The sequence below is a fragment of the Kribbella sp. NPDC104218 genome (assembly GCF_055584105.1).
On the sequence record NZ_JBVJMQ010000001.1, the window covers coordinates 1,734,120 to 2,057,535 of the forward strand.

The 323,416-nt window shown below is 69.1% G+C and carries 308 protein-coding genes, 5 tRNA genes, 2 pseudogenes and 1 riboswitch; of the genes and pseudogenes, 181 read left to right on the forward strand and 134 right to left on the reverse strand.

Annotation, left to right across the window (positions count from 1 at the left end; translation table 11 throughout):
- Positions 1-167 precede the first annotated feature (167 nt).
- From ACZ6ZD_RS08295 to ACZ6ZD_RS08305, 3 genes are read right to left on the reverse strand one after another with little or no spacing between them, the layout of a single operon-like run.
- Positions 168-863 carry an ABC transporter ATP-binding protein gene (locus tag ACZ6ZD_RS08295; RefSeq protein WP_465669676.1) on the reverse strand — a complete coding sequence of 232 codons (696 nt, stop codon included), beginning with the start codon at positions 861-863 and terminating at the stop codon, positions 168-170.
- Positions 860-2,155 carry a peptidoglycan-binding protein gene (locus ACZ6ZD_RS08300; RefSeq protein WP_465669678.1) on the reverse strand — a complete coding sequence of 432 codons (1,296 nt, stop codon included), beginning with the start codon at positions 2,153-2,155 and terminating at the stop codon, positions 860-862. The genes ACZ6ZD_RS08295 and ACZ6ZD_RS08300 overlap by 4 nt, the downstream gene beginning before the upstream one ends.
- Positions 2,152-3,222, reverse strand: coding sequence for a hypothetical protein (locus ACZ6ZD_RS08305; RefSeq protein ID WP_465669680.1), 1,071 nt, complete (start codon positions 3,220-3,222; stop codon positions 2,152-2,154). Before ACZ6ZD_RS08305 ends, ACZ6ZD_RS08300 begins: the two co-directional genes overlap by 4 nt.
- Positions 3,223-3,334: 112 nt before the next feature.
- Here ACZ6ZD_RS08305 and ACZ6ZD_RS08310 point away from each other — a divergent pair, with 112 nt between their 5' ends.
- The 3 genes from ACZ6ZD_RS08310 (at position 3,335) to ACZ6ZD_RS08320 (ending at position 6,778) form a co-directional block, all read left to right on the forward strand.
- Positions 3,335-4,033, forward strand: a complete 699-nt coding sequence (locus tag ACZ6ZD_RS08310; RefSeq protein ID WP_465669682.1) for a response regulator transcription factor — start codon at positions 3,335-3,337, stop codon at positions 4,031-4,033.
- Positions 4,023-6,005: a sensor histidine kinase gene (locus tag ACZ6ZD_RS08315; RefSeq protein WP_465669684.1), complete on the forward strand. Its 1,983-nt coding sequence runs from the start codon at positions 4,023-4,025 to the stop codon at positions 6,003-6,005. The genes ACZ6ZD_RS08310 and ACZ6ZD_RS08315 overlap by 11 nt, the downstream gene beginning before the upstream one ends.
- 161 nt (positions 6,006-6,166) lie before the next feature.
- Positions 6,167-6,778, forward strand: coding sequence for a hypothetical protein (locus ACZ6ZD_RS08320; protein ID WP_465669686.1), 612 nt, complete (start codon positions 6,167-6,169; stop codon positions 6,776-6,778).
- Positions 6,779-6,955: 177 nt separating this feature from the next.
- On the opposite strand, the gene ACZ6ZD_RS08325 is transcribed toward ACZ6ZD_RS08320, so the two are convergent.
- The gene (locus tag ACZ6ZD_RS08325; RefSeq protein WP_465669688.1) at positions 6,956-7,453 is read right to left on the reverse strand and encodes a hypothetical protein; all 498 of its coding nucleotides are present in this window, start codon (positions 7,451-7,453) and stop codon (positions 6,956-6,958) included.
- Positions 7,454-7,799: 346 nt separating this feature from the next.
- Here ACZ6ZD_RS08325 and ACZ6ZD_RS08330 point away from each other — a divergent pair, with 346 nt between their 5' ends.
- Positions 7,800-8,054: a hypothetical protein gene (locus tag ACZ6ZD_RS08330; RefSeq protein WP_465669690.1), complete on the forward strand. Its 255-nt coding sequence runs from the start codon at positions 7,800-7,802 to the stop codon at positions 8,052-8,054.
- A 166-nt stretch (positions 8,055-8,220) separates the two neighbouring features.
- On the opposite strand, the gene ACZ6ZD_RS08335 is transcribed toward ACZ6ZD_RS08330, so the two are convergent.
- The 6 genes from ACZ6ZD_RS08335 to ACZ6ZD_RS08360 are packed head-to-tail and all read right to left on the reverse strand — an operon-like array spanning position 8,221 to position 13,691.
- The gene (locus ACZ6ZD_RS08335) at positions 8,221-9,168 is read right to left on the reverse strand and encodes an LLM class F420-dependent oxidoreductase (protein WP_465669692.1); all 948 of its coding nucleotides are present in this window, start codon (positions 9,166-9,168) and stop codon (positions 8,221-8,223) included.
- On the reverse strand, positions 9,168-9,914 hold the full coding sequence (locus tag ACZ6ZD_RS08340; protein WP_465669694.1) for an SDR family oxidoreductase: 747 nt from the start codon (positions 9,912-9,914) through the stop codon (positions 9,168-9,170). The genes ACZ6ZD_RS08335 and ACZ6ZD_RS08340 overlap by 1 nt, the downstream gene beginning before the upstream one ends.
- Positions 9,911-10,573, reverse strand: coding sequence for a histidine phosphatase family protein (locus ACZ6ZD_RS08345; RefSeq protein WP_465669696.1), 663 nt, complete (start codon positions 10,571-10,573; stop codon positions 9,911-9,913). The genes ACZ6ZD_RS08340 and ACZ6ZD_RS08345 overlap by 4 nt, the downstream gene beginning before the upstream one ends.
- Before the next feature lies 1 nt (position 10,574).
- On the reverse strand, positions 10,575-11,624 hold the full coding sequence (locus tag ACZ6ZD_RS08350; RefSeq protein ID WP_465669698.1) for a phosphotransferase family protein: 1,050 nt from the start codon (positions 11,622-11,624) through the stop codon (positions 10,575-10,577).
- Positions 11,617-12,447 (reverse strand): SDR family NAD(P)-dependent oxidoreductase, encoded by an 831-nt coding sequence (locus tag ACZ6ZD_RS08355; protein ID WP_465669700.1) that lies wholly within the window; start codon positions 12,445-12,447, stop codon positions 11,617-11,619. The genes ACZ6ZD_RS08350 and ACZ6ZD_RS08355 overlap by 8 nt, the downstream gene beginning before the upstream one ends.
- The gene (locus tag ACZ6ZD_RS08360; RefSeq protein WP_465669702.1) at positions 12,444-13,691 is read right to left on the reverse strand and encodes an acyl-CoA dehydrogenase family protein; all 1,248 of its coding nucleotides are present in this window, start codon (positions 13,689-13,691) and stop codon (positions 12,444-12,446) included. Before ACZ6ZD_RS08360 ends, ACZ6ZD_RS08355 begins: the two co-directional genes overlap by 4 nt.
- Positions 13,692-13,760: 69 nt before the next feature.
- Here ACZ6ZD_RS08360 and ACZ6ZD_RS08365 point away from each other — a divergent pair, with 69 nt between their 5' ends.
- The gene (locus ACZ6ZD_RS08365; protein ID WP_465669704.1) at positions 13,761-14,360 is read left to right on the forward strand and encodes a TetR/AcrR family transcriptional regulator; all 600 of its coding nucleotides are present in this window, start codon (positions 13,761-13,763) and stop codon (positions 14,358-14,360) included.
- A gap of 102 nt (positions 14,361-14,462) precedes the next feature.
- On the opposite strand, the gene ACZ6ZD_RS08370 is transcribed toward ACZ6ZD_RS08365, so the two are convergent.
- On the reverse strand, positions 14,463-15,908 hold the full coding sequence (locus ACZ6ZD_RS08370; protein WP_465669706.1) for a M81 family metallopeptidase: 1,446 nt from the start codon (positions 15,906-15,908) through the stop codon (positions 14,463-14,465).
- 5 nt (positions 15,909-15,913) lie between these two features.
- Complete coding sequence (locus tag ACZ6ZD_RS08375; protein WP_465669708.1) at positions 15,914-16,936, reverse strand: LacI family DNA-binding transcriptional regulator; 1,023 nt, start codon at positions 16,934-16,936, stop codon at positions 15,914-15,916.
- A gap of 125 nt (positions 16,937-17,061) precedes the next feature.
- Between ACZ6ZD_RS08375 and ACZ6ZD_RS08380 the strand changes: the two genes are divergently transcribed.
- The gene (locus ACZ6ZD_RS08380) at positions 17,062-18,969 is read left to right on the forward strand and encodes a glycoside hydrolase family 30 beta sandwich domain-containing protein (protein ID WP_465669710.1); all 1,908 of its coding nucleotides are present in this window, start codon (positions 17,062-17,064) and stop codon (positions 18,967-18,969) included.
- Here the strand turns inward: ACZ6ZD_RS08380 and ACZ6ZD_RS08385 are convergent.
- On the reverse strand, positions 18,966-20,489 hold the full coding sequence (locus tag ACZ6ZD_RS08385; RefSeq protein ID WP_465669712.1) for an alkaline phosphatase D family protein: 1,524 nt from the start codon (positions 20,487-20,489) through the stop codon (positions 18,966-18,968). The two genes, ACZ6ZD_RS08380 and ACZ6ZD_RS08385, sit on opposite strands and share 4 nt — an antisense overlap.
- A 145-nt stretch (positions 20,490-20,634) precedes the next feature.
- On the opposite strand from ACZ6ZD_RS08385, the gene ACZ6ZD_RS08390 reads away from it, so the two are divergent.
- Complete coding sequence (locus tag ACZ6ZD_RS08390) at positions 20,635-21,162, forward strand: GNAT family N-acetyltransferase (RefSeq protein ID WP_465669714.1); 528 nt, start codon at positions 20,635-20,637, stop codon at positions 21,160-21,162.
- On the opposite strand, the gene ACZ6ZD_RS08395 is transcribed toward ACZ6ZD_RS08390, so the two are convergent.
- Positions 21,076-21,690: a hypothetical protein gene (locus ACZ6ZD_RS08395; RefSeq protein WP_465669716.1), complete on the reverse strand. Its 615-nt coding sequence runs from the start codon at positions 21,688-21,690 to the stop codon at positions 21,076-21,078. The two genes, ACZ6ZD_RS08390 and ACZ6ZD_RS08395, sit on opposite strands and share 87 nt — an antisense overlap.
- Positions 21,691-21,743: 53 nt before the next feature.
- Here ACZ6ZD_RS08395 and ACZ6ZD_RS08400 point away from each other — a divergent pair, with 53 nt between their 5' ends.
- Complete coding sequence (locus tag ACZ6ZD_RS08400; protein ID WP_465669718.1) at positions 21,744-22,493, forward strand: aminotransferase class IV; 750 nt, start codon at positions 21,744-21,746, stop codon at positions 22,491-22,493.
- Here ACZ6ZD_RS08400 and ACZ6ZD_RS08405 read toward each other — a convergent pair.
- Positions 22,490-23,908, reverse strand: a complete 1,419-nt coding sequence (locus tag ACZ6ZD_RS08405) for a CCA tRNA nucleotidyltransferase (RefSeq protein ID WP_465669720.1) — start codon at positions 23,906-23,908, stop codon at positions 22,490-22,492. The two genes, ACZ6ZD_RS08400 and ACZ6ZD_RS08405, sit on opposite strands and share 4 nt — an antisense overlap.
- A 75-nt stretch (positions 23,909-23,983) precedes the next feature.
- On the opposite strand from ACZ6ZD_RS08405, the gene ACZ6ZD_RS08410 reads away from it, so the two are divergent.
- The 9 genes from ACZ6ZD_RS08410 to ACZ6ZD_RS08450 all read left to right on the forward strand — a co-directional run bounded on the left by ACZ6ZD_RS08410 (position 23,984) and on the right by ACZ6ZD_RS08450 (position 34,229).
- Positions 23,984-26,251 (forward strand): DUF6049 family protein, encoded by a 2,268-nt coding sequence (locus tag ACZ6ZD_RS08410; RefSeq protein ID WP_465669722.1) that lies wholly within the window; start codon positions 23,984-23,986, stop codon positions 26,249-26,251.
- Positions 26,244-27,890, forward strand: a complete 1,647-nt coding sequence (murJ, locus tag ACZ6ZD_RS08415) for a murein biosynthesis integral membrane protein MurJ (protein WP_465669724.1) — start codon at positions 26,244-26,246, stop codon at positions 27,888-27,890. The genes ACZ6ZD_RS08410 and murJ overlap by 8 nt, the downstream gene beginning before the upstream one ends.
- 102 nt (positions 27,891-27,992) lie before the next feature.
- Positions 27,993-29,654, forward strand: coding sequence for a protein kinase family protein (locus ACZ6ZD_RS08420; protein WP_465669726.1), 1,662 nt, complete (start codon positions 27,993-27,995; stop codon positions 29,652-29,654).
- Positions 29,651-30,349 (forward strand): RNA polymerase sigma factor SigM, encoded by a 699-nt coding sequence (gene sigM, locus ACZ6ZD_RS08425; RefSeq protein ID WP_465669728.1) that lies wholly within the window; start codon positions 29,651-29,653, stop codon positions 30,347-30,349. The genes ACZ6ZD_RS08420 and sigM overlap by 4 nt, the downstream gene beginning before the upstream one ends.
- A 142-nt stretch (positions 30,350-30,491) precedes the next feature.
- Positions 30,492-31,256 carry an anti-sigma factor gene (locus ACZ6ZD_RS08430; RefSeq protein ID WP_465669730.1) on the forward strand — a complete coding sequence of 255 codons (765 nt, stop codon included), beginning with the start codon at positions 30,492-30,494 and terminating at the stop codon, positions 31,254-31,256.
- A gap of 117 nt (positions 31,257-31,373) precedes the next feature.
- Positions 31,374-32,360 carry a thioredoxin-disulfide reductase gene (gene trxB, locus ACZ6ZD_RS08435; protein ID WP_465669732.1) on the forward strand — a complete coding sequence of 329 codons (987 nt, stop codon included), beginning with the start codon at positions 31,374-31,376 and terminating at the stop codon, positions 32,358-32,360.
- Between the two features lie 42 nt (positions 32,361-32,402).
- Complete coding sequence (trxA, locus tag ACZ6ZD_RS08440; protein WP_202886097.1) at positions 32,403-32,720, forward strand: thioredoxin; 318 nt, start codon at positions 32,403-32,405, stop codon at positions 32,718-32,720.
- Positions 32,721-32,760: 40 nt separating this feature from the next.
- Positions 32,761-33,882 (forward strand): N-acetylmuramoyl-L-alanine amidase, encoded by a 1,122-nt coding sequence (locus ACZ6ZD_RS08445; protein ID WP_465669734.1) that lies wholly within the window; start codon positions 32,761-32,763, stop codon positions 33,880-33,882.
- A gap of 20 nt (positions 33,883-33,902) precedes the next feature.
- Entirely contained in the window at positions 33,903-34,229 is a 327-nt protein-coding gene (locus ACZ6ZD_RS08450; RefSeq protein ID WP_465669736.1) for a PadR family transcriptional regulator, read from the forward strand.
- Here the strand turns inward: ACZ6ZD_RS08450 and ACZ6ZD_RS08455 are convergent.
- Genes ACZ6ZD_RS08455 through ACZ6ZD_RS08470 form a run of 4 tightly spaced genes read right to left on the reverse strand, consistent with a single transcriptional unit; the run spans position 34,209 to position 36,150 of the window.
- Positions 34,209-34,853, reverse strand: coding sequence for a permease prefix domain 1-containing protein (locus tag ACZ6ZD_RS08455; protein ID WP_465669738.1), 645 nt, complete (start codon positions 34,851-34,853; stop codon positions 34,209-34,211). The genes ACZ6ZD_RS08450 and ACZ6ZD_RS08455 overlap by 21 nt on opposite strands.
- Positions 34,854-34,883: 30 nt before the next feature.
- Positions 34,884-35,270 carry a DUF2784 domain-containing protein gene (locus ACZ6ZD_RS08460; protein WP_465669740.1) on the reverse strand — a complete coding sequence of 129 codons (387 nt, stop codon included), beginning with the start codon at positions 35,268-35,270 and terminating at the stop codon, positions 34,884-34,886.
- Position 35,271: 1 nt separating this feature from the next.
- Positions 35,272-35,919, reverse strand: coding sequence for a GNAT family N-acetyltransferase (locus tag ACZ6ZD_RS08465; RefSeq protein WP_465669741.1), 648 nt, complete (start codon positions 35,917-35,919; stop codon positions 35,272-35,274).
- 42 nt (positions 35,920-35,961) lie between these two features.
- Positions 35,962-36,150: a hypothetical protein gene (locus ACZ6ZD_RS08470; RefSeq protein WP_465669742.1), complete on the reverse strand. Its 189-nt coding sequence runs from the start codon at positions 36,148-36,150 to the stop codon at positions 35,962-35,964.
- A gap of 138 nt (positions 36,151-36,288) precedes the next feature.
- Between ACZ6ZD_RS08470 and ACZ6ZD_RS08475 the strand changes: the two genes are divergently transcribed.
- The 5 genes from ACZ6ZD_RS08475 (at position 36,289) to ACZ6ZD_RS08495 (ending at position 40,161) form a co-directional block, all read left to right on the forward strand.
- Entirely contained in the window at positions 36,289-37,599 is a 1,311-nt protein-coding gene (locus tag ACZ6ZD_RS08475) for an aminotransferase-like domain-containing protein (RefSeq protein WP_465669743.1), read from the forward strand.
- Positions 37,600-37,708: 109 nt separating this feature from the next.
- Entirely contained in the window at positions 37,709-38,656 is a 948-nt protein-coding gene (locus tag ACZ6ZD_RS08480) for a D-alanine--D-alanine ligase family protein (RefSeq protein ID WP_465669745.1), read from the forward strand.
- Positions 38,657-38,680: 24 nt separating this feature from the next.
- On the forward strand, positions 38,681-39,505 hold the full coding sequence (locus ACZ6ZD_RS08485; protein WP_465669747.1) for an SURF1 family protein: 825 nt from the start codon (positions 38,681-38,683) through the stop codon (positions 39,503-39,505).
- A complete protein-coding gene (locus ACZ6ZD_RS08490) occupies positions 39,502-39,843 on the forward strand; it encodes a DUF3817 domain-containing protein (protein WP_465669749.1) in 342 nt (113 codons plus the stop codon). Before ACZ6ZD_RS08485 ends, ACZ6ZD_RS08490 begins: the two co-directional genes overlap by 4 nt.
- A 42-nt stretch (positions 39,844-39,885) precedes the next feature.
- On the forward strand, positions 39,886-40,161 hold the full coding sequence (locus ACZ6ZD_RS08495) for a hypothetical protein (RefSeq protein WP_465669751.1): 276 nt from the start codon (positions 39,886-39,888) through the stop codon (positions 40,159-40,161).
- 363 nt (positions 40,162-40,524) lie between these two features.
- Here ACZ6ZD_RS08495 and ACZ6ZD_RS08500 read toward each other — a convergent pair whose 3' ends face one another.
- The 8 genes and pseudogenes from ACZ6ZD_RS08500 to rpmH all read right to left on the reverse strand — a co-directional run bounded on the left by ACZ6ZD_RS08500 (position 40,525) and on the right by rpmH (position 46,327).
- Positions 40,525-41,484: a ParB/RepB/Spo0J family partition protein gene (locus ACZ6ZD_RS08500; RefSeq protein ID WP_465669753.1), complete on the reverse strand. Its 960-nt coding sequence runs from the start codon at positions 41,482-41,484 to the stop codon at positions 40,525-40,527.
- Between the two features lie 99 nt (positions 41,485-41,583).
- On the reverse strand, positions 41,584-42,519 hold the full coding sequence (locus ACZ6ZD_RS08505; RefSeq protein WP_465669758.1) for a ParA family protein: 936 nt from the start codon (positions 42,517-42,519) through the stop codon (positions 41,584-41,586).
- Positions 42,520-43,019: 500 nt separating this feature from the next.
- Positions 43,020-43,691 carry a 16S rRNA (guanine(527)-N(7))-methyltransferase RsmG gene (rsmG, locus tag ACZ6ZD_RS08510; RefSeq protein WP_465669760.1) on the reverse strand — a complete coding sequence of 224 codons (672 nt, stop codon included), beginning with the start codon at positions 43,689-43,691 and terminating at the stop codon, positions 43,020-43,022.
- Between the two features lie 10 nt (positions 43,692-43,701).
- Positions 43,702-44,208, reverse strand: a complete 507-nt coding sequence (locus tag ACZ6ZD_RS08515; RefSeq protein ID WP_465669762.1) for a Jag family protein — start codon at positions 44,206-44,208, stop codon at positions 43,702-43,704.
- A 279-nt stretch (positions 44,209-44,487) separates the two neighbouring features.
- Positions 44,488-45,408: pseudogene (yidC, locus tag ACZ6ZD_RS08520) on the reverse strand (membrane protein insertase YidC); the annotation flags it as partial.
- A gap of 69 nt (positions 45,409-45,477) precedes the next feature.
- Positions 45,478-45,819 (reverse strand): membrane protein insertion efficiency factor YidD, encoded by a 342-nt coding sequence (gene yidD / locus ACZ6ZD_RS08525; protein WP_465669764.1) that lies wholly within the window; start codon positions 45,817-45,819, stop codon positions 45,478-45,480.
- Complete coding sequence (rnpA, locus tag ACZ6ZD_RS08530) at positions 45,816-46,166, reverse strand: ribonuclease P protein component (protein ID WP_465669766.1); 351 nt, start codon at positions 46,164-46,166, stop codon at positions 45,816-45,818. Before rnpA ends, yidD begins: the two co-directional genes overlap by 4 nt.
- A 23-nt stretch (positions 46,167-46,189) precedes the next feature.
- Positions 46,190-46,327: a 50S ribosomal protein L34 gene (gene rpmH / locus ACZ6ZD_RS08535; protein WP_132165595.1), complete on the reverse strand. Its 138-nt coding sequence runs from the start codon at positions 46,325-46,327 to the stop codon at positions 46,190-46,192.
- Between the two features lie 1,629 nt (positions 46,328-47,956).
- Between rpmH and dnaA the strand changes: the two genes are divergently transcribed.
- The 6 genes from dnaA to ACZ6ZD_RS08565 all read left to right on the forward strand — a co-directional run bounded on the left by dnaA (position 47,957) and on the right by ACZ6ZD_RS08565 (position 55,182).
- The gene (gene dnaA, locus ACZ6ZD_RS08540; protein WP_465672644.1) at positions 47,957-49,483 is read left to right on the forward strand and encodes a chromosomal replication initiator protein DnaA; all 1,527 of its coding nucleotides are present in this window, start codon (positions 47,957-47,959) and stop codon (positions 49,481-49,483) included.
- 439 nt (positions 49,484-49,922) lie between these two features.
- Positions 49,923-51,068 (forward strand): DNA polymerase III subunit beta, encoded by a 1,146-nt coding sequence (dnaN, locus tag ACZ6ZD_RS08545; protein ID WP_465669768.1) that lies wholly within the window; start codon positions 49,923-49,925, stop codon positions 51,066-51,068.
- Positions 51,069-51,094: 26 nt separating this feature from the next.
- Positions 51,095-52,018 (forward strand): phosphogluconate dehydrogenase (NAD(+)-dependent, decarboxylating), encoded by a 924-nt coding sequence (gene gnd / locus ACZ6ZD_RS08550; RefSeq protein WP_465669770.1) that lies wholly within the window; start codon positions 51,095-51,097, stop codon positions 52,016-52,018.
- A 1-nt stretch (position 52,019) separates the two neighbouring features.
- Positions 52,020-53,159, forward strand: a complete 1,140-nt coding sequence (recF, locus tag ACZ6ZD_RS08555) for a DNA replication/repair protein RecF (protein WP_465669772.1) — start codon at positions 52,020-52,022, stop codon at positions 53,157-53,159.
- Positions 53,152-53,724, forward strand: coding sequence for a DciA family protein (locus ACZ6ZD_RS08560; RefSeq protein WP_465669774.1), 573 nt, complete (start codon positions 53,152-53,154; stop codon positions 53,722-53,724). The genes recF and ACZ6ZD_RS08560 overlap by 8 nt, the downstream gene beginning before the upstream one ends.
- 141 nt (positions 53,725-53,865) lie before the next feature.
- On the forward strand, positions 53,866-55,182 hold the full coding sequence (locus ACZ6ZD_RS08565; protein WP_465669776.1) for a hypothetical protein: 1,317 nt from the start codon (positions 53,866-53,868) through the stop codon (positions 55,180-55,182).
- Here the strand turns inward: ACZ6ZD_RS08565 and ACZ6ZD_RS08570 are convergent.
- From ACZ6ZD_RS08570 to ACZ6ZD_RS08580, 3 genes are read right to left on the reverse strand one after another with little or no spacing between them, the layout of a single operon-like run.
- Positions 55,172-55,726 (reverse strand): hypothetical protein, encoded by a 555-nt coding sequence (locus tag ACZ6ZD_RS08570; protein WP_465669778.1) that lies wholly within the window; start codon positions 55,724-55,726, stop codon positions 55,172-55,174. The genes ACZ6ZD_RS08565 and ACZ6ZD_RS08570 overlap by 11 nt on opposite strands.
- A complete protein-coding gene (locus ACZ6ZD_RS08575; protein WP_465669780.1) occupies positions 55,723-56,322 on the reverse strand; it encodes a hypothetical protein in 600 nt (199 codons plus the stop codon). The genes ACZ6ZD_RS08570 and ACZ6ZD_RS08575 overlap by 4 nt, the downstream gene beginning before the upstream one ends.
- Complete coding sequence (locus ACZ6ZD_RS08580) at positions 56,319-56,966, reverse strand: hypothetical protein (RefSeq protein ID WP_465669782.1); 648 nt, start codon at positions 56,964-56,966, stop codon at positions 56,319-56,321. The genes ACZ6ZD_RS08575 and ACZ6ZD_RS08580 overlap by 4 nt, the downstream gene beginning before the upstream one ends.
- Positions 56,967-57,220: 254 nt before the next feature.
- Here ACZ6ZD_RS08580 and gyrB point away from each other — a divergent pair, with 254 nt between their 5' ends.
- The 7 genes from gyrB (at position 57,221) to ACZ6ZD_RS08615 (ending at position 64,494) form a co-directional block, all read left to right on the forward strand.
- Entirely contained in the window at positions 57,221-59,311 is a 2,091-nt protein-coding gene (gene gyrB, locus ACZ6ZD_RS08585; protein WP_465669784.1) for a DNA topoisomerase (ATP-hydrolyzing) subunit B, read from the forward strand.
- A gap of 102 nt (positions 59,312-59,413) precedes the next feature.
- On the forward strand, positions 59,414-62,017 hold the full coding sequence (gene gyrA, locus ACZ6ZD_RS08590) for a DNA gyrase subunit A (protein WP_465672646.1): 2,604 nt from the start codon (positions 59,414-59,416) through the stop codon (positions 62,015-62,017).
- Positions 62,017-62,973 carry a DUF3566 domain-containing protein gene (locus ACZ6ZD_RS08595; RefSeq protein WP_465669786.1) on the forward strand — a complete coding sequence of 319 codons (957 nt, stop codon included), beginning with the start codon at positions 62,017-62,019 and terminating at the stop codon, positions 62,971-62,973. The genes gyrA and ACZ6ZD_RS08595 overlap by 1 nt, the downstream gene beginning before the upstream one ends.
- Before the next feature lie 105 nt (positions 62,974-63,078).
- A tRNA-Ile gene (locus ACZ6ZD_RS08600) sits at positions 63,079-63,155 on the forward strand.
- Between the two features lie 36 nt (positions 63,156-63,191).
- Positions 63,192-63,323: a DLW-39 family protein gene (locus tag ACZ6ZD_RS08605; protein WP_465669788.1), complete on the forward strand. Its 132-nt coding sequence runs from the start codon at positions 63,192-63,194 to the stop codon at positions 63,321-63,323.
- Positions 63,324-63,336: 13 nt separating this feature from the next.
- Positions 63,337-63,409: transfer RNA gene (locus tag ACZ6ZD_RS08610), tRNA-Ala, on the forward strand.
- 560 nt (positions 63,410-63,969) lie between these two features.
- Positions 63,970-64,494: a hypothetical protein gene (locus ACZ6ZD_RS08615; protein ID WP_465669790.1), complete on the forward strand. Its 525-nt coding sequence runs from the start codon at positions 63,970-63,972 to the stop codon at positions 64,492-64,494.
- 267 nt (positions 64,495-64,761) lie between these two features.
- Here ACZ6ZD_RS08615 and ACZ6ZD_RS08620 read toward each other — a convergent pair whose 3' ends face one another.
- The gene (locus tag ACZ6ZD_RS08620) at positions 64,762-65,205 is read right to left on the reverse strand and encodes an NUDIX domain-containing protein (RefSeq protein ID WP_465669792.1); all 444 of its coding nucleotides are present in this window, start codon (positions 65,203-65,205) and stop codon (positions 64,762-64,764) included.
- Between the two features lie 107 nt (positions 65,206-65,312).
- Here ACZ6ZD_RS08620 and ACZ6ZD_RS08625 point away from each other — a divergent pair, with 107 nt between their 5' ends.
- The 3 genes from ACZ6ZD_RS08625 (at position 65,313) to ACZ6ZD_RS08635 (ending at position 67,333) form a co-directional block, all read left to right on the forward strand.
- Complete coding sequence (locus ACZ6ZD_RS08625) at positions 65,313-65,873, forward strand: RNA polymerase sigma factor (protein ID WP_465669794.1); 561 nt, start codon at positions 65,313-65,315, stop codon at positions 65,871-65,873.
- On the forward strand, positions 65,870-66,517 hold the full coding sequence (locus ACZ6ZD_RS08630) for a hypothetical protein (RefSeq protein ID WP_465669796.1): 648 nt from the start codon (positions 65,870-65,872) through the stop codon (positions 66,515-66,517). The genes ACZ6ZD_RS08625 and ACZ6ZD_RS08630 overlap by 4 nt, the downstream gene beginning before the upstream one ends.
- Positions 66,518-66,685: 168 nt before the next feature.
- Positions 66,686-67,333 (forward strand): VanZ family protein, encoded by a 648-nt coding sequence (locus ACZ6ZD_RS08635; protein ID WP_465669798.1) that lies wholly within the window; start codon positions 66,686-66,688, stop codon positions 67,331-67,333.
- Positions 67,334-67,430: 97 nt separating this feature from the next.
- Here ACZ6ZD_RS08635 and ACZ6ZD_RS08640 read toward each other — a convergent pair whose 3' ends face one another.
- Positions 67,431-68,033, reverse strand: a complete 603-nt coding sequence (locus ACZ6ZD_RS08640) for a pentapeptide repeat-containing protein (RefSeq protein WP_465669800.1) — start codon at positions 68,031-68,033, stop codon at positions 67,431-67,433.
- Between the two features lie 66 nt (positions 68,034-68,099).
- Here ACZ6ZD_RS08640 and ACZ6ZD_RS08645 point away from each other — a divergent pair, with 66 nt between their 5' ends.
- Positions 68,100-69,065 carry an NAD-dependent epimerase/dehydratase family protein gene (locus ACZ6ZD_RS08645; protein ID WP_465669801.1) on the forward strand — a complete coding sequence of 322 codons (966 nt, stop codon included), beginning with the start codon at positions 68,100-68,102 and terminating at the stop codon, positions 69,063-69,065.
- A 126-nt stretch (positions 69,066-69,191) separates the two neighbouring features.
- Entirely contained in the window at positions 69,192-69,884 is a 693-nt protein-coding gene (locus ACZ6ZD_RS08650; protein WP_465669803.1) for a protein phosphatase 2C domain-containing protein, read from the forward strand.
- On the opposite strand, the gene ACZ6ZD_RS08655 is transcribed toward ACZ6ZD_RS08650, so the two are convergent.
- From ACZ6ZD_RS08655 to ACZ6ZD_RS08665, 3 genes are read right to left on the reverse strand one after another with little or no spacing between them, the layout of a single operon-like run.
- A complete protein-coding gene (locus ACZ6ZD_RS08655) occupies positions 69,866-70,726 on the reverse strand; it encodes a DUF4328 domain-containing protein (RefSeq protein ID WP_465669805.1) in 861 nt (286 codons plus the stop codon). The genes ACZ6ZD_RS08650 and ACZ6ZD_RS08655 overlap by 19 nt on opposite strands.
- A 43-nt stretch (positions 70,727-70,769) precedes the next feature.
- The gene (locus ACZ6ZD_RS08660; protein ID WP_465669807.1) at positions 70,770-72,305 is read right to left on the reverse strand and encodes a glycerol-3-phosphate dehydrogenase/oxidase; all 1,536 of its coding nucleotides are present in this window, start codon (positions 72,303-72,305) and stop codon (positions 70,770-70,772) included.
- Entirely contained in the window at positions 72,302-72,922 is a 621-nt protein-coding gene (locus tag ACZ6ZD_RS08665) for a TetR/AcrR family transcriptional regulator (protein WP_465672648.1), read from the reverse strand. Before ACZ6ZD_RS08665 ends, ACZ6ZD_RS08660 begins: the two co-directional genes overlap by 4 nt.
- Before the next feature lie 136 nt (positions 72,923-73,058).
- On the opposite strand from ACZ6ZD_RS08665, the gene ACZ6ZD_RS08670 reads away from it, so the two are divergent.
- Genes ACZ6ZD_RS08670 through ACZ6ZD_RS08680 form a run of 3 tightly spaced genes read left to right on the forward strand, consistent with a single transcriptional unit; the run spans position 73,059 to position 76,383 of the window.
- The gene (locus tag ACZ6ZD_RS08670) at positions 73,059-74,594 is read left to right on the forward strand and encodes an FAD-binding oxidoreductase (protein ID WP_465669809.1); all 1,536 of its coding nucleotides are present in this window, start codon (positions 73,059-73,061) and stop codon (positions 74,592-74,594) included.
- 41 nt (positions 74,595-74,635) lie between these two features.
- Positions 74,636-75,355 carry an SDR family NAD(P)-dependent oxidoreductase gene (locus ACZ6ZD_RS08675; RefSeq protein ID WP_465669811.1) on the forward strand — a complete coding sequence of 240 codons (720 nt, stop codon included), beginning with the start codon at positions 74,636-74,638 and terminating at the stop codon, positions 75,353-75,355.
- Entirely contained in the window at positions 75,352-76,383 is a 1,032-nt protein-coding gene (locus tag ACZ6ZD_RS08680) for an S-adenosylmethionine:tRNA ribosyltransferase-isomerase (RefSeq protein ID WP_465669812.1), read from the forward strand. Before ACZ6ZD_RS08675 ends, ACZ6ZD_RS08680 begins: the two co-directional genes overlap by 4 nt.
- A gap of 155 nt (positions 76,384-76,538) precedes the next feature.
- Here ACZ6ZD_RS08680 and ACZ6ZD_RS08685 read toward each other — a convergent pair whose 3' ends face one another.
- Positions 76,539-77,276 carry a rhomboid family intramembrane serine protease gene (locus tag ACZ6ZD_RS08685; RefSeq protein WP_465669814.1) on the reverse strand — a complete coding sequence of 246 codons (738 nt, stop codon included), beginning with the start codon at positions 77,274-77,276 and terminating at the stop codon, positions 76,539-76,541.
- A 63-nt stretch (positions 77,277-77,339) separates the two neighbouring features.
- On the reverse strand, positions 77,340-77,882 hold the full coding sequence (locus ACZ6ZD_RS08690; RefSeq protein WP_465669816.1) for a peptidylprolyl isomerase: 543 nt from the start codon (positions 77,880-77,882) through the stop codon (positions 77,340-77,342).
- A 178-nt stretch (positions 77,883-78,060) separates the two neighbouring features.
- Between ACZ6ZD_RS08690 and ACZ6ZD_RS08695 the strand changes: the two genes are divergently transcribed.
- Positions 78,061-78,879, forward strand: a complete 819-nt coding sequence (locus tag ACZ6ZD_RS08695; RefSeq protein WP_465669818.1) for a hypothetical protein — start codon at positions 78,061-78,063, stop codon at positions 78,877-78,879.
- A gap of 74 nt (positions 78,880-78,953) precedes the next feature.
- Here ACZ6ZD_RS08695 and ACZ6ZD_RS08700 read toward each other — a convergent pair whose 3' ends face one another.
- A complete protein-coding gene (locus tag ACZ6ZD_RS08700; RefSeq protein WP_465669820.1) occupies positions 78,954-79,274 on the reverse strand; it encodes a hypothetical protein in 321 nt (106 codons plus the stop codon).
- Positions 79,275-79,456: 182 nt separating this feature from the next.
- Positions 79,457-79,930 carry a methylated-DNA--[protein]-cysteine S-methyltransferase gene (locus ACZ6ZD_RS08705; RefSeq protein WP_465669822.1) on the reverse strand — a complete coding sequence of 158 codons (474 nt, stop codon included), beginning with the start codon at positions 79,928-79,930 and terminating at the stop codon, positions 79,457-79,459.
- A gap of 88 nt (positions 79,931-80,018) precedes the next feature.
- On the opposite strand from ACZ6ZD_RS08705, the gene ACZ6ZD_RS08710 reads away from it, so the two are divergent.
- From ACZ6ZD_RS08710 to ACZ6ZD_RS08725, 4 genes are all read left to right on the forward strand, one after another.
- Entirely contained in the window at positions 80,019-80,744 is a 726-nt protein-coding gene (locus ACZ6ZD_RS08710) for a DUF4328 domain-containing protein (RefSeq protein ID WP_465669824.1), read from the forward strand.
- Between the two features lie 205 nt (positions 80,745-80,949).
- A complete protein-coding gene (locus ACZ6ZD_RS08715) occupies positions 80,950-82,953 on the forward strand; it encodes a DUF4328 domain-containing protein (RefSeq protein WP_465669826.1) in 2,004 nt (667 codons plus the stop codon).
- A gap of 169 nt (positions 82,954-83,122) precedes the next feature.
- On the forward strand, positions 83,123-83,893 hold the full coding sequence (locus tag ACZ6ZD_RS08720) for a sugar phosphate isomerase/epimerase family protein (RefSeq protein WP_465669828.1): 771 nt from the start codon (positions 83,123-83,125) through the stop codon (positions 83,891-83,893).
- 163 nt (positions 83,894-84,056) lie between these two features.
- Positions 84,057-85,676, forward strand: coding sequence for a M14 family metallopeptidase (locus ACZ6ZD_RS08725; RefSeq protein WP_465669830.1), 1,620 nt, complete (start codon positions 84,057-84,059; stop codon positions 85,674-85,676).
- Here the strand turns inward: ACZ6ZD_RS08725 and ACZ6ZD_RS08730 are convergent.
- Positions 85,673-86,680: a LacI family DNA-binding transcriptional regulator gene (locus ACZ6ZD_RS08730; protein ID WP_465669832.1), complete on the reverse strand. Its 1,008-nt coding sequence runs from the start codon at positions 86,678-86,680 to the stop codon at positions 85,673-85,675. The genes ACZ6ZD_RS08725 and ACZ6ZD_RS08730 overlap by 4 nt on opposite strands.
- Before the next feature lie 130 nt (positions 86,681-86,810).
- Between ACZ6ZD_RS08730 and arfA the strand changes: the two genes are divergently transcribed.
- The 3 genes from arfA to ACZ6ZD_RS08745 are packed head-to-tail and all read left to right on the forward strand — an operon-like array spanning position 86,811 to position 91,410.
- Positions 86,811-88,298, forward strand: a complete 1,488-nt coding sequence (arfA, locus tag ACZ6ZD_RS08735) for an arabinosylfuranosidase ArfA (RefSeq protein WP_465669834.1) — start codon at positions 86,811-86,813, stop codon at positions 88,296-88,298.
- 15 nt (positions 88,299-88,313) lie between these two features.
- Positions 88,314-90,533 carry a family 43 glycosylhydrolase gene (locus ACZ6ZD_RS08740; protein ID WP_465669836.1) on the forward strand — a complete coding sequence of 740 codons (2,220 nt, stop codon included), beginning with the start codon at positions 88,314-88,316 and terminating at the stop codon, positions 90,531-90,533.
- Between the two features lies 1 nt (position 90,534).
- Positions 90,535-91,410, forward strand: a complete 876-nt coding sequence (locus ACZ6ZD_RS08745) for a glycoside hydrolase family 43 protein (RefSeq protein ID WP_465669838.1) — start codon at positions 90,535-90,537, stop codon at positions 91,408-91,410.
- Here the strand turns inward: ACZ6ZD_RS08745 and pdxR are convergent.
- On the reverse strand, positions 91,382-92,752 hold the full coding sequence (gene pdxR, locus ACZ6ZD_RS08750; RefSeq protein WP_465669840.1) for a MocR-like pyridoxine biosynthesis transcription factor PdxR: 1,371 nt from the start codon (positions 92,750-92,752) through the stop codon (positions 91,382-91,384). The two genes, ACZ6ZD_RS08745 and pdxR, sit on opposite strands and share 29 nt — an antisense overlap.
- 69 nt (positions 92,753-92,821) lie before the next feature.
- Between pdxR and ACZ6ZD_RS08755 the strand changes: the two genes are divergently transcribed.
- On the forward strand, positions 92,822-93,499 hold the full coding sequence (locus ACZ6ZD_RS08755) for a pyridoxamine 5'-phosphate oxidase family protein (RefSeq protein WP_465669842.1): 678 nt from the start codon (positions 92,822-92,824) through the stop codon (positions 93,497-93,499).
- Here ACZ6ZD_RS08755 and ACZ6ZD_RS08760 read toward each other — a convergent pair.
- From ACZ6ZD_RS08760 to ACZ6ZD_RS08770, 3 genes are all read right to left on the reverse strand, one after another.
- Complete coding sequence (locus ACZ6ZD_RS08760) at positions 93,496-94,290, reverse strand: ABC transporter permease (protein WP_465669844.1); 795 nt, start codon at positions 94,288-94,290, stop codon at positions 93,496-93,498. The genes ACZ6ZD_RS08755 and ACZ6ZD_RS08760 overlap by 4 nt on opposite strands.
- Positions 94,287-95,234 carry an ATP-binding cassette domain-containing protein gene (locus tag ACZ6ZD_RS08765; RefSeq protein WP_465669846.1) on the reverse strand — a complete coding sequence of 316 codons (948 nt, stop codon included), beginning with the start codon at positions 95,232-95,234 and terminating at the stop codon, positions 94,287-94,289. Before ACZ6ZD_RS08765 ends, ACZ6ZD_RS08760 begins: the two co-directional genes overlap by 4 nt.
- A gap of 85 nt (positions 95,235-95,319) precedes the next feature.
- A complete protein-coding gene (locus ACZ6ZD_RS08770; protein WP_465669848.1) occupies positions 95,320-95,844 on the reverse strand; it encodes an EXLDI protein in 525 nt (174 codons plus the stop codon).
- Positions 95,845-96,112: 268 nt separating this feature from the next.
- On the opposite strand from ACZ6ZD_RS08770, the gene ACZ6ZD_RS08775 reads away from it, so the two are divergent.
- Entirely contained in the window at positions 96,113-97,102 is a 990-nt protein-coding gene (locus ACZ6ZD_RS08775; RefSeq protein WP_465669850.1) for an ABC transporter substrate-binding protein, read from the forward strand.
- 29 nt (positions 97,103-97,131) lie between these two features.
- Here the strand turns inward: ACZ6ZD_RS08775 and ACZ6ZD_RS08780 are convergent, their stop codons facing one another.
- Positions 97,132-97,392 carry a cell division protein CrgA gene (locus ACZ6ZD_RS08780; RefSeq protein WP_171674340.1) on the reverse strand — a complete coding sequence of 87 codons (261 nt, stop codon included), beginning with the start codon at positions 97,390-97,392 and terminating at the stop codon, positions 97,132-97,134.
- Between the two features lie 123 nt (positions 97,393-97,515).
- Between ACZ6ZD_RS08780 and ACZ6ZD_RS08785 the strand changes: the two genes are divergently transcribed.
- Both ACZ6ZD_RS08785 and ACZ6ZD_RS08790 read left to right on the forward strand, forming a co-directional pair.
- Positions 97,516-98,289 carry a DUF881 domain-containing protein gene (locus ACZ6ZD_RS08785; RefSeq protein ID WP_465669852.1) on the forward strand — a complete coding sequence of 258 codons (774 nt, stop codon included), beginning with the start codon at positions 97,516-97,518 and terminating at the stop codon, positions 98,287-98,289.
- 23 nt (positions 98,290-98,312) lie between these two features.
- The gene (locus ACZ6ZD_RS08790; RefSeq protein WP_465669854.1) at positions 98,313-98,930 is read left to right on the forward strand and encodes an aminodeoxychorismate/anthranilate synthase component II; all 618 of its coding nucleotides are present in this window, start codon (positions 98,313-98,315) and stop codon (positions 98,928-98,930) included.
- Positions 98,931-98,985: 55 nt separating this feature from the next.
- Here the strand turns inward: ACZ6ZD_RS08790 and pknB are convergent, their stop codons facing one another.
- The 6 genes from pknB to ACZ6ZD_RS08820 all read right to left on the reverse strand — a co-directional run bounded on the left by pknB (position 98,986) and on the right by ACZ6ZD_RS08820 (position 106,464).
- Positions 98,986-100,815 carry a Stk1 family PASTA domain-containing Ser/Thr kinase gene (pknB, locus tag ACZ6ZD_RS08795; protein WP_465669856.1) on the reverse strand — a complete coding sequence of 610 codons (1,830 nt, stop codon included), beginning with the start codon at positions 100,813-100,815 and terminating at the stop codon, positions 98,986-98,988.
- 114 nt (positions 100,816-100,929) lie between these two features.
- Positions 100,930-102,381 (reverse strand): peptidoglycan D,D-transpeptidase FtsI family protein, encoded by a 1,452-nt coding sequence (locus tag ACZ6ZD_RS08800; RefSeq protein ID WP_465669858.1) that lies wholly within the window; start codon positions 102,379-102,381, stop codon positions 100,930-100,932.
- Positions 102,378-103,763, reverse strand: a complete 1,386-nt coding sequence (locus ACZ6ZD_RS08805) for an FtsW/RodA/SpoVE family cell cycle protein (protein WP_465669860.1) — start codon at positions 103,761-103,763, stop codon at positions 102,378-102,380. Before ACZ6ZD_RS08805 ends, ACZ6ZD_RS08800 begins: the two co-directional genes overlap by 4 nt.
- Entirely contained in the window at positions 103,760-105,127 is a 1,368-nt protein-coding gene (locus ACZ6ZD_RS08810; protein WP_465669862.1) for a PP2C family protein-serine/threonine phosphatase, read from the reverse strand. The genes ACZ6ZD_RS08805 and ACZ6ZD_RS08810 overlap by 4 nt, the downstream gene beginning before the upstream one ends.
- Positions 105,128-105,137: 10 nt before the next feature.
- Positions 105,138-105,620 (reverse strand): FHA domain-containing protein FhaB/FipA, encoded by a 483-nt coding sequence (locus ACZ6ZD_RS08815; protein ID WP_465669864.1) that lies wholly within the window; start codon positions 105,618-105,620, stop codon positions 105,138-105,140.
- 10 nt (positions 105,621-105,630) lie between these two features.
- The gene (locus ACZ6ZD_RS08820; RefSeq protein ID WP_465669866.1) at positions 105,631-106,464 is read right to left on the reverse strand and encodes an FhaA domain-containing protein; all 834 of its coding nucleotides are present in this window, start codon (positions 106,462-106,464) and stop codon (positions 105,631-105,633) included.
- 169 nt (positions 106,465-106,633) lie between these two features.
- Here ACZ6ZD_RS08820 and ACZ6ZD_RS08825 point away from each other — a divergent pair.
- Positions 106,634-106,717, forward strand: a tRNA-Leu gene (locus ACZ6ZD_RS08825).
- A 56-nt stretch (positions 106,718-106,773) separates the two neighbouring features.
- Here ACZ6ZD_RS08825 and ACZ6ZD_RS08830 read toward each other — a convergent pair.
- Entirely contained in the window at positions 106,774-107,604 is an 831-nt protein-coding gene (locus ACZ6ZD_RS08830; protein WP_465669868.1) for a carbon-nitrogen hydrolase family protein, read from the reverse strand.
- Between the two features lie 75 nt (positions 107,605-107,679).
- Positions 107,680-107,808, reverse strand: a complete 129-nt coding sequence (locus tag ACZ6ZD_RS08835; protein ID WP_465669870.1) for a hypothetical protein — start codon at positions 107,806-107,808, stop codon at positions 107,680-107,682.
- A gap of 184 nt (positions 107,809-107,992) precedes the next feature.
- Between ACZ6ZD_RS08835 and ACZ6ZD_RS08840 the strand changes: the two genes are divergently transcribed.
- The gene (locus tag ACZ6ZD_RS08840) at positions 107,993-108,970 is read left to right on the forward strand and encodes a helix-turn-helix domain-containing protein (RefSeq protein WP_465669872.1); all 978 of its coding nucleotides are present in this window, start codon (positions 107,993-107,995) and stop codon (positions 108,968-108,970) included.
- Between the two features lie 19 nt (positions 108,971-108,989).
- Here the strand turns inward: ACZ6ZD_RS08840 and ACZ6ZD_RS08845 are convergent, their stop codons facing one another.
- Complete coding sequence (locus ACZ6ZD_RS08845; protein WP_465669874.1) at positions 108,990-112,598, reverse strand: S8 family serine peptidase; 3,609 nt, start codon at positions 112,596-112,598, stop codon at positions 108,990-108,992.
- A 141-nt stretch (positions 112,599-112,739) separates the two neighbouring features.
- On the opposite strand from ACZ6ZD_RS08845, the gene ACZ6ZD_RS08850 reads away from it, so the two are divergent.
- The 4 genes from ACZ6ZD_RS08850 (at position 112,740) to ACZ6ZD_RS08865 (ending at position 116,796) form a co-directional block, all read left to right on the forward strand.
- Positions 112,740-113,540 carry a PrsW family intramembrane metalloprotease gene (locus ACZ6ZD_RS08850; RefSeq protein ID WP_465669876.1) on the forward strand — a complete coding sequence of 267 codons (801 nt, stop codon included), beginning with the start codon at positions 112,740-112,742 and terminating at the stop codon, positions 113,538-113,540.
- Between the two features lie 210 nt (positions 113,541-113,750).
- Complete coding sequence (locus tag ACZ6ZD_RS08855) at positions 113,751-115,016, forward strand: extracellular solute-binding protein (protein ID WP_465669878.1); 1,266 nt, start codon at positions 113,751-113,753, stop codon at positions 115,014-115,016.
- A gap of 2 nt (positions 115,017-115,018) precedes the next feature.
- Complete coding sequence (locus ACZ6ZD_RS08860; RefSeq protein ID WP_465669880.1) at positions 115,019-115,975, forward strand: carbohydrate ABC transporter permease; 957 nt, start codon at positions 115,019-115,021, stop codon at positions 115,973-115,975.
- Positions 115,972-116,796: a carbohydrate ABC transporter permease gene (locus tag ACZ6ZD_RS08865; protein ID WP_465669882.1), complete on the forward strand. Its 825-nt coding sequence runs from the start codon at positions 115,972-115,974 to the stop codon at positions 116,794-116,796. Before ACZ6ZD_RS08860 ends, ACZ6ZD_RS08865 begins: the two co-directional genes overlap by 4 nt.
- Here ACZ6ZD_RS08865 and ACZ6ZD_RS08870 read toward each other — a convergent pair whose 3' ends face one another.
- Positions 116,797-117,492: a GntR family transcriptional regulator gene (locus ACZ6ZD_RS08870; RefSeq protein ID WP_465669884.1), complete on the reverse strand. Its 696-nt coding sequence runs from the start codon at positions 117,490-117,492 to the stop codon at positions 116,797-116,799.
- A 132-nt stretch (positions 117,493-117,624) separates the two neighbouring features.
- Between ACZ6ZD_RS08870 and ACZ6ZD_RS08875 the strand changes: the two genes are divergently transcribed.
- The 6 genes from ACZ6ZD_RS08875 to ACZ6ZD_RS08900 all read left to right on the forward strand — a co-directional run bounded on the left by ACZ6ZD_RS08875 (position 117,625) and on the right by ACZ6ZD_RS08900 (position 121,914).
- Positions 117,625-118,545 carry a glycoside hydrolase family 16 protein gene (locus ACZ6ZD_RS08875; protein ID WP_465669886.1) on the forward strand — a complete coding sequence of 307 codons (921 nt, stop codon included), beginning with the start codon at positions 117,625-117,627 and terminating at the stop codon, positions 118,543-118,545.
- Positions 118,546-118,885: 340 nt separating this feature from the next.
- Positions 118,886-119,383, forward strand: a complete 498-nt coding sequence (locus ACZ6ZD_RS08880) for an RNA polymerase sigma factor (RefSeq protein WP_465669888.1) — start codon at positions 118,886-118,888, stop codon at positions 119,381-119,383.
- Positions 119,380-120,051, forward strand: coding sequence for a hypothetical protein (locus ACZ6ZD_RS08885; protein WP_465669890.1), 672 nt, complete (start codon positions 119,380-119,382; stop codon positions 120,049-120,051). The genes ACZ6ZD_RS08880 and ACZ6ZD_RS08885 overlap by 4 nt, the downstream gene beginning before the upstream one ends.
- 67 nt (positions 120,052-120,118) lie before the next feature.
- Positions 120,119-121,237, forward strand: coding sequence for an endonuclease (locus tag ACZ6ZD_RS08890; RefSeq protein ID WP_465669892.1), 1,119 nt, complete (start codon positions 120,119-120,121; stop codon positions 121,235-121,237).
- Positions 121,238-121,315: 78 nt separating this feature from the next.
- Complete coding sequence (locus tag ACZ6ZD_RS08895; protein ID WP_465669894.1) at positions 121,316-121,570, forward strand: type II toxin-antitoxin system Phd/YefM family antitoxin; 255 nt, start codon at positions 121,316-121,318, stop codon at positions 121,568-121,570.
- Positions 121,567-121,914: a type II toxin-antitoxin system VapC family toxin gene (locus tag ACZ6ZD_RS08900; RefSeq protein WP_465669895.1), complete on the forward strand. Its 348-nt coding sequence runs from the start codon at positions 121,567-121,569 to the stop codon at positions 121,912-121,914. The genes ACZ6ZD_RS08895 and ACZ6ZD_RS08900 overlap by 4 nt, the downstream gene beginning before the upstream one ends.
- Here ACZ6ZD_RS08900 and ACZ6ZD_RS08905 read toward each other — a convergent pair.
- Positions 121,850-124,348, reverse strand: a complete 2,499-nt coding sequence (locus tag ACZ6ZD_RS08905; protein ID WP_465669897.1) for an AAA family ATPase — start codon at positions 124,346-124,348, stop codon at positions 121,850-121,852. The genes ACZ6ZD_RS08900 and ACZ6ZD_RS08905 overlap by 65 nt on opposite strands.
- Positions 124,349-124,453: 105 nt before the next feature.
- Between ACZ6ZD_RS08905 and ACZ6ZD_RS08910 the strand changes: the two genes are divergently transcribed.
- The 7 genes from ACZ6ZD_RS08910 (at position 124,454) to ACZ6ZD_RS08940 (ending at position 131,739) form a co-directional block, all read left to right on the forward strand.
- Complete coding sequence (locus ACZ6ZD_RS08910) at positions 124,454-125,503, forward strand: hypothetical protein (protein ID WP_465669899.1); 1,050 nt, start codon at positions 124,454-124,456, stop codon at positions 125,501-125,503.
- Position 125,504: 1 nt separating this feature from the next.
- Positions 125,505-126,548, forward strand: a complete 1,044-nt coding sequence (locus ACZ6ZD_RS08915; protein ID WP_465669901.1) for a hypothetical protein — start codon at positions 125,505-125,507, stop codon at positions 126,546-126,548.
- Positions 126,545-127,588: a hypothetical protein gene (locus tag ACZ6ZD_RS08920; RefSeq protein WP_465669903.1), complete on the forward strand. Its 1,044-nt coding sequence runs from the start codon at positions 126,545-126,547 to the stop codon at positions 127,586-127,588. Before ACZ6ZD_RS08915 ends, ACZ6ZD_RS08920 begins: the two co-directional genes overlap by 4 nt.
- An 86-nt stretch (positions 127,589-127,674) precedes the next feature.
- Positions 127,675-128,742: a hypothetical protein gene (locus ACZ6ZD_RS08925; protein WP_465669905.1), complete on the forward strand. Its 1,068-nt coding sequence runs from the start codon at positions 127,675-127,677 to the stop codon at positions 128,740-128,742.
- A gap of 42 nt (positions 128,743-128,784) precedes the next feature.
- Entirely contained in the window at positions 128,785-129,795 is a 1,011-nt protein-coding gene (locus ACZ6ZD_RS08930) for a hypothetical protein (RefSeq protein ID WP_465669907.1), read from the forward strand.
- A complete protein-coding gene (locus tag ACZ6ZD_RS08935; protein WP_465669909.1) occupies positions 129,796-130,827 on the forward strand; it encodes a hypothetical protein in 1,032 nt (343 codons plus the stop codon).
- 120 nt (positions 130,828-130,947) lie between these two features.
- Complete coding sequence (locus ACZ6ZD_RS08940) at positions 130,948-131,739, forward strand: siderophore-interacting protein (protein ID WP_465669911.1); 792 nt, start codon at positions 130,948-130,950, stop codon at positions 131,737-131,739.
- Here the strand turns inward: ACZ6ZD_RS08940 and ACZ6ZD_RS08945 are convergent.
- Positions 131,736-132,449, reverse strand: a complete 714-nt coding sequence (locus ACZ6ZD_RS08945) for a hypothetical protein (protein WP_465669913.1) — start codon at positions 132,447-132,449, stop codon at positions 131,736-131,738. The genes ACZ6ZD_RS08940 and ACZ6ZD_RS08945 overlap by 4 nt on opposite strands.
- Positions 132,450-132,495: 46 nt before the next feature.
- Here ACZ6ZD_RS08945 and ACZ6ZD_RS08950 point away from each other — a divergent pair, with 46 nt between their 5' ends.
- The 4 genes from ACZ6ZD_RS08950 (at position 132,496) to ACZ6ZD_RS08965 (ending at position 137,536) form a co-directional block, all read left to right on the forward strand.
- On the forward strand, positions 132,496-133,389 hold the full coding sequence (locus ACZ6ZD_RS08950) for an aminoglycoside phosphotransferase family protein (RefSeq protein WP_465669915.1): 894 nt from the start codon (positions 132,496-132,498) through the stop codon (positions 133,387-133,389).
- 132 nt (positions 133,390-133,521) lie between these two features.
- Entirely contained in the window at positions 133,522-134,622 is a 1,101-nt protein-coding gene (locus ACZ6ZD_RS08955) for a quaternary amine ABC transporter ATP-binding protein (RefSeq protein ID WP_465669917.1), read from the forward strand.
- Complete coding sequence (locus ACZ6ZD_RS08960; RefSeq protein ID WP_465669919.1) at positions 134,622-136,580, forward strand: ABC transporter permease subunit; 1,959 nt, start codon at positions 134,622-134,624, stop codon at positions 136,578-136,580. The genes ACZ6ZD_RS08955 and ACZ6ZD_RS08960 overlap by 1 nt, the downstream gene beginning before the upstream one ends.
- On the forward strand, positions 136,577-137,536 hold the full coding sequence (locus ACZ6ZD_RS08965) for an ABC transporter substrate-binding protein (RefSeq protein WP_465669921.1): 960 nt from the start codon (positions 136,577-136,579) through the stop codon (positions 137,534-137,536). The genes ACZ6ZD_RS08960 and ACZ6ZD_RS08965 overlap by 4 nt, the downstream gene beginning before the upstream one ends.
- A 3-nt stretch (positions 137,537-137,539) precedes the next feature.
- On the opposite strand, the gene ACZ6ZD_RS08970 is transcribed toward ACZ6ZD_RS08965, so the two are convergent.
- Positions 137,540-138,991 carry an FAD-binding protein gene (locus ACZ6ZD_RS08970; protein WP_465669923.1) on the reverse strand — a complete coding sequence of 484 codons (1,452 nt, stop codon included), beginning with the start codon at positions 138,989-138,991 and terminating at the stop codon, positions 137,540-137,542.
- A gap of 128 nt (positions 138,992-139,119) precedes the next feature.
- Here ACZ6ZD_RS08970 and ACZ6ZD_RS08975 point away from each other — a divergent pair, with 128 nt between their 5' ends.
- The gene (locus ACZ6ZD_RS08975) at positions 139,120-139,716 is read left to right on the forward strand and encodes a ParA family protein (protein ID WP_465669925.1); all 597 of its coding nucleotides are present in this window, start codon (positions 139,120-139,122) and stop codon (positions 139,714-139,716) included.
- A 34-nt stretch (positions 139,717-139,750) separates the two neighbouring features.
- Here ACZ6ZD_RS08975 and ACZ6ZD_RS08980 read toward each other — a convergent pair whose 3' ends face one another.
- The 5 genes from ACZ6ZD_RS08980 to ACZ6ZD_RS09000 are packed head-to-tail and all read right to left on the reverse strand — an operon-like array spanning position 139,751 to position 145,437.
- Positions 139,751-140,938 (reverse strand): ROK family transcriptional regulator, encoded by a 1,188-nt coding sequence (locus tag ACZ6ZD_RS08980; RefSeq protein WP_465669927.1) that lies wholly within the window; start codon positions 140,936-140,938, stop codon positions 139,751-139,753.
- Between the two features lie 19 nt (positions 140,939-140,957).
- Positions 140,958-141,815 carry an oxygenase MpaB family protein gene (locus tag ACZ6ZD_RS08985; protein WP_465669929.1) on the reverse strand — a complete coding sequence of 286 codons (858 nt, stop codon included), beginning with the start codon at positions 141,813-141,815 and terminating at the stop codon, positions 140,958-140,960.
- A gap of 39 nt (positions 141,816-141,854) precedes the next feature.
- Positions 141,855-143,501 carry a PHP domain-containing protein gene (locus tag ACZ6ZD_RS08990; protein ID WP_465669931.1) on the reverse strand — a complete coding sequence of 549 codons (1,647 nt, stop codon included), beginning with the start codon at positions 143,499-143,501 and terminating at the stop codon, positions 141,855-141,857.
- Positions 143,502-143,534: 33 nt separating this feature from the next.
- A complete protein-coding gene (locus tag ACZ6ZD_RS08995) occupies positions 143,535-144,095 on the reverse strand; it encodes a GNAT family N-acetyltransferase (protein ID WP_465669933.1) in 561 nt (186 codons plus the stop codon).
- Between the two features lie 25 nt (positions 144,096-144,120).
- A complete protein-coding gene (locus ACZ6ZD_RS09000) occupies positions 144,121-145,437 on the reverse strand; it encodes an XRE family transcriptional regulator (protein ID WP_465669935.1) in 1,317 nt (438 codons plus the stop codon).
- A gap of 214 nt (positions 145,438-145,651) precedes the next feature.
- Between ACZ6ZD_RS09000 and ACZ6ZD_RS09005 the strand changes: the two genes are divergently transcribed.
- Positions 145,652-145,840 (forward strand): hypothetical protein, encoded by a 189-nt coding sequence (locus ACZ6ZD_RS09005; protein WP_465672708.1) that lies wholly within the window; start codon positions 145,652-145,654, stop codon positions 145,838-145,840.
- Positions 145,841-146,226: 386 nt separating this feature from the next.
- Here ACZ6ZD_RS09005 and ACZ6ZD_RS09010 read toward each other — a convergent pair whose 3' ends face one another.
- Positions 146,227-147,234, reverse strand: coding sequence for a GNAT family N-acetyltransferase (locus ACZ6ZD_RS09010; RefSeq protein ID WP_465669937.1), 1,008 nt, complete (start codon positions 147,232-147,234; stop codon positions 146,227-146,229).
- Positions 147,235-147,273: 39 nt separating this feature from the next.
- Here ACZ6ZD_RS09010 and ACZ6ZD_RS09015 point away from each other — a divergent pair, with 39 nt between their 5' ends.
- Complete coding sequence (locus ACZ6ZD_RS09015) at positions 147,274-147,861, forward strand: hypothetical protein (protein WP_465669939.1); 588 nt, start codon at positions 147,274-147,276, stop codon at positions 147,859-147,861.
- Here ACZ6ZD_RS09015 and ACZ6ZD_RS09020 read toward each other — a convergent pair.
- Positions 147,858-149,300: an MDR family MFS transporter gene (locus ACZ6ZD_RS09020; RefSeq protein WP_465669941.1), complete on the reverse strand. Its 1,443-nt coding sequence runs from the start codon at positions 149,298-149,300 to the stop codon at positions 147,858-147,860. The genes ACZ6ZD_RS09015 and ACZ6ZD_RS09020 overlap by 4 nt on opposite strands.
- A gap of 87 nt (positions 149,301-149,387) precedes the next feature.
- Here ACZ6ZD_RS09020 and ACZ6ZD_RS09025 point away from each other — a divergent pair, with 87 nt between their 5' ends.
- Complete coding sequence (locus ACZ6ZD_RS09025) at positions 149,388-151,451, forward strand: NACHT domain-containing protein (protein WP_465669943.1); 2,064 nt, start codon at positions 149,388-149,390, stop codon at positions 151,449-151,451.
- Here the strand turns inward: ACZ6ZD_RS09025 and ACZ6ZD_RS09030 are convergent.
- The 8 genes from ACZ6ZD_RS09030 to ACZ6ZD_RS09065 all read right to left on the reverse strand — a co-directional run bounded on the left by ACZ6ZD_RS09030 (position 151,429) and on the right by ACZ6ZD_RS09065 (position 161,987).
- A complete protein-coding gene (locus tag ACZ6ZD_RS09030) occupies positions 151,429-152,049 on the reverse strand; it encodes a TetR/AcrR family transcriptional regulator (protein ID WP_465669945.1) in 621 nt (206 codons plus the stop codon). The genes ACZ6ZD_RS09025 and ACZ6ZD_RS09030 overlap by 23 nt on opposite strands.
- Positions 152,042-153,607 (reverse strand): 4-coumarate--CoA ligase family protein, encoded by a 1,566-nt coding sequence (locus tag ACZ6ZD_RS09035; protein WP_465669946.1) that lies wholly within the window; start codon positions 153,605-153,607, stop codon positions 152,042-152,044. Before ACZ6ZD_RS09035 ends, ACZ6ZD_RS09030 begins: the two co-directional genes overlap by 8 nt.
- A 13-nt stretch (positions 153,608-153,620) precedes the next feature.
- Positions 153,621-154,778 carry an acyl-CoA dehydrogenase family protein gene (locus ACZ6ZD_RS09040; protein WP_465669947.1) on the reverse strand — a complete coding sequence of 386 codons (1,158 nt, stop codon included), beginning with the start codon at positions 154,776-154,778 and terminating at the stop codon, positions 153,621-153,623.
- A complete protein-coding gene (locus tag ACZ6ZD_RS09045) occupies positions 154,775-156,697 on the reverse strand; it encodes an acetyl/propionyl/methylcrotonyl-CoA carboxylase subunit alpha (RefSeq protein WP_465669949.1) in 1,923 nt (640 codons plus the stop codon). The genes ACZ6ZD_RS09040 and ACZ6ZD_RS09045 overlap by 4 nt, the downstream gene beginning before the upstream one ends.
- A gap of 5 nt (positions 156,698-156,702) precedes the next feature.
- Positions 156,703-158,238, reverse strand: a complete 1,536-nt coding sequence (locus tag ACZ6ZD_RS09050; protein WP_465672650.1) for an acyl-CoA carboxylase subunit beta — start codon at positions 158,236-158,238, stop codon at positions 156,703-156,705.
- 133 nt (positions 158,239-158,371) lie between these two features.
- On the reverse strand, positions 158,372-159,493 hold the full coding sequence (locus tag ACZ6ZD_RS09055; protein ID WP_465669951.1) for an acyl-CoA dehydrogenase family protein: 1,122 nt from the start codon (positions 159,491-159,493) through the stop codon (positions 158,372-158,374).
- Positions 159,490-161,202 carry an acyclic terpene utilization AtuA family protein gene (locus ACZ6ZD_RS09060; RefSeq protein WP_465669953.1) on the reverse strand — a complete coding sequence of 571 codons (1,713 nt, stop codon included), beginning with the start codon at positions 161,200-161,202 and terminating at the stop codon, positions 159,490-159,492. The genes ACZ6ZD_RS09055 and ACZ6ZD_RS09060 overlap by 4 nt, the downstream gene beginning before the upstream one ends.
- Positions 161,199-161,987, reverse strand: coding sequence for a TIGR03084 family metal-binding protein (locus ACZ6ZD_RS09065; RefSeq protein ID WP_465669954.1), 789 nt, complete (start codon positions 161,985-161,987; stop codon positions 161,199-161,201). The genes ACZ6ZD_RS09060 and ACZ6ZD_RS09065 overlap by 4 nt, the downstream gene beginning before the upstream one ends.
- Positions 161,988-162,143: 156 nt before the next feature.
- Between ACZ6ZD_RS09065 and ACZ6ZD_RS09070 the strand changes: the two genes are divergently transcribed.
- Complete coding sequence (locus ACZ6ZD_RS09070) at positions 162,144-162,884, forward strand: GntR family transcriptional regulator (RefSeq protein ID WP_465669956.1); 741 nt, start codon at positions 162,144-162,146, stop codon at positions 162,882-162,884.
- 1 nt (position 162,885) lies between these two features.
- On the opposite strand, the gene ACZ6ZD_RS09075 is transcribed toward ACZ6ZD_RS09070, so the two are convergent.
- Positions 162,886-164,037 (reverse strand): ROK family protein, encoded by a 1,152-nt coding sequence (locus ACZ6ZD_RS09075; protein WP_465669958.1) that lies wholly within the window; start codon positions 164,035-164,037, stop codon positions 162,886-162,888.
- Positions 164,038-164,136: 99 nt separating this feature from the next.
- Here ACZ6ZD_RS09075 and ACZ6ZD_RS09080 point away from each other — a divergent pair, with 99 nt between their 5' ends.
- From ACZ6ZD_RS09080 to ACZ6ZD_RS09095, 4 genes are read left to right on the forward strand one after another with little or no spacing between them, the layout of a single operon-like run.
- Complete coding sequence (locus ACZ6ZD_RS09080; RefSeq protein WP_465669960.1) at positions 164,137-165,426, forward strand: extracellular solute-binding protein; 1,290 nt, start codon at positions 164,137-164,139, stop codon at positions 165,424-165,426.
- Positions 165,423-166,304, forward strand: a complete 882-nt coding sequence (locus tag ACZ6ZD_RS09085; RefSeq protein WP_465669962.1) for a carbohydrate ABC transporter permease — start codon at positions 165,423-165,425, stop codon at positions 166,302-166,304. The genes ACZ6ZD_RS09080 and ACZ6ZD_RS09085 overlap by 4 nt, the downstream gene beginning before the upstream one ends.
- Positions 166,304-167,128: a carbohydrate ABC transporter permease gene (locus ACZ6ZD_RS09090; protein WP_465669964.1), complete on the forward strand. Its 825-nt coding sequence runs from the start codon at positions 166,304-166,306 to the stop codon at positions 167,126-167,128. The genes ACZ6ZD_RS09085 and ACZ6ZD_RS09090 overlap by 1 nt, the downstream gene beginning before the upstream one ends.
- Before the next feature lie 50 nt (positions 167,129-167,178).
- A complete protein-coding gene (locus ACZ6ZD_RS09095; protein ID WP_465669966.1) occupies positions 167,179-167,802 on the forward strand; it encodes a hypothetical protein in 624 nt (207 codons plus the stop codon).
- Here the strand turns inward: ACZ6ZD_RS09095 and ACZ6ZD_RS09100 are convergent.
- The gene (locus tag ACZ6ZD_RS09100; protein ID WP_465669968.1) at positions 167,788-169,068 is read right to left on the reverse strand and encodes an NAD(P)/FAD-dependent oxidoreductase; all 1,281 of its coding nucleotides are present in this window, start codon (positions 169,066-169,068) and stop codon (positions 167,788-167,790) included. The genes ACZ6ZD_RS09095 and ACZ6ZD_RS09100 overlap by 15 nt on opposite strands.
- A 62-nt stretch (positions 169,069-169,130) precedes the next feature.
- On the reverse strand, positions 169,131-169,613 hold the full coding sequence (locus ACZ6ZD_RS09105) for an Lrp/AsnC ligand binding domain-containing protein (RefSeq protein WP_171674397.1): 483 nt from the start codon (positions 169,611-169,613) through the stop codon (positions 169,131-169,133).
- A 144-nt stretch (positions 169,614-169,757) separates the two neighbouring features.
- Here ACZ6ZD_RS09105 and ACZ6ZD_RS09110 point away from each other — a divergent pair, with 144 nt between their 5' ends.
- The 5 genes from ACZ6ZD_RS09110 to ACZ6ZD_RS09130 are packed head-to-tail and all read left to right on the forward strand — an operon-like array spanning position 169,758 to position 175,169.
- The gene (locus tag ACZ6ZD_RS09110; RefSeq protein WP_465669970.1) at positions 169,758-170,936 is read left to right on the forward strand and encodes a polyamine ABC transporter substrate-binding protein; all 1,179 of its coding nucleotides are present in this window, start codon (positions 169,758-169,760) and stop codon (positions 170,934-170,936) included.
- Between the two features lie 3 nt (positions 170,937-170,939).
- Positions 170,940-172,055 (forward strand): ABC transporter ATP-binding protein, encoded by a 1,116-nt coding sequence (locus ACZ6ZD_RS09115; protein ID WP_465669972.1) that lies wholly within the window; start codon positions 170,940-170,942, stop codon positions 172,053-172,055.
- The gene (locus ACZ6ZD_RS09120) at positions 172,055-172,960 is read left to right on the forward strand and encodes an ABC transporter permease (protein ID WP_465669974.1); all 906 of its coding nucleotides are present in this window, start codon (positions 172,055-172,057) and stop codon (positions 172,958-172,960) included. The genes ACZ6ZD_RS09115 and ACZ6ZD_RS09120 overlap by 1 nt, the downstream gene beginning before the upstream one ends.
- Positions 172,957-173,766: an ABC transporter permease gene (locus ACZ6ZD_RS09125; RefSeq protein ID WP_465669976.1), complete on the forward strand. Its 810-nt coding sequence runs from the start codon at positions 172,957-172,959 to the stop codon at positions 173,764-173,766. The genes ACZ6ZD_RS09120 and ACZ6ZD_RS09125 overlap by 4 nt, the downstream gene beginning before the upstream one ends.
- A 5-nt stretch (positions 173,767-173,771) precedes the next feature.
- Positions 173,772-175,169, forward strand: coding sequence for an NAD(P)/FAD-dependent oxidoreductase (locus tag ACZ6ZD_RS09130; protein ID WP_465669978.1), 1,398 nt, complete (start codon positions 173,772-173,774; stop codon positions 175,167-175,169).
- Between the two features lie 93 nt (positions 175,170-175,262).
- Here the strand turns inward: ACZ6ZD_RS09130 and ACZ6ZD_RS09135 are convergent, their stop codons facing one another.
- On the reverse strand, positions 175,263-175,991 hold the full coding sequence (locus ACZ6ZD_RS09135) for a thaumatin family protein (RefSeq protein WP_465669980.1): 729 nt from the start codon (positions 175,989-175,991) through the stop codon (positions 175,263-175,265).
- Between the two features lie 170 nt (positions 175,992-176,161).
- On the opposite strand from ACZ6ZD_RS09135, the gene ACZ6ZD_RS09140 reads away from it, so the two are divergent.
- A complete protein-coding gene (locus ACZ6ZD_RS09140; protein WP_465669982.1) occupies positions 176,162-177,265 on the forward strand; it encodes a serine hydrolase domain-containing protein in 1,104 nt (367 codons plus the stop codon).
- On the opposite strand, the gene ACZ6ZD_RS09145 is transcribed toward ACZ6ZD_RS09140, so the two are convergent.
- Positions 177,266-178,654, reverse strand: coding sequence for an aspartate aminotransferase family protein (locus ACZ6ZD_RS09145; RefSeq protein ID WP_465669984.1), 1,389 nt, complete (start codon positions 178,652-178,654; stop codon positions 177,266-177,268).
- A gap of 156 nt (positions 178,655-178,810) precedes the next feature.
- On the opposite strand from ACZ6ZD_RS09145, the gene ACZ6ZD_RS09150 reads away from it, so the two are divergent.
- From ACZ6ZD_RS09150 to ACZ6ZD_RS09190, 9 genes are all read left to right on the forward strand, one after another.
- On the forward strand, positions 178,811-180,424 hold the full coding sequence (locus ACZ6ZD_RS09150) for an amidohydrolase (protein ID WP_465669986.1): 1,614 nt from the start codon (positions 178,811-178,813) through the stop codon (positions 180,422-180,424).
- 7 nt (positions 180,425-180,431) lie between these two features.
- Positions 180,432-181,853, forward strand: a complete 1,422-nt coding sequence (locus ACZ6ZD_RS09155; protein WP_465669988.1) for a gamma-aminobutyraldehyde dehydrogenase — start codon at positions 180,432-180,434, stop codon at positions 181,851-181,853.
- Positions 181,854-181,922: 69 nt separating this feature from the next.
- The gene (locus tag ACZ6ZD_RS09160) at positions 181,923-184,583 is read left to right on the forward strand and encodes a PLL family lectin (protein ID WP_465669990.1); all 2,661 of its coding nucleotides are present in this window, start codon (positions 181,923-181,925) and stop codon (positions 184,581-184,583) included.
- The gene (locus tag ACZ6ZD_RS09165) at positions 184,580-185,479 is read left to right on the forward strand and encodes an N-acetylglucosamine kinase (protein WP_465669992.1); all 900 of its coding nucleotides are present in this window, start codon (positions 184,580-184,582) and stop codon (positions 185,477-185,479) included. The genes ACZ6ZD_RS09160 and ACZ6ZD_RS09165 overlap by 4 nt, the downstream gene beginning before the upstream one ends.
- A 22-nt stretch (positions 185,480-185,501) precedes the next feature.
- The gene (locus ACZ6ZD_RS09170; RefSeq protein WP_465669994.1) at positions 185,502-186,170 is read left to right on the forward strand and encodes an N-acetylmannosamine-6-phosphate 2-epimerase; all 669 of its coding nucleotides are present in this window, start codon (positions 185,502-185,504) and stop codon (positions 186,168-186,170) included.
- 111 nt (positions 186,171-186,281) lie between these two features.
- Positions 186,282-187,661: an N-acetylglucosamine/diacetylchitobiose ABC transporter substrate-binding protein gene (ngcE, locus tag ACZ6ZD_RS09175; RefSeq protein ID WP_465669996.1), complete on the forward strand. Its 1,380-nt coding sequence runs from the start codon at positions 186,282-186,284 to the stop codon at positions 187,659-187,661.
- Between the two features lies 1 nt (position 187,662).
- Positions 187,663-188,553, forward strand: a complete 891-nt coding sequence (locus ACZ6ZD_RS09180) for a carbohydrate ABC transporter permease (protein WP_465669998.1) — start codon at positions 187,663-187,665, stop codon at positions 188,551-188,553.
- Between the two features lie 17 nt (positions 188,554-188,570).
- The gene (locus tag ACZ6ZD_RS09185; RefSeq protein WP_465670000.1) at positions 188,571-189,404 is read left to right on the forward strand and encodes a carbohydrate ABC transporter permease; all 834 of its coding nucleotides are present in this window, start codon (positions 188,571-188,573) and stop codon (positions 189,402-189,404) included.
- On the forward strand, positions 189,401-190,645 hold the full coding sequence (locus tag ACZ6ZD_RS09190; protein ID WP_465670002.1) for a hypothetical protein: 1,245 nt from the start codon (positions 189,401-189,403) through the stop codon (positions 190,643-190,645). The genes ACZ6ZD_RS09185 and ACZ6ZD_RS09190 overlap by 4 nt, the downstream gene beginning before the upstream one ends.
- Here ACZ6ZD_RS09190 and ACZ6ZD_RS09195 read toward each other — a convergent pair.
- Positions 190,642-192,705: a YhgE/Pip family protein gene (locus ACZ6ZD_RS09195; RefSeq protein ID WP_465670004.1), complete on the reverse strand. Its 2,064-nt coding sequence runs from the start codon at positions 192,703-192,705 to the stop codon at positions 190,642-190,644. The two genes, ACZ6ZD_RS09190 and ACZ6ZD_RS09195, sit on opposite strands and share 4 nt — an antisense overlap.
- Positions 192,702-193,322 (reverse strand): hypothetical protein, encoded by a 621-nt coding sequence (locus ACZ6ZD_RS09200; RefSeq protein ID WP_465670006.1) that lies wholly within the window; start codon positions 193,320-193,322, stop codon positions 192,702-192,704. Before ACZ6ZD_RS09200 ends, ACZ6ZD_RS09195 begins: the two co-directional genes overlap by 4 nt.
- Positions 193,323-193,376: 54 nt before the next feature.
- Between ACZ6ZD_RS09200 and ACZ6ZD_RS09205 the strand changes: the two genes are divergently transcribed.
- Entirely contained in the window at positions 193,377-193,988 is a 612-nt protein-coding gene (locus tag ACZ6ZD_RS09205) for a TetR/AcrR family transcriptional regulator (protein ID WP_465670008.1), read from the forward strand.
- Here ACZ6ZD_RS09205 and ACZ6ZD_RS09210 read toward each other — a convergent pair.
- Both ACZ6ZD_RS09210 and ACZ6ZD_RS09215 read right to left on the reverse strand, forming a co-directional pair.
- Positions 193,969-195,528: a molybdopterin-dependent oxidoreductase gene (locus tag ACZ6ZD_RS09210; RefSeq protein WP_465670010.1), complete on the reverse strand. Its 1,560-nt coding sequence runs from the start codon at positions 195,526-195,528 to the stop codon at positions 193,969-193,971. The two genes, ACZ6ZD_RS09205 and ACZ6ZD_RS09210, sit on opposite strands and share 20 nt — an antisense overlap.
- Positions 195,529-195,630: 102 nt before the next feature.
- Positions 195,631-196,158: a MarR family winged helix-turn-helix transcriptional regulator gene (locus tag ACZ6ZD_RS09215; RefSeq protein ID WP_171674417.1), complete on the reverse strand. Its 528-nt coding sequence runs from the start codon at positions 196,156-196,158 to the stop codon at positions 195,631-195,633.
- Positions 196,159-196,332: 174 nt separating this feature from the next.
- Between ACZ6ZD_RS09215 and ACZ6ZD_RS09220 the strand changes: the two genes are divergently transcribed.
- Genes ACZ6ZD_RS09220 through ACZ6ZD_RS09230 form a run of 3 tightly spaced genes read left to right on the forward strand, consistent with a single transcriptional unit; the run spans position 196,333 to position 199,335 of the window.
- Positions 196,333-197,115 carry a DUF8175 domain-containg protein gene (locus ACZ6ZD_RS09220; RefSeq protein ID WP_465670012.1) on the forward strand — a complete coding sequence of 261 codons (783 nt, stop codon included), beginning with the start codon at positions 196,333-196,335 and terminating at the stop codon, positions 197,113-197,115.
- A gap of 11 nt (positions 197,116-197,126) precedes the next feature.
- Positions 197,127-198,521 carry a hypothetical protein gene (locus ACZ6ZD_RS09225; RefSeq protein ID WP_465670014.1) on the forward strand — a complete coding sequence of 465 codons (1,395 nt, stop codon included), beginning with the start codon at positions 197,127-197,129 and terminating at the stop codon, positions 198,519-198,521.
- Between the two features lie 43 nt (positions 198,522-198,564).
- Positions 198,565-199,335 carry a metallophosphoesterase family protein gene (locus ACZ6ZD_RS09230; RefSeq protein WP_465670016.1) on the forward strand — a complete coding sequence of 257 codons (771 nt, stop codon included), beginning with the start codon at positions 198,565-198,567 and terminating at the stop codon, positions 199,333-199,335.
- 13 nt (positions 199,336-199,348) lie between these two features.
- Here ACZ6ZD_RS09230 and ACZ6ZD_RS09235 read toward each other — a convergent pair whose 3' ends face one another.
- Positions 199,349-199,978, reverse strand: a complete 630-nt coding sequence (locus tag ACZ6ZD_RS09235) for an N-acetyltransferase (RefSeq protein ID WP_465670018.1) — start codon at positions 199,976-199,978, stop codon at positions 199,349-199,351.
- Between the two features lie 41 nt (positions 199,979-200,019).
- On the opposite strand from ACZ6ZD_RS09235, the gene ACZ6ZD_RS09240 reads away from it, so the two are divergent.
- Positions 200,020-200,946 (forward strand): hydroxymethylglutaryl-CoA lyase, encoded by a 927-nt coding sequence (locus tag ACZ6ZD_RS09240; protein ID WP_465670020.1) that lies wholly within the window; start codon positions 200,020-200,022, stop codon positions 200,944-200,946.
- Between the two features lie 8 nt (positions 200,947-200,954).
- On the opposite strand, the gene ACZ6ZD_RS09245 is transcribed toward ACZ6ZD_RS09240, so the two are convergent.
- Positions 200,955-201,650 (reverse strand): EcsC family protein, encoded by a 696-nt coding sequence (locus tag ACZ6ZD_RS09245; RefSeq protein WP_465670022.1) that lies wholly within the window; start codon positions 201,648-201,650, stop codon positions 200,955-200,957.
- Between the two features lie 252 nt (positions 201,651-201,902).
- On the opposite strand from ACZ6ZD_RS09245, the gene aat reads away from it, so the two are divergent.
- Positions 201,903-202,526 carry a leucyl/phenylalanyl-tRNA--protein transferase gene (gene aat, locus ACZ6ZD_RS09250; RefSeq protein WP_465670024.1) on the forward strand — a complete coding sequence of 208 codons (624 nt, stop codon included), beginning with the start codon at positions 201,903-201,905 and terminating at the stop codon, positions 202,524-202,526.
- Here aat and ACZ6ZD_RS09255 read toward each other — a convergent pair.
- Positions 202,519-203,208, reverse strand: a complete 690-nt coding sequence (locus ACZ6ZD_RS09255; RefSeq protein WP_465670026.1) for a TetR/AcrR family transcriptional regulator — start codon at positions 203,206-203,208, stop codon at positions 202,519-202,521. The genes aat and ACZ6ZD_RS09255 overlap by 8 nt on opposite strands.
- Positions 203,209-203,321: 113 nt before the next feature.
- Between ACZ6ZD_RS09255 and ACZ6ZD_RS09260 the strand changes: the two genes are divergently transcribed.
- The gene (locus ACZ6ZD_RS09260) at positions 203,322-203,795 is read left to right on the forward strand and encodes a nitroreductase family deazaflavin-dependent oxidoreductase (protein WP_465670028.1); all 474 of its coding nucleotides are present in this window, start codon (positions 203,322-203,324) and stop codon (positions 203,793-203,795) included.
- A gap of 49 nt (positions 203,796-203,844) precedes the next feature.
- Here ACZ6ZD_RS09260 and ACZ6ZD_RS09265 read toward each other — a convergent pair whose 3' ends face one another.
- Entirely contained in the window at positions 203,845-204,912 is a 1,068-nt protein-coding gene (locus ACZ6ZD_RS09265; protein ID WP_465670030.1) for a PDDEXK nuclease domain-containing protein, read from the reverse strand.
- Between the two features lie 101 nt (positions 204,913-205,013).
- On the opposite strand from ACZ6ZD_RS09265, the gene ACZ6ZD_RS09270 reads away from it, so the two are divergent.
- Positions 205,014-206,090 (forward strand): adenosine deaminase, encoded by a 1,077-nt coding sequence (locus tag ACZ6ZD_RS09270; protein ID WP_465670032.1) that lies wholly within the window; start codon positions 205,014-205,016, stop codon positions 206,088-206,090.
- On the opposite strand, the gene ACZ6ZD_RS09275 is transcribed toward ACZ6ZD_RS09270, so the two are convergent.
- From ACZ6ZD_RS09275 to ACZ6ZD_RS09285, 3 genes are all read right to left on the reverse strand, one after another.
- Positions 206,076-207,083, reverse strand: a complete 1,008-nt coding sequence (locus ACZ6ZD_RS09275; protein ID WP_465670034.1) for an alcohol dehydrogenase catalytic domain-containing protein — start codon at positions 207,081-207,083, stop codon at positions 206,076-206,078. The genes ACZ6ZD_RS09270 and ACZ6ZD_RS09275 overlap by 15 nt on opposite strands.
- A gap of 18 nt (positions 207,084-207,101) precedes the next feature.
- Complete coding sequence (locus tag ACZ6ZD_RS09280; protein ID WP_465670036.1) at positions 207,102-207,773, reverse strand: SDR family NAD(P)-dependent oxidoreductase; 672 nt, start codon at positions 207,771-207,773, stop codon at positions 207,102-207,104.
- An 83-nt stretch (positions 207,774-207,856) separates the two neighbouring features.
- The gene (locus ACZ6ZD_RS09285; RefSeq protein WP_465670038.1) at positions 207,857-208,489 is read right to left on the reverse strand and encodes a TetR/AcrR family transcriptional regulator; all 633 of its coding nucleotides are present in this window, start codon (positions 208,487-208,489) and stop codon (positions 207,857-207,859) included.
- 64 nt (positions 208,490-208,553) lie between these two features.
- Here ACZ6ZD_RS09285 and ACZ6ZD_RS09290 point away from each other — a divergent pair, with 64 nt between their 5' ends.
- On the forward strand, positions 208,554-209,048 hold the full coding sequence (locus tag ACZ6ZD_RS09290; RefSeq protein ID WP_465670040.1) for an SDR family NAD(P)-dependent oxidoreductase: 495 nt from the start codon (positions 208,554-208,556) through the stop codon (positions 209,046-209,048).
- On the opposite strand, the gene ACZ6ZD_RS09295 is transcribed toward ACZ6ZD_RS09290, so the two are convergent.
- A complete protein-coding gene (locus tag ACZ6ZD_RS09295) occupies positions 209,045-210,142 on the reverse strand; it encodes an acyltransferase family protein (RefSeq protein ID WP_465670041.1) in 1,098 nt (365 codons plus the stop codon). The two genes, ACZ6ZD_RS09290 and ACZ6ZD_RS09295, sit on opposite strands and share 4 nt — an antisense overlap.
- A 150-nt stretch (positions 210,143-210,292) precedes the next feature.
- On the reverse strand, positions 210,293-211,246 hold the full coding sequence (locus ACZ6ZD_RS09300; protein WP_465670043.1) for a GlxA family transcriptional regulator: 954 nt from the start codon (positions 211,244-211,246) through the stop codon (positions 210,293-210,295).
- Positions 211,247-211,317: 71 nt separating this feature from the next.
- Here ACZ6ZD_RS09300 and ACZ6ZD_RS09305 point away from each other — a divergent pair, with 71 nt between their 5' ends.
- Entirely contained in the window at positions 211,318-211,563 is a 246-nt protein-coding gene (locus ACZ6ZD_RS09305; protein WP_465670045.1) for a hypothetical protein, read from the forward strand.
- 24 nt (positions 211,564-211,587) lie between these two features.
- Here the strand turns inward: ACZ6ZD_RS09305 and ACZ6ZD_RS09310 are convergent, their stop codons facing one another.
- Complete coding sequence (locus ACZ6ZD_RS09310; protein WP_171674436.1) at positions 211,588-211,734, reverse strand: hypothetical protein; 147 nt, start codon at positions 211,732-211,734, stop codon at positions 211,588-211,590.
- Between the two features lie 103 nt (positions 211,735-211,837).
- Here ACZ6ZD_RS09310 and ACZ6ZD_RS09315 point away from each other — a divergent pair, with 103 nt between their 5' ends.
- Positions 211,838-212,695: an Fpg/Nei family DNA glycosylase gene (locus ACZ6ZD_RS09315; RefSeq protein ID WP_465670047.1), complete on the forward strand. Its 858-nt coding sequence runs from the start codon at positions 211,838-211,840 to the stop codon at positions 212,693-212,695.
- A 69-nt stretch (positions 212,696-212,764) separates the two neighbouring features.
- On the opposite strand, the gene ACZ6ZD_RS09320 is transcribed toward ACZ6ZD_RS09315, so the two are convergent.
- The 3 genes from ACZ6ZD_RS09320 to ACZ6ZD_RS09330 form a co-directional block, all read right to left on the reverse strand.
- The gene (locus ACZ6ZD_RS09320) at positions 212,765-214,201 is read right to left on the reverse strand and encodes a hypothetical protein (RefSeq protein WP_465670049.1); all 1,437 of its coding nucleotides are present in this window, start codon (positions 214,199-214,201) and stop codon (positions 212,765-212,767) included.
- A 104-nt stretch (positions 214,202-214,305) separates the two neighbouring features.
- Complete coding sequence (locus ACZ6ZD_RS09325) at positions 214,306-215,163, reverse strand: hypothetical protein (protein WP_465670051.1); 858 nt, start codon at positions 215,161-215,163, stop codon at positions 214,306-214,308.
- An 88-nt stretch (positions 215,164-215,251) separates the two neighbouring features.
- Positions 215,252-216,223 carry a trypsin-like serine peptidase gene (locus ACZ6ZD_RS09330; protein WP_465670053.1) on the reverse strand — a complete coding sequence of 324 codons (972 nt, stop codon included), beginning with the start codon at positions 216,221-216,223 and terminating at the stop codon, positions 215,252-215,254.
- Between the two features lie 143 nt (positions 216,224-216,366).
- On the opposite strand from ACZ6ZD_RS09330, the gene ACZ6ZD_RS09335 reads away from it, so the two are divergent.
- From ACZ6ZD_RS09335 to ACZ6ZD_RS09350, 4 genes are all read left to right on the forward strand, one after another.
- Positions 216,367-216,690: a rhodanese-like domain-containing protein gene (locus ACZ6ZD_RS09335; RefSeq protein ID WP_465670055.1), complete on the forward strand. Its 324-nt coding sequence runs from the start codon at positions 216,367-216,369 to the stop codon at positions 216,688-216,690.
- A gap of 85 nt (positions 216,691-216,775) precedes the next feature.
- Entirely contained in the window at positions 216,776-220,072 is a 3,297-nt protein-coding gene (locus ACZ6ZD_RS09340; RefSeq protein ID WP_465670057.1) for a phosphodiester glycosidase family protein, read from the forward strand.
- Positions 220,073-220,561 (forward strand): hypothetical protein, encoded by a 489-nt coding sequence (locus ACZ6ZD_RS09345; RefSeq protein WP_465670059.1) that lies wholly within the window; start codon positions 220,073-220,075, stop codon positions 220,559-220,561.
- Positions 220,558-221,484 carry a S66 peptidase family protein gene (locus ACZ6ZD_RS09350; protein WP_465670061.1) on the forward strand — a complete coding sequence of 309 codons (927 nt, stop codon included), beginning with the start codon at positions 220,558-220,560 and terminating at the stop codon, positions 221,482-221,484. Before ACZ6ZD_RS09345 ends, ACZ6ZD_RS09350 begins: the two co-directional genes overlap by 4 nt.
- Here ACZ6ZD_RS09350 and ACZ6ZD_RS09355 read toward each other — a convergent pair.
- The 3 genes from ACZ6ZD_RS09355 to ACZ6ZD_RS09365 all read right to left on the reverse strand — a co-directional run bounded on the left by ACZ6ZD_RS09355 (position 221,447) and on the right by ACZ6ZD_RS09365 (position 226,842).
- On the reverse strand, positions 221,447-223,240 hold the full coding sequence (locus ACZ6ZD_RS09355) for a S9 family peptidase (RefSeq protein WP_465670063.1): 1,794 nt from the start codon (positions 223,238-223,240) through the stop codon (positions 221,447-221,449). The two genes, ACZ6ZD_RS09350 and ACZ6ZD_RS09355, sit on opposite strands and share 38 nt — an antisense overlap.
- A 63-nt stretch (positions 223,241-223,303) precedes the next feature.
- Positions 223,304-225,082: an ABC transporter ATP-binding protein gene (locus tag ACZ6ZD_RS09360; RefSeq protein ID WP_465670065.1), complete on the reverse strand. Its 1,779-nt coding sequence runs from the start codon at positions 225,080-225,082 to the stop codon at positions 223,304-223,306.
- Positions 225,079-226,842, reverse strand: coding sequence for an ABC transporter transmembrane domain-containing protein (locus ACZ6ZD_RS09365; RefSeq protein ID WP_465670067.1), 1,764 nt, complete (start codon positions 226,840-226,842; stop codon positions 225,079-225,081). Before ACZ6ZD_RS09365 ends, ACZ6ZD_RS09360 begins: the two co-directional genes overlap by 4 nt.
- Before the next feature lie 139 nt (positions 226,843-226,981).
- On the opposite strand from ACZ6ZD_RS09365, the gene ACZ6ZD_RS09370 reads away from it, so the two are divergent.
- Positions 226,982-228,403: an MFS transporter gene (locus ACZ6ZD_RS09370; protein ID WP_465670069.1), complete on the forward strand. Its 1,422-nt coding sequence runs from the start codon at positions 226,982-226,984 to the stop codon at positions 228,401-228,403.
- Here the strand turns inward: ACZ6ZD_RS09370 and ACZ6ZD_RS09375 are convergent.
- Positions 228,374-229,357 (reverse strand): GTP pyrophosphokinase, encoded by a 984-nt coding sequence (locus ACZ6ZD_RS09375; protein WP_465670071.1) that lies wholly within the window; start codon positions 229,355-229,357, stop codon positions 228,374-228,376. The genes ACZ6ZD_RS09370 and ACZ6ZD_RS09375 overlap by 30 nt on opposite strands.
- A 149-nt stretch (positions 229,358-229,506) precedes the next feature.
- On the opposite strand from ACZ6ZD_RS09375, the gene ACZ6ZD_RS09380 reads away from it, so the two are divergent.
- From ACZ6ZD_RS09380 to ACZ6ZD_RS09405, 6 genes are all read left to right on the forward strand, one after another.
- A complete protein-coding gene (locus tag ACZ6ZD_RS09380) occupies positions 229,507-230,700 on the forward strand; it encodes an ATP-binding protein (RefSeq protein WP_465670073.1) in 1,194 nt (397 codons plus the stop codon).
- Positions 230,701-230,752: 52 nt separating this feature from the next.
- A complete protein-coding gene (locus ACZ6ZD_RS09385; protein ID WP_465670075.1) occupies positions 230,753-231,553 on the forward strand; it encodes a DUF3152 domain-containing protein in 801 nt (266 codons plus the stop codon).
- A 43-nt stretch (positions 231,554-231,596) separates the two neighbouring features.
- Positions 231,597-232,340 (forward strand): hypothetical protein, encoded by a 744-nt coding sequence (locus ACZ6ZD_RS09390; RefSeq protein ID WP_465670077.1) that lies wholly within the window; start codon positions 231,597-231,599, stop codon positions 232,338-232,340.
- Positions 232,337-232,999, forward strand: a complete 663-nt coding sequence (locus ACZ6ZD_RS09395; protein WP_465670079.1) for an alpha/beta fold hydrolase — start codon at positions 232,337-232,339, stop codon at positions 232,997-232,999. Before ACZ6ZD_RS09390 ends, ACZ6ZD_RS09395 begins: the two co-directional genes overlap by 4 nt.
- A gap of 22 nt (positions 233,000-233,021) precedes the next feature.
- A riboswitch (TPP riboswitch) is annotated at positions 233,022-233,152 on the forward strand.
- Entirely contained in the window at positions 233,146-234,486 is a 1,341-nt protein-coding gene (locus ACZ6ZD_RS09400) for a purine-cytosine permease family protein (protein WP_465670081.1), read from the forward strand. Its footprint overlaps the riboswitch before it by 7 nt.
- 27 nt (positions 234,487-234,513) lie before the next feature.
- Positions 234,514-235,191, forward strand: a complete 678-nt coding sequence (locus ACZ6ZD_RS09405; protein ID WP_465670083.1) for a class I SAM-dependent methyltransferase — start codon at positions 234,514-234,516, stop codon at positions 235,189-235,191.
- Between the two features lie 64 nt (positions 235,192-235,255).
- Here the strand turns inward: ACZ6ZD_RS09405 and ACZ6ZD_RS09410 are convergent, their stop codons facing one another.
- Positions 235,256-235,840 (reverse strand): methylated-DNA--[protein]-cysteine S-methyltransferase, encoded by a 585-nt coding sequence (locus ACZ6ZD_RS09410; RefSeq protein WP_465670085.1) that lies wholly within the window; start codon positions 235,838-235,840, stop codon positions 235,256-235,258.
- On the reverse strand, positions 235,840-236,319 hold the full coding sequence (locus ACZ6ZD_RS09415; protein WP_465670087.1) for an RNA polymerase sigma factor: 480 nt from the start codon (positions 236,317-236,319) through the stop codon (positions 235,840-235,842). The genes ACZ6ZD_RS09410 and ACZ6ZD_RS09415 overlap by 1 nt, the downstream gene beginning before the upstream one ends.
- A 269-nt stretch (positions 236,320-236,588) precedes the next feature.
- On the opposite strand from ACZ6ZD_RS09415, the gene ACZ6ZD_RS09420 reads away from it, so the two are divergent.
- The 8 genes from ACZ6ZD_RS09420 to ACZ6ZD_RS09455 all read left to right on the forward strand — a co-directional run bounded on the left by ACZ6ZD_RS09420 (position 236,589) and on the right by ACZ6ZD_RS09455 (position 243,535).
- The gene (locus ACZ6ZD_RS09420) at positions 236,589-237,143 is read left to right on the forward strand and encodes a flavin reductase family protein (protein ID WP_465670089.1); all 555 of its coding nucleotides are present in this window, start codon (positions 236,589-236,591) and stop codon (positions 237,141-237,143) included.
- Complete coding sequence (locus ACZ6ZD_RS09425) at positions 237,136-238,179, forward strand: ABC transporter substrate-binding protein (protein ID WP_465670091.1); 1,044 nt, start codon at positions 237,136-237,138, stop codon at positions 238,177-238,179. Before ACZ6ZD_RS09420 ends, ACZ6ZD_RS09425 begins: the two co-directional genes overlap by 8 nt.
- A complete protein-coding gene (locus tag ACZ6ZD_RS09430; RefSeq protein WP_465670093.1) occupies positions 238,176-239,012 on the forward strand; it encodes an ABC transporter permease in 837 nt (278 codons plus the stop codon). Before ACZ6ZD_RS09425 ends, ACZ6ZD_RS09430 begins: the two co-directional genes overlap by 4 nt.
- Entirely contained in the window at positions 238,988-239,698 is a 711-nt protein-coding gene (locus ACZ6ZD_RS09435; protein WP_465670095.1) for an ABC transporter ATP-binding protein, read from the forward strand. Before ACZ6ZD_RS09430 ends, ACZ6ZD_RS09435 begins: the two co-directional genes overlap by 25 nt.
- Positions 239,695-241,032 carry an LLM class flavin-dependent oxidoreductase gene (locus ACZ6ZD_RS09440; RefSeq protein WP_465670097.1) on the forward strand — a complete coding sequence of 446 codons (1,338 nt, stop codon included), beginning with the start codon at positions 239,695-239,697 and terminating at the stop codon, positions 241,030-241,032. Before ACZ6ZD_RS09435 ends, ACZ6ZD_RS09440 begins: the two co-directional genes overlap by 4 nt.
- Positions 241,033-241,100: 68 nt before the next feature.
- Entirely contained in the window at positions 241,101-241,928 is an 828-nt protein-coding gene (locus ACZ6ZD_RS09445) for a glycerophosphodiester phosphodiesterase (protein WP_465670099.1), read from the forward strand.
- 175 nt (positions 241,929-242,103) lie between these two features.
- A complete protein-coding gene (locus ACZ6ZD_RS09450; protein ID WP_465670101.1) occupies positions 242,104-242,520 on the forward strand; it encodes an ATP-binding protein in 417 nt (138 codons plus the stop codon).
- Between the two features lie 52 nt (positions 242,521-242,572).
- Entirely contained in the window at positions 242,573-243,535 is a 963-nt protein-coding gene (locus ACZ6ZD_RS09455) for a DUF5926 family protein (RefSeq protein ID WP_465670103.1), read from the forward strand.
- Positions 243,536-243,834: 299 nt separating this feature from the next.
- Here the strand turns inward: ACZ6ZD_RS09455 and ACZ6ZD_RS09460 are convergent, their stop codons facing one another.
- Positions 243,835-245,025 (reverse strand): arginine deiminase, encoded by a 1,191-nt coding sequence (locus tag ACZ6ZD_RS09460; protein WP_465670104.1) that lies wholly within the window; start codon positions 245,023-245,025, stop codon positions 243,835-243,837.
- Between the two features lie 138 nt (positions 245,026-245,163).
- Here ACZ6ZD_RS09460 and ACZ6ZD_RS09465 point away from each other — a divergent pair, with 138 nt between their 5' ends.
- The 4 genes from ACZ6ZD_RS09465 to ACZ6ZD_RS09480 all read left to right on the forward strand — a co-directional run bounded on the left by ACZ6ZD_RS09465 (position 245,164) and on the right by ACZ6ZD_RS09480 (position 249,906).
- The gene (locus ACZ6ZD_RS09465; protein ID WP_465670106.1) at positions 245,164-247,170 is read left to right on the forward strand and encodes a serine/threonine-protein kinase; all 2,007 of its coding nucleotides are present in this window, start codon (positions 245,164-245,166) and stop codon (positions 247,168-247,170) included.
- A gap of 83 nt (positions 247,171-247,253) precedes the next feature.
- A complete protein-coding gene (locus ACZ6ZD_RS09470; protein ID WP_465670108.1) occupies positions 247,254-248,042 on the forward strand; it encodes a glycosyltransferase family 2 protein in 789 nt (262 codons plus the stop codon).
- Complete coding sequence (locus tag ACZ6ZD_RS09475) at positions 248,039-249,592, forward strand: MptA/MptB family glycosyltransferase (RefSeq protein ID WP_465670110.1); 1,554 nt, start codon at positions 248,039-248,041, stop codon at positions 249,590-249,592. The genes ACZ6ZD_RS09470 and ACZ6ZD_RS09475 overlap by 4 nt, the downstream gene beginning before the upstream one ends.
- Positions 249,589-249,906, forward strand: coding sequence for a cupin domain-containing protein (locus tag ACZ6ZD_RS09480; protein WP_465670112.1), 318 nt, complete (start codon positions 249,589-249,591; stop codon positions 249,904-249,906). The genes ACZ6ZD_RS09475 and ACZ6ZD_RS09480 overlap by 4 nt, the downstream gene beginning before the upstream one ends.
- On the opposite strand, the gene larC is transcribed toward ACZ6ZD_RS09480, so the two are convergent.
- Both larC and larB read right to left on the reverse strand, forming a co-directional pair.
- On the reverse strand, positions 249,903-251,264 hold the full coding sequence (gene larC, locus ACZ6ZD_RS09485) for a nickel pincer cofactor biosynthesis protein LarC (RefSeq protein WP_465670114.1): 1,362 nt from the start codon (positions 251,262-251,264) through the stop codon (positions 249,903-249,905). The genes ACZ6ZD_RS09480 and larC overlap by 4 nt on opposite strands.
- Complete coding sequence (gene larB, locus ACZ6ZD_RS09490; RefSeq protein ID WP_465670116.1) at positions 251,261-251,980, reverse strand: nickel pincer cofactor biosynthesis protein LarB; 720 nt, start codon at positions 251,978-251,980, stop codon at positions 251,261-251,263. The genes larC and larB overlap by 4 nt, the downstream gene beginning before the upstream one ends.
- A 110-nt stretch (positions 251,981-252,090) precedes the next feature.
- On the opposite strand from larB, the gene ACZ6ZD_RS09495 reads away from it, so the two are divergent.
- Positions 252,091-252,579: a DUF4446 family protein gene (locus tag ACZ6ZD_RS09495; RefSeq protein ID WP_465670118.1), complete on the forward strand. Its 489-nt coding sequence runs from the start codon at positions 252,091-252,093 to the stop codon at positions 252,577-252,579.
- A gap of 463 nt (positions 252,580-253,042) precedes the next feature.
- Here ACZ6ZD_RS09495 and ACZ6ZD_RS09500 read toward each other — a convergent pair whose 3' ends face one another.
- Positions 253,043-254,674 carry a bifunctional phosphatase PAP2/diacylglycerol kinase family protein gene (locus ACZ6ZD_RS09500; RefSeq protein ID WP_465670120.1) on the reverse strand — a complete coding sequence of 544 codons (1,632 nt, stop codon included), beginning with the start codon at positions 254,672-254,674 and terminating at the stop codon, positions 253,043-253,045.
- Positions 254,675-254,729: 55 nt separating this feature from the next.
- On the opposite strand from ACZ6ZD_RS09500, the gene serS reads away from it, so the two are divergent.
- Complete coding sequence (gene serS / locus ACZ6ZD_RS09505; RefSeq protein WP_465670122.1) at positions 254,730-256,004, forward strand: serine--tRNA ligase; 1,275 nt, start codon at positions 254,730-254,732, stop codon at positions 256,002-256,004.
- Positions 256,001-256,810, forward strand: a complete 810-nt coding sequence (locus tag ACZ6ZD_RS09510) for an HAD-IIB family hydrolase (RefSeq protein WP_465670124.1) — start codon at positions 256,001-256,003, stop codon at positions 256,808-256,810. The genes serS and ACZ6ZD_RS09510 overlap by 4 nt, the downstream gene beginning before the upstream one ends.
- A 179-nt stretch (positions 256,811-256,989) precedes the next feature.
- Here the strand turns inward: ACZ6ZD_RS09510 and ACZ6ZD_RS09515 are convergent, their stop codons facing one another.
- Positions 256,990-257,619: a WhiB family transcriptional regulator gene (locus tag ACZ6ZD_RS09515; protein ID WP_171674468.1), complete on the reverse strand. Its 630-nt coding sequence runs from the start codon at positions 257,617-257,619 to the stop codon at positions 256,990-256,992.
- 442 nt (positions 257,620-258,061) lie between these two features.
- Here ACZ6ZD_RS09515 and ACZ6ZD_RS09520 point away from each other — a divergent pair, with 442 nt between their 5' ends.
- A complete protein-coding gene (locus ACZ6ZD_RS09520; protein ID WP_465670127.1) occupies positions 258,062-258,868 on the forward strand; it encodes an HAD family hydrolase in 807 nt (268 codons plus the stop codon).
- On the opposite strand, the gene ACZ6ZD_RS09525 is transcribed toward ACZ6ZD_RS09520, so the two are convergent.
- Both ACZ6ZD_RS09525 and ACZ6ZD_RS09530 read right to left on the reverse strand, forming a co-directional pair.
- The gene (locus ACZ6ZD_RS09525; protein ID WP_465670129.1) at positions 258,869-259,477 is read right to left on the reverse strand and encodes a bacterial proteasome activator family protein; all 609 of its coding nucleotides are present in this window, start codon (positions 259,475-259,477) and stop codon (positions 258,869-258,871) included. It abuts the gene before it with no gap.
- A 31-nt stretch (positions 259,478-259,508) separates the two neighbouring features.
- Complete coding sequence (locus ACZ6ZD_RS09530; protein ID WP_465670131.1) at positions 259,509-260,039, reverse strand: CGNR zinc finger domain-containing protein; 531 nt, start codon at positions 260,037-260,039, stop codon at positions 259,509-259,511.
- 25 nt (positions 260,040-260,064) lie between these two features.
- On the opposite strand from ACZ6ZD_RS09530, the gene ACZ6ZD_RS09535 reads away from it, so the two are divergent.
- Positions 260,065-260,232 carry a hypothetical protein gene (locus ACZ6ZD_RS09535; RefSeq protein ID WP_171674472.1) on the forward strand — a complete coding sequence of 56 codons (168 nt, stop codon included), beginning with the start codon at positions 260,065-260,067 and terminating at the stop codon, positions 260,230-260,232.
- A gap of 161 nt (positions 260,233-260,393) precedes the next feature.
- Here ACZ6ZD_RS09535 and ACZ6ZD_RS09540 read toward each other — a convergent pair whose 3' ends face one another.
- Genes ACZ6ZD_RS09540 through ACZ6ZD_RS09555 form a run of 4 tightly spaced genes read right to left on the reverse strand, consistent with a single transcriptional unit; the run spans position 260,394 to position 264,934 of the window.
- Positions 260,394-263,021 carry an ABC transporter permease gene (locus ACZ6ZD_RS09540; RefSeq protein WP_465670133.1) on the reverse strand — a complete coding sequence of 876 codons (2,628 nt, stop codon included), beginning with the start codon at positions 263,019-263,021 and terminating at the stop codon, positions 260,394-260,396.
- On the reverse strand, positions 263,021-263,743 hold the full coding sequence (locus tag ACZ6ZD_RS09545; protein ID WP_465670135.1) for an ABC transporter ATP-binding protein: 723 nt from the start codon (positions 263,741-263,743) through the stop codon (positions 263,021-263,023). Before ACZ6ZD_RS09545 ends, ACZ6ZD_RS09540 begins: the two co-directional genes overlap by 1 nt.
- Positions 263,740-264,324 (reverse strand): PadR family transcriptional regulator, encoded by a 585-nt coding sequence (locus ACZ6ZD_RS09550; protein ID WP_465670137.1) that lies wholly within the window; start codon positions 264,322-264,324, stop codon positions 263,740-263,742. Before ACZ6ZD_RS09550 ends, ACZ6ZD_RS09545 begins: the two co-directional genes overlap by 4 nt.
- 37 nt (positions 264,325-264,361) lie before the next feature.
- Positions 264,362-264,934 carry a TetR/AcrR family transcriptional regulator gene (locus ACZ6ZD_RS09555; protein WP_465670139.1) on the reverse strand — a complete coding sequence of 191 codons (573 nt, stop codon included), beginning with the start codon at positions 264,932-264,934 and terminating at the stop codon, positions 264,362-264,364.
- Between the two features lie 65 nt (positions 264,935-264,999).
- On the opposite strand from ACZ6ZD_RS09555, the gene ACZ6ZD_RS09560 reads away from it, so the two are divergent.
- A complete protein-coding gene (locus ACZ6ZD_RS09560) occupies positions 265,000-265,416 on the forward strand; it encodes a VOC family protein (protein ID WP_465670141.1) in 417 nt (138 codons plus the stop codon).
- Here the strand turns inward: ACZ6ZD_RS09560 and ACZ6ZD_RS09565 are convergent.
- Genes ACZ6ZD_RS09565 through mobA form a run of 3 tightly spaced genes read right to left on the reverse strand, consistent with a single transcriptional unit; the run spans position 265,406 to position 267,824 of the window.
- The gene (locus ACZ6ZD_RS09565) at positions 265,406-266,383 is read right to left on the reverse strand and encodes an NAD(P)H-quinone oxidoreductase (protein WP_465670143.1); all 978 of its coding nucleotides are present in this window, start codon (positions 266,381-266,383) and stop codon (positions 265,406-265,408) included. The genes ACZ6ZD_RS09560 and ACZ6ZD_RS09565 overlap by 11 nt on opposite strands.
- Positions 266,384-266,386: 3 nt before the next feature.
- A complete protein-coding gene (locus ACZ6ZD_RS09570) occupies positions 266,387-267,253 on the reverse strand; it encodes a phosphotransferase family protein (RefSeq protein WP_465670145.1) in 867 nt (288 codons plus the stop codon).
- A 31-nt stretch (positions 267,254-267,284) separates the two neighbouring features.
- Positions 267,285-267,824, reverse strand: coding sequence for a molybdenum cofactor guanylyltransferase (mobA, locus tag ACZ6ZD_RS09575; protein ID WP_465670147.1), 540 nt, complete (start codon positions 267,822-267,824; stop codon positions 267,285-267,287).
- A 37-nt stretch (positions 267,825-267,861) separates the two neighbouring features.
- On the opposite strand from mobA, the gene ACZ6ZD_RS09580 reads away from it, so the two are divergent.
- The 4 genes from ACZ6ZD_RS09580 to ACZ6ZD_RS09595 all read left to right on the forward strand — a co-directional run bounded on the left by ACZ6ZD_RS09580 (position 267,862) and on the right by ACZ6ZD_RS09595 (position 271,627).
- A complete protein-coding gene (locus ACZ6ZD_RS09580; RefSeq protein ID WP_465670149.1) occupies positions 267,862-268,656 on the forward strand; it encodes a carbon-nitrogen hydrolase family protein in 795 nt (264 codons plus the stop codon).
- Between the two features lie 20 nt (positions 268,657-268,676).
- Positions 268,677-269,699 (forward strand): Rv2231c family pyridoxal phosphate-dependent protein CobC, encoded by a 1,023-nt coding sequence (gene cobC / locus ACZ6ZD_RS09585; RefSeq protein ID WP_465670151.1) that lies wholly within the window; start codon positions 268,677-268,679, stop codon positions 269,697-269,699.
- A 96-nt stretch (positions 269,700-269,795) separates the two neighbouring features.
- A complete protein-coding gene (locus ACZ6ZD_RS09590; RefSeq protein WP_465670153.1) occupies positions 269,796-270,371 on the forward strand; it encodes a BatC protein in 576 nt (191 codons plus the stop codon).
- A complete protein-coding gene (locus ACZ6ZD_RS09595; RefSeq protein ID WP_465670155.1) occupies positions 270,368-271,627 on the forward strand; it encodes a cupin domain-containing protein in 1,260 nt (419 codons plus the stop codon). Before ACZ6ZD_RS09590 ends, ACZ6ZD_RS09595 begins: the two co-directional genes overlap by 4 nt.
- Positions 271,628-271,802: 175 nt before the next feature.
- Here the strand turns inward: ACZ6ZD_RS09595 and ACZ6ZD_RS09600 are convergent, their stop codons facing one another.
- Both ACZ6ZD_RS09600 and ACZ6ZD_RS09605 read right to left on the reverse strand, forming a co-directional pair.
- On the reverse strand, positions 271,803-273,020 hold the full coding sequence (locus tag ACZ6ZD_RS09600; RefSeq protein WP_465670157.1) for an MFS transporter: 1,218 nt from the start codon (positions 273,018-273,020) through the stop codon (positions 271,803-271,805).
- A gap of 8 nt (positions 273,021-273,028) precedes the next feature.
- Positions 273,029-274,234 (reverse strand): MFS transporter, encoded by a 1,206-nt coding sequence (locus ACZ6ZD_RS09605; protein ID WP_465670159.1) that lies wholly within the window; start codon positions 274,232-274,234, stop codon positions 273,029-273,031.
- A 236-nt stretch (positions 274,235-274,470) separates the two neighbouring features.
- On the opposite strand from ACZ6ZD_RS09605, the gene ACZ6ZD_RS09610 reads away from it, so the two are divergent.
- Positions 274,471-274,559, forward strand: a tRNA-Ser gene (locus ACZ6ZD_RS09610).
- Position 274,560: 1 nt separating this feature from the next.
- Here the strand turns inward: ACZ6ZD_RS09610 and ACZ6ZD_RS09615 are convergent.
- Both ACZ6ZD_RS09615 and ACZ6ZD_RS09620 read right to left on the reverse strand, forming a co-directional pair.
- Positions 274,561-274,725, reverse strand: a complete 165-nt coding sequence (locus ACZ6ZD_RS09615; protein WP_465670161.1) for a hypothetical protein — start codon at positions 274,723-274,725, stop codon at positions 274,561-274,563.
- Positions 274,726-274,750: 25 nt separating this feature from the next.
- A pseudogene (locus tag ACZ6ZD_RS09620) lies at positions 274,751-275,149 on the reverse strand (cysteine hydrolase family protein); the annotation flags it as partial.
- Between the two features lie 309 nt (positions 275,150-275,458).
- Between ACZ6ZD_RS09620 and ACZ6ZD_RS09625 the strand changes: the two are divergent.
- Positions 275,459-276,079: a DUF4111 domain-containing protein gene (locus tag ACZ6ZD_RS09625; RefSeq protein WP_465670163.1), complete on the forward strand. Its 621-nt coding sequence runs from the start codon at positions 275,459-275,461 to the stop codon at positions 276,077-276,079.
- Here ACZ6ZD_RS09625 and ACZ6ZD_RS09630 read toward each other — a convergent pair.
- Positions 276,033-276,554 carry a GNAT family N-acetyltransferase gene (locus ACZ6ZD_RS09630; RefSeq protein WP_465670165.1) on the reverse strand — a complete coding sequence of 174 codons (522 nt, stop codon included), beginning with the start codon at positions 276,552-276,554 and terminating at the stop codon, positions 276,033-276,035. The two genes, ACZ6ZD_RS09625 and ACZ6ZD_RS09630, sit on opposite strands and share 47 nt — an antisense overlap.
- A 121-nt stretch (positions 276,555-276,675) precedes the next feature.
- Between ACZ6ZD_RS09630 and sigJ the strand changes: the two genes are divergently transcribed.
- Positions 276,676-277,554, forward strand: a complete 879-nt coding sequence (gene sigJ, locus ACZ6ZD_RS09635; protein WP_465670167.1) for an RNA polymerase sigma factor SigJ — start codon at positions 276,676-276,678, stop codon at positions 277,552-277,554.
- Here the strand turns inward: sigJ and ACZ6ZD_RS09640 are convergent.
- The gene (locus ACZ6ZD_RS09640; RefSeq protein ID WP_465670169.1) at positions 277,538-278,257 is read right to left on the reverse strand and encodes a phosphotransferase; all 720 of its coding nucleotides are present in this window, start codon (positions 278,255-278,257) and stop codon (positions 277,538-277,540) included. The genes sigJ and ACZ6ZD_RS09640 overlap by 17 nt on opposite strands.
- Positions 278,258-278,330: 73 nt before the next feature.
- Here ACZ6ZD_RS09640 and ACZ6ZD_RS09645 point away from each other — a divergent pair, with 73 nt between their 5' ends.
- Positions 278,331-279,608 carry an FAD-binding oxidoreductase gene (locus ACZ6ZD_RS09645; RefSeq protein ID WP_465670171.1) on the forward strand — a complete coding sequence of 426 codons (1,278 nt, stop codon included), beginning with the start codon at positions 278,331-278,333 and terminating at the stop codon, positions 279,606-279,608.
- Positions 279,609-279,668: 60 nt separating this feature from the next.
- On the opposite strand, the gene ACZ6ZD_RS09650 is transcribed toward ACZ6ZD_RS09645, so the two are convergent.
- Complete coding sequence (locus tag ACZ6ZD_RS09650; RefSeq protein WP_465670173.1) at positions 279,669-280,520, reverse strand: VldE C-terminal domain-containing protein; 852 nt, start codon at positions 280,518-280,520, stop codon at positions 279,669-279,671.
- Positions 280,521-280,923: 403 nt separating this feature from the next.
- Here ACZ6ZD_RS09650 and ACZ6ZD_RS09655 point away from each other — a divergent pair, with 403 nt between their 5' ends.
- A complete protein-coding gene (locus ACZ6ZD_RS09655; RefSeq protein WP_465670175.1) occupies positions 280,924-281,700 on the forward strand; it encodes an enoyl-CoA hydratase/isomerase family protein in 777 nt (258 codons plus the stop codon).
- Between the two features lie 54 nt (positions 281,701-281,754).
- Here the strand turns inward: ACZ6ZD_RS09655 and ACZ6ZD_RS09660 are convergent, their stop codons facing one another.
- Entirely contained in the window at positions 281,755-281,910 is a 156-nt protein-coding gene (locus tag ACZ6ZD_RS09660; RefSeq protein ID WP_171674508.1) for a DUF6131 family protein, read from the reverse strand.
- A 182-nt stretch (positions 281,911-282,092) separates the two neighbouring features.
- Between ACZ6ZD_RS09660 and ACZ6ZD_RS09665 the strand changes: the two genes are divergently transcribed.
- The 4 genes from ACZ6ZD_RS09665 to ACZ6ZD_RS09680 are packed head-to-tail and all read left to right on the forward strand — an operon-like array spanning position 282,093 to position 284,810.
- Positions 282,093-282,446: a YciI family protein gene (locus tag ACZ6ZD_RS09665; protein WP_465672652.1), complete on the forward strand. Its 354-nt coding sequence runs from the start codon at positions 282,093-282,095 to the stop codon at positions 282,444-282,446.
- Positions 282,443-283,648: an RNA polymerase sigma factor gene (locus ACZ6ZD_RS09670; RefSeq protein WP_465670177.1), complete on the forward strand. Its 1,206-nt coding sequence runs from the start codon at positions 282,443-282,445 to the stop codon at positions 283,646-283,648. Before ACZ6ZD_RS09665 ends, ACZ6ZD_RS09670 begins: the two co-directional genes overlap by 4 nt.
- A 36-nt stretch (positions 283,649-283,684) precedes the next feature.
- Positions 283,685-284,368, forward strand: coding sequence for a hypothetical protein (locus ACZ6ZD_RS09675; protein ID WP_465670179.1), 684 nt, complete (start codon positions 283,685-283,687; stop codon positions 284,366-284,368).
- A gap of 52 nt (positions 284,369-284,420) precedes the next feature.
- Positions 284,421-284,810 carry a RidA family protein gene (locus tag ACZ6ZD_RS09680; RefSeq protein WP_465670181.1) on the forward strand — a complete coding sequence of 130 codons (390 nt, stop codon included), beginning with the start codon at positions 284,421-284,423 and terminating at the stop codon, positions 284,808-284,810.
- Here ACZ6ZD_RS09680 and ACZ6ZD_RS09685 read toward each other — a convergent pair.
- The 3 genes from ACZ6ZD_RS09685 to ACZ6ZD_RS09695 all read right to left on the reverse strand — a co-directional run bounded on the left by ACZ6ZD_RS09685 (position 284,807) and on the right by ACZ6ZD_RS09695 (position 287,816).
- Positions 284,807-285,355, reverse strand: a complete 549-nt coding sequence (locus tag ACZ6ZD_RS09685) for a DUF4240 domain-containing protein (RefSeq protein ID WP_465670183.1) — start codon at positions 285,353-285,355, stop codon at positions 284,807-284,809. The genes ACZ6ZD_RS09680 and ACZ6ZD_RS09685 overlap by 4 nt on opposite strands.
- A 54-nt stretch (positions 285,356-285,409) precedes the next feature.
- On the reverse strand, positions 285,410-286,864 hold the full coding sequence (locus tag ACZ6ZD_RS09690; protein WP_465670185.1) for a hypothetical protein: 1,455 nt from the start codon (positions 286,862-286,864) through the stop codon (positions 285,410-285,412).
- 91 nt (positions 286,865-286,955) lie between these two features.
- Positions 286,956-287,816, reverse strand: coding sequence for an alpha/beta fold hydrolase (locus ACZ6ZD_RS09695; protein ID WP_465670187.1), 861 nt, complete (start codon positions 287,814-287,816; stop codon positions 286,956-286,958).
- A gap of 77 nt (positions 287,817-287,893) precedes the next feature.
- Between ACZ6ZD_RS09695 and ACZ6ZD_RS09700 the strand changes: the two genes are divergently transcribed.
- Positions 287,894-288,523 carry a TetR/AcrR family transcriptional regulator gene (locus ACZ6ZD_RS09700; RefSeq protein WP_465670189.1) on the forward strand — a complete coding sequence of 210 codons (630 nt, stop codon included), beginning with the start codon at positions 287,894-287,896 and terminating at the stop codon, positions 288,521-288,523.
- Here ACZ6ZD_RS09700 and ACZ6ZD_RS09705 read toward each other — a convergent pair.
- A complete protein-coding gene (locus ACZ6ZD_RS09705) occupies positions 288,520-289,554 on the reverse strand; it encodes a LacI family DNA-binding transcriptional regulator (protein WP_465670191.1) in 1,035 nt (344 codons plus the stop codon). The two genes, ACZ6ZD_RS09700 and ACZ6ZD_RS09705, sit on opposite strands and share 4 nt — an antisense overlap.
- A 184-nt stretch (positions 289,555-289,738) precedes the next feature.
- Here ACZ6ZD_RS09705 and ACZ6ZD_RS09710 point away from each other — a divergent pair, with 184 nt between their 5' ends.
- Genes ACZ6ZD_RS09710 through ACZ6ZD_RS09765 form a run of 12 tightly spaced genes read left to right on the forward strand, consistent with a single transcriptional unit; the run spans position 289,739 to position 304,447 of the window.
- Positions 289,739-291,235: a sugar ABC transporter ATP-binding protein gene (locus ACZ6ZD_RS09710; RefSeq protein ID WP_465670193.1), complete on the forward strand. Its 1,497-nt coding sequence runs from the start codon at positions 289,739-289,741 to the stop codon at positions 291,233-291,235.
- Positions 291,232-292,242 carry an ABC transporter permease gene (locus tag ACZ6ZD_RS09715; protein ID WP_465670194.1) on the forward strand — a complete coding sequence of 337 codons (1,011 nt, stop codon included), beginning with the start codon at positions 291,232-291,234 and terminating at the stop codon, positions 292,240-292,242. Before ACZ6ZD_RS09710 ends, ACZ6ZD_RS09715 begins: the two co-directional genes overlap by 4 nt.
- Complete coding sequence (locus ACZ6ZD_RS09720; protein WP_465670196.1) at positions 292,232-293,197, forward strand: ABC transporter permease; 966 nt, start codon at positions 292,232-292,234, stop codon at positions 293,195-293,197. The genes ACZ6ZD_RS09715 and ACZ6ZD_RS09720 overlap by 11 nt, the downstream gene beginning before the upstream one ends.
- 11 nt (positions 293,198-293,208) lie before the next feature.
- Positions 293,209-294,267 (forward strand): rhamnose ABC transporter substrate-binding protein, encoded by a 1,059-nt coding sequence (gene rhaS / locus ACZ6ZD_RS09725; protein WP_465670198.1) that lies wholly within the window; start codon positions 293,209-293,211, stop codon positions 294,265-294,267.
- On the forward strand, positions 294,267-294,584 hold the full coding sequence (locus ACZ6ZD_RS09730; RefSeq protein WP_465670200.1) for an L-rhamnose mutarotase: 318 nt from the start codon (positions 294,267-294,269) through the stop codon (positions 294,582-294,584). The genes rhaS and ACZ6ZD_RS09730 overlap by 1 nt, the downstream gene beginning before the upstream one ends.
- 4 nt (positions 294,585-294,588) lie before the next feature.
- A complete protein-coding gene (rhaI, locus tag ACZ6ZD_RS09735; RefSeq protein ID WP_465670202.1) occupies positions 294,589-295,746 on the forward strand; it encodes an L-rhamnose isomerase in 1,158 nt (385 codons plus the stop codon).
- Complete coding sequence (locus ACZ6ZD_RS09740; protein WP_465670204.1) at positions 295,746-297,764, forward strand: bifunctional aldolase/short-chain dehydrogenase; 2,019 nt, start codon at positions 295,746-295,748, stop codon at positions 297,762-297,764. The genes rhaI and ACZ6ZD_RS09740 overlap by 1 nt, the downstream gene beginning before the upstream one ends.
- Positions 297,761-299,152 carry an arabinose isomerase gene (locus ACZ6ZD_RS09745; RefSeq protein ID WP_465670206.1) on the forward strand — a complete coding sequence of 464 codons (1,392 nt, stop codon included), beginning with the start codon at positions 297,761-297,763 and terminating at the stop codon, positions 299,150-299,152. Before ACZ6ZD_RS09740 ends, ACZ6ZD_RS09745 begins: the two co-directional genes overlap by 4 nt.
- Entirely contained in the window at positions 299,149-300,543 is a 1,395-nt protein-coding gene (locus tag ACZ6ZD_RS09750; protein WP_465670208.1) for a rhamnulokinase, read from the forward strand. Before ACZ6ZD_RS09745 ends, ACZ6ZD_RS09750 begins: the two co-directional genes overlap by 4 nt.
- Positions 300,540-300,776: a helix-turn-helix domain-containing protein gene (locus tag ACZ6ZD_RS09755; protein WP_465670209.1), complete on the forward strand. Its 237-nt coding sequence runs from the start codon at positions 300,540-300,542 to the stop codon at positions 300,774-300,776. The genes ACZ6ZD_RS09750 and ACZ6ZD_RS09755 overlap by 4 nt, the downstream gene beginning before the upstream one ends.
- Before the next feature lie 51 nt (positions 300,777-300,827).
- The gene (locus ACZ6ZD_RS09760; protein WP_465670211.1) at positions 300,828-304,004 is read left to right on the forward strand and encodes a family 78 glycoside hydrolase catalytic domain; all 3,177 of its coding nucleotides are present in this window, start codon (positions 300,828-300,830) and stop codon (positions 304,002-304,004) included.
- A gap of 50 nt (positions 304,005-304,054) precedes the next feature.
- Positions 304,055-304,447: a hypothetical protein gene (locus ACZ6ZD_RS09765; protein WP_465670213.1), complete on the forward strand. Its 393-nt coding sequence runs from the start codon at positions 304,055-304,057 to the stop codon at positions 304,445-304,447.
- Positions 304,448-304,484: 37 nt separating this feature from the next.
- On the opposite strand, the gene ilvA is transcribed toward ACZ6ZD_RS09765, so the two are convergent.
- Positions 304,485-305,789, reverse strand: a complete 1,305-nt coding sequence (gene ilvA / locus ACZ6ZD_RS09770) for a threonine ammonia-lyase IlvA (protein ID WP_465670215.1) — start codon at positions 305,787-305,789, stop codon at positions 304,485-304,487.
- A gap of 230 nt (positions 305,790-306,019) precedes the next feature.
- Here ilvA and ACZ6ZD_RS09775 point away from each other — a divergent pair, with 230 nt between their 5' ends.
- The 3 genes from ACZ6ZD_RS09775 to ACZ6ZD_RS09785 all read left to right on the forward strand — a co-directional run bounded on the left by ACZ6ZD_RS09775 (position 306,020) and on the right by ACZ6ZD_RS09785 (position 307,883).
- Positions 306,020-306,886, forward strand: coding sequence for an HIRAN domain-containing protein (locus ACZ6ZD_RS09775; protein WP_465670217.1), 867 nt, complete (start codon positions 306,020-306,022; stop codon positions 306,884-306,886).
- A gap of 87 nt (positions 306,887-306,973) precedes the next feature.
- Positions 306,974-307,636, forward strand: a complete 663-nt coding sequence (locus ACZ6ZD_RS09780) for an SGNH/GDSL hydrolase family protein (RefSeq protein ID WP_465670219.1) — start codon at positions 306,974-306,976, stop codon at positions 307,634-307,636.
- Between the two features lie 13 nt (positions 307,637-307,649).
- Positions 307,650-307,883 (forward strand): hypothetical protein, encoded by a 234-nt coding sequence (locus tag ACZ6ZD_RS09785; protein ID WP_465670221.1) that lies wholly within the window; start codon positions 307,650-307,652, stop codon positions 307,881-307,883.
- 2 nt (positions 307,884-307,885) lie between these two features.
- Here the strand turns inward: ACZ6ZD_RS09785 and ACZ6ZD_RS09790 are convergent, their stop codons facing one another.
- Positions 307,886-308,776: an RNA polymerase sigma-70 factor gene (locus ACZ6ZD_RS09790; protein WP_465670223.1), complete on the reverse strand. Its 891-nt coding sequence runs from the start codon at positions 308,774-308,776 to the stop codon at positions 307,886-307,888.
- A gap of 149 nt (positions 308,777-308,925) precedes the next feature.
- On the opposite strand from ACZ6ZD_RS09790, the gene ACZ6ZD_RS09795 reads away from it, so the two are divergent.
- Complete coding sequence (locus tag ACZ6ZD_RS09795; RefSeq protein WP_465670225.1) at positions 308,926-309,408, forward strand: carboxymuconolactone decarboxylase family protein; 483 nt, start codon at positions 308,926-308,928, stop codon at positions 309,406-309,408.
- Positions 309,409-309,432: 24 nt separating this feature from the next.
- On the opposite strand, the gene ACZ6ZD_RS09800 is transcribed toward ACZ6ZD_RS09795, so the two are convergent.
- Positions 309,433-309,642, reverse strand: coding sequence for a hypothetical protein (locus tag ACZ6ZD_RS09800; protein ID WP_465670227.1), 210 nt, complete (start codon positions 309,640-309,642; stop codon positions 309,433-309,435).
- A 42-nt stretch (positions 309,643-309,684) separates the two neighbouring features.
- Complete coding sequence (locus tag ACZ6ZD_RS09805) at positions 309,685-310,410, reverse strand: DinB family protein (protein ID WP_465670229.1); 726 nt, start codon at positions 310,408-310,410, stop codon at positions 309,685-309,687.
- A 118-nt stretch (positions 310,411-310,528) separates the two neighbouring features.
- On the opposite strand from ACZ6ZD_RS09805, the gene ACZ6ZD_RS09810 reads away from it, so the two are divergent.
- Positions 310,529-311,653 carry an erythromycin esterase family protein gene (locus ACZ6ZD_RS09810; RefSeq protein WP_465670230.1) on the forward strand — a complete coding sequence of 375 codons (1,125 nt, stop codon included), beginning with the start codon at positions 310,529-310,531 and terminating at the stop codon, positions 311,651-311,653.
- A gap of 107 nt (positions 311,654-311,760) precedes the next feature.
- Positions 311,761-314,934, forward strand: coding sequence for a S8 family serine peptidase (locus tag ACZ6ZD_RS09815; RefSeq protein ID WP_465670232.1), 3,174 nt, complete (start codon positions 311,761-311,763; stop codon positions 314,932-314,934).
- A gap of 87 nt (positions 314,935-315,021) precedes the next feature.
- Here ACZ6ZD_RS09815 and ACZ6ZD_RS09820 read toward each other — a convergent pair whose 3' ends face one another.
- Positions 315,022-315,609 (reverse strand): TetR/AcrR family transcriptional regulator, encoded by a 588-nt coding sequence (locus ACZ6ZD_RS09820; protein ID WP_465670234.1) that lies wholly within the window; start codon positions 315,607-315,609, stop codon positions 315,022-315,024.
- 91 nt (positions 315,610-315,700) lie between these two features.
- Here ACZ6ZD_RS09820 and ACZ6ZD_RS09825 point away from each other — a divergent pair, with 91 nt between their 5' ends.
- Positions 315,701-316,141, forward strand: coding sequence for an OsmC family peroxiredoxin (locus ACZ6ZD_RS09825; protein WP_465670236.1), 441 nt, complete (start codon positions 315,701-315,703; stop codon positions 316,139-316,141).
- 46 nt (positions 316,142-316,187) lie between these two features.
- Here the strand turns inward: ACZ6ZD_RS09825 and ACZ6ZD_RS09830 are convergent, their stop codons facing one another.
- Complete coding sequence (locus ACZ6ZD_RS09830; protein WP_465670238.1) at positions 316,188-316,628, reverse strand: VOC family protein; 441 nt, start codon at positions 316,626-316,628, stop codon at positions 316,188-316,190.
- A 112-nt stretch (positions 316,629-316,740) separates the two neighbouring features.
- On the opposite strand from ACZ6ZD_RS09830, the gene ACZ6ZD_RS09835 reads away from it, so the two are divergent.
- The gene (locus ACZ6ZD_RS09835) at positions 316,741-317,106 is read left to right on the forward strand and encodes a hypothetical protein (RefSeq protein WP_465670240.1); all 366 of its coding nucleotides are present in this window, start codon (positions 316,741-316,743) and stop codon (positions 317,104-317,106) included.
- Between the two features lie 105 nt (positions 317,107-317,211).
- Here the strand turns inward: ACZ6ZD_RS09835 and ACZ6ZD_RS09840 are convergent.
- Positions 317,212-317,287 (reverse strand) — tRNA-Arg (locus tag ACZ6ZD_RS09840).
- 81 nt (positions 317,288-317,368) lie between these two features.
- On the opposite strand from ACZ6ZD_RS09840, the gene ACZ6ZD_RS09845 reads away from it, so the two are divergent.
- The 5 genes from ACZ6ZD_RS09845 (at position 317,369) to ACZ6ZD_RS09865 (ending at position 323,038) form a co-directional block, all read left to right on the forward strand.
- Positions 317,369-317,923: a hypothetical protein gene (locus tag ACZ6ZD_RS09845; protein ID WP_465670241.1), complete on the forward strand. Its 555-nt coding sequence runs from the start codon at positions 317,369-317,371 to the stop codon at positions 317,921-317,923.
- A gap of 80 nt (positions 317,924-318,003) precedes the next feature.
- A complete protein-coding gene (locus tag ACZ6ZD_RS09850; protein WP_465670242.1) occupies positions 318,004-318,591 on the forward strand; it encodes a hypothetical protein in 588 nt (195 codons plus the stop codon).
- The gene (locus ACZ6ZD_RS09855; protein WP_465670243.1) at positions 318,588-319,736 is read left to right on the forward strand and encodes a hypothetical protein; all 1,149 of its coding nucleotides are present in this window, start codon (positions 318,588-318,590) and stop codon (positions 319,734-319,736) included. The genes ACZ6ZD_RS09850 and ACZ6ZD_RS09855 overlap by 4 nt, the downstream gene beginning before the upstream one ends.
- Positions 319,737-320,062: 326 nt before the next feature.
- Entirely contained in the window at positions 320,063-321,958 is a 1,896-nt protein-coding gene (locus ACZ6ZD_RS09860; protein WP_465670244.1) for a phosphoenolpyruvate carboxykinase (GTP), read from the forward strand.
- A 198-nt stretch (positions 321,959-322,156) separates the two neighbouring features.
- A complete protein-coding gene (locus ACZ6ZD_RS09865) occupies positions 322,157-323,038 on the forward strand; it encodes an LLM class flavin-dependent oxidoreductase (protein WP_465670246.1) in 882 nt (293 codons plus the stop codon).
- Positions 323,039-323,416 lie beyond the last annotated feature (378 nt).

Below are 323,416 nucleotides of genomic sequence, written 5' to 3' on the forward strand. Positions count from 1 at the left end.
CCTCCGCCCCCCCCAACACACCGCTCCCCCCACGGGTCTCCCCCCCCCCCCCCCCCCCCCCCTTTTTTTGGCTTTCTTTTTTTGGGGAACCCCCCCCCCCCCCCCCCCCCCCCCCCCCGGGGTGGACGGCCCGCCGGTGGGAGAGTCCGGGGGGCCTGCTGTGGGGGTCACCATTGGAGGGTTCCGTCTACTATGCGAACTCGGCGTTGGGCGCGGGCGGAGACGTGGTCGTCATGGGTGATGACGGCCAGGGTCATGCCGCCGGCGTGCAGCTCGTCGAAGAGTTCGAGGATGGCTTCGGCGTTGGCGCTGTCGAGATTGCCGGTGGGTTCGTCGGCCAGCAAAAGGCTGGGCTCGGCGACCAGGGCGCGGGCGATGGCGACGCGCTGGCGTTCACCGCCGGAGAGGGTGGTGGGGCCGAAGTCCATCCGGTGCGCGAGGCCGACGCGTTCGAGGGCCACCCGGGCGCGTGCCATCCGCTCCCGGCGCGGGACGCCGACGTACACCATCGAGAGCGCGACGTTCTCGAGCACGGTCCGGTGCGCGAGCAGGTGGAACGACTGGAAGACGAAGCCGATCCGCTCACCCCGTAGGACCGCGCGCCGGCGCTCCTTCAGGCTCATCGTGTCCACGCCGTCCAGGCGGTAGACGCCGTCGCTGGGGTTGTCGAGCAGGCCCAGCAGGTGGAGCAGCGTCGACTTACCCGAGCCGGACGGCCCGACGATCGACAGGTACTCGCCCTGCCGGATCGTCAGATCGACGTCCTTGATCGCCTCCACCTCCGGTGGTCCGGGGAAGAACCGGCGGACGCCGATCATCTCCACCACCGGAGCCGGCAGCGCGATACCCACGGGGACGGTCATCGCCCGACCACCACCTGGTCGCCCTCACCGAGCTTGGCGTCGCCGACCGGCGTCACCGCGGCGAACCCGTCGGCCGACAGCCCGACCTTCACCGGGACCAGCTCGGTCTTGCCGTCCCGCAGCACCTCGACCCGCGAACCGCCGTCCGACCCGGCGGACAGCGCCGCGAGCGGCACGGTCAGCACCTTGCCGTTGGTGCTCTTGACCGGGATCGTCACCCGGACGTTCGCGTCCCGCAGCTGCTCGAGCTGCTTGGGGATCAGCTTGTTCGGCGCGACGACGACGTCGTACGACTCGCCCTTACGGCTCGACCGCTTGACCTTCGCGTTGACCGTCGACCCGTCGCCGAGCGTCAGGATCGCCGCCATCCCGGGCTTGAGGTGTTCACCGGACGCCGCGTCGACCTTGAGCGTGACGACCAGGGCCGCCCCACTGGCCGACATCACCGCACCGCTCGCCGTGCCCCCGCGCTCGACGTTCACCTTGTCGACCCGCCGCGGCAGCGACTTCACGTAGACGATCTCGGCGACCGGCAACGGCGTCGCGGCCTTGAGCTCGGCGTCGTCCTGCGCCTCGCGCGCGTCGGCCAGCGCCTCCTTGGCGTCGTCGACCGCGCCCTTCTGAACGGTCAGGTCCGGCGCCTTGGCGTCCTTGGCCTGCTTGAGCTGCGACTGCGCCTGGCGGAGCGCCTTCTTCGCGGCGTCGACGTTCTTCTTGGCCGCGTCCGCCGCGTCCTTGAGCTGCTGCTCGGCCTCGGGCGCGTCGTACCCGGCCTGCTCGTACAGCTCACGGACCGCCCGCGCCGTCCCGCTGTCGTACTTACCGTCCACGCTGCCCGGGTCGAAGCCGAGCCGATCGAGCGTCCGCTCCAGCTGCAGGACGTCGGGGCCCTTGCTCCCCGGCGCCAGCGACCGGTACATCGGCAGGACGCCGGCCAGCGCGATCACCGGCCGCCCGACGATCTCGAGCAGCGCCTTGCCCTCGGCGATCGTCGAGCCGACCGCCGGGACCTTCCCGGTCACGATCGCCGGCGTCGTCAGCCCGCTGGTCTCGACCCGGATGTTCACCGCGCCGTCGAACGACGCGTCCCCGCGGCCGACCACTTTGCTGGCCAGCGCCTTCTTCTCGACCGGGACCGTGATCTGGGACGCCTTCGGCGGCGCCGTCTTCGCGGCGGCGTCCTCGGGCGAGGTGATCCGGGCGCCGGCCACGACGCCGACCCCGAGCGAGGCGGCGGCGAGTGTCGCCACCCCGACCAGGATCTGGCGCCGCGACTTGGGTGATGAGCTCACCGGTTCGCCATTCCGTCGCGGTACGACTCGAGCTCGGCCTTGTGCTGCTCGACGAACTCCTTCTCCATCGCGTACTGGACCTTCTTGTACGCCTCGTCGTACTTCGACGCCTTGCACTTCTGGTCGGCGACCGCGAGCTCGGTCTCGGCCTTGCGCAGCTCGGCCAGCTTGGTCGCGTCCACCTTGTCGAACGACGGCGGGCCGACGACCGTGACGCTGCCGCCCTTACCGCCGTCCGGGACGCCCGTCGACGACTTGTTCCCGGTCAGCTCGTCGAGCTGCTTCTGGATCTTCTCGCGCGGCTCGTCGAGTTTGGCGAACCCGCTGTGCCCGGCGTCGGCCAGGCAGTCCGACCAGCTCTTCAGCGCGTCGACGACGCCCTGGTCGCTCTCGATCCGCTTGTTCAGCGCCTGCAGGTCCTTGAACAGCGCGTCGAACTTCTTGAAGTCGTCCTGGTTGGCCTGCGGGTCGCCGTACGCCTCGGTGAACGCCTTGCCGCGGCAGCCGATGTCCTCGGGTTTCGGCTTCGTGCCGTCCATCGGGATGGCGACCGCCATCCCGTCGCCGGCGCCCTTGCCGTTCAGCGCGGTGTCGTAGGCCTTCTGCGCGGACGGCGACAGCCCGTCCCGGATCTTCTTGTTCGGGTCGGACGCCGCCTCGTCGGCGTTGGCCTTGGTCCAGTCGATGGTGCTGACGCCGTAGCCGTACTGCTCGGCGAACTTGTCCGGCGGCAGGTCGAACGCCTCGGCGAACTTGCTCTTCTTCCGCGACTCCGGCGGAATCGCGACGTACTCGAACCCGGCCGTCTTCATACAGGCCACGGTCGAGTCCTCGACCTTGCGCTGTTTGGCCAGGTCCTCCGCGGACGACTCGGTGGTCCCACCGGCCCGGACGGCGCGGACCGAGCCGCCGCCGCTACCGCCGATGAAACCCTCGCCCATGTACTCGGCGAGCGGGCTCTTGTCGCTCTTGCCGTCGCCCGCGACGGGCGACTTGTCCTGGTTGTTCCCGCAGCCTGCCAGGGCCAGGACGGCAACCAGGGCGAGCGCGGTAGATGTGGTCTTCATGGCAGCGAGCGTGCCGCCCGGGTCGTGAAGAACCTGTGAAGGACCGGTTTGCACCCGATGCTCTCAGTCGATCTTCATCGGATTCTCATGAAGTTCGGGGACATTAAGGAGCATGCCTGCCCGGATCCTGGTTGCCGAAGACGATGTCAAACAGGCCGAACTGATCCGGCGGTACCTCGAGCGGGAGGGGCACCTGACGGTCGTCGTCCACGACGGGCGCGCCGCGATCGACGAGGCCCGCCGGCGCAGTCCGGACCTGCTGGTCCTCGACGTGATGATGCCCAAGGTGGACGGTTTGGACGTCTGCCGGGTGCTCCGCGCGGACGGCGACGTCCCGATCATCATGCTGACCGCCCGCTCGACCGAGGACGACCTGCTGCTCGGGCTGGATCTGGGCGCGGACGACTACCTGACCAAGCCGTACAACCCGCGCGAGCTGGTGGCCCGGGTCCGGACGGTGCTGCGCCGGACGCGGAGCCGCGCGGAGGGCCAGGTGTACCGGGTCGGCGAGCTGGAGATCGACCCGGGGCGGCACGAGGTGCGGCTGGCCGGCGAGCTGGTCGACGTGACGCCGGCGGAGTTCAAGATCCTGGCTTGCCTGGCCGCGGCGCCCGGGCGGGCGTTCTCCCGGCAGCAGCTGCTGGAGCACGCGTTCGGGTTCGACCACTACGTCTTCGATCGGACGGTCGACGTCCACGTGATGAACCTGCGCAAGAAGATCGAACCGCCGGGCGAGGCGCCGGCGTACCTGAAGACCGTGTACGGCGTCGGCTACAAGCTGGCGGACAAGGTGGTTTCCGATGCGTCGTAGTCTGCTGGTCCGGTTCCTGGGGTTGTCGCTGGCGGTCGCGCTCGGCGCGGTGGTCGCGACGGCCGTGATCGCGTCGTACAGCACCACCGAGTCGCTGCAGGGCGAGTTCGACCAGAACGCCGGCCAGCTGCAGAACGACACCCGCATCTTCACCACGCTGAACGACTACGCCATCAACCACAACGGCTGGTCCGGTGTCGACAAAGAGCTCCGTCGACTCGCCGACGAGACCGGACGCCGGATCGCGGTCACCGAGCCGGACGGCACCGTGATCGCGGACTCGGCCCGGATGCTCGGCGCCGCGCCCGAGCTGCCCTCGGTGCCGGCGGCAACCATTGACGCGAGCAACCAGGCCGGCCTCGCGTCAGCGGTACCGCTGATGTCGTACAAGGCGGTCGGCCGGACGGTGTCGGTCGGCTCGGCGGTGCAGTTCACCTCGGCCCGGGCGTGGGCGCCGATCGGCGACCCGAGCTGGGGTCTGACCGACAAGGAGCGGGAGGAGCGGGCGAAGCTCGCGCAGCAGGCCGCCGACTGTCTGGACGCCCGCGGCTTTCCCGCCTACGTCGCGACCAGTGACGGGACGTCGACGGTGACGATCCAGGCCGGTCAGACCGATGACGGTACCGGCCTGGAGATCGTCCAGCCGGCGAACGGCTACTTGATGACCGGCGTCGAGGCGCAGCTCGCCGACAGCGTGCCGCCGACCGCCGGTAAGCCGATCACCAAGGCCGACAAGGAGCGCGCCGCGGAGGCCACGGCCCGGTCCAAGGCAGCGGCCGCCTGTACGCCGAAGGGCCTGTACGCCCCGAGCGCCAAGGCGAAGCTGGTCAACGACGACGAGGTCCGGCGGGCCAAGGAGTGCCTGGACGCGGCGCGGATCAAGTTCACCCTGACCCGCACCGAGGACGGCTTGCAGCAGGTGACGGTCCCGAAGGGGACCGAGGCCACCACCCCCGCCCAGTTCTTCGAATGCGCGCAGCAGGCGAGCTCACAGGCCCTGGCGCCGTACGTCGCACCGCCCGCCAAGCTCTTCCTCGGATCGAAGAGCACCTTCAACCTGTTCTCCGCCGAGGGCATGCTGCGGACGGCGGCGACCGCGCTCGGCGTGATGCTGATCGCGGCCCTGGTGATGCTGCTGACCGGACGGCGCCTGGTCCGGCCGATCGTCGCGCTGACCGGCGCCGCCCAGCGGATGCGCAACGGCGATCACGCGGCCCGCGTCCCGGTCACCGGCAAGGACGAGGTCGCCCGGCTCGGCCACGCGTTCAACGCGATGGCCGAATCCATCCAGCGCGCGGACTTCCAGCGGAAGGCGATGGTCAGCGATGTGGCCCACGAGCTGCGAACCCCCTTGGCCAACATCAAGGGCTACCTGGTCGCGTCGGAGGACGGCGTCGTCCCGCTCGATGCCGAGCTCGTCACCTCACTGCTCGAGGAGACCGGCCTGCTCGAACACCTCGTCGCCGACCTGCAGGACCTGGCGCTGGCCGATGCCGGCATGCTCCGGATGCATCCCGCCGAGCGCGACCTGACCGAGCTCGCCCAGCAGGTCGTCCTCGCCCACCGCCCGGCCGCCGAGGCCGCCGGCGTCACGCTCACCGCCGACGTCCCGGCCCAGGCGATGGCCGCCGTCGACAACGCCCGGATGCGCCAAGCCCTCGGCAACCTGGTCTCCAACGCCATCCGCTTCACCCCGACCGGCGGCACCGTCGTCGTCGGCGTCCGCGCGGTCGACGACGGCTACAACCTGACCGTCACCGACAACGGTGCCGGCATCGCCGAGGAGCACCTCCCACACCTCTTCGACCGCTTCTACCGCGCCGAACAGTCCCGCTCCCGCACCACCGGCGGCAGCGGCCTCGGCCTCGCCATCACCAAACACCTCGTCGAAGCCCACCACGGCACCATCACCGTCACCAGCCGCCTCGACTCCGGCTCCGTCTTCACCGCCTGGATCCCCCGCGAGCACTAACCACAGGAGGTACCACCCGAACCACCCCAGCCGAGCCCGCCGCCCAGCGGCGAACCGGGTCTACGTAGGCATCTACGTCCTGTCGTTCGTGCCGCTGTATCAAACCCGGCCCGACTACGCTCTCTTCGACGGACGCTTGCCCGGCTGAAGGACTGTCACTCGTGAGCTATTACCCCGGCGGGATCGCCGCCCCGGACTACAACCAGCGGCCGCCGCGGAAGAACCGGGCGGGGCTGGTGATCGTGTTGATGCTGGTGTTGCTGGTCGGCGTGGTCGGGACGGGGATCGCGGTGGCGGTGAAGCTGGTGAACGGCCGGGAGACGGCCGATCCAGCCCCGGCTCCGGTGACGTCGGTTGCACCGACCAAGAAGCCGACGCAGCCGGCGAAGACGACCGCGCCGGTGAAGCCAGCGACCAAGCCATCAGTGACGCCGGTGCGGCCGGTGCAGATCACGCCGGAGGGTCCGCGTGGCGGGCCGGATGCGGTGGCGAAGCAGTTGGTAGCGCGGCTCAATTCGAATGACGCGCGGGGTGTCGGTGCGCTGGCCTGCCCGGGAACGAGTGCCTTGTTGCAGACGCTGATGCGGACGCAAGTGGAACCGCCCGCCGGCCTCACGAGCGGCCGGACGATCGGCCGAGGGCCCGTATTTGCGATCGAGCTGTCCGGAACGATGAACGGTAAAGGCGTGAGCGGCGTGATCGCCATCCGCGACGCCGAGCAGGGCCTGTGTGTACAGGCCTTCTCAGTCACTCCGGAGAGTTTGGCTCGTTAACTCCAGGTGACGTTCTGACACCGGGATCCCCACGGTGTGATGTAAGCCGTATTCAGTGGACGGCTACGGCGGTAAATTTGTTTCGGGGTGCAAACAAGCCGAAGGGCCCGCCATTACAGGTGGCGGGCCCTTCGCTGTTCGGGCGGCATGCGAGCCTACACTGCAGGCACCCGAAACTTAGTTCTTCCTGACAAAGTAGAATGTTGCCAGGGCTCCGACCGTTACCGGCGTCAGGACTGAGCCCAGGTTCTTGAGCTCCGTGACGTTCTCAGTCGGCGGGAGCCGGAACGTTGCGATGACCGTTCCGAGCAGGACCATTCCCAGCAGACCGACCACGATGATGGCCAGCCTGCCGCGGGTCTCTTCCCGCTTCAGCTCGAGTTGCAGGACGTCGCCGTGAACGAGCACCGGGTTCTCGGCGATCGGACGGGACACCTCGTCTTCGCGCTCGTACTCGCCGTTCAGGCGGGCCGGCACGTGCGGTGCTGACGCGATCGGCTGGTCGCCGCGTTCCTTCAACAGTTTGACCAGACTGCTCATCAGCTCGTCGACCTGCGCCTGATGCACCCGGTCGGCAGCCGCGTCGGATTTCCCCGCACCCTGGATCGGGTCCCACCCACCGCTACCGGGCCGCGGCGGCGGGTCGGACCCTTCGTACTGGACTTCATTGGCCATCGGGCCAGCCTCCTTTTCAGCGACCGATGTTGGGGAGCCCGCAGCGCGGGACAACCGATCGGCTGTAGCCAGCATGCCACATGTGTGACGTACTTCGGCCACATGGATTACCCATCTGGCCTGTTCAATATGCAATAACAGGTGTATATCGTGCGTAGTGAATGTAGACCATGTGCGGTACCGTTGCACAGAAGGATCCGTAGGACACACCGGAGAGGAGAAGGACTGTGCTTCCAGGAAGGGAGCTGGAGCGAGAGAGGAAGCCCGTTCCAGTCTTCATATCCGCAGTGAGGAAGCGTGACCGCCGACAGCTTGTCGGCACCATCTGCTGAGAGGTCAACCCACCATGACGAAAACTGAGGAGAAGAGGCAGGTCGGCGCGTCGATCGTGCGGTTGTCCGTCAACCTGGCTGCCGATGCCATGGAGGTTCTGCGCTGGCTGGCGGACCGCCGAGGATTGTCACTGACCGAGACGATCCGACGGGCGATCACGGTTCTGAAGTTCATCGAGGACGAAGTCGATAAGGGCAACAAACTCGCCATCGTCGAGACCGACGCCGACGGCCACCAACGCGTCCGGGAGATTCTCCTGGTCGGCTGAGCCTGTGGTACCCGGGTTCCGGTTCTGTTGCGCGGGGTCCGACCAGCCTCGCTGTCAATCACCCCCCTGATCATGTCTCAGGCGAGCTCGCAAATTCCGTCTCTGAGGCCGTACAGACACTCCGAAGGGCCCATGCTGCGCACAGACGCCGTGGGCCTTTCGTGATCTAACCCGTAGCCAGGGAGCGGGCGGTGTCGAGGAGGTTGGCGCCGGTGGGGAGGGTGGCGATGATCGGGGTGTCGAGGCCGTTGGCTACGTAGCGGTTGATGTGGGCTCGGCAGGCGGCCGGTGAGCCGTGGACGATCAGGTCGTCGATCACCTCGACCGGGATGGCGGCCATCGCGGCGTTGCGGTCGCCGGCGGCCCAGGCTTCGCGGAGGGGTTGCATGGCGGGGCCGCGGCCGAGCCAGTCGTGGAAGGCGGCGTAGCCGGGGACGGTCAGGTAGGTCGCGATCAGGTAGCGGCCGATGTTGCGGGCCATCTCGGCGTCCTCGGTGACGCAGACGAAGATCCGCGCGGCCAGCTCCTTGTCCGGGCCGAGCTCGGCGCGAACCTGACGGACGTCGTCCGCGGACAGCCAGTTCGTGATCGCGCCGTCCGCCTCGCGCGCGGCCAGCTTGAGCATCTGCGGCCGGAGCGCGGCGAGCATGATCGCGGGCGGCACGTCGGGCGCCTTCTCCAGGCGGAAGCGGTTGATCGTGAAGCTGTCGAACGTCCCGTCGACCTTCTCCCCCGCGAAGGCCTGCCGCAGGAAGCGCAGGACGTCGCGGGTCCGGGCCAGCGGTGGGTCGTAGGCGATCCCGTTCCACCCGGTGACGATCGTCTCCGACGACGCGCCGATCCCGAGCACGAAGCGCCCCGGCGCGAGATCGGCCAGCGCGGCCGCGCTCATCGCCAGCGCCGCCGGACCACGGGTGTGCACCGGGACGACGGCCGTCCCCAACCGAAGCTGGTCGTTCCACTCCGACGCCAGAACCAACGGGGTGAACGCATCCGCCCCGGCCACCTCGGCCGACCACAGATCCGTGTAGCCCAACGCGGCCAGCTCGGCGATCAGCGGCCGGTGGTCCCGCAGCGGGACGCCGGTCAGCGGCACGGTCAGCCCCCAGCGCATCAGATCAGCTTCCGCAGGATCGGCAGCGGGACCGCCTTCATGAACCGCGCGAGCGGCACCCACGGCCAGGCGGGCACGTACGCGTTCGCCTTCTCCGCCTCGATCGCCTTCACCATCGACCGGACGCCGGGCACGGTGTCGACGATCAGCGGTGTGCTCTGCACATGCTCGTTCAGCGCGGACCTGATGTAACCGGGGTAGATCGTGCTGATCTCGATCGGCTTGTTCAGCATCTCCATCCGCAGGCCCTCGGCCAGCGATGCGACCCCGGCCTTCGCGGCGGCGTACGCCGTGATCGTCTTCGGCAGCCCGCGCAGCGCGGCGGCCGACGCGATGAAGACCAGATGACCCGCGTTCCGGGCGCGGAAGAGCTCCATCGCGGCTTCGGCCTGGGTGAACGCGGCCATGAAGTTCGTGTGCAGGGTCTCCCGGTTCACCTCCGGCCGGCCGGTGCCGACGGGTACGCCTTTGCCGATCCCGGCGTTCACGATGATCCGGTCGAGCCCGCCGTGCGCGGCGTCCGCCGCACGGAAGACCGTGAACACCTGCTCGTCGTCGGTGACGTCGAGCTTGTGGACGGTGATCGTCAGCTCGGGATGCCGGCCGAGGAACTCGTCGCGGAGCGCGGCCAGCCGGTCCTCGCGGCGGGCGGTCAGCGCGAGGTTGTGCCCCTTGGCGGCGAACTGCCGGGCCATCTCCTCGCCCAGTCCCGCGCTCGCACCCGTGATCAAGATGTTCCGTCTCATCGGTAAGTGAGCCTTTCGCTGCCGTCGACGTGTCCGTGCTCGTTGTAGCTGACCAGCGTCAATCCGCTGCGCCCCGACACGACCTTGGTGATCGCGGTGTTGATCGTCACCGGGTTCAGCCGCGCCCAGAGTCCGTCGCCGCCGGAGAGCAACCGGCTGACGACCGCGGCGATCGGCCCGCCCGAGGTGAACACGAGCGCGGTCTCCCCCTTGCCGAGTCGCGCGGCGGTTCGGCGTACGGCGTCCTCGGATCGATCGCAGAAGGCCTGGAAGGTCTCGTCGTACCCGGCGCCGCCGTCGATCCAGCGCTGCGTCGCCGCGGTGAACATCTCCTGGAAGGCGCGCTTCGGGTTCCCCGTCCGGGCCAGGTCGGCGATCATCAGCGCACGGACCTTGTACGCCGGTTTGTGCGCGACGATCACCTGGTCGTGGTCGAACTCGTCGTACCCGTGAACGACCTCGGCGGTGAAACCGGCCAGCGTCGCGGTCTGCTCGTGCCGGCGCATCGACCCGGCGACGACCAGATCGGGGCGGATCCCGCGGGCGGACAGATCAGTGCCCAGGGCAACGGCCTGCTGCTCGCCGAGGGTGGACAGTTTGTCGTAGTCGCGGGCGCCGAACGACGCCTGCGCATGCCGGACCAGGTAGATCGTCGGCATCTCAGCCCTGCCGGATGATCCGTCGGCAGCGGCGTTCGAGCAGGTTGACCGGGAGCCAGAAACTCTTGAACTTCGGGTTCCGGGTCTGCTTGTGGTGGTAGCGGTAGTAGATCTGCTGCGCGATCGCCGCCAGCCGGAACAGCCCGAAAACCTCGTAGAACGCCCAGCTGTCCGGTTTCAGACCGGACTGCTCGGTGTAGTAGGCAACGATCTCCGCGCGGGTCAGCATCCCCGGCGCGTCCGAGGGCTGCAAACGGAACCGGCGGAACGCCCAGTCGTCGTCCCCCTGCACCCAGTACGCCAGCGCGCTGCCGAGATCCATCAACGGATCGCCGAGCGTGGCGAGCTCCCAGTCAAGGATGCCGGCCACCCGCTGCGGATCGTCGGGATCGAGGACGACGTTGTCGAGCCGGAAGTCGTTGTGGATCACGCAGATCCGGGCGTCGGCCGGCTGGTTCGCGACGAGCCAGGCCATCACCTTCTCGAAACTCGGCACGTTCCACGTCTTCGCCTTGCGGTACCGGTCCGACCAGCCGCTGACCTGGCGTCCGACGTACCCCTCACCGCGGCCGAGATCGGACAGACCGGCGGCGGCCGGGTCAACCGCGTGCAACTCGACGAGGGTGTCGATCAGGGTGAATCCGAGCTGCCGGGTCTGCGCGGTGGTCAGGTCGACGCCGAGGGCGGACCGGCGCGGGATCGTGCCCTGGATTCGTTCCATCACGTAGAAGTCGGAGCCGATCACCGACTCATCGGAGCAGTGGGCAACCATCGTCGGGACGTACCGGAAGACGGGCTTCAGCCCGGCCTGGATCCGGAACTCGCGGCCCATGTCGTGGGCGCTCTTCGCCTTCGTGCCCGCGGGCGGACGGCGCAGGATCAGCTCCTGGCCCGGATAACTCAGCAGGTAGGTCAGGTTCGACGCTCCGCCGGAGAACTGCTTGACCTCCGGAACACCCGGCGGCAGCTCGGTCTGCTGCCGTAGCCAGGTGTCCATCGCGGCGACGTCGAACGCGTCCTCGTCCCGGACGGCGCGGGCGCCGTCACCCATGGGTGGTGCCGCCGCCGGGCGTTTCCGCGACAGAGGTGGCGTCGCGGTCGGCCCGAGCGGCGCGTGTGTGTGCCTTCGCGGCGATCTTGTTCATCTGGCGGTCGTAGAGCGGCCGGGCCCAGCGCTTGGTGAGGTAGGCCAGGCGGGCCGGGCGATCGGGGACGATCAGGAAGCGCCGCTTGGCGATCCCGGCCAGCACCACGGTCGCAATGTCGTCGGCCGAGCGCGGCGACTTCTCGATCAGCTGCCGCGCCGACATCCGCATCGCCCGGTCCGCGCCCTGGAACGAGTCGGCCAGATTGGTGCGGAAGAACGACGGACAGACCACCGACACCGCCACGCCGAACGGCTTCAGCTCGTGGGACAGCGTCTCGGACAGCGCGACCACACCGGCCTTGACGGTGTTGTACGAGCTCATCATCGGCGGATGAACCAGCCCGGCGACCGAGGCCGTGTTGACGATGTGACCGGATCGCTGCCGCTTGAAGAGCGGCGTGAACGCCCGGCAGCCGCGGACGACGCCCATCAGGTTGATGTCGACGACGCGATCCCACTCGTCCAGGGTCTCGACTTCGATCCGGCCGCCGGTGGCGATCCCGGCGTTGTTGACCAGGATGTCGAGGCCGCCCCACTGCTCATCGCACCAGGCGACCGCGGCCGTCCAGTCCTCGGGGCTGCGGACGTCCAGGCGGAGATACGGGCCGTCGCCGACGTACGTCGTACCGATGTCGGTCCGGAGGACTTGGTGGCCGGCGGCAACGAACTTCTCGACCAGGGCGGCGCCGAGACCACTCGCGCCGCCGGTCACCAGGATCCGGCTCACTTGGCGGCCTCTTCCTTGCGCTCGGCGAGATAGCGGGCCAGCTCGATCCGGGCGACGACGCCGCGGTGGACCTCGTCCGGGCCGTCGGCGAGGCGAAGCGCGCGGGCGCTCGTCCAGGCCGCGGCGAGCGGGTAGTCGTCGGACAGACCGCCGCCACCGTGCAGCTGGATCGCCATGTCGATCACGTCCTGCGCCATCCGCGGCGCGACGACCTTGATCTGGCTGACCTCGCTGAGCGCGCCCTGCAGGCCGACGGTGTCGAGCAGGTACGCCGTCTGGAGCACCAGCAGGCGGGCCTGGTTGATCGCGATCCGGGCGTCGGCGACGCGCTCCCGGTTCCCGCCGAGGTTGACCAGGGGCTTGCCGAACGCCTCGCGGCTCGTGCCGCGCTGCAGCGCCAGCTCGAGCGAACGCTCGGCCAGACCGATCAGCCGCATGCAGTGATGGACCCGGCCCGGACCCAACCGGCCCTGCGCGATCTCGACCGCGCGGCCCGGCCCGACCAGGATGTTGCTCGCCGGCACCCGGACGTCGGTGAACGACACCTCGCCGTGGCCGAACGGCTCGTCGTACCGGCCCATGGCCGGCAGCAACCGCTCGACCTTCACCCCCGGGGTGTCCCGCGGGACGAGCACCATCGTGTGCCGGTTGTAGCGATGCGCGTCCGGGTCGGTGAGACCCATGAAGATCAGCAGCTCGCAGTCGGGGTGGCCGACTCCGGTGCTCCACCACTTGCGGCCGTTGATGACGACCTCGTCGCCGTCCACGATCGCGGTCGCGGCCATGTTGGTCGCGTCCGAGGAGGCGACGCCCGGCTCCGTCATACAGAAGGCGGACCGGATCGTGCTGTCCAGCAGCGGTTTCAGCCACTGCTCCTTCTGGGCCCCGCTGCCGTACCGCAGCAGGACCTCCATGTTGCCGGTGTCGGGGGCGTTGCAGTTGAAGATGTACGGCGCGATGAACGAGCGACCGGTCAGCTCGGCGATCGGGGCGTAGTCGACATTCGACAGGCCCTCGCCGTACTGCTCGTTACCGGGCTCGGCCGGTGGGAGGAACAGGTTCCACAGACCCTGGGCGCGGGCCTTGCGCTGCAGCTCCTTGAGCAGGGGCTGCGGTTGCCACGGATCGGCGGCGGCCAGGGTCGCGGCGTGCAGTTGCGCCTCGACCGGCTCGATCTCGGTCCGGATGAACTCCTCGACCCGCCCGATCAGATCCTGAGCACGGGCGGACGGTTCGAACCCCATCGCACTCCTTCCGGGTTCCCTGGCGGGGTACCGCCGGGTACGGGTTGACCGTAGCGCACCATTTGAGCAATGCTCAACAGCGTGGACAACAGATTGACCGCGGAGGAGCGGAAGAAGCAGCTCGTCAAGATCGGCTTGATGATGTTGCGCGATCAACCGATCCACGAGCTGTCGATCGACGCGATCGCCGGCCAGGCCGGGATCTCCCGCAGCCTGCTGTTCCACTACTTCCCGAGTAAGCGCGACTACTACGTCGCGGTCATCTCCGCGGCCGGGCGCCGCCTGCTCCGGGTGACCAAACCGGATCCCGAGCTGTCCCCCGAGGAGGGGCTGCGGGAGATGCTGGTCCAGTTCGTCGCGTTCATCTCGCGGCGGCGGACGGCGTACATCTCGTTCGTCCGCGGCGCGGCCGGCGGTGACGACTACGCCGTCGAGGTGTACGACGACACCCGGGTCGGGCTCTGCCGCCGGATCCTCGGCTTCCTCGGCACCCCGGAGGTCGCCGACAACCGCGGCTCCGCGGAGTACCTCCGCATCCACGCGTGGCTCGGCTACACCGAGGACCTGGCGATCGAGTGGTCCGGCCTGGCCGAGGACGCCCGTCCGATGACCGCCGACGAGCTCATCGACCACGCCATCGACGCGCTCCACACCCTCCGCAAGCTCTGACGGCACGAGCGACAGGAGGTACCGGCCCGCGCGGGCCGGCTGCCGGTGGGCCGAGCGTGCGCGGGGAGGTACGTAGGTGACTACCTCCTGTCCTTGGTGCTGCTAGATCAGCTCTGGGGTGAGGTCGGGATCGGGCATGTCGGGGTTGAAGGGGTAGAGCGGGCGGATCACGTTGTGGTGGCCGAGGCGGAGGAGGTCCTGGTCGACGCCGCCGGGGGTGAGGGCGAGCAGCCAGTCGGCGGCCAGGTCGTAGAGCTCGGGCTCGAGGTAGCCGATCTTGACCAGGACCAGGTCGGTCTTGGCGGGGTCGAGGCCGAGCAGCGTGAAGTCGGCCAGGTGGTGGTAGGGCTTGCGGCGGGTGGTGAGGATCGCGTGCAGGCCGCCGACCTGGACGACGGCGACCGTCCCGCCGACCGGGTCGTCGGAGAGCGAGAACACGGTGCCGGTGAGCTCGACCGGGCCCGCGGGGCCGGAGTCGACCTTGCCGCCCGCGGCGACGCTGACCGGGTTGCCGACACCGGCCGCGACGCAGGCGGCGACGGCGTCCGGGTCGGTGATGCTCGCGTGGATCGCGGTCGCTCGGCCGGAGGTCAGCTCTTCGATCGTGAGTAGCTCGCGCAGCGTCCAGGAGACATCGCCCGCGCCGCCGGCGGTCGGGTTGTCGCCGGAGTCGCTGATCAGGAACGGGCGCGCCGTACTCTCCAGGCCGGCCGCGACGCACTCGTGCAGCGTGCCGGTCGGGGCGACGAACTCGAAGTCCGCGCGGGCGTCCCAGTAGGCGCGGGCGAGCTCGTTCGCGCGGTCGGTGATCAGCTGCTCGTCGTCGCCCATCACGACGACGGCGGCCTGACAGCGCGGCTCGTCGGCCCACGCGTACCCGACCCACATCGCGGCGTCCAGGACGCCGGGCTCGTCCGCGATCTCCGCCACGCGCTGGTAGATGGACGCCGCCGGCTCGATCCGCGTCGAGGTCTTCTCCCCCGGCAGCAACACCGGCACCTGAACCCAAGCCTTCTTCGGCTTCCCCAGCCCGGACCGCAGGCGCTCCACCAGATTGCGCGCCGTCCGCTCGCGGCTCTCCATCGCGTCCTCGTGCGGCGCCATCCGGTAACACGTGATCAGATCGACCGCTTCGCCGAGCTCACGCGACACGTTCCCGTGCAGATCCATCGACGTCGACACCAGCACGCCGTCCCCCAGCGCGGCCCGCACCCGCGTCGCCAGATCCGCCTCGGCGTCCTCCCGGCCCACCACGCTCATCGCGCCGTGAATGTCGAAGAACAACCCGTCGAGCTCACCGGCCGCCCCGATCCGCTCCACGATCTCCGCCGACAGAGCGTCGTACACCTCCCCCACCACAGCCCCACCCGGCAGCGACCGAGCATGTACCAACGGCACCCACTCAACCCCCGCCGCCCACTCCTTCCCGAGGAAGTCGTACCGCGCCAGCAGTTCGTCCCCCCGCCGCACATCGAAGTCGTCCAACCCCGCCCGATGCGGCGAGAACGTACTCGACTCAATAGCGATCCCCGCGATCCCGATCCTCATACTTCTCAACCTTTCACATTCATCCGACCTGTGGAGGAACGGATGACGAGCTCGGTGGCCAGTTCCAGGTGGAGGGGTTCGGTGGGGTGGTGGTTGAGGAGGCGGGTCAGTTGGGTGGCGGCCAGGCGGCCCATTTCGGCCAGGGGTTGGCGGACTGTGGTGAGGGGTGGGGTGGTGGCTTGGGCCAGGTCGAGGTCGTCGAAGCCGGCGATGGAGAGGTCGGTGGGGACGCGGAGGTTGTGGGCGGCAGCGGCTTGGAGGGCGCCGATGGCGGCTTTGTCGTTGAAGGCGATGAGGGCGGTGGGGCGGGGGGTGCGGGCGAGGAGGTCTTGGGCTGCTTGGCGGCCGTCGGCGGTGGTGGGGTGGGTGTGGCGGGTGAGGGTCGGGGTGGGGAGGATGCCGGCGTCGGCGAGGGCGGCATGGTGGCCGGAGAGGCGGGCGTCGGCGGCGAGCCATTCGCGCGGGCCGGCGATGACGCCGATGCGGGTGTGGCCGAGGGAGAGCAGGTGGGTGGTCAGTTGGCGGGCGCCGGAGTGATGAGCGGCGGAGATGGAGGGGATTTCGCGCGGTAGCGGCGTGCGCGGGTCGACGACGACGAAGGGGAAACGCCGGGAGGTCAGGCGGATCAGGTCTTCGGGGGGCTCCGGCGGGAGGATGAGGATGGCGCCGGCCAAGCCGCGCTGGGTGGGGAGACCGGCCAGGACGGGGTCGGCGGCGGCTGCCTCGCCGGCGTTGAGGACCACCTGACGACCGTGCCGATCGAGGGTCTCCGCGATCGACGAGACGATCAGGCCGAAGTAGTCGGTGAGAACGTACGGGCAGCGGACGAAGACGGCGCCGTCCACGGGCTTCGGCGTACCCCCGCGCGGGCTGGGCGCGCGCAACCCGAGCTCTTCGACCGCACGCTCGACCAGGGCCCGGGTTTCCGGCGCCACCCGGCCCTGCTGGTTCAACACTCGGGACACGGTCGCGATGGACACTCCGGTCGCCGCCGCCACCTCGCGCACGGTGACGCGTCGCTCAGGCATTTGTTACATCGCTTTGTTTCACGCTCAGCACTCTAGACGCAGGCGGCAGAGCATTGACAGAGCTGGATTCACATCGTTTCCTGAGGCCGTTTGTTGCACTTTGTTTCACACCCCTGAGGAGTGCGATGAGAACACCGATGATCGCCACTGCCCTGGCGCTCACCAGCGGTCTGCTGACCGTCCCGGCCGCCCAGGCCCACCATCCGAAGCCGCCCCAAGCGCGCGTCTGGGTGACCACCCCCGACCGCGCTGAGTTGCTCCACGAACGCCCGCCGGTCGCCTTCGACCGGACGTCGAGCGATCTGACGACGATCACGGTCGACCCGCGGACGACGTACCAGACGATGGACGGCTTCGGCGCCTCGATCACCGACTCGGCCGCCGCCGTGCTCTACCGGCTCAGCCCGGCCGATCGGGAGCAGACGCTGCGCAAGCTGTTCGACCCGAAGCAGGGCATCGGAGTCAGCTTCCTGCGGCAGCCGGTCGGCTCGTCCGACTTCACCGCCGCCGCCGAGCACTACACGTTCGACGACATGCCGCCCGGCCAGACCGACTTCAAGCTCAAGCACTTCAGCATCAAGCACGACGAGCGGCAGATCCTCCCGCTGCTCCGCCGCGCCAAACAGCTCAACCCGCAGCTCAAGGTGATGGCGTCCCCCTGGAGCCCGCCCGCCTGGATGAAGGACGGCGACTCCCTGGTCGGCGGCCGGCTCAAGGACGACCCCAAGGTGTACGACGCGTACGCGCGCTACCTGGTGAAGTTCGTCGAGGCGTACACGCGGGCCGGCGTCCCGGTCGACTTCCTGACCATCCAGAACGAGCCGCAGAACCGCAAGCCCGACCGCTACCCCGGCTCCGACGTCCCGGTCCGCCAGGAGGCCGCGGTCATCAACGCGCTCGGCCCACTGCTCCGCAAGGCCAGCCCGCGGACGAAGATCATCGGCTACGACCACAACTGGTCGACGCACCCCGGTGACATCGGGACGACGCCGCCCGGTGAGGACCCGGAGACCGACTACCCCTACAAGCTGCTGCAGTCGTCGGCGGCCAAGTGGATCGCCGGGACGGCGTACCACTGCTACTCCGGCAACGCGGCGGCTCAGACCGCGTTGCACAAGGCCTTCCCGACCAAGGGCATCTGGTTCACCGAGTGCTCCGGCTCGCACGGCCCGAACGACACCCCGCCGCAGATCTTCCGCGGCACCCTCACCTGGCACGCCCGCAACCTGATGCTCGGGACGACGCGTAACTGGGCCAAGTCCGTCGTGAACTGGAACATCGCCCTCGACTCCACCGGCGGCCCGCACCTCGGCGGCTGCGGTACCTGCACCGGCCTCGTCACACTGCAAGCCGACGGCACGGTCACCACGGACGCGGAGTACTTCACCATCGGCCACCTGTCGAAGTTCGTGAAAGCCGGCGCGGTCCGCATCGGCAGCACCTCCTACGGGACGACGGGCTGGAACGGGCAGCTGATGTCGGCCGCGTTCCGGAACACCGATGGATCGACGGCGCTCGTCGTCCACAACGAGAACGACGCACCGCGGAAGTTCGCGGTCGCGCTCGGCGACCGGTCGTTCGAGTACGAGCTGCCGGGTGGCTCGATCGCGACGTACACCTGGGGGCCGACCCGCCTCGGTACGCCGACGCCCGTGTCCCTCGACGGCGCGACGGCGACCGCCTCGGTGAACGGCGCCGAGGCCGGCCTGGCGATCGACGCCGATGGATCGACCGTGTGGGCGAGCAAGGAAGCGCGGACGACCGGGCAGTCGCTGCAGATCGACCTGGGGTCGCGTAAGCACTTCGACCAGGTCGCACTGGACAGCGGCGGCCAGGTCGGCGACTTCGCCGCTCGCTGGTCTGTTGCCGTAAGCAACGATGGCGTGCGTTGGTCGAAACCGGTCGTGGGCGCCTCGACCGGACAACTCACCACTGTCGAGCTGAAGCGGACGTCTGCGAGGTACCTCCGCATCACCTCGAACAGCACCGGTGCGCAGTGGTGGAGCCTGGCCGACGTCCGGCTCTACCGCTAGACGGTCTCGATCCGGGCGCTGCCCCGGCCGGTTCGGACCTGGTAACTGGTGCTGACGCCCGCGTCGGGGCGGAGCTTGTCGACCGCTCGGTACGACAGCTTCGCCTCGTCGCGGGTCACTTCCAGGACGCCGTACCCGTGTTGCCGCATGTCGATCAGCTGCAGATGCGGGTTGTACTGCAAGCGCTTCTGCTCCTCCGTCTTCGCCCCGGCCGCGCCCTTGAGGTCACCGGTGTTCGTCGACGACACCGACGGTACGACGAACTCGACGCCGGCCCGTTTCGTCCCGGCCGGGTTGCCGGGAGTGCCCGGCGCGAACCCGGTGTTCCACAGCTCTCCGGCGAACGTGTCGTGATCGTCGCCGGTGACGACGACCAGGTCGGAGACCCGATCGGCCGCGAGTGACATCAGCTCGGTGCGTTCGGCGCCGTACCCGTCCCAGGTGTCCATGAACGCACGCTCGCCGTTCGCCCCGGTGACCATCCCCATCATCATGTTCGGGTTCGCGAGCACCTTCCACCGCGCGCCCGACGTCCGCAGTCCGTCCTTCAGCCAGGCCTTCTGCGGCGCGCCGAGCATCGTCCGGCCGGCGGCGTCCGCGGCCTCGCAGATGATGCTGCCGCCGTCGTCACAGGGCTGATCTTCCTTGTACTGCCGGTTGTCGATGGCAAACAGCTCGGCGGTCTTGCCGAGCCGCAGCGACCGGTAGGTGCGAGTCATGTCGTCGGCGTACCGCGGCACCGGCATCCGCTCGAACCAGGTGTGCCAGGCGGCGGACCGCTTCTCCTTGAAGAACAGTTCGGGCAGCGACCAGTTGTCCACGCTGTAGTTGTTGCGGAACTCGTGGTCGTCCCACAACGGCAGGAACGCGTGCTGCGCATGCATCGCCCGCAGGTTCTCGTCGCTGCGATAGAAGGTGTACTTCGCCCGCATCGACGGCAGGATCTGCGGGTAGAGGTTCAGGTCGATCCCGCGGACGCCGGGCACGGTCGCCTCGTAGACGTAGTCGCCGAGGCAGACGACCAGGTCGAGCTCTTCCTCGGCGAGGTGTTTGTGGACGGCGTAGTACCCCTCGGTGAAGCCCTGACAGGTGAAGAAGCCGATCCGCACCGGCTGGTTGGAGTCCGCCGGGCGCAGAGTCTGGAATCGGCCGACCGGGGAGGCCTTGTCCTTCCCGCGGAACTGGTAGAAGTACTCCTCCCCCGGCTGCAGCCCGGTCGCCTGGAAGTGCACACAACCGTCCCACTGCTTCTCCGCGATCACGGTTCGCACGATGACCGGCCGGGACAGGTCCCGCTGCCGGGACACGACGATCGCCAGCTCGGCGTCCCCGTCGAGCAGCCCACGCGGGACGCGGGTCCACAGCGTCGCGCCGTCCGTCCGCGGGACGCCTGCCATGACGCCCTCGGGAAATGTCGCTCCGACGACGAGATTCGGCGATGCATCGGCCGCTCTCCGCAGCACCGGCGTACCGGCGAGCAGGGACACACCACCCAGCAGCGTTCTCCGGCGCAGTCTCATGGCGAAAATAATGAAAGATTTTCATGAACAGCGGAAGAGCTGAGAGCGACCAATCAGTAGCTTTGCGTGTCCTCACAACGTCCCAACCCCCCGGGAGAGGAATCCGAAACAGTCGCGTCACGCCGGCTTGCTACCGTCCGAGCGCATGATCGACGACCTCGAACTGCGTGCCGTCCCCAGCTCCGACCCGATTGTGCTGACGCTCGCGACCGCGCAGCAGGCCGAGCTCGCCACGCTCTACGGCGAAGACCAGCCGCAGGTCGGTCTGCATCCCGACATCGCCTTCACCCTGCTCCTGGTGGCCGGCAACCCGGTCGGTTGCGTCGGCCTGCAGCCGGTCGAGCCCGGTCTCGGCGAGATCAAGCGGATGTACGTCGAACCGTCGTCCCGGGGCTGGGGACTGTCCCGGATCCTGTTGCGCGCGGTCGAGGACCAGGCGCGTGCCGCCGGCCTGAGCCGGCTCCGGCTCGAGACCGGCACCCGCCAGCGGGAGGCGGTCGCGCTCTACACGAACCACGGCTACCTGCCGACGCCGCCGTACCCGCCGTTCGAGAACGAGCCGGAGTCGCTCTGCTACGCGAAGGACCTAGGAGAGGTCGAGGACGAGCGCGTTGCCGTCGCGATGGAAGCCGAGCCGGTTGAGGTACGGCGAGGAGTCGCGCATCCGGGGTGAGGCGAGGACCTGCTGGAAACCCTGGTCGGTGAACACGTCGCTGCGCCGGTAGACGAATTCGCCGGGTGTGAAATCGCGGTACGCCGGGAGCACGTAGTCCAGATCGATCTGGGCCCGGCCGTGGCCGGCATCGTGCGCAAGCACAACGCCGACGGTGGTCTCGCCGCGCTGGACCAGGAACGCGTATGGGCTCCGGCCCAAGGTGAACCCCGGGTTGAACTTGCTGATGTCCCGGCCGTGCGCGGCCAGCACGTGGCTCAGGTACGCGTCGTCGGAGTTGACCCGGAGGACCTCGTACTCGGCCTCGTCGTGCCGGTGCCGGAGCAGCCGCCACAGGTGGACCAGGTTGATGACCGCGAGGACGGCGTTCATCCCGACCATCGGCCAGACGCCGATCACCAGGTTGAAGCCGACCAGAACGACGCAGCCGACCAGGTTCAGCACGCGCAACCGCAGGATCCGCGTCTGCAGCAGTGACACCACCACCAGCGCGGATCCACCCCACCCGATGATGCTCCACACGTCCACACCGTGAGCGTAGACCAGCAACCGCACTGGTTTGCTCAGGCGAGACTGGGACTGTGACCGAAACGCTGCTCCTGAACGGCCGTCCGCTCCGGACCGTGACGCCTGAGTTGCTCCGGGCAACCAGCTACGCCCATTTCACCTCGATGCAGGTCCGCGCCGGCCGCGTCGACGGCCTGGAGCTGCACTTCGAACGCCTCGACCGGAGTACGCGCGAAGTGTTCGGTCAGCCACTCCACGCCGACCGGGTCCGCTCGGTACTGCGCGCGGGCCTCGAGCACACCAACGGCGATGCGACCTTCCGGCTGACCGTCCTGGGCGACGACCTGCTGCTCCGCATCGAGCCGCCGATCGCGCCCGGCGCCGAGCCGCTGCGCCTCAAGCCGTTCGAGCACCAGCGCGCCCTCCCACATCTCAAGCACACCGGCTCGTTCGACCTGATCTACTTCGGCCGCCAGGCCACCGCCGCCGGGTACGACGACGCCGTCTTCCACACCCCCGCCGGTGAGATCTCCGAAGCCGCGATCTGGAACATCTGCTTCACCCGCGGGACGACGATCGTGTTTCCGGCCGCGCGGGTGCTGAACGGGATCCGGCAGCAGGTGTTGCAGCGCGGCCTCACGTCGTACGAGGTGCTGCCGGTGCGGATCGACGAGCTCAGGAGCTACGACGCGGCGTACCTGACGAACTCGATCGACCCCGCGCTACCGGTCGCGGCGATCGGTGCGGTCAGCTACGAACCGCACGCGGAGTCGGCCGCGACGATCGCGGCGGCGTACGCGTCCCAGCAGGCTCAGGCGATCTAGCGCTCGGACCACCAGCGGAGGAGTTCCTCGCGGGCTCGGTCCTCGCCGAGGGGGCCCTGGTCGAGGCGGAGCTCCATCAGGAACTTGTAGGCCTGGCCGACCGCACGGCCCTCGGCGATGCCGAGGATCTGCATGATCTGGTTGCCGTCGAGGTCAGGACGGAGCGAGTCGAGCTCCTCCTGCTCTTGGAGGCGGGCGATGCGAGCTTCCAGATCGTCGTACGCCGTGCGCAGGGCCTCGGCGCGGCGCTTGTTGCGGGTCGTGCAGTCGGCCCGGGTCAGCACGTGCAGGCGTTCGAGCTGGTCGCCGGCGTCGCGGACGTAGCGGCGGACGGCGGAGTCGGTCCACTCGCCGTCGCCGTAGCCGTGGAAGCGCAGGTGCAGCTCGATCAACTTGCTGACCTGGTCGATCTGCTCGTTGCTGAACCGGAGTGCCTTCATCCGTTTCCGGGCCAGTTTCGCGCCGACCACGTCGTGGTGGTGGAACGTCACCTTCCGGTCACCCTCGAACTTGCGCGTCTTCGGTTTGCCGATGTCGTGGATCAGCGATGCGAACCGAACGACGAAGTCGGGCGTCGGTACAGAGAGACGCGCTTCGAGCGCGATCGCCTGATCGAGGACGGTGAGCGAGTGCTGGTAGACATCCTTGTGCCGCTGGTGCTCGTCCTCGGCGTCCCGCAGCGCGGGCAGCTCCGGCAGCACGTGTTTCGCGATCCCGGTCGAGACCAGCAGGTCGAGGCCGATCCGCGGGTGTGCGGCGAGAATCAGCTTCTCCAGCTCGTCGCGGACGCGTTCGGCCGAGACGATCGTGATCCGCTCGGCCATCGCGGTCATCGCCGCGACCACGGCCGGATCCGGCGTGAAACCCAGCTGGGCGGCGAAGCGGGCGGCCCGCATCATCCGCAGCGGGTCGTCGGAGAACGAGTCCTCCGGGCTGCCCGGCGTCCGGATCACCTGGCGGGCGACGTCCTCGATCCCGCCGAACGGGTCGACGAACTGGTGCGACGGCAGCAGGACGGCCATCGCGTTCATCGCGAAGTCGCGCCGGGCCAGGTCACCCTCGAGGCTGTCGCCGTAGGCGACCTCCGGTTTGCGCGAGGTGGGATCGTAGGACTCCGACCGATACGTGGTGATCTCCAGGACCCACTCGCCCTTGCGACAACCGATGGTGCCGAACGCCTTGCCGATATCCCAGATGTGGTCCGCCCAGCCGGCCAGCCGCCGCTCCACCTCGTCGGGGTGGGCTGAGGTGGCGAAGTCCAGGTCCTTGCTCCCGCGACCGAGCAGAATGTCCCGGACCGGACCGCCGACCAGGGCGATCTCGTGGCCGGCGGCAGCGAACCGGGCGCCGAGCTCGTCGACGACAGGAGCGATCGCCAGCAGTGACTGGACGCCTTGGCGCTGGACGGCTGACAACGATCCGGCAGAGCTTCCCGTTGGGCCTGACTGGTCGGCAAATGGTGACACGGAGAACTAGGTTACGGTGACGGCGTGTTCAGACGGCGACTGAGGCTCTCCGCGGCAGTGACCGCGAGCCTGCTGATCGTTGCCCCGGCAGCGATTTCCGCGGTTCCGGCGGTGGCTGTGGACGACGATCCGACGGTCGACGTCGCGATCGACTCGTTCTCGCCGGCCGCGCCGAAACCCGGTGACACCGTCACGATCAAGGGTTCCGTCACCAACACCAGTACGGCGACCTTCGAGAACCCGCAGGCGATCACCTGTATCGACCGCGACCGGCTGGCCGCCGCCGCCGATCTCGCCGCTGTCCCGGACGAGCAGAACGTCCCGATGCGCGAGCGCAGTACCTGTACCCGGATCACCGCCGAGCAGGCCTTCCAGGAGTTCGACGGCAAGCTGGCCCCGAAGGCCAAGGTCCCGTTCACGCTGACCATCCCGTGGAGCGAATGGGAGATCAGCAACAAGACGGGCGCCTACACCGTCGGCGTCACCTTCCGCGGCGATCCCGACGGGCAGGCGCGCCGGACGGCGGGCCGCGCACGCACGTTCCTGCCGGTGGTCGGCACCGAGCCGCCGGCCCGCAAGGTGAACACCGCCCTGATCATCCCGCTGCGGCACCGGCCGACCCAGCTCGGCGGTCAGCGCTTCGCCAACGAGTCGCTGGCCCAGGCGATGGGCCCCGGCGGTGAGCTCCGCCGGCTGCTCGACCTCGGCAAGACCCGCCGGGTGACGTGGCTGCTCGACCCGTCGCTGATCGACGAGGCCGAGCAGATGGCCAAGGGCTACGTCGTCGGCGAGGGCAAGTCGGCCCCGGCCGGCACCGGCGGCAAGGTCGCCCGGGCCTGGCTCGACGCGCTCAACGACAGCCAGATCAAGCTGCACAACCAGATCGTCCTGCTCCCGTACGGCGATCCGGACGTGGCCGGCCTGGTCGACTCGGGGGCGCCGCTGCGCGAGATCCTCCGGGAGGCGCGCACGATCTCCGAGCAGTTCCCGGTCGCCAAGGGCGGCACCAACGGCCTGTGGCTCGAGGGCGGCGCCGCGGCCAGTCGCTACCTCGCCTTCGCGACGAGCGGTTTCCGCGGCTCCCGGCCGAACGAAGAGCTGAACCTGATCAACAGCGCCGCCTGGGCGCCCGATGCTCGCGCGACGCTCGTCCCCGGCACGTCGGTCTACCAAGTCCTGACGCCGGAGGGTCCGGCCCGCCAGGCGCGGGCCGTCGTCGCGGATTCCGCGCTCACCGCCGCCGGTCCGGACGTCGGCACGGCGAACAATCCGGTCCAGGTCCGCCAGCGGCTGATCGCGGAGACCGCGTTGCTGGCCGCGACCGGCAAGGGCACGGCCAACACGGTCCTGCTACCGGCCCGCGCCTGGGACGCGACCCCGCAGGCGATCAGCGCGCTGCTCGCCGGGCTGACGCAACCGTGGATCACCCCCGTCACCGTCGACCAGGTCGTGAAGTCCACGGCGAAGACGCCCGTGCTCAAGGCCCCGACCGCGCCGCGCCGCAACGCGCTGCTCCCGGAGGCCCAGCTGGACGCGGCCGCCGCGGTGGACAAGACGCTGACGACCTTCGAGGGTCTGCTGGACGAGCCCGAGGCCGTCCAGGAGCCGCTGCAGAAAAGCCTGTTGCGGGTCGCCTCGCTGAGCTGGCTCGGGTACCCGGACGAGGCCAAGCGGTTCGGCCAGATCGAGTTCGGCTCGGTGCGTAAGCAGGTCGACGCCGTCCATCTGGTCAACACCGCGGTGGACAGCGGCCGCGCGAAAGAGATCAAGGTCAACCTGGCCGGCAGTAACGGCACCTTCCCGCTGACCATCGCCAACGATCTGGACCACCCGGTCTGGGTCGGCGTCCAGGTCACCTCGGCGAACCGGTCCGACCTGCGGATCAACGCGGTCAAGCCGGTGCTGCTCGGCGCCGGGAAGAAGTGGACGCCGCGGATCACCGCGAGCGCCGACCAGAACGGCGTCATCAAGGCCTACGCCCAGGTCGTCACCCGCGACCAGCAGCCGGTCGGCAAGCGGCAGGAGCTGCTGATCCAGGCCACCCAGTACGGCAGCGTCGGCTGGGTCCTGGTCGGCGCCGCCTGCGCGCTGCTGTTCGGGACGTCGTTCGTCCGGATCTACCGGCGGATCCGCGCCGAGCGCAAGAACCCGCCGTCCGTCGAGGCCGAGCCGCCGACCGACGACCCGCTGCACCCGGCTCCGTTGCCGGCCGCCCCCGCAACCCCCGACGCGGACGCTGGTACGCCGGTCGACGCCTCGCTGAAAGAAGGAGTCGGCTCGAAGGATGGCTGACCGCACCCTGCGCTCCGCGGCGGTGATGGCAGTCGGGACCGTGCTGTCCCGCCTGCTCGGATTCGTCCGGATCGCCCTGCTCGCGGCCGCCATCGGCACCGCGCTCCGCGGCGACATCTTCACCGCTGCCAACACGATCCCGAACAGCCTGTACATCCTGCTGGCCGGCGGCGTCTTCAACACCGTGCTGGTCCCGCAGCTGGTGCGCGCGATCAAGAACCACGACGACGGCGGTCAGGACTTCACCAACCGGCTGCTGACGTTCGGTTTCGTCGTCCTGGCGATCGTCACCACGGCGTGCGTGGTGCTGGCGCCGGCGATCGCGCAGCTGTACATGCCAGACGAGCTGCAGGACCCGTCCCGCGCGGCCGAGAAGGACGCGCTGGTGATGTTCGTCCGGCTCTGCCTGCCGCAGATCTTCTTCTACGGCGCGTTCGTGCTGGTCGGGCAGGTGCTGAACGCGCGCCGCCGGTTCGGCCCGATGATGTGGGCGCCGATCGCGAACAACATCGTCGCCTGCGCCTCGATCGTGGTCTTCCTGCTGATCTACCGGACCGGTGACAACCCGGCGACGTACACCAGCGGCGAGGAGCTGCTGCTCGGTCTGGGTCACACGGCCGGTATCGCCGTCCAGCTGCTCGTGCTGCTGCCGTACCTGAAGGCGAGCGGGCACACCTACCGGCCGAAGTTCGGTCTGCGTGGGACGGGCCTCAGCCAGACCGCCAAGCTCGGTATCTGGACGATGCTGTTCGTCGCGGTGAACCAGGTGACGCTCGTCGTCGTGACCCAGCTCGCGCTGGCCGGTAGCGCCTCCGGCGACCCGGGCGCGAAGGCCGGTCTGTTCGCCTACCAGACGGCGATGCTGATCATCCTGGTCCCGCACGGCATCATCACGGTCTCGCTGGCGACCGCGGCGCTACCGCAGATGTCCGCGCTGGCCGCGGACGGCGACGTGGCCGAGGTGGCCCAGCTGTCGGCGCGCTCGATCCGGCAGACGCTGGCCATCGTCGTCCCGGCGGCGGCCGCGATGATCGCGTTCTCCTACCCGATCGTGACGATCATCGCCGGCTACGGCTCCGGTAAGAACAACCTGCAACTGATGTCGTACACGTTGATGACATTGGCGCTCGGCGTCGTCCCGTACACCGTGCAGTACTTCCAGCTGCGCACGTTCTACGCCTTCGAGGACACCCGGACGCCGTTCTTCCTGCAGTGCGCGATCGCCGCGACGAACATCACGGCCGCGCTGGTCGGCGTCCGGGTTCTGCTCGACGAGGAGCACCTGCGGTTCAGCGGTGTGATGCTGGGCGCGGCCTTCGCGCTGTCCTACCTGGTCGCCGCGCTGATCTCCCGGCCGGTGCTTCGCCGCCGGGTGCCGCGGGTACCGGGCGCCGGGATCGGGCTGCCGCTGCTCGCGATGGTGATCGCCGCCGCGATCGGCGTCGGCGCCGGCCGGCTCGCGCTCTGGGCGCTCGGCCTGGCCGTCGACCTCGACGGGCCGATCGGCGCCGTCGTCCAGCTCGGCGTCGCGGCGCTGGTGATGTTGCCGGTGTACGCCGCCGTGGCCCGGGTACTACGCATTCACGAGGTCAACGACGTGGTGTCGATGGTCACATCGAAGCTGCCCGGACGCCGCTGATCGCGCCGCTTGTGCACTCGTGCACCGGTACAGCATCACGATGCCACTACGATGGTGGCTGCGTTAGGGCCGACCAGTGCATCTAGGAGGGCGAGAGACACCGTGTCGAACCAGACCGTCAGTCCGGGTGCTCTGCTCGCCGGCCGCTACCGGATCGCCGAGTTACTCGCGGAGATCGACGGTGCGCGGGTGTGGCGGGCAGTCGACGAGGTGCTCAGCCGAGCGGTCGTCGTGGATGTCCTGCCGGTCGGCGACCCGCGCACGAACCTGCTGTTCGACGCCGCCCGGCGCGCCGCGGCCGCGGCCGACCCGCGATTCCTGCGGGTCCTCGACTGCGACATGTACGAAGGCGTCACCTACTGCGTGCGTGAGTGGGCCGGCGGCCGTCCGCTGGAGCGGATGCTCAGCAGCGGCCCACTGACCGGTCAGCAGGCCGGCTGGCTGGCCCGCGAGGTCTCCGAAGCCCTCGAGAACCTGCACCGCACCGGTCACTCGCACGGCTCGATCAGCCCGTCGACCGTCGTCGTCACCGACGCCGGCGCGATCAAGGTGGTCGGTCTGGCCACCGAGGCCGCGCTGCGATCGGCCGGTCCGGGCTCCCCCGAGCAGGATGTCCGCGCGCTCGGCGAGCTGCTGTACGCCTCGCTGACCGGGCGCTGGCCGGGCGCGGTCCCGGCCTGGGGTCTGCACCCGGCCCCGGTCGAGCACGGCCGGCTGATGAGCCCGCGCCAGGTGCGCGCCGGCGTCCCGCGCTCGCTCGACGACATCAGCGACCGGCTGCTCAGCGACCCGCCGCGGCACCACGCGCCGCCGATCACGAGTGCGGCCGGCCTGTCCGCGGCGCTCTCCGGCGTTGTCGGCAGCTCGCACGAGCCGCCGAACCAGATGGACGAGACCGTTCAGGTCGCCCAGCAGAACGGCAGCATCGACGACGCCACCCAGGCGATGCCGCAGGCCGCGCCGCCGCCCGCGCTCGACCCGACGCCGGCGTACCAGCCGACCAACGGTCACCGCGAGGAGACGGCGTACGCCGCTGCGGAGACCCGACCGCAGCGTCGCCAGCCGGCGCCCGCGACCAGTGGCGGCGGCGGTCGGCGCCGGGTCGAGGAGCCCAAGAAGAAGCAAAAGGGCGGCTGGGGCGGGCGGATCCTGATCCTGCTCGCCGTCCTGGCGCTGCTCTCGGTGGTCGCGATGGCGCAGTTCCTGCTCAAGGGCGCGATGAACAACGACCAGGGCGGAGACGACGACACCAGCGGCGGGAAGCCGCCCGCGGCCAGCACGCCGCCGCCGTCCGCGTCCGGTGAGCCGGCCAAGATCGTCGCCGCCAAGGACTTCGACCCGAAGCCGGAAGGTAACGGCGAGGAGCACCCCGACGAGGTGGAGAACACCTACGACGGGAAGACCAGCACGACGTGGACGACGATGAACTACAAGAGCAACCCGGAGTTCGGCGGCCAGAAGCCCGGCGTCGGGATCGTCTACGACCTCGGCGCGCCGACCCCGATCTCCAAGGTCGTCGTCACCCTCGAGGGTGACGAGACCAGCCTGCAGCTGATGATCCCGAAGGACGACATCAGCAAGTCGCCGGCCAAGGTCAACGGCTGGACGCCGGTCGCGACCAAGGAGGACCAGCCCGAGGGCCCGGTCACGCTGACTCCGGACGCGCCGGCCGAGAGCCGCTACGTCCTGGTCTGGCTGACCAAGGTCCCGAAGGCCGACGGCGGCTATCGAGGCACGATCGCGGAGGTCTCGATCCAGAAATGACGGCTCACCTGGATTCGGGGTCTGCGCACCCGCCCCGGATCGGCGTCGACCACCCGGTCGCGCAACCTGTGCACGCGGCGAGTTACGACCAGCTGGACGACCACGAGCTGCTCCGGCTGCACGTCGCCGGGAACCCGGACACGTTCGGATTCCTGGTCAAGCGGCACCGGGACCGGATGTGGGCGGTCGCGATCCGCACCCTCGGCGAGCCCGAGGAGGCGGCCGACGCGCTGCAGGAGGCGTTCATCTCGGCGTTCCGCCGGGCCGACTCGTTCCGCGGCGACGCCAAGGTGACCACCTGGCTGCACCGGATCGTCGTGAACGCCTGTCTGGACCGGATCCGCCGCCGGCAGGTCCGCCAGGCCGACCCGTTGCCCGAGGACGAGGACCGCGCGGCCGAGCTGGCCGGCCCGGCCGAGGACGATCCGGCCGAGGTCCGCGAGCGCCGCATCGACGTCCTGAACGCGCTCAAGCAGATCAATCCCGACCAGCGCAGCGCCCTCGTCCTGGTGGACATGGAGGGGTACTCGATCGAGGAGGCCGCGGCCATCCTCGGGTGCGCGCCCGGCACGGTGAAGTCGCGCTGCGCCCGCGGGCGGGCCCGGCTGCTACCGCTGCTGCGGCACTGGCAGACCACGCGCGGCGGCTCCGATCTGCCCGAGAAGACCGCCGCCGAAACAGTGGGAACCGAATGATCGGCGGGACCGTCGTAGCGAAGTCGCCTGGGGTTCGCCCCGACTCTGGCGGCCCGACTGCCGACGTCTTCGACCGGAGTACTCCACCGATGACCACACCGCGCGCCTCTTGGGGCACGTCCCGTTGGGGGGCGAGTTCGCTATGACCGATTCCGGTCTGCCGACCAGTGAGCACCTCGAGCACCTGGACACGGACACCATCGCCGACCTGATCGAGAACCTGCTGCCCGCCGCCGAGGCGCACAGCGCTCGTGAACATGTGAAAGCGTGTCCGGACTGCCAGCTCACCTACGACGCCCTGCTGGAGCTGTCGGAGGATCTCGCCGAGGAGGGCCGGAGCGATATCGCGATGCCGGCCGACGTCGCCGAGCACCTGGATGCCGTGATCAGCTCCGAGGCCGTCATGCGCGCGTCCACGGTCGGCGTCCACTCGCTGGTCCAGATCCGCGAGGAGCCGCACCGGCACGTCCCGAAGCTGCTCGGCGCGGCGGCGGCCGTCGTCCTGGTGGCAGCTGTCGGCGTCGGCGTCGTGGTCGCGACCAAGGACCGGGCCGGCGAGAACGCCGCGAACACCAACCCGACCGCGATCCTGCCGACCGGGACGCCGTCCCTGCCGCTGTCCCAGATCGCTCCCGAGGCTCAGCACTGGCTGGAGAAGAGCGACGGCGCGCCGCTACTGAACGGCTCGGCCACCGAGATCGCCTGTGCCAAGGTCTTCGCCTCCGGCCGGCCGAACCCGCAGCTCCAGCTCGTCCAGCCGACGAAGATCGACGGTAAGCGCGCGACCGTGATCGGGTTGCAGGGCGGTTCGCCGCGGGACATCCAGTTGTTCGTCGTGACCGGATGTAACGACGGCGGAGCGGCCGCGCCGTACTACGACACCACGGTGACGCTCCGAAACCGCTGATCACGCCTGGTGGGCCGCCGGGACGTAAGGCTCTCGTAGTCGGTACCGTGGGAATGGTCGGCCTCAAGGATCCGTTGAGTACGACGTACCCGTCTCAACGATTCGAGGAACGCCTGCATGACTGACTCTGTGGTTCGCAACGTCATCATCGTCGGTTCCGGCCCGGCCGGTTACACGGCCGCGGTGTACGCCGCGCGCGCCCAGCTGGAGCCGCTGGTCTTCGAGGGCTCCGTCACCGCCGGCGGCGCGTTGATGAACACCACCGAGGTGGAGAACTTCCCCGGTTTCGCGCAGGGCATCATGGGCCCGGCGCTGATGGACGAGATGCGCCAGCAGGCCGAGCGGTTCGGCGCCGAGCTGGTCGCCGACGACATCGTCGCGATGGATCTGACCGGCGAGATCAAGTCGGTCACCGACTCGGCCGGCACCGTGCACCAGTCGCGGGCGGTGATCCTGGCGATGGGCTCGGGTTACCGCAAGCTCGGCGTCGAGCACGAGGACCGGTTGTCCGGTCACGGCGTCTCCTGGTGTGCGACCTGTGACGGGTTCTTCTTCCGCCAGCAGGAGATCGCGGTCGTCGGCGGCGGTGACTCCGCAATCGAGGAGGCGACCTTCCTGACCCGGTTCGCGTCGAAGGTGACGCTGGTGCACCGCCGCGGCGAGCTGCGCGCGTCCAAGATCATGGCCGACCGGGCCTTCGCGAACGACAAGATCGAGTTCGCCTGGAACTCCGAGGTCGCCGAGATCCAGGGCGATTCCAAGCTGACCGGCGTCGTCCTGCGCGACACCGAGACCGGCGAGACCCGCGAACTGCCGCTCACCGGCCTGTTCATCGCGATCGGGCACGACCCGCGCTCGGAGCTGATCCACGGCCAGATCCGGCTCGACGAGGAGGGGTACGTGTTGACCCGCGAGGGCAGCACGGAGACCAACCAGCCGGGCGTTTTCGCGGCCGGCGACCTGGTCGACCACACCTACCGCCAGGCGATCACCGCGGCCGGTAGCGGCTGTGCCGCCGCGCTGGACGCCGAGCGCTGGCTCGCGACGCTCGAGTTCGAGCACACCGTCGCGGCCGCGGACGCCACCGAGCCCGTCACCGTCTGAACCTCACAACCACCCGAAGGAGATACGCCCGTGGGCGAGAAGATGAACGCCGTCACCGACGCCGAGTTCGACCAGACCGTGCTGAAGAGCGACAAGCCGGTCCTGGTCGATTTCTGGGCCGAGTGGTGCGGTCCGTGCCGCCAGGTCTCGCCGATCCTGGAGGAGCTGAACGCCGACCACGGTGACAAGATCACGTTCCTGAAGATGAACGTGGACGAGAACCCGGTCACCCCGAGCAACTACCGTGTCACCGGTATCCCTACCATCAACGTCTACGTGAACGGTGAGCTCGCGAAGTCCATCGTCGGCGCGAAGCCGAAGGCGGCGTTGCTGAAGGAGCTCGCCGACTTCACGGCGTGACCCTCTAGGACACCGTCCGCCACGGCAAGGAGCAGTTTTGATGGAAGGCCCGCACGGCGTGTACCGAATCGGCGACAGCGGTGAGGCGGTCGCCGAGATCATCGGCAAACTGCAGCGGCTCGGCCTGCTGCACGGCGGTCACGACCGGTACGACGAGGCGACCGCGCACGCCGTCCGGGGCTTCCAGCAGCAACGCGGGCTGATGATCGACGGCATCGTCGGCCCGCAGACCTACCGCGCGATCGACGACGCGCGCTGGCGGCTGGGCGACCGGCTGCTGACGTACGTCGTCTCGCACCCGCTGACCGGGGACGACGTCCTCGCCCTGCAGGCCAAACTGCAGGAGCTCGGGTTCGCCGTCGCCCGGATCGACGGCATCTTCGGGCCGGACACCCAGCGCGCGGTGACCGAGTTCCAGCGGAACATGGGCCTGCCCGCCGACGGGACCTGCGGGCCCTCGACGTTCAAGGCCCTGCAGCGGATCAAGCCGATGGCGACCGGCGGCCGTCCGGACGCCCTGCGCGCCTCCGAGGCCGTCCGCGCCGCCGGGCCGCGGCTGTCCGGCAAGACTGTGGTGATCGACCCCGGGCACGGCGGCTTCGACTACGGCTGGGAGGGCTACGGGCTGCGCGAGTCCGACGTCGCCTACGACCTGGCTTCCCGGATCGAGGGCCGTCTGGGTGCGACCGGCGTCCGGGCATACCTGTCGCGCGGTCGCGACCAGGGGCCGGACGAGCTGGCCCGCGCCGCCTTCGCCAACGAGACCGACGCGAACCTGTGCGTCTCGCTGCACACCGACGGCTCGACCAACCCGGCCGCCCAGGGCGTCGCGACGTACTTCTACGGCAACGACCTGCACGGCGCCTCGTCGAGTGTCGGCGAGCAGTTCGCCGGGCTGGTCCAGCGCGAGATCGTCGCTCGCACCGACCTGCTGAACTGCCGCACCCACGCCAAGACGTGGGATCTGCTGCGCCGGACGAAGATGCCCGCCGTCCGGCTGGAGATCGGCTACATCACCAACCCGCACGACTCGGCCCGCCTGGCCGACCCGGCCTTCCGCGACGTGATCGCCGAGGCCATCGTGGTCGCCATCCAGCGCGTCTACCTCCCGCCGGAGCAGGACGCCGCCACCGGCATGCTGCGCTTCGGCCAACTCATCTGAGCTTTGAGTAGACTGCCTACATGAAGGCGGATGTGTTGCGGGGCCACCTCGACCCGATGATCCTCGCGGTCGTCGAGCACGAGCCGCTGCACGGGTACGCGATCATGGAGGCCCTGCTGGAGCGCAGTAACGGCGCCCTCGACCTGCCGACCGGCACGCTCTACCCGGCCCTGCGCCGGCTGGAGCGCGCCGGTTACCTGGAGAGCGAGTGGAACGCGGACGGCGGACGCCGGCGGCGGACCTACCAGCTGACCCCGGCCGGCCGGAAGATGCTTGCCTCCGGCAAGGAAGAGTGGCTGAGCTTCCGGACCGTCGTCGAAGGCGTCCTACGCCCGAACGAGGCGTAACCCGCGACCGGCCTGCAGGCCGACCAGCAGCAGCGGTACGACGACGAACGCGCTGACCGGCAGGACGTCGAGCTGCCCGGACGCGCTGCTCGACTCCCACGTCATCGCGATCCCACCGAGGCTGACCACGATCGCGCTGCCGATCGCGAGCAGCGCGGTCAGCCGGCCGCCGTGCCGCCGGACCACCGCGAAGCGCTGGCCGAAGCCGGTGGCCAGCACCGCGATCACGGCGCCGACGATCGACAAGCTCCCGATCAGCCGGACGACGACCTCGAGGAAGACGCTCAACTCGGTCGGACCACCGGCGTCCTGGTTCCAGCTCCAGACGCCGGGCTGCCAGACGAGCGGCTGCACGATCATCACTCCGAAGAGCAGCGCGGCCGTGTGCCGGCTGTGCGCGATCGACAGCTCCTCGCGGTACGCCGGGACGACGTCGGACAGGGCGCCGAAGTCAGCGACCGCAGCCCGCTCGGCCTCGTCGCGATCCATTCCGTCGGCCTCGAAGGCCTCGGTGGCGTCGATCAGGTGGTCACGCGCCTCCGCGAGCAGGTCGGCCTTCTTCCGCCGCGGCCCGGGCAGCGCCCTGCTCAGCCCGTGCAGGTACTCGTCGACAGCCGTGGACATGGTTCCGATTGTCCGGCACCGGCGGGTTTTTCACGTCGGGGATCCCACTGACGCGACCCTCGACCGGCGCCGCCGGCGGAGCACGAAGAAGCCGACGTACGAGATCACGATCAGCGCGAAGCCGACCTTCTCGGCGGTCGGGGTCGCGCCCTCGGGCCAGATCGTCCCGTCGAGGTAGTGGTTGATGTAGCCGGTCGCGTAGACCTCCTCGCCGCCGCGGCGCAGGAAGTACTTCTCCCCGCCGGTCAGCGGGCAGTCGTAGTCGATCACCACGATCGCCAGACTCCAGACGGCGACCGCGAGATGCGCCCAGATCACCTTCGGCCACTTCCAGGCCAGGAAGCCGCCGAGGACGAAGAACAGCAGGAAAGCCGCGTGCAGCACCATCATCACGTCGGCCAGCAGTCGCCACCCCATGTCAGTGCGTCCGGCTGGGCTCGGCGTCCCGGACGGTGACCGGCGGCGCGTGCTCGGGGCGGATGGCGCCCATCAGCCGCTCCACGGCAGCCTCCATCTCACTGCGCCAGGTGATCGCCGAGCGGAGGTCGAGGCGCAGCCGGGGGTGGCGCGGGTGCTCGCGGACGACGGCGAAGCCGACAGCCTGCAGGAAGTCGGTCGGCCAGACGCAGCCCGGCCCGTCCCACCGGGAGTCGCCGAAGGCCTCGATGGCCCGGAAGCCGCGTTTCAGGATGTCCCTGGCGACGGCGTGCACGATCACCTTGCCCAGGCCGAGCCCGAGGTAGCGCGGCAGGATGCGCCCGGTAGCCAGGACGACGGCGTCCGCGCTGACCGGCGCCGTCGGGAACGCCTGCACCCGCGGGAGGTAGGTCGCCGGCGCGTAGACGGCGTACCCGGCGATCTCTTCGTCGACCCGGAGGACGACGCCTGCCGGACCCCAGTCGAGCAGCAGCTGGGACAGCCACGCCTCCTTCTCCAGCGCGGTGTCGCCGTTGCGATCGGCCTGCCGCGCGGCCACCGGGTCGAGCTCCCAGAAGACGCAGTCACGGCAGGGCGCGGGCAGCTCGCCGAGCGTGGCGAGGGTCAGCGGTTCCAGCCGGCGGGCCATCGGCTCAGCCTGTTAGCTTCGTCACGATGAGCAGCTCTCGGCTCATCGGACCGCCGGTTCGGCCGCCGGCGCCGGGGGCCGAACGTCCGTCGTCTCGGCCGCGCGTGGCGCGACGTACCGCTGCTGTACCTTCGCCGCCGGCTGCCGCCGGAACAGCTCAGCCGCGAACCCCGCAAGGATTCCCAGTAACAGCCCGCCGAGCGTCCAGCCGGCTGTCTTGCCCACGCTCATCCCGAAACCTGCCTTCCGCCGCCTGCCCCTATAAGGCATGGTAGTGAGAGGTCGCGCCGTTCCACAGCCCACGCGCGCACGGGCTGTAGCGCGTAGCCTGGTTGCTTCCCCTCATCACCCCCGTCCAGGAGTGGCTCTGTGAGTGCTGACGTGCCTGATGTCCGGCAGACCCGACTCGACAACTACGTCGACCGGTACGCGGCACGGACCAAGGGCATGACCGCATCGGAGATCCGGGCGCTGTTCTCGGTGGCGAGCCGGCCCGAGGTGGTCTCGCTGGCCGGCGGGATGCCGAATATCGGCGGCCTGCCGCTGGATGTGGTCGGCAGCGCCGTCCGGGACCTGGTGATCGACCACGGCGCGACCGCGATGCAGTACGGCTCCGGCCAGGGCGACCCCGGCCTGCGGGACCAGATCTGCGACATCATGCGGCTGGAGGGGATCGAGGCCCACCCGGACGACGTCGTCGTCACGGTCGGCAGCCAGCAGGCGGTCGATCTGGTGACGCGGGTGTTCTGCGATCCGGGTGACGTGGTGATCTGCGAGGCGCCGTCGTACGTCGGCGCGCTCGGCGTCTTCCGGGCGTACCAGTGCGAGGTCGTGCACGTCGCGATGGACGACGACGGCGTCGTACCGGAAGCGCTGGAGCAGGCGATCGCGACCGTCCGCGCCGCGGGGAAGCGGATCAAGTTCTTCTACACGATCCCGAACTTCCACAACCCGGCCGGGGTTTCACTGTCGGACGAGCGGCGCCGGCGGGTGCTGGAGATCTGCCAGCGCGCCGATCTGCTGATCCTCGAGGACAACCCGTACGGCCTGCTGGGCTTCGACGGCGAGCCGCAGCGCGCGCTGCGCGCGGAGGACCGCGAGGGCGTCATCTACCTCGGGTCGTTCTCGAAGACGTTCGCGCCGGGGTTCCGGGTCGGCTGGGTGGCCGCGCCGCACGCCGTCCGCGAGAAGCTCGTGCTGGCGCAGGAGTCGGCGACGTTGTGTCCGCCGGTGTTCAGTCAGCTGGCCATCTCGTCGTACCTGAGTAGACACGACTGGCTCGGCCAGGTGAAGCAGTTCCGGGAGATGTACCGCGAACGCCGGGACGCGATGCTCGCCGCGCTGACCGAGAAGATGCCCGCGGCAACGACCTGGACGCGGCCGGGTGGCGGCTTCTACGTCTGGCTGACGCTGCCCGAAGGGCTGGACGCGAAGGCGATGCTGCCCCGCGCCGTCACCGCCCGGGTCGCCTACGTGCCCGGAACGGCCTTCTTCGCCGACGGTTTCGGCGCGCAGTGCATGCGCCTGTCGTACTGTCACCCGACGCCGGAGCGGATCACCGAAGGGGTGTCCCGGCTGGCCGCGGTGATCAATGAGGAGCTGGAACTCCGCCAGACGTTCGGTCCGTTGCCACCTGGCGCGGCCCACGGCTACGAGGCCCCGGGGCCAGAGCTCAGTTAAGTCTGTCGCGGGCGGGCAGAGGTTGCTGACTCGCTAGCGGTACCGTTCCAGTGGGCCTCGGGACCGGCGACCACGCCGGAGTCGCCTTCGAGTGATCGGGAATTTAGTGATGAGTGATCTGGGTCGAGTGCTGGTACTGGCCGGTGGGCTGTCGCACGAACGGGACGTCTCGCTGCGCTCCGGCCGCCGCGTCGCCGACGCGTTGCGCAGTGTCGGGGTCGAGGTCGAGCAGCGCGATGTCGACGCGAGCCTGGTCGAGCACCTGCGCACGGACCGGCCGGATGCGATCTTCCCGGTCCTGCACGGCGTCACCGGCGAGGACGGCGCGCTTCGCCAGGTCCTCGACCTGTACGGCGTCGCGTACGTCGGCGCCGAGCCGGCCGCGTGCCGGACGGCCTTCGACAAGCCGGTCGCGTCGACGATGGTCGGCAAGGCCGGTCTGTTCACGCCGCCGTCCGTCGTCCTCGGGCACGACACCTTCCGGGAGCTGGGCGCGACCGCGCTGATGGAGGCGGTCGTCGCGCAGGTCGGGATGCCGCTGGTGGTGAAGCCCGCTCGCGGCGGGTCGGCGTTGGGCGCCTCGATCGTGCGCTCGGTCGACGAGCTGCCGGCCGCGATGGTGAACTGCTACGCCTACGGGCCGGTCGCGCTGATCGAGAAGTACATCGACGGGATCGAGGTCGCGGTGACGGTCGTCGACACCGGCGACGGGCCGCGCGCGCTGCCCGCGGTGGAGATCGTCCCGGACTCCGGGTTCTACGACTACGAGGCGCGGTACACGGCCGGAGCGACCGAGTTCGTCGTACCGGCTCGGCTCTCACCGGAGGTGGCCGGCGCCTGCGCGGCGGCCGCGGTGACGGCGCATGTGGCGCTGGGCCTGCGGGATCTGTCGCGCTCGGATCTGGTCGTCGACGCGGACGGCGTGCCGTGGTTCCTCGAGGTGAATGTGGCGCCGGGGATGACCGAGACCTCGCTGGTGCCGCTCGCGGCCGAGGCGGCCGGGATCGAGCTCGGCGTCCTGTGCCGCGATCTGCTGGCTGCCGCCGCGGCCCGCTGAGTCCGTGGTTGCTAGATTCTTGAGGTGACCGTGTCGACCGAGCGCCCGCTGTGGCGGACGATCCTGACCCCGCGGTGGATCGCTCTGCTCGCGCTCGCGCTGGCGATCGCCGGGGTGATGACGGTGATGGGCGTCTGGCAGCTCGACGTCTACCAGTCGAAGACCGCGGCCGCCACGGCCAAGCGGGCCACCGAGCCGCCGGTCCCCCTGCAGTCGCTGTTCTCGGTCGACGAGGGCCTGCCTTCCAAGGCCGTCGGACGCCGCGTCACGGTCTCCGGCACCTGGGGCCCGACAGCAGATCAGGTCTTCATCGCCGACCGCCTGAACGGCGACCAGAAGGGCTTCTGGGTGGTCACCCCGCTGATGGTCGCCGCCACTGATGGCGCTCCGGCCGGCTCCGCGGGTGCCGTGATGGTTGTTCGCGGGTGGGTCGCTTCTGTCGACTCTCCGACCGCGCAGGCGCCGACCGGCGTCGTCCAGCTCGACGGCTCGGTGATCGCCTCCGAAGCCGCCGACTCCTCGGGTGAGGCGGCCAAGGGCCGGGTCCTCTCCTCGCTGCGGATCCCGACGATCGTCCACCTCGTCGACTACCGCTTGTACGACGGCTTCGTCGTCCAGACCTCGGCGGTCGGCCCCGGCCTGGCCGCCGTCCAACCGCCGGCGCCGCCGACCGACCACGCCGGTCTGCGGAACGTCGCCTACGCCTTCCAGTGGTGGATTTTCGCGGCCTTCACCCTCTGGATGTGGGCCCGGATGGTCCTCGACGCGCACCGCAGCCGTGACGACGAAGACCCCGCTGACGACCAGCCCGCTCCCGCCCTGGAGCCGACCGGTACCGTTTCAGCGTGACCTCTCCAGCAGACCCCGCCACCACGCAGCTCGCCCCCACCACCCGTAGCGCCCTCACCCGCTACCGGGTGATCGCCTACATCGTCGGCGTGATGCTGCTCCTGCTGCTCTTCGTCGCCATGCCGCTCAAGTACCTGGGCGACAACTCGGCCGCCATGAACATCATCGGCCCGGCCCACGGCTGGCTCTACGTCGTCTACCTGCTCGCCACCTTCGACCTCTTCCGCCGCGTCCAGTGGACCCTCCCCCGCCTGGCCCTGATGGCCGTCGCCGGCACCATCCCCTTCCTCTCGTTCTACGCCGAGCGCAAAACCACCCACGAACTCCTCAACCGCTAACCCCCTCGGGCCCCGGCCCTGGCGCCCCTCAGCGTCACCGGTGTGCACACTCCCACCGACGCTCAACGCACCCCCGCCGCCGTACCTCTGCACGACATCACCGCCGCCAACCGGGTGAGCTGGAACGCCATCCACTCCACCCACCCCGGTCACCCACCCGCGTTCTTCACCGCGGGTAGCACCGCCCTCGAACCCTCCGAGCTCGCCGCGGCCGGCAACATCACCGGCCGCCGCATCCTCCAGCTCGCCTGCTCCTGCGGCGACGAAGCCCTCTCCTGGGCCACCCTGGGTGCCACCGTCACCGCATCTCCGAAGTAGCCATCACCCAAGCCCGCGCCAAGTCCGAAGCGACACGTATCCATGTCGACTTCCACCGCGCCGACATCGTCGACCTGGTCGACTTCGAGTGGCAACCGGCGACTAATTTGGTGCGGGCGGAGCGCGATGTTTCACGTGGAACATCGCCGCGAGTATCTAAGTAGTTTTGTCGACATATCGAGCCTGTTGGTGAGGCACTGATATTCCTCTGTGAGCGCGATTCTGCGGGAGGTGGGGAATCGGCGTCGGGACTGGGATCGCGGAGAATCCGTTCTGGAGAGGAATATCGGCGGGCCGGAAATGGCGAGCGGCCCGCGCGAGAGGCGCGGGCCGCTGGGAGTGCTGGGCTGGTGAGGGCGGGGACTACTCGGCCTTGTTCGGGTCCATCAGGGTGACGATGCGCTCGAGGTCGTCGATGGAGGCGAACTCGACGGTGATGCGGCCCTTGGTCTTGCCGAGGTCGACCTTGACGCGCGTCTCGAAGCGGTCAGACAGCCGGTCGGCGAGATCGACAAGGCGCGGCGCGACCGGCTTGTTGCGGCGGCGCTGCGGGGTCGGGTCCTCGGCGTTCATATCGCCGAGTGCCACGATCTCCTCGACCGTGCGGACCGACAGGCCCTCGGCGACGATGCGCTGGGCGAGCCGCTCGATGGCGTCGCCGCTGGGTAGACCCAGCAGCGCGCGAGCGTGACCCGCGGAGAGTACGCCGGCCGCGACGCGACGCTGGACGGACGCCGGGAGCTTCAGCAGCCGGAGCGTGTTGGAGATCTGCGGCCGGGAACGCCCGATGCGGGTGGCGAGTACCTCCTGCGTGCAGCCGAAGTCGTCGAGCATCTGCTGGTACGCCGCCGCCTCTTCGAGCGGGTTCAGCTGACTGCGGTGCAGGTTCTCCAGGAGAGCGTCCCGGAGCATGACGTCGTCCTGCGTGTCCCGGACGATCGCCGGGATCGTCGTCAGACCGGCCGCCTGGGTCGCGCGCCAGCGCCGCTCCCCCATCACCAGCTCGTACTTGTCGTCCTCGAGCCGCCGGACGACGATCGGCTGCAGTAGACCGATCTCCTTGACCGAGTGCACGAGCTCGTCCATCGCGTCTTCGTCGAAGACAGAGCGCGGCTGTTTCGGGTTCGGCGTGATCTTGCCGACCTCGATCTCCGCGAACTCCGCACCCGGCACCGCCGCGAGCTCGGTCTCCGGCTGCCGCACCGCGCCGGCGACCGGCGGAGCGCCCGGGATCGAACTGGACTTGCTGCCGAGGGTCGTCGTGCCAGGAGCGGGGTTGCTGGGGATCAACGCCCCCAGTCCGCGTCCGAGTCGGGTGTTCATCGCGCTCCCTAGTTCGACAACATGCTGAGGGACAGCCTACGCACTCCGTTTCACGTGAAACGGAGTGCGGGTGAGTTCATCACCGCGTCGTCCGACGCGTCAGGCGTTGTTCCGCATCGCGATCTCGCGCGATGCCTCCAGGTACGACAGCGCCCCGGCCGAGGCCGGGTCGTAGGCAAGGACGGTCTGCCCGTGGCTGGGCGCCTCCGAGATCCGCACCGACCGCGGCACGGCGGTCCGGAGGACAGCGTCCCGGAAGTGCCCCCGGACCTCGGCCGCGACCTCGCCGGCCAGCTTGGTCCGCGCGTCGTACATGGTGAGCAGGATCGTGGAGACGTCGAGCCCGGGGTTCAGGTGCGACTTCACCATGTCGATGTGCCGCAGCAGCTGAGAGAGGCCCTCCAGCGCGTAGTACTCGCTCTGGATCGGGACCAGCACCTCACGGGCGGCCGTCAGCGCGTTCACCGTCAGCAGGCCGAGGGACGGCGGGCAGTCGATGAAGACGTAGTCGTACTTCTCCCCCGCGGCCTCGGTCTCGGCCAGGTGCGCGTCCAGGGCCCGCTTCAGCCGGCTCTCCCGGGCCACGATGCTGACCAGCTCGATCTCGGCGCCGGCCAGGTCGATGGTGGCCGGGACGACCTGGATTCCCGGGTGCTCGGCACACGGCTGCAGGAGCTTGCCCAGCGACTCACCCTCGATGACAGCCTCGTAGACACCAGGGGTGCCTTCCGAGTGGTCGATCCCGAGGGCGGTCGACGCGTTGCCCTGCGGGTCCAGATCGATGACCAGGATCTTCGCGCCGTAGAGCGCGAGACCGGCGGCGACGTTCACGGTCGTCGTGGTCTTGCCGACGCCACCCTTCTGGTTGGCGACCACGAAGACCCGGGTTTCGGCGGGCAGCGGGAACTCCCGGCCCATCGTGCGTCCTTCATTCACCAGCAGGGTCCGTTCGGTGGCGGCGGCGATCGGTGTCTCGAGAAGTCGTCGCTGAAGCTCGTCCGACGTGGCCCGCGCGGCGATCTGTGCGGCAGTCATAGCGCCCATTCCAATAGGTGCGGGACTTGGCCCGAAGAGGATGTCGGTAGGGGTTGGAGCTCGTCTGCTCACAGCTTCATCCACAGGCCTCTGTGGATGAATCCCCGTCTGCGGAGGCAGTTTGGTGCGGTCGTCATCCACAGGCGGTGGAGACTCGGAGTCATCGGTGTCGGCATCAACCAGGGACGCCGTTTCACGTGAAACACCATCATCTCCCGAAGTCTCCGTTTCACGTGAAACGGACTCCGGCGTGGACGGCGGAATGAGATCGAGACCACTGACGGCGGCCGCTCGCAGCGCCGCGCCGTCAGCAGGCGGGTGGTACTCGGTACTGCTGTCCGGGCTGCTCTCGGCCTGCACGGCCGGAGCCGGCGCCGGAGCGGTGTCGCTGGTCGGTGAGTCGGCGGGAGCAGGGTCGGCCGGCCAGCCGATGGCCTGCGACGTCCCCGGTTGCCCGGTGCTCTTCTCGGGCCACCCGAGGGCACGACTCACCAACCCGCTCACCTCCCAGATCTTCCGCGCCGGGATCCCCCTGCAGCACGTCCGGCCACAATACTCACGACAGTCGTCGGGTGGGCCAGTTCCTCCGTGCCGAGTTGATGAATGTGCCACAGCTCGGCGCCCAGCTTCGTCAGTTCACGCTCGGAGGCGTCCAGCTCCTCCTCCGCGGACTCACCTTTCATCGCCAGCATCAGCCCACCCTCGACACACAGCGGCAGACACCACGCCGCCAGTTTGCCCAACGGCGCAACCGCCCTCGAGGTCACTACGTCGTACGACGCGCGCGGCAAATCCTCGGCCCGGGCGCGGACAACCTTGGCGTTCTCCAGCCCGAGGGCCTCGACGGCCTCCTCGAGAAAGGTCGTCCGGCGCAGCAGCGGCTCGACGAGCGCCACCTGGAGATCCGGGCGAACCAGCGCCAGCACCAGCCCCGGCAGCCCGGCCCCGGTCCCTACGTCGGCAACCGACGCCTCCTCCGGGATCAGGCGCTCCAGGACGGCGCAGTTCAGCAGGTGCCGGTCCCACAGCCGCGGAACCTCCCGCGGGCCGATCAGGCCGCGCAGTGTGCCCTCGGTGGCCAGTAGTTCGGCATACGCCGTAAGCGGCACCGCCGCCCGTGGATAAAGCTTCTCCACGAGCGGCGGTGTTTCACGTGAAACGGATTCGGTCACTTGCCCACAATCATGCTGGTTGGACGACGACGCGACGCCGGGGCTCTTCGCCCTCGGACTCGCTCGTCAGGCCGGCGGCCGCCACGACGTCGTGGACGACCTTGCGCTCGAACGGCGTCATCGGGTCCAGCCGGACCGGGGCGCCGGAGGCCTTGACCTCGTCAATCGCCTTCCGGCCGACCTCTTCCAGCTCGGCCTTCCGGTTCGCCCGGTAGTTCGAGACGTCGAGCATCAGCCGCGACCGCTCACCGGTCTCCCGGTAGACGGCCAGCCGGGTCAGCTCCTGGAGCGCCTCCAGGACCTTGCCGTTCTCACCGACCAGGTTGTTCAACTCGGCGCCGACGATCGACACCGCGGCGCGGTCGCCGTCGATGTCCATGTCGATATCGCCGTCCAGGTCGGCGATGTCGAGCAGCTCCTCCAGGTAGTCGGCGGCGATATCGCTCTCCGCCTCGAGGGCCTTCAGCCGGTCGGCCGAGCCGGACTTCGTCTCGGTGTTGTCAATGCCGTCGGTCACGGCAACTCCTTCGCAGTGTTGAGGCCCGCCCCACGGGGACCAAGGACGTACGCGAGCAAGTCGGGAAAGGTCAGCCGATCAGCGCGAGCCGCCGGGCTTCTTCTGGGCGGCCTTGCGCTGCGCGGCGGTCTTCCCCGCGGGCTGACGCTTGGCGCCCGTTCCCTTCTTGCCGGCCGGCTGCTTCTTGGCAGCACCGGCCTGAGTCTTGTTGGTCGGCGCGTCCTGCTTGGGCGCGCTCTGCCCGTTGGCCGCGCTCGCGTCGGCGCCCGGAGCGCCCGTCCGGCGGTCGTTACGGGACTGCCGCTTCGGCTGCTGGCGCTGCGCCGGACGACGGTCGGTCACGGTGTCGGTGTCGCCGTCGGCAGCGCCGGCCAGGCCCTCGTCGGCCGGGCGGCCCGCACGCTTGTTGTGCTCGCGCTTGCGGGCTTCCATCGCGTCGAAGGCCGGGGTGCCCGGGGCCGGGTTGCGGCGGATCACGTAGAACTGCTGCCCCATCGTCCACACGTTGGAGACGAACCAGTAGATCAGGACACCGATCGGGAAGTTGAAGCCGCCGATCAAGAAGAAGATCGGGAAGACGTAGAGCATGATCTTCTGCATCTGCGCCGCCTGGCCCTCGAGGGCCTCCTTCGGCATGTTCTTCCGCATCAGCTGCAGCTGCGTGATGAACATCGTGGCGGTCATCAGGATGATCAGCACGATCGCGACGGCCTTGACGTTGGTCGAGCCGTCGCCGTTGGCGCGCAGGAAGGTCTGGGAGATCTCCGCACCGAAGATCTTCGCGTGCCGCAGCGACTCGACGTGCGGCGCGATCACACTGCTGTGCGCCTCACCCTTCGACGCCCCGTCGAGCACCCGGAACAGCGCCAGGAAGACCGGCGACTGGAGCAGCAGCGGCAGGCACGAGGAGAACGGGTTCGTCCCGGTCTCCTTGTACAGCTTCATCATTTCCTGACCGAGCTTCTCCCGGTCGTGGCCGTACTTCTTCTGCAGCTCCTTCATCTTCGGCTGCAGCAGCTGCATGTTCCGGCTGGACCGGATCTGCCGGACGAACAGCGGGATCAGCAGCGTCCGGATGACGATCGTCAGGCCGGCGATCGAGAGCGCCCAGGCCCAGCCGCCGTTCGGGTCGAGCACCTGGCCGAGCAGCCAGTGCCAGCCGACGAGCAGCGCGGAGACCGCCCAGTACAGCGGCGTCATGACCGCGTTGAACACGTCCACGATCCCGTCCCACAAGGCGAGTCCGGGGATGGCCAGAAGAGTTGTCACTCAAGCACCTCGCTGCACAGGCCCGGCGTCGGCGGACGGCCCGGGCTGGTTGGCGGAGACGAGCTCTCCGCGCTGGTCGACATCTGTGGGTGGAACGGGGTCGTAGCCGCCGGGGTTCCACGGGTGGCAGCGGGCGAGTCTCCGCGCCGCCAGCCAGCTACCGCGCACCGCACCGTGGCGTTCGACCGCCTGGAGGGCGTACGCCGAACAACTCGGGTAGAACCTGCAGACCTGCCCGTACAGCGGGCTGATCAGCAAGCGGTACAGCTTCAGGAAACCGATGATCCCGGCCTTCAGCGGATTCCGCAGGACCGGGGTCAGTCGCGCCAACGCCGGTCTCATCGCGGTTCCAGCAGTCGGCGCAGCACGCCGTCGACATCCGCGACCAGCTCGTCGTACGACGCCGAGGCGGACGACGGGAGGGCCCGGACGACGGTCAGGCTGCCGGCCGGCAGATCTGGGAGCCGCGTGGCCAGGACGGCACGCAGGCGGCGGTGGACCCGGTTCCGGAGAACCGCGTTGCCCACCGCCTTGTTCACCACGAAGCCGACGCGGGCCGGTTCGCGGGTGCTGCCCACAGCCGCGGGCAGCAAATGGACCACCACCGCGCGCCGACCGGCTCGCCGCCCACTACGGACGGCGCGTCGGAAATCGTCGGACCGGCGTAACCGGTGCGACGCGGGCAACACGGGGTGGTCACCGTCGAGATCGCTCAGGCCGCGAGGCGCTGGCGACCCTTGTTACGGCGGGCGGCGATGATCGCGCGCCCCGCACGGGTACGCATCCGAAGACGGAAGCCGTGCTTCTTGTGCCGGCGACGGTTGTTCGGCTGGAACGTCCGCTTGCTCACTGGAATGACTCCGGTTACTCGAGATCACATGGTCGACAGATCCGGAAGCGGACCTGCTGCTGGTGCAGTCCTGCACACCAATCGAGAACCGAAAGGTGGTCCCGCAGGGAGCGCAGCACGAAAGGGCCGGTTCAACACCGACCGATCCACGGTACGTGGCCGCCTGTGGACAGGTCAAACCAGCCGTCCCCAAAGTTGTCCACAAGCCTGTGGACAACACGGTGGATAGTCGACCGGTGAACACAGGGTCACAGCACCCGGCGGTCGACCGCAAACCGTGACGGGTCCACCACGACTACGCTCCGCCGTCCACCCGACACGCCGCAAGTTGCCCCCAATTTGCTGTTCATAGCCTGTGGATGACGGCTTGTTCCAGCGTGGCCCGACTTGTTAGCGTCAGCCCCTCACACCAGAGGTCCCGTACCGCGCAATCGGTAACCAACCTGATCCACCCGTCGTTCACAACTGTGGACAACCGTGTGGACAGTGCGGGTGTCGGGTCTAAGGTCGCGCCGCCCGGAGCAGCTTCCGGAACGCGCCGGCCACCGCAGCGATGGATTCGGGGAGCAACGCGTGGTCGAGGACCATTCCGTCGGTACTGAGTACCCGACGGCGGATTACACCGGGGTGCCGGAACACACAGCGGTGGACAGGCCTGGGGACAAGTTCGCCCCGGACGCCGAACCCCAGCTGAACCGGTACACCCTCAGCTCCACCGAGCAGCCGGCCGCCGCCGGCCAGGACCTGCGCCCGGAGCCGGCCACCGACTTCCGCTCGGAGCTCCCGATGCACCAGCCGGAGCTTCCGGTCGCCCCGCCCGAGCCGCAGCCCGAGGCCCAGCTGGAGCTCCCCGTCTCGCAGCCGGCCGACCACCTGAGCCCGTCGCTGCCGATTCCGGAGCCGCCGGCCGTCCACGGCTACCGCCCGTACCAGTACCGGTCCGCGCTGGAGCGCGCAGCGACCGAGCTGCCCGCCGCGTTCACCTCGGCTCCGCCGCCGATCGCCCCGCCGATCGGTACGGCGTACTTCGGCGCCGCACCGTCGATCAGCGCCCCGCGCTACGAGCAGAAGCCGCGCTGGACCAGCGGCCGCCCGCTGACCGCACCCCCGGCTGTACCGCAGGCCGCACCGCAGGCGGGCAACTCGTGGGAGTCCAGCGAGCAGCAGAACCCGGCGCCGGCACCGCAGTCCCCCGCAGCACAGCAGCCGGTCGCCCAGCCACCTGCCCAGCAGACTCCGACCCAGCAGCCGCCCGCACCGGCGCCGCAAGCTCCGCAGCCCCCGGCCGAGCCGTTCGCTCCCCAGCACGTTCCAGTCGAGCAGTTCGCACCGCAGCAAGAGCCGGTCGAGCAGTTCGCCGCGCAACAGCAGCCCGCTGAGCAGGCTCCGTCGCAGCAGCCGACCGAACAGTTCACTGCGCCCCAGCCGGCGGCGGAGCAGTTCCCCCAGCAGCAGGCGCCCGCCGAACAGTTCCAGCAGCAGCCGATCCACCACACGCCGGTGCAGAACACGCCCGTGCAGCACACCCCCGTCCAGCACACTCCGGTCCAGCAGGTGCCGCAGCCCCCGGCGCCTCAGACCCCAGCTCCGCAGCCGGCTGCGACCGACCTCGGTGAGGCGTGGGCTCGGGTGCTTGCCGGCCTCCCGCCGAACCAGCGCGCCTGGCTGACCAACTCGCGGCCCGTCACGCTGCACGAGAGCACCGCGATCGTCGCCGTCCCGGACGACTTCACCCGCGGTCAGCTGGAGACGCGGCTGCGTCCGGACCTGGAGCGGATCCTCTCGGAGAGCTTCGGCCGTGACATCCGCATCGCCGTCACCGTCGACCCGTCACTCGACCCCGAGCTCCAGGCGCCCCCGGCGCCGCCCGCGCCCGTCGTCCGCGAACCGCTGCGCACCGAGGGCTCGTACCAGCCGACGATCCAGTCCGCGCTGACCGACCCGAGGGACCAGGCTCCCCAGCCGCAGTACGCACCGCCGCCGCAGGAGCAGCCCGCTCCGCCGACGTACGAGCAGCCGGCCCCGGCGTACGAGCCGCAGCAGCCGCCCGCGCAGCCCTTCGGCCAGCCGCCCGCGCAGGCGCCGGCCGCCGCGCAGCAGGCCACCGAGGGTCAGGGCGAAGCCCGGCTGAACCCGAAGTACACCTTCGAGACCTTCGTCATCGGCAGCTCGAACCGCTTCGCCCACGCGGCCGCGGTCGCCGTGGCCGAGGCGCCGGGCAAGGCGTACAACCCGCAGCTGATCTACGGCGACTCCGGGCTGGGCAAGACCCACCTGCTGCACGCGATCGGCCACTACGTGCGGAGCCTCTACACCGGCGCCCGCGTCCGGTACGTCTCCAGCGAAGAGTTCACCAACGACTTCATCAACGCGATCCGCGACGACAAGGCCGCGCAGTTCCAGCGCCGGTACCGCGACGTCGACGTACTGCTGATCGACGACATCCAGTTCCTGGAAGGCAAGATCCAGACCCAGGAAGAGTTCTTCCACACCTTCAACACGCTGCACAACGCGAACAAGCAGATCGTGATCAGCTCCGACCGGGCGCCGAAACGCCTGGAGGCGCTGGAGGACCGGCTGCGGAACCGGTTCGAGTGGGGGCTCATCACCGACATCCAGCCGCCCGACCTGGAGACCCGGATCGCGATCCTGCGGAAGAAGGCGGCCACCGAGCGGCTGACCGCGCCGCCGGAGGTCCTGGAGTTCATCGCGTCCAAGGTGCAGACCAACATCCGCGAGCTCGAGGGCGCGCTGATCCGGGTGACGGCGTTCGCCAGCCTGAACCGGCAGCCGGTCGACCTGAGCCTGGCCGAGATCGTCCTCAAGGACCTGATCCCCGAGGGCAGCAAACCCGAGGTGACGGCCAGCATGATCATGGGCCAGACCGCGTCGTACTTCGGGTTGTCGATCGACGACCTGTGCGGATCGAGCCGCAGCCGGGTGCTGGTGACCGCGCGGCAGATCGCGATGTACCTGTGCCGGGAGCTGACGGATCTGTCGCTGCCGAAGATCGGTCAGCAGTTCGGCGGCCGCGACCACACCACCGTGATGCACGCCGAGCGGAAGATCCGCCAGCTGATGTCGGAGCGGCGTTCGGTCTTCAATCAGGTGACCGAACTGACCAACCGAATCAAGCATCAGGCCAAGCAGCAGTAACCACACAGCCTGGGGACACAGCTGTGGAAAAGTGTGGGTATCCCGGTGGATGACTCGCTCTGTCGTGTGGACGGCCTGTGGGGACAGAAATCTTCGTCCACGGCCGTCCCCAACCGAAGCGGGGACTGTCCACACGGAGTTCACAGGCCAATGTGGGCTCTGACCTGCGAACTCGTCGGTTTTCCACATTATCCACCGGTGCTAAGAACACTATGGAATCTGTAGAGGAATCCGAGTCCACAAAACGAACGAGCGGCCCAACCTGGGGAAAACCCGCTCTCGCGCCGCTTGCCGGGACCTGTCAGGCTGTCCCCGAAGGCCACTTATCCGACGCCGACGCGACCCGCCCGAAGCGCCACGTCATCCCCGATTGGCACAGACCACAGGTGTACGTGGCAGGATCTGCCTGGCACCCAGCCGAATCAGGAGGCACCCCGCGGTGAAGTTTCGCGTCGAGCGCGACGTACTGGCCGAGTCGGTGGCCTGGGCCGCGCGCAGCTTGCCCAGTCGCCCGAGCGTTCCGATCCTTGCCGGACTTCTCGTCGAGGCCGAGGACGGGCAGATCACTCTGTCCGGCTTCGACTACGAGACCTCCGTCCGCGTCACCGTGCCCGCACAGGTGGCCGACGTCGGTAAGTGCCTGATCTCCGGCCGGCTCGTCGCCGACATCTCCAAGAGCCTGCCGAACCAGCCGGTGGACATCGCCGTCGACGGAGCCAAGGCGCAGGTCACCTGCGGCAGCTCCCGGTTCACGCTGCAGACGCTGCCCACCGAGGAGTACCCGTCGCTGCCGGAGCTCCCGGCCGCCAGCGGCACGGTCAAGGCGGACGTCTTCGCCCAGGCCGTCTCCCAGGTGGTCACGGCGGCCGGTCGCGAGGACACCCTGCCGGTGCTGACCGGCGTCCGGGTCGAGATCGAGGGTTCGACGATCTCCCTGCTGGCCACCGACCGCTACCGGCTCGCCATTCGCGAGCTGGAGTGGACGCCGGAGTCCCCGGATGCCTCGGCGGCCGCGCTGATCCCGGCGCGGGTGCTGTCCGAGACCGCGAAGGCGATGACCGGCTCGGACGTGATCGTCTCGCTGGCCGCCTCCGGTACCGGTGATGGCATCGTCGGCTTCGAGGGTCAGGTCTCCGGCGGCAGCCGCCGGGCGACCACCCGGTTGCTGGACGGCGAGTTCCCGAAGGTCCGCGGCATCATCCCGACCGACGCGTCGATCGCGACCCGGGTCCGGATCGAGACCGCGACCTTGGTCGAGGCCGTGAAGCGCGTAGCTTTGGTGGCGGAGCGGAACGCACCGGTTCGGCTCACGTTCGCGGAGGACAGCGTGACCCTGGATGCCGGCAGTGGCGACGAGGCGCAGGCCTCGGAGTCCCTGGAGGCGCGAGTGGTCGGCGACCCGGTGACCGTGGGCTTCAACCCGACGTACCTGCTCGACGGCCTCGGCGCCATCGGGACGTCGGTCGCGCACCTCGCGTTCACGCAGGCGACCAAGCCGGCCGAGCTGACCGGGGTGGCCGATTTCGAGGCCGACCCGATCAGCCAGTTCCGGTACGTGCTGATGCCGGTCCGTCTGAACAGCTGAAAGCCAACAGAACAAGGGGATTCACGATGGAGCTCGGCCTTGTCGGTCTCGGCAAGATGGGCGGCAACATGCGCCAGCGGATCCGCAACGCCGGCCACACGGTGATCGGGTTCGACCACAACCAGGAGATCTCCGACGCCACCGACCTGGCCGACCTGGTCGGCAAGCTGACCGCGACCGACCAGCCCAAGGTGGTCTGGATCATGGTCCCGGTGCAGGCGATCGACCCGGTCGTCACCGAGCTCGCCGAGCTGCTGTCGCCCGGCGACATCGTGATCGACGGCGGGAACAGCCGCTGGACCGATGACACCCGGCGCGCGGCGCAGCTGGCCGAGAAGCAGATCAAGTTCGTCGACTGCGGCGTCTCGGGCGGCGTCTGGGGCCTGGAGAACGGCTACGCGCTGATGTGCGGCGGCGACGCCGACACCGTCGCGACCGTGATGCCGATCTTCGAGGCGCTCAAGCCTGAGGGCGAGTTCGGTTTCGTGCACGCCGGCAAGGTCGGCGCGGGCCACTTCTCGAAGATGGTCCACAACGGCATCGAGTACGGGATCATGCAGGCCTACGCCGAGGGCTACGAGCTGCTCGAGGCCGCGGACGTCGTCGAGAACGTGCCGGAGGCCTTCGAGTCCTGGCGCGAGGGCACCGTGATCCGGTCCTGGCTGCTCGACCTGCTGGTGAACGCGCTCAAGGACGACACCCACCTGGAGAAGATCGCCGGGTACGCCGACGACTCCGGCGAGGGCCGCTGGACGGTCGAGGCCGCGATCGACCACGCCGTCCCGGTGCCGGCCATCGCGGCCGCGCTGTTCGCGCGGTTCGCCTCCCGGCAGGACGACTCCCCCGCGATGAAGGCGATCGCCGCGATGCGCAACCAGTTCGGCGGGCACGCGGTCAAGGACGCCGACTCCGCGGACCCGTCGTACGCGACACCGCCGGTCAAGCACTGAGGTGTACGTCACCGCCCTGGGTCTGATCGACTTCCGGTCCTACCACCAGGCGGAGGTCGAGCTCGCCCCGGGCGTGACGGCCTTCGTCGGCCCGAACGGCCACGGCAAGACCAACCTGGTCGAGGCGATCCACTACTCCGCGACACTCGGCTCGCACCGGGTGGCGAACGACGCACCGCTGGTGCGGGCCGGAGCCACCCGCGCGATCGTGCGGACCGAGGTCCGCAGCCAGTACGACCGCGATGTCGTGATCGAGCTGGAGATCAACCCCGGGAAGGCGAACCGGGCCCGGATCAACCGCTCGCCGGTCCCGCGGCCGCGGGAGGTGCTCGGGCACCTTCGCACGGTGCTGTTCGCGCCGGAGGATCTCGCGCTGGTGAAGGGCGACCCGTCGGAGCGGCGGCGGTTCCTCGACGAGTTGCTGACGCTGCGGGCGCCGCGAATGGCCGGCGTCCGATCGGACTACGACCGCGTGCTCAAGCAGCGGAACTCCTTGCTGCGCAGCGCTTCGCAGGCTCGCCGGCAGAACCGGTCGAGTGCGGCCGAGGGTCAGCTGCGGACGCTGGAGGTCTGGGATTCGAACCTCGCGCGGACGGGCGCCGACCTGCTCGCGACGCGGTTGGAGCTGCTGGAGGCGCTGCGTCCATTGGTCGCCGAGGCGTACGACGCCGTTGCTCGGGGCAAGGGTGACGCGCGGCTGGAGTACAAGTCGTCGGTGCCGCTCGAGCCCGGCGTGACGTCGCGTGAGCAGCTGAACGATGTCATCCTCGCGGCGGTCCAGGACAAGCGGCAGGACGAGCTCGACCGCGGGGTCTCGCTGGTCGGGCCACACCGGGACGACGTCCTGCTCGGCCTCGGGGACTTGCCTGCGAAGGGATACGCGAGTCACGGCGAGTCCTGGTCGTACGCACTCGCGCTGCGGCTGGCGTCGTACGAGCTGCTGCGCGCGGACGGCGGGGAGCCGGTGCTGATCCTGGACGACGTCTTCGCCGAGCTCGACTCGCAGCGGCGGGACCGGCTGGCCGAGCTGGTGGCGCCCGCCGAGCAGGTGCTGGTGACGGCCGCCGTCGGCGCGGACGTGCCCGGTGAGCTCAGCGGCGCCCGCTTCGACGTCGGCGACGGGACCGTCCGACGTGCCTGAACCCGGAAATTCCTCTGAGAGCGGCTCCGAGAGCGAGGTCGCTCCGGAGCTTCCGGAGGAGGTCGAGCACGACAAGCAGGGCCTGGACCTGGCGAAGTCCCTCGCGGGCCGGCTCAAGCAGCAGGCCGCGGCCGGCGGCTTCAAACCGGTCAAGCGCCGGCGCCGTCCGCGCATCGACGGCGCCCAGATCAGCAGCGCCCGCCCCGACGACCGCGACCCCCAGAAACTCACCAACACCCTCGGCCGCCTGATGCGCGACCAGGGCTGGGAGGTGGACGTCGCCGTCCACGGCGTGATGGCCCGCTGGCCCACCATCGTCGGCCGCGAGATGGCCGAACACTGCAAACCGGAGTCCTACGAGAACACCGTCCTCACCGTCCGCACCTCCTCCACCGCCTGGGCCACCCAACTCAAACTCCTCGCCCCCGACCTCGTCCGCCGCCTCAACGCCGAACTGGGCGAAGGCACCGTCACCGTCGTCAACGTCCAAGGCCCCCACGCCCCCAGCTGGCGCCGCGGCCCCCGAACCGTCAAAGGCCGAGGCCCCCGAGACACCTACGGCTGATCTATCACAATCTGTAACTTGACCGTCATCCTCAGTAATCTAAATTGCTCACCACGCGACGACTTGTGGCGTGCCGATCCGGTCCGGCCGGGTGACTAGTCCTGGACGTCGTCGCCCTGACATGACCTAGGATCGGGCGCGATGCGCACGCTCGTTGACGGCTTCCGCGAGATGGTCCAGCTGATCGGGGACACGTTCCGGCTCTGGTGGCGGAACCTGCTGCCTTTGACCCTGTGGTGGCTGGCTGGGTATGTGGGGTTCAAGGCTTGTACGCGGGCGGCTATCTGGCTGGACGAGCATGCGCACGGGAGTTTGGGGACCGGGGTGTTCGCGGTCGGCGTGCTGGTGCAGCTGATCGCCTCGATCGGGATGATCCGGACGTGCGCGAACTCGCTGTACCGGTGGCGGGACGCGGCGCAGAACAAGGCCGAGGAGACCGAGGACCCGACGCAGCGTGGGTTCATGGAGCTGATCGCGGTCACGTTGCTGCCGCTGGTGGCGGTGTGGTCGGCGTGGGGCTTCCTCGAGGACCAGGTGCAGCAGCTGTCGGCGAGCAACAGCGTCGAGCGCGGGTTGCAGGCCGGGTCCGGGTTCTTCGAGGTGACCGGGACGCAGTGGCACAAGTACCTGCCGGCGATCGGGATCCTGCTGGTGATCCGGCGGGTGCTGCAGGCGATCGACGACCGGTGGCCGAGCCGGCCGGTGAAGTTCGCCCAGGTCTGGGCCGAGTCGTTCTTCCTGCTGCTCACCGTGATCTGCACGCCGTACGCGATCATCGAGGCGAAGAACTGGTTCAAGGATCGGAGCTTCTGGTACTGGTCGGTGGACTGGTGGGACGGGCTGAAGGGGTTCTTCGAGAGCATCCACATCCCGATCCCGGCGGGGATCGAGTTTCTCTGGGGGTTCACCTGGGAGACGCTCTGGCCGTTGTTCAAGCTGGGTGTGGCGGAGCCGTTGACGTGGCTCGCGATCACGACGGTGGTGTTCGGGCACCGGGTGTTGTCGAGCCAGGGGGTGTTCACCGGGACCGGTCTGGAGCGTCGGCTCGGTGGGCGGGTTGGTGCCGAGGCGCCGCAGCCGAATCGGTTCGTCACGTTGACCAACAAGGCGCCGGATCTGGTGCTGGGCGGTTTCCGGGAGAAGTTCTACCCGACGCTGAACGCGTTCCGGCTGCTGGTGCGGGTCGGTCCGGTGTTCCTCGGCGTGGTCTGCATGCTCTACACGTTCTGGCTGCTCGGCGAGGACTGGTTGTTCATCCTCATCCAGCGCCTGATCGGCGTGCACGGCGTCCGCTGGGGGCTGATGAACCACGAGCTCGCCGACCTGATCCGCAGCCTGATCTTCGAGCCGATCCGGATCGCCCTGCTGGCGGCGGCGTTCGACCTGTGTATCTCGGTCGGCAGCCAGCGGCGCGCCGAGGCGGCGGCCGCGGCTGCCCCGCAGCCGGTCAAGGCTTGATGACGTACCGGCGGTAGTTGTCCCGGTCGGTGAGCTCCAGGCCGCTCAGGTGCGGCACGGCCTCCTGCGGGACGATGAAGATCTGGGCCACCTTGTTCGCCTTGTTCCGGATCATCGGGTGGTCGCCGTCCGAGCAGCGGGTCGGCACCGGGTACTTGGAGGCGTCCGCGGCCTGCCAGCTGTTGCCGCGGTCGTCGCGGAGCTGGGTGGCGCAGCTGAAGCCGCCCTCCTTCAGGCGCAGGCCGTCGAGCGGGGTGACGCTCAGATCCGCGACGACGATGACGGCGCCGGCCGGGCGGCCGATCCGGATCTCCTCACCCTCGGTGTCGACGAGCCGGGTGTAGACGTCCAGCGAGTTCAGCTGCCAGGTCGCCTTGCCGATCGTGACCGGGCCCTTGTCGACGACCTCGTGGATCGCGCCGTCGTTGTAGTTCTGCTCCGGGTCGCCGAGATAGGTCCGGAGCGTCAGGAAACAGGCCGTGGCCAGCAGGACCAGCAGCAACGAGATCTGGGCGGCCAGCCGGGCGGCCCGGGCGCCGGTCATGACGCCACCCGGGTTTCCGACCGGGGCAGGATGTACTGTTCGGCGGCGTTGTCGATCAACTTCTGCGCGCTCTCCTCACTCGGGATGCCGAGGTCGACCGACACCTTGCGGTTCAGCACGTTCCAGAACTGCTGCGGCCGGACGTCGAGGGTCAGACCCTTCAGCTCGGTCGGATCGACCTCGAAGACGATCGCTCCGGAGACCGTGAAACCGGCCGGCCCGAACTCGATCCCGGAGTAGATCATCGAGATCGGCGAGTAGACGGCGTCCCCGTCGGAGGTCAGCGTCGCGATCGGGGTCTCGGGTTTCTGCGGGCCGCGGTCGCTCTCCCACTCCACCGCGACGAAGATGCCGTCGGTCTCGATCGGCTTCTCCGAGCTCGCCGCGGTCGGCTCCAGGACGCCCTTGACCAGCTTCATCCGGACGACGGTGAGCGACGCCTCCTGGCCGAACCGCAGCGGCTCGCCGATGGTGCCCTCGCTGATCATGATGTTCTGCTCGTCGAAGACGTGTTCCGGAGTCGCGAGCCGGGTCAGGCCGCCGATCAGCACGAACAGGATGCCGACCAGGATCGTCGCGGGGCGGTAGAGCTTCACCGGTTCTTGTCCTCCTTGACGACGACGGTCGGCCGCAGCCGGACGACGGCGGTCGCCTCGGGGTTGTGCCAGTACGGCGTCTCGTCGGCGCCGAGCAGGCCGTCGTCCGACTCGTACTTCTCCCCGAGGATGCCGACCTCGATCTCGTCGGCGGTGAAGTCCGGCGGGATCTCGAACTTGGTGTAACAGCTCTGCGGCGGCAGCCCGTACACGATTGACCAGCCCGGCTTGCCGCGGCAGTAGGCGCCGCTGGACTCGACCAGGTCGGCGCCGTCCCCCGGCACCCAGCGCAGCAGGTTCTGCCGCGGGGTGCCGCTCTGGTACTCCTCGGTGTCGATGTTGCGGATGTCGAAGTAGACCAGCAGCTCGGCCTTGGCGCTGGAGTAGTCCGTCTTCGGCTCGCGGACGATCTCGGACCGGGTGAAACCGAACTCCCACCGGCCGGCCTCGACGGTGGCCGGTTCGTCGGCGGTCACGGTCAGCGTCGGGACCGCGCGGCCCTGCCGCTCCTTCCACCCGCCGGTCGCCAGCACGATCAGCGCGAGCACGACCACGACGCCGAGCAGGATCAGCCAGGTCCGCCGGTGCCGGCGGATCACCCGATCCGCGATCAGGTCGTCGATGACGTCGTCGAGACTCTCCACGGCCTCGATCCTAGAGGGAACCGGGTGCTTGACGGGTGGTCAGTGGTCAAACGCTCGGAGGCCACTGAGCGCCCGTGAGCGCTTTCCGGCCCCCCTCCCGCGAGAGGGGACATGGCGAGGAGGGCGAAAAGACGCCCTGAGGTGAGTTTCGGGCGGCTGATGGCAGGTTCTGCTTCGGTCGACGGGTAGGATGGACCACGTACGACGAGCCGCGCCTCCAATAACACTGTAGGGGCGGCTCCCACTGTGCCGCGATGCCTCGCGAACGCGGGGTCCGAGGAGGACAACAGCCGGTGACCGACGAGCCGACCGAGATCGACGCCAACCTGTCCGCCGACCCCGGGCCCGACACCGGTAGTTATCCCGAGACGACCGACGTGATCCCGTCGAGCATCGTCGAGCGGGAGTACGACGCGAGCGCGATCCAGGTCCTGGAGGGGCTGGACGCCGTCCGCAAGCGGCCCGGTATGTACATCGGGTCGACCGGTGAGCGCGGCCTGCACCACCTCGTCACCGAGGTGGTCGACAACGCGGTCGACGAGGCGATGGCCGGTTTCTGCGACCGCATCGTCGTCACGCTGCTCGCCGACGGCGGCGTCAGCGTCAAGGACAACGGCCGCGGTATCCCGGTCGACATCGTCGAGTCCGAGGGCAAGCCGGCCGTCACGGTCGTGCTGACCGTGCTGCACGCCGGCGGCAAGTTCGGCGGCGGCGGCTACAAGGTCTCCGGCGGTCTGCACGGCGTCGGCGTCTCGGTGGTGAACGCGCTGTCCTCGACCCTGCGGGTCGACGTGAACAAGAACGAGAAGATCTACACCCAGTCCTTCACGATGGGCGTCCCGGACGCCGACCTGGCCGAGGTCGGGACGTCGGACACCAACGGGACCACGGTCACCTTCTGGGCGAACCCGGACGTGTTCGAGACCACGACGTACTCGTACGAGACGCTGGCCACCCGCTTCCGCGAGTACGCGTTCCTGAACAAGGGCCTCGAGCTGGTCATCCGCGACGAGCGCCCGGACCACGTCGACGACGACGGCAACCCGATGGAGCAGTCCTTCAAGTACGACGAAGGCCTGGTCGACTACGTGAAGTACCTGACCGGGATCCGCGAGACCGTGCACCGCGACGTGATCTCGTTCGAGGCCGCGACGGTCGAGAACACGATGAGCCTCGAGGTCGCGCTGCAGTGGAGCGGCTCCTTCCAGGAGTCCGTGCACACGTTCGCGAACGCGATCAACACCCACGAGGGCGGTACCCACGAAGAGGGGTTCCGGGCCGCGCTGACCTCGCTGGTCAACTCGTTCGGCGAGGACCAGGGCATCATCAAGAAGAAGGAGGACCGGCTCACCGGTGACGACATCCGGGAGGGCCTGACCGCGATCATCTCGGTCAAGCTCGGCGAGCCGCAGTTCGAGGGCCAGACCAAGACCAAACTCGGCAACACCGAGGTCAAGGGGTTCGTCCAGCGCGTCGTCAACGACAAGCTCGGCGCCTGGTTCGAGCAGAACCCGCAGGAGGGTAAGGAGATCGTCCGCAAGGCGACCGCCGCGGCGAGTGCCCGGATCGCGGCCCGCAAGGCGCGCGACCTGGCCCGGAACCGCAAGGGTCTGCTCGGCGGCGGCGGTCTCCCGGGCAAGCTGGCCGACTGCCAGTCGACCAACCCGGAGGAGTGCGAGGTCTACATCGTCGAGGGTGACTCGGCCGGCGGCTCCGCCAAGGGCGGCCGGGACCCGAAGTTCCAGGCCATCCTGCCGATCCGCGGCAAGATCCTGAACGTCGAGAAGGCCCGGATCGACAAGGTCCTGCAGAACAACGAGGTCCAGGCGATCATCTCCGCGCTCGGCACCGGGATCCACGAGGACTTCGACGAGGAGAAGCTCCGGTACCACAAGATCGTGATCATGGCCGACGCCGACGTCGACGGCCAGCACATCCGGACGCTGCTGCTGACCCTGCTGTTCCGCTTCATGCGGCCGCTGATCGAGCAGGGCCGGGTCTACGCCGCGCAGCCGCCGCTGTACAAGATCCGCTGGAGCAACCAGCCGCCGGAGCTTGCCTACACCGAGCGGGAGAAGGACGGCCTGCTCGAGGCCGGCCACGAGGCCGGGAAGAAGCTCCCCAAGGAGAACCCGATCCAGCGCTACAAGGGTCTGGGCGAGATGAACGCGCAGGAGCTGTGGGACACCACGATGGACCCGGCCAACCGGGTGCTGCTGCAGATCACGCTGGACGACGCCGTCCGCGCGGACGAGACCTTCCAGACGCTGATGGGCGACGACATCGAGGCACGGCGCAACTTCATCCAGCGCAACGCCCGCGATGTCCGCTTCCTCGACATCTGATCCGCGTCTTCCACCTGAACTGAACGGGACGAGCTTTCCATGACCGAAACTCCCACCTCGCCGCAGCACGACCGGGTCGAGCCCCTCGACCTGCAGACCGAGATGCAGCAGTCGTACCTCGACTACGCGATGGCCGTCATCGTCGGCCGCGCGCTGCCGGAGGTCCGCGACGGCCTCAAGCCGGTGCACCGCCGGATCCTCTACGCGATGTACGACGGCGGCTACCGGCCGGACCGCGGTTTCAACAAGTGCTCCCGCGTCGTCGGTGACGTCATGGGTCAGTACCACCCGCACGGCGACTCGGCGATCTACGACACCCTGGTCCGGCTCGCGCAGCCGTGGGTGATGCGGGCGCCGCTGATCCAGGGCCAGGGCAACTTCGGTTCGCCGGGTAACGACCCCGCCGCCGCCATGCGGTACACCGAGTGCCGGATGGCGCCGCTGGCGATGGAGATGGTCCGCGACATCGACCAGGAGACGGTCGACTTCCGCCCGAACTACGACGGTAAGTCGCAGGAGCCGGTGATCCTGCCGGCCCGCTTCCCGAACCTGCTGGTGAACGGCTCGTCCGGGATCGCGGTCGGGATGGCGACCCAGATCCCGCCGCACAACCTGCGCGAGGTCGCGGCCGCCGTCGACTGGGCGCTGGCCAACCCCGAGGCCACCCGCGAGGAGCTGCTCGCGGCCTGCCTGCAGCACATCAAGGGCCCGGACTTCCCGAACGGCGCCCTGATCGTCGGCTACAAGGGCATCGACGACGCCTACCGCACCGGCCGCGGCTCGGTCACGATGCGCGCCGTCGTCGACATCGAGGAGGACGCCAAGGGCCGCACCAGCCTGGTCGTCACTCAGCTGCCCTACATGGTCAACCCGGACAACCTCGCGCAGAAGATCGCCGAGCTGGTCAACACCGGCAAGATGACCGGGATCGCCGACATCCGCGACGACTCCTCGTCGCGGACCGGCCAGCGTCTGGTGATCGTGCTCAAGCGCGACGCCCAGCCGCGGATCGTGCTGAACAACCTCTACAAGCACACCCAGCTGCAGGACACCTTCGGCTGCAACATGCTCGCGCTGGTGGACGGCGTCCCGCGCACGCTCGGCGTCGACCTGTTCATCACGCACTGGATCAGCCACCAGATCGAGGTCATCCAGCGGCGGACCCGCTTCCGCCTCCGCGAGGCCGAGAAGAACGCGCACATCTACCGCGGGTACGTGAAGGCGCTGGACGCGCTCGACGACGTGATCGCGCTGATCCGGCGCAGCCCCGACGTCGAGCAGGCCCGGACCGGCCTGATCGAGCTGCTCGAGATCGACGAGATCCAGGCGCAGGCGATCCTGGACATGCAGCTGCGCCGGCTGGCCGCCCTGGAGCGGCAGAAGATCATCGAGCGTCTGCAGGAGCTCGAGGCGATCATCGCCGACCTGCAGGACATCCTGGACAGCCCGGAGCGGCAGCGCACGATCGTCAAGGACGAGCTCACCGAGATCGTCGAGCGGTACGGCGACGAGCGGCGGACCGAGATCATCGCGGCCGACGGCGACCTGTCCGTCCAGGACCTGGTCCCCGACGAGGACGTCGTCGTCACGATCACTCGCGGCGGTTACGCGAAGCGGACCAAGGCCGACCTCTACCGGACGCAGAACCGCGGCGGTAAGGGCGTCCGCGGCGCCGCGCTGCGCGCCGAGGACGAGATCAACCACTTCTTCGCCACCACGAACCACCACTGGATGCTGTTCTTCACCACCAAGGGCCGGGTCTACCGGGCCAAGGTGTGGCAGCTGCCGGAGTCCGCGCGCGATGCCAAGGGTTCGCACGTGGCCGGCCTGCTGTCCTTCCAGCCGGACGAGGAGATCGCGCAGGTGCTGACGCTGCGCGACTACGAGGCGGCCGACTACCTGGTGCTCGCGACCAAGAAGGGCCTGGTCAAGAAGACGGCGCTGACCGACTACGACTCGGCCCGGCAGAGCGGCATCATCGCGGTGAACTTCCGCGAGGACGACGACGAGCTGATCGGCGCCGACGTCGCCACGGCGTCCGACGACCTGCTGCTGGTGTCGCGCAAGGGTCAGTCGATCCGCTTCACCGCGAACGACGAGCAGCTCCGTCCGATGGGCCGGGCCACCTCCGGCGTCACCGGGATGAAGTTCCGCTCCGGTGACGAGCTGCTGTCGATGTCGGTCATCCGGGCCGGCGAGGACGAGGAGGCGCAGTTCGTCTTCACCGTCACCGACGCCGGGTACGCGAAGCGGTCGAAGGTTTCGGAGTACCGCCAGCAGGGTCGCGGCGGGCTCGGCATCAAGGCGGTCAAGCTGAACGACGAGCGCGGCTCGCTGGTCGGCGCGATCACCGTGTACGACGGCGACCAGGTGCTCGCGATCAAGGCCAGCGGCCAGGTCGTCCGGAGCCGGGTCGACAGCGTGCCGGTCAAGGGCCGGGACACGATGGGCGTCCGGTTCGCCGGGGTCGGCGAGTCCGACGCGGTCGTCGCGATCGCGCGGAACACCGATCTGACCGTCGAGGCCGAGGAGCTGGAGGCCGCGGAGGGCGTCGAGGGCGTCGAGGGTGCGGAAGTTGCCCAGGATGTGGACGGTTCGACAACCGAATCCACCTCTGCGAGCGTCAGTACTGACGACGAGCGTTCGACTGATTCCGATGGCGCGGCTACCGTCGAAGACGACGAAGCCGGCCAGGAGGGTAACTGATGACCAACCGCGCGAGGCCGACCTGGCCCGAGGGCGCGGACAGCTCCAAGACCCCGCGCCCCGCGCAGGGCGGGAAGCAGTCCGGCCCGGCCACCCCGGCCTCCAACGGTCGTTCCACCGCCGCTTCCAGCGGCAACGGCCGGCCAGCCACCCCGGCGAACGGGCAGCGTCCCGCCGCCGAGCTCCGGCAACCGCAGCAGCGGCCCGGCGCCCCCGCCCAGCAGCCCCCGGTCCGCCCGGCCAACCAGCCGGGCCAGTCGGGTCAGCCGGGTCAGCCGGGTCAGTCCGGGCAGTCGGGTGCGAAGACGCGTCCGGCGTCCGCGCCGAGTACGCCGAGCCGGCCGGAGCCGTGGCAGGGCGGTTCGGGTGCGAACCCGGCCGCGCGCTCCGGCGCGACGACGGGTGGTGCCGCGGCGGGAGCGTCGTCGTACGGGCTGACGGGGAAGAGCACCGACAAGGGCGAGTCCTTCAGCGACAAGGTGAGCGCGGCGCGGCAGGCCGTGCTGGATAAGGCGTCCGCCGTCACGGCCAAGAAGGACGACGGCGAGAGCGTCGATCTCGGCGCCAAGGGCCTCGGCCGGCCGCAGACCCGTAAGGCCCGGCTGCGGATGTCGCGGATCGAGCCGTGGTCGGTGATGAAGACGGCGTTCCTGCTGTCGATCGCCTTCGGCATCGTCGTCTGGGTCGCGGTCTTCATCGTCTGGACGGCGATCGAGACGGCCGGCGTCTTCGACAACATCAACAGCACCGTCACCGAGGTCCTGGGCAACCCGAACTCGGAGCCGTTCCGCGTCGAGACCTACATCAACCGCGGCAAGGTGATGGGTTTCACCACCCTGCTCGCCTGTGCCGATGTGCTGATCATCACGGCTCTGGCCACCCTCGGCGCCTTCCTCTACAACATCGCCGCCACGCTTCTCGGCGGTCTCGAAGTCACGCTCGCGTCGGAAGACTGAGCCCTCCGCACCCCCGGAGCCACCTGCTCCGGGGGTCACCCGGAACCGTTTTGTGAGACAGGCACCTGGTGGGGTAATCTCTCCCAGGTTCCACCCCGTAGATACGGGCCTATAGCTCAGTTGGTTAGAGCGCTGCCCTGATAAGGCAGAGGTCACTGGTTCAAATCCAGTTAGGCCCACCACCCGATCGCGAACCCCCGGATCCGAGGAGTCCTCCCGTGCTCAGAAAGCTCCTGCTGGTGCTCCTGGCCGGCATCGGTGGATACTTCGCTTACAAGAAGACCCAGCAGTCCCGCGCCGAAAAGGACCTCTGGGCCGAGGCCGTCGACCCGGTAACCCCGGGCCGCTGACCACTCCCCACCCGGGGGCGTAGCTCAACTGGCAGAGCACTGCCTTTGCAAGGCAGGGGTTAGGGGTTCAAGTCCCCTCGTCTCCACTCGGCGACAGGCGACCCATGCCCGCGGACTGCGCGGGCCGGGGTCGCCTCGTCATTTTGTGCGGCTGCGCTCCGCTTGCCGCCGGCGGGGGCTCCGCCACCCGCACCCCCCACGACCTCGCTTCGCTCGTCTCCCCCCTCGCCTGAGCTGGTTCGCTCACCGGCGGTGGTTGCCTGGGCTGTTCGCTCACCCGCGGTGGTTGCGTGGGCTGTTCACTCGCCTGCGGTGGTTGCCTGGGCTGTTCGCTCACCCGCGGTGGTTGCGTGGGCTGTTCACTCGCCTGCGGTGGTCGCCTGGGCTGTTCGCTCACCCGCGGTGGTTGCGTGGGCTGTTCACTCGCCTGCGGTGGTCGCCTGGGCTGTTCGCTCAGCGGTGGTGGTTGTGTGGGCTGTTCGCTCGCTGGTGGTGGGTTGGCTCGGCTGTTGGTGCGTCGGTTTGGTTGCGTCGGGTTGTGGGTGGGGTTTCACGTGGAACGGCGACCTGGTGGGTGCGTAACGTTTTGGGGGGTGGCTGAGTGGTTTCGAGTGGTTGGAGGACGGCTTGAGTCGAGGAGAGGCTGTTGAGTGAGATGCGGGCGGTTGGTGCGGGGGCGGGTGAGGTTCGCCGGGGGCGGCGGAAGTGGGTGGTGATTGCGGGGGCTGTGTGTTTGGCGGTGGTGGGTGGTGCGGTGGTGGCGGTGTTGGTTGGCAGGGAGCAGGGGACCTCGGGGTACACGGTGACCACGGAGGCCGACGGCATGGTCAAGGTGCGGCTGTATCGGCTTGATCGCCTTGAGGGGCTCGAAGAGCGGATTCGGGCGGCTGGGATCCCGGCCGAGGTGGCTCACGTGCCTTCGGGGACGATCTGCCGGCGGACGCCACCTGCTGTCGAGCAGTTCGAGCGCGGCGCCGTTGACTATGAGAGGGCCACGGAGTCCGAGAGCAGGCCGTTCATCAGCAGCATGATTCTCGACCCGAAGCGGTTCCGCGGGATGACGATGCTGCTGGAGATCGCGGGCGGGAAGTACGCGAAGACCGGGGTGCTCGGGCAGCGGGTGCGAACCGGGAGCTACGGGCCGTGCGAGGTAGTCGACCCGAGCAAGTGATCGTTGCCTGGAGCACCTTGTCGACGTGACAGCTTGTGCAGGGATTTGGGGCTCAAGCCCTTCGTCATTTGTGCGGCTGCGCTCCGCTTGCCGCCAGCGGACCCGCCCCCCACGACCTCGCTTCGCTCGCCTGGGCTGTTCAGTCGCCGGCCGTGGTCGCCTTTCCCCGCTTGCCCGCTTGCCCGCTTGCCCGCTTGCCCGCTTGCCTGGGTTGTTCGCTTGGCGGTGGTGGTTGCGTTGGTTCTTGGGTGGCTTGGTGGGCTTGCCTTAGTTGGGTGACTCGCCTGGTGGGTGGATTAGGTGGGGGAAGTGGTGGAGGGCTTGGTGGACTAGGGGGGAGAAGGTGGGGAGGTCGGCGGGGGTTGCTAGGTGGGTGCCTTGGGTGTCGGGGGAGGTGAGGGTTTGGGTGACGGGGGTTGTTACTTGGATGTGGGCTACGACGGCTGTGTGGGTCAGGGCTAGGGGGTGGCCGGCGGAGTCTTGGTGGACCTGGAAGGTGAAGCGGACGGTTTGGAGGATGCGGGCTGGGGTGACGCCGCACTCTTCTTGGAGTTCGCGGTGGAGGGTGGCGGTTTCTGATTCGCCGGGTTCGGGGGTGCCGCCGGGTAGGTCGAGGAGGCCCGTGTAGGGGCCTCGGGTTTTGCGGACCAGGACGAGGTGGTTGTGCTGGTGCCAGAGGGCGTAGATGCCGTGGTGGTGGGTGGGGCGCATGGAGTCAGTGGAGCATCTCGGGGGCTTGCGTGGGGCGGTGGGCTGGTGGGTGCGTAACGTCTTTTGGGGGGTTGGCTAAGTACTTGCGACTGTGAGGAGGGACGGGCGTGAGTGGTGTAGCTGAGATTGGGTGGGATCCGGATGCTTTTGAGGGGTTTTATCGGGAGCATGTGGAGCGGGTGCAGCGGTTTGTGGCTAGGAGGGTCGAGGATCCGTATTTGGCTGCGGATTTGACGGCTGATGTGTTCTTGGCGGCGGTGGATGCTTCGGCGGGGTATCGGGAGCAGTTGGGGACGCCGGTGGGGTGGTTGTACGGGATCGCGCGGAATGTGGTGGCGGGTGAGCAGCGGCGGAAGGCTCGGGAGTTGCGGGCCAATCAGCGGGTCTCGGGGCGGCGGTTGTTGACGGCGGATGACGTCGGGCGGCTCGAGGAGCGGATTGATGCCGAGGCCGAGGCTCGGGGGTTGCTGGTGGCGATGGGCGAGTTGCCGGCTGGGGAGCGGGCCGCGTTGGAGCTGGTGGTGATTGACGGGTTGTCGCCACAGGAGGCCGCGCAGGTGTTGGGGATTCGGTTCACGGCGTTTCGGGTGCGGTTGCATCGGGCTCGCGGGCGGCTCAGGTCGCAGTCACTCCAGTTGGTGTCGGTTCCTGAGGAGGCCGTTTCATGAATACGTTCGAGGACAAGTTGTTGAGTGAGCTGCGGGCGGTGGTCGCGGAGCGGCCGGTGCCGATCGAGGTACGGCGGAAGCGGCCGAAGCGGGTGTTGATCGCGGTGGCGGCGTGTCTGACGCTGGCGGCTGGGACGGCGGTCGCGGTCCCGCTGGTCGGCGGTGAGCAGGCGACGTCGACGGCGTACGCGGTGACGAAGCAGGCGGACGGCAAGGTGGTCGTGAAGATCTATCTGATCAAGGACGATAAGGGGCTGGAGAAGAAGATCCGGGCGGCCGGCATCACGACTGACGTGACGTTCCTGCCGGTGGGAAAGTACTGCTGGCGGAAGCCGCAGCCGGTCGAGATCCCGGTAACCGGTGCGGTCGAGCTGCGGTCGCCGCGGATCAAGGGCAAGCGCACCGAGGACTTGCCCCCTAATGCCGCCGTGCCTCTCCAGCCGGTCGACCGCAAGGAGGCGTTCATCGAGATGGCGCTCGATCCGGCGAAGCTGCGTGGCCGGACACTGCTGATCGAAACGTCCGGTGACGGGAGCCCTGGCAAGCCCGGGCACAACGGCGGGATCTGGGTGCGGCAAGTGCAGGGCAAGAGCTACGGGCCGTGTGTGGAGGTGTCGAAGCCGGGGGCGCCGCCGAGCAAATGATCGTTGCCTGGAGCACCTTGTTGACGTGACAGTTTGTGCTCGGATTGTCACGGTCTGTTTGCGGATGCGTGCAGATGTCCGGACAAGGGTGGCGGGTGTGGGACGGCGCGACGGATCGTCTTGTGGAGAGAGATCGAGTCAGGCGGTCGACCACGGGAGGTCCGGCGAGTGCTCGAGACTTATCGCGGCATTCCACATCTGTTGGACACCTGGCTCGTGCTGACCGGTATGGCACTGCCGGTCGCGCTCTCGTCGCTGCGGCGTCCGGGGAGCCTGCTCCCCCGCGTCGCGGCGTTCGGCATGCCGGCGGCGTTCGCGCTGGTACTGGCGGCGACGCTCAGCCCGACGCCGCACCGGATGGGGGTGGTCGGCCAGTGCGGGACGCATCTCGCGACGACCGGCGGGCTGACCTCGGTCCAGGGTTTGCTCAATGTGCTCTTGTTCGTGCCGGCGGCGGCGTTGCTGGCGCTGGCGAGTAACCGGCCGGGTGACGGGATCGCCGCCGGGATCGGGCTCTCGGCCTCGGTCGAGGCGATCCAGGCGCTGCTCCCGACGCTCGGCCGCTCCTGTCAGCTGCACGATCTGATCGCGAATACGGCCGGCGCCTTCGCCGGGGTCGCGCTCGCGGTCGGGCTGAAGAGCCTGACCCGCGGACGCCGGTTGGTGACGAGCCCGTACGTCGTCGAGCACGGCGCGATGGTCGTCATCCGGCCCCGGCCCCCGGCGCGGCACCGCCGGGATCAGCTCGCGCCGCGGCCCGTCCCGATCGTGGCGAAATCCGGTAACGGCCTGCGTCCGGTGGCGAGGGCACGCTGACCCATCACTGAGCGAGCAGGGAGTTATCCGGAAGGTTATCCACAACTCGTGGATAACCCAGGGGATGACGCCTGCGCCGCCTCAAGTTATCCACAGGCTACGGTCGGACGTCGAGCCCGAGCGCGGTCGCGATCACCATCGCCTGGGTCAGATCGATCCGCGCGTCCCGCAGCCCGACGGTCAGCGGATCGACTGTGGACAACTCCGAGCCGCGGAGATCCGCGCCGGTGAAATCGGCCCGGTGCAGCGCGGCGCCGGACAGATCGACGTCCCGGAAGACCGCCTTGGCGGCCCGGACGCCGGTCAGCTCGGCCTCGCGTAACCGTACCCCGGTGAATGACGTCCCGCGCAGATCCGCGCCGGGGAGGCCGGCGAACGACCAATCGCCGCCGGAGACCTCGAGCAGGTTGTAGGTGCAGTCGTCGAAGAAGCTGCCGACCAGCTTGCAGCCGGTGAACTTGGCGTCGAACAGCGAGCAGCGGACGAACGTGCAGTTCACGAAGGCGGCATCGGTATGCGTCGAGGCGTTGAACCGGACGCCGCGGAACGTGCACTCCTCGAAGACGCCGCCGCGGTTGGTCACCTCGGTCAGGTCGCTGTCGATGAACAGCACTCGCCGATACGTCTGACCGGACGGATCCGCGTCGTCCCACTCCCGGATCGTCGACTCGGTCGGCGCCGCGCCGCGGGTTCCCGCCATCGAACTCCTCCTGACCGCCGGTGTCGAGGCCACCTTGTCACGTCGTTCCGACAGTCAGTTGTGATGGTGACGAGTCAGGTTGTGATGGTGCCGCCGGAGAACGTTCAGCCGACCGACAACTACGGGCCGCACGATGGAGGAGTGAGCGGAACCGAGCGGGTGATGGTGTTCGGCGCGAGTGGCTTCCTCGGCGCCCGGATCTGCGCGCTGCTCGCCGAGCGTGGGGTCGAGTACCGCGGGCTGAGCCGCAGCCGGGGTGAGCCGCATCTGCGCTGCGACCTGGCGACCATGCACTCCTACGCCCTGGAAACCCAGATCGGGATGTACAAACCGACCGTGGTCATCAACGCGGTCGGCGCGACTGTCGGTCAGCCGGCCGACCTGGTCGCCGCCAACGTGACCGCGGTCGAGGCGCTGCTGACCGCGACCCGCGACAACGCCGGGCACGCGCGGTTCGTCCAACTCGGGTCTGCGGCCGAGTACGGCGGGGGCACGCACGGCGCCAGCCAGTCGGAGGGGTCCACCCGCCGCCCGGTCGGGCCGTACGGGCTGAGCAAACTCGCCGGCTCCGAGCTCGCCGTCCGGGCCCAGCGCAACGGCGGGGACGTCGTCGTCCTGCGGATCTTCGACGTGATCGGGCCGGGGGCGCCGGCCACCACAGTCACCGGCCGGGTGATCGAGGACCTCCGTGATCGGCAGCAGATCGAGGTCGGTTCGCTCGACGTCTGGCGGGACTTCGTCGACGTCCGGGACGTCGCCGAGGCGGTCGTCGCGGTCGCGCTCACCGACGCCAAACTGCCCGCCGTCCTGAACGTCGGCACCGGCCGCGCCACCCTGGCCCGGGACGTCGCCGGCCAGCTCTTCGAACTCAGCGGTCAACCGGCCCGCATCGTCGACGACCCCACCCACGACGGCGCCCTCGGCGACCCGTGGCAACAAGCCGACATCAGCCTCATCGCCCACCACCTCGGCTGGTCCCCCAAGATCGCCCTCGAGCAATCCCTCGCCGACGCCTGGGCCGAACCCCGCTAACCGCTGCGCGGGCCGGAGAAAGGACGGCAGCGGTGTGAGCTGGGGGGCGGGGAGACTGGGTGGGTGGAGATTCGGTTCAGTTGTCAGGGGGCGCCGGGGCGGGTGGGGGGTAATGAGGATTTGGTGGTGGCCGGGGCGGGGTTTGCGGTGGTGCTGGATGGGGCTACGCCGTATGCGGGGGTGGAGTCGGGGTGTCAGCACTCGGTGGCTTGGTTGGTGGGGCAACTTGGGCGGTTTCTGGCGCCTGGGTTGGTGACTGGGTCGGTGGCGCCGCTGGCTGATTTGCTGGCTGAGGCTATTGGCGCCGTTGGGCGGGAGCACAGTGGCACGTGCGATCTGGAGAACCCGGACAGTCCGTCGTCGACGGCGGCGATTGTGCGTGTGCAGCCGGATCGGGTGGAGCACTTGGTGTTGTGTGACTCGCCTGTCGTGGTCAGGAGCCCTGGGGGTGGAGTGGTTGTGCATGCGGATGAGCGGCTCGAGCTGTTGCGGGAGCGGACCGCTGCAGGGGTCCGGCGGCTTCGTAACGTGGCTGGGGGTTTCTGGGTCGCCAGTACGAAGCCGGAGGCGGCGTACGAGGCGGTGACGGGGACGACGGACCGGTCCGAGGTTGAGGCGATCGGCGTCTTGAGTGACGGCGCCTCCCGGTTCAGCGAGCGTTACGGGCACTCGTGGGCGGAGCTGATGACCGTGCTCACCACGGAAGGGCCGTCCAGTCTGATCGCCCGGGTCCGCGCGTACGACGAAGCCGCCACACCCACGGGGTCGAAGCGGTACGACGACGCGACGGCTGTACTGCTCTACGAGCCCGGTCGGTAGGAGGGGAAGTCCTGCCGCTGGCTGTACTGCGGTAGCTGTGCGGGCGCCGCGGGAACGGTCGACCGCTCCTCCTGCCAGCGGCCCAGCTGCACCATCAGCAGCCCGCCGGCGACGGTGGCGACGACGAGCAGGAGTGCGGCGACGCTGAACGCGATGTCGACGCCGAGCGCCACACCGACCATGAAGTCCTGCAGGCCGTAGAAGTCACGCGACCCCGCCGCCGCATCTGACTCCTGGATCGAGGAGACCAACCGGACGAAGTAGTAGACGAAGCCGACAACAGCTGTCCCGGTGGCAAGGACCAGAACGGTCCAGTAGCCGGCCCACGCCACCCACCAGCCGTACAGCAGCGCACGGACGCGTGGGGTGCGCGCCTCCTCCGGCGACGGCGCACTGGCCACAACGACGTCCTCGACGATCTGCAGTGGGTACCAGTACTGAACGATCGGGCAGAACCAGCTGCCGATCGCCCAGCCCGACTCGCGCCGGTGCAGCGACCGGCCGGGGTTGAGGAAGTCGCTGTTCTCACGCGCCGTCCACAACCAGGCCAGGAACGCCACGCAGGTCGCGATCTGCAGGTAGAAGACGATGTTCAGCACGGCGCTCGCCCCGAACATCGACCGGACGCCGCGGTCGATCTCCTCCTCCGACAGCATCAGGTAGATGAACCGCTTGACCTCGTCGTACGAGGTCCACATCAGGACCGACTGGACGACGGTGCTCAGCGCGGTGAGCCCCATCAGCACGACGGCGATCAGAGTCGGCCAGCGCAGCGCCTTGTAGCGCGGCTGTACCTGGTACGGCGCCGGCGGATAAGGCGGCGGCGGATACGGCTGGCTCACTGGTTACCTCCCCGGCCCAACGGTATCCCGGGGTTGGGAGCGATCAGACGGTCGCGAACGCTTCCCGGACGGCGGGCAGCGCCAGCTCGCGGTCCGCGGCCGACAGCCCGAGCCGGGTCCGCCGGTCCAGGACGTCGTCCGCGTCGAGCGCGCCCTCGTGCCGGACGGCGAACAGCAGCTCGGCGAACGTCGTCCGCAAGCCAGGCGCGATCGGGGCGAGCCAGGACGCCGGTCCGTCGATCACCTGTGGCGCCTCGACGCCGTACCGCCGGACGAACCGCGCGGGCGCCGCAACGGCCGCCAGCCGGACCCGGTCGGCCGCACCGACCAGCGGGATCCGATGCGTCAGACATGGTCGCCGCGTGCTGAGCGTGGACTGCGCCAGCGCCTTGTCCAGCGCGTCCTGAGCCATCCGCCGGTACGTCGTGAGCTTGCCACCGACGATCGTGACCAGACCGTCCGGACTGGTGATGACCGCGTGCCGACGGGAGATGTCAGCCGTCTTGCCCTTGTGGTGCCCGGTGTCGAGCAGCGGTCGCAGACCGGCGTAGGTGCCGAGCAGATCGGCCCGGGTGAGCGGGACCTGTACCGCGTGGTTGATGGTGTCGAGCAGGAAGTCGATCTCGCCATCCGTCGCCCGGGGTACGTCGCTGACCGGGCCTGGCGCGTCTTCGTCGGTCAGACCGACGTACACCCGATCGTCCGGTGCTGGGATCGCCATCACCACCCGGCGCAGGTGGCCAGGCACCGGCACGGTCAGGACGGCCGACAACCCGCCGAACGCTGACTGCGGGAAGACCAGGTGCGTTCCACGGCTCGGCCGCAGTTTGATGCCCTCCGCGACCTGACCGGCCCAGATGCCCGCTGCGTTGATCACCACCGACGCATCTACCTGCAGCCGCTGGCCGGTCAGCTGGTCGACCAGTACGGCGCCCTGGCCGGTCACCTCGGTCGCTGCGACCCGAGTGAGGACGCGAGCGCCGTACTGCGCCGCCGTCCGGGCAATCGCGATCACCAGCCGGGCGTCGTCGTACAGCTGACCGTCCCAGGTCAGGAAGCCGCCGCGCAGGCCCTCCGGCCGCAGCGTCGGCGCGTAGCGCAGAATCTCGGCCGCGCCGACGCGACGGGAGTGCGGGAGGTAGTCGTCGCTGGTCCGCGCGAAGGTCCGCAGGACGTCGCCGCCGAGGAAGGCACCACGCAAGAGCGCCGCCTGGGAGGCCTTGGCCTGCGGCAGCCAGGGCGCGAGCTGCGGGACCGGATGGACCAGATGTGGCGCGGTCGTCTTCATCAGGATGCCGCGCTCGACAGCACTCTCGTACGCGATTCCAACGTGCCCAGAGGCCAGATACCGCAGACCGCCGTGCACGAGCTTCGAACTCCACCGACTCGTGCCGAACGCCAGATCGTGCTTCTCGACCAACACGACGGTCAGCCCACGCGCGGCAGCGTCGAGCGCGACACCGGCACCGGTCACTCCCCCACCGATCACCAGCACGTCGACCTTGCCTGCAGTACTCAGCCAGTCCAGTTCGCGGGCGCGGCGAGCCGCATTCAGCCCCGCGTTGCCCACGGTGATCATGGGACCAAGTACCGCGTGAGCATCTCGCGGAGCTCACCGTCTAGGTGGACGTACTCGTCCTGGTCGGCCATCACCGGACCGGAGACGGCTGAGGCGAGCGAGATCAGAATGATCTGCCGGGCCAGCCAGACGTGGTCGCCGGCGCGGATCGAGCCGTCGCGCTGGCCGGCCTTGATGCCCTCCTCGACGAGCGCGAGGTGGGCGACCGTGCTGCTCCCGCGGCGCTCGAGCAGGTACGGCGTGAGGAACTCGGGGTCGAGCTCGATGATCTTGCGCATCAGCGGGTGCACCCGCGTCCGCCCGACGACCTGGACGACGCCCTCGACCAGCCGGCTGCGACCGTCGACGGCGTCCGGCTGGAAGGCCGAGACCAGCGCCGTCGTCCACTCCCGCGTCATCAGCGCGGCGACGACGGCCTGCACATTCGGCCAGCGCCGGTAGAGGGTCGCCCGGGAGACCTCGGCATGCCGGGCGATATCGGCCATCGTCATCCGGCGCATCCCGATCGCGAGTAACAGCTCGTACGCCGCGTCCAGGATCCGCTCCTCGCCGATCGCATTCGCGGGGGTCGGACGGGAGCTGGTCTCGGAACCCGATTCGCTGCTACGCTGAGACATCACACGTCAGAGTGTATCAGCGACTCTGCCTTCTGAGAACAATTCAGGGGGGTCCGGAGCCGTCCTGGGCAGGTGGCATCAGGGGTGTCATCTGTCCAGGACGCTACCCCGGCGAACAAGTCATGGGGAGTCTGCGATGACCGAGTCCGACCTTGCGGTGGTGCAACTCACGCCCGGGCGCTGGGGCGACCCGGCTCATCGGGCCGAGATCCCGCCGGCGGCCCTGGCCGCTCTGCAGCAGCTCGGCGTCCACCGGCCACCGCCGTCGGCCGAGCCCGTCGACCGCCCCGGGCCGACCGAGGCGCAGCTGTCGTTCCTGACCGCGGTCGTCGGCGCCGATCACGTCGCGACCGACCTTGCCGCGCGCTGGGCGCACACTCGCGGCTATTCGACCCCCGATCTGCTCCGGCATCGCGCCGGCGACACCGCCGGGATGCCCGACGCGGTCGTCTTCCCCGGTACGCACGACGAGGTCCTCGCGCTGCTCGCCGGCTGCGCGGAGCACGACCTCGCCGTCGTCCCCTACTCCGGCGGTACGTCGGTCGTCGGCGGGCTCGCCGCCGCGCGACGCTTCGTCACCGCGGATCTGGGCCGCCTCGACCAGCTGGTCGAGCTCGACGAGATCTCGCGGACGGCGACCGTCCAGGCCGGCGTGCGCGGGCCCGCCGCGGAGGCGTTGCTCGCCGAGCGCGGTTACACCCTCGGCCACTTCCCGCAGTCCTACGAAGGCGCGAGTATCGGCGGGTACGCGGCTGCCCGGTCGAGCGGTCAGGCATCGGCGGGCTACGGCCGCTTCGATCAGATGGTCGTCGGCCTGACCCTGGCCACTCCGCGCGGGACGGTCCAGCTCGGGATGGCGCCGATGTCGGCAGCCGGTCCGGATCTGCGCCAGCTCGTGCTCGGCTCCGAGGGTGCGTTCGGGATCATCACCTCGGTCGTCGTCCGGGTCCGCCCGCGCCCGACCGAGCGGCACTTCGAGGGCTGGCGATTCGAGTCGTTCGACGCCGCGCTGACCGCGATCCGCCGGCTCGCGCAGGACGGGCCGCTGCCGACCGTGCTCCGGTTGTCCGATGAGGCCGAGACCGCGGTGAACCACTCGGCGTACGCCGGGAGCGCGCTGGTGATCATCGGCTTCGACGGCCCATACCAACCGGCAACCGCCGCCGTCCTGACCGAAGCCGGCGGCGAGAACCTCGGCGCCGGGGTCGGCGACGCCTGGCGAACCGGTCGCTACCAAGCGCCCTATCTCCGCGATCCGTTACTGGACGAAGGTGCGCTGGTCGAGACGCTCGAGACGGCCACCTTCTGGTCGCGCATCCCGGCGTTGAAGGCCGAGGTCACCGATGCGTTGGTGAAATCCCTCAGCGACCAAGGCACGCCGCCGTTGGTGATGTGCCACGTCTCGCATGTCTACGAGACCGGTGCGTCGCTCTACTTCACTGTCGTCTGCGCGCAGAACGACCGACCGGTCGAGCAGTGGCAGACCGCGAAACAGCAAGCCAACCAGGCGATCGCGGCCGCCGGTGGCACGATCTCGCACCACCACGGCGTCGGCGCCGATCATCGGGCCGCGTACGCCGCGGAGATCGGGCCGCTCGGCGTCGAGGCGTTGCGGGCGGTCAAGGGCGTCCTCGATCCGGCCGGCGTCCTCAATCCGGGTATTCTGATCTGACCCTTGACCTCAAGTTCGCTTGAGGTATGACGGTAGGGCGCATGACTTCCGAACCTGCCAACCGTCCTGTCGCTCTGATCACCGGCGCCTCCGCCGGTCTCGGCCTCGCACTGGCCCACGGACTCGCGGATCGCGGGTGGGCGCTGGTGATCGACGCCCGCGGCGCCGACGCGCTGAAGGAAGCCGCCGACGCGCTCGCCGACCGGACCGACGTCGTCCCGCTGGCCGGTGACGTCACCGACCCGGAGCATCGCGCCGACCTGGCCGACGCGCTCCTTGAGCTCGGCCGCGTCGACCTGCTGATCAACAACGCCAGCTACCTCGGCCCGAGCCCGCTGCAGAACCTCGCGGACGCCGACCTCGACGAACTGCGCCGCGTCCATGAAGTCAATGTGGTCGCGCCGATCGCGCTCACCCAAGCTGTGCTGCCTCAGCTCGCCGCCTCCGCCGGCGTGGTCATCAACATCAGCTCGGACGCCGCAGTCGAGGCCTACGAGGGGTGGGGCGGCTACGGCGCGACCAAGGCCGCTCTCGACCACGCATCGCGAGTGCTGGCCGAAGAGCATCCCGCACTGGCCGTGTACGCCGTCGACCCGGGCGATCTGCGGACGGCGATGCACCAGGCCGCCTTCCCGGGCGAAGACATCTCGGACCGACCCGAGCCGGCGACCGTCGTACCGGCGTTTCTGCGGCTACTGGATCAGCGGCCGGCCAGCGGGCGTTACCGGGCCGCGGAGTTCGCTCCGGCGGTGACGTCATGACAGTCCATCCCCAGACTCGTTTCGAGCTACCTGAGGCTCTCAACGCGACCGAACCGCCGGAAGCCCGCGGACTGGCGCGGGACCAGGTGAAACTGCTGGTCGCGGAGGGGTCGACCGTCACGCACACCAGGTTCGACAAGATCGGTCAGCACCTGCGGCCGGGCGACCTCCTGCTGGTGAACACGTCCGGCACTCTGCCCGCCGCAGTGGACGGCACGTGGATCACCGGCGCCGGAGTAGCCCCAGTAGTCGTGCACTTCGCGACTGCACTGGACGACGGCAACTGGGTCGTCGAACTGCGCAACGGCGGTACGCCGATGTTCGGTGCGACGCCGGGCGATCAGGTGGAGCTGCCGCGCGGGCTCCTCACCCTGCTGGCGCCGTACCAGCGGGACTCCGCGCGACTGTGGATAGCAAAGCCGCCGGTACGCGACGTGGTCGGCTACCTGCATCGCCACGGCCGACCGATCACCTACAGCTATGTGAATCGCCAGTGGCCGCTGGCGTCGTACCAGACCGTCTTCTCCAGAGATCCGGGCAGTGTGGAGATGCCGAGTGCCGGTAGGCCGTTCAGCTTCGAGCTGGTCAGTCAGCTCGCCGCACAGGGCGTACTGATCGCACCGATCACTCTGCACTGCGGTGTGTCCTCGCTGGAGAGCCACGAACCGCCACTGCCCGAACGGTACGACGTCCCGGCGCACACGGCCCGGTTGGTGAACTGGGTCCGGGCGATCGGCGGCCGCGTGGTCGCCGTCGGGACCACAGCGGTCCGGGCGATCGAGTCAGCCGTGACGGACGACGGCTCAGTCGTCGCCGCGCGCGGCTGGACCGATCTCGTCCTCGGACCCGACCACCAGGTCCGGGTCGTCGACGGCCTCGTCACCGGGATGCACGCGCCCGAGGCCTCGCACCTGCTCCTGCTCGAGTCGGTCGTCGGCGGGGAGACGGTGCAGCGTGCCTACGACGCGGCCCTGGAGCAGGGATACCTCTGGCACGAATTCGGCGACACCAGCCTGCTGCTGCGGTGACGCCGCCGGTTGGTACTGCTCATTACCGGGCCGTGCGCGTTTGTCCACATGGCGTGGGCTCATGGCTCTATTGGAGGGCGCGCACGGGTGCCTGTCACCCGGTTTGATCCAACCGAGCGGAAAATGTGGCCTAGGCCGTATTAGTTACCCGCGGGTCAGCGGAAGGCCTTGTTCCGGCGGCGGTTGGTGTCCTGGAGGAAGAGCCAGCCGAGCCCGGCGCCGGTCAGGAAGCCGCCGAGGTGGCCCTGCCAGGAGATGAACGGCAGCAGGAAGGTGAGCAGGGCGGTGATACCGACGTACCCGACGATCCAGCTGACGTCGAGGTTGCGGGAGCGCTCGATCACCAGCAGCGCGCCGACCAGCCCCAGGACGGCGCCGGATGCGCCGACCGTCGGCATACCCGGGGTACTGAACAGCCAGACCACGACGCTGCCGCCGAGCGCTGCGCCGAGATAGAGCAGCGTGAAGCGGAGCCGGCCGAGCATCCGCTCCAGGACCAGGCCGAACTGATACAGCGCGAGCATGTTGGCCAGGATGTGCCAGAGCTGAAAGTGGCTGAAGTCGCCGGTGATGAGCCGCCACGGCTCGGCCGCCACGTACATCGGAGTCATCGGGAGGTAGAACCGCGCCTGCGGACTGACCTGGATGGCGATGAACACGAAGATGTTGATCGCGATCAGCACGAACGTGACGAGCTGCCCGTTCGCGCGCTGGATGCCGCCCAGCGACGTCCGGGTGCGGGGGATCGACTTCACGCCGTCCGAGAAGCACTGCGGGCATTGGAAACCGACGGCGGCGCTGTTCATACAGGCGGGGCAGATCGGCTTGTCACAGCGCTGGCAGCGGACTCCGGCGGGCCGGTCCGGGTGCCGGTAGCAGACGGTCGCGGTCACGCGGCGGGGTCCTTTCAGGTGAAACCAGGTGCGGGGCCGGGAAGGCCGGCCCCGCAGGTGGGATCAGGCGTTCTTGCGCTCGATGACCACGTTGTTGATCACGATCGGCTCGATCGGCCGGTCGCCGGGGGCGGTCGGCGCGGTGGCGATCGCGTCGACGATCTTCTGCGACTCGGCGTCCACGACCTCGCCGAAGATGGTGTGCTTGCGGTTCAGGTGCGGGGTCGGGACCACGGTCACGAAGAACTGCGAGCCGTTGGTGCCCTGGCCGAACTGGATGCCGGCGTTCGCCATCGCGAGCAGGTACGGGCGGTCGAACTGGAGCTCCGGGTGGATCTCGTCGTCGAACTGGTAGCCCGGCGTCCCGGTGCCGGTCCCGAGCGGGCAGCCGCCCTGGATCATGAACCCGTCGATGACGCGGTGGAAGCCCAGGCCGTCGTAGAACTTCTCGTGGCTCGGCTGCCCGGTCTGCGGGTCCGTCCACTCCTTGGTGCCCTCGGCGAGCCCGACGAAGTTCTCCACGGTCTTCGGCGCGTGGTTCGGGAACAGCCGGATGACGACGTCGCCCTTCGTCGTCTGCAGGGTCGCGTACAGCTCTTCGGCCACGGGTGTCACTCCTAGTCGGTTTACCTACTGACAGCGTCGATCCTGTCATGCGACCCCAAAAATCTCCGCACCTGACCCACGGGGTTTGACAACTGGGTACGCGTACGATGCAGACAAGACCGGATTTGTCCAGAGCTGTATCCGTGGCGAGGGCCGCGCACGGCATGAGGAGGGAACCGTGGGTTTGAGGAAGTCCAAGGGCAGAGTCGAGACCGCGAAGGACCGGGTTCGGCCGTTCGCCGAGTCGGCGTCGGATCGGATCGGACCGGCCGTTGGTCAGGTCCGTGACCACCTCGGCCCGGCCGTGGGCACCGCACGGGAGAAGGTGTCGCCGTACGCCGAGAAGGCTGTCGAGCGGGGCGCGCACCTGGCCCACGTCGCGGTCGAGAAGGCCGGCCCGGTGATCGACGACGCGCTGGCCAAGGTCGGCCCGGCCACCGAGCAGGCCGCCGGGAAGGCACGCGAGCGGTTCAACGACGACGTGCTGCCGAAGGTGACCGCCGCGCTGGCGTCACTGGCCGCGGCCGCCGAGCCCGTCGTCGAGGAGACGACGCGCCGGAGCAAGGCCACCAAGGCCGCGCTCCGCGGTGAGATCGACGCGCCGAAGAAGAGCCACAAGCTGCGGACGGCGGTGCTGGTCCTCGGGCTCGGCGCGCTCGCCGCGGCCGCGCTCAAGAAGCTGCTCACCCCGCCGGAGCCGGCCTGGCAGTCGACCCCGACCAGCGGGCGTGACTACAGCTCCGCGCCGGCGCCGCGGCCCGACACCGCGACGTCCAACGGGCACGCCAAGACCGACGCCCCGAAGCCGGAGGCGCCGAAGACCGACGCTCCGAAGGCCGACGCGCCGAAGGCGGAGCCGAAGACCGAGGCCAAGGCGGACGCCAAGCCGGCGGCCGCGGCCAAGGACGAGGCCGAGGTGAAGGCGGCGGCCAACGGCGCGGCCAAGAAGACCACCACCGCCAGGAAGTCCACGGACCCCAAGCCCTCGGACTCCTGACACATCAGGTACCGCAACGACGAAGGCCGCGACCTCCACCTGGGGGTCGCGGCCTTCGTGCGTCGTCCGGCGGATCAGTTCGGCTGGGGTTCGTCGGCGTCGTGGTCGGGCCGGGCGATCGAGTAGCGGCCGGCCGAGAGCAGCTGGGCCGCGTAGCGGTGGGTGATACACGGATAGGTGCCGCCGCAGTCGGTGCAGACGGCGTGGTTGCGGTGCAGCCAGGGCAGGACGCCGAACCGGCGCGTCCAGGTGAGGGGCTCACGGTCCGGTGCGTGCGCGTGCAGAGCTGACCGGGCGGCGTCCTGGATTTCGGGCGCCGTCCAGTCCTCGGCGCTCTTGTCCATCAGCGCGCTCAGGTCGGGGTGGAGGTGGTCGGTCGAGCGGGTCTTCGTCATGTGGGCGTCTTCCGAGGCAGGAGGTGGTGCGGCTGAAACGATGGCTTGAAACGTGACGAATCAGTCGCAGTTAGCAACGGTAGTCCTGTCGTGTCCAACGAGGCGCGCCGAAAGAGGCTATGTCGGTGTCAGATCTTCGTCAGGTTTCGGAGCGTGTACATCAGGTGCACACTCAGCCCCGGTCAGCTCCACTGCGCTTCGAAGCTGATCCGGGCCTCCAGCTCGAGCAGATGCCGCTTGGTCGGGATGCCGCCGCCGAAGCCGACCATCTTGCCGCCGGCGCCGACCACCCGGTGACAGGGCACCACGACCGGTAGCGGGTTGCGGTTGCAGGCGGTGCCGACGGCGCGCGCGGCCCCGGCGTCGCCGACGATCCGCGCGACCTCGCCGTACGTCTGCATCTCGCCGTAGGGGATCCGGCTCAGCTGCCCCCAGACCGCCCGCTCGAACTCCGAGCCGCTGCGCACCGACAGCGGTAGATCGAACTCCTGCAGCTCACCCGCGAAGTACGCCGCGAGCTGCTCGGCGGCTCTCGACAGCAGCGGATCGGACGCCGCCGGCCGGTCGAGCCGCTGGAACGTGACCCGGCACAACCCGGTGTCGTCCACCGCGAGCGACAGCTCGCCGATGGGTGAGTCGACCACTGACCAGCGCATGGTCACCATCTTCCCCGCCGGCACGGACACTTTCGCCGACGACCTGATGTCCTCGCCCGGTCACAGGGTGTTGTGCTATCTCTGATCCATGGCGACCCGGCCGCAGCAACCGCCGCTGGACCGATGGTTCTCTTCCGAGCGCACGCTCGGGCTGGCCGCGTCCGCGCTCGTCGTCGCCGTCACGCTGACCACCTGGGCGACCGCGTGGTCCGACTGGTACTCCTACCAAACCGTCGTTCGGTACGGCGACGACCACGACCGGCTGGCCGAGGCGGCGATCGTCTCCGGGCTGCTCGGGATCGTCGCGGGCGTCGTGCTGTTCGCCGCGGCCGCCGTCTTCATCGTCTGGCTCTGGCGGGTGCGCTGGAACGCCGAGATGTTCTGCCGGGGCGAGCACCGGTTCACCCGCGGCTGGGTACTCGGCAGCTGGATCTGCCCGGTGGTGAACCTCTGGTATCCCAAACAGGTCGTCGACGACATCGTCGCGGCCAGCGATCCGCGGACGCCGCCGCGGACCGAGTCGCTGCGCGACGTCCCCGGCACCCAGCTGGTCTGGGTCTGGTGGATCACCTGGGTGGTCGGCCTGGTGACCGGCAACATCGTCCAGCGCGGCGTGCTCGGCGGCGCGACCGAGGCCCACGACCTGCGGACGAACGTGATCCTGTCCACGATCTCGGCGATCTTCACGACCGCGGCCGCCGTCCTCGCGGTGCAGCTGATCGCGCGGATCGACGAGCTGCAGACGAACCGGCCGTGGGTGCCGTGGTGGGCGGCCGGTGAGCGGGAGTCCGGCTTCCAACCTCCTGCGCGGTAAACCAAACCGTTACACGCCGTCGGATGCCTCGTTACAAGAGGTGATGGCCGTACGAAAAGAACACGTTAAGTCGATACCCTCCGTGCTGGGACCGACTCCTCAGGCGTACCTACTTCGTGGTATCAATGTGGCTCGGTCATGCGGGGGCAGGATTTGGCCGAAACGCCGAACAGACGGAGTTCCAGCAACGCGAGGGACGCACGACGTGAGCCACCCGCAACCAGCAGTTCTGTCTGCTGTACAGAACCAAGAAGAAGAGTGGCAGCCGCACGCAGCTGAAGAGTTCCAGCAGATCGGGACGGTCGGCAAGATCGCCATCGGCCTGCTGGGGGCGTCGACGGTCACCCACCTGCTCTCCACCTGGTCCGACTGGAACACGTATTCCGTCGTCCACCGCTACCTCGGCGGGATGCCGAACGTCGACGACGCGGATCTGAACCGCGCCGACGCCATCGCCAAGGTCACCGCGGTGCCCAACGTCATCATCTCGGTCGCCGCCGCCGTGGTCTTCGTGATCTGGCTGTGGCGCGCGCGGGTCAACTCCGAGGTCTTCTGCCAGGCCGACCATCGGCGCAGCCACGGCTGGGTGCTGGCCAGCTGGTTCTGCCCGGGGCCGAATCTCTGGTACCCGAAGCAGATCGTGGACGACGTCTGGCTCGCCTCCGATCCGAAGACCCCGGTCTACACCGACGACCTGCGCCGATTCAGGACGCCGACCCTCACCTCTGTCTGGTGGGTCGCCTGGATCGGCGCTCTCGCGTTCGACGTCGTCGTCCGCCGGTTCCTGATGTGGATGGAGGCGACCGTCGGGTCGCTGCGCGGGATCGCCCTGGCCGGTACGGCGTCGCTGCTGCTGACCGCGGTCTCCGCGGTCGCCGCGACGATGGTGATCCGCAAGATCACCGCGATGCAGACCGAGCGCGAGTGGGTCCCGTGGTGGGACCAGCGCGAGCCGAAGCTGACCGCCGTCCCCACCTACGCCAACGACGACACCGATGAGCAGCCCGCGATCGCCGAGCCGATCGCGTCCGCGGCGCAGGTGCTGCCGTCGTCCCCGACCCGTCGGCTGGAGCGGCAGCCCGAGCTGCAGCTCGCCGGCGGTGGCGCGGCGACCCCGCCACCCGCGGCCAGCCCGTTCGCGCCGGCCGCCGAGTCCTTCCCGGGTGACGGCGCCGCCGCCGAGGAGGCGCCGAAGTGGAGCCCGTTCGCGCCGGTGGCGCAGAGCTGGCAGGACGACGACCAGGACGCCGGCCCGTCGACCGAGCAGTTCGACGCCGTGTCGACCTGGCAGGACGACACCGCCGGCAGCACGGCCGAGCAGACGGCGTACCAGCCGCTCAAGCCGTCCTGGAACGAGTACCTCAGCGGTGAGCCCGAGGCGGACCCGCTGACCGCGTCGACGACGAGCCGCTGGCTCGACGAGACGCCCGCCGTCCAGCCGGTCGCTGACCCGTACGCGTACCAGCCGCAGCAGCAGGCCGACCCCGAGCCGTCCTGGGCGAGCAGGTACTCCGAGCCCTACACCTCGTACGAGACCACCTCGGACTACCTGACCTCGACGTCCTCCCCCGCGGAGGCCGAAGCCGCACCCGAGCCTGAGCCCGCGCCCGTTGCGCGCGCTGGCCGCCGGGCCGCTCGGGTCGCGGTGGACAGCCCCTCGACGGTGCAGCAGCCGGCTGCGGAGTACTACGAGCCCGCGCCGGTCCTGCCGACCCACGGCGAGGACTACCTGACCCCCTCGAAGCCGCTGCCGCAGGTCCCGTCGTACGGGCCTGAGCCGTCGTACTCCGCGGAGAGCCCGTCGAGCTACGAGTACGGCGCCGCCGCGTCGTACGAGCCGACCAGCTACCAGTCGTCGTACCAGGAGCCGGCTGCGCCGTCGACGGAGTACACGTCGTCGTACACCTCGGAGTACTCGAGCGGCTACGACTCCGGTCAGTACGGCTACAACTCCGACTACACGAGCACCAGCTACGAGGGCGGCTCGTACGAGTCGTACACCCCGACCAGCTACAGCGGCTCGGAGTACACGACCTCGTCGGAGACGTCGTACGACAGCTACACCCCGAGCTCCTACTCCAGCGACTCGTACACCTCGCAGTACTCCGAGCCGGCCACGGACTACTCGTCCTACAGCCAGCCGCAGCAGCCGACCGAGGAGCCGGACCCGAACGCCCCGCGGACCCACCCGCGCCGGCGCTGGACTTAGGGCGGGTCATGCGATCCAGCGCCTACTGCGGGGCACTCGGCACGGCATCTCGCCGCACGGGTGCAAAGGTGACGATGCTCCGCATCGACCCCTTCGCCCCCGCACACCGAGCTACCGCACCGAGCACCTCCTCGCTACGGCGCCGGATCACATGACCCACCCTGACCCAATGGCCTTCGCGTTCTCCACGCTCGGCTGCCCGGGCGCACCGCTCGACCATGTGCTGGAGCTTGCCAAAGGCAACGACATCAGCGGGCTGGAGCTGCGGGCCGCGCCGGACGAGTTCACCAACACCGCGCTGTCCGCCGCCGAACGGCGGACGCTACGCGGCCGGATCGAGGACGCCGGGCTGGAGATCTTCGCGGTCAGCAGCTACGTGAAGCTCTGCGCCGTCGAGGAGCAGCCGCTCGACGCCTATCTCGAGCTGGCGGCCGACCTGGGTGCCCGCGGCGTCCGCGTCTTCCCCGGTGACGACCCCGCCGGGACGTCGGAGTCCCCCACGGCAGGTGAGATCCGGGCGCTCGACCGGGTCAGCCAGGCCGCGAAGGTCTCCCGCATCCTGCTCGAGACCCACGACTCGCATTCGGCCGGCGCGCGCATGGCCGCGCTGCTGAGCCTGATCGACAACTCGGTCGCCGACCACAACGTGCGGGTGATCTGGGACAGCGCCCACACCTGGTCGCACGGCGAGACCCCGGCTGAGGCCTTCGCACTGCTCCGCCCCTGGCTCGAGTTCGTCCAGATCAAACAGTCCGACTCGACCCAGGCCTACAAGCCGGTCGCGGTCAAGGCCGGCGACTACCCGATCCAGCAGCTCCTCGAAGCCCTCGCCGGCACCAGCTACCCACTCTCCCTGGAGTGGGAGACCAAGTGGCACCCTCACCTGCCGCCGCTCGAAGAGACCCTCCCAGCCGTCAGCCGCTGGCTCGCCGCGCGCTGACGCGAAGGTTGTCCCTCGCCACCTGGACAATCGCTTCCGCCTACCGGGTGTGACCTCTACTCTCCAGTTACCGCATGCAATGCCTCAACTACTGGAGGTCATCGTGTTCCGTCCCGCCCGATGGACTCGACTTGTTCCCCTTGCGCTGGCGGCGGTTCTCGCCGTGGGCGCCGGGAGCCAACTGCCTGCCACCGTGCAGGCCTCGGCGCCGCCGGATCGGAAGCTGGAGGCCGCCGAGGCCGGCGAGCTGATCCAGTTGCTTCGGGTGAACACCCCGACGCAGGCCGATCGGAAGCGGCTGACAAGTCTGGATCTCGACCTGGCCGAGTCGGCCGGTCCCGGTTTCGTCGACGTGGTCGCCTACGGCAGCAGCGACCAGCGGCTGCTGCGCTTGGCCGGTTTCACCTGGAAGACGCTCGAGGACGATCTCGAAGGCGCCGACCGGGACCGCGAGAAGGCCGACGCGGAGTACGCGCAGGCCGTGAAGAGCCGGAAGATCCTCGCCACCTTGCCCAGTGGACGGACGTCGTACCGGCAGCTCTCCGACTTCACCGGCAACCTGGCGAGCCTGGCCCAGCAGTACCCGACCAAGGCCCGGCTGATCACGCTCAAGGAGAAGTCGCTCGAGGGCCGGACGGTCCAGGGGCTGGAGATCTCGCACGATGTCGCGACCAGCAGCGGCAAGCCGGTGTTCCTGATGATGGGTCTGCACCACGCGCGGGAGTGGCCGTCGGGTGAGCTGACCATCGAGTTCGCCTACGACCTGTTGCAGAACGACGGGACCAACGCGCGGATCACGAACATCCTGGCCAAGTCCAAGGTGATCATCGTGCCGGTGGTGAACCCGGACGGCTTCAACCTGAGCCGCACGCTCGGCTACGAGATGAAGCGGAAGAACTGCCGGATCACCAACGGGCAGCTGCCGACGGCCGGCCAGTGCGCGCAGTCGTCGAACCAGTCCCGGGGCGTCGACCCGAACCGGAACTACTCCGGCTTCTGGGGTGGCCCGGGCGCCTCGACCAGCCTGACCTCGGAGACCTACCGCGGTCCGAGCGCGTTCAGTGAGCCGGAGACGCGCAACATCCAGTCGCTGGTGTCCGCGCATCAGGTGACCACGCTGATCACCAACCACACCTACTCGAACCTGGTGCTGCGCCCGCCGGGCTACGCCAGCGCCGCGAACACCCCGGACGAGACGGTCTACAAGTCGCTCGGCGACCAGATGGCCGCGCAGAACGCCTACACCAGCCAGAAGTCCTACCAGCTGTACGACACCACCGGTACGACCGAGGACTGGTCGTACTACGCGACCGGCGGGCTCGGCTTCACCTTCGAGCACGGCGCCAGCAGTTTCCACCCGGCGTTCTCGAACGTGGTCAACTACTACTTCGGCTCCGGCAGCACGGCCGGTAAGGGCAACCGGGAGGCGTACCTGATCGCGGCCGAGTCGACGATCAACCCGGCGCGGCACTCGGTCATCACCGGCAGCGGCCCGGCCGGCGCCGTCCTGCGGTTGAAGAAGTCGTTCACCACCAAGACGTGGAACGGCACGCTGCTGCCCGACGTCCTGGAGACCACGATGACCGTGCCGGCGGGTGGTACGTACACGTACCACGCCAACCCGTCGACCCGCCCGATCACCATCCAGAACGGCGGCGGTACGGAGTCCTGGACGTTGACCTGTGAGCGCCCGACCGGTCAGGTCCTGGAGACCCGCTCGATCACTGTCGCCCGCGGCGCGAGCGTGACCGCCAACCTGACCGCCTGCTCCTCGGCGTTCTAACCGGCGCTCGACTCCCGGATCTCCAACGTGTACGGGACGGTGAGGCTGCGTCGCTCGGCCTCACCGCTCCCGGCGATCCGCTCGAGCAGCAGCGCGACGGTCTGCTCGGCGAGCCACTCCTTGTCCGGGGAGATGGTGGTCAGGGACGGCGAGTGGTAGCGGCCGTCCTCGATGTCGTCGAAGCCGACGACCGCGACGTCGTCCGGTACTGACAGGCCGGCGTCGGCCAGGGTGCGGAGCGCGCCGAGCGCGAGCAGGTCGTTGAAGCAGAACACCGCATCCGGCGGCTCGGGGAGTGCGAGGAGCTCGCGCATCGAGGCCGCGCCGTCCAGCCGGTGGTAGCCGGTGCCGGCCAGCTCGAGGGCCGGGTCGTGCGGGATGCCGGCCGCCTTGAGCGCTTTGCGATAGCCCTTCCGCCGGACGGCGCCCGTCCCCGAAGCGCCCCCGCCGCCGACCCCGATCGCGGCGATCCGCCGGCGGCCGAGGGAGATCAGGTGCGTGGTCGCGTCGAACGCCGCCTGGACCGAGTCGACCGCGACATGGTCGAACGTGCCGCCCGTCGTCCGCTCGCCGAGCAGGATCAGCGGCTTACCGCTCGCGGCCGCGCCGATCTTGGCCGGGGTGCTGGTGATCGGTGAGAACACGATGCCGTCGATCAGCTGACCGCGCATCCCGTCCAGCACCAGCTGCTCGGCGGCCGACTCGCCCTCGGTCTGCTCGATCAGCACGGTGATCCCGCGCTTCTTCGCCGCCCGGCTGAAGGCGGCGCCGAGCTCGGCGAAGTAGGCCGAGGCCATCTCCGGGATCGCCAGCGCGATGAAATCCGACCGGCCCTTGCGCAGCGAGCGGGCGCTCACATTCGGCCGGTAGTCGAGCGCGGCGATCGCGGCCTCGACCTTCGCCCGGGTATGCGCGGTGATGTGCGGGTAGTCGTTGATGACGTTGGACACCGTCTTCACCGACACCCCGGCCCGCGCCGCCACGTCACTCAGCCTGGTCGCCATCGACACCTCCTGTCACAGCCTGTTGCCCGAGTCTGCCACGCTCGGAAAGCGCGAGCCGTTTACAGTCGATGTCAATCGTTGTAAGAATCCTCGGTAATCGTTGTAATGCTCCATTCCCCAGGAGGTTCGTGTGGCGCGGCTGGTAGTGGATCCGGCGTTCGTCGTCGGTGCGGTGGACCGGCGGTTGTTCGGTTCGTTCGTCGAGCACATGGGGCGCTGCGTGTACACCGGCATCTACGAGCCGGAGCATGTGACGGCCGATGCCGACGGCTTCCGGCAGGACGTGCTGGAGCTGGTCCGCGAGCTCGGCGTCACCGCCGTCCGCTATCCCGGCGGCAACTTCGTCTCGAACTACGACTGGGAGGACGGCGTCGGTCCGAAGGACCAGCGGCCGCGCCGGCTCGACCTCGCCTGGCGGGCGATCGAGCCGAACCAGTTCGGCACCGACGAGTTCGTCGCCTGGTCGGCGAAGGCCGGCGTCGAGCCGGTCTGGGCGGTCAACCTCGGCACCCGCGGGATCAAGGAGGCCGTCGAGCTGCTCTCGTACACCAACCTGCCGGCCGGGACCGAGCTCCCCGACCGCCGGGTCGCGAACGGCCACGAAACGCCGTACGGGATCAAGGTGTGGTGCCTGGGCAACGAGATGGACGGCCCGTGGCAGATCGGGCACAAGACCGCCGAGGAGTACGCCCGGCTGGCCGAGGAGACCGCGAACGCGATGCGGCGCGTCGATCCGGACCTCGAGCTGGTCGCCTGCGGGTCGAGCAACTCCGGGATGCCGACATTCGGCGAGTGGGAACGCGTCGTCCTCGAGCGCACCTACGACCTGGTCGAGCACATCAGCCTGCACGCGTACTACGAGCCCCGCGACGGCGACCAGGCGAGCTTCCTGGCTTCGGCCGAGAACATGGACCGGATGATCTCGTCGGTGATCGCGACCGCCGATCACGTCAAGGCACTGAAGCGCAGCGACAAGGAGATCACCTTGTCGTTCGACGAGTGGAACGTCTGGCGGCAGCAGGACTTCCCCGGTGAGCTCGGCCTCGGCATCCGCGAGGTCGGCCCGCTGATCGAGGACACCTACACGGTGGACGACGCGGTGGTGGTCGGCAGCCTGCTGATCACGCTGCTCCGGCACGCCGACCGGGTGAAGATCGCTTGCCTCGCGCAACTGGTCAACGTGATCGCGCCGATCCGCACCGAGCCGGGCGGCGCCGCCTGGCGGCAGACGATCTTCCACCCGTTCGCGCTGACCGCGAAGTACGCCGGCCCGACCGTCCTGCGGACCGCGGTCGACGGGCCGGAGGTGGAGACCGCGAAGTTCGGCAAGGTGCCGGCGCTGTGGAGTACGGCGACGTACGACGAGAGCACCGGCGAGATCGCGATCTTCGTGGTGAACCGCAGTGAGACCGACAAGATCGACCTGGAGATCCCGCTCGCCGCCGGCCTGACGGTGACCGAGCATCTCGCCCTGTACGACGACGACCGGGGGGCCGTGAACTCGGCCGCCGATCCGGACCGGGTGACGCCCCGGCGGATCGACGGCACCGAGCTCGTCGACGGCATCTGCACCGCCACGCTGCCACCGGCTTCGTGGCACCTGATCCGCCTGACCTGAGAGGGGAACCCGCCCGTGCCTCCGAAGAGACTCCTGGCCGCCGCCGTGGCGGTCGCGACCGTCGCCGCCGGTACGTCGGCCGCCACCGCGGCGCCTGATCCCGGCGTCAAGACCACCAACGCGATCTCGTCGAGTTTCGCCGACACGTTCGCCGACCCGGCGATCATCCAGGGCCGCGACGGCTACTGGTACGCCTACGCCACCTCCGACCCGCTCGTCTCGAACGGCCCGTTCGGCCTGATGCACATGGCCCGGACCAAGGACTTCGGCTCCTGGGAGTACCTCGGGACGGTCTTCAACGAGCAGACCAAACCGGCTTGGGCAGCGCCCGGCTCGTTCTTCTGGGCGCCGGACATCCGGTACTTCGGCGGCCGGTACGTCATGTACTTCACCGTCACCGATACCGCGGCCAACCCAGGCGGCGATCCGGCGATCGGGGTCGCGACCGCGCCCACGCCGTCCGGGCCCTGGACGGCGACCGACGGGCCGGTGGTGACGCCGAAGCCGGACGGGAACGGTGGCTACTTCGGGACGATCGACCCCGCGATGCTGACGGCCGCTGACGGTAAGCGGTACATGTACTACGGCGGTTTCTACGGCGGCATCTCGGTCACCGAGCTGACTCCGGACGGCTTGCACGCCGTCGGGGAGCCGACCCAGGTGACGATCGGCGACCGCTACGAAGGCTCGTACGTCGTCTACCGCGACGGCTGGTACTACCTGACGGCGTCCGCGATGAACTGCTGCGCCGGACCGACCACCGGCTACTCGGTCTTCGCCGGTCGTTCGCGCTCACCGAAGGGTCCGTTCGTGGACGCCGACGGCGCGGCGATGACGGACTCGCGCGTCGGCGGGACGACGGTTCTCACGCAGAACGGGAACAAGTGGATCGGGCCCGGCCACCACGCGTTCATCACCGACGCGGCCGGTCAGGACCACATCGTCTACCACGCGATCGACCGCGAGAACGCCTGGCTGACCGACCCGTTCGGCATCAACCGGCGGCCGATGCTGATCGATCGGATCGACTGGATCGACGGCTGGCCGCGGACGCGAGCCGGTGCCGGTCCGTCCGAGGGGCCGGTGCCCGCGCCGACGACGGGGTCCGGGCTCGGGATCAACTCGGCCGACCCGGCCGGTGGGCTGCAGCTGGCGGCTCGGCGTCCTGGTGATGCGCTGGGTGGGCCGACGGCGGCGATCTCCGGAGCGGCGCAGACGCGGCGGTCCGCGCCGGGTGGTTCGCTGCGGGTCGAGGCGGATGTGAAGCTGGGCTCGTCGTTCAGCACGGTGCTCGGTGGTAGCCAGGTTGTCGCATCGGTTGCCCATGGCAAGATCACGATCGTGGCGGGACGGCGGACGGCGTCCGCCAAGCTGCCGGCCGATTTCGACCGCACGCAGTGGAACAAGCTGAGCGTCCAGGTCTCCGGCTCGACGGTGAGTGCGCGGCTGGACGACGCGGGGCTGGCCGAGGTGTACGCCGAAGCGCGCCTCGACGTCCCGGGATTGAAGCTGAAGCCGGCGCCGGTGCGCTGGATCGGGTCGGCGGAGGTGGACAACCTGACTGTGCGTCCGGTTGCGGCGCCGGTTCGCCGACTGGCCGCCGTCCCGCAGACCGGGAAGCTGCTCGCCGGGGACGACTTCAACGGCGCGCTCGGCGCGAACTGGTCCTGGATACGGCCGGACGCCGCGGCAGTCGTTGCTAATGGCAAGCTTTCCTGGCCGCTGCAGAATGCGGACCTGGTCGGCGGCGGGAACAACGCCGGCCTGCTGTTCCACACGCCGCCCGCGGGCGACAAGTGGATCGCGGAGACCAAGCTGCACCTCGACACCGGCGCGGACGACGTCCGCAACTACCAGCAGGCCGGGATGATCGCCTACCTGAACGACAGCGACTTCGCGCGGCTGGGCAACGTGTCGATCTGGAAGACGCGGCAGACGGAGTACGGGCGTGAGCTCGTCGTCCGCCCGTCGGACGGCGCCACCAACTACGGCGCGGCCGCGATCGGCCGCTCGGCGCCGACCCAGTGGATGCGGCTGGCGTACCACAAGAACGCGGCCGGCGAGCACGTCTACCAGGCGGGGACGAGCGTCGACGGCAAGCGCTGGACCTGGGGCGCCGCCTGGGTGCTGTCGGCCCCGGCGAAACTCGGGCTCTACGCGCACGGCGAGTTCACCGGTGCGAACCCGGCGCCGGTCGCGACCTTCGACTACCTGAAGTTCTACGAGAGTCGGTGAGATGACCAACCCGGTCTACGGCGACAACTTCGCCGACCCGTTCGTGCTCGCGGTGGGCGACGCGTTCCTGGCGTTCGCCACGAACGGGCCGCTGGGTAACGTGCAGACACTCCGGTCCATCGACCTGGTGTCCTGGGAGCGCGTCGGCGACGCGCTCCCCGCGTTACCCGGCTGGACCGCGCCCGGTCGGGTGTGGGCCCCCGAAGTCATTGCCCACGACAACAACTACCTGCTCTACTACACCTCCGCCGACCCGGCCACCGGCCACCAGGCCGTTGGCGTCGCGACCGCGGTCACCGCCGAAGGTCCATATGTCGACAAATCCCCATCTCCACTTCTCAGCCAGGCCGCCGAGGGCGGCTCCATCGACGCCTCCCCCTTCCGCGACCCCACCGGCGCCCTCTGGCTCTACTGGAAGAACGACGGCAACGCGATCGGCGTCGACACCTGGATCTACGCCCAGCGCCTGTCCTCCGACGGCCTCGCCCTCGAAGGCCCGTCGTACCGCCTCTTCAAACAGGACCTTCCCTGGGAAGGCGCCCTGGTCGAGGCCCCCTACGTCGTCGAACGCCACGGCCTCTTCCACCTCTTCTACTCCGCCAACGCCTTCGACAAACCCGACTACGCCGTCGGCCACGCAGTAGGCCCCTCCCCCACCGGCCCCTTCACCAAATCCGGCGACCCCATCCTCACCTCTCCCGCCGGCCCCGGCCACAACATGGTCCTCACCGCCCTCAACCGCGACTGGTTCATCTACCACGCCTGGGACCCCACCCAAGTAGGCACCGACCCCCGCGGCCGCACCATGCACATCACCGAACTCACCTGGCACGGCGACCAACCGATTGTCAGCTCGACCGCGCCAACACCTCGGTGAGGATGTCGAGGGCCTTCTCCAGGTCTTGGGTGGTGGGGGTGGCGTAGCCGATGACGAGGCCGGGTGGGCCGGGGGTGGTGCGGCGGTAGTCGGAGAGGGGGGAGATGGTCAGGCCGGCTTGGCGGGCTTGGGTGGTCAGGGCGCGGTCGTTGAGGTGGGTGGGGAGTAAGAGGGTGATGTGGAGGCCGGCTTCTTGGCCTACTACGCGGCCGTAGGGGGCCAGGGCGGCGCAGGTTCGGGTGCGGCGGTCGGCGTAGCGGCGGCGGTGTTTGCGGATGACCTGGTCGAGGTAGCCGTCGCGGAGCATGGCGAGGAGGGCGGCTTGCATGGGCCAGGCGGGCCAGTCGCCGGAGGTGGCGCGGACGGCGGCTAGACGGTCGATGGTGGGTGCGGCGGCGACCAGCCAGCCGAGGCGGAGGGCCGGGCTGAGGGTTTTGGAGAGGGTGCCGAGGTGGACGACGCGGTCGAGGTCGAGTTGGGCGAGGGCGGGGAGCGGGGCGACGTCGAAGCGGAACTCGCTGTCGTAGTCGTCCTCGATCAGCAGTGCGTTCGTCCGCCGGGCCCAGCGGATCAGTTCGTTGCGGCGGGCAACGGGTAGCCGGCCGCCGAGCGGGTACTGATGGGACGGCGTCATGTACGCCGCCGTGACGTCGTCGGGGAGTTCGCCGACGCGCAGGCCGTCGCGATCGACCGGGACGTCGACGATCTCCAGGCCGTGGTCGCGGGCGGCGGCGACCGCGTTCAGGTAGCCCGGGTCCTCGATCGCGATCCGGTCGCCCGGGCGCTGGGTGGCGGTGAGCAGCAGCCGGAGGCCGTGCACGGTGCCGTTGGTGATCAGGATGTTCTCCGGCCCGCAGGCGATCCCGCGGACGCGGCCGACGTGCTCGGCGAGCGCCGTCCGCAAGGCGGGGAGCCCGGCGGCGTCGTCGTACCCGCGCGGTGGGGACTGCGCCGACACCTCGCGCCAGGCGCGTCGCCAGCCCGGGTCCGGGGTCGGGTCGATGAACGGGATGCCTGGGCGCAGCGTCAGCAGTTCGCGCTCGGGCGCCGGGGCGGACGCCGTACGCCGGGGAACGGCCGGGCGCAGCGGCGCGACGTCCGTGACGAACGTGCCCGCGCCGGTGCGGCCCTCGATCCAGCCTTCCGCGTGCAGCTGGTCGTACGCCGCCTGCGCCACCGCTCGTGACACCGAGACCTGCTTGGCCAGGTCGCGGGTGGACGGCAGCCGATGCCCAGCCTGCAGCCGACCGTCCAGAACAGCCGCCCGGAACTGCTCGGCCAGCTGCAGATGCAGCGGCAGTACGCCGGCGCGATCGACGATGAGCGGGAGTGAGGTCTGCACGGAATGGACTACCGATTTCCTCGATGAATGGACCGTGTCAGCATGCCACTCGTCCCCGACTCTGGAGACATGACGACCAGATTGCAGCCGACCGACCGGACCACTCTGCGCCGTTCCAAGGAGCGCGCCGCCACCGAACGGGCGGCCTTGGCCGATGTGCTGGCCGGCGGGATGTTCTGTCATCTCGGCGTCGTGGTCGACGGCGATCCGCTGGTGCTGCCGACGGCGTACGGCGTGGACTTCGACCGCGGGCCGGACGGGACGCTGTACCTGCACGGGTCAGTCGCGTCCCGGAGTGTGGTGGCCGCGCCGCGGCAGACAATGTGTGTGACGGTGACGCACGCGGACGGGCTGGTGCTCGCGCGATCGGCGTTCCATCACTCGGTCAACTACCGGTCCGCGGTGATCTTCGGCGTCCCGCGGTTGGTGGCCGACCCGGAGGAGAAGCTGCACGGGCTGAATCGGATCGTCGACCACCTCGTCCCGGGGCGGTCCGCCGCGACCCGGCCGCCGAACCGCAAGGAACTGGCCAAGACGTCGGTGCTCGCGCTGTCGCTCACCGAGGCGTCGGTGAAGACGCGCTCCGGGCCGGCCAACGACGAGGAGCAGGACCTCGACCTGCCCTACTGGACAGGCGTGATCCCGCTCCACGTGACCGCCGGCGAGCCCGAGAACAACCCGGACTGCGACCTGCTCGTCCCGGCCCACGTCCGCTCCCGCGCGAACCGCTTGGGCGCGCCTTCCTAGGCCGCGGTGCCCTTGTTGTAGCTCTTCTGCGCCCAGAAGTAGCCGACGACGGTGATCGCGACACACCAGGCGATCGCCTGCAGACCCGAGCCGTCCTTGATCGGCGTCCCGATCAGCAGGTGCCGCAGGGTGTCGATGATCGGCGTGAACGGCTGGTACTCGGCGAACCAGCGGATACCGCTCGGCATCGCGTCGAGCGGGAGGAAGGTGTTGCTCAGGAAGGGCAGCACGAAGCTGATCGGCAGCACGATGTTGCTCGCGCCCTCGGCGGTCTTGCTGATCAGGCCGAGCGCGATCGCGAACCAGGTCAGCGCGATCGTGACCGCGATCAGCAGACCGGCCGCGAGCAGCCAGTCCACGACCGAGGCGTTCGGCCGGAACCCGATCAGGACGGCGAAGCCGACCACGAAGGCCAGACTGACCGTGGTCAGGACGACGTTGCCGAGCACATGCCCGGTCAGCACGGCCGGCCGGAAGATCGCCATCGTCCGGAACCGGGCCACGATGCCCTCGGTCATGTCCATCGCGGCGCCGATCGCGGGTGACATCGTGCCGGAGGCGATCGCCATCAGCAGCAGCCCCGGCGTCAGGAAGTCGAGGTAGTCGAACCCGCCGGCGCCGCCGCCGAGCCCGGCCGAGAACGTGTCGCCGAAGATCAGGCCGAACAGCAGCAACATGATGACCGGCATCCCGACCGCGCCCAGCGAGAGCGCCGGGTAGCGCAGGGCGTGCCGCAGGTTGCGGCGCAACATCGTGGCGGTGTCGGCTACGGGGTACGAAACAGTGCTCATGCGCTCATCGCTTTCTCGGACGAAGTGGGCTGACCGGTGACGGCGAAGAACACGTCGTCCAGGTCGGGGGTGTGGACCGTCAGCTCGCTGACCTCCAGCGCGGAGTCGTCGATCCGGGTCAGCAGGTCGCGCAGCGCGAGGACGCTGCCGTCGTTCGGCACCTGCAGGGTCAGGGCTTCGGGGTTCGGTACGCCGGTTGCCAGCGCCTGGCCCGCGAGCGCGAACTGCTCCGGCGAGTTGAAGCGCAGCAGCACGTGTCCACCGGGGACGAGCCGCTTGAGCTGCTCCGGCGTCCCCTCGGCGACCAGGCGGCCGCCGTCCAGGACGGCGATCTGGTCGGCGAGCTGATCGGCCTCCTCGAGGTACTGCGTGGTGAGGAAGACCGTGACGCCGGTGGCGACCAGCGCCCGGATCGTCGTCCACATGTTGTGCCGGCTGCGCGGGTCGAGGCCGGTGGTCGGCTCGTCCAGGAAGATGATCCGCGGGCTGCCGACCAGCGTCATCGCGAGATCGAGCCGGCGCTTCATCCCGCCGGAGTACGTCATCGCGAGTTTGCCGCCGGCCTCGACCAGGTCGAACTGCGCGAGCAGCTCGTCGGCCCGGGCCCGCGCCGTCCGCCGGTCGAGGTGGGCCAGGTCGGCCATCATGATCAGGTTCTCCCGGCCGGTCAGCAGCCCGTCGACCGCGGAGAACTGACCGGTGACGCCGATCGCCGCGCGGACGGCGTCCGGCTCGGCGGCCAGGTCGTGACCGGCCACCCGGATCGTGCCGGCGTCCGCGGTGATCAGCGTGGTCAGGATCTGGACGGCGGTGGTCTTGCCGGCGCCGTTCGGGCCGAGCAGGGCGAAGATGGAGCCTTCGGCAACGGACAGGTCGATCCCGCCGAGCACGACTTTGTCGCCGTAGGACTTGTGCAGTCCGCGGGCCTCGATCGCTGGGGACATGGTGCCTTCTTTCACAGGAATCTGGGCAGGGTGAACCGCCCGGCCGACCGCGCGCGGGTCGCCAGGTGGGAGGTGGTGCGGAGAACTAGATGTCGAGGTCCTCGACCGCGGGCTGGTCGGCGGCCTCTTCGACCAGGGCGTACAGGTCCGCGGGGATCAGGGCGCGCAGCTCGTCGACCGTCTCGACGACCGTGAGGGTCGCCTCGCCCGGCGCCATGCTCCAGGACTGATCGGTGCTCCAGTTGCCGACCCAGGACCGCCACCCGGTCAGGTAGCGGTCGTCATCGGCGTTCTGGGTGAACTGCTGGCGGCGATCGGCGTGCAGCACGAACTTTCCACTCCGGCTGCGGTACACCTTGAACGCCTCGTAGCCGGTCGCGCTGGACCGGCCGCCCTCGGCGAGCAGCACACCGGAGAACCGCTGCTTGCGACCGGCGCCCCGGCCGACCCGCACGGTGATCTCGTCGTACCCCTCGAGGCGACCCTCCGCCAGCTCGACGTACTTGCGCAGTGCGATCGAGATGGCCGAGGACAGGTTGCCGGCGAGCTCCTGAGCGCGTTTGTAGACCGGGAGGTCGTCGTCCGACACGTAGATCGTCTTGTTCGGCATGAGTACAACTATACATACACATCTACGTAGAGGAAGAGCAGGAGATGAACGATGTGGAAACTGCCTGCTTCAAACCAGACTTATCCACAGATATCCACCGGTTTTCGGTGGATACCGTGGATAACTTGGCCGCAAGCTGGGGATAAGTCGGCCGAAACGGTGTGCACAGCTGGGGATACGGGTGTGGATAACTTCGGCGGTCGCCGGATCCGAAGTCCAGGTTTAAGGTAAGCCTTGCCTTAATTTCTGACGATGAAGGAGTCCGACGGTGCTGACCCGGCGCAGTCTGTTGCTCGGAGCGGGAGCCGCGATCGCGCTCGCCGCCTGTTCGAAGTCGGAGCAGCTGACCGGCGGCGCGAGTGGCGGGCCGTGGGAGTTCACCGACGACCGCGGGGTGCGGGTCACTCGGCCGGCCCGCCCGACCGCGGTGGTCGCGCAGATCCAGTCCGCGGCGGCGCTGTGGGATCTCGGGCTGCGCCCGGTCGGCGCCTTCGGCAAGGCGACCAAGGCCGACGGCAGCCCGGACATCCTGGCCGGGAACGTCGACCTGACCAAGCTGACGCTGTTCTCGGAGACCTGGGGCGAGTTCGCGGTGGAGAAGTTCGCCGCGCTGAAACCCGACCTGCTGGTCGCGCCGATCCAGGTGCCCAAGGAGCTTTGGTACGTGCCGAAGGAGTCGGTCGGAGCGATCGAGGCGATCGCGCCGACACTCGGCATCGACTACGTCGGCGTACCGGTCGACAAGGTGATCGATCGGTACGCCGAGTTGGCGGGCGCGCTGGGCGCCGACCTGGACGCCGAGCCGGTGCTGAAGGCCAAGGCGGAGTTCGCGGCCGCGTCGAAGGCCGTCACCGACCAGGCGGCCCGGCAGCGGGGGCTGAAGGTCCTGTTCGTCTCCGGCGCTCCGGACAACCTGTACTTCGGCAACCCGGACGCGTTCTCGGATATCGCGCTGCTGAAGCGGCTCGGGGTCGGGTTCGTCGTCCCGAAGGTCGACCCGAAGGAGCCGCACTGGGAGGCGGTCTCCTGGGAGCTCGCCGACAAGTACCCGGCGGACGTGATCCTGTACGACGTGCGCAATCCGGCGCCGTTCACCACCGAGCTGGCCAAGTACCCGACCCTCGGTCGGCTACCCGCCGCCAAGGCAGGCCAGGTCTACGCGTGGAACCCGGAGACGCCGACCAGCTGGGCGCAGTTTGCGCCCGCGTTGCGGCAGCTGACCGCGGACCTCGCCAAGGTGCGCCCGATCACCGGCTGAGGCCCGCGGTTACGGCGGTCAGAAAGAGGTCAGACCCACTGGGTCGAGACAACGAAGCCCAGCGCGATCAGACCCATCCCGACCAGCAGGTTCCAGTTGCCGAGGTCGCGCATACCCGGGATGTCCTGGCCGGCCACGTAGAAGACGACCAGCCAGGCCAGCCCGAGCAGCCAGGAAGCCAGCATCAGCGGCGCGACCCACACGCGGCTGGTGGTACGCGGCTGCTTCGGCGTCTTCTCGGCCTTGACCTTCTCGGTCTTCTTCGTTTTGCGGCTACTCGACTCGGGCACGGCTGAACTCCTTGTAAGGACGCATAAGCTGACCTCTGTCGGTCAGGCAGGCCCAGACCTGTCGGGTCCGGTCCCGGGTTAGCGTAGTGCAACGTAGTCCAGACAGCAGGTCGGAGAGCTTCCGTGCGGAGATTGAAGCGGATTTCGCTGTGGCGCGCAGGCGTGCCACTGGCGCTGCTGTGCGCCGGGCTGCTGTTCGCGACCAGCGCGACCAGCGCGCGGGGCACCGACCTGCGCCCCAGCCGGAACACGACGCTGGCCGGTCTCGTCGAGGAGCAGAGCCGCCGCAGCGCGACGCTCGTCCGCCAGCATGCCGCCCTCACCCAGGACATCGAGCGCCTGCAGACTCAGCAGGGTTCGATCGACCCCAAGCTGTCCAAACGGCTCAAGGAGCTGTCGCTCGCGGTCGGGACGACGCCGGTCACCGGCTCCGGGCTGACCGTCACGCTCAAGGACGCTCCGCGGGAGGTCGTGAAGGACAACCCGGATGTGGACGCCGACTGGCTGGTCATCCACCAGCAGGACATCCAGGCCGTGGTGAACGCGCTCTGGGCCGGCGGCGCCGACGCGCTCTCGATCCAGAACCACCGGGTGATCTCGACGACCGGCATCAAATGCGTGGGCAACTCGGTCGTCCTGCACGGCGTCCCGTACCTGCCGCCGTACAAGATCACCGCGATCGGCGACCGGCGGAAGCTGCAGAAGGCGCTCGACGACTCGAAGTACATCAAGAACCTGCAGGACTACGTGGTGAAGTTCCAGCTCGGGTACGACGTGAAGAACGAGTCCCAGATCGCGATGCCCGCCTACGAGGGCACGCTGGATCTGCAGAGCGCGACCGTCCCCGGTTTCGAGCGGACGCCGTCGGTCAGCCCGTCCGCCACCGGCGGCCGCTAGTCCGCTCTGCCAGAATGGGCCGCATGCCGCGGATCCTCGTCGTCGACAACTACGACTCGTTCGTCTACAACCTGGTCCAGTACCTGCAGCAGTTGCAGGCCGAGACCATCGTGCTGCGCAACGACGAGGTCACTCCTGACCAGGTCACGGCGTACGACGGCGTCCTGCTCTCGCCTGGTCCGGGGACACCCGAAGAAGCCGGCGCGTGTGTGGACATCGTCAAGGAGGCCGGCGGCCAGGTGCCGATCTTCGGTGTCTGCCTCGGCCTGCAGGCGATCGGCGTCGCGTACGGCGGCGTCGTGGGCCGGGCCGACGAGCTGCTGCACGGCAAGACCAGCCAGGTCTTCCACGAGGGCGCCGGCGTCCTGGCCGGGCTGCCGTCGCCGTTCACCGCGACGCGGTACCACTCGCTGGCCATCGCGCAGGACTCCGTCCCCGACGAGCTGCAGGTCACCGCGCGGACCGAGGCCGGCGTGATCATGGCCGCTCGGCACCGGGATCTGCCGGTCGAGGGCGTCCAGTTCCACCCGGAGTCCGTACTCACCGAGGGCGGTCACCGGATGCTCGCCAACTGGCTGGAGATGTGCGGGGACGCCGGCGCCGTCGAGCGCTCGGCCGGCATGGCCCCGCTGGTCAGCTAGAACGCGACGAAGCCCCCGCCGGTATGTACCAGCGGGGGCTTCGTCATGGTCGGTGTCAGCCGCCGATGATCGGCGGGGTCTCCGACTCCGGCGGCGGGGTGTTGGACGGCGGCGGACTCTGCGGGTCCTCCGGCAGCCGGTTGATGGTCAGCGTGATCTTGGTGCCCTTCGGCGCCTTCGTCCCGGGCTCGATGCTCTGCGCGAGTACGGTCGCCTCCGGAGCGTTCGTGTCCTCGCCCCACTTCTGGCCGGCCACGAAACCGAGCTCCTTCAGCTTGGCCATCGCCTCCTCGGCCGAGACGTTGACCAGGTCCGGCACCTCGACCTTGACCTGACCGGTCGAGACGGTGAGCGTGAACGTCGTGCCCGAAGCGTGTTTCGCCTCCGGGTTCGGGCTGACGTCCAGGACGGTGCCGGCCTCCTTCTCGGAGTCCTTCTCGACGTTCTTCGAGGCGACCTTGAAACCGCCCGGCGCGCTCTCGATCTTCTCCCGCGCCTGGTCCTCGGGCAGGTTGAGCACGTTCGGTACCGAGAACGCCTGCTTACCGGTGGAGAAGACCACGGTCACGGTCGAGTTCTCCTCGGCCTCCGTACCGGCGGCCGGGGTCGACGAGATCGCCTTACCGCGGTCGACCGTCTCACTCGGCTGCGAGTCGCCCTGCGCGAACTTCAGCTTCGCCGCGGTCAGCGCCGCCTCGGCCTGGGACGTGGTCATATTCGCGACGTCGGGGACCGAGACCTTGTTCACCACCGGGGTGGAGGTCTGGCCGCCGCCGGCGTTGTTGTTACCGCCGCCGTTCAGGTTGTTGATCAGCGCGTAGGCGCCGATGGCCACCGCCACGATCGCCAGACCGAGCAGGAAGTAGGCCAGGCCGCGGTTGCGGCGGGCCCGGCTGTCCAGCTCGTCGTCGTCCCCGGGCGGCAGCAGGTCGTCGCCGGTCTGCCGGAAGGCCTGCGTCGCGGCGGCCGGGGCCACCGCGGTCGGAGCCATCGCGCGGGTCTCGGAGAACGCGGTCATTGGCGCGGTCACCTGCTGGCCGGCCAGCACCCGATGCAGGTCCTGACGCATCTCGTTCGCGCTCTGGTACCGCTCGTCGCGGTTCTTCACCAGCGCCTTGAGGACGACGGCGTCGACCTCCGGCGGGATGTCGGGATCGAAGGAGGACGGCGGCAGCGGCTGCTCGCGGACGTGCTGGTAGGCGACCGACACCGGGGACTCGCCGACGAACGGCGGGCGGCCGGTGAGCAGTTCGTAGAGCAGACAGCCGGTGGAGTAGAGGTCGGAGCGGGCGTCGACGGTCTCGCCGCGTGCCTGCTCCGGGGACAGGTACTGCGCGGTGCCGATCACGGCCGCGGTCTGCGTCATGTCCGAGGTGGTGTCGGCGACCGCGCGCGCGATCCCGAAGTCCATCACCTTGACCTGACCCTGCGGGGTCAGCATCACGTTCCCGGGCTTGATGTCGCGGTGGACGATCCCGGCCCGGTGGCTGTAGTCGAGCGCCTCGAGGACGCCGGAGGTGATCTCCAGTGCGCGCTCGGGCATGATCTTGCGGCCCTCGCGGATCAGGTCCCGCAGGGTCTTACCGGTGACGAGCTCCATCACGATGTACGGGATCGTGATGCCGGAGCCGTTCGGATCCGGCTCCTCCCCGGTGTCGTAGACCGACACGATGGTCGGGTGGTTCAGCGAGGCGGCCGACTGGGCCTCCCGCCGGAACCGGGCCTGGAACGTCGAGTCGCTGGCCAGGTCGACGCGCAGCCGCTTGATCGCGACCGCCCGGCCCAGCCGGTTGTCGATACCCCTGCGCACTTCGGCCATGCCGCCGCGGCCGAGCGGTTCGCCCTCTTCGTACCGGCCGCCGACGAGACGTGCCTGCGATGTCATGACTTCAGCCTTCCAACCTGTCCGGAAAAACACTCAATTTGCCCACGGTAGCTGCCGCCACCCATGGATCCCCGTTGGAAAGACGCACCGTGAGCGCATCATTCCGTATCGTGCTCACTGGCTGAGCACCGCCTCCATCACCGACTTGGCGATCGGCGCCGCCAACTTGCCGCCGGCGATGTCGTTCCGTTCGACATTGGCCTTCTCGATCATCACCGCGACCGCGACCTTCGGGTCGTCGGCGGGAGCGAACGCGGTGAACCAGGCGAACGGCGGCCGCTCCGGCGACGTCTGCGCCGTCCCGGTCTTCCCCGCGACCTGGACGCCGGAGATCCGGCCCGGCTTGCCGGTGCCGTCGTTCACGACGGTGACCATCATCTGGGTCAGCTGCTGGGCGACCTCGGGGGTGATCGCCTGGTGCAGCGACTCGGGCTTGGTCTCGGAGACCGTCTTGAGGTCACTGCCCTTCACGTTCTCGACCAGGTAGGGCTTCATCACCTCGCCCTTGTTCGCGATCCCGGCGGCCACCATCGCCATCTGCAGCGGCGTCGCGCGGACGTCGAACTGGCCGATCGCGGACTGCGCGGTCTGCGGCTGGTTCGGATCACCGGGGAACTGGCTGGCCACGCCGGACAGCTCCGGCAGGTGGCGCTCGCCGAACCCGAACTTCGCGGCCTGGTCGCGGAGCACATCCGGGCCGAGATCCAGACCGATGGTGCCGAAGGCGGTGTTGCACGAGTCGCGCAGCGCGACCGTCAGCGTCGCGTTGTCGCTGCCGCCGCAGTTCCGGCCGTTCTCGTTCACCAGCGGCGTCGTGGTCTGCGGCAGCGGCAGCTGGGCTGGCGAGTGCACCGGGGTCTCCGGCGTGTACTTCCCGCTGGAGAGCGCGGCCGCTGACGTGACCAGCTTGAACGTCGATCCGGGCGGGTAGGTCTCGCGGACCGCCCGGTTGGTGGCCGGCTTGTCCTCGTCCTTGTTCAGCTTGTCCCAGGCGTCGCGGACCTTGCCCAGGTCGTGCGAGGCCAGCTCGTTCGGGTCGTACGACGGGCGGGTCGCCAGCGCCAGCACCTTGCCGGTCTTGGGCTCGAGCGCGACCACCGCGCCGATCTTGCCCTTGAGGCCGCTGTACGCCGCCTGCTGGGCCTTCGGGTTCAGCGTCAGCGTGACGCTGGCGCCCTGCTGCGGCCGGTTGCTGATCACGTCGATGATCCGGCGGAAGGCAAGTGACGGGTCCGAGCCGTTCAGCTCGGAGTTCATGTTCAGCTCGATCCCGGACCGGCCGTACACGTAGGAGTAGTAGCCGGTGACCGGCGCGTAGACCGGCCCGTTGGCGTACGTGCGCTGGTACTTGAACCGGTCGTTGGACTCCTTGCTCTCCGCGATCGGCGTGTTGTTGAGCAGGATCGCGCCGCGGTCGACCGAGAACTGCGAGTCCCGGACGCGACGGTTGTCGTTCCGCCCGTTCAGCTCGTTGGAACGGAAGGCCTGCAGATACGTCGAGTTCGCCATCAGGGCGAGCATCAGGACGATCGCGGCCACGGCCAGTCGTCGAATTGCCGAGTTCACTGCTTCTGCACCGCCATCGCGATCGTTTCGTCGGACACTGGGGCGGCCGGAGTCTGGGGGCGGCGGGCCTGGTCGCTGATCCGGAGCAGCAATCCGATGATGGCCCAGTTCGCGACCAGCGACGTCCCGCCGAGCGCCATGAACGGCGTGGCCAGACCGGTCAGCGGGATCAGCCCGGTGACACCGCCGACGATCACGAACACCTGCAGGGAGAACGACATCGCCAGACCGGTGGCGATCAGCTTGCCGAAGATGTCCCGGCAGCCGAGCGCCGTCCGCAGACCGCGCTCGATGATGAGGGTGTACACGAGCAGGATCGCGATCAGGCCGGTCAGCCCGAGCTCCTCGGCCAGCGAGGAGATGATCATGTCGCTGTTCGCGTACAGGGTGAACTCGGGCCGGCCCTGGCCGAGACCGCGACCGAGGACGCCGCCCCACGCCTGGCCCATCAGGCCGTTGGCGATCTGGCCGCCGTCGATCGAGAACGGGTCCAGCCAGTCGGTGATCCGGCGGTGCACGTGGCCGAACGTCGTGTACGCGAAGAAGGCGCCGCCGACGAACAGCAGCCCGCCGATGATCAGCCAGCCGGCCCGCTCGGTGGCGACGTACAGCAGGAACAGGAAGAGCCCGAAGAACAGCAGCGAGGAGCCGAGGTCGCTCTCGAAGACCAGGACGCCCAAGCTGACCAGCCAGGCGACCAGGATCGGCCCGAGGTCGCGGGCGCGCGGCAGATCGAGACCGAGGAACCGGCGGCCGGCCAGCGTCAGTACATCGCGCTTCAGGACCAGGTAGCCGGCGAAGAAGATGACCAGGCAGACCTTCGCGAACTCCCCCGGCTGGAACGACATACCGGCGACGCGGATCCAGATCGAGGCGCCGTTCACGTTGATACCGAGCCCGGGGACCAGCGGCAGCACCAGCAGCACCAGACCGACCAGGCCGAGCGTGTAGGTGAACGCCTGCAGGCGGCGGTGGTCCCGGATCACGACGATGACGGCGAGGAACAGGACGACGCCGACCGCCGTCCAGGTGATCTGCTGTGGTGCGAACGGGACGCCCTTCTCGCGGCCGATCGCGGTCAGGCCGAGGTCGACGCGGTGGATCATCGCGACGCCGAGCCCGTTCAGCAGGACGGCGCAGGGCAGGATCACGGGATCGGCGTACGGCGCCCGGAAGCGCAGCGCGAGATGCGCGATCAGCGCCAGCAGACCGATCCCGGCCGCGTAGAGCCCGGTGCTGGCCGGGACCTTGCCCTGGGCGGTGATGCCGATGTTGACGTAGGCGCCGACCGAGACGCCGATCGCGATCAGCAGCAGGAACAGCTCAACCCCGCGCCGGGTGCGCGGGATGATCTGGATGACGGAGGTCGAGGCGATACTCATCGGACGCCGTCGCAGTCGTCGGGGTCGGCCTGGCCGCCCGGCGTCGGACTGGACGGCGGCGGCGTCACGGGCGGTTTCGAGACCGGCGGCTTCGAGACCGGGGTCGACGTCGGCGGCGGGGTCGACTTCACCGGCGGGTTCGCCTTCTTCGCGCACTCGTCCGCGGTGCGCTGCAACTCGCTGACGATCGCGCGGGCGCCGTCCAGGTCGTCGGCCTGGATGTTGCCCTCCACCTGCTGCCGGTTGTACGCCGGCAGCTTGTCGACCTGCAACTGCGGCTGCAGCTCGAAGACCTTGGTCAGCGTCAGACCCGGGATATCGGCGTCCACGCCCTGGAAGATCGCCACGAAGTCGCCGTCGGTGCCGACGTAGTACTGGTCCTGGGTCCAGCGGTAGCCGAACCAGCCGACCCCGCCGAGCAGCGCCAGGACGACGATCACGACGGCGATCCGGCGCGGCCAGAGGAACCGGCGCGGCGGCCGGGGCGCGTAGCGCAGCTCTTCGGGATCGACAGTGGCGTGGCGGCCACCGCCGCCGTGCCCGCTGCCGCCGGCGGCCGCCGAGGCGACGCCGGGCCCGGTGCTGCCCTGGGCGAGCTCGGCCGCGGCGCCGACCAGCTGCGGCGTGCTGCCGCTCGCGGGCGCGGTCTCGACCACGTCGGCCACGACGCAGGTCACGTTGTCGTTGGAACCGGCCTCGAGGGCATGCGTGATCAGCTCGACGACGACGGAGTCCGGCGTACCGGCGGCCATCGACGCGGCGATCACCTCGTCGGCGACGTAGTCCGGCAGGCCGTCACTGCACAGCATCAGCCGGTCGCCGGCCTGGACGTCGAGGATCTGCAGATCGGGATCGGAGTCCGGGCGGCCGTCCAGCACCCGGAGGATCAGGTTCCGGTGCGGGTGGGTGAAGGCCTCCTCCTGGGAGATCCGGCCCTCGTCGACCAGCGACTGCACGAAGGTGTGGTCGTGGCTGAGCTGGTAGAGCACGCCCTCGCGCATCCGGTACGCGCGGGAGTCGCCGAGGTGGGCCAGGCCGAGCCGCTGCCCGTCGAACATCAGCGCGGTGACGGTCGAACCCATCCCTTCGCGCTCCGGGTCCTCCTCGACGAGCTCGGACAGCCGCTCGTTGGCCCGGTGGACGGCGCCGGCCAGCGCCTCGATCATGTCGTCGCCGGAGATCTGGGCGGTGTCCAGCCGCCGGATCACCTGGACCGCCGCCGAGCTGGCCACCTCACCGGCCGCCGCGCCGCCCATTCCGTCGGCGAGCAGCAGCAGGTGCGGACCGGCGTACGCCGAATCCTCGTTGTTGCGGCGCACTCGTCCGACATCGGACAGTGCGGCGTAGTCGAGCGACAGGGTCATCGAGGCAGGCCTACTTCGCGATGTTCAGCGTCGTGCGGCCGATCCGGATCGAGCCGCCGATCTCGGCCGGGACCGGGCGGGTCACCCGTTGGCCGTCAAGGTACGTGCCGTTCGTGGAGCCGAGGTCCTCGACCCACCACTGACCCTCGGACAGGAACAGCCGCGAGTGCCGGGTGGAGGAGTAGTCGTCGTCGAGCCGGATCTGGCAGTCCGAGCCGCGGCCGATCACGATCGGCTCCTCGACCAGGGTCGCGCCGACCCCGGCCTGCGGGCCGTCGGAGATCGTCAGCGAGCCCGGCAGGCCCTTCCGCTTCTTGACCGGTTTCGGGGCCTTCGGCGTCCGGGTGGCGGCCGCGACGGCCGGGGCCGCCGCCCGGCTGTCCACCTTGGCGCCGAACAGGTCGGACCTGATCACGGACAGCACCGCGAGGACGAACATCCACAACAGGGCCAGGAACCCCAGTTTGATCAGGGTCAGGGTCAGTTCCGACATGAGCGGCCGGTCACCACCCGCTGCTCGGCGGCTGGGCCATCGGCTCGTCCGCCAGCCGCAGCGTCATGGTCGTGTTGCCGATCCGCACGGTCGAGCCGTCGACCAGCTCGACCTCGGCGGCCCGGCGGCCGTTCACCAGCGTGCCGTTGGTCGAACCGAGGTCGACCAGCACCACCCGGATCGCGCCGTTGCCCTCGGGCATCAGGCGGATCTCGGCATGCCGCCGGGAGGCGCCGGGGTCGTTGATCTGGATGTCCGCGTCGGTGCCGCGGCCGAGCACGACGCCGGGCGGATTCACCGGACGGCGGCGTCCGTTGACCTCGAGCAGCACCTGCGGGTGGCCGCGGCGCGGCTGCTGCGGTGCGGGCGGTGGGGTGACCGGGGCGCTCTGCAGCACCGTCTGGCCGTCGTTCGGCGGCACGTAGGGCTCCTGCTGGTAGGGCTGCTCGTAGGACGGAGTACGCCGTTGCGGCGTCCCGACGGTCGCACTGACCACCCGGAACTTACCGGTCGGGAGGTCGTCCTGCTGACTCAGCTCGATCTCGATCGGGCCGGAGAAGGTGTAGCGCTGGATGTCGGCGTGGTCGCGCAGCTCGTTGGCCAGCTCGTGGTTGAGGGTCCGCCCGTAGGCGTTCAGGCGCTCGAAATCGCCCGGACCCAGCTCGATGGTGAAGTGATTCGGCACCAGCCGGCGGTCCCTGGACAGGATCCGCGCGGTGTTGTCGATCTCACGCTTGAGCGCCGCCGCCAGCTCGATCGGCTCGACGTCGCCCTTGAACGCACGCGCGAAGACACCACTCACGATGCCCTCCAGACGTCGCTCGAAGCGCTGCAGCGGTCGCACGCCTCCTCCTCCACGGTCGGTCCACGGTCCGTATCCACCGGTCGTGGCGGACACACCGGGTACGACGATCGATCGTATCGGGAGGTTCGACCGAACCCGCAATGTGAAGCACCGGACATTCCCGTGCTAATGTTCCTTCTCGTCGCCAGGACACAGTTCAGACGACAGCGCGCGGGTGGCGGAATAGGCAGACGCGCACGGTTCAGGTCCGTGTGCCCGAAAGGGCGTGGGGGTTCAACTCCCCCCTCGCGCACGCAGCAGGTCCCGGTCGAGAGACCGGGATTTTTGCTTTTCCGGGGGTGCGCCCGGTCACAGGGCCGTCCGGTTGGACGAGCGCGGGTCGGCGACGGCGCGGGCGCGGTAGATGTCGCCTTTGGCGGCGGTCGCGCGCCACGGGCGGGCCTGGCGGAGGGCGACGGCGAGGGCCGGGTCTTCGCGGTCGATCGTGGCGAAGGTGAGCTCGGCAGGGCCGGCGGCCTGGGTGGTGTAGATACCCGCCGGGGTGATCAGGCCGGCCGGCGTCGGCTCGTCGGGCAGCGCCGGGACAGAGACGGCGACCCAGTAGCAGTTGATCGCGGCATGCGCGGCGGCCTTGGTCTCGAAAGAATCGTCGGCGCCGTACGTCGACAACAGCAGGCACTCGACGCCGAGCCGCTCGTACTGCGCGAACAGCTGCGGGAAGTTGACCTCGACACAGATCAGCGTGCCGAACCGGTAACCGTCGACGTCGAAGACGACCGGCTCGAAGCCAGGGCTGTAGAAATGCGTGATCTCGGTGTGCGAGCAGTACCGCTTGTCGTAGCGGTCGACCAGCGCGCCGCTGTCCGAGATCACGTAGAGGCTGTTGTGCGGCCGGTGCGGCGCGGTCAGCGGATGCGCCGACCCGAGCACCACCCACACCCCGAGCTCACCGGCCAGCGCCATGATCTCCTCGAGCTCGGCCCGCACCAACCGCCAGTCCACCTCGGCCCAGTCCGCGATCTGGGCCTTCGCGTAACCACTCAACATCCCCTCGGGAAACTGCACGAGCCGAGCCCGCCCAGCCGCCGCCTTCCGCATCAGCGACCGGACCTTCTTCCCGTTCACCGCCGGATCAGCACTGATGGTCGGTCGAGCAATAGCCGTTCGGATCCCCGTCATCGCCCTACCGTCTCAGCCCACGCCGACAGATTCCCGCACCCGCGCGGAAAGTTGTCCAGGACAACGGAAGTTGGGTCAGGCGCGGGTTCGGCGGTGGCGGGGGGTGGGGTGGTGGGGGAGGTCGGGGGCGCCCAGGAGCATCCAGAGGGCGAGGGCGGCCGCGGTGAGGAGGCCGGCGAGGCCGGCGTAGTCGGTGAGGCTCATGGTGCTTCTCTCTTCGAGGCGGGACGCTCGGCGGCGGCGAGGTCCGCGAACAACTGACGTCAAGGGACGCGGGGGTGTCGAGGGTGTGATGGCAAATAGGTGCCATGTCCGATTGGTGCCAATAGGAAAACCGTCGCGCTGCTGGGGAATCGTTTGCTTAGGTGGTCTCCGGAGGTGGCTGACGATGCAGGAAGGTGTGTTGCTCGACGCCCGGGAGGAGCGCGCGTACCGGCTGCTCGTCGGGTTGTCGGCCGCGCGAGCGATGGACCTGGCCGAGGTGGCCGAGCTGCCGGCGCCGGAGGCTGCTGAGGTTCTGCAGCGGTTGCAGGCGAAGGGTCTGGTCGCGGTGACGACCGCTGAAGACCCGGTGTTCCGTCCGCTGCCGCCGGACGTCGCACTCGGGACGACGTTGCTGCGTCGCCAGGAGTCGCTCGAGGCGGCCCGGAAGACGGTGGCGGCGCTCAGTGAGGAGTTCCGGGCCAGTGCGAGCCGGCGGGACGCGCATCACCTGGTTGAGGTGATTGTCGGCGCTACCGCGCTGCGGGAGCGGCTGCGCGACCTGCAGGAGTCAGCTCGGCAGGAAATCCTCTGGTTCTGCCGGGCGAACCCGCTGGCGATGCAGGGGGCGGACAACACCGAGGAGTACGGCGCTCTGTCACGCGGCGTCCGCTATCGGGCGATCTATGAGCGGGCTCTGCTCGCCACCCCCGGTGAGCTGGACAGCATCGCCGAAGGCGTCAGCTGGGGTGAAGAAGCCCGCACGCTGCCCACACTGCCCGTCCGGCTCGCGATTGTGGACCGGGCGACGGCTGTCTGCCCGCTGGTCCGGGACGACGAGGTGGGGATCGGTGAGCCGACCGCTGCGGTGATCAGCCGCGGTCAGCTGCTCGATGCGCTGCTGGCACTGTTCGAGAGTCACTGGGAGCAGGCGACGCCGGTGGCGCTGCAGTCCGGCGACCAGTCCGACCCGGGCGCTCTCGATGAGCACGAACGCTTCCTGCTCTCGCTGCTGGTCGCAGGGGTGCCGGACAAGTCGATTGCGTCGCAGCTCGGGATCAGCCGGCGTACTGTGCAGCGCCGGCTCGACCGGCTGATGACACTGGCCGGCGTCGACACCCGCACCGGTCTGGCCTACCAAGCCGCGAAACGCGACTGGCTCTGACCGGTGCGGGTTCCGTCGACTACTTCACGCCGTACGCCCGAATGACGGTCTGCGTGAACTTCGTTCCGTTCGGACCAGTGGCCTGGACCTTCAACGACACCGTGCCGCGAGCGTTGCCGACCAGTGCGCCGTAGTGACCGAGCGCCCCAACCACAGGGAGCTTGCGCCAGCTAGCGCCTTCGTCGAACGAGGCCCATGCCTGCAAGGTGTGCGCCCGTGGCGCCTCGAATCCGAGCAGGTGCGTGCGCGGCGTACGTCCGTTCGCATCGGTCGGCACTTGGTAGCCGACCTGCAGCAGCGACAACGGCGTCCCCTTGTCTTCAGCGGTCTTGGCGGAGCGGAACTCCCAGGCGGTCTGGGTGCGCGTTCCCCAGAGCCACTCCGCGTCATCGCGGGCCGTGTTGAGCTCCAAGCGGTACGCCGCGTCCGCACTGGTGGTGATGACGTCGTCCCAGGCGTCGGCCAGGTCCGCGATCGGCTGTCCGTTCCGAGACAGGGTGGCGGACGACGACGTGGCCTCGCCGTTCGTGTAGTGGCCGGCCGCATCCACGAACGACGGGATGCGGAACGACAACCGGTCACCGGTCCGAGTGGACACCTCACTGGGGACGACGGCCGGCCGGACGACCGGGCCGAACCACGTCTCCTTCGACGTCCCGGCACGGTAGCTGCGCGGCGGTGCGGTCAGACCGGACCGCAGCGGGCCCATGGTGTCCCAGGTGTAGAGGTGATGCACCCGCTGCTGCCAGAGCGAGTCGCCGGCGCTGACCCACTCCTCACGAGTCTTCGGCGTCTCGACGAACCGCTGCTTGTCGTTCCAGGCGTATTCCTGCCAGGGACGCCAGCCGAACCGCTGCTCCTTGGCCCAGTTGAATCCGCCGTTGTCGTTGTACTGCGCGGTGATCCGCGCGCTGTTCGCCGCAGTCACCTTGTGTACGACGCGGGCCGGGATCGAGCCGCTCGACACCTGCTGGACGTCGTACAGGTACGGGCTGGACGTCGTCAGCGTCAGCTCGATCGTCGCCTGCGCGCGGCGGGCGCGGTCGATCAGCCGCTGGCCGTCCTTCGCGGTCGTCACCATGGCCGGGATCGGCTCCCGATCCCCATTGGGGCGCCAGACCGTCCAGGCGCTCGAGTCCGCCGGACGGACCAGGATGATCGCCGCCGCACCCGCCTTGGCAGCCGCTGCGATCTGCTCCTGGTCGTTCAGCACGTCACTTGTGTGCTGGACGACCAGCGCGCCCTTGACCCGCTTGAGATCCGCATCGGCGTACACGAGGGGGAAGCGCCGCTTACCGGCGTACGACGGCGACTGGTGCAGCAGATTGATGTCCAGTGGGCCGCTGACGCCGGGAACCGCGGCCTGGACCATCGGTGCGACCAACTGCCAGCGGGACGCGAACTCGAACGTGCCGTCCTTGACCGGCTTGGTCGGCGTCACGTTGATCTGCTTGACCGAGCTGAAGTGCATCACGCCGTGACTGATCGCGCGGCCGCTGCCGAACTTGCGGTGGACGTAGTAGCTCAGGATCGCCTGCTGTTCCGCGGGTTTCGGCGTCTCGATCGTGATCGGCACGGCCTTCCGCGCGTCGATCACGTACTCCAGGTCCTTGGTCACCACGATGTTCGGGTCGGTGATGAGGCTGTACTGCTCGTTCTGCGGGTCGTTCTGGTCGACCAGCGAGTGCATGAAGTAGGTGCCCTCCTCCACCTCGGCCTCGAGGGTTTCCCCGTCGCCGATCCAGGCCAGCGTGTCGGACCGCGGGTTGGAGCCGAACAGCGTGACGACCGGAACGCCGGTCGGCTTGCCGTCGCGGTCGATCGCTCGCAGCTTCACCGTGTGCTTCGGACCCTGCTTGAAGGTGCCGACCGCGGTGTGGGTGACGACGCCGCCCGGACCGGTCGCAATGACCCAGCCGCTGTGCACACCACGCTCGAGCTTCGCGTCCGCCAGCGTCACCGGGACGTCGGTGCTTCCGCCTGCCGGAACGGTCACAGTGGCAGGCAGACCGAACGCATCTGTCTCCGGCTTGTTGGTGTCCAGGTTGGTGACGGCAATGGACAGCGTCAGCGTGATCGGGGTGGAACCGTCGTTGCGGTAGGTGATGGTCCGGCTGGCCGGACTGCCGGCGAAGTCGGCCACACCGCTGGCAGTCACCTGCTGCGCGACCGCTCGGGTCAGGTCGACACGGCCGGCGCCCTGGGCGTAGACGGACTGGCCCGGCTGGGTCTTCGCCGTGCTGGTCAGTGAGTCCTTCAGCCGGTCCGCCTTCCAGTCCGGGTGCTGCTGTGCCAGCAGCGCTGCGGCGCCGGCCACGTGCGGCGTCGCCATCGACGTACCAGAAGCTGCGGTGTAGTGGTTGTCGATCGGGCTGCCCATGTCCGTACCCGCAGCGCGGGCAGCGACGATGTCCACACCCGGTGCGGTGATCTCCGGCTTCAGTCCGCCGTCGCCGACGCGCGGACCGCGGCTGGAGAAGTCAGCGAGCTTGTCGGCCCGGTCGACCGCGCCCACGGTCAGAGCTGCGGCTGCGGCGCCCGGCGTACCGACTGTCTCGTCCTGGCCTTCGTTGCCCGCGGCCACGACGAAGAGCGTGCCGGTGCGAGCGGTGAGGTCGTTGATGGCCTGGCTCATCGGATCGGTCCCGTCGGTGGGGCCGCCGCCGAGGCTCATGTTGACGACCTTGGCGCCCTTGTCGGTTGCCCACTCCATCCCGCCGATGATCCACGACTCGTAGCCGATGCCGTCGTCGCTCAGCACCTTGCCGATCAGCAGGTCCGCCTGCGGTGCGACGCCCTTCCGGGTGCCGCCTGCGCCGGCGCCGGTCCCGGCGATGGTCGCTGCGACGTGGGTGCCGTGCCCGAAGTGGTCAGCCGGGCCGGTCGCGCTCGCGGAGAAGTCCTGGCTCTCCTTGACCCTGCCGACCAGATCCGGGTGCTGCGCGTCCACACCGGTGTCCAGTACGGCGACCTGGACGCCGGAACCCTGGTAGCCGGCCTTCCACGCATCCGGAGCACCGATCTGCGGGACGCTCTTGTCCAGCACCGGACGGACCTTGCCGTCCAGCCAGACCTTGGTGACGCCGCTGTTCAGCGCGTGGGCGCCCGTAGCGGGCCGCAGCGACTGCCACAGCGCGGACAGCTGGTCCTTGGACGCCGAAACGGCGGCTGCGTCGATCGACGGCAGCTGACGGGTGGTCGTCGTACCGGTGAGCGTCGTGGCGCTCCGCGCGCCGTCCGCGTACTTCACGATCAGTGGGAGCTGCTGGACGGCGGAATCGCCGTAGCCGTCGGCAATCAACTCGTCCACGTCGAACAGGTCGGCGTCGATCACACCGGAGGCGATGTACTGGACGGCGTCACTGGGCAGGACGCGCAGTCCGCCGTCCGCCTCCACGGTGTGGAACGCGACGCGCTCACGTCCTGGTGCGGGCTGGACAGTCGCGGCCTTCCGGCCGTTGCCGGCATCGGTGACCGATACGACGTCACCGGTGATGAGGGTGACTGAGGTGGTGCTGGGGGTGACAGCTGGGCGTGGCGGTGGCGCTGCGGTCGCGGGGGTGGCCGTGACTGCGCCCAGCGTCAGTACCGCCGCAAGGGTGGCGGCGGTGGTCCGGGTGGAAGGCATGGACAGGTCTCCTCTTCCAGAGGCAGGGGGCATGCACCTCTTCCGACCGAGTTTGCAATCCCGTTACGGACCTCCGCCCTGTCCATCACTGCCGTCCCTGCGACATGGCGCAAGCGCGCCACGACCCGTCACCATCAGCTCATGAGTGCACAACAGGTGGTCCGCAAGTGGGCCTGGCTGGCGACGCTACTGATCGGCGGGGCGCTGTACCTCGCCGTCCTCGCGGTGCTCACCGACACGAACAACCCCAATCTCTTCCCGACGATGATCCTGCTCGGAGCGCTCGTCGTACCCCTCACTTTCGTCACATTCGCGGCCGGCCGCTCCGGACGCTGGCTGATCGACGGTCCGACACTGGGCGGCTGCCTGCTGTTCGGCGGGGTCGTGGGCGTCGTGGTGGCCGGGCTGCTCGAGTACGACGCCATGCGGCGGCTGGGCACGCTGCCGATGCTCGGCGTCGGTCTGATCGAGGAGGCGGCCAAGCTGGTCGTTCCGGCGATCCTGGTGGTGTTCTTCGGACGCCGGTACCGGACGTCGGTCGGTCGCGGCATCGTCATCGGCGTCGCGGTCGGAACCGGGTTCGCCGTCCTGGAGACGATGGGCTACGCGTTCGTCGCGCTACTGCAGTCCGGCGGGAACGTCGGCGCGGCCGAGCAGACGCTGTTCATCCGCGGCCTGCTCTCCCCGGCCGGCCACGCCGCCTGGACCGGGCTGACCTGCTGGGGCCTGTGGCGGTTCGTCAGCGCGCCCAGCGGCAAGCACCTGGCCGGCTTCGCCGGGATGTACGCGCTCGCGGTCGCCCTGCACACCGCCTGGGACGGCATCGGCGGCAAAGTCACGTACGCCGTCGTCGGCGCGATCTCGATCGGCCTCCTGCTGGTCGGCCTCAAACGCGCCGCTGCGGTCGACAACGAGCTCGCCGGTGGGCAACTGGTTCGTTAATTGGTGTTACCAGGTGCGTAAGTGGTGTGGTTGCGTGATCTGCAACGGTGACTGCGTGGCTTGACCGGTTTAGCCCGTCGAGCACGCAGGATCCAGCGCGAACACGCTCTCACAGAATAGTAACGGACACTTCTGAACTATTGACCGGTCAGTCATGCCTGAGGAATTCTCGGGGCCTCTGCAGGAACAGGTTCATACCAGGGGTGATCCATGAAGTTCCGTTCGCTTGCCACGGCCGCGGTCGCGGCGCTGTCCCTCACCGCCCTCGCGGCGTGCGGCGGCTCCGGTGGCCAGGACGACGCGAGTTCCGGGCCGAAGACGATCGACGTGTGGCTGATGAAGGGGAGCGTCTCGGACGACTTCCTCAAGCGGTTCACCGACGACTTCGCCGCCAAGCACACCGACGTCAAACTCAACGTCCAGATCCAGGAGTGGAACGGGATCGGCGCCAAGATCATCGGCGCGCTGGCCAGCAAGGACGCGCCCGACGTGATCGAGGTCGGCAACACCCAGGTCGCGCAGTACTCGGCGTCCGGCGGCGTCCGGGACCTGTCCGACAAGAAGGCCGACCTGCAGGGCGACGACTGGATCGAGGGGCTGGCCGGCCCGGGCAACTACGAGGGTAAGCAGTACGGCATCCCGTACTACGCGGCGAACCGGGTCGTGGTCTACCGCAAGGACCTGTTCGCGGCGGCCGGGATCACCACCCCGCCGAAGACGCGCGAGGAGTGGCTGGCCGCGACCGCCAAGGTGAACACCGGCGGCAACCAGGGCATCTACCTGCCCGGCCAGAACTTCTACGTGCTGTCCGGTTTCATCTGGGACGAGGGCGGCGACCTGGCAGTCCAGGAGGGCGACCAGTGGAAGGGCGCGCTGGGCAGCCCCGAGGCGCTCAAGGGGATGGAGTTCTACAAGCAGATCCAGGCGCTCGGTAAGGGCCCGAAGGACTCCGACGAGGCGAAGCCGACCCAGACCGACGTGTTCGCCCAGGGCAAGGTCGCGCAGATGATCGCCGTCCCGGGCGCCGCCGAGCTGATCGTCCAGGCCAACCCCGCGCTCAAGGACAAGCTGGGCTTCTTCCCGATCCCGGGCAAGACCGCCGACAAGCCGGGCGCGGTGTTCACCGGCGGCTCGGACCTGATCGTGCCGGAGGCCTCGGACGCCCCGGACGCGGCGTACACCTTCATCAAGGAACTGGCCGGCGAGAAGTGGCAGGTCGACCTGGCCAAGTCGATGAAGTACGTGCCGAACCGCAAGGCGCTGGCCGCCCAGGTGACCGGTGACGAGGGCACGACCGCGATGGCGGCCGGCGCCGCCAACGGCAAGGCGACGCCGAACTCGCCGAACTGGGCCGCGGTCGAGGCGAAGAACCCGATCAAGGAGTTCCAGACCAAGGTGCTCACCGGCGGTGACCCGGCCGCGGCGGCCCAGGCGGCCGACGCGATCATCACCGAGGCCCTGAACAGCGGTAAGTAGTCGTGGCTGTCGCTCAACTCGAGCGGACCGCCCCCGCCCCCGAGCCGGAACCCCCGGCTCGGGCCCGGCGGGGGCGCCCGCGTTTCCTGCCCTATCTGCTGATCGCGCCGACCGTGCTCGGGATGGCGTACCTGCTGATCTACCCGCTGATCCGCAACCTGGTCATCTCGTTCCAGAAGTTCGGGGTCGCGCAGCTGATCCGCGGCGGCGCCGACTTCGTCGGGCTGGACAACTACCGGGCGATCTTCACCGACGACAAGTTCTGGTCGGTGGTCGCGCGGACGTTCGCGTTCACCGCGATCAACGTCGTCCTGATCATGGTGCTGTCCACCTTGGTCGCCCTGCTGATCGATGCCTTGGGCAAGTGGATGCGGCTGACCCTGATGGGCGGCCTGGTGCTGGCCTGGGCGATCCCGGTGCTGGCCGCGACCACGGTCTTCCAGTGGTTGTTCCAGTCCCAGCTCGGAGTGGTGAACTGGGTGCTCGTCACGCTCGGGTTCGAGCAGTACGACGGGTACGCCTGGTTCGCCGACGGGACGTCGACGTTCGCGATCATCGTGATCATGATCGTCTGGCAGTCGGTGCCGTTCGCGGCGCTGACGCTGTACGCCGCGATCACCACGGTGCCGAAGGAGATCTACGAGTCGGCCGCGATCGACGGCGCCGGACCGGTCCGGATGTTCGGGCTGATCACGTTCCCGATCCTGCGGCCGATGTTCGGGCTGATCCTCTGCCTGGAGGTGATCTGGGTCTTCAAGAGTTTCGTGCAGATCTGGGTGATCAGCCAGGGCGGTCCGGGTGACGCGACGCTGACGCTGCCGGTCTACGCCTACCAGATCGCGCAGTCGCTGAACCGCTACGACCTCGGCGCCGCGATCTCGATGGTCACGGTGCTGCTGCTGACCGTCGTGCTGCTCGCCTACTTCCGGCAGCTGTTCAAGGAAGAGGGAGAGCTGTGAAGCCGAAGCGGTTGGTCCTCAACGTGATCGCGCTGGGCGTCTTCGCGTTCGCGGTCTTCCCGGTCTACTGGATGGTCCTGACGGCCTTCAAGCCGACCAAGGAGATCCAGGCCGAGACGCCGTCCTTCCTCCCGACGCACATCACCTTCACGCATTTCAGTACGGCGGTGAACGCGGACGGCTTCTGGCTGTTCTGGCGGAACTCGGCGCTGGTCGCGATCTCCGGCGTCCTGCTCGCCCTGATCGTCGCGTGCCTGGCGGCGTACTCGGTCGCGCGGCTGAAATGGAAGGGCCGGCAGGGGTTCATCGTGATGGTGTTCGTCGCGCAGATGACGCCGTGGGAGGCGTTGCTGATCCCGATGTACGTGATCGCGCGCGACACCGACATGCTCGACAAGCTGCCGATGCTGACGCTGATCTACTTCATGATGACGCTGCCGTTCACGATCGTGACGCTGCGCGGGTTCCTGAACGCGATCCCGGCCGACCTCGAGGAGGCGGCCCAGGTCGACGGCTGCAACCAGTTCCAGGCGTTCCGGCGGATCGTCTTCCCGCTGCTCGCGCCCGGCCTGCTGTCGACGTCCCTGTTCGGGTTCATCACCGCGTGGAACGAGTTCGCGTTCGCGAACCTGTTGATCATCAAGGAGCAGGACCAGCGCACGCTGCCGGTCTGGCTCTCGTCGTTCAGCAACACCTTCGGCACCGACTGGGGCGCGACGATGGCCGCGGCCACGCTGTTCATGCTCCCGGTCCTGCTGATCTTCCTGGTCCTCCAGGGCCGCGTCACCTCGGGTGTCGCCGCCGGGGCCGTGAAGGGCTAGTCAGTCGAACGTCAGCCGCGTCGTGATCCGGTACCGGTCTCCGCGATAGATGGAGCGCGTGTACTCGATCACGGCGTGGTCGGCGTTCCGCGTCGTCCGCTCGAAGAGCAGCGCGGGCGAGTGCAGCGGGACGCCGAGCAGCTCCGCCTCCTGCGCGTCGGTGACCGTCGGCTCGGCCGTCTGGACGGCGTCCTTCGGGGCGACCTGGTAGCGGCTGCGGAGCAGGCCGTACAGCGAGCCGAGCTCGAAGTCGCGGCCGGTGATGCCGGGGACGAACCGCCCCGGGATGCGGATCTTCTCGATACACATCGGCGCGCCGTCCACCAGGCGCAGCCGGAGCGCGGTCACCAGCTCGTCGCCGGGTGACATCTCCATTCGCTGACCGAGCCGGGCTCCGGCCGGGCCGACCTCGAAGTCGATCAACTGACTCGGCCAGGGCGAGCCCTCCGGCAACGGCGCCTGGAAGTCGCCGCTCGCGGTCGGCTCCAGTATCTGGTGCACCCGCCGGGTGAAGGTCCCCCGGCCGTGCTCGCGGCTGACCAGTCCGTCGCGGGCGAGATCGTCCAGCGCGGCCCGCAAGGTCGGCCGGGAGACGCCGAGCTCCTCGCTCAGCGACCGCTCGGACGGGAGCGGCTCCCCTGGGTTGCGCGCCTCGATCAGCCGCAGCAGCTGATCGCGAGCCTCGGTCCTTCGCATCACCGCAGCTTACCAGTGGTAAACCCTCGGCGGGCATTTACGAGCGTGCCTTACGCATTGACTTTACCAATTGGATAGACCACTCTCGATCGGGAGATTATCCGCCCCGGACCTCGAAGGTTGTGATTCCCGATGATTCGATCCCGCCGAACGCGGTTGACTGCCGCCGCCGTCGTACTGGCCGCCCTCGCGGCCGGCAGTACCGTCGCCACGACGGCCGCCGCCAAGCCGTCCGCCTGCGGTGCGTTCTTCGATGACTTCAACTACAGCTCGCGCACCGACCCGAACTTCACCGGGCACGACTGGAGCGTCCGGACCGGGGCCGGTGGTCCCGGCATTCCGAACACGTGGTCCGCCGCGAACGTCACGTTCCCCACGGTTGACGGGCAGAAGTCGCTGCAGCTGCGGGCGAGTACCGACGGCACGCCCGCTGGTACCACGCAGGCGCAGGTCCAGCAGAACACGCTGCGGTTCTTCGAAGGCACCTACGCGACCCGGTTCAAGTTCAGCGACACCCCGGTCAGCGGGAACGACGGCGACCGCGTCAACCAGACCTTCTACACGATCTCGCCGCTGGACTACGACTGGGAGCCGACGTACTCCGAGCTGGACATCTCCGAGTACCTGCCGAACGGCGGCTGGGGTGAGACCGGACCGGTCAACTTCATCACCAGCTGGAACACCTACCAGGCGAACCCGTTCGACGGCTGGCGCAAGACGACCGTGCGGCCCTACAGCCACGCCGGCTGGCACACGCTGGTCGCGGTCGTCGCCGGCGGCCACGTCCGGTACTACATCGACGGAGCGCTGGCCGCTGACCACACCACCGACGACGCCGGGCGCAACGTCTACCCGCGGCGTCCGATGACGCTCAACTACAACCAGTGGTTCATCGACCTGGAGGGGCACACCGGCGGCACCAGCTCCTACGTCCAGTCGGCCGACTGGGTCTACTACGCCAAGAACGAGACCCTGACCCCCGCCCAGATCACCTCCCGCGTGAACAACTTCCGCTCCGGCGGCACCACGCACCAGGACACCATCAGCTGCTGAGTCAGCTACCGGGTCGCAGTGTGAGATGACCCTCTGGCCCATGGACAACCAGTGCCGTTCTGAGTACGGTCCGTAAACGGCGTCCGCACCACGCCACGCACGGAGGACGCCTCCGTACTCAGAAACGGTGAGGTACCGCCCGCCAGTGGCGCCTCACTGGTGGTTGGGCAAGCAGCCCGCGACAACAGCCGCGGCCTGATGGGGGCCCACCCACCTAGGTGGGGCGGCGAACGACACTCACTCGTTCCCCGCCCCACCGACTCAACCACCCAGGCCCCCAACGGTTCCTGTTGCTCCGTCGTCTGTAGGGGTGATAGCTGAACCGGAAGAACGGGTGCGAATGGCTGAGTGGGAGCGGGCCTTCGAGGAGTTGCTGGCGGGGCGAGGCGGTGCGCTGCGGTCGTACGGGATGTTGCTGACGGGTGATGCGGCCGCGGCGGCGGATCTGGTGCAGGAGGCGTTGCTGCGGGTCTTCAGCCGGCTGCGGGTCGGCGGGGACGTCGCCCAGCTCGAGGGCTACGTACGGCGCGCGATGCTGAACCAGTTCGTCGACGGACGGCGCCGCGCGGGGCTGTGGCGTGCCAAACGGCACCTACTGGTCCACCCGGTCGCACACCACGACAACGACCATCTGCTCGCGGACGACGTCCGCCGGGCGCTTGGCACGCTCTCGCCCAAGCAGCGTGCGTGTGTGGTCCTCCGCTACTACGAGGACCTCACCGTCCCCGAGATCGCGGATCAGCTGGGCTGCGCGCAAGGCACGGTCAAACGCTATTTGTCCGATGCCCGCGTGAAGCTCGCCACCCAGCTCGCCGTACCCGAGGAGACGATGACATGACCGACCTGAAGGAACTGCTCCAGACAGTCGCCGACCAAGGCGACGGAGTGCACGTCGACCAGACCGGACTGCTCCCCCGCATCCGCCGCCGTCGCCGCGTCCGCGCCGCGGCCGCCGGAATCGGCGGAGTCGGTGTGGTGACTGCGCTCGCGATCGGTGCGTACGCCGTACTCCCCGGCGCGCCCGCAGCCGTCGAGCAGCCGCCGGTTGCCAGCAGCAACCCGACAACGTCCCCGGGGACGATGGCGACGGCAGACGGGCTGACCTGCGGCAGCACGGTCCCCGCCACCGTCCACACCGGCTCCAAGGAGCTGCTCATCACCCAGGACATGATCAAGCTGGGGATGCAGCGCGACGGAAACGGCTACAGCGGAACGTTCGTCGCCCGCGTCACCAACCGATCGGACGTGAAGCTGTACGGCGGCAATCCGCCTGCCGACTATCTGGTCGTCAGGGAGACCGGAGCGCGCAACACAGTGATCGGCCGCGGCAAGGCGACGCCGGCCCGGCACAACAACGTGCTGAAACCCGGTGAGTCGAAGTGGCTGCGCGACGTGCCGTTCGCCGTTACCAGCTGCGACGGCCAGCGGATGCCCAGCGGCTGGTACCAGCTTTACCTGCCGGGCAAGGACCAGAAACTCGCAGTTGGCCGCCTGTACCTGGAGTGAGGGTTTCGGTGCACTGAACGCATGGGCAGACTGACAGCGACCTATCCCAACCGCCCTGGGAGTCGCTGTGGCCCGCCGCCCGCTGCTGATCTTCACCGCAGTACTCGCCCTGCTCGGCTTCGGCATCACGCCGTCGACCGCAGCGACGCCGATCACCGTCAGTACGGCGATCGGCCGGCAGGACAACTCCACCGCGTCCGTCACCGGGTACGTCGTCGGTCAGCCGACCGGGACCAGCACCGTCGTCCGCAGCAACTTCCCCGACGACTATGCGCTCGCGCTCGCGGACTCCGCGAGTCAGACGAGCACCTCGGCGATGCTGTACGTGCAGATCCCGGCCGCGTTCCGGGCGTCGTACGGGTTGAAGAGCAACCCGGGTCAGCTGGGGAAGCAGATCACCGTCACCGGGACGCTGGCGGCGTACTTCTCCCATCCGGGCCTGAAGAACGCCACCGCCTTCACCGGTGGCGGCGGGTCGGACCCAGGCGACCCGGGTGATCCCGGCGACTACTACGCGGCTGCCGCCGGCAAGACCGGCCCGGCGCTGAAGGCGGCGCTGCACACGATCATCAGCAACCAGACCAAGCTCAGCTACGACCAGGTCTGGAATGCGCTCAAGGACACCGACCAGGACCCGGCGAACCCGAGCAACGTCATCCTGCTCTACTCCGGCCGCTCCCAGAGCAAGACCACCAACGGCGGCGGCGTCAACGACTGGAACCGCGAACACGTCTGGGCCAAGTCCCACGGCGACTTCGGTACCGCGACCGGCCCGGGCACCGACATTCACCACCTCCGCCCCGAGGACGTCTCGGTCAACTCCGCCCGCGGCAACCTGGACTTCGACAACGGCGGCAGCGCCGTCGCCGAGTGCACCGGCTGCACCGCGGACGCCGACTCCTTCGCCCCCCGCGCCGCCGTCCGCGGCGACGTCGCCCGGATGATCCTCTACATGGCCGTCCGCTACGACGGCGGCGACGGCTTCGCCGACCTGGAGCCCAACAACTCCGTCAACAACGGCAGCGCCCCCGCCATCGGCAAACTCTCCGTCCTCAAGGCCTGGGCCGCCGCCGACCCGCCCGACACCTTCGAGAAGCGCCGCAACGACCGCATCCACACCACCTACCAACACAACCGAAACCCCTTCATCGACCACCCCGAATGGATCCAATCCATCTGGCCCTGACGATCTGCCCCGATCTGCCCCGGCTTGCCCCGCCATCTGCCCTTCCCAGCCGCAGAAACCAGCCTTCACAGTGATCTGATGGACATAGGAATTAGGGAGCTCCGCGACGGTCTCAGCCGCCACCTCGCGTACATCCGTGCGGGGCACACGATCACGGTCACCGACCACGGCAAGCCGATCGCCAAAATCGTCCCGGTCGAGGGTCTGACCAAGTTGCAGCGACTGATCGCGGAGGGAGTGGTGCGGCCGCCGGTCAGGCCGAAGCGCCCGGCGCCGCCGCCGATCAAGACGAAGGGCACCGTCAGCGACCTGATCTCCGAGCAGCGCCGATGATCTGTTACTTCGACACCTCAGCATTCGTTCCGTTGCTGATCGACGAGTCCAGCTCGTCGATCTGTCATCAGCTGTGGCAGGAGGCCGACGACGTCATCTCGTCCCGGCTGCTGTCCGTCGAGGCGTCCGAAGCGCTGGCCAAGGCGACTCGCCTCGGCCGGGTGACCGCAAAGGAACAGACCCAGGCGCTGGGCGTTCTCGAGCAGCTCTTCCACTGCGCGACCGTCGAGTCGGTGAACGAGTCGGACTTGTTGTTCGCCTCCGGTGACCGGCAGATGCTCAAAGCCGGTGCGAATCTCGGGCTTCACCTCGCGGACGTGAACGATCCGGAGTTGGGGCAGTAGTCGTCAGTTCAGCGGGCGGCCGCTGCGCTTCGGTCCTGCCGAGGTGTAGCGGCTGTTGGCTGTTGTGGCCGAGGCGGGAGTGGAGGTAGGTGGCGAAGGCTGGGTCGGGGAGGGTCAGGTGGGTGGGGGTTTGGCGGAGGAGGCCTTGGGTCAGGGGGCGGGTGGCGGTGGACTCGAGGGTCCAGCGGGCTTGGGAGGGGGTGGGGAGGGGGATGCCGGCGGGGTGTAGGTGGGCGGCTTTGGTGAGGAGGGACTTTTCGGCGGGGGTGCAGTTGTGCCAGGCGGCTTCGTAGTGGGGGCGGGAGATGGCCGCGTGGTGGGTGGTGGCGGCTTTGGCGGTGCTGAGGGTGAGGGGGACGTCGGCGGTGGCGGCCAGGGCGCGGAGGCGGGCGGGGTTGCCGTTGGCCGCGGTCAGCAGGTGGTCGACGGCTTCGGCGGTGTGCGGTACGCCGGCCCGGCGGAGGGGTTCGGTCAGGGTGGGGCGCAGCTCGGCGTCGGTGAACGGGGTGAGGGTGCGGATGTCGAAGCGGGTGACGACGTCCGATTCGATGCCGGAGCGACCGCCGGAGGCGGCGAGTAGCCGGCTGGTGGTCTGCTCACCGCCGGCTGCGACCAGGAAGACCGGCTGGCGGTTCTGTTCGAGGCGCGCGGCCAGCTCGGTGAAATCGACCAGGTCGCGTTCGGAGGCCGCATCGAGGTTGTCGATCATCAGCACGATCGGTTCGCCCTTGGCCTTGGCCAGGGCGCCGAGGCGGTCGGCCAGGTCGTTCAGGGAGCCGCCGACCGGGTCCGGGCGTTCGCTGTCGTGCTGCTCCTTGGCGACGACCTGGAACGCGCCCGGGATGCCGATGCGGACCTCGTTACCGGACTGCGGGTTCCGGCTTCGCGAGGCGAGTTTGTCGAGGTCCTTCTTCAGTCCGCGGGCCGCTGCGAAGCCGTAGTGCTTGCGGAAGCTGTCCAGGTCCTGGCTGATCGCACGCACCAGCCGGTTCTCCAATGGCTCCCGCGGTGAGGCGTCGATCCGGAGCGACTTCCAGCCCTGGCGCGCGGCCAGCTCCGCAGTGCGGTCGAGCTCGTGGCTCTTCCCCATTCCGGGCGCTCCTGTGAACAGCACTGTCGTAGCGGTCGGCGTCCGCTGGTGGAGCGAGATGGGCCGCCCCTCGGCGTCCTGTCGGTCGATCCGGTACGCCGGCTCCCGCGTCGCCCCGAAGACCCCAACCGCTCGGCCAGCCGGTACGGCGACCTGCTGCTGCACAGCGGCGGCGACCAACGCGGGCGCCGCCGGAGTCTGGTCCAGCTGGCTGTTGACCCAGTCGCGCATCCCAGTCTCGGCGAAGTCGACGTACTCACCCCGCTCGCGCAGCAGCCCGCGCGCGACCAGCTCCTGCCGGGCCTGGTCGATCGGCTGCCAGGTAGTCGTCGCCTGCGTCTCCGCCGGCATCGACAGTCCATTGACGCCCTGCGCGGCGACCCGCGCCAGCAGCTCCTTCTGCCCGTCGGTGCACCTCTGCCACCGCCCTTGGTACAGCACCGCCGACCGCGCCTCTACTCGCGCAGCAGCGGCCGCCGCGACCGTACCGGTGACTCCGGCCGGCGGCGAGGCCAGCTCAAGCGCAGTGTCCGCGAGCGTGCGCAGCCGGCTCGGGTCGCCGTTCGCGGCCCGCAGCAACGCCTCAACACCTGCGCGCTCGTACGGCACTCCTGCCCGGTCCATCGGCATTGTCAGCGCTGGCCGCAGCTCGTCGGCCGACATCGTCCCCAGCTCCCGGATGTCGAAGTCGACCCGCCCGGACACCGCCTGGATCCGGCTGGCCGTCAGAGCGCCACCCGCCGCGACCAACCACACCGGTTGGCCGCGCTGCTGCAGATGTCCGGCCAGCTCGTTCAGCCCGGCCAAGTCGGACGCCGATGCCGCATCGACGTTGTCGACCAACAGCAGCACCGGCTTGTCGGCGAGGTCACCCAGCTGATCCGCCACGTCGGTCAGCGTCGTACCGGGCGGTGCGGACGGCGTCGCGTCCCACTGGCGCTTGGTGATGAACTGGACCGGCCCGCCGCCGACCCGCACCTCAGCGCCGTGCTGCACCTTCCGCTGCCGCTGCGTCAGCTCTCGGACCGCCCGCTTCAGCTTCCGGACCTGAAACCGGCCGAACTGCTTCCGCAGCGAACCCATGTCGTCAGTGATCGCCCGCGTCAGCCGATGCTCCAGCGGTTCGCGCGCCGACGCCTCGACCCGAATCGCCGTCCATCCGCGCTGCGCGGCCAGCTCCTGCGCTCGGTCCAGCTCCAGCGTCTTGCCCAAACCGGGCGCTCCGGTGAACAGAACCGCTCGCTGCGCCGGTAGCGCCGCCGACAACGACACCGGCCGCCCCAGGCGGTCAGTACGACTCGCTGCGTACGCCGGGCGTCGCGGCGTCCCGAACACCAGGCTCATGCCGCCAAGCCTGCGCATCCCAGCTGAACACAACCCCTCCAACACCTGAACGGAGCGCGCGAATTCTGGTCTAGTCGCCATCCGGAAATCTGTCAGTCTGTGCTCATGAAGACTCGAATCCTCGCGGCGCTGTGTGCCGTTCCGCTGGCGGCCGGCGTCCTCGGCGCCGCCCCGGCCTACGCCGAACCCGACCCGCTCCTCTCGATCACCACCGTCCAGCTGAGCAAGACGTCGGTCACCGTCTCCGGACTCCAGACCGAGAAGATCGACGTCACGGTCAAGGGCGGCTACAACTCGACCGACCCCGGTGACGAGAACACCAGCCTGAACGTCTACCTCAAGCGGATCAGTGGCTCCGGCGAGCTGACCCGGATCGTCTCCACCGACCTGAAGCGGACCGCGGGCACCGTGCAGGACGGCACCTGGACCGGCCCGCTGAACGTCCCCTCGACCGCGGACGGCACGTTCGCCGTGTCCGGCGTCGGCACCGGCCCGTACGGCTCGCCCGGCAGCGGGATGCCGTACGACGTGACGCCGTACAACGGTCAGACCGTGCTCGTGAAGGGCAGTCACCAGCCGAAGATCACCTACACGGTCACGCCCGCGGTGGTCCCGGTCGGCCAGCCGTACAAGATCAGCTGGAAGGTCACCGACTCCGAGACCGGTAAGCCGTTCGGCGGCAAGGTGCGAGTCGGCGCCGGCGTCGACAACGTCTGCGCCGAGGGCGGCCCGGCCCAGACCTTCACCGACGCCAACGGCGTCCTGACCAAGTCGTACGCCGCCTCCGACGCCCAGTGGCTGCACTGCTTCGAGGTGCCGACCGAGCCGTACGCGATCGTTGCCGAGAGCATGTTCGTCAAGCGCCAGGCCGGCGTCTCCGCCACCCCGGCGACGACCAGCGCCAAGGTCGGTACGACGATCCCGGTGAACGGCTCCGTCAGCGGCGCACCGTACAAGTGCGCAGTGCACTTCCAGCGACTGCAAGGCGCGACCCAGTGGCGCACGGTCAGCTCGTCGACCGTCCGCTCCAGCGGCCGGTTCACGGTCAACGGCCAGCCGGTCGCCAAGGGCAAGCTCACCTACCGCGTCCTGCTGTCCGCCTGCGACAACTTCGCCGCCGCCTCCAGCAAGTCGTTCGCGCTCACCGGAGTCTGAGATGACCAGACCCGTCCTCGCGGCCCTGCTGGTCGCACCCCTGGCCGGGGCGGCGCTGACCGGGACGGCGAACGCCGCCGGCCCGGACTTCACCGCCACGTCGATCGTCGTCGATCGGCCGAGTGTCGCGGTCGCCAGTCTGAACACCGTGCCGGTCACGATCACCGTGAAAGGCAAGGTCAACGTCGGCGAGCCGACCGCGACCGATGTTCAGATGTACGCGCACCTGAAGCGCAGCGGCTCGGCGCCGGCCGGGATCAGCTGGGTGGTCTCCGACAACCTGAAGCAGGTCTCGGGGACAGCCGCGGACGGCGTCTGGCAGGGCAAGGTCAACGTGCCGTCCACCGCCAACGGCACGTTGACCGTCGACAGCATCGCGCTCGGCCGCTTCTACCCACCGGCCGGCTCGAATGTCGAGCCGACGCCGGTCGACGGGCCGTCGATCGCGGTCAACGGCGTGCACCAGCCGAAGTTCAGCTGGACCGCGACCCCGGCCGTCGCGGCGGTCGGCGCGCCGGTCTCGATCCGGTGGCAGGTCACCGACTCCGAGACCGGTAAGCCGTACGGCAGCAAGCTGAAGGTGATCGTTGCCGACGACCACGGTTGTGTGGAGCGGGTCGGCCCGGGCGGCTCGGTGTTGACCGACACTGCCGGCGTCCTCGTCCAGAAAACTGTCTCGGACGACGCCCTGCGGTGTCTGCTGATCCCGGGCAGCCAGGCGCCGATCGGCGGTGTCTCGACCGTGCTCCGGCATCCGGGCGTCGTCACCGCCGTACCGTCGAAGACCAGCGCCAAGGTCGGCTCGATCGTGCCGGTGAACGGCGTGGTCAAGGTCAGTCCGCTCTACTGCCCGGTCAACCTGCAACGACTGTACGGAGCCAGCCAGTGGCGGACCGTGGGCGCCGTGAAGACGGACTCCCGCAAGCGCTACACGCTCCAGGCCCAGCCGGCGTACAAGGGCCGGATTCCCTACCGTGTGCAGTTCCCCACATGCTCGAACTACGTGACTGCGGTGAGCCCCACGTTCCACATCATGGGCGTATGAAGACTCGAACCATCCTGACGGCCCTGGGCGTCGTGCCGCTGCTCGGCGCGACGCTCAGCGCCGTCCCGGCAGCTGCCGAGCCGGCGGCGTGGGGCCTTCAGGTCCAGAGCGTCGAACTGAACAAGGCGTCCGTCGCGGTGGCGGGGTTGAACACCGTCCCGGTGACGATCGTCGTCAAGGCGACGTACGACGAGGGCAAGCCGGGACAGGTGATGCACGCCGAGCTGAACGCCGATGACACCTACCCGGGCACCCAGGTGTTCTCGGAGCCGCTGACACTGATCGCCGGCTCGGGCACCGACGGCACCTGGCGGGGCACGGTGAACGTCCCGTCGACGGCGAACGGCAAGTTCGTGGTGAGCAAGGTACGGGCCGGCGCGTGGGATCCGAAGGTCCAGGCTCCGGCGATGGGCTTCGTCGAGAACGTCTCGATGACGGTCAAGGGCGTGCACATTCCGAAGATCACTCACCAGGTCGACCAGGACCCGGTGCCGTTCGGGAAGCCGTACAAGATCACCTGGCGGGTCACGGATTCCGCGACCGGCAAGCCGTACGGGACCAAGCTGAAGGTGATGTCCTTCAAGGGCGCGCCCTGCCTGGAGACCAAGGGCCTCAAGAGCCCGGTCCACACCAACACCGCCGGCACGCTGGTCGTCTCGTACCTGCCGAAGGATGCGGACAGCATGAACTGTCTGTTGCTGCCGGGAACCCAGGCGCCGATCGAAAGCCGCGTCATCGCGCCCAACCGCCCGGGTGTGGTCAGCGCGACCCCGGCGAAGACCAGCGCCAAGGTCGGGACGAGCGTCGACGTCAAGGGCAATGTGCTGGGCCTGAACATGGACTGCTCGGTCTACCTGCAGAAGCTGCAGGGTGCCAGCCAGTGGCGCTCGCTGCGCAGCACCAAACTCGGGCAGAGCGGCCGGTACACGCTGCAGGCGCAGTTGACCGCGAAGGGGAAGGGCACCTACCGGGTCCAGTTCCCGAAGTGCCGGGAGACGCTGGCCGGCGTCAGCAAGAGTTTCAGCATTACCGGAGTCTGAGTTCCGGTCCATCCGTTGCGCCCGATCGCGCAGTAGTTCGGCGCGCGTCTTGGCGTAACGGGTGGACCGGCAGCACTCTCAGCAGTATGCGGAAGACACGAGTGGTTGCGGCGCTCCTCACGGCGTCGCTGGCGGGGATGGCGTTCAGCGCCCCCGCCGCGCAGGCAGATCCGGACCCGCACCTCACGGTGACGCAGGTCCGGGTGCTCAGGACGACACCGGTCGCGGTGTCGTCGCTCAACACCGTTCCGGTCACGCTCGAGGTCGACGCGAAGTACACCTGGCCGGACGCCGAGCCGAACATGACCCTGTTCGCGATCCTGAAGCGCTCGGCAGGCACCGGACAGATCGGCTACCTCTATTCGACCCCGCTCAAGCGGTACGCCGGGACCACGCAGGACGGCAAATGGCGGGGCGTCGTCAACGTGCCCTCGACCGCGAACGGCAAGTTCAAGGTCTCCGGAATCATGACCGGGCAGTTCTGGCCCGGCAGCGGTGACATGACCGACCCGACGCCGGTGCCGAACCCGCAACCGGCAGAGCTGACCGTCAACGGCACCAACCAGCCCAAGATCACCGCTCGCGTCCTGCCGGACCCGGTGCCCTTCGGCAAGGGCTACACGATCCGGTACTCGGTCATCAACGGCCAGACCGGTAAGCCCTACGGCAGCAAGCTGCGCGTCTGGCTGCGCGACGACAACCAGTGCGTCGAAGCCTTCGGCGGCCCCGGCGAGCTCACCGACACCAACGGCTACATCAACAAGGTCGTCCCGGCCGGGCCGAACGCGGGTCAGTTCCTGAACTGCCTGCTCCTACCAGGCGACCCCGCTCCCAACGGCTGGCTGTCGATCTTCGTCAACCGCCCCGGCATCGTCTCCGCGACCCCCTCCAAGACCAGCGCCCCAGTAGGCTCCCTGGTCCCCGTCACCGGCTCCGTCGCCGGCGCGCCGCACAACTGCCCGGTCAACCTCCAGCGCCTCTACGGCGCCACCCAGTGGCGCACCGTCGGCACCGACAAGGTCCGCCAGAGCGGCCGCTTCACCCTCACCGCCCAACCGGCCTACAAGGGCAACATCCCCTACCGGGTCTCGTTCCCCGCTTGCTACAACTACAAATCCGGCCTCAGCAAGACGTTCACCATCCGCGGTACCTGATTCCGGTCTAGTGGAGCCGCCAGGAGGCTTCAAGCTGTGGGTATGACGAATCGACGCGTACTCGCCGCTCTCCTGGCGGCTCCGCTGGTTGTGACGACTCTCGGGGTGGCGCCGCAGGCGCGGGCCGAGGCGAAGATCGCGATTACCGATCTGACGGTGAGCCGGGCGAGTGTGGCGGTTTCCTCGCTGAACACGGTGCCGGTGACGGTGACGCTGGACAGTACGTCGACGTCCGAGGGGACGTACTTCGTGCAGTTCAAGCGGGTGGCGGGGTCGGGGCCGGAGGACGAGGTGTTCTCGATGCCGTTGCGGAAGGTGAAGCCTGGTACCTGGTCGGGGGTGCTGAACGTGCCGTCGACGGTGAGCGGGACGATCAAGGCGACCGCGGTGGTGGCCGGGGAATGGCAGCACGGCGTCGATCTGTGGGATCCGACGCCGGTGGACGGGCCGACGATCGCGGTGACCGGGGTGCACGTCCCGAAGGTCGTCTCGACGGTGATTCCGAAGCTGCCGCCGTACAACACGCCGTACTCGATCAGGTGGCAGGTGCTCGACTCGCAGACCGGTAAGCCGTACGGCACCAAGCTGAAGGTGATGCCGCGCGAGGACAACGCGTGCGTCGAGGGTGATGTCACGCGCACGGTGCTGACCGACACCAACGGCGTCCTGACCAAGAAGTACCCGGCCGGCGACCAGGTGATCTGCTTCTTCCTGCCCGGTAAGCCGGCCCCGATTCTCGGTGTGGGCGCGCGGGTTCAGCACCCTGTGGCGATCTCGGCGACGCCGTCCCGGACGAGCGCTCCGGTCGGGACTGTTGTCCCGGTCAACGGTTCGGTCGTCGGCTCTCCCGTTGGCTGCCAGGTGAACCTGCAGCGGTTGTACGGTGCGAGCCAGTGGCGGACGGTCGGCAGCAGCACGGTGCGCGCGAGCGGACGGTTCACGCTGTCCGCGCAACCGGCGTACAAGGGCAACATCCCGTACCGGGTGCAGTACCCGACCTGCAAGGACTTCGTCGACGGGGTCAGCAAAACCTTCCTGATCAAGGGGATCTGAGTGAAACCAGTCCGTGCAGTACTCGCCTTGTCGCTCGCCGGTACGGCGTTCGGCGTCGCGCCGGCCGCCCACGCCGCCGACCCGGGGCAGTCGGTCTCCGACGTCCGACTGAGCCGGAGCAGCGTGGCCGTGTCGTCGCTGAACACGGTGCCGGTCACCGTCGAGCTCGACGGCAAGTTCCCCGGATGGGGTGCGAACGAGACCCTGCACGTAGATCTCGAACGGTCCGGCGGCAAAGGCCACCTGGATTATCTCTACTCGGCCGAGCTGACCCGGTACGAAGGGACGGTTGCCGATGGCAAATGGCGGGGCGTGCTGCACGTGCCGTCGACCGCCAACGGCACCTTCAAGGTCGACAGCGTCATCACCAGCGGCACGCTGATCACCGGCGAGGGTGACGGTGTGAAGATCGTGAACGGGCCGACAATCGCCGTGGCCGGGAGCAACCAGCCGCGGATCACCGCGAAGGCGCTGAACGAGCCCAGCCCGGTCAGCAAGCCGTACACGATCCGCTGGTCGGTGATCAACGACCAGACCGGTAAGCCGTACGGCAGCAAGATCAAGGTCGGCCTGAACCAGGACACCGGCTGCGGCTGGAACGGCGGCTCACCGCTGCTGACCGACACGGCCGGCTACATCACCCGCACCTACCCGGCCGAGAACACCATCCCGCTCACCTGCCTGGTCGTCCCCGGCAACCCGATGCCGATCGCGAAGGGCTGGGGCAACGTCAAGCGGATCCCCGGCGTCTCGGCGACCCCGGCCCGGACGAGCGCTCCGGTCGGCACCAAGATCGCGGTCAAGGGCGCGGTCACCGGCGGGATCTACCAGTGCAAGGTGCACCTGCAGCGGCTGTACGGCGCCAGCCAGTGGCGCTCGGTCGGCAACGCGACGATCGACTACCAGACCAGCCGCTACACGCTCACCGCGCAGCCGGCGTACAAGGGCAACATCCCCTACCGCGTCCTCTTCCCGGCCTGCGGCGACCTGGTGACCGCGACCAGCAAGCAGTTCGTCATCCGCGGCACCTGAGCTTGACGGTTGGGGTGCGTGGGCTAGCCTGACTTAGGTAGACCTAACTTCCGGCTCGAGAGGACCTGTGGTCACGTGACCAGCCCCGCACCCCGCCGTAACCGCGTTTGCAAGCGGGCCGTGGTCCGTCGTACCGAACGGATCACTCCGCACATGATCAGGGTGGTGTTCGAAGCCGAGGGCTTCGTCGACAACGGCACCACCGACCACTACGTGAAGCTGATGTTCACCAAAGCCGGCGTCCAGTACGCCGAGCCGCTCGACATGGGCGCGGTCCGGGACACGCACCCGCCCGAGGAGTGGCCGACGATGCGCACCTACACGGTGCGCGGCTTCGACGACGCGACGAACGAGCTGACCATCGACTTCGTCCACCACGGTGACGAGGGCATCGCCGGGCCGTGGGCCGCGGCGGCCCAGCCGGGTGACGAGCTCTGGTACTTCGGTCCCGGCGGCGCCTACGCGCCGGAGGCGACCGCCGCCTGGCACCTGCTGGTCGGTGACGAGAGCGCGCTGCCGGCGATCGGCGCCGCGGTCGAGCAGCTACCCCCGGGCGCGCGGGCGACCGTCCTGCTCGAGGTCGAGGACGAGACCGAGGAGCAGAAGCTCGTCGGCGCCGGCGAGGTCGAGCTGACCTGGTTCCACCGGGCCGGCAGCACGCAGAGCCGCGGCGACGCGCTGGTCGCGGCCGTCGAGGCGCTGGAGTTCCCCGAGGACGGCAACACCGTCCAGGCGTTCGTGCACGGCGAGGCCGGGTTCGTCTTCCGGATCCGCAAGCACCTGTTCACCGAGCGGGGCCTGGCCCGCGACCGCGTCTCGCTGTCCGGCTACTGGCGCCTCGGCAAGAACGAGGACGGCTGGCAGGCGGAGAAGGCCGAGACCGCCGCCAAAGAGGCCGCCGCGAAGAACTAACGCGGACGGCGCCGGTCCAGCAATTGGAGCAGGATCGGCGCCTCGTTGGTCGGCAGCACCCAGTCCTCGCCCGAGGCCTGCAGGATGAGCGCCGGCCCGGCCGTCCCGACCACGGTCAGCGCGATCGGGAACTTGAGCCGTTCCGCGCCGCTCAGCTCCACCTCGAACGTCCCGGTCAGCGCGCTCAGCGGATACGTCCTGGACTGCTCCGGCGTCCGCGGCACCGGGTGTCCCTGGATGGTCACGGAGTCCGCCCCGAGCAGCACCAGGCCCGCCGGCGCGCCACGCAGCCGGAAGACCAGCTCGTACGCCGAATCGGCCAGCTCCTCGGCGTACGGCACGAGCAGCGTGTGGTTGGCCCGCCGAGCCAGCAGCAGCCCGGCCAGCAGCCCGAGGATCAAGAACGGCAGGGCCAGAATGGCCGGCCACCAGACGCCGATCACCAGCGGATAAAGCGACCCGATCAGCCCGGTCAGCCCGCCGAACAACCCGCCGATCGCCGCCCACCAGCGCGGGTGGTACCGATGCCGCCCGCGCAGGACGACGCCCGCGGCCAGCATCCCGAGCGGGACGACCGCCCCGGCCCAGGCCGCTGTCGGCCCGTTCACGCTGACCCAGGCGACAATCCCGAGCAGGAGCACCGGGAAGCCCAGATAGGTCACCGCGACGATCCGCTGCACGCGCCGGTCCCGGCGCTCCATCTCGCTCACGGGAAAACCCAAGCACATGACCGCCCCAGCACCTACTGTGCCGAGCGTGATCGTGATTCCCGCCGAGTTGATCGACGCCCACGAGGACGACGAGCCCGAGTGGCTGGCCGCCCTGCCCGCGCTCGTCGACGACTACACCGCCCGCTGGGAGCTGACCCGGACCGGCGCCGTCCTGAACGGCGCCGCCTCGCTGATCGTCCCCGTCGTCCGGGCCGACGGGACGCCGGCGATGCTCAAACTTCAGCCGACCAACGACGAGAACGTCCACGAGGCCCTGGCCCTGCGGACCTGGCAGCCGGACGACGTCGTCGGCGTCCTCGAGGACGACCTCGACACCACCACGATCCTGCTCGAGCGGCTGCACCCGCGGATGCTCAGCGACCTCCCCGATCATGTCGAGGCGACCAAGATCCTGGCCGAGCTGCTGGGCCGGTTGTCCGCCGTCCGCGCGCCCGCCGAGCTCCGCCGGCTCTCGGATCTCGCGGCCGAGCTGGTCGAGGACGCCCCCGGCCTGATCCCGGATCTCGAAGACCCGGCCGAGCAGAAGCTGGTCCGGCGGTTCGCCGACCAGGTCCGGGAGCTGATCCCCGAGGCCGGCGACCGCCTGCTGCACTGGGACCTGCACTACGACAACGTGATGGCGGCCGATCGGCAGCCGTGGATCGTCATCGACCCCAAGCCGCTGGCCGGGGATCCGGCGTTCGAGCTGTTCCCCGCGCTGAACAACCGCTGGGCCGACCTACGCGGGACCGGCGACCTGCACCAGGCCATCCGGGACCGCTTCGACCTGATGCTCGATGTGACCGGCATCCCACGCGACCGGGCCCTTGTCTGGACGGCGGGGCGCATCCTGCAGAACGTCCTCTGGGACCTGGACGACGAGGAGAGCGCGATCGATCCGGTCCAGCGTGAGATCGCCGCCGCGCTCCGGCTGGGGTGAGCGACCGCCGAACCGGGCATAACAGTCATTGATTGACGAGACAGACACCCCAGGCCAACACCAGGGGACTGCTCGTTGGATACAGTCGCGGTTCCGATGATTCCGCCTGGCGGGGGATGCGAGGGTTAGTCCGTGACCGCTCAACTCGAGTATCCCGACGTCCAGGACAGTGACGCGCTGCTGTCGATCCAGGGCCTGTGGAAAGTGTTCGGCCCGAAGGCGCAGCGGGTGCCCCGGCGGCCGGAGCTGGCCGCGCTGGACCGGCCGGCGCTCTACGCCAAGACCGGGTGTACGGCGGCCGTCCGCGATCTGAGCTTCGACGTGGCGCCCGGCGAGGTGTTCGTCGTGATGGGCCTGTCCGGCTCCGGGAAGTCGACGCTGGTGCGCTGCCTGACCCGGCTCATCGAGCCGACCGCGGGCAGTCTGATCTTCGAGGGCGAAGATCTGGTGACCGCCGACGAGAAGCGGCTCCGGGCGCTCCGCCGGAGCAAGTTCTCGATGGTCTTCCAGCACTTCGGCCTGCTCCCGCACCGCAAGGTGATCGACAACGTCTCCTACGGCCTGGAGGTCCGCGGCGAGAGCAAGCCGGACCGGCGCCGCCGTGCCCAGGAGGTGATCGACCTGGTCGGCCTCCGTGGGAACGAGCAGCTCTACCCCGAGCAGCTGTCCGGCGGGATGCAGCAGCGGGTCGGCCTGGCCCGCGCGCTCGCCAACGACCCGGATGTCCTGCTCTTCGACGAGCCGTTCTCCGCGCTAGACCCGCTGATCCGCCGCGAGATGCAGAACGAGGTCGTCCGGCTGCACCGCGAGGTCGGCAAGACGATGGTCTTCATCACCCACGACCTGTCCGAGGCGCTCAAACTCGGCGACCGGATCCTGCTGATGCGCGACGGCGCCGCCGTCCAGCTCGGCACCGGCGACGAGCTGGTCGGCGCGCCCGCGGACGACTACGTCCGGGACTTCGTCCGCGACGTGCCGCGGGCCGACGTCCTGACGCTGCGCTGGATCGCGCGGGCGCCGCGCGACGGCGAGCCGCTGGACGGGCCCGAGCTGGGCCCGGACACGCTGGTCCGCGAGGCGACCCGCCTGGTGCTCGAGTCCGACCGCCCGGTGAAGGTGGTCGACGGCGGTCAGCTGCTCGGAGTGATCGGCGACGAGGAGATCCTCGCCGTCGTCGCGGATCCGGCCGACGCGCACTGGACCGCGCGCCCGTCCGACCGCCCGGCCGACTGATGGCTGCGATCACGAGCGACGCCGAGGTGGAGATCCGGCGTCCCCGGCGCAGTGTCGTGGTCGGCGTCCTGCTCGTCGTCTGGGTCGCGGCGTACTTCCTGCTGCGCGGGATCGACACGCTGCCGCTCGGCGGCCAGGAGACGACCGGCTTCCACCGCTGGCTGACCGAGAACCGGGACGCCGTCGGCGCGGGCAACCTCTTCTTCGACGCGATCCGGACCGGCGTCGACAACATCGTCGTCCTGCTCCAGAACGTGCTCTCGCAGCCGTCGTACGGCCGCCCGGTGCCGGTGATCGGCTGGCTCGGCGTGGTCGCCGTCGCGGCGTACCTCGCCTGGGCCTTCGGGAACTGGAAGGTCGCGCTGCTGACCGCCGCCGGGCTCGGCTTCGTCGGTCTGCAGGGGCTGTGGCAGGAGAGCATGGACACGCTCGCCCTGACCATCGCGGCCGTGCTGCTGTCGCTGCTGGTCGCGATCCCGCTCGGGATCTGGGCCGGTCTGTCGAACCGCGCGTTCCGGGTCGCCACGCTGATCCTCGATCTGATGCAGACGCTGCCGACGTTCGTCTACCTCGCGCCGCTGACGCTGTTCTTCGCGATCGGACCGGCCGCCGCGACCATCGCGACACTGATCTACGCCGCGCCGCCCGCCGTCCGGCTGACCGCGCACGCGATCCGCTCGGTGCCGCCGGAGAGCGTCGAGGCGTCCCGATCGCTCGGCTCGACCCGCGGCCAGACGCTGACCAAGGTCCTGCTGCCGATGTCCCGTAGCACGGTCGTCGTCGGGATCAACCAGACGATCATGGCCGCGCTCTCGATGGTCACGGTCGCCGCGCTGATCGACGCGCCCGGCCTCGGCCAGACCGTCCTGAAGGCGCTCCAGACGCTGGACGTCGGCGTCGCGTTCAACGCCGGCCTGGCGATCGTGGTGATCGCGATCGTGCTCGACCGGGTCACCACCGCGGCCGGTGACCGGCCCTGGCGGACGGCGAGTGTCCGGCGGAAGCTCCTGCTCGGCGCGGGTGGCGCCGGCGTCCTGGTCGCGATCTGGTTCTCCCGGACCTATGTCTGGGCGGCCGAGTTCCCGAGCGGGATCGGGCTCGGCGCCAAGATCGCCGTCCTGGCCGCGAATGTCACCACCTGGGTCCAGGACGTCTTCGGCGGCCTGACGTACGGCGTCCGCGACGCCGTGACGCTGGGCGTGCTGAACCCGCTCGAGGCGCTGCTGACCGGCTCGCCGTGGTGGCTGGTCGGGATCGTCGTGGTCGCCTTGGCCGCCATCCTCGGCCACTGGCGGGCCGCGATCCCGGCCGCCGCCTGCGTGCTGCTGCTGGTTGCGACCGGCGTCTGGCAGGACAGCATGATCACGCTGGCCTCGACGCTGCTCGCGACCGTCGTGGTGGTCGCCGTCGGCCTCGCGCTGGGCGTCTGGGCCGGCCGGAACCGCCGGGTCGACCTGGTCATCCGGCCGGTGCTGGACGCCGGGCAGACGATGCCGCCGTTCGTGTACCTGGTGCCGTTCCTGGCTCTGTTCGGGACGAGCCGGTTCACCGCGATCGCGGCCGCCGTCGTGTACGCCGTCCCGGTCACCGTGAAGATCGTTGCCGATGGCATCAAGGCCGTGCCGGTCGCGACCGTGGAGGCGGCCACCTCGGTCGGCTCCAGCAGCTGGCAGGTGATCAGCAAGGTGCAGCTGCCGGTCGCCCGCCGGGCGATCACGCTGGCCGTCAACCAGGGCCTGATCTACGTCCTCGCGATGGTCGTCGTCGGCGGTCTGGTCGGCGCCGGCGCGCTCGGGTACGACGTCGCCGCCGGCTTCGCGCAGAGCGAGCTGTACGGCAAGGGGCTGGCCGCGGGTGCGGCGATCGTGCTGCTCGGCGTCCTGCTCGACCGCATCACGCAGGCGGCGGCTCGGCGTCCGCAGAAATTTCAGGGAACAGTCAGAGGAGAGAAGTCGTGAAGAAACTCCGGTCCGCCGGTGTCCTGACGGCCGTGGCGCTCGCGCTCGCGGGATGTGGCGGGGCGAAGGTCGGTGACGCGCAGCAGCCCGCCGCCGGGGGCGGGAAGGAGTGCGGCAGCTTCAACCTGACCGTCAGCCCGTGGGTGGGTTACGAGGCGAACGCCGCCGTCGTCGCCTACGTCGCCACCAAGGACCTGGGCTGCAAGGTGGTGAAGAAGAACCTCAAGGAGGAGATCGCCTGGCAGGGGTTCGGCACCGGCGAGGTCGACGTGAACCTGGAGAACTGGGGCCACGAGGACCTGAAGAAGAAGTACATCGAGACCGACAAGGTCGCGGTGGCGGCCGGCTCGACCGGGGTCAAAGGCGTGATCGGCTGGTTCGTGCCGCCGTGGATGGCCGAGAAGTACCCGGACATCACCGACTCGAAGAACCTGAACAAGTACGCCGACCTGTTCAAGACCTCCGAATCCGGCGGCAAGGGCCAGCTGCTGGACGGCGACCCGTCGTACGTCACCAACGACGAGGCCCTGGTGAAGAACCTGAACCTGAACTACAAGGTCGTCCAGAGCGGGAGCGAGACGGCGCTGATCCAGGCCTTCCGGGACGCCGAGAAGGACAAGAAGCCGCTGCTCGCGTACTTCTACGAGCCGCAGTGGTTCTTCAACGAGGTGAAGCTGGTCAAGGTCAACCTCCCGGCGTACACGCCCGGCTGCGACGCCGACCCGGCCAAGATCGCCTGCGACTACCCGCCGTACGACCTGGACAAGGTCATCTCGAAGAAGTTCGCCGACTCGGGCAGCCCGGCCATCGACCTGGTGAAGAACTTCAAGTGGACCAACGAGGACCAGAACGCCGTCGCCCGGATGATCGCCGTCGACAAGCTGACGCCGGACGCGGCTGCCGAGAAGTGGGTCACCGACAACCGCGCCAAGGTCGACGCCTGGCTCGGGAAGTAACCGCTAGAAGATCCCGGGCCCCGGGGTCAGGACGCCCGCCGGGTCGTACTTGCGCTTGAGCGTGCGCAGGTGCGGCCAGCGGTCGCCGTAGTGCTGCTGCCAGTCGGCCTGGGTGAACGGGACCGACTCGATCGGGTAGCGGGTCGCGCCGAGCGCCCGCGCCCGGTCGAACAGGCGGCGGTTGCGCTTGAGCATCTCGGTCGCGAACTCGGGTTTCGCGTCCTTCGCCCCCGCCGTCATCAGCGTGAACAGGTAGACCCAGTCGCTCCCGTCGGACGCCGGGAGCCGCAGCGAGGGCCGGGTCAGCTTGGACCGGCGGTGCGCGTAGAGGAGCACGAATCCGCCGTTGCCGACGTCCTTCGGGGTCAGCTCGGTGACGACCTCGGTGACGTACTGCTCGACCGAGCGCTCGGGCAGCCAGAGCGTCAGCCACGGCTTCATCAGGTTGTCCCAGTCCAGCGCGGCGCGGAGCTGCTCGACGGCGTCGTCGATCCGGGTGACATGCGGCAGGAAGTCGGCCTGGCTGACCGTGGCCGCGGACGGCGGCTTGGTCAGACCGCGGAGCAGCTGCGTGTCGACGGGCGGCTTGGCCGCCGGGTGGAAGGTGAAGGCGTTCAGGTGGCTGACCTCGCCCTGCTCGCCGGGGCGCCACCAGTCGCCGTAGATCTCGCTGATCTCGGCGCGCTTGATCAGCGTCTTGAAGTCCTTGAAGAAGTCCTTCGAGCTGCTGTAGGCGAGCTCGTGCCCGCGGACCTTGGCCGGCGCCGGGCCGAGCCGGACGGTCGCCTGGGTGATGATCCCGAACTGCCCGACCCCGGCCAGGACCGCCTCGAACAGCTCCCGGTCCTTGGACTTCGAGCAGCGTTTGAGCTCGCCGGCGCCGGTGACCACCTCGAGCTCGAGCACGCTGTCGACCTGGCCGCCGGACTGGATCGCGGGCGGGATCCCGCCGAGGGACAGCGTGCCGCCGAAGGTGAGGCCGAGGAAGCCGGTCAGCGCCGGCGGGGTCAGGCCCTTGGCGTGGGCGGCGTTGGTCAGCTGCAGCCAGTCGGCCCCGGCGTCCACGACCGCGCGGTCGCTCTCGATCCGGTGAATCTTGCGCAGGGCCCGCATCTCGATCACCAGGCCGCCGGACAGGCCCTGGCCGTCCGTCGTGTTGGCCAGCCCGCGCGCGGCCACCCGGACCCGGTTCCGGACGCAGTACTTGACCATGGCCTGGATGTCGCGGACCGAGCCGGGGACGAGCACCGCCTGCGGCACCTTCTGTACGTACCGGCCCGCGTCCTTCGAGGCGCCCTCCCGGCTCGGGGCGTCCAGCAGGACCTGGCCGTCGAGCGGTGGCAGCGGGTCGACATTGTCACCCGCGGTGGCGGCCCAGGAGCGGCGAACCGGGTCGAATCCGGCCACCAGGATCCCGAGCCCGAGGGCTCCGAGCAGGGCGCGGCGAGTACTCATCCACTCTCCTTCGACAGGTTGAAGTCAGGTTGAGCTTGTTCAAGGGGGCCGTGGGCAATTATCACGGGCTTGCGGAGCAACGCCGACGACACGCCGGATTTCGGGGGAAACACGGTAGCGTCGGGTCCATGATCATCGTGACAGCTGCACTGAAGGGCGGGGTCGGGAAGACAACCACGTCGGTGTACTTGGCCGCGCTGGCATCTTCCAACCGTCGTACAGCCACTCTCGTCGACGCGGATCCACAAGGCAGCGCCGCCGACTGGATCGATGCCTCGGACGACGCGAACCTGGCCCGGATCGAGATTGCCGAGGCGCCGACCGAGCGGCTGCTGACCAAGGCGCTGGACAAGGTGCCGCCCGAGGGGATCGGTATCGTCGACATGCCGCCCTCCCACGAGCGGCTGCTCAACAAGGCCCTCGAACGGGCCCGGATCGTGGTCATCCCGACCCGCGTCGGCGGGGTCGAGACGCCGCGGGTCAAGGCCGTCCTCGAGCTGGTCCCGGACGACGTCCCGGCGGGTGTCGTCATCTGTTCCGCGCGGTCGTACACCCGCGCCTACCAGGAGCTGATGGAGCAGTACGCGAAGGAGGGCATCCCGGTCTGGGGGTCCATCCCGGAGCGGGTCTCCATCACCGCCGGCCCGGACGGCCCGCTCGCGGGTGACGGGCTGGAGGCCTACAAGAAGGTCTGGCGCAAGATCCTCGCCGCCGCTCGGACCTGACGTCGTGCGCGACCCGCCCGGTCTGCCGGGCGGGTCAACGTTGCAACGGAGGCTCACCGCGGACATAGCTCCGGATCACGGTGGCGGCCGCGCCGCGGGCCCAGTCGTCGAAGGTGTGCGAGCGCAGCATCAGCCGGCAGTCGCCGGCGGCGCCGAAGGCATGCGCGGCGAAGGCCTGCCGCATCCGCTCCTCGTAGAGGTCGTACTCCGCCACGCCCTCGCCGGCGATCACGACCAGCTCGGGGCCGACCAGGTTCACCATCGCGGCCAGCGCGGAGCCGATCACCTCGCCGGCCCGGTCGAACGCCGCCCCCGCGTGCACGTCACCGTCGTGGGCGAGCTCGATCGCGTCGGCCAGATCCAGGTTCGGGCGGCCGGTGGTCTCCCGGGCGCGGGTCAGGATCGCGTCGGACGACGCCACGGTCTCGACGCAGCCTCGGCGTCCGCAGGTGCAGACCAGGTCACCGGGGGCCAGCGGCAGGTGGCCGAGCTCGCCGGAGACGCCGTACGCGCCGGAGACCACCTCGCCGTTGATGTACAGCCCGCAGCCGATCCCGGAGCCGATGGTCACCACGGCGAACGAGTCGGCGTCGACGCCGACGCCGAACCAGTGCTCGGCCACCGTCAGCGCGCGGACGTCGTTCGTCACCACGATCGGCACCTTGAGCCGCTTGCCGAGCAGCTCGGCCAGCGCGACCTCACGCCAGCCCATGAACGGCGAATCCCGGACGACGCCGTGCCGCTCGTCGACGTCACCCGACACCGCGACCCCGACGCCGATCAACGGCCCGGCGGTCTTGAGTGTCGCGGTCAGCTCCTTGGCCAGCTCGGCGAGCTGCTCGATCACCGACTCGGCCGCGGTATCGGCCAGCGGCCGGTGGCACACCGTGAGAATCCCGGCGGTGAAATCGGTCGTGACGCCGATCAGCGCGGTCGGCGTCACCTTCAGGCCGATCACCGACACGCTGTGCGGGACGACGGTCAGCGGGCTGACCGGACGCCCGATCCCGGTCTGGTCGGCGCCGACCGGCGCGGCCGCCTGATCGGTGACGAAACCGGCCTCCATCAGCGGCGCGACGGCCTTGGTGACCGCGGCCTGCGACAGACCCGTCCGCCGGGCGATCTCCACCCGCGGGATCGGGCCCTGCGTCAGGATCCGGGTCAGCACCTCGACCCCGGCCGGCGTGGCAAGGGGGAGACGACGACTCGGACGCTGCGGCACGAGAACAACCTACCGGCGTCTAGCCCTTGAGGTCGGCTCTTTCCAACGTTGGCGAGGTCAGCGCCCACCGAATGGTCCGGGTAAGCGCTTCACCGGCTCCACGGACCATAGTTTGTTCTGTCAAAGGTAAGTAGGGCAGGCGAAGTGGCCACCGGGTCCACCACGGCAGCAGCCCGACCGCGGCTGCGGTCAGGACGCCGTACGCCGGACGCGCGGCCCACGGGACGGGCGGGTGGACGAGGATGAACCGGGCGGCCTGCCGGGCCTCGGTCGTGCCGCGGAGCTCAGGCTGGTACTCCGTCAGAGTCTGCTGGAGCTCGGCCACTGTGGTCGGCGGGTCGATGACTCCGAGCTTTCCGGCGACCAGGGCGGCTTCGGCGACGTACTGGTCGCTTTCGGCCGGGGTGAGCGGGTTGGCGCCGTACCGCTGGTGCGCGGTCAGGAAGCTGTCCACCTCGGCGACGTGCACCCACTTGAGCAGATGCGGATCGCTCGCGCGGTACTTCACCCCGCCGGGGCTGATGCCGCGGATGCGCTCATGGACCGACCGGACGCGCTCGATGGCCTCTTCCGCGGCTGGGACCGCGCCGTACGTGGTGATCGCCAGGAAGTAGCTCGTCCGCTGGAGGCGGCCCCACGGGTCACCGCGGTAACCGGAGTGGGCCGAGACGGCGGCCATCGCCAGCGGGTGCAGCGACTGCAACAGCAGCGCGCGCAGACCGCCGGCGAACATGGACGCATCACCGTGGACGCGCCGGATCGGACTGTCCGGCGCGAACCAGCGGGGGCCGGGCGTGTTGTGCACCCGGTCCCGCTCAGCCAGTGGATCCGGCCCCGCGACCTTCGTCAGGATCATCCGCGCCAACTGGTCCCTCATAACCCCAGTCTGCCCACCAGCCCAAGCCTTCGATCGGCATCAGTGCACATCCACGAAGATCGGGTTGGTGTAGAGCCAGGTGTCCAGCCACGGGTCACCGTCGTTCGGCACGTGCTGGATCGGGCCGGCCGGGTCGATGCGCCGGCCCAGGTACCCGACGCCGTGCCGGCGTCCGTCGCTGCCGCGGACGCGCACGTAGTGCGACCGCTCAGCACGCCCCAACGGGATCGTCAGCTCGTACGTCCCGCTCTTGCGGTGTACGTCGACCTGCTCGACCACTCTGGTGTCGGGAGCCTTCCAGCTGTCCCGCTCGGCCGGACCGGTGACGATGCCGCGGATGACGTCCACATGCGCCAGCCGCGGGAGGAGGCCGTGGAAGTTCGGTCGGGTCGCGCTGGTCACCTTGACCCGCAGCTCGAGCCGCTCGTGCCGCCGTACCCGCAGCCGACCGCCCAGCGTGACACCGCGCTGCCGAGAGCCCGCAGGGGCCAGCCGGACCTCGATGCCGTCGACCAGCTGGCCATGGTCGACCCAGACCCGGCCGGCCCGCAGCGCGGCCATCACGTCGAGGTAGCCGTACTTGGTGACGCCGACGTGCGTCCGGCTGAACTGACCCGGCCAGAAATCGCTACCAGCCTGCGGGGTGTCGGTGTTGGTCGGTGAGGGCTTCCAGCCGAGGCTGTCGAAGTTCTGACCGGGCGGGAAGACGCCGTCCGTCCAGGTGTCCCAGATCGTCCGGTGGTTGTCGCTGTTGGTCGTGATCGAGAACAGGCGACCCTCGGCCAGCATGCTGTCCCACAGGCCGCCGACGGTCGCAGTGGCCCAGTCGAAGCCGCCGTACGTCCGGTAGGCGTCAGCGGGGTAGCCGGCCCAGCTGCCCGTGCCAGGGTTGTTCACGTACTCACCGCGCTGAGCGTTCTTCACACCGCGATAGGCGACCCAGTCCGGCGAGGCGTCGCCCTGCGAGCCCGGTGCGCCCTCCATCCCGATGCAGACGCCGGTGTCGCGCCAGCCGCGCAGCTCGTGCGGCGCGTCGATGCCGAGCCGCAGCGGGTGGTTGGCGAGGACCAGGACGTCGTCGATGAAGCCGCTGCGCTTCTGCGCGGCCAGCCACTGCAGACCCTTGATGGCGTGCTGCTCGTTCTCCGGGGTGTCCGCGGAGCGGTTCGTCAGCTTGCCGTCGTACGCGCGCTCGAACTGCTGGAGCAGGGACACGTTGTTCGGGCCGGGCGCCACCAGGACAGTGCCGTGCTCGGCGGCCGGGATGTACCACTCCAGGCCCTGGAAGATCAGCATCCGCGGATTCTCGGCCCGGGCCTTCACGACCTCGGCGTTCTCGGCGACGGCGCCCTTGTCGGCGTGGCCGAAGTTGCTGTGCTCGGTGAACGCCATCCAGTCCAGGCCGAACTGCGCGCCGCGCTGGGCCAGCTGGCTGAAGTCGTACTTCGCGTCGTGGCTGTACCGGCTGTGCACATGGTGATCGCCGACCAGGTAGACGAGCTCGGGATCACTCCCGCCCGTGGACGACGTACTGGTCGCCGCGGCGGCCTCGGTCGCACCGGCCGCGCTGACCGCGAATCCCGCGCCGAGCAGACCCGCGCCGCGGATCAGGTTCCGCCGGGACACCCCCTGCGGATCGAGGGTCGCTTCGCCGACGTCAGGATCCGCCCACTCCGGTAGCTGCATGGGCGCCACCCTGCAGGTCCGGACAAACGCGCGTCAAGGCTGCGGGTGGCCCGCAGATGAACGATCGGCGTACTCACCTTCGAGGAGTGAGTAGAGCACCGAATCCCGCCAGGCGCCGTTGGTGAAGACGTGGTCCCGCAGGTGACCCTCGTAACTGAAGCCGAGCCGCTTGACGGTGGTGATCGAGGCCTCGTTCTCCGGGCCGATCGCGGCGGTCACCCGGTGCAGACCGAGCTCGCCGAAGGCGAAACCGAGGATCAGCCGGGTGGCCTCGGTGGCGTAGCCGTGTTTCCAGTGGTCGGCGGCGATCGCGCAGCCGAGTTTGCCGTTGCGGTGCACCCCGGGCGCGACCCGCGCGAACCCGATCACACGGTCGTCGTCCCGGCGGGCGACGGCGAGCATGTAGTCGGGGCGGTCCGCCCGGGCCGAGCGCTCGATGATGCCGTTCAGCGTCTCGATGGCCTTGGCCCGGTCGTAACTGTCGAACGCCATCCAGTCGGTGACGCGGTCGTCACCGAAGATGGCCAGGTAGTCGTCGAGATCGGTCGCGCGGAACTCCCGCAACACGATCCGCTCACTGCTGATCGGCTCCATGGGGCGATTGTGGGGCGGAGCCGGGTCAGCGGGCGAGCGTCTGGACCGGTGTCCTGGTGAAGGTCTCGATCTCTTCCTGCAGCTCGCGGGCGTCACTCGCGTGCCCGGAGGCGCGGAGCGCGTTGTGGACCCGGCGGGCCGAGTGCACGACGCCGTTGATCCGGCGCTCGGTCGGCAGGTCGAGGACCGGAGCGATCGCGTCGGCCGCGCCGTCCAGCTCACCGCTGGCGATCCGGCTGATCGCCATCGCGGCCTGGCTGCCGGCGGCGTCGCCGAAGGCCCACTCCGGGTGGTTGGGGTCGTTGTAGGCGTCGACGGCCTGCCGCGAGTACTGCTCGGCCTGCTCGGCCTCGCCCGGCAACCAGGCCAGCGCGTCGGCCGCGTAGTACAGCTGCCGGTTCCGGCCGAAGGTGCAGAGACCGCCCATCTCGTCCAGGTCGTCGTGGCGAACCGTGTTCCAGGCCTCTTCGGCGCGCTCGAGCGCGGCCCGGGTGGCCTCCGGGTTGCCCAGCGCGGCCCACGCCCGGGCCTCGCTGACCGGGAGCCAGACGCTGGTCGTGCTGTTCGCCTGCTCGGCGTACCCGGCGCCGAGCTGCGCGTAGCGGACCGAGTCGTGCGGGTTGCCGGCCCAGTAGGAGACCAGCGACTGCAGACCGCGGACCCAGGCGCGCAGACCGTGGTGGTCGGCGTTGTCGGCGCAGAGGAACGCCGTCCGGGCCTGGGTGAGGGCGGCGTGCGGGTTACCGAGGTCGTGCGAGGCCTTGGCGAGCAGGCCGCCGGTCACCCCGCCGAGGAAGTAGAGCTGCCGCAGGTGCTCCGGGCGCTGCCGGCTCTCCAGCAGGGCGAACACCAGGTCCTGGGTCTCGACCAGCTGGCCGAGGATCTCCGGGAGTGGGCGCTGAGGGTACGCCTTCGCGACGTGGCGAACGTCGTCGTACACCTGTTCCATGGCCTCGCTTCCGAGACCGGACTGGGCCGCAAGGGCAAATGCCCTCGCTCGGCTGGCAGCCATGTCGAGAACCTCCATCTCAGTACCTGTCGTGATCCGTCCACTCGCGGCAGGGGCCGGCACCACCTGCTGGCCCCCCGTGTACTGCGGGGCCGGCTGCTCGGGGACGTACGGCGCGAGGAGCTCCTCGACCGGCTTTCCGAACATGCGTTGCAGGGTGCGCCGGGTCTGTGGAGTGGTGCCTGCCCGCTCGCCCGATGCGAGACGCCGCAGGTGCCGCTCGGTGATGGTTCCACCCAGCTCGACGAACTCGGCGACGATCTCGGAGTAGGTCTGGTTCCGGCGCTGGATCAAGTGCGCCAGGACCGTCTTAGGCGCCAACCTCGCCGCCATCGTTCCTCCCGTTCACGTCAGAACAGACGTTGTCTCGACTCATGCCCCACGACAAGGTGCTGTCCCCCAGATGTCCGCCAGAGGTCCTCGAGAGGTCCGGCAAAGGTCCTCTTCAGGTCCTAGAGCGGTCACGTTGGGCTCGTGCACCATTACTGCCATGACAACCAGTAAGTCCAACTGGTTGCAAGGGCTCAGAGTTACGGGGTGAGTGGCAGTGACCATCGCGGAAATCACGTCGAGACAGCACCGAAGGCGAGTTCGGGTCTGGTTCGGCGAGCACGTGATCGCTCAGTACGTCGCGGAGGCGCCGCTGGCGGCCCGCTACGAGCAGGCGATGCGCCGCCGTTTCGCCGGTCTGAAAGTCACCAACGACCTGCTCGGCCCGCTCGACAGCACCGACTGAAACACCCATTTGATGTCCGGGTCCTCCTCAGACCCGGTTCGCTGCACCCTGGGGGCTCCTCACGCTCAGGGTTCGGCTTCTGTGAAGGTCCGGCGCACTCCTCAGCACCGGACGAAACCACAGGTGTGGTCCGGGGCACTCCTCAGCCCCGGACCACACCGCCCAACAGCCCGGCTGGGCTTGGCGGTTGAGTCCCTGTATCGCCGCCGCCCAGCCGTTCCAACCACCACCTCCTGGCCGACACCTCGGGCCAGGGCCGGGGCCGAGTGTCCTGGGCGGTAGGACACCACCGGTGGTTCCTGACACCTCACCAGGAACCACCCCCTGAGGTGGTCGGCTCCGCTGTGTGACCGCCGCGCCTGGGCGGTCACACAGCGGAGCCACTCTCATGTCCGGGCCAGATAGACCGCGAACGGCGCTTCCGGCTGGACGCCGAGGACGCCGGCGATCCAGCCCTCCGCCGTGATCTCACCGGCGAACGCCATTCCGAGCCGCTCCATCACCGCGCGGGAGGCCTGGTTGTGACGCTCGGTGAAAGCGATCACCGAGCGTGCGCCCAGCGTCTCGAACGCGAACTCCAGCCCCGCTCGACCGATCTCGGTCGCCAGCCCGCGCCCCCGCGCCGACTCGACCAGCGCCCAGCCGAGTTCCAGCCGGTCGACGCTCCACTCGGGGCCCGCCAGCGCTTCGATGGCCGTGGTCACGGTCGAGCCCGCCGGCAACCGCGAGAGCCCTCCCCGACCGGCGAGCTCGCCGGTGGACCGCTCGTACGCGATCCACTTGCTCGCGCCGTCACGTTCCCAGGCCGCACCCAGCTCGGCCGCCCGCTCCGCGGCCACCTCACCCGACCAGGCGCCGCCGTACCACTGCGCCACCCACGGATCGGCGAACAGGCGGACGAGGTCCGGTCCATGTCCGGTCAGGACCGGACCAGGTCCGGTGATCGGCTCCAGCCGGAGCCGGTCGGTCATCCGGGTCCGGACGGCGGACGCCACGACGTCCCGCAGCCGTCGGTCGCCGTCCGTCCGGCCGACCATCAGCAGTTCCAGCTCGTCGGGACCGACCCAGGCGGACCTGTCGTGTTTCCCGACCTCCAACCGCGGCTGGTCCAGGTCGCCGTCCACAGTCACCAGGTAGTCGAGCTCGCGCCGAACCCGTCCGTCGTGCTCCCACTCCCAGTCGGCCACCGTCGCCAAGATCTCCCGGACGGTCCACCCCGTCTCCTCCGCGACCTCCCGCCGCAACGCCTCCTCCGCCGTCTCCCCCGGTTCAAGATGCCCGCCGACGACGTCCCACAGCCCGGGGAACAGCCGGCGGTCCGGTGACCGGCGATGTACATAGATCCGGCCGTACCGGTCTTGGATCAGGGCTCCGACACAGTCCACAGCACGCATGTGACGCAACTTAGCCCGGCCGGCTGGCAGAGTGCCCGCATGCGGAACAGACCATTTGTCGCCGGGCTTGCGGCGGCGCAGGGACGGTGGGGGACGGCGGCGGCCGTCACGTTCATGGTCACGTTGCTGGTCGCAGCGGTTGGCGGGCGCTGGTTCGTCAAGGATGTGGTCGGGTGGGTCGGTGGGCAGGTTGGGCATGACGAGCTGACGTTGCGGTTGCTGGGGTGGGCCTGGGTCGGGGTACCGATGCTGGTGATCTCGGCGCTGCTCCGGTTCGGTGAGCGCGTGCCGCCGTCCGTACACAAGGTCGTCGGGGCGACGGCGCTGGCGATCGGGGCGTCGTCGGCGATGCTGAGGACCGGTCACCGGGGCCCCTCCGAGGAGCAGATCTTCGGGGAGGTGTGGGCCGACGCACTGCCGCTCGGGTACGGGTGGGGCGCAGCGGTCGGCACCGTCCTGACGATGTTCGGCGTCGTGCTGATCGTGTACCTGATCGCGGGCAAGGTCGCAGGCAGCCCGCTTCCGCCGCGGCCTCGGGCGCTGATCGGCAAGGCGTTGTGGCCGGTGTGGATCGTGCTCGTCGGGCTGGGGATCTGGCTGGCGGTGGCTGGGCCGCTGCCGGGTTAGGCCGGTTGCTTGAGGCGGTTCGGCATGAAGAGGACGGCGACGACCAGGAGGACGGCGGCGCCGGCGGCTCCGACGAAGACGGCGTGGACGGCGGGAGCCAGGACGGTGCCGGGGACGTTCTCGAGGTCGGCGTGTGCTCCGCCGAGGCGGGCGGCGATCTCGCCGTTGGCGACTGCACCGAAGGCGGCGACGCCGACTGCGCTGCCGACCGAGCGGGCGAACATGTTGGCGCCGGTGACGACGCCGCGGTGCTGCCAGTCGACCGAGGACTGCGCGGCGACGACTGCCGGGGCCGACGAGAAGCCGAGGCCGACGCCGATCACGAAGCAGGCAGCCGCGAGGTGCCAGACGGTGCTGTGCAGACCGACCGTCCAGAGGACGGCGGAGCCGAGGACGACGAACGCCGTACCGATCAGCATCGTCGAGCGGAACCCGAGCCGCAGGTAGATCCGCCCGGACAGGGACGCCGAGATCGGCCACCCGATCGTCATCGCGGCCAGCGCGAAGCCGGCGACCAGGGCCGACGTCCCGAGCACGCCCTGGGCGAAGACCGGCACATACGTCGACAGGCCCATCATCAGCAGCCCGATCAGGAACGCCGTCGCGTTGGCCGCGTTCAGCACCCGGCGACTCAGCACCCACGGCGGCAGGATCGGCTCCGCGGCCCGGCGCTCGACGAACGCGAACGCCACGATCAGCAGCACCGCCACGGTCAGGATCGCGATACTCGTCGGCGAGTCCCAGGCCCACATCACGCCGCCCTCGAGCAGGCCGAGCAGCAGCAGCGAGCCGCCGACCGCGAGCAGCACGGCCCCGGCGTAGTCGATCCGGTGTCTGGTCTTTTCGATCACCTGCTCCTGGAAGCGCCGCCGCAGCACGATCGCCGCGGCGACCCCGAGCGGGACGTTGACGAAGAAGATCCACCGCCAGGAGATGTAGTCGGAGAAGACGCCGCCGAGTGTCGGCCCGACGAACGACGAGATCCCCCAGACGCTGGCCAGGTAGCCCTGCACCTTGGCCCGCTCGGCGACCGTGTAGATATCGCCGATGATCGTCATCCCGATCGGCTGGATCGCCCCCGCCCCGAGCCCCTGGATCAGCCGGAACGCGATCAGCGACGGCATACTCCAGGCGAACCCGCAGAGCACCGAGCCGACCACGAACAACGTGACCCCGAACAGGATCATCGGCTTGCGGCCGCGCAGATCGGCCAGCTTGCCGTAGATCGGCACCGAGACGGCCTGCGCCAGCAGATAGATCGAGAACAGCCAGGGGAACTGCGTGAACCCGCCGAGGTCCTCGACGACCGATGGTACGGCGGTCGCCAGGATGGTCGCGTCCAGCGCGACCAGCCCGGTGCTCAACATCACCGCGAGCAGGACCGGGCCCCGCTCCGACCGCAGCCCGACACCGGTGGGATCGATCCGCTCAGCAGTCATGACAAAGGTCAACTTACGTGATCGTTGAACAACTCCGGCAGCCCGATCCACGAGCCGGAACGCGCCCGGACCGCTACGCTCCGGGGCGTGAGGATCCCCGAGGGGTTGCTGCGGGCTGTCGTGCTCGTGGTGACGGTGTCGCTGACGTTGGTCTTGTTGCCGATCGCGATCAATGTGGGGACCGGAGGGACGGCGCCGGGGTTCCTGGCGCCCTATGTCGGGTGGACCTGGCCGGTGATCGGGGTGCTCTGGCTGGTGGCGATCGGCGCCGGGCTGGGCGAGGTGCGGAGTCGACGGCGGCCGGCGATCTCCAGCCGGTCGGCCGATCAGCCGCGGAACCGGCCCAACGCGTTGACACGGGTCGATGCCTATCTGAATCAGCGGGTCGCGGTGTCGCTGGCCGCGCGGACTCGGGTGGCGCTCGCGCTGGATCGGCGTCCGGAGGAGGTTGTTCGGCCGTACGACCTGACTGTGCAGCCGATCGACAGCGCGCCGCTGGAGCTGCCGGACGACGCCGACATCGCGGTGGTGTTCGACTCGCTGCAGGAGGCGATGCTGATCCTGGGCGCGCCCGGCGCCGGGAAGACGACGCTGCTGACCAGGCTCGCGCGGGCGCTGACGGCGCGGGCTCAGGCCGATCCGAGTCAACCGATTCCGGTGCTGCTCGACCTGAGCAGCTGGGGCGGCGCGGTGTCGCGGAATCCGGAGGACCACCCGCGGGACAGCCCGCTGCTGGCTGGGTTCGTGCACTGGCTGCTGACCGAGCTGGACGCGCGGTACGGCATTCCGCCCGCGGTCGGCCGGATCTGGTTGTTGCGCGGTGACCTCGCCCTGTTGCTCGACGGGCTGGACGAGATCGACGCCAACCACCGGGAGAAGTTCGCCGGAGTGCTGCACGACCTGCGGGTCAACTACCGAGTCGTCCAGCTCGCAGTCACCTGCCGCACGCACGACTACGACCAGCTCACCAACAAGCTCACGCTGAACGGCGCCGTCCACATCAGACCGCTCAGCAGACAACAGGTCCTCGACTACTTCGCCGCCGTCGGACCCGAGCTGGACGGCGCCCGCGCAGCGATCGAGCAGGACGAGGAGCTCTGGGACCTCGTCACCTCGCCGCTGATGCTGAACGTGCTGCTCCTCGCCTACCAGGACCGTGCGCCCGAGGAGCTGGCCGGCACCGACGTCCGCCGCGATCTCTTCGACACGTTCATCGTCGAAGTGCTGGCCCGCCGTCGTCCGAACAGTCGCCAGTACGACGCGCGCACCGCCGTCCGCGCGCTCCGGACCCTCGCCAGCCGGACGGCGGAGCGGCTGGGCGCACAGGTCGTGGTGCCACGCTGGCCCAACTCAGACGGCCGGGATGGACTGCTTCAGCCGGACGTCGTCTACCTCCTCCATGCGATCTGCCTGCCCGCGCTGCTCACTGGACTGGTTGCTGGTTCGACGGTCGTGCTGGCGGCGCAGTACGGCGTCCTGACCGGGCTGGCCGTTGCGGTGCCAGCCGTGCTGTTGGCCTGCCGCTGGCCGTTTGCCGGTGGGGTGGCGGCTCGCCTCGACCGGCGGCAGCTCCTGGCCCTCGTTCTGTGCGCAGTCGCCGGCACTGCGGTCAGCGTCGTCCTGTTCACCGCGTTCACGGGCCTGATCGAGCTGCTCCCGACCGCAGTCGGATTCGCGACCGGGTTGGAGATCGGTCTGCTGGCCGGATGGTGCATCCGGGTCCTGACCCGCTTGCCGACGTTCTGGCAGGCGATTGCGGGCAGCGGGTCACGCTGGCGGCTGGCACCGTGGGCCGGTGCTGGCGGTGCAGTCGGTCTGCTCCTCGCCGTACTACTCGGTGCCGGCTTCGCACCGACCGAGCTGACCGTCCTACCGGGTCTGCTGATCGGCTTCTTCGCCATGGGCGTGATGCGACGCACGGCGCTCCACGCCGGACCGGTCTACCGCGTCCTGTACGACGTACTGCTCTGCTGGGCCGGCTACCTCCCCTGGCGCCGCGGCGCCTTCCTCCGGTACGCCGCCGACCGCTTCGTCCTCGCCCGCACCGCCCCCGGCGAGTACGCCTTCATCCACCTGCTGGTCCGCGACTACCTGGCCGACTGCGACCCAGAGGAACTGGCGGTGAAGATCACTCGTCGACAGGCCCGCTGAGCAGAACGCGATCGAGGATGCGGCTCCACTGCCGGACGATGCCGCGCCGGCGCGCGCTGTCGTCCGAGAGCAGCCCAGCGAGGCCCAGACCGCGTGCCATGTCCAGTACGCCTTGGACAGTCTCCCGAACGCCCGGCGTCCGCTCCGAAACATCCAGTACGTCGAGGAGCGCGCGGTGCGCCTGCCGACCGACGTGGGTTTCCAGCCGGACGATCTGCTCGCGCAAGCTGTCCTCGGTCGACGCAGCGACCCAGAGGTGCAGGGCGGCCCGGAAGAGCGGCCCGGTGTAGACCTCCGCGAGCATGCCGACGATGGCCTCCGTACGGCCCGGTCCGCTCGGCAGCCGCCCAGCCTGCGCACGGATCTCGGCCAGCCGGACCTCCGTCATGTACTCGACGGCGGCCGCGAACAGGTCGGCCCGGGTCGGGAAGTGGTGCTGCGCGGCTCCCCGTGACACTCCGGCCCGTGCCGCGACCACACTGACCGTGGTCGCGGCGTACCCGACCTCGGCCAGTGACTCGACCGCGGCTTCGAGCAGCCGCTGCCGAGTCGCCCGGCTCCGGTCCTGTTGCGGCTCCCGCAGGAGGGCATCACTCACGAGCGGCCTCGCGAGCTCGCAGCTCACGCCGCAGGATCTTCCCGGACGCCGCCTTCGGCACCGCCTCGATGAACTCCACCTGCCGCACCTTCTTGTACGGCGCCACCCGCGCCGCCACGTACTCCAGGACGTCGGCCTCCGTCAGCCCTGACCCCGGAGTCGGCACCACGAACGCCTTCGGCACCTCGTTGCCCTCCTCCTGGACGCCGATCACCGCCGCGTCCGCGATCCGCGGATCCGTCAGCAGGACAGCCTCCAGCTCCGCCGGCGGCACCTGATACCCGTGGTACTTGATCAGCTCCTTGACCCGATCCACGACGTACAGGTAGCCGCGCTCATCGACCCGCCCGAGGTCCCCGGTGTGCAACCAGCCGTCGGCGTCCACGGTCGCGTCGGTCTCTGCGGGCCGGCCCAGGTAGCCCTTCATCACCTGCGGTCCCCGGATCCACACCTCGCCGACCTCGCCGTCCGGCACATCGTTGCCATCGGCGCCAACTATCCGCTGCTCGGTCGACGGGAACAACAATCCGACCGCGCCGGCCGGCGGGTTCGGCTCGTCCTGCGGGACGGCGTGCGTCCCCGGCGACAGCTCCGTCATCCCGTAGCACTGCAGGACCGACGTCAGCCCGAGGCGCTTCGCGCACGCGTCGCCCAGCTCCGCATCCAGCGGCGCCGCGGCCGACGTCAGATACTTCAACGCCGACAGGTCCACGCCGTCCACCGCCGGGTGTTTCGCCAGCGCCAGCACGATCGGCGGCGCCACGAACGCCCGCGTGATCTTCTGCTCGTCGAGCACGGTCAAGAACTGCTGCAGGTCGAACTTCGGCAGGACGACGACCGTCGCGCCGAACCGGAACGGCAGGTTCATCAACACCGACTGCCCGTAGATGTGGAAGAACGGCAGGATCGCGATGATCCGCTCGCCCGCACCCATCGAGAACGTCGCCTCCGCCTGCGCGAGGTTGGTCGCGATGTTCCGGTGCGTCAGCATCACGCCCTTGGCCGCGCCGGTCGTCCCGCTCGAATACGGCAGGACGGCGACATCGGACGCCGGGTCGATCATCACCGTCGGCTCGGGCGCGGTCGACGCGACCAGCTCCAGCACCGAGCGGTACCCCTCGGCCTGATCACAGACGAAGATCTCGGTGACGTCGGTCCCCTCGACCGCGGCCGTCGCGACCGGCAGGAACAGCGAGATCGTCACCAGCAGCTTGGCCTTGGAGTCGAGCAGCTGTTTGTGCAGTTCGTCCGCGGTGTAGAGCGCGTTGACCGTGGTCACGGTCGCGCCCGCGCGGGTGGCGCCGTAGAAGACGACCGGGTAGAGGATCGTGTTCGGGCTGTAGAGCGCAATCACGTCACCCTTGCGGATGCCGAGCTCGGCCAGCCCGGCCGCGACCCGCCGGGTCATCCCGTCCAGCTGCGCGTAGCTGAGCTCGCGCCCGCTGACGCCGTCCACGAGCGCGGGCCGATCGCCGAACTCCTGGGCGCGGCCGAGCACGGCCTCGTGCAGCGGCAGATCGAGGATCTCGACGGGCGGGAACTGGCTGGTGATGATCATCGGGGGCGGCCTTTCAGTAGGACTTGGGCAGACCAAGGCTGTGCTGGGCGACGAAGTTGAGGATCATCTCGCGGCTGACCGGCGCGATCCGGATCGCCCGCGCGGCGACCGAGAGCGCGGCGACGCCGTACTCCTTGGTCATCCCGTTCCCGCCGAGTGACTGGACGGCCTGGTCGGTGGCCCGGACGGCGACCTCGCCGGCGGCGTACTTGGCCATGTTCGCGGCCTCGCCCGCGCCGAGGTCGTCGCCGGCGTCGTACAGCGCGGCCGCCTTCTGCATCATCAACCGGGCCAGCTCGAGCTCGATCTTGACCTGGGCCAGCGGGTGCGCGATGCCTTGATGCGCGCCGATCGGGGTCTTCCAGACCTGACGCTCCTTGACGTAGGCGAGGGCCTTGCCGAGCGCGTGCCGGGCGATGCCGAGCGCGAACGCCGACGCCATGATCCGCTCCGGGTTCAGCCCGGCGAAGAGCTGCATCAGCGCGGCGTCCTCGGCGCCGACCAACGCCTCGCGCGGCAGCTGGACGTCGTCCAGGAAGAGGGTGAACTGCTTGTCGGGGCTGATCAGATCCATCTCGATCTGCTGGAACTCGACCCCGGGCGCATCGGTCGGGACGACGAACAGCGCGGGTTTGAGTTTGCCGGTCCGGGCGTCCTCGGTGCGACCGACGACCAGCACGGCCTGCGCGACGTCCAGGCCGGAGATGTAGACCTTCCGCCCGGTCAGCGACCAGCCGTCCTCGGTCCGCCGGGCCGTCGTGGTGATGTTGTGCGAGTTCGATCCGGCGTCCGGCTCGGTGATCGCGAACGCCATCGTCGTCGACCCGTCGGCCAGCCCCGGCAGCCAGCGCTGCTTCTGCTCACCGGTCCCGAACCGGGCGATCACCGTGCCGACGATCGACGACGAGACGACCATCATCAGCAGCGGGCAGCCGGCCGCGCCGAGCTCCTCCAGCACGATCGACAGATCGCCCATCCCGCCGCCGCCCCCGCCGTACTCCTCCGGCAGGTTGACGCCGAGATACCCGAGCTTGCCGGCCTCGAGCCACAGCTCGGTCGTGTTCCCGCCGCTCCGCGCCTGCTCGTCGAACCAGGCGTACCCGTACTTCTTCCCCAGTTCGCCAACGGCCTTCCGTAGCGCCTGACGCTCCTCGGACTCGACAAAGCTCATGCTTCCTCCCCAACGACCGCCAGTACGGCGCCGACCTCGACCTGTTGACCCGCCTCGACTTTCAGCGCCTCGACCACTCCGTCGGCCGGCGCCGCGATCACGTGTTCCATCTTCATCGCCTCGACCCACAGCAGCGGCTGCCCTTGTTTCACGGCATCTCCCACCGCAACGCCCACCCGAATCACCGTCCCCGGCATCGGCGCCACCAGCGACCCCGCCGCCATCCGCGTCGACGGATCCACGAACCGCGGCACCGGCACCAGACTGATCGGCCCCACACAGACGAGCCCGTCGTACGCCGCCACCTCGAACACCCGCCGGACGCCGTCCACCTCCAGCACCACCCGGTCGGGTGAACTCGCCAGCAACCGGACGTCGCCGTCCACCACCAGCCCGTCCCTGGTCAGCCGATACTCGACGTCGTACGTCGTCTCGCCGACCCGGTAGCTCTTCCGCTGCGGCTGCGACGCCAGATTCCGCCACCCGCTGGGCAACCCGTTCCGCCGTCCAGCCGCATCGGCAAGCGCCGCCGCCAACGCGGCCAGCCGCACCGCGCCCTCATCAGCCGGCGCGCCCACCCCATGCGTCTCGAAGAACGCCGTATCCGTCTCCCCCGCAAGGAACGCCGGATGCCGCAGCACCCAAGCCAGCAACTCCCGATTGGTCCCCACCCCGTGAATCGCGGCCCGCTCCAGAACCCCAGCCAACCGCCGAGCCACCCCCGCCCGATCGGTGCCGTAAGCAATCACCTTCGCCAACATCGCGTCGTAATAAGCCGAAACCACCGACCCACCCTCAACCCCCGAGTCGATGCGCAACCCGCTACGCGGAAACTTTGTGGCTCCAGGAGACGCAAAGTTTCCGTCGAAGGCCACCCGATGGAGCAGCCCCGTCTGGGGTTGCCAATCGTTCTGCGGGTCCTCGGCGTAGAGGCGGACCTCGATCGCGTGACCGACAGTCGGCGGCGGCTCCGGCGGGAGACGCTCACCAGCGGCGACGGCGAACTGCAGCTCGACCAGATCCAGCCCGGTCGTCTCCTCGGTCACCGGATGCTCGACCTGCAGCCGCGTGTTCATCTCCAGGAAGTAGAACTGGCCCGACTCGTCGGCGAGGAACTCGACCGTCCCCGCACCCACGTAGTTGATCGCCGCAGCCGCCTTACGAGCAGCGTCGAACAACAACGGCCGCATCGCCGGAATCCGCTCGACCAACGGCGACGGCGCTTCTTCGACCACCTTCTGATGCCGCCGCTGGATCGAGCACTCCCGCTCGCCAACAGCCCAGATCGTCCCGTGCTGATCAGCCATGATCTGCACCTCGATGTGCCGGCCAGCGGCCAAGTACCGCTCGCAGAACACCGTCCCATCGCCGAACGCCGACAACGCCTCAGCGGAAGCAGCGTCGATCTCAGCCGCCAGATCCTCCAGCCGCGAGACCACGCGCATCCCGCGCCCACCACCACCCGCCGACGCCTTCACCAACACCGGCAGGTCAGCAGCCGACACCTCAGCCGGCGTCAGCTCAGCAAGAACCGGTACCCCAGCCGCCGCCATCAGCTTCTTCGCCTCGATCTTCGACCCCATCGACGAGATCGCATCCACCGGCGGCCCGATCCACGTCAGCCCGGCATCCACCACCGCCCGCGCGAACCCCGCGTTCTCCGACAAGAACCCATACCCCGGATGGACGGCGTCCGCCCCCGCCCGCAGCGCCGCCGCCACAATCAGCTCACCCCGCAGATACGTGTCACCAGGCGCATTCCCCGGCAGCAGCACCGCCGCATCCGCCTCATCCACGAACGGCGCCTCGGCGTCCGCAGTCGAATAAACAGCCACCGTCGACAACCCGAGCGAACGCGCAGTCCGGAAAACCCGACGAGCGATCTCACCCCGATTGGCCACCAACACCGAAGAGAACATGCGGCTCACATCCTGAAGACGCCGAAGGACGAGGTGCCTTCGACTGGGGCGGAGTGGATGGCGGAGAGGCAGATGCCGAGGACGGTGCGGGTGTCGCGGGGGTCGATGACGCCGTCGTCATAGAGGCGGCCGGAGAGGAAGGTGGGGAGGGACTCGGCTTCGATCTGGCCCTCGACGTAGGCGCGCATCTTGGCGTCGCCGTCCTCGTCGTACGGCATGCCTTTGGCGGACGCCGCCGCGCGGGCGACGATCGAGAGGACGCCGGCCAGTTGTTGGGGGCCCATCACCGCGGATTTGGCCGACGGCCAGGCGAACAGGAAGCGCGGGTCGAAGGCGCGGCCGCACATCCCGTAGTGGCCGGCGCCGTAGGAGGCGCCCATCAGGATCGACACGTGCGGCACCTTGGAGTTGGCGACCGCGTTGATCATCTGCGCGCCGTGCTTGATGATGCCGCCCTGCTCGTACTCCTGCCCGACCATGTATCCGGTCGTGTTGTGCAGGAAGATCAACGGCGTGTTCGACCGGTTCGCGAGCTGGATGAACTGCGCCGCCTTCTGCGACTCCTCGCTGAACAGCACGCCCCGCGCATTGGCGAGAATCCCCACCGGGTACCCGTGCACCGAGGCCCATCCGGTCGCCAGCGACGACCCGTACAGCGGCTTGAACTCGTCGAACACCGACCCGTCCACCACGCGCTCGATGACGTCCCGCGGGTCGAACGGCACCTTCAGATCCCCCGGGACGATGTCCAGCAGCTCGTCCGCGTCGTACCGGGGTTCCGCGTACGCCGGAGCGGGCGCCGGGCCCGCCTTTCGCCAGTTCAGCCGGGAGACGATCTGCCGGCCGAGCCGGATCGCGTCCTGCTCGTCGACGGCGAAGTAGTCCGCGAGACCCGACTTCCGGGCGTGCATCGATGCTCCGCCGAGGGATTCGTCGTCGGCGTCCTCACCGGTCGCCATCTTCACCAGCGGCGGCCCGGCCAGGAACACCTTGGCGCCGCCGTCGACCATCACCACGTAGTCGCTCATCCCGGGGATGTACGCGCCGCCCGCGGTCGAGTTGCCGAAGACCAGCGCGATCGTCGGGATCCCTTCGGCCGACAACCGGGTCAGGTTGCGGAACATCGCCCCGCCGGGGATGAAGATCTCCTTCTGCGTCGGCAGATCCGCGCCGCCGGACTCGACCAGGCTGATCACCGGCAGCCGGTTCGCGCGGGCGATCTCGTCCGAGCGCAACGCCTTCCGCAGGGTCCACGGGTTGCTCGCGCCGCCCTTGACGGTCGGGTCGTTCGCCGTGATCAGGCACTCGACGCCCTCGACGACGCCGATCCCGGTGACCAGGCTCGCGCCGACGGTGAAGTCCGAGCCCCAGCCCGCCAGTGGCGACAACTCCAGGAACGCCGAGTCCGGATCGATCAGCAGCTCGATCCGCTCCCGCGCCAGCAGCTTGCCGCGCTGGTGGTGCCGGGCGACGTACTTCTCCCCGCCCCCGGCCAGCGCCTTGGCGTGCTCGACGTCGAGAGCGGCGAGCTTCTCCAGCATCGCCTCGCGGTTGGTCACGGGGCCTCCTGGCCTGGACTGAGGAGTGGAGGGAGCGAAGCGACTGGAGCGACGAGGGAAGGACTGGAGTCACAGCCCCGCGACCCGCCGCGCGGAGCGTGGCATTCAACAGAGCTCATGCTGTGTATCCCAGTCGTTTGGCGGCCAGGGTGGTCAGGATCTCGGTCGTGCCCCCGCCGATCGCGAGGATCTTCTGGTCGCGGTACTGGCGCTCGACCTCGGCCTCGCGCATGTACCCGATCCCGCCGTGCAGCTGAAGCGCTTGGTCGCACACCCACTGCCCGGCCTCGACGGCGGTGTTCTTGGCGAAGCACACCTCCGCGATCACGTCCTCGCCGCGTTCGGCCCGGTCCGCGATCGCGTGCACGTAGACCCGCGCGACGTCGATCCGGCGGGCCATCTCGGTGAGCGTGTGCTGGACGGTCTGCCGCGAGATCAGCGGCCGGCCGAACGTCTCCCGGTCGCGGCACCACTCGACGGTCAGATCGAGCGCGCGCTGCGCCCCGGCGTACGCCTGGACGGCGAGTGTCAGCCGCTCGGCGACGAAGTTCACCGCGAGCTGGACGAACCCGGAGCCGGCCGCGCCGACCAGATTGCCGACCGGGACGCGGACGTCGGTGAACGACAGCTCAGCCGTGTCGGAGCACAGCCAGCCCATCTTCTCCAGCTTGCGGGACACCTCGAAACCGGGTGTGTCCTTCTCGATCACGAGCAGGCTGATCCCGTGCGCACCCGGCCCATCGGTGCGGACGGCGGTGGTCACGAAGTCGGCCCGGACGCCGGAGGTGATGAATGTCTTGGCGCCGTTCACCACGAACTCGTCGCCGTCCCGACGGGCCGTCGTCCGCAGACTCGCGACATCCGAACCACCGCCGGGTTCGGTGATCGCGAGCGCGCCGATCAGCTCGCCGTCCAGGGTCGGGCGAACCCATCGGTCGATCTGCTCTTGATTGCCAGCGGCGACGATATGTGGGACGGCGATCCCGCAGGTCAGCAGCGACGCGACCAGGCCGCCGGAGCCGCCGGCGTAGTGCATCTCCTCGACCACCGCGAGCGCGTCGCGGAGCGATCCGCCGCCACCGCCGACCGCCTCCGGGAAGGCGACGCCGAGCAGGCCGAGCTCGCCGGCCTTCTGGTGCAGCTCCCGCGGCAGCAGGCCGTCGCGCTCCCACTGGTCCAGGTTCGGGAGCACTTCGGCCGCCATGAACCGCCGGACGGACGCCGCGAACGCCGTCACAGCAACATCTCCGGAATGTCGACATAGCGAGATCGCAGCCATTCGCCGACGGCCTTCGCCTGCGGATCGAAGCGGGCCTGGGCCGCGACGCCCTCGCCGAGCAGACCTTCGACGACGAAGTTCACCGCCCAGAGGTTGGGCAGCAGGTACCGCGTGACGGTCAGCTCGCGGGTCTCCGGCAGGAGCTCCTGGAAGAGCTCGACCGTGAGCGTGTGCGCGAGCCAGCGCCAGGCCTTCTCGTCGCGGACCCAGACGCCGACGTTCGCGTCGCCGCCCTTGTCACCGGAGCGCGCGCCCGCGATCCGGCCGAGCGGGACCTCGCGCGTCCGCGGCCGACCGGTCGACGCCAGGGACGGCAGCGGGATCGGGAGCCCGGCGTCCTCGGCCGGTGTCAGCGCCTGCGTCTCGGCGGCGGGTTCGATGATCGAGCGCGACCCGTCGGCGTGGACGACGACGTGCTCGACGTCGTGGATGTCGACGTACCCGGCCCGGAACACTCCGTACGGCGAACCGTCGCCGGGCGGCGCGACCGCGTGGAAGCCGGGGTAGCTGGACAGCGCCAGCTCGACCGCCGCGCTGGAGAACCCGCGCCCGACGACCTTCGGGTCCGGATCCTTCACCGCGCACCGCAGGTAGACGCTGGCCTCCTCCTCGGACTCCGCGTTCGGCTTCTCCGTCCAGGCGAGCGTCCAGGTCAGCTCGGCCGGGCGCTTGACCAGCGCCCGCTCGAGCTGCGCCTTCACCAGCTCGGCCTTCTCCTCCAGCTGCAAACCGGTCAACACGAACGTGACCTCGTTGCGGAAGCCGCCGATGCTGTTCAGCGAGACCTTGTACGTCGGCGGCGGCGCCTCACCGCGGACGCCGGAGATCCGCACCCGGTCCGGGCCGTCGTCCGCGAGCTCGATCGTGTCGAGCCTGGTCGTCACGTCCGGACCGGCGTACCGGGCGCCGCTGATCTCGTAGAGCAGCTGGGCCTTGACCGTGTCGATCGTGACCGCGCCGCCGGTGTTGTCGTGTTTGGTGATCACGCTGCTGCCGTCGGCGTGGATCTCCGCGATCGGGAACCCGGGCCGGCCGAGATCGCGGATCTCGCCGAAGAACGCGTAGTTCCCACCCGTCGCCTGGCATCCGCACTCGATCACGTGCCCGGCGGCGACCGCGCCCGCCAACTCGTCGTACTGCGTCCGCTTCCAGCCGTGATGCGCCGCCGCGGGCCCGACGATCACCGAGGCATCGGTCACCCGCCCGGTCACCACCACATCGGCCCCGGCCTGCAACGCCTCCGCGATCCCCCAGGCGCCGAGATACGCGTTCGCCGTCAGCGGCGTCCCCAGCTCGAGCTCCGCGGCCCGCGCCAGGATGTCGTCACCCGCGACGTACGCGATCTTCGGCTGCAACCCGAGCCGCTCCGCCAGCTCCCCGATCGCGGTCGCGAGCCCCGCGGGGTTGAGCCCGCCCGCGTTGCTGACGATCTTCACGCCGCGATCGAGCGCCTCCCCCAACCCGGTCTCGAGCTGCTTGAGGAACGTCCGCGCGTACCCGAGTGACGGATCCTTCAACCGATCCCGCCCGAGAATCAGCATGGTCAGCTCGGCCAGGTAATCCCCGGTCAGCACATCGAGCGGACCACCGGTCAGCATCTCGTGCGCCGCACTGAACCGGTCCCCGTAGAACCCGGAGGCGTTACCGATCCGGATCGGCGCGGTCATGCGAACTGTCCGGGGGTGCGGCCTTTGCCGGGGAGGCCTGCGAACGCTTGGGCGATGTTCAGCCAGTCGTCGGCGTCCGCGCCGTGCGCGACTACGGCGAGGTCGGCTCGGTGGCGGCGTTGGGTGGCCAGCAGGCAGAAGTCCAGCGCTGGGCCGGTCACGCGTTGGGGTGCGTCCTCCGGGCCCCAGGCCCACACGTCGCCGTCGGGGCCGGTGAGCTCGACGCGGACGTCGACGTCCGGCGCGGTTCGGCCGTGCAGGAGGTAGGCGAAGGCGCGTGTGCGGACGGCGAGGTGGGCCACGTGGCGGAGGCGATTGCTGGCGGGACGGCGGACGCCGAGGGCGTCGGCGACGTCCTGGCCGTGCGCCCAGGTCTCCATCAGGCGCGCGGTCGCCATCGAGGTCGCGCTCATCGGCGGGCCGAACCACGGGAGTTTCGCGCCGGCCGGGACCGCGCCGAGCGCCGTCCGGAGCTCCTCGCGGGTCTCTCTCCAGTAGACCAGCAGCTGATCCGGCGGCAGCGCGGCGCTCTCGGCAGCAGCATCGTCGACGTACCCGGTCGGGTTGGCCGAACCGCGCTGGAGCAGCGCCGCGAAACCGTCGGGATCGGACGCCGCCAGCCGCGCGGCCTCGTCGGTCCAGGCGAGGTGGCCGATCTGGTGCGCGATCGTCCAGCCTTCGGCGGGCGTCGGCGTCCGCCAGTCGTCCGCGGCCAGCCCGCCGACCAGCCGGTCGAGCTCGGCGCTCTCGGCCCACACATCCGCCAGCACTTCGTCCACTTGCACGCGGCACTCCCAGGGGGTGGAGATCGTGCCACCGAGAGTGGCACGGTCGGCAAAAAGAATCAAGCGTGCTTGTTTTGCTCAGGTGGTCTACACCGGTTCGGTTCGGTGCTGATGGAAAGGGTTTCGATGTGCAAGGGTCCGGTGTTGCCTTGGCCTATGCATGGTTCGCTGCCGGGGAAGGCCGCCGAGATCCGGGCGTTGTTGCTGAGTCTGATCGACACGCTGCCGGAGGGCGCCGCGCTGCCTCCGGAGCGGGAGCTGGCCGTGCGCTGGAACGTCGCCCGGATGACGCTGCGCCGGGCGGTCGACGAGCTGGTCATCGAGGAGCTGCTGATCCGGCGGCACGGGAGCGGGACGTACACGACCCGGCCCAAGGTCGCGCGCTGGCTGGGGATGATCGGCTTCTCCGAGGACATCCGCCGGCGCGGGATGCGGCCGGGCAGCCAGATGCTCGAGTTCCGCCACCAGAAAGCCGAGCGCGCGGCCGCCCGCCGGCTGCGGATCCCGGTCGGCGACCCGATCATCGCGTTCACCCGCCTGCGGCTGGCCGACGACCTGCCGATGGTCGTCGAGCGGACGACGCTGCCCGCGTCGTACGTCCCCGGTCTCGAGGCCGACGACCTCAACGGCTCCCTCTACGACCTGCTCACCCACCGCTACGGCATCGACGTCGTCAGCGGCACCTCCCGCCTCGAACCCGTCATGCCCGACGCCAAGACCGCCGCCTGGCTGGACATCCCCACCACCCAGCCCTGCCTGGCCACCCACGGCATTTCCTTCGACAGCCGCGACCGCGTCTTCGAGTACACCTCAGCCCTCTACCGCGGCGACCGCTACGCCTTCACCACCGAACTCCGCATGACCCAAACCCCCCGAGCCCGAGCCAACAGCTTCTAGTTCACCCGGTACTGGACGAAGGCGGCGCTTCGGTTCGGCCCAGCAATTGCTTGTGGGCGTGGTCGGTGGCGGTGGCGATGGCGCCGACGAGGGAGGCGCGGTGGGCCAGGGTGGAGCGAAGGATGTTGATCGGGACGGGGAGTGTCGCCGCGAGGGCCGCGACGCGGGTGGCGAGGAGTTCGTTGTCGCCGATACCGCCGGTGAGGATGACGGTCTCGGGGTCGACGACGGCGCTCAGCGCGGTGACGATCTCGTGGATCCGCAGGCACTCGTCCTCGACCAGGGACAGCGCGCGGTCGTCGCCGGCGCGGGCCCGATCGAACAGGTCCTGAACGTCGCGCAGCGCCGGGTCGAGGGCGCGGGCTTCGCGAAGAAGCGCTAGACCACCGGCTTCGTCCGGCTCGGCCGGCGTACCCCGCCGGGCGCGCGCCGTCGGCAGGAAGCCCACCTCACCGGCCGCGCCGTGCGCACCCCGCAGCAGGACGCCGTTGTGCATGATCCCCGCGCCGACCCCCGCGCCGATCGCGATCACCGCGAACGTCGACAGCTCCGCCCCGGCCCCGTGCCGGTGCTCACCGATCGCGGCCAGGTTCACGTTGTTCTCCAGCAGCACCGGCCCGTCGATCGCGGCCGCCAACTGCGAGTACAGGTCGTACGGCGTCTCCTGCCCCAGGTTCCACGCGTACCGCACCGTGCGCTCATCCACCGCACCCGGCGTCGAAACCCCAGCCGCCAGCAACGGCACCTCTGCCCGCCCGGCCGCAGCCCGCGCCTCCGTCAGCAGCTCAACCGCCTGCCGGACGACGCTCTCCGCGCCCTGAGCCTGCGTCGGCCGAGTCAACTCCGCCAGCGGCGTACCACTTACGTCACAAATCGCGACGCGCAGATTGCTGCCGCCGATGTCGATCCCGGCCACGCATCCGGCGCCGACCGGGACGTCGTACAGCGTCGCCGTCCGCCCCGGGAGGCCGCTCCGCTGCCCCAGCGACTCGACCAGCCCAAGTGCCTCCAGCCGCTCCACGGCGGCGAAAACCGTGGGTCGGGACAGCCCGCAGGCAACGGCCAGCTCGGAGCGGGTCTGCGGCCCGGGCTGGGTCAACAGCCGGTCCAAGACCGCGCGGGCGCTCGGCATCGGCGTCGCGGCACGGTTCATAGCTCACCTTCGCAGAGTTCTTGACTCCCTCGTCGGCCCTGATAATACTGCCCGTATGTTAGGAAAGTTGCCTAACAAATAGAAGACCGGAGTGGGGCGATGGTGGCGATCGACAGGCGGACCGTGCTCAAGACGGCCGGCGGCGCCGGGCTGGCGGCACTGCTGGCCGCGTGCAGCGGCGGCAAAGGCGCGACCTCGGGTGACCAGGGCAGCGGCAAGGGCGAGATCCGGGCCCTGTTCATGAAACAGGCGGCGTACACCGAGGCCGACGTCACCAAGATGACGGCCGCGTTCACCGCCGCGAACCCGGAGATCAAGGTGACGCCGGAGTTCGTCGCCTACGAGGCGCTGCACGACAAGATCGTCGCCGCGGGCCCGGCCGGGACGTACGACGTCGTCCTGATCGACGTGATCTGGCCGGCCGAGTTCGGCAGCAAGAAGATGATCACCGACGTCACCGGGCAGTGGGCGCCGGAGTGGAAGACCGAGATGCTGGCCGGCGCGATCGAGACCGCGCAGTACGACCAGAAGCTCTACGGCGTCCCGTGGATCATGGACAGCAAGTACCTGTTCCTGAACGAGGCCCACCTGTCGCTCGCGCACGCGAACCCGCAGTGGCTCGACACCTGGGACGGCGTCCTCAAGACCGCTCGCCGGCTCAAGGAGGCCGGGGTCGTGAAGTACCCGCTGATCTGGTCGTGGCAGCAGGCCGAGGCGCTGGTCTGCGACTACGCCCAGCTGCTCGGCGCGATGGGTGGCAAGTTCCTCGACGACTCGGGTAAGGCTGCCTTCAACGCCGGCGGAGGGGTCCAGGCGTTGGAGTTCATGCGGCAGACGATCGTCGACGGGCTGACCAACCCGGCGTCCACGCAGTCGCTGGAGGCCGACGTCCAGCGCGTCTTCCAGGCCGGCCAGGCGAGCCTGGTGCTGAACTGGACGTACATGTACGGCGCGGCCAACGACGCGAAGCAGAGCAAGGTCGCGGGGAAGGTCCAGGTCGCGCAGACGCCGAAGGGGACCGTCGGCCGGCCGGGGGTGAACGGCGGGATGGCGCTCTGCGTCACCGCGGGCAGCAAGAACCAGGCGGCCGCGTTCAAGTACATCTCGCACCTGACCAGCCAGCCCGAGCAGGACAAGTACGCGCTCAGCTCGCTGCCGGTGTGGGCGACGTCGTACGACGATCCCGCGGTCGTGCAGACGAACCCGAAGGTCGTGCCGCAGGCCAAGAAGCAGCTCGACGACCTGATCCTGCGGCCGCAGGCGAAGAACTACAACGCGATCTCCCAGGTCCTGCAGGCGGAGCTGCAGAACGCGCTCCTCGGACGCAAGCCGGCGCAGAAGGCGCTCGACGACGCGGCCGACAAGGCGAACAGCCTGCTTCAGCCGTGAGGCCGGAGCGGGTCCGCGGCGAGGGACGATTCGCGCTGTTCCTCTTGTTGCCTGCGGCAATCGTCGTTTTCGGGGTGGTGCTCTACCCGGTCGTCCGGACGTTGCTGATGTCGTTCTACGCCGTCGACAGCGCGATGCCCGGCAGTTATCCGTTCGCCGGGCTGGGCAACTACGCGAAGGTCTTCCAGGATCCGTCGTTCTACCCGGTGCTCGGACACACGGCGTACTTCACGATCGTCTCGACCGCGGCCGAGCTGGTACTCGGGATGGGCGTCGCGCTGCTGCTGAACGCGCCGCTGCGGTTCAAGTGGCTGTGGCGGAGTCTCGTCGTGCTGCCCTGGGCGCTGCCGACGATCGTGAACGGCGCGCTCTGGCGGTGGATCGACAACGGCCAGTACGGCGTCCTCAACCAGCTGCTCGGCACCGAGATCCAGTGGCTGGGCAGCAGCCCGTTCCTCGCGCTGAACATGGTGATCGTCGCCGACGTCTGGAAGAACACCTCGATCGTCGCGTTCTTCCTGCTGGCCGGGTTGCAGACGATCCCGGCCGAGGTCCGCGAGGCCGCGGTGATGGACGGCGCGTCGACCTGGCGGACGTTCTGGTCGGTCGTCGTCCCGCTGCTCAAGCCGAGTATCGCGGTGGTGCTGGTGCTGCGCACGATCGAGGCCTTCAAGGTGTTCGACATCGTCTACGTGATGACCGGCGGCGGGCCCGCGTCCGGGACGCAGACCGTTGCCTTCTACACCTATCTGCAGGCCTTCTCGAACCAGCTCTTCGGGTACGGCGCCGCACTCGCCTACCTGATCGTGATCGCGGTCGGCGCGCTGGCGATGTTCTACCTGCGGCTGCTCCGGCAGAACCAGATGGCGGGAGTCTGATGCGTAAGTTCCAGTATGCGATGTGCGGCGTCCTCGCGATCGTGGTGCTCGCGCCGTTCGGCTGGCTGGTGATCTCGAGCCTGTCACCGGCCGACGAGCTCACCAGCGGGTCGTTGTGGCCGTCGCACCCGACGCTGTCGCGGTACCAGGACATCTTCACCTCCGGCCCGGACGGCGTCGCCGGGACGTTCCGGGTCGCGATGCTGAACAGCCTGGTCGTCGCGTCGGTGACCACGCTGATCTCGCTCGTGGTCGGCTGCCTGGGCGGGTACGCGTTCGCCCGGCTGCGGTTCCGGTTCCGGCGGACGACGTTGTTCGCGTTCCTCGCGATCTACATGCTGCCGCCGATCGCCCTGGTGATCCCGCTCTACCTGGCGCTGGCGAACCTGCAGTTGCTCGACACCCAGCTCGGCCTGATCATCACCTACTGCTCGATCGTCACGCCGTTCTGCCTGTGGACGATGAGCAACTTCTACCTCGGGCTGCCGACCGAGCTGGAGGACGCCGCCCGCGTCGACGGCTGCTCGCGGCTGGGGGCGCTGGTCCGGATCGTGCTGCCGCTGGCGCGCCCCGGCATCGTCGCCACCGCGATGTTCGGTTTCCTGCTCGCCTGGGACGAGTTCCTCTACTCGCTGATCTTCACCTCGACGTCGAACTCCAAGACGATCCCGGTCGCGATCGCCGAGTTCACCGGCAAGTTCTCGTCCGACTTCGGGTTGGTCGCCGCCGGCGGCGTCCTGGCCGCACTCCCGCCCGTCCTCCTCGCCCTGCTCTTCCAGCGCTACATCGTGACCGGCCTGACGGCGGGCGCGGTGAAAGGCTGAACTGTCAGGATGATTACTGTGCGGGGCTGACTGGTCACTAATGTCGATGTATGGACCTGAGTAACCCGATCAGCACCGTGGTGCCGTCGCTGGACGGCCCGGTTCTGCAGGTGTTGGCGCGTGCGGAGGACGGGCTGTCCGGGCGGCAGATCCACAAGCTGGCCGGGCAGGGGAGTGTGGCCGGCGTCCGGTTGGTGTTGCAGCGGTTGGCCGCGACCGGGCTGGTGCACGTGGACGACGCGGGGAACTCGTTGCTCTACACCCTCAATCGGCGGCATCTCGCGGCGCCGGTGGTCGAGTTCCTTGCCGACCTGCGGGGTGCGCTCGCTGGGCGGTTGGCGGCGGAGTTGAGCGGCTGGATGGTGCAGCCGGTGCATGCGAGTCTGTACGGCGCGGTCGCGCGTGCCGAGGGTGATCTCGAGTCCGACGTCGACGTCCTGCTGATTCGCGCGGACGACGTCGCCGCGGGCGATCCGCTGTGGGAGCAGCAGGCGGCCGGGCTGATGCAGACCGTCGTCGACCTGACCGGTAACCCGGCGCACGTCTTCGAGCTGAGTCAGGCCGAGCTGGCCGGACATCTCACCACCTCGGAGGCGATCCTGAACGACTGGATGTTCCCGAGCATCCATCTGGCCGGATTGCCGTTGAGCGCGCTGGAGCTAGTGGCCAAGTAGCGGGGCCATCAGCCGGGCGATCCGGCTGTCGCGGCCGGTCAGCCGCTCCTCGGCGTCCGCCAGCGTCATCGCGCGCAGGCCGGCGTTGATGCCGAGCCAGCGGAACGGCTCCGGCTCCCAGCGGCGGGATCGGTGATCGACCCACGGCAGGTGGGTGAGCGGGGTGTCGCGGTTGAGGATCAGGTCGGTGAGCGTGCGGCCGGCGAGATTCGTCGTACTGACGCCGTCGCCGACGTACCCGCCTGCCCAGGCCACGCCGTTCTGCAGGCCGACCGACGCACACCAGTCCCGCGGTACGCCGAGCGCTCCGCCCCAGGCATGTGTGAACTGGACGTCGTTCAGATCGAACAGCTCTCTGAGTGTCGCCTGCAGTTTCCCGAACACCCGCGGTTCCTCGTCGTACGCCGGCCGCACGCGGGACCCGAAGTGGTACGGCGCTCCGCGCCCGCCGAACACGAGCCGGCCGTCCGCCGTCCGCTGCCCGTAGATGATCAGATGCCGGTGATCACTGAACGTCGGCCGATCCGCCAGCCCGATCCGCTCCCACGTCGCCGTACTCAACGGCTCGGTCGCCACGACCAACGAGTAGACCGGCGCGACCGTCCGTCCTTCGTTCTTGAGGCCGGGCGTGAACCCCTCAGTCGCCCGGACGACGACGTCCGCCCGAACCACGCCCTGCTCGGTCACCGCCCGCGCGCCCTGCCCGGTGTCCGGCTCGATCGCGGTCACGCGGGTGTTCTCGTAGATCGTCACCCCCAGCCGCTCCACCACCTCGGCCAGCCCCCGCACCAGCTTCCCCGGGTGAATCACCGCGCAATGCGACGTAAATGTTGCCCCCAGCACCTTTGTCGCGTTGACCTTCGCCGCCACCTCGTCCGGCCCGAGGAACTCGACACCGGTCCCCCACTCCCGACTCTCCTCGACCTCCCCCCGAGCCCGCTCCACCTGAGCCCGAGACCGAGCCAACACCACCGTCCCGCCCTTGTGGTAGTCACACTCGATCCCCTCCCGCCCAGCCACGAGCCCCACCTCGTCAACCGCCCCCTCCATAGCCCGCAACATCCCCACCGCCGCACCCCGCCCCGCCATCCCCGCCAACTTCCGCCCCGAAGCCGGAAACAACGCCGAACACCACCCCCCATTCCGCCCCGAAGCCCCAAACCCAACCCCCACAGCCTCAAGCACCACCACCCGCAACCCCGGATCCGCCCGCACCAGGTAATAAGCAGTCCACAACCCCGTGAACCCAGCCCCGACAATCACCACATCAGCATCCCGATCCCCGCCCAGCGCGGGGCGTGGATCGATCGGGTCGGACCAGAGGTTGTTCAGCGGACGCCCCAGGAGTAGGTCTGTTTGACGAGTTTGAGGTAGACGAAGGTTTCGGTGGCTTTGACGCCTTCGATCTGGCGGATGCGGTCGGAGAGGACCTGGAGGAGGTGTTCGTCGCTCTCGCAGAGGACTTCGACGAGGAGGTCGAAGGAGCCGGCGGTGATGACGACGTACTCGACCTCGTCCATGGCGGCGAGCTGGTTGGCGATGGGCTCGAGGGAGCCTTCGGCCTTGATGCCGATCATGGCCTGGCGGTCGAAGCCGAGCTCGAGCGGGTCGGTGACGGCGACGACCTGCATGACGCCGGCGTCGGTCAGCCGCTGGACGCGCTGGCGGACGGCGGCCTCCGACAGCCCGACCGCTTTGCCGATGGCGGCGTACGAGCGCCGGCCGTCGACCTGGAGCTGTTCGATGATCGCCTTCGAGGTCTCGTCCAGCAGACCCTGGTTCTTGTCGGGGTGCCCCGTTCGTACTGCCACCCGGTGATCCTGTCAGCCGGACCGCCTGCAAGCAACCAGCCGAAGCGGAATTCGTTGTGAAAATCGAAGTTTGCTACGGAATCCCTTGTCTTGATCGATTCGGTTTGACAGTATCCTCCGCGTCAGCCCGTCTTAGGAGGTTGCATGGGACGTCAGCCGGTCCTCGGCCGCCGGGCGGTCCTGCGCGGGCTCGGCCTCAGCGCCCTGGGCGTCGGCGCGGTCGCCTGCGGGATCCCGCCCGCCCGGCAGAGCGCGGACAAGTGCGTCAGCACCGACCTGTCCGGCTCCCAGAAGGCCCTGAACTTCTCCAACTGGCCGAGTTACATGGACGAGTCCGAGGAGAAGGTCAACGGCAAGACCGTGCTGCCGACCCTGGAGGCGTTCCAGAAGCAGACCGGCATCCAGGTCACCTACACCGCCGACGTCAACGACAACTCCGAGTTCTACGCCAAGGTCCGCGACCAGCTCGGCACCTGCCAGCCCAGCGGTCGCGACATCTTCGTGCTGACCGACTGGATGGCGGCCCGGATGGTCGGCCTCGGCTGGATCCAGAAACTCGACCACGCCGGAGTCCCGAACGTCGACAAGTACCTGCTCGAACAGCTCAAGTCGCCCAGCTGGGATCCGGGGCGCGACTACAGCGTCCCGTGGCAGAGCGGTCTGACCGGGATCGCCTACAACGCCAAGGTCACCGGCGAGGTCGGCAGCTGGGCCGACCTGCTCGGCAAGTCCGAGCTCAAGGGCCGGATCACCATGCTCTCCGAGATGCCCGACACGATGGCGATCATGCTCCGCCTGGTCGGCGCGGCGCCCGGTAAGTTCACCGACGCCGAGTGGAGCAAGGCGCTGGAGAAGCTCGAGGACGCCGTTGGCTCCGGCCAGATCCGCCGGTTCACCGGGAACGACTACGTCCAGGACCTCAACGACGGCAACATCGCCGCCTGTATGGCGTGGTCCGGCGATGTGCTCGCGCTCCAGGCCGACAACGCGGACATCAAGTTCGTCGTCCCCGAAGAGGGGCTGAACCTCTGGTCCGACAACATGCTCGTGCCGAACAAGGCGACGCACCGCGCGAACGCCGAGGCGCTGATGAACTACTACTACGACCCGCAGGTCGCGGCCGAGCTGGCCGCCTGGGTCAACTACATCTGCCCCGTCGAGGGCGCTCGCGCGGCGATGGAGAAGATCGACCCCGAGCTGGTCGACAACCCGCTGATCTTCCCCGATCAGGACATGCTCGCGAAGACGGCGTCGTTCATGCCGCTGGACACCGCCAAGGCCAAGCTCTACGAAACCGACTTCAACCTCGCGATCGGAGGCTGATACATGACCAGTGATCTGGTACTCACCGGCATCAGCAAACAATTCGCTGGTCATCGCGCCGTCGACAACCTGGACCTGACCGTCCCGGCCGGTACGTTCTTCGCGCTGCTCGGCCCGTCCGGCTGCGGTAAGACGACCACGCTGCGGATGATCGCGGGTCTCGAGGAGCCGACGACCGGCAGTATCCGTCTCGGCGACGACGAGATCAGCGGACTGCGCCCGTACAAGCGCCCGGTGAACACGGTCTTCCAGAACTACGCCCTTTTCCCGCATCTCGACATCTTCGAGAACGTCGCGTTCGGGCTGAAACGCCGTAAGGTCAAGGATTTCAAGCCGAAGGTCGACGAGATGCTCGGCCTGGTCGAGCTGAAGGACTACGGCAAACGGCGTCCGGCCCAGCTCTCCGGCGGTCAGCAGCAGCGCGTCGCGCTCGCCCGCGCGCTGATCAACCGCCCGCAGGTGCTGCTCCTCGACGAGCCGCTCGGCGCGCTCGATCTGAAGCTCCGCCGCCAGATGCAGCTGGAGCTGAAGCGGATCCAGACCGAGGTCGGCATCACGTTCGTCCACGTCACGCACGACCAGGAAGAGGCCATGACGATGGCCGACACCATCGCCGTGATGAACCGCGGGCTGATCGAGCAGCTCGGCAGTCCGGCCGAGCTCTACGACCTGCCGGCGACCACCTTCGTCGCGAACTTCCTCGGCCAGTCGAACCTGATCCGCGCCAAGATCATCGGCCCGGCCGGCGAGGACCTGATCGTCGACGTCCAGGGCCGCAAGGTGATCGTTCCGCTGGCCCGCTGCCGTGTCACCGAAGGTGAAGTCTGGCTGGGGATTCGCCCCGAGAAGGTCTTCCTGGCGCCTGCGGACAGCGAGGACGGCGATGGCGCGAACCAGCTCCGCGGCGCCGTCGTCACCGACGTCAGCTACGTCGGCGTCAGCACGCAGTACCTGGCGCGACTGCCGTGGGGGCAAGAGCTGACGGTCTTCGAGCAGAACACCGGCGCTCGCGAGGCGTTCAGCGCCGGCGACGCCGTCGACCTGCACTGGCGGCCCGCGCACAGCTTCCTGCTGGACGCCGCCCAGGACGCGCTGGCCGGTGTCGAGGACGTCGACTGATGAGCGCCGTCGGCCAGCTCGGCGCGGCGTCGCAGTCCGCCGCGCCGCCTCCGGTCGAGCGATCGGGACGCCGGATGACGGCGTACCTGCTGCTCTTACCGGGCGGGTTGTGGCTGCTGCTGTTCTTCGTCGTCCCACTGGTTTCGTTGCTAGCGGCAAGCTTGTACGACCCGAACGGATCGATCGAGAACGGTTTCTCGATGGCCTGGCACTGGCAGACCTTCGGGACCACGATGGCCGACTATTGGCGGCCGTTCGCGCGATCGCTCTGGTACGCCTTGCTGACAACGGCTTTCTGCCTCCTGCTCGGGTATCCGTTGGCGTACGCGATCGCGATGCGCGCCGGCCGCTGGAAGAACCTGATGCTCGCGCTGGTGATCGCGCCGTTCTTCACCAGCTTCCTGATCCGGACGCTGTCCTGGAAGATGCTGCTCAGTGACAACGGTTTCGTCGTCGATGCCCTGCAGTGGTTACGGATTCTCGGCCCGGACGGGCGCCTGCTCGCGACGACAGCCGCTGTCGTCACCGGTCTGACCTACAACTTCCTGCCGTTCATGGTGCTGCCGCTGTACGCGAGCCTGGAGAAGATCGACCGCCGCCTGATCGAGGCCGGCGGTGACCTGTTCGCCGGGCCGGTGACGACGTTCCGCACGGTGACGCTACCGCTGTCGATGCCAGGCGTCGTCGCGGGAACACTGCTCACCTTCATCCCCGCGGCCGGTGACTACATCAACGCGCAGCTGCTCGGGACGCCGAAACAACGGATGATCGGCAACGACATCCAGCGGCTGTTCGCGGCCGGAGCGTATCCGACCGCGGCCGCGTTGTCGGTGACGCTGATGGCGGCGATCGTCGTCCTGGTCCTCATCTACGTCCGGCGCGCCGGGACGGAGGAGCTGGTATGACCCGGTTCGGGCGGTTCGTCGCGCGGAACTTCGTGCTGGTGCTGGGTTTCGTCGTCCTGCTGTACCTGTTCGCGCCGATCGTCGTCGTGATCCTGATGTCGTTCAATGCGCCGAAGAGCCGGCTGTCGTACACATTCGACGGGTTCACCCTCGACAACTGGCTGAACCCGTGTCAGCCGTTCGGGTTGTGCGACGCCGTGAGCGCCTCGCTGCGGATCGGTCTGCTGGCCACAGTCGTGGCGACCGCGCTGGGGACGCTGATGGCGTTCGCGATGGTCCGGCACCGGTTCCGCGGGCGGTCGGCGACCAACCTGTTCATCTTCCTGCCGATGGCGTCGCCGGAGATCGTGCTCGGGTCGTCGCTGCTGGCGCTGTTCGTCTCCAGCGGCTTCGGCGGGCGGCTCGGGTTCTGGACGATCCTGATCGCACACGTGATGTTCTGCCTGTCGTTCGTCGTGGTGACCGTGAAGGCGCGGCTCGCGGGGATGGACTCGCGGCTCGAACAGGCCGCGATGGACCTCTACGCCAACGAGTGGCAGACCTTCTGGCGGGTCACCTTCCCGCTGGTCTTCCCCGGCATCCTGGCGGCGGCCCTGCTGAGCTTCTCATTGTCTTTCGACGATTTCATCATCACCAACCTGAACGCCGGCACCACGGTCACCTTCCCGATGTACGTCTGGGGATCGGCCCAGCGCGACATCCCGCCCCAGATCAACGTCATCGGCACGGCGATGTTCCTGCTGGCGCTGATCTTCGTCCTGGCCGGCGAGCTGGGTCGCCGCCGCCGTGAACGCACCCGGAGCTGACGCCTGTGATCCGTTCCCTCGTGGACGCGCGACCGGAAGTCCTGTGGCTCGACGATCCGGCGGCGCCGGCGCCGTTACCGCCGCTCACCGGGCCGATCGTCGCGGATCTCGCGATCGTCGGCGGCGGGTACACCGGGTTGTGGACGGCGTTGCGCGCGAAGGAGCGCTATCCGCGGCTCGACGTCGTCCTGCTCGAGGCGAACACCTGCGGGTCGGCCGCGTCCGGGCGGAACGGCGGTTTCTGCGACGCCAGCCTCACCCACGGGTACGGCAACGGCCTGTCCCGGTGGCCCGAGGAGCTCTCGACCTTGGAGCGGCTCGGCCAGGAGAACCTCGACGCGATCGAGACCACCATCGCGCGACTCGGGATCGACTGCGACTTCCGGCGGACGGGTGAGCTGACGGTTGCGACCGCGCCGCATCACCTCGACGAGTTGGCCGAGGAGGCTGAGCGGCGCGACGACGTCCAGCTGTTGGATCAGGACGCCGTCCGGGCCGAGGTCAACTCACCGACGTACCTCGGCGCGCTCTACGACCCGCACTCGACCGCGCTCGTCGAGCCCGCGCGGCTGGCGTGGGGGCTGCGGCAGGCGTGCCTCGACCTCGGCGTCCGCATCTACGAGTACACCCGGGTGACCGGTATCCGCGCCGGTCAGCTCACCACTACGTCGCCGGCTGGGCCGCACTCCTCACGTGGCCCAGCCGGCTCCGTCCGGGCGGCGCGGATCGCGCTCGCGACCAACGCGTTTCCCTCGCTGCTACGGCGGTTGCGCCCGTTCACCGTGCCGGTCTACGACCTCGTGCTGGCGACCGAGCCGTTGTCAGCTCAGCAGTTGGCGAGCGTCGGCTGGCAGCGTCGCCAAGGCATCGGTGACGCCTCCAACCTCTTCCACTACTACCGCCTGACCCGCGACAACCGCATCGTCTGGGGCGGCTACACCCCGCTCTACCACTACGGCAGTCGCATCCACCCTTCCTTCGAGCAACACACCCCCACCCACGACCTGCTCGCTCGCCACTTCTTCACCACCTTCCCCCAACTCGAAGGCCTCAACTTCACCCACCGCTGGGGCGGCGTCATCGACACCAGCACACGCTTCTGCGCCTTCTTCGGCACCGCTCACGCCGGCCGAACCGCCTACGCCCTCGGCTACACCGGCCTCGGCGTAGCCGCCACCCGCTTCGGCGCCGACGTCACCCTCGACCTCCTCTACGCCGAACAAACCGACCGCACCACCCTCCGCATGACCCGCACCCACCCCCTCCCCTTCCCACCCGAGCCCATCCGCTCCCTAGGCATCCACCTCACCCGCTGGTCCATGTCCCAAGCCGACGCCCACGCCGGCCACCGCAACCTCTGGCTCCGCACCCTCGACCACCTCGGCCTCGGCTTCGACTTCTGACCCGGACCGCCAGCGCTGCACAACAGCACGACACGCCGGCGGCGGGGGCGCACCGTCGGCGTGTCGTGGAATTGGAAGGTGGTGGCGGTTCGGCTAGACGCGGTGGAAGGTGACTGTGAAGCCGGTGCAGGTTCGGCATTGGCGGACGGTCTGGTTGCCTTGTTCGGCGTCCTGCTTCGACCAGGCGTAGGCCTTGGGGCAGCGGGAGCTGAGCGCGTCGCTGTAGGGGGTGCGGGCGTCGCGGTTGAGGTTGAGGCAGTACGGCGTGGTGCCGTTGGTGCCGACCCGTTTGTTGGCGGCAGGGCAGTAGGGCAACAGGTTCTCGGGGCAGCCCATGGTTTCGCACTCGGGCGGTGGGGACGACGCGTTGTTCGCGCGGATGGTGATCGGTAGCGCGAAGGCGTTCACGTAGCTGACGTTGTACCAAGGCGCGAGCCGGTCGTTCTGGTCGAAGTTGAACTCGGCCAGGCTCGTCGGCTGCTCGCCCAGCGTGCAGCGGTTGGCCCAGGGGCCGCAGTCGCCGACCGCGCATTTGAAGGTGGAGCCGGAGGTGCCCGTACAGCCCTGCCGGCCGAAGAACTTGCCGCGCCAGTGGTTCGGCCAGGCGCCTTCCGGCACCGTGACGGTGGCCGATTGGCCGTTGGCGAGCGTCGGCAGATTGGTGAAGTTGACCGAGTTGTCGGCATTCACCGTCGACCCGATCCACAACGTCTGACCGGACTGGTTCACGAACGTGACGGTGTGCACGGTCGCCGCGGCGACCGGCGTGGTGAGGCCCAGTAACAGGGCGAGGGACAGGAAGGCAGCAAGAAGTTTCGGCATATCTACTCCGCAGAGTCGGGGCGGACGCGGGAGATTGCGCTACCCACGATCCGCACCCGCTACAACGTTGTCAATGTTCCAGCAGGCTCTACCCCGAGAGTGGTGCCGGCTGGATGGTGAGGCGATGCGCCGGCTTCTAGCGTGGACGACGTCAACGAAAGGAGCTCCAGATGTTTCGCCGTCTGGCGGTCGCAGTCCTCGCCACCGCCTGCCTGATGTCGCCCCTGACCGCCGTCGCCGCCCGGAAGGATCCGGTGCAGCAGCGCGTCGATGAGCTGACCCAGGGCTTCCCCGGCGCGATCGCGACCGTGCGGGACACCCGCGGGAAATCGCGGACGTACGTCGCCGGCGTCGCCGACCTGACCACCCGCGCGCGGATGGACCCGCGCAGCCGAGTCCGGATCGGGAGCAACACCAAGCCGTTCACGGCGACCGTCGTCCTGCAATTGGTCGGTGAAGGAAAGGTCGGGCTGGACGACTCGATCGAGAAGTACCTCCCGGGCGTCGTCCGCGGCGACGGAATCGATGGACGCCGGATCACCGTGCGCCAGCTGTTGCAGCACACCAGCGGCATCCCGGAGTACCACGACCTGACGCCCGACTACCCGCCGACGCGACACACCTACTGGGAGCCGCGCGACCTGGTCGACATCGCCCTGCAGAAGAAGGCGCTGTTCGCACCCGGGACCAGCTACACCTACAGCAACACCAACTACATCCTCGCCGGTCTCCTGATCCAGAAGGTCACCGGCCGCCCGCTCGGTGAGGAGATCACCCGCCGCGTCATCGAACCGGCCGGCCTGCGCGACACCTCCTGGCCCGCGCTCGGCGATCAGCGGATCCACGGCCCGCACCCGACCGGCTACTTCCAAGGCGCCGACATCACCGAGCTCGACCCGTCGATCGCCTGGGCAGCCGGCGGCATGGTCGGCACCCCGGCGGATATGAACCGCTTCCTGGTCGCCCTGCTGCAGGGCAAACTCCTCAAACCCGCCCAGCTCGAGCAGATGCTGAAGACGGTCGACTCCGCCGGTCGCGATGCCGGAGGCAAGAGCGGCTACGGGCTCGGGATCGCCGCCCTGCCGCTGTCCTGCGGCGGTGTCGCCTGGGGCCACGGCGGCCAGATCTACGGCTACGAAACGCTGGACGCCGCAATGCCGGACGGTCGCGCCGCCGCGCTCGCCGTCACCTCTACCCACACGACGTCCGCGGACGCGAAACGCGTCAGCCAAACCGTCGACACCGCGTTCTGCGGTGCCGACGGCCGGCGATGACTACAGCTTGGACTCCGCCTCCACGAGCACGGACCGGATGATCGACTCCATCTCGTCGAAGTGCGCCTGGTCGCAGATCAGCGGCGGCGAGAGCTGGATGACGGGGTCGCCGCGGTCGTCGGCGCGGCAGTAGAGGCCGGCGTCGAAGAGCGCCTTGGAGAGGAAGCCGCGGAGCAGCCGCTCGGACTCCTCGGCGTTGAAGGTCTCCTTGGTGGTCTTGTCCTTGACCAGCTCGATGCCGTAGAAGTACCCGGCGCCGCGGACGTCACCGACCAATGGCAGGTCGAGCAGCTTCTCCAGCGTGGCCCGGAAGTCCCCCTCGCGGTCCCGGACGTGCTGGTTGATGCCTTCGCGCTCGAAGATGTCGAGATTGGTCAGGGCGACCGCGGCGGACACGGGGTGGCCACCGAAGGTGTAGCCGTGGGCGAACGTGGTGTCGCCCTTGCCGAACGGCTCGAAGAGCCGGTCGGTGGCGATCGCCGCGCCGAGCGGTGAGTAGCCGGAGGTGATGCCCTTGGCGCAGGTGATGATGTCCGGCTGGTAGCTGTAGCGCTCGGCGCCGAACATCGTCCCCAGCCGGCCGAAGGCGCAGATCACCTCGTCGCTGACGAGCAGGACGTCGTACTCGTCGCAGATCTCCCGGACCCGCTCGAAGTACCCCGGCGGCGGCGGGAAGCATCCGCCCGCGTTCTGCACGGGCTCGAGGAAGACGGCCGCGACGGTCGACGGGCCCTCGTTCTCGATGGCGACGGCGATCTGGTCCGCGGCCCAGCGGCCGAAGGCCTCCTCGTCGTCACCGTGAATCGGCGCCCGGTAGAAGTTGGTGTTCGGCACCCGGAACGTCGACGGAACCAGCGGCTCGAACGGCGCCTTCAGGTCCGGCAGGCCGGTGATCGACAGCGCGCCCTGGGTCGTCCCGTGGTAGGCGATCGCGCGGCTGATCACCTTGTGCTTCCCCGGCTTGCCGGTCAGCTTGAAGTACTGCTTCGCGAGCTTCCACGCGGTCTCGACGGCTTCGCCGCCGCCGCTGGTGAAGAAGACCCGGTTCAGGTCGCCCGGCGCGTAGTTCGCGACCCGCTCGGCGAGCTCGATCGACTTGGGATGCGCGTACGACCACAGCGGGAAGAACGCCAGCTCGGAGGCCTGCTTCGCGGCCGCCTCGGCGAGCTCGGTCCGCCCGTGGCCCAGCTGGCTGACGAACAGGCCGGCCAGGCCGTCCAGGTAGCGCTTGCCGTGGCTGTCGTAGATGTAGGCCCCGTCGCCGCGCACGATCACCGGCACGTCGGCCGTTTCGTAACTCGACATCCGGGTGAAGTGCATCCACAGGTGGTCGCGCGCCGACTGCTGCAGGTGGGCGAAGTCGGCGTCGCCGATCGTGTCGGACGACATGTCGGATCCCTCGTCTCAAGCGTTGTCGTTGCCCGTCATCCTGCCCGGAGAAATCCGCTCTGGCAAGTGATTTCGTGCCGCCAAAGCCGATAGGGTGTCGATGTCAGCACCATACGGGGGCTTCTGATTCGGATTCCGCATCTCTGGAGGTCATGGGTGGACACCCTCTTCGTGAACGGCTCGGTCTTCGACGGGACGACGTACCGCCCCGGCCTGGCCGTCGCCGTCCGGAACGGCCGGATCGCCGCCGTCGGGCCGGACCTGGCCGACCTGCGCGCCACCGAGATCGTCGACCTGGACGGCGGCCTCCTGCTGCCGGGTTTCGTCGACGCACACCTCCACCCGGTCCAGGGCGGTATCGAACGCGCGCACTGCGACCTCTCCCCCTGCGACGGCCTCCCCGGGTACCAGGAGCGCATCAAGCAGTACGCCGACGCCCACCCGGAGGCGCCGTGGATCCTCGGCGGCGGCTGGCACCAGCCCGACTTCCCCGGCGGGACGCCGGCCGCGGCCGACCTGGACGTCGTCACCGGCGACCGGCCCGCCTTCCTCGCGAACGCCGATCACCATGGCGCCTGGATCAACTCGAAAGCCCTGGAGCTGGCCGGTATCGACGCGAGCACGCCCGACCCGCCCGACGGCCGGATCGAACGTGACGCGAACGGCGTCCCGACCGGCACTCTGCATGAGGGTGCGATGAACCTGGTCGGCCGCCTCACCCCGCCGACCACGCCCCAGGAGCTCGTCGACGCGCTCCTCGACGCTCAGCAGTACCTGCACTCACTCGGCATCACCGGCTGGCAGGACGCGATCCTCGGCGCCTATGCCAACCTCGGCGACTCCACCCCGGCGTACGTCGAACTCGCGCAGTCCGGCCGCCTGACGGCGCGCGTCAACGGCGCGCTCTGGTGGGAGCGCGACCGCGGCGCCGAGCAGATCCCCGACCTGATCGAACGCCGAAACGCCTTGCAGTACAGCCGATTCCGGGCCCGCTCGGTCAAGATCATGCAGGACGGCGTCGCCGAGAACCACACCGCCGCGATGCTCGACCCGTATTTCGACGGCTGTGGCTGCCGGACCGGCAACAGCGGTATCTCGTTCGTCGACCCGCAGGCCCTCAAGGAGCACGTGACCGAGCTGGACGCGGCCGGCTTCCAGGTCCACGTGCACACGATCGGCGACCGTGCCGCGCGCGAAGCCCTCGACGCGTTCGAGAACGCCCGAGCCCGGAACGGATCCAACGACAACCGGCATCACATCGCGCACCTGCAGGTGATCCACCCCGACGACATCCCGCGGTTCGCCAAACTCGGCGTCGCGGCCAACATGCAGGCGCTCTGGGCGGTCTACGAGCCGCAGATGAACGAGCTGACCATCCCGTTCCTCGGCCCCGAGCGAACCGGCTGGCAGTACCCGTTCAACTCGCTGGCCAAGACCGGCGCCCGGCTCGTCGCCGGCTCCGACTGGCCGGTCTCCAGCCCGAACCCGCTGGAGGCGATCCACGTCGCGGTCAACCGCCGGACCGACAAGGCGGACGACCCGTTCCTGCCCGAGCAGGCGATCGACCTGACCACCGCGCTCGCGGCGTACACCTCCGGCAGCGCCTGGGTGAACCACGCCGACGACACCGGCCGGATCGAGGTCGGCGCCCTCGCCGACCTCGCCGTCCTGGACCGCGACCCGTTCACCGCACCCACCGACGAGATCAACACCGCCCGAGTCCGGGCCACCTATGTCGAAGGCGAGCTCGTCTTCGGCCCGACCAGTTAGGACCCTGATGACCCTCACCAACCTTGTCGACGGCAAACCGGTCGCCGCGCTGAGCGGTGCGACGTACGACGTGATCGCACCCGCGACCGGCGAGACGTACACCCAGGCGCCGCTGTCCGGGCCGGAGGACGTGGACCAGGCGATGACCGCGGCCGCGCGCGCCTTCGAGAGCTGGCGGGACACGACCCCGGCCGAGCGGCAGCGGATGCTGCTCAAGATCGCCGACGCGCTGGAGGAGCGCGCCGACGAGTTCACCGCGGTCGAGAGCCGCAACACGGGCAAGCCGCTGGCGCTGACGGCCAGCGAAGAGTTGCCGCCCTGTGTGGACCAATTGCGCTTCTTCGCCGGTGCCGCCCGGGTGCTCGAGGGCCGCTCGGCCGGCGAGTACATGCCCGGTCATACCTCGTGGATCCGGCGCGAGCCGATCGGCGTCGTCGGCCAGGTGACGCCGTGGAACTACCCGCTGATGATGGCGATCTGGAAGATCGCGCCCGCGCTCGCGGCCGGTAACACGATCGTCCTGAAACCGAGTGACACCACACCCGCCTCGACCGTGCTGCTGGCCGAGCTGTGCAACGAGTTCCTGCCGCCGGGCGTCTTCAACGTCGTCTGCGGCGACCGCGGCACCGGCCGGGCGCTGGTCGAGCACGACGTACCGCAGCTGGTCGCGATCACCGGCTCGGTCCGCGCCGGGCGCGAGGTCGCGTCGTCCGCGGCGCAGAAGCTGAAGCGCACCCACCTCGAACTCGGCGGCAAGGCGCCGGTGGTCGTCTTCGACGACGCCGACCTGGAGGCGGCCGCCGAGGCGATCGCGGGCGCGGGCTACTTCAACGCCGGCCAGGACTGTACGGCGGCCACCCGGGTGCTCGCCGGGCCGCGGATCCACGACGACTTCGTCGCCGCGCTGACCGAGCAGGCCCGGCAGACCAGGACCGGTCAGCCCGAGGAGGACGTCGCGTACGGCGCGCTCAACAACGCCGACCAGCTCGGCCGGGTCCGCGGGTTCGTCGACCGGCTGCCCGACCACGCCGCCGTCCAGGCCGGTGGGAACGCGATCGGCGACCGCGGCTACTTCTTCGAGCCGACCGTCGTCTCCGGCCTGCGGCAGGACGACGAGGCGATCCAGGACGAGATCTTCGGCCCGGTGATCACCGTCCAGCGGTTCGCCGACGAGGACGAGGCGCTGCGCTGGGCGAACGGCGTCGAGTACGGGCTCGCGTCCTCGGTCTTCACCCGCGATCACGGCCGGGCGATGCGGATGTCGCGCAAACTCGACTTCGGCTGCGTGTGGATCAACACCCACATCCCGATCGTCGCCGAGATGCCGCACGGCGGCTTCAAGAACTCCGGCCACGGCAAGGACCTGTCCATGTACGGCCTGGAGGACTACACCCGGATCAAACACGTGATGTCGAACATCGAGGGATAGGCCGCCCCCGGGCCAGTGGTCTAGCCGGGGTGCTTTACCGGTGGCCCCGGCGTCGGTCACGCTGATCCGGTGACCGGATTCGCCCCTGTCGCTGTGATCGGCCCGCCGATCCCGGCCGCCACGTTCACCGCCGCTCTCGATCGGGCCGGGCTCAGCTCGGTCCGGTACGACGTCCCGCCGGACGATCTCGGCGGGTACGCGGCGGTGGTCGTGGTCGGCCGCTATCCGGAGCCGGCCCGGCTCGGGGTCGGCGGGCTGCCGGCCTACGTGCGCGCGGGCGGTTCGGCGTACGTCGAGTTCGCGCTCGACGAGACCGGGTTCCTGCCACAGGGTGAGCTGCGGGCCGCGCATTTCGAGCGGATCGTCACGACGGCCGCTCTGGGCGGGATCGAGCCGCTTCGGATCCTCGACGAGCACTCGTCGCAGGTGCAGCAGGTGGTCGCGCCCGAGGGCGCCGTCGAGCTGCTGACCTATGCGACGGTGGCGGGGACGCATGAGGCGGTCTTCGGGCTGCCGGAGGAGACCTTTCCGGCACTGCTGGAGATTCCGGTCGGCGCGGGTCGGCTGCTGTACGCGACCACCGCGTTGAGCCATCACGTGGCGGGTCGGTACAAGCCGGTCCGGCGGTGGGCGCGCCTGGTGCAGGTGATCGTCGCGCGGTTGGTCGGCGTACCGGTACCGGACGACGTCGAGGTGTTCACCGAGCCGCGGGTGTGGGTGGCGACCGGGGAGCCGGTGAAGCTCGTCGTCCGATCCGCGGTCAAGCCTTCGGCCGAGTTGGAGCTCGTGGAGACGGCGCCGGGGCGGTACGAGTCCGAGCCGCAGTATTTGGCGGACGGCGAGCATGTGTTCACGGTTGGGGATCAGCAGGCGACGGTCGCGGTCGGGCCGCGGGTGGAGCGGTATCGGCGGATGGTCGATCGGGCGATCGCCTGGTACGACCGGGCCGGGATGTTCTACGACGCGCCCGACGGGTCGAAGGGCGTCGCCGAAGGGTTCTCCAACGAAATTGATGCTGAGGGCAAGCTTCCGTTCCGGCCGGTGCCGCGCGGTGACTGTTTCACCCAGACGGCGCACGCTTTCCGGATGTACGCCGACCTCGCCGATTTCCCGCGCGGACGGACGATCGCGGCCAACCTGATGCGGCTGGTCGTCGAGGAGCAGCAGCTCACCGATCGGAACCAGCTCTTCGGGTCGTACGAACCCCGGGGTCCGCGGGGCGACCTGACCGCGAGTAACAACTTGTTTGCCGATGACAACGGCTGGATCTCCTTGTTCGCCTTGATGTCCGGGTACTCGGAGTCCGGGCTGCGGGGTGTCGAATCGTTGCTCCGGACGGCGAGCGCGGAGCTCGGTCTGCAGGTGGATCCGTGGCGGACGCCGTCCACGCTGCTGGTCAAGGGATGGGACGAGCTGTCTCGCTCGCCGATCGAGGACGGGCTCGATCTGACGTCGCACTGGCAGAGCTCGGCGCAGTGCGCGTACCTGTACGCCTATGGGCTGACGGGCGAGCAGCGCTATCTCGACATCGCGACCCGCGGGCTCGATCATATGGCGAGTCATCATCCGCGCGCCCGGTTGGAGACGAGCCGGACGTGCGAGGCCGGGCGCTTCCTGCTGCCGTTGGCCGGGGCGTACCAATACACGCGGAATCCCTTGTATTTGGCGGTTCTGCGTGAGTTGGCGGCGTTCCTGAAGAGTCGCCAGGGCCCGGACGGCGGGTTCGCCGAGTGGGACGGGAAGTGCCCGCCGAGTAACGAGGCGTACGGCGTCGACGAGGCGTCGATCTTCCAGGCGAACGGCGATCCGGTCACCGATCAGCTCTACGGGACGCCGTTCGCGGCGTGGGCGTTGCCGCTGGTCCACAAGATCACCGGCGAGCCGGTGTTCGGTGAGCTGGCGCAGGGCGTACTCGACTACCTGAGCCGGATCCAGATCGACGATCCGGCCGACGAGCAGCTCGATGGGACCTGGCAGCGCGCGTTCGACTTCGACGCCTGGGAGTACTTCGGGTCGAACGCCGACGTCGGCTGGGGCCCGTACTGCGTGGAGACCGGCTGGTCGGTCGCGCCGACGCTGATCGGCGCCATGCTCTACCTCACCGAGGCGGACTTCTTCCCGCCGGCGCCAGACCCCGGTGCCGGCCGTTCCGAGCTGGTTACGTCTATCCGGGCGGAATTCGACGCCATCCAGCTCGGTCGGCCGGCCCCGGTCACCTTCGCCCGCCGTCCCGACGGCCGCGTGGTCCGCGATCAGGACGGCGTACCGGCGGTGCTGGGCAGCCTGCTCGCCGCCGGCGACCCGGTCTGGGCGCGGAACGAGCCGACGGCGTCGTACGAGATCTACGTCCGCGGCGCCGACAACCATCTGCACCACACCTACCTCGACGACCGGGTAGGCCAAGGTCGCTGGACCCGACTAGGCGACCTCGAGCTGGCCGACGATCCCGTCGTCGCGTTCAACCCCGGCGCCAACACCATCGAGATCTACGTCCTCGGCGCCGACCGGCGCATCCATCATTGCTCCATGATCGACGTCCGCGGCGGCCACACCCCTTGGGAACCGGTCGGCACGCTCCACTTCACCGGCTCGCCCGCAGTCCTCTACGACGAAACCCTGGGCACCGTCCGCCTGGTGGCCAACGACACCGCCGGCCAGGACCGACGTACCCACAAGGTCAACCGCTGGCACCTCCCCTGGCAGGACTACTCCCACTGGATCACCGCATGACCGTCCACGTGGCCATCGACGGCGGCCAGTCCGCCCTCCGCCTCCGAGTCCTCGAAACCAACCGCACCGGCACCGCCCCCGGCTACACCCACGGCCCCGACGCCCTCAGCCACCTCCTCGCCGCCATCCAAACCGCCGCCACCCAAGCCGGCCTAGCCGGTCCGTCGGGTGGTGTGGCGGTTGTTGCGCTTGGGCTGACTGGGTTCCCGGCGGCACCTGGCGTGGCGGCGGAGTTCGCCGCCAGGGTCGCGCAGTTGTTGGGTGCGGCCGAGGTGAGGTTGGCGGAGGACATGGTGACCTCGCATGCGGGAGCGCTCGAGGACGGGTACGGCGTGGTGGTCGCGGCGGGGACCGGGCTGGTCTGCCTGGCCGTGGACCGCGGTGGGGAGTGGCACAAGCTCGACGGGCACGGGTTCTTGTTCGGGGACGCCGGGAGCGCGTTCGCGATCGGCCGGGCCGGCCTCCGGGCCGTGTTGCGAGCACGCGACGGGCGCGGCCCGGTGACGAAACTGGCCGAGACGACGATCAACCCGATCACCTACTACGGTTCACCGACCCTGGTGGACGACGTCGCGAGGTTCGCGCCCGAGGTCCTGCGTTGCGCCGCCGAAGGAGATTTGGTTGCCGGTGGCATCCTCACCACCGCGGCGCTGCGGATCGCCGAGACGATCAATGCCGCCGTCGCGCAGTTCCAGGGTGCCGAGGAGGTCCCGGTCGCCTGTGTCGGCGGGTTGTTCGCCGGCGCCGGGGAACAACTGCTGGGGCCGGTCCGGACGCGGCTCGGGCCGCGCGCCCGCCTGGTCGCCGCGGCCGGCGGCAGCCTGGACGGCGCCGCCCGGTTGGCGACCGGCGACCCGGGCCCGTACGCCGGCCTGATCGTGACCCACCACAACTGAGCAGATCGAAACGGGGAACTCCATGTTCGTCATTGCCCCGGGCACCTTGGTGGTGTCCTGCCAAGCCGCGCCCGGCAATCCCTTCCACTCCCCGGAACGGATGGCCCTGATGGCCCGCGCGGCCGAGGCCGGCGGCGCGGGCGCGATCCGGGCGAACGGCGCCGACCACATCGCCGCGATCCGCGCGGCGACCACGCTGCCGATCATCGGGATCAACAAACTCGGCGATCCGGACGGCGTCTTCATCACGCCGACCTTCGAGTCCGCCGTCGGGATCGTCGCCGCCGGCGCGGATCTGGTCGCCCTCGACGGCACCCTTCGACCACGACCGAACGGCGAGCGGCTGGAACACCAGATCGCCCGGATCCACGCGGAACTCGGCGTCCCGGTGATGGCCGACGTGGACACGCTGGACGCCGGTGCGGCGGCCCGCGACGCGGGCGCCGACCTGGTCGCCTCGACCTTGTCGGGCTATACCAATGGCCACACTCCGACCGGACCAGACGTCGAGCTGGTCCGGCGGCTGGCGACCAAACTCGACTGCCCGATCGTTGCCGAGGGCAGGGTTCGGACGCCGGACGACGTCCGTGCCGTCTGCGAAGCGGGCGCGTACGCCGTCGTCGTCGGTCACGCGATCACCAATCCGATGGACATCACGGCCCGATTGGTCAGCGCGATCCCGATCGCATAACCGATCACAGTGGTCTACTCCATCTTGTCGATGCAGGTCGAATCCTCTTCCCCCGCCAGGTCCGCCGGGCGTATCCATGTCCCAATCGATCCCCTGGAGAGGACGCGTTCCATGAGCACAGACGGCAAGGTCGACCGCCGCACCCTTCTTCGCGTCGCGCTGGCGGCGCCCGCTGTCGCCGGACTCGCGTCCTGTGCGAAGCCCGTCGCCGACAAGGCGAACCCGGCCGCGAGCGGCGGCGCGAAACTCGACGGCGGCAAGCCGTTGGAGTTCTTCAACTTCGACGGCGGCTACGGCAAGAAGTGGACCGAGCTGCCGCTCGACCTGTACCGCAAGGCCTACCCGCAGGCGGAAGTGAAGCTGACCAGCGGTCAGCAGCTCCAGCAGCAGCTGCAGCCGCGCTTCATCCAGGGCAACCCGCCGGACCTGATCGAGAACGTCGGTCTGGACGGCGCGGCGCTGGCCGCGAAGAAGCAGATCATGGACATCGGCGCGCTGCTCGAGATGGAGGCGTTCGACCAGCCCGGCGTGAAGGTCAAGGACACCCTGCTCCCCGGCGTCGCCGAGGCCGGCCGCTACGACGGCGTCAAGTACGAGATGCCGTACGTCTTCGGCGTCGGCGGGATCTGGTACAGCCAGGCGCTGCTCGACAAGCACGGCTGGACGTACCCGAAGACCTGGCCGGAGATGCTCGCGCTCTGCGCCGAGATCAAGAAGGCCGGGATCGCGCCGTGGACCTATCAGGGCAAGTTCCCGGGCTACCTGACCAACCCGCTGCTGATGACGGCGTACAAGGCTGCCGGCCCGGATCTGAAGAAGAGCCTGGACAACCTGCAGCCGAACGCCTGGCGCGACCCGGCGCTGATCCAGGCCGCCGAGGGCTACCAGGAGCTGGCCGCGAAGAAGTACCTGCTGGACGGGACGCAGGCGCTGTCGCACACGCTCTCGCAGAACTACTGGGCGCAGGGCAAGGCGGTCTTCATCCCCTGCGGCGGCTGGCTGGAGAACGAGCTCGGCGACGCCGTCCCGAAGAACTTCGAGATGACGATGGCGCCGGTGCCCGGCTGGTCGGCGTCCGACAAGGCGCCGTTCGAGACCGTCACCGGCGGGCCCGGCGGCGCGCTGATCGTCCCGGCCCAGGCGAAGAATCCGCAGGGCGGTCTGGAGCTGCTGCGGATCATCATCTCCAAGCAGTGCATGAAGAACTTCGCCGAGCTGACCAACTCGCCGGTCGTCACGAAGGGCGCGGTGGACGGCGTCAAGCTCACCCCGGCGGCCGCCTCGATGCAGAAGGCGATCGCCGCGGCCGGGACGAACATGTTCAGCGACTTCCAGTTCCGGACCTGGTACAAGAAGCTGCTCGACAACTCCGACAAGGCGACGTCCGCGCTGATGAACCAGGAGCTGACGCCGCAGGAGTGGAGCAAGCAGATGCAGAAGTACGCCGACGAGACCGCCAAGGATCCGTCGATCAAGAAGTTCTCCGCCTGAGATGCATCACGGTAAGTACCGCTTCGTCATCGGATTGCTGCTGGTCCCGCTCGGGCTCTACGCGATCTTCGTGGTGTCGCCGTACCTGCAGGCCTTCCCGATCGCGTTCACCGATTGGGAAGGGCTGTCGGCGACCTACAGCTACATCGGGTTCGACAACTTCGTCACGTTGTTCCACGACTCGGTGTTCTGGGTCGCGCTGCGGCACAACCTGTTCCTGCTGGTGTGTCTGCCGACGATCATCGTGACGATGTCGCTGTTCTTCTCGGCGATCCTGAACTACCGCGGCGGCGTCCGCTTCGCGAAGTTCTACAAGGTCGTGTACTTCTTCCCGAGCGTGCTGTCGATCGCGATCGTCGGCGTCCTGTGGCAGTTCGTCTTCGAGCCGCGCAGCGGGTTGCTGAACGGGTTCCTGCGCGGGGTCGGGCTGGACGGCCTGGCCAAGCTGTGGCTCGGCGACGGCGACACCGCGCTGGGGTCGGTGATGGCGGTCGTCGTCTGGGGCGCGGTCGGCTTCTACGTGGTGCTGTTCACCGCGGCGATGGCGGCGATCCCGAAGGAGCTGTACGAGGCCGCGCTACTGGACGGCGCCGGCCCGGTGCAGGCCTTCTTCCGGCTGACGCTGCCGCTGATCTGGCCGACCGTGCAGGTCGCGGTCGCGTTCCTGGTGATCGGCGCGCTCGATCAGTTCGCGCTGATCAAGGTGCTGTCGATCGGGCCCGGCGGCCCGGACGACGCGACCCAGGTGATCTCGCTGTACATGTACACGAACGCGTTCACCTACGGGAAGTTCGGCTACGCCTCGGCCATCGGCGTCACGTTGTTCGCGCTGAACATGATCCTGACCATTCTGACGTTCCGGCTCACCCGCCGCGAGCGCGTCGTCTACTGAGAACGGGGGTGTCCTCGATGCGGAGCGGTAGCCGGGTGCTGGGCGGGGTGACACAGAGCTTCGCGCTGGTCTGGGGCGCGATGGTGCTGTTCCCGCTGCTGTGGGCGGTGCTCAGCGCCTTCAAGTCGGACGCGGACATCTTCCGCAGTCCGTGGAGCCTGCCGAACCAGTGGCACTGGGAGAACTTCTCCCGCGCCTGGAACGAGTCCCATATCGGCAAGTACTTCTTCAACAGCGTGATCGTTGTGACCGGCGGCGTGCTGCTCTGCCTGCTGCTGTCGGCCGCGGTGGCCTACGTGCTGGCGCAGTTCGAGTTCCCGGGCAGCAAGGCGCTGTACTACGTCTTCGTCGGCGGCATGGTGTTTCCGGGGTTCCTGGCGCTGGTGCCGCTGTTCTTCGTCGTCCAGAACCTCGGGCTGCTGAACAGCTACCTGGGCTTGATCCTGGTCTACGCGACCGGCGGGATGTCGTTCTCGGTCTTCTTCCTGACCGCGTTCTTCAAGGCCCAGTCGAAGGACCTGGCCGAAGCGGCGCTGGTCGACGGCTGCTCGCACTTCGGCGTACTGTTCCGGATCATGCTGCCGCTGGCCCGGCCAGGTTTGGTCAGCATCGGTATCTTTCAGTTCCTCGGGATGTGGAACGAGTACCTGCTGCCGCTGGTGCTAAACACCGAGGAGGACCGCTACCTGGTCACCCAGGGCCTGGCGAACATCGCCGTCACCCAGGGCTATCACAGTGACTTCTCCGGCCTGTTCGCCGGACTCACCATTTCCATTCTTCCGGTGCTGGCGGTCTACCTTGCCTTCCATCGGCAGATCAGTGCCGGTATGACCGCAGGAGCCCTGAAGTGAGAGATCTGCTGCTCGCAGCGACCGCCCTCGACGTCACCCCGCCGCCGGGGCACACCCTGGACGGGTACGCCGCTCGCACCGGTCCGGCCACCGGCACGGCTGACCCGCTGCAGGCCAGCATCATCTGGCTCAGTACGCCGGATGCCCCCGGTGTGCTCTGGCTGACGCTCGACGCGATCGCCGTCGGCGAGGAGCTCACCGCCGAGCTGGCTGCGGCCGCTGCCCGGGTGGCCGGCATTCCGGCGTCCCACGTCGTGGTGTCGGCCTCGCATACTCACTCGGGGCCGAGCGGGTGGACCGGTGAGATTCATCCGGTCATTCCTGCCGAGCGAGAGCCCGCTCTGTACGAGCAACTGCGCGATGCGATCGCGGGCGCCGTGCTGACGCCGGAGCCGGCCGTGGCGTCGTGGCGATCGGTGGAGGTGGTCGGGGTCGGGACGAACCGGCACCGGCGGGAGGGGCCGCACGACAACACGGCCGGGGTGCTGGCGCTGCACTCGACGGATGGCGCACTACGTGCGGTTTTGCTGGACTTCGCTTGCCACCCGACGACGTACGGGCCGGAGAACCTGGAGTGGTCGGCTGACTGGCCAGGTGCGACCAGAGCCGCGTTGCAGCCGGCTGTGGTCGGTTACCTGCAGGGAGCGGCCGGTGACGTCAGCCCGCGGTTCACTCGGCAGGGGCGTGGGCCGGCCGAGGTCGCCCGGCTTGGTCAGCTGCTCGCTGCGCGCGTCCTTGAGTCGCTAGCCGAGCCGGGGCTGGAGCTGCCTGCGGCTGCCCCAACTATCCGGCGTAAGACGCTCACACTGCCGGTCCGACCTGTTCCGTCCGTCACGGAGGCCGCTGCGCTCGTCCAGGCTGCCGAACGCGCTGTGAGCGGCGGAGCGGACGATCCGTCGACCAGAATCGCGCAGACCCGTCTGGACGGCGCTCGGGGCCAAGCGCTGATGGCCTCGGTCGACCTGCCGACCGAGCTCGACCTGCCGATCAGCGTGGTCACCCTCGGCGACGTCTGCTGGGTGAACCTGCCGGTGGAGCTCTTCGCCCTGCACGGCGCCGCTCTGCAGGCCAAGAGCAGCCACGCCGTCACCCGAGTCGTCGGCTACACGGATGGGTACTTCGGCTATGTCGTCGACCCGACCGCCGCCGAGAACGGCGTCTACGAAGCCCTCATCACCTACTTCGACCAACCGACGACCGACCAGCTCGTGGCCGAGACAGCCGCCTTCGTAAACGGTTAGAGCGCCAGCTCCGGCTGGAGCTTCTTGGCCGGCCACACGCGCTGCTTGCGGGCGGCGAGGGTGGAGGCGGCGAGGGCAACGGCGAACCAGGCGGCCAGGGCCAGCAGGTCCCGGCCGACGGAGGCGGTCGAGCCGCCGTACATGAGGTGACGGACGCCGTCGATGGCGTAGCTCATCGGTAGCGCGTGGTGGAAGAAGTAGAGCGGTGCCGGGATGGTCTGCCAGGGGAACGTGCCGCCCGCGCTGACGAGCTGGATGACCATCATCACCAGGCCGAGGAACTTGCCGACGGCACCGAACCAGGACGCGAGCGCGTGCAGGATCGCGACGAAGGTGACCGAGGTGAGGATCAGGAAGCCGACGGTCAGCCACGGGTGGGCCACGTTGATGCCGAGGCCCAGCGACACCGCAGCGAACACCAGAGTGGCCTGGATCGCGCCGAACAGCGCCGGGGTCAGCCAACCGCCCAGAGCGATCCGGAACGGCGACTGCAGCGCGGCCAGCGCCCGTGGGGACAGCGGCCGGACCAGCAGGAAGAGGACGTACGCGCCGATCCAGCAGGCCAGGCAGAGGAAGAAGGGGGCCAGCCCGGCGCCGTAGCTGTCGGCCGTCGCCTGCGAGACGTTTTGCAGCGTGACCGGTGCGCCCAGGGTCTCGGCCACGGCCTTGCGCTGGTCTGCGGTCGGGTTGGGGATCTCCTTGACCCCCTTGGTCAGACCGGCGTTCAGCTGGGTGGCGCCGTCCTTCAGCTGCGTCACACCGCCGGACAGGCTGTTCACGCCGTTCAGGAGCTGGCCCTGCCCGGCGACGGCCTGCTTCTCGCCGGCGGCCAGCTGCTGCGCGCCGGACTGCAGGGTCGTCAGACCGGACTTGAGCTGGCTGGCTCCGGAGTCGAGCTGCTTGGCGCCATTGGCCGCCGTACCGATGCCGTTCGTCAGCTGGGGCGTCGCCTTGGCCAGCGCGGCAGCGCCATTCGAGACCTTGCGCGCGCCGCCAGCCAGCTGGTTGAGCTGCTGGGACGTCGACTGGATCTTCGTGTTCGCCCGAACGACCGGACCGCGCAGCTTGGCGGTCTCAGTGAGGACCTGGTTGATCTGGTGGTTGCTGAGCCCCTGAGCCTTCAGTCGCGCTGCGAGGCGCTGGTCGAACGCCTTGAGGTCCTTGACCAGCGTGCTGGACGCCGTGGCGACCTGACGGCCCGCAGTAGCGATCTTCTCGTTGCCGTCGGCCACCTGGTCGGCGCCGTTCGCCAGGGCTCTGGTCTGCTGCGGCAGGCTCGCAGTCTTCTGCTTGAGCGTGCCGAGGCCGTCGCTGAGCTGGTCAGCACCGGTGGCCAGCTTCGCCGCGCCCTGCTGCGCCTGCGTCGTCCCGCCCGCCAGTTTCGTCGCACCGGCCGACAGCTTCTGCTGTGCGGTGTTCAGCTGGCCCGCACCGGCCTGCAGCTTGCCGGCACCGGTCGCAGCGGTGGTCAGACCCTCCTGCAGCTTTCCGGCGCCGGTAGCGGCCTGGCTGATCTGACCGTGGATGGTGTTGTACCCGGCGAGCAGCTTGCTGGCGGCGGTCTCGCTGACCTGCGATGCGACCGTCTTGGTGACCTGCGCGACGACCTGGTTGGCGATGGTGTGCGCGATGTAGTTGTTCGCGTCGTTCGTCAGGAGCTCGAGATTCGCCTGCCGGGGCGTGAAGTCCGCACTGGAGGCCAGATCGGCCGAGAACGACTTCGGCAGCACCAGGGCGAACTCGTACTTGCCGTCGGAGACGCCCTTGTCCGCTTCGGCGCGGTCGACCCGGTGCCAGCCGAAGCTCTTCGACTTCACCAGCTCGTCGGCGACCTGCGGGCCGACGTTCAGCTTCTCGCCCGTGGCGAGCGTGGTGCCCTCGTCCTCGACGACGACCGCGGTGGGGATCTGGTTGAGCCGGCTGTACGGATCGTGGTTCGCGTAGAGGTAGAGACCGCCGTACAGGACCGGGACGAGCAGCAGCGCCACCACGGCCAGCTTGGGCAGGCGGCCCGCGGTCAGCCGTCGCAGCTCGCTCAACGCCATCCGAAGCGCGGTCACGCCTTCATCTCCTCAACTTGGTCTGCGGGTACGTCGAGCAGTCGGGCGGACGTGTCGGCGCAAGTAATGAGCACTGCGTAGCCGCGGTCGGCCAGATCGCGACCCAGCGCGTACCACTCGTGCGGATCGCCGCCGTGGCGATCCGGCATGGTCAGAATGACGACCTTCACGTCCGGACGGGCGACGGTCAGCTCTGCGAGCAGTCTGGTCCGGGCGGCGACGGGGAGGTGCTCGAAACGCTTGTCGGCGTGCTCAGCGGCGCCGTGCTCGTTCAGCCAGGCCAGCACGGCTTTGCGACCGGCCTTACGGCCTGCCATCGCCAGCTCCTCGCCGACCACGGTCTGCACGGGCAGCGCGTCGTCCGGCTCGGTGATGCCCGGTGCGTCGACCACAGCGACCTTGCGGCGCAGTACGACGGGGTCTGACGAGCCCTGCAGCGTCACCTCGCCGGTGTCCGGCTTGAGCCGGCCGGAGAGCGCCAGGGCGGCAGCTACGTGGCCGGGGCCCGGGTAGCCGGTCAGCAGGACGACCTGCTGCTCGTCGACCCGCACCGACGTACTCCGCAACATCGGCGCGTGCGGACCGTCGACGCTGATCCCGGTGGCCTCGAGCTGCATGACATCCCCGTTCAATACGGTTGTGTATTCAATACAGAACTGTATCCTACTCTTATGCAACCGCCCAAGCGCAGTCGTACCGCCACCCGGGCCCGCCTGCTCGAAGGCGCGCTGGAGGTGTTCGCCGAGCGCGGCTTCGCCGGCGCCTCGGTGGAGGACATCTGTGACCGCGCCGGGTTCACCCGCGGCGCCTTCTACTCGAACTTCGCGTCCAAGGACGAGCTGGTGCTCGCGCTCTTCCAGGCCACCACCGACCGGCTGCTGGAGCAGATCGAGGCCCTGTTGCCCGACCTGGCCAACCAGCCCGGCACGCTGCTGGACGCCGTCCTCGGCCTGCTCGACGAGACCGCGCCGGATCAGCGGCAGTGGCATCTGATCTCGACCGAGTTCACTCTGCATGCCCTGCGGAATCCGGAGGCCGCCCGGGCGCTGAACGGGCAGCGGGCGATGTTCCGGGCCAGTCTGACCCGGCTGGTCGCGGAGATCTCGGCGACCAGCGGTGTGCGGCTCAGCGTGCCGCCGGAGCAGTTCGTCCGGCTCGTCATCGCGTTGCACGAGGGCGCGCGCTCACAGAGCCTCCTGGAGCCCGCTGACGTGCCTGCAGGGTCGCTGGAGCACACGTTCCTGCCGCTGGTCCTCGACGCGGTCAGTCGACCTTCACGCTGATCGTGTGCAGGCCGGTCGAGCCGTCCGGCGCGGGCGGCGCGGTCGCCTCGATCTGCGGCACGCCCTTCGCGTCGATCGCGCGGACCTGCAGGATGTGCGTGCCGCGCGGCGCCTCCCACGTCCAGTGCCACTGCCGCCAGGTGTCGATCGACGCGTCGGCGGCCAGCGTTGTTGGTTGCCATGGGCCACCATCGACGCGGACCTCGACCTTGGAGACGCCGACGTGCTGGTCCCAGGCGACACCGGCCACCGTCACCGGACCGGCCGTCACCTTCTTGCCGAGCGGGACGTCGATCCGCGACGACAGCTTGATCGGTCCGAGCGCGGACCAGCCGCGCGGCGTCCAGTACGCCTCGAACCGGTCGAACCGGGTCACCTCGATCTCGGTCAGCCACTTCGTCGCCGATACATAGCCGTACAGGCCCGGTACGACGATGCGGACCGGGAAACCGTGCTCGACCGGTAGCGGCTCGCCGTTCATGGCGAACGCGAGCATGGCCTGCCGGTCGTCGAGCAGCGTGCTCAGCGGCGTACCGGCAGTGAAACCGTCCTTGGAGGTGGACTTGATCGCGTCGGCGTCCTTCGCTGGGCCTGCCTCTTCGAGAAGGTCTTTCAGCAGGACGCCGGTCCACAGTGCGTTGCCGATCAGGTCGCCGCCGACCTCGTTGCTGACGCAGGTCAGAGTGACCCACTTGTGCATGACCTGTCGTTTCAGCAGGTCGTCGAAGCTCAGCTGCAGCTCCTTGTCGACCATGCCGTGGATGCGCAGCCGCCAGTCCGACGGCATGATCTGCGGGACGGCGAGCGCAGTGTCGATGCGGTAGAAGTCTTCGTTCGCAGTGGCCCACGGAGTGGCGCCCTCGGCCTGCACGCCGGGCGGCGGGTCGAGGGACGGCGGTTTCGGCAGCGACAGCCCTTCGCGCGCTTCTGCCACCGCTGCGCGGTTTCCGCCGACCAGACGGCCCAGCAGGCCGACTGCGGCGGTTCCGAGCGCGACACCGCCTGAGAGCTGCAAGAAGCCGCGTCGGCTGACGCCGTCGTCCGGGAAGTCGATGAGTGGTTCGAGTCGGCGGCTGAACAAGCGCAGCAACAGCAGTGCGGTGATTCCGGCAACGGCTGATGGGGCAAAGCCGGTCTGGCCGGTATCTGCTCTCGTAGCGGCCGCAGCAATGGCTAGGCCGGAGAGTGCGACGACCACGATTGCGCCAGCCCAGTACCGGCGTACGGCCAGGATGCCGCCCACTGCGGCCAGCGCCAGCAGCACAATCAGGATGCCGGTCCGCAGAGCGTCCTTGTCCCTGGTGCCGAACCAGGCGATCGCCAGATCCTTCAGCCAGGGCGGAACGCGGTCGATGAACGCTGAGCCGATGGCCACGACCGGTGTCTGCCGAGTGCCGAGGAGGCCGGCTGCGACGCTTCCGGTCGCCAGACCAGCCAAAGCTGCCAGGACGCCGGCTGCTGCGCCCCGCCACCGGGTCGCACGGCGACCGTCGTACCGGCGCTGGGAGACCTGCTCGCGTTCGGCCAACTGCTGGTTCACACCTCAACCCTGACGCGGCGAGGCGCCCGACACCAGTCGAGCGCCTCATCCGTTAGTAGCGGGTAATGCTGATGAAGTTGTGTTGTCGCCTTGGTGCGCTGTTCAGAGTGCCGGACGGCCGTTCGGCCAGCGGCGAGCGTTGTCCCGGACACGGCGCAGCTTGCCGAGCACGACGTCGCGCTCGTCGGCCAGCTGCGTCATCCACAGGCTGTCGATCTCCAGGAGGTGGTCCGGCAACGCTTCGCGCAGCCGGCGCTTCCCCTCCTCGGTGAGGACTGCGTACGAGCCGCGGGCGTCGTCCGGACACGGCTCACGACGAACCAGGCCGAGGTTCTCGGCACGGTCGACGAGCCGGGTGATGCCGCCGGTCGTGACGGTCAGCTCCCGGGCCAGGGAGGTCAAACGCTGCTTTTCCCCGTGACTGCGGGCCAGCCGCAGCAACAGTTCGAACATTGCCATTTGCAGACCACTGCGCTTGAGAGAGTGCCGCATCAGCTGGTCCAGCTCGGCCGCTGCTTCACGCAACAGCCCGTAGGCAGTGATGACGTCGCTTTCCCATGGTTCGGTGACGCGCGGGGGTTCTGCATCGGCGAGCGCTAGGGGCGAGCAAAGCGAAGGCGCGATGGTCATGCGCGGACTCTAGTAGTTGACTAGGTCACTTCGCTACACGGGGTGACCTATCGGCTACAGATCGCCTGGTGATCGCAAACCTCCTGAGCGTAACCAACGACCTGTCCAGACCGGTACTCGGGGGCCTGTGGATAACTTCCGCGGCGGTCGAGCGGAAACTGGCAATCTCTTGTCATGACCGAGACCGATGACACCAAAACCCCTTACGGGCCGGGGTTCACCGCCGCGTGCATCGTGATCGTCGCCGTGCTCGTCTGCGGTGTGGTCCTGCTGGTCGCGGGCCGCGGCGCCGACACCGCGGACACGACCACCCACCTCGCGGATCCGGCCGCCGCGGCCGCGGCCGCGACGAGTCAGCGCGGCTCCGGCCCGGGCGCGCCGCCCGCGACCGCCGATCCCGAGGTGGAGCCGGTGGGTCGATCGGGCGGGTGCGGCCGGCCGGCGTCCGAGCAGAGCGTGCCGAGCAAGGCGCCGGCGGTCGACGGGTGGGAGGTGAGCAATCGGGTCGTCGTGCCGCGCTCGGCCGCGGTCGGCCCGGCGAAGACCGACAGTGACGGTTTCCGGCGCTGCTTCGCGCACTCGCCGACCGGCGCGCTGTACGCCGCGTACAACGCGCTGGCCGCGATGGCGGATCAGAGCCGGCTCGTGCCGATCGCGCGCAAGCTGATGCTGCCCGGCGCGGACACCGACCAGCTGATTCGCCAACTGAGCAAGGAGGACGCGACCGGGTTCGCCAACGTCCAGCCGACCGGCTATCGGGTGCTCGCCGCGGGCGGCGATCGCGTCACCGTGCTGCTCGCGCTCCCGGTCGAGGCGGTCTACATGAGCGCGACCCTGACCCTGGTCTGGCATCAGGGCGACTGGCGGCTGCAGCCGCCGCCACCGGGCGAAGCGGTCGGAGCGCCGTTCGCACAACACCGTGACCTCGGCGACTTCGTGAAGTGGAGTGGGATCTGATGTGCGGACGGATGGACCTGAAATGCCATGTCACCGAAGGCGTCCAAGCCGTCGCCAACGGCTGGCTGGACAACGCCCGGCGACTGGCCGCCGACTTCTTCACCTCGGCGCTGAACTCGCAGGCGACGTTCTGGGTCAAGACGGAGACGCCGACGAAGCTGGCGACGTCGTCCGACAACGAGACCTGGACCAACAGCATCCCGGTGGCGTTCGTCCACGAGAAGACGCTGGTCCTGACCGGCGCGATCTTCACGCTGGCGATCATCGTCGCCGGCGTCCGGATGGCCTGGGAGCAGCGCGCCCGGCCGCTGCAGGAGCTGCTGAAGGCGATGATGATCTTCGTGCTCGTCTCCGCGGCGGGGACGGCGACGATCCAGCTGCTGGTCGAGTGGTCGGATGCGTTCGCCCTCGACATCGTCCAGAGCGCGACCGGCGGTACCGGCTTCGCGGAGCGGTTACAGGCCATGATGGGCGCCGAGGGCTACGGCGGTCTGGCCGATCTCAAGTCGGGGTTGATGATGATCCTGCTCTTCCAGGTCGCGGGGATCGCGTCGCTGATCCAGATCGTGTTGCTACTGATCCGGTCGGCGATGCTGGTGCTGCTCGGCGCGACGCTGCCGCTGGCCGCGGCGGCGACGAACACCGAGATGGGTAAGGCGTGGTTCCGCAAGTACTGCGCGTGGACGTTGGCGTTCATCGCCTACAAACCGGCGGCCGCGTTGATCTATGCGGCCGCGATCAAACTCAAGGACCAGGAGATGCTGGGTCCGGGTGGCGGGCTGACCAGTGCGATGACGGCGCTGATGATGATGGCGCTCGCGATCTTCGCGCTACCGGCGTTGCTCCGGTTCGCCGTACCGATCACCGCGGCGGCGTCCGGCGGGAGCTCGGGGATGGGTACGTCGGCGGCTGATCCGGGCGGGCTCGCGACCGGTGCGATCAACGTCGGGCGCGCGCGGGCGGGTGGCGCGTCGGGTGGTGGTGCCGGCGGGGGTGCCGCCGGCGGAGGTGGCGGTGGCGCGTCCGGGGCGCGTGCTGTGGGTGCGGCGGGTGCCGGTCTGGGGGCCGCGGCGGGTGCGGTCACGGCGGCGCGGAAGGCGGGCGGTGCGCTGTCGGGAGCGGCTGCGCACTCGGCTGGGGAGGGTGGTGGCGGGCAGAGTACGCCGAGCTCGTTCCCGCGTGGGTCGGGTGGCGGTGGGCAGTCGGGTGGGGGCGGCTCGCGTGGTGCTGGCGGTGGTGGTGGCGGGCGGCGCAGTGTGCCGCCGGGTCGTGGCGGCGGTGCTGCTTCCGGGGGTGGTTGGGGCGGTGGTGCTGCGGGTGGTGGTCCGTCGGGAGCGTCCGGTGGGCGTTCGGCGTCCGCTGGGAGCCGCCTGCCGGAGCCGGCTGGGCCGTCGGGCGGCTGGTGAAACCGATTTGCCGTGTGCGGCCGCGGCTTGAACGATGGCGCTCATGAAGCTGGAGCGGATCGCCCTGATCTCGGATGTGCACGGCAACCTGACCGCGTTGGAGGCGGTCCTCGCGGATATCGCGGCCCGCGGGATCACCCGGATCTTCAACCTCGGCGACTACGCCGGCAAAGGCCCGCGCGGCCAGGCCGTCGTCGACCGCTGCCGCGAGGTCTGCGAGGTGAACATCCTCGGCAACTGGGACGACTTCCTCCCCGCTCCCGACGAGGAAGGCGACTCGGCGAGCATGCTCTGGTGGCGGCACGAGTTGCGCGCCGACCAGCGAGCGTGGCTGCGCGCTCTTCCGTTCTGCCACGACTTCGAGCTCAGCGGCCGGCAGATCCGGCTCTTCCACGCCTCCGCGACGAGCGTCCATCACCGGGTCCACTTCGCGAAGGACACGGCGGCGTACCTCGGCATGTTCGAGAACACCCCGGCCACCGGCGACGGCCCGGTCCCGACCGTGGTCGGGTACGGCGACGTCCACGACGCGTACTGCGAGACCGATCTCGGCCGCACCCTGTTCAACGTCGGCTCCGTCGGTAACAGCCTCGGCGATCCGACGCCGGTCTACGTCATCCTCGAAGGCGGCGCCGATGCCACCGCGCCGTTCTCGATCCAGTTCGTCCGCGTCCCGTACGACGCCCGCGCGGAGCTCGCGATCGCCCACGAGCTCGGCGCCCCCAACCTCGACGGCTACGAAGCCGAGATCCTGCACGGCGTCTACCGCGGCGACTTCTACGCCGAGCAGGCGCCCAGGTACCACCAGCCCTGACGGCGGGGAGGTTTCAGAAGAACAGGATCTCCGAACCCACGATCCGATATCCCGCGGCCTGGAACGCGCGGAACGACGCGGCGTTGCCGGGTGTGACCTGCGCCCAGATGTGCGCGTCGGCAGGGATCAGGGCCCGGGCTGCCTGCGCGAGGCGGCGGCCGTGCCCCTGCCCCTGTGCGGACTCCGGGACCTCGATCGCGCACTCGAGGCGACCGGCGACGCCACGGCCGATGATGACGACTCCGCCGTGCGGATCGACGTACGCGCGGACGTCGTCGCGGTACTGCAGCGCCCGGACGATGCGCGGGTGGTCGTGATCGGTGAGCTCTTCGAGGTCGGTCAGGAGGTCGGGGGCGGGCTGGGCGGGCGCGAGCAGCATCGCGTCGAGGCAGTGCGCCTCGCGCCCGATCGCCGCGGCGAGCGCGGTCAGGAAGGGCGGCGCGACTGGCGCGACCATGTCCTCCGGTGGGAGCCGCTCGGCGACCCAGGCGGCGTCCACCTCGGCGGCGATCACGGTGTGCGCCGTGAAGGCCATCACAGCCGACTCGCGCGCGGACGGCGCTGAGACGACGGTCACGCCGAGGTCCGGGGGTGGGAAGGCATCATGTTCGATGGAGCGCAGGATCTGCGTGAGAGTTGTCATCACGACCCATTCTGGTGGCGAACCCACCGTACGGAGGCGTCATGCGGAAGCCGCAGCGGGTGCAGGCCGAGGGCCTGCCCGACCAGGTCACGATCTACGAGGTCGGCCCCCGGGACGGCCTGCAGAACGAGTCGGCGATCGTCGATGTCGCCGTGAAGGCCGAGTTCATCACGCGGTTGGTCGACGCCGGCCTGCGGACCGTCGAGACGACCAGCTTCGTGCACCCGAAGTGGGTTCCGCAGCTGGCCGACGCGGCCGAGTTGCTCGAGCTGCTCGACCTGCCGGACGACGTCCGCGCACCGGTCCTGGTCCCCAACGAGCGCGGCCTCGACCGGGCTCTGGCCGCCGGCGTCCGCGAGATCGCGATCTTCGCCAGCGCCACCGAGACCTTCGCCGCCAAGAACCTGAACTCGACGCTCGACGACCAGTTCACGATGTTCACCCCCACCATCCGCCGCGCCCTCGACGAAGGTCTCCGCGTCCGCGGCTACGTCTCGATGTGTTACGGCGACCCCTGGGAAGGCGACGTCCCCCTCGACCAGGTCGTCAACGTCGGCGCCCGCCTCGTCGACCTCGGCTGCCACGAACTCTCCCTGGGTGACACCATCGGCGTCGCCACCCCCGGCCACGTCACCGCCCTCCTCAAAGCCTTCACCGCCGCCAACGTCCCCACTTCCCGCCTGGCCGTCCACTTCCACGACACCTACGGCCAAGCCCTCGCCAACACCCTCACCGCCCTCCAAGCCGGCATCACCACCATCGACAGCTCCGCCGGCGGCCTGGGCGGCTGCCCCTACGCCGAATCCGCCACCGGCAACCTGGCCACCGAAGACCTCCTCTGGACCCTCGAAGGCCTGGGCATCAGAACCGGCGTCGACCTACCGAAGCTCGTCACCACCAGCCTCTGGATGGCCCAACAACTAGGCAAACCCTCCCCCAGCCGAGTAGTTCAGGCGTTGGCCGGCTGACGCTCGGGTCAGGGCTCTATCGGGCGGGGGATGCGGCGGACCAGGGACTTGTCGGCGTATTGGCCGACGCGGTAGGTGGACCAGCCGTCGACGCCGGCGCCGACGGCGCCGCCGAGGAGGGGGACCCGGCGGGTGACGGTGAGGGCCATGCGTTTGCCGCTGACTCGGGCGATCAGCTCGGCGACGACCTCGGCCGAGACCTGGCGGTCGAGATCGGGGTCGAAGACGGGTGCGGTCGCGATCGCGAGCGGGGACGTCGGCAGACTCGACTTCTTCAGCCGATCGGTGACGCCGTCCTCGCCGAGGAGACAGGTGATGACGGCGGTCCGGACGCGGGGGTCGTCGAGGTCGTAGCCGCGGAGGTGCGCGATCGCCGCGACCATCCGCGCCTGGACGATCGCCAGCCCGGTCATGTTCGCCGGCAGCGCGACCGGCAACGTCACGAGACCGCCGATGCTGGTGACGAACCCCTGCACCCCGGCCAACCGAATGTGCTGATCGATCACCGCCTCGATCGCCAGCTGCACATCCCCGTCGGACTTCGAGAGCTTGTTCTCGGCGATCCGCTCCGCCCCGGGAAACCGCTGATACCCGTCGATGGCGAACTCGAGAACCTGACGCAGTACACCCGCCGCCGCCTGCGGCGCGAACCGCTGGGCGGCAGGCGCGAGGCTGCTCGCGACAAACCTGGCTACTCCAGCCACGGTGCTCCTTCCCGCCCACCCCACGAGTCCGAGACCAGGCGTACTTCAACTCTACGTCCCCCCAGTACCCCAAGCACCCCGCCCGACCCCGACTCCCCCCTGACCCCACCCCGACGTCCCACACCCCCCAAGTACCCGCGCCGGGACGTTCGTGCGTCGCCGGGCGCGGTCCGGAGGACTGCGAGTGGGGGTGGGTGTCAGGATGTGGGGGTGCCTGTTGAGCCTGCTGTTTCGTTGTGGGACTTTCCGCCGGTGAGTGTGGCGGGGGACAGCGATGTGGTGGCGGGTGGGGCGGATCTGGCGCCGGGGACGGTGCTGGCGGCGTACCGGCGGGGGTTGTTCCCGATGCCGGACCGGCGGGCTTCGGTGTTGTGGTGGTCGCCGGTCGAGCGTGGGGTGATCGAGGTCGCGGGGTATCGGCCGACGCGGACGGTGCGGCGGGCGCGGGCGAAGTTCGAGATCCGGGTGAACACGGCGTTCGACGCCGTCATCCGCGCGTGTGCCGACCCGCGGCGGACGGGGGCGTGGATCGATCGCGACATCATCGCGTCGTACACCGAGCTGCACCGGCTCGGTTGGGTGCACTCGGTCGAGGCGTGGGACGGCGACGAGCTGGCCGGCGGTCTGTACGGCGTCGCGATCGGCGGGCTGTTCGCCGGGGAGTCGATGTTCCACCACAAGACCGACGGCTCCAAGGCCGCGGTCGCCGGGCTGATCGAGCTGCTCGACGACGAGTACGCCGGGCAGCGCGTCTTCGACATCCAGTGGGTGACCGACCACCTCGCGACGATGGGCGCGATCGCGATCCCGCGGGCCGACTACGTCCGCCGGGTCGACGCGGCGCTCGGTCTGCCGCTACCGCGCGCGTTCAGCTGATCCCGACGTACGTCGCCATCTGCCGGCTCGCCTCGGCGAAGAAGTCGTCGGCCGGATCCATCGAGCCGACCAGCTGCCCGAACAGCTCGAAACTCACCATCCCGAACAGCTGCGTCCACGCGATCACCAACCGCAACAGCACCTTGCGCGGGACGCCGGGCGCCAGCGCGGCGATCACATCGACCTGCGCGGCGAGCCGCCCGATCGGCTCGGGCGCATCCAGCTCGCTCAACCACCCCTCGCCCCGCGCCTGCTCGAGGATCCGCATCAGCACCAACGGCACCCGAGCCGCCGGCTGCACAGTCGTCTGCGGGGCCTGATATCCGGCGATCGGCGAGCCGTAGATCAACGCGTACTCATGCGGATTCGCACGCGCCCAATCGCGGACGGCGGCACACACCGCGACCCACGCCTCGCGCGGATGCGGGAACTCCCGATCCGCCGCCTTCTCAGCGGCCGAACCGAGCGCGTCGTACGCGTCGATGATCAGCGCGGTCAACAGATCGTCGCGGCTCGGGAAGTAGCGGTACAGCGCCGACGACACCATGCCGAGCTCGCGCGAGATCGCCCGCAGCGACAAGCTCTCCGCGCCGGCGGTCGCGAGCTGCCGCCGCGCGGCCGCCTTGATCTCGTCGGTCAGCTCGGCTCGGGCCCGCTCCCGGGCGGTACGTGGCGCGCTCATGGGCCCAGTCTGCCACAAAACCGAGAGCACTGCTCTTGACAGTGATCACTGCTCACGTGTTCACTGATCACAACAGAGAGCACTGCTCTCGCAAACCCTCGAGGAGTACGCCGATGCGGACCTACCAGCAGACCTACGACAGCAAGCGCGTCATCACCAGCGGCGCCGGCAGCATGCGCGTCTTCAACCGCATCGTCAGCGCCCTCACCAAAGCCGGGCTGAGCCTGATGGGCAGCCGCGTCCTCTCCGTCCGCGGCCGCAAGTCCGGCGAATGGCGCAGCACCCCCGTCAACCTCCTCACCGTCGACGGCGTCACCTACCTCGTCTCCCCGCGCGGCCACACCCAATGGGTCCGCAACCTCCGCGCCACCCCCGAAGCCCGCCTCCAACTCGGCCGCACCACCCAAACCTTCCGCGCCGAAGAACTCGCCGACTCCGCCAAAACCGAGGTCCTCCGCCACTACCTCCGCAAATGGTCCTGGGAAGTAGGCGCCTTCTTCGAAGGCGACGTCACCAAGAACTCCCCCGACGAGGTCCTCCACCACATCGCCCCCGGCGTCCCCGCCTTCCGCCTCCACCAGCACTGAACACCGCCATTAGTGCAAGGCTCGCTTGCACAAATGGCGGCAGGTCGAATCAGGCCTCGGACGGCGGTGCGGACAGCTCAGCCTCCAAGGTGGCGACGCTCGGCAGGGCGGACCGCAACTCCTCGGGCAACGAGTCCTCGATCGCGGTCGTCCATTCGGCGATACCGATCGGCGCCTTGTACCCGCGCAGCGCGTACTCCGCGACGACCTGGTTCTTGTTCCGGCAGAGCAGCAGGCCGATCGTCGGCTGATCGCCCGCCTTGGCGAGGACGTCGTCCACCACCGCCATGTACAGCCCGAGCTGGCCGAGGAAGGACGCGTTGAACTTCACCGCCTTCAGCTCGACGACCACGTAGCAGCGCAGTTCGAGATGGTAGAAGAGCAGATCGCAGAAGAACTCCTCGCCGTCCAGCTCGAGGCGCACCTGCTGTCCGACGAAGGCGAACCCCTGGCCGAGCTCGAGCAGGAACTTGCCGACGTGGTCCACGAGCTTCTGCTCGACCTCTCGCTCCCGCCAGCCGTCCGTCGTCCCGATGAAGTCGAACAGGTACGGATCGCGGGTCGCCTGCTGTGCGAGGTCGGAGTCACCTGGCGGCATCGTCACGGCGAAGTTGGTGATTGCCTTCCCCAAGCGCTCGTGGAAGCGGGCATCGATATGCATCGCGAGCATGTCGCGGCTCCATCCGCGCTCGACGGCCGCGGCGGCGTACCAGAGACGGAGTTCGGGCGTTTCGAGCTTCGTCATGAGCGCGAGGTGGTGGTACCAGGGCAATTCTGCAAGTGGCGCTTGCAGAATTGCGTCGGTGGGCCAGGTGGCGGCGAAGGTCCGCATGTACCGGAGGTTGCGGGGTGAGTATCCCGTTGCGCCGGGGAAGCGGGACTTGAGGTCGGTCGAGAGGCGGTCGATGATGCCGGCGCCCCAACCCTGCGCGGATTGCCGGTCGAGGATCTTGCTGCCGATCGACCAGTAGCTTCGCAGCATCTCGGTGTTGGCGGCGCTGACAGCCCGACGGTGCCCGGTGGCGACGTCCATCGAGATGCCGTCGAGGAGGTCGGGGTACCAGGTGGGGAGGGTGGACTTGGCGGGGGCGCTTTCGAAGCGCGGCTTGTCGTTCATGGGGTCAGGTTTTCGGTGTGGGCGGGTGCGACACGAAGGCCTTTGTGGGGCATCTCGGGGCAACCTGGGGCAGATGGGCGGTGCCCTGCGAAGATGGCGGCATGATCAGTCCTGAGCAGCTGAACGCGGCGCCGAAGGTTTTGTTACATGACCACTTGGACGGCGGGTTGCGGCCGGGGACGGTGGTGGAGCTGGCGGGGGAGGTCGGGCATCGGCTGCCGCGGACGGATGCGGGGGAGCTGGGGGAATGGTTCGTCGAGTCGGCGGACTCGGGGTCGTTGGAGCGGTATCTGGAGACGTTCGATCAGACGGTTGCGGTGATGCAGACGGCTGAGGCGATCAAGCGGGTCGCGAGCGAGTGTGTGCAGGATCTGGCGGCGGACGGGGTGGTGTACGCCGAGGTCCGGTATGCGCCGGAGCAGCATCTGGCGAAGGGGTTGTCGCTGGAGCAGGTGGTGGATGCCGTGCGCGAGGGGTTCGAGCACGGGATGGCGGTGGCGGAGCGGCCGATCGTGGCGCGACAGCTGCTGACGGCGATGCGGCACCAGGCGCGGTCGATGGAGATCGCGGAGCTGTCGGTGGCTTATCGGGACGCCGGTGTGGTCGGGTTCGACATCGCGGGCGCCGAGGCGGGGTACCCGCCCACCCGGCACCTGGACGCGTTCGAGTACCTGCAGCGGGAGAACGCGCACTTCACGATCCACGCGGGTGAGGCGTTCGGGTTGCCGTCGATCTGGCAGGCGATCCAGTGGTGCGGCGCGGACCGGCTGGGCCACGGCGTCCGGATCATCGACGACATCAACCACGACCCGGCCGGCGAGAAGGTCGAGCTCGGCCGGCTGGCGGCGTACGTCCGCGATCGGCGGATCCCGCTGGAGATGTGCCCGAGCTCGAACCTGCAGACCGGCGCCGCGGCGTCCATCGCCGAGCACCCGATCGGGCTGCTCACCAAACTCCGCTTCCGCGTCACCGTCAACACCGACAACCGCCTGATGAGCGGTACGTCGATGAGCCGCGAGCTGGCGCTGCTGGCCGAGGCCTTCGACTACGGACTCGCGGACTTCCGCTGGTTCGCGATCAACGCGATGAAGTCCGCGTTCATCCCGTTCGACGAACGCCTCCAGATCATCGACACCATCATCAAGCCCTGGTACGCCGAGGCGCTAGCGCAGTCGTAGCAGTACTTTGCCCGGCGTCGTCGCGGCTGCGGTGATCGCGGCGGCCGCGTCGTCCAGGTCGTACGTCGCGGCGATCAGCGGCTCCACGTCGAGGCCGTCGGCGAGCAGCTCGACGGCCTCGGTGATCTCGTCGACGAAGCGGTAGGAGCCCGTCCAGGTGATCTCGCGGGTGACCAGCTCGGCGAGTACGGCGGGGGTCGGCGTCATCGAGAGGTTGCCGACCTGGACGACGGTGCCGCCGCGGGCCGTCGCGTGCAGGACGGCGCCGAGCGCGGCTGCGACGCCGGACGCCTCGACCACCAGCTCGACGTCGCTGGGGAGTTCGCGCGTGGCGTCGTACACCTGGTCGGCGCCGAGAGCTACGGCCATTGCGAGGGCGTCGGGGTGTACGTCGGCCGCCAGTACGCGCGCTGCGCCGCGTGCCTTCGCGGCTGCCACCACAAGTGAGCCGATCGACCCTGCGCCGTTCACAAACACAGTCCGCCCCCGGACGTCGCCCAACCGCCCCACCGCGTGCAGCGCCACCCCGAGCGGCTCGGCCAGCGCACCCACCCGCGTCGACACCGCCTCCGGCAGAAGCCGCAGCTGGTCCATCCGCACCACCCGGTACGTCGAGAACCCGCCATCCTCATGTGGTTCGAACGCCGCCGACCCGAAGTACCGCACCTCCCGGTGCAGGTTCGTCCGCCCCGCCACCAGCTGAGGCAGCTCCTCCCCCGACGGCGAAGCCGGATGCACCGTCACCGCATCCCCCACCTGGTACGACGTACCAGCAGACCCCAGGGCGGCGATGTGGCCGGCGACTTCGTGGCCCAGGACCAGGGGGTGGCGGAGGAGGGCGGTGCCGGAGTGGCCGTGGGTGGCGTAGGAGATGTCGCTGCCGCAGATACCGCCGTAGTGCATGGCTACGAGGGCTTCGTTGGGGCCGGGCGACGGGTCCGGTCGGTGGTCGATGCGGATGTCACCCGGGCCGTGAACGACGACAGCTTTCATGCGGTCAGTCTGTACGGGCTAGGCGGGGAGCGTGGCGCCGGTCAGCTGCGCCAGCTCGGGGGCGGTCAGGCCGAGGACGGTGCGCGCGGCGGCCGTCGGTGTGGTGGTCGGGCCGACCAGCAGTGTGTTGATGCGGACGCCGGGGGCGGTATACGTCGGTGCGGGCAGCGTGGCGGTGGCTACGTTGATGATGTGGCCGCCGCCCTGCGCGAGTAGGTGTGGCAGTTCGTGTTTGATCGCTAGGAACTGGCTGCGGGTGTTGGTTTGCACGGCGTCGTCCCATTGGGCGACGTCCAGCTCGTGCAGGGCGCCGGTGACGGCGATGCCGGCGTTGTTGAAGGCGATGTCGAGGCGGCCGTAGCGGCGGACGGCGCCGTCCACGAAGTGCTGGACGGACGCCGGGTCGCGGACGTCCGACTCGAGGTACGTCGCCTCGCCGCGGGCTGCGCGGATACTGCGCTCGACCTCGCGGCCCAGCGCGGCCCGGCGGCCGCCGAAGACGACCTTCGCGCCGGCGGCGGTGAAGGCGCGGGCGGTGGCTTCGCCGATTCCCGACGTCCCGCCGGTGATCAGTACGACCTGGCCGGCGAAGCGGCCGGTGGGGGTGGCGCGGGCGGTGCCGCTGGCGGCGATCCCGGCCGCGGTGGCCACGGCGCCTCCCAGGACCGCGCGGCGACTCGTTCTGCTCATAGGGCGTCTCCTCGTGAAGCTTCGGGGCGGTTGCCACCCAAGCCTGCCCGAGAGTGCGGGCCGACGGCGCGCCGAGCGGTGCGTTACCGCGGTGAAATGTCCCCGACCACGACGTCCATGATGGTGTCGAAGGCCTGGTCGAGCGGCAGGTCGACCTCGCCGAGACCCCAGCGGTAGAGGATGCCGAGGTAGCCGTCGAAGATCAGGTTGCCGACGGCGATCGGGTCCAGGTCGGCGCGGATCTCGCCGCGCTGCTGCCCGTCGGCGATCGCCTGGCCGAAGATGTGCCCGCTGGCATACGAGCCGGAGACGGCCATCACGCCCGAGTGCAGGACGGCGCGCATCATCGCCTGATTGGCCGAGCGGTTGGAGTCCCACCAGCGGCCGAGCTCGCGGACGACGCCGCGAATCGCGTCGATCACGCTCTGATCGGGCTCCGCGAGATGTCTGGCCATCAGCTCCCGGACGGCGACCCGGCGGTCGACGATCAGCCCGACCAGGAAGTCCTCTTTCCGCGGGAAGTGGTTGAACGCGGTCGCCCGGGCCACGTCGGCCCGCTCGGCGATCTCGTCGATGGTCGCCGCGTGGTAGCCCTTCTCGACGAAGGCGGCCAACGCTGCGGCCAGCAAACGCTGGCGCAGCGCGGCCTTGCTCCGCTCGCGCCGGCCCATCGGCGCAGGGGTCGCCGAGTGAGCACTTGCCGAGTCAGAGTCCATTTGCAGACTATTACACCAACTTGGACTAAAGTCTGACTTTGTCCTGTCCGGCGCGTCTCTGGGGGTGACTTTGACGAAGGTGTGGTTCGTGATCGGCGCCGACGTCGGCGCCGGGCCCGCGATCGTGGTTGCCGCGGCCGAAACCGGTGCCGTCGTGGTCGCGGCCGCCGCGGAGCCGGAGTCGGTCTACGACCTGGTCGCCGCCTACCCCCTGCAGGTCGAGGCCCTCGGCCTGGACGCCGCCGACCCCGCGCGCCTCGACGAGGTGCTGGCCCGGACGATCGGCTATCACGGCCGGATCGACGTCCTGGTGAACGGTCCCGGCGACCGCCGGATCGAGGACGCCGTCCTCCCCTACCTGAGCGCCCAGGGCACCGGCGCGATCGTCCGCCCCGGCCTCGCGGCGGACCCGGTAGCCCTCGCCGACGAGATCATCGCCGAGCTCCAGGCCCCCGGCCCGGCGTTCCGGCTGGTGCCCGCCGGCGCGGCCGCCCACCCCCATGCTGGTTCTCGGCCCAAGGCGTTGCAGCACCTTGGGTCGAGAGCCATTACTTCTTAGGTATTCAGCCAGGCGACCGCGCGGAAGCCGAGCCGGCGGACCGGCTGGAGCGCGGTCAGCAGGCGGTACGCCGGCTGCTCGACGAACCTGGTCAGCAGCCACGCCAGCACGGTCACGCCGGCCACCGAGCCGACGATCTGGACGAGGCGGTCGGCCCCGAGCGTCATCAGGTGGTAGGCGATCAGGTAGCCGATCACCTGGTTGAGCAGGTAGATGCCGAACGAGATGCGGGCCAGGAACTCGATCGGCCGCCGGATCGGCTCGAGGAACGTCCAGTCCGGCCCGCGGGCGGCGAGGGCGACGATCACGAGCAGGACGCCGATGCCCAGCGACGACGGCAGGTCCTCGGTGTGGACGGACTGCGCGAAGACGGTCGCGACCAGCAGCGCGCCCAGGTGGACGACACCCATCCGGTGCTTCGACCAGAGCCAGATGGCGATACCGATCGCGAAGAGCTGCAGCCGGTGGATGCCGAGCCCGTTCCAGGTCTGCTGCACCCAGAGCGGGCTGTGCAGGATGCGGTCGTGCCACTGCAGGATCACCGGCGCGACGGTCATCACCCACAGCAGGACGGTCATCCGCTGGCCGCTCCCGGCGCCGCGCGGCCAGAGGAAGGCCGCCGCCGCGAAAGCCATCAGCTGGAGCGGGAGCGTCCAGTACGAGCCGTCGATCAGCTGCACTGTCGGATCGAAGGCCGTCGTCAGCGTCAGGTTGGCCCACAGGTCGTGCGGAGTCGGCAGGATCCAGTTCCGCGGGGCGAACAGTACGACCGCGGTGTAGGTGAAGACGACCGCGGCCAGGTACGGCGGCAGCACGCGGGCGAACCGCCGCCACAGCCACCGCGTCGTCGACCCTTTGCGGACCGTCACGCAGATGAAGTACGCGCTGATCACCAGCAGGATGCTCGCGCCGACCTGGAACGGATGCGTGCCGAACGGCGCGCCGAGCTCCGGATGCAGGAAGGGGCCCATGTACGTCGTATGGGTGAAGACGACCGCCAGGACGGCGAGGACGCGGACGACGTCCCAGCTCAGGCGGCGGGAGGACAGGGGTTGACGGGACGTTCTGACCCGGGGCGGGGCAGGCGTGGTCACAAGTGCTCCAGCTTCGCTCGACTCGCCGATCTTTTCGGCCGTTACCCCCGGATACCGCTACCTGTACCCGTTACCCCCCTGTGATAATTCCATCCTAGTGGGAGCCCCGGGGGTCGTCGCAAATCGTGTGCAACAAGTCACTCAGAGGTTTCAACCAGCGGTCTGGAAGGTACGCCGGTAGTCCTGCGGCGGTACGCCGACCACGCGGCGGAAGTGGTGTCGCAGCAGTGCGGCCGTGCCGAAGCCGGACTCCGCCGCGATCTGTTCGATCCCCATCCGCGTCTGCTCCAGCAGCGTCCGGGCGCGCAGTACGCGCTGCGTGGTCACCCACTTCAGCGGAGTCGTGCCGGTCTCGGCGACGAAGCGCCGGGCGAACGTCCGCTCCGACATCTGAGCCCGCCGGGCCAGTGCGGGCACGGTGTGCTCGGTGATCAGGTTGTCGACCATCCAGTCCAGCACTGGCTGCAGACTCTCGCCAGAGGACTCCGGAACCGGGACGTCGACGTACTGGCGTTGGCCGCCGTCGCGCTGCGGCGGTACGACCATTCGGCGCGCGATCCGCGTGGCGACCGCGCTGCCCAGCTCGCGGCGGACCAGGTGCAGGCAGGCGTCGATACCGGCCGCGGTGCCGGCGCTGGTGATGATGTTGCCGTCGTCGACGAACAGCACGTCCGCATCCAGCTTGGCCAGCGGGAACTGCGCCTCGAACTGGTCCACGTACCGCCAGTGCGTCGTACAGGGCCGGCCGTCGAGCAGCCCGGCCGCACCGAGCACGAAAGCGCCGGAGCAGACCGTCAGCAGGATGGCCCCCCGCGCCTCCGCCTGGCGGAGCGCCTCGAGGATGCGTTCGTCGTACGCGTGCCGCCAGGTCGTCGCCGGCAGCGCGATCAGATCGGCGTCCTGCAACTCCTCCAGCCCGTACGGCGCGATGACCGCGGAGTGGCTGCTGGTGCGGAGCGCCTGGCCCGGCCGGGTCGAGCAGACCTTGAAATCGAACGCCGGGACGCCGTCGTCGGTGCGGTCGATCCCGAACACCTCGGAGACCACGCCGAACTCGAACAGCGCGACGTCCTCCATCAACACCACGGCGACCTTGTGCAGCATGGCAGTAATTTATCGAACTATGTCAAGTCTGCCAATGGTGGCGGAATCTCATCCATAGCAAGATTACTGCCATGACCGGACTCGTTGTTCTCGCCGTACTCGTACTGGCCGTGATCGCGGCGCTCGAGGTCAGCCACCGTCGGCACCCCGCCGACCTGCAGGGCTCCCCCGACGACCGTGACCTGGCCCGGACCAAGCTCGACCTGCTCGCCCTCGGCGGCGCGGCCAAGCCCTTCACGCACAAGCCCACCACGACCCCGGCGGCCGTCCGCCGCATCCACGTCGCGCGGATGCATCACGGCCGGCACGCCGCCTGACGCAAGGCCCCTGGAGCGCGTCTCCTAGTGCGAGCGGCGCTGCTGCTGGAGCTTCTGGAACGCCTGCTTGATCTTCTGCTGGTTCTGCGGCTTGCTCAGCTCGCGCTGGGCAATCTGCACCACCTTGGCGACGACAGCGCCTTTGATCAGGTTCTTCACCAAGCCTCCCATCGGGGCCTCCTTCTTCTACTTACCGTCGACACTAGCGACCTGGGCAACCTGTCTCCATGGGTGACAACCCGAAACTGTCCCTGGTATCGGGCACACTGGAGACGTGCCTGAGTTGCCGGAGGTCGAGTCGCTGGCGGTGTTCCTGCGGGAGCGCGCCGTCGGGCGGGCGTTCGTGCGCGCGGACATCACCGCGATCAGCGCGCTGAAGACGTACGACCCGCCGGTCTCGGCGCTGGTCGGGCTGCTGATCGACGACGTCCAGCGCCATGGCAAGTTCCTCGACTTCTCCGCCCAGGGCGTACATCTGGTCATCCACCTGGCCCGGGCCGGCTGGCTGCGCTGGCGCGACGAGCAGTCCACGGCGCTGATCCGCCCGGGGAAGGGCCCGATCGCGTTGCGGACGGCGTTCGACGACGGCTCCGGCTTCGACCTGACCGAGGCCGGTACGCAGAAGAAGCTCGCGGTGTACGTCGTCCGCGACCCGGCCGAGGTGCCGGGGATCGCGCGCCTCGGCCCGGAGCCGTTCGCGTTGTCCATCGAGGAGTTCGGCGCGATCCTGAAGAAGGCCGGCCGGGTGCAGCTGAAGGGCGTGCTGCGCAACCAGTCGGTGATCGCCGGGATCGGTAACGCCTACTCCGACGAGATCCTGCATGTCGCGAAGATGAGCCCGTTCAAACCCGCGTCGAATCTGACCGACGACGAGCTGCGAACGCTGTACGACGCGATGCGCGAAACCCTGCAGGACGCCGTCGATCGCTCGGCCGGCCTCGCCGTCCAGGATCTGAAGTCGGAGAAGAAGTCCGGCCTGCGGGTGCACGGGCGGACGGGGCAGAAATGCCCGGTCTGCGGTGACATCGTCCGCGAGGTCAGCTTCGCCGACTCCTCCCTGCAGTACTGCGCGACCTGTCAGACCGGTGGTAAGCCGCTGGCCGACCGGCGCCTGTCCAAACTGCTCAAATAGCTCCGGGCTTTCGTCAACAGCAGCAAGCCCCGCCCCGAGTGTCGACCCGGGGCGGGGCCTGCCGATGAACTACTTGATCAGCTGGAACAGCTTGGCGAACTCGAAGTCACCCTGCGGCGCGCCGCGGAAACCCTCGAAGTTGTACGCCGGGAGCGTGCGGTTCGCGTGCTGGTCGGTCTCGGTGCGAGTGGTGACACCGTCCCGGTCGGCGACCTGGTCGATCACCGAGCGCCGCGAGGCGTTGGCGAAGTCGCCGGCCACGCCGAAGCCGTCGTACGCGTACGGGAACGCGTACGTCGCGTAGCCGTCGTGGTCCTTGCGCACGATGGTCGAGTGCCGGTCACTGGCGATCAGGCTCGAGCGGTGGTCGGCGAAGTCGAGCGACGGGTTGCCGGTGACGGCGCCGGAGTGACCGGCGATCGTCTGGCTGGACGCCGACTCGTCGGTGACGATCTTGCGGACCGTCCGGTGGTGGTTCGCGACCTCGGTCGCCCGGATCTTCCGGGAGGCCTGCTGGGAGGTGACGAAGCCGCTCACGCCGTCGAACTTGAACGGTGCGGACAGCGAACCGGTGGTCGCCTGGTCGGAGATCAGGGCGTACCGGCCGTGCCGGTCGGTCGTGCCCAGGAACGAGCGACGGTCGCTCAGCGCCGCCTGCGGGTCGGCCACCAGCCGGCCCACCTCGACGCCCGCGCCGGTGTGCGTCGCACGCTCGTCGGACCGCTCTTCGGTCCGGCTGCCGTGCTTGCCGGTCGACTTCTGCTTGCTGTAGTCGAGCGAGTAGGTGTCCGACCAGCCCTGCGCCTTCAGCCCACCGAACGAGATCGGCAGCGAGCCGGCCGCGTCGGTCGCGGAGTGCGAGAAGATCGTGCTGTTGCCGCGCCGGTCAGCGGTGCCACCGGCGACCTGGCGGGTGTCGATGGTGCCGTTCGGGTTCAGGGTGATCGAGCCGGTCTCCAGGGAGCCGCCGGTCTTCGAGCCGCGGACGGTACGGCGCTCGCTGACCGACGTACCGTGCTTGCCGGAGCGGGTGACCTTCTCCGCGCTCGTCGAGGTCTCTTCGTGCTGCCCGGTGACCTTCAGGCCGCCGACGGAGATCGGCGACTTGATCGAGCCCTTGGTGTGCTGCGACTGCTTGCCGCTCACCTTGCTGTCCGAGCGGTGGGCGGTCGAACGGGTGACGCTCTTCAGCGTGGCCGTCGGGTCGGCGGTGATCTTGCCGGTGCTCAGGCCGATCGAGTCCTTGGTGGACTTCGTCGACTGCTTGGTGCTGGTCGTCGTGCCCTTCTTGCCGGTGTGCGACACGGTCGAGCTGTGGCTGGACGAGGACGAGCTCTGCACGCCCAGGTCGATCGAACCGACCTCGATCGGTGCGGACGCCTTGCCGCCGAGGAGACCCTCGTGGTCCGCGGAGCCGGTGTCGGCGTGCGCGACGGCCGCGCCGGCGAAGAAGAGGCCACCGGCCACTGCGGCGGTGCTGAGGGATCGCTTGACCCACACGTTCATGAGGTATTGCCTTCCGTTCGATGCGTTTCGGTGGCGGAATGCCCGAAGGGCACACCGGGCCTGCTCCGGCCGCTGGGGCCGGTCGCGCAGTGAAACGGAAGAATTCAGTCGGGGGTGGTGACCGGAAGGCCCGCGGGGCGCGAGCCGAGCGGTGCCACGGCGTCCCGGACTGGACCGGTGACGCGGAAGCGCTGTTCGATCGGTTGCGGAAGTACGGCGTACTTCTTCGCGGCGCCGGCGCTCGAACTCGACGAGGTCACCTGGACCGGGCTGCCGGGAACTCCCGGAGCCGACGGCTGAGGCGCCTGATCGGGAAGGGTTCCGCTGATGCCCAGCACCTGCTGGAGGGGTGCTGCTGACAGCTGCTTGACCACAGCGGACTTGGGGTTCGCCGACGGCTGCCGGTCGGAGGTCGGGGCGCTGGACCTGGTCGTCGTCACCCTGCTGACGGCAACTGGTTCGGCGCTCCGCCCCTTGGGGAGCCGCTTGATCTCAGGACTGGCGGCTCGCTTGCTCTCGGTCAGCACCGGCTGCGCGGGCTTGTCGGTCGGCACGATGGGCCGGACCCGGTCGGTGACCGGGCGCACGACGTCGCGCACGACGGGCTTCAACACCGGCCGAACGACGTCCCGCACCACCGGCTTCACCACTGGCCGAACGACATCGCGCACCACTGGCTTCACCACTGGCCGGACGACGTCCCGAATCACCGGCTTGACGACCGGCCGGACCGCATCCCGCACGACAGGTTTGACGACCGGGTGCACCACGTCCTTGACGACCGGACGAACCACGTCGTGGGTCGCGAGCCGGACCGTTGACCGAACGCCGGATGCCGCCGAGCCGGAAGGATCCGGCGCGGCGGCAGCATGCGACGTGGAGAAGATCAGCGCGGCGGCGGCACCGGCAAGGCTGCCGCCCAGAAGAACCGCGCAACGCGACCAACGTCGTCGGACGGTCATGCGCGGCACCTCCCCAGCTGGTCGTCGGCTGCTGACAAGATCTCTTCGGAGTCAGCAGCCCGCCGGATAGGTGCCCATTGGCAAACGCTTAAGTCGTCATCAGATCGAACATGGCCTTCACGTCGGCCGAGTTCGGCGTCGCGAGCAGGGTCGGGGTGCCGCTCGTCGTCCGGCGGGAGGTCTCGGCCCAGACGTAGCCGAGGTTCTGGTTGATCCGGTCCTTGAGCCACGGGCCGCCGCTGGCGCCGCCGTTCATCGTGCAAGGCAGCGCAGCGTCGGTCGAACCCCAGGCGTAGGTGTTGCCGTCGCAGTAGTACGGCACCTGGCCGTTGTACGGCGGCTCGGCCGGCCAGCCCCAGATGCGGGTGTTGGCCTGGCTGCGGCCGTTGCCCCAGACGAGGCCGTTACCGCCGACGGCGTCCACCACGTTCACGTTGTTGCGCTTCTGCAGCGTGATGAACGCCTGGTCGTGGCTGAAGTCGCTGCTGTTGATCCACGAGTTGAACGTGCGGGCGTTGCTCCAGTTGTAGGCGCCGTACCCGGAGTTGCCGTTGTAGTAGGCCGGTGCGAAGACGAAGTTCGCGTGCCAGCCGCCACCCGCGCCGCTGTGCACGCAGTGGCCGGCGGTGACGATCAGGTTCTTGTAGTTGTTGTTGATCGTGGACGCCGAGCAGACGTAGTTCGCGCCGTTCTTGGTGAAGAACAGCTTGCCCGCGGTGCTCGGGACCGGGTCGGCGTTCGGGCCGCGGAGCTTCGGCGCGACCGGGTGCGACGCGACGCCGCTCGACGTGTCGGCGGTCTTGCTCGCGGGGCCGGCCTTGTCGACGGCGATGTCGTACGGAATGGCGTTGGCCATCTTCTCGGCGGTCCAGTAGCCGGTCGCTTCGATCGCGCCGGCCGGAACCTTGGACGGATTCGCCGGCGCCTGGACCGACGACGTCGCGGCGGTGTTCGGGGCGGCGTCCGGCATCGGGGCCGCGACCGCGGTGGCCACCGCGCCACCGCTGATCAGGACGCCGGCGACGAGCAGCCGGGCGAATCTGGGCATGGGATTACGCATGACGAGCTCTCCTCTATCGGGGCGGTAACAGAGTCGATTCGGTCACTGTTCTCACAGGACCGGTCACGCCCAGTAGAGGGCAAGCGCTCTCTCGACGCAACGGCTCGAATGTGAGCAATTGTGAGGTCTGACATCATCAGGGCATGTTCCAGAATCAGCAGATCCCCTCGGTCGTCGTGGCCGAGCTCGACGACGCCCTGCTCGCGGAGGCCTTCGTGCTGGACGTCCGGGAGCCGGACGAGTGGGCCCGCGGTCACATCGAGGGCGCTACCCACATCCCGCTCGGCGACCTGCAGGAGCGGGTCGGTGAGGTGCCGAACGACCAGAAGGTGCTCTGCGTCTGCGCGGTCGGCGGCCGGTCCGGCATGGCCACCCAGTTCCTGAACTCGGTCGGTCGCGAGGCGATCAACCTGGACGGCGGCATGCACGCCTGGCAGACCGCCGGGCGCCCGGTCAGCACCGACTGATTTCACCTTTCGTTCGGGAAGAAAACCTTCCGCTTGGGCATCGGTGACGTTACTTTGTCACCGGTGTCCAATCTGGGAGGCTCCCGTGTCGCTCGTCCGTCCTGCCGGTACCGCGCTGGCGCTCGGCGCCCTGCTCGCCGGAGTCGCAGTCAGCCCGGCGTCCGCCGATCCGGGGTTGGCCGGTGACGGCGTCGTCGCCAGTCGCCACGACAGCCCGGTCGCGCCCGGCGTCACCTACACCGCGTTCGAGCGGCTCGACCCACGCGGCTGGTTGCGCGGTGACCTGCTCACGACGGATCTCGGCAAGCGCGGCGTGACGGTCGACTACGTCAACACCGGCAAGGTCTCCGGCGGTACGCCGCTCAGTCAGCAGCTCGCCCGCAAGGGCGCGATCGCCGGCGTGAACGGCGACTTCTTCGATATCAACGACACCACCGCGCCGCTCGGCGTCGGCATCGAGCAGAGCGGCCGGTTGATCAACGCGCCGGCCGCCGGGCACAACGACACCGCGGTGATCGGCAAGGACGGCCTCGGCCGGATCGCCCAGCTCTTCCTGCAGGGGACGGCGACCGACGACGACGCCGCCAAACTCGCGCTGACCAACCTGAACTCGCCGTCCGTCGATGCCGGCGGGATCGGCCTCTACACCCCCGAGTGGGGTGAGGTCGCCCGCGGCCGGACCGTCGACGGCGTCCAGTCCGTTCGTGAGGTCGTGCTGCGGGACGGCGTGGTCGTCTCGTCGGCTGCGGCTCCCGGTACGACGGCCCTGGCGGCCAACGAGCAAGCCCTGATCGGCCGGGACGCGGGAGCCGTCGCGCTGGAGGCATTCGAAGTCGGTGAGAAGGTCGACGTCGAGTACGGCGTCCGGCCGGACGCGTCCGCGGTCGCGGTTGGGATCAGCGGTAACGTCCCGCTGGCCAAGGACGGGCAGGTGCCGGCCGACGTACCGGACGCCGACCTCGCGCCGCGGACGGCGATCGGTTTCGACGCGGCCGGGAAGCGGATGATCCTGCTCACCGTCGACGGCCGAGCGACCGGATCGCGCGGGCTGTCGCTCAAGGAGATGGGCCAGCTGATGATCGGCCTCGGCGCCGACGACGCCCTGAATCTGGACGGCGGCGGTTCGTCGACAATGCTCGCGCGGACGCCGGGCAAGGCCGCGCCGCAGGTCGTCAACGCCACCTCGGACGGCGGTGAGCGGGTCATCCCGAACGGGCTCGGTCTGCTGCCGGTGAAGGGCTCCGGCAAGCTGAAGGGCTTCCGGGTCGAGGCGCTCGGCACGGCGGCCGCGACACCGGACGCCGACCTCTCGCGCAGCTCACGCGTGCTGACCGGGCTCAGCCGGGTGCTTGCCGCGAGTGGGCATGACGAGACGTACGCGCCGGCGTCCGGGACGCCGCACTGGTTTGCAGGGAGTGCGGCGCGGGTCGATCAGCGCGGCGTCGTCACCGGTCGGCGGGGCGGGGACGTAGTCGTCACGGCGGCGCGTGGCACGGCGAACGGGAGGTTTCCGATGACGGTGCTCGGGACGCCGATCCGGCTGGCGCCGTCCACCCGGCAGGTCTCGCTGGCGGATTCCGCGGCGAAGGGTTTCTTCGAGATCGACGGGTACGACGCGGACGGGTTCGGAACCTGGGTCGAGCCGCGGGATGTCAAGCTGGCCTACGATCCGGCGCTCGTCAAGGTTGTTGCTAAAGGCAATGGGTTCGAGGTCAACGCGTTGAGTGACGACGCGGTGTCGGCGGTGGTGACCGCGACCGTCGGGTCGCTGTCGACGCAGCTCAGTGTGACGTCGGGGCTGGCATCGACCGTGGTGGACGAGCTCGACGACGTCACGAAGTGGGCCGCGAACGCCGTCCCGGCGGGGGCGGCGACGGCGTCCCGGTCGGCCGCCGAGGGACATGACGGCGGGCAGGCGATCGCGCTCGACTACTCGCTGACGGGCAGTACCGCGACGCGGGCGGCGTACCTCGCGCAGACTCCGCAGCAGACGCTGCCCGGTCAACCGCAGAAGCTCGGCGCGTGGGTCTACGGCGACGGCAAGGGCGCTTGGCTGCGGGCCAACGCGTACGCCGCCGGCGGTGGTTCCGCGCAGACGCTGAACCTGGCGGCTGCCGTCGATTGGGTCGGCTGGAAGTACGTCGAGGCCGACATCCCGCCGGGGTTGGCGACGCCGCTGCGGTTCTGGCGGATCTACGTGGTGGAGACGGTGCCGACGCGGCAGTACTCGGGCCGCATCATCATCGACGACCTGACTCTGCGCAGCGCGCCGCCGGTGACGATCGCGCCGCCCGCGAAGGTGATCGACCCGATGGTCGTCACCGACGGCTCGGTGACCGGCGGCTGGAAGTTCGCCGTCATGTCGGATGCGCAGTTCACCGCCGACAACCCGGACTCCGACATCGTCCAGCAGGCCCGGCGGACGATCCGTGAGGTCCTCGCCCAGCGGCCGGACTTCCTGATCATCAACGGCGACTTCGTCGACCGCGCCTTCGGCCCGGATATCGCGCTGGCCAAACGCATCCTCGACGAGGAGGTCGCCGGTCGGCTGCCCGTCCACTACGTCCCCGGCAACCACGAAACCTACGGCCCCGGTGATCTCTCCGAGTGGACCAAGGTCTTCGGCCCGCCGACCAGCACCTTCGACCACAAGGGCACTCGCTTCGTCCTGCGTGACTCCTCGCTCGGCTCCTTCCGCGCCGGCAGCTTCGCCCAGATCCTCGACCTCAAGGCCCAGCTGGACGACGCCGCCCGCACCCGCGCGATCCGCAACGTCGTCGTCCTCGCCCACCACCCCGTCAACGACCCGTCCCCCACCCAGAACTCCCAACTGTCCGACCGCAAAGAAGCAGCCCTCCTCGTCAACTGGCTAGCCGACTTCCGCAGAACCACCGGCAAAGGCGCCGCCTACCTGGCCGCCCACGCCGGCACCTTCGCCGCCACCCGCACCGACGGCGTCCTCCTCCCCCTCACCGGCAACGCCGGCAAAGGCCCCTCCGCCGCCCCCAACGAAGGCGGCTTCACCGGCTGGGCCCTAGTAGGCATCGCACCTAAGTCCGATTGGTTGCAGCTCGAGTTCCGGCCGCACGTGGACTCTCTTGAGCTGGCAGCCCCGACAAACCTGCGTCGTGGCGAAGTCGCGGCCGCGTCGGCCACCGTCGTACAGGACGGTCGTCGGGTGCCGGTCGCCTTCCCGGTGTCGGCCGACTGGAGCGGCTCGCTGCAACTGCATGTCGGGTCGGCTGCAACCGCGCCGTTCTGGGCTGTTGCTGCGTTCGACCCGGCGACGGGCAAGCTCACCGCGCTTCGGCCGGGCACCGGCGAGCTGCGGGTGACGGTGAACGGAGTGACGAAGAGCTCGAAGCTAAAGGTGAGTTGGTAGGTGCTGACCGAGACGCGGTGGACGCCGCGGCTACAGGTGATCGTGGGTGTGTGCTCGCTCGTGTTCACACTCGGCACCACGTTGCAGAACTTCTGGATCGTCAACCACGAGACGCTGGTGCGGATGATGGTGCTGGCCGGTCGTGCGCCGGCCGACGCCGAGACGAGTGCCCCCGGCTTCCTGACCGGCTTCCGGATCGTCGGCTGCCTGTACATCCTCGGCAACGCGGCCGGCGTGCTCGCTCTCCGCCGCCGCAAGCAGAGCTGGCTGTTCTGGCTTGTGGTCGCCGTCAACCTCACCCAGGCGATCGGAGTGGTCGCCGTCCCGCCGGAGATGTTCGAGGCCTCGATCGACCGCCTCGGCCCGGTCGGCGCGCTGCCGTCGATCGTGACGGACGGCGGCGCCGCACTGCTCGTGCTGCTGCTCCTCGGCTTCCTGATCCGCACCCGCCGACCGTGGGCCCAAGTTCGAGTAGCGTCTTCCCAGTGATTGAACCGATCGTTCCGCGGGCGTTGCGTGTAGGTGACCGGGTTGCGGTGGTGGCGCCGTCCGGGCGGATTCGGGCCGATCGGCTGGAGCAGGGCAGCCAACACCTCGAGGCTTGGGGGCTTGAGGTTGAGGTGCTGCCGTCGGTGCTGGCTGGGCACGACCGGTTCGACTACCTGGCCGCTGGTGACGACGCGCGCGCGGACGACTTCCGCGCGGCGTGGCTTGATGAGCGGTTCGCTGCGGTGTTCTGCGCGCGGGGCGGGTACGGCGTGCAGCGGATGCTCGACGCGGTCGATTTCGACGAGCTGGTCGCCGTACCGAAGTGGTTCGTCGGTTTCAGCGACATCACTGCCCTGCACGAGCCCCTGAACGCCCGCGGCCTGGTGACGATCCACGGCCCAATGGCCGCCGCTGTCGAGCAGCTGGGCGTAGTAGACGGCCGAGAGCGCCTGCACGACCTGCTGTTCACACCAGAGCGCGTCACCGACCTACTGGCGCCCCGCGGCGCCCGTACTGTCGTCGCTGGTGTTGCGGACGGCGTACTGCGTGGCGGCAACCTCGCTCTGCTCGTAACCAGCATCGGTACGCCGACGTACGCGCCGCCGGCCGGCATCGTCGTCCTCGAGGACGTCAGCGAGCAGGGCTACCGGATCGACCGGATGCTCACCCAGCTGCTCCGCGCCGGCTGGTTCGACCAGGTGACTGGCGTGGTCATCGGTGACTTCAGCGAGTCCGACGACCAGGGACTCGCCGCCGATGTCATCCGCGAACGCCTCGAACCGCTCGGAGTGCCGATGATCGAAGGCGCCGCCGTCGGCCACGAAGACCTGAACCTCGCCGTACCGCTCGGGCTGCCGGTCCGGCTCGACGCGACGGCCGCGACGCTTACCGCGCAGTGGCCAGGTGCTCCCGCAGGAAGCTGAACGCCCGCGGGTAGGCGTCCAGCCGGTTGACCAGCTTCACCAGCCCGTGCCCCTCATCCGGGTAGACGAGTAGCTGGCACGGCACGCCGCGCTTCGCCAGCGCGGAGCTGATCTGCTCGGCCTCGGACAGCGGCACCCGCGGGTCGTTGGCGCCGTGGATGACGAACAGCGGCGCGCGGATGTCGTCGACCCGCGTCAGCGGGCTCGCCGCGGCCAGGAACGCGCGATCGGTCGCGAGATAGCCGTACTCCCGTTCGCGGGTCGCCCGCCGGTACGGCGACGTGTTCTCCAGGAAGGTGGTCAGCGAGGCGATCCCGACGATGTCCACCCCGGCAGCCCACAGCTCGGGTTGGAACGCGAGCCCGGCCAGCACCATGTAACCGCCGTACGAGCCGCCGAACAGCGCGGTCCGCTTCGGATCGACGCCGATCGTCGGCAACCAGGCATGGATCGCGGCAAGGTCCCGCACCGAGTCCAGCCGCAGTTCGCGGTCGTCGAGTTTGTACCAGCGCTTGCCGTAGCCGGACGAGCCGCGCACGTTCGGAACGACGACCGTGTGCCCCTCCGCGGTCAGCGCCGCGACGATCGGGCTCCAGACCCGCATCGCGGCCAGCTCCGGACCGCCGTGGATGTGAATGACGGCCGAGCCCAGGTCGGTGCCCATCGGCCGGTAGACGAACGCTGGGATCAGCTCGCCGTCGAACGACGGCACCCGCACGCTCTCTGGCTCCGGCAGCTCAGGTACGTCAGGAGCGTCCTCCGGTCGCAGTGCGACCAGCTCACGCGTCGCAGCGACGAATCGGTACGCCGTCGGCGGGCTGACCGGGGACTGGTAGGTGAAAGCGGCAAACGAGCCATCCGCCGACCAGATCGGGTCGAACATCATCATGGTGACGGCAGCACACCCACCGGCCGGCAGATCCAGCGGTGCGAGCCTGGCACCGTCCTTGAGTCGGTGCAGCGCCAGCGTCACGGCGCCGTCCGCCAGCGTCCCGACCAACAGGTTCTCTGCGTCAGGCGCGACCCAGCCGGCCACATCGCGCTCGCTGTCGACCAGGACGTCGCTCCACGTCGCCGTGTCGAGGTCGTAGCGCCGGATCGCCATCCGCTCGCGGTCCGCATTGGTCGACACCAGGAAACCGCTGGAGTCCGGCAGCCACGAGACGGCGGTCTGGTCGTTGTCGGCATCGGCCGCAGTGATCGTGGTGATGGTCTGCGTGGCGGTCTCGACCAGCAACAGCTGGATGGAGTTCGCCACGGCACTGGCAAGGCTCAGCACCACCCAGCGGTCGTCGGGGGAGCTGCTGACTCGCATGACCCAGCCGCCGCCGTTGTACAGGACGGTCTCCGCGCCGGTAGCGAGCTCGTGAACGATCAGGTCGAAGTCGACGTTGTTCCGCCGGTTCGTCAGGTACAGCACCCGACCGGGCTTGGCCGCGACCAGACTGTTGACGTACGCCGGGTCGTGCACCAACGGTCGCAGGGTGGGGAGCCCGGGCTCGTCGAGGTCGAGCACCGACAGCTGGCTGAGCTCACTGCCGCCGCTGTGGTGATCGACGATCACGAGCCGGCTGTCCGGTACGAACTGTGCGAAGGCGCAGTGGTCCGCGGAGTCGGTCAGCGCGCGCCAGGTGCCGTCCGGAGCGATCTCGTTGATCTGGCGGGTGCCGGTCCCGTCGTACAGGACGAGGAGCCGGCCTTCGGTGTCGACGTCGAGAGCCTGGGTGGTGGGCAGCGAGAACAGCGTGGTCAGCACGCTCTCCATCCTCACACGCGCTGGGCCCAAGAGGCAGGCCGTCGGGCCTGCCTCTTGGTGCAGTCAGCGGTCGCCGTGCCAGGAGTGCCACAAGGCCGCATAGGGGCCTTGGGCATCGACCAACTCGTTGTGACCGCCCAGCTCGACGATGCGACCGTCCTCGACGACGGCGATCACATCCGCGTCGTGGGCAGTGTGCAGCCGGTGGGCGATGGCGACGACCGTGCGGCCCTCCAGCACACCTGCGAGCGACCGCTCCAGGTGTCGAGCCGCGCGCGGGTCCATCAGTGAGGTCGCCTCGTCCAGGACGAGGGTGTGCGGATCAGCCAGCACCAGCCGGGCCAGCGCGACCTGCTGCGCCTGCGCTGGCGTCAGCGAGACGCCACCGGAGCCGACCTCGGTGTCGAGCCCGTTGTCGAAGCCCGCCACCCAGCCGTCGGCATCCACTGACCGCAACGCGGCCCACAGGTCGGCGTCGGTCGAATCCGTCCGCGCCAGCCGCAGGTTGTCCCGAACGCTGCCGACGAACACGTGGTGCTCCTGGTTGACCAGGGCCACATGACTACGCACCTGCTCAGCTGACATCTTGTCGAGCGCGGCACCGCCCAGCGTGATGTCACCGACGCGCGGCGAGTAGATGCCGGCCAGCAATCGGCCCAACGTCGACTTACCCGCGCCGGACGGCCCGACCAGCGCGACGCGCGCACCAGGCTGGACCTGGAGCGTCACGCCGTGCAGTACGTCGCGCCCTTCGAGGTAGCCGAAGCGCACCTCATCGGCCAGCACCGTGCGGCCGTTCGGCTCCTTCTCCTCGGCCGACTCCGCCGTTTCGACCTCGCGGACGCCGACCAACCGGGCCAACGACACCTGGGCCACCTGGAGCTCGTCGTACCAGCGGATCATCATGTTGACCGGCTCGACGAGCATCTGGATGTACAGCGCACCCGTGGTGAGCGCGCCGACGGTGATCCAGCCCTGCAGGGCGAAACCGCCGCCGATCACCAGCACTGCCGCGAGCGCGACCGTGTGGGTCATGTTGATCACCGGGAACAGGACCATCCGCAGGTAGAGCGTGTACCGCTCCCAGGCGACCCACTGACCGATCCGGGTGTCGCCCATCGCGATCCGCCGGCTGCCGAGCCGGTGCGACTCGACCGTGCGGCCGGCGTCCACCGTCTCGGCCAGGCCCGAAGCGACGGCGGCGTACCCCGCGGCCTCGGACCGGTAGGACTGCGGCGCGCGCCGGAAGTACCACCGGCCGCCGATGATCAGGATCGGCGCCGCGATCACCACGGCCACCGCGAGCGGCGGCGCGGTCACGATCAGCGCGCCGATCAGCAGCGACGCCCACAGGACCGCGATGGTCAGCTGCGGCACCGCATCCCGCATGGCGTGCGAGAGGCGGTCGATGTCGGTGGTGATCCGGGACAGCAGGTCACCCGTTCCCGCGCGCTCCAGCACGCCCGGCGGCAGCCCGACCGCGCGGACCAGGAAGTCCTCGCGGAGGTCGGCCAGCATCTCCTCGCCCAGGACCGCGCCGCGCAACCTGGTCATCCGCACGAACACGGTCTGCACCAGGAGCGCGATCACGAAGCCCAGCACGACGTACGGCAGCCCGACCTCGGTCTGGCCGTCGGACAGCTTCTGCACGACGTTGCCGAGCAGCCAGGGCCCGACCATGCCGCTCAGGGCGGCCACCGCGTTCACCACGGTCAGCCAGGCGAACGCCCGGCGGTGCCGACGGAACAGCGTCTTCACATAGGCGCGCACGGTCGCGCTACCTGCCACCGGCAGCCGGACCACCTCGGTCGGCGCCGCTGGATCGAACAGAGGGGGCTTCACACCGACTCCTCGAGAGTTGGTTCGTCTTCACGGGTCACGACCGCGCGGTACCGCGAGTTGGTGTGCACCAGCTCGTGGTGGGTGCCGATGGCGTCGACGCGACCATCCGGCACGAACACCACCCGCTCCGCCCGGTCCAGCATCAGCGGGCTGGACGTGAACACCACAGTCGTCCGGCCGGCCCGCAGGAACCGCAGACCGTCCGCGATGCGCGCCTCGGTATGCGCGTCGACCGCGCTGGTCGGCTCGTCGAGCACCAGCACCTGCGGATCGACGTACAGCGAGCGAGCCAGCGCGACGCGCTGCCGCTGCCCACCGGACAGCGAGCGCCCACGCTCGGTCAGCACGGCCTCCATCGCATCCGACGTACCGGCCGGCAGCGTCTGCCGCAGGACGTCGAGGATGTCGTCGCACTGCGAGGCCTCCAGCGCGTTGTCCGGAGAGACCAGACCGCTGGCTGGTACGTCGAACAGCTCGCGCACTGTGCCCGACAGCAGCACCGGCTCCTTGTCCTGCACCAGAACGACAGTGCGCGCGGACTCCAGCGGCAGGTCGTCCAGCGCGACGCCGTCGAGCAGGACCGACGCCTCGCCGTCCACTGCGTTCGGGCTGTGGCCACCGAGCCGGTCGGCCAGCTCACCGCCCGCATCCGGATCGCCACACACCACCGCGGTGAACGAACCGGCCGGAATCTGCAGCCCCGAGACGGGGTCGTTCAGATCGCCCTCGGGCAGCTGCGCCTCGGCAGTGCCCTTGGTCGCGTCGGTGCGCTGCAGCGACAGCACGCGCGCGGCCCGGCGCGCCGACACCTTCGAGAAGATGAACGCGCTCGCGGTCTCCTCGAACGTGTGCAACGGGACGAGCATGAACGTGATGAACCCGTACGTCGTGACGAGCTCGCCGACCGTGATCCGGCCGGACGTGACCATGCCGACGCCCATCCACACGATCAGCACCAGGAACAGGCCGAACAGCAGCACCTGCAGCGCAGCGATCAGCGACCACATCCGCGCGCTGCGGACCGCGCTGGCCCGGTACTCCTGGGAGGCGGAGCGGTAGCGCTCCAGGAACAGCTGCTCACCGCCGATACCGCGCAGCACGCGCAGACCGGCCACGGTGTCCGCGGCCAGCTCGGTCGCCCGGCCGCCCTTGGCACGCTGCGCGTCCGCGCGGCGCTCCGCCGGGGCCATCAGCGGGACGATCGAGAACGCCAGCACAGGGACGGCGATGGCGACCACGAGCCCCAGCTGCGGCTCGTAGAACAGCAGGCCGATGACGACGGCGAAGCACGTCAGCAGCGCGGCCGTGAACCGGCCGAGCACCTCGACGAACCAGCCGATCTTCTCGACGTCGCCGCTGCTCACCGCGACGACCTCGCCGGCCGCGATCCGCCGCGTCAGCAGCGAGCCCAGCTCGGAGGCCTTGCGGAACAGCAGCTGCTGCAGGCGCGCCGCGGTGCTGATCCAGTTGGTGACGACGGCGCGGTGGAAGAACGCGTCCGAGCCGGCCTTGGCCGCGCCGAACGCGAGCAGCAGGACGCCGGACAGGATGAGTTTCGGCCAGGACCGGTCGATGACGGCCTGGACGGCCATCCCGACCGCGACCGGCGCGGCGGCGATCCCGCCGAAGAACAGCAAACCCCAGAAGACGGCGAGCGCTTGGCCGCGCAGCTGCTGGTGCTCGAGCCAGAGAATGAGTCGGAGGCCGGATCGGGTGTCCGGCACACCCGGGTCGGCGAACGGAATGAGGCGCAGGGACATGACGTCTCACAAACAAGGCATAGAAGGGTAAGAGAAGAGGCACCTGACCAGGCGGATACCTCAACACTAGGCGGGCCCGCCGACAGCCCGTCAAACCTTTTTCGAGGCGTGGGCGGCACCCGGAGTACATTCAGCCGTAATGGATGCGCAGCTCAGCCGCCGGCGGCGGTTACTGGTCCTCGGGATCTGCTGTAGCAGCCTGTTCATCGTCGGTCTCGATCTGACGATCGTGAACCTGGCGCTGCCGACCGTCCGCGCCGAGCTGGGCGCCTCGGTGTCCGAGCTGCAGTGGACCGTCGACGCCTACACGCTGGTGCTGGCCAGCTTGCTGATGGTGGCGGGTTCGACGGCGGACCGGGTCGGACGGCGGCGTACGTTCCAGGCCGGTCTGGTCGTGTTCGGCCTCGGGTCGCTGCTCTGCGGGCTGGCGCCGACCGTCGAGCTGCTGATCGTCTTCCGGATGCTGCAGGCCGTCGGCGGTTCGATGATGAACCCGGTGGCGATGTCGATCATCACCAACACCTTCACCGATCCGCGCGAGCGCGCGCAGGCGATCGGCGTCTGGGGCGGCGTCGTCGGGCTGAGCATGGCGGTCGGCCCGGCTGTGGGCGGCGCGCTGGTCGAGAGTCTCGGCTGGCGATTCATCTTCTGGATCAACGTGCCGGTGACCATCGCGGCCGTCGTCATGACCGCGCTGTTCGTACCGGAGTCGCGGGCCGCGGTCCCGCGCCGGATGGACCCGGTCGGCCAGGTGCTCGTCGTCCTGCTGCTCGGTGGCCTCACCTACGGGATCATCGAGGGCCGGCCCCTCGGTTGGGGCTCGCCGCCGATTCTGGGCTGCTTCGGGCTCACTGTGGTCGCGCTGATCGCGCTGGTCGGTTACGAGCGTCGCCGCGCGCAGCCGCTCCTCGATCCGCGCTTCTTCCGCAGTGCGCCGTTCTCCGGCGCCACTCTGATCGCAGTGGCCGGTTTCGCCGCGCTCTCCGGGTTCCTCTTCCTCAACTCGCTCTACCTACAGTCGGTGCGTGGCTACTCCGCGCTGCACGCAGGCCTGCTGACGCTGCCGATGGCCGCGATGACACTGGTCTTCTCGCCGATCTCCGGCTGGCTGGTCGGGCACCGCGGTCCGCGACTGCCGCTGGTCGTCGCCGGGACGATGCTGGCCGCCTCCGGCGCGATCCTCTCCCAGCTGACCGGATCGACCACACTCGTGGTGCTGGCGGCCGGGTACCTGGTCTTCGGCGTCGGCTTCGGCATGCTGAACGCACCGATCACGAACACCGCCGTCTCGGGGATGCCACGCGCCCAGGCCGGTGTCGCGGCCGCAGTGGCCTCGACGAGTCGTCAGGTCGGCGCATCCCTCGGGGTGGCCATCGCCGGGACGGTACTGTCCGCGCGGCTGGTCGGGCCGCTCGAGAGCGGCTTCGTCCCGGCTGCGCGGCTCTACTGGTTCATCATCATCGGCTGCGGCCTCATGGTCCTGGCGCTCGGTCTGATCACCACTACCGCGTGGGCGCGGCGGACCGCCGGCTCAAGCTTCGGCGATACCAGCCCGGCCTAGCGCCTTCAGCCGGCCGCGCAGAATCTTCTGCCGCCGCTCCTCGGTCGGGAACAGGTCGATGTACTCCGAACCGCGCGCAGCGAGCAGGTCGTCGTCCAGCCGCCGCACTGTGCCGGCCGGGAACCGGTGCGTCATCGCTGCCTGAACGGCTGTGCTGTCGATGCCAGCCAGCAGGTCGGTGAGCTGCTCCTCGGTGCTGATGCCCATCCGGTCGAGGATGCCGAGCACCCACGCGTAGTGGTTGGTCTTGGCGTGCGGCGCGTCCGGGTAGCGACGGGTCAGGTACGTCGTCAGCGTCGCCGTAGTGAGGTCGAGTGGCGTCTTGTCCACCGCAGCGGCGGCCAGTTCGCGGTACAGCCGGTCGATCTCGGTGAACTCGTTGTCGGCCAGCTCCATCAGCGCTGCGGCCAGCAGGAACCGCCGGTCGAACTCGGGCTTCCGGTCCGGCGGGATGTCCAGCTTGTACCGGATGTCGTGCTCGAACTCGGCCCACGCGTGCTGGACCGCCGTCCGGACCTGGATCTCCATCACCAGGTTCTTCAGGACGGCGTACTCCGGCAGCTCACGCCGATGCGCGTTCAGCCGGACCAGGTAGTGCTTGCTGGCGTACCCGAAGACGCCCTGGGCCCGGGTGTGCGCGCCCATGTCGGTGTGCTCGACGATCTCGAACTCGGCCTCGATCACCTCGCAGACCCGGTCCACGGCCTCGACCAGGAAGGTGATGATCCGGGCCGCGACCAGGTCGGTGATCTGGTTCAGCGGATCGTCGTACTTCGGCCGGCCCGGGTCGTCCGGGTGCGGTTTGGTCGCCTTGGCCAGGAACGACTCCGGGTCCTTGGCCCGCGCGGTGGCGCTGAGGTAGTTGATGCCCTCTTCCTCGCCGATCAGCTCGTTGATCAGCGCCTCGAGTTTGCGCGCGCCGCCGACGTACTGCTGATGGGCCCGTTCGTACATGCCCGCACGATAGTGGTCCGGCCAGTGACTCGGGGTGTCTAGGCGAATCTAGGGTTTGTCCTAGAAAGCTGTAGAACGTCCTCGCGACACGAAGATCTCCTGACGTGTCAATCTACGGAAAACACTAGACGGGCTCATACAGTGACAGCATGGATCCGATCCGGAATCCCTATGCGCCCGGCGCCGGTCAGCGGCCGCCTGAGCTGGCCGGACGCGACACCGAGGTGCGGCAGTTCGAGGTAGTGCTCGAACGGGTCGCCGCAGGCCGGCCGGAGCGGAGTCTGGTCCTCAGTGGGCTCCGCGGCGTCGGTAAGACCGTCCTGCTGAACACTCTGCGCAGCCAGGCCATCAAACGCGCCTGGGGCACCGGGAAGATCGAGGCCCGGCCGGAGCAGAGCATCCGGCTTCCGATCGCGCAGGCGCTGCACACCGCGATGCGCGAGCTGGGGCACCGGCATCGCGACGAAGAGCGCGTGGACCGCTTCAGCGCCGTGCTGAAGGCGTTCGCGCTGCGCACCGCGGCCAACGACCGCAAGGGCATCCGCTGGCACCCGCCGGTCGATGTGGCCGCGGCAAAAGGCCGTGCGGACTCCGGTGACCTCGAGATGGACCTGATCGAGCTGTTCAGTGATGCGGCCGACCTGGCCGGGGACCTCTCTGTCGGCGTCGGTCTGTTCATCGACGAGATGCAGGACATCAGCGCCGACGACCTGTCCGCGCTCTGCGCCGCCTGTCACGAGATCTCCCAGCAGAGCGCGCCGCTGGTCGTCGTAGGAGCCGGCCTGCCGCATCTGCCCGCCGTCCTGTCGGCCAGTAAGTCGTACTCCGAGCGGCTCTTCCGCTACGTACGCGTCGACCGGCTGGCGCGGGAGGCGTGTGACCGCGCTCTGATGGTCCCGGCCGAGAGTGAGGGCGTTCAGTACGACGAAGAGGCGCTGGACGAGCTCTACGCGCAGACCGACGGCTACCCGTACTTCGTCCAAGCGTTCGCGCACGCGACCTGGGACCACGCGCCCACCTCGCCCATCACCATCAAGGACGTCGCCGTCGCCGGCCCCGAGGCGTCGGCCGAGCTGACTGTCGGCTTCTTCGGCTCCCGGTACGAGCGCGCCACTCCGGCCGAGCGCGAGTACATGCGCGCGATGGCCGAGCTGGGCATCGCCGCGGACGACGGCTCCGTGCCGACGGCCGAGGTCGCCAGCACGCTCAACCGCAAACCGCAGTCCCTCTCGCCGGCGCGCGACGGGCTGATCAAGAAGGGGCTGGTCTTCTCCGCCGAGCGTGGCACCGTGGCCTTCACCGTCCCGCACTTCGGTAAGTTCCTCCGGACCCGGACGGCCTGACATCCGCACTGCCCTTTTGTGCCGGACCGGGGAGTCTGTAGGGTAAAGCGGCATGGGTCGACACAGTCGGCATCGGTCACATTCGATGCAGTGGTTCTCGGTGACGGCGCTGGCCGTGCTCGGGACTGTGGTCGTCGTCCATCCCGATGTCGCCGGGCGGCGGAGTCTGGCCGCTGAGGTGGTAGCCGGTGCCAAGGCTCCGGTTGCGATCGAGACGCCGATCACGGCGCCCACGTCGGTTCCGACCCCGACGCAACACTTCACGACGCCACAGCGTCCGGCCCCCACGCTGACTCGCAAGCCCAAGGGCGCGAAGCCGAACATCACCGTCTCGAGCGGCAAGCTCGCCGTCGTCCCCGGTTTCGACAAGGCGAGCGGAGTCCGCGACAAGCTGACCTACCGGGTCGAGATCGAGGAGGGCCTGACGGTGAACGGGCCCGCCGTCGCCGCGGCCATCCACAAGACGCTGAGCGACCCGCGCGGCTGGCAGGCCGTCCACCCGGTCAACTTCGAGCGCACCGACAAGGTGACCGCCGACCTGCGCATCATCCTGGCCACGCCGACGATGACCGACAAGCTCTGCCTCCCGCTCGACACCGGCGGCGAGGTGTCCTGCCGCGTCGAGGACCGCGTCGTGCTGAACGCGAAGCGCTGGACGTACGCCGTCCCGGCCTACAACGGGGACGTCGTGCTCTACCGCCAGTACCTGGTCAACCACGAGGTCGGCCACGCCCTCGGCCACGGCCACTCCACCTGCGAGAAGGCGAAGACGCCCGCGCCGGTGATGATGCAGCAGACGAAGGGGCTCGACGGTTGCCGCCCCAACGCCTGGCCCACGATCAAGGCCACCTGACCGAGCCGCGTGAGAAGCTGTTCCCGACCGGAGGGAGCAGCTGATGTCGTCACCGGAATTCCCGACGTACGGCCGCGGCGAGGAGTCGAAGCCCGCCGAGGAGCAGCACTACGCGCAGCCGCAGGCTTACGGCTCCCAGCCGGGGCAGTACGGCGGTCCGCCGCCGGTGCCGCAGCAGCATGCCCAGCCGCCGGCGTACCGGCCTGGCCAGCCGTTCGGCACGCCGGCCAGTCCGGAGTCGCACGAGCTGCCGACGTACGGGCGTCCGGAGTCCAAGGCGGCTCGGGATCCGCGGGCGGAGCGCGTACTGCTGATCGCGGCCATCGTCGCGGGCTTCTACGGTCTGCTGGTCATCACGATGCAGCGGGTGTCGATCCGCGAGATCACCCAGGCTCCGGGCTCACCGCTGAACCACCCGCTGCGCACCGACGTGATCGATACGCTCGGCCAGCTGCTGACCATTCTGGTCGGGGTGGTCGCGCTGGTGCTCTGGGCGCGTGATCTGCTCGCTCGCCGGAAGGTGCAGGAGCAGCCGGGGATGACGGAGCTCGTCGGGCTGGTCCTGGTGGCCGTGTCGGTGGTGCCGCTGCTGATCTGGCTCGGCATCGTGTTGTCGACCGGCCTGGGCGCCAACGACGACCAGCTCTATCGGCTGCCGGGCGCGTACGGGATCGGTGGGCTGGGGCTGCTGATTCTCGCGGCCGCCTTCGCCATCGGGTACCGCACGTTCAAACCCGCATTCGACCCGGTCGTCCGGTCCGCGCCGGGCCGGCCGCCCTGGGAGTGACCGCACCGGTAGTACTGGTCCCCGGCCTCGGCCTGGGACCGGAGTCCTATGCGCCAACGGTCGAACACCTCCCGATGCGCCACAACGTCGTCACGCTCCCGGGCTACGGCGAACCGGCCGGCGAACGGGAGGACCTGCACCCGGAGGCTCTGGCCGCGATCCTGGAGCAGAAAGTGCGGGAGCGGTCGGTTCTGGTCGGTCACTCGGCCGGTGCGCAGATTGTCGTCGAGCTGGCCGTCGCACACCCGGAGCTGGCGCATGCGCTGGTGCTGATTGCCCCGACAGGTGATGTGGGCTCGGCGGGCTGGTTGGACCTCGGTCTGCGCTGGCTGGAGTCCGCAGCGCCGGAGTCACCCCGGCTGATCCCGACGCTGGCCCCGCAGTACGCCCGGACGACGCTGCCCACAATCGCCCGGGCTGCAGCCGCCTGTCGTCGGCACGACCTGGCCAAGGTGATCACCCGCGTCAAGGCGCCGATCGTCATCGTCCGCAGCCGGCACGACAAGCTGTCCTCGGACGACTGGGCCCGCCGCCTGGCCGAGCTGACCCACGGCGAGTCCCGCACGCTCAACACCGGCTCCCACATGCCCGTGCTGACCAACGGCCCCGAGCTGGCCGCGCTCATCCAGCGAGCGGCCACTGCGCGGTCCACTGACTGAGGCGTTATCGTTGACGCGGTAGCAAAACCTCTGCGGGAGCTCGCACCGAACGCGCGGGCTGAGAGGGCGACGAGCTGCGGACCAGCAGCCGGGTCGCCGACCGCCTGAACCTGACCGGGTAATGCCGGCGTAGGGAGCGGGTCATCATGACCAGTACTGCCGTCCGTCCTGCCACGACCGAAGCGCCGCTGGTGCTCACCACGGACACTCCGCGGACACTGGGGTTCTTCGACCAGTTCACGCTCTGGGGAAACCTCGGGATCTCGCTGTTCGGCCCGGTGACCGGCGCGCTGGTGGCGGCGTACACCGGCTCGCTGTGGCAGGGCCTGCTCGCGGTCGTGATCGGCTGCGGGATCGGTGCGTTCGTCCTCGGCGGCGCGGCCGTGTTCGGCTCGCACACCGGAGCGCCGGCGATGGTCGCGCTGCGCGGTCTCTTCGGTCGCCGCGGCTCGACCGCGCCGACCGTGCTGAACATCGCGCAGAACATCGGCTGGGCCACGATGGAGATCATCGTGATCTCGCAGGCCGCGGTCGCGGTGACCAGTGAGCGGTGGCGCTGGTTGTTCGTCGTCCTGGCCGGGATCATCGCGACGACGATGGCCGTCCGCCCGCTGGGCAGCGTGAAGGTGCTGCGCAAGTTCATGGTCTGGCTGGTGCTGATCGCCTCGGTCTACCTTTTCGTCCAGGTGCTCAGCAAGCCGGTGCAGCCGCTGCCGCAGGACGGCGTCTTCGGCTTCTGGCCCGGCGTCGACCTGGCCGCCGCCGGCGTCGTCTCGTTCGCGCCGCTGGCCGCCGACTACACCCGGCACTCGCGGACCAACAAGGCCGCCTTCGCCGGTTCGGCCCTCGGCTACGGCCTGGCCGCGATCCTGTACTACGCCCTCGGCGTCTTCGCCGTCGCGACGTTGCAGACCGACAGCGAAGGCGTCATTACCGCGCTGGTCACGCTGCCGGCCGGTGCGATCGCGCTGTTCGTCCTGCTGGTGGACGAGGTCGACGAGGCCTACGCGAACGTCTACTCGACCACGATGGCCGCACACAACCTGGTCGGGCACCTCGACCGGCGCTGGATCTCGGTCGCGATCGGCGTCCTGGCCACCGGTCTCGCGCTGATGGTTGACCTGGGCAACTACACGCAGTTCCTCTACCTGATCGGCTCGGTCTTCATCCCGCTGTTCGCGGTCGCGATCGCCGATTTCTTCGTGGTCAGCAAGATGCGCTGGGACGTCTCCGGGACGGCGCGGTTCCGCTGGCAGCCCGCGGTCGCCTGGCTGATCGGCTTCGTCGCGTACCAGATCGTCAACCCGGGCACGGTCCGCGGCTGGTCGGCGTTCTGGCTCGATGTCCAGGGCAAGCTCTTCGGCGGCCCGGTCCCGGGCTGGCTGGGCGCGACCTACACCGCGATCGCGGTCTCGATGATCGCCGCCGTCCTGCTCGGGAAAATCGGTCGCGGCCGGATCGTGACCAACGGACCGGTGGACAACTGACCTGGCCGACCCGGGATACTTGCGCCCATGCTCAACTCCGCACTGCGCAGCCGGGCCGAGTACGCCGATCTCGGCGTCGACGGTCTGGCCGCGCGGACCACGCCCGAGCGGGACGCAAGCATCGTCAAGGCCGTCGAGGAACTGCTCGAGGGACGCGAATCGGTGCTCGATCTGTGCTGCGGTTACGGCCGGATCGCGCTCCCGCTGCGGCGCGCCGGTAAGACCGTGCGCGCCCTCGACATCTCGCCGAACCTGGTCGAGGCCGGTAAGGCCAAGGCCGCCGAGGAGGAGCTGGCGATCGACTGGGCGATCGGCTCGATGACCGACCTGCCCTACAAGTGGGACGCCTTCGACGCGGTGGTCTGCCTGTGGACGGCGTTCCACGAGCTGTTCGGCGAGGACGAGCAGATCTCGACGATCTGCGAGATCTCCCGGGTGCTGAAACCGGGCGGGATCGCGATCATCGAGGGCCCGGCCTGGGGTCCGGCGACCGCGGGGGAGATCGCGATCGGGATGCGGCAGGGCCCGGAGCACCGGATCGTCACCACCGAGCACGCCGACGGCCTGAGCAGCGTGCACTACATCCACGACGAGATCAGCTACGGCCGGCTCTGCGCCGCGGCCGGGATCGACGACTACAAGGTCTACAAACGCGAGTGGGGCGGCCGTCGCCGGCTGATCCTGGAGATTCACGCCGGAAAATAAAGAAGCAGATCCCCACTCCACACTGGGGACCTGCTCCTTTGCTGCACTCAGTGTAAATGCGTCGTCACGACGGCGGGAAAACAGCGCTTTTCTTTTCCAGGTTCAACAAGAAGCGCTTCGCCTCGAGGCCGCCCGCGTAACCGGTCAGCGCGCCACTCGCGCCGATCACCCGGTGACAGGGCAGGACGACGCAGACCGGGTTCGCACCGAGCGCCGTCCCGACGGCACGAGCCGCCTTCGGTCGGTCGAGCTCGCCGGCCAGCTCGCCGTACGTCTTGGTTGCTCCGTACGCCGTGTGCGAGCGCAGGTCGGTCAGGACGAGCTGCTGGAACGGCGTGGCCAGGGTGAGATCCACGTCGACGGTGAACTCGTGCCGTCGTCCGGCGAGGTACTCGTCGAGCTGGCGGCGGACGTCGTCCAGGGCGCCCGGCTGCCGTAGTACGCGCGGGGAGATCGCCCGGGCCAGCCGGGTCGTCATCGTCTCCTCGTCGGCGAAGGAGCTGGCGACCACCCGGCCGCGCGCGACGGCGAGCAGCAGTGTGCCGATCGCGGTGTCGTGCAGCGTGTAGGCGACGTCGGCGTCCGGGAACGTGGGGGGTTTCGGGTCCGGGGTGGCGAACCGGGCGAGCCGGTCTTCGAGTTCGTTCATCAGATCGCTCCGAGGGTACGGCGCAGCGTCGCGAGGGCATCGCTGACGAGGCGCCGCGAGGCTGCTGGGGTGGTGTCCAGGGCGGCGGCCACGCCGTGGTGGTCCAGGTCGCCGACGTACTTGAGCGTGACGGCGTACCGCTGCCGCTCGGGTAGTTGGTTGACCGCCTGCCAGAGGTCCGGATCCGGCCAGTCGCCGGCGTCCGGTCCGTCGATCGCGACCGGCGGCGCCTCGTCCAGCGGCCGTTGCGGACGCCGGGCGCGGTGCAGGTCGGTCGCGCAGCGCGCGGTAATGGTGAGCAGCCAGCTGCGCAGGTTCTTCGCAGACTTCAGCTCCGGGTACGCGGCGAACGCCTTCTCCCATGCGCGTTGCGCCACGTCGTCGCCGTCGACAGGGCCCGCCAGAGCGCGCGCCAGGCGGGCGACGTCCCGCCAGTGCGCGTCGACGAGCGCCTGGAACGGCGGCAGTCCGACAGTCATCACGTCAGTAGAACGCACCGGCCGCCAAAGGTGTGAGTGGACACCTGGTCCGGATACCGAGATTGTCTAGTTATCCGGTCGACATTGATGAGAAGGTTGTTGACATGACGACGACCTTGCTCACCCGCCGTCGCGTCATCGATCTGCTGCGGACGGCGAGCGCCACCTGTCGGTGACCCCCGTTCCGACGGTTGCTCCGGCGCGATAGGCGCCGTACGAGGCCTGTTGCGCCTCCTCTTTCTGCGTGCCCTTTTGTCCGAGGGAGAGACATGTCCGTCCCCGCTGTGCAGCGCCCTGCCCTCTCACTGGTTCCGGACCGCTCCGAAGAGCGGATCGTCGACGCCGACGTCTACCGGGCCGTCTTCCGTCGCCACGCCGCCGGCGTCGTGGTGATCACCGCCGACGCGGGTCACGGCCCGGTCGGTTTCACCGCCACCTCACTGGTGTCGGTCAGCCTGCTGCCGCCGCTGGTGTCGTTCGCGATCGACACCAAGGCGTCCAGCTGGCCGACCATCAGCACGGCCGAGAGCCTGGTGGTCAACTTCCTGTCCATCGATCAGCAAGCGATCGCGGGCCGCTTCGCCACCAGCGGGATCGACCGCTTCGCGGCCCCGACCCGGTGGTCCCGGTTGCACACCGGGGAGCCCGTGCTCGACGAGGCGCCGAGCGTCCTGCGCGCGCAGGTCGAACACCGCTTCCCCGTCGGCGACCACTACCTGGTCGTCGCTCGGCTGATCACCCATACCGAGCGCCGCGAACACGAGCCCCTGCTCTACCACGACGGCCGCTACGCCACCGCCACCCCGAGGGTCCACCATGTCTAAGTTGAAGTACGCCGTCCTCGCCATCGCCCTGGTCGTGACCGGATGCGGCGGCGCGGCCCAGGCCGGCGGCGGCGCGAAACTCGCGCTCGACGCGCCGCTGCCGACGACCGTGCCGGACGGCGCCAAGATCGTCGTCGGCGACCCGTCGACCGAGGTCGCGCTCAAGCTGTCCGGGCAGTTCGAGAAGGTCTCCAAGTACGTCCAGTTCGCCAACCTGAGCGGCGGTCCGCAGACCACCGAGGCCTTCCGGGCGAAGGCACTCGACCTCGGCGCGGTCGCCGAGATCCCGTCGATCCACGCGACCTGGACCGGGCTGAAGGTGAAGATCGTCGCCTCCAAGTTCCGCCAGGACGCGATCAACCACCCGATCTACGAGCTCGGGATCGCGCCCGGCGTGAGCGTGAAATCGCTCGGCGACCTGCGCGGTAAGTCGATCGCGTTCAGCCCGGGGCAGGCGCAGGGCGCGCTGGTCCTGAAAGCGCTGAAGAAGGCCGGGCTGACCAAGGACGACGTCAAGCTGATCGAGCTGCCGAGCACCGGCGACGTCTACAGCAACGCGCTGGCCGCGAAGCAGGTCGACGTCGCGCCGATCGGCGGCGTCCAGATCAAGCGCTACACCGCCAAGTACGGCAAGGACGGCGCGACGACGCTCCAGCACGGGATCCGGGACGACGCCGGTCACCTCTACGGCCCGACCGAGTCGCTGGAGGACCCGGCGAAGGCGGCTGCGATCCGCGCGTACGTCGCCGCCTGGGGCATCGCGCAGGAGTGGATCGACCAGCATCCGAAGGAGTGGATCGCCGGATACTACGTGAAGGACCAGGGGCTGACCGAGGCCGACGGCGAATGGCTGGTCGAGAACGCCGGCCACCCGGAGATCACCGCCGACTGGAGCGATGCGATCGAGCGCCAGCAGGAGACGATCGAGCTGCTCGCGCCGGAGACCAAGAACCCGGTCATCCAGGCCAAGGACCTCTACGACCTGCGTTTCCAGAGCGTCGCCGCCGACGCGATCAAGGCCGGAGCCGCCAAATGACCGTCACCACCCTGCCCGGGCTGCGGCCCGTCGTCCGGCGCACCCCCGCTGTCCGCCGGCGCCGGCTCGGCCCGGGGAAGCCGATCAAGTTCGGAGCCGCGCTCGGACCGCTGCTCCTGCTGGTGATCTGGAGCATTGGCTCGGCCACCGGCTGGATCGACCAGCGAGTGCTGTCGGCGCCGTGGACGGTCGTCACGACCGCCGGTGAGCTGATCGCCGACGGCCGGTTGCAGTCGAACCTGTGGACGTCGTCCCAGCGCGCATTACTCGGTCTGGGGCTCGGCATCGTGCTGGGCGTCGTCCTCGCGCTGATCTCCGGGCTGTCCCGGCTTGGCGAGGCGGTGCTCGACGGGCCGATCCAGATCAAGCGGGCGATCCCGTCACTGGCCTTGTTGCCGTTGCTGATCCTGTGGCTCGGGATCGGCGAGTCGATGAAGGTCGTGACGATCCTGCTCGGGGTGTTCGTGCCGATCTACATCCATACCCACAACGGATTGCGGACGATCGACAGCAAGTACGTCGAGCTCGCGCAGACGGTCGGGTTGTCGCAGACCGAGTTCATCCGGCGCGTCGTCCTGCCGGGTGCGTTGCCGGGATTCCTGCTGGGGTTGCGATTCGCCGTCACCGGGGCGTGGTTGTCGCTGGTGGTGGTCGAGCAGATCAACGCGACCAGCGGGATCGGTTACATGATGGAGCTGGCCCGGACGTACGGGCAGACCGACATCATCATCGTCGGGCTCGTGCTGTACGGCGCTTTGGGATTGCTCTCGGACGCCGGCGTCCGGCTGATTCAGAGGAGGGCCCTGTCATGGCGCCGTACGCTGGCCTCGTGACCGTCCAGGTCCGCGATCTGGTCCGGCGGTACGACGATCGCGCCGTCCTGGACGGGGTGGATCTGGACATCGCGCCGGGTGAGTTCGTTGCCCTGCTGGGGAAGAGCGGTTCTGGGAAGAGCACGTTGCTGCGGGCGCTGGCCGGTCTCGATCCCGAGGTGGCCGGGTCCGGGGAGCTCGTCGTACCGGAGCAGGTTTCCGTTGTCTTTCAGGACTCCCGGTTGTTGCCGTGGGCAAGGGTGTTGGACAACGTCGTCCTCGGACTGCGGGGTTCGGACGAGCGCGGGCGGGAGAGTCTGGCCGAGGTCGGGCTCGCCGGGCGTGAGGATGCCTGGCCGAACGAGCTGTCCGGGGGTGAGCAGCAGCGGGTCGCGCTGGCGCGATCGCTGGTGCGGGAGCCGGAGTTGCTGCTGGCCGATGAGCCGTTCGGGGCGCTGGATGCCTTGACCCGGTTGAAGATGCATGCGTTGTTGCGGAAGTTGTGTGCCGCGCATCAGCCGGCGGTGTTGCTCGTGACCCATGACGTCGACGAGGCGATCGTGCTGGCCGATCGGGTGATCGTGCTGGACGCCGGTCGGCTGGTCGCCGAGGAGGTCATCTCGTTGGGTCCCGAGCGGAGTGCGGTGGATCCGGAATTCGCCGCGGTGCGGGCGCGGCTTCTCGACGCGTTGGGGGTCGCCTTGTGAGCAGGCAGTTGCATTTGAACGCGTTTCTGATGAGCACCGGGCATCATGAGGCGTCGTGGCGGTTGCCGGAGAGCAATCCGTTCGCGAATACGTCGATCGAGCATTACCAGCAGCTCGCTCAGCTGGCCGAGCGCGGCAAGTTCGACTCGATCTTCTTCGCGGACTCCCCGGTCCTGTTCGGGGACGTCGGGCGGCGGCCCGCGGGCTCGCTGGAGCCGACCGTGCTGCTGACCGCGATCGCCGCGGTCACCTCGCGGATCGGGCTGATCGCGACGGCGTCCACGACGTACAACGAGCCCTTCAACCTGGCCCGGCGCTTCGCGAGCGTCGATCACGTGAGCGGCGGGCGGGCCGGGTGGAACGTCGTCACCACGGCCGGGCCGGAGGCCGCGAAGAACTTCAACCTGGCCGACCAGCCGGCGCATGCCGAGCGGTACGAACGGGCGGCCGAGTTCCTCGAAGTGGCCTACAAACTCTGGGACTCCTGGCAGGACGACGCCGCGGTCGCCGACAAGGAAGCCGGTATCTGGGCCCACAACGAGCGCGTCGTCCCGATCGACCACGTCGGCCGGCACTTCCAGGTCCGCGGCCCGCTCAACCTGCCGCGCTCACCCCAAGGGCACCCGCTGATCGTCCAGGCCGGCTCCTCCGAGGACGGCAAGGGCCTGGCCGCCCGGTACGCCGAAGCCGTCTTCACCGCCCAGCAGACCCTCGAGGACGCCCAAGCCTTCTACGCCGACCTGAAGTCCCGCGCGGCGGCGCTCGGCCGCGACCCGGCGTCGGTCAAGATCCTGCCGGGCATCGTCCCGGTGATCGGCAGCACCGAAGCCGAAGCCACCCGCCTGGAGCGCGAACTCGACGACCTGATCCGCCCCGAGTACGCCCGCCTCCAACTCGCCAAGACCCTCCGCGTCGCCCCCGAGGACCTCCCCCTCGACCAGCCCCTGCCCGCCGACCTCCCCGCCGAAGACGAGATCCAGGGCGCCAAGTCCCGCTACACCCTCATCGTCACCCTCGCCCGCCGCGAGAACCTCACCGTCCGCCAACTCATCGGCCGCCTCGGCGGCGGCCGCGGTCACCACACCTTCACCGGCACCCCGCTCCAGGTCGCCGACGCCATCCAGTCCTGGTTCGAAGCCGGCGCCGCCGACGGCTTCAACATCATGCCCCCCGTCCTCCCCACCGGCCTGGAAACCTTCGTCGACCAAGTCATCCCCCTCCTCCAATCCCGCAACCTCTTCCGCACCGACTACACCGGCCCCACCCTCCGCCACCACTACAACCTCCCCCGCCCCCCATCCCGCACCCCCACCCCCCAACAAGCCACCGCCTAAACACACGCCGCGAGGACGTCGGGGGCGGCGTCCTCGCATGACCAGGTTGTCGTGTCAGAGTTGGGTTTATGGGGAAACGCCCGAGTGTGGTGGCGCATCGTGGGTCCAGTGAGACCAGTCCGGAGCACACGTTGGCTGCTTATCGGCGGGCGATCGCGGCGGGGGCCGATGGGTTGGAGTGTGATGTTCGGCTGACGGCGGACGGGCACCTGGTGTGTGTGCACGATCGGCGGATCGAGCGGACGTCGAACGGGCGCGGGGTCTTGTCGACGATGAGTTTGCAGGAGCTGGAGGCGTTCGACTGGGGGTCGTGGAAGAACCCGTGGAGTGATCTGGACGAGGACGCCGAGCTGCCGGATCCGGACATGTCGACGGTGCTCACGCTGGACAAGCTGTTGGCGACCGTGCGGGACGCCGGGCGGCCGGTGGAGCTGGCGATCGAGACCAAGCACCCGACCCGGTACGCCGGGCTGGTCGAGCGGCGGTTGATCGAGACGCTGGCGCGGTACGGGTGGGCGCAGCCGAAGCTCGGGACGGAGTCGCCGGTCCGGGTGATGAGTTTCTCCTGGCTGTCGCTGCGCCGATTGCGCACGATGGCGCCCGGATTACGCACCGTGTTGCTGATGGACCGCGTCCCGCTCCGCTTCCGCGACGGCTCGCTGCCGACCGGCGTCTCGTACGCCGGCCCGAGCCTGGAGATCGTCACCGCGCACCCGGAGTACGTCGACCGCGCGCACAAGCACGGTCACCAGGTGCACGTGTGGACGGTGAACGCGGACGCCGACGTCCGGCACTGCCGCGATATCGGAGTCGACGCGATCATTTCCGACCGGCCGGAAGCGGTGGTCCGGATCCTGTCCGACGAAGCGCGAGAGATCGGACGTCCGGGGTTGTAACTTTGTGAATGCGTGCGGGCTGTTTCACGTTAAATTCCGACGTTTTCGTCACAGTTTCCCTTCGGCGCCGCCGGACTTCGCCGGTGCTGTGTAACGGAATTCCCGCAGGTGTTTTCCGCGACAGGTTCTTGGGCAGAAGTTCTGGTGGCTGTTCCGATCTTCGAGGAGACCCTGCTTGTCCTCAGCGACCCTGCCTGCCGACGTGAGCGTCGTGGACGTCGTACTGCCGCACCAAGTGTCCGCGGTGGCGGACGCCCGTCGCCGTCTGGCGGCGTACCTGAAGCGGTATCGCGCCGCCGACGCGGCCTGCGACGACGCGCAGTTGGTGTTGTCGGAGCTGCTGTCGAACGCGATCCGCTACGCTCCGCCGCTGCCCGGCGGTGAGGTCCGCGCGGCCTGGTGGATCGACAAGGCCGGGATCCACGTCGAGGTCACCGACGGTCGCGGCGACACCGAGCCGCAGCGGATCGGCGACACCCATCCGGAGTCGATCGGCGGCCGCGGGCTCGCGATCGTCGACATCCTCACCTCGTCCTGGGACGTCCGGACGGCGGCCCACCACCGGACCGTGCACGCGGTCGTCCCCAGCTGACGGACACCGCCGAGTTCGCGGTCCGCCGGGGCGGGCTGCCAGACTGCAGCCCATGGGAAAGAAGTCGCGGCAGCGCGCGAAGAACACGACGACCGTCACTCTCGACCCGGCCGACCTGGCCGACGTCGGTCCGCGGGAACCCTGCCCCTGCGGTTCGGGTAAGCGGTTCAAGCAGTGCCACGGCAAGGAGATCGCCGCGGCCGCGGACACCTGGGTGGTCCGGCCGTTCGAAGGGCTGCCGGCCGAGTGCGACCTGATCGCGTTCCGCGAGATCGTCCCGTCCGGGTCGGTGCAGGTCGAGCTGAAGGACTCCGGCAAGGTGGTCAACCTGGTGACCTTGCTGCCGATGGCGATGCCCGGTCTGGTCCGCGACGACGAGACGATCTGGATCGGTCTGCAGACGCACGCGTCGTCCGGCGACCCGTCCCGCGACCTCGGCCACGCGATCACCGCGGCGCTGAACACGGAGCCCGGTAACCCGATCCAGCTCGGCGACCTGATGAAGGACGGCCCCCGCCTGCAGGAGCTGATCGACGTCGCCAAGCCGCTCGAGGTCAAGGTGCACGAGGGCTTCGACTTCTGGGTCGGCGAGAACGTCGAGGACCCGACCGGCGAGGTCGCCGCGGGTCTCGAGCGGGCCAACCAGGCCGCTGCCCCGACCGTCCGGCTGGAGTCCGTCGAGGCGGCGTACTGGACGCAGATCGGCGACCGCCGCTACCTGCGCTGGGTCCTGCCGCACAGCGAGGACACCGTCCTCGACGCGCTCGCCCGGCTGCACGCCGCCGGCCAGTCGAAGCTGATCGAGGGCAGCCGCCTGATCGGCTCGTTCCGCGCCCTCGGCGTCCTCGCGCCGGTCTGGGAGCTCCCCGCCGACGCCGAGGCCGCCGACGTCGAGAAGCCGGCCGCGGACTTCGCCGCCGCCCTCGAGAAGGCCCTCGCCGCCACCGACGCCCTCACCACCGAGGAGCGCGCGGCCCGCAACGGCCTCGCCAGCCGCCAGCTCACCATCCGGTAGGACCGATCCGCCAAGCCATCACAATCGCGTCGCTCCGGCCTCCTCACGCTCAAGCGCGGGGAGGCCCGCCAGTTGTGATGGCCTGGCGAGGCGGGACCAGGGAGCACAAAAGAGCGCGGCCCCCGAACGAGTGTTCGGGGGCCGCAACGTGGACGGCCCAAGTCCTGCTGACGGGGGAGCAACAGGGCCTGGGCCTAGCCATGAAGAGTACTCAGAAGAGGGTCACTCGGCAAGCCCCGATTTCACTGCGCGTGTCGCCGGGCTTACTACCGCTGTCAAGTGAACGCGTGAAGTAACGGTCACACCGGGTCGCGGAGCACCGGGCACGACATGCAGCGCGGGCCGCCGCGGCCGGAGCCGAGCTCGGAGCCGGAGATCCGGATGACCTCGACACCGGACTCCTCGAGCCGCGCGTTGGTCTCGACCGTCCGCTCGTACGCGATACAGACCCGCGGTGCGAGGGCGAGGGTGTTGTTGCCGTCGTCCCACTGCTCGCGCTCGGCGGTGACCGGGTCGAGGCCGGTGTCGATCCGCCGCAGCGTGTCGATCCCGAGCGCCTTCGCGGCCGCGACCAGGAAGGGCTCGGACTCGGCGACGTGCAGCTGGTCGCCGTCCGTGGTGACGGCGAGCGCGCGCATCTCCTCGGCCATGTTCGGATACATCAGCACGGCGTCGACGTCGACCATCGTGCAGACGGTGTCGAGGTGCATGGTCGCGCGCTGCTGCGCGATCGGGACGGCGAGCACCGTGTGCGCCAGCCCCTTCGCGAACACCCGCCGCGCCAGCCGCTCGACCCCGGCCGGCGTCGTCCGCTCGCCGACCCCGACCGCGAGGACGCCGGGACCGAGCGCGAGCACGTCACCGCCCTCGACGTGTTCGAGCGAGTGGTCGTACACCTTGTCGGCGCCGGCGAACCGCGGGTGGAACCCGTAGATCAGCTCGGTCAGCTGGGTCTCCCGCACCCGGGCCGGCATCGCGAGCGACGTCACGGCCACCGACTCCCCGATCCAGACACTGGAGTCCCGAGTGAAGAGCAGGTTCGGCAGGGGGTCGATCAGGAAGTCCTCGTGTGCGAGCAGCGACGTCACCAGCCCACCGGCCCGCACCTCGTCGTTCCGGACGCCGGCCATCAGCGCCTCGGCCAGCTGCGCCGGATCAAGCTCGCCGAGCGCGCGCCGCAGATAGTCGCGCAGCGTGTCGCCAAGCCGCAGGTCGGCGATCGCCCCGGCGACGGCCCGCGACCGGGCTTCGGAGTCCGCCAGCGCCTCGGCCAGCAGCTCGTGCAGGTACAGCACCTCGACGCCCCGGTCCCGCAGCACCTGCGCGAACGCGTCGTGCTCCTCCTGCGCCCGCCCGACCCACGGAATCCCGTCGAAGAGCAGCTTGTCGTTGTTCCGTGGAGTCAGCCGCCGCAGCTCGTTCCCCGGCCGGTGCAGCATCACGGTCCGCAGCGCCCCGACCTCACTGTCGACGCCGTACTTCTCGCTCATCTGCCAACCTTTCGTCGGTCCTGCCCACCACGCTACGGCAACGGCTACTCTTGGTGTCTGATTGTCCGACAATATCCCAGAGATCGCGCGACGCGCGAGTGCACAGGGTGTGGCACCGATTACCCCTAGGCTCGCTCCGTGAGTGAGCGAACCCTGGCCGCCGGCCGCTACGTACTCGCGGAGCAGCCGCTGGGTTCCGGTGGCATGGGGACGGTCTGGCAGGCGTTCGACGTCGTCCTGCACCGCCAGGTCGCGGTGAAGGAGCTCCGGATCCCCGAGGGCCTCGACCTGGAGCAGCGGGAGCAGCTCCGGCAGCGCGCCCTCCGCGAGGCCCGCGCGGCCGCCGGTCTGGACCATCCGGCGATCGTCACGGTGTACGACGTCCTCGAGGAGAACGGCCGGCCCTGGATCGTCATGCGGCTCGTGCCGGGCCAGACGCTCGACCAGGTCGTCCGCGCCCACGGGCCGCTGAGCCCGCGTCGCGCCGCCGAGCTCGGCGCCCGGCTGGTCGAGGCGCTCGCACAGGCCCACGACCGCGGCGTCCTGCACCGCGACGTCAAACCCCAGAACGTCATCCTCGGCGGCGATCAGTGGATGCTCGCCGACTTCGGCATCGCCTCCGTCGCCGGAGCGACCCACACCCTGACCGCGACCGGCATCGTCGCGGGCACCCTCGGCTACGTCGCCCCCGAACGCCTCTCCGGCGGCGTCACCGGCGCACCGGCCGACCTCTGGGCGCTTGGCGCCACGCTGTACCTGGCCGTCGAGGGCCGACCGGCGTACGACGCCGACGACCTGCCGGCCATGATCGCCGCCGTCCTCACCCGCGACCCGGTCCCGATGCGGCGCGCCGGCGCGTTGGGCCCGATCATCACCGGCCTGCTGGCGCGCGACCCGGCCCAGCGCCTGACCGCCGCAGCCGCCCTCGACCAACTGCGCACCGTCGCCGGCGGCTACCCCACCTTCGAGTGCGCCGCCCAGCCCACGGAGCAGATCCCCGCCAACCGCACCAAAGTCCTACCGGACGCCGATGGTCCGCAGGTCGGCAAAGCCTCGCGCGGGCAGTCGCCGCCGCCGGTCGGGGACCTGCCGCGCGGCCTGCCGGTGCTGACGTTCACGGTGAACGCCGCGGCCGGTGCGTTGGGCGGGAGCATCGTCAGCGTGGGCAACGGTCAGTCCTTCTGGGCCTTCGCGATTGCGTGCGTAGCCGGTGGCGGGCTCGGGCTGTGGTTGGCGAGCAGGCTCGCCCGCTGGATAGGCGTACCGGCCGCCGCGTCGGCGGCCGCGCTGGTGATGGCCGAGGCGCTGATCGCCTGTGCGCTGCTCATCAACAGCTCGAAGGGCGTCTCGTCGCTCGTCGTGTTCGGCCTCGCGCTCGCGGCGCTCATCGGCTTCCATCGGATCACCCGCGATGTGTCGCCAGAGCCGCCGGCTCTCCTGGGCGCCGGGGTGGCCGGAGCGCTGGTGGCGGTCGCCTTGATCCTCGTCTTCAAGCGGCTCGCCTTCGACTCGCGAATCCTGCAGCTGGATGGCCCGGCGGGTGACTGGCCGGGCGTCGTCGGCGCCCTCGGCGGCCTTCTGTTTGTTGTCGGCCTGGCGACACTTCGGTGGAAATGGCGTTCGGTGCCGGTGATCCTGGTCGTGCCGCTCCTGCTGTCCGGTGTCTTCGGTGCGCAGTACGTCCAGGCCCAGAACGACTTCGACACCGCGCCCGACGTCTGCGCGGGGACGGTTCTGACCCCGGCACGCGTCGCGAAGCTGGTGGAGGGCTCGTCGTCGCCCACGATCGAGCGCACGCCGACGCGCGTGCGCTGCGTGTGGCGCAATGCGCCGAGCGCCACCGAGGTGCTGGCCGAGGTGAAGGTGTACGGCGACGTGGGGCAGGCCGAGCGTGCATTGGAGCTCGCGCGCCCGTCGTCGAGCAGCGGAACCGGTCCTGGCTTGGGGGACGCATCGTTCACGCGCCAGTACAAAGGCTTCCTCGCAACCGACCCGACGCTCGGCGTCACCGTCCTGGTCCGGATCGAGAATCTGGTGCTGACGGTGTCCTGGGAGCGGTCCGGCAGGTACCCGAGTGAGACCGACACAGTGGCTCTGGCGAGGGACCTGACCGCGGAGGTGAAGCGGCAGCAGCCGGGGCCGTAGCCGGTCCTTCGAAAGGACGAATGTCCTCGGTGCGCCGAGACTGAGGCGGGTGATTGGCCGGGAAGGAACTAGGCTGCGGTGCTGTGTCCGGTGCTGATTCTTCTTCCGAGCCGTTCGAGCGAGCCGTCGCCTGTGTGATTCCGGCGAAGGACGAGGCGGCGCGGATCGCGGCGACGGTCGACGCGGTGCACAAGATCATCGGGGTCGATCTGGTGGTCGTCGTCGACGACGGATCCGCTGACGGGACGGCCCAGGCGGCCGAGCGGGCCGGGGCGGTCGTCGTACGGCATCACACGAATCGCGGTAAGGCCGCGGCGATGGAGACCGGCGCGGCCGCGGTCGCCGAGCGCGATGGCGCCCGGCCGCGGCACCTGCTCTTCCTGGACGCCGACCTGACCGACTCCGCGACCGCCGCGGCGCCGCTGATCGAGCCGGTGCAGTCCGGTCGGGCCGATATGACGATCGGGACGCTGCCGGTGCAGGTCCGGGCGGACGGGTCGAAGGCCGGCGGTCATGGGTTCGTGGTCAGCATCGCGCGGGCCGGGATCGAGGAGGCGACGGGCTGGGCGCCGGAGCAGCCGCTGTCGGGGCAGCGGTGCCTGACGCGGGCCGCGTTCGACGCCGCCGTACCGCTGGCTGCCGGGTTCGGCGTCGAGACCGCGCTGAGTATCGACCTCGGTCGTCAGGGGTTCCGGATCCTCGAAGTCCCGATCGACGTCCGGCACCGCGCCACCGGGACGGATCTGCGCGGTCAGCTGCACCGCGGCAAGCAGTACCTGCACGTACGCCGCGCGCTCGCTGCCCGCAGCGCGCTGCCGTCGTCCGGCGGTCCGTCGCTGCGCAGCCTGTTCCCGCGGAAGACCACGCCATGAGCGCGGAGGTGACCGCCGACCCGCGCCTGGCGGCGCGGTACGGCAAGCGTGCCGTCGCGCTCTACCTCGCTTGTACGACGTTGATCGTGGCCGTCGGCCTGCTCGGCCCGTCCGTGGTCGTGCTGACGCTGACGAATCGGCATGCCTGGTTGCCGTCGTACTGGTTCGATGCCAAGCCGAACGACTGGCTCGTCTCGGTGCTGATCTACGTCGCGATCCTGCTCGGCGGGATCGGCGTCTGGATGGCGCTGAAGGCGCTCAAACACGGCTGGGCGCCGCGGATCGGCCGATTGGTTGCCTTGGGCATCGGCACGACGGCGGCCGTCACCGTGGTGCCGCCGATGGCATCGGGTGACGTGCTGATCTACGCGGCGTACGGGCGGATCATGACGCTCGGCGGCAATCCGTACACGACGGCGCCGGCCGACACGATCCGGCTCGGCTACGACCCGGTGATCGCCGCGACCGAGCGGCCTTGGCAGGGCGCGCGCAGCGTCTACGGGCCGATCGCGACCTGGATCCAGTGGCTCTCGTCGGTGGTCGGCGGCGACTCGATGCAGCTGACCGTGTGGATGCTGCAGCTGTCGGTCGCGATCAGCCTGGTCGTGACGACGCTGCTGCTGCTCAAACTCGTCGGCCCGAACCTGCCGAGCCGGCGGCGCGTGCTGCTGCTCGGCATGGCGAACCCGCTGCTGCTCTGGTCGGTGCTGGCCGGCGCGCACAACGACTCGATCGCGGTGATGTTCGCGGTGATCGCGTTGGTGGCGTTGCGAAAACACGTGTTCCTCGCCGGTCTGCTGATCGGCGCCGCGGGCGCGACCAAGCTGTCGATCGGGCTGATCGGTATCGCGATGCTCTGGTCGTTGCGCGCCGACTGGCGCAAGATGCTCTACCTGTGCGGTGGCGGCGCGCTCGCGATGGGCGGGCTGTACGGCGTCTTCGGGTTGCAGGCCTTCCAGCAGGCGCGATCGCAGACGTCGTTCATCTCGACCGGTACGCCGCACAAGGTGCTGCTCAGTTTCTTCAACCTGTTCCTGCCGAACGGGCTGGTGCGCACGGTCCTCGCGATCCTCGCCTGGGTCGGGCTGATCGTGGTCGCGATCCTGCTGTCGCAGGTGATGCCGAAGTCGCTGATCCCGCAGACCCATCCGGATGATCCGGTGCCGGCCGCCGTCCGGTACACGGCGATCTACGCGGTCGCCTGGCTGCTGACGGCGATGTACTCGCTGCCCTGGTACGACGTGATCGCGTGGGCCGCCTTGGCCGCGATGGCGGCGTCCAAGGTCGACGGGTTGATGGTCGTGCGGACGACGATGCTCGCGATCGCCTACGTACCGGGGCGAGATCCGAACGCGCGGCAGGTGGCGGCGAGTCTGTCGGACTCGCTGGAGTTCTTCAGCGCGCGGTTGCGGGACACGATCTGCCCGGCGATCGAGCTCGGCGTCCTGATCGGCGTGATCGTGTGGGCGCGGCGGGGCGGCGCGCAGTGGTGGCCGTACGACTGGCCGCGGCGTAAGCAGAAGGCTGTTCCGGAGAAGGCGGCGGTATGAAGAAGCTGGCGGGCGCCGGGGTGTACCGGCCCGGCGTCCCGAACGACTACGTCGAGCAGCTGCGGACCGGGTCGATGTCGGTCGGCACGTACTCGATCCCGGCCGGCGGGGTGGACGACCAGGCGCCGCACCACGAGGAGGAGATCTACGTGGTGACGGCCGGGCGGGCCACCATCGTCACGCCCGGCGGCGCGGAGCCGATCGAGCCGGGCGATGTCCTCTTCGTCCCGGCCGAAGAGGAGCACCGCTTCGTCGACATCACCGAGGACCTCGCGCTGTTGGTCCTCTTCGCGCCGCCGTACTCGGGCCGCTAACCCCAGAGCGCCTCGGCCTGCGCGACGGCACGCGCCATGACGGCCTTGATCGGCCGCTTCAGCTCGGTGGCGGCCGCGACGACGTCCTCGTACTCCGGCTGCACGTTGACGACCTGACCGTCGTACCGGGCGATCTTCACGCTGATCCGCTGACCGTCGACCTCGACCGTGCTGAACTCCCGGTCGGCGGCGTGTTTGCGGACGACGTACTCACGCAGCCCGATCGCGGTCGTCTCGGCGAGGATGACCCGGCGGACGGCGTCCGCGCTCTTGCTGCTGACCAGGACGGACAGGGTGTGCGCCGGGCGGCCCTTCTTCATCAGGATCGGCGTCAGCCACGCGTCGGCCGCACCCGCGTCGAGCAGGCGACGCAGCACCGGCGGCCACAACCGCGGATCCAGATCGTCGACATTCGTCTCGTAGACGAGCTCGCCGCCGCTCTGCTCGGAGCTCTCCCCGACGACCACGCGGACGACGTTCGGCACCTCGACCGGATCCCGCCCGCCCGCACCGACGCCCGTCCGCTGCACCCGCATCCCGGGCATCGCCCCGAACTCGTCCGCCAACGTCGCCAGCAACGCGGCCCCCGTCGGCGTCGTCATCTCGTACGGCGCCGTCCCGCCCAACACCGGCGCTCCCGCCTCAGCCACCAGATGCAACACCGCGGGCCCCGGAATCGGAATCCCCCCATGCTGCCCCCGCACCTGCTTCCCACTCCCCAGCGCCACCGGTGAAACCACCACCCGCTCCAACCCCAAACTCACCGCCGCAGCCGCCACCCCCACGATGTCCGCAATCGCATCCAGCGCCCCCACCTCATGAAAGTGCACCCACTCCGGATCCACCCCATGAGCCGCCCCCTCAGCCCGAGCCAACCGCCCAAACGTCTCCAACGCCCGCCCCCGCACAGCCTCCCCCAGCGAAGCCTCACTCAAAATCCGCCGCACCTCCCCCCAAGCCCGAGTACCCCCATGCCCATGCCCGTGCCCAACCCCACCATGCCCGTGCCCATGCCCGACCCCACCGCCGTCATGCCCATGCCCAACCCCACCAGCCCCATGCCCATGTCCGTGCCCCGCCGAACCGTGCCCATGCCCAACTTCGGTTCCCTGGAGCGCCCCGTGCGAGCCCCCCTCGTCCACAGCACCTTCCGGGTGTGGTTCGCCGTGTACTTCTACGGTTGCTTTCAGGGCGGCGATCTCGTGGCGGGCGGTTCTCGCGACGCTGACCGAGAGGGACGGGTCTACGGCGGCGACGGCGGCGTTGACGAACGCGAGGTCGGCGCCGGCGTCCAGGAGGGCGCCGAGGAGCATGTCGCCGGAGGCGCCGGCGGAGCAGTCGATCCAAGCGACTCTCATGCGTCGTCCTTGGTTTCGCGGGGTGCGGAGCGGCGGGCGACGCGGGCGGCGAAGACGCCGGCGCCGAAGCCGTTGTCGATGTTGACGACGGTGACGCCCGGGGCGCAGGAGTTGAGCATGCCGAGCAGGGCCGCGACGCCGCCGAAGGAGGCGCCGTATCCGACCGAGGTGGGGACGGCGATCAGCGGGACGCCGACCAGCCCGCCGACCACACTCGGCAGCGCGCCCTCCATCCCGGCGACCACGATCAGGCAGTCGGCGGCGTCGAGCCGCTCGCGGACGCCGAGGATCCGGTGCAGCCCGGCGACGCCCACGTCGGTGATCACCTCGACGTTCGCGCCGAACACGCGGGCCGTCGTCGCCGCTTCGGCCGCGACCGGGGCGTCCGACGTACCCGCTGCGACGACCGCGACCGTTCCGCGCAGGGCCGGCGGCGTACCGAGGACCGCCGTCCGTCCGACCGGGTCGACGACCGCGGACGGCAGGGCAGCCGCGACCGCCTCCTGCGCCTCGGCGGTCAGCCGGGTCGCGAGGACGGCGTTGCCGGGGTGGGTCGCGTGCAGCGTGCGGAGCAGCTCGACGACCTGCTCCGGCGTCTTGCCGGCGCCGTACACCACCTCGGCGTCGCCGGTGCGCTCCAGCCGATCGGTGTCGAGCCGCGCGTATCCGAGGTCGTGGACGCCCGGCTGAGGACCTTGGTCAGGCAAATGGGTCACATCGTGAATCTACGTCGGACCCACCTCGGACGCCGATTCCACCGGTCCGCGCACACGCTCCGCAACCACCTGAGTACTCAACAAATACCCGATGCTTTAGGCTGCCGTGCGTGTCTTCGACGTTAGCCGGTGTGTTCGGGATCGCCGCCCTCTTCGTGGCGGTACTCGCCCTCGTGTTCGCCATCCAGGCGCACCGCGACCGATCCGGTCCGACGTCCGCCGCCAGACAGCCCGTCGCGCCCCCGCCGGCCCCCGAGCCCGACCGGCAGCCCGAGCCCAAACCCGGCACGGTCAAATCCGAGCTCCGCCGGCTCACCAAGGACATCGACGTCACCCGCGGCGAACTCCGCGACACCATCCAGCACCTCGCGATCGTCCGCTACGACGCCTTCGGCGACACCGGCGGCAAACTCTCCTGGTCCCTCGCTCTCCTCGACGACCACGGCGACGGCGTCGTCCTCACCTCCATCAACTCCCGCGCCGACGCCCGCACCTACGCCAAAGAAGTCCGCACCTTCACCAGCGAGTCCAAACTCTCCCCCGAAGAAGAAGAAGCCCTCGAAACCCTCCGCAAAGAAGCCGGCCCGACCGTAGCCTGAGCTAGATCAGGAGCCGAGGGGCGAGCCGTCGGCCTGCCGAGGGTCTCGGCTGGTGCGGCGAACCGACTGGAAGGTCGCGGCCGCCGGGACACCCTCCGCAGTTCCCGGGCCTGACTGACCTGGGCGGGGCCGAGTGGTGCCCAGGGGTGGAGTGGCGAGGTGGGCCCACCGCCGAGCCGGCGGAGTCTTGGCTGCCGGGCGGGTGCCGGACCGATGGAGGGATAGGGCTGCCTGGCGAACTTCCCGCAGTTGCCGGGCCTGGCGACTTGAGCCGGACGGAGTGGTGCCCGGGGCTGGGGAGGTGAGGGGCGGGTCGTCGGGCTGACGGGTCTCGACTGCCGGGCGGGTGCTGGACCGAGGGTTGCGGCTGCTTGGCAGCCTCCTGCAGTTGCCGGGCCTGACCGACTTGAGCCGGGCGGAGTGGTGCCCGGTGGTGGCGACCTGGGTGGGGTACGGCGTCTGGTTAGCGGCGGTTGGGGACTCGGGTTATTAGGGCGGCGGGTTCTACTTCGGCGGTTAGCGAGCGGCCGGGGCCGATGGGGTCGCCGTCGAGTTGGCGTTGGACGGGGTCGGTGGCGGTGATGGCGACTTTGCGGGCGGTGAAGCGTTCGAGGTACATGTCGGCGCGGTTGGTGCGGGTGAGGAGGCGCCAGACGACGATGGGCCATTGGGTGACGCGGCGGGGGGCGATGACGACGACGTCCAGGAGGCCGTCGTCGGGGCGGGCGTCGGGGAGGAGGGGGATGTTGGCCTGGAGCATGCCGACGTTGCCGATGACGACGGTGCGGACGCGGCGTTCGATGGTGAGGTCGTCGTCGAAGGTGATGCGGACGCGGACCGAGGGGTGGTTGATGTTGCGGGCGGTCGAGACCAGGTAGGCGGGCCAGCCGATCTGCGCCTTCAGAACCGGGGGCGCGCCGGAGATGATCGCGGCGTCCAGCCCGAGGCCGGCCATCACGGCGAAGCGGTCGGTGTCGAGTTCGTCGCCGCGGACGGAGACCAGGTCGATCCGCCGGTCGCGGCCCTCCAGGATCCGCTCCAGGGCGTCGTCCAGGTCGAGCGGGATGTTCAGGTTGCGGGCGAGCAGGTTCCCGGTGCCCGCGGGGATCACGCCGACCGGGATGCCGGTGTGCGCGAGCGCCGCGCAGACCACGCGAACCGTCCCGTCGCCACCCGCCACCAGCACCAGATCCGACTCGTACTCGATCGCGCGCTTGGCCATCGCGTTCCCCGAGTCGTCCTCCCGGGTCTCCAGCCAGAGCGGGTCGTCGTACCCGCGCAGCTCCAGCGCCCGCGTCACCTTTCGCCGGAACGCGACGCCGTCCCCGACCTTGATCGGGTTCACGATGACGGCCGCCCGCGGCGGTCGCGCGATCTCTTCCGGTGAGGACGGCGTACGCCGACGCCGCCGCCGCAACCCGGGCCGCAACCCGAACCCGATGGACGTCGCCGTCAGGATCGCCAGCCCGAGCGCCCACCCGCCGAGCACATCCGACACGTAGTGCACGTTGAGCGCGATCCGGTCCGCCGAGGCGATCCAGACCACCCCGATCACCGGCAGCAGCACCAGCAGCCGGAACCGCCGCCGCCAGCCCCGCACCGACGGCAGGACGACGCCGAGCGCCCCCGCCATCACGAACGCCGCCGTCGCATGCCCCGAGACGAACGACCACCCGTCGGTCGCGACGAGCATCTCCTCCGGCCGCGCCCGAGTGAAGATGAACTTGACCGCCTGGACCAGCCCGAGCTCAGCGCCCGCCGTCACCAGCAGCCAGATCGTCAGCAGCCGCGCCCGCCGATGCCACAGATAAGCGGCGACCACCAGGATCACGGCCCGGTTCGCCCACGGCAGCACGACCGCCCCGACGACCTCCCAGAAGTCGACGACCTGCGGATGAGTGGCCCCGTACGCCGCCGCCCGGGCCGCCACCGACGCGTCCCACTGCTGCAGCGGCGGCCACCCGCCGAAGACCAGCAGCGTGATGACGGTGAACGGCAACGCACCCAGCACGACCGTGATCACACGGCCGAGCGCACTGGGTGGATGGTGGTTCATCGCCCGCTCGGCTCCCCCTCGGTAGACACGTGCACCCACCACATCATCCCCAATTGACTTCGCCCGGCGAGACACGCCCCGATACCCTCAGGGTGTGATTGACGCGAAACTGCTCCGTGAGACCCCTGACGTCGTACGTGCCGCCCTGACCAAGCGCGGTGAGAGTACCGACCTGGTCGACCAGATTCTGGTCGCCGACAGTGAGCGTCGATCGTCCATCTCCGCCTTCGAGGCGCTCCGGGCCGAGCAGAAGTCGCTCGGTAAGCAGGTCGCCCAGGCCAAGGGCGACGAGCGCGCCGCGCTGCTGGAGCGGACCAAGACGCTCGCCGCCGAGGTGAAGGCCACCGAGGCCGCGTCGAACGACGCCGGCCGCCGGTACGACGAGCTCGCGGCCGCCCTGCCGAACCTGGTCTCCGACGAGGCCCCGGTCGGCGGCGAGGCCGACTTCCGCGTGGTCGAGGAGGTCGGTAAGCCGCGCGACTTCGCGGCCGAGGGCTTCGAGCCGCGGGACCACCTCGAGCTGGGTGAGCTGCTCGGCGCGATCGACATGGAGCGCGGCGCCAAGATCTCGGGCTCGCGGTTCTACTTCCTCAAGGGCGCCGGCATGCTGCTGCAGCTCGGCATGCTCCAGCTGGCGATCCAGCAGGCGGTGGAGAACGGCTTCACCCCGATGATCACGCCGACCCTGGTCAAGCCCGAGGTGATGGGCGGGACGGGCTACCTGAACGCGCACGACGACGTCTACCGCCTCGAGGAGCCGGAGCTCTACCTGACCGGGACGTCGGAGGTCGCGCTGGCCGGCTACCACATGGACGAGATCCTCGACCTGTCCGCCGGCCCGCTGCGGTACGCCGGCTGGTCGTCCTGCTACCGCAAGGAAGCCGGCTCGCACGGTAAGGACACCCGCGGGATCATCCGCGTCCACCAGTTCGACAAGGTCGAGATGTTCTCCTACTGCACGCTCGAGGACGCCGCCGCGGAGCACCTGCGGCTGCTGGACTGGGAGAAGCAGATGCTCGACAAGATGGAGCTGAGCTACCGGGTGATCGACACCGCGACGGGTGATCTGGGCGTCTCGGCGTACCGGAAGTTCGACTGCGAGGCCTGGGTGCCGACCCAGGGCGCGTACCGCGAGCTCACCTCGACGTCGAACTGCATCGACTTCCAGGCCCGCCGGCTGAACATCCGGCACCGGGACGCCGACGGCAAGACCCAGCCGGTCGCCACCCTGAACGGGACGCTGGCGACCACCCGCTGGATCGTCGCGATCCTGGAGACGCACCAGCTGGCCGACGGATCGGTCCGGGTGCCGACGGCGCTGCAGCCGTACGTCGGCGGCCGCGAGGTCCTCGAGCCGGTCAACAGATGAGCGAACGACCGCAGGTGACCACCTTCCGCCCGACAGCGGTTGCCCTCGACATCGACGGCACGCTGATCGACCACGACGAGGGGCTGTCGCCTGCGGTCGTGGACGCCGTCCGCCGGGCCGCGGCCCAGGTGCCGGTGATCCTCGCGACCGGCCGGGCCTGGTCCACCACCAAACCGGTGGCCGAGCGCTTCGGTCTGCCCACCGGCGGATTGGTTGTCGTGAGCAACGGTGCCCGCACGCTCCGGTACCCGGACGGCGAAGTCCTGGACGAGCGCACCTTCGACCCGCGGACGGTGATCGCCTCCGTCCGCGAGCACGCGCCGAACGCGCGGATGGCGGTCGAGGAGCACGACGGGACGTACCTGGTGACGGCCCCGTTCCCGGACGGCGACCTCGGTAAGAACGCGACGATCCGGGTGGTCAGCGACGACGAGCTCGCGCCGGAACCCGTGACCAGGTTGATCATTCGGGACCCGGAGCAGTCCGAGGCGGACTTCGTCGTCCTGGCCGAGCGCCTCGGTCTGCACGGGGTCGGCTACTTCGTCGGCTGGACGGCGTGGCTCGACATCGCGCCCGAGGGCGTGGACAAGTCGACCGGGTTGAAGGTCGCGCTGGCCCAGTACGGCCTGGACGCGTCCGGTCTGCTCGCGATCGGGGACGGACGCAACGACATCGAGATGTTGTCGTACGCCGGCCACGGGGTCGCGATGGGCGCGGCGCCCGACGAAGTGAAGTCGGCCGCCGACGAGGTGACGAAATCGGTCTCGGACGACGGCGTCGCCGCTGTCCTCAACCGCTGGTTCTGATCGCACCGACATTCTTCAACAGTGGTCCAGCTCTGAGTAGACCTTTCGATCAGGATGAAAAGGGTTGACAACGGCGAAGCTTGCCACTAGCAACCAAAAGGCCCGGAATCCCTGCCTACGCAGGGATTCCGGGCCTTTGCGCTGAGTGGTCGACAGTCCGCTGGCGGGCCGAAGGTCGATCAGGCGACGCGGCTGCCGCCCCGGCGGGGCTGACAGGGCTGAACGTCGACGACGGTCTCGAAGGCATCCAGGACGGCGCTCACCTCGGGCCGCGGCCGCGGCGTCTTGGCTGCCGGGCTCTGGCCGCGACGCGCCCGCCGCAGGTGTCTCTTGACGGTCGACAAGGAGCATCCGAGCCGCATGGCAAGGGATTCCAGGCTGTCGTTCGGGTACTGACCGCGCAGGCGCAGCACCTCTTCGTGACTGACTGGACGGCGTGTACCCCGCGCGCCGGCGAGCTGGTCGAAGTCGTCGGCCTGGACCTCGACGTCGAGCAGGTTCCGCATCGAGCGGCGTTGTGCAGCAGTGGTTCCGGCGACGAAACCGCTGACATCGTGCTCGGCGACGGCGCTGTACAGGCAGTCGGTGAACAGCGGACACGAAGCACACAAGGCCTTTGCGTCCCGCACGAGCTGTTCGTAACGTTCCCGGGTCCGGCGCGTGGCCGAGGCGGGCGGCGGCTCTTCCATCAAGCGGTGCTGGAAAATATCCGACCGGGCGATACAACCGGTCATGGCCCCATCTGTGCTGGAAGATGTGTCGACAGCCGCGCGAGAGCGTTCCGTGAGATTGGCGCTGTTGACGGTCATCAAGGCTCCCCAAGTATCCGGACTCACATGAACGAGCGATGAACGACGCTCGCGCACACGGATCCACTAGCTGATGGACCGACGAACTGTTGCCGACCCACCCTGTCGTCCCGATGACGGGACAGACTGATCCATAACTGTTGACGTCGCTGCTGAGGATTTGGTTGCAGCCAAATCCGCATCAATTTTGCGGACGTTCTCGTCTGCCGGGTTCGCTGATGGGCTGTCTCAGTCGTGCTGATCCAGAACAGGCGTACGACGCGATCGAATCGCAGCTGGTTCCCCAGCAGACCACCGCATGAAATCACGCGTTCCGCCGGCTGCGCAGGGGAACTTGCTGCCTTTGCAGCATGTTGCCGTAACGGTCTGATGACGTTGTCAAAAACTCAATCAGATTGATCTGAATCCTCTGAAAGCCGAACGTCACGGTTACGGTAGGCGGGTGACTGGACACCGCCGCCCGCCGCGCCTGATCGCCACCGACCTGGACGGAACGCTGGTCCGTAGCGACCGCTCGATCTCGGACCGGACGCGCGCCGCCGTGATCGCTGCGCAACAGCAGGGAAGTGTTTTCGTGATGGTCACCGCGCGGCCACCTCGCTGGCTGCACGACCTGTCCGACCTGGTCGGCGATCACGGAATCGCAATAGTTGCCAACGGCTCCATTTTGTACGACGTCGGCCGGCGGACGGCGATCCGGACCCAGTTGATCGACCCCGGCGTCCTGCTCGAGGTGGCGCAGGCGATCCGGTCGGCGATTCCCGAGGTGGAGTTCGCGATCGAGCGATCGGATCGTTACGGACAGGAGCCGCACTACCAGAACCACTGGCCGCAGCCCGACAACACGTTGGTCGCCGAGCTGGAGGTCCTCCTGGCCGAACCGGCCGCCAAACTCCTCGTACGGCACCCCAGCTGGCATTCCGACGAGTTACTGACCCAGGTGGCCGCAGTGGTCGGCGGACGCGTCAGCGCCAGCCACAGCGGCGGTACGAGCCTGGTCGAGATCGCCGCGGCCGGAGTCTCCAAGGCGGCCATGCTGGCCGACTTCTGCGCCGAGCTGGACATCCCGGCGGCGGACACGATCGCATTCGGCGATTCCCTCAACGATCTCCCGATGCTCGCCTGGGCCGGGACGGGGTACGCCGTCGGCAACGCGCACGCCGACGTCCTGGCCGCCGCAGACGCGATCTGCCCGACAAACGACGAGGACGGCGTCGCCGCCGTCCTCGAGGAGTTGTTCGAGCTCTAGCTAGAGGTACATGCCCCCGCTGCCCGGGCCATCGGTGTTACCGGCCTGGGGTGCGTCGGGGAACTGGCCGTCAGCGGGCAGCTGCTGGCCGCCGGGGAGCGCGCGGCGCATCTGCTCCAGCTGCTGCCGCGCGGCCATCTGCTGGGCGAACAGGGCCGTCTGGATGCCGTGGAAGAGGCCTTCGAGCCAACCGACCAGCTGGGCCTGGGCGATCCGCAGCTCGGCCTCGGTCGGCGTGCTGTCGTCGGTGAAGTCGAGACTGAGGCGCTCCAGCTCCTCGACCAGCTCCGGCGCCAGACCGCTCTCCAGCTCCTTGATCGACGCTTCGTGGATCGCGCGCAGCCGCTGCCGGGACGCCTCGTCCAGCGGCGCCGACTTCACCTCTTCGAGCAGCTGGCGAATCATGTTCGCCACCCGCATCACCTTGGCCGGCTGCTCGACCAGCTCGGTCACCGACCGCGGTCCGTCGTCGTGGTCGTCGTCGTCCGAGCGCGGCGGGCCCTCGACGGCCATCCCGTCCGGCCCGACGATCAGCACCTTGCCGTCCTCGGTCCGCGCCCCGGTCATCGGCAGCCCCTGACCCTGGCCCTCGTTGCTCTCCTCGCTCATTCGTCCATCCTAGGACCCCCCGCTGCCAGAGCTAGGGTGTGCGGGCCCGATGCCGGCGGACGGCGTCCCGGTTCGCGCAGGCGGGGCTGCAGTACCGCTGACGGCCCGTCCGGGACAGGTCGGCGTACACGTTGTCGCAGCCGTCGGTGGCGCAGCGGCCGAGCCGGGTGATGCCGCGGCCGGCCAGGTGCAGCGCGGTGCCGGTGCTGATCAGTGTGGCGACCAGACGGCCGACGGGGACGTTGTCCGGCCGGTAGTGCATGTGCCAGCCGTTGCCGGCGTGGTTGGTCAGCCGCGGATGCTCGGTGTACTTGGCCAGCATCGCGTTCGTCAGGTCGACCCGGGTCTGCTCGTCGGCGGCGTCGACGACGGCCAGCCACTCGTCGAGCGCGACCCGGACCGCGGCCAGGTCGGCGTCGGTCACCTTCCGCTCGCGGACGAGTCGGCTGTCGACGTTGTTCTCCTCGCAGCGCTCTGCCAGCTCGACCGGCGACGCCGGCGGTCGCGTCGCCAGGTTGACGGCGAGCAGGACGGCATCCGCGCCGTAAGGGTTGAGATGCATAATGCCATTACAGCACGATGGTCGTATGACAGCCCAGAGCGAGCTCCATCGGCACCGCTGGACCGCGGTGTCCGCCCACCAGGTCAGCGAGGGCCTGGTCGTCTACCAGCGGTGTGCTTGTGGCCACTGGAGGGTCACCAGCACGCCGCCGTACCCCGTCGCCTACCCCGAGGTCGCCCACATCGCGAGCTAGGGCGTGTCTCCTCATCCCCCGCCTACTGCGCTGCACTCGGCACGCCACCTCGCCGCACTGGCGCAAAGGGCACGATGCGCCGCATCGAACCCTTCACTCCAGCACGCCGAGCTACCGCACCGAGCACATGCTCGCTACGGCGCGGGATAAGGAGACACGCCCTAGTCGATCCGCGCCACCATCGGCAGCCGCGACCGCGTCAACAGCCAGGCCAGCAACCCCGCGAACAGCGGGACGACGAGCATGATCGCGCCGAGCTCCAGCCACGGAATCGCGAAGCTCGGTGACCCGAAGGCCGCGTGCGCGGTGTAGCCGTAGAGCGCGCCGACCCCCACACCCAGCACGCACCCCAGCTGACCGAGCGTCCACGCCTGTGCCGCAGCCAGGTTGCGGCGGCGCCGTGGTGCCGCACCGACGGCGGCCAGCGTGGCCAGATCGGCCCGGCCCTCGGCCGCGGACAACGCGACCGCGATCGCGACGCCGAGCAGCGTCACGACAAGCGCGGCCAGCAGGACCCAGAGCATGACGAGGCTCCTCGGGCTCTGGAAGCCCTTCTCTACCGAGAAGATGTCGTCACGGCCGAGCAGCTGTTCCACGGCGGCGACCTCGTCATCGGTCGGCAGCCGGGTCAGCTGGTACTCGACCATGTCGATAGCGACTTGCCCGAGTTTCGCGGCCGCCGCCGTGTCGATGAGTGCCTGACCGTTGAGGAACTGCAGCTCCGGCAGGTCGGTGACGTACGCCGCCCGGTGCGGAAGGCTCTTCTTGATGTCGGACGGATCGCCCGCCTCGATCGCGACCGTCCCGGTCCTGGTGAACTCCCGGTGCGGGACGACGATGACGCCGGTCCGCAGCTGGGCCGCGATCTGTCGACCGTTGTCGCCGAACTTCTCCAGATAGGCCGGATCCACGGCCACCAGACCCGCGTACTGACTGGTGTACCGGTCCGGCGTCCTGGTCTCGTCGCCCAGGACGCTCAGGTAGATCGGGCTGCCGGACTTGTTGGCCGGTGCCGCAATCTGACCGAAGTGGAACCTGTGCGCGACCGGCAACCGGTCGGCGACGCGCTGTTCCAGATCGGCCGAGTACGGCATCGGGCCGTTTCCAGCGGTGTCGAAGCGCAGAACCGCGTTACCGTGCACAGCGCTGGGCAGATAGCTGGCCTCCTCCGCAGCGGCGAAGTTCGCAGCGGCGAACGCGGCTGCCGCGGAAGCCGCGACCGACATCATGATCGCCGCCGCGGCCGGAGCTGTGCGGTGCCGGTGCCGGGCGGCGTCCCGCAGTGCGATCCGGCCGCTGAGCGGCAGCCGGCCGGCCAACTGGGCCAGAGCGCCGACGATGCTCGGCAGCATCCAGATGATCCCGCTGATGGTCAAGGTGATACCGAGCAGAACGAGCGCGATCGGCGTCGTGGGCGTGACGCTGGCCTGGACGCCGGCGTCGACCTCGCTCTGCCTGCGGGCGGCCGCCAGGGCCACGCTGAGCAGCCCAGAGCCGGCAACCACCAGTACGACGCCCGCCAGCACCAGCAGGACTGGTGCGCGCCGGATTTTGGTCTGCTGACTGGTTGCGAAGAAGCGACCGGACAGCGCGGCGAGCGGCGTGTGTCGACTCGCACTGATCGCGGGCACGACGGCCGCGCTCAGACCGGCGACCAGGCCGATCACCACGATCCAGACGAGCGCGACCCAGGGGATCTGCCAGCTCTCGAACAGCAGCACGTTCGTCCGGTCCCAGATCGGCCGCGCGATGAGCAGGGCCGCTGCGGCCAGTGCGAGGCCGGCGGCGACGCCGACGATCCCAGCGAACAGGCCCTGCAGCAGAACGACCCGCCGGACGTCCCGCGGAGTGCCACCGGCGACCAGGACCAGACCGAGCTCCCGCGTCTGCCGACGGGCTCCGACGGCGAACGCGGCACCGGCCAGCAGCACGATCTCCAGGACGCCGAAGCCGATCACCAATGCGACCGCCGCGTACGGCCCGGCCCCGGTCGTGCCGTACATGTCGTCCGGCGGATCAACGATATTTGCTCGCGGCAACAAAAGGAGACCCTGGTCGCCCAGCGGCATGATCAGCGCCTGCGGATCGGCGCCGGTCGGTAAGTCGATCAGGTACATCACCTCCGACTGGCCGCCGGGCTCGACCACTGTGGTCGTGGGCGGCGCGAAGATCGTCCGCCGCCCGGGATTCTGCAGGCTGCGGGCGAGCCCGACCACGTCGTACGAGGTGCCCTTGGCGGTGTTCAGCTTGCCGCCGATGCCGACGCCGAGATCCTTCGCGAGCGTCGGCGACAGCACGACCTCACCCGGCGTCGATGCGAAGCGACCCTTGTCCAGCCAGATGGTCCCGTTGAGCAACGGGCTCTGACCGTCGCCGGTCATGACCCCGATGGAGCTGACGGCGTTGGGCCCTTTGACGTCCGCGCTGCCGGCGTCCGCGAACGGCTGCGCGAGGACGGCGCCTGCCGGAAGCAGCGGACGGACGTCGAACTTCGCCGGGTCCCTGCTCGGCTCCGCGCCGTCGGGCGGGCCGGGCCGGTTGTACAAGATCGGCGGGCCGTACTGCAGGTCGAGTTTCGAGTACGGCGAGACCCAGACCTGGGCGTCGGCCTGGCCGAGCACCGTCGTGGCGAGTGTCTCGCCCGTCGGGGTCGACGTCCGGGCCGTGACGCTCAGCCAGCTGGCGGCGAAGACCGGAAGACCGATCAGCGCGGCGACCAGGAGGGTTCGTCCGATGGACTTGCGGGTGGTGCGCCGGGCGATCCGCAGGGGTGGCCCCCAACTCCCCATCAGCGGCTCTCCTGTAACAGCGCGTCGGCCTCGGGGAGCGGGCCTGCCTGGCCTACCAGGACACCATCGCGAAGGTAGACGACGCGATCGGCCCAGGCAGCGTGCCGGGCGTCGTGGGTGACGAGGACGCCGGCGATGCCGTGCTGGTCGCAGCGGTCGCGGAGCAGGCGGAGGACGGCTTCGCCGGTCTCGGAGTCCAGGGCCCCGGTGGGCTCGTCGGCGAGCAGCAGGCGGCGTTCGCCAACGATCGCGCGGGCGATGGCGACGCGCTGGCGCTGGCCGCCGGACATGTCCTCGGGGAATCGGTCGGCGAGTTCATCGATACCCACTTCCTGGAGTGCGGCTTCGGCGTACTTGCGGGCGGCCCGCGTCCGTGCGCCGTCCAGCTCGAGCGGGAGTGCGACGTTCTCGGCGGCGGTCAGGGCGGGGATCAGGTTGAAGTCCTGGAAGACGTAGCCGATCCGGCGCCGGCGCAGCGCGGCCACGGCGGCGGGGCCGAGGGTGGTAATATCGTTGCCATCGACAAGTACTTCGCCGCTGGTCGGCCGGTCCAGACCGCCGGCGCAGGTGAGCAGCGTCGACTTGCCGGAGCCGGACGGTCCCATCACGGCGACCAGCTCGCCGGTCGCGACCGTCAGTGAGACGTCGCGCAGCGCATGCACGGCCTGCGCGCCGACGCCGTGCGTCCGGGTCAGGCCGCGGATGTCGAGGATCGCGTTCATCGGTTCACCTCGGCGGTTTCGTCGGCCGGCTCAGGGTGCGGTAGCGGCGGTTTCGCCGGGCGGCCCCGATGCCGTAACAGCATCGCCTCACAGTGGTCGAGCCAGCGGATCTCCGCCTCGGCGGCGAAGATCATCGACTCCAGCACCAGCAGCCAGGAGATCTCCCCCTCCCGATCACCGCGCTTCAGCCGGGTCAGCTCCTGCAGCGACTGCATCGTCGCCGTGCGCTGCCGCTGGACGACGGCCCGCACGTCGACCCCGGGCGCGACCAGCGCCAATGCCAGCTTGATCGCCAACTCGTCCCGCGGCCGCGACTCCCGCGTCACCGGAGTCTCGAACCACACGGCCAGCTCGGCCCGCCCGGCGTCCGTGATCTCGTACCGCGAACGCCCGTCGTCCGCAGCCGGCTCAGCCGCGGATCGCACCAGGCCGTCTCGTTCCAGCCGCGTCAGCGTCGTGTAGACCTGCCCGATGTTCAGCGGCCAGATCGCCCCGGTCGCGTCCTCGAACTCTCCGCGCAACTGGTATCCGTACTTCGGCTCCTCGCGGAGCAACGCCAGCAGTCCGTGCTTGATCGACATAGATACCGAGTATGCATACTCGGTATCTCCGGGTCAATCAGTCGGCGCGAATCAGGCGGCGGACGAGGCGTTCGGTGGCGGCGTCGACGTCGTACGGGTAGCCGGTGCCGGGGGTCAGGCGGTCGAGGACGAGGCCGTCGATGGCGAAGTGCAGGAGGCGGACCTCTTCGGCGCCGCCGGGGAGGCCGGCGTCCACATGGAAGGCAACGTCGGCATCGAAACCCTCGCGCAGGGTGCGGGCGAGGATCTCGTGCAGGCCGGGGCGGCGGGCGGCCTCGATGCGGAGCTCCAGCAGGGCGAGGGAGAGCTCGGGGCGGCCGAGAAGTCGCTCGACGATGTAGCGGACGTAGTCGACGACGAGGTCGATCGTCGGCGCGCGGTCGGCGAGCGGTTCGAGGATGGCCGGGTCGGGGGCGAGGCGCTCGAAGATCCGCTCGCCGAGCGCGCCGAGGAGTGCGTCGCGGGTGCGGAAGTAGTTGGACGCCGTACCGGCGGGGAAGCCGGCGGCGGCGTCCACTGCGCGGTGGGTCAGGCCGCGGGCGCCGGCCTCAGCGAGGACGGCGAGGCCCGCGTCGGCGAGCTGGGCGCGGCGTTCGGGGTTCCGGGGCACGTTGACAACTGTAGCAGCCGTCCACTACAAATGCAGTACAACAGATGTAGTGGATAGGAGCTTGTATGCAACCCGCGGCATTCGGCGCGACCGTGGTCACCGACCGGCCCTCGGAGGTCGCCGCCTTCTATCAGCAGCACTTCGATCTCCAGGTCACCGTCGATATCGGCTGGTTCATCTGCCTCCGCCGGGGTGACGCCGCCTGGGAGCTCGCGATCACCCAGCGCGGGCACGAGTCGGTGCCGGCCGCGGTCTCGGCGCTGCCGGAGAGCTCGAACGTCTTCGGTTTCATCGTCGAGGACGCCGACCGGACCGCGGCCGCGCTCGTCGCGGCCGGCGTCCGGCTGGAGACCGAGGTGGTCACCGAGGTGTGGGGCCAGCGGCACTTCTTCGTCCGCGACCCGGAGGGGACCTGGCTCGACGTGATCCAGCTCGTCGCGCCGGACCCGGAGTGGATCGCGGCCAACTTCCCTACACAGTAAGGAGAATCTTGCCGATCTGAGTGGACTCCTCGAGGGCGCGGTGGGCCTCGGCCACCGCCTCCAGGGGGAGCGTGGCGTGCACGATCGGGCGGACCTTCTTCGCCTCGACCAGCGGCCAGACGTGCCCGACCACCTCGGCGATGATCCGGCCCTTGTCGGCGACCGAGCGGGCACGCAGGCCGGTGGCGGTCACCGACGCGCGGCGGCTGAGCAGCCGGCCGAGATCGAGCTCGCCCTTGGCGCCGCCCTGCATCCCGATCACCACCAGCCGGCCGTCGTACGCGAGCGATTTCACGTTGTCGGACAGGTACTTCGCGCCGATGATGTCGAGGATGACGTCGGCGCCGGCGTCCTTGGTCGCCTCCTGGACCACCGAGGCCCAGTCGGCTTCCTTGTAGTTGATCGCGACATCCGCGCCGAGCCGGCTGCAGAACTCCATCTTGTCCTTGCTGCCGACCGTCGTCAGGACGCGAGCGCCGTGCGCGACGGCGAGCTGAATCGCCATCGTCCCGATCCCGGACGCGCCGCCGTGCACGAGCAGCGTCTCACCCTGTTTGAGGTGGGCGCCCATGAACACGTTCGACCAGACGGTCGCCACGACCTCCGGCAGCGCGGCCGCGCTGACCAGATCGACCCCGGCCGGCACCGGCATCACCTGCGGCGCCGGGACGACGACCTTCGCGGCGTACCCGCCACCAGCGAGCAGCGCGCAGCACTCGTCGCCGACCGCCCAGCCCTCGACCTCGGCGCCGACGGCCGCGATCCGGCCGGACACCTCGAGCCCGATCGTCCCCGGCGCGCCGGGCGGCGGCGGGTAGAAACCCTGCCGCTGCAACAGATCCGCCCGGTTCACGCCCGCGGCGACGACGTCGATCACGACCTCGTCGACCGCCGGCGTCGGATCCGGAATCTCTCCGACGGTCAGTACGTCGATCCCGCCGGCACCTTCACAAACGACAGCTCGCATACCTCACACCGTACCGGCGATCAGCGCGGCGATCCCGTCCAGATGAGCGTCTTCGCCTATCGAGGCGAACCAGTCCCAGAGCTCCAGCCAATGGAAGACCTGGTAGAGGTCGATCACCTCGGCCGGGAACTCGCCGTACCCGTCGATCAGGCCCTGGAGTTTCGTCGCGTCCCCCTCGACCGCGTAGGCGATCGTCTTCGCGACGTCCAGCAACGGGTCGGCGGCGATCGCGTTCTCGACATCGACGAACCCGGTGATCCGCCAGGTCGCCGGGTCGATCAGCAGGTTGCCCTCGTGCAGGTCGTTGTGACACAGCACCGGAGCAGCGACTGTCTTGGGAGAGCTCGCCAAGAACTCCCGAATCCGCGCCGAGAGACTCGGCTCGCCACCGAGCTGCTCGAACTCGTCGAGCTTCTTCGCGAACTGCCTTCGCAGGTAGGAGTCGCTGTCCGGCATCGGGTCCAGGACTCGGTCCACCAGATAGCCGAATGCGGTCTGCGGGATCCGATGGATCCGTTGGAGCAGTTCACCGATCTGCGCGTACACCGCTCGCTGATCCGGCGGCTGGATCTCTGACAGCGGCACGCCGTCGAGCTTCGTGAGCACGGTGAACGCATCCTGCTCACCGGCCGGCTCCGCGTGGATGACCTGTGGAACTTCGTCGCTGAACTCTGTCGCGAGCAGTCCGTAGATGTGGACCTCTTTGGCCTGCTTCCAGGCCCACTCCGGCTTGTAGACCTTCACAATGACCGGCGCCTCGCCGGCGCATTCCGCCTCGAAGACGGCACTCAGCTGTCCGCCAGTCCGCTTGCGTACGCCGGTCACCTGGCTGTTCGGCCGCGCCTTGGCCACCATCGCGTCGACATCCACGTTTCGACGGTAAGTGCGGCGTCCAGCGGTTTTAGTCGTCCAGGTCGGCCCAGGTGTCGACGTCGTCGCCGGCGTGGGTCGGGTCGGTCCAGAGGAGGTTCAGATCGGCGGTGAGTCGGCGTACGGACTGGTCGCGCGGATCGCCGAGTCGGTGGATCGCTGCGGTCAGGGAGGCGCGTTTGTACGCCGCGGCGAGCCACTGCTCGCGTCCGTCGCTATCGCGTAGGCCGCAGCCGTCGGACTGGTTGATCTCGCTCAGCAGACGGGCCACGTCGTCCGCGGTCACCCAGGGGAGGTCGCAGCTCAGGACTACTACCGCTGGGGCGTGTCCGTGTTGGAGGCCGGCGGCTAGTCCTGCGACTGGTCCGCCGCCGGGTGGGTCTTCCTGGGTCCACTCCACCTGGCGGTACGTCGTTCGTCGCGGACCGACCACCACGGTCTGTTGGGCGCGCTCAACGGCTCGGACGACGCGGTCCAAGAATGTGACGCCGTCCAGGACGACCATCGCCTTGTCCACGCCGCCGAGTCGGCGTCCGCCGCCGCCTGCCACCACCACCGCATCGAACTCCACACCCGCAGTCTGCCGGTTTCTGCGGCACCATGGGGAGATGAGGATCGCGGTGGTGCAGGCGGCCGGGAGTGCGGACAAGGCGGCCAACCGAGAGCTGGTGACCCGGCTGGTCGCCGAAGCGGCAGCAGACCGACCTGACCTGGTCGTGCTGCCAGAGGCGATCATGCTCGACTTCGCCGCCGAGGGCGGGTCGGTGGCGGCAGAGGCAGAGCCGCTGGACGGCGAGTTCGTCGCCACGCTGCGCAAGAGCGCCGTCGAGCACGGCGTTGCGATCGTGGCCGGCATGTTCGAACGCAGCTGTGACCAGGCGCGTCCGTACAACACCCTCCTCGCCGTCGGCGCAGACGGCGCTCTCCTCGGCGCCTACCGCAAGATCCACCTGTACGACGCGTTCGGCTACAAGGAGTCCGACCAGCTCACGCCGGGCGACGTCGTTCCTGTGGTCGTCAAAGTCGCCGGCCGAACGCTGGGCCTGATGACCTGCTACGACCTGCGCTTCCCGGAGCTCTCGCGGGCCCTCGTGGACGCCGGAGCCGAAGTCCTGTTGGTGCCTGCCGCCTGGGTCCGCGGACCGCTCAAAGAGCACCACTGGACCACGCTGCTCACCGCCCGAGCCATCGAGAACACCTGCTACGTCGCTGCCGCCGCCCAGAACGGCAAGAAGTACTCCGGCCGCAGCCAGATCATCGACCCGCAGGGCATCGCCGTCGCCGCTCTGGCCGAGGCCGACGGCCACGTGGCGGCCGAAATCTCCCCTGAGCGTCTGACCGCCGTCCGCCGCCAGAACCCCTCGCTCTCCAACCGCCGCTTCACCGTCACCTCGCGTTCTTGACGACCGGATAACCTGCCGTGGTGGACGGGTTCGATTTGTGGCACCACGGCGACCAGGAGGTCGGCGAGGGGCTCGTCGACCTCGCAGTGAACGTGCGTGCGAACACGCCTCCGAGTTGGCTCCTCGAGACGATCGCAGCGAGCCTGACCGACCTCGCGGCGTACCCACGTCAGGACGCCGCCCGCGCAGCGGTCGCCGAACGCCACCGGGTCGCAGCTGACCGCGTCCTGTTGACTGCCGGCGCGGCTGAGGCCTTCGTGCTGATCGCCCGCACCTTCCGGCCCCGGCACGCGGTCGTCGTGCACCCCCAGTTCACCGAGCCTGAAGCGGCGCTCCGCTCCGCGGGTCACCTGGTCGACCGGGTAGTACTGCGTCCTGAGGATGGTTTCGTCCTCGACCCGCGGCAGATCCCGGCTGACGCCGACCTGGTCGTCATCGGGAACCCGACCAACCCGACGTCCGTGCTGCATCCCGCCGACACCCTCCGCGAGCTGGCGCGCCCGGACCGCATTCTGGTGGTCGACGAGGCCTTCATGGATGCGGTGCCCGGTGAGCCGGAGTCCCTCGTCGGTGCGTCTATCCCCGGTCTGGTCGTCATCCGCAGCCTGACGAAGACCTGGGGCCTGGCCGGGCTCCGCGTCGGTTACGTGCTCGCTGCACCTGGAGTGATTGAGCAGCTGTCCGCCGTCCAGCCGCACTGGCCGGTATCCACGCCCGCGCTCGCTGCTGCGATTGCCTGCAGCAATGAACACGCGGTGGCCGAAGCCGCTCGGGCGGCTGCGGACCTCGAGCGCCAGCGAGCTCACCTCCTCGGCAACCTGACGGCCGCGCGCACGTACGGCGTCCCGCGCGGCCCGTTCGTCCTCGTCCAGGTCGACGGCGGCGTCGTCCTCCGAGAGTCCTTACGGGCCAGGGGATACGCGGTTCGCCGCGGCGACACGTTCCCCGGTCTCGGACCGGATTGGCTGCGCATCGCCGTCCGGCCCGAAGCGATCACCGACGGATTCGTGAAGGTCTGGCGCGACATCGCCGTCGACCTGTAACTCGCGCGACGTTTAGCCCGCACTCCCGCTGCGCACCGGATGGTCGCGGAGTGCCCCAACGCACTCTGAGTGGCCATCTGCGAAGGGAACGGCATCATGAGCTTCAACGACGACGACATCAAGACCTCCTCCCCAAACGAGGAAGGCCCGGCGGACGGCGGAGCGAACAACAACACGACGGACGGCGGCGCCGATGGCGGCGCTGGCGGTGGTGCGGGCGGCGGTGCGGGCGGGTACGGAGGCTCGCCGGACGGCAACGACACCCAAGCCGGCGCCGAAGGCCCGGCCGACGGCGGCGCCGACCTGGGCAGCACCGACGGCGGCGCGGACGGCGGAGCCGGCAACTCCAGCTTCGGCTCCGGTGGCTCTGGTGACGGAGGTTTCGGCGACGGTAACGGCGGTGCTGAGGGCCTCGCCGACGGCGGCGCGGCGGCCAGTGCCACAGACGGCGGCGCCGACGGAGGCGCAGGCGGCCACGACAACGAGGGCACCGCGGACGGCGGTGCAGACTCCGAAGCCACCGACGGTGGTGCGGACGGTGGCGCAGGTGGCGTCGAGAACGAGGGCACTGCGGACGGTGGTGCGGATTCCGAAGCGACCGACGGCGGTGCTGACGGTGGCGCGGGCGGTGGCGCCGGTGGTTCCGGTGGCGGGAACTCCGGGAGCTGGTGACCACAGTGCTGGGAGCCGGACCTCGACCGGAGCCTGCAGCCGAGGCGGTCGACCGTCCGGCTCTCCGGCGCTGCGTAACGAACGTCGACCATTTCGCCAACTCCTACTGGGGTTCCCGGGCCCTGCTCACGCGCGCCCCCGACCTCCCCGCGCCGTACGACGACCTCTTCAGCCTGACCGCCGCGGACGAACTCCTCTCCCGCCGCGGCCTGCGAACGCCCTTCCTGCGCATCGCGAAGAACGGCGTCGTCGTCGGCGACAGCCAGTTCACCGGCCCAGGTGGCGTCGGCGCCGACATCCCCGACCAGGTCCGTGACGACAAGGTCGCAGCACTCTTCGCCAACGGCCACACCGTCGTACTCCAAGCCCTCCACCGCACCTGGCCCGCACTAGTCGATTTCGCCACCCAACTGGCGGCCGACGCCGGTCACCCGGTGCAGATCAACTCGTACATCACACCGCCGGAGTCACAAGGCTTCTCCGCGCACTACGACGTCCACGACGTCTTCGTCCTCCAAGTCGCCGGTCAGAAGCACTGGACCGTCCACGAACCAGTCCACCTCGACCCACTGCGCAACCAACCCTGGACCGACCGCTCCGCCGCAGTAGCCGCAGCCGCCCGCGACACCACACCAGTAGTGGACGACGTACTACGCCCAGGCGATGCCCTCTACGTCCCGCGCGGCTTCCTGCACTCAGCCAAAGCCCTAGGCGGCACCAGCGCTCACCTAACGGTCGGTCTCCACACCCTGACCCGCTATCTCATCGTCCAAGAGCTGACCAATCTGGCCGCCAACGAACCTGCCCTTCGCTCAGCCCTCCCACTCGGCTTCGACCCCGCCGACCCGGCACAACTCGCCCAACTCCTCCCCGAGCTCAAAGAAGTCCTGATCAACCACCTCCGCAACGCAACCGCATCCGACCTGGTCCCCGGCATCCGACGCCGTACCTGGTCCGCCAATCGTCCCGAACCAATCGCCCCGCTGGCACACGCGGCAGCCATCAAGTCTCTGGCCATCGGCAGCACAGTCCGCCGCCGAGCCAACCTTCACTACCACCTGACTCCCGGCGACCCGACAGTCCTGCACCTACCCGACCGCCGCATCTCCCTCCCCGCCGCGACCAGCGAAGCCCTGACCACCCTCCTGAACGGTCAAGACCACAAAGTGGGCGAACTCCCCACCCTCGCCCCCGAGGCGCAGCTGACACTCGCGCGCCGTCTTCTGACCGAAGCCGTCCTGACGACCACCTCCTGATGAGCTTGTGGGCGGTTCTCCGTCGCCCGGGACCTCACACCCCGGGCGGCGGCATCCGGTCCGGCCGTCCACATCGGAGGTGGGAGGCTCGGCCGTCCGGATGATCCGGGAGAGAACCACGAACTAGGAAAACATTAGAACAGATGTTCGATAGTTTGCAACGAATCCTGACGCGTCAATCGGCCGGGTGCGCGGACGTCGGCAGTACGCGCGCGACGGCTGCGATCGTGACCGCGGCGACCAGCGCGAGCACTGCCGTCGCCAGCCACGGCAACTCGGGCCGCACTTCGAAAAGCTGCGCGAAGAACGCCGGGGTCAGCACGCTGGCGAACGTGAAGCCGTACTGCCAGTAGGAGAGGTATTTGCCGCGCCCGACGACCGGAGCCACTGCCGCGGCGAGAGCGTTGTTGGTCGCCGAGTGCAGCAGGCTCGAGAAGGCGTAAATAGCAGTCGCAAGCACCAGCACCACAGCGACCAACCCCTCCGGCACGCGCGTCAGCGACGCCATCACCAGCGCCCACACCGCCCAGCCGACTCCGCACACGACTAGTACCGTCGTCCGCCGACGCGACTCGGTCCGCCGGACGACGATCGTCTGCCCAGTCGCCAGTACGACCGACACCCCGGCCAGCAGTACGCCGACCAACCACTCCGGTGCCGGAAGCGCGTCCGTGACGTATACCGGCAGGCCAATGCCGAGCATCATCATGGCCGTGGCCAGCAGCGTGTTGGCCGCAATGAGCACCAGAAACGGTTTGTCCTTGCGGAGCAGCGGCGCCGGACCGGAGTCCTCGACAGTCCGCTCGTGGTGAGACGGATGCAGCCGCATCAGCAGCACACCGGCCAGACAGAAGGTCACCGCGTTCAGAGCCATTGCGATCAGGAACGACGTCGTCCCACCGATCGCCAGCAGCGCACCAGCCGCCAGACCGCCCAGCGCGAACCCGCCGGCCTGCATCATCCCGCCCAGCCCGAACCAGCGGTCCCGATCGCCCTCGTCCGCGACATCAGCCAACAGCGTGAAGATGGACGACCAGAACACCCTCTGGCCCATCGTGGTGACCAGCGCGCACAGAAACAGCAGCCAGAGCGACCGTCCGAAGAAGAAGCCGACGAACGCCGCTCCCTGTGCCCACTGCGCGCCGATGACCAGATTGCGCGGTCCGACCCGGTCGATCACCACACCGACCGCAGCCGGGGCAGCCACCGAGAACAGCGTGGCAAACGTGAGCAAGAGCCCCGCCGTCCCCAGTGGGATGTCGGCGACGCGAACGAAGTAGAGCAGCAGGAGCGGCCCAGCACACCCGCCGCCGAACGAGTCGATCGCCAACGCGGCCAGCAGCGGCACTCGGCCTCGGACGTTGGGCAGGCCGAGGGAGATCGCGGATGGCATGCGTCCACTCATACATGCCGCAGAGGCCGCCAGGCCACTGCGGTCATCAACACCATGGCACCGAAAGCTCCCACAAACGGAGCGGTCAGCCCGTACTGCTGAGCAAGGACGCCGCCGAGCGCAGAGCCGATCGCAGCACCACCAACCGATGCCAGCAGGTACACGCTGTTCACCCGACCCATCAACGGCTCAGGTGTCGCCAGCTGCCGCGCAGTGGTCGAAACAATCCCCCAAACCACCGCATGGACGCCGAACACCGCCATAGTCGCCCCAGCGACCCAAGGACTCCGCGTCAGCGCCAGAACCAGGTGGACGACGGTCTCGAGCACCAGCCCGGCCCGCAACAGTGTCAGCGTCCCCACCCGCGGTTCAAGCAGGTGGTAGACCGGCATTCCGAACACACCACCCACTGCACCCGCGGCCACGAGTAGCCCGAACTGCATCTCGCTCAGCCCCAGCCGCTCCCGCGCGTACAGCACCCAGGTCGCGAAAGCAGCGCAGAAGGTGATGTTCATGATCAGGATCGACCACGCCAACGTTCGTACGCCCGCATGCCCCCACAGCCAATGCAGACCCGCCCGCACCTCGGTCCACAACGCCGTACCAGCGGGTGCTGGCGCCGGACGGACTGAGACGCGCGAAATGAGCGCAGCAGCCGCCGCAAAGGTCACTGCGTCGAACACGAGCGGCACGCCGGCGCCAGCAGCGAACAGCAACGCGCCCAATGGCGGCCCGCCAAGTTGCTGCAGCACAGTGCCGGTAGCGAACAGTCGCGAGTTCGCCTTACCTAGCTGGTCCTTCGGCACCGCACTGACGAGCAGCGCGCCAGATGCGTTATCCGCAAGGGTTTCCGCCGTACCAAGCAAGAACAGCGCCAGGTAAATCGCCCACAACGGCGACGTCCCCAACAAAACAGCCGCACCCAGCGCAGCAAGCACCAAAGCCCGAAACACGTCGGCGGCGATGATCATCGTCCGCCGATCGAGCCGATCGACCAGCGCGCCGCTGAACAGCGCAAACAACAGCCACGGCAACTGCTGCACAAACGCCGCAGCCCCGACCGCAGCAGGCGCGCTGGTCATCGACGCAACCAGCAGCGGCCCCGCCGCCAGCAGCGCACCGTCGCCGAGATTGGAAATGATCGCCGCCGGCCAGATCCGGCGGAAGTCCGCGCCAAGCGCGGAAGGCACCACGATTTCCCGAAGGGAAGACATGAGGTATCTCCAGAGGGCATGACAAAACACGGACCGACCGGCAAACCCCGGTCATCAGCCCGATCAGCAGCGAATCAGCAAGCCGACCGGACGGCGGCAGCCACGTCCCCGAACGACCGAGACATTGCTCTCACCCCCGTCCCACACCCAGGCGGCCCCTCCGCCCTCACCCCCAGACCATACAACCCCACCCACCCCCCCCTGCGCTATCCTCAACCCTCGGCGGCAAGCCGCCAGGAGGGCTCGCATAGCGGCCGAGTGCGCTGGTCTTGAAAACCGGTATGGCGGGTGACCGTCATCGTGGGTTCGAATCCCACGCCCTCCGCTCACAACCCCGCCGGACCATGACCGGACGGGCCCGGGGTGGACGCTGCCGCCGCGTGAACGTCGGCGGCCGTGACGAGCTGACGCCGGCCGATGAACCGCCCGGTGACCAGGAGACCGGCGCTGTGCGCCTCCTCGCCTGCGTGGCTGTAGACCAGGTCGGTCACGACGTATGGGGACGACGCCTGCTTCGAAGGCGTCGACGGCCGTCTTGAGGACGCAGGACTCCGTGTCCAGGCCGATGACGACCATGTTCCGCCAACCGTGTTCTCGGACGAGTGCGGCACCCTCTTCCGAGAACAGGGAATACGTCGGCTTGTCGAGTACGGCGACGGCACCGTCCGTGAGGTCCTTCAGCTCGTCAACGAGCTCGAATTCGGGTGAGTCCTTCTGGACCAGGTTGTAGTTGAACAGCTTCTCGAACAGTGAATCGGGAGTGTTGTGCCAACGCGTCATCACGTACGGCCGTCCGGCGGCGGCCCAATCGCGAATGAACTTCGAGGCTCGCGGGACGATGTGTGCAGAGGCGGGAGAAACGAAAGCGTACTGAATGTCGACTACCGCCAGGACACTGTCATCAAGGTTGATCATTCGCCTTACCTTTCGACGTCCTTGAGAACCTCGGCAGCAGCGGTCAGGTGTTCGAGTTCGCTGGTCTTCGGGATCGTAGTCCGCATCGTCGGGTGCCCTCCGCTAAATGGTGGGCGGGGGTGGGGTGGTGGTGGCTAGGGTGGGGTTATGGGGGTGGTCGGGCGGTCTTGGGGGGACTGTGATCCGGATTTGCGGGGGTATGTGGTTGGCGCTGTGGGGGCTTTGGGGTTGGCGACTCTGGGTGTTTATGTGCATGGGTCGTTGGCTATGGGGTGTTACTACCGGGCGCGTAGTGATGTGGATTTGTTGGTGGTTGTGCGTGAGCGGTTGGTTGCGTCCGAGCGGGAGCGGGTGGCTCGGGGGTTGGCTGAGCGGGCTGCGGGGCGGCCGATGGTGGGGGATCTGGAGTTGTCGGTGCTGACGGCGGAGCAGGCGGGGACGGCGGTGCATCCGCGGCCGTTCGAGGTGCATTACTCGGAGGCGTGGGCGGAACGGATTTTGGCCGGGCAGGTCGACTACGGCGACGACGGGGCCGACCCTGATCTGGCGGCGCACATCAGCGTCGTACGGGCCCGTGGGGTGGCTGTGAGTGGGCCGCCGCCGGCTGAGGTGTTTGCGGCTGTGCCGCCAGCGGACTACCTGTCGGCCGTGCTTGATGACCTCCACGATGTGTTCGACGGCGATGCGCTGTTTGAGACACCGGAGTACGGCGTCCTGAACGCTTGTCGGGTTCTGGAGATGCTGGAGAACGGGTCCGTGCTCAGTAAGGAGGAGGGCGCCCTGTGGGCGCTCGAGAACCTGCCCCGTGTGCACCGCCCGCTGGTTGAGCAGGCGCTGGCCGCGTACCGCGACGACACCCCACCCCGGTGGGACGCCGCAGCTCTCACAGCCTTCCGCGACTACGTCCTCGCAGCCAGCCCGCGCGGCTGAGCGTAAAGCTCCGAGTAGGTGTGGGCGCACCCAGATAGGTCTCCAGGCCCTGGTCGGGTGTTTCGGTCATGCCGAGGCCGATCAGGATCCGGATCGAGCTCTCGTTGGTCTCTGCGGCCTGTGCGTCGATCGCCTCCAGTTCCAGCGTCGTGAAGCCGTGGTCTACAGCCAGGCGGGCGATAGCGCTGCCCAGACCCTGCCCCCATCGGCTGGACGGCCCGACGACGTAGCCGAGCTCGCGCCGTTCCGGATCGCTTCCGTGGAGGTCGGCGTACCCGACGACGTCCGTCCCCTGAACGGCAGCGAGTCGCAACAGGTCTGGCTGCGGCGTCTCGACGATCCGGCGCCAGTGCTCCTCGCGGGCTGCAGACGGGCGGTCGACCGTCCAGCCGGCGTGTTCCCAGAAGCGCCGATCCGCGCCCCAGCTTGCGAACGTTGCGATGTCGGCCGGGTGTAGCGGTCGAAGGTGGAGCATCTGTTGAGCGTAGGGAGTGAGTGGTCGACCGGTCCAAAGGTTTGTCGATGTCGTGTCACATGATGGTGGTCCGATCCGTCAGGGACTGAGAACGGCCGGACAGATCTTTCGACGGGAGTAGATGGTGGACGAGCGGGAGCTGCTGGCGCTGGGGTTTGAGGAGCACCGGGACCACTTGCGGGGAGTGGCTTATCGGATGCTCGGTTCGCGGGCTGAAGCTGAGGACGCGGTACAGGAGGCTTGGCTGCGGCTCAATCGGTCGGATACGAGTGACGTGCTCAATCTGGCGGGCTGGCTGACCACTGTGGTGTCGCGGGTGTGTCTGGACATGCTGCGGACTCGGAAGTCGCGGCGCGAGGATGCGCTGGACACGTTCGTTCCGGACCCGGTTTCGCTGCGGTCGGTTGACCCGGAGGAGACGGCGGTCCAGGCAGATGCGGTTGGGCTGGCGATGCTGGTCGTGCTGGAGACGCTGTCGCCGGCGGAGCGGCTTGCGTTCGTGCTGCATGACATGTTCGGTCTGAGCTTCGACGAGATCGCTGAGATCGTCGGTAAGTCCCCTGCAGCGACCCGTCAGCTCGCCAGCCGCGCCCGCCGGCGCGTACAGGGCGCACCTGCCGACCAGACCGACTCTGGACGCCGCCGCGAGGTGGTCGAGGCTTTCATCGCCGCCTCCCGTAACGGCGACTTCGAAGGCCTCCTCGTTCTTCTGGACCCGGATGTCGTACTCCGAGCCGACGCCGGCCCTGATCAGCACACCGGCCCCGCCGTCTCCAAACTCGTCCGCGGCGCCCTGGCCGTCGTCGAACAGGCCCTGACCTTCACCCGCCTGGCCCCTCACACCCACCTGGCCCTGATCGACGGCAGCCCCGGCACGATCACCGTCGTCAACGGCCGCCTCCAGGCGGTGTCCACCTTCACCATCACCAACAACAAGATCACCGAAATGAACATCCTCGCCGACCCCGCTCGCCTGGCCGCCCTCACCATCGAGCCCTGACCAGACCGACCAGCCGCCGCGCCTGCGCCGCAGCAGTCCCAGGCGGGTTGCGGTGCGCGCTCGGACCACCCGGGCCGATCCACACCAGCCAGAACGCGGCCCACAGGCACCGGGCGGCGTGGAAGCGCGCCGGATCGACCGGGAACCGGGCCAGCAGCTCGTTCCAGAGCGTCCCGCGGCCGGCGAGGTGCTCCACCAGATTGGCCAGCTCGAACGTACGGCCGCCCCGGCCCGCGTCCTCGAAGTCGACGATGCGGACGCGCTCGCCGTCCCACAGGTAGTTGGCGAGGTTCGGGTCGCCATGGCCGATCACCGGCTCCTGGACGTCGGCCAGCCCGTCCGCCTGATCGAGCCAGTCGGCCGCCTCCGCCGCAGCCGAGCCGATGACGTCCGGCCGGCTGCGAAGACCTGCGAGACCGTCAGCCGTTCGGGCGATGAGGGACGGGACTTCGAGGAGCAGGAGGCCCGTAGGCGGAACGGACCAGAGGAGGGCCAGGGCGTCGCCGAGGGCGGCTAGCTGGCGGCGGGTGAGTGGGGCGGTGAGCGGCTGGCCGGGTAGGTGGGTCATTTGGACCCAGGTGGGGCCGTGGGTGAGGGGGTGGGGGACTAGGTCTGGGAGTGCGCTGGAGAGTGTGCTGAGGGTGGTCCACTCGCGGTGGGGTTCGGCGCGGGAGGTGGTGGTGAAGTGCTTGGTGAAAGTCATTGGGGTCAGGGTGTCAATTTCGCTGGGTCTTCTTCGACGTGTCAGTGAGAGCTGAGGCGAAGGAGGCAGAGAGATGACTGCGCAGGTTGTGGTGGCGGGGCGGGCGGATGTGGTGGCTGGGCTGGTGGGGGCCGGGTTCAGTGGGCGCCTGTGGTTGCCGGGGGAGGCGGAGTACGACGTGCAGCGGCGTGCGGTGGCGCCGTCGCTCGACTCGCGGCCGCTGGTCGTGGCTGAGGCTGGTGGCCGCGGCGACGTCCAGACCGTGGTGCGGGTGGCGCGGGAGTACGGCGTCCCGGTGGCTGTGCAGGCTACTGGGCACGGAACGAAGCTGCCGGCGGACGGCGGCATCCTGCTCAAGACAACGCAGCTGACTGGTGTGTTCGTCGATCCGGAGCGGCAGGTGGCTCGGGTTGCGCCCGGCGCGCGGTGGGGTGCTGTGCTGGAAGCTGCGCGGCAGTTCGGCCTGGCGCCGTTGTCAGGGTCGTCCAAGGACGTCGGCGTCACCGGCTACACGCTCGGTGGAGGTGTCGGCTGGCTGGCGCGGAAGTACGGTTTCGCGGCCGACAGCGTGCTCCGGGCGGAGGTGGTCACAGCTGACGGACGTGTCGTGACAGCAAGCGCAGAACAGCACCCCGACCTGTTCTGGGCGATCCGCGGTGGTACCGGCAACTTCGGCATCGTCACCTCGCTGGAGTTCCGCCTCTACCCCGTCCAGACCGTGTACGCCGGAATCGTCTACTACGGCATCGACCGCGCAGCCGAGATCCTGCGCCGCTACCGCGACTGGACGAAGCGCATCCCCAACGAGCTCAGCACAGCCGTCGTCCTGACCCGCATCCCCGGCACTGAGCAGCGGGCCGTCGCGATCAAGGCCCTGTACGCCGGTGCCGCGGACCTGGCCGAGCACCTCCTCAAACCGCTCTTCGAGGTAGCCGGACCGCGCCTGGCCGGTGCGCTGACGACCATCGAGTACGCCGATGCCGCGATGGGCGGGACGCCGACGCGCCACCTCGACTTCCTCGACGACCTCACCGACGACGTCATCGACACGCTCGTCGCACTCGACGACGACCCGACGGTCGAGATCCGGCACTGGGGTGGCGCGATGGCGCACCCCGGACCCGGCGCGGGCCCGGTGGGTCACCGCGCCGCGGCGTACTCGCTGATCGTCGACCGTGAGCTCCCGCCCGGCCTGCTGCCGGACTCCGGCCGCACGTTCGTGAACTTCCTCGGCGACCACAGTCGCGCGGTGACGGCGTACGCCGAAGCGGATCTGAGCCGCCTGCGTACGGTCAAACGCGCGTACGACCCGACGAACTTCTTCCGCCTCAACGCGAATCTCGAGCCGTAGACACGCAACGGCCCGGTTCCCAGGAGGGTGGAACCGGGCCGCTGCGGAGCGCGGAGAGACTCAGACCGTGCCGGTGTTGCCGTACACGCTGACGTGCACGTGGTCGTAGTGGTTGGCCGTGGCGCCGCCACGGTCCTCCATCGCGCGCCAGCCTTCGCCGCTGCGCTGGACCGTCCAGATGTGCTGCTCCCAGAGCAGCTCACTGATACCGAGCTTCTTGTAGTTCGCCTTCAGCCAGTCGGCGACCTCCTGGCCGAGGGAGCCGCTGACCATGATGTCGAGCGCGCGACCGGTCGAGTGCTCCGAGCCGGAGTCGCCGGCCCGCATCCCGCCGTACGACGTGATACTCGGGAACTTCGCGCAGACGGCGCGGTGCACCCGGATGGCGTCCTTGGTGAGGCCGCTCTCGACCGACGAGCCGGACTTGCACGCGTTCTGCGAGATCCCGCCCGCGACGGCCTCGACCGGCTTCTTCAGCGCGAGGTACTCGGCCTTGACCCAGCGGGACTTGCCGTTGCTGACGATCTCGGCCCAGATGCCGTCCACCTTGCCGGTGATCGAGACCTTGGTGCCGCGCTTGAGCACGTCGAGCAGGACGCCGGTCAGCGGGACCGTCCACACGTTCAGATCCGTGGTGGTGAACTTCGTGCCGATGATCTTCGGCGGCAGGGCGGCCGCGGCGCGCGTCTTGGCGGCGGTCGGCTTCGGGATCGGCGCCTGCTTCTTCAGGTGCTTGGCCGTCGGGCTCGCGGTCGGCTTCGGGGACTGCTTCAGGTTCAGCGGGGGACGCAGGGCATCCCGGCTGGTGGCCGCCTCGCGCGCCAGCTGCAGGGACGAGCTGGCGATCGGGGTGTCCACCTTGACGTCGTGACCGGGGAGCGCGGCCGCCGAACCCGTGGCCACGAGGGCCACTGCCGCTCCGGGGATCGCGACCTTCACGATGCCGGGCCGGATCACCTTCGGGCGCGGTTGACGGTGCCGCGCCTGTCTATGCCGTCCTGCAGTCATGCTCTTTGAACCCAATCTGCCGAGACCAAAACGTTATCGACCGGAGGAGTCAAGCACAGATCCCGGCAAGGTTCGCAATCGACCCGCGTTTTTAACGCATTACGAACACTTACGGCGGCGCGCCCGCGTGATCTGCCCGCTATCCGGATGTGATGGGACCGAGATCAAACGCTCGGATCGCACGACGCCGTGATCAAGCCATCCGTCGACGAACTCCGCGTAACGGTCCGGTGACCAGTCGCGGGTCGAACGCGGGGTGTGATCCACCAGGCGGCGCCCGGGGACGCCGCCTGGTTGACTGCCCGGTATGGACGACCTCGGATTCCAGATCCGCAGTGGTGAGGTGGCTCGGCTGGTCATCGACCGCGTGTCGAAGCGCAATGCGCTCACCCGGTCGATGTGGGAGGCGCTGCCCGGTCTGCTGGCCGAGCTGGCCGCGGACGACGCAGTCAAGGTGCTGGTCGTCACCGGGGCCGGTCCGAGCTTTTCGGCCGGTGCTGACATCGGTGAGCTGATCTCTGGCGCCGATCCGGCCGATCCGATGGCTGAACTGCGCGCATTCAACCTGCGGGCGCAGGCCGCGTTGCGGGAGTTTCCGCGACCGACTATCGCCGTGGTCCGCGGGCACTGCATCGGAGGCGGTCTGGAGATCGCAGTGAACTGTGACTTCCGGTTCGCCGCGCGGGGTTCGTCGTACGGCGTGACGCCCGCACGGATCGGTGTCGTGTACCCGCCGGCTGCTGTGCGCGTTCTGCTCGATCTGGTCGGCCCTGCGACGACGAAGTACCTCTTGTTCAGTGGAGACCTGCTGAGTGCTGAGCAGGCTGAGCAGAAGGGTCTGGTCGACAGAGTGGTCGACGAAGTCGATCTGGAGTCCACAGTCGACGAGTTCGCGGCGACTCTGGTCTCGCGGTCGCAGCTGACCATTCGCTCGGCCAAGGAGACGGTCAACGCGTTGTTGGCCGGAGCGGACGCCGACAGTCCGGCGCTGGCTCGCTACGGCGAGACCATTGCGAGTGGTGAGCTCGCTGAGGGCATCAAAGCCTTTACAGAGAAGCGATCTCCGCGTTTCCCCTGGACGTAATGCACCCCGCGGACCAGAACGGTCCGCGGGGTTTCCCCGTTCGAAATCCTAGGATCAGTACCAGTGTCGACGGCCGCCGATGGCGCGTCCGGTGGAGCCGAGCAGGAACAGCACGGCGCCGACGACCAGCAATACGATGCCGATCGTCCACAGGATCGAGATCTTCAACAGGAACCCGAGCAACAGCAAGATCAGCCCGAGGATAAGCATGGAGCCTCCTTATGAGGGCCGCCGGGCGGGGAAAGTGGCGGCCGGACATCAAGTGCCCCACTGGGCAGCAGCGCAATCTCCAACGGGTGTTTGATGTCGAAGCCGGCCGGCTGGCGACGACGTACCGACATCAGGAGGTCACAGCGGCCTCCCAGAGCGTCAGGATGGTGCCTGTGAAGTACATGCTGCTGATCTACAGCAACCCGGAGAGCTGGGCGAGCCTGTCGACCGAGCAACGCGACGGGCTGACCCGCGCGCACGCCGACCTCTACCGAGAGCTGGACGAGCAAGGGCTACTGGTTGCCGGAGCCGGCCTGGCCGACCCCATCACCACGCGGACCGTGACGATTCGCGATGGGGTGACGGCCGCGACGGATGGACCGTACGCCGAGACCAAAGAGCATCTGGCCGGCTTCTACCTGGTCGAGTGCGACGACATCGATCAGGCGATCGGCTACGCGGCGCGGATGCCGGACGCGGAATACGTCGCTGTCGAAGTGCGACCGGTGATGGACTCGTCCGGGCTGGAGATGTGACCGACGTCGAGCTGCTGCTGCGCGAGCAGGCGCCTCAGGTCCTGAGTGCGCTGGTTCGGCACTACGGCCATTTCGACTTGGCTGAGGACGCCGTCCAGGAGGCACTGCTCGCTGCGGCGCAGCAGTGGCCCGAAGAGGGTCTGCCGGCCAACCCGCGCGGCTGGCTGATCAGGGTCGGCTCGCGGCGCCTGATGGACCTGCTGCGCAGCGAGTCGGCTCGACGACGACGTGAGGAGGACGCCGGTCAGTTCGTTGCCGACGTCCCCGAAGTGGCTGCGCAGGATGACACGCTGACGCTCTTGCTCCTCTGTTGTCATCCCGCGCTGTCCGCTGCGTCCCAGATAGCCCTCACGCTGCGGGCAGTCGGCGGTCTGACCACCGCACAGATCGCTGCGGCGTTTCTGGTGCCGGAGTCGACGATGGCGCAACGCATCAGCCGTGCGAAGCGCAGCATCAAGCAGGCGGGTAGCACTTTCGAGATGCCGCCGGCGGCGGAGCTGGACGCGCGGATGAGCGCCGTACTGCATGTCCTGTACCTCATCTTCAACGAGGGCTACACCGCGTCGTCCGGTACGGCGTTGCACAGTGCGGAGCTCACCACTGAGGCGATCCGGCTGGTGCGCGGCGTACGGCGGCTGCTGCCGGACGACGGTGAGGTCGCGGGTCTGTTGGCGCTGATGCTGCTCACTGACGCGCGCCGGGCCGCCCGTACGACGGCGGACGGCGCACTGATCCCGCTGGCCGACCAGGATCGATCGCTGTGGGATCAGAACGCCGTCGTCGAGGGTGAGGCGTTGGTGTCCGACGCGTTGGCGCGAACTCGGCTCGGCCCGTACCAAGTGCAGGCGGCGATCGCAGCGGTGCATGCGACCGCGGAGCGAGCTGAGGACACCGACTGGCGGCAGATCGTCGCGTTGTACGACGTCCTCGAGCAGCTGGTCGACAACCCGATGGTGAAGCTCAACCACGCGGTAGCTGTCGGTATGACGGCCGGACCGGCGGCCGGCCTCGCCGTCCTCGAGCCACTCGAGTCCGACGGCCGCCTCACCGAGCACCACCGGCTGGAGGCCGTGCGCGCGCATCTGCTCGAAATGGCCGGTGAAACGGCCGCTGCGCGGGAGAGCTATCTGCTGGCGGCTCGGCGGACGACGAGTGCGCCGGAGCGCGACTATCTGCAGGCAAAGGCGGACCGGCTGGGCTGAGTCGCAATAGCCCCGCGGATGTGTCAGGTTGGAGGTGTGGACCTCACCAGGGCGTCGCTGCTACGGGAGATGCTGAGCGGCACTGAGCTCGGCAGCCGGACGCGGGACTTCGGCCACTCGCTACGCCGCTACACGACCCGGACCGGCGGTCTGATGCTCTTCGGCCCGGTCGACGACGAGCCGTGGCACCTCACCGCCCACCTGGACGACGAGCTGCACCGAGCCGGTGTCGAGGACGCCCGCCCGTCGCTCGTCCGCTGGGCACCACCGCCGGACGCACCGCCGCACCTGGCGATCGGACTGGACCGACTACGGGACGCCGGTCGCGGCGAGTCGCTCCTGGTCGTAGCCGAAGCCGAACCGGCCGACACCCTGCTGGAGCGAGTCAGCGACGTCCGCCGCCGCGGTACGACCATCTTCAGCATCGGCAACGGTGACAAGGAGCTGACGTCGCTCAGCCATGAGGTGCTCGTGCCCGAGCTGCTGGTGCCGGACGGCTTCGGCTGGTCGACGCGACGCGTCAGCTACGAGTACGACGACCTGGAGCCGGACGAGTTCGACGTCCAGCCAGAAACCAGCGTGGGAACGCCGTCCGCCGAGGGTTTCGAGATGGCGCAGCACCTCGTCAGTCTGGCCGCCGCCGACGAGGACGCCGGCCAACCCGCCTGGCGCCGCCGCCTCCGCGCAGCAATCGAGCGCCTCGGCGGCGAACCGGGCTAGTCGTCGACCCAGCTAACTGGTAGAACTCTCTCAACAGGTTAGGGAGTTCGAGATGGTTGAGATCACGCAGCTGGATCCGCCGATCCTGCCCGGTTCGACCGGTCAGTACACGCACGGCGTCCTCGTGACCGGAGGCGAGCGGACGGTCTACGTCAGCGGCCAGGTGCCCTGGGGTGACGAGGACGGCCGCATCCCGCCGGACTTCGAGTCGCAGTGCCGAATGGTCTGGCGCAACGTGCTCGCCGTCCTCGGCGAAGCGGGGATGGACGCGCGCAATCTGGTCAAGGTCAACACCTACTTGTCCGACCGCCAGTACCGCGCCGCGAACTCGACGATTCGCGCGGAAGTGCTCGGCGACCACGCACCGGCACTCACCATCGTCATCTGCGACATCTACGCCGAAGAGTGGCTCCTGGAGATCGAAGCCGTCGCGGTGGCCTAGTCGAGGTAGAGCACGGCCAGGCGGGGTAGGTGGTCGTGGAGGTCGGCTTCGTCGTCGAAGTCGATTTCTGTGCCGGCCGGCAGGTCTGGCGTGTCCGGCGCTTCCGCCTCGACTGCTTTCCAGTACGCCGCTTCGTCACCCGTCACGTTCTTGTACGCGTGGCTCCCGACGTGCAGCATCCCCTCGCCGTCGAACCCCTCGAACCCCTCCGGCCGATCCTCGTCCACCACATCGGCCAACGAGTCCGGCTCGGCCATCGCCGCCTCCCAAACCTCCCGCCCCTGCGCCACCAACCACCCCCGGAACGAGTCGAACCCGTCCTCCGACCCACCCCCGTTGATCAAGTACGCCGCAGCCCACAGATCCCACCGGTAGGACTCGGCCAGCAACCCCGCCAGCTCCACCCCGAAGCCAGCGATCTCCCCCGCCTCCAGCCCACCCAGCGCCCGCGTCAGCGCGTCCGCAACCCCATCCGGATCCGCCGCGGTGTCATCCACCCCACCCCGCGCACCCTCCACAACCCCCCAAAACCCATCCCGGTCCACCCCCAAAGCGTCTCACCGACCCGGGGGTCAACGGGAGGCTTCCTGCGAAGGAATTCAGCTGGATACGTCGGCTGGGTGGATGCGCTCTGCGGGCGGATCCGTGGCTTCGGCGTACGACGACGAAGCAGCGTCGAGCAACGCGTCCGGTGTATCGATCGCGGGAAGATCCGGTTGATCGGGTTCCACGCCGTCCTGCGACGACAATGCGGTCGAGGTCAACGAACTCCGTTCGTCAGGTTGGGCGGGTGCCTCTCGGAGTCGCGGCGGGGTCGCCGTCCAAGCTCGAAGGTCCTGAACGATCTCACCGTAGAACGTGTTGATCGCATTCTCGACCGAGTCGATGAACGAGCCGCGTCCGCGCCCGCGCTTCGATCCGAGCGGCTGGCTCAGGGCGATACGGAAACCTCTGAGCTCCTTCTTCGGATCCTCGACGAGCAGGGCCGGCTGCTCACGAACAGCTCGTAGCAGATCCGCCGTACCTGCGCCTCTCGCATGCATGACAAAGGCCTCGATGCGAGTGGTTTCCGGCGCGTGCCGCAACTGCCGCAGCAGCCAGTTGACCCGAGTCGTAGGCCGGCCGTCTCGGGGCGCCGCGATATCGACATGACAGATCACCTGACCCGCCCGGAGATCCGCGGTCACAGCCAGCGGTCCGACGGCATTGGGAATGTTGATTGCGCCTTGCAGTGTTCCGCTCGTGCACATCGACTGGACAAGCGCCTGCGAGCGTAAGGCGGGTTCGGCGAGTTCCTTTCGACTCAGGGCAGGTGTCACGTCGTCGCCCAGCTTGCGCCCCAGTTGCAGGCTGACGTAGCGAAGCAGGGCGTCGAAGCGGGCCGCAACCTCCGGAGCGCACTTGTCTCCGGCGCGAAGGGTGCCGGCTGCGACAGCCTCTCTGGTTGTCACCCAGGAGGCGCCCATGTCCTCGAACTGCAGGGCGCCAGATCTCGGATGCTCGAGATAGCGGATGAGCTCGCCGAGGATCCATGCCTGGTCAGGATCGGCGACGCCGCGATGCTCCTTCTGCAGGACGGCTTCCGCGAGCACCATCGACCACGACCAATGGTGCAGAGCTACTCGTTTGAGTTTTCGCTTGTCCACTTTGGTCGGATGGAGGCCCGCGATTGCCGGGATCTCGTTCGAGATCGTGACGACCGCATCGAAGCCCTGCTCACGGGCGATGTCGAGATACGCCTCCAGTTGCTCGGCGTTCAGCTCGTTGACGCCGGTCTTGACTTCGACGAGCGCGGTCCACTCCTTCTGGCCGCGGCGGGATCGCAACAACCCATCCGGGAACAGGCGACGCTCACCGAGCTGGAACGGCACTTCGATATATGTCTCCAGCTGACCCGCAGGTGCTCCCAGTGGCTGGGTCAGCACGCGACCGAACTCGCGGACCGACGACATGACAGCCAGCAAGGCCGATGTGGCCCGCCGCTCCTGCTCGTCCGCTCCGCTGATTCCCGATGTAGGTATCAGGCGCGCCTGATGCCAACTCTCTTCTGCCATCTTCGTCCCCCCACGGGCATTGCCCGGCAGACCCCCCACAGGCCCGCATTACCGTGTTTCGCCCGTTGAACTCGGCACCCTACGCCGATCGTCACGCTAAGTGAAGGGTCGGCCTCCAGGGGGTCGTCTCAGCTCGTCGAGTGCCTCTCAGAGGGTTTTGGTGAAGTTGCGGAGGGCGGTGGCTAGGACGTCGGGGGTGGTGGAGTGGTTTTCGCCGGGGATGGGGTGGAGGGTTGCGGTGGGGAGGTGGGTGGCTACGGCTTGGGCGCCGGTGATGAGGGTGGGCCAGGTGTCTTCGCCGTAGAGGACGTGGACGGGGACGGTGACGGTGGACCAGCGGTCGGCGGGGAGGGGGTTGCCGGACATGGTGGTGCCCATGATGCGGCCGTCGTAGGAGATGGTGTGGGCTACGTCGACGACGGGCTGCCACAGGGGGGGACTGGCGGATGCCGGCGACCATTTCGGGCGGGAGGCCGACTGCGGCGGTCATGAAGAGCTCGGCGGCCAGGTCGGGGTTGCCGGCGGCGATGTGGGCTTCCAGCTGTTCTACGTAGTCGGTCGGCAGAGGCGGTCGGTTGTCGTCGACTACTACTGGCGGCTCGAACATGACGACTCCGCTGACCGGGAGGCCGGCGGTTGCGGTGTCCAGGGCGAGCAGTGCGCCCGACGAGTAGCCGAGGACGATCGCCGGAGCGTCGGCGTGCTCGATCAGGGCGGCGATGTCCTCGATCTCGCGCTGGACGGCGTACGGCGCGGTGTCGGTGCTCTGGCCGCGGCCGCGCCGGTCGTAGGTGTACGTCCGGAACTCGCTCTCGAGCAGCTCGGCGAGCTCGGCGTTCAGCGGGTTCACGGCCGGGTGGGCGGTGGCGCCGTCGACGATGATCAACGGTTGCCCGGCGCCGCGGACGTCGAAGTGGATGGTGGTGCCGTCGGCGGACCTCACGGTGCTCATCGTGCTCTCCTCGCTGGTTGGGAACTAGACCGTACAGTACTCACAAGAAAACTAGACTGTCCAGTATGATTTCCGGCATGGAACAGACAGGGCGTACGGCGACCAAGCGGCGCGCGATCCAGCACGCGGCCACCGAGGTGTTCCTCCAGCACGGCTATCTCGGCGCGAGTATGGACGAGGTCGCGGCCAAGGCCGGCGTCTCCAAACAGACCGTCTACAAACAGTTCGAGAACAAGGAACGCCTGTTCGCCGAGATCGTGCTCGGCACCAACGATCAGCTCGCGGTGAACCTCGCCGCGGCGTACGCCGAAGCCCTCGACGGCGCCACCGACGCCCGGGAAGCCCTGCGGGCGTTGGCGTTCCGGCTCCTCGAGACCCTGACGGCCGACCACGTGCTGCAGCTTCGCCGGCTCGTGATCGCCGAGGCCGATCGCTTCCCGGAGGTGTGCGGCGCCTGGTTCACCAGCGGTTTCGAGAAGTCCTTGGAGACCCTCGGGCAGGCGCTCGCCGGTTTGACCGAGCGTGGTCTGCTCCGCGAGCTGGACGATCCGACGCTCGTCGCGTACCAGTTCGCCGGTTTGGTCATGTACAAACCGATGAACCGCGCGATGTTCGCCGGGACTCGCGTCCGCCCACAGCCCGGCGAGCTCGACCAGATCGCCGACGGCGCCGTCGACGTCTTCCTGGCCTCCTACGGGACGGCCTAGCCGGCGCCTCGCGTCGAGGTTCGCACGACCAGCTCGGGGGTGAAGATGACCCGCTGGTGCTCGTGGTCGGGGTTGGCCGACTCGTCGAGCAGCAGCTCCGCCGCCGTCCGACCGAGCAGCTGCCGCGGCTGGCGGACGGACGTCAGCGGTACGGCGGCCGCCGCGGCGAACTCGATGTCGTCGTAACCCACGATTGCCAGATCCTCCGGCACCCGGATGCCGAGACTCACGCACTGCTGCAGCAAACCCAGCGCCAGCAGGTCGTTCGCGCAGAACGCGGCCGTCGGACGCCGAGCCGCGGGCAGCCCGGCAAGTCGTTGCCCTGCGCCCCTACCTTCGGCGACGGTGAGCGCGCCGGTGCCGATCTCGATCAGCTCGCTCTCGGCCCGGCCCGCCTTGCGCAGCGCGTTCCGCCCGCCGTCGCGGCGGTCCACGACCTGGCCGATCGTCGCCGGCCCGCCGACGTACGCGATCCGCTCGTGGCCGAGCTCCAGTAGGTGCGCGATCGCGAGCTCGCCGCCGAGGACGTCGTTGACCGCGACCGAGCAGTGCTCCTCGTCGTCGATCGCCCGGTCGACCACGACCACCGGCGTACCGCGGGCGGGCAGGTTGCGAAGCTGCGGCGAGTGCTGATCGATCGGCGTGATCAGCACGCCCTGAACGCGTTGCTGCTCGAGCAGGTCGAGGTAGTCGGCCTCGCGCGAAGCGTCCTCGTTGCTGTTGCAGAGGAAGACCGACAGCCCGGCCGTCTGGGCCGCCTCCTCGACGCCCCGGGCGACGTCGGTGAAGAACGGGTTGCCCGCGTCGAGCATCAGGTACGCGAGGATCCGGCTGCTGCCGGCCCGGAGCTGCCGGGCGGACTCGTTCCGGACGAAGCCGAGCGCGGTCATCGCCGCCTCGACCTTGGCGCGCGTCACCGGGCTGACCATCTCGGGCCGGTTCAGCACATTCGAGACCGTGCCGAGCGAGACCCCGGCAGCGGCGGCGACCGCCTTCACTCCAGCGGTCTGCCCGCGGCGCTCGACTGCCACGCCCACCCTCCCCGCGTCAAGGTCTCAGTTGAAACGTCTTAGGGCCCGAAGCCTACTCCTTGCGCACCGGCAAATCCGCCCGGCTCGGTCGAATGAGTAGTCCACCTCTTGACGCCCGTCCGGCCTCGCCCGTACGTTCCTCTTCATCACTTGAAACCTTTCATAACCGCCCGGGAGGTGACCGATGACCGCGCTGCTCCGCATCCGCGGCGTCGCCAAGTCGTTCGGCGCGGTCGCCGCCGTCCGCGACGTCTCCTTCGACCTGTACGCCGGTGAGGCGCATGCCCTGGTCGGCGAGAACGGCGCCGGGAAGTCCACGATCGTGAAGATGCTGGCCGGTGTGCACCGGCCCGACGCGGGCGCGCTGGAGCTGGCCGGTACGCCGCTCGCCCTCGGCGGGCCCGCCGACGCGAAGGCCGCCGGGATCGCGGTCATCTACCAGGAGCCGACCCTCTTCCCGGACCTGTCCGTCGCCGAGAACATCGCGATGGGCCGCCAGCCACTGGGTCGTTTCAACACGATCGACCGGGCCGCGATGGTGAGCCAGGCGGCCCGCCTCTTCACCCGCCTCGGCGTGTCCATCGACCCGAACCGGCCCGCCCGCGGCCTCTCGATCGCCGACCAGCAACTGGTCGAGATCGCCAAGGCCCTCTCCGCGGACGCCCGCGTGGTCGTGATGGACGAGCCGACCGCCGCGCTGACCGGAGTCGAGGTCGAGCGGCTCTTCAGCGTCGCCCGCTCGCTCCGCGACGACGGCGCCGCGCTGCTGTTCATCTCGCACCGCTTCGAGGAGATCACCGCACTCTGTCAGCGCGTCACGATCATGCGCGACGGCCGGCACGTGTCGACCGATCTGCTCGCCGACACCAGCGTCGACGAGATGGTCCGCCGGATGGTCGGCCGTGATCTCGAGGCGCTCTTCCCGAAACAGGACGTCGCTCCCGGCGCCGTCGCGCTCAAGGTCGACGGCCTCTCCCGGGACCCGATCTTCCGGGACGTCTCCTTCGACGTCCGGGCCGGCGAGATCGTCGCGCTGGCCGGTCTGGTCGGCTCCGGTCGCTCCGAAGTGGTCCAGTCGATCTTCGGCGTCGACCCGCGGGATGCCGGGACCGTCGAGGTCGGCGGCAAGACCCTGAAACCGGGCCGACCCAAGCAGGCGATGGCCGCGGGCGTCGCGCTCGTCCCCGAGGACCGGCGCCAGCAGGGCCTGCTGATGGAGCTGTCGATCGAGCGCAACGTGACGCTGCCGAGGTCCCGCTCGCTGTCCCAGCTCGGCTTCCTCACCGGCAGTCGCGAACGCCGATCCGCGCAGGAATGGACCGAGCGACTCAAGACGAAGTACGGCCGGCTGTCCGACGAGGTCGGCACGTTGTCGGGCGGCAACCAGCAGAAGGTCGTGCTGGCCAAGTGGCTCGCGACCAAGCCGAAGGTGCTGATCGTCGACGAGCCGACCCGCGGGATCGACGTCGGCACCAAGGCCGAGGTGCACCGGCTGATGTCCAGCCTCGCCGCGGAAGGAGTCGCCGTCCTGATGGTCTCGTCGGAGCTGCCCGAGGTGCTCGGGATGGCCGATCGCGTGCTGGTGATGCGCGAGGGCCGCCTGGTCGCCGAGCTGAGTCGCGCCGAGGCGACCGAGGAGGCCGTGATGTTCGCGGCGACCGGTCAGGAGGCGACGGTATGACGACCGTCGAGCTGCCCGCGCCGAAACGCTCGTCCCTGGACGTCGTCCTCCGCGCCCGCGAGCTGGGGATCGTCCTCGCGCTCGCGATCCTGGTCGCGGTGACCGCGATCTCGAACCCGCGCTTCCTGTCCGGCCAGAGTGTCCGCGACATCCTGCTCAACACCGCGATCCTGGCCGTGCTGGCGGTCGGCCAGGCCGTGGTCGTGATCACCCGCAACATCGACCTCTCGGTCGGCTCGGTCCTCGGCCTGAGCGCCTTCACGGTCGGCACGCTCCTGCAGAACTACCCCGGCATCCCGGTCGTCCTCGCCCTCCTCGTGGGTGCTGGCGTCGGCGCGGGATGCGGTGCGCTGAACGGCGTCCTGGTCCGCTACGGCAACGTACCGGCGCTCGTCGTCACGCTGGGCACGCTCTACGTGATCCGCGGCGTCACCTACTTCTGGGCCGGCGGTAGCCAGATCAACGCGGACGAACTGCCGCCAAGCTTTCTGAACTTCGGTACGGCGGACATCCCGTGGCTGGTGATTCTGGCCGTTATGGTCCTAGTAGTCACCGCAGTGGTCCTCCGCAACTACCGGACCGGCCGCGAGCTGTACGCGATGGGCTCCAGCCCGCAGGCCGCGCAGCTGGCCGGCATTCCGGTCGGACGGCGTACGGTCGGCGCGTTCGTCGTCAGCGGCGGACTCGCCGGTCTGGCCGGCGTCCTGTTCGCTGCGCGCTTCGGCACGATCGACGCCGCGGCCGGCACCGGTATGGAGCTGAACGTCGTCGCGGCCGTCGTGGTCGGCGGAGTCGCGGTCTTCGGTGGTAGCGGGACGGTCTGGGGCGCGGCGCTCGGCGCCTTGCTGCTCACCACGATCGGCAGCGCGCTCGCCGTCCTCGAGATCAACCAGTTCTGGCAGCAGGCGATCGTCGGCGGTCTGATCCTGCTCGCGATCGGGGCCGACCGGCTGGTCGCCGTCCGGGTCGCGGCAGGCCTGAAGAAGCGAGGCTCCCATGTCGGCTGAGCAGCTCACCGAGCCCCGGATCGGCCGGCTGGCCAACTGGAACGTGGCGATCATCGCGATCACCGTGATCGTGCTGATCATCGCGGCCGCGAGTGTGAACAGCTTCGGCACCGCGCAGAACTTCGGCTTCCTGGTCCTCGACCTGCTGCCGATCGCGCTGGTCGCGCTGCCGATGACGCTGGTCATCGTCACCGGCGAGATCGACCTGAGCGTCGCGAGCACCCTCGGCCTGTCCAGCGCCGTGATGGGCTACCTCTGGAACGCGAACCAGCCGATCGAGACGATCATCCCGGTCTGCCTGCTGCTCGGCGCGGTCCTGGGCGCGATCAACGGCTTCTTCGTCACCGTCCTCGGCCTGCCGTCGCTGGCGGTCACGATCGGGACGCTCGCGCTCTACCGCGGCCTCGCGTTCGTCGTCCTCGGCGACGGCGCGGTCGCCGACTTCCCGGCCGTCTACACCGACTGGGTCACCGGCACCATCGCCGGGACGCCGATCCCGAACGTCCTGATCGTGATCGTCGTGCTCGCGGCGATCTTCGGCGTCTTCCTGCACGCGACCCCGATCGGCCGCGCGGTCTTCGCGGTCGGCGCGAGTGAGCAGGCCGCTCGCTTTGCCGGGATCCGCCCCGATCGCCTCAAGTTCTGGCTGTACGTCGCCAGCGGCACGATCGCCGGTCTGGCCGGCGTGCTCTGGACGCTGCGCTACTCCAGCGCCCGAGCCGACAACGGCGCCGGGCTCGAGCTGGCCGTCGTCGCCGCCGTCCTGCTCGGCGGGGTGTCCATCTTCGGCGGCAAGGGCGCGCTGCCCGGCGTCCTCGCGGGCGTCGTCCTGCTCGGTTCGCTGCAGAACGCGCTGCGGCTCTCCGATGTCTCCAACGAGGCGCTGAATGTCGTCACCGGCGTCCTGCTGATCGCTTCCGTACTCGGCCCCAACCTGCTCCGACGTCGTACCTGAAAGGACGAACCATGCGTAAGCACCTCCCCGTTGCGGTAGCGCTCCTGGCGTTGACCGCGTGCGGCGGTACGACGAAGTCCAGTACCGAGGGTCAGAACACGGCCGCTCCGCAGAGCACCGCCGGCCAGGCCGATCCGAACGCGCCCCTCAAGGAGGGCCTGAAGATCGCCTACCTGCCGAAACAGCTGAACAACCCGTACACGGACGTCGAGGTCGGCGGCGGCAAGGTCGCGGTCGACGAGATCAAGGGCGCCTACAAACTGGTCGGCCCGAACGACGCGAGCGCGTCCTCGCAGGTCAGCTACATCAACACGCTGATCCAGCAGCAGCAGGACGTGATCGCCGTCGCGGCCAACGACCCGAACGCCGTCTGCCCATCGCTGAACCAGGCCCGCAAGGCCGGGATCAAGGTCGTCGCGTTCGACTCCGACGCCTCGAAGACCTGCCGGGACGCGTTCATCAACCAGGCCACCACCCAGGGGATCGGCGAGAGCCTGGTCAAGATGGCCAGCGAGCTGGCCGGTGGCGAGGGGGAGATCGCCGTCCTGTCGGCGACGCCGAACGCCACCAACCAGAACTCGTGGATCGAGGTGATGAAGACCGAGCTGGCCAAACCGGCGAACAGCAAGCTCAAGCTGGTCAAGATTGCCTACGGCAACGATGAGGACCAGAAGTCGTTCACCGAGGCGCAGGGTCTGTTGCAGTCCTACCCGAACCTGAAGGTGATCGTCTCGCCGACCACCGTCGGTATCGCCGCCGCCTCCCGGTACGTCAGCGCCTCCAGCTACAAGGGCAAGGTCGCGATCACCGGCCTCGGCCTGCCGAACCAGATGCGCCAGTACGTCAAGGACGGCACGGTCAAGAAGTTCGCGCTCTGGAACCCGGCCGATATCGGCTACCTGGCCGCGTACGCCGGCGCCGCGCTCAGCTCGGGCCAGATCACCGGCGCGCAGGGCGAGAAGTTCAAGGCCGGCAAGCTCGGCGAGTACACCGTCGGCGCCGACGGCGAGATCGTGCTCGGCCCGCCGACCGAGTTCACCGCCGAGAACATCGACAAGTTCAACTTCTGATGCGTCGCTACTGCTTCTGCCTCCAGGTCCGGCCGGACCGGCTCGACGAGTACGTCGACCGGCACCGGAACGTCTGGCCCGAGATGCAGGCCGCGCTGCGGGAGTCCGGGTGGCACAACTACTCGCTCTTCCTGCGCGCCGACGGCCTGCTGATCGGGTACGTCGAATCCGCGGACCTGGAAGCGGCGCAGCAGGCGATGGCGGCCACCGAGGTGAACACCCGGTGGCAGGCCGAGATGACGTCGTACTTCACCGCGGGGCGGCCGGACGAGACGTTCCAGCTGCTGCCCGAGATCTTCCATCTACAAGAGGACTGAACATATGACCAGCGTGACGGATGCCCTCCGGCGTCAGGAGATCGAGCTGCCTTCGTGGGCGTTCGGGAACTCCGGCACCCGGTTCAAGGTCTTCACCCAGCCCGGCGTCCCGCGGTCGCCCGAGGAGAAGATCGCGGACGCCGCCGTCGTCCACCGCTTCACGGGGGTCGCCCCGAGCGTGGCGATGCACATCCCCTGGGACAAGGTGTCCGACTACGCGGGGCTGGCGGCGTACGCGAAGGAGCAGGGCGTCCGGCTCGGGGCGATCAACAGCAACGTCTTCCAGGACGACGACTACAAGCTCGGCAGCGTCACCAACCCGGACCCCGGCGTCCGTCGGAAGGCCACCGACCACCTGCTCGAATGCGTCGACATCATGGATGCGACCGGCTCGCGGGACCTGAAGCTGTGGTTCTCGGACGGGACGAACTATCCCGGCCAGGACGACATCCAGGATCGGCAGGAGCGGCTCGCGGCCGCGTTGCGCGAGGTCTACGACCGGCTGGGGCCGGAGCAGCGGATGCTGCTGGAGTACAAGCTGTTCGAGCCGGCCTTCTACACGACCGACGTGCCGGACTGGGGGACGTCGTACGCGCACTGCCTGGAGCTGGGGCCTAAGGCCGTGGTGTGTATCGACACCGGGCACCACGCGCCGGGGACGAATATCGAGTTCATCGTGGCGTTCCTGCTGCGGGTCAAGAAGCTCGGCGCCTTCGACTTCAACAGCCGGTTCTACGCGGATGACGACCTGATGGTCGGCGCGGCGGATCCGTTCCAGCTGTTCCGGATCATGAACGAGATCGTTCGCGGTGACGCGCTCGACCCGGACCGCGGGATCGCGTTCATGCTCGACCAGTGTCACAACATCGAGGTGAAGATCCCGGCGATCATCCGCTCGGTGATGAACGTCCAGGAGGCGACGGCGAAGGCGCTGCTCGTCGATCGGGACGCGTTGAAGAAGGCCCAGCTGGAAGGTGACGTGCTGGAGGCGAACGCCGTCCTGATGGATGCCTACAACACCGATGTCCGGCCCTTGCTGGCCGAGCTGCGTGAGTCACAGGGCCTCGACCCGAACCCGCTCGCGGCGTACAAGCGCAGCGGGTACTTCGAGCGGATCGTCGCCGAGCGGGCCGACGGCCAGCAGGCTGGATGGGGAGCGTGATGGAACTCGTTGCCAGGAGCAACCGACTGGGATCGGACCCGCGGAACACCAACTACGCCGGCGGGAACACGTCGGCCAAGGGGGTCGAGACGGATCCGGTCACCGGGCAGCCGGTCGACCTGTTGTGGGTGAAGGGCTCCGGCGGTGACCTGGGCACACTGACCGAGGCCGGTCTCGCCGTACTGCGTCTCGATCGCTTGAACGCGCTGGTGGACGTCTACCCGGGGGTGGACCGGGAAGACGAGATGGTGGCCGCATTCGACTACTGCCTGCACGGCAAGGGCGGTGCGGCGCCGTCGATCGACACTGCGATGCACGGGCTGGTCGATGCACCGCATGTGGATCACCTGCACCCGGACTCCGGGATCGCACTGGCCACGGCTGCGGACGGCGAGCAGCTGACCGCGGAGTGCTTCGGCGATCGGGTGGTGTGGGTGCCGTGGCGGCGTCCCGGGTTCCAGCTGGGCCTGGACATCGCAGCGGTCCAGCGGGAGAACCCACAGGCCATCGGCTGCATCCTCGGCGGCCATGGCATCACCGCCTGGGGCGCTACCTCCGCCGAATGCGAGGCGAACTCCCTCGAGATCATCCGTGCTGCTGAGGAGTTCTTGCGGCAGCGTGGCGTGGCGGAGCCTTTCGGCCCGATCGTGCCTGGCTTCGAGCCGCTCGACCCCGCCGCGCGGCGCGAGCGGGCAGCCGCGCTGGCGCCCGTGATCCGTGGCCTCGCCTCGTCGGATCGACCGCAGGTCGGTCACTTCACGGACTCAGACGTCGTACTGGAGTTTCTGGCCCGCGAGAAGCTCGCACCGCTCGCGGCCTTGGGGACCTCCTGTCCTGACCACTTTCTGCGGACCAAGGTGCGGCCGCTGGTGCTGGACCTGCCGCCGAGCGCCTCGGTCGAGGACTCCGTGGCCCGGCTGCGGGAGCTGCATGCGGCATACCGGGAGGAGTACTCGGCGTACTACGCGCGGCACGCGTCGGACGACAGCCCGGCAATGCGTGGCGCCGATCCGGCGATCGTGCTGGTGCCGGGGGTCGGGATGTTCAGCTTCGGCAAGGACAAGCAGACCGCGCGGGTGGCCGGCGAGTTCTACGTGAACGCGATCAACGTGATGCGCGGAGCCGAGGCGGTGTCGACGTACGCGCCGATCGACGAGCGGGAGAAGTTCCGGATCGAATACTGGGCGCTGGAAGAGGCCAAGCTGCAGCGGATGCCTCGGCCGAAGCCGCTGGCGTCTCGGGTCGCGTTCGTCACCGGCGCCGGGTCGGGTATCGGGCGTGCGATCGCGCTGCGGCTCGCGGCCGAGGGCGCGTGCGTCGTGGTGGCCGATCTCGATCTGGCCGCGGCCGAAGCGGTCGCGAAGGAGATCGGCTCGGCCGACGCTGCTGTCGCGGTCGAGGCGGATGTCTCGTCGTCCGCTGCGGTGGAGGCGGCGCTGGCGGAGGCGGTGCTGGCCTTCGGCGGGGTGGATCTGATCGTGAACAACGCCGGGCTGTCGATCTCGAAGTCGCTGCTGGAGACGACCGAGCGGGACTGGGATCTGCAGCACGACGTGATGGCGAAGGGGTCGTTCCTGGTCTCGCGGGCGGCGGCGAAGGTGCTGATCGACCAGGGGCTCGGTGGGGACATCGTGTACATCTCCAGCAAGAACGCCGTCTTCGCCGGACCGAACAACGTCGCGTACGGCGCGGCCAAGGCCGACCAGGCGCATCAGGTCCGGCTGCTTGCGGCCGAGCTGGGTGAGTACGGCGTCCGCGTGAACGGGATCAACCCGGACGGCGTCGTCCGGGGGTCGGGGATCTTCGCGAAGGGCTGGGGGGCGCAGCGGGCCGCTGTGTATGGCGTACCGGAGTCCGACCTGGGGGCGTTCTATGCGCAGCGGACGCTGCTGAAGCGAGAGGTGCTGCCGGAGAACGTGGCAGCGGCCGTCTTCGCGCTAGTGGGTGGGGACCTCTCGCACACGACCGGACTGCACGTGCCTGTCGACGCCGGCGTGGCTGCCGCCTTCCTGCGATGACTACCCGGGTCGGCCTGGTTGCTGGCGGGCTAGGTGCGTACTGGCCGCAGTTCCCGTCGCTGCTGCCGCAGCTGCAGGCGTCTGCGCGCTGGGTGGCGGAGCGGTTCGAGGCGATGGACTGCGAGGTGGTGGACGTCGGGTTCATCTCTGACGCTCAGGAGGGTGCTGTTGCGGCGGAGAAGCTGCGGTTGGCCGACTGCGACCTGATCGTCGGCTTCCTGACCACCTACATGACCGCGTCGATGCTGGTGCCGGTGGCACAGCGCAGTGGGTCGCCGGTGTTGCTGCTGAACCTGCAGCCGACTGAGGTGATGGACCACGCGAGTTTCGACACGGGTGCGTGGCTGGCGTACTGCGGTGCTTGTCCGCTGCCAGAAATGGCGAACGCCTTCGAGCGCTGCGGAATCGAGTTCCGGTCGGTGTCGGGCTACCTGGAGGACGAGCGGGCGTGGACGCGGATCGAGCGCTGGATCCGCGCAGCCGGCGTCCGAGCTGCCTTCCGGCACGGGCGGCACGGTCTGTTGGGGCACCTCTATCCAGGGATGATGGACGTCGTCACCGACCCCACTCTGGTTTCTGCTCAGCTCGGTGGCCACGTGGAGATCCTGGAGATCGACGACCTGCGGGTGCGGGTCGAGAAGGTCACTGACGCTGAGACCACCGCCCGCATGGATCTGGCGCGGGAAGTCTTCACGCTGGACGACTCCGTGGTTGAGGACGACTTCCGCTGGGGCGCGACGGTGTCGGTCGCGCTGGACCGGTTGGTGGAGGACTTCGACCTGACCACGCTGGCGTACTACCACCGCGGCCTCGACGGGGAGATGCATGAGCGCGTTGCCGCCGGGATGATCCTCGGAGCGTCGCTGCTGACGGCACGGGGTGTGCCTGCGGTCGGTGAGTACGAGCTACGGACCTCACTGGCGATGCTGGTCATGGACAAACTCGGTGCGGGCGGCTCATTCACCGAGCTGCAGGCGCTGAACTTCCGCGACGGTGTGGTGGAGATGGGGCACGACGGCCCGGCCCACCTGGCCATCAGCGCCAACAAGCCGCTACTGCGCGGTCTGGGGGTCTACCACGGCAAGCGCGGCTGGGGCGTCTCGGTCGAGTTCGACGTCCGCCAGGGGCCGGTCACGCTGTGCGGTCTGGGTCAGCGGCGGGACGGTACGTTCCACCTGATCGCCTCTGAGGGCACCGTCGTCCCCGGTCCGCTCCTCCAGATTGGCAACACCACCTCCCGCGTCGACTTCAACCGCGACCCCGGTGAGTGGACGGACGCCTGGTCCGCCTCCGGCGTAGCCCACCACTGGGCCCTCGGTACCGGACACCGCGCAGCTGAGCTGCAGGCCGTCGCAAGCCTGCTCAACCTCGACCTGACCGTCGTATGAAGCGCGTCGCGGCAGTCGACCTAGGCGCCTCCTCCGGCCGCGTCATGCGCGCCGAGTTGAGCTCCGATCGCCTGGAGCTGGTGGAGGTCACCCGCTTCTGGAACGGCCCGGTCGACCTCCGCGGCTCGCTGCACTGGGACATCCTCCACCTCTATCGCTCCGTGCTGGACGGCCTTGCTGCCACCGGACCGGTCGATTCCCTGGGTATCGACTCTTGGGCCGTCGACTACGGCCTCCTCGCTGAGGGGCAGCTGCTGGGGAACCCGTTCCACTACCGCGACTCCCGCACCAGCACCTCAGTAACGGGTGTGACGGCTGAAGAGCTCTACCAGATCACCGGTCTGCAGCAGCTCCCCATCAACACCCTGTACCAGCTCGCTGCAGAGCGCCTGCTGGATCAGGCGGACACGCTCCTCCTCATCCCCGACCTGCTTGCGTACTGGCTCACTGGCTCAGTCGGCGTGGAGCGCACTAACGCCTCCACAACGCAGCTGTACGACGTACGGGCGCGCGAATGGTCGTACGAGCTGGCGGAGCGAGTCGGAGTACCTGCGCGGGTGCTACCGCGGCTGTGGGAGCCGGGGGAGGTTATCGGCGCGTACGACGGGACGCCGGTGGTTGCTGTGGGCTCTCATGACACGGCGTCGGCTGTGGTGGGAGTGCCGGCGACGGGAGAGCGGTTTGCCTACATCTCGTCGGGGACTTGGTCTTTGGTGGGGCTGGAGTTGGCAGAGCCCGTGCTGACGGAGGAAGCGCGGTTGGCGAACTTCAGCAACGAAGGCGGGGTGGACGGGCGGATCCGGTTCCTGCGCAACGTGATGGGCCTGTGGATCCTGCAGGAGTGCCAGCGCGTCTGGGCGGACGACGACCTCGGGCAGCTGCTCCGAGAGGCAGCCCAGGCCCAGCCGTTCGCCGTACTGATCGATCCGGACGCGCCGGAGTTCCTGGCGCCAGGTGATATGCCACAACGGATTGCCAACCACTGCCGACGTACCGGCCAAGAAGGGCCGCAGTCGCGCGGTGCGGTCGTCAGATGCATCCTCGAGAGCCTTGCGCTCGCCTACCGGCGCACTCTGCGTGCTGCGCAACAGATCGCCGACAAGCCGGTCGACGTCGTCCATGTGATCGGCGGCGGCTCTCAGAACGAGCTGCTGTGTCAGCTCACCGCCGACGCGTGCGGCCTGCCGGTGCTGGCCGGTCCGGTCGAAGCGTCGGCACTTGGCAATGTGCTCGTTCAAGCTCGCGCGCTCGGCGAGCCCCTCCCGGATCTGGCCGCTATGCGCGCTCTGGTCCGCTCCACCCATCACCTGCGGCGCTACACCCCGCAGGGTAAACCGGCCGACTGGGACGCCGTCGAGTCCCGGATGTTCGGAACAGGTGATTCCGCATGACCGCTCTGCCTCAGGAGCTCCGTCCGCACCGCGTGCCGCCCCGAGAGATCAGCCATGACGACCTGCAGTTGCTGCGCCTGCTCGCGACCGGACTGCCGGTCGACGCGGTGGCCCGGCGCCTCGGGCTGTCCGAACGTACCGTCCGCCGCCGGACCCGGATGATCTGCGACCGGCTCGGCTTCAGCACGGCGATCGAAGCGATCGTCTGGGCCGCCCGCCGCGGTCTCGTCTGACCATCCCCCTTCACTCCCCGCAGTCCGCCCACTCGCTGAGGAGTTCTCGCGATGCCCCGACACCTTCGCTGGGCCTGCCTTGCCCTGGCAGCCCTACTAGTCACCCCAGTCTCGCCCGCAGCGGCCACACCGGCCCCCGACGTCCACAACCTGCGGACAAATGCCCTCGCTGAGCCACTCGGCATCGCTGCGGACGCAGCGCCTCGCCTGAGCTGGCAGCTCGACAGCGATCGCCGCGGTACGACGCAGACGCGCTACCAGATCCGGGTCGCCACCTCCGAGCGCAAGCTGTCCCGCCCGGACGCGTGGGACAGCGGCGTCGTCCGCTCCGACCGGTCGATCGAGGTCCAGTACGCCGGTGCGGCCCTGAAGGCGTACACGCAGTACTTCTGGACAGTTCGGGTCTGGGACCAGTCCGGCCGCGCATCGGCCTGGTCCCGGGTCGCCACCTTCGAGACTGCCCAGCTGCAGCCCGCCGACTGGCGCGGCGACTGGATCGGCGCCGAAAGCCAGCCCGGTGCGGAGTGGACCGACTACACGGTGGACGCCGACGTCACCGTCACCAAAGAGGCGCTCGGCATCTTCTTCCGCGGCCGCGCCGGCATCGGCTACATGTGGCAGCTCAATCAGGTCGACGGCGCCAAACTGCGCCCGCACGTCCGTCAGCAGGGCGGTGGGTACGTCGTACTCGGCGAAATCCCACTGAACGTCGACCTCACTCAAAAGCATCACCTGCGCATCACCGTGGCCGGTCAAACCATCACTACTTGGATTGACGGCACGCAGGTCGATCAGCGCGAGCGCACCGACCACAATGCGCCCGGCATCGTCGGCTTCCGCACGAACGGTGTCGAGAGCGGCGTTGTGCACAACCTGGTGGTGACCAACGCCGCCGGTCGCAAGCTGGTCGATACTGCCTTCGCTGCCGGTGATCAGACCTTCCCGGACGGGACTGTCCTGCCTGCCGGCGGTCTGCAGGTGAAGGGCAACACCGACCTCTGGCTGCCCGGTCCGCCACTCCCCGTGTTTCGGCGTACCGTCACCATCCCTGCGGGCAAGAAGGTCGTCAAAGCGCGCATGTACGCCGCGGCGCAGGGTGTCTACGAGCTGAGCCTCAACGGCCGCAAGGTCGGCGACCACGAGCTCGCACCGGGCTGGACGGACTACCGGCAACGCATCCAGTCCCAGACGTACGACGTCACCCGTCAGCTTCGCTCCGGTCAGAACGTCCTCGGTGCTGAGCTCTCCAGCGGCTGGTACGCCGGCAACCTCGCGATGTTCGGCCCGCAGAAGTACGGCAGCGAGACAGCTCTTTCCGCGCAGCTGCGTGTCACCTACTCCGACGGCAGCACCGACGTCATCGCGACCGACCAGAGCTGGCAGACCGCACCGGGCGCAGTCCGCGTTGCTGACCTGCTGAACGGCGAGAGCTACGACGCCCGCCGTACGCCGACCGCCTGGGTGCCAGTCACCGTCAGGCCGAGCGCTACCAGCAAGCTGGTTCCGCAGACCGACCAACCCGTCCGAGTGACCGAGGAGCTGGCGGCGAAGGCCATCACCTCACCCACCCCGGGCAAGTACCTCTACGACCTCGGCCAGAACATGGTCGGCGTCGGCCGCTTCAAGCTCACCGGAAAGCCCGGTCAGACCGTGACGATCCGGTACGGCGAGGTGCTGAACCCGGACGGCACGCTCTACACGGACAACTTGCGCGGTGCGAAGGCGACTGACCACTACACCTTCGCCACCGACCGCCCTGAGACCTACCAGCCGCGCTTCACCTTCCACGGCTTCCGGTACGTCGAAATCAGCGGACTGCCGTCAGCACCGGCGGCCAGCGCGATCACCGGGGTAGTGATGGGTTCCGACGGCGCACAGACCACCCGCTTCCGCACCAACTCCGCACTGGTCAATCGACTGCACAGCAACGTGGTCTGGGGTCAGCGTGGCAACTTCCTCTCCATTCCGACCGACACACCGGCCCGCGACGAGCGAATGGGCTGGACGGGTGACATCAACGTCTTCGCGCGTACTGCGGTCTACAACCTGGACTCACAGGCCTTCCTGGCCAAATGGCTGCAGGACCTTCGCGACAGCCAGGCCGCGGACGGCTCCTACCCCAGCGTCGCGCCAACCGTCCCGAACGCGTTCGACGGTGGACTCGGCAACGCGGGTTGGGCGGACGCCGGTGTGAACGTGCCCTGGACGCTCTGGCAGGCGTACGGCGACACCACCGTCGTCCAGGACCACTACGCGTCCATGACGAAGTACGTCGACTACCTGGCCAGCCACTCACCCGGACTGATCCGTGGCGGCGGTGACTACGGCGACTGGCTCAACCTGGACGACCCGACACCGGGTGACCTGATCGGCACTGCGTTCATGGCCAAGGGCGCCCGTCAGCTCAGTGAGATGGCCGCTGCGCTCGGGAAGAGCGCTGACGCGACGAAGTACCGCAAGCTGTACGACGACGTCCGGACGGCGTGGATCGCGCGGTTCGTGGCGGCTGACGGAAAGGTCGGGTCAGACAGCCAGACCGGCTACATCCTCGGTTTCACCAACGATCTGATCCCGGCGGACAAGACCCAGGTGGCCGGCGAGCACTTCGCCAACACCATCCTGCGGCGGGACACGCATCTGTCCACCGGCTTCCTCGGCGTCGACGGCCTGCTGCCGGTGCTGACCAAGATCGGGCGGTCCGACCTCGCGTACAAGCTGCTGCAGAACACGTCGTACCCCTCCTGGGGCTACGAGATCGGCTGGGGCGCGACGACGGTGTGGGAGCGCTGGAACTCGATCAACCCGGACGGCACGTTCAACGACGTCGGGATGAACTCCTTCAACCACTACGCGTACGGCGCGGTCGGTGAGTGGATGTACCGGACGCTCGCCGGAGTGTCGGCTGCCGAGCCGGGCTACCACCGCGTCCTGATCGCGCCGACACCCGGCGCCGGCATCACGAACTCCGACTTCGCGCTCGAGACGCCGTACGGACAGGTCGTCAGCAAGTGGACGACGACGCCGGGTGGCGGGCTGCGACTGGACGTGACAGTGCCGGCGAACAGCAGTGCGACGGTACGGCTACCCGCGGCATCCCCTGCGCTGGTTACGGAATCCGGACGGTCGTTGCAGCGCGCGTCCCAGGTCAGCGGCGTCGTCGACGAGGGGTCGACGGTCGCGGTGAATGTTGCCTCTGGCACCTATCGGTTCGTGGTGCGGGCGGGTTAGCGCGTCGGGCGGCGGGGTACCGGAGGCCGAACCCCGACAGAGGAGGAACCATGGACGGAATGACCGTCCTCTGGATCGTCGTTGCCCTCGCCGTCCTCGTGATTCTGGTGGCGCTGGTCGCCGGCGCGTCCAAGACGTCATCAAAGCGCCGTGCCGAGCACGAGCGCCAGGAGCACGAGCGGCAGCGGCAGGAGGCGTACGAGAAGGAGCAGGAGTCCCGTATCGCCGCCGCGCACGCCGAACGGCAGCACGCGGCCGCCGACGAGGTGGACGCCCGCGCGATGCGTGCGCAGGCGGAGTCCGAGGAGAAGGCCGCCGAAGCCCGCCGCCTGGCCGCCGGCGCCACCGAACGCCGCGAGGCTGCGAAGAAGGCGGAGGACCCGCACTGGGCCGACGGGTCGCATCCGAACGACCCGCGGCACTCGAAGCACACCAAGCACTGATTCTGTGTGGTCCCGCCGCGACGCCGCGGCGGGACTGTCAGATCAGGTAGCGGAACTCGGGGGAGTTCGGGTTGATGCGTTCGATGTCGAGCGGGGCGGCGTCCATCCGGGCGAGCATGCCGTCGAGGTCGGCGGCCCGGCTGATCTCGACACCGACCAGCGCGACGCCGGTCTCGCGGTTGTTGCGTTTGACGTACTCGAACAGGGTGATGTCGTCGTCCGGACCGAGCGCGCCGTCCAGGAACTGGCGGAGCGCACCCGGCTCCTGCGGGAACGTCACCAAGAAGTAGTGCTTGAGCCCCTCGTGGACCAGCGAGCGCTCCAGAATCTCGCCGTACCGGCTGACATCGTTGTTCCCACCGGAGAGCAAGCAGACGACCGATTCACCCGGCTCCACGGTCAGACCGTGCCCGAGCGCGCTGGTCGACAGCGCGCCCGCAGGCTCCGCGATCAGCCCGTCGACCTGGTACAGCTCGAGCATCTCGCTGCAGACCAGCCCTTCTGGCACCGAGAGCATCTCTACGCCAGCGCTGGCGACCAGCGGCAGCGTCACGTCCCCAACGCGGCGCACGGCCGCGCCGTCCACGAAACTGTCCAGCTGCGGCAGAGTGACCGGCTCGCCGGCCGCAAGCGCCGCTGCCATGCTCGCGGCGCCCGCCGGCTCCACACCGACGATGCGGACGCTCGGGTGCCGCGCGGCGAGCCAACTGGCCACACCGGCGATCAGACCGCCGCCACCGACCGGTACTACTAAGACGTCTGGTGCGTGACCGAGCTGCTGCACGATCTCAACAGCCACAGTGCCTTGGCCGGCCACGGTCCGCGGGTCGTCAAAGGCAGGGACCATCGTTGCGCCACTCGCAGCGGCGTCCGCCAGAGCTGCCGCGGCCGCGTCGTCGTACGTGTCGCCGGTCACTATCACCTGGATCTGCTTGCCGCCGAGAGCCGCGATCCGGTCCCGTTTCTGACGCGGAGTAGTCCTCGGGACGAAGACTTTTCCGTGCACTCCGAGCGTGTGGCACGAATATGCCAAACCTTGTCCGTGGTTACCGGCGCTGGCGCAGACGACGCCCGCGGACTTGGCCTCGTCGCCGAGCTGGGCGATCAGGTTGTAGGCCCCGCGGAGCTTGTAGGAACGGCCGATCTGCAGGTCCTCGCGTTTGAGCCAAACCTGGGCTCCGGTGCGCTCCGACAGGCGTGAATTGCGCTGCAACGGCGTCCGGACGGCGATCCCGTCGAGCCGCTCGACAGCGGCCTCCACGGCCCCCGCGCCGACAGATGCTGAGACTGTTCGGGCGGGTGCTGAACCGGTTGATCGAGCGACTGAACTACTGCCCTGCATGACGTTCCTTCCCGTGCATCTGCACGATCTTCGCCGTTTCGCTCGCTCCACAAGACGATCTCCGTCCACACTTCGGACGGACGGATACCGTTGCGCAACAGAGCCTGATTCCATGCGTGAAACGGCCCTTCACTGGGCAGTCTAGTTTTCATACGCTCACTCGGTGTAACGGCCAGGGCTCTGGACGGGATGAGCCGAGTAAACCGGTCAGCGGGGACTGGAGGGCACATATGGAACTGATTCCGTTCAGTCTGTGGGGAGACGCCCTGTGGTGTGGTCAGGAAGTCGTGCGGGAGGCTCCGCACGAGCAGGCGATTCGTAGCCTGTTCCCCGACCCCATCCCAGCGCGAGGAGCAGATCTGGACACCGAGGCGGACCTCGTCCCGGAACCGCACAACCGATTCGACCCCCGATCCGTCGCGGTCCGCGTTCAGGGGAAGGTCGTCGGCTACCTGCCGAGGGACGACGCACACCGGTACCACCCGGTGCTGTCGGAGCTGATCGCACAAGGACTGCAGCCCCAGGTGCCGTGCCACCTGTGGGTCAGCGAGTGGGAGCCGGCCGACTGGGCCGGCAAAGCCGCGGACGGCACGGAGTTCCACGCCAGCGTCGCAGTGGCCCTCGGGCAACCGCACATGCTGGTCCCGGTGAACCTGCCACCGCCCGGCAGCTTCCACCTCCTACCGCCCGGCAGCGGCATCGTCGTACCGGGCAGTGAGGTACGCCCCGATGTGCTCGCGCCGTTCTTCCGCCCGCAGGGCGAGTGCTGGGCCTACGCCACCATGCATGCCATCGAGGAAGAGGACGACCTGCAGGACCGGCACCGGATCGTGGTCGAGATCCGCCTGGACGACGAGCCGGTCGGCCGGCTCAGCCCCCGGCTCAGCGCCGAGTTCCTGCCCGCCATCCACTACCTCGCCGACATGCGCGCCGAAACCGCCGCTCGCGTCGCCGTCCGCGGCGATCGAAGCGCATCGGAGGTGATCCTCTACGCGGCGCGGAGTCACGACCTGCCGGCCACCTGGCCGGACGGCCTGACCCGCTCCCCAGTCGCGTCCCCCCAATGGCACTACTGGGCGACGAAAGAAGCCAACTAGGGCGGCTGCGCTGTACTCACCACGCTCGGCGGTGGGTACAGCGGAGCTACTTCTCTCGGTGCACCTCACCCGGCTTAGCGTGGTCGCGTGAAGCTTCGCCTTGCCGCCGTACTGCTCGCCGTCGCGGCCGTCGGCGCCTGGCTGGTGGTCCCGACGACTTCGCTTGCCGTCATGCCACTCGGCGACTCGATCACCTACGGCAGCGGTGACCTCAGCTACCGGACGTCACTCTGGCAGCGGCTCGAAGACGCGGGCATCGACGCCAACTTCGTCGGCTCCATGCGCCACGGCGACGTCCCCGACCAGGACAACGAAGGCCACCCCGGGATGCGCATCGACGAGATCCGCGCCCACATCGACCAATGGCTCACCCAGAACCGCCCCCGCTACATCCTGCTCCACATCGGCACCAACGACGTCGTCTACAACCACGACCTCCCCAACGCCCCCGCGCGCCTGCAGGACCTCCTCCACCGCATCACCACCAAGGCCCCCGACGCCACCGTCCTGGTCGCATCGATCATCCCCTCCACCGACCCGACCCTGAACGACCGCATCAACACCTACAACACCGCTCTGCCCGGCCTGGTCGACGCACTACGTAGCACGGGCGCCGACGTCCACTTCGTCGATCTCAACCCCCACCTCACCCCCGCCGACCTTTCCCCCGACAAACTCCACCCCACCCCCGCCGGCCACCTAAAACTAGGCCACCTCTGGTACGAAGCCCTCGCTCCGCAGCTCCCGTAGCTACGCTGGCTGGATGAAGGATTCAGCGGTACCGCGGTGTCCGGAGTGTGGTGAGGTGGGGCGGCCGATCTTGTACGGGTTGCCGACGCGGCGGGCGCAGGAGGCGGCTGCGGCGGGGCGGGTTTCGTTGGCTGGGTGTGTGCGGCCGCCGGAGCATGACGAGTGGGTTTGCGTCGGTGGGCACGGCTGGCGGACGGGGGATCAGGAGCAGCTGGCGGCCGCGATCCGGAGGGCGATCGACGGCTGAGGTCAGCGGAGCAGCTTCGTGGCGGTGTCGAGGCGGGAGAGCTTCTCGGGGTTGCGGACGACGTACATGCCGGTGACGCGGCCGTGGTCGAGGTGGAAGGCTGCTACTTGTTCGATCTCGCCGTCGAGGCGGATGAGCAGGCCGGGGGCGCCGTTCAGCTGGATGAGCTCGGTGGTGATGCGGCCGACGTGCGGCGGGACGCCGGCGGAGAGGATCCGGCCGACCTTGTCGGAGCCGACGATCGGGCGCAGGACGGCTTGTTTGACGCCGCCGCCGTCGCCGATCAGGACGACGTCCGGGGCGAGCAGGTCGAGGAAGGTCTGCAGGTCGCCGGTTTCGAGCGCGTACTGGAACGCGGCCAGTGCGCCTTTGGCCTCTGTGGGTGAGATGTCACCGCGCGGACGCCGGGAGGCGACGTGCGAGCGGGCGCGATGGGCGATCTGCCGGACCGCCGCCGGCGTCTTGTCGACGGCGGCCGCGATCTCGTCGTACTCGAGGGCGAAGACGTCGCGGAGGACGAAGACCGCGCGTTCGGTCGGGCGCAGGGTCTCCATCACGTGCAGCATCGCCATCGAGACCGAGTCGGCCAGCTCGACGTCCTCAGCGACGTCCGGCGTGGTCAGGAGCGGCTCGGGCAGCCACTCGCCGATGTAGGTCTCGCGCTGCCGGCCGACGGTGCGGAGCCGGTTCAGCGCCTGCCGGCTGGTGATCCGGATCAGGTACGCGCGGTGGTCGCGGACGGACTCCAGGTCGACGCCGACCCAGCGCAGCCAAGTCTCCTGCAGGACGTCCTCGGCGTCCGCGGCGGAGCCGAGCAGCTCGTACGCGATCGTGAACAGCAAGTTGCGGTGGGCAACAAATGCGGCCGTTGCCGGGTCCGGGCGGTCCGTCATCGCCGGCCTCCTCGTCGTCGATCGGTTGCCCAGCAGACACCGGCCCGGGCCGCGCCGTGACAGTGGCGCTCGTCACAGCGCCAGGCTGTCACGGATTCCGTCCGGCGCGCATCTTGTGGTCGTTCAACCGACGAGAGAGGACGAATCCCATGCGGATCAACCTGATGGAAACCGAGCTCGGCGCGAAACTCGGCAAGCGGTTCGCCGGGCTGGCGGCGGTGGTCGAGCAGGCGAACCTGCCGACGTCCGTCAAGGAGCTGGTGAACATCCGCGCCAGCCAGATCAACGGGTGCGGCTTCTGCCTCGACATGCACACCAAGGACGCCGCTGCCGCCGGCGAGGACATCCAGCGCCTGCACCTGATCGCCGCCTGGCGTGAGGCCGCCGTCTACACCCCCGCCGAACGCGCCGCCCTCGCCTTCGCCGAAGAAGGCACCCGGATCGCCGACACCCACAACGGTGTCTCCGACGAGACCTGGGCCGCCGTCCGCGAGCACTTCGACGAGGAGCAGACCGCCGCGCTCATCATGCAGCTGGCCCTGATCAACGCCGCCAACCGGATGAACATCATCGCCCAAACCCCCGCCGGCTCCTATCAGCCCGGCATGTTCGACCAGCTCGTCAACCACTAACAAAGTTGCCGAGGGCACCAAGCCTCACCACCGGTCGGCCTCGGCCATCCACACCCAGAACCACACCGCGAACCCACCCGCCCCCGTCACATACCCCACCCCAGCCAACGCCCAAGGCCACCACACCGCCCCCGCCCCAGCCACCCCCGCCGCCTTCGCCCCGATCAAGATCCCCGGCACAACCACCACAAGCAGCGCCGTCCGCGTGTATACGAACTCCCAGGTGCGCTTCACACCCAGCAGTCTGCCCAGCCGGAGCCGCTCACAACACCTGACCTAGGCGGGTCGTTCGAGCGTGGCGAGGTCTCGGAGGGCGTAGCGGAGGTGTTCCCATTCTTCTTCGAGGATGGTGTGGAGGCAGGAGAGGGTGGTTTCGGGGTATTCGGGTGCCCAGGGGTTGTGGCGGGTGGTGGTGAGGTCGGTGGGGGTGAGGGTGGCGAGGTAGGTGCGGACCATGGACTGGCGGTCGGCGCGGGCCTCGAGGACCTCGGCGTACGACGGGTTCGGGTTGGCGAAGACTGCGGGGTCGTGGCCGTCGGTTGCGTATTCGACGTTCGGTTGGCCGGCCGGGTGGTAGGGCTGTTCGAGCTCGAAGATCGCGCGGCGCAACCAGGTGTCGGTCGCCATCACCAGGTGGCGCAGGGTTTCGGCGAAGGACCACTCGCCGTCGACCGAGATCTCCACCGACCCCTCCGGTAGCTGGGCCGCGCGGTCGAGCGCCGCGGCCCAGGCGGCTTCGAGTTTCGCCCAGGCGGCCTGCAGGCTCGCCGGATCCGCGGCTCGGCGCTCGGATCGGCCGGGGAATCGGCGGTCCAGCTCGGCGTCGACGTACGGCGCGACATCGACGCCGTTGATCAGCAGCTGGTTCGGCCCGCTCAGCAACCAGGGCGCGTCGATGTCGGCGCCACTCACCTCGACCCCGCGCATCACCGCGTCGGACAGGTCCGACCGCACGAACCGCGCGCCGCGCAAGTTCCGGTCCACAAACTGCGTCTCTGCCATGCCGACACCTTGGCACGGCCCGCCGACATTCGTCTTCGGGATTGAGAGTTTTAGCCCAGCTCAAGCGCTGCGAACCTTCTCAAGTTTTTACTAAGCGCTTCAACGATAGCGTTGAAGTATGACTGCCACTGCCGTACTCGAGCTGTTGTCCGACAAGCCGCGCCTGCTGGCGGTCGGCGAGCCGACCCACCTGGAAGAAGAGCTGCTCGACCTCCGCAACAGTCTCTTCCGTGAGCTCGTCGAGAACGAGGGGTATCGCGCGATCACTTTGGAGACCGACTGCCTGATGGGCCTGCTCGTCGACGACTACGTGACGTCAGGGGTCGGCGAGCTGGACGACGTGATGGCGCGCGGCTTCAGCCACGACTGGGGCGTACTGCACGGAAACCGCGAGCTCGTGCGGTGGATGCGCTCATACAACGAAGGCCGGCCGCTGCGCGACCAGGTGCGATTCGCAGGCTTCGACGGGCCGCTGGAGACCGGCTTCGCCGCCAGCCCACGCCAGGCACTCACCTCCCTCAACAGCTACCTGGGCACGCCTTTTGCGACGGAAGCCCTCGAACAGCTCCTTGGTGACGACGACCGCTGGACCAACCCAGCCGCGATGATGGACCCCACCCAGTCGATCGGTCGCACGGACGACGCCGTACGCCTCCAACGGCTCGCAGCAGACCTGTCTGCGCTGTTGGCGACCGAAACACCTGCTCTGATCGCGGAGTCCTCACGGGAGGACTGGCACCGGGCCCGCCTCTATGCACGGACTGCGGAAGGCCTGCTCCGCTACCACTACCTGTTTGCTGACACGACGCCACACCGCATCGCTCGTCTGCTCGCTCAACGCGACGCGATGATGGCAGCCAACCTGCGCCACCTCGCCGACCGGTTCCCGACGCTCGCCTTCGGCCACAACGCCCACTTCCAACGCGACAAGAGCAGCATGCACATGGCCGGCGCCGACCACGACTGGTGGTCAGCCGGGGCTCTGGTGGACGCCGAGCTCGGTCAGCAGTTCAAGTTCGTGGCGACCGCGGTTGGCGTGATTGAGCACCGCGGCGTCCACGCACCGCCGTCCGGCACCATCGAAGCGCACCTGTACGCCGGCCCCGAGCAGCGCCAGGTGATCGATCCCCGCACGCTCGACGCCACCTACACGACCAGAATCTCGCCCTGGTTCGGCTACGCGGCCCTGGACCCCGCGCACCTGCCCCGGCTCGACGGCCTGCTCTTCCTCAAGGACCTCTGACAACCCCTTCGACGGACGCCGAATACCGCGCCAGTCGTGAAACATCGGCCGTTTCCGGACATAGACCCTTTGACCACACTCACACGTGAGGACTCACTGGAGGTTCTATGCGGAAACGACGAGGACTTGCTGCTCTCGCCGTTCTGGCTGTTGGAAGCACGATGCTCGGCGGTACGGCGACAGCGGGCGAAGCGCGGAGCGAAGGCTCCGCCGAGCGGACGGCGTCCGGCGACGTCACCCTGATCACCGGCGACCGCGTCACGCTCCGCGGCGACCAGCCGGCGCGCATCCGTCCCGCCAAGGGACGTGAGCGGGTGAAGTTCATCCAGCGCAAGGAGGTCAGTGGCGACGTCACAGTGCTGCCGCTGGACGCCGTACTAGCGGTGAAGTCGGGCGAGCTGGACGCACGGCTGTTCAACATCACCAAGCTGATCGAGCACGGGTACGACGACCGCTCTCGCACTGATATACCGCTGATCGTGACCGGTCCGACCGCGCTGCGCGCCGGTGCCGACCATGCGCGCAGTCTGCCGAGTGTTGGCGGTACGGCGATCCGCGTCGCCAAGTCGGCGCCGTACTGGTCCGGTGCGAGCGCTGCGCTGCAGGCGAAGGGCAAGCAGTCGATCCGGCTGGACGGGCCGGTCCGGGCATTCCTGGACAAGAGCGTCCCGCAGATCGGCGCACCGGAGGCCTGGAAGACCGGTCTGACCGGGAAGGGCACACAGGTCGCCGTACTGGACACCGGCATCGACACTGCGCACCCAGACCTGGACGACGCGGTCGTCGCCGCCAAGGACTTCACCGAAAGCGAGAGCGGAACGGCTGACAAGCATGGGCACGGTACGCACGTAGCGTCGATTGTGACCGGTGACAACGACCACTACCGCGGTGTGGCGCCAGACGCGAAGCTGCTGAACGGAAAGGTGCTGGGCGACGACGGAAGCGGCTCCGACTCCGAGGTGATCGCGGGGATGGAGTGGGCCGTCCAGTCAGGAGCTGATGTGATCAACATGAGCCTGGGGTCCGGCTGGCCCGACGACGGCACCAGTCCAGTGGCGCAGGCCGTCAACCGGCTGACTGAGCAGAGCGGCGCGTTGTTCGTCGTCGCGGCTGGCAACAGCGGAGGCGCTCCGGCCAGTCCCGCTTCAGCCGATGCGGCGCTCACTGTGGGCGCAGTCGACCACGCTGACGAGCTCGCCGAGTTCTCCAGCCGTGGGCCGCGTTGGCTCAACGATGCGATCAAGCCGGACATCACCGCGCCCGGTGTCGACATCGTGGCCGCAAAGGCAAAAGACAGCGAGCTGGGCAGTCAGTACCCGAACGTCGGCGAGCATCACCTGCGCTTGTCGGGTACGTCGATGGCTGCACCGCACACTGCCGGCGCTGCGGCGATTCTGGCTCAGCAGCACCCGGACTGGAAGGCTGACGATCTCAAGGCCGCTCTGATGGGGTCAGCGAAGCCGAACGGCAAGCTGACCGTCTTCGAGGAGGGAGCCGGCCGAGTCGATGTCGCTGCGGTGACGCAGTCCGTCGTCCGATCCGCACCGGCCAGCATCAGCAACGGCATCGTCCAGTGGCCGCACCACGACGACAAGCCCATCAGCCGGGATCTGACCTACTACAACTCCGGCAAGGTGCCCATCACGCTGCCGCTGCGTGCGGAGGTGAAGGGCCCGGACGGCAAGCCCGCACCGGCCGGAATGTTCACAGTGTCGCCCGAGTCGCTCACCATCCCCGCTGGGGGCCAGGCGACCGCCAGGGTGACCACTGACACCGCCGTACCGGGGAGCGACGGCATCTACAGCGGTGTTGTCCTCGCTGGATCACTGCGGACGCCGATCGCTGTCACGCGCGAGGTGGAGAGTTACGACCTGAAGCTCAACTTCATCGGCTTCGACGGTAAGCCGACGACGGACTACGGATTCCGCGTCATCGGTATCGAGAAGCCGACAGCGGTGTTCGCCGACTCGGACGCCGGCGGTACGACGACAGCCCGGCTGGCGAAGGGGACTCACTACTTCGAGGGGGCTGTGGGGGACGGCGATGCTCGCTGGACCTACTTCGTTGAACCGGCTCTCCGCGTCGACGGACCGGGTGAGCTGACCTTTGATGCGCGTAGCGGCCAGCCGACCGGTTTCGAACTCGACAAGTCGGATGCGGTCAGCAAACAGGCCGTGGCCGGGGTCGCACGCGACACCGACTGGGGTGGGGACGAATACACCGGTTTCGCCGTGATGGGTTACAGCTTCGACGGCATCCTGTTTGCGCCTAGTCGAACGAGCACTCCGCCGGAGGCGTTCCGCTACTTCGCTTGGGGAGCGTACGCGGCGCCGACTGCGTCGACGTACCTCTACAACGTGGACCGGAACGAACTCGGGAAGGTCCCGAGCAGCCTCGTGCAGCGAGTGCGAGACAAGTCGCTGGTACGTGTGCGCTCGGAGCAGGTCGGCACCAAGCCGGGGACGTACGGCAACCGGGACGACGCCGTACTGCGGAAGCTGCCGTTCACCCTCGACGAGTACTACACGCCAGGCGCCGAGTTCTATCCGTCGTTCACGGAGACCGACGACCCGGCAGACCCCTGGGGCTTCGCATCGCAGCGTGTTGCGACGCCGAAGGTCTACCAGCGCGGTGCGACCGTCAAGGAGCGCTGGGGCCACCCGGTCTTCGGGCCGTCGCTCCCGGCGTACAGCCGCAGTGCTGAGCAGGCGGGGCGGCGCGGCGACGAGATGCGGTTCAGCGTGCCGCTCTTCACCGACCACCGCGGCGGTCTCGGCTACTCCAGAGCGGACGGTCGCACCGTCCTGAGCAAGGACGGCAAGCAGCTCGCAGCCGAGGACTACCCCGGCAGCCTGAGCGCCGTCGTCCCAGCCGGGCCGGCGACGTACCAGCTGCACACGGAGGCCACCCGCGACAACCCGCTCTCCTCGCGCATCGTCGTCGACTGGACCTTCAACTCCACAACCACCACAGCCGAAGCGGCCCTCCCCTTGCTGGCGGTTCGCTACACCCCACCCGCCGCCACCGCCGCCAAACCCACCCGCGTCCCCATCACCCTCGACCACAACACCGGCGGCAAAGCGACCCTCAAAACCCTCGCCGTCTCCCACGACAACGGAGTCACCTGGAAACCAGCTCCCTTCCGCACCACCGGCGGCAAAACCCACGCCGTCCTCACCCACCCCACCGGCGCCCGCACAGTCTCCCTCCGCGCCACCGCCACCGATGCCCAAGGCAACAAAGTCGACCAGACCATCATCAACGCCTTGCCGCTGAACTGACCAACGCGGGGCCGCCAGTACTCCACAACTGAGGTTGGGCCCCTCCGCTGGGCGTGGCGGAGGGGCCCGATGGCGAATTGTGAAGCGCTAGCGGTCCGCTCGCGCCGACCTGACAACGGCGGTAATGGCTTTGTTGAGTTGGGTTTGGACGGCGTTGGGGTCGTCGAGGTAGCCGGCGACCAGGGCGCCGTCGCGGAGCATGAGGATCTGGGCGGCGGCGCTGTCGGCGGGGGCGCCGGGCGGGACGCCGAGGCGCTCGGCGAGGGTGCGGAAGAACGACGTCCACCAGGTGCGCTGTTCGGCGACGAGACGGCGTACGGGGTGGGCGGCGTCGGCGTACTCGGCGCCGGCGTTGATGAAGGGGCAACCGCGGAAGCCGGGCTGGCAACTGGTGTCGGCCAGGACGCCGACGACGCCGCGGAGGGCCTCCTGCGGGTCGGACGCCGCGGCGGCCGCGGTCACGCCGGAACGCTCCAGCTCGGCGCGGACCCCGAGATAGGCCAGGACGAGATCGTCCTTGGTCGGGAAGTGCCGGTAGAACGTCGCCTTCGTCGTACCGACCGCGGCGATGATCCGGTCGGCGCTGATCGCCCGGATCCCCTCGGCGTAGAACAACGCGCCGGCGCTGTCGATCAGCCGCTCGCGCACGGGGGGCTCGTTCGTCGTCTTGGCCACCGGCCCATCCTCTCCTGTCCTCGGGTTGACCATCCTAGAGTAACTAGTTAGTCTACCTGTTACCGAACCGCACCAGCCAAGGAGATCGACAATGCCCACGCGCACCGCACGCACCGCTTGGAACGGCACGCTCACCGACGGCTCCGGCCAGGTCGAGCTGAGCAGCTCGAAGATCGGCACGTACGAGGTCTCGTTCCCCAAGCGCGCCGCGGACGACGCCAACGGCGCCACCAGCCCCGAAGAGCTGATCGCCGCCGCCCACTCCGCCTGCTACGCGATGCAGTTCTCCGCGCTGATCGGCGAGGCCGGCGGCACCCCGCACGCCCTCGACGTCAAGGCCGACGTCACCCTCGGCCCGGACCCGGCCGGCGGCTTCCACCTGTCCGGCATCAAGCTCACCGTCCGCGGTGAGGTCGAAGGCATCGACGCCGACACCTTCGCGAAGCTCGCCGCCGACGCCAAAGCCGGCTGCCCGATCAGCAAGGCCCTCACTGGCGTGGAGATCACCCTCGACGCCGCCCTCGAGCAGTAATCTCCCGCGCCCGGCCCCGACGTCCAACCGTCGGGGCCGCTGCCATTCACCCGAGCTGTTCGGCCAGCCCGACGATGATCCCTTCAGGGCCGCGGACGTAGCAGAGCCGGTAGCTGTCGCCGTACTGCGCAACCTCACCCACCAGCTCGGCCCCATGCTTCCCGAGCCGGACCAGCACGTCGTCCAACTCATCGACGGCGAACATCACCCGATGCATCCCGACCGTGTTGTGCGGCGGCATCGCCGGCGTCGCGGGATGCACACCCGGGCGCACATACCGCGCCAACTCCAGCCGCCCCGCACCCCCAGGCACCCGCAACATCGCGATATCGCAGGCCGCATCCGCCAACCCGACGCACTTCTCCGCGACCTCCCCCTCGACCCGCGCCGTCCCCTCCAGCTCGAGCCCGAGCTCGACGAAGAACGCCACCGCCCGCTCCAGGTCCTCGAACACGATCCCCACGTTGTCCAACCGCTGCACGGCCATCCTGCGCTCCTTCGCGTCGTTTCCCCTGAGACGAAACCGCTCAGCACTCCTCGACATCCTCGCGCCACGAAAATGCCGAGCGCCCTCAAGGCAGCCCGGCAATGATGGCCGAATGCCTGAAACCCACTCCCGCTCCGCCCCCGGCGGCCGCAACCACTACTTCACCAAGCGCCTCTGGGAGCTCTCCGCCGACCTCCCCGTCGAATCCGTCGAAATCACCGCCATCAAAGAATTCGACCAGGACTGCTGGTTCGGCGGCCGCCCCGTCACCGTCCGCATGGTCGCCGAACACGCCGCCCGCATCCAGAAAGCCGACCTCTCCTACCCCATCATCCTCGCCGCCGACGGCGCCCTCATGGACGGCGGCCACCGCCTCTCCAAAGCCTGGCTAGCCGGCCAAACCACCATCACCGCCGTCCGCTTCCCCACCACCCCCACCCCCGACTGGTTCGAACCCACCCCCACCAACAAACCCTGACCACCCACCACTCTCCTCCAGCCCGAACGCCCCGAACCGCGCCGCCGCAGGCCCTCACCCCCACACCAAAAAGCCCAGGTCAGCGAACTGACCTGGGCTTCCTGCTGGCGCGCTCGGAGGGATTCGAACCCCCAACCTTCTGATCCGTAGTCAGATGCTCTATCCGTTGAGCTACGAGCGCCGGGCAACGTCGAGTAACGATACAGGGTGGGGGCGGGGTGGTGCTAATCGGGGGTGGGGGAGGGGCTCTAGGGTCCGGGGTATGGGTATTGAGGAGTTGTTGGGTGGGCGTGATTTGGGGGATGTGAAGAAGGCGGTCGGGTTCGTGATGGAGAACTCGGACGACTTCCAGAAGGTGCTGGAGTTGGTGCGGGGGCTGCCGGATGGGGCGGTGGGGTTCCTGGGGAAGCTGCCGGAGTTGTTGGGGACTATTGGGGCTGGGTTGGCTGAGGCGGGGGAGCAGGCGGCCAAGGCGGCGGGGGCGTTGGTGGGGGACGACGGGGAGGGTGGGGCTCGGAAGGCGTTGACGGGGAGTGCGAGCACGATGAACTCCGCGAAGGATCGGTTGCAGGATGCGGCGGGGATGCTGGCCGGGTTGGCGGGGGAGCTGGACAAGATCCCGGGGATCGGGGATGCGGCGGCTCGGCGGTTGAACGACGGGAGCGGGCAGATCGGCGGGGTGGCGACGGAGATCGAGAGTCTGGCGGGGAACCTGGCGGATCTGTCGGGGATTCTCGGGACGGTCGGGGATGCGTTGAAGGGGCTCGGGGAGAAGCTGACCGAGTCGGGTGGGTCGGTCAAGACGCTGATGGGCTGAGGGGTGGGCCGGCGTACTGGGGTGGTACGCCGGTCGCCGGTTGGGGGTGGGCGGACCTTGGGGTGGTTAGGGTCGGGGGTATGGGTAGTCGATGGGTTCGGGGGCTGGGGATTGCGGCTGGGGTGGCCGGGGTGGTGGGGAGTGGTTTCGGGTTTGCGGTCGGGCGGCCGATGGAAGAGGACGACGTGGTGCCGGCGCGGCGGTTGGCGGGGGATGTCTGCGCGCGGTTGGGGGATGTGAGTGGGCTGTTGCCTAAGGCATCTATGCGGGCGACGCGACTGGTGCAGAGCGGGCGGGAGTCGGTGAGTTGTTCGGCGGGGACGAGCCGGGCGGAGGCGGGGGCGTTCTCGTCGGGGGTGTTGCGGGTGACGCTGACGCCGTACGGCGGACGGTTGGCGGGGGCTGGGGAGGCGCCGTACACGCCGGAGGCGATGGCTCGGAAGGCGTTCGATCGGTCGCCGCTGGACGAGGTGGCGGGGCGGCCGTACCCGACGAAAGCGAGTCGGACGGCGAAGGGGGTCGCCGGGGAGAGCTGGCAGGTGAAGGTGCTGGTGCAGCGGGCGGATCTGTTGGTGCTGGTGGAGTACACGGCGAATCCGGTGCAGGCGGAGACGGCTGAGCGGGCGGCCATCGTGCTGGCGGACCGGGCCATCTGGGAGACGAAGTGAACGACGCGCCGGAAATCGCCGGATACGAGTTCGGGCAGCGGCTGCTGGCGCATCCGTTGGCGGAGGTGTGGCGTGGGCGGTCGTTCACGGGGATGGACGTCGTCGCGCTCGTCCTGACCGAAGCGGGCGCGCGGGATCAGGCTGTGCAGGAGCGGTTGGTGCAGGCCGGGCGGGGTGCGGCGCTCGAGCCGGGGCAGGCGGAGACGCCGTTGTGGGCCGCGAATTTCACTGCCGATCGGCCGTACGCGATCACGCAGTTGGTCCCCGGGCAGTCCGGCGCCGAGCGGCTGATCGACCCACTGGACGGCGTCCTCGGGAATGACGACGAGTCGCTCCAAGAGGTGCGCGCGCAGCTCAGTCAGTACGGCGGGGTCGCGCCGGCGTACAAAAGCGGGCCAGCTGCTTCCGGGGATGAAGACCGCAAGGCAGGCGGTCGGTTGGCTGAGCTCGAGCGGCGGCTGGGTGGGTGGCGGTACGGCGTTGCCGCGGCGGTCGTGTTGGTGGTGTTCACCGCGACGTACTCCGTTGGTGCGGCGGTCGGGAGTGCGGTGAAGAGTGAGGCGCCGCCTCCGCCGGCCGCGGCCGCGGTCAGTCCGTCGCCGTTCCCGTCCCCGATCCTGTTGCCGGCGTTGCCGCGGATCACGACCGCGCCGTACGTGCGGCCGGACGGGAAGCCCGGGCTGATCGGGGCGACGTACCCGGTCGGCGCGGATGTGCAGGTGGTGACGAAGGCGGAGCTGCCGTTCGCGATCGGGTGGCCGCGGCTGCCGGTGGTGGAGTTCCTCGGTGAGTCGTCCAAGGTCGCCTTCCGGCGGATCCAGGTGGACGACCGGTCGACCGGGCGCAAGCTCACGCCGGACGCGCGGATCGCGCTGCACGCCTGTACCGACCTCAAGGCCTGTACGGCGGAGCGCGCGGAGTTCGATCGGCAGTGGACGAAGGTGTACGACGCCCCGGCGCCGACGACCGCGAAGGACGCGCGGACGTGGCTGACCGTCCAGGAGAAGCCGTACGCGGTGTCGATGACGCGGGCCTTCGAGAGCGGCGGGCAGTGGTGGCTGGTCGGTGCGGCGGTCTACGGCCGGCCCGGCGAGGAGCCCGACGTCCAGCGCATCGTCAATGACATCTGGCGGCAGACCAGCTGAACCACCGGAAAATCTTCACCGAACGGCCCGCGGCTCCCCGCGGGCCGTTCTCATTTTCACAAGGTCGGCCGGAAAGCGATTGTCGCCAAAACTTTGTGACCGGGTTCACGTTCGAGCGGTTCACAGCACCCCATGTGGTCGCGTACCGTTAGTACCACTTGCACACTGGTATGCGTCCACTGCAATCACTGGTATGCGACAGATCACATCGCCAGTCCGCTGGATCGAACCGCCGGAGACCCCGGCGGCCGGTGCCGTACCCGTTCCCTCAGCGTCGAGGGGCCGAGCGGCGGCCGGGCCGACAGCTGAGAGGGAATGAGCCGCCGATGACGACCACCGCCAGCCCGAGCCACACCGCCGACCGCACCGAGACCGCGCTCGCGACTCCGACGACGACCACCGCCGCACCGGCGTCGGCGTACGACCTGTCCGGCGCGCCGACGGCGCACGCGGGCCTGCTGGCATGGGTGGCCGAGGTCGCCGAGCTCACCCAGCCGGAGTCGATCCGCTGGGTGACCGGCACCGACGCGGAGTACGCCGAGCTGGCGCAGGGCCTGATCGACGCCGGCACGATGGTCCGGCTGAACGAGGCCAAGAAGCCGAACTCGTTCTGGGTCCGCACCGACCCGAGCGACGTCGCCCGGGTCGAGCAGCGCACGTTCATCTGCTCGGTCGAGGAGAAGGACGCCGGTCCGACCAACAACTGGATGGACCCGGCCGAGATGAAAGCCCTGATGACCGGGCTGTACCGCGGCTCGATGCGCGGCCGGACGATGTACGTCGTCCCGTTCTGCATGGGCCCGCTGACGGCCGAGCAGCCGATGTTCGGCGTCGAGCTGACCGATTCGGCGTACGTCGTGGCCTCGATGCGGATCATGGCCCGGACCGGGTCCGAGGTGCTCGAGAAGATGGGCGCCGACGCGAAGTACGTGCCCTGTCTGCACTCGGTCGGCGCGCCGCTCGAGGCCGGGCAGACCGACGTCCCGTGGCCGTGCAACGAGGAGAAGTACATCGTCCAGTTCCCCGAGGAGCGGATGATCTGGTCGTACGGCTCGGGCTACGGCGGCAACTCGCTGCTCGGCAAGAAGTGCTACTCGCTGCGGATCGCGAGCGCGATGGCGCGGGACGAGGGCTGGCTGGCCGAGCACATGCTGATCCTCAAGCTGACCTCGCCGGAGAAGCAGGTCCACTACGTCGCGGCGGCGTTCCCGAGCGCCTGCGGCAAGACCAACCTGGCGATGCTCGACCCGACGCTCGAGGGCTGGGACGTCGAGATGCTGGGCGACGACATCGCCTGGATGCGGTTCGGCAAGGACGGCCGGCTGTACGCCGTCAACCCGGAGTTCGGCCTGTTCGGGGTGGCCCCCGGCACCGGCTGGAAGACCAACCCGAACGCGATGCGCACGATCGAGAAGGGTAACTCGGTCTTCACCAACGTCGCGCTGACCGATGACGGCGACGTGTGGTGGGAGGGCTACTCGCCGACCCCGCCGGACCACCTGACCGACTGGAAGGGCCGCGAGTGGACGCCGGCCTCGGGTGAGCTGTCGTCGCACCCGAACAGCCGGTTCTGTACGCCGATCACGCAGTGCCCGATCATCGCCGACGAGTACGACGACCCGAACGGCGTCCCGATCTCCGCGATCATCTTCGGCGGCCGGCGCGCGACGACGGTGCCGCTGGTGACCGAGTCGCGGGACTGGGCGCACGGCGTGTTCATGGGCGCGACGCTGTCCTCGGAGACGACCGCGGCGGCCGTCGGCCAGGTCGGCGTCGTCCGGCGCGACCCGATGGCGATGCTGCCGTTCCTCGGGTACGACGCGGGTCAGTACTTCGACCACTGGCTGACCGTCGGCAAGGACAACGACGCGGCCAAGCTGCCGAAGATCTTCTATGTGAACTGGTTCCGCAAGGACGAGAACGGCAAGTTCGTCTGGCCGGGCTTCGGCGAGAACGGGCGCGTGCTGAAGTGGATGATCGAGCGGATCGAGGGTAAGGCGGCCGCGGTCGAGACGCCGATCGGGAACGTGCCGACGGCCGACGCGATCGACGTATCCGGTCTGGAGCTGAGCGACGAGGAGCTGCGGATCGCGCTCGCCGTGGACGCTGCGGAGTGGCAGGCCGAGATCCCGCTGATCGAGGAGTGGTTCGCCAAGCTCGGCGACACCGTTCCGGCGGAGCTGAAGGTCGAGCTCGACCACCTGAAGGCCCGGCTGGGCTGACCCCTTTCGGCTGAATCTCCGCCGCCGAGTCGGAAGCCGGCGGCGGGTTGCAACGCGGCGCCCTGGTCTCACCATGACCGGGGCGCCGCGCTGTGTGTGCCGACGAACGGGTAGTGGTCTGGGGTCTCAGGCGTGGGTCGGGTCGCCGGGGCGGAAGTTGGTGGACATCTACCCGTTGCTCGGTACACGGTTGGCGGCATGAAGATCGGTGTGATGTTGCCTGTGGGTGGATCGGACGGGCCGACGGGCGGGATGCCGCGCTGGGACGACGTCCGCGCGATGGCGCTCGCCGCGGAGGAGACCGGGCTGGACTCGGTGTGGCTCGCGGACCACTTCTTCTACAAGGGGCCGGACGGGAACGTCGCGGGGATGCACGAGTCGTGGACGCTGCTGAGCGCGGTCGCGGCGGTGACCGAGCGGGTTGAGCTGGGGAACATGGTGCTCTGCTCGTCGTTCCGCGACCCGGGGCTGACCGCCCAGATGGCGGCGACGCTGGATGAGGTGTCGGGTGGGCGGTTGATCCTCGGCGTCGGGGCCGGGTGGCACGATCCGGAGTACGAGGCCTTCGGACTGCCGACCGACCACCGGTTCGGGCGGTTCGCGGAGTGGCTGGAGATCGTCGCGCGGCTGGTCCGCGGCGAGACGGTCACGTACGACGGCACCTACTACAAGACCGCCGACGCCACGCTCGCACCGCCGCCCGACCGCCGAATCCCGATCCTCGTCGCCGGCGCCCGCCCCCGCATGCTCCGCCTGACCGCCGAGTGGGCCGACGCCTGGAACACCGCCTGGTACGGCGCGGTCTCCGACAAACTCACCGACCGCCTAGAAACCTTCCGAGCCACCACCGCCGAAGTAGGCCGCCCTGTCGCCACCACCATCGGCCTAGTAATCCGCGACCCAGACCAATCCCCTACCGCCCCCGACCCCACCGCCTTCGCCGGCACCCTCCCCCAACTAGCCGACCTCCTAACCACCTACCGCACCCTAGGCGCCGACCACCTAATAATCTCCCCCGAACCCATGACCCCCGCCTCCGTAATCCGCCTAGCCCAAGCCAAACACCTCCTCAAGAACTAACGCCGTAACTCCCCGTCATAGACAGCTCTCCCGACACGGAGAGGCGAGTTGCACGAGCCGCTTCCCGGAGGCGGGTGCAGGCCGCGACTCCCCGTCGTAGACAGCTCTCCCGAGGCGGGGTGCTGTGTGGCACGAGCCGTCTCCGAGCCGAGTGCAGGCCGCAACGCCCCGTCGTAGACAGCTCTCCCGAGGCGGGGTGCTGTGTCGCACGAGCCGTCTCCGGGCCGAGTGCAGGCCCGCAACTCCCCGTCGTAGACAGCTCTTCGACGCGGAGTGCTGTGTTGCACGAGCCGCTTCCCGGAGGCGGGTGCAGGCCGCGACTCCCCGTCGTAGACAGCTCTCCCGAGGCGGGGTGCTGTGTGGCACGAGCCGTCTCCG

Coding starts and splice junctions, on each gene's coding strand:
- ACZ6ZD_RS08920 (WP_465669903.1), top strand. CDS start 126,545: ATGAAGACTCGAACCATCCTGACGGCCCTGGGCGTCGTGCCGCTGCTC.
- ACZ6ZD_RS09280 (WP_465670036.1), bottom strand. CDS start 207,773: ATGAGCAGAACGAGTCGCCGCGCGGTCCTGGGAGGCGCCGTGGCCACC.
- ACZ6ZD_RS08505 (WP_465669758.1), bottom strand. CDS start 42,519: ATGACTGCCGCACAGATCGCCGCGCGGGCCACGTCGGACGAGCTTCAG.
- ACZ6ZD_RS08815 (WP_465669864.1), bottom strand. CDS start 105,620: ATGTCGGAACTGACCCTGACCCTGATCAAACTGGGGTTCCTGGCCCTG.
- ACZ6ZD_RS08350 (WP_465669698.1), bottom strand. CDS start 11,624: ATGGGTGACGGCGCCCGCGCCGTCCGGGACGAGGACGCGTTCGACGTC.
- ACZ6ZD_RS09165 (WP_465669992.1), top strand. CDS start 184,580: ATGACCGTCCACGTGGCCATCGACGGCGGCCAGTCCGCCCTCCGCCTC.
- ACZ6ZD_RS09775 (WP_465670217.1), top strand. CDS start 306,020: ATGGAACTGATTCCGTTCAGTCTGTGGGGAGACGCCCTGTGGTGTGGT.
- ACZ6ZD_RS08660 (WP_465669807.1), bottom strand. CDS start 72,305: ATGATCACCGTGGGCAACGCGGGGCTGAATGCGGCTCGCCGCGCCCGC.
- ACZ6ZD_RS08390 (WP_465669714.1), top strand. CDS start 20,635: ATGATCGACGACCTCGAACTGCGTGCCGTCCCCAGCTCCGACCCGATT.
- ACZ6ZD_RS08975 (WP_465669925.1), top strand. CDS start 139,120: ATGATCATCGTGACAGCTGCACTGAAGGGCGGGGTCGGGAAGACAACC.
- ACZ6ZD_RS09435 (WP_465670095.1), top strand. CDS start 238,988: ATGGCGCCGTACGCTGGCCTCGTGACCGTCCAGGTCCGCGATCTGGTC.
- ACZ6ZD_RS08835 (WP_465669870.1), bottom strand. CDS start 107,808: ATGAGCCTCACCGACTACGCCGGCCTCGCCGGCCTCCTCACCGCGGCC.
- ACZ6ZD_RS09020 (WP_465669941.1), bottom strand. CDS start 149,300: ATGACTGCTGAGCGGATCGATCCCACCGGTGTCGGGCTGCGGTCGGAG.
- ACZ6ZD_RS09305 (WP_465670045.1), top strand. CDS start 211,318: ATGACCGGACTCGTTGTTCTCGCCGTACTCGTACTGGCCGTGATCGCG.
- ACZ6ZD_RS09390 (WP_465670077.1), top strand. CDS start 231,597: ATGTCGTCACCGGAATTCCCGACGTACGGCCGCGGCGAGGAGTCGAAG.
- ACZ6ZD_RS09155 (WP_465669988.1), top strand. CDS start 180,432: ATGACCCTCACCAACCTTGTCGACGGCAAACCGGTCGCCGCGCTGAGC.
- ACZ6ZD_RS08910 (WP_465669899.1), top strand. CDS start 124,454: ATGAAGACTCGAATCCTCGCGGCGCTGTGTGCCGTTCCGCTGGCGGCC.
- ACZ6ZD_RS08970 (WP_465669923.1), bottom strand. CDS start 138,991: ATGAGTACTCGCCGCGCCCTGCTCGGAGCCCTCGGGCTCGGGATCCTG.
- ACZ6ZD_RS09285 (WP_465670038.1), bottom strand. CDS start 208,489: ATGGACTCTGACTCGGCAAGTGCTCACTCGGCGACCCCTGCGCCGATG.
- ACZ6ZD_RS09695 (WP_465670187.1), bottom strand. CDS start 287,816: ATGAGCACCGTGAGGTCCGCCGACGGCACCACCATCCACTTCGACGTC.
- ACZ6ZD_RS09755 (WP_465670209.1), top strand. CDS start 300,540: ATGACCGCTCTGCCTCAGGAGCTCCGTCCGCACCGCGTGCCGCCCCGA.
- sigJ (WP_465670167.1), top strand. CDS start 276,676: ATGGTGGACGAGCGGGAGCTGCTGGCGCTGGGGTTTGAGGAGCACCGG.
- ACZ6ZD_RS09260 (WP_465670028.1), top strand. CDS start 203,322: ATGCGGACCTACCAGCAGACCTACGACAGCAAGCGCGTCATCACCAGC.
- ACZ6ZD_RS09785 (WP_465670221.1), top strand. CDS start 307,650: ATGAAGGATTCAGCGGTACCGCGGTGTCCGGAGTGTGGTGAGGTGGGG.
- ACZ6ZD_RS09170 (WP_465669994.1), top strand. CDS start 185,502: ATGTTCGTCATTGCCCCGGGCACCTTGGTGGTGTCCTGCCAAGCCGCG.
- gyrB (WP_465669784.1), top strand. CDS start 57,221: ATGCCTCGCGAACGCGGGGTCCGAGGAGGACAACAGCCGGTGACCGAC.
- ACZ6ZD_RS09405 (WP_465670083.1), top strand. CDS start 234,514: ATGCTCAACTCCGCACTGCGCAGCCGGGCCGAGTACGCCGATCTCGGC.
- ACZ6ZD_RS09035 (WP_465669946.1), bottom strand. CDS start 153,607: ATGATCATCACCAGCCAGTTCCCGCCCGTCGAGATCCTCGATCTGCCG.
- ACZ6ZD_RS09265 (WP_465670030.1), bottom strand. CDS start 204,912: ATGAACGACAAGCCGCGCTTCGAAAGCGCCCCCGCCAAGTCCACCCTC.
- ACZ6ZD_RS09795 (WP_465670225.1), top strand. CDS start 308,926: ATGCGGATCAACCTGATGGAAACCGAGCTCGGCGCGAAACTCGGCAAG.
- ACZ6ZD_RS08480 (WP_465669745.1), top strand. CDS start 37,709: ATGAGTGATCTGGGTCGAGTGCTGGTACTGGCCGGTGGGCTGTCGCAC.
- ACZ6ZD_RS09385 (WP_465670075.1), top strand. CDS start 230,753: ATGGGTCGACACAGTCGGCATCGGTCACATTCGATGCAGTGGTTCTCG.
- ACZ6ZD_RS09040 (WP_465669947.1), bottom strand. CDS start 154,778: ATGAGCTTTGTCGAGTCCGAGGAGCGTCAGGCGCTACGGAAGGCCGTT.
- ACZ6ZD_RS08745 (WP_465669838.1), top strand. CDS start 90,535: ATGACCAACCCGGTCTACGGCGACAACTTCGCCGACCCGTTCGTGCTC.
- ACZ6ZD_RS09710 (WP_465670193.1), top strand. CDS start 289,739: ATGACCGCGCTGCTCCGCATCCGCGGCGTCGCCAAGTCGTTCGGCGCG.
- ACZ6ZD_RS09545 (WP_465670135.1), bottom strand. CDS start 263,743: ATGAACGCGATCCTCGACATCCGCGGCCTGACCCGGACGCACGGCGTC.
- ACZ6ZD_RS09335 (WP_465670055.1), top strand. CDS start 216,367: ATGTTCCAGAATCAGCAGATCCCCTCGGTCGTCGTGGCCGAGCTCGAC.
- ACZ6ZD_RS09720 (WP_465670196.1), top strand. CDS start 292,232: ATGTCGGCTGAGCAGCTCACCGAGCCCCGGATCGGCCGGCTGGCCAAC.
- ACZ6ZD_RS09090 (WP_465669964.1), top strand. CDS start 166,304: ATGCGTAAGTTCCAGTATGCGATGTGCGGCGTCCTCGCGATCGTGGTG.
- ACZ6ZD_RS09325 (WP_465670051.1), bottom strand. CDS start 215,163: ATGACCGTCCGACGACGTTGGTCGCGTTGCGCGGTTCTTCTGGGCGGC.
- ACZ6ZD_RS08305 (WP_465669680.1), bottom strand. CDS start 3,222: ATGAAGACCACATCTACCGCGCTCGCCCTGGTTGCCGTCCTGGCCCTG.
- ACZ6ZD_RS08960 (WP_465669919.1), top strand. CDS start 134,622: ATGGCTGCGATCACGAGCGACGCCGAGGTGGAGATCCGGCGTCCCCGG.
- ACZ6ZD_RS08335 (WP_465669692.1), bottom strand. CDS start 9,168: ATGCGCTGGGGGCTGACCGTGCCGCTGACCGGCGTCCCGCTGCGGGAC.
- ACZ6ZD_RS08990 (WP_465669931.1), bottom strand. CDS start 143,501: ATGCAGCTACCGGAGTGGGCGGATCCTGACGTCGGCGAAGCGACCCTC.
- ACZ6ZD_RS09515 (WP_171674468.1), bottom strand. CDS start 257,619: ATGACCGTCAACAGCGCCAATCTCACGGAACGCTCTCGCGCGGCTGTC.
- ACZ6ZD_RS09680 (WP_465670181.1), top strand. CDS start 284,421: ATGGTTGAGATCACGCAGCTGGATCCGCCGATCCTGCCCGGTTCGACC.
- ACZ6ZD_RS09380 (WP_465670073.1), top strand. CDS start 229,507: ATGGATCCGATCCGGAATCCCTATGCGCCCGGCGCCGGTCAGCGGCCG.
- ACZ6ZD_RS08640 (WP_465669800.1), bottom strand. CDS start 68,033: ATGGCGGGAACCCGCGGCGCGGCGCCGACCGAGTCGACGATCCGGGAG.
- ACZ6ZD_RS09580 (WP_465670149.1), top strand. CDS start 267,862: ATGAGGATCGCGGTGGTGCAGGCGGCCGGGAGTGCGGACAAGGCGGCC.
- pknB (WP_465669856.1), bottom strand. CDS start 100,815: ATGACATCGCAGGCACGTCTCGTCGGCGGCCGGTACGAAGAGGGCGAA.
- ACZ6ZD_RS08460 (WP_465669740.1), bottom strand. CDS start 35,270: ATGGGGTGGCGACTGCTGGCCGACGTGATGATGGTGCTGCACGCGGCT.
- ACZ6ZD_RS09230 (WP_465670016.1), top strand. CDS start 198,565: ATGAAGCTGGAGCGGATCGCCCTGATCTCGGATGTGCACGGCAACCTG.
- ACZ6ZD_RS09690 (WP_465670185.1), bottom strand. CDS start 286,864: ATGGCAGAAGAGAGTTGGCATCAGGCGCGCCTGATACCTACATCGGGA.
- ACZ6ZD_RS08915 (WP_465669901.1), top strand. CDS start 125,505: ATGACCAGACCCGTCCTCGCGGCCCTGCTGGTCGCACCCCTGGCCGGG.
- ACZ6ZD_RS08855 (WP_465669878.1), top strand. CDS start 113,751: ATGAAGTTCCGTTCGCTTGCCACGGCCGCGGTCGCGGCGCTGTCCCTC.
- ACZ6ZD_RS09815 (WP_465670232.1), top strand. CDS start 311,761: ATGCGGAAACGACGAGGACTTGCTGCTCTCGCCGTTCTGGCTGTTGGA.
- ACZ6ZD_RS08710 (WP_465669824.1), top strand. CDS start 80,019: ATGGCGACCCGGCCGCAGCAACCGCCGCTGGACCGATGGTTCTCTTCC.
- ACZ6ZD_RS09220 (WP_465670012.1), top strand. CDS start 196,333: ATGACCGAGACCGATGACACCAAAACCCCTTACGGGCCGGGGTTCACC.
- gyrA (WP_465672646.1), top strand. CDS start 59,414: ATGCAGCAGTCGTACCTCGACTACGCGATGGCCGTCATCGTCGGCCGC.
- ACZ6ZD_RS08680 (WP_465669812.1), top strand. CDS start 75,352: ATGACAGTCCATCCCCAGACTCGTTTCGAGCTACCTGAGGCTCTCAAC.
- ACZ6ZD_RS09425 (WP_465670091.1), top strand. CDS start 237,136: ATGTCTAAGTTGAAGTACGCCGTCCTCGCCATCGCCCTGGTCGTGACC.
- ACZ6ZD_RS08830 (WP_465669868.1), bottom strand. CDS start 107,604: ATGACGGGGATCCGAACGGCTATTGCTCGACCGACCATCAGTGCTGAT.
- ACZ6ZD_RS09075 (WP_465669958.1), bottom strand. CDS start 164,037: ATGAACCGTGCCGCGACGCCGATGCCGAGCGCCCGCGCGGTCTTGGAC.
- ACZ6ZD_RS09255 (WP_465670026.1), bottom strand. CDS start 203,208: ATGAGCGCGCCACGTACCGCCCGGGAGCGGGCCCGAGCCGAGCTGACC.
- ACZ6ZD_RS09790 (WP_465670223.1), bottom strand. CDS start 308,776: ATGACGGACCGCCCGGACCCGGCAACGGCCGCATTTGTTGCCCACCGC.
- ACZ6ZD_RS09810 (WP_465670230.1), top strand. CDS start 310,529: ATGACTGCCACTGCCGTACTCGAGCTGTTGTCCGACAAGCCGCGCCTG.
- ACZ6ZD_RS09865 (WP_465670246.1), top strand. CDS start 322,157: ATGAAGATCGGTGTGATGTTGCCTGTGGGTGGATCGGACGGGCCGACG.
- ACZ6ZD_RS08705 (WP_465669822.1), bottom strand. CDS start 79,930: ATGCGCTGGTCAGTGGTCGACTCACCCATCGGCGAGCTGTCGCTCGCG.
- ACZ6ZD_RS09530 (WP_465670131.1), bottom strand. CDS start 260,039: ATGCATCTCAACCCTTACGGCGCGGATGCCGTCCTGCTCGCCGTCAAC.
- ACZ6ZD_RS09370 (WP_465670069.1), top strand. CDS start 226,982: ATGGATGCGCAGCTCAGCCGCCGGCGGCGGTTACTGGTCCTCGGGATC.
- ACZ6ZD_RS09730 (WP_465670200.1), top strand. CDS start 294,267: ATGCGTCGCTACTGCTTCTGCCTCCAGGTCCGGCCGGACCGGCTCGAC.
- ACZ6ZD_RS08465 (WP_465669741.1), bottom strand. CDS start 35,919: ATGGCCCGCCGGCTGGAACCGCTGACCCTCGCCACGCTCGGCGAGCTG.
- ACZ6ZD_RS08385 (WP_465669712.1), bottom strand. CDS start 20,489: ATGAGACTGCGCCGGAGAACGCTGCTGGGTGGTGTGTCCCTGCTCGCC.
- ACZ6ZD_RS09365 (WP_465670067.1), bottom strand. CDS start 226,842: ATGTCCCTGCGCCTCATTCCGTTCGCCGACCCGGGTGTGCCGGACACC.
- ACZ6ZD_RS09765 (WP_465670213.1), top strand. CDS start 304,055: ATGGACGGAATGACCGTCCTCTGGATCGTCGTTGCCCTCGCCGTCCTC.
- ACZ6ZD_RS09140 (WP_465669982.1), top strand. CDS start 176,162: ATGTTTCGCCGTCTGGCGGTCGCAGTCCTCGCCACCGCCTGCCTGATG.
- ACZ6ZD_RS09215 (WP_171674417.1), bottom strand. CDS start 196,158: ATGACCATCGCGCCTTCGCTTTGCTCGCCCCTAGCGCTCGCCGATGCA.
- ACZ6ZD_RS08455 (WP_465669738.1), bottom strand. CDS start 34,853: ATGTCCACGGCTGTCGACGAGTACCTGCACGGGCTGAGCAGGGCGCTG.
- ACZ6ZD_RS09740 (WP_465670204.1), top strand. CDS start 295,746: ATGGAACTCGTTGCCAGGAGCAACCGACTGGGATCGGACCCGCGGAAC.
- gnd (WP_465669770.1), top strand. CDS start 51,095: ATGGAGCTCGGCCTTGTCGGTCTCGGCAAGATGGGCGGCAACATGCGC.
- trxB (WP_465669732.1), top strand. CDS start 31,374: ATGACTGACTCTGTGGTTCGCAACGTCATCATCGTCGGTTCCGGCCCG.
- ACZ6ZD_RS08905 (WP_465669897.1), bottom strand. CDS start 124,348: ATGAGCCTGGTGTTCGGGACGCCGCGACGCCCGGCGTACGCAGCGAGT.
- ACZ6ZD_RS08360 (WP_465669702.1), bottom strand. CDS start 13,691: ATGGGGTTCGAACCGTCCGCCCGTGCTCAGGATCTGATCGGGCGGGTC.
- ACZ6ZD_RS08340 (WP_465669694.1), bottom strand. CDS start 9,914: ATGAGACGGAACATCTTGATCACGGGTGCGAGCGCGGGACTGGGCGAG.
- ACZ6ZD_RS08810 (WP_465669862.1), bottom strand. CDS start 105,127: ATGACCCTGTCGCTCGACTACGCCGCACTGTCCGATGTCGGACGAGTG.
- ACZ6ZD_RS09430 (WP_465670093.1), top strand. CDS start 238,176: ATGACCGTCACCACCCTGCCCGGGCTGCGGCCCGTCGTCCGGCGCACC.
- ACZ6ZD_RS08845 (WP_465669874.1), bottom strand. CDS start 112,598: ATGCCTTCCACCCGGACCACCGCCGCCACCCTTGCGGCGGTACTGACG.
- ACZ6ZD_RS09565 (WP_465670143.1), bottom strand. CDS start 266,383: ATGCGAGCTGTCGTTTGTGAAGGTGCCGGCGGGATCGACGTACTGACC.
- ACZ6ZD_RS08790 (WP_465669854.1), top strand. CDS start 98,313: ATGCCGCGGATCCTCGTCGTCGACAACTACGACTCGTTCGTCTACAAC.
- ACZ6ZD_RS09015 (WP_465669939.1), top strand. CDS start 147,274: ATGCGGAACAGACCATTTGTCGCCGGGCTTGCGGCGGCGCAGGGACGG.
- ACZ6ZD_RS09185 (WP_465670000.1), top strand. CDS start 188,571: ATGCGGAGCGGTAGCCGGGTGCTGGGCGGGGTGACACAGAGCTTCGCG.
- ACZ6ZD_RS08900 (WP_465669895.1), top strand. CDS start 121,567: ATGATCTGTTACTTCGACACCTCAGCATTCGTTCCGTTGCTGATCGAC.
- yidD (WP_465669764.1), bottom strand. CDS start 45,819: ATGAGACCGGCGTTGGCGCGACTGACCCCGGTCCTGCGGAATCCGCTG.
- ACZ6ZD_RS08620 (WP_465669792.1), bottom strand. CDS start 65,205: ATGCGCCCCACCCACCACCACGGCATCTACGCCCTCTGGCACCAGCAC.
- ACZ6ZD_RS08595 (WP_465669786.1), top strand. CDS start 62,017: ATGACCAACCGCGCGAGGCCGACCTGGCCCGAGGGCGCGGACAGCTCC.
- rhaS (WP_465670198.1), top strand. CDS start 293,209: ATGCGTAAGCACCTCCCCGTTGCGGTAGCGCTCCTGGCGTTGACCGCG.
- ACZ6ZD_RS09825 (WP_465670236.1), top strand. CDS start 315,701: ATGCCCACGCGCACCGCACGCACCGCTTGGAACGGCACGCTCACCGAC.
- ACZ6ZD_RS08870 (WP_465669884.1), bottom strand. CDS start 117,492: ATGCGAAGGACCGAGGCTCGCGATCAGCTGCTGCGGCTGATCGAGGCG.
- ACZ6ZD_RS09415 (WP_465670087.1), bottom strand. CDS start 236,319: ATGACTGTCGGACTGCCGCCGTTCCAGGCGCTCGTCGACGCGCACTGG.
- ACZ6ZD_RS09460 (WP_465670104.1), bottom strand. CDS start 245,025: ATGAGCGAGAAGTACGGCGTCGACAGTGAGGTCGGGGCGCTGCGGACC.
- ACZ6ZD_RS09400 (WP_465670081.1), top strand. CDS start 233,146: ATGACCAGTACTGCCGTCCGTCCTGCCACGACCGAAGCGCCGCTGGTG.
- ACZ6ZD_RS09010 (WP_465669937.1), bottom strand. CDS start 147,234: ATGCGTGCTGTGGACTGTGTCGGAGCCCTGATCCAAGACCGGTACGGC.
- ACZ6ZD_RS08345 (WP_465669696.1), bottom strand. CDS start 10,573: ATGCCGACGATCTACCTGGTCCGGCATGCGCAGGCGTCGTTCGGCGCC.
- ACZ6ZD_RS09145 (WP_465669984.1), bottom strand. CDS start 178,654: ATGTCGTCCGACACGATCGGCGACGCCGACTTCGCCCACCTGCAGCAG.
- ACZ6ZD_RS09805 (WP_465670229.1), bottom strand. CDS start 310,410: ATGGCAGAGACGCAGTTTGTGGACCGGAACTTGCGCGGCGCGCGGTTC.
- ACZ6ZD_RS08365 (WP_465669704.1), top strand. CDS start 13,761: ATGCTCAACAGCGTGGACAACAGATTGACCGCGGAGGAGCGGAAGAAG.
- ACZ6ZD_RS08700 (WP_465669820.1), bottom strand. CDS start 79,274: ATGACGAAGACCCGCTCGACCGACCACCTCCACCCCGACCTGAGCGCG.
- ACZ6ZD_RS09310 (WP_171674436.1), bottom strand. CDS start 211,734: ATGGGAGGCTTGGTGAAGAACCTGATCAAAGGCGCTGTCGTCGCCAAG.
- ACZ6ZD_RS08675 (WP_465669811.1), top strand. CDS start 74,636: ATGACTTCCGAACCTGCCAACCGTCCTGTCGCTCTGATCACCGGCGCC.
- ACZ6ZD_RS09665 (WP_465672652.1), top strand. CDS start 282,093: ATGCTGCTGATCTACAGCAACCCGGAGAGCTGGGCGAGCCTGTCGACC.
- ACZ6ZD_RS09110 (WP_465669970.1), top strand. CDS start 169,758: ATGGGACGTCAGCCGGTCCTCGGCCGCCGGGCGGTCCTGCGCGGGCTC.
- ACZ6ZD_RS09045 (WP_465669949.1), bottom strand. CDS start 156,697: ATGTTCTCTTCGGTGTTGGTGGCCAATCGGGGTGAGATCGCTCGTCGG.
- ACZ6ZD_RS09180 (WP_465669998.1), top strand. CDS start 187,663: ATGCATCACGGTAAGTACCGCTTCGTCATCGGATTGCTGCTGGTCCCG.
- ACZ6ZD_RS09850 (WP_465670242.1), top strand. CDS start 318,004: ATGGGTAGTCGATGGGTTCGGGGGCTGGGGATTGCGGCTGGGGTGGCC.
- ACZ6ZD_RS09060 (WP_465669953.1), bottom strand. CDS start 161,202: ATGACCGCGCCGATCCGGATCGGTAACGCCTCCGGGTTCTACGGGGAC.
- ACZ6ZD_RS08670 (WP_465669809.1), top strand. CDS start 73,059: ATGACCGAGTCCGACCTTGCGGTGGTGCAACTCACGCCCGGGCGCTGG.
- ACZ6ZD_RS09420 (WP_465670089.1), top strand. CDS start 236,589: ATGTCCGTCCCCGCTGTGCAGCGCCCTGCCCTCTCACTGGTTCCGGAC.
- ACZ6ZD_RS09225 (WP_465670014.1), top strand. CDS start 197,127: ATGGACCTGAAATGCCATGTCACCGAAGGCGTCCAAGCCGTCGCCAAC.
- ACZ6ZD_RS08445 (WP_465669734.1), top strand. CDS start 32,761: ATGGAAGGCCCGCACGGCGTGTACCGAATCGGCGACAGCGGTGAGGCG.
- ACZ6ZD_RS09480 (WP_465670112.1), top strand. CDS start 249,589: ATGAAGAAGCTGGCGGGCGCCGGGGTGTACCGGCCCGGCGTCCCGAAC.
- ACZ6ZD_RS08665 (WP_465672648.1), bottom strand. CDS start 72,922: ATGTCTCAGCGTAGCAGCGAATCGGGTTCCGAGACCAGCTCCCGTCCG.
- ACZ6ZD_RS08330 (WP_465669690.1), top strand. CDS start 7,800: ATGACGAAAACTGAGGAGAAGAGGCAGGTCGGCGCGTCGATCGTGCGG.
- ACZ6ZD_RS09590 (WP_465670153.1), top strand. CDS start 269,796: ATGAGCTTCAACGACGACGACATCAAGACCTCCTCCCCAAACGAGGAA.
- ACZ6ZD_RS08570 (WP_465669778.1), bottom strand. CDS start 55,726: ATGACCGGCGCCCGGGCCGCCCGGCTGGCCGCCCAGATCTCGTTGCTG.
- ACZ6ZD_RS08840 (WP_465669872.1), top strand. CDS start 107,993: ATGCAGGAAGGTGTGTTGCTCGACGCCCGGGAGGAGCGCGCGTACCGG.
- ACZ6ZD_RS09050 (WP_465672650.1), bottom strand. CDS start 158,238: ATGCTGGAGAAGCTCGCCGCTCTCGACGTCGAGCACGCCAAGGCGCTG.
- ACZ6ZD_RS09700 (WP_465670189.1), top strand. CDS start 287,894: ATGGAACAGACAGGGCGTACGGCGACCAAGCGGCGCGCGATCCAGCAC.
- ACZ6ZD_RS08755 (WP_465669842.1), top strand. CDS start 92,822: ATGACGACCAGATTGCAGCCGACCGACCGGACCACTCTGCGCCGTTCC.
- ACZ6ZD_RS09660 (WP_171674508.1), bottom strand. CDS start 281,910: ATGCTTATCCTCGGGCTGATCTTGCTGTTGCTCGGGTTCCTGTTGAAG.
- ACZ6ZD_RS09645 (WP_465670171.1), top strand. CDS start 278,331: ATGACTGCGCAGGTTGTGGTGGCGGGGCGGGCGGATGTGGTGGCTGGG.
- trxA (WP_202886097.1), top strand. CDS start 32,403: ATGAACGCCGTCACCGACGCCGAGTTCGACCAGACCGTGCTGAAGAGC.
- ACZ6ZD_RS09655 (WP_465670175.1), top strand. CDS start 280,924: ATGGACGACCTCGGATTCCAGATCCGCAGTGGTGAGGTGGCTCGGCTG.
- ACZ6ZD_RS08295 (WP_465669676.1), bottom strand. CDS start 863: ATGACCGTCCCCGTGGGTATCGCGCTGCCGGCTCCGGTGGTGGAGATG.
- ACZ6ZD_RS08760 (WP_465669844.1), bottom strand. CDS start 94,290: ATGAGCACTGTTTCGTACCCCGTAGCCGACACCGCCACGATGTTGCGC.
- ACZ6ZD_RS09640 (WP_465670169.1), bottom strand. CDS start 278,257: ATGACTTTCACCAAGCACTTCACCACCACCTCCCGCGCCGAACCCCAC.
- ACZ6ZD_RS08325 (WP_465669688.1), bottom strand. CDS start 7,453: ATGGCCAATGAAGTCCAGTACGAAGGGTCCGACCCGCCGCCGCGGCCC.
- ACZ6ZD_RS09330 (WP_465670053.1), bottom strand. CDS start 216,223: ATGCGTAATCCCATGCCCAGATTCGCCCGGCTGCTCGTCGCCGGCGTC.
- ACZ6ZD_RS09445 (WP_465670099.1), top strand. CDS start 241,101: ATGGGGAAACGCCCGAGTGTGGTGGCGCATCGTGGGTCCAGTGAGACC.
- ACZ6ZD_RS09715 (WP_465670194.1), top strand. CDS start 291,232: ATGACGACCGTCGAGCTGCCCGCGCCGAAACGCTCGTCCCTGGACGTC.
- ACZ6ZD_RS09320 (WP_465670049.1), bottom strand. CDS start 214,201: ATGAACGTGTGGGTCAAGCGATCCCTCAGCACCGCCGCAGTGGCCGGT.
- ACZ6ZD_RS09070 (WP_465669956.1), top strand. CDS start 162,144: ATGCATGGTTCGCTGCCGGGGAAGGCCGCCGAGATCCGGGCGTTGTTG.
- ACZ6ZD_RS08500 (WP_465669753.1), bottom strand. CDS start 41,484: ATGAACACCCGACTCGGACGCGGACTGGGGGCGTTGATCCCCAGCAAC.
- ACZ6ZD_RS09270 (WP_465670032.1), top strand. CDS start 205,014: ATGATCAGTCCTGAGCAGCTGAACGCGGCGCCGAAGGTTTTGTTACAT.
- ACZ6ZD_RS08925 (WP_465669905.1), top strand. CDS start 127,675: ATGCGGAAGACACGAGTGGTTGCGGCGCTCCTCACGGCGTCGCTGGCG.
- ACZ6ZD_RS09830 (WP_465670238.1), bottom strand. CDS start 316,628: ATGGCCGTGCAGCGGTTGGACAACGTGGGGATCGTGTTCGAGGACCTG.
- larC (WP_465670114.1), bottom strand. CDS start 251,264: ATGAGAGTCGCTTGGATCGACTGCTCCGCCGGCGCCTCCGGCGACATG.
- ACZ6ZD_RS08895 (WP_465669894.1), top strand. CDS start 121,316: ATGGACATAGGAATTAGGGAGCTCCGCGACGGTCTCAGCCGCCACCTC.
- ACZ6ZD_RS09760 (WP_465670211.1), top strand. CDS start 300,828: ATGCCCCGACACCTTCGCTGGGCCTGCCTTGCCCTGGCAGCCCTACTA.
- ACZ6ZD_RS09560 (WP_465670141.1), top strand. CDS start 265,000: ATGCAACCCGCGGCATTCGGCGCGACCGTGGTCACCGACCGGCCCTCG.
- ACZ6ZD_RS08430 (WP_465669730.1), top strand. CDS start 30,492: ATGACCGATTCCGGTCTGCCGACCAGTGAGCACCTCGAGCACCTGGAC.
- ACZ6ZD_RS09860 (WP_465670244.1), top strand. CDS start 320,063: ATGACGACCACCGCCAGCCCGAGCCACACCGCCGACCGCACCGAGACC.
- ACZ6ZD_RS08805 (WP_465669860.1), bottom strand. CDS start 103,763: ATGAGTATCGCCTCGACCTCCGTCATCCAGATCATCCCGCGCACCCGG.
- ACZ6ZD_RS08875 (WP_465669886.1), top strand. CDS start 117,625: ATGATTCGATCCCGCCGAACGCGGTTGACTGCCGCCGCCGTCGTACTG.
- ACZ6ZD_RS09835 (WP_465670240.1), top strand. CDS start 316,741: ATGCCTGAAACCCACTCCCGCTCCGCCCCCGGCGGCCGCAACCACTAC.
- ACZ6ZD_RS09410 (WP_465670085.1), bottom strand. CDS start 235,840: ATGAACGAACTCGAAGACCGGCTCGCCCGGTTCGCCACCCCGGACCCG.
- ACZ6ZD_RS08450 (WP_465669736.1), top strand. CDS start 33,903: ATGAAGGCGGATGTGTTGCGGGGCCACCTCGACCCGATGATCCTCGCG.
- ACZ6ZD_RS08985 (WP_465669929.1), bottom strand. CDS start 141,815: ATGAGGGACCAGTTGGCGCGGATGATCCTGACGAAGGTCGCGGGGCCG.
- ACZ6ZD_RS09135 (WP_465669980.1), bottom strand. CDS start 175,991: ATGCCGAAACTTCTTGCTGCCTTCCTGTCCCTCGCCCTGTTACTGGGC.
- rhaI (WP_465670202.1), top strand. CDS start 294,589: ATGACCAGCGTGACGGATGCCCTCCGGCGTCAGGAGATCGAGCTGCCT.
- ACZ6ZD_RS09095 (WP_465669966.1), top strand. CDS start 167,179: ATGGACCTGAGTAACCCGATCAGCACCGTGGTGCCGTCGCTGGACGGC.
- ACZ6ZD_RS09120 (WP_465669974.1), top strand. CDS start 172,055: ATGAGCGCCGTCGGCCAGCTCGGCGCGGCGTCGCAGTCCGCCGCGCCG.
- ACZ6ZD_RS08630 (WP_465669796.1), top strand. CDS start 65,870: ATGAATACGTTCGAGGACAAGTTGTTGAGTGAGCTGCGGGCGGTGGTC.
- ACZ6ZD_RS08770 (WP_465669848.1), bottom strand. CDS start 95,844: ATGCCGAACAAGACGATCTACGTGTCGGACGACGACCTCCCGGTCTAC.
- ACZ6ZD_RS08765 (WP_465669846.1), bottom strand. CDS start 95,234: ATGTCCCCAGCGATCGAGGCCCGCGGACTGCACAAGTCCTACGGCGAC.
- ACZ6ZD_RS09375 (WP_465670071.1), bottom strand. CDS start 229,357: ATGTACGAACGGGCCCATCAGCAGTACGTCGGCGGCGCGCGCAAACTC.
- ACZ6ZD_RS09550 (WP_465670137.1), bottom strand. CDS start 264,324: ATGTCGATCAAGCACGGACTGCTGGCGTTGCTCCGCGAGGAGCCGAAG.
- ACZ6ZD_RS09525 (WP_465670129.1), bottom strand. CDS start 259,477: ATGAGCGAGGAGAGCAACGAGGGCCAGGGTCAGGGGCTGCCGATGACC.
- ACZ6ZD_RS09540 (WP_465670133.1), bottom strand. CDS start 263,021: ATGGGGAGTTGGGGGCCACCCCTGCGGATCGCCCGGCGCACCACCCGC.
- ACZ6ZD_RS09300 (WP_465670043.1), bottom strand. CDS start 211,246: ATGCTGCACAAGGTCGCCGTGGTGTTGATGGAGGACGTCGCGCTGTTC.
- ilvA (WP_465670215.1), bottom strand. CDS start 305,789: ATGCAGGGCAGTAGTTCAGTCGCTCGATCAACCGGTTCAGCACCCGCC.
- ACZ6ZD_RS09750 (WP_465670208.1), top strand. CDS start 299,149: ATGAAGCGCGTCGCGGCAGTCGACCTAGGCGCCTCCTCCGGCCGCGTC.
- ACZ6ZD_RS09600 (WP_465670157.1), bottom strand. CDS start 273,020: ATGCCATCCGCGATCTCCCTCGGCCTGCCCAACGTCCGAGGCCGAGTG.
- ACZ6ZD_RS08375 (WP_465669708.1), bottom strand. CDS start 16,936: ATGCCTGAGCGACGCGTCACCGTGCGCGAGGTGGCGGCGGCGACCGGA.
- ACZ6ZD_RS09630 (WP_465670165.1), bottom strand. CDS start 276,554: ATGCTCCACCTTCGACCGCTACACCCGGCCGACATCGCAACGTTCGCA.
- ACZ6ZD_RS08470 (WP_465669742.1), bottom strand. CDS start 36,150: ATGAGCGTGGGCAAGACAGCCGGCTGGACGCTCGGCGGGCTGTTACTG.
- ACZ6ZD_RS08880 (WP_465669888.1), top strand. CDS start 118,886: ATGGCTGAGTGGGAGCGGGCCTTCGAGGAGTTGCTGGCGGGGCGAGGC.
- ACZ6ZD_RS09845 (WP_465670241.1), top strand. CDS start 317,369: ATGGGTATTGAGGAGTTGTTGGGTGGGCGTGATTTGGGGGATGTGAAG.
- ACZ6ZD_RS09455 (WP_465670103.1), top strand. CDS start 242,573: ATGGGAAAGAAGTCGCGGCAGCGCGCGAAGAACACGACGACCGTCACT.
- ACZ6ZD_RS09000 (WP_465669935.1), bottom strand. CDS start 145,437: ATGGCGGCGAGGTTGGCGCCTAAGACGGTCCTGGCGCACTTGATCCAG.
- ACZ6ZD_RS08995 (WP_465669933.1), bottom strand. CDS start 144,095: ATGGAGCCGATCAGCAGTGAGCGGATCGTGTTGCGGGAGTTCCGCGCG.
- ACZ6ZD_RS09125 (WP_465669976.1), top strand. CDS start 172,957: ATGACCCGGTTCGGGCGGTTCGTCGCGCGGAACTTCGTGCTGGTGCTG.
- ACZ6ZD_RS08730 (WP_465669832.1), bottom strand. CDS start 86,680: ATGGCGACCAGGCTGAGTGACGTGGCGGCGCGGGCCGGGGTGTCGGTG.
- ACZ6ZD_RS09510 (WP_465670124.1), top strand. CDS start 256,001: ATGAGCGAACGACCGCAGGTGACCACCTTCCGCCCGACAGCGGTTGCC.
- ACZ6ZD_RS08380 (WP_465669710.1), top strand. CDS start 17,062: ATGAGAACACCGATGATCGCCACTGCCCTGGCGCTCACCAGCGGTCTG.
- ACZ6ZD_RS08930 (WP_465669907.1), top strand. CDS start 128,785: ATGACGAATCGACGCGTACTCGCCGCTCTCCTGGCGGCTCCGCTGGTT.
- ACZ6ZD_RS08885 (WP_465669890.1), top strand. CDS start 119,380: ATGACCGACCTGAAGGAACTGCTCCAGACAGTCGCCGACCAAGGCGAC.
- ACZ6ZD_RS09275 (WP_465670034.1), bottom strand. CDS start 207,083: ATGAAAGCTGTCGTCGTTCACGGCCCGGGTGACATCCGCATCGACCAC.
- ACZ6ZD_RS09535 (WP_171674472.1), top strand. CDS start 260,065: ATGACAGCCCAGAGCGAGCTCCATCGGCACCGCTGGACCGCGGTGTCC.
- ACZ6ZD_RS08310 (WP_465669682.1), top strand. CDS start 3,335: ATGCCTGCCCGGATCCTGGTTGCCGAAGACGATGTCAAACAGGCCGAA.
- ngcE (WP_465669996.1), top strand. CDS start 186,282: ATGAGCACAGACGGCAAGGTCGACCGCCGCACCCTTCTTCGCGTCGCG.
- ACZ6ZD_RS08850 (WP_465669876.1), top strand. CDS start 112,740: ATGAGTGCACAACAGGTGGTCCGCAAGTGGGCCTGGCTGGCGACGCTA.
- murJ (WP_465669724.1), top strand. CDS start 26,244: ATGGCTGACCGCACCCTGCGCTCCGCGGCGGTGATGGCAGTCGGGACC.
- ACZ6ZD_RS09475 (WP_465670110.1), top strand. CDS start 248,039: ATGAGCGCGGAGGTGACCGCCGACCCGCGCCTGGCGGCGCGGTACGGC.
- ACZ6ZD_RS09235 (WP_465670018.1), bottom strand. CDS start 199,978: ATGACAACTCTCACGCAGATCCTGCGCTCCATCGAACATGATGCCTTC.
- ACZ6ZD_RS08720 (WP_465669828.1), top strand. CDS start 83,123: ATGGCCTTCGCGTTCTCCACGCTCGGCTGCCCGGGCGCACCGCTCGAC.
- ACZ6ZD_RS09200 (WP_465670006.1), bottom strand. CDS start 193,322: ATGCAGCTCGAGGCCACCGGGATCAGCGTCGACGGTCCGCACGCGCCG.
- ACZ6ZD_RS09605 (WP_465670159.1), bottom strand. CDS start 274,234: ATGTCTTCCCTTCGGGAAATCGTGGTGCCTTCCGCGCTTGGCGCGGAC.
- ACZ6ZD_RS08315 (WP_465669684.1), top strand. CDS start 4,023: ATGCGTCGTAGTCTGCTGGTCCGGTTCCTGGGGTTGTCGCTGGCGGTC.
- sigM (WP_465669728.1), top strand. CDS start 29,651: ATGACGGCTCACCTGGATTCGGGGTCTGCGCACCCGCCCCGGATCGGC.
- ACZ6ZD_RS09080 (WP_465669960.1), top strand. CDS start 164,137: ATGGTGGCGATCGACAGGCGGACCGTGCTCAAGACGGCCGGCGGCGCC.
- ACZ6ZD_RS08565 (WP_465669776.1), top strand. CDS start 53,866: ATGCGCACGCTCGTTGACGGCTTCCGCGAGATGGTCCAGCTGATCGGG.
- ACZ6ZD_RS09205 (WP_465670008.1), top strand. CDS start 193,377: ATGCAACCGCCCAAGCGCAGTCGTACCGCCACCCGGGCCCGCCTGCTC.
- ACZ6ZD_RS09115 (WP_465669972.1), top strand. CDS start 170,940: ATGACCAGTGATCTGGTACTCACCGGCATCAGCAAACAATTCGCTGGT.
- ACZ6ZD_RS08370 (WP_465669706.1), bottom strand. CDS start 15,908: ATGAGGATCGGGATCGCGGGGATCGCTATTGAGTCGAGTACGTTCTCG.
- ACZ6ZD_RS09745 (WP_465670206.1), top strand. CDS start 297,761: ATGACTACCCGGGTCGGCCTGGTTGCTGGCGGGCTAGGTGCGTACTGG.
- ACZ6ZD_RS09240 (WP_465670020.1), top strand. CDS start 200,020: ATGCGGAAGCCGCAGCGGGTGCAGGCCGAGGGCCTGCCCGACCAGGTC.